We start from the raw sequence: 458,362 nt of genomic DNA, 5'->3' as shown, positions 1-458,362 counted from the left end.
GTCGTTCTCCTGTTGAGCGGGTTAAATGACAGCGCAGTCCCTTCCCGCAAGGGAGCGCGCAACAAGCGCGTCAGCGACCAGATCGGTCACATCGACGAGCGTTTTCGAGGTTGAAACATCGGCGATCAGCGGCAGTTCGGTGCAGGCCAAAAGCAGGGTCTCGGCCTGCATCGCCTCGACAATCCGGGCAAAGCGCGGCCGCAGATCCGGATCGGCCGAGCCAAGCCGCTTCACGTCATGGATCAGATCCTGCAATACGGCGCGGTCGGCGGGCGTTTCGATCTCGACCAGCCCGGCAAGGTCTCGATAGGCCGACCATGCGCCCATTTCGGTCACAGGTGCCGCGCCCAAAAGGCCAATGCGACGAAGTCCAGAACTGGCAATCCAATCGGCGACCACGCCGGGGAAGCTGACGAATTCCGCGGGCAACCCAAGGCTGGCAATACGGGGGGCAAACCAGTTCAACGTGTTACACGCGATTGCCCATGCGTCCGACTGCCCCGCGATGCGGGTGGCTGTGCTTTGCATCGCGTCCCAAACCGGGCCTTCATTGGCCGCAAGGTCCATCGACAGTCCAAGCTGTGGTTCGGACAACACAACCACGCGCGGCGCATCCAGATCGCCCCGGAAAGCAGGCCCCAGAGCGGCAGCGTTGCGACGCAGAATCTTGGCCCAAAGGTCAATTCCTGCTTCGGGGCCCGAGCCCGCGACAATCCCAATTGTGGCGCGACACGGTGCGACGCGGGCAGTTCTGTCCATGAATCACATCCCCGAGGGTTGGGGTCTGATGCCCCTTGATGCACAGACTGGGGTCAGGCCATGCCGCTTGACAATTTCGCAAATCGTTGCATTTTGGTGCATTGCGGTGCAGAAACAGGGCCAATTAGCATCATGTCCGACCTGTCTACAAATCTGCGCCTGCTGTGCAGCTATCGACCGTCCATCTCGACGGTGGCCCGGGATATCGGGTTGAACCGCAGTCAGCTTAATCGCTATCTGGCGGGAAGTTCCTCTCCACGCACCGCGCTTTTGCGGCGGATTTGCGATTACTTCGGTGTAGAGGAATATGAGATCCGGCTGCCACCGCCCGATTTTGCGGCCATCGTGAAGTTGCGCGGCCTGTCGTCGGACAACTTTTCACGCGTTTTGCGGATGCATTTCGACCGCATTCTTGCGCGCAATGACCCCCGCATCTTTCAGCTTTCGGGAAGCTTCTTCGAATATTACTGGTCGATGTCTACGCCGGGGATGGTCATTCGTTCGCTGGTGAGTTTTGCACCCGAGGGAGAGCATCTATTCTACAGCCGTCTTGAGCGTATCGGCGACCCCAAGACCGTCGTCACCCGACATTTCCGCTATCAGGGCCTTGCCCTTATGACGGGCGACAGGGTGTTCATGAACGATTATGAAACCGGCGCCGGGATCGAGGTGACGCAGACCGTGCTCTACCCCGACTACAGCTTTCGCTGGCGGGTGCTGCACGGGGTGAAGGTCGGCGTCTCGGCCAATCGCGATCACGTGCCATGCGCCGTGCGCACGTATCTGGAGCGCACGCCGCCCCGCGCGAGCCTGATTGCCAACCTGCGCCGGGTCGGGCTCTTGGCCCCGGATGATCCTGATCTTCCTGGACATATTCTGCCGATGATCGACAACCGTACTTCGGGGCCCTTCGGGTTTCAGGCGCATAACCCCTCGGTCCCGTAGGTTGATCCGTCGCCTTTCCACTATCGGTGCCAAAGAGCGTGGACAAAGAAGTGCCGAAGGTTCATTTGGCCCAGGCCCGATCACTGATCAGTGCGGGAGGCCTGCAGGGGCGCAGCTCTCACGTCGAGCGGCTGGTATGAGGGAAGCCGAGAGAAACAAATCTCGGGTTCGAGCGGCAGCAACGGGCCGAGTGCGTTGATGCTGTGCCACGAGCCGATGTGTCGATGGTCGACCTCAAAGTGTCAGCGGGCCATGCTGCACCACCGCATAGATGCTTTGAGCCCGAAGCGGGTAGTAGGAATGAGCCTAACAATCCTAACGGGTCAGTCGTTTGTGTCTGGCGGCCCGCGTCGATGGGCAAGATTCATTCTCACAATCAAGAAGGCAACCAACAAGAAATGCTCAGTCAGTTACGAGTACCCTTTATCGTCAAAGTCACAGCGGCATTGCTGATCGCTGGGCTGTTTCCGTTGTGGTTTGTTTCGACCAGTGATCTGGAACGCAGTTCGCGACAGGCTCACCTTTCAGCCGAGGCGCTTCTAACCTCTGCGTTGAATCTGAAGCGAAAGTCCGTTGAGAGCTATTTCGACGCGACAGTGCGCGCCATGCAAACCGTCGCCGCTTCCCCCGCTACGTTGGACGCCCTGCGTCGGTTGGACAACGCCGTAGAGCAGTTGCATGCAGCCCCAACCGTAAACCTTGACAACGCAGCGATGCAGGGCCGTTTCGACGCGCAACGGGATGCGACCGAGGACGCCTCCGCGACGGCGGCACAAGTTTGGATCAACGACCTTGATGAACGGGCGCGCTTGTTGCAGCAGCTTTTCATTTTCGGCAATCCCGCAACGATTGGGAGCAAACAAGCGTTGGCCAATCCCGGCGATGGAAGCCTTTACAGCACACTGCACGCTCAATTCCATCCGGCGCTGAATGCGACTTTGGACAGGTATGGGTTTTACGACTTTTTCTTGATCGAGCCTGTAAACGGGCGCATTATCTATTCCACTTTCAAGGAAACGGACTTCGGCACGTCACTCCGCAGCGGTCCCTATCGTGATACGGAATTCGCGAAATCTGTCGTCGAGATAATCGAAGGCAATACCGTCCGCGATTACACTTTCGTCGATTTTGCCCCCTATGCCCCGTCAAACGGTGCAGCAGCGGCATTCTTGTTGCTGCCAATCCGCGATGAAGGCGCTCTCGCAGGGGTGTTCGCGGCCCAATTGCCTTCGGATTTTGCCGATGATGTGCTGGGGCTGACAACGGGGCGCTATGGCAGTGAAGATGCCTATATCTTTTCCGGTGACATGGGATTGCGGTCAATCCCGCTGCTAAGTCGAGAAGCCGAAGTTGGTATGCTTTTCGATACCCCATTGGTTCGCAGCATCAATGAAACTGGTGGGACAGACACAAGATTTTTCGAAGGCATCAGCCATCATGGCGATCCCGTCTTTGCAGCCAGCGCCCCTCTATCACTGTCCGGGCTAGACTGGCGCGTTGTGACCGAGATTTCAAAGGACGAGGTGCTCGCCGACGCAATCAAAGGCAGACAGGAAGCGCAGCGTAACATGCTGATTTTGGCAGCTGCCATCTTTTTCGCTGGCCTCTTGCTGGCGCGTTTGCTGATCCGGCCAATACGCATATTGGGCAGCGAAGTGCAGGGGCAAGCGAAACAGGTGGTCGAGGCGCTATCCCATGCCGCAGAACAGGCGCGCTCGGCTGCGGTCGCGATGGCGAGCACCGCCGAAGAAACATCCCGGCAGTCCAAAGCCGCCAAGGACAGCGCCTGTGAAACGGCTGCCTCGGTCGATGCCGTAGCACAGGCGTCCGAAGAGCTGTCATCCTCTGTTGCCGAGATTGTTCAGGGTATCGGCCGCACGGCCCAACTGGTTGACTCCGCGTCCGGGCAAGCAGACGCGGCTTCCCGAATCCTTGCAGAGTTGGAGCGTGTTGCCGGGCGCATTACGGGTATCGTGGGTCTGATCAAAGAGGTCACGAATAGAACAAATCTGCTTGCGCTGAATGCCGCTGTCGAGGCCGCACATGCTGGCGACGCTGGACGCGGGTTCGCCGTGGTCGCCGCAGAAATAAGGAGGCTGGCAGTGAACACCGCCGAGTCCACTGCGCAGATCGGCGAGGAAATCCAGAACGTCGTCGCCGCCGTGGCCAGCAATTCAACCGCGATACATTCGATCTCTGCTTCGATAAGCGAAGTTAACGCCCAAGCGGGAACGATCTCGGCTGCGGCACAGCAGCAAGGTACCGTCACCACCAGCATTGCATCGCGCATGTCCAGCACGGCCACGCGGATGAATGAGGTTGATAGCGGTATTTCAGAGGTTCAGAAAGCATCCCAGCTGGCATCAACTGCGGCGAACGAGGTCATGTCGCTGATGCAACATGTTGACGATGCGGCATTGCGGATGACAGATACGATGTCAGAATTTGTCAGGCGCATCCGTAGCATCTGATGCGTCAAAGCTGGCGAGTTAATGGGGCACAACTGGATCCGAAAAATCGGGAGCAACGAGGCGGGCATGCGCTGAATCAGGGGATGCCCCATCGGCGCGCAGATGTCCGAAGCGGATACAGATGTTGCAGATGCTGTCTAACCTCGACCTCGCGATCTTCGACCGGTTTACCCACCAACGCAGCCTTCTTTCGGTGGACGGCGAAAGCTATCAGCCGACCTCGCCTCTCAAACAATATGCTTCACCAAGTCAGAGTGGCCCCTTTGGTGAGCCCAGCTCAACAGGCTGACCGGCGGCCTAGGGCCGGCCTTACTCAGCCAGATCATCCAGACTTACGCCAAGCGCATTGGCCAAGGCCCGCAGGGTCGTGACCGAGCCCTGCTTACGACCGGTTTCGATCTCGGCCACAGTCACGCGGTTCACGCTCGCTTTTGCGGCCAGGGCGGCTTGTGTCATCCCGCGCAGGTCTCGGTAGACGCGCAAAGCGTTTTCGCCGTTCAACAGGCGGTTCGCGTAGTCCGCCGGGATCAGTCCATCCTCGCCCGCCGCAAGCGCGGCCTTGGCGCGGTCATAGGTCTGCAGATCGGCCAGATCGTCAGCCGCGGCTCGCAGGCGGTCGTATTCTTCGCGTCGGGCGGGGAGCGGTCTTTCGATCTCCTCATGTGAGCGTCCGCTCTGTGCCTTGGCAAAGCTCTTGCAGTTTGGCGTGATTGTTCAAGACTGGTGTTCGTCCGCGCGTTAATTGCCGTTCAAACCATGAACGGGAGTTACTCATGCGCTTCACTCTGAACGGACTAGGTCAGGATATTCCGGCCGATTGGGCGGATGAGCCGCTGTTGGTCCTGTTGCGGGAACACATCGGACTGACAGGTGCGAAATTCGGCTGCGGAGTTGGCATTTGCGGGGCCTGCACGATCATCGTGGAAGGTGCCGCCACGCGCGCCTGCATGATCCGCTCCGGCGATATCGAGGGTCTGAACGTCCGCACGATCGAGGGGCTGGCCGACGCGGACAGCTTGCACCCTGTCCAGCAGGCCTGGTTGGACCTCGGAGTGCCGCAATGCGGCTATTGTCAGGCTGGTCAGATCATGGCGGCTGTGGCGCTGCTGGAGGAAACGCCTGACCCATCGGAGGATGACATTGATGCGGCGATGGACGGCAACCTGTGCAGATGCGGCACCTATCCGCGTATCCGTGCGGCGATTGCCCGCGCGGCGGAGCGTGTGTGATGCGGCGGCGTGCGTTTCTGGCGGCCTCGGCCGTGGGGCTTGTGGCCGCTATCGGTGCGACGGCGTGTTCGCGCATCCCAGTTATCCCCAAACGCCCTGATCCGGACGTCTCGACTGCCATCGGATGGATCGCGCATCGGGACGGGCATTTCACCCTGACCCTGCCGCGCGCCGAGATGGGACAGAACATCGCCACCGCACTGAAGCAGGTCGCCTGCACCGAGCTTGGGGCGGAGTGGGACCGGGTCGACGTGGTCCTGCATGCGACCGACATGCCGCGCGTCAAGGCGACGGTGGGCAGTGAATCGGTGATGCTGTTTGCCGAACCGTTGGCGCAGGCCTGTGCCGCCCTGCGCGATGCCCTGGCTGCCGGACAGGTTGCAGGACTGGTCCGTGTCAGGGCGCGTCGTGTCTCCGAGTTGCGCGCATTGCGCAGCGGTGGCCTGATCGGCGCCAGCCCCGAACTGGTCCAAGCGCGCGGGATCGTCACGGGCGAACCGCTTTATGCGGCCGATATCCGACTGCCGGGAATGCTTTATGGTCGGGTGCTGCGCGCCCCAGCGTCCGTCGAGTTGCACTCTGGCCCCCGGCGCTGGGATATCGACGCGGCGCGCGCGGTGCCTGGCTTTGTCGCGGTTGTCGAGGATTGTGGCCCGCCGATTGGCAAGGCTCAGGGGCTTGGCATTGTCGCCGCCCGACCCGGCGCGCTTGATGCAATTGCTGAAGCGTTGCAGGTGGAGTGGGATGTGGCGGGCCAACACCCCCACGCGGATATCGCGCGCGCCATTGACGTCGATGCCCGTCTTGGAGCGGGCGCACTCCCGCACAAGGTTCTGAACGGCGCGCCCGAGGCTGGCCCGTGGGATGTCGATCTGCGTCTTGATATCCCCATGGCAGCCCATGGCCCGATCGAGCCGCGCGGAGCCGTAGCATCATGGGAAGACGGGGCATTGCGGGTCTGGGCCGGTACGCAGGATGCCTTCTACATCCGAGATTTTCTGGCCGATGCCTTCGGGCTATCTGCCGGGGTAGTCACTGTCCAATCCTGCCGGATTGGCGGGGCCTTCGGCGGCAAGACGATTTGCACGGTTGAGGCAGAGGCGGCGGCACTCACACTTGCCGTGAGCAGCCCCATCAAGGTGCAGTGGACGCGCGCTCAGGAATATGCGCTTGGGTTCCACCGCCCGCCGTCTTCTCACCGGGTCAGGGCGCGCGTCGGGCAAGGCCGGATCACCGACTGGGACCATGCGCAGATGAGTTCGCATATCATGTTCACCGCCGCCGTCGTGCCATCCTGGATGCAGCGCGGCACCGACGTCTTTGCCGGCGATGGTGGCGTGGCGCGAGGTATGGCCGCGCCCTATGTGCTGGGCCGTGCCCGCGCAGCTTATGACATGGTGCGCCTGCCTGTGCATACCGGCCCATGGCGCGGGCTGGGTGCCGGGCCGAACGCGCTGGCTATTGAGAGTGCCATGGACGAGGCGGCACTGGCCGCAGGCGTCGATCCCTTGGCGTTCCGCCTTGCGCATGTTGCTGATCCGTTTTTGGCGGCATGTCTTGAGCGGGTGGGTGAAATCTCTAGTTGGGGCAAAACGCCTGCGTTCTCCGAGGGTCTGCGGGTGGGACGCGGTATCGCCTGCGGCACCTACAAGGAGACCAGCCATGCGGCGGCCATTGCCGATGTGGCCGTCGATGCCCGTGGTCGGGTGCGGGTCACGCGAATGTGGTGCGTGCATGATTGCGGGCTGGTCATCAACCCTGATCAGGTCCGTGCGCAATGCGAAGGCAATCTAGTCTGGAGCCTTGCCATGGTGCTAACCGACGATCTGCCCACGGAAGACGGGCGCGTCACGGCCCAGACCTTTGCGGATGCCCCAATCCCGCGCATGACCGATACACCCACACTCACCGTTGATCTGATCCAAAGCGATCGTCCGCCACAAGGCGCAGGCGAAACCGTCATGGTGGCAGGCCCCGGCGCCATCGCCAATGCGATCCGCGCAGCCACCGGCCGACGCTTGGTCCGCTTTCCGGCGCGGGCCGGGGACCTCGCGTTATGATGGCGTTCGGCTACAAAAGTGCCCTGACCTTTCGTGTTTTGCCCTGCCTCCGAAAGAGGGTGCCGGACCTTCGTTCTTTTGAACATCCCCCTGTTTTGGATTATCCTCTGGCTGGAAAGGGTTAACGTGCATGGCTCAACGCATTGAAGGACAGGATTTCACTTCGGCCGCCATGATGCGCCTGGTCGCAATGGGGCTTGCACGGCAGGGCATTTCCATTCCCGTGCCGACGTCCCCGACCGCGCATGTTTCGCTTGCGGACAAGCGTGCGGTCCTCGGCGCTGTCTTGGCCTGCCATGGCCCGTTGGCCATCCTGTCCATTGCAGACGCCGCATGCGCCATGGCCCCCGAGCCGGTCGTCCAAGCCTTGACCAATGCAAGGGACATACCTGATCTCATGGAGCGCTGGCACAGGCTGGAGCGCTTCAGCCATGGGCGACACAGGGTCGAGATAGAGCAGCTTTCTCTGCACCGCTTTCGACTGACCCACCGCGCGCGTGACCATGGCCCGCCGCCATCCATGGCAGAAAGCTTGTTGGTGCTTGGGCTTCTTACAATCCTGACCGAGATGACCGGATCGACGGATGTGACGATGAAAACTGACGCGGGCGCGGTCTGGCGCAGCGAGGGTAAATGGCATGACCCGCGCACGTTACAAGGTGTCGGCAGTGTCGTCCTGACTGCGGCATCGGCAAGCAGAACGGTCGAAGTGCATGACAATAACCCGGAGACCGATCTGGTATCACGGTTGCGAGGCCGTCTTGTTGCAGACCCGGTGCGCCGCTGGACAGTGGCCAGTCTTGCGGCCGAAGCTGGCGCCGCGCCCCGCACCCTTCAGCGCCGCCTGACCGAAGGATCGGCTTCCTTTTCCCGCCTTGTGACCGATGCGCGGATCGAGGTCGCTGCAACCCACCTGTGCAAATCCAATGGCCCAGCACTTGCAGAGATCGCCTTCATCGCAGGCTTTGCCGATCAGGCCCATTTTGCTCGCACATTCAGCCGAACCGTAGGCACAACCCCGAGCAGCTATCGCGCAGACTTTGGCCAGTAGCAGATCTGAAGCCCGCCATCTGCCTGAACGTATTACAAAGTTTCACCTGCAGAATGAGCCTTACACATTGCGGACACTCAGGTCTCATTTGCTGATCGGCCGCTAAGGGCCGGTCTTGCTCTCAAGGCAAAGGCCGCGTCCCAACTATGCAAACCCCGCTTTCTGCGCACTGCGGCCATTCGTGACCTTCGCAGCGAAAGTCTGCTCCGGGTCGTTAGCCGACATATCAAGCACGCTCTGCGGTCTTTTCGGTCACCGCCGTCAAAGAGCCCAGATAATGCACCATGAGCTTTCTTGTCAGCGGAGCAATCAGTCTGATGTCAAAGCGAAACACCCACGCCAAAAGGCGCGCCCAGAGGCTTTTCCACGACTGTCTCAAAAGGCTGGAAACAACCAGCTGCGCTGATTTGCGGGTGATCATGGCGCCAATGTTGAATTTCGCGAGGAATTGATCCAGGGTCCTTAGCCACTGTGACCCGCTGGTTTCAATAAATCCGCCTCTTTTTCATGAGGTTATCATGTTTCAAAGGGGGCCGCGCCACATGGAAAAACGGGTCAATCCGACGCGAAAATCAACAATTTGCATATCGACTGAGCGCGTTGGCAGATCCTCAGCCGCCGGGGCTCTGTCGCAAAACCCGGATGGGGGACACCGTCAGGATCTGATCAATCAGAGGGGACGTATCCTCTCCAAAGCGACCTGCGCTGTTCAGTCCCGCCCCGATCAGTTGGACGACATCCGGCGAACCGGCAAATGCCGAATGACTCCATGAACTGGAGTCGTTGATGTCTGACAGGTCGATCACGGTCAGCCCGAATTCCTCAAGATCCCTGAGCGGGGCAGCCCCCACACGGGGCACACCACCGGCAAGGCGGGCAGAAACACGCAAAGCGGCGTCCCGCTCTGAGATTAGCAAAAAGATCGAGCGTCGGATTTCGGGGGATAACCGGTTGAGCTGTGCTCGGAACAGATCAATGTCGATATCGGGCGCGGCCAGAACGATGGTATTCAGATTTTTTCTACGGCCCAGCTCACCGCTTCGATCACGCTCCACAAGACCTTCCATAGTCAAGAGACTGCCCATGGAATGCGCGAAAACATCAACGCTATGCGCCTTGGTCTGTCCCAGAATCTCGGCTATTTCAGGCACCATATCCCGGGCGATCAGAGCGCTGTTGAGATCGTGAACATACCGGATCGTGCGTGCCGCAGATGCCCAGCTCAGCAAGACAGGCACGCCTTCAAAGTTGGTATCCTCGACAAACTGACCCAACCGCAACAGGGAATCTGTTGGCGTATTGTTGAACCCGTGGACAAAAAGCAGGATCGTCCGCTTGTCGGCGGCGCGGCTTGCAAGCTCGCGGTTGATCGCGTCAACAAAGGCAACATCACCGGCATAGGTCACCGGATCAACGGCCATGAACTCTGTTCGCGGGTCAGGCGGCAGGCGTCTTGGTCGCTTCAACTGGCCGATGGCATGGGTCGGAGGCACCAACACATCCACAGATGCAAGACCAAGGGTGCGCGCACGGTTGGCCGACAAGAACGCTCCGGGTTCCTCGGACGGCGCGCGGCTGCTTGTGATAAAAATTCGGTGCCGCGTGCTCTCTGCCTCAACCGCCGGGCGGAGTGCCGGATTGTCGATGCCAATGATTTCAGGAGGACGGCTGCAGGCCGTTAGGATCAGTGTCATCAAGACACCGATAATCAAGGTGCAGCGACGGAACACAAGGACAGGCGCAGGAACTCTGGATTCGTGTGCAAGACCCATGTCGCCCCCGCTAGGTTGGAAGTTTCCCAAGCACATTCGGTCAGGCTCCCGAAGTTGTCCAGACGAGGATTGACCCAACCGGGTTGATCCTTAGGGCGGCATCGGGCCGTCGAGCCTGTTTGCGCGGCGCGGATCAACGGTCCGGATGGTCCTGACCTTCGCATCACCATCAATTCGGGCATTTGGGCTGGATTGTCAGGTGGCCATGGTGCCATGTAATGCGGTAGACTGTCACTCCGAGGTACAGGGATGCGCGACAAGGAAAATCGCCCCGATGGCGTGATTGAACTGCTGCCGAGACTGTTCGGGCCGCTCTCTCCCGCGGGCATTCTGGTTGGAGCCGTGCTCTTTGCCATGTCGCTCACGCCGTCGATGGTGCCGCGCGGCCCCGAGATACAGGGAGCACTTGGGGGTCTTGTCTTTGCGATTGGTTATGCGGCGGCATACGTTGTCAGGTCAGGCGTTTACTGGCTGGGTGTGCAACCGGCTTTCCGGCCATCGCGCGTGCAAATCTACGCGATCTATGCGCTCGCGCTGATGATCTGCGGCTTTGGCCTCTGGATGGGCGCAGAATGGCAGAACTCTATCCGCGTAGTCTGGGGCCTGCCCGAACTCGACGGCTTTGCCACGACCTTTGTTGTCGCAATTGCCCTGGCCGTTGCCGCGCTACTAATTTTCGCCGGGCGACTTTTTGAGCTGCTCGCGGCCAAATGGTATCGCCGCACCGCGCGGTATCTGCCGCCGCGGGTCGCGCGGGGGGTCGGGCTGCTCTTGGCGCTGGGGATCTTCTGGGCTGTGATCGACGGGATTGCCTTTCGCTTTGCCCTCAGGACGATCGACACCACGTCGCGGATCGCCGATCTGGTGATCCCGCCTGATCTTGCACCGCCGACGGACGCGGACACGCCGGGGAGTGCGGCCTCGCTGATCGCATGGGAGGATCTGGGGCGTTGGGGGCGCGGCTATGTGATCTCGGGCCCCGACCGCGCCGACATCGCGGCGTTCTGGGAGAAACCGGCCCGCCAACCGATCCGGGTCTATGTCGGGCTCACCGCCTCGGGGACGGTTGAAGAGCGCGCGAAGCTCGCCTTTGACGAATTGGTGCGGGTGGGCGGATTCGAAAGGAAATACCTTGTCATCGCCACGCCCACCGGGTCCGGCTGGCTCGACCCCGGTGCGATGAATACGCTGGAGTATATCACGCGGGGCGACGTGGCCACGGTCGCGATCCAGTATTCCTACCTGTCCAGCCCGATGTCGGTGATCATCGACCCTGAGAACGGGCTCGCGGAATCCCGCGCACTCTTTGATCTGATCTATGGGCACTGGACCGCGCAGCCACCGACAAACCGCCCCCGCCTCTATCTGCACGGTCTGAGCCTTGGGGCTTTCCTGTCACAGGAAACCGTTCCCCTGCTGAATATGTTCGGGGATCCCTTTCACGGCGCTCTGTGGACCGGCTCGCCGTTCCTCAGCGACATGTGGCGGATGGTGCAGGACCGGCGCCATCCCGACAGCCCGGCATGGCGTCCAAAATTCGGAAACGGGTCTTTGATCCGCACCGCCAATCAGGATGGCGGGCTGGAGCGGTTTGAGGCCCCATGGGGACCGATCCGCCTTGTGTTCTTGCAATATGGCAGCGATCCCATCGTCTTTTTCGACTATTCTCTGGCTTGGCGGCGTCCCGACTGGCTCAGAGCGAACCGCGCGCCTGATCTGGGGCCGGACATGCGCTGGGTGCCTCTTGTCACGATGTTGCAGGTCGGTTTTGACATGGCGGTTGCGGTTGGAACGCTGGGCTATGGCCATGATTACGCCGCACGCCACTATATTCCCGCCTGGGCCGAAACGCTGGAGCCTGCAGGCTGGACCCCCGAAATCGAAGCGCGGCTCATCGACCATCTGAGGGATCTCACCCCGCGCTAAAGCAATTTCAGAAAAGTTGATAGACTTTTTGGGTTTGAAATTTCGCCAATTCAAAGGGTTAAAGCGTGTTGGCGTTTCAGCGAAATGCCGAAAGGCTTTAGGCGGGAAAGCGGAGCCTGACCCGCAGACCCGGCCCCGCATCTTCGAGGGTCAGCGCCGCGTCATGCACTTGGGCGATGCCCGCCACAAGGCTCAGCCCCAGACCGTTTCCGGGGGTCCCGCGGCTGCGATCCAGCCGGTAGAGACGGCGCAGCACCAGATCCCGCTCTGCCTCGGGAATGCCGGGGCCGTTATCCGTGACCGACAGGTCGATATGGGTCTCTGCCTCTGATAGGGCAACGGTAATCGTGGTGCCTTGCGGGGTGTGATGCATGGCATTCTCGATGAGATTGGCCAGAACCTGCCCCAAAAGGGTGCGGTCCCCCATCACCGGGCGCAAGGGCGCATCCGGCAGGGCGCAGATCAGCATTTGCCCATTCTCGGCCGTTGCAGGATCGTAAACATCACAGAGCGTCTGGCACAGTTCTGACAGGTCCACCGGCGCAAACCGCCCTCGTGGCGAGCCGCTTTCGATCTGCGACAGTTGCAAGAGCGCGTGAAAGATCGCCACGATCCTGTCGAGTTCCGCCTGAGCCCGGCCCAGCATCTCCCGCGCCTCCTTGGTCAGATCCGGGCTCTGGCTCAGATCGTCCAGATGCACGGCGGCGCGCTGGATCGGGGTCTTGAGGTCATGGGCAATATCCGAGGACACCTGCCGCAGGCTCTCGACCGAATCCTCTTGCGCGCGGGCCATCTGATCGACCTTGGCGGCAATGCGCGCCAGATCGTCTGACCAGCCAGTGACATCCCCCACCCGCGCCTCTCGGTTTCCCGATGTCAGGTGATCCAGCGTTCCGCTGATAACCGCCACATGCCGTGCGCCGCGCCGCGCCAGCACCCACCCGCCCGACAGCGCCACAAGAACCGTCGGCAGCAGCGAGATACCCAGGATGTTGAGAAACGCATCCCGCAGCGCGTCGATATGCGCAAGGCTGCGCGCCACGGTCAACTGGCCACCCTGCAGCGATGTGGTCAGCGCCAGAAATCGCCCCTCAATCTCGGGATTGCCCGGAAGATAGGATATGATCCGATATCCATCCGCATCGCGCGCCACCAGCGCATTGCCATAATGCCGCCCGTTCGGGGCGAAATAGCTCAGCACGACCCGCTCAGGATCGGTGCTGCGTGCCTCGGCCTCGACCAGTGCGGCGAGGGCGGCGGCAGACGGGGCCGCGCGAAACCCCGCCATATCCTGCGTAAGATCGGCGCGGAGCGTCTGCTCGAAAGAGGACCGCGTGTAGAGGTAACTCGCCCAAAGCCCCAGCAGCGATACCAGCGCGAACAAGAGCACAAGCCCTGCCGCCAGCCGGATCGGCATAGAGCGCAGCAAAAAGGCGCGCCTCAAGGTCATGCGTCGATCCGGTAGCCGGCACCGCGCACCGTCTTGATAAGTTCGGTTGTAAAGGGTTTGTCAACCTTGGCTCGCAAGCGGCTGATATGGGTTTCAACCACATTGGTCATCGGATCGAACGAGATATCCCAGATCGCCTCGAGCAGCATCGTGCGTGTCTGCACGCGCCCCTTGCGGCGCATGAGATGTTCGAGAATGGCAAACTCACGTGGCAAAAGGTCAATCTCCTGCCCCTCTCGCGTCACCTTGCGGGCGATCAGATCCATTTCCAGAGGGCCTGCGCGCAACACGGTCTCTTGCTCCAGCGCATGCGGACGCCGCGCCAGCGCCGCAACCCGTGCCGATAACTCGCCAAAGGCAAAGGGTTTGACCAGATAATCATCCGCCCCCGCGTTCAAACCGCTGACACGTTCGTCGACGCTGCCAAGCGAGGTCAGGAAAAGAACCGGCGTGTGGTTGCCCGCGCCGCGCAGGGTCTTGACCAGTGTCAGCCCGTCGATTTCAGGCAGCATTCGGTCGATGATCAGAACGTCATAGGGTCCGCTCGTCGCCTGAATCAACGCATCCCGCCCGTTGCTGACCAGATCGACGCTCTGCCCTTCCTCGCGCAGACCCCGCGCGATATAGGCCCCCGTCGTTGCATCGTCTTCGACCACAAGCAGCTTCATGTCATCCTCGTGATTTCCTTGGCCTGTGAACCGGCTATCCCCGTTGGAACCGATTTGCACCCGTTTTTGGAAGCGCCTGCCCTTCCTAAACTATTTGTATAGTTGGGCACATCCGGCTGTGAGACCCGCGCATCATATGGGCACCATCGCACGCAACACAACGGAGCTTTCAATGATGTCCTCCACACCTCTTTCCCGTCGCCTTGCAGGGTCCGCAGCCCTTGTCGCCGTCTTGGGCGCAACAGGCCTTTCTCTCGGCATCGCCAGCCCGGCACTGGCTGTCCCTGCGGGGGGATATGGCGATCTTGTCGCCGCCGTCTCGCCCGCCGTGGTCTATATCGAAGTCACCGCCAAGTCACAGCCGACCAACATGTCCGGCCAATTGCCCGAAGACCTGCCCGAAGAGCTGCGCCGTCAATTCGAGCGGATGATGCCCGAGGGTGAGATGCCAGCCCGTCAAGGTCTTGGATCGGGCTTCATCATTTCCGAAGACGGCAAGATCGTCACCAACAACCACGTGGTCGAAGGTGCCGAGACCGTGACCGTCAAATTGGCCGATGGCCGCGCATTCGACGCCACCGTTATCGGCAGCGACCCGCTGACTGATGTGGCCGTTCTTCAGCTTGACACAGAGGAACCCCTGCCCTTCGTGCGTTTCGGCAAGTCGGACACGATGCGGGCCGGGGATGAGGTGGTTGCAGTTGGCAATCCCTATGGTTTGGGCGGCACGGTGACCTCCGGCATCGTCTCGGCCCTGTCGCGCAACATCAATTCTGGCCCCTATGATGACTATATCCAGACCGATGCCGCCATCAACCGGGGCAATTCCGGTGGGCCTCTCTTTAACAACGCAGGCGAGGTGATCGGCATGAACACCGCCATCTTCTCTCCCGATGGTGGGTCGGTCGGCATTGGCTTTGCGGTGCCGTCGGACCTCGTGCAGCACATCGTGGCGGACCTGTCGGATGACGGCATGATCACCCGTGGCTGGCTGGGCGTGCAGATCAAGCCGATGCCCGAGGATATCGCGCAGGTGCTGGGTTATGACACCCCCAGAGGCGCTGTGATCGAGAATGTGACGCCCGACAGCCCCGCTGCCAAGGCGGGCCTCATGCAAGGCGACATCATCCTCAGCTTCAACGAGACCGCGATTGCCGAGTTGCGCGATCTGACCCGCGCCGTGGCGGCGACCGATCCCGAGGCCGTCGTGCCGGTCACCGTGCTGCACAAAGGCACGGAAAAGACCCTCGACGTGACGATTGGCACATTGGCTAATCCGAACGCCTGAGGAAAATCCGTGTCGGCGCATCCATGCGGCGCCGACACGGACAACTCACCCGACATATTGCGCAAACCCGCCCCTCCCGACCCGTGCCAGCTCATTTTGGAAAGAGGAATGTCGCCCCAAAGCGTATCCCCCAATCATCGGGACCTGCGGCTGGGCTGTCGGCCCAATAGCGAACGCCGCCGAACAGGCTGACAGGCTTGCCCCCGATCCGCACCAGTTTTGAGGCCACTGCATTAACTGGAACCGCCCAGTCCTCGGTCTCCCAGTCATAGGCAGTCTCAGTCTGCAAGGTGAAGGTCCAAGCATTCTCGGTGGTGTAAGACACGAAGGGCTGCACAAAGCTCCTGTTGATATCCGCGCGCGCGCCATCACCGGCAAAGGACCAAATATGGTTGGCCAGCCCCCCCACTGTCCAGGGCCCGCGTTGAACCAGCACGACGCCAGTCGGCCCTGCCCCCCATTTCTCGGAACCGAGCAGATCATCGGTCGCAGTCGGAAAGAGCACGACAGACCCCAGTCCCCAAATGACACCGCCCGCCGTGGGGGCCTTGGGCGAGAAGAAGAAACTCTGGAGAATGTCGCCAAGGCCGCTCTGCGATCCTGATCCAGGCACGACATCATCCTGATGGATGATCGGGACAATCGTCCGCGAAATCAGGTTCCAATTCTCGCCGATAGAAAAGGGAATAACCGGCTGGACGTTAAGAACCAGTCGCGATCCATCGCCATTTGGTCCGATGCCGTCGTCCTGATTGAACTGGAACGGCACGCTGATGAGCGAGGCGACCGGATTTGCCAGTTGCTGGGCAAGCTCTTCGGCGTCTTGGGCCAAGGCCTGCCCGCCCCATGGGCCAGCAAGCAAGAGGCTGAGGCCCACAGCGACAAGATGTCGGCGCATGGATCGTCTCCTTTTTGAGGTTGATCTGCTCCGGGGTGTCCTAAGGCGGATGCTGCGCCTCCGGCGTTCTGCCGTCGTCCCGGAATGCAAGGTCAAGCGAACAAGGGGGTGGCAAGCGATGATCCTGCGCTGACCACCAGAGGTTTACTCGGAAATGACAGCCCCGACCGTAGCCGCGTAGGGGTCTGTATCCGCCGCATCAGATTTTGCCTTGGTGCCGGGCATGATTTCGAACCTTGGATCGAAATCTACCATCAACGCCGCAAGCTGTCCGAGGATTGCCAGATCGCCCTCGGCCGTTGCCGTGCCATCGGCAAGCTGTTCTTCCAGTGGCTTGATCCCCGCCATCGTCACCTCCAGATCGGCACGGTTGATCGTCAGCGTCAGGTCCGCCGCCGGGTCCTGGAACCCCTGAATGTTTGTCAGCGTTGCGTTCCGCAACTCGACGATGAACTGCTCACCATTGTCCGGCGTCACAAGATTGATGCTGAATTCCAACCCCTCCGCCCTTTGGCTGTCCATCCGGATGCCAAGGAAGTTGAGGAAAAGCTCGGTCGACATGGCCCGAATGATATCCGGCCCGGTCGAGCTTGCGGTTGCGCCCTGAGGAATACCTGTCCGAAGCTCGTAGGCCGCCGCGAGGAAACTGTTGCGCAGCCCCGGATTCTCTTGCTGATAGCCAAGCTGTTCAAAGACGTCGGCCAGCAGGTCCTTGGCCTCGACATTGCCCGGCTCCGCCTGAACCAGCTTGTTCATGATCTCCGAGGCAAGCAGGTAGTCGCCCGCGTCAAACAAGGCGCGCGAGCGCGCGATGATCCGCTCGGACCCGCCCATCATCTCGACATAAAGCGGGGCCGAGTCGGCGGGCGATAGCGGGATTAACGTTGCAGGGTTGCAATCCCAGAACCCAAGAAAGCGCTGTGCCACACCACGGGCGTTATGTTCAGGAGAGCCGTGATAGCCCCGACAATGCCATTTCGCCTGAAGCCCCTTCGGCACCTCATAGACATTGTGGATCTGGTTGATGGTGACGCCCTGATTGGCGTAGTGAAGAACCTGGTTATTGGCGTTGGCATAGAGATCGCGCTGGTCGCGGAGCACCTCTTGAATGCGCGCGTTGCCCCAACGTGGCCAGTGATGCGAGGCGAACATGACTTCGGCCTCTTGCCCAAAGCGGAACAGCGCATCGGCGATATATTTCGACCAGTTGAGCGGATCGCGCACCGGAGCACCGCGCAGCGTGTAGATGTTGTGCAGCGTCGCGGTCACGTTCTCGGCCATCCACAGCGCCTTCATCTCGGGGATATAGGTGTTCATCTCCCGAGGGGCTTCGGTGTTGGGCGTATTCTGAAAGATCATCCGCAACCCGTCGATCTCGACCTCTTCGATGGGCTCGGTGATCGAGCGCGTGGGCGCGATCAACCCGGATGCCCCGGCAGGCACAACATGGCCAAGGCCCTGCGTTACAAACCCGTGCGGGGCCACCGGCAAAAGCAGGCCGTATTGGTAGAACAGCCGCCGGTTCATCGCATTCCCGGCATAGACGTTTTCCGAGATGGTAAAGTCCATGAAGCCGCCCGGGGCGATGATTTCGACCCGGCCCGAGGTTACCTCTTCATCGCTGACAATGCCACGCACCCCACCAAAGTGATCCCCGTGCGTATGCGAATAAATCACCGCCTTGAGCGGGAGACCGTCGCCAACCTCGCGCTGGAACAACTCCCAGGACGCCCGCGCTGTCTCGGCCGCTGTCATGATGTCAAAGATGATCCAGCCCGTCTTGCCGCGCACGAAGGTAATATTGGCAAGATCGGGGCCACGGACCTGATAGATGCCCGGAATGACCTCGTAGAGCCCATAGTTGTTGTTGAGCCGCGCAATCCGGAGAAGTGAGGGATGGATGCTGTCAAAGGTCTCTTGCGTCTCGTTGAATAGAAACCTCTCGTGATCCCAGGCGACGTTGCCCGCATCCGCCATGATCTTGAGGTCAGGCAGGGGGGCAAGGAAGCCGCGCGCCTGCTCTTCGAAATCCCGCGTATCCGAGAGCGGCAGATTTGCCACTGACGCCTCGAGCGCCCGGATGGTGTGAACGCTGGGCGCCTTGCCTTTGGGGTGGAAATGACCCGCAAGCGGTGGCGGCGCTTCCTGAGCCAAGGCTGGCCCCTCGTTGAATAGCGCACCGCTCAGCGCAAAAGCTGCGCCCGTAACGGGGATGGCTCCGATGAATTGGCGCCTTGTGGTCATTGTGCTCTCCTTATTGCGTTATCCTCAAATGTCAGAACCGTGCGGTCAGACCGATCAGCGGCCCTCCGAGATCAATCTCGACGTCGCGTCCCTTGATTTCTCTGTCGATCGTCATGTGGCGCCAACCGCCCTGCACCGACCAACGGTCGTTGATCTGGTAGCCCAGCATCCCAACGGCCTGCCAAGTGCGGTCGTCCCCGCCCCCCGAGCCGCCAAAGTCGGCCATGGCGGTGAGATACCAACGCGAGTTGAGGGCGACACGAATGCGCCCGCCCAGAACCGGGTCAATCCAAGTGTCACCCAAGTTGAACCTCTGCCCCGGCAGCGTGCCCGGTGCGAGCCTCACATCCAGATCGGCGCTCACAGCACGGAACCCGCCCATCAGATCGACCGACACCTGTGCGCCCTCCTTCAGCCGATAGGCCGCATAGCCGCTTGCCACCCGCAGTTCAGTTTCCACCGTCGCACGCGAAAAGAGAGCGCCGAACGGGGCATTCTGGCGCTCAGAGAGATCGGTATAAACAAGATCGGCGATCAGGCTCCAAGGCCCGCGCCGCGCCTCAAACACCCCCATAAAGGCGAAATCAGTTGCCGAGAGAACGTCGCCAACACCCGCATCGGCGTCAATCGTGCCAAAACCAGTCTCGATAGATGTAGAGGCCCCGGGCGTCCAAACATACGGAGAGAGGGTGAATTCCCACGATGCTTCTTGCGCTGCCCCCACCGTAGCCAATGGCGAAACCGTCAACGCGGCAATGATGCACGTTTTCCAAGACATCCTCCACGCTCCCCAGTTGCGGTCAAAACGTGTCGCCTGCTCGTTTCCGATATGAAAGCTTTCCCCCTCGGCTGCAGACCCGTCTCGCCGCCCGAAAGCCCAATTGATATCTGTCAACGAAATTCAGACGTCATTCGTATTTAATGAATCATACCGACTTTATGGGGAGGGTTTGCGACGAATGAAGCAATCAGATGAAAAAGCCACCAGTCTGCTCTCCAGTTTGCCCACTGAGGGCTGGCTCCACGAGCAGCCATTGGCATTCCAGACCCGCATGGCGATGGCCGGTCGTTGGATGACGGTTCCGCGCGGCGGAATGATCTATACGATTGGTGATGCCCCGGACGCGCTCTTTGGTTTGGGCCAAGGCCTCCTTGATGTTTCGATTGCAATCGGGGGCGACGAGGAAGTGACCATCTATCGGGCAAAGCCCGGCTTCTGGATCGGCGACTCGGCGCTTTTGGCGGAAAAGAACCGGGGCGTGACCGTTTCGGCGGCTACGGATTGCCGCGTTTTCCGCATCCCGATCAACGCCGTGCGCCGCAACCTTGCCAACAATCCCGAAGATTGGCCATGCTTTTTCAGGCTCAGCCACAACAACACGATGCTTGCCCTGAGGGTCCACGCCGAGACGCTTTCTCTACCCCCGCGGGCCCGGTTCGCCCGGATGCTGCTGCGTCTGGCAAGTGACGATGGAACCGTCCGGGTGACACAAGAAGACCTCGGAAGAATGGCGGGCATGAGCCGTGCCGCCTTTCGCCGCGCTTTTGCAACGCTGATCGAGGTCGGCGCGGTGCGCACGGACTATGGCGGTCTGCGGATCGTTGACCACGCCGCCCTAGAACGCGCCGCCCAACCAGACTGAAATGCGTCAATACACCAGGCTCTCTCCGGGGTGCGAAGTTTGGCGGCATGCACGTGTCGGGGGCCAAGCGGCTGAAGGCTCTTGAGGCCGAGAACACCAAGCTCAAAAAGCTGCTGGCCGAACAGATGATGGATGTATCAACGCTGAAGGGATGCCGGCTGCGGCGAGCCTGCGGTTTGGTTGGCATCAATCCGCGTGCCTATCGGCAACTGCCAACCCGATCAGAAGATGCTGACCTGCGGGGCTATCCCTGCATGATGGTCGCTCACAATGGGACCGAACGGACTTCCAACGCTATCCTGAAATAGCAGGAGAGCCGCAAGCTCGAGGGACCGCCAAAACCTGAACAAAGCTACCTCATGAACGAGGTCTCTCAGGGCAGCAGGCCACATCCAAAGAATTTACGGGCTGATTGCTTAATACCGCGTGATGGTAAGCTAATTGTTCAGACACGCGATGTACAAAAGCTGATTGAGCAAAGCGGCTGGGCCTCGGACTAGTATCGGACAGCCAAAAGCCGGTAAGCGCGTCTTCTATGTGGGGCTTTAAGGGGGGTAGTATTCAAAAAAACTGATTTTACCCAATAAAACTATGGGTAATGGCGGAGCCGATGGGATTCGAACCCACGAGACCCTTCCGGGCCTACTCCCTTAGCAGGGGAGCGCCTTCGACCACTCGGCCACAGCTCCGTTGACGCGTATAGCCGCCCCTGTAGGAGAGTTACAAGGCCAAATTTCGACTGTCTGTCCGATCCTTTGCGCCTGCCCTGGAAAAGATAAAACCGCCCCTCGTGAGGGGCGGTCAGCTCTGTGGGTCTCTGGTTCCAGCGTGCCTTGGGCCCTCTTTACAGAGCGCGTGACACCCTCAATTCGCCATCAATGCCGGGACAATCGTGACAATCGACGGAAAGAACCACAAAATGCCAAGCGCCCCAACCTGTATCAGCACAAAGGGGATAACCCCGCGATAGATATGGCCCGTTGTGACCTCCTTTGGTGCAACGCCGCGCAGATAAAACAGCGCAAATCCAAAAGGCGGGGTCAGGAACGAAGTCTGCAAATTGACCGCGATCATGATCGTCACCCATTTTGGATCAAACGTTCCGCCATAGATCACCGGCCCCACGATGGGGATGACGATATAGATGATCTCAAGGAAATCGAGCACGAAGCCCAGCACGAAGAGCACCAGCATCACGATCAGGAAAACCTTGAGCTCATTGTCAAAGCTCTTGAGGAATTCCTGAATGTAATGTTCACCGCCAAAGCTGATGACCACAAGGTTCAAGAGTTGCGAACCGATCAAGATGGTAAAGACCATGCTTGTGACCTTGGCCGTCTCGCGCACCACCGGCGTCAGCACACCACCGGTGTAAAGCACCCAGCAGGCGAACAAGAGCCCGAACACCGCATAGAGATAGGCGGCATAGGCAAAGAAGAACGCCACCCAAGATTCAAAACTCACTCCGCCCTGATTGATCCGGAGGTCAAAGTTGATGCCGATCAGGATCGACAGAACCACCGCCAAGGTGGCAAGGATGATGATCTTGGGCGACCGGTCCTGATCGCGCAGCTTGCGATAGGCCGCAAGCATGATGGCCCCGCCTGCCCCCAGCGCTGCCGCCGGGGTCGGGTTGGTGATCCCACCGAGGATCGAGCCCAGAACCGCCACGATCAACACCAAAGGCGGAAAGACAACGCGGATCAAATCGTTCTTGGCCATCCGCACCGCACCGTGGGCACAGCCGTAGCAGGCCATGGCCAATGGGATGAGCAACAACAGCACGGTTACCCCCGCAGAGGTCGACGGGCGGATGAGCGCGATATCCACCAAAAGCCCAAGCAAGATACCAAGCGCCCCGATCAAGAGCGGAGCCGGATTGGCCGAAGGAGCGACGCCCCGTGCCACCGCCAGCGTCAGGGCCAGCATCACCATCAACGTGGCCACCCCTGTGCCGATGGGGGCGGCATCCACCTCTTTCTGTGCACGCAGCGCGGCAATTTCTTCTGGAGTCAGTCGCACGCTTGCCGCCACCCCACCGGCGGCATCAATCGTCTGCTGCTCGGCCACCGCCGCATCCCATTTGGATTGCCCGTGCAATTCGATCATCGCCGCCTGACACTCGGGGCTTACATTGGTACGCAGCGACGCGGAACTGCCCTGATCGCTGAAACTGTCCACAATCAGGCTCTGACTGCCGACCACCCCCAATGTCGAGAACAGCATCACCCCGGCAATCAAGGCCACCGGAACACCCAGAAACCACGTGAACCCCTCACCGCGGGTAATCACCTCGCCGCGTGGGCCACTGGCGATCTGCACCGCCGGGGCCTTGGACGGGTTCACCAGCGCGTAGCCAAAAGCGTATAGCCCATAGAGCAAAGCCAACATGACACCCGGCAAGAGCGCCGCCTGAAAGAGCGTGCCAACCGAGACCACTGCCGGTTCGCCCAGATAGGTCAGCGCATCGGTGCAGCCCACGGCTTGCGCCCGGTTTTCCTGCGCCACGGAATAGAGATCCCCGGCCAGCGTGCCCAAAAGCACGATCACGATAGAGGGGGGGATAATCTGCCCCAGCGTCCCCGAGGCCGCGATAACCCCCGTCGCCAGTTGTGGGCTATAGCCCGCGCGCAGCATCGTGGGCAGGCTCAAAAGGCCCATGGTTACCACAGTTGCGCCCACAATCCCGGTCGACGCCGCAAGGAAGGTCCCCACCACCACGACCGATACCGCCAGACCGCCCGGCAGCGGGCCAAACACCCGCGACATCGTGGTCAAAAGATCGTTGGCGATCTTGGAGCGTTCCAGCGTGATGCCCATCATCACGAACATCAGCACTGCCAGCAGCGTCTCGATAGAGGCCCCCGCCAGAACCCGTTCGTTGATCCGGTTCACAAGGAACGATACGTTGCGATCCAGCGCCACTTCCCAGCCCTGCGGAAACACCGGCTGCGCGGCACGCGGCAAATCCGGGTATCGGAACACCGAAATCGCATCGGGCCTCACACCGCTGGCCACGATGGCATTATAGGCTTCACTCGATGTGTCGATGGCCTGATGGATGAGCAGCCCTGCGCTGTCTAAACCGGCAATAATGCCAAACGCCACGACGCCCGCACCCCCAATGGCAAAGGCCACGGGAAAGCCGGATAGAATGCCCCCAAAGAGGCATAGAAATACGATGATCAGCCCGATCTCGACCCCGTCAAGTCCGAATAGCATTGGTCCCTGCCCCTTTAATGTGTGCCTTCAAAGGCTTCTTCGCCCTGACCCAGCGTGTCGCGGTCGAGGTATTTGCCCAGACTGTCGGGGCCTTCCTTGAACTCCAGATAAGAGCGCCAGAAAAACGCCATCGCATGCAGGAACACCATCCCCGCAAAAAGCACCAGCAACACCTTGAAGAGGAAATAGCCGTTGAAACCGTTGGGGCTGAACCCGATGGTTTCAACATTCCAGCGCAGCGCGCGGGATTTCATCAAGAGCCGGTCCAGCGTCTCGCTGGCCGAAGGGTTGGGCACGATCAAATGCCGCCACATGAAGAACCAGCCATACATCCACGTCAACACCGCCATCGGCATCATGAAAATCAGACTGCCCACCATATCAATGATCTTTTTGGTGGCGTGACTGACCGGCGCATAGATCAGGTCAACCCGCACATGCCCGCCTTGGACAAAGGTATATGTGGCGCAGAGCGTCACGATCAGCGCGTTGTAAAGTTTAAGTTCTTCGGAATACCAACTGATGTCGAGTTGCAGCGGAATACCGATGCCAAACACCATATCCGGGCGCGCAAAGATGCGCTGGATAAACACGATTAGGATTTGCTGGATCACCATGATCAGCCCGGCCCAAGCGGCAAAGCGGCCAACCGTATTGGCCATCCCCTCTAGCCCGCGCACACAGCCCCATAGAAAAGCGTTCTTCCACAAGCCCACGGCGGTAATCACAAGAAACACCGTGAATGCCACAAAGAAGAACTCGACCGAGCCACCGTAATAGACGACCCGCATGATCGCCTCTTTATCGGACCAATCCAGCCAGCTAGCGGGATGGCTGATGGCATAGGCCAAATTGTAAAAGGCCATGCCGATATTCTGGAAAATCCAGAGAACTGCGTCCAGCATCCTGTCCCCCTGACACGCGGTGCTGCGGGCCCGCGTGGCCCGTTATCCGATTGTGACAGGCCCCGGCAACCGGGACCTGCCAATCAAACCAACCTGCCGGGACTTAGCCCAGAACGCGGTCGCGCTGCGCGGTATAGGCCCCGTCAGACTTGTTGATCCAAGCCGACGAAGACCTCATGGATGCCATGTAGCTGTCATAGACGCGCTTGTAGATCTCATCGCCCATGTTTTCCTGATGCACGGCGTCAGACGCTTGGCCAAAGGCATCCCAGACGCTATCGGGGAACTCCAGCGTCTTGACGCCATTGGATTGCAGGCGTTGCAAGGCCGACGAATTGTTGGACAGGAACTGTGCCAGATTCCACTGATGCGCTTCGGCACAGCCGATCTCGATGATCTTCTGTTGGGCCGGGGTCAGGCTCTCGAACACTTCGCGGTTCATACCGATCGACAGGCCCGCACCCGGCTCGTGGAACCCAGCGGTGTAATAGAACTTGGTGATCTCTTGGAACCCGGCCTTTTCATCGGCCCAGGGACCGATCCACTCGGTGCCGTCGATGGCACCCGAGGCCAGCGCCTGATAGACTTCGGCACCCGGAATGTTCTGCACGCTCGCCCCCAGTTTGCCCAGCGCAAGACCGCCCAGGCCGGGCATCCGGAACTTGAGACCGTTGAAATCCTCTGGCCCGTTGATCTCTTTCGAGAACCAGCCACCTGCCTGCGCGCCGGTGTTGCCCGCAAGAAAGGATTTGAGACCAAAGATCTGACCCAGCTCGTCGTGAAGCGCGGCACCGCCGTCATGGTAGTACCAGTTCACCAATTCCTGCGCGGTCATGCCAAAGGGCACCGAGGTGAAGAAGCCATAAGCCGGGTGCTGGCCAACGAAATAGTAATCGGCCCCGTGATACATGTCAGCCTGACCCGCGGTCACAGCGTCGAACACTTCGAACGCGCCCACCAGTTCACCGGCACCTTTCACGTCGATCACGATGCTGCCATCGGCCATGCCGTTGATATTGTCGGCGGCCCGCTGCGCGGCGTCAAACACGCCCGCAAGGCCCCTGCCCCATGTCGTGACCATGGTCAGATTGCGCGCACCTTGCGCATAAAGCGGCGCGGCCAGCGTCGAAGCCGCAACAGCAGCGCCGCCACCCAAAGCGGTATTTTTCAGAAAAGAACGACGATCCATTTGGTTTCCTCCCCATTTTTATGACAGTGCCGCCACCTCTTTGGCAGCACCCGGACCCTGTGTAGTGGGCAGACCTTAGCGACGGGTTTTGCATCTGCAAATACCGACTACTGCGTAGAAACCGTGGCGAGTCTCAAACTTTCCGTGATGATTTCCGGGGTCACACACTGACTTTGCATGCAATTGTGCACGCTGCCCGCTCTTTGTGCTTGAAACCGGATCGGCGCGGGTGTTGAGATTCGCACATGACACCCAAGCTGTTCACCACCCTACCGGGCTATACCGGGGCCCTGTTCCGTGCGGACCTCTTCGCAGGGATCAGCGTGGCTATGGTGGCGCTGCCGCTCAGCATCGCCATTGCCATCGCGTCGGGCGCTGACCCGGCATCAGGGCTGACAACGGCGATTATCGCGGGCTTCCTTATTTCGGCCTTGGGGGGCAGCCGGGTTCAGATCGGCGGACCCACCGGTGCGTTTATCGTGGTGGTTTACGGCGTTATCGCCGAACACGGGCAGGACGGGCTGATCATCGCCACGCTGATGGCTGGCGTGATCCTTGTGGTCGCGGGTCGGTTGCGTGCCGGCAGCCTTGTGCGTCACATCCCTGAGGCGGTGATCAACGGCTTTACCATCGGTATTGCCATCATCATTGCCACCAGCCAGATCAAGGATTTTCTGGGCCTCACCACGACAAGCCTTCCGGCCGAATTTCTTGAAAAGATCGAAACGCTCTGGCAGGCGCGCGACACGTTCAACCCACAAGCGCTGGTGATCGGATTGGCAACCATGGTGCTGATCGTGGGGCTGCGTCGCGCAGCGCCTCGGTATCCGGGGCTGATCGTGGCGGTCGGGCTGACCTCGGCCGCAGTGGCGCTTTGGCATCTGCCAGTGGATACGCTTCTCTCTCGCTTTGGTCCGCTGCCCAATACGCCCAACCTGCCCGTGGTGCCGGATCTCAGCCTTTCGCGGATGATCGACCTTCTGCCATCCGCCCTTATCATCGCCTTTTTGGCGGGCGTGGAATCGCTTCTTTCCGCAGCCGTGGCCGACCGGATGATCGGCGACAAATCGCAACCCAATGCCGAGGTCGTGGCCAATGGCGTGGCCAATATCGGCTCGGCGCTCTTTGGTGGGCTGCCTGCCACGGGCGCGATTGCCCGAACCGCCACCAATGTGCGCGCCGGTGGGCGCACGCCCGTTGCGGGCATGATCCATGCGCTGGTGATCTTGCTTGTGATGCTGCTTGCAGCGCCCTTGGCAGGGTATTTCGCCATGCCCGCCCTTGCCGGGCTCTTGATATTGATCGCATGGAATATGTCAGAGCCGCATAAATGGCGCGGTTACATGGCCGACCGTCCCTCGGACCGCGTGCTGCTTGTGCTGACGCTTGTGCTGACCGTTCTGGCGGACCTGACAGTTGCCATCGGGGTGGGCGTGGCCTTGGGGCTTGCGCTGCGCCTGCGCCGCGGCGATGTGCCCCCCGCCGATTGGCGCCCGCCCGAGCACTGATACACGAGAGGCTGGAAATGCCGCGCATTTGGCCCTATCGCTGATCCATGCAACGCCTCTTCGCCCGCATCCGGCTTAATTATGGCCAAAAGCTTTTTCTGATCGCCACCCTGCCGCTGATCCTGACGGCGCTGGCGATTTCTGTCGTCGTCACGCTTCAATCGCGTCAACTGGCAGAACGCGAGATCGAAACGCTTGAGGCGCAACTGATCGAGGCCAAGCGTGCGGAGCTCAAGAATTACCTCTCCATCGCCAGAACTGCCTTTGTGAACATCTACGGGCGCGCGGCCCCGAATGACGAAGCCGCGATGGAACAGGTCAGCCAGATCCTCGCGGGCATGCTCTATGGTCAGGACGGATACTTTTTTGTGTTCAACTATGACGGCACCAACCTTGTCAGTCCCCGCCGCACCGAACTTATCGGCCGCAACTGGACGGGGCTGGAGGATGAAGGCGGCCAGCCCATCACCGATGAGTTGATCCGGCTGGCGCGCACCGGCGGTGGCTATCACAGCTATGAATGGCCAAAACCCTCGACCGGCGAGCGTGCGCAGATGGTGACCTATGTCATCGGGCTCCAGGACTGGCGATGGGCGGTGGGCACGGGCGTTTTCATCGACGATGTGGTGGCCACTGTCACGGCCTCTCGCCAGATGGTCGAAGCGCGGGTAGAGCGCACCTTCTTCTATATCGGTGCCGCGATGCTGGCAGCGCTGTTACTGGTCTTTGTCTCCGGTCTTTTTATCAACATCCGCGAACGTCGCCTTGCCGATGCCAAGCTCAAGAAGCTGACACAGCGGGTGTTTGATGCCCAAGAAGAAGAGCGCCGCCGCGTTGCGCGCGAACTCCACGACGGTATCAGCCAAATTCTTGTTGGCGTGCGCTATGCGCTCGATACCGCCAAGCGGCGGCTGGCGGCGGGCGACGCCCGCGCCGCCGACACGCTGGAACGGGGTATCACCCATCTCTCTGGGGCCATTCAAGAGGTTCGCCGCATCAGCCGCGACCTACGCCCCGGTGTGCTGGATGATCTGGGCCTTGGCCCCGCCCTCAAAACCCTTGCCGAAGAGTTTGGCAAACGCACCGGCATCACGACCGAATTCAGCACCGTGGTTTTCCGCAACCGGCTGGATGACGAAGCCAAGATTGCGCTCTACCGTGTCGCTCAAGAGGCGTTCACGAATATCGAGCGTCATTCCGGCGCCACCCGCGTGACCGTTGATGTGCGCGGCCATACACATGGCGCCACGCTGCGCATTGCGGATAATGGCTGCGGCCTCGACCGCGCCAAACCCTCGGGCACGCCCGGCGGCGGGCTTGGCCTGCGCAACATGCAGGAACGTGTCGAACAGTTGGACGGCACGCTGACCGTGATCTCGGGGAAAACCGGAACGACCATCGAAGCCAATGTGCCCCTCACACACCTTCTGCCGCCACAAGAGCGGCCAAACCCCAAGGAAAAGGCCCGCGTATGAGCCCAAGACCGATCCGGATCGTAATCGTGGACGACCACCCAATGGTCGCCGAAGGCATCCAATCCATTCTCGAAAGCTATGAGGATGTCGAAATCCTGGCCACGCTGGGCAACGGTCAGGCCATCATCGACCGGGTCGAGAGCCTTGCGCCCGATGTGATCCTGCTTGACCTCAACATGCCGGGGTTAGGGGGGCTGACCACGACAGAAATCATCCTCGAGAAACGCCCCGAGACCCGCATCCTGATCCTGAGCATGCATGACAGCCCCGAGTATATTTCCTCAGCGCTCAGCCATGGCGCGGCGGGCTATGTGCTCAAGGATGTGCCCACGGATGAGATCAAACGCGCCATAGACGCTGTGATGACCGGGCAACGCTATCTGTGCACCGGGGCCAAAGGCTCGCTTGAGCCCTATGAAAACCCCGAGCGCGAACAGCTGACCAACCGCGAGCAGACGATCCTGCTGCAACTGGCCCAAGGCAAATCCAACAAAGATGTGGCGCAAGCGCTCGATATTTCCGTGCGCACGGTCGAGACGCATCGCAAGAACATCAAGCGCAAGCTTGGTATCGCCTCAACGGCGGGGCTGACCCGTTATGCGCTCGAACATGGCGTTTTGCAGGGCACCGGGGTGCGCATTTGATCCCTGCGGCCAGTTTGGGGGCCAGCCCCCAAACCCCCGAGGTATTTTAGGCCAGATGAAAGCCGCGCGCATGGCCCCAGCATCACGGGGCGATTCCCGAAAAATGCGGCCCTGACATGCACTCAAAACGGGAAACACACGTCCGCGCCTCTTTTTGCGCAACAAATGCAAAGATTTCATCCCGTTTTGCGACATTTTATCCACCAAATCGGCTTGACGCCCCCTGCCCCCGCACCTAATGTCCCGGCCACGCAGAACGGAGTCGCCCGCATGGACACACTCGTATTCATCGTAGGTAAGTGGCGCATGGGCCGGTAACGGACACCCTTCGGGTCCCCCATGCGCCCCCGGAAAACCGGGGGCTTTTTTATGCGACTTGAATTGACGTCATATACGGAGCACGAGCACATGACACGTCAGATGACCGGAGCGAAAATGGTGGTCCAAGCCCTCAAGGATCAGGGCGTGGATGTCGTATTCGGGTATCCCGGCGGTGCCGTACTACCCATTTACGACGAAATCTTTCAGCAAAATGACATCCGCCACATTCTGGTGCGTCACGAGCAGGCCGCAGTGCATGCCGCCGAAGGCTATGCGCGCTCGACCGGCAAACCGGGCGTGGTTCTTGTCACCTCTGGTCCGGGGGCAACCAACGCGGTGACAGGCCTGACTGATGCGTTGATGGATTCCATCCCGCTGGTGGTGCTGACCGGACAGGTGCCAACCTTCATGATCGGCAATGATGCCTTTCAAGAGGCCGATACCGTCGGCATTACCCGCCCCTGCACCAAGCACAACTGGTTGGTAAGCGACACCGCCCGCTTGGCGGATACGCTGCATCAGGCGTTTCATGTTGCGACCACCGGCCGCCCTGGCCCGGTTCTGGTTGATATCCCGAAGGACGTCCAATTCGCCTCGGCCACCTATACGGCACCGCATCAGGCGCGCGTGTCGCATTACCAGCCCCGCGTAAAAGGCGACATCGAAGGCATCACCGATCTGGTCGCGGCCTTGGAAAAGGCCAAGCGCCCCGTGTTCTATACCGGTGGCGGTGTCATCAACTCTGGCCCAGAGGCCACGCGCCTTTTGCGCGAATTGGTCGAAGCGACCGGCATTCCCACCACATCCACCCTGATGGGTCTGGGGGCCTATCCTGCCAATGGCAAGAACTGGATCGGCATGCTGGGCATGCATGGGCTTTATGAGGCCAACATGACCATGCATGGCTGCGACCTCATGATCAACATTGGCGCGCGCTTTGACGACCGGATCACCGGCAGGCTCGATGCCTTTAGCCCGGATAGCATCAAGGCGCATATCGACATCGACCCCTCGTCGATCAACAAGGTGATCCGCGCCGATATTCCGATTGTCGGCGACATCGCCAATGTTCTGTCCGATGTGCTCGAGGTTTGGAAGGCGCGCGGTGCCAAGGTCAACCGTGAGGCAATCGCCAAATGGTGGGAGCGCATCAATGAGTGGAAAAAGGTGGACTGCCTCAAGTTCACCCAAAAGGGCAAGACCATCAAACCGCAATACGCGCTTGCCCGGCTCGAAGCGCTGACCAAAGATCACGACCGCTATATCTGCACCGAGGTGGGCCAGCATCAGATGTGGGCGGCGCAGTATCTCGGCTTTAACGATCCGAACCGCTGGATGACCTCTGGCGGGCTTGGCACCATGGGATACGGCTTTCCGGCCTCTATCGGCGTCCAGATCGCCCATCCCGAGGCGCTCGTGATCAATGTCGCGGGCGAGGCGTCTTGGCTGATGAACATGCAGGAAATGGGTACGGCGATGCAGTACCACCTGCCCGTCAAACAGTTCATCCTCAACAACGAGCGTTTGGGCATGGTCCGTCAATGGCAGGAATTGCTGCACGGAGAGCGCTACTCCTCAAGCTGGTCGGAATCCTTGCCCGATTTCGTAAAACTGGCCGAGGCCTTTGGGGCCAAGGGCATCCTGTGCAACGACCCTGCCGATCTTGATGACGCGATCATGGAAATGCTCAATTATGACGGGCCGGTGATTTTTGATTGCCTCGTGGAAAAGCATGAAAACTGCTTCCCGATGATCCCGTCCGGCGAGCCGCATAACAAGATGATTTTGGGTGAGGCCTCGACCAAGGATGCCATCAAAGAGGGCGGTGCCGTTCTGGTGTGATGGTGGGTTCACCCACCCTGCGCCCATCCCCTAGGGTGGGCGCCCCCCCAACAGCCGCCAAAGCCCGACAAGAAGGAACTGCATAATGTCCCCCCTGCAAATCAAAAAAGGCTCGTCCAAACACTCCGCCTATAACCTGCGCCCAACCTTTTCGGATGTGCAGGAAACCCATACGCTGGCGGTTCTGGTCGATAACGAACCCGGCGTTCTGGCCCGTGTCATCGGTCTTTTTTCCGGCCGAGGCTATAACATCGACAGCCTGACAGTGGCCGAGGTGGACCATACCGGCCACACCAGCCGGATCACCATCGTGACCACCGGCACGCCGCAGGTGATCGAACAGATCAAGGCGCAGCTTGGCCGTATCGTGCCCGTGCACAAGGTCAATGACCTTACCGTGGAAGGCCTCAGCGTCGAGCGCGAATTGGCGCTGCTCAAGGTCGAGGGCAGCGGCGACAAGCGCGTCGAGGCGCTGCGTCTGGCCGATATCTTCCGCGCCAATGCGGTGGACAGCACGCTCACCAGCTTTGTGTTTGAAATCACCGGCGCGCCTGAAAAAATCGACGCCTTCGCCGAGTTGATGCGTCCTCTGGGTCTGGTAGAAATGGCCCGCACCGGCGTGGCCGCCCTGCCGCGCGGTCTCTGACAGGGGCCACAATCGCAGGCTTGTCGCGGGATAGACGCGCCGCGTCGCAGATAGGCGCGTTCGGGGTTGGGGCTCTGGCAGAGTATGCACCAGCCCCAACCCCGGAGACGCCCAATGCCCGCGCTGACTGATCTCACGAATGTCCGCACGCCCGTAGAGCAGGCCAACGGCCTGCCCAACGCCCATTACATCGACCCCGCCGTGTTTGAGGAAGAAAAGCATGCGCTTCTCTTCAGCCAATGGGCCGGGCTTGCCGTGGGGGCCGATGTGCCGGAACCGGGTGACGCCAAGCCGCTGGAATTTCTTGGCATGCCGCTCCTGCTTTTGCGCGACAAGGACGGTGAGGTCCGCGTTTTCCAGAACATCTGCCGCCATCGCGGCATGATCCTTGTCGAGGAACCGCGCAAGATCGAGGGGGCCATCCGCTGCCCCTATCATTCGTGGTGCTATTCCACCAAGGGCGCATTGGTCTCTACCCCGCATGTCGGCGGACCGGGGCATAACACCCACGCCAGCATCAAGCGCGACGAGTTGGGCCTGACCGAGATTCGCAGCCATATCTGGCGCGATGTGGTCTGGATCAATGTCTCGGGCGATGCCCCTGCGTTCGACGTGGCCATGGCCGATCTCATCGCCCGCTGGGGCGAATTCGATCTGCCGGTCTATCATGGCGGTGCTGACAGCCGCTTTACGCTTGAGGTGCAAACGAACTGGAAGCTCGCCGTCGAAAATTACTGTGAGAGCTATCACCTGCCTTGGGTTCACCCCGGTCTCAACAGCTATTCCCGGCTTGAAGATCATTACCACATCGAGAAACCGGGCGCGTATTCGGGTCAGGGCACCATGGTCTACCGCCAATTGACCAATGAAACCGGCCAGACCTTCCCTGATTTCGCCGAAGTGGGCGCGAAATGGAACGAACAGGCTGAATATGTCGCGGCCTACCCCAACGTCCTTTTGGGCGTGCACCGCGACCACGCCTTTGTCATCATACTAGAGCCGAAGGGCCCCGAGCGCACCGTCGAACATATCCACCTCTATTACTCGGTTCCCAATGCCGATGGTGGGCTACGCCTGCGTAATACCCAGCTTTGGAAAACCGTGTTCGAAGAGGATATCTTTGTCGTCGAAGGCATGCAGCGCGGCCGCCACGCCCCCTATTTCGACGGCGGGCGTTTCTCTCCGGTGATGGATAGCCCCACGCATTGCTTTCACGATTGGGTCGCAGGCCGCGTCGAGGCACATCGCGCCATGGGCCGCGCGGCGGAATGACTGATCTCGACAGTGCGATGATCCGCGCCCATGCAACAGGCGACCGGGCAGCGCTGATCTCGCTCTATACGCAGGCGGCGGACCGGGCCAATACGCTTGATGCCGCCTGCTTTTTTCTCACCCATGCCTATATCTTCGCACTCGAAGCCGGGGCGCTCGAGGCCGCGCGTCTTCACGCCCGCCTTGTCGCCCATGGTCGCGAGGCATAGCGCGCCCACCCCGTTTCTTTATGGCTCAAATACTCCAGGGGGTCCGGGGGGCAGCGCCCCCCGCCTCGCAAATCAGCGTATAGAGATGCCATGTCGCATGGCCCAAGAGCGGCAGCGCAAAGAAAAGCCCCAGAAACGCAGGCAACATCGCCAGAAATGTCAGCCCCGCCACTAGGGCTGCCCAGACCAGCATCGGCAGCGGATTTTCGATCACCACCCGCAGGCTTGTCAGCATCGCGGTGACAAAATCAACCTCCCGGTCCAGCAACAGGGGCAGCGACACCACCGTCAGGCTATATAGCAACAGGGCAAAGACCGCGCCCACGCCTGTGCCCACCGCCAACATGCTCAGCCCCTCCGGCGTGAAATAGACCTCCAGCGAGCTTGAGACATTGGTCATGGTCGATAGCCCCAGGAACAGGGCGAAAATCATATGCGCCAGAAAGAACCAGAACAGGAACACCATGATGATGATGGCGCAGATCGAAGGCAATTGCCGCCGTCTCTGATGGGCGATGACGCCGAAAATCTCTGACGCCACCAGCGCCCGCCCCATGCTCAGGCGATGGCTGACTTCGTAGAGCCCCACCGCCGCGAAAGGCCCCACTAGGGGAAAGCCCACAGCAGCAAAGATCAGCCAGTAACTTTTGCCCGTGACCCATGTAATCCACGCAAGAATCAGCCCGATTCCCACATAAACCCCTGCAAAGATCACCGCAAAGCCCGGCGCGCGGCGCATGTCCGACCAGCCCCGGCGCAGCGCCTCTGCCAGCATGTCAAAACGGACATCGCCCATCTCCGGCACGCCCAGCGGCTTGACCTCGTTCTGCGGCATGGTGCCCTTCCTCCCTTTTCGGGGGAGCCTAGAGCAATTTCACGGCCATAGGATAGGGCTTTTCTGTGCAGAGCCCGGTTGTGAATTGCAAAGCAGGTTACCGCGCCGCATCCGGGTTCAGCCGCAGCACCGCAAGATTGAGCATGCCCGCCACGCTGACCCATGTCAGATAGGGCACAAAGAGCAGCCCCGCGATCCAGTCCACCGACCAGAGCGCCACCAATGTGAGCGCCACCGAAGCCCAAAGTGCGCAGAGCACAATCAGCCCTAACCGCATCCGTTGCAGCCCGAAAAAGACCGGCGTCCACAGCCCGTTCAGCGCGATTTGCAACGACCAGAGCGCCATAGCAATGCCGTTGTCGGGGCTTACCGCCACCCGCGCCCCTGCCGCCGCCATGCAGATATAGAGTGTGGTCCAAGCCACTGGAAACAGCCAGTTGGGCGGCGTCCACCACGGCTTTTTCAGCCGGTCATACCAATCGCCCGGCGGAAACAGCCCGCCTGTCGAGCCTGCTGCGAAACAAGCCGCCAGAAAAATCCCGAAAATGAGCCATATCATGCGGTCTCTCTAACCCGCCCGACATCTCGGCTCAAGCCCGCTTCGCGCGCGACGTCCTGCGCTTTAAGACGCGCCAGCGCCTCATAGAGCGTATCGCTCCAATCGGCGGCGCGCGGTGCGTCCTGTGCCGCAGCACGCACCAGATATTCCGTCTCGGGCAGCGCCTTGGCATAGATCACGGGCGAGCCGGGCAGGATCACACTGCCCGCCGCCCGCAGCAGCGCCAGCATCAACCAGCCCAGTTTTTGCGTGCTATTGGTGCGCGCGCGGCGCGTGATACTGTCGTGGCCTGCGCCGCGCACCTGCGCGCCGATGCCCGCGTAGATATAGCGCGCAGCATAAATTCCGGGCCGCGCAGAAAGTGGCAGCACAGCAATCCCCGCCTCAGAGCGGGCATAAAGCGTGTCCGCCTCCATCAGCAGGCGGCGCACCATCCGTCGCACCTCGGCATCCGGGGCCGGTGCACGCAAGAAGGTCTCCGGCGTCATGCCAGCCTCAGACAGCCACTCGAGCGGCAGGTATAGCCGCCCTTCGCGCGCATCCTCGCCCACGTCTCGGGCGATATTGGTCAATTGCATCGCCACGCCCAGATCACAGGCCCGCGCCAGAGCATCGCGCTCGCGCATCCGCATGAGCACGCACATCATCGCCCCCACCGCAGAGGCGACCCGCGCCGAATAGGCCCGCAGCTCGGACAGGGTCTCGTAACGGCGCCCTTCGGCATCCCAAGCCAACCCTTCGAGCAGCGCTTCGGGCAAAGCGCGTGGCATGTCAAACCCGTCTATGATCGCGGCAAAGGCACGATCAGCCGGCGCATTGCGGGGCCTGCCCGCATAGACCAAATCCAACCGTTCATGCAGCGACAGCACCGCCGCCGCCTTTTCGCGATTCTCATCCACCGCGTCATCCGCCAGACGGCAGAACGCGTAAAGCGCCAAGGCCGGATCACGCACCCGCCGCGGCAAGAGCTTGGAGGCGGCGTGAAAAGACCGCGATCCATGGCGGATCGCCTCGGTACAATGCGCCAGATCCTGCGGCGCAATCATGGCATCACCCCGACCGGCACCGCATCCGGCACCAGTTGCGCCAGAACTTCGGCGCTCGAAATCACCCCCGGCAATCCAGCCCCGGGATGCGTGCCCGCGCCCACCAGATAGAGGCCCCGCACCTCTTCGCTGACATTATGAGGCCTAAACCACGCGCTTTGCAGGATGCGTGGCTCGATAGAGAAGCCAGCGCCATGCGGGCTAAGATATCGGTCGCGGAATGTCTCGGGCGTGAACACCTCAGAGGCAGACAGATGCGCCCCAAGCCCCGGAAGCAACTGATCCTCCAGCACCTTTTGCACCTTTTGGCGATAGGGCTCGGCTTCGGCCGCCCAATCCACCGGATTTGAATGGCCCAGATGCGGCACCGGGCTGAGCGCATAAAACGTATCGCCACCTTCGGGCGCCACACCCGGATCGGTCACAGAGGGGCGGTGCACATAAAGGCTCATGTCATCGGCCAGAACGCCGCGCCGAAAGATGTCGCGCACCAGCCCCTTGTATCGGGGACCGTTGAGAATGGTGTGATGGCCTGCATCGCGCCACATCTCCCGCGTGCCTGTCGTGCCGAAATACCAGACGAACAGGCTCATCGACCAGCGCGACCGCTTCAGTCGCGCCGTGGTCCAGCGCCGCTTTTTGTGATTGCGCAAAAGATGGTCATAGGTATGGCCCGCATCGGCGTTGGAGATCACGATATCGGCGCTGATCCCCTCGCCGCCGCTCAGCCGCACCCCCGTGGCCCGGCCCTCTTTGATAACGATTTCATCAACCTCGGCCCCCTGCCGGATGACCCCGCCCTGTCCCTCGATCACGCCTACCATGGCGCGGGCGATCGCATCGACGCCACCGATGGCATAATGCACGCCAAAAGCCGCTTCGAGATGGCTCACAAGCGCATACATCGACGTTACGTTGAACGGATCACCGCCGATGAACAGCGGATGAAACGACAGCGCCATACGCAGGCGTTCGTCTTTCATCCGCCCCGCCGCATGGGCATAGACTGACCGATCCGCCCGCAACCAGGCGAACTTTGGCAGGACCTTGATCAGATCGCCCAAGCGATGCATGGACCTGCGCCCCAGGTCCTCGAACCCGAACCAATACCGCGCCTCGCTATCCTTGACGAAGCGGTCATAGCCCGCCAGATCACCCGGCGAGAGGCGAGAGACCTCGGCGCGCATGGCATCGCGGTCCTGCCGCGCGGTAAAGGTGCTGCCATCCGGCCAGCGAATTTCATAGAACGGATCAAGGGCGCGCAGATCGACATCTGTGTCAAAATCCCGCCCACAGGCGGCCCAGAGTTCGCGAAAGAGTTGCGGCACGGTCACGATGGTCGGCCCAAGATCGAACCGGTGCCCGTCCTTGGTGATACTAGAGCCGCGCCCCCCGGGGCTATCCAGACGATCCAGAACCGTGACCCGGTATCCCTTGGCCCCAAGCCGCATGGCCGAGGCCAGACCGCCCAATCCCGCCCCAATGACCAGCGCATGCGGGGCATCGGCGCGTGTGGCCTGTTCAATCAGGCGCGGATCGACTCTTGTCAACATAGGTTCAGACTACAGGTGTCTAGTTTAATTGACAATCCTTTCTCGCACCTCTTTTCTTGGGGTCAAAACCATGTCAAACTTGCCTTACAGTCCCTCAAGGAGCGGTGCCATTCAAACCGTCAGCCTCAGCTTCTTTCGCTTTTCCCGCGGCATTGACCGGCTCTGGGCGCTGACGATGATGGGCGCTGCGCGCTTCATGCTGCCGGGCGTGCCGGGTATCGGCTTTTGGAAATTGCTGGGATCAGGCACGGGCGAGGGGTTCACCCCCATTCCCAACACCGGTGTCTATGCGATTCTTGCGGTCTGGCCCGATGCCGCCACAGCCCGTGCGCAGACCAAGGGCGCAGGCGTCTTTCGCCGCTATCTCGCGCGCGCCAGCGAAAGCTGGACGCTCTTTCTCTCCCCCACTTCGGTGCGCGGGCAATGGGCCGGTGATACGCCGTTCGAGATCACCACGCCCGTAGAGAAAGGCCCCCTCGCGGCCCTGACCCGCGCCTCTGTGCGCCCGCGCAAGGCCTTGAAATTCTGGCGGCGCGTGCCCGATATCAGCGCCGTGATCGGTGCCGACCCCAACGTCGCCTTCAAGATCGGCGTAGGAGAGGTGCCTCTCCTGCATCAGGTGACATTCTCGATCTGGCCCGACAGCCAAAGCATGGCAGACTTCGCCCGCCGCGATGGCCCACATGCCCGCGCCATCGCCGCCGTGCGCGACGGCGATTGGTTTCGCGAAGAGCTTTACGCCCGGTTTCGCGTGATTGGCGAACGGGGTACATGGGGCGGGACGAGCCCACTCGAGCATATCAAGGAAGAACAATGACCGCAGCCTTTCCGTTTTCCGCCATCGTCGGTCAGGACGACATGAAACGCGCCATGATCCTGACGGCAATCGAGCCGGGGCTTGGCGGCGTGCTGGTCTTTGGTGACCGGGGCACCGGCAAATCCACGGCTGTGCGCGCTCTGGCCGCGCTCTTGCCGCCCATCCGCATGATTGACGGCAGCCCGATCAACGCCGAACGCCCCGAGGATACGCCCGACTGGTCCACCGCCCCCTTGGGCGAGATGGTCGAGCGTCCAACCCCGGTGGTCGATTTGCCCTTGGGCGTGACCGAGGATCGGGTGACCGGCGCGCTCGATATCGAGCGGGCGCTGACCTTGGGTGAAAAGGCCTTTCAACCCGGTCTTTTGGCCCGCGCCAATCGCGGCTATCTCTATATAGACGAGGTGAACCTGCTTGAGGATCACATCGTCGACCTGCTGCTCGACGTGGCCCAATCCGGCGAAAACGTGGTGGAGCGTGAGGGTCTCTCGATCCGCCATGCGGCGCGTTTTGTGCTTGTGGGCTCTGGCAATCCCGAAGAGGGCGAGTTGCGCCCACAGCTTCTGGATCGTTTCGGTCTCTCGGTCGAGGTGCGCTCGCCCCAGAACATCGAGGAGCGCATCGAGGTCATTCGCCGCCGCGACGCCTATGAACGCGACACCGAGGCCTTCATGGTGACATGGCAGGCCGAGGATGCCTTGATCCGCGACCGGATTCTGGCGGCGCGCAGCGCACTGCGAACCGTTCAATCCCCCGACGAGGTCTTGCGCGACTGCGCGACGCTCTGCATCGCCATCGGCGCGGATGGGCTGCGCGGCGAGCTGACCCTTCTGCGCGCCGCGCGCGCGCTTGCGGCCTATGAGGGCGATGCCGCTGTGACCCGCGCACATCTTACCCAGGTCGCGCCGCTCGCGCTCAGCCACCGGCTACGCCGCGATCCATTGGACGAGGCGGGCAGCGCCACTCGCATTGCCCGCGCCATGGTCGAGGTCTGGGGATGACGCCCAGCCCCGCATGGGCGCGCGCCCTGCGGGCGCTCACCCTTTTGGCGATTGATCCTGAGGGGCTGCGCGGGCTGACGCTGCGCGCCCGTGCCGGTCCGGTACGGCAGGCGTTCGATACGGCGCTCGGGCGTTTGCCCGGCCCCGCCCGGCGCATCCACCCCGATCTTAGCGATACGCAGCTTTTTGGCGGCGCGGATATTGCCGCCACGCTCGCCGCCGGGCACCTGATCCACAGCGCTGGACTGGCCGATAACCCGGCGCGCCTGATCCTGACCATGGCCGAACGCACACCGCCCGCCCTTGCCGCCCGGCTGGCACAACTTCTGGATCAAAGCCCGGACCATACGCTCTTTCTGTTTGACGAGGGGATCGACGCCGAGGAAACCGCCCCGCAAACCCTCTGCGAACGGCTGGCGCTGCATGTGACACTCGACGACATCCGCCATGACGCGGCCCCTGCCCTCATGCCCGCCGCCGCCGATCTGGCAGAGGCCCGCGCGCGGCTTGGCGGCGTTACCCACACGCCCGAGGATATCGCCACGCTCACCGCGCTGGCCGCCAGTTTCGGCATCGACAGCCTGCGCGCGCCATGGCTTGCCCTGCGCGCCGCCCGCGCGCTGGCCGCATCAGAGGCCCATCCACAGGTCACGCAGGATGATCTGCGCGAGGCGGCAGAGCTCGTCTATCCCGCGCGCGCCACGCAACTGCCGCAAGATCCCGAACCAGAACAACCCGACTCACCGCCCGAACCCGAAGATCAAAGCCAAAGCGAAACACCCGACATCCCAGATGACTTGCTCATCGCTGCGGTGGCAGCCCTTTTGCCCCCCGCGCTGCTGGATCAACTGGCCCAACGCGGTGCCACGCGGCGTGCGGCAGGCTCGGGTGCCGGTGCCCGGCGCAAGGCGCATCAACGCGGTCGGCCCCTACCTGCACGGCAAGGTGCACCGGATGGGCGCGGGCGCATTGATCTCATTGCGACGCTGCGCGCCGCAGCCCCGTGGCAGCCGCTGCGCCGCCGCGCCCGCCCCGATGCACCGGGCGTGATCATCCATGCCGCTGACATCCACCTCAAACGCTATGAGGATCGCGCCGACCGATTGGTGATCTTCGCGGTCGATGCCTCTGGCTCTTCGGCGCTGGCACGGCTGGCCGAGGCCAAGGGCGCGGTTGAGCTCTTGCTGGCCGAGGCCTATTCCCGGCGCGACCAAGTGGCGCTGATCGCGTTTCGCGGCATGGGGGCCGATCTTATCCTGCCGCCCACCCGCGCGCTGGTGCAGGCCAAGCGGCGTCTGGGCAGCTTGCCCGGGGGTGGCGGCACGCCGCTTGCGGCGGCTCTTGGCGCGGCGCTCACCCTTGCCCGCCAGTCCGAGGCGCATGGGCTAAGCCCAACGCTTGCCCTGCTGACGGATGCCCGCGCCAACATTACGCTCGACGGGCGCGGTGACCGCGCCGAGGCGGCCAAAGACACCAGCACGATGGCGCGGCTCTGGCGCGCGCAGGGCCTGCCCGCCATCGTGATTGACATTTCCGCCCGTCCGGGGCCAGAGCCCGCCCATCTCGCGGCGGAAATGAACGCCCGCCACCTGCCCTTGCCGCGCGCCGATGCCCGGCGAATTTCGACGGCTGTCACCTCAGCCCTCGGGGTCTAGGCGATGGACTGGCAGCGCGATCTGGCGACTTGGCCGCTCAATGCCCAGTCGCGCCGCATTCACCATCCCCCCCACCAATGGCATCTGCAGGAAATGGGCAACGGTCCTCTTGCCCTTTTGCTGCACGGGGCGGGGGCCTCGACCCATAGTTGGCGCGATCTGATGCCGCTTTTGGCCCAGAGCCACCGCGTGATTGCGCTGGATCTTCCCGGTCAGGGGTTCTCGCGCGCGGGAAACCGGCGGCGTCTGGGCCTGCCCGGCATGGCCGGGGATATCGCGGCGCTTTGCCAGTCGGAGGGGTGGCACCCCGATCTGATCCTCGGTCATTCCGCAGGCGGGGCCATCGCGCTGGAACTCGCCACGCGGCTGAGGACGCCCACAGACCAGCCGCCCGACATTGCCTGCGTCAACGCGGCCCTTGGCCCGTTCGAGGGCGTGGCGGGCTGGCTCTTTCCGGTTCTCGCCAAGGTTCTGGCACTCAATCCGCTGACGCCCACGCTCTTTACCCTTGGAACCGACAAACTCACCCGCGCCCGCCGTCTGATCGAGAGCACCGGATCGCGCCTCACGCCCGAAGGTCTCGCTCTCTATGCGCGGCTGATCGGGGACCGTGCGCATGTCGATGGCACCTTGCAAATGATGGCGCAATGGGATGTCGCCCCGCTCTTGACCCGGCTGGGCGCGATCCCCAATCGCTGCCTCTTGATCACGGGCACCGGCGATCTGGCCGTCCCGCCAGACACCTCTGCGCGCGCCGCCGCGCAGATGCCACGGGCGCGCACGCTGTCTTTGGATGGCCTTGGCCATGTGGCCCAAGAAGAGGATGCAGCGCGCATTCTGGCCGCAATCCTTGATCCGGGCAACTGGCCCGACTGATGCGCTTCGGGTTTACGGTGAAACACCGAAACGGCGTTGCTGTTTGATTTGGCGCGATGTTCTACAGGGAAAGCCTGTCAACTTTCTCTGAAACTGCGTTAAGCGCTCAGGCGATGCCATGCGCCGAGGCCGCGCGTGGCAATGGGCTTTCGTGAAACCGCGCACAGCCCCGACCCCGCCCCTTGGCCGCATAGAGCGCCAGATCGGCATCGGCCATCATCCGCACGGGTTCGGGGCTGTCATAGGCACAGCTAAGCGTGATGCCGATACTGCCGGAAATCCGACAGTCCTGCGCGCGATAGGGAACCGGCTCTTCCAGCCGGGCAATCATCCGATCTGCCAAATCGCCCACGGGTGCCCGCTCTGTCATGCCAAGCAGCAGGATCACAAATTCATCGCCCCCTACACGGGCAATCAAATCATCGCTGCGCACCTCGTCGCGCAGGCGCCGCGCCACCTCTTGCAGCACATGATCGCCCGCCGCATGGCCCAAGGTGTCATTCACCTGTTTGAAAAAATCGAGATCGAGATGCAGCAGCGCGAAATCCTGCTCACTCTGCATCAACCGATCCAACACATGGTCAAGGGCGCGGCGGTTCCGCAGTCCCGTCAACATATCCGTAAACGCCTGCTCTTCTGCGGCAATGCGTGCGCCCTGCAAGCGCAGGTTCAGCTTGCGCGAGGCGTCCATCGCGGCGGATTTTGCCTCGATCAAATAGAGCATCTCGGTCGTCAGATCCGTCGCCGCAAAGTCAGCGCCGGTCAGGTCAAAGTCGCGCACCGCCTCGACCACGGAAATCCCGAACGCGAGATTCACCACCGCCCCGCCCCCCGGCACCGCCAAAAGCACGCCCTTGAGCGCGGTATGGGGGGCCGCGCGCAGCCGCAGCCGAAGCCGCGCCCCGGCGCAGGCCAGAAGGTCCGCCATATTCCCCGCCTGATGCGGGCGGCGCAGTTCGATCAGATCCAGAAACCGCATGCCCTGCAGCGCGCGCGCACCAAAAAGCTTGGCAAAGGTTGGCCCCGCCTGCACCAGATGGCCCTCGGCGTCCAGAACCGCATGCATCGGGCAAAGCCCCGCAAGCAGCGGCAAAAGCCCCCTATCCTGAACAGTCATGCCGCGCTTTCCCCAAGCCCCAGAGCAAAGGCCCGCCCATGCGCGAACCCCTCATCCAACAAACGCACCTCAATGATCTCATAGTCCGCGCCATCCCCCTGATGCTCGACCAGCGCAAGCGCGCCATAGTCATCCGCCATGGCGCGCAAAAGCCCGACCACCACCGGGCCAAGCCGCAGATCATGCCCCTTGGGCAGCCCCACATGCAGAGCATAAACCCCCGCCCCTCGGTCTTGTAATTCCAGCGCAGGCAGCCCCAGATCGGCGACTGCAAGGCGCGCGCGCTCTGGCAGATCATCAAGAGAATGCAAAAACTCCACATAATCCACCCCCCCAAAGCGCAACAGACGGCGCAGCGCCTCGGTCGCGGGGTGCGACACCAGATAGGTGCCGATATCCTCAAGCAGTTCGTCACGCCCGCGCGCCAATCGAGCGCCAACCGCGGTCAACACCTCTTCGGTGATGCGCGCCTCATAGACCATCATCGCTTCAAACTCGGTAAAGCCCAGGTCCAACCGTTGAATCGTGCCGATCCAGACATCGCGCCCATAGGTATCCCTGACAAATCGCTCAATCGCGCGGTTGACCAGCCCGTGCATGGCATCCTCCTCTCAGATGCCTGCATCCTGACAGCCAAGGGTTAAGGCCCCCTGAACATCTAAAATCCTCAGTATATTGCAGCCCCTATCGCGCCCTTGTCATCGCAGAGCGCTGCGGCTACATCTGGAGCATCCGTTGGGGTGCCCCTTGGGGCTGAGAGGTCTTGCACCAACCCATCGAACCTGATCCGGCTCGCACCGGCGGAGGGAACGGAAACCGCGCAGCGGCGCGCCATCCCCCTGCCCGCGAGCCCTGTTTGAAGAGGCCGCGCATGACCGCCCCGCCCAGTCTGACCCTTGATGGCCACGCCCGGATTGGCGCTGTACCGGTGTTTGGCCCACTGCGGCTGACCTTGTCCGCCGGGCGCATCACCTGCCTGCTCGGCCCTTCGGGCGTGGGCAAAACCACGGTGCTGCGCCTGATCGCCGGGGTGGATGAGGTGACAGAGTTTACCGGCACGATCACGGCCTCTGATGGCGGGCCACTGTCAGGGCGCATGGCGCTGATGGCCCAAGGCGACATGCTGATGCCGTGGCTCGATGTGCTGGGCAATGTAACGCTTGGGGCGCGGCTGCGCGGGACGCCGCGCGACGTGGCGCGCGCGCGAGAGATGCTGGCGCGGGTCGGTCTGGCCGACCATGCAGACAAGCGGCCTCATGCGCTCTCGGGGGGGCAGAAACAGCGCGTGGCACTGGCCCGCACGTTGATGGAGGACCGCTCCATCGTTCTGCTGGACGAGCCGTTTTCGGCGCTCGATGCCCGCACCCGCGCGCAGATGCAGGATCTTTCGGCCACCCATCTGGCAGGACGCACAGTCCTGATGGTCACACATGACCCGGCTGAGGCCGCGCGCATGGGCCATGCCATCCACATCCTGACCGAAACCGGGCTAGAGGATGTGACCCCGCCCGCAGCCCCGGTGCCACGCGCCGTGGATGACCCCGAAACTCTCGCGGCGCAGGGCCGTCTTTTGGCCCGCCTGCGCGCCCCCGCCTGACAGGAGAAAAAGATGCGCCCCACCGAACACCTCAAATCCCTTGTGGCCACCGATTGGCAGGCCGCCACCCGGCATCCCTTCACCGATCAGCTTGCGGCGGGCACGTTGCCCAAGGCCCGCATGCTCGCCTATCTGCAACAGGATTACCTCTTTATCGAAGATTTCGTGCGGCTTCTGGCCTCTGCCATCGCCCATGCGCCCAGCCTGCCCGATGCGATCCCGGCGGCACAGTTTCTCGGGCTGATCTCGGGGCCGGAGAATACCTATTTCCTGCGCGCAATCGCGGCGCTTGGCGGAACAACAGAGCCACCTGCAACGCCCCATCCGATCACAGCCGAATTTCAGGCACTGATGCGCGCGGCGGCAAAATCAGGCAGCTATGCGCAGATGATTGCGGTCCTCAGCGTGGCCGAATGGACCTATCTGGATTGGGCCAGCCCGCATGCGAACCGCGCCGCAGACTTGCCTTTCTGGTTCGGGGAATGGATCACCCTGCACAGCGGGCCGGGGTTCGAGGGGGTTGTGACCTATCTGCGCGGTCAGCTTGATCAGGTCTGGCCCAGCCTCACCCCCGAGGATCAAGCCGCCGCGCAATCCGCCTTTGTTACGGCAACACGTCTCGAACGCGCCTTCTTTGACGCGGCCCTTGCCGGATACCCCGCCGCATGAGCCGCCTTGTCACCATCGCAAGTTCGACAGCCCTTGCACTCGTGCTCTGGCAGGCGCTGGTGACGCTCGCGGCGCTGCCGCCCTTCATTCTGCCCGGGCCGGCCCGCGTGGCGGAAACCCTCTGGGCCAGCCGCGCGCTGATTGCCCATCATGCCACAATAACGGCGGCAGAGGTGTTGATCGGTCTGGCCCTGGGCGCAATCTTGGGCGGTCTTTCGGCGATTGGTCTGGCCTCTTCGCCCATGGCGCGCCGGCTTATACGCCCGATCATGGTATTCTCCCAAGCGATCCCGGTCTTTGCCCTCGCGCCCATCCTCACGCTCTGGTTGGGCTATGGCCTCTGGTCCAAGGTCGCTATGGCGCTCCTCATCATCTATTTCCCGGTCACATCGGCCTTTTTTGACGCGCTGATGCGCACGCCGCCGCAGTGGCTCGACCTCGCGCGCGTCATGGGGGCGAACCGCGCGCGGCTCATGTGGCATATCCGCGTGCCCGCAGCCCTGCCGGGCTTTGCCTCGGGTCTGCGCCTCGCGGCGGTCTATGCCCCCATCGGGGCGATCATCGGCGAATGGGTGGGGGCCTCCAAGGGGCTGGGCTATCTCATGCTGCTGGCCAATGGCCGCGCCAAGATCGACCTCATGTTCGCGGCCCTCATCGTGCTGGCGATCCTGACGCTTCTGCTGCACGCCGGGGTGGACCGTGGGTGTCGAAAGTGGCTGGATGGCAAGGCGGTGGGGTGAGGAACGGGGGTTTGCGTTGGGTGATGCGGTGTCAGTTTGGGGGTCGCTTTGCGCTCATTGCTTGCGGTTGGGAATAAGCTACGATGTGAGCCGAACTTGTGGATCTGGGATGCCGCTTGATGTCACGAACTCTGGGTCCGATACTCAACCCTATGGCACCAGAGGCCATGACCATAACGCTAAGTCGCAGAGCTTTTCTACGTGAGTTGCTCAATGCCGCTTTGCTGTCGCTACCGCTACCGATGGTTAGCTTGGCTGGCGTCTATTTCTATTTTCACAACAGCGATGTGAACCTGATTGGCCTCGGTGTCAGCGTGGTTACCATTTCTGCACTGACGGGCATTCCCTTGATTTTCTACGCGTCGCTTAGGCTAAACGCTGCGACCCTAGCAAGGGAGCGGGTATACTCAGGTGTACCAGGTCAACTGATACACAAGCCACTCGAAGGGCCGCTCCTGCTACGGCGCTCTATGGTGGCGGGCTCGGTCAAATCTCGCGCTCTTGCGATGTTCTCCGGGTGCATTGGTTTTGGCCTAGAGTTCCTGCTCATGTCGTACCTGACGGGCGGCGGCGGGTTCTTTGTTCTTTATGCTCTGACTGGCGCGATGCTCGCCGTTCAAGCGATAATAGCTGCAAAACTTATTCGGTGAACGGGAACTCCGTTCCGCCCATCGCGCGCCCAGAAAGCAATCCCAAACCCCATCTTCTTCTTGGTCCAAATACTCCTTCCCGCCTCTGGCCCCGCACTCACCCGCCAGACGTATGCGCCATGAAAAAGATCGCCTCCTGCCCCAAATCCATCCGGATTGCCATCCTAGGCTTGGGCCATGAGCACCTTGCCCCCGACCCGCCTTACGCCTGCGCCGCGCCTCTCGGCCTTTGTCGATGCCGAGAATATTCCCGTGACGCACGCTCGGACCATCCTCGATCTGGCCCGCCGCTACGGTGACCCCGACCTGCTGCGCGCCTATGGCAATGTTGGTCTTCTGTCGGACTGGGACAAGCTGCCCGGCTTTCAGTTCATCCACTCCGGCTGCGGCAAGAATGCAACCGACATGCTGATCTGCGTGGACGCGATGGAGCGCGCGCTCTCGGATCAATGCGCAGCGGTGCTCTTGGTCAGTTCGGATCAGGATTTCACCCATCTTGCCACCCGTTTGCGCGGCTATGGGCTGACCGTGATTGGGGCCGGAGAAGCCAAGACATCCGAGCGGTTCCGCGCGGCCTGTTCCGTGTTTGAAGAGTTGGAAGGGTGTCGCGAGTCGGAGAATCCGATCATCTTTGATGAGACAGACGCGCGCATTTACAGGATTATAAAACGTGACAGCAAGCAAGGCAAAGGCGTCGCTGTAACCCATCTCTCAAATCAAATGAGAACCGAGCATCAATTCTGCATTTCGAAGCATCCGGACAAGACGTGGAAAAAATATCTCAGTAACCGCAAGGCTATTTACGATGTGACCCTCCATGATGGACTTAACATGGTCCGCTACAGGCCCGAAGCGTTCAGGCTCGCAACCGCCTGAACCAAGTCGGCAGTCATCAAGAAGGTTCACCACCTTTTATTCTGACCTGACCTTTACCATAACAACTCCTGCGCGGAACAAGGCATGCCACGCGCCGCCGCGTCAATCGCTGGGCCGTCCGTCGCACCGAAGGTGCGCCGCTTGACATCGGCACGCCTTTTGCGTGACGGCCTAGCGACCGCACGGCCTTTCACTTGAGATTAACGCGCCCTCAGAAATCCGTCGGCGCCCCACCCTCAGCCTTACGCCGCGCCACGAAATCTGCCAGCTCCTCGCGCACCGCGTCCTCCATCGGGGGGGCCTCGAAACCGGCGATGATGTCCTGAAACACCTGATGCGCGCGCGCCGGGGTCCAGACTGCACCTGCCGCCTCCCATGCCTCGTAATTGCGCCAATCACTCAGGAAGGGTTGATAAAAGGCCGTCGTGTAGCGGTCCTGCGTGTGCTGGATGCCAAAGAAATGCCCCTTGTCTCCCACCTCTCGGATCGCCTCGATTGCGATATCGTCAGGTCCGGTGGCGGTCAGCATCGGGTCCATATAGCGCTGAATTTGCTGTAGAATTTCGCAGTCCATGATGAATTTCTCAGGGCTTGCAATCAGCCCACCCTCGAGCCAACCGGCGGCATGATAGACCATATGCGCCCCCGCCTGCACCGCCGACCAGAGACTGTTCGACGTCTCCCACATCGCCTGACCATCGGGCACGTTCGCGGCGCAGACGCCAGAGGCACGCATCGGCAGCTTGTAGAACCGTGCCAATTGCCCGGTCATCTGTGTCGCGCGCATGTATTCGGGCGTGCCAAAGGCGGGTGCCCCGGATTTCATGTCGACATTGCTGGTGAAGGTGCCAATCGCACAGGGCGCGCCGGGGCGGATAATCTGCGCGAGAACCACCGCGCAAAGCGCCTCTGCGATCGACTGCGCCACCGCCCCCGCCATCGTCACCGGCGCCATGGCCCCGGCCAAGGTGAATGGCGTCACCACCAGCCCCTGACCGCGCCGCGCCAGACGCATCCAGCCATCCAGCATCGGATAGTCATGCTTCAAAGGAGAGGTCGAGTTGATGTTGGTATACATCCGCGGGCTGGCCTCGAATTCCTCGTGGGTCAGCCCCCCCGCGATGCGCACCATTTCCATTACATCATCGACCCGCTCTGCGCCCAAGCTATAGGCGTGCATCGCCTTGTCGGTCAGCGTCAGCTTGTCATAGAGCACATCAAGATGCCGGACGCTGGCATGAATATCCTGCGGTTCCACCGGGTAGCCGCCTGCAAAGTGGATACAGTTGAAATACTGTGTCAGTTTCAACAGGTTCTGGCACATCTCTCGCGTGCCCGCGACCTTGCGCCCGATCTTCATATCCCAATAACTCGGCGGCGAGGATACATTGCCGAAATTCAGATGATTGCCGCCCATGGTAATCGTGCGGTCGGGATTGCGCGGCGTGATGGTCCAGCTTTCCGGGGCCCTGCCAATGATCTCCATGACGAAATCACGGCCCATGCGGACATTCTCGCCATTGATCTTGCAGCCGCCAGAGGCGCGCAGGATCGCCACCGCTTCGGGGTTGAGAAACTCGATCCCGATCTCTTCGAGGATCCGCATCGCGCCATCGTGGATGGCCAGAACACCCGCATCCGTCAATGGCTCTGTCGGGCGGTCCCGGTTAATGGGCGGGTTCCACGGCATCTGTTCGATCACGGCACTGCCGCGCCGGGCAACCCCGCCTGCGCGCCCGCCACTGCGTGTCCTGCGTTTGAGATCTTCGGCCATCTGATGCCCCTCCGGTGCTCGTTTGAGCTAACGAAACACCGCTCAGGGCAGCCTCACATGCCGCTTAGCGACGTATCCTGTCGTTTTTGCTTTTCACGGATCACGATTGCAGCGCCATGCGCCGCCGTCCCGTCTGCCAGAGGTAAATCGCCAGGCTCACCACCACAATCGTACCGCCCAAAAGCATCATCGGTGTGGGCCCCTCACCCGTGCCCAGCCAGACCCAGAGCGGACCCATCACCGTTTCAAGCAAGAGCAACAGGCTCACATTCGAGGCATGGGTATAGCGCGACGCGAGCGAGAGCGAAAAGAACGACACCGGCAGGATCACAAGCCCACAAATCGCAATGGCCCAGACTTCGCCCTGCATCATCGCGGCAGGTCCGGTCACGATCACGCCCGTGGCCCCCGCCAGAACCGCCCCCAACCCGATCACCAAGAGGATCGGAACCTGCGGCTGCGCCCGCAGGATCACAAAGTTAAGCGCCAGCACCATCGCCACTCCCAATCCCGCAAGCGCCCCCCAAAGGGCGGCGCGGTCCAGCGTGACATCGCCGTGACCTCCGCCAAAGACCGCAAGCGCAATACCTCCCATCACAACGGCAATGGTGATCCATGTGGCCAAGCGCGTCGGCTCTCCGATGATGGCCCGCGCAAAAATCGCGGCAAAGACCGGCACCGTCGCCACGGCAAAGAGCACGACAGCAACCGGCGCATTGGCGATGCCAAGACTGAAAAGCGTTGCATTGGCATATTGGCACACCACGATACCAATCGCGTAACCACTGGCCAGAATGCTCAGGTCGCGCAGCCGGTGCTTGGAGGTCAGAGCCCAGAGGATCAGAAATACCAGCCCCATGAGCAACCCGCGCCAGCCGACCATCTGATAGCCGCCCATGCCCGACCACCGCATGAAAAGCGCATCCGGCGTCAGCATCAGCGCGCCGAACGTCGCCAGCGCCAGCCCAAACAGCGGGTGTTGCCTCATGCGGTCAGCCAAGCCGGGATATGCCCGATGTCGGGCAGGACGATATCAGCCAGCGGTTCAAGATCGCTGCAAGTGGCGGTGCCGGTCAGAACGCCCACGCATTGCATCCCGGCCGCACGCCCTGCCACAAGGTCATGTGTGCTGTCCCCCACCATGACCACACGAGCAGGCTCTAGCGCCATGGCGCGCGCAAAGGCCAAAAGCGGCCCCGGCGCGGGCTTGGCCCCATAGCCGGAATCAAACCCGGCGATAAAATCGAAATGCCCTAGCACACCGGCCGCACCCAAGTGCGCGCGCGCGCCGTACTCCGTGTCATTGGTCATCACGCCCAGCCTTAACCCCCTCGCCGCAAGCCCTTCGAGATAGGGCGCGAGCGGCACAGCCGGGGCCAGAGGGGCCGAGCCTGAGGACATCATCAGATGTTCTTCTATTTCTTCTATGGCGCGGCCCGGCAAGGCCCGCCCAAGACATTCGGCCGCCTCACGGTTGGTGCCCGCGATGATCGGGCTTGTGGGATGAAAGCGCCGCGCCACCAAATCATAATGCGCCTCATCCGCCATTCGCGCCATGACATCGGCATTGCCCGCCGAGAGATCAGAAATCACCCCATGGGCCCAGACGCTCCAGGTGGCGTGGAAATCAAACAGCGTGCCGTCCTTGTCAAAGAGAATTCCGTCAGCCCTGCTCATGTCCAGCTCATCTGCGCCCCGCCCGGCAGCGCCGCGCGCGCCATCATCGGCGTTTCGTATTTCAACCCCTGCGCATCGCAAAAGCCTACGATCCGTGCGTCATCCATCATCAGGAAATCCAGCACGGCCCCCAGAAATTCGGGTTCCGTGGCACGCGCCCGCACATCCTGTTCCGAGGCCCCCGTCGCCCCCAAAAAGACCGGCAAAAGATCATCTTGCGTCGCAAGCCAGCCCAGCGCCTGCAAGGCAATCGTTTCGGCGGTTTCCTGCTGCATCGTGATCCCGGTTAATTTCTGGAAAGGTTTTCTTAACCTCTGCCATGGATAGTGAACCAATCGTAAAGGGCAAGAGCAAAGGCGTCGCGTCCATGTCAGGAAAAATTCTGATCGTCGACGATCTTGCAACCAACAGGATCGTGTTGAAGGTCAAATTATGCAGCGCACATTACGAGGTCGTGCAGGCGGCGTCGGCCAAAGAAGGTTTGCGCCTTGCTGCCGTCGAGCGGCCCGATCTCATTCTGGCCAATGCGCAGCTGCCTGATGCCACTGCGGCAGACTTCGTCAAATCCTTGCGCCGCTCGGATGAAACAAGGTCCACGCCGATCATGATTCTCCAGATGACGCACTGTTCAGCAGAACGTCGCCTAGCCCTCAGCGCCGGGGCGGATGACGTCCTGAGCAAGCCCGTGCCCGAAACGCTGCTTTTGGCCCGCCTGCGCAATCTGCTGCGTCAGCATCATGGTGAACAGGAACTCAGCCTGCAAATCGGCAGCACGCAGGCTTTGGGCTTTGCCGAGGCCCCTCCAGGCTTTGACGCGCCCGGTCGCATCGGCATCATCGCGCGTACCCGCGCCGGGGCCTTTGGCCTGCAAACTCTGCTCGCGCGCTATTCACCCCATGTCACGTCCGTCATCGACGCAGACCGCGCCCTTTCGTTCTCAGATGCCCCACAGCAGGCCGATGTCTACCTGCTGCAAATCACCGGCGCCGAGGCCGAAGAGGGCTTGCGCCTTCTGGCTGACCTCAAGGCCGCCCCGCGCAGCCGTGCCCGCCCGATCATCGCGCTTGTAGAGGCCGATGCCGCAGCCCTTGGCGTGACCCTGCTCGACATGGGCGCGGATGACGTGATCACAGGCCCTCCCGACGCACGAGAGCTGATTTTGCGCCTCTCCGCACAGCTGCGCCGCAAACGGCGCGGCGAACGATTGCGCAGAGCATTGCGCGACGGGCTGAATGCCGCCATGCTCGATCCGCTGACCGGAGCGCATAACCGACGCTTTGCCCTACCGTTCCTGCAACAGCTGATCGAAACCAGTCAGCTTTCGGGCGAAAGCTTTGCCGTCATGTTGGCCGATCTCGATTTTTTCAAACAGGTCAACGATCGCCACGGGCACGCAGCCGGTGACCGGGTGCTTTGCGAGGTCACGCACCATCTGCGCGCGCATTTGCGTGAAGGCGACATGCTTGCCCGGATCGGTGGCGAAGAGTTTTTGATCGTGACCCCGGCCACCAGCCGCAGGCGCGCCCAACGCACCGCCGACCGGCTCTGCGCCATGATCGCGCAGACTCCAATTCCGCTGGCCAGTGGCCTTGCCCCACTGCATGTGACCATCTCAATCGGTGTGACCATGGCAACACCTGCGCCCTCCCGTCCGGCAGCAAGCGTCGGGCAATTGTTGGAAGAGGCGGATCGCGCGCTCTATGCGGCCAAGGCGCAGGGGCGCAACATGGTCACATTCTGCGCCCGCTCTGCCGCGTAGTCACCGCTCTTTCCCCAGCCGAAACGCGCGCGGCGACTGCCCCCACGCCTCGACAAAGGCGCGGCTAAAGGCGCTGCGGCTGGCAAATCCCACCATCTGCGCTACCCGCTTGACCGGCACGCGCTGATCCACCAAGAGCTGCGCCGCGCGCGCCAAGCGCAGCGCGCGTAGAAAACCCATCGGCCCCTGCCCATAGGCCGCCTGAAACCGCTCGGCAAAGCGCGACCGGCTCATTCCCGCGGCCTCAGCCAGACTTTCCAGAGCATGCGGCGCACCGGGATCGTCGAGCATGGCACAAAGCGCGCGCCAAAGCCCCGGATCAGCCAAGGCGCCCAGCCACATGACCCCCGGATCACCCGCCTCAAGCCGCCCTCGCAACATCTCGATCACACATTGCAAGAGCAACACGCGCACCATGGCCCGCCCGCCGGTGCGGTGCTGCATGACCTCACCCAACAGCGTCTCCATCGCCCGCGCGGCACCCGGTGTCGTGGTCAAATCCAGACTGAGCGGCGCGCGCATCAAGTCAATCAACCCATGCGTGCCCCGCAATCCCAGATGCAGTCGTGCGCAAAGCACCACCATCGTGCCCTCACCCTCACCCCGCGCCACATGCTCTTCAAGATCAAGCCCGGCAGGCCTGCATTCAGGCACCATTGTTGCGCCGGCACCGGTGTGGCTCAGCGAGTGGCGCGCACAAGACGGCACCAGCACCAGACGCCCCGGGGCCAGCAGGATCGGCGCATGGCCTTGCAGGCTTAGATACCCCTCGCCACTCAGCACGTAATGCAAGGTCGCCCCCGGCACCCGCCCCAACCCAAGGCTACACACCCCCTCCAGCGCGCAAAGCGCAAAAGGCTCGGGCTGTATATCGAGCTCGCTCAGGATACGGTCATGGGTCTCTGTGATCTGCATGGTCGATAGACTGGCACGGCTGCGGTCGTATTGGCACAGAAATAATTGCTCACGCCCGAATTCGGGACGCAAAGGCACATAGCCCCTGTCAGACATTCTTTATTCAACACCCACTCAGGAGAGACAGACCATGTGCAACAATCATGACCACGACCACGAGCCGAAACTCACCCGACGTCAGGCGCTGACCGGCACCGTGGCCATTGCCGCCGCTGCAACCGGCCTTGCCGCCACCGGCGCACAGGCGCAGGAAAACCCCTATGCAGAACCTGCAGAGCCCGCCCTTCCGCCCAGCGATATGAAAATTGACCTCTCCCGAGTCGCCCTTGTCGTCACCGATCCGCAGAACGATTTTCTCAGCCCCAATGGCGTAACCTGGGGTGTGGTCGGTGCCAGCGTCGAGCGCAACAACACCGTCGCCAATATCGAAAGCCTGTTCAAAGCGGCCAAGGCTGCGGGCATCACGGTCGCCGTGTCGCCGCATTACTACTATCCCGTCGATCACGGCTGGAAATTTGAGGGCGCATTGGAAAAGCTGATGCACAACATCGGCATGTTCGATCGCAAGGATCCCCTGTCACTGGAAGGCTTCGAAGGCTCCGGTGCCGATTTCCTCGATCTTTACAAACCCTATATCCATGACGGCAAGACCATCGTCAGCTCACCGCACAAGCTCTACGGGCCAGAGCATAATGACCTTGCCCTGCAACTGCGCAAACAGGGCATTGATCAAGTGATCCTCGCGGGCATGTCCGCCAATCTGTGCACCGAAGCCCATATGCGCGAACTGCTGGAACAGGGATTCGAGGTGGCCGTGATCAAGGACGCCACCGCCGCCGCGATGCTGCCCGAAGGCGACGGTTATCTCGCGGCGCTTATCAATTTCCGCTACATGGCCAACGCCGTCTGGACCACCGAAGAGGTCGTGGCGATGCTGGGCTGACGCCCGCCGCCACAGCGCCCGCCTGCCGAGGAGGACAGGCGGGCAGGCCCGCGCGGATCACGGACCGCGCGGGCATTTTCATTTGCCGCGAACCGTCGTAACCATGGCAGAAAGAGGCACCAAACAGGATAGCGGCACATGACACAAACCATGATCGGAGTGATCGGCGGCTCCGGGCTTTACGAGATCGACGGGTTGCAAGGGGCCGAATGGCGCGCAGTGGAAACCCCGTGGGGCGCGGCCTCTGATGCGATCCTGACCGGGACGCTTGATGGCGTGCCGATGGCCTTTCTGCCCCGCCATGGGCGTGGCCATGTGCATAGCCCCACCTCTGTTCCGTACCGCGCCAATATTGACGCGCTCAAACGGCTGGGTGTCACGGATGTCATCTCGGTCTCGGCCTGCGGCTCGTTCCGCGAAGATCTGGCACCGGGCGACTTTCTTGTCATAGATCAGTATATCGACCGCACCTTCGCGCGCGAGAAATCCTTTTTCGGCCCCGGCTGCGTGGCGCATGTCAGCGTCGCGCATCCCACCTGCCCCCGCCTCTCGGACGCCTGTGAAACCGCAGCACAGGACGCGGGCATCACCGTGCATCGGGGCGGCACCTATCTGGCGATGGAAGGCCCACAATTCTCGACACTGGCCGAGTCAAACCTCTATCGCACTGTCTGGGGCTGCGATGTCATCGGCATGACCGGCATGCCCGAGGCCAAACTCGCCCGCGAGGCGGAACTGTGCTACGCCTCTGTCGCCATGATCACCGATTATGACAGCTGGCATCCGGATCATGGCGCGGTCGATATCACCGCCATCATCGCCACCCTTACCGGCAATGCCGACAAGGGGCGCGACATGGTCCGCCGCCTACCCGCTCTCCTCGGCCCAGACCGTGCGCCTTGCCCGCATGGCTGCGACCGCGCACTCGACTTTGCCCTGATCACCGCCCCCGAGAAACGCGACCCCGCCGTTCTGGCGCGGCTTGATGCGGTTGCGGGTCGGGTGCTGGGCTGATCGCCAGCGTTCAATCTTTAAAACGCAGGGTGTCAGCCTCACTAGATGCCCGCGCGCGCCATGCCCGATAACGCGGGCATGGCCTATCTCATCGAGAAACTTACCAATCTTCACCATTGCCCATTGGGCCTCACCCTCAGCGCCCTCGCGGATCAAGGCCATCGCGCTTTGCCGGATCACGCACTCAGCCCTTGCATCTACGCACCACCCGCGCCACAACATGCGCCGCACATAGCCGGAGCCACCCCATGCCGCCCCTCAAGACCGTTCAGGATTACATCCGCACCATCGTCGATTTTCCGCATGACGGTATCCTCTTTCGCGATGTGACCACGCTCTTTGCTGATCCGCGCGGCTTTCGCATGGCCATCGACCAGATGCTGCACCCCTACGCAGGCCAGCCCATCGACAAGGTGGCAGGGCTCGAGGCGCGCGGCTTCATCCTCGGCGGTGCCATCGCGCATCAGCTCTCGGTCGGTTTTGTGCCGATCCGCAAAAAGGGCAAGCTGCCCGGCGCCGTCATCTCCGAGGAGTATCAGCTCGAATATGGCGAGGCGGTGGTTGAACTCCATGATGACGCCATCCAACCCGGCGAGCGCGTGCTTTTGGTCGATGACCTATTGGCCACCGGCGGAACGGCGGCGGCAGGCATTCGCCTCATCGAGCGTCTGGGCGGAATTATCACCGGGTGCGCCTTTGTCGTTGATCTGCCCGACTTGGGCGGCCACAAGCGGCTGACAGATATGGGCATGGACGTGCACACCCTCTGCGCCTTCGACGGGCTCTAACCCCAACCCGCCACGGGCCAAAGCGATCAGCCTACTTCAACGCCTCCCAAAACAGCGCGAGATGCCGTTGCACGATCTCACCGTAGCGCCCGCTCTCACGCAGCTTGGCCAGCCCCGCATTGAGCCGGTAAAGATGCGTCGTGCCGCGCCAATGGGTTTTGGAGATCACCGCATAGAGCGCCTCACGCGATAGCGGCTGATCGACCGGCACCACCTGCCCGCGCAGCCCCATGGCAACGATCTTGGCCGCACCTTCAAAGACATCAAGACTTACTGCATCCACCGCGCCCGCCATCAACAGGGCAAAGCATTCCTCGGGGCTACCGGGCTGGGTCAGGCTGATCTTGCCGTCCGCCAACCAGCGCCGGTCGGCCCGGTCCAGATCATGGGTAAAGCGCCCCATCGGACGGCAGAGCCGCTTGCCAAGAATATCAGCATCCTCGCCATAGCGAAAATCGCTATCGGCGCGCCGGAACAACATGACCGGCAGGTCCATCAAGGCCTCGGAAAAGTGAAACTCTTTGCAGAGCGTCACCTCTGGCGTCAGGCCGCAGTCGGGCTTGATCCAAGGAAAGCCCACATCATAACGTTTCTGCCCCAGCAGCGGCTCCAGATGCTGGCTTAGATCCGGTTCCCACACGATTTCATAAGGAACCGGCGAGGGGCTCAGTTCCAGCGCAGCATTGACCAGTTCCGTGATCATGCCGCCGCCGGGCCAATCCTGATCGGCAAAGGGCATATCCCCCCCGGCGGTGAGCAAAGTCAGCTCCGCCCCGCTTTGCCGCAGCGGCGTGGCATCTGGTACGGGATTCTCTGCCGGGCATGGAAGATAGAGGTCGCTCCCCGCAATCAGCGTTTGCCCCTGCCCCGCAAGCACGGACTGATTGGCGTAGTAAATCAGTGTCCATTGCTCGGCGTCGTCGTAATGCGTCTCGGCCACCTTAGCCAGCGTATCGCCGGGCTGCACCCGGTAGGTCACATCGCAGAGCGCGCGCGCAGCCTGCGGCAGCATCAGACCAATCCCCAGAATTGCGGCTGCGATCCCGCCCCGCATCACCTCAGAACCCCGCCCAGACGCGGCTCATATGCGCCTCGATGATGCTTTGATAGCGTCCGTTCGCGCGAATATCGGCCAGACCCCGCTCGAACGCCGCCAGAAATGCTGGCCCATCGGGATGCGACCGATGCACCACCATATGCATGCCCTCGATCGAAATCGGCTTACCTTCGGCCACGCCAACACGCTCGCCCAGACCCATGTCCTTGATCTTACCCCGTCCCAGAAACTCGTTAAGCACAACGCCGTCGACCTCGCCCTCGACCAAGAGCCGCAGGCAGTCGCCGGGCGATTGGGGCGTCTTCAACGTGATCACCCCGTTCTTGAGCCAGTTCCGCCCGCGTTGATCCAACATGAAGGTGGGATAGCCCGCAGGCCGACACAGGGTCTTGCCCTGCATATCCGCGTCCGATTGAAAGGCCATTGGGCGCGACTTGTCGACAAAGAGCAGCATCAGCACTTCAAACATCGACCCAGAGTAGAGCAGATTGGCACAGCCATAACTCTCGGGGTCATTGGCGCATTCCGGTTTGAGCCATGGAAACCCGATATCCAACAGCGCATTGGACAAGAGCGGCTCTTGATGCGCCGCCCAGTCATCAACCCAATGGATGGCAAAACCCTGCGTCGGATTGGCCGACTGCATCGCCGCCTGCACCACCTCGGTCAGCATCCCACCATTCGGCGCGTCCCTGTCGGTGAAGGGCCAGAAATCGCCCCCTGTCAGGATATTGATCTTGCGCCGGGTGGCGGCATTGCCGGGGGTTACAACCAGCGGCGCAGCGGCGGCAAGCGGCAAAGCTGGCGCGGTCGTACCGCCCTCCAGACCCGTTGGCCTGCCGTCAATACAGCGCAGCCGCAACTGCATACCCGCCCGCAGGTTGTTGGGGTCTTCGCCGATCTGATCTATGTTGGCAGAGTGGATCGCGGTCCATTTGCCCGCATCCTGATAAAAACTGGCTGCAATCAGCGTCAGGCTATCGCCGCGTTGCACCACATAGCTGCCGCCACAGCCCTGCGCCTGAGAATGCCCGGCCAAAACCCCGGCCAGAAGCAACACCACCCCACCAATAGCGTTCCTCATTAAACATTCCCCCAGATACGGAGGCACTAAGGCCAATCCGGCAGATTCGGTCAAGACGTTTCCGTCCCGCCGCCGCGCTTTGCAAGCTCAATGCGCGCCGCTCTGCCCAATCCGGGCCGCCAGCCGCAGCGCGTGGCTTGGGTCTTGGCTGACCATGGGCAGGACCGGATCATAACTGGCCCGGATCAGCGCCCCAATCTCGGGCCGCAACACCACAGCGCCCCCCGGCAGGGCCGCCAGAGCCGAGCGATCCTGAAACGCGGCATCCGACCATAGCAGCACGCTCTGCACGATCTGGCTCAGCGCCAATGTCTCGGCGGGAACCGCACTCAGATGCGCGTCCATCCTCAGAAAGACGAAACAGGCCCGGATCGCGCCCCGCTCGTCAAAGCGAAAAATGCGGTATTGATTGGCCTCGGTCGCCTCCAGCTTGGCCACCAGCGGGCCAAGATCGGGGATGAGCCGGTCCAGCCCCGGCACCTCAGGCAATTCCCGCCAGTCGCGAAAGAAAAAGAGCATGAGGTTCGCCCCCAGTTCCGGGTCGGTCTCGGCCATTTGATGCCCGGCCAAGGCCACCACCGCCTCGACCGCGCCCTTGACCACGCTCAGCGTCGCGTCATCCGTGCCAAACACCACCGGCACAATGGGCCGCCCCCAGCGAGCAAAGAGAAATTGCCCATCCGCACGCGTAAACAGCGCCGCGATCTCGTCAGGTGTCAGGGTGTCGGTCATGGGCAGGTCTCCGATTTTTGCGCCCATGTAACAAGCCAAGTTGCGTCTCGCAAATCCAGCATTCTTCTTGGTGAAAATACTCACCTTCAACGCCCGCCCCCGACGCGTCACTTGCCGAAAAGATCACTCTGCCCCTTGGGCCCCGGTGCCGCCAGCCCCAGATGCGCCCAGCCGCCTTGCGCCAGCATCCGCCCGCGCGGGGTGCGTTGGATCAGGCCCTGTTGCAAGAGAAACGGCTCGATCACCTCTTCCAGCGCATCGCGGCTCTCGGACAATGCCGCCGACAGGGTCTCGATCCCCACCGGCCCGCCCTGATAGGCCTCGGCAATCAGGCGCAGATAGCGCCGGTCGGCGCCATCCAACCCCAGATGATCCACTCCCAGCCGGGTCAGCGAACTATCGGCCAGCGCGCGGCTGATCTTGCCGCCCCCTTCCACCACGGCAAAATCCACCACGCGGCGCAGCAAACGCCCAGCAATACGCGGGGTGCCGCGCGCGCGGCGGGCAATTTCGCGCGCGCCATCAGGATCGGTGGGAATGTTCAAGAGCTTGGCGTTGCGCGTTACGATCTCGTGCAGCTCGTCAATCTCGTAGAATTGCAACCGCGTCGGGATGCCGAACCGATCCCGCAAGGGCGTTGTCAGCAGGCCCAGCCGCGTCGTCGCCCCCACCAAGGTGAAGGGCTGCAATTCGATCCGCACGGTGCGCGCCGCTGGCCCCTCGCCGATCACCAGATCCAATTCGAAATCCTCCATCGCGGGATAGAGCACCTCTTCCACCGCTGGGTTAAGCCGGTGGATTTCGTCGATAAAGAGCACATCGTTGCGCTCCAGATTGGTCAGGATCGCCGCCAGATCCCCGGCCTTGGCCAGCACCGGGCCAGAGGTCATGCGAAAGCCCACCCCCAATTCGCGCGCCATGATCTGCGCCAGCGTCGTCTTGCCCAGGCCGGGGGGGCCGTGAAACAGCGTGTGATCCATCGCATCGCCGCGCTGCCGCGCCGATTGGATGAACACCGCCAGATTGGCCCGCGCCTCGCGCTGCCCGATGAATTCCGACAGGGCTTGGGGCCGCAGGCTGCGGTCCTGATCCTCTGGCAAAGCTGCGCCGCGCAGGGTCGGGTCTGGCTCAGTCATGCTTTACCCTTTCGGTGCCAGCCGCCGCAACGCGGCGCGGATCAACTCCGCTGTGGTGGCCTCGGGCGTCTCACCCGCCACCTGCGCCACGGCACCCGCCGCCTCGCCGGGGGTATAGCCCAGATTGGTCAGCGCCGACAGCGCCTCGGCCTGTGCGCCGGGGCTGGGGGGCACCGGGGGTGTGGGCACAGATGCAGTCTCGATCACCTCGTCTGTGTCCGGTGCGGCGGGCATAGGGGCCGGGGCCGCGCCCATCGCCATCACCAGTGGGGCCTTGTCCTTCAATTCGTTGACCACGCGCTGCGCGGTCTTGGCCCCGATGCCCTTGGCCGCCGTTACGGAATTCCAATCCCCAATCGCAATCGCCCGGCCAACGCCATCCGGTCCAAGCGCCCCCAGAATAGCAAGCGAGGCCTTGGCCCCCACCCCCTGCACGCTCATCAACAGGCGGTGCCATTCCTTTTCCACCAGCGTGGGAAAGCCGAAAAGCTGCAAAAGGTCTTCGCGCACCAGCAAATCCGTATAGAGCGCGGCCATGCCGCCGACTGCAGGCAGCGCCGACAGCGTCCGCTCGGAACAATAGACCAGATAGCCGACCCCGCGCACGTCGATCAGCACATGATCGGTTCCGCGATAATCAATCCGTCCGGCGACACGCCCGATCATGCGCTGGCCCTCGCCACCGCCCGCGCCAGCATGTCTGAGGACCGCGCGTGATGCGCATGACAGATCGCAATCGCCAGCGCATCCGCCGCGTCCGGCCCGGCCAGCACAACGCCCGGCAATTGCACCTTGACCATATGCGCCACCTGTTCCTTGGCGGCATGGCCCACGCCCACCACCGTTTTCTTGACCGTGTTGGGCGAATATTCCCCCACCGTCAGCCCGTATTGCGCGGGCACGAGCAAGGCAATGCCCCGCGCCTGTCCCAGTTTCAGCGTCCCCGCCCCATCCTTGTTGACAAAGGTCTGCTCGACCGCCGCCGCCTGCGGATCAAACCGGTGCAGAATATCAGTGAGCTGCTCATAGAGCGACAAGAGCCGCGCCGCGAGATCAGGGCCGCTTGAATGACAGATGCCATTGGCCACATGGCTTAGCCTGCTGCCCGACACCTCAATCACGCCCCAACCGAGGTTGCGCAACCCCGGATCAATGCCCAATACCCGCATCTCACTGCCCTGCCCGTTATGGTTTTTTTCAGCAATAGCACGAAACGAGAACAAGCACCAAGCAGAATGCGCGTTCATAAACTGCCCGTTTTGCCATCGCTGCGTTGCAGAAATGTCGCGTTTTGGGATGGCACGCATGTGCAGCGAAATAATAAACCCTTTAAAAACAATGTGGTTATGCCTTGTTATACCCATGCATAAAACGCATAAGAACTATGCAATAAACTCGCCTTGCGAGAACGATAGGTGGGGATTACCTGCGGCTCAGAAACAGACATGCTCTGTCCCCTCATTCACTAGGAATAAAATCATGGCCGCTCTTGATAGCACCCGCTCACACGCTTCTCACGCCGGTTTCGGCGCAATCTTTGCCCGCGCCTTCTCGGTTCTTGCTGCATGGAACGAACGTCGCGCCACCCGCGCCGCCCTGTCGCGCCTTTCGGATCGCGAACTTGACGACATCGGCCTGAGCCGTGGCGACATCGATCTGGTGGCACGCCAGATCTGATCACTGCCTCAGATCACATGAAAAAGCCCGCGCCGGTATCAACCGCGCGGGTTTTTTTCTGTCCAGTTCGCCTGCGTTCAGCGCAGGATCGGCCGAATATAGGTCGAAAGCAGTTCACTGACCGGATCAGTCTGCATCACAACGGCGCCTGCCTGTTCCACAATGCTGCCTTGCGCCAATTGCGCCAGCCGATCACCATAGAGCGGCGCGCCCAAATGCGCGATGATCACCGCCTTGAAAAAGGTAAAACCAAGCGCGAGATAGAAAAGACCGCGAAGGGGAAGGCCGCTCTTGCGGCGCTTGGGGCGGAAAATGATCAGACCGTCTTTGCCGACTTTGCTGACATAGCCCTGCGCCAGTCGCGTGCGCTTGCGGCCAATCGCCTTAAGGCGCGAGTCGAACCCCTGAAATGCGTCACTCATATCGAGACATCCCATTATCACGACCCCCACCGCGATGAGGAAAAGCTAGGTCCAAATTGTGGCAAAACCAAGGCAACCATGCCGGTCAGCCCCAATCCTGACGCATTTTTATAGACTTTTAGATATGGTCAACGTGGTCCAGTCACCAATCTCTTCGCGATGCTCAAGACTGTTTCCAAGCGCGCAATAAACGTCGCGCACTTCATCCGCTTGCTCGTTCAAAATACCCGAGAGAATCACCTTACCCCCCGGCGTCAGCGCCGCCGTGATCCCCGGTGCCAGCAGGATTAACGGCCCTTTCAGGATATTGGCAAAAACCAGATCATAAGGTGCCGCAGCACTCAGGCGCGGATGCTCCAGCCCTTCGGCTTCGATACACTCCACCCGCCCCTCCAGCGCATTGGCCGTGACATTGGCGTTCGCCACTTCAACCGCCACCGCGTCGATATCGCTGGCCAGCATCACACCGGGCCAGATCCGTGCCGCCGCCATCGCGAGCACCGCCGTGCCGCATCCCAGATCGAGCACCGACCGCCCAACAAAGCCGGTATGCGCCAAACGATCCAGCGCCTTGAGACAGCCCTGCGTCGTGCCATGATGCCCGGTGCCAAAGGCCATCGCCGCCTCGATCAAAAGCGGCTCGCAATCCTGGGGCACCTTATCGGCATCATGGCTGCCATAGACAAAGAACCGCCCCGCCACGACGGGCGTTAAATCCCGGCGCACCTTGGCCACCCAATCCACCTCGGGCAGTTCGGAGATAACAAAGGGCTTGGCCCCGTGCATCTTGGCCAAAAGCGCCAGCGCCACCTCATCGGGGGCCGTCTCGAAATAGGCACCGATTTCCCAAAGGCCCGATCCATCCTCCATCTCGAACGAGCCAACTCCGGTTGGCTCCGGCTCCAGATGTTCCAACGCTTCGGCCAGCGCCTCGGCATTGGCGCGTCCGGGCAGGGTAGTGAGGGCGGTATAGGTCGGCATGCAGTTTCCTTTTCAGAGGATCGGGATCATTCGGCGGGGGCGGGCAGAAACCGGGCAAAGATCGTCTCATTGCCCGGCTCCGGATGGCGCGGGATCAACAGCGCAAGGCCAAAGGAAATTCCCGCCATACCCGCCGCCCCAAAAAACACCGCCGCAGGCGACACCAACCACAGATAGCCCAGTGCCGCAGGCAGAAAAACCGCCGCAATATGGTTGATGGTAAAGGCCACGGCCGCGGTGGGCGCAATATCACCGGGATCGGCAATCTTCTGAAAGTAGGTCTTGAGCGCCAGAGCCAGCGAAAACAGGATATGGTCGATCACATAGAGCGTCGCCGCCAGCACCACGCCCCAACCAAAGAAATAGATGCCACCATAGGCCAGAAACACAATCGCCAGCCCAGCATATTCAAACATCAGCGTGCGCCGCTCGCCAAAGTGAAACACGGCCTTGCCCATCAGCGGTGCAAAAATCATGTTGACCACAAGATTGATGAGAAAGAGTGCCGTCACCTCATGCACCTCAAAGCCGAATTTCTCGACCATCATGAAGCCCGCAAAGACGATGAAAATCTGCCGCCGCGCGCCCGCCATGAATTGCAACGCATAGTAAAGCCAATAGCGCCGCCGCAGCACCATCTTTTTGAGTTGCGGATTGGGGGCTTCGAACCGGGGATAGGCCATCAGACAGAACACCGCGATCACCGCCGTAAAGCCGCCCGAGACCATGTAAACGAAATTATAGCTCAGATCAAAGGCCTGCCACGTCAGCACAATAAGAACATAGGCCACCAGCGTCGCCGCCGATCCCCCCGCCATCAACCAGCCCAGCATCTGCGGCGCACGCAGCTTGTCCAGCCATTGCAATTGCAGCGATTGGTTCACCGTCTCGAAATAGTGAAACCCGATAGAGCTGAGCATGGTGATCGCAAGAATTCCACCCAGACTTGGGAAATGGGCGGTAATCGCGGTCGCCACCCCCAAAAGAAGCAACGACACCAGCGCGAGCACCTGCTCATGCATGAACATGATCAGCGCAATCACGCCAATCGCCAGAAATCCGGGGATTTCGCGCACCGTATGCAGCCAGCCGATATCAGAGCCGTTGAACCCGGCCACTTCGATCACGAAATTATTGAGCAGCGCCGACCACGTGGCAAAGGCCACCGGCATCGCGGCAGCCATCAGAAAGAGCAGCGTGACAGGCCTGCGCCAGAACGGCAGCTCTTGCGCTCTGCCCAAGGGAAACTGTGGTCTCATGGTTTTCCTTTACGCCCAAGACGCTGGCTTGGCGAGAGGCTGCGCCATGGTCCGCTTCAATAAAAACTCTGCGGATCAATATCGACCGTCAGGCGCATTTGCGCAGGCAACCGCACCTGCGCAATCCACTCGGACACCGCCGCCTGTATCGCCGCCCCCTTGGGGGCCTTGACCAACAGACGCACCCTGTGCCGCCCCCGGATACGGGCAATGGGTGCTGGTGCCGGGCCAAAGACCTGCGCCCCAACCGCCCGAATGGGCCCGTCACGCCGCGCCAGCGCCTCGCCCAAATCGAACACCGCCTGCATATCGGGGGAACTGAGGATAATCCCCGCCATGCGACCGTAGGGCGGCACCCCCGCCTGCCTGCGCCCCTCGGCCTCGGCGCGCCAAAATCCCTCTTCATCGCCGGCCAGAATGGCGCGAATGACCGGATGCTCGGGCTGAAACGTCTGCAAAAGCGCGCGCCCGGCCCGCTCTGCCCGGCCCGCACGCCCCGCCACCTGCCGCATCAACTGAAACGTCCGCTCGGCGGCGCGCAGGTCAGAGCCTTGCAGGCCCAAATCGGAATCAATCACCCCCACCAGCGTCAGCAGCGGAAAATTATGCCCTTTTGCAACCAGTTGCGTGCCGATGATGATGTCGGCCGCCCCTTGGGCAATCTCGACAATCTGCTCTTTCAAGGCCCGCGCAGAACCAAACAAATCCGACGACAGCACCGCAATCCGCGCCTGTGGGAATAGCGCTGCCGCCTCTTCTGCCAGCCGTTCCACCCCCGGCCCTACCGCCGCCAGCTTGCCCGCGACACCACAGGCGGGGCAGGCCTCGGGCATGGCGGCACTCTCGCCACATTGGTGGCAGATCAGCCGCTTTTGGAACCGATGCTCGACCATCCGCGCATCGCAGTGATCGCATCCGATCTGATGCCCGCAGGCTCGGCAGACCGTCGTCGGCGCATAGCCGCGCCGGTTGAGGAACAAAAGCGCTTGCTCTCCCGCCGCCACCCGCGCATTGACCGCCGCCTGCAATGTGGGCGAAATCCAGCGGTTTGACGGCAGCGTTTCCACCCGCATGTCGATCGCCGCCAATTCCGGCATCACCGCAACGCCGAACCGGGCATCCAGATCAAGCCGCTCATATTTCCCGGCCTCTGCATTGGCCCAGCTTTCAAGGCTTGGCGTGGCCGAGGCCAGAACCACCCGCGCCCCACACAGGCTTGCCCGCAAGACCGCCATATCGCGCGCATGATAAAGCGCGCCATCCTCTTGCTTGTAGGAGGTGTCGTGTTCCTCATCGACCACGATCAGCGCGAGGTTCTGAAACGGCAAGAACAGCGCCGAACGCGCGCCCACCACCATCTGTGCGCCCCCCTGCCCGACCATTTTCCACACCCGCCGCCGCTCGGTCATGGTGACGCCGGAATGCCATTCTGCCGGGCGCGTGCCAAACCGCACCTCGACCCGCGTCAGAAACTCTGCCGTCAACGCGATCTCGGGCAAGAGCACCAGCGCTTGCCCCCCTTGGCGCAGCGCCTCGGCCACCGCCTCGAGATAGACCTCCGTCTTGCCCGATCCGGTCACACCGCGCAAAAGCGTCGTGCCATAGCTGCCTGCCTGCAACCCCATGCGCAACCGCGCCGCCGCCGCCGCCTGATCCTCGGTCAGCGCCTTGGCGGGCAGGTCAGGATCAAGCGGGACAAAGGGCGTATCGCGCGGCGTGTCTTCTTCGAGCACAGCCCCTTGCGCCACCAACGCCTTGACGACCGAGGATGTCACCCCCGCCAGATCACTCACCTCTTTTAGCGTGAACCCAAGCCCGCCATGATCGCGCAGCACCTCCAGCACCCGCGCGCGGGCATCGGTCAGGCGCGCAGGCTCTGTGTCGCCCAGACGGTAAATCTTTTGCATCGAGGGCGGATCGCTCAGCCCCGGTGCGCGTGTGGCCAGCCGCAGCATCGCAGGCAGCGGCGTCAGCGTATACTCGCCCGCCCGGCGCAGAAACTCCTGCATCTCGACGCGCATCGGGGCCACATCGAGCACACGGCCAATGCCGCGCGCCTTCTTGAGGTCAAAGCCGCCACGCCCCGGCCCCCAGACCACGCCCAATACCCGGCGCGGGCCCAGCGGCACCTCGACAAAGGCCCCGGCCATCACGCCCCCCTCAGGGGCCAGATAGTCTAGCGGCCCCTCCAAGGGCTGCGCGGTCAGCACGGCCACCAATGTGCCCTCGTCGTAAAAGTCGGGCGAGGCTTGGGTCAACGGGCGGCTCCTGTCGCATGAGGGGTTTCGGCTTGCGCCCCCATGAGGTAAACGCTTCGCCAAGCAAACCCAACCCGCCACAGAGGGCCCTCCCATGAAATTCTTTGTCGATACCGCCGAAACCGATCAAATCGCCGAACTCAATGACCTTGGCATGGTGGACGGCGTCACCACCAACCCGTCGCTCATCCTGAAATCCGGGCGCGACATTCTCGAAGTCACCAAAGAGATTGCCGAAATGGTCGATGGCCCGGTCAGCGCCGAAGTTGTGGCGCTCAAAGCCGACGAGATGATTGCCGAGGGGCGCAAACTTGCGGCCATCGCAGGCAATATCGCCGTCAAGGTGCCGCTCACATGGGATGGCCTCAAGGCGTGCAAGGTGCTCTCGGGCGAGGGGCATATGGTCAATGTGACGCTGTGCTTTTCCGCCAATCAGGCGCTCTTGGCGGCCAAGGCGGGGGCCACGTTCATTTCCCCCTTCATCGGGCGGCTGGATGACATCAACCTCGACGGGATGGAATTGATCGCCGATATCCGCACGATCTATGACAACTACGGGTTCGAGACCCAGATCCTCGCGGCCTCGATCCGCACCGTCAATCACGCCTTTCAGGCCGCTCATATCGGCGCAGATGTGATGACAGCGCCCCCGTCCGTGATCAAGAAAATGGCAGAGCATCCGCTGACCGATCAGGGGCTCAAGACCTTTATGGCCGATTGGGAAAAGACCGGTCAGAAAATCCTCTGATCTCGCTTTCGCGGACAGAGGACAGGCGGATCAAGGGGGGCTCTCGAGCGCCCCTTTTTCTTGCGGGGATCAGCCGCATGGACGCCTCTCGCCGCCCCTCCTATACATCGGGGATCGTGGCCCACTAGGGCACGCCCCTGCCACCCGACAGACACATGAGGACAGTCATGAAACAGCTTGCCTTGGCCCTTCTGGCGACATTGTCGCTTTGCGGCGCGGCCCAAGCCCATAGCGTCAAGAAAGACGCGATCGAAATCATCCATCCCCATATCAACGAGCCCTTCGCCGGGGCCAGATCAGCGGCGGCCTATATGGCCATCAGCAATGAGGGCGAGACCGCGATTCGCCTGATTGGCATCGACACCGCCGCCGCCAAAGTAACCTCCCTGCACACCACCGAACATGGCAGCGACGGGGTGGCGCGGATGCAGCCGATTGCCGGGATCAACATCCCCGCAGGCGAAACCGTGGTGCTGGAGCCGGGTGGCATGCATGTGATGCTCATGGGCCTGACCGCCCCACTCAAAGAAGGCGATATGGTGCCCGCGACCTTCCTTTTCGAGCAGATGGGTCCGGTTGAGGTCGAATTCATGGTCGATCCGACCGATGGCGTGGATCACTCCAAGATGGGTCACTGACCCCCAAACAGGGCACCTGCATGTTGCATCCGATCAAATTCACATCGCCCCGGCCCCAAGCCCGGGCCTCTGCTCTGCGTCGGAGAGGTCCCGGGTCAAGCCCGGGACGGTTTTTGATCGGGCGCGACACACGCTAGACAGAAAAAGAGGGGGCACTAGGCCCCCTCGAGTCTCGCGGATCGGGTGTCATTCACTGCCCGACTATGGTTGTTGCCTGCTTCCGATCCGCGTCCGGGGCGAGCGCACCCGCCCCGTGTCTCTGATATCTGTCGCTACGTCTCAGCTACACCCGCTTGTCGCACCGCAGGTGTTGCACTTCATGCAGGTCCCGTTGCGCACCAGCGTGTAGTTGCCGCAATCGCCGCAGGCCTCGCCTTCGTAGCCCTGAAGCCGCGCCTTGGTGCGGGCATCCATGCTGACCGAGCCAGAGGCGACCGCCGTTGTCGTGGTCATCGCCGCCGACACGGTGGCTGTTGCCGTCTCGGGCACCAGCGTGGCCAGCATGGTCATTGGGTCCATGCCATCACCCGACGCGCGGGCGAGGGTCTGACCGCCCTGAAACACCACCAACTCTTGCGGCAGACGCTTGCGCAGATAGCCCGTTGAACTGATCTGCTTGAGCACTTCCAGCGAACGGCTGGCCGCGGCCTCGCTCATCTCCGAGACATTGCGCACGCCTTCTTCCTCGCCGCGCCCCAGATCGTCAAACGACGCGCCCGAGGGTTTGACATGCGCCAGATCGGTGCGATCCAGATAGCTTACCGCCAATTCGCGGAAGATATAGTCAAGGATCGAGGTGGCGTTCTTGATGCTGTCATTGCCCTGCACCATGCCTGCCGGCTCGAACTTGGTGAAGGTGAAGGCATCGACGAATTCCTCCAGCGGCACACCGTATTGCAGACCAACCGACACGGCGATGGCAAAGTTGTTCATCATCGCCCGGAACCCTGCACCTTCTTTGTGCATGTCGATAAAGATTTCACCCAGCTTGCCATCTTCATATTCGCCGGTGCGCAAGTAAACCTTGTGACCGCCGACAATGGCCTTTTGCGTATAGCCCTTCCGGCGCTCCGGCAGCTTCTCGCGGTGCGATTTCTGGATTTCCTTGATGATCACCTTTTCGACGATCTTCTCGGCCAGCACCTGCGCCTTTTGCTGCGGCGTGCCGGATTCGAGGATTTCGGCGGCCTCGTCATCATCCTCAACCAAACTTGCCGCAAGCGGCTGGCTCAGCTTCGATCCATCGCGATAAAGCGCATTCGCCTTGACGCCCAGCGACCACGACAATTCATAGGCTTTCTGACAATCCTCGATCGTGGCGTCATTGGCCATGTTGATGGTCTTGGAAATCGCCCCCGAGATAAACGACTGCGCCGCCGCCATCATGGTGATATGGCTCTCGACGCCAAGATAGCGCTTGCCCTTCTTGCCGCAGGGGTTGGCGCAGTCAAAGACGTGGTAATGATCCGCCTTGAGATAGGGCGCGCCCTCCAATGTCATCGTGCCGCACACATGGTCGTTGGCCAATTCGACATCGCGCTTGGAATAACCCAGATGCGCCAGAATATCGAACGTCGGATCGTTCAGCTTTTCCGTCGGGATGCCCAGAACATTGGTGCAGAACTCCGCGCCCAGCGTCCACTGGTTGAACACGAACCGGATGTCAAAGGCAGAGCCGAGCGCGGCATCCACCTTGGCCAATTCATTGGGGCCAAAGCCGTGGCCAATCAACGACGTGTGGTTGATCCCCGGCGCATTGCCGATAGTGCCATGGCCCACCGCATAGCTTACGATTTCCTCGATCTGCGCCGGACCATAGCCCAGCTTTTCCAAGGCGGCAGGCACCGACTGGTTGATGATCTTGAAATAACCACCGCCCGCCAGTTTCTTGAACTTGACCAGCGCGAAATCAGGCTCGATCCCGGTGGTATCGCAATCCATCACAAGACCGATGGTGCCCGTGGGCGCGATGACCGAAGTCTGCGCATTGCGGTAGCCGTGCTTTTCGCCCAGCTTCAGCGCCTCGTCCCAAGATGCCATCGCCAGATCAACGAGCCGCGCATCCGGGCAATTCTTGTGGTCGAGCGGCACGGGTTTCACCGCAAGCCCTTCATACCCTTCGGTCGCGCCATAGGCGGCGTTGCGGTGGTTGCGGATCACGCGCAGCATATGCTTGCTGTTGCGCTTGTAGCCCGCAAAGGCCCCCAACTCTCCGGCCATCTCGGCACTTGTGGCATAGGCCACGCCGGTCATGATCGCGGTCAGCGCCCCACACAGCGCGCGGCCCTCGTCGCTGTCATAGCCAAAGCCCATGTTCATGAGCAAACCGCCGATATTGGCATAGCCCAGACCCAGCGTGCGGAACTCATAGCTGAGTTGTGCGATTTCCTTGGACGGGAACTGCGCCATCGTCACCGAGATTTCCAGCGTCACGGTCCACAGGCGCGTGGCGTGCATATAGGCATCGGCATCAAACTTGCCGTCCCCAAAGAACTTCAACAGGTTCATCGACGCCAGGTTACAGGCGGTATCGTCAAGGAACATGTATTCCGAACAGGGGTTGGAGCCCCGGATTTCGCCATCCTCCGGGCAGGTGTGCCAGGCGTTGACGGTGTCGTGATACTGAATACCCGGATCAGCACAGGCCCAGGCCGCGTGGCCCACATCTTCCCATAGATCGCGCGCCTTGATCGTCTTGGCAACGGACCCATCGGTGCGGTTGATCAGCGCCCAATCGGCATCATCCTTGACCGCCTTCAGAAACGCATCGGTGACGCGGATCGAATTGTTGGAATTCTGGCCCGACACGCTGGCATAGGCCTCTGAATCCCAATCTGTGTCATAGGTCGGGAATTCGATGCTCTCATAGCCTTGCCGTGCGTAATCCAGCACCCGCTTGACATAGGTCTCGGGGATTTGCACCTGCTTGGCACCACGAATGGCCGCTTTCAGCTGCTCGTTCTTTTTGGGATCAACCGCATCCTCAGAGCTGCCATCCCAAGCGCGGATCGCAGCGAAAATCTGGTTGAGCTTCTGCTCGTGCATCTTGGACCCGGCCACGATGCTGGCAACCTTCTGCTCTTCCTTGACCTTCCAGTTGATGAATTCCTGAATATCGGGATGGTCGGCGTCACAGATCACCATCTTGGCCGCACGCCGCGTGGTGCCGCCCGATTTGATCGCCCCCGCCGCGCGGTCACCGATTTTCAAGAACCCCATAAGGCCAGACGACTTGCCACCACCCGACAGCTTTTCGCCCTCGGCGCGCAGGCTACTGAAATTTGTGCCAGTGCCAGAGCCGTATTTGAACAGCCGCGCTTCACGCACCCAAAGGTCCATGATACCGCCATCGCCCACCAGATCGTCTTTGACCGACTGGATAAAGCAGGCATGCGGCTGCGGATGCTCATAGGCCGAGGTGGATTTGGTCAGCTCGCCGGTTTGGAAATCAACGTAGTAATGCCCTTGGCTCGGACCGTCGATACCATAGGCCCAATGCAGGCCGGTGTTGAACCACTGCGGGCTGTTGGGCGCAGCCATCTGGCGCGCCAGCATATAGCGCATCTCGTCGAAATAGGCGCGGGCATCGGCCTCTTTGGTGAAATAACCACCCTTCCAGCCCCAATAGCACCAGGCACCCGCAAGCCGGTCAAATACCTGCTTGGCGCTGGTTTCGCCGCCAAAACCGTCATTGTCCGCTGCCGGAACGGACCGCCACAGGAACTCGGGCACACCCTCTTCCTTGACCTTTTCGATGCGGTTCGGAATGCCTGCCTTGCGGAAATATTTTTGCGCGATCACGTCGCTTGCAACTTGGCTCCAGCCGCGGGGCACCTCGATGTCATCCAGCCGGAACACCGTTGTGCCATCCGGATTGCGGATTTCGGAACTCGTGGTCACGAACTCAAGCGCTGCATAGGCGTCTTGTCCGGCGGTGGTGAATTTTCTTTCGATCTTCATGTCTTCTGCCCCATCGCAATCGTTTTTCAGGCCTTTGGCCCCGTGTGATTTTCAGGCGTCTCGCCTGATGTGAGTCGGTCGTTTCAACCTTGAACGGTGGCGGTTTGGCGCCCTGAAACGCCCTCTGGCCATGCCGTGCGGAGTGGTCGCTATCTCGTCGTCCTGAGTGTTGGTGTCATGTCCCTGCCGGGGCGAGCCACTATATGTTGTGGCCTTGCTGCCCGTCCACACAAACTGACGTATATTGCCATAGGCGGTCAACGAAAACTTTTTGGATTTTGGCAGAAAAATCGTTTGACTATGTCTCAGGTCACGCCCCCCCGGACGCGGACATGATTCATCCACAGGCGGCCCCGCAAAGAAGCCGTTATTTCCGGCACATTTGCCGGGCATAGCTGCAAAAGAGGTTGAAGTTTGGCGAGCCGGGCGTTTGTCGAAAATTGCGGCGCGCGCACCCAAAGGCACAGACCCCAGAGGGTCTTTGTTGTGCACTTGTGGGTAAAATGGTCGGGGCGATAGGATTCGAACCTACGACCCCCTGTTCCCAAAACAGGTGCGCTACCAAACTGCGCTACGCCCCGGACCGTGCGCCTGCATACTGAGGATTACTGGGCTTGAAAAGCCAAAAACAGGCCTCGCTCTGCTTTATTGGCTTTCAGAGCAGGGCCAAGCGGCCTTGCTCTGATCAATCGCGGCGTGCCGCATGGTCCAGCCTTCGGAAATACCGATTTTTCGCGCCAGACCACCGTTGATTTCCAACACTGCCAGAATATCCTGGCCCCCAAAAATCGGCGACTCGTCCAAGGGCTGTGCTTCGTGATGCACTTTTTTCACGGTGCCAGTCTCGTCCATGAAAATCATGTCGAGCGGAATCAAGGTGTTCTTCATCCAAAATCCGACCGCTTGCGGTTCGGGATAGACAAAGAGCATGCCCGCGCTCATCGCCATACTCTCGCGATTCATCAGGCCTTGGGCACGCTCCGCCTTGTCATCGGCAACCTCCACACTGAAGCGGGCGCTGCCGGCATCACTGCGCAACATCACCACATCCTCACGGCAGGTTTCAGCCGCCGCTGTGCTCGCCACACCGGCAAGCACAACCGCCGCTATCATTCGGACAATTTTACCGCCGTTTCCCATCCACATACCTCGGTTGCCATCCGCCCCCTTTTACCATCAATCACGCGGATTGCCAGCGCCTCACCGGGCTGAACATCCGCAAGACCAGAGCGGCGCAGAACCTCGATATGCACGAAAACATCTTCGTCGCGACCAAAGGTATTGGCAAAGCCAAATCCTTTGCCTTTGTCGAACCATTTCACGCGCGCGGGCTGCAACGGAGCATTGCGAATGATCTCGGGATCAATCTCATCGAGATCAGCAAGCCCCGTGTGTTCAAGATCATCGGGCGGTGAAATCGTATGCACCGCCACTGCTTGCCGACCGCGCTCGGTCTGCTGAACATCCAATTCCACCCCGGCGCGATCCGCAACCGAACTTTGCCCAAAGTTCCTAAGAACATTGGGATGAAGCAAAATATCCGGGCCGCCTTCATCGGCAATTACAAACCCAAACCCTTTAACAGGGTCAAACCACTTAACACGCCCCTTTATTCTGCGAATATCATCATCCTGTGTCGTCACTTTTTCCTACCTAACAGCCTTCATCCCCAAGACTGCATTACACTTGCGTTATATTCACCCCCGCTTGCAAGTGGTTAATAATCAATAACTTCAATGCATTGCATTTCACGCAACGTGAAATTCATGGGTTCAGTCGTTGAATTTTCCAGCTTTCCCCTATGTCCGAGCGCCGCCAGACAAACCGATCATGCAGGCGAAACGCCCCATCCGCCCAGAATTCGATTTCGACCGGCGTGATCTTGAAACCGCCCCAAAACGGCGGTCGCGGCGGATTCGGTCCTTTCTGCGCGGTGATCTTCGCGACTTTCGCCATCAAGGTCGTCCGGCTGTCGAGCGGCTGCGATTGTTCCGACGCCCAAGCACCAAGCCGGCTCTTGAGCGAGCGCGACGCATAATACGCATCCGCACCCTCACCCTCCTCACGACTCACCATACCACGAATGCGGACCTGACGGCGCAAGGATTTCCAATGCAGCACCATCGCCGCCTTGGGGTTGGCCGCGAGCTCCTGCCCCTTGGCGCTGTTGTAATTGGTGTAAAACACAAATCCGTCGTCGGAGATTTCCTTGAGCAACACCATCCGCACATTCGGCAACCCGTCGGCATCCACCGTTGACAGCGCCACAGCATTGGGGTCGTTCGGTTCTGATTTCTCTGCCTCGGCCAACCAGCCTCTGGCAATCTCAAAGGGGTCGTCGCCTGCAAAGTGTCCGTCGCGTTCCATGAGATCTCTTATTCCTGTCTGCGAATTCTCGCGCATATGTTTCCATATGTGTCAAACTAGTGTTCCCAACGGCATTTGACACCGCGCCAGCAAAAATGACCAGCCCTTGATGCAATCCCCCCAATCGCCTAAAGGTCAGAAAAATCTGATGGTCGGGGGCTGGGAATGTCGAACAATCTGATGGCGGGAAAACGCGGGCTCATCATGGGGCTCGCCAATGACAAATCAATCGCCTGGGGCATTGCCCGCGCCTGCGCCAATGCGGGGGCGGAACTGGCGTTCAGCTATCAGGGCGATGCTCTGAAAAAGCGGGTTGATCCGCTGGCGGCTGAGCTGGGTTCGACCATCGTATTGCCCTGCGATGTCGGCAATATGACCTCTGTCGATCAGCTCTTTGTCGATCTGGGCACCCATTGGGACAGCCTCGACTTTGTTGTTCACGCCATCGGCTTTTCCGACAAGAACGAATTGCGCGGGCGCTATGTTGATACCAGCCGCGACAATTTCCTGATGACGATGGATATCTCGGTCTATTCCTTCACCGCCGTGATGCAACGCGCGGAAAAGATGATGGGCGAGGGCGGATCGGCGCTCACCCTCACCTATTACGGGGCCGAACAGGTCATGCCGCATTACAACGTGATGGGTGTCGCCAAAGCGGCGCTTGAGGCCTCTGTCAAATATATGGCCGAGGATCTGGGCAAAGACGGCATTCGCGTCAACGCCATCAGCGCGGGGCCGATCAAGACGCTGGCCGCCTCGGGCATCGGCGATTTCCGCTATATCCTGAAATGGAACGAATTGAATTCACCGCTGCGCCGCAACGTGACCATCGACGACGTCGGCCGCTCCGCGCTTTACCTGCTCAGCGATCTGGGCTCTGGCGTGACCGGCGAGACGCTGCATGTCGATGCGGGCTATCACATTGTTGGCATGAAGGCCGTAGACGCCCCCGACATCGACGCCACCTGAGAGGCTCGTACATGACCGCGCTCGATCTTTTGGCCTTCAACGCGGTTCTGGCCGCCGCCATCCTCAGCCCCGGTCCGGCCCTGCTCTTTGCCCTGCGCACCGCATTGGCCGATGGCCGTGCTGCCGGAATTGCTGCGGGCATGGGCCTTGGCCTTGTCGCGGCCCTCTGGACATTGGCGGCGCTTCTGGGGCTCGATGCCCTCTTTACCCTCTTTCCATGGGCCTACGTGACGCTCAAGATCGTAGGGGCAGCCTATCTGATCTACATCGCCTGGACCACATGGCGCGCAGCCCGCCAGCCCGTGACCGAAGGTCCACGCAAACCGCGCGGGCGGGCCTTTCTTGACGGGGTGCTGATCAATCTCGGCAATCCCAAATCGGTGCTGTTCGCGGCCTCTGTGCTTGTGGTGATCTTTCCCAAGGGCCTTACAGCCTCGGAAATTGCCCTCATCACTGTTAATCACATGCTGGTCGAATGGCTATTTTACGCAGGCTTTGCCACGCTTCTCAGCGGCGCTGCGGCGCGTCGCGCCTATCTGGGCGCGAAACCGATCATCGACCGCGCGGCGGCCCTATTGCTGGGCGCGCTCGGGCTGAAACTTCTCTTGAGCAGGTAACACCATGATGGACCGCCTCCCCCATGAAAAAGGCTTTCACGTAAGCTGGGACCAGTTGCACCGCGATGCCCGCGCGCTTGCATGGCGGCTCCAGAGCGAGGCCCCCGAAGGTGGGTGGCGCGCAGTGGTGGCCATCACGCGGGGCGGAATGGCCCCCGCGATGATCGTCGCACGCGAGTTGGACATTCGCACCGTCGATACGATCAGCGTCAAATCCTACAACCATCAGGCCCAGACCGCCCCTGTCGTGATCAAATCGCCCGATATGTCGATCATCGGCGATGGCGCGGCCGTGCTCATCGTCGATGACCTTGTGGATACCGGGCGCACCCTTGAGGTGGTGCGCCAGCATATGCCGCGCGCCCATGTTGCCACCGTCTACGCCAAGCCGATGGGCCGCGCGCAGGTCAACACCTTCGTGACCGAGGTCAGCCAGGATACGTGGATTTTCTTTCCGTGGGATATGGCCCTGCAATATGTCGAACCCTACCGGGGGGCCTGACATGATCAATCCGCCCCGCACCGCCTGCACCTTTTCGCCCCCTGTCATGGAGGCGCGGCGCTGGCTGGACGGGGTGACATTCCCGCCCCATCGCCCGCTCATCAATGTAAGCCAAGCCGCCCCCGTGGCCCCACCCCCCGAGGCACTGCGCCGCGCGGTGGCCGAAGCGGCACTGAATGAGCCGCAAGCGCATCTTTATGGCCCCGTGCTGGGCCTGCCTGACCTGCGTGCCGAAGTGGCGGCGCAGTGGTCCGCCACCTATGGCGGCAGCATCGCACCCGCCGAGGTCGCCATCACCTCTGGATGCAATCAGGCCTTTTGCGCGGCGATCACTACCCTCTGTGCCGAAGGGGATGAGGTTATCCTTCCAACCCCTTGGTATTTCAATCATAAAATGTGGCTCGATATGGCGGGCGTGCGCGCTGTCCCGCTGGCCGCGGGCGCGGAACTTTTGCCCGATCCGGATCACGCGGCGGCGCTCATCACGCCCCGCACCCGCGCCATCGTGCTCGTCACCCCCAACAATCCGGGCGGCGTGGAATATCCCGCCGACCTCACACATGCGTTCTACACCTTGGCCAAAGAGCGCGGTCTTGCCCTTATCGTCGATGAAACCTACCGCGATTTCGATGCCCGCCCCGGCGCGGGGCACGACCTCTTTCACGATACCGACTGGGCCGATACGCTCATCCAACTCTATTCCTTTTCCAAGGCGTACCGCCTGACCGGCCACCGCGTGGGCGCAATGGTCGCCTCTCCGACCCGTCTGGCCGAAGTCGAGAAATTCCTCGACACCGTCACGATCTGCCCCAACCAACTGGGTCAGATCGCGGCGCTTTGGGGCATGCGCAATTTGGGGCAATGGCTGGCAGGCGAGCGCGCCGAAATCCTCGACCGGCGTGCAGCGATCCATGACAACATGCCGAAAGTCACAGGCCAAGGCTGGCGGCTTTTGGGATGCGGTGCGTATTTCGCCTATATGGCGCATCCTTTCGCGATGGACTCGCATCACTTGGCGCAGGCGCTCGTGCCCGAGGCGGGCGTTCTCTTGCTGCCCGGCACCATGTTCCGCCCGTCTGATGACCCGGAGGGCGCGCGTGAGTTGCGCGTGGCCTTCGCCAATCTTGATCGTGCCGGGATCGACACGCTCTTTGACCGGCTGGCTGCCCTCCGCTGGCCTCTTGTCCAGACCGGCCACAGCGCGTAGACAGTCGCCCAAGCAGGGCACAAGCCACAAACGGACAGGGGGCCACCATGGCAGGCAACAGCATATCCAAAGGCGCGATGTGGGTTCTGATGGGCCTTCTGATTGTGGGCCTTGCCGGATTTGGCGCAACCAACCTTTCTGGCAATGTCCGCAGCATCGGCCATGTTGGCACCGCCGAAATTGACGTGACCACCTACGCCCGCGCCCTGCAAAACGAAATCCGCGCGCTAGAGGCGGAGCGAGGCAGCGCCATGAGCTTTGCCGAGGCGCGCGCCGCCGGGGTTGATACCGACGTGCTGGGCCGTCTGGTGGCCCGTGCAGCCCTGGAGCATGAGGCAGACCGCCTTGGCCTGTCCATCGGCGATGAGAACCTGCGCGAGCAGATCCTCGACATTCCCTCCTTTCAGGGGCTCGATGGCAGCTTTGATCGCGAGGCGTATCGTTTTGCCCTCGATCAGGCCGGCCTGAATGAAAGCCAGTTCGAAGAGAACATCCGCGCCGAAACCGCGAGCACGCTGGTGCAGGCCGCAGCCCTCGCCGGTCTGCAAACGCCAAGCACCTATATGGACACGATGATGACCTATCTGGCCGAGCGGCGCAGCTTGGCCTTTGCCGTGCTTGACCGTGCCGCGCTGCAATCTGGCCTGCCCGTCCCGTCCGAGGACGACCTCAAGACCTATCATCAAGGCCATCTGCCCGATTTCACGACACCCGAAACCAAAACCATCACCTTTGCATGGGTCACGCCCGCGATGATCCTTGATAGTGTCGAGGTCGACGAAGCCGCCCTGCGCGAGGCCTATGCAGAGCGCGAGACCGAATTCAACATGCCCGAGCGGCGGTTGGTCGAACGTCTGGTCTTTGCCGATTCCGCGGCCGCGACCCGCGCGCGCACCCGGATAGACGACGGGATCGCGCTTGAAATGCTGGTCTCTGAGCGCGGGCTGGATATGGCCGATATCGACATGGGCGATGTCAGCCGCGAGGATCTGGGCGCTGCCGCGGATCCCGTCTTCTCCGCTCAGGCGGGCGAGGTGGTTGGACCGATCGACACAAATCTTGGCCCGGCCCTCTTTCGCGTCAACGCCGTTCTCGCGGCGCAGATCACAACCTTTGAAGAGGCGGAACCACGCCTGCGCGAAGAACTGGCCGCCGACCGCGCGCGCCGCGTCATCGAGGCCAAAATCGACACGGTCGATGATCTCCTTGCTGGAGGCGCCACGCTCGAAGATGTGGCCAAGGAAACCGATCTCGAACTTGGCAGCATCGACTGGCACCCCGGCCTGACCGAAGGCATGGCAGGCTATGACAGCTTTCGCGCCGCAGCACAGGCCGTGGCAACGGGCGACTATCCCGAGGTTGAACAACTGGCGGATGGCGGCATCTTTGCCCTCCGTCTCGACGGGATCGTAGAGCCCCGCATCCAACCGCTTGAGGATGTGCGCGACGCCGTCCTGCGTGGCTGGCGCGCTGAGGCGACGGTGACAGCCCTGCGCGCGCAGCTCGAACCACAGCTCGCAGAACTGCGCGCCGGTGCCAGCTTTGCCGATCTGGGGCTGACGGCAACGGAAGTGACCGACATGACCCGCCGCGATTACCGCCCCGAGGCCCCCGCAGAATTCATCGACACGGTGTTTGACATGGTCCAAGGCGAGGTGCGCGTGATCGAGGGCAATGGTCGCCTCTTTGTTCTGCGCCTTGACAGCATCGCGCCGCCCCTGCCCGCAGAAGAGGACGAGGATCTCGCCCGCCTGCGCGCCGCCCTGCAAGATCAGGCCGCCGCCGATCTGGGACAGGATCTGTTTCAAGTGCTGGCCAATGACATCCGCAGCCGTGCGGGCGTCGAACTTGATCAGGCGGCCCTCAATGCCGTGCACGCCAATTTCAACTGAGGACCGCCAAAATTGGAACTGACCCCGTCCTTTGAGGAATTCGCGCGCGCCTATGAAGCGGGCGAAAATCAGGTGGTGCATGCGCGGCTTGCGGCCGATCTCGACACGCCCGTCTCGCTGATGCTCAAGCTGACAGGTGCCGCGCGCGATGCCTTCTTGCTCGAATCGGTGACGGGCGGCGAATTGCGCGGGCGCTATTCCATCATCGGCATGAAACCCGATGTCATCTGGCACTGCCACGGCACCACCAGCCGCATCAACCGTCAGGCGCGGTTTGATCATGACGCGTTCGAGGATCAGCACGGCGATCCCTTGGCCAATCTGCGCGGCCTCATCGCCGAAAGCCGCATCGCCCTGCCCGAGGGCATGCCCGCTGCCAGTGCCGGTCTCTTTGGCTATCTGGGCTATGATATGATCCGGCTGGTTGAACACCTGCCCAATGTGAACCCCGATCCGCTTGGCCTGCCGGATGCGGTGATGCTGCGCCCTTCGGTGATTGCCGTTCTGGATGGCGTCAAGGGCGAGGTCATGGTTGTGGCCCCCGCATGGGTCAGCAGCGGCCAATCGGCGCGCGCCGCCTATGCGCAGGCCGCCGAGCGGGTGATGGATGCAGTCCGCGATCTGGAACGCGCCCTGCCCCAATCCAGCCGCCGCTTGGGTGAGGCCCATGAGGATGCCGCCCCGGTCTCGAATTTCACCCGCGACGGCTATAAGCAAGCCGTTGAAAAGGCCAAGGATTACATCCGCGCAGGCGATATCTTTCAGGTGGTGCCCAGCCAGCGCTGGACCCAGACCTTTCGCCAACCGCCCTTTTCCCTTTACCGCAGCTTGCGGCGCACCAATCCGTCGCCTTTCATGTTCTATTTCAACTTTGGCGGCTTTCAGGTGATCGGGGCCAGCCCCGAAATCCTCGTGCGTGTGTTTGGCCAAGAGGTGACGATCCGCCCCATCGCAGGCACACGCCCCCGTGGCGCTACCCCCGAAGAGGATCGCGCCCTTGAGGCGGATCTTTTGGCCGACAAAAAGGAACTGGCCGAGCATCTCATGCTGCTGGATCTGGGGCGCAACGACGCCGGTCGCGTCTGCAAGATCGGCACCGTGCATCCGACCGAAAAATTCATCATCGAGCGCTATAGTCACGTGATGCACATCGTCTCGAATGTGGTGGGCGAGTTGGCCGAGGATCAGGATGCGCTCAGCGCCCTTCTCGCCGGTCTGCCCGCAGGCACCGTGTCGGGCGCGCCCAAGGTCCGCGCGATGGAGATCATCGACGAGTTGGAGCCCGAGAAACGCGGCGTCTATGGCGGCGGTGTCGGCTATTTCAGCTCGGGCGGCGATATGGATGTCTGCATCGCCCTGCGTACCGCCGTGGTCAAGGATCAGAACCTTTATATTCAGGCAGGCGGCGGCGTTGTCTATGACAGCGACCCAGAGGCGGAGTATATGGAAACCGTCCATAAATCGAACGCCATCCGTCGCGCTGCTGCCGATGCCGCGCGTTTTGGTGGCGACAGCAACGGCTAATCCCGTTTGACACAGGTCAAGGCGCACGGGTGCAGGCGGGCGTAGGTCTTTCCAATCATATTCCACTTTAGGAATGTAATGGAGGGAAGCCTAATGAACCGCATCACACGATTCGCCGCTCCGGCCCTCGTGGCCTTGGCCTTGGCACTCGCGCCGCTCGCAAGCGCGGCTGGCGGTGCCCTGACCCTACAAGAGCCCGTGGCTGTCGACACACTCAGCAAGAACAAACAGACCGCCCCCGGCCTCTATATGATTGCCGCCGACGCTGCCCGCGTGCTGGCCGATCATCCCAACGTCGCCCTCATCGATGTGCGCACCCCGTCCGAGGTGACCCTGATTGGCTATGCCACGGCCGCTGCTGCGAATATCCCGTCAAAACTGATGGACCCTGCCCTGACCTTCGACGCCAAGAAAGGCGCTTACAAGATGGTGGACAACCCCGCCTTTGTTGACGAGGTCAAGGCATGGCTTGCCAGTGATGCCGCTGCAGGTGTGGATACGCTCTTGGTGATGTGCCGCTCTGGCTCGCGCAGCGCCGAGGCTATAGGCAAACTCGTCGACGGCGGCATTGCCGTGACGCTCTACAATGTCGTGGACGGGTTCGAGGGCGACACCAACGAGGCTGGCGCGCGCGCCGTCAACGGCTGGCGCAACGCCGGTCTGCCCTGGACCTACAAGATCCGCCAAGGCCTGCGCCCCGGCTATAACTGAGACTTGCGGCGGGCCTTGCCCTCGGGCAAGACAGGGGCATGGCCCGCCTCATCCTCTTCAACAAACCCTATGATGTGCTGTCGCAATTCACCGATCGCGGCAGCGAGGGCAGCCCCCGTGCCACGCTCTCGGATTTCATCGACATCCCCCGCGTCTATCCCGCCGGTCGGCTGGATCGCGACAGCGAAGGGCTCTTGTTGCTGACCGATGATGGCCAACTTCAAGCGCGCATCGCAAATCCTCGTTTTAAAACAGAAAAAACATATTACGCGCAGGTCGAAGGCCTGCCGGATGACACAGCCCTCGCAGCCCTGCGTGCCGGTGTCACGCTGAGCGACGGCCCGACGCGGCCAGCACGGGTCGAGCGGACAGAGCCTCCGACCCTCTGGCCGCGCACCCCGCCCGTCCGCTTTCGCAAATCCGTGCCCGATTGCTGGCTGAAACTTACGATCTCCGAAGGGCGCAACCGGCAGGTGCGCCGCATGACCGCCCATATCGGTCACCCCACCCTGCGCCTCATCCGGTGGCGCATCGGGGACTGGACACTCGACGGCCTCGGCCCCGGAGAGTGGCGGGGCTAAGGCCGCGCGCTCAGATGAACTCTGCCTTCGCTTCCGGGGCGGCCCGCGCAACCGCCAGAGCCTCGCCCAGATCGACATCCTTGGACAAAAGCGCGCGCCCGATGATCGTGCCGTCGATATTGGGAATATAGCGCAGCCGCGCCACGTCATCGACCGTCCGCACCGTGCCCCGCGCAATCACCGCATGCCGCGTCTTGGCTGCCAGCCCGGAAATCACCCCGAGACTGCCATCACTATCCTCGATATCGGCATCAATATCTGTAATCAAAATCCCCGCCAGCGGCACACCGTCAAAGGCTGCGATCAACTCACCCGGACCAAAGGCAGAGGCCGTGCGCCAACCATCGGTCATCAACTGCCCCTGATAGATATCCACCGCCACGACGATCTGATCCGGGTGATACTTGGCCAGCGCCTTGACCGCTTCGGGGTTCTGAACCGCCATTGTGCCCAGCACGATCCGCCCCGCCCCCTTGTCGATCCAGCGCTCCACCGCTTCGCGTCCCCGAAACCCGCCGCCAAGCTGCACCGGAATACCCACGGCCCGGATGATCTGCTCGATAAGCGCATCATTGTCACCCGCGCCGCGCAGCCCGTTCATATCGGTGAGGTGCATCCAATCGGCCCCGGCGGCCACAAAACGGCGCGCGGTTTCGATCGGGTCCACATGCCAGAAGACCGGCTCATCCAGCCGCCCGCGCGTCAGAGTGACACATTTTCCGTCCAGTATTTCCAAGGTCGGATAGAGGATCATCGCCAGCACCTTTCGCTATGGTTGTGGTCCCAACCTGCGGTCACAGCGTACCCCCGGCTGTCCCCGGTGCGGCATGATGCGGGCCTTTCGCGGCCCAATGGGCCAGATCGGCGCAGCGCTCAGTATTTTCCGATGTCGACGTTCTTCAGTTCAGACAACACCTTGCCCGCGGCATCGACCGCCCGAATATCCACCGTATACCGATTGCCGCGACCGCCAGAGCATGGCGGCAGATATCCCGGGCTTGCGTAATCCCCGGTCGAGCGCGCAGGCTTGATGACCCGCACGCCACCGGGCAGCTTTGCCGTCATTCCGGGCACCGCAGGCAGATCGGCCGTGGCTCCTTTGACAGGATAGCCGATCGTGCCATGGCCCCCATTCTGCGACAGCGGGCCGTAAGACTTGTCGTTGTAATAGGCAATCAGCCAGACCGTGCCCGCAGGAATACCAGATACCGTCATCGGGGGCGTGCTGCCTTTGCCACCGGACAAATGGCAATGCTGACCGGCGGGCACCTTGCGACCATCCCAGCCACCGCCCAATTGCACGGTCATATCCGCAAAGGCCGCCGATCCCATCAATGAAAGACCAAGTGCCAAAATCAATCTTTTGGACATCATAAAAACTCCATTTCGCATGACTATGGCCCAAGCGTAGCCGCGAACGGCAGCCCCGGTCAACGACCGGACAGGGCAGGCGCCGGGATCACTCCGCCCGAAGCACCGCCGACACAGGCGCCAAGGCCACGCTTGCGGCCCGGTCTGCCAAGCCCCAGAGGAGCAGGGCGCTGATCGTATCCGCCCGCAACCGGCCCAGCATGATCACGCCATCCTCCTGCTGATCCGCCCGCATCGCCGCCTGATCCAGAAACCGCCGGATGGCGGCGACATTCTGTCCCTGCCCGTCAAAATCCCGAAACAGGCTGGCCGAGGGCACGCCTTCGCGTGCGATCAGCTTTTGCGCCGTGTTCAGCCCGTTGGGATGCATCACCAGCCCATGCCCGCTCTCTTTCAGAATTGGGGCCAATTGCGCCGTGGCTTCGCGGCTCGATTGCAGGCCCGCGCCTGCCCCTTCCAAAACCGCCACCGCCTGCGGCACCTGCGTAAACCAGGCCTGCATCGCCACTTCGGCATCCTCGGGCCGCGCCCCTTCGGGCAAATCGGCCATGGCCAAAACCTCGAATCCGGCGGCGCGGTAGCGTTCTGCCGCATCCGCCGCCCCGGACCAGGTGACATCCACCGCGAAATTCAGCGGATAGGGAAAACTCTGAAGCGCCTCGATCCCAATCGGGCTCTGCCCGTCATCCATCAGAATGATCGCCATCAGCGGCTTGCCCTCGGGATTGTCGAACGCCACCCGATTGCGCACCAAGGCACCCTCCGCCGCCTCGGGCTCTGCGATGGCCTCGGCAACCTCGGGCGCAGGATCGCCAAGGCTGGGCAAGCGATTGGTTGTCACCCCTTCGGCCCGGTTGCCGATCGTGCCCAGCGCAGGCAGGGTCTTGGCCACAGTCTCTGCGTCCGCTTCTGGCACAGGGGCCACTTCTGCCTGTGCCTCGGCTTCCGGCGACAGATCCGCCACGCCCTCGCCATCCGTGGCGTCAGGGATCAACACCGGCGCAGGCTCCTCGGATGGAAAAATAGACTCGCTCTGCCCCGCCTCTGGCGCGCTCAGCCCAGCACTCTCCTCGCTTGGAGGGGGTGCGGGCGGCTGCGCGGGATCGGTCGAAACCGCCACCGCGCCCTCGCTGTTCGGCACCACAGGCGCTGGCACTAGCGGGCTTGGCAGAACCGGCTCGTCGCTTTCGACCGCCACACCGCCACTATCGGCCGCCACTTCGGGAGCCTCAGCCAAGGCGGCCGCCTCCCCCGTTTCCGGCACCGCTGCCGGCGCAGTCTCAACTGCACCGATGCCAGCGCTGTCATCGGGCGCAGGCGGTGCGGCCTGCGACACTCCCGCCGTCTCGGGCGCGGCCTGCGTCTCGGGCAAGGCCGCCTCTGCATCCTCGCGCCGCAGATCGAACCCCGATCCCGCAGGCACCTCCAAACTCACCGCTTCGGGCGGCACCGTACCCGGTGCCCCGCTCAGCACAGACAGTGTGCCCAACGCCAGCCCCGACACCAGCGTTCCCGTCATCATGCCTGCCAATACTCCGCGTGCCACTGCCTTTGCCCCCACATCTGCCTGTTTTGCCTGTTATCCGGCCTAGCGCCCCTTGACGGTGCCGCGCAAGACTGAACAAGTATACCGCGACCGGCCCCTTGGCCTCCAGCCCCCTTTGCATGAGGACAGGCGCGAATGCTGCTCTTGATCGATAACTACGACAGTTTCACCTATAATCTCGTCCATTACGTAGGCGAATTGGGTGCAGAAACCCGCGTTGTGCGGAATGATGCGCTCAATGTGCAAGAAGCGATGGCGATGCGCCCCGATGGCATCCTGCTTTCGCCCGGCCCCTGCGATCCGGATCAGGCGGGCATTTGCCTGCCGCTCACCCTTGCAGCCGCCGAGGCGGGTATTCCGCTTTTGGGCGTCTGCCTTGGGCATCAGACCATCGGTCAGGCCTTTGGCGGCAAGGTTATCCGCCATTCCGAAATCGTACATGGCAAGATGGGCCAGATCCTTCATGAGGGCAAAGGCGTCTTTGCTGGCCTGCCCTCTCCCTTTGAGGCGACGCGCTATCACTCGCTTGTGGTCGAACGCTCCAGCCTGCCCGACTGCCTTGAAATCACCGCAGAACTGGCAGATGGCACCATCATGGGCCTGCAACACCGCGACTTGCCCATTCAGGGCGTGCAATTTCACCCCGAATCCATCGCATCGCAACACGGTCACGCGCTGCTCAAGAATTTCATCGACATGATGCAGGTTCCGGCATGAGCGAGCAGCTCAAACCGCTGATCGCTGCCGCTGTCGACCGCCCCCTCAGTCGCACAGAGGCCGAAACCGCCTTTGAGATCCTGTTCGAAGGCGAAGCGACACCTGCCCAGATCGGGGGCTTTCTCATGGCTTTGCGCACGCGCGGCGAGACGGTCAATGAATACGCCGCCGCCGCCGCCGTGATGCGCGCCAAATGCAACGCCGTGCGCGCGCCAGAGGGGGCGATGGACATCGTCGGCACCGGTGGTGATGGCAAGGGCACGCTCAATATCTCGACCGCGACGGCCTTTGTCGTGGCGGGGGCGGGCGTGCCCGTGGCCAAACATGGCAACCGCAACCTCTCCTCCAAATCCGGGGCGGCGGATGCGCTCACGGAAATGGGGATCAAGGTGATGGTCGGCGTGCCGGTGGTCGAACGCGCGCTGACGGAAGTGGGCATAGCGTTTATGATGGCCCCCATGCATCACCCGGCCATGGCCCATGTCGGGCCGGTACGCACCGAATTGGGCACCCGGACCATTTTCAACATCCTTGGCCCCCTTACCAACCCCGCAGGCGTCAAGCGCCAACTCACCGGCGCGTTTTCCCGCGATCTTATCCGCCCCATGGCCGAAACCTTGGGCCAATTGGGTTCAACCCGCGCCTGGCTTGTGCATGGCTCGGACGGCACCGATGAGATGACAATCACCGGCGTGTCATGGGTCGCGGCCCTCGAAGACGACGGCAGCATCCACGAGACCGAATTGCATCCCGAGGATTTTGGCTTGCCCGTACATCCATTCGAGGCCATTTTGGGGGGCACCCCTGCGGAGAACGCCGCCGCCCTGCGCGCGCTTCTTGATGGTGCGCCGGGCGCCTACCGCGATGCTGTGCTGCTCAACGCCGCCGCCGCCCTGACGGTTGCCGGACATGCCAGCGACCTGCGCGCCGGCGTGGCCCAGGCCGCAGAAAGCATCGACAGCGGCGCAGCCCGCGCAAAAATCGCTGCCCTTGCGAAACTGACATCGGAGACTGCATGACAACGCCGACCATTCTGGACAAGATCAAAGCCTATAAACTCGAAGAAATTGCCGCAGCCAAGGCCGCGCACCCCTTGGCCGAGATCGAGACGCTGGCCCATGAGGCTCCGCACGTCCGCCCCTTCGCGGATGCGCTGCTTAAGGCCACCAAGACCGGCTATGGCCTCATTGCCGAAATCAAAAAGGCCAGCCCCTCCAAGGGCTTGATCCGTGCCGATTTCGACCCCGCCGCGCTGGCGCAGGCCTATGCGACCGGCGGGGCCACCTGTCTTTCGGTGCTGACAGATACGCCCAGCTTTCAGGGCGCGCCGGACTACCTTGAACAGGCGCGCAATGCCTGCGACCTGCCGGTGCTGCGCAAGGATTTCATGTATGATCCCTATCAGGTGGCCGAAGCGCGCGCTTGGGGGGCCGATTGCATCCTTATCATCATGGCCAGTGTCTCGGATGCGCAAGCGCTCGAATTGGAAGAGGCCGCAACCCATTGGGGCATGGACGCGCTGATCGAGGTCCACAACCGCGCCGAACTCGACCGCGCTAACCATCTCAAATCCCGGATGATCGGCATCAACAACCGTGATCTCAACACCTTTGAGACCACGCTCGACACCACGCGGCAACTGTCCAAATTCGTGCCGCCCGAACGCATGATCGTCTGCGAAAGCGGCCTCGCAACGCCCGAGGATCTGGCCGACATGGCCCGTTACGGCGCGCGCACATTCCTGATCGGCGAAACCCTGATGCGCGCCGAGGATGTGGCACAGGCCACGCGCAACTTGCTGGCCAATCCGCTGACACCGGGCGGATTCTGATGTCCGGGCTCAGCCATTTCGACGGCCAAGGTCATGCCCATATGGTCGATGTTTCGGACAAGGATGTGACTGCGCGCGTGGCCGTGGCCGAAAGCCACATCAAGATGGCCCGCGAAACCTTTGATATCATTGCCGAAGGCCGCGCCAAGAAAGGCGATGTTCTGGCCGTCGCCCGCCTTGCCGGGATCATGGCCGCCAAGCGAACGCCCGACCTTATCCCGCTCTGCCACCCGCTTGCCATCACCAAGGTCACGGTGGACCTCACCCTTGATCCCGATCTTCCCGGCGTGCGCATCGCCGCAACGGTCAAGACCACAGGCCAGACCGGCGTCGAGATGGAGGCGCTGACCGCCGCCTCCGTCACCGCCCTCACGGTCTATGACATGACCAAGGCGGTGGATAAGGCGATGGAAATCGGCGGCCTTCGCGTGATCCTAAAAGATGGTGGAAAATCAGGACGGTATGAGGCGATATGATCACTGTTGACGCGGCCCTTGCGCATCTCTTCAGCCTTGTTCAACCGCTCGACATCGAGGAGGTGCCGCTCGCGCAGGCCGCAGGGCGCATCCTTGCCCGCGATGTGGCCGCGCGGCGCGATCAGCCGCCCTTCGCCGCCTCTGCCATGGACGGCTATGCGGTCTGCAGCGCTGATGCGGCCCCCGGCACCACCCTCACCGTGATCGGCGAGGCGGCCGCGGGCCATGCCTATCCCGGCGCGCTGAGCACCGGCCAAGCGGTGCGCATCTTTACCGGCGCGCCCATTCCAACAGGGGCCACCCGCGTGATCATCCAAGAGGATGTGACCCGCGACGCCGACCAGATCACCCTTGGCCAAAATCTTGACCGCAAGGATCATATTCGCCCCTTGGGCTGCGATTTCCGTGAAGGTCAGACCATCACCGCCCCCCGACGTCTGCGCCCCGCTGACATTGCACTTCTCGCCTCGATGAACATCGCCGCCGTGCCGGTGCGCCGCAAACCACAGGTTGCGCTGATGTCCACCGGCGATGAATTGGTCATGCCCGGAGAGGCCCCCGGCCCCGATCAGATCATCGCGTCCAACACCTTTGGCCTTAAGGCAATGCTCGACGCGATGGGGGCAGAGGCGCGCATCCTGCCCATCGCCCGCGATACCGTGGCCTCGCTCACCGCATGTTTTGCCCTGACGCGAGGCGCTGATCTGATCATCACCATCGGCGGTGCCTCGGTCGGCGATCATGATCTCGTGGGGCGCGTGGCGGGCGATCTGGGCATGGACCGCGCCTTTTACAAGGTCGCTATGCGCCCCGGCAAGCCCTTGATGGCCGGGCGTCTGAACGGCGCAGCCATGGTCGGCCTGCCCGGAAATCCGGTGTCGGCCATGGTCTGCGGTCATGTGTTCATCGCGCCCATGATCAATGCCATGCTGGGTTTGGGCACCGCCCCCACCCCGCGCCTGCGCGCGCCCTTGGCGATTGCCCTGCCCGCCAACGGCCCGCGCGAGCATTACATGCGCGCGGCCCTAACACCTGAGGGTATTCATCCCGAGGATAAACAGGACAGCTCACTCTTGACCATCCTCGCCAATGCCCAGGCGCTGATGGTGCGCCCGGTCAGCGATCCTGCGCGGGCAGCCGGGGAAATGATGGATTATCTCCCACTCTGACCGCGCGTGCCAAAGCTGATCACCTCCACCTCGGTCACGACCATATCAAGCGGCTGATCCGTGGGTTCAAGCGGCAGTTCCGCCGCCTCCTGCGCACCATAGGCAAAGCCGATGGCCAATGTCCCGCGCCGGGCACGCAGCATCTCGAGCGTGCGGTCATAAAACCCGCCGCCATAGCCCAGCCGCCCGCCCCGGCGGTCAAAGGCCACCAAAGGCACAATCAAGATTTCTGGCTCGAAAAAATCGTCCACCTCGGGCACCATCGCGCCAAACGGCCCCTCGCGCAGCGCGCATCCCGGCCCCCAGCGCGAAAAATCGAGCGGCAGACCAGCGCCGCGAATGACAGGCACGCCAACCGGCCCATGCGCTGCCGCCTCTTCCATCGCGGTCAGCGGATCAATCTCGGACCGGATTGGCATATAGCCTGCCAGCGGCACGCCCCGATACCCCGCCAATACCCCCGACAAAAGCGCCGCCGTCCCCGGCATCCGGGCGCGATGCGCCTCGGCGCGCCGCTCAAACGCGGTCTTGCGCGCTGCGGCCTTCACCTCTGTCAAATCGGTCATATCAGAAACACCGTCGCCAGCCCCAGAAACGCGAAAAAGCCCACCACATCCGTCACCGTGGTGACAAAGGTGCCCGAACCCAGCGCCGGATCAACGCCCATCCGGTCCATGATCACCGGTATGGCCGCCCCTGCCAACCCGGCAACGACAAGATTGATCACCATCGCAGCACCGATCACATAGCCCAGTTCCGGCCCGCCAAACCAGACCACCCCAACCGCGCCCATCACCAGCGCGAAAATCAACCCGTTGATCAGCCCAACCAGCGTTTCGCGCCGCAGCACCCGCCAGACATTCGCCCCGGTCAAGTCTTTGGTCGCCAAGGCGCGCACTGCCACCGTCAGGCTTTGTGTGCCCGCATTGCCCCCCATCGAGGCGACAATCGGCATCAAGACGGCCAGCGCCACCAGTTGCGCAATCGCCAATTCGAACTGTGCAATCACCAACGAGGCCAGAATCGCCGTGCCCAGATTGACGGCAAGCCACGGCACCCGCTGTTTGGAGGTCTCGATCACGGAATCGTTGATCCCGCCCTCGCCCACACCGGCCAGACGCATGATGTCTTCTTCGTGCTCTTCATCCAGCACCGCCATCGCGTCGTCGATGGTGATCACGCCCACCAACCGGCCATCCTCATCCACGACGGGGGCCGAAATCAGGTGATACTGGTTAAACATATAGGCCACATCGCCGTCATAGCGCGTGACCGGAATAGTGTGGAATGTCTCCTCCACAATGTCTTTCAGCGGCACATCCCGACGCGAGGCCATGATCCGCCCCAGCGTGACATTGCCCACCGGGTGCAGCCGCGGATCGACCAGCACGATGTGATAGAACTGCTCGGGCAATTCCTTGGCATGGCGCATGAAATCAATCGCGTCGCCGACGGTCCAATGCTCGGGGGCCATCACCACTTCGCGCTGCATCAGACGGCCAGCAGAATATTCCGGATAGGTCAGCGATTGTTCGACCGCCGCACGGTCGCTGTCTTCCAGAACGCTCAGGATCGCTTCTTGCTGCTGATCCTCCAGATCCTCGACCAGATCGACCACATCATCGGAATCGAGCTCGCGCACCGCGTCGGCCAGAACCTGCGGCGTGAGAAGGTTGATCACCTCTTCGCGGATCGATTCGTCGAGTTCCGACAGAATATCGCCGTCGAACTCCTGCCCGTAAAGCGCGATCAAGCGCCGTCGGTCATAGGCGTTGCTCTGTTCCAGAAGGTCGGCGATGTCGGCCGCATGAAGCGGCTCCATCTCGGCCCAGAGCATTTCACGGTCCTGCGTCTCGACCGCGTACATGATCCGCGCAATCAAGGACCGCGTGAGCGGCGTATCATCCTCGTCCTGTTCCGCCTCGGGGGCCAGATCGTCTTCGTGTTCTGCCATATTGCCCCCCTGCGTTTCTGTTGCGCGCAGGATTAAAGAACCGTCTTGCGGAAAACAATCACAATGGGCCGATTTACCCCGGCCTTGTGCCCCCTTATCCTGCCCCCTGCGCAATCCTTAGCCCACGGGGGGCAAATGTCGTCACTCACCCTGATCACCGGCCAAGTTCTCGCCTTCGATCGTTCACCGTTCGACGGCGATCCCGCCGGGGCCTCGACCCTGCATGAGGCGCTCTTGATCGAAAATGGCCGGATCGCTGCCGTCGGCACCGCGCAGGAGCTACGCGCGCAGGCCCCACAGGCGCGCGTGACCGACATGGGCAAGCACCTCATCAGCGCCGGGTTTGTCGATGCGCATGTGCATTACCCCCAGACCGCGATTATCGCCAGTTGGGGCAAACGCCTGATCGACTGGCTCAACACCTATACCTTTCCCGAAGAAATGCGCTTTGCCGATCCCGCCTATGCAGCCGACATCGCGGGCCGCTATCTTGACCTCATGCTCGCCCATGGCACCACCACCTGCGCGAGCTACGCCACCATCCATCCCGCCAGCGTGACCGCGTTTTTCGAGGCGGCGCAGGCGCGTGGCCTGCGCGCCGTGGCGGGCAAGACCTGTATGGATCGCAATGCACCCGAGGGGCTGCGCGACACCGCGCAATCCGCCTATGACGACAGCAAAGCACTGCTGGAACGCTGGCACGGCGTGGACCGGCTCTCTTACGCCATCACGCCCCGGTTCTCGCCCACTTCAACGCCGGATCAGCTTGCGGCCTTGGGTGCGCTCTGGTCGGAATACCCCGAATGCCTGATGCAAACCCACCTGTCCGAGCAGGTGGACGAGGTCGCCTGGGTCAAATCCCTCTACCCAGAGGCGCGCGATTATCTCGACACCTACGAATCGCACGGCCTTTTGGGGGCGCGCGGGCTTTATGGCCACGCCATCCACCTTGAGACGCGCGAGCGCGACCGCCTGCGCGAGATGGGCGCAGCCCTCATCCATTGCCCCACCTCCAACAGCTTTATCGGATCGGGCCTATTCAACCTCGCCGCGCGTGTGGCCGAAGGTCAGCGTGTGGGCCTTGCCACCGACACTGGCGGGGGCTCGTCCTTTTCCATGCTGCGCACCATGGCCGCCGCCTATGAAATCGGGCAATTGACCGGTACAGCGCTGCACCCGGCACAGCTTCTCTGGCTCGCCACCGCAGGTTCGGCAGAGGCGCTGCATATGGGCGCGCATATCGGCACTATCGCACCGGGGATGGAGGCCGATCTGGTTGCCCTCGATCTCGCCTCAACCCCCGCCATTGCGCAACGCAGCGCGCGGGCTACCGACATCTGGGAGGCGCTCTTTCCCACGATCATGATGGGCGACGACCGCGCCATTGCCGGCGTTTGGGTGGCGGGCAAGGCGGTGCGTATCTGACCTTTTGTCAACGCTTGCACAAAGCGCCCCGCGCGCAATCAAGCCCGAAGGGTGCCGCGCGATCGCCGGGCCGTCCCGCGGCCCAGCGACTGCCCGCCTCACACCACTTTCGACAATATCTCCAGCGCCGCCTCATGCTGCGCGCGCCCGGCGGCGGCAATCGCCCGCCCACCCTGATGTGCAGGGCCGCCCTGCCAGTCGGTGACAATACCGCCCGCCGCCTCGATCACGGCAATCGGTGCCTGAATATCATAGGCCGCCAAACCAGCCTCGATCACCAGATCGACATGCCCCGCCGCAACAAGAGAATATGCATAACAATCAAGCCCATAGCGCGTTAACTTCGCGCAGGCCGCGACCTCGGCAAAGCCTGCGGCCTCTGCCGGGCTGCCCAACTCTGGAAATGTGGTAAAGACGATCGCATCCGACAAGGCCCGCGCGCCCAGCACCCGCAGATCCCGCGCGCCCATCGGCCCGGTCATCCGTGCCGTGCCCCAGCCGCCTTCAAACCGCTCGCCAATATAGGGCTGGTCGATAATCCCATAGATCGGGCCAGTCTCGTCAGAAACCGCGATCAGCACGCCCCATGTCGGGGCCCCAGACATAAATGCCCGCGTGCCGTCGATTGGGTCCAGCACCCATGTCAGGCCGCTGGTGCCCGAAACCGCGCCATATTCCTCGCCAAGGATTCCATCCTGCGGACGCAACCGCCGCAGAACCTCGCGCATGGCACGTTCGGTGGCACGGTCGCCCTCTGTCACCGGATCAAACCGCCCCTCAGGCAGTTTGTTATCCGCCGTCAGCCCGGCACTGCGAAAAAACGGCAAAACAGCCTCACGCGCGGCATCTGCCACCGCGTGGGCTGTCTTGACGATATCTGTCTTGTCCATTCCGGCCCGCCTTTCCTACCGCTTGCGCAGAGGGATAGACCCAAGGCCGGCTCGGCTCAAGCCACCTCGCTCAAAACCCGGGCAAGGTCGAACAAACGCCGACGCTGGTTTTCGGGAATGGCGTAATACGAACGCACCAGATCCAGCGCCTCTTTGTCGCCCATCAGGTCGGCCCGTGCTGGATCGCTCTTTTCGCGCTCCACACCGCCCTCTTGATCCAGGCCTTCAAAGAAAAAGCTGATCTCGACATCCAGCGATTCGGCAATGTCCCAGAGCCGCGACGCGCTTACGCGGTTCGCACCTGTCTCATATTTTTGAATCTGTTGAAATTTGATTCCGACGCTCTCTGCCAGCTGCTGCTGGGTCATTCCCACCAGCCAGCGGCGGTGCCGAATACGTTTGCCGACGTGCACATCAACGGGGTGCGGCATATAGTGTTCCTTCTTACCTACTCTGAGAATTACCGTAATTCGATCACCCGAAACTAATGCCCCGAGCAAGACGCCACGCATCCCAGCAGCGCGTGCCAGACCCTACCAAGATGGTGTTAAAATTCAAGAAATATCGCTATCCATTTGCGTGACCTATCCCAATGAAACACAATCTAAGCGGGCACCTATCCTTTTGGATAGGGTGTTTTCCACTTTTTGTGCTTGGTTTGCACAGGTTTGACAGGGCGAATCGAATTCGTCTAACCACGATCACAGTTTTACCTCGCCTCGTCAGAATCACAAGGGTTCAACATGCGCGCCTACCACCTGCCCGCGAAGGGCGCAGAGCCCCTCTTGACCGATCTGCCCCGGCCAACCCCGGGTCCGGGCGAAATCAGAGTACGGATCGCGGCCTGCGGGCTCAACTTTGCGGATCTGCTGATGATCAAGGGGGCCTATCAGGACACGCCAGAGCCACCCTTTACCCTTGGAATGGAGGTGGCAGGCACGGTTGACGCCCTTGGCCCCGGCACCGATGGCCCCGCCCCTGGCACCCGTATCGCGGTCTTTGGCGGTCAGGGCGGGCTTGCAGACTATGGCTGTTTTCCCGCCGCCCGCGCGGTGCCCCTGCCCGATGCCATGAGCTTTGCCGATGCAGCAGCCTTTCAAGTGGCCTATGGCACCAGCCACGTTGCGCTGGATCACAAGGCGCGGCTGCAACCGGGGGAAACCCTGTTGGTTCTGGGGGCCGCCGGGGGTGTGGGCCTCACGGCTGTTGAAATCGGCAAGCAGATGGGCGCGCGTGTGATCGCCTGTGCTCGCGGCGCCGACAAACTCGCCGTGGCCCAAGAGGCCGGGGCCGATCACCTGATCGACGCGGCAACCCAAGATATCCGCGATGTCTGCCGCGCGCTTGGCGGCGTCGATGTGGTTTATGATCCGGTGGGGGGCGATCAATTTACCGCCGCACTGCGCGCCTGCAACCCCGAAGCGCGCATCCTGACGATCGGCTTTGCCTCTGGCGATGTGCCACAAATCCCCGCCAATCACCTTCTGGTCAAGAATATCACTGTGATGGGCCTCTATTGGGGCGGCTATCTCAAATTCCGCCCCGAGGTGGTAACCCAGAGCATGGCCACCCTCTTTGACTGGTATGCAGCCGGGCGCTTGCGCCCGCATGTCTCGCATCTTTTGCCGCTTGAACAGGCCGCAGAGGCGCTTGATCTGCTGCGCTTGCGCAAATCGACCGGCAAGGTCGTGGTCACGCTGACATAAGCACCGGCGATGTCAGCGCGCCAAATCCCTGCCGCAACATCCGCATCAATTCGGCGCGCACCGCATCGCGGCCCGCATTGCCGTACAGGTTGATCTTTTGAATCCCCAGATCCGGCAGCGCCCCGCCGGGATGGATCGCCTCGAGATGTGGCGGGATGCTGCTCTCGAGCAGCGCCCCAACCGCCAGATCGGCGCTCACCAATGCCTCGACCGCGCGATCATCCTCGGAATCAACCGCCAACTCCCAATCCACCCCCGCCGCATCCAGCTTGCGCAGCACGATGGGCCGGAAAATGCACTGGCGGCAAAACGCCAACCGCAGCGGGCGTCGCTTCCACGACACGCCGCCTTGCGCACCGGTCCAGCGCAGATTCATCTGCGTCAAGGTCTCGCCCCCCTCGCCCACGCCTTCCTCGGTGGTCAGGATCACATCCACCTCGCCCCGCGCAAGCGCCTCGCGCAGCCGCAGCGTGCTGGATGAGCGCAGGTTGACCTTGACCCGTGGAAAGGCCGCGTTGAACTGCTTGAGCACACGTGGAACCACCGGATAAACGATGTCATGCGGCACACCGAGCGCCAATTCCCCCTCGAATGTCTCTTCGGTCAGCCGCCCCATCACCTCGTCATTCAGATCGAGCATACGCCGCGCATAGCCCACCAATTGCTCACCCGGCGCGGTCAATGACACCCGACGATTGGCGCGCTCTAGAAGCGTAAGATCCAGCATTTCCTCTAACCGCTTGATCTGCATCGAGACCGCTGATTGCGTCAGATTCAACGCCGTCGCCGCGCGCGTCACACCACCATGGTCGGCCACCGCCACCAACGAGCGCAACGTAGTGATGTCGAGGTTTCGCATATATCACATTCCTTGATGATGAGTCGGCCAAACATTCATTTTCAAAATTGAACGAATCCGGGCAAAAGATCAACATCCGAAATGAAAACCCCAAGCCACATCACCAAAGGGAAAGGAAAGACCATGACCGTCCATGCCCAAACCTCCGTCCTCCGGTCCGCCCTGCGCGCTCCGCGCCTTGCCGAGATGCTGGCTGTCTGGACACAGCGCCGCGCCCTCTATCGGCTCGACGATGCCGCGCTCGAAGACCTTGGTCTAACCCGCGAAGCCGCGCTGCGCGAGGCAAGCCGCCCCTTCTGGGATTTGCCCCGTCGGCTGCATTGCTGACCCGCTCAAGGACAGTGTCAGGGCCTGCCCTGACACGGCCGCCCCACGGATATCTGAGGTGCCGCGCCGCGATACCGCCTCTCGCGTCAAGCGCGCGTCAAAAATCCCCGCATAAAACCTGTCTAAAACAAGCATGAACGCTTGAAATGTAGGACAGGCCTACCGATATTACTGGCAATGTCCCACAACGGGATCGCCATTCACATATCGGAGGGTTACATGGCAGAGTTAAACACGATCCGGACGGCGACGGGCACACGCACCGCCCAGATTGACGCGGGCCTACGCGCGCACATGAACAAGGTCTACGGCACGATGTCCGTGGGCATGCTCATCACGGCGCTTGCGGCATGGGCCATCGCGGGGCTTGCCGTGACAACCGATCCTTCCGCCGCCGCCGCACAACTTCCCAATGGCAAGATGCTGACGGGTCTTGGCGCAGCGCTTTACCTTTCGCCGCTCAAGTGGGTGGTGATGCTGGCCCCGCTGGCGTTCATCTTCCTTGGTTGGGGCGCGCTCGTGCGTCGGGCTTCGGCTGCCGCCGTGCAGCTTGGCTTCTTCGCCTTTGCCGCACTCATCGGTATTTCGATGAGCTCGATCTTCCTGATGTTCACCAGCTTCTCGATCGTCCAGACCTTTATCGTGACCGCCATCGCCTTTGCGGGTCTCTCGCTCTTTGGCTACACCACGAAAAAGGACATCTCGGGTTGGGGGTCGTTCCTCATCATGGGCGTGATCGGTCTTGTTGTCGCCATGGTGATCAACATTTTCCTGCAAAGCCCGGCCATGATGTTCGCCATCTCGGCCATCGGCCTCTTGATCTTCGCCGGTCTTACCGCGTTCCACACGCAAGAGATCAAGAACACCTATGTCGCCCACGCGGCACATGGGGATCAGGAATGGTTGGACAAATCCGCCTACGACGGCGCGCTGAGCCTCTACATCAGCTTCCTGAACATGTTCCAGTTCCTGCTGATGTTCATGGGGCAACAGGAATAGCAGCGGCCTGAACCGCAAACGCTAAAATGGAACCCGCCGGATCACTCTCCGGCGGGTTTTTTCATGTTCAGAAGCAATCCCTGACCCAGATCAAGGCCCGCTCAATGGAGGTGCGGTACCATCAACGAACGCACCAAAAGGGAAAGTCTCCGCCATGTTACGCCTCGGCCTCATCCTGCATCTTTTCATCGGCTCCACGCTCTCCGGCTCTGCGGTGATCGCCGCCCTCGTCATGGGACAGGACACGCTGAAACCGATCCTGATCGCCGCCCTTCTGGGATTTATCGCTGCCTTCCCGGTGTCCTACATCGTGGCCAAAAAGCTTTACGAACTGCGCTGAACCAAGGTGCCGCTCACCCCAACCAGGTGCGCACCGCCGCCTCAAACTCGCGCGGCTTTTCGGCATGAAGCCAATGGCCCGCACCGGGAATTTTGGCAAACTGTGCCGCAGGGAACAGCGCCTTGATCCGGTCGCGGTGCTCGCGGGCCACATAGGCCGAGTCTGCCCCAGTGAGAAACATCACCTTCCCCTCATAAGGCCCTGAAATATCCGGAAAGCTCAGGATTTTCGGCATCTCGCGCGCCAGCGTTTCTAGGTTCAACAACCACCGCTTTTCCGCCACATCCAACGCCTGAAGGAAAAACGGCACCAGCGCCGGATTGTCCACCGTGGCCTGCAATTGCGCGGCCGCGTCTGACCTTCGCTCAACCGTTGCCAGATCGACCGCCTGCATCGCCTTGATATACTGCACCTGACTGTGGCCATAGGACACCGGCGCAATATCCGCAACGATCAGCCGATTGACCAAGGCCGGTTGCGTCAGCGCCAGCACCATCGCCGCCTTGCCGCCCATTGAATGGCCCAGCACATCATATGGGCCGTCCAACCCCTCGATCACCTCGGCCAGATCGCCAGCCATATCCTCATAGGAATGCGTTTCAAACCAAGGGCTTGCGCCGTGATTGCGCATATCCACCGCGATCACATGGCGCGTGTCCGACAGCCGCTTGGCAATGACCCCCCAATTGCGCGCAGACCCGTAAAGCCCATGCACAATCACCAATCCCGGCCGCTCAGTCGGCGCGCCATGTTCGATCCGGTTCAACATATCCCCTCATACCGCCGGAATCACAGCGTTTCCAGCCCTATTGCCGCGTAGCCCAGCAACCGGTAAACTACCTCAAGAGGGATTTCCAAGTGATTGATACAGAAGAATTTAATACCAAGACCACACGGCTACAACAGGCCCTAACAGACCGGATGCGCCTGCGCGGTCCCACGCTTGAACGGCAATTGCGCCGTGCCGGGCGGCGCTTGCCCCGCCGTCAGCGCCGCGCCGGGGCCATTGTTCTGGGCGCACAGGATTGGATGGCCCATGCCAAACTCGCCCGCGTGCTCGACATCGGCCAAGTTGATCGCGCCTTTTCGGATCTGCACGCCTATCTGGATACGCTCGACCCGCAAGAGGCGCGCAAGACCGCCGTTCTGCGCCTCGTCGGGGGGATCGTGCTCAACCTGATGCTTCTCGCAGGTTTGATCTATGCGCTGATCCGCTGGCAGTCCCCGCTTTAAAAGCGCCCACCAATATCCTGAAATAAAATGGAAACCCCGCGCAAGCCTTGGCTCACGCGGGGCATGTTCCTGCGCAGAAATCAGAGGTTCGGATAGAGCGGGAACCGCTTGCACAGCGCCTCGACCTCGGCTTTCACCTTGGCCTCGACCGCGCCATTGCCATCGGCCCCATTGGCCGCCAGCCCATCAACCACCTCAATAATCCAATCCGCGATCTGACGGAATTCCGCCTCGCCAAAACCGCGCGTCGTCCCCGCAGGAGAGCCTAAACGAATGCCGCTGGTTACGGTCGGTTTCTCGGGATCGAACGGCACACCATTCTTGTTGCAGGTGATATGTGCGCGGCCCAACGCCTTTTCGGTGTCATTGCCTTTCACGCCTTTGGGGCGCAGATCGACCAGCAACACATGCGTATCAGTACCATGCGTCACCGTGTCCAACCCGCCCTTGATCAGCTGATCCGACAGCGCCTGCGCATTGCGGATCACCTGCTGGATATAGCTCTTGAACTCCGGGCGCAGCGCCTCGCCAAAGGCCACAGCCTTGGCCGCAATCACATGCATCAGCGGACCACCCTGAATACCGGGGAAAATCGCCGAGTTGAATTTCTTGGCCAGCGTCTCGTCATTGGTCAGGATCATGCCACCGCGCGGGCCGCGCAATGTCTTATGCGTCGTGGTGGTGGCCACATGCGCATGGGGGAACGGGCTCGGATGCTCTTTGGCGGCCACCAGACCGGCAAAATGCGCCATATCAACAAGCAGATAGGCCCCAACGCTATCGGCAATCTCGCGCATCCGGGCAAAATTGATCTGGCGCGGAATGGCCGATCCGCCCGCGATGATCAGCTTGGGCTGATGCTCGGTCGCCAGCGCTTGCACCTGATCGTAGTCAATCAGATTGTCCTCGCGCCGCACGCCGTATTGAATGGCGTTGAACCATTTGCCCGATTGGTTCGGCGCTGCCCCATGGGTCAGGTGACCGCCCGCATCAAGGCTCATGCCAAGGATCGTGTCGCCCGGCTGCAACAGCGCCGTGAACACGCCCTGATTGGCCTGCGAGCCGGAATTGGGCTGAACGTTGGCAAAGCTACAGCCAAACAATGCGCAAGCCCGCTCGATCGCCAGATTTTCCGCGATATCAACATATTGGCAGCCGCCATAATAGCGCTTGCCGGGATAGCCTTCGGCATATTTGTTGGTCATCACGCTGCCCTGCGCTTCCATCACGGCGGCAGAGACGATGTTTTCAGACGCGATCAGCTCGATCTCGTCGCGCTGCCGCCCCAGTTCAGAGCGGATCGCGCCAAAGAGGTCGGGATCGCGTGAGGCCAGAGATTCGGTGAAAAAGCCTTGATCTGCAACAGGCTGGTGTCCGTCATGGGGCATAGGGGCAACTCCGGAAAGGGGTGAATTGGTCATTTTCCTAAAGGAAACTCGTCCGGTTTGAAAGAATGTAAAGCGACGATTTCACCTGTATCACCGGCATGGCTGGTCTTGGCGGGGGAATTATGGTTCGATCCGCCGCATGCCATCGCCTTTTGGAAACAGGACACCCCATGCCCCGCAAGATCGCCTTCGTCGCCAGCGATGCGCCCATCGCCCAGACCGCGCGCGCCACCCTTGCCAGCCGCTTTGGCCATGCGCCCGAGGATGAGGCCGATGTGATCGTGGCGCTTGGCGGTGATGGCTTCATGCTGCACACGCTCCATCGCACGCAGGCGCTCGATATTCCCGTTTACGGCATGAATCGCGGCACCGTTGGCTTTTTGATGAACGAATACAGCGAAACAGACCTGATCGAGCGCCTCGTCGCCGCTGCGGAAGAGGTGATCAACCCGCTGGCCATGCGCGCCGAATCCCTCGACGGCACCCTGCACGAGGCATTGGCGATCAACGAAGTCTCGCTCCTGCGCGCCGGCCCGCAAGCGGCCAAGTTGCGCATCACCATCGACGGGCGCCTGCGCCTCGAGGAACTCGTGTGCGACGGCGCGCTTGTCGCCACTCCGGCAGGCTCGACCGCGTATAACTACAGCGCCCATGGCCCGATCCTGCCTATTGGCTCGGATGTGCTGGCGCTGACGGCGGTGGCGGCATTCCGCCCCCGTCGCTGGCGCGGCGCGCTCTTGCCCAAGACCGCCGTGGTGCGGTTCGATGTGGTCGATCCCGAGAAACGCCCGGTCATGGCCGACGCCGACAGTCGCTGGGTTGAAAACGTGCTCTGGGTCGAGATCCGCTCGGAAAACCGCATCAAGCATCGCATCCTGTTCGATCCGGGCCATGGCCTGGAAGAGCGGTTGCTGCGTGAGCAGTTTACCTAATCGAACTTTATTGTGGAACTATCCCCTGAAATAAACCATTTTATTTACAAAATGCATCAATACACCCCAAGCCACTGAAACGATAGATTGGCCTGATGATCCCGCCCATAGGCCACCGCTGCCAGGCTCTTGATATCGCCCGCACGCGGCACATCCCGCAGCATCGCCCCCGAGGCGCGAAAGGCGGTAAAGGGCACGCGCAGCTCTTGCCACGCCGCTCCGCTTGGGATCGGGGCCTGATAATATTGCCAGGGTAGCATCGTGCCGCGCGTGCGCAGATGGATGAAATAGCCCTCGCCATTGCCCTTGACGCGCACCACAACGCCCTGCGCACCTTCGGGCAGAGGCGTCATCAAATCGCCGCGTATTTGAATGAAACCGCCCCGATTGGCCGTGCTCACTGTGCCGCTCAGGTGCAGATACCGTGCCCCCTCTGGACCCGCGATCCGAGCCTGCCCCTCGGACACGCCCCCCATCACCTGATCGCTGACATAGCGCCAGTTCTCAGCCGGGGGTGGGATATACTCCAGCATGCCGCCCTCCTGCGCCACAGCGGGCGCTGCCAACAGTCCGATCAGCAGGGCCAGAATATGCCTCATTCCGCCCGCTCCGCCGTGCGCGCCAATGCCGCCGGATCACAGAGCACGATGCCCATGCCCTGTCGTTCGATCAAACCGGCCTGTTCCCAATCGCGAATCTGCCGGTTCACACTCTCGCGGCTCAGCCCGACCAGATCACCCAGATCCGATTGCGAAAACCGCTCTGCCAACCGCAACTTGCCCCCCGGCAAGGTCTCGCCCCATTTTTCCGACAGATGCAGCAATAGCCGCGCCAGACGCGCCTGACCATCCGCCAACACATGCGCAGTATACATCCCCGAGGTCTGGCGCAGACGCTGGCACAGCATGCCGATCACGTCGAGCGCCGCGTCGGGTTCCTCGCGCAGGCGTTGCAACACCAGCGCCCCCTCCAGAATACGGCCCCGCACTGCGGTGGCCGCCACCGCGTCAGCACTGCGCGCGCCGCCATCCAGCGCCGCCAACTCGCCCAGCATGTCTCCCGGCCCCAGATGCGTCAGAATAGACCGCCGCCCATCAACCGAACTGCGGCTGATTTCGCCCCGCCCCTTGAGGATCAGCATCATCGTGCTGTCATGGGCACCCGCTGCATAGATCATCTGACCCTTGGGATAGTCAACCGCACGGCCATGCCGCTCCAGAATGCCGACCAGCCCCGGTGCGTCGCATTGTGGCGTGGCCCGAATTGACATCTGCCAGACTCCTTTTTTAACCATTCCTGTGAGATGCCTCACAGAACCTTCGCGCACAAGCTGCCATACAGTAAGGGTATCTCGCGTGTAGGGGTGTCCCAAGCCCTTTTCTTATCGCAAACCCTTACCCTTTTGTGCGGGATACACCGGTCAAGTGCCACCCGGACTTCATGACGGGAACTTATCGACCGGTCTCGCTGTCTGGCCTGACGTTTGTGAGTGCGTCGCGCCAGACAGCATTTCTTCCAGATGTCCCTTCTGGGGGATGAGGGTTCCGGCTTCCTCCGGAACCCTCTTTTTTTGATTATTTCGCCAAACCAAGGCTTTGTAGGGCGCTCTTGATCTCGTCCAGAATGGCGGGATCGTCGATGGTTGCAGGCATTTTATACGACTGACTGTCCGCGATCTTGACCATGATCGCCCGCAGGATCTTGCCCGAACGTGTCTTGGGAAGCCGGTCCACCACCACTGCCAGCTTGAACGCGGCGACCGGGCCAATCTGGTCACGCACCAGCTTGACACATTCTTTCACGATCTCCTCATGCGCGCGGTCAACGCCCTTGGTCAGACACAGAAAGCCGACTGGCGTTTGCCCCTTCAACTCATCTGCCGCGCCGATCACCGCGCATTCGGCCACATCGGGATGGCTGGCCAGCACCTCTTCCATCGCGCCAGTGCTCAGACGGTGGCCCGCCACGTTGATCACATCATCCGTGCGCGCCATGATCCACAGATAGCCGTCCTCGTCCTTCATCCCGGCATCGCCGGTCTCGTAATAACCGGGAAAGGTGTTGAGGTAGGATTTGCGAAAGCGCTCTTCAGCATTCCACAGCGTTGGCAGGGTGCCCGGCGGCAGCGGCAGTTTGACCGCAATCGCGCCCAAGGTGCCCGGCGCCACCTCATGCCCGCCCTCGTCGAGAATCCGCACGTCATAGCCCGGCATCGCCACCGTCGGCGACCCGATCTTGACCGGTAGCGCCTCACAGCCGGCCGGATTGCCCGCAATCGCCCAGCCGGTTTCGGTCTGCCACCAATGGTCATAGACCGGCACCTGCATCACCCGCTGCGCCCATTCGATCGTATCCGGATCGGCCCGCTCTCCTGCCAGGTAAAGCGCGCGCAGATGCGACATGTCGTAATTCTTGATCAGCTCGCCTTTGGGATCATCCCGCTTGATCGCCCGCAGCGCCGTGGGCGCGGTAAAGAAACTACGCACTTTGTGTTCGGACATCACCCGCCAGAACGTGCCCGCATCGGGCGTGCCCACCGGCTTGCCCTCGAACACAATCGTCGTGTTGCCATGGATCAGAGGCCCATAGCAGATATAGCTGTGCCCCACGACCCAGCCCACATCGGACGCGGCCCAGAACGCCTCGCCGGGGTTCACGTTATAAATGTTCTTCATCGACCAGTTGAGCGCCACCAAATGCCCTGCCGTGGCACGGATCACGCCCTTGGGTGCGCCGGTGGTGCCCGATGTATAAAGGATATAGGCCGGATGATCGCCCGACACCGGCACACAGTCCGCAGGCTCCACCCCATATTGAAACGCATGCCAATCGTAATCGCGCCCCTCGATCAGCTTGGCCACCTCTTCTTCGCGCTGAAAGATCACGCAAAACTCGGGCTTGTGACTGGATTGCTCAATCGCACCATCCAAAAGCGGCTTGTAATGCACCACCCGCCCCGGCTCGATCCCGCAAGAGGCGGCGATAATCGCCTTGGGCTGGCAATCGTCGATCCGCACCGCCAATTCATGCGCGGCAAACCCGCCAAACACCACCGAATGCACCGCGCCCAGCCGCGCGCAGGCCAGCATCGCCTCCAATGCCTCGGGCACCATCGGCATGTAGATGATGACGCGGTCGCCTTTTTCCACGCCTCGGGCGCGCAACGCCCCTGCCAGCCGCGCCACGCGGCTACGCAGTTGCGAATAATTGATCTTTTGCTTGATGCCTGTCACGGGGCTATCATGGATGATCGCGGTCTGCGCGCCCCGCCCCGCCGCCACATGCCGGTCAACCGCATTCCAGCAGGTGTTGACCTCTGCATCCTTGTACCATTCATAGAGCGGCGCGTTGGCCTCGAACAGCGCCTTGCTGGGCTTCTTCACCCAATCAATCGCCTCTGCCGCCTCCATCCAAAAGCCTTCGGGATCTGCAAGCGACCGCTCGTAAACCTCAGTGTATCCCATGGTATCCTCCTCCGATCCGTTGAATATGTGTTACGGATCACCCTGCCTTGGGGCAAGCATCATGCAGGGGCACGGGACAGATGGCCGCAGAAATTTTGCAGAAATGATCAAAGCCGCCCTGCAAATTTTTGCAAAGCGGCTTTTTTTGTTCATCTCACCGGAAATTGCCAGCGACTTTGCAAACCTGCAAAGAATTCGCCTGCAAACCCTGATTCTACCCGTAATGCGCCACCGGCGTTCCTGCGATCGCCGCCATGTTGAGCAGCCCCCGCGCGGTGATCGACGGCGTGACGATATGCGCCCGGTTGCCCATCCCCATCAGGATCGGCCCCACTTCCAGACCGCCCGCTTTCATCTTGAGGATATTACGCACCCCCGACGCCGCATCGGCATAGGCAAAGACCAGCACATTCGCCGCGCCCTGCATCCGGTTGCCCGGCAACAGCCGCTCGCGCAAATCGGGGTCAAGGGCGGCATCAATCGTCATCTCACCCTCATAGGTGAAATCGCGCGGTGCCTGATCCAAGAGCGCAATCGCCTGCCGCAACCTTTCCGCACCTTCATCCGGCTGGTTGCCGAATTGCGACTGCGAACAAAACGCCACCTTGGGCGCAATGCCGAACCGCCGAACATGCCGCGCCGCGCCAATCGCGGTCTCAGCCAATTGCGCCGCATTCGGCGTCACGCGCACATGGGTGTCCGCAATAAAGAGCGGCCCGTCTTCGAGGATCATCATGCTCAATGCGCCATGCGGACGGCGGCTGACGTCTTCCAGAACATTGGTCACATATTTCATATGCCAGCGGAACTCGCCAAAGGTGCCGCAGATCAGGCTATCGGCCTCATTGCGATAGACCATCACCGCGCCAATCGCGGTGGTATTGGTGCGCATAATTGCCCGCGCCAGATCAGGCGTGACCCCTTTGCGCGCCATGACCCCGTGATAGGTCTCCCAATAGTCGCGATAGCGCGGGTCATCCTGCGGGTTCACGATATTGAAATCCCGCTCTGGCCGGATCGACAGCCCGGCCCGCTCGCACCGCCGCGCGATCACCTCGGGACGTCCGATCAGAATCGGCTGCTCTGTCGTTTCCTCCAGAATGGCCTGCGCCGCGCGCAAAACCCGCTCATCCTCGCCCTCGGCAAAGACGATGCGCCGCGAAGCGGTGGAGGCCGCCTGAAACACCGGCCGCATCAGCAGCGCCGATTTGAACTTGCTGGCATCCAGACCCGCCTTATAGGCCTCCAGATCCGCCATCGGCCGCGTCGCCACGCCGCTCTCCATCGCCGCCCGCGCCACGGCAGTTGACACAACCCCGGACAGGCGCGGATCAAACGGCTTGGGGATCAGGTAATCCGCGCCGAATGTCATCTGCTCGCCATGATAGGCCGCCGCCGCCTCTGCACTGGTCGAGGCGCGTGCCAATTCTGCAATGCCCTGAACACACGCCACCTGCATTGCGTCGTTGATCTCGGTTGCGCCCACGTCCAGCGCGCCCCGGAAAATGAACGGGAAACACAGCACGTTATTGACCTGATTTGGGAAATCCGAGCGCCCGGTCGCAATAATCGCATCCGGCACCGCCTCACGCGCCAAATCTGGCATGATTTCGGGGTTGGGGTTGGCCAGAGCAAAGACAATAGGCCGCTTGCCCATCTTCTTTACCATCTCCGGCGTCATGATATTTGCGCCCGATAGCCCAAGGAACAGGTCCGCGCCCGCGATCACATCGTCAAGGCTGCGCAAATCCGTCGCCTGCGCAAAGGCCGCCTTTTCCGGGTTCATGTCTGCCTCACGGCCCATATGCACCAGCCCGTGAATATCGCACAGCCAGATATTCTCGCGCTTCACGCCCAGCTTGACCAGCATGTTGAGACAGGCAATGCCCGCCGCCCCACCACCGGTCGAGACCACTTTGATTTCCTCAAAAGTCTTGCCCGCAACGTGCAGCGCATTGGTGGCCGCCGCGCCCACCACGATTGCCGTGCCGTGCTGATCGTCATGGAATACCGGAATATTCATCCGCTCACGGCAAATTCGTTCAACGATGAAACAATCCGGTGCCTTGATATCTTCAAGGTTGATCGCCCCAAAGGTCGGCTCCAACGCACAGACAATCGCCGCCAGCTTTTCCGGGTCGCTTTCGTTCACTTCGATGTCGAAACAGTCGATATTGGCGAACTTCTTGAAAAGGACCGCCTTGCCCTCCATCACGGGCTTAGAGGCCAGCGCGCCAATATTGCCAAGCCCCAGAACCGCCGAGCCATTGGTAACGACCGCCACCAGATTGCCCCGCGTGGTGTATTTCGAGGCATTGGCCGGATCGGCCTTGATCTCCAAACAGGCCTCCGCCACGCCGGGGCTATAGGCGCGCGACAGATCGCGTCCATTGGCCATCGGCTTGGTCGCGCGGATCTCCAGCTTCCCGGGCCGGGGCTGCGCGTGATAATCGAGCGCCGCCTGACGGGTGGCTTCCTTTTGGCTGTCGGTCATGGTCCTCATCTCCCTGCGGGCAATATAGTTTAATATTAAACTACCGCTACGGCATGCTCATACCATGCCCCCGCGATTTTTCAAGCCCGAGCTTGCACCGCCGCGCCGCGCCGCGCAATGCCGATTGCATGCCTGCATCGCAGCGTTGCCCTTGGCGGCGTTTTCTGGAATGACGGATTACACCGCAGCGCAAGAGGCCCGTCATGTTTCCGAATCTCACCATCGTCGATCACCCGCTCGTTCAGCACAAACTGACCCTGATGCGGCAAAAGGAAACCTCCACAGCCGTCTTCCGCCAGCTCTTGCGCGAAATCAGCCAGTTGCTCGCCTATGAGGTCACGCGCGAATTGCCGATGACCACCCGCGCCATCGACACGCCGCTTATGGAAATGGACGCGCCAGTCTTGGCCGGGCGCAAATTGGCGCTCATCTCGATTCTGCGCGCGGGCAACGGCCTGCTCGACGGCATGTTGGAACTGATCCCCTCGGCGCGCGTGGGTTTTGTCGGGCTCTACCGGGACGAGGCAACGCTGCAACCCGTGAAATACTACTTCAAGGTGCCCGAACAACTTGGCGAGCGCCTCTCGATTGTGGTCGATCCGATGCTGGCCACCGGCAATTCCTCTGCGGCGGCTGTCTCTATGCTCAAGGATGCAGGGGCCCGTGACATCCGTTTTCTCTGTCTGCTCGCCGCCCCCGAAGGCGTCGCGCGCATGCAAGAGGCGCATCCTGATGTGCCCGTCGTCACAGCCGCGCTCGACAAGCGCTTGAATGACAAGGGTTATATCCTTCCGGGACTAGGGGATGCGGGTGACCGCATGTTCGGCACTAAATAAGCCAATCACTGTTTACTAAACGGCAAAAATAAGGCAACCTGCACCCAATTGATGTTGGGGGCGTAATGAGATTTTCATCACTTGCCATTCTGGCCTCGACAGTGCTTCTGCTTGGCACGGTCGACCTTTCCGCGCAGTCTCTTCGCGGCTCTTCGGAGCCGGCGGAGTTTCCACCCTCCAGCTTTCAGGGTCGGCAATATGTCGACAGTGCCGGCTGTGTGTTCGTGCGCGCGGGCGTTGCGGGAAATGTAACCTGGGTGCCACGCATGACACGTGGCCGCGACCATCTCTGTGGCTTCCAGCCCAGCCTTGCGCCCAGCGTTCAGGCCGCCGCCCCTGCCCCGGCGCAATCCGTGGCACAGGCCGCCCCACGCACGCAGCCAGCCGCCCCAGCGCCGCGCGCTGCCACCGCACCAGCCCCAGCGCCGCGCACGGCCACGGCACCTGCCCCCGCACCACGCGTCGCCACGGCACCGGCCCCCGCACCGCGCGTCGCCACGGCACCCGCCCCCGCACCGCGCGTCGTCCGGCAACCGGCCCCCGTCGCTGCGGTCCAACCTCAACGCCGCACCGCCTCTGCCCAAGCGCCGCTCAGTGCACTTCGACCCGAGGCTGATCCCCGCCCCTTGGCGCTTCGCCCCGTGACAGCCCGCGCCGCGGCACCGGCGACCGCACCCAAAACCACACCAATTGCCAAAACCTCTGGCAAGGCCGTGCGCCTGACACAGCCTGACCCGGCACAAAGCGCTTGCGCGAACCTAACTGCGGTCTCGGCGGCCTATACTGTGCAGCATAATGGCTCGCCGGTGCGCTGCGGCCCGCAAAGATCACCGCATGTGAGCTATGCCAGCGGCAGCAACACGGGCCGCACGCTTGCCCCACGCCCCGGCACCCCGGCCACCCCTGAAACCGTGCCCGCCTATACCCGCGTCGCCCCGGCGCGTGTCTATGCCAGCCAAAAGACCAGCCTCGCCGGTATCTCGGTTCCCCCCGGCATGCAGCCGGTGTGGGAGGATGACCGCCTCAACCCCTACCGCGCGCACCAAACCTTTGAAGGGCGCGAACAGATGTTGGTGATGTGGACAAACACCGTGCCGCAGCGCCTTATCGACCGGCGCACGGGTGCCGATGTGATTCACCAATTCCCCGGCCTGCAACCGCCCTACACCAGCTTCGAGGCGCAGCGCGCCGCCGGTGTCACCGTCGCAACCCAAGGGCGCCACGTGCCCGCCCCGATGACGACCCGGCAACTGGCGCAACTGCGCACCGAGTCTGCGCAAACAGCCCCGCGCACCACAGTCTCAACCCGCTCAGCGCCTGCGACGACCGCCCAGACTGCGCCCAGCCATCGCTACGCTCAGGCCGGTTTCTTTGCCGATGCGGCGCAGGCTCAGGCCGCCGCACAGCGCATCGCGGCCGCAGGGCTTCCGGCGCGGCGTGGCACTGTGACACGCGACGGACGCGCCCTGACCCTCGTTCTAGCTGGTCCTTTTGCCACACAATCGCAGCTCGACGCCGGGGCTGATCGCCTGCGTGCGATGGGCTTTGCCAATGTGAGCTTGCGCAAATAAAATCCGGGCGGCGGCCTATCCCCGCCGCCCGATCAACCGCGCCATATCCAGCATACGGCAGGAAAATCCCCATTCGTTGTCATACCAGCCAAAGACGCGCAGCAATCCGCCCACCGATACAGAGGTTTGCGGCCCCGCTACGATCAGGCTCTCGGGACGCGCGCGCAGATCCGACGACACCAGCGGTGCCTCGGTCCAGCCCAGCCATACATGACGTTCCGCCGCCTCTTGCAAAAGCGTGTTGACCCCCGCGACCGTCACATCGGCCTGCAATTGCACCACCAGATCAATACAGGACACGCTCGCGACCGGCACCCGGATCGCCCGCGCCTCGATCCGCCCCTTTAGCCCCGGCAGAACCAGCCCGGTCTGATGCTGGGCGCTTGTCGTCGTGGGCACCATCGACAGGGCGGCGGCACGGCTGCGCTCGGGCGCATCGCGCGGCTTGTCCACTGTAGGCTGGCTGCCGGTATAACAATGCACCGTCGTCATTTGCCCGCTGACAATGCCATAGGCCTCATCCAAGAGCCGCGCCAAAGGTGCCAGCGCATTCGTGGTGCACGAAGCGTTGGAGATGATCCGATGCGACCCAAGATCGCCCTCATTGGCCCCGATCACCAGCGTCGCATCCGCCTCTGCCGATGGGCCCGAAACCAGCACGGCCCGCGCCCCGGCTACCAGCCCCCGCTCGGCCACGGCGCGCGTGCCGCCCATGCCGGTACACTCCAGCACCAGATCAACCCCGCTCAAATCGAGCGTGCTCAGATCACGTGCCGCATGAAACGGGATTTCCTGCCCATCCACGATCAGCACACCGGGACGGGTGGATACGACACCGGGCCAGGGGCCAAAGACGCTGTCATATTGAAACAGATAGGCGCAGGTCTCTAGCGGCTCGATATCGTTGATGCACACCAGTTCAAACGCAGCCCCCTCGCGCATCAATATCCGCAGGATAGTGCGACCGATCCGGCCAAACCCGTTGATGGCAATGCGAATGGGGTCCTCTGACATGGCATCCTCCGAGCAGACAGGTCAATACGTCTGACATTGCTGCGCGCCGTCTGGAAACACCAGCCCCGAAACACAATTTGATCAAATTCAGTGCATCGGCCCGCCGGTCAGACAGAAACCCTAGGGCCGGGCGGCGTCACCCCATCCTGCAGGGTCGTAGACATCTCCAGCCGCGCCATTGCCAGAACCAAACCCCGCGCCTCGGCCAGCGGCAGCACGTGATACCGTGGCCCTGCACGCTCTTGCGCGTAATCCAGCAGGTTGCACGACGCCGGGCAAAGCGCCATCAACCCGTTTTCGGCAAAGATCACCTGTTCGTTCTCGAAATGCAGCACGACCACCTCTGCGCCCTGCGTGGGCGGCACCCGCGTGACCCCCGGCACCGCCTCGAGCGCCACACCGGGCAAGAGCGCAAAGGGATCCCCCCAGAGCGTTTCAGCAAGATCGCTTTCAAGCATCAGCACCTGATGTGGCATAACCCGCACCGGCGCGCGGTTTCCCAGCACCCCGCGCCCCACATCCAGCGGCCAAAACCGCGAAGGGCAAGCGCCTTCACCCGTCCAGACCGGAATCCGCGTAACGCCACAGAGCGGTTGCACGCCCGCATCAAAGGTCACAACCCGGTCACCCGCACAGAGCGCCTGAACCGGACGCCAGCCATGGCCCGTGGCCACCCGCGTCCCGCTCAAAAGCCCGCTTTGCACGCCCGCAGGCTCTTCGACCTGCGTCCGCGCCGCCCCGCGTTCACTGATGCCAAACCAACCCAGCATACCCGCGTCGATCCCTTTCCCGATACAACCCATCCTGTTTCGTCAACAGGCCAACACTCCGATAAGCTGACTAAGCCATGGTTAACATGACCCGTTTTTGCTCGGATTCAGGCGGGAATAAGGCACCGTTGCGGCCAAGTGGACAACGCCGCCAAAGCCGTGCTATTGGCACAAACACCCCATGCAATCTTAACAAACGATCAAGGACGGTCAGAACTGATACCCGAATCGCGCGATGTCTTCGGCGGCACAATCCGCTACGATCTGCGCTGTGCGGCTGTCGTAATAGTCCTTATACGGCCCCCGCTCCGACGTATTGAACGGTGCCACCGTCACCGCGAATCCCAGATGCGCCCAGAGCGGGGCGGCATCGGTCTCCAAATGCTCTAGCCGGATGAAAAGACGGCAATATTCACGCCCATCCGCCGCCGTCACATAATGCCGCGCCGGGGTCGCGCGCAGCGCAGCCTGTGTCTCTGACGCGGCCAGAAACGCAGGAAAAGGCAGGTCCTTGGCCAGATGCACCGCCGAATGATCAAACTCTTGGCCCCGCAGCCAGTGATAATAGCTTACCATCCGGTCCCAAGGGTTGCGCACCAACGTAAAGACAAAGGCCGCGCTCAGCGTCTCTTGGCTTACCAGCCCGTCGATATCGGCCAAGGTCGAATGTTTCCAAAGCCGCCCGCGCGCCTCAACCCCCTTCAACCGCGCCCGCCTGCGCCGCGCCTTGGGCGTGTCACCGATCAGGATGTCCTCGGCCTGCGCCCGCCCCTCCAGCGCCAACGCCATCGCGGTGCCGCCAGTCTTGGGGATGTGCACAAAGATAAACTTGCGTCCGGGCGAAATAATCATGCCGCTACCCTAGCCGCTGCGCCGCGACGTGAAAGCCCTTTTCGCGCGCGCCTCAACGCATTGCGTCAACCAACACCTGCGCCTCATGCGCCCGCAACCCAGAGCGCGCGCTTGGTCCATAGCCTGCCCCACCCTCGGCAAATATCACCGGAAAAAGACGCCGCAGTTCGGCTTCGGTCGCGGCATCGAAACTGCCATGCGTCACCGGGCCGGGATGATAGCTCTCACTCCAGAGCCCGTTACCCCGCACGATCTCGTGCTGGTCAAACAGCAGATGCACATACACCACCGGCGCACCATCAACCCGCCGCGTGATAGAGCACTCATTGATCAGCGCCGCCGCCTTGACCAAAACCTGATGCGTGCCAAACAGCAATTCCGCATGTGGCGACGCCAACAGGATGCGGTGATTGGGCGACAGCTCCAACGCGTCATGCCGCCCCAGCGCATTGGCCGCAAGCGCCACCGGCGCATCCGCCCCCTCTGCCCGTCGCAGGCTTCGCCCGATCCAGCGCACAGCTTGGGGGCCGTGATCCAACGTCAGCACCAGATCCCCCGGCTTCAATGTCTCGATCGCGACTGCGCCCTCGGGCGTGTCAATCTGCGTGCCTTCGGTAAAACAGGGGGCCACCGTATTGATCGTGATGAACCCGACATCGGTATTGCCGAACGTGTCTGCCACTGTATAGGACAGCATGTTCGACGCGCCCACCTCCTCTCCCGACGACACAAGAACAAAGCCCGTCGCCGTGATCTGAAGCGTCTCCCCGGTGCTGAGGATCACCGTATCGCCGGCAACCACCGGCTGACCATTGACCTCGGTGATCGTCAGCGTGCCGCCCGCCGCATTCGAATCATTCGCCAAAAGATCCGTTTCAACTTGCGAAAACCGCGTCACGTCGATGATATCGTCGCCCGCAATAAGCGATGTCTGGATCGAGTTCCCGGCAATCAACAGGTTGCTGTCCAGCGCCCCATCGCCACCATCGGCAATACCGATCTTGATCGTGTTCACCTCGCCCGGCACCACCGGTGCCTTGAGGGTCAGCGTTACCGTGAACCCGTCCATCTCGGTGTTGTAGGTATCTGCGGACGAGGAATTGTCCATGTAGAGGTTAGAGTTACTTATATTGTTGATGTTGTTGATGGTGATGTCGCCTGTGCCCACCGTCAACTCGGCCTGCACCCCGTTGACCCAGACCCCGACCGAGTCGTTGAATCCGGTGTTGACCCATTCAAGATATTCCTCGGACGAGAACACGATCTGCATGGTCAGCGTGCTGCCTTCGGGGATGAACTCTGCCTCGAAAATCGCCGCGTCAAAGGTCTCCTGCCCCGAGATCGTCGATAGATCGGCATCCCCCGCCAAGCCATGATCGGTCGAGCTGTCCAGCAAAAGGTTCGGATCCCCCAGCAAATTAAGCAGGCTGACCTCGTTGGTCACCGACGTGGCCATGCCCGTGGATAGGATCACGCCCGTATCCGACGGTGTCAGTTCCGGCGAAACCGCGTCGCCATTGCTGTAAATCCCCGAGGCGCTGGCGGCCCCTGTATAGCTGGCCGAGACAATCGTGATGCCGTGACCGAACACGGCTTCGGCCATGTCCATTGCACTGGCAGAGGTATCAATCGGCAGTTCTGCGGCTGTGGCCATCTCATATCTCCGTCGGACTCAACGGAAAGCCTGCCGCGTAAACCCCAAGGACCGTTTAATGCCAGAGCACCCTCATGCCCCGATTACCTTGGATTTTAACGAACCCAGCCTCCCGCGAGAGGCTTGCAAGCGCCGTGCCAACCGCCATATTTGGCGCAGAAACAAGAGGGGGAACCCGATGGGCTATCTGCGCACAGGCATTTTGATGGCGGCGATGACCGCGCTCTTTCTGGGCATCGGCGCGCTTTTGGGCGGCATGGGCGGCGCGCTCTTTGCGCTGATCGTGGCCCTCGCCATGAACGCCTTTAGCTGGTGGAATTCAGACCGGATGGTGCTGCGCATGCACAATGCCCGCCCCGCCTCTGGCCCCGAAGGCGCGGCGCTCACCCAGATGGTGCATGACATGGCCGATGCCGCCGGCATGCCGCGCCCGGCGGTCTATATCCTCGACAACGATCAGCCCAACGCCTTTGCCACCGGGCGCAACCCGGCCAATGCCGCTGTCGCCGCCACCACCGGCCTCTTGCGCCATCTCAGCCGCGAGGAAATCGCCGCCGTCATGGCGCATGAGCTGGCCCATATCCGCAACCACGACACTACGATCATGACCGTGACGGCCACCTTTGCCGGGGCCATCTCGATGTTGGCCAATTTCGCGATGTTCTTCGGCGGCAACCGCAACAACGGCATGGGCCTCATTGGCACGCTGGCGCTGATGATCCTCGCCCCCCTTGCGGCAGGCCTAGTGCAGATGGCGATCAGCCGTAGCCGCGAATACGAGGCCGACCGCATCGGGGCCGAAATCTGCGGCAACCCACTCTGGCTCGCATCGGCGCTCGAGAAAATCTCAGGCCTCGCCGCCCGCATCGACAATGACGCCGCCGAGCGCAACCCGGCCACAGCGCATATGTTCATCATCAACCCGCTGCACGCCCATGCCCATGACAAACTCTTCTCCACCCACCCCAACCCCGCCAACCGCATCCGCGCCCTTCGCGAGATGGCAGGAGAACGCGCCCAAAGGGGGCCTTGGTCATAGCTGCGCACAAGTATGAGTTCGATAACTCATACGAATTAAAATCAATTCATTTACGTGATATCATTCAAAGAAGCCAATGTGAAACGAGGTCGGCCTTGACCAACCTGAACTACACTAAATTTTACCGTGACAGGCTTGTGCAGCCACTCTCTGTTCAAGACTGAGGTGTCCTCGATGTCTTCACTAAGGCGACCTTTTAGCACGAACCCATCGTCAAGCACTTTAAATTCAAAGTTACGTCCTACCGGCAAGAACCCTTGAAACTCTCCGCTGTAGGTTTCTATTCGTTCGTCAATGTTCTCTTTTCGAAGGCGAGATTCTGAGAGCCTCAACTCTTCTAAATCTCCGTATCGAAAAAAATCGTTCCTAAATTCTAGTCCACACCATGCATTTTGCTTAGACAATACCGACAGAAAGTCGGCAACTTTTCGTACAGCTCTCGGATGAATTTCCTCCACAATATCGGAAATATCATCGTCGGACCCCGTAGCGGAAACTCGAAGCAGTTGTTTGAATATGGTTATAGCATCAGATGAGCCTATTGGTTCATCGAATAAATTCGGAGCGTGTTCCGGCACTTCCATCTCAAATCCGAATGACCCTAAAGCCGTGCCAGTAATCATTAAAGGGAACTGAGCCTTGTCGGGAATTGGGCCAGAGTAGCGTAATCTCGAATTAATACCCGCAAGAATAGCAGAAAAAGCATCGTGAAAAGTAGCCGCTGCTTTCCCTGCAAAGTCGGCAGAAATTGCGCGACTTCCGATCACTGGATCTCCGCGAAATGTAAGGGCAAGCCGCTCCGCATCTGAACGAGAGTCGGATAGAAGCGACAAGTTTTCATTAAGGTCATCGAGTCTTTGTTTAATGCTGTATCTGTCAATCACATTCTCTTCAGGAATTCCGTCAAGAATTGACTGAACTTGCTTTATTTCAGCTTTTAGATTTTCGGCACGCGTGTTCATGGTCCAAAACCTGTTGCTGTCAAATGGTCAAGAGCTGCTAGGGCCACAGGATCGCCTGAAGGGTCTAATGGAATTTGAGCAAAGCCCTTCCATAGGCCATCACGCCGATGCGACCAAAGACTGTACCAATAGCAAACGTTAGGGACCGTAACCTGTTGTAAGCTAAAGACATGCGCATCGACCTTATATTTTGCCTTGGTAGCATTCTTGTCCATAAGTGGAGCCAAGGCGGGTAGCAACCCAGCTTGGGAAGTTCCAGATGGTAACACAATATAGGTTACCACATCGACATCATTTGGAGGTCGGTTTTCGTTGCTTTCGACGTCCTCCAAGAAACTGCCATTAACCCATTGAAAACCGTCAACGATACCGGTTGCATATAAATCTGAACGGTACTCGATGAGACCCTTGAGTATTACTGCCCTCTCAGGGGAAATCGCAAATCTGTTAACAAGCTCATACAGCGAAATCATGTAGGGTGAACGATCAGGCCCCGCTGGATGAGACCCCGGTCGCACAGGGGGTAAAACTCCAGCCATTGTCCAGTTTGGTAAACTCAATGCACTATCCTATAACTTTGCCCACTCGGGAAAAGGTGCAAGGCATCAATCTTTGCAACCAATGAGACCTAATCACAGTTCGATTCAATCTTGCAAGGGCATTACCGCGCACTTCCTTTTCACACACTGCCGCACTCAACGCTTGCGAGCGACGAGCTTGCCATTGCATACACCGAGTGTCCCAACACTTTCGCCTCATTACTAAGATTGCGCAACGGTGCCGAACGTCCTATCCCGCTTCGTAACTAACAGCCGGTCCAAATCCCACCTTCACCCCTCCCCCTTCAACACCTCCGGCCACCGTGCATCCCCACGGGCGATGAACCCCGGCACGTCCGCTTGCCATTTCGCGGCAATGTCATCGTTGTAATTGAGGTAGAGCTTGCCCTCTACAATCGCCCAATTCTCTGGCTGGGTGGAAAAGAGCTGGCCCTTCTCCGCCACCGCCCAGGCGCAGAACCCGCCATATTGCGGCGCATAGCGGGCGGGGTCGGCGGCAAAGGCATCGCGGTTCTCGGCACTGGCGAAATGCCATGTCGCCCCGTTCCAGTCGAAACTATGCGCAGGCAATCCCGCCACCGGGCGGCCTTCGGTGAAATACCCCACCGGATCGGTGCCGCCCAGCGCCACGCCCTCTGTGGCAAATACCGGCACCGCGGCCAGTTCCTCTAACCCGGCCCGTCCCCAGGCAAAATAGCCCAGCGCACCGGCCCCAACCAGAACCGCCCCCGCCAAAATCCTGCGCCGTGTGATCATCCTACCCATCCCGTGCTAAGCCATCCTGCGCCATAGCTAAGCACGCCGCCCTGAAATCCAAATCACGAAATCGCCAGCGCCCCCTTGCCATTGCCATTCCCGCCGCAAATCCCCTAAAAGACTGGCAAACCAACCGCCCGGAGGCCCGATGCCAGACGCCCTGCCCTTCCTCTCCGCGTTCCACCCGGTCGAAGAGGGCTGGATCGACTATAACGGCCATATGAATATGGGCTATTACACTGTGCTCTTTGACCGCTGCGCCGATGAGGCTTTCGAAGAGATGGGCTTTGGCCCCGACTACCGCGCCACCCGCAACCTCACCACCTTCAGCGCTGAATTCCACATCCGCTACCTGCGCGAGGTGAAATTGGGCGATCAGCTGCGCAGCAGCTTTTATCTGCTCGACCACGACGGCAAACGCTTTCACTTCTTTCAGCAACTCTATCACAGCGATGGCTGGATTGCCGCCACCGGCGAGGGGCTGACGCTGCATGTAGACCTGAACGGCCCGCGCGTCGTGCCCATGCCCGAGGATGTCGCCGCCCGCGTGGCCGCCATGGCAAAGGCGCATGCCGCCCTGCCCCGCCCCGATGGCATCGGCCGTCGTATCGGCCTCAAACCCAAAGGCTGACACAGGCAATGTCCGCCGTCCTGCTCATCGAACAGGCTCTCAACGGGCTGCAATTCGGGGTGATGTTGTTCCTCATGGCCGCCGGGCTTACGCTCATTTTCGGCGTGATGGGGCTGATCAATCTCGCCCATGGCTCGCTCTATATGATCGGGGCCTTTGCCGCCGCTTGGGTGGCGGGGCTGACCGGCTCGTTCCTCTTGGCCCTCGCCGCCAGCCTCGCCGCCGCCGCGGTGGCAGGCGTGCTCATTGAACTTCTGGTCATCCGCCGCCTCTACGACCGCGACCACCTCGATCAGGTCTTGGCCACCTTTGCGCTGATCCTCATCCTGTCCGAGGGCACCCGCTGGGTCTTTGGCTCTTTTCCGCTCTATCTCGATACGCCCGACTGGCTGTCGGGCACGCTGCGCCTGCCGTTTGGCATCGACTATTCACGCTACCGCCTTGCGATAATCGGCGCAGGGCTGGTGATCGCCGCCGCGCTCTTTGCCATGATCTCGAAAACCCGCCTCGGCATCCGCATCCGCGCAGGTGAAAATGACCGCGAGATGATCGCGGCCTTGGGCGTCAATATCTCGGCGCTCTATACGCTGGTCTTTGCCCTCGGTGCTGCGCTTGCGGGCCTTGCCGGCGCACTCATCGGCGCCATTCAATCGGTGCAGGTGGGTATGGGCGAGCCGGTGCTGATCCTTGCTTTCGTGGTCATCGTGATCGGCGGCATCGGCTCGATCAAGGGGGCCTTTATCGGCGCGCTTTTGGTCGGCCTCACCGATACCTTGGGCCGCGCCCTCTTGCCTTCAGCTTTCGCCACCTTCCTAGAGCCAGCAGCGGCCAATTCGGTCGGCGCGTCGCTGGCCTCTATGGCGATCTACATCCTCATGGCGGGCGTGCTGATCTTTCGGCCCCGTGGCCTCTTCGGGGCCGCGACATGAGCCGTGAAACCCTGCTCAACGCCGCCCTCATGGCCATACTTCTGCTCTTCCCCCTCTACGCTTGGGCCACGGACGAGCCGTTTCTCATCACCCTCACCACCCGCGCCGTGATCCTCGCCATCGCCGGTGTCGGCCTCAACATCGCGCTCGGCTTTGGTGGCCTGGTAAGCTTTGGCCACGCGCTCTTTTTCGGGCTTGGCGGCTATGCCATGGGCATTTTGGCCTATCACGCCCAGACCTACACCAGCGTCACCGACTGGCCCCTGACGATTCCCGGCACCAAATCCATGCCGGTGATCTGGATCATCGCCACACTCACCTCGGCCCTCGCCGCCCTCGCCGTAGGCGCGCTTTCGTTGCGCACCACGGGCGTCTATTTCATCATGATCACCCTCGCTTTTTCGCAGATGTTCTACTATTTCGCGATCTCCTGGCCCGCCTATGGCGGTGAAGACGGCCTCTCGATCTATGTCCGAAACGGCTTTCCGGGCCTCAACACCATGGACCCGATCCAGTTCTTTGCGCTCTGCTATGGCCTGCTGGCGTTGATCCTTTTCTTCACCGCCCGCCTTGCCCGCTCTCCTTTCGGCCTCATGCTGGGGGCCGCGCGGCAGAACGAGGCGCGCGTTGCCGCCATCGGCCAACGCCCCTACCGCCTCTATCTCATCGCCTTCACGCTCTCGGGCGCAATCACCGGGCTTGCAGGCGCTCTTTTTGCCGATCTCAATCGCTTCGTCAGCCCGGTGATGTTCTCGTGGCAAACCTCGGGCGAGATCATGGTGTTTGTGATCTTGGGCGGGGTGGGCCGCGTCTTTGGCCCGGTCGCCGGGGCCGCGCTCTTTATCCTGCTCGAACACAGCTTGGGCGGGCTCAGCGACTATTGGCACATCTACTTGGGCGCGATCCTGCTTGGCACCGTGCTTTTCGCACGCGGCGGGCTTTTCGGGCTACTTGCCGGACGGGGGCAGCCGCATGACTGATCCCATTCTCGCCATATCTGGCCTCAGCAAAAGCTTTGGCGCGCTTACCGCCAGCCGCGACATCACACTCGATCTCAAACCGGGCGAAATACACGCCCTGATCGGCCCCAACGGCGCGGGCAAATCCACCTTGATTGCCCAAATCGCAGGCGCGCTGCGCCCCGACGCAGGCCGAATTCTCTTTGCCGGGCAGGATGTGACAGCCCTCGATACAGCAGCGCGCGCGCGGCTTGGCATGGCCCGCACGTTTCAGATTTCGGCCCTGCCGATGGAGTATACCGTGCTGCAAAACGCCATTCTGGGCGCGCTTGGCCAGCGTGGCGATGTCGTGCGCTTCCTGCGCCCCGTGTTGCGCGATGCCGATCTGCGCACCCGCGCCGAAGCGGCCCTGGATACCGTGGGCTTGTCAGACGCCCGCAACACCCGCTGCGCCGAGCTGTCGCACGGCCAACGCCGCCAGTTGGAGGTGGCCATTGCCCTTACGCTCCGCCCCCGCGCGTTTCTCATGGATGAACCCATGGCCGGTCTTGGTGCCGATGGTACCCGCGCGCTGACCACGCTTCTGGATGGCCTGCGCGCCGAGGCCCCGATCCTGCTGGTCGAGCATGATATGGACGCGGTCTTTGCTCTCGCAGACCGGATCAGCGTGCTGGTCTATGGCCAGATCATCGCCACCGGCACCGTCGACGAGATCCGGCGCGACCCAGAGGTGCGCAGCGCCTATTTGGGTGACGACATGGATGAGGCTACGGCATGACACTCCTCTCCCTCAGCCAGATCACCGCCTCTTACGGCGCAAGTCAGGCGCTCTTTGATGTAAACCTCTCAATCAGCGAAGGCGAGGTGGTGGCCCTTATGGGCCGCAACGGCATGGGCAAATCCACCACGGTCAAGGTGATCTGTCGCCTCCTGCGCCAGAGTGGCGGCACCGCCACCTTTGCCGGGCGAGACCTCAGCGGCATGCCCGCGCACCGCGCCGCCCGCGCGGGCATCGGCCTTGTCCCCGAGGGGCGGCGCTGCTTCGCCAGCCTTACGGTGCGCGAGAACCTGATCGCCGCCGCCCGCCCCGGCCCTTGGGACATGGCCGCCGTCACCCGGCTCTTTCCGCGTTTGGCCGAACGGCAGGATCAGATCGCCGCGTCCCTCTCGGGCGGCGAACAACAGATGCTGGCAATCGGACGCGCGCTTATGACCAACCCCCGTCTTTTGATCCTCGACGAAGCGACCGAAGGATTGGCCCCCGTTGTGCGTCAGGAAATCTGGGCAGCGCTCGCCCGCCTCAAATCCGAAACCGGCATGGCGCTTTTGGTGATCGACAAATCCATCCGCGAACTGGCCCGCGTCGCCGATAGCGCCGTGATCCTTGAAAAAGGTCGCTCCGTCTGGACCGGAACCTTTCGCGCGCTCACCCCAGAGATCACCGATACCTATCTTGGTGTCTAGAATATCGCCGGACCTTACAAAACTCGCCCCGATTTGTAAGCTCTGTAAGGTTTCCCCTCAAGAATTTCTCGACGGCTGCGTCACGACTGGTCTAGTCTGCCAGCAGGCGGGGGTTGGGGACCTTTGCCGCATTGGGGACAGAATAGATGTTTTCTCTGATTTTTAAGCGGTTGGCGCTTGGGCTGGTTACCATTTGGCTGGTCTCTGTCCTCATTTTCCTTGGGGTCGAGGCCCTGCCCGGGGATGCCTGCACCGCCGTTCTCGAACGCGATGCCCATGGCGAGGCCTTGGAAAAATGTCGTGAAGTCATGGGCTTAAACGCGCCTGCGCTCAGCCGTTATCTCTCGTGGGCGGCCTCTGCGGTACAGGGCGAATTTGGGGTTTCCGCCAATGGACAAGAACGCATTAGCGACCTGGTAGGCTACCGCCTTCGCAATTCCCTGATGCTCGCCGCTGGAGCGCTAAGTGTTGGAATTCCCTTGTCAATTTTTCTTGGTGCTGTGGCTGGACTGCGGCGCGACACATGGCTCGACATCCTCTTTTCAACTGGTGCGATCCTCGCGATGACGATCCCTGAATTCGTCGCCGCCACGATTTTGATCCTTGTCTTCGCGATCTGGCTTGGCTGGGTTCCGGCTATCGTCCTCACGCCGGCCGATGCCCAACCTCTTGAATTCTTTCCGGAATTCATCCTGGCAGCGGTGGTTTTGACCATGCTTATGGTGGCCCATATCATGCGCATGGTGCGCTCTTCGGTAATCGACGTGATGGCCAGCGACTATGTGCAAATGGCCACACTCAAGGGCGTTCCCTACTGGCAAATCGTTTTTCGCCATGCGCTACCCAACGCCCTCTTGCCCGCGATCAACATCATCGCGCTCACTGTGGCATGGCTTTTGGGCGGGGTGGTTGTGGTCGAAGTTGTCTTTAATTATCCGGGGCTTGGTCGATTGCTGATTGATGCGATTTCGGGTCGTGACCTGCCCGTGGTGCAGGCCATCACCCTTATTGTCGCCGCGACCTATGTGGCGATCAACCTTATCGCCGACATCCTCAGCCTCGCGCTCAACCCGCGCCTGCGCAGCCACCATATGAGGCAAGGGTGATCCGGCTTTTGGAAATCCTGCGCGCCATGACGCACCGCCCATCCGGCGCCATCGGGCTTGGCATTGTTGTCTTTCATCTCTGTCTGGCAATCATCAGCCCTTGGATTGTTCCCTTTGATTACAAAGAGATGAACGCACTCCAAACGCTCGCCGGTCCCTCATCTGAACATTGGTTCGGCACCGATCATCTGGGCCGCGACGTATTCAGCCGAGTGCTCTTGGGCGGGCGCGAAGCACTGCTGATCACCGGCATCGCCACCCCCATCGCCCTTCTCTGGGGCGGTCTCTTGGGCGTCTACCTCGGCCTGCGCGGTGGATGGGAGGACGAAATCACCCTGCGCCTCGTCGATGCCTTTCTCGCCCTACCCGGCATCCTGCCTCTCTTGGTGCTCATCACCGTCTTTGGCAGCGGCGGCGAGGTCTTGTTGCCGACATTGGCATTTTTCTTTGGGATTCCAGTGATCCGCGTCGCCCGCGCCGCAGCCCATGAGGTGGTCGCCCGCGATTTCATCGCCGCCGCGCGCGCACGCGGACATCGCCCGATTGACATCGTGCGCCGCGAACTCTTGCCCAATGTGACCGATGTCCTGTTGGTTGAAGGCGCAATGCGCTGGTCTTGGATGCTCTTGGGCTTTTCAGCACTGTCGTTTCTGGGCTTTGGCGTGGCCCCGCCCCGTCCCGATTGGGGGCTGATGGTCTCGGATGCGCGTGTTTATATGTCATTGGCACCATGGGGGGTGATCGCCCCGGTTGTGGCCCTGTCCAGCCTGATCATCGGGATCAATCTTACGGCGGACGCGCTTGCCAAGACGCTTGGCCTTGATCAAAGCCGGGCAGCAGTGGTGTGACATGAGCCAGCCCCCCCTCCTCGATATCCGGCGGCTTTGCATTGGCTTTCGTGGGCGTTCAGGTCAGGTCTTGCCTGTGCTCCACGAGGTCGACCTGACCGTGTGTCGCGGAGAAACCCTTGGGATCGTTGGCGAAAGCGGCTCTGGCAAGAGTACGCTGGCACTGGCCGCGATGGGCTATCTCAAGCACGGTCTGCAAAAGCTCTCGGGCGAGGTGATCTATGACGGGGCGGACATGTTCGCGCGTTCGGATCGGGAGCTCGCGAAAATCCGGGGGGGGCAATTGGGCCTCATTCCACAAAACTCGGGGCAATCGCTGACCCCGACATTGCGCATCGGTCGGCAAATTTTCGAGGCTCTGCGCCTGCATTGCAACCTGCCTAGGGCAGAACATCCCAAACGGGCCCGCGATCTTTTGGCCCAAGTACGCCTGCCCGATCCTGACGCCATCCTGCGGCGCTATCCGCATGAGCTTTCTGGCGGGCAACAACAGCGTGTAGCGATCGCCATGGCCCTCGCTGGCGAGCCAGACGCGCTTTTGCTGGACGAGCCGACCACCGGCCTTGATGTCACCACACAGGCGCATATCCTTGACCTGTTGCGCGATCTGGCGCGCACGCGCAACATGGCAATGGTCTATGTCAGCCATGATCTAGGCGTCATCGCGCGGGTCTGCGACCGGGTGCAAGTGCTCTATGCCGGTGAAGCCGTGCTGACAGGACCAACCCGAGACCTGCTGCGCCGTCCCGCACATCCCTATGCACGCAGCCTTCTGGCCTCTATCCCCCGCCTCGGAGACCGCACCCTGCCACGCGCATTGGAGGGACGGCCGCCGGGGCCTGCAACCGCCCGCGTGGGCTGTGCTTTTGCCCCGCGCTGTGCCTTGGCAACCGAAACCTGTCAGACAGTGCGCCCCCCCTTGGTAGAGGGTGAAGCGGGGCAAATGACCCGGTGCCATTACCCCGATCAGGTTGCGGCGATGCCCCCGGCGCAGGCAGGGCAGGCACTGACATGTTGCACGGGGGACAGTCCCCTTGCCCTATCGCTCGACAGCGTCGCAATCCGCTATGGCCGTCCCGGTGTTTTCGCGCGGCTCACAGGGCAGCCATTACCGCCCGCGACCGTGGATGGGATCACGCTGAACCTTCGGCGCGGCGAGACTTTGGGATTGGTGGGTGAATCCGGCAGCGGCAAATCCACCATCCTCAAATCCATCGCCGGTCTCTTGCCGCCTGCCAAGGGTCAGATCAGTCTTGGGGATGGCACGGCACTGCCCTCGATGGTCGAACACCGCCGCCCCGATCACTTGCGGCGCCTTCAGATGATTTTCCAGAACCCCGACGACAGCCTCAATCCGCGCCAGACGGTGCAGGACATTCTGGCACAGCCCCTCAGGCTTTATTTCGGGCTCAAGGATCGCGCCCTGCGCGACCGCGCCGCCGAATTGCTCGAAACGGTACGGCTTGGGGCACATTACCTTGACCGCCGACCGGGGCAGCTGTCGGGGGGCGAAAAACAGCGCGTGGCCGTAGCACGCGCCTTTGCCGCCGAACCAGACGTCGTGCTCTGCGACGAGATCACCTCGGCGCTCGATGTCTCGGTGCAGGCGGCGGTTCTGGAATTGCTGAACGATCTCAAAGGCCTGCATGGCACGGCTTTTGTCTTTGTCAGCCATGACCTGACCGTGGTACGGGCCCTGTCTGACCGGGTTGCAGTGCTCTATCAGGGGCGGTTATGTGAAATCGGTCCGGTTGCAGCGGTCTATACCGCGCCTTCACACCCCTATACCGAGGCGTTGCTGGGTGCAGTGCTGGAACCGGACCCGGATCTTGCACCCCGGCTTCTGGCACAGGATACGGTGGAACTGTCGCCCCCCGCGCGCGGGTGTCCGTTCCAACGCCGCTGCCCGGTCAAGCGCGGTGAGATTTGCGAAACCGAAACGCCGCCCGCGCGCGACGCTGGCAATGAGCATCTCATCCACTGCCATATTCCGGTTGCCGAATTACGTGATTTTCAATCCCTGACCCCGAAATCTTGAACGGATTTCGACAGGTTTTCTTTTTCAAAGCACGGCTCTCCCCAACGAAAAAGCCCGGTCAAAGGACCGGGCTTTTCCAAATTTCATCCGCAAATCTTACTGATCGCGGCTCTCCGGGGTTTCGACGAAATTATCAAACTCGTCGCCACCGACCACATCATTGTCGATCACAGGTGCGGCCAGAGCCGCAGCCGCAGCCGCCTCTTCCTGACGCGCCTCGATCACGATGCTGTCGCGCGCTGTCGCAATGCGGCGCATCTCTTGGGTCGCACCACCCGTGCCCGCCGGGATCAGGCGGCCCACGATGACGTTTTCCTTGAGACCGACCAGCTTGTCACGTTTGCCCTGAACAGAGGCTTCGGTGAGAACGCGGGTGGTTTCCTGGAAGGATGCCGCCGAGATGAACGACCGGGTTTGCAGCGATGCCTTGGTGATACCGAGAAGGATCGGTTCACCCATAGCCGGACGTCCGCCCTTGGCCTCAGCCTTGGCATTGGCCTCGTCAAACTCGACCTTGTCCACATGCTCGCCCTTGAGCAGCGTCGTGTCGCCCGAGTCCTGGATCTCCCATTTCTGGAGCATCTGACGCACGATGACCTCGATGTGCTTGTCGTTGATCTTCACGCCCTGCAGACGGTAAACCTCCTGCACCTCGTCGATCATGTAATTGGCAAGCGCTTCGACGCCCATGATGGCAAGAATATCATGCGGCGCGGGATTGCCGTCCATGATGTAATCGCCCTTCTGGACATAGTCACCTTCCTGCACCGGGATGTGCTTGCCCTTGGGCACCATGTATTCCACGGGCTCAAGGCTTTCGTCGGTGGGTTCGATCGTAACGCGACGCTTGTTCTTGTAGTCGCGGCCATAGCGAACATACCCGTCGATTTCCGCGATGATGGCGTGATCCTTTGGGCGACGTGCCTCAAAGAGTTCAGCCACACGCGGCAGACCACCGGTGATGTCCTTGGTCTTGCCACCTTCACGCGGAATACGCGCAATCACATCACCCGCTTGCACCTGCTGGCCTTCTTCAACCGACAGAATGGCATCCACGGACATCGGATAGGTCACAGGGTTGCCTGCGTCATTGCGCATGGGCTCACCATCTTCACCCACGATGAACACTTCGGGTTTCAGCTCGTTGCCGCGTGGTGCTGCCCGCCAATCGGTCACGATCTTTTGGGTCATGCCGGTGGCTTCGTCGGTCACGTCCCGCACAGAAACACCCGAGGTCAGGTCCACGAATTTCGCGGTGCCCGATTTCTCGGCGAGGATCGGCAGGGTGTAGGGATCCCATTCGAACAGTTTCTGACCGCGCGTAACCTTGGCCCCTTCCTTGACAAAGAGCTTGGTGCCGTAGCCGACCTTGTGGCTGGCCAGTTCGACGCCCTTATCGCCAATGATCCGGAGTTTCATGTTCCGGCCCATAACGAGGGTCTCGCCATTGGCGTTTTCCAGCGTCTGGGGTTGATCATAGGTGATCGTGCCCTCTTGGCTTGCCTCAAGGAAGGACTGTTGCCCCCCCTGCGCCACGCCGCCGATGTGGAAGGTCCGCATCGTGAGCTGTGTGCCAGGCTCGCCAATCGACTGCGCGGCGATGATGCCAACAGCCTCGCCGATGTTGACCATGGTGCCGCGCGCAAGGTCACGACCATAGCACATGGCACAGACGCCATCCTCGGCCTCACAGGTCAGCGGCGAACGCAGGCGCACAGTCTGGACAGCCGCTTCTTCCAGCGAATCCGCCATACGCTCGTCAATCAACTGGCCACGCGCGATCAAGACCGCATCGCTGATCGGATCAAAGATATCCTCAGCCGCAACCCGGCCAAGGCAACGCTCTGCCAAGGAGGCCACGACTTCGCCGTCGTTTACCGCCGCTTCAACCGTAACCGCGCGCTCGGTGCCGCAATCATGCTCGCGCACGATACAGTCCTGCGCGACGTCCACCAGACGCCGGGTCAGATAGCCCGAGTTTGCGGTTTTCAGAGCCGTATCCGACAGACCCTTACGGGCACCGTGGGTTGAGTTGAAGTATTCAAGAACGGTCAGACCTTCCTTGAAGTTCGAGATGATCGGCGTCTCGATGATGTCCCCGTTCGGCTTGGCCATCAGACCGCGCATACCGCCCAACTGCTTCATCTGAGTGACCGAGCCCCGCGCGCCCGAGTGCGCCATCATGTAGACGCTGTTGGGTTCGCGGACAGCACCGTTCTCGTCCCGCAGTTCCGCCGAAATGGTGGACATCATGGCCTCGGTGACCTGATCGTTACACTTCGACCAGGCATCGACGACCTTGTTGTACTTCTCACCTTGGGTGATCAGGCCGTCCATATACTGCTGTTCAAAGCCTTTGACCTGACTGCGGGTCTCTTCGACGATGCTCCACTTGTTGTCAGGAACGACCATGTCATCCTTGCCAAAGGAAATCCCCGCCTTGAACGCCTCGCGGAAGCCGAGAGTCATGATCTGATCGCAGAAAATGACGCTCTCTTTTTGGCCGCAATAGCGATAGACGGTGTCGATGACCTGCTGCACTTCTTTCTTGCGCAACAGACGGTTGACAAGGCTAAAGGGGGCCTTGGCATTCTGCGGCAGAAGTGCCCCAAGACGGGCCCGGCCCGGCGTGGTGACAACCCGAACCATGACCTCGTTGCCGTGCTCGTCGATCTGCGGCACGCGCACCGTTACCTTGGAATGCAGATGCACCTCGCCTGCGTCAAGCGCATGCTGCACCTCACCCAAGGACGAGAAGACCATGCCTTCACCTTTCATCCCGTCGCGCTGCAGCGTGACGTAATAAAGGCCAAGGATCATATCCTGCGACGGAACGATGATCGGCGCGCCGTTGGCGGGCGAGAGCACGTTGTTCGTGGACATCATGAGCACCCGCGCCTCAAGCTGCGCCTCAAGGCTCAGCGGCACGTGCACGGCCATCTGGTCGCCGTCAAAGTCGGCGTTGAAGGCCGAACAGACCAGCGGGTGAAGCTGGATTGCCTTGCCTTCGATGAGCACCGGCTCAAACGCCTGAATGCCCAAACGGTGCAGGGTCGGTGCGCGGTTGAGCATGACAGGATGCTCGCGAATGACCTCATCCAGAATGTCCCAAACCTCGGGACGCTCTTTTTCGACCAGTTTCTTGGCCTGCTTGACAGTGCTGGACAGGCCCTTTGCCTCAAGCCGCGAGTAGATGAACGGCTTGAAAAGCTCGAGTGCCATCTTCTTGGGCAGGCCGCACTGATGCAGTTTCAGTTCCGGACCAGTCACGATCACCGAACGACCCGAGAAGTCGACCCGCTTACCCAGAAGGTTCTGACGGAAGCGGCCCTGCTTGCCCTTGAGCATGTCCGAGAGCGATTTCAGCGGGCGCTTGTTGGCCCCGGTGATGACGCGGCCGCGACGGCCGTTGTCAAACAGCGCATCGACCGATTCCTGAAGCATCCGCTTTTCGTTGCGCACGATGATATCGGGCGCGCGCAGCTCGATCAGCCGCTTGAGGCGGTTGTTCCGGTTGATCACCCGGCGATAAAGATCGTTGAGGTCCGACGTGGCAAAACGGCCCCCGTCCAGCGGCACCAGCGGGCGCAGTTCTGGCGGAATGACCGGGATCACCGTCATCACCATCCATTCCGGACGGTTGCCGGATTCGATGAAGGACTCAACCACCTTGAGGCGCTTGATGATTTTCTTGGGCTTCAATTCGCCTGTGGCTTCCTTGAGGTCGGCGCGCAGTTGCTCGGCCTCGGCCTCGAGGTCGATATTCTGGAGCATCTCGCGGATCGCCTCGGCGCCGATATTGGCGGTAAAGGCGTCCATGCCATATGCGTCTTGCGCATCCATGAACTCTTCTTCGGTCAGCATCTGGCCATAGGTCAGATCGGTCAGACCGGGCTCGATCACCACGTAGTTTTCGAAATAAAGCACCCGCTCCAGATCACGCAGCGTCATATCCAGCATAAGACCGATGCGCGACGGCAGCGATTTCAGGAACCAGATATGGGCGCAGGGGGCGGCCAGCTCGATATGGCCCATACGCTCGCGACGGACCTTTTGCAGCGTGACTTCAACGCCGCATTTCTCGCAGACAACGCCGCGATATTTCATGCGCTTGTATTTGCCGCAAAGGCATTCGTAATCCTTGATCGGGCCAAAGATCCGCGCGCAGAAAAGACCGTCACGCTCGGGCTTGAACGTGCGGTAGTTGATGGTCTCGGGCTTTTTGATCTCGCCGTAAGACCAGCTCAGGATACGCTCCGGGCTGGCAAGGCTGACCTTGATTTCGTCGAACACCTTGGCAGGGGCCACCGGGTTGAACGGGTTGTTTGTCAGTTCCTGGTTCATTTTCAAATCCTTGAATTCGGGCGAGAGGAGGATGTGTGGCGCAGCAAACGGTGCGTTTTACCCACCCTACGTCGTGCCGTAGGATGGGTGACAACGCACCATGCGATCCGCTTACTCATCCTCCTCCGCATCCAGGAGTTCCATGTTGAGGCCAAGGCCCCGGACCTCTTTGACGAGAACGTTGAACGATTCCGGGATACCGGCCTCGAAATTGTCCTCGCCTTTGACGATGCTCTCATAGACCTTGGTCCGGCCTGCCACGTCATCCGACTTGACCGTCAGCATCTCTTGCAGGGTATAGGCGGCGCCATAGGCCTCAAGTGCCCAGACCTCCATTTCCCCGAACCGCTGGCCGCCGAACTGGGCTTTACCGCCCAGAGGCTGCTGCGTGACAAGGCTGTAGGGCCCGGTCGAGCGTGCGTGGATCTTGTCATCGACAAGGTGATGCAGCTTGAGCAGATACTTGATGCCCACGGTCACAGGGCGCGAAAACTGCTCGCCCGTGCGCCCGTCGAACAGCACCGACTGACCGCTTGTGTCAAAGCCTGCACGCCGCAGGGCGTCGTTGACATCCGCCTCTTTCGCCCCGTCAAAGACCGGGGTGGCAATCGGCACACCACTGGTCACAGTGCCTGCAGACTCGATCAGCGTGGTCTCATCCATGCTCTCGATCCCTTCGGCATAGACATCATCGCCATAAGCAATACGCATCGCCTCGCGCACAGGGGTCAGATCGCCGGAGCGGCGATAGTCCTGCAACGCCTCGTCGATCTTGAGACCGAGCGAGCGCGCGGCCCAGCCCATGTGGGTTTCCAGAATCTGACCCACGTTCATCCGGCTCGGCACGCCGAGCGGATTGAGACAGATATCAACCGGTGTCCCATCCGCAAGGAACGGCATGTCCTCGATCGGGATCACCTTGGAGACCACACCCTTGTTGCCGTGACGACCGGCCATCTTGTCACCCGGCTGCAGCTTGCGCTTCACCGCGATAAAGACTTTGACCATCTTCATGACACCCGGCGGCAGATCATCGCCGCGACGGACTTTTTCGACCTTGTCTTCGAACCGTGCATCCAGCGTGCGCTTTTGCGCCTCATACTGATCATGCAGCGCCTCGACGATTTTGGCGTCGGCCTCGTCCTTCAGGGCAAGCTGCCACCACTGGCCCTTGGTCAGCGTCGAGAGCAACTCTTCGGTGATGTCCGAATTCGCCTTGACGCCCTTGGGGCCTTTCACGGCAACCTTGCCCATGATCAGAGTGCGCAGACGGGCATAGATGTTGCGATCCAGGATCGCCAGCTCGTCGTCGCGGTCGCGCGCCAGACGCTCGACCTCTTCGCGCTCGATCTGAAGCGCGCGCTCGTCCTTTTCCACACCGTGGCGGTTGAACACCCGCACTTCGACGACTGTGCCGTAATCACCCGGCTTGACGCGCAAGGACGTGTCGCGCACGTCGCTGGCCTTTTCGCCAAAGATGGCGCGGAGGAGTTTTTCCTCCGGCGTCATCGGGCTTTCGCCCTTGGGGGTGATCTTGCCCACAAGGATATCGCCCGGCTCAACGTCAGCACCGATATAGACGATGCCCGCTTCGTCGAGGTTGCGCAGAGCTTCCTCGCCGACGTTCGGGATATCGCGCGTGATCTCTTCCGGCCCGAGTTTGGTATCGCGGGCGGCGACCTCGAATTCCTCGATATGGATCGAGGTAAAGACGTCGTCGCGCACGATCCGCTCCGAAATCAGGATCGAGTCTTCGTAGTTATAGCCGTTCCACGGCATGAAGGCCGTGATCACGTTCTTGCCAAGCGCCAGTTCGCCCATATCGGTGCAAGGACCATCAGCGATGACCTCGCCCTTCTGGACAGTATCGCCCACCTTGACCAGCGGCTGCTGGTTGATGCAGCTGTTCTGGTTCGAGCGCTGGAACTTGCGCATGCGGTAGATGTCCACGCCCGGATCGCCGATTTCAAGATCAGCGGTGGCACGGATCACGATCCGCTGTGCATCGACCTGGTCGATTACCCCGGCCCGTTTCGCCATGATGGCAGCGCCGGAATCGCGGGCAACGACGCCCTCGATACCGGTGCCGACCAGCGGCGCCTCGGCGCGCAGTGTCGGAACCGCCTGACGCTGCATGTTAGAGCCCATCAATGCGCGGTTGGCGTCGTCATTCTCAAGGAAGGGAATGAGCGAAGCCGCGACCGAGACAAGCTGCTTGGGGCTCACGTCGATCAGGTCCACACTCTCGCGCGGGGCGAGCATGTATTCGCCCGACTGACGGGTCGAGACCAGATCGTTAACGAACCGCCCGCCCTCGTCGAGATTGGCGTTGGCCTGCGCCACAGTGTGGCGCATCTCTTCTGTGGCGGACATGTACTGCACTTCGTCCGTCACCTGACCGTCGATCACCTTGCGATACGGCGTTTCGATAAAGCCATATTTATTGACCCGCGCAAAGGTGGCGAGGCTGTTGATCAGACCGATGTTCGGCCCTTCCGGCGTCTCAATCGGGCACATCCGGCCATAGTGGGTCGGGTGCACGTCGCGCACCTCAAAGCCCGCGCGTTCGCGTGTCAAACCGCCCGGCCCGAGCGCCGAAAGACGGCGCTTGTGGGTGACTTCCGACAGCGGGTTGGTCTGGTCCATGAACTGCGACAGCTGCGAAGAGCCGAAGAATTCACGTACCGCCGCCGCTGCCGGCTTGGCGTTGATCAGATCCTGAGGCATCACCGTGTCAATCTCGACCGATGACATACGCTCTTTGATCGCACGTTCCATCCGCAGAAGGCCAACGCGATACTGGTTCTCCATCAATTCGCCGACCGACCGGACCCGGCGGTTGCCGAGGTGGTCGATATCGTCAATATCGCCCTTGCCGTCACGCAGTTCCACCAACGCCTTGACGCAGGCGACGATATCATCGCGATCCAATGTGCGCTGAGTATCCGGCTTATCGAGATTCAGACGCATGTTCATCTTGACCCGGCCAACGGCGGACAGGTCATAGCGTTCCGCATCAAAGAACAACGTATCAAAGAGCGCCGCCGAGGCCTCTTCGGTGGGCGGCTCGCCGGGGCGCATGACGCGGTAGATGTCCATGAGCGCGCTCTCGCGGTTCATGTTCTTGTCCGCTGCCATGGTGTTGCGGATGTAAGCGCCGACGTTGATGCCGTCGATATCGAGAACCGGAATGTCCGTGATCCCGGCGTCAAGCAGGTCTTGCAACGTGCCACCCGAAATCTCGCCATCCTTGCCATACTCAAGCGTCAGCTCATCGCCCGCTTCGACATAGATTGCGCCGGTCTCTTCGTCGATGATGTCGCGCGCCACGAACTTGCCAACGATATGCTCGAACGGCACCAAAAGCTCGGTGACATTGCCCTCGTCGATCAGCTGCTTGACCGCGCGCGGCGTGATCTTTTTGCTCGCTTCAAAGATCACTTCGCCGGTATTGGCATCAATCAGGTCATAGGTCGGGCGGGTGCCGCGCACGCGCTCGGGGAAGAACTTGGTGACCCAGCCCTTTTTCTTTTTCAGCTTGTAATCAACGGTGTCGTAATAGGCATTCATGATGCCTTCTTGATCGAGACCAAGCGAATACAGCAGCGTTGTCACCGGCAATTTGCGGCGACGGTCGATACGGGCGAACACGATGTCCTTGGCGTCAAACTCAAAGTCCAACCACGACCCGCGATAGGGAATGATCCGGCAGGTAAACAGCAGCTTGCCCGAAGAATGGGTCTTGCCCTTGTCATGGTCAAAGAACACGCCGGGGCTGCGGTGCATCTGGGATACGATCACGCGCTCGGTGCCGTTGACCACAAAGGTGCCATTGGGCGTCATCAGGGGCATATCGCCCATGAACACGTCTTGTTCCTTGATATCTTTGACCGATTTGGCGCCGGTATCTTCGTCGATATCGAACACGATGAGACGCAGCTTGACCTTGAGGGGCGCCGCATAGGTCATGTCGCGCTGCATGCACTCATCGACGTCATACTTGGGCTTTTCCAGCTCATAGCTGACGAATTCCAGCACGCTGGTTTCGTTGAAATCCTTGATCGGAAAGACCGACTGGAAGACGCCCTTGATGCCCTCGCCGTCCTGCGGCTGGGGCTGGTCGCCGGATTTCAGGAACAGGTCATACGAGGATTTCTGAACCTCGATCAGATTCGGCATCTCCAGCACTTCGCGGATTTTGCCGTAATATCTGCGCAAGCGTTTCTGGCCAAGGAAGCTTTGAGCCATGGTCGATGTCACCTTTCATTTCTCACCGGTCGCGCGTGCTGTTGGGGCTCAGCACCGCGTCCATCCGAGACGGCTGGGTTTGATCCATTCATGGCCATCGTCCCAATGACAGCCTCCCGATCATATAAACCTCGCCTTAGAAAAGCCCCGTCTTGTGCAGGGCCTCTCTGAGACAGGTTTGGCCGGAACCGGGAAACCCCGGTTCCAGCCTTAAAATCCTGTGCGGGTTGCCCCGACACGGATTACTTGATTTCGACCTCTGCGCCAGCTGCTTCCAGCTTGGCTTTGATATCGTCGGCCTCGTCTTTCGAGACTTGCTCTTTGACAGCTTTGCCGCCTGCGTCGACCAGGTCTTTGGCTTCTTTCAGGCCCAGACCGGTGATTGCGCGCACTTCCTTGATCACGTTGATCTTGGAGGCACCAGCCGACTTCAGGATGACGTCGAACTCGGTCTGCTCTTCAGCATCCGACCCGCCAGCATCGCCCGCCGGGCCAGCCATCATGATCGCGCCGCCAGCAGCGGGCTCGATACCATATTCATCCTTGAGGATGGTTTTCAGTTCTTGTGCTTCGAGAAGCGTCAGACCAACGATCTCTTCTGCCAGTTTCTTCAGATCAGCCATTTTTGACTCTTTCCGTTTTCTAGATGTGTTCCAACGTCGGGAAGACAACCCCTACGCGGTGATTACAGTTTGCCTTACGCGGCCTCAGCCTTTTCGATGATCGTCGAAAGGATGCCCGCGATATTCGAAGCAGGCGCGCCAATCGCACCGGCGATGTTCGAAGCAGGTGCGCCGATACAGCCCACGATCGAAGCAATAAGCTCTTCACGCGAGGGCATTTTCGACACGGCTTCGACGCCGGCCCGGTTCAGAGCCGTGCCACCCATGGCCCCACCAAGGATTTCGAACTTTTTGTTCGCCTTGGCAAAGTCCTCGCACACCTTGGCGGCTGCCACGGGGTCCTCGGAGAAGGTAAGCACGGTCATGCCCGTGAGGTAGTTCGCAATGCTTGCGCACGGCTTGCCCTCAAGGGCGATCTTGGCGAGCTTGTTCTTGGCTACACGAACTGATGCCTCTGCCGCACGGGCGCGGGCACGCAGATCCTGCATTTCGGCAACTGTAAGACCCGCGTAGTGGGCGACCACTACAACGCCAGAGCTTTCAAAGATCTGGCCGAGTTCCTCGACCACTTTCTCTTTCTGGGCTCTATCCACAGTTTCACTCCAAATTTGGGGGTCTCCCCCCGGCTCAGTTTTTGCCGCTCCCGAAGGGTCGGCGTTCGGGTCCAAAACACGGGTCCCGAGGCCAAGATCACCCGAGGACGCAAGCCCCGGCTGGAAATCTCATCTCGTTCCCCATCTCAGGAAGGATTTATTCAGGCGGATGCCTGAACCCTCCGTCTCGGACAGGACAAGGCCAAACTCGGCCCTGCCGTTTATCCCCGGATCAGTGATCCGGGAACAAATTCTTACTCGACAACAGCGCTGTTGACGTCGACCGTCACGCCTGCGCCCATGGTGGACGAGAGCGAGATTTTCTTGACGTAAGTGCCCTTGGCACCGGTCGGCTTGGCGCGCTGCACAGCAGACACAAAGGCGCGCACGTTCTCGGCCAGTTTGGCCGCATCGAACGACGCCTTGCCAATACCGGCATGCACAACACCGGCTTTTTCAGCCTTGAACTGTACCTGACCGCCCTTGGCATCCTTGACCGCCTGCGCGACATCCATCGTCACCGTCCCGATTTTGGGGTTCGGCATCAGGTTGCGCGGGCCCAGAACCTTGCCCAGACGACCCACGATGGGCATCATGTCGGGGGTGGCGATGCAGCGATCAAAATCAATCTTGCCGCTCTGGATGGTCTCCATCAGATCCTCTGCGCCGACGATATCGGCACCGGCCGCCTGAGCCTCATCAGCCTTGGTGCCGCGTGCAAAGACTGCAACGCGCACGGTCTTGCCGGTGCCATTGGGCAGACCGACAACGCCGCGCACCATTTGGTCGGCGTGGCGGGGATCAACCCCAAGGTTCATCGAGATTTCGACGGTTTCGTCGAATTTAGCGGTCGCATTACCTTTGATCAGGGCAATCGCGTCTTCGACGCTCATGTTGTCCTTGCCGTCAAAGGCTTCACGCAGGGCGCGGGTCCGTTTTCCAAGCTTTGCCATCTTACTTTACCTCGATGCCCATGGACCGCGCGCTGCCCAGAATGATCTGCATAGCGGCGTCGATGTCGTTCGCGTTCAGGTCTTTCCACTTGGCTTCCGCGATTTCGCGCACCTGCGCGATGGTCACGGTGCCAGCAGACGCACGACCCGGGGTCTTGGACCCGGATTGCAGCTTGGCCGCTTTCTTGAGGAAATAGGACGCAGGCGGCGTCTTGATCGCCAACTCAAAGGACTTGTCCTGATAGTAGGAAATCACGACAGGGCACGGTGCGCCCGGCTCAAGATCCGCAGTCTTGGCGTTGAACGCCTTGCAGAATTCCATGATATTGATGCCGCGCTGACCCAATGCAGGGCCTACGGGCGGGCTGGGGTTGGCTTGCCCGGCTTTCACCTGCAGCTTGAGCGTCCCGATAAGTTTCTTGGCCATATGGCCTCTCCTTTTGGTCCAACACCATCGGGGCGCGCCCCTCTGGCTCTCGTGTTGTGTGGTGCGGCTTGGTGGCCGCGGCCACCTTACCTCCCACGGCTCTGATCCGGGCCACCGCTAGGTGGCACCGGACAACCCAAATCACATCTGTTTCGTGACCTGAGTGAATTCCAGTTCGACCGGCGTTTCCCGGCCAAAGATCGACACCGAGACCTTGAGGCGCTGGTTGTCTTCGTCCACTTCCTCGACCATGCCGTCGAAATCCTCGAACGGGCCGTCGTTAACCTTAACCTTCTCGCCGATCTCGAAGTGGATCAGGGTGCGCGGGCTTTCTTCACCCTCTTGCACTCGGTTCAGGATCGCGTTCACCTCGGCGTCCCGCATCGGCATCGGGCGGCCCTGCGGCCCCAGAAACCCGGTAACACGGTTAATCGAGCTGATCAGGTGATAGCCACGATCCGACATCTCCATATGCACCAGCACGTAACCGGGCATGAAGCGACGCTCGGCGGTCACTTTTTTTCCACGACGGATCTCGATCACCTCTTCGGTGGGAACCAGAACTTCGTCGATTTCATCCTCAAGGCCGTTCTCGGTGACGGACTGTCTGATTTGCTCGGCGATCTTCTTCTCGAAATTCGAGAGAACACTGACCGAGTACCACCGCTTTGCCATCGTCGCCCTATGCCTTTGTTCTTACCGATACAGTGATCGGATTTCCGTATTCTTTCAGACCCTTGAGCCTGCACCACCTAAAACAAAAATCGGCGCGCAACACGAATCGCCGCGCGCCATGTTTCAGAGTGTGGGGTCAACTACCCCTGATTGCCTGCGAATTCAAGAGCCTGAACAAGATTTTCGCCGTCTCAGCCGAACAGGCTCAGCACCCCTTGCAAACCACTACGGATGCCCAAGTCGACCAAGGCAAAGAAGATCGCCGTAATCGTGGCCATGATAAACACCATGACCGTGGTCAGCATCACCTCACGGCGGTTAGGCCAAACGACCTTGGCCACTTCCGAGCGGACCTGCTGAATGAATTGAACCGGGTTCGTGCGTGCCATCTGCGCTGTCTTCTCTGAATTTGATGCTCAGCGCGACATACGCGGGCTGGCCCGCGAATTCAAGGGCAGAAGGCAGCGGCCCCCTGCCCTGCTGTCTCAGCGTGTCTTGGGCGCGATCCGCTCGAACGGATCCGGACGATCGGCAAAAACATCAGGCTCTGGTTCGCGGCGCAGACGCAGTTCGGGCAAAGCGCGTCGCTGTTCCAGCAAACGCGCCATCCGCCGCGTCACCCGCGACCGAAGATGAGTCATGCGTTCGGGGCCAAAGAGAGCATATCCGAGAAAGACCATCCAGAACCCAATGAACATGGCGATCAACACCGGCATGGGCTGCCACAGGACCAAAGCGAAAGCGGCCAGCCATCCAGCGTGATGCGGCTTCAGTTTTAAGGCACGAGGGCGCAAGTTCATAACGCGCGAAAGAACGGCGGCGCGCCGTTTGGGCGTCTGCGCCCGAACCGGCTCCAGATGTTCAACAGGCACATGCGGCGCGAGGTCAGGAAGAACGTGCCGACGTGTCTTGCGCCGCTCTTCTGTCAGAATTTCGCGAATTGTGGACATCGCATTTTCCACTGCCTGTTCGGTCGAGACAGCATCAGCGGGTGAACGACCCGGCAATTCGGAATTGTGATGTGAAAAATACGTCTTTTGGTTCGGAACCCGCGGCAAATGCGTTTCCATGGCAGCTATCCCCTATTTCTTCCACGCCCCCACGCGGATCGGCCTCAGTCCCCCCGGACGTCGAAACCGATTAATGGTCGTGATGGGGCGCAATTGCGGCAAAAACATGGCAAACCGCCGGCGAAAATGCGGCATGTCCAAATAAAACCGTATTTGAGGCTGATTTTAAGCACTTTTGACGCGCCCTGATCCGCCTCAGGTCACGACAAACGGTCAACGCGTGTTGAAAATTGGCAGGGGCAGCAGGGTTCGAACCCGCGACCTACGGTTTTGGAGACCGTCGCTCTACCAGCTGAGCTATACCCCTAAGGCCGAGCGCCGGATTACGCCAGCTTGGACCGGGAATCAAGCGCCCTGAGGCGGATTTCGTCATGAAATCCACAATTTCCTGTTCAGGCGGCCGGACGTGCCCCGAAGCGGGGGCTTTGTACGACGCCAGTATCAAAAAGCTGCGCAATCTCTGTGTCGCTGAGGCCAGCCACATCGCCCAAAACTTCTTCGGTATGCGCGCCAAGTTGCGGCGCGGGCTGGGGTGCTGCTCTTTCATGGGCCGAAAATGCCGCAGGATGTCCGGGCACCGGAAACCGGCCCAAACCCGGCTGCATCAAGAGTTTGAACATAGGATTATCTTCGCTCAGATCCGGATCTTCGGCCAAAGCCTCGCGCACGGTTCGAAAAACCGACCAGGTCAGGCCTGCCGCATCAAACGCCTCGGCAAAACTGCTCAATTCGCGCGTCGCGAACCATGGGCGCAGGATCGCCGTGATCTCGCGGCGCAGGTGCCAGCGATTGCCCTCATCATTCAGATCGCGACCGCTGCGCGCGGCCAAGGCTGCCATCGCGGCCTCGGTGCCCGTGGCCTTGACCAGCCCACGCCATTGGCGATGGGTCAGACCGATCACCATCACCCGCCGCCCGCAAGCACAGACGAAATCCTGGCCATACGCCCCGTATAGCGCATTGCCCGACTTGCCGCGCTCCTTGTCATTGAGGGCGGCATCACCAATCAGCCCCAGATGCCCGATGGTGGCCGCTGCCACATCCTTGAGCGACAGTTCAACCTCTTGCCCCCTGCCCCGGCGCAAACGCTCGCGCTCTGCCGCCAAAAGCGAGGACACCACCAAGTGTCCCGCCGCTATATCCCAAGCGGGCAAGGCATGGGCCACAGGTTCGGGCCAGCCCACAGGCCCCGTCATCTCGGGTATCCCAAGGGCGGGGTTGACGGTGTAGTCCACAGCCGGGCGACCGTGACGATCCCCCATGAGCGTGACCATCACCAAATCCGCGCGGTATTGGCTGAGGGTTTCATAATCCATCCAGCCGCGCACTCGCAGGTTGGTCAGGAAAAGGCCGGCATCCTCGCCCGGCGCAGTGATGATCCGCGTCACGAGGTCCTGCCCCTCGGGGCGGGTCATATCCACGGCGATGGATTTCTTGCCCTTGTTCAGCCCCGCCCAAAAGAGGCTTTGCCCAGACGGGGCCAGCGGCCAACGGCCCGCATCAAGCCCGCCTCCCATGCGGTCAAACCGGATGACCTCGGCCCCCATCTGTGCCAGCGTCATTCCCGCCAGCGGCACCGCAACAAAGGCCGATCCTTCGACCACGCGCATTCCTTTGAGTATCCCGCCCATGCCGTGCCCTCCCGCGTGCCGGTCCCTGCACCGCGGCCAAAGGGCCGCATGCCGATATCATTTCAGACTGACAGGGATTGAAATAAAGTCAATATTTCAATGGCTTATGTGAATACAACGGCATGCCGCGCGGCCTTTGCTCCTGCAGCAAATCGGGCTGCGCTTGATTTTGATCGAGAATTCAAGGACCGGGGCGCGATCCGGCCTGCTGGTGCTGCACCTGAAAACCGTTTTCCACAGGTTGGAAGAGGCGCGGCAGAATGACCCACCACGCCGCTTTCCCTCAATCCATCAGGAAGCCGCCCGATTGCCGCGCCCAGAGACGGGCATAAAGCCCGTCTTGCGCCAGCAGTTGCGCATGCGTGCCCTGCTCGACGATTCGGCCCTCGTCCATGACGATAAGCCGGTCCATTGCGGCAATCGTCGAGAGGCGATGCGCGATCGCGATCACGGTCTTGCCCTGCATCAGCCGGTAAAGCTGTGTCTGAATGGCGGCCTCCACCTCGGAATCAAGCGCCGATGTCGCCTCGTCCAACACCAACAGCGGCGCATCCTTAAGCGCCGCGCGCGCAATCGCAATCCGCTGACGTTGCCCACCCGAGAGCTTGACGCCGCGCTCGCCCACATGCGCCTCTAGGCCCCTGCGTCCGCGCGCATCCTCCAGCCCGGCTATAAACTCCGTCGCCTCGGCCAGATCGGTGGCGGCGCGAATTTCAGCGTCGGTCGCATCGGGGCGGCCATAGGCGATATTCTCGCGCACGGACCGGTGCAAAAGCGCGGTATCCTGCGTCACCACGCCGATGGCCGCGCGCAGGCTGTCTTGTGTCACCTGCGAAACATCCTGACCGTCGATCAGGATGCGCCCGCCGCTCAGGTCGTGAAACCGCAGCAAGAGGTTGATGAGCGTCGATTTTCCAGCGCCAGAGCGCCCGACCAGCCCCACCTTTTCCCCCGGTGCCAGCGTCAGATCAAGACCGTCGATCACCGGCACCTTGCGTGTGCTGCTGCTGTCGTAGACAAAGCGCACCGCTTCGCAGCGCACGGCCCCCTTATGCACCATCAACGGCGTCGCCGTCGGGCTATCTTGCACCGTGCGCGGCATGGCAAGCGTGGCCAACCCGTCGCGCGCGGTGCCGACATTTTCGAACAGCGCGGCGAATTCCCACATGATCCAATGCGACATGTTTCCAAGCCGCAAGGCAAGCGGAATGGCAACCGCGAGTGCGCCAAGATCAATCCGCCCCTGCACCCAAAGCCAAAGGCCAAGCCCCGTGACCGCCCCGGTCAGCAGGGCATTGAGCAGGTTGACCGACATATCCTGCACCGCCACAAGACGCATTTGCCGATGCACGGTCTGAAGGAACCCATCCAAACCGGCGCGGGCATACGCCTCTTCGCGTGCGGCATGGCTGAACAGCTTGACCGTGGCGATATTGGTGTAGCTGTCAACAATCCGTCCCGTCATATCAGCCCGGGCATGCGCCTGTTCCTGTGCAACCCGCCCCAGACGTGGCACGATGACGCCCAAAAGAGCACCATAGGCCAGTGCCCAGATGGCAAAGGGTGCGGCAAGGCGGATATCTTGCGTGCCCGCCAGAACGAGCGTTCCGATGAAATAGGCCAAAATATAGACCGCCACATCCATCAGTTTCATCACGGTTTCCCGCACGGCCAAGGATGTCTGCATCAGCCGGGTGGCGATGCGGCCGGCAAACTCTTCTTGGAAATAGCCCATCGACTGCCCCAAGAGCCAGCGATGCCCCTGCCAGCGGATGCGCTGCGGGAAATTGCCCATCAGGGTCTGATACATGATCAGCGCGCCCATGACGCTGAGCAGCGGCAGCACGATCAAAAGCAGCACGCCCATGCCGCCAAGGCGCGCGGCCTCTTCGCCCAGAAACCGCTCTGGTCCAAGCTCCGACATGCGATTGACTAGCGTGCCGAGATAGCCGAGCAGAACAATTTCAACAGCCGCAAACACAGCCGAAATCACCGACATTGCGATGAGCCATGGCGCCACAGGGCGCGCGTAATGCCATAGAAACGGCCAAAACCGCGCCGGCGGCTGGCTGGGTTGCAACGCGGGATAGGCGTCGATACGCGCCTCGAAATACTGAAAAATACGCTTCATATCCGACTCCGAAATGCAAAGGGGGCGCGCAGTGACCCGCACGCCCCCTGTCAGTCAGAGCGGATCAGACGTTACTCGATGATCTTCGACACGACGCCGGCGCCGACGGTGCGGCCGCCTTCGCGGATGGCGAAGCGCAGGCCGTCTTCCATGGCGATGGGCGCGATCAGCTCAACCGTGAACTTCAGGTTGTCGCCCGGCATCACCATTTCGGTGCCCTCGGGCAGCATCACCGTGCCGGTCACGTCCGTGGTGCGGAAGTAGAACTGCGGGCGGTAGTTGGCAAAGAACGGCGTATGACGGCCACCCTCTTCCTTGGTCAGGATATAGGCCTCGGCCTCGAACTTGGTGTGCGGCTTGACCGAACCGGGCTTGCACAGCACTTGGCCGCGCTCGACACCTTCACGGTCCACACCGCGCAAGAGTGCGCCGATGTTGTCGCCCGCTTCCCCACGATCCAAGAGCTTGCGGAACATCTCGACGCCCGTGCAGGTGGTGGTCTTGGTGTCGCGGATGCCCACGATCTCGATGCTGTCGCCAACGTTGATCACGCCACGCTCGATCCGACCGGTCACAACCGTGCCACGGCCCGAGATCGAGAACACGTCTTCGATCGGCATCAGGAACGGCTGATCCACGGCGCGTGCGGGCGTCGGGATATAGCTGTCAACCGCTTCCATCAGCGCGCGGATCGAGTTCTCACCGATCTCCGGCTGGGTGCCGTTCATCGCATGCAGCGCCGAGCCGCGCACGATCGGAATATCGTCGCCGGGATAGTCGTAGGAGGTCAGCAGCTCGCGGATCTCCATCTCGACCAGCTCGAGCAGCTCTTCGTCATCCACCTGATCGACCTTGTTCATGTAGACGACCATGAAGGGGATGCCCACCTGACGACCGAGCAGGATGTGCTCGCGCGTCTGCGGCATCGGGCCGTCAGCCGCGTTCACAACCAGGATCGCGCCATCCATCTGGGCGGCACCGGTGATCATGTTCTTCACATAGTCGGCGTGGCCGGGGCAGTCGACATGCGCATAGTGACGCGCCTCGGTCTCATACTCCACATGCGCGGTCGAGATCGTGATCCCGCGCGCCTTCTCTTCAGGCGCCCCGTCAATCTGGTCATAGGCCCGGAACTCGCCGAAATACTTGGTGATCGCCGCCGTCAACGTCGTCTTGCCGTGGTCAACGTGACCAATCGTGCCGATGTTCACATGCGGCTTGTTACGTGCAAACTTTTCCTTTGCCATATCTCAGGACGCCTTGTCAGTTGGGGGGCCAGGGTGGCCCGAGGGTTACATCGCGCGCCGTTTATTGGGTTGCGCCGGGAAAATCAAGCCGTTCCTCTCAAATGATGAACCGAACAAGCAAGGTGTCATTTGGGTCCAAAGAGTCTCACCCTAGCATTCCCGGCCAATGCCGATGCAAACAACTTTACCTCTTCCTCGGGAGCCTTGGCCTTGGCACTGGTCCCGACAAGACCAACCATCAATATATTGGTGGCCGCCGAGGCCTGACCGCGGAGGTCCAGGCCACGCCCTAACTGCTCACCTGTAGTAGCATCCGTTACGGTTGCACGGGCAAGCACGGTGCTGATTTCGGGGGCTCCTCCCGGCGGGATGAAGGACATCCGCCCCTCGGGCTTTATGTATGCGCCCTTCAGGGCAATGTTGATATGCACCGGACGATCGCCCATTGGATCAGCCGGTCTGACAATGGCATTCATGTACGCTTGAACAGTTTCCATAATTCTTTGATCAGTGAAGGATAATTCGGTCGGGACGCGCTCATATTCAGGCGCAAGCACGACAGTCAATTTCTCTATTCTGAAATCCTTTGTCTGCTCCAAGGTAAGCGCCTTGTTCGGATGAATCGTGCTAGAACTCTGGTTCGACCCAAGCGCGTTCGTTTGAATCTTACTCTGCTGCGGTACGCCGGTTCCAATGGTTGAACCGGCAGTATCCGCAGTGGTCTGGCATCCAACCAAAAAACTTGCAGCGGACAAGCTGACAAACACTCTTCTATCAATCATAATGCCAGTTCTCCATGTAACAATTATACCGTGACCCGCGCGGGTTAACACAAATCCCAAGAACACCTGAATACCACTGGATTGCAATAATCTCGTCTTTTGCTTTTGCCAAACAAAAGCTCCCTGCGCGCAATGTTCGCACTATTCTGCGGGCAGTGCGACGGTCGGTTCCTCGATCACTTCGGCAGCGGCGTTGGCCAGATCGGCGGCGCTCGGGGTTTCCGTCTGGGTCGGTACGGGCGCATCCTCGGACCCAGTGGCTGGGACGGTGGGCGCCTCGGCCTTTGGGGTCTCAGCCTGAGGTGCTGCTTCCTCCCGCGCCTCGGGGCGCTCCTTGTCATTCGCGGGCACGCCATCGTCTTCGAACCAGCCAAACTCGTTATTCTGTTGCACCAACCAGTTCTGGATCTGCTTGGCGGCATTGCGGCTGAGGTTCTCGAGTTGCTTTTCCTTGCTTTGGGTCAGGCCCGAGCCAAGGAACGTATTGCCGGAAAAGCTCTCGACCACTGTCACCAGATGTGGCTTGGCGTTGAGCTTGCCGCCCTTGGCATCATCCCAAGCGGTGACATTGAGGATCAGCGCCGATTTCGGCGACGCAACCAACGGCACGCCCGGAATGGCCAGCACATAGCCTTCGACACTTACCCCCAGATGATAGAGTTTGGTGCCCTCATAGCGCCCGAACCGATCCGTCATCGCCTCGGTCATCGCGGCGATCCATTCCTCCTTGGACGCCTCGCGCGATGCGGGGCCCTTGGTTAGGTTCGGGGCCACCACAACATTATGCCCCAGATGGAAATTGCCCAAATAGGCCGGGGCCTCGTCAAGATCGTTGGGATTGGTGCAGGCGGCCATCAGGGCAAGCCCGAAGAGCGCGAAGAGACGGATCATCAAGCAATTCCCCAGAGGTGACAGTTCGGGCAGGGATAGCCCAGTCATCGCCGACACGCAATCATTTGCCCCCGCCCCTCCTGCGCCCTATCTATGCCCCAGTTGCCCAGAGGTGCCCGATGTCCCCCATGCCCCGCCAGACGCCCCATACTTTGCCCGCGCATGTGCCCTTGGTGACAGAGCCGATGGGCGTGCTGGCCAGCCTGAAGGCCGCGCGGCGCAACATCCTGTCGATCATCCCCGAGATTGCCACGCGGCAACCCATGGTCTCGGGACGTACCGGCAAACGCTGGCACATGGTGATGGACCCCGGCGCGATCCGCCGGATGCTGTTGGAAGAGCTGGACAATTACCCGAAATCCATTGTCACCAAGAACCTTCTGCGCCCCGCCATTGGCGAGTCGCTCTTTATTGCCGAGGGCGCGCATTGGCGCTGGCAACGGCGCACGGCCGCGCCGGTCTTTTCTCATCGCAACGTGATGAACCTCGCGCCGATCATGACAGCCGCTGCCGAACAAAGTGCAGCACGTGTGGCGGCAGCAGGCCCGCGTGCGGTGGATATGGCCGCCGAGATGGTGCGCACCACCTTTGATGTCATCGCCGACGTGACCTTTTCCGGCGACGGCATGTTCAATGTGGACGCCGTGCATCGCGGTATTGATGCCTATATTTCAGAGGCGGGCAAAATCTCGCTTTTTGATATCTTGGGCTTTCCCGATTGGGTGCCGCGCCCGGGGCGCGTGATGTCGGGTGGCTCGGTGGCTGAGATGAAGCGCGTGGCAGACGAGGCCGTCGAGGCGCGGCGCGCGCGCGGGTCAGAGGGCGTGCCAGACCTTCTTGATCTTTTGCTAGACGGCGAAGACCCCGAGACGAAGCGCCGGATGAGCACGCCCGAGTTGCGCGACAACCTGCTGACTTTCATTGTCGCGGGGCATGAGACAACAGCGCTGACGCTGGGCTGGTCGCTCTACCTCTGCGCCTTTGATCAGGCTGTGCAGGACCGCGCCCGCGCCGAGGCGCAAGCCGTGCTGGGGGGCCGTGCCGCGACGGGCGCGGATGTGGCCCGCCTGCCCTATATTCGCCAGATCATCGACGAGGCACTGCGCCTCTATCCGCCTGCGGGCATCATCTCGCGCACTGCGCAAGTTGCCGATACGCTGTGCGGGCGTGACATTCGACCCGGTGATACGGTGATCATCCCGATCTATGCGCTGCACCGAAACCACCAGCTCTGGCCAGAGCCAGACGCGTTCAACCCCGACCGTTTTGCCGATCGCAAGACCATCGAGCGCTATGCCTATCTGCCCTTTGGCGATGGGCCGCGTATTTGCATTGGTGCCAGTTTTGCCCTGCAAGAGGCGGTGATCATTCTCGCAACGCTGCTCTCGCGGTTCAGGTTCACCCCGGTGCCGGGGCGTGACCCCGACCCGGTGATGATCCTGACGTTGCGGCCCCAGGGGGGCGTCTGGCTTATGGCAGAGCCGGTGTGATCCGGGTTGGGATCACGCTGGCATACGTTCTTCGACGATCCCCGCCCACCAGCTACAACCCGCCGGAATAGCCTCGTCATTGAAATTGTAATCGGGGCTGTGGACCATGGCGGTATCGCCGTTACCGACCAGAATATAGGCGCCGGGGCGCTCTTCGAGCATGAAGGCGAAATCTTCGCCGCCCATGACCAAAGGTGCCTCTTCACACCCGCCGCTGACCTTGGCCGCAACGCTCGCTGCAAACTCTGTCTGTTCCTCGTGGTTGATCATCACCGGATAACCCCGGTGATAGCTTACTTCGGCCTTGCCGCCGAAACCCGCCGTCACATGCTCGCAAAGCGCGCGAATGCGCTGCTCGGCCAGATTGCGCATCTCAGGGCTCATGGTGCGGACAGTGCCACGCAGATGCACCCCCTGCGGGATTACGTTGAAAGCGGTCGAAGAGGTCTGAAACGACGTGACCGACACCACTATCTGATCCACAGGATCAGCGTTGCGGCTGGCGATGGTTTGGAACATCGTGACCAGATGCGCGGCCATGACAGTGGTATCCACGGTTTCATGCGGCTTTGCCGCATGTCCACCCTTGCCAGTCAGCGCGATGTCGAACTGGTCTGTCGCCGCAAAAAACGCACCGGGGCGAATGGCAAAGCTGCCCACCGGGCGGCCCGGCCAGTTGTGCATACCGTAAACTTCCTGAATGCCGAAGCGGTCCATCATGCCATCCTCGCACATCTCGCGCCCGCCTGCCCCGCCTTCCTCGGCGGGCTGAAAGATGACCACGGCCGTGCCATCGAAATTGCGGGTCTCTGCCAGATATTGCGCGGCCCCAAGCAGCATCGCGGTATGCCCGTCATGGCCGCAGGCATGCATCGCACCGGGGGTCTTGCTGGCATAGTCCACGCCAGTGGCCTCGTGAATGGGCAGCGCGTCCATATCGGCGCGCAGGCCGATCACCCGGCCCGATGCAGTGCTGCGGCCCTTGATCACCCCCACCACGCCGGTGCGACCAATGCCTGTCACCACCTCGTCACAGCCAAACGCCTTGAGCTTTTCGGCAACCAGTGCGCTGGTGCGATGCGTCTCATAGAGGATCTCGGGATGGGCATGGATATCGCGGCGCCATTCTGTTATGTCGGTGTGCAATTCGGCAAAGCGGTTCTTGACGGGCATCGGTCAGCCTCCTGTTCGCAAATTCGGGATTTTCCCCAAGGTGGCGCAATCCCGATGCGACCACAAGGGGCACTGCCAGACAGACGTATTTCCCATATACAACAGCGCGTGACTGAGCTATGCGTCGCGGCTTGACGCGCAAGCCGCACCCCTTTTTCGGAACCGACCTCCCCCATGATCCTGCCTGCCCTCTCCAATGCTCTTGCCGCGCGCGGCTATGAAACCCTGACGCCTGTGCAAGAGGCGGTAACGGACCCCGCGCTGTCTGGCTCTGATCTTCTGGTCTCGGCCCAGACCGGATCTGGTAAAACCGTGGGGTTTGGCCTTGCGATCGCGCCCACCCTGCTGGGGGGTGAGGACCGCTTGCCGCCTGCCGCCGCACCGCTGGCCCTGATCGTGGCCCCAACGCGAGAGCTGGCGCTTCAGGTCATGCGCGAGCTGAGCTGGCTTTATGCCGAAGCCGGTGCGCGTTTGGTCACTTGCGTTGGCGGGATGGATGCCCGTGACGAGCGGCGCGCGCTGGAGCGCGGGGCGCATATTGTTGTCGGCACGCCCGGACGTCTGTGTGACCACATCAATCGCGGCGCGCTCGACATGACAAGCCTGCGCGCCATCGTGCTTGACGAGGCCGATGAGATGCTCGATCTCGGTTTTCGCGAAGACCTCGAATTCATGCTGGCCGCAGCGCCCGAAGATCGCCGCACGCTGATGTTTTCGGCCACCGTGCCGCCGATGATCGCCAAGCTGGCTGAGAAATTCCAGCGCGATGCGCAGCGTGTGACCACGCTCACCGGCGCGAAACAGCATGCTGATATCGCCTATCAGGCGCTGACTGTGTCACCGCAAGATGCCGAGGGCGCCGTGATCAACCTGCTGCGTTATCACGATGCCCAGAATGCGATTGTGTTCGCCAATACCCGCGCCATGGTAGCCCGCCTGACGGCACGCCTGTCCAATCGCGGCTTTGCCGTGGTCTCGCTCTCAGGTGAGTTGAGCCAGTCCGAGCGCACCCATGCCCTGCAGGCGATGCGCGACGGGCGGGCCCGGGTCTGTGTTGCCACCGATGTCGCCGCGCGGGGCATCGACCTGCCCAACCTTGATCTGGTCGTGCATGCCGAACTGCCCACCAATTCCGAAGGCCTCTTGCACCGCTCGGGCCGAACGGGTCGCGCCGGACGCAAGGGCATCTCTGCCCTTATCGTTCCGCTCAAATCGGCAAACAAGGCAGAGCGCCTGCTCAAATTCGCCAAGATCACCGCAGAATGGACCACGCCCCCCACGCCCGAGGATATCGAGGCCAAGGATCGCGAGCGCCTGTTGTCCGACCCGGTCTGGTCCGAAACGCCGTCCGAGACCGAAGGTGCCTTTGCCGCTGAATTGCTGGCGCTGCACAGCCCCGAGGTGATCGCCGCCGCCTACCTGCGTCTTTACAAATCGCGCTGGTCCGCACCCGAGGAACTGAGCGCGCCCGGCGCGCCAGCTCCGGCGCGCGAGCGGTCGGCCTTTGGCCCAAGCCGCTGGTTTGCGCTGTCGGTTGGCAATGACGACCGGGCCGAGGCGCGGTGGTTGCTCCCGCTTTTGTGCCGTGCTGGCAATCTCGACAAATCCGCGATTGGGGCCATCCGCGTGCAGGCTGCCGAAACCTTTGTCGAACTGGCAGAGGCCGCCGTTCCCGGATTTCTTTCGTCGCTCGGTGAGGGCGGGCAACTGGATGAGGGCATCACCGCCCGCGCCCTGGATAGTGCCCCGGCGTTTGCCCCTGCCCCGCGCGCCCCGCGCGAAGATCGTCCCGAACGTGCGCCCCGCGCCCCGCGAGAGGACCGCCCTGCGCGCGCGCCCCGCGAGTATGGCGGCTCGCGCGACCATTCTGCCCCACGCACCGCCCCCAAGCCGCGCCCGAAACCGGCAGGTGCGCCGCCCGCGGCAATGACCCGCGCGGTCGAGGATGGCACGGTAACCCCGTATCGCAAACCGCGTGCAGAGGCGGGCGATGCGCCGCGCCCGGCCAAAAAGCCTTGGTCCGGTGACAAGCCCGCTGGCAAACCTGCCAACAAGCCCTTTGGCAAGCCCGCCGGGGATCGCAAACCCGGTAAATCCTTTGGCAAGCCCGAAGGTCGGCCCTATGACAAGTCGGATAGCAAACCCGGCGCAAAGCCCTATGGCAAGCCGGGGGCGAAACCGTCGGACAAACCCTTTGACAAGCCGCGCGCGCGCCCTACGCCCCGTGACGCGGAACCAGCCGCGCCCAGACCCAATCTTGCGGCCGATACGTCCAAACGGTTTGTTCCACCCGGAGCGGCGAAAAAGCCCGGCAAACCCGGCACAGGCAAGACCTTTGCTGGCAAACCCGGCGCGGGAAAGCCTGCCGCTGGAAAGCCCAAAGGCAAAGGTGCTGCACCCAAAGCCCGCGCGGGATTTGGCGGCAGCACCCCACCGAAGCGCGGCAAGCCGTGATGTGCTGACATAGCTCTGAAAAGCAACAGGCCGGGATTTTCCCGGCCTGTGTGTTTTAGAACGCTACGAACCCTAAACCAAATCTTCGGGCAAGAGGGCCTCGGGGATGTTCTGGTAACAGACGGGCCGCAGGAAGCGGCGGATCGAGAGGGTGCCCACAGAGGTGGCACCGAAATTGGTCGAGGCCGGATACGGCCCGCCGTGGACCATCGCATCGCAGACTTCAACGCCGGTTGGAAAGCCATTGGTCAGCACCCGGCCCGCCTTGCGTTCCAACACGGGCAACAGGCAGCGCGCAAGAGGCGTGTCGCCTGCGTCCATGTGCAGGGTGGCGGTCAACTGGCCCTTGAGGCTCTGCGCGACGGCTGCCATTTCCTCGGCATTCTCGGCCACAACGATCAGGCCAAGGGGCCCAAAGACCTCTTCGCCAAGCGCATGATTGCCCAGCCAGTCGCGCGCAGCGACCCGGTAGAGAAAGGGCTTGGCCTGACGTTGATCACAAATCGCGGTCAACAGGTCTTGCACCCCCGTCTGCGCCGCCATCTGCGCCGCACCCGCCACGTAGGCCGCAGCAATTCCATCGGTCAGCATCACTTGCGCACCGCTCTCACTCAGCGCCGCGCGCGTTGCTTCTGCAAAGGCCTCTGCCTCTGGTCCTTTGAGGACAACCGCAATGCCCGGATTGGTGCAAAACTGCCCCGCGCCCATCGTCAGCGATCCGGCCCAGCCGGTTGCGATGGCCGCCCCGCGCGCAGCCATTGCCTCGGGCAACAGAAACATCGGATTGACGCTGCCCAATTCGCCGAAAAAGGGGATCGGCTCGGGGCGCGCCGCGCAGAGATCAAAGAGCGCACGACCCCCTGCCAGAGAGCCGGTAAAGCCAACCGCCCGGATCAAGGGATGCTGCACCAACGCCTGTCCAACCGCACGATTGCCACCCTGCACAAGGCTAAACACGCCGCTTGGCATCGCAGATTTCACAATCGCCGCATGGATGGCCTCGGCCACCACTTCGGAGGTGCCGGGATGCGCGCCGTGGCCCTTGACCACCACCGGACAGCCCGCCGCGAGGGCAGCCGCCGTATCCCCGCCTGCCGTGGAAAAGGCGAGCGGGAAATTCGATGCGCCAAAGACCGCCACCGGACCGATGGGCCGTTGCATCATCCGCAAATCGGGGCGTGGCAGGGGTTTGCGGTCTGGCAGCGGAGCATCATGGCGACGGTCGAGGTAATCGCCCTTTAGGATATGCTCGGCAAAGAGCCGCAATTGCCCGGTGGTGCGCCCACGCTCGCCCTCAAGCCGCGCAGCAGGCAGGCCGGTCTCGGCGCAGCCGATCTCGGTGATCTGTGCGCCGCGCGCCTCGATTTCATCGGCGATAGCATGCAGAAACGCCGCGCGCGTGGCCCGGCTGGTGGTGCCAAAGGTCCAGAACGCCTCTTCCGCGGCCCGCGCCGCCCTATCGACAAGGTCCGGCGTGCCGACCGAAAACGCATGGCCTGCGCCCTCTGCCGGATCAGACAGCACTGTCTCTTCGGTGCCAGTCCACGTGCCTGCAATCAGATGCTTGCCATGGGGGGTAAAGGTCATGGGAAATCCTTTCGGTCCGAGGGAAGATACGACCGCGATCAAAGGCCTGATGCGGGGTTTTCATGGCTTACCGATTTTTTTCCCGACATGCCAGTATTTTTCTTTTAGGAAAATTATTGCAAAAAAGAACCAAAGGCCTCATGCTGAGAAAAGAATCAACAGAGAGGGGACCACCAATGAAAAAAGTGACGCTTTTTGCTGCCTTGCTGGGCATGACCAGCATCGCAGGCACCGCTCAGGCGGACAAACTCGATGACATTATTTCCTCGGGCACATTGCGTTGCGCTGTCGTGCTCGATTTCCCGCCAATGGGGATGCGCGATGCCAACAACGTGCCGATCGGCTTTGACGTCGATTATTGCAACGATCTGGCCGCCGCTCTTGGCGTAGAGGCAGAAATCGTCGAAACCCCCTTCCCCGAGCGTATTCCGGCGCTGATGTCTGGCCGCGTCGATGTGGGCGTCGCCTCGACCTCGGACACGCTGGAGCGGGCCAAGACGGTCGGTTTCTCGATCCCCTATTTCGCCTTTGAAATGGCCGTAACCGCCAATTCCGGCACCGGCATCACCTCTTACGAGGGGATGAAGGGCCACACCGTCGGCGCGGTTGCAGGCACCTACGAGGCCATCGCGCTTGAGGCACAGGTCAAGGAATGGGGCGAGGGCGAATTCCGCCCCTACCAGACGCAGGCCGATGTGTTCCTGGCGCTGAGCCAAGGCCAGCTTGACGCGACCGTGTCGACATCCACCGTAGCACAGGCCAACGTGCAGTCGGGCAATTACAAGGACATCACCGTTGTAGGTTTTGCCCCTTTCGACACCGACTATGTGGCGCTATTTGCCAAGCGGGACGAATACGGCTTTCTCAACTATCTCGATCTTTTCGTGAACCAGCAGGTGCGCACCGGTCGATATGACGAGCTTTACGAGAAGTGGGTTGGCGGCGAAGTACCGAAACTGATGGTGCCGAACGCCTATCGCTGATAGCTTGCGCTAGGATTGGCGGCGCGGACACCCCGCGCCGCCATTTGCTATTTCCCCTAGGGGCGGGGTGTCCTGATGTTCAACTATACCTTCCAATGGAAACAGGCCCTGAACCGCCTGCCGCAGATGCTTGACGGGGCGCTGGTCACGATGGAAATCGCGATCCTCTCGATGGCCTTGGGCATAGCACTTGCCATCCTGCTTACCGTCTTCCGGTTATCGGGGTCACGCCCGCTGATGGCCTTTGCAACCACTTGGGTGGAAATTGCGCGCAATACGCCTGCCCTCTTTCAAATCTATATGGCGCATTTTGGCGTGGCCAGCTTTGGCATCCATTTCAGCCCCTTCGTGTCGATCCTGATCGGCATCACCTTCAACAATGCGGGCTATCTGACCGAGAATTTTCGCGGCGCACTCAAGGCGATCCCAGATACGCAGGGGCGCGCGGGGCGGTCTCTGGGCCTGACGCAGTTGCAATCCTTTCGCTACATCATCCTGCCGCAGATGCTGCGCATTTCCTTCCTGCCGATGACCAATCAGATGGTCTGGGCGATCCTGATGACCTCATTGGGCGTCACCGTGGGCATGAACAGTGATCTTTACGGGGTCACGCAGGATCTTAACGCACTGACGTTCCGCACATTCGAGCTGTTCGCGCTGGCCGCCGTGATCTTTTACCTGATCACCAAAACCATCACCATCGGCGGCCGCCTGATCGCGGCGCGTCTGTTCCGGTACTGAGGGGAGACGCGCATGTTCGACACCGCCCTCACCGCCAATGATCTGGTCTTTCTCGCCAAGGGCGCAGGGATCACGATCCTTGTCACGGCAATTTCCGTGGTCATCGGCACCCTCTTGGGCATCCTCTTTGGGGTGATCCGAATGCAGCTTGGCCCGGTTCTGGCCGCACCGCTGACCTTCTTTCTCGACATTTTCCGCTCTGTGCCGCTTCTCATTCAACTGGTCTTGGGCAACGCCTTTGTCGGCATGGTGCTGCAACTTCAGATTTCCGGCTTTACCGTGGCCTGCATCGTGCTGTCGCTCTACACCTCGGCCTATTGCGCCGAAATCGTGCGTGGCGGGATTGATGCGGTGCCGGAAATCACCCGTCGCGCGGCGCGGTCCCTTGGCCTGACATGGGGGCAGGACATGCGCTATATCGTGCTGCCGCTGGCCACGCGCGTCGCCCTGCCCTCGTGGATCGGTCTGGCGCTTGGGGTGATGAAGGACTCGGCGCTGGTCTATGTGGTGCAGGTCACCGAACTGTTGAAATCCACCCAAATCCTCATCACGCGCCTGCAAGAACCACTGTTCCTGCTGTTGATCTGCGGCGCGTTCTATTTTGTCATCAGCTTCCCGCTTGCCCGTTTCGGCGGCTATCTCGAAAAAAGGTGGTCCAATGATTGAGATCCAGAATGTCCGTAAATCCTTTGGCGATCTGGAGGTTCTCAAGGGGATCGACCTGACGGTGCAGCGTGGCGAGGTGGTGACCGTAATCGGCGGCTCTGGGTCAGGTAAATCTACCCTGCTGACCTGCATCAACGGGCTAGAGCCGATTGATAGTGGCCGCATCACCATCGACGGCACCGAGGTGCATGCCAAATCCACCAATCTCAACAAGCTGCGCCGCAAGGTGGGCATCGTGTTTCAGCAATGGAACGCCTTTCCGCATCTGACGGTGCTGGAAAATGTCACCCTTGCCCCGCGCAAGGTGCTGGACATGGCCAAGGCAGAGGCCGAAGCGATCGCCGAAAAGCAGCTGCGACATGTCGGTCTGGGCGACAAGCTGACAACCTATCCTTCGCGTCTCTCGGGCGGGCAACAACAGCGCATGGCCATTGCCCGTGCACTGGCCATGTCACCCGATTACATGCTCTTTGACGAGGTGACATCCGCGCTTGATCCGCAGCTCGTGGGCGAGGTTCTGGAAACCCTCAAGATGCTGGCCGAAGAAGGCATGACCATGATCTGCGTGACGCATGAGATGGGCTTTGCCCGCGATGTGTCGAACCGCGTGGCGTTCTTTCATCAGGGCATCATGGCCGAAATCGGCGCGCCGGATCAGCTCTTTGGCGATCCGCAACACCCCGAGACGCAGAAGTTTCTGGCCAATGTTCGGTAAGAGGGAAAGGCCGGGTTGGGGCGGTTGACGCCTCCCAACCCCGCACCCTTTAAAATCGCGCGGCGTCAAACGCCTGCAGTTCTATCGCCGGATCACGGTGTGCGGCAAGCGCCGCCACCAATTCAGCCGTGCCCGCCGATTGCGTCAGCCCCAGATGCCCGTGACCAAAGGCATAGATCACCCGGTCGGCGCGCGGCGCGCGTGAAATGATCGGCAAGCTATCGGGCAACGAGGGGCGAAAGCCCATCCATTGCGTGCCGCCCTGTGGATCAAACCCTGGCAGGAAATCGCGGGCCTTGCGCAGCAGCGTTTCCGCGCGTTTGTAGTTGGGCGCAAGGCGCAGGCCGCCCAGTTCCACAGCCCCACCCACGCGCAGCCCCTCGCCAATCTTGCTCACGACAAAGCCGTGGTCGGCAAAGGTCAGATGGGTGCGCAGATCGAAACTGGCGGTGGGAAATGTGGTGTTGTAACCGCGCTCGGTTTCGAGCGGGATCGCGTCCCCCAGCGTGCGCGCCAGATGGTGCGACCAAGCACCAGCAGCCAGAACCACCTGATCGGCGCATGTCGTGCCGGTGGCGGTCTCAATCTCGACGCCGTCGCCCGCCTGTCGCAGCGCGCGAATATCTGCGGTCTCGATCACGCCACCAACGGCCACAAACTGTTGCGCCAGATATTCGGTCCACCGCGCCGGATCGACGGTGTTCATCCAGTCGGGGGTATAGCCCGCATGTGTAAACCGTGGGCTGAGACCGGGTTGAATCTCGGCCAAGGCATTGGGGCTTTCCAAGAGGTCAAAGCGCACGCCATGCTGACGACGTAGGGTCCATGCGGGCAGGCTCGCGCGATAGGCCGCCTCGCCCTCGTAGACCTGCAACTGCCCTTCGCGGCGCATCAACGGCTCGCCGTCGACATTGGCGATCAAACGCTCCAAGGCCGCACGCGAATGGTGCATCAGGCTGGCCTGTGCCGCCACAGCCGCCGCATAGCGATCCTGCCAACTCGCCCGCCAGAACCGCAGCATCCACGGCAAAAGCGGCAGCGCATAGGCCGGTGGGATCGACAAAGGCCCCAGCGCATCGAGCAGCCATTTCGGTGCCTTGCGCAGGATGCCCGGCGTCGCCAGCGGCTCGATATCGGTATAGGCGAACGCGCCTGCATTGCCACGCGAGGTTTCTGCCGCCACGCCCTTGCGGTCCAGAATGCGGACGCGGTGACCCTCCCGTTGCAGCGCAAGCGCGCTGGTCACGCCGATGATGCCGGCACCGATGACGATGATGTCTGAGCGGGCCATGCGGCACCTTTGTTATAAGGGTTAGAGACGGATACCGTTGCGAAACGGATCGTTGGGATCAAATAGCAATGTGCTTTCGGCCATCACATAGGCGCGCCCAGTGATCGAGGGGATCACGCCGCCGCTTGGGCCGGGGGTATAGGACAGCCGATAGGTGCTGCCGATCACGCTTTCCTGCACGATCTCTTGCCCTGCGTCCAGCCGCCCCTCAGCCGCCAGACAGGCGAGCCGTGCCGAACATCCCGTGCCACAGGGCGAGCGGTCATAGGCGTTGTCAGGGCAAAGGACAAAGTTGCGGCTATGCGCCGCCGCATCATCAGAGGGGCCGTAAAAGATCACGTGATCCACGTCTATTCCCTGCGCCTGCACCGCGTCGCGCACAGCGATGGTGGCATCAGTCAGCGCGCGGATATTGCTGGAATGGACTTGAACGGGGCTGGGATCGACAAGGAAAAAGAGATTGCCGCCATAAGCGACATCGCCAGTGACAGCGCCAAGTCCCTCAATCTCGACCGTGACGCCGGTATGGGTGCGGCGGCTTTCGATATTGGTGACGGTGACGGTGTTGGCGTCGATAAGATCGACGGTGACGATGCCTACGGGCGTCTCGATCCGGTGAATGCCCGGTTTGATCCGGCCCATATGTGCCAGAGTGACCACAAGGCCGATGGTGCCATGGCCACACATGCCAAGCACCGCCTCGGCGTCAAAATAGATCACGCCGGTCACGCAAGTCGGGTCTGTTGGCGGCACCATCAGGGCACAGACCATCGCCACCTGACCACGCGGCTCAAGGCTGACCGATTGGTAAAAATCGCGATGCTCCGAGGCCAACAGCCGAGCGCGCTCGGACAGGGCACCAGACCCAAGGTCCGGCCCCCCGTCAAGGATCACGCGCGTCGGCTCGCCCCCGGTGTGGCTGTCGATCACATGCATTCAGCGATCACCCCGCCCTGTTTGACCCAATTGGCGAACCATGCGTTGAATTGATGGAACTGCGCCTCGCAGAACCGCGCCTGAGAGGGCGAGAGCGCATCAGTCTCGTTGATGTTGAGGCGGTATTCCTCTTCGCCCTTCAGCACCATGAGGTGCTTGAAATAGAGCACCAGATCGACGCCTTCGTCGAACTTGGCAATCACGGAAAACGCATCGGCCAGTTCGCGCGCGCGCATGTCCGCCTCGGGGCAACCCGTCGCTGCGCGGCGTGACAGTGCCACCTGCAAAAGCGCCTCTTTGGGGAACATCGTGCCGATGCCGGTAATGGCCCCGACCGCCCCGCATTTGACAAAGCCGTGGTACACTTCGGTATCGACCCCTACCATCAGGATCACGTCATCATCCTGCGAGGTGATGTGTTCAGCGGCGTAGCTGAGATCATTCTTGCCGCCAAACTCTTTGAAGCCGATCAGGTTCTTATGCTCGGCGCGCAGGGCAAAGAAGAGATCGGCCTTGGTCGAATAGCCGTAATAGGGGCTGTTGTAGATGATCGCGGGCACATCTGGGGCCGCCTCTAGTATGGCCTTGAAATGGTTGCGCTGTGCGGCGACAGACAGGCCCCGCGACAGAACGCGCGGGATCACCATAAGGCCCGCAGCCCCCACCTTTTGCGCATGCGCGGCATGGGCCACGGCAGATTTCGTGTTGATGGCGCCAGTGCCCACAACCACGGGCACGCCGGCCTTGGTCAGGCGTTCGACGCCCTCCATCCGCTCGGCGTCCGTCAAAAGCGGCCAGTCACCGCAGGACCCGCAATAGACCACGCCCGACATGCCTGCCGCGATCATTTCCTGCCCCTTGCGCACCAGCGCGTCAAAATCGGGTTTGCGGTCCGGGGTGCAGGGGGTCAGCAGGGCGGGGATGGTGCCGTGAAAGACGTCTTTGTTCATCGGAAAACTCCTTTGGATGCGTGGCGTTGTGCCTGTGGAGGCGGATCAGTGGCCAGCAAGGGCTGGAGCCGCGGCAATCCACGGCGGTGAGGTTGTGGGGGCCATGCCAGATTGCGCGGTCTGCGCACATTGCGCGAGCGAGCCAAACCGCACGGCACGATTGCTGAGACCCGGCGCGTAATGCGCATATTTGCCAGAGTTGGTCATCAGAACCTTTGCCGAAGGCGGAAAAACCGGCTCGGAAATCGAGCACCAGCAGATATCGGGCACGATGGTCACACCGGCGGCCTCAAGCCGTGCTTTGACGCCGCTCGCGGTGATGGTGCTCAGCGTGCCGCGACCAAGGGTGATGATCGTGGCTACGGCGGGATTGACCTGCCGCCCCTCCATCAATGCCGCAAAGGCGCTGCATTCGGCGGCGGAAAAATGCGGACTGCCAAGCGCCACCAGATCGACCTTTTCCGCACCTTGATTGAACCCTGACCAAAGCCGGGCAAAATCAGCCGCCGTGATGCGGGCGTGATCGGCATCGGGCGTGGGCGGCATGTCCGCCTCGGGCGTGATCCCTTCAATATGCATCATCGGCGAGGCAGAGGTGGTGCCATAGGCCGCGCAAAGCGCTTTGAGATCATCCTCGGAGGGATTCAGCCCCTCCAGCCCGCGCAAGAGCGGGATGCGGTCGGGGGCGACCTGACCAACGATCCAGCCCAGCATCGGCCAAAAGGCATCGTCGATCCCTTCAGGCACGTCGATGTCGATGATCCGACGGGCTGCGCGGTTCTGGTCGAGATAGACGCCAGAGCGTGCGGCACGCCCCGTCAGCGCAATGCAGAGGTCCATGAAATCGGCATGCTTCACGGTGCGCGCGCCCAGAACCGTGTTGGCGTAGATCACCGCATTGCTTTCGGCCCAGGCAATATCCTCGCCCGCGACCGGCTTGTCCTCAAGCAGATAGGGTGCACAGGTGAAACTGGGACGCGCGCCCATTTCGACATAGGCATCGGCCAATTGGCTGGCGGGCAGGCCGAAATCCTCGGCCACGCCCTGCGCGCGCCAATTGGCGTGATCGACTGAAATGGCGTTCATCGTGGTGGGCACCCGCACCCGCGCGCCCTTGTCCGCCATGGCGCGGGCAAAGGTCAGAAAGGCGGGGCTGGCATAGATGCAGCCGTCGATGTGCACGCGGGTCACATCAGTCAGGCTGGGCGCGCCTTGGGCGGCGGCGAGGGTGGTGATGATCTCCATCGCCAGTTGCGCCGCCTCGCCATGCTCCCCGGCAAGAAAGGCGCGGTCGCTATCCGACAGGGTCAGCCCCTCGGAGGCCACAGAGGTCAGCGGCATCTCCAGATCACCTGCGCGCAGATGGGTGGCGGTGATCTTGGCATGGGATTGCTGGGACAGACGGTCGTAGTCGGAGGCCGAGAGGCGCAGAACGGCAATCGGTCGATCAAAAAGCCGCGTGGCGACAAGCGCGCCCAAAGTCAGAATATCCTCGCCCTCGCGAAAGATCAGCGCCTTGGGCGCCGTGCCAGCAAAGGCCAGCCCCAAAAGTACGCCACTACCCGTGCAAGAGCCACGACTGGTCGGCATCATTACAACGTGACCGGCCAGCGATTGCCCCCGCTGCGGGTGATGCGCATCAATGATCCGCCCGCTCTGGGGATCAACACCGCCCCAGACGCTCAGCCCCTCATCGCAGAGCAGGATTGGCCCCTGAACCTCGGCGGCAACAATCAGGTCTGGCATGAAATCACCCTTTGTTGAAGTTTGTTTCCTGAGAAATTCGGTCCGGAAGACGGAAAAGTCCGATATTCCGTCTCCCCCTGCAATATCAGGATTGCTACTGTTGTGCCCAACACAAATATATGCTTAAACAATCATGACTGGTAAGAAAAGAAAAATTATGGCCGAAACAGAAAAAACCTCCGTCGAGAGTGCCGCGGATGATTGGGACGTAGAGCGCCATCAACTGCGCGCGGATTTGGGCGCACGCATGAAAGCTGTGCGGCAGGCCTGCGGCTACACGCTCGAAGTGGCGGCGCAGCGCACAGGTCTGGCGCTTTCGACCATCCACAAAATCGAGAACGGGCGCGTTTCACCCAGCTATGAGAACCTCATCAAGATCGCCCGCGCCTATGATATTGGCATGGAGCGGCTCTTTTCCGCCGATCATGACGCGACACAGACCACGCGCATGACCGTGACGCGCGCAGGCCAAGGGCGCAAGGTACGCGCCAAGAATTTCGAATACGAGGTGCTGTGCAACGCGCTGGCCGAAAAAAAGATCATCCCGCTGGTGACACTGGTCGAGAAACGCGCCCCCCTCACGCGCGACGAGTTGGAATCGCATGACGGCGAAGAGACGCTCTACGTTCTTTCGGGTCGCGTTGAATTGACGGTCGAGCATTACGAGCCGGTGATCATGGAGCCCGGCGATTGCGCCTATTTCGACAGCACCATCAAACACGGGCTGCGCGCGATTGATGATACCGAAACCAAGGTGTTCTGGGCCTGCACCTATACCGACGTGGACAAATAGCCCCCAATCCTGAAGGAGACCGCCCGCATGGCCGAGCCGACCGTGATTTCCGTTGATAGCCTTTTGGCGCGCGTGACGTCGATTTTCGAGTCCTGCGGCGTGCGCCCTCAGAGCGCAGCATCCGTGGCGCGGGTCATCGTTGCGGGTGAGCGGGATCATTGCAAGTCGCATGGCATCTACCGGATCGAAGGCTGCTTGCGGGTGATCGCAGCGGGCAAGGTGGTGCCGGATGCTGTGCCGGTGCTGCAGGATACAGGCCGCGCGGTGATCGAGGTGGACGCGGGCGGCGGGTTTTCCAATCCGGCCTTTGACGCGGCTGTCGATGCCTTGGCCGCGCGAGCGCGCGAGACCGGGCTGGCGGCTCTGGTGATCCGTGATTGCCTGCATTTCTCGGCGCTCTGGCACGATGTCGAGGCTTTGGCCGCGCGGGGCCTTGCGTCGCTCTCGATGTGCCCCAGCTATTCCTCGGTCGCGCCCACGGGCGGCAAAGAGCCGCTCTTGGGTACCAACCCGATTGCCTTTGGCTGGCCGCGTCCCGGCCCGCATCCTTATGTGTTCGATTTTGCCACAAGCGTCGCCGCGCGGGGCGAGATCGAATTGCACCGCCGCGCAGGCACGCCCATCCCCGAAGGCTGGGCGATGGACAAGGACGGCCACCCCACCACCGATCCCGAGGCGGCACTGGCGGGTGCGATGCTGCCCTTTGGCGGGCACAAGGGATCGGCGATTTCGACAATGGTCGAATTGCTGGCCGGTGCCATGCTGGGTGAATTCATGAGCAAGGAAGCGCTAGAGTTTTCCGGCGGCACCAGCCTCTTGCCGCGTCATGGCGCATTGGTCGTAGCGCTCGATCCGGCGACCTTTGCCGCACGCAGTGGGCGCGATCCGATTGCCGAAGGCGAGCGCCTGTTGAGCGCCATCAGTGGCCAGGGCGCGCGCCTGCCCTCTGAACGGCGCTTTGCGGCGCGGGCAAACGCCCTGAGCGGCGGCATTGCCCTGAGCGATGCAGAACTGGCGCAACTGGCGCGGTTCGAATCCGAAGGGCTGGCTGCGGTCACAGTCTGAGTGCAGGGGCGCTATGCGCACGCCCCTGCCCCTTAGCTGATCCGTGGCCATGTATCCGAAAGCCGATAGCCGCCCGGCCACGGATCGCTGGGGTCCAGCATATGCTGTGCCGTGCCGGTGATCCACGCCCGCCCACTAATCTCGGGGCGAATGGCCTCTTGCCCGCCAACCTGCACCCGACCCAGAATCCGCCCGTGAAATTCTGACCCGATGATCGACACGCCGGTAAAGCGGTCGTCTTCGCCCATCTCACCGCGCGCCGCGAGGATCGCCATGCGCGCCGAGACCGCCGTGCCGGTCGGCGACCGGTCCAGCTTGCCGGGCTGAATGGCGACCACCGATTGCGCGCGCAGGGTGCTCCCCTCGCGCGTGATCGGCCCGGCAAATAGGCAGAACGAATGATGCGCCCAATCTGGCTTTTCGGGATGCTCGAACCGGAACTGGGCATTGGCCGCATTGGTAATGCGGATGCCAAGCTCTGCAATCCGGCGCGCGTTATCCTCGACCAGATCGACGCCAAGCGCCACGGGATCGACCACCACGAAACTATCCCCGCCAAAGGCCGTATCCACAGTAATCTGCCCGACACCCGGCACATCAAGCGGCACGCCCAGACGGCTGGCAAAGGAGGGCAAGTTCTCGACAAAGATGCGCTCGGCCTTGCCGTTGGCGCAGTCTGCACGCACCCGCACAAGCCCACCCGGCGCCTCAAGCACCATATGCGTCACCGGCTCTTGCATCGGGATGATGCCGCTGTCTAGCAGCACGGTCGACACGCAGATCGAGTTTGATCCCGACATCGGTGGTGTATCCTCGGGCTCCATGATGATCCAGGCGGCCTGTGCCTCTGGATGCTTGGGCGGCACCAGCAGATTGACATGCCGGAACACGCCGCCACGCGGCTCGTTCAGCATGAAATTGCGCAGGGTCTGATCCTCGGCGATCCATTTGCGCTGATCCCAGATCGTATCGCCGGGGGGCGGGGTTACGCCGCCCACGATGACATCGCCCACCTCGCCCTCGGCATGACAGGAAACGACATGGATGATCTTGGTGCTGCGCATGGTCCGGCTCAATCTTTCTGGCTACCTAGGCTTTGATCCGCCGGGGCAGCATGCCTGTGTCAAAGCGTCGGGTCACCGCCGCTCTGCGTCGGTTATGCCCGGGGTGCCTGCATGGGTCAATGGAGGCGCGCGGGCAGTCTACCCGCCCCTGATCCACGTCAAGGCAGTTGCGATTTGCCCGCCTATGCTAGAGGAACAGGAGGCGGCGCAAAATCCGCCGCCCCCGGCATATGTGCCCTGAGCAAAGGAACCCCGTTTGGCCCCGGCTGACCAGAAACCTGCCCGACACAACGCGCCTGCGACCGCGCAGAAAGACCCTGCATCTCCTTCGCCGTTGCCAGTGCCGCGCCGGGACGCTCCTGTTCGGAAATCCGGGCGGCGGTGGATATGGGTGGCAGCGGCGCTTGTCGGCATGGCCATTGCTGGGCTCATCACCGCTCAGGCGTGGATGGCCCGCCCGCCAACCGTCTTGGTCGAGACGGCAGCGCTGGCCCCTGTCACCCGCGTCTTGGCTGTGAATGGCCGGATCGCGGCTGTCAATTCGGTTGAGGTGACGTCAACGGTCACCGGCACGCTTGTGGCGTTGCCTGTGATCGAGGGCGACCGTGTCGAGGCAGGTCAGATCTTGGCCCAAGTTGATGCCGAGGCGCAGAGCGCCAGCGTGCGACAGGCACAAGCCGCCCTAGACGCCGCGCGCGACGCACTCCGCGAAGCGCAGGCTGAATTTGATCGCGCCACGTCGCTCACCACCACAATCGCCCGCTCTGTGCGCGACACCTATGGCTACAGGCTCGAGGCCGCGACCCAAGAGGTCGCCCGTCTTGGTGCGGCGCTCGATCAGGCGCGCGTTCTGTTGGCCAATCACACAATCCGCGCGCCTGTCGCAGGCAGTGTTGTAATGCTCGATGTCGAGCAGGGCCAACTTGTCAGCCCCGCCACGCCCATCCTGACGCTTGCCGACCTCAGCGCGCTTTTGGTCGAGGCCGATGTGGACGAGGCCTATGCCACCCAAATCGCCGTAGCGCAGCCCGCCCTTCTGCAATTGGCGGGCGAAACGCAGACCCGCGCGGGACAGGTCAGCTATGTCTCAAAGCGGGTCGATATCGCAACCGGCGGGCTGGCGGTCGAGTTGTCCTTTGACACGCCCGTCCTTGCGCCGGTGGGCCTGACCGTGGCGACCAATATCATCGTGGATCAGCGCGACGCAGCCCTGACCGTGCCCCGCACCGCATTGGTTTCTGACGCAGGCGCACCGGGCGTTTTCGTCATTCGCGACGGCACGGCGAGGTTTCAGCCGATTTCAGTGGTCGAGTGGCCCGCCGCTCGGCTGATCGTGACGGCGGGGCTGGCCCAAGGCGATACTTTCATCACCGAGGCCACCGGCATCGCGGATGGTCAGGCCGTCACAGCGGGGCCGCCCTGATGCTCTATGCGCTCAAGATCGCCGCACGCTATCTGACCGCCAGCAAGGCGCAGACCGCGCTTTTGGTGCTTGGGGTGGCGGTGGGTGTCTTTATCTTCATTTTCATGTCCGCCCTTATCGGGGGGCTGGCGCAATTCATCCTGTCGCGCACCGTGGGTGATATCGCCCATGTCACAATCGAGGCGGAACCGGATGATCCCACGCTTTTGTTCACGCCCGAAGGCCATGTGCTTATGGTCGCAGAACGGGGCCGCACGCGCACCGCCTCTTTGGCCGAGGCCGCAACGTGGCTGCCGCTGATTGAGGCGGTGCCGGGGGTCAAGGCGGTCTCGCCACAGATCACCGGGGCGGGGTTTCTGACGCGCGGGGCACAAGTGGAGCAGGTCAGCGTGACCGGGATTGAGCCAGGGCGCGAATCCGCGATCCTCGATCTGGACGGGTATATGGTTGAGGGGCGCGCAAGGCTGGGCGCAGGTCTGATCGTGGTGGGGCGAGAGCTTGCCGATGATCTCGACCTGTCGCTCAATCAGCCGCTGCGCCTGCAAAGCTCTGAGGGGGTGACGGCCCTGCTGACCCTCTCGGGTATCTTTGAGACGGGCAACGGGGCCTTGGACGGGGCGCGCGCCTTTGTCAGCCTGTCGACTGCACGCACGCTCTTTGCCATGCCACAGGGCGTGAGCCAGATCGAAATCAAGCTTTTGGACCTCAACGCCGCAGATGCCACGGCGCTGCGCATTCGCACCCTGACCGGGCTCGATGCCGTGCCCTGGACCGATGGGGCCGAACAGTTGATGGAGGCGCTGAGCGCACAGGCGCAGACCGGCTATTTCCTCAAGACATTCGCGCTTATCACCATTGTGATCGGCGTGGCCTCGGCGCTGCTGCTCTCGACCTACCGTCGCCGCCCGGAAATCGGGATCATGCGCGCGATGGGCGCGGGGCGCGGATTTGTCGTGGTGGTTTTCGTGACCCAAGGCGCGCTCATTGGGCTGATGGGCGGGATGATGGGCGCGGGGCTTGGGTATCTGGCGCTCCTGCCCTTCCCGCCGCGCGACGCGTTCAAGGCGGGCACTCTGCCGATGGACATCACCCAAGGCTCGTATGGGCTGGCCATTACCCTCACAGTGATCGGGGCTGTCCTCGCCTCGATCCTGCCTGCGCGCGCGGCGGCGCGGGTCGATCCTGTCACGGCGATTGGCCAATGAGCGCGCTTCTGGAGGTGCGCGATCTGGTCAAGACCTTCGGTACCGGAGAGGCCGCAACGCGGGTCTTGCGCGGGCTTTCGCTGCGGCTTGAGACAGGTGAAATGGCGGCTTTGCTGGGGCCATCCGGATCGGGCAAGAGCACGCTTTTGACCATTCTTGGCACTTTGATGAAACCCACCTCGGGCCGCCACGTCATGCTGGGCGAAGACCTGATCGCCGCCGATGACCGGGCCCTGACAGAGTTTCGCAATGCCCATATCGGATTTGTCTTTCAGTTCCACAATCTCTTACCGGATTTTACCGCGCTGGAGAATGTGATCTTTCCCACCGCCGTGCGCGAGGGCCGGGAAACCGCCGCTGCGCGGGCGCGGGGCCGTGATCTTTTGGCGCGGATGGGTCTGGCGGAACGGATCAATTTTCCCGCCACCAGCCTGTCGGGCGGGCAAAAACAGCGCGTCGCCGTGGCGCGGGCGCTGATGAACAGCCCCGAACTCGTGCTGGCGGACGAACCGACTGGCAATCTCGACCGTGTGTCAGCCATGCAGGTGATGGAGTTGATCACCCAGATCAACCAAGAGGAAGGCACCACCTTTCTGATTTCGACCCATGACGACAAGATCGCATCGCTCTGTCGTCGGAAGATCGTGGTCGGGGATGGGCAGGTGACGGGCTGACCGCCAAAGGACCAGCCCACTCACCATAGAATCACGCCGCTTTGCCATCCTTGAGGCCATGTTGCGCACGCAGGCCCAGCATCTGCCGCGCCTCGCGCCAGGTGGCCACAGGGCGGGCGTGGCGCTCGCAGAACTCGACCACCCGCCGCACCAAAGCGGCATTCGAGGGCGCGAGGGTATCCCGATCCAGCCGCACGTTATCCTCAAGCCCGGTGCGCGCATGCCCGCCTGCCGCAACGGCCCAGTCATTCAACGTGACCTGATGCCGCCCGATCCCCGCCGCGCACCAGGGCGCATCCGGGCCAAACAGGCGTTTGACCGTGTGGATGTAATAGTCGAAAACATCGCGGTCGACCGGCATCGCATTCTTGACGCCCATCACGAACTGCACATAGGGCGTGCCAAGAAGTTGGCCTTGATCGGACATGTCCTTGGCCTTGAGGATATGGCTTAGGTCAAACGCCTCGATCTCGGGCTTGACCTCATACTGGCGCATTTCCTCCGCCAGCCAGTTGACCAGATCGGGCGGGTTCTCATAGACCCGTGTGGGAAAGTTGTTGGACCCGACCGAGAGCGAGGCCATGTCAGGGCGCAAGGACAGCATCGCGCCGCGCGTCTGACCCGCACCAGAGCGCCCGCCGGTGGAAAATTGAATGATCATACCGGGGCAATGGGTCTCGATCCCCTCTTTGAGGCGCGCGAATTTCTCAGGGTCGGACGAGGGCGAGCCATCGTCATTGCGCACATGGGCATGCACGATTGTGGCCCCGGCCTCAAACGCCTCATGGGTCGATTCGACCTGTTCGGTCACAGTGATCGGCACCGCCGGATTGTCGGATTTCTGCGGCAAGCTTCCCGTGATTGCCACGCAGATGATGCAGGGATTGGTCATGTCGGAAACTCCTCTCAGGCCGCTTGCGCGGCCACGCGCGGCATCCGCGCAAGGGCATCAAGAAAAAACGGGCGAAACCCCTGCGGATGCTCGCTCATCGGGAAATGGCCCAGCTCATCCATCACCGAAACCGTCGCGCCGGGAATGGCCGCCGCCGTGCGTTTCGCATCCTCGGGCGTGCAGGTCAGATCATAGGCCCCGACCAGCAGATGCACCGGAGTTTTGCCAGTGTCGATCTGCGCCAATCGCCCGATCAAACTGTCATCGCGCGTGTAAAAGCTCAGATCCCCCCGAAACACGCCCGGCCCCGACTGCATGAACATCCAGAGCGTGTTCCAGCGTTCGGCATTTGGAGCATAGGGCGAGATATTGGCCGACACGAGCGCCGCGCCCATCTCGCCGCCATGGGCATCGGGACGGTGGAACCAGTCGATATCATACCATGCGGGCTGAAAATCCGATGCCTCGATGGCGATAAATCCGCTGAAATACTCCGGGTGCTGCGCCGCCAGTTGCAGCGCGATCCGCCCCCCCATGGAACAGCCCGCCAGAATGGGGCGCTCCAGCCCCAATCCGGCCACTACCGCCAACACCGTCTCGATATAGTCTTCGGTCGTAAGCAGGTATTCTTCGGTCTCGAACCCCTCTGGCGGCAGGGATTTACCATGCCACGGCATGTCAAAGGCGATCAGGCGATGGTCCGCTGTCACCTTGGCATCGTTCATCAGATGACGCCATTGCCGCGTATCGGCCCCGGCGGTGTGCAGGCACAGAACAGGCCGCCCCTGCCCCGCCTCTTCGAAATAAATGCGGCGCGGCGCGCCCGCGATCTCGACCGTGATGTAACGTCCAGTGATGGGCTCGATGCTCATGCGGCAGCCTCCTTTTTGCACCGCGCAAGCGCCATGACTTCTTTGAAAAACCGCAGGTTCTTGACCAGGCTCAGAATGTCGCCGTCGATCCGCCCACGCCCGATTTTGGCCAGCCCAAAGATATCGTGAAATCCGGGCGCGGGGCGCGCCTGCCAGAACTGCTCCAGTGCGTCAGCATCAGTGCGCAACGCAAAGCGCCACGGCGTTTTGCGGCTTGGCCCGGCTACAACCGACACGATCCGGCCCTTGTCAAAGGTCAGATAAATTTCGTCGCCCTCAATCTCGATCAGCACCGTCTCGGAAAAGAGCCGCCCAAGGCGCAAGAGATGGGGCTGGTCCTCTAGCCGTGTCGCAATCTCGCGAAATCTGTCGATCACCTCTGCCTCCCTCATAATGCTAGGTCTGTGCTAGAGGTGGCATTTAAGGGGGCGATTGATCTATGCCGGACCGGGTATCACGCGATACCGCCTGCGGCATTGGTTTGACACCCGCCTTGATCGACAACGAGGACCACAGGGTGCGCCCCGGCCTGCCCCACGCCATATGAAACCCCGTTTGGAGGAGAACCCATGGGAATCGTAAATCTGGAGAACATCACCGATGTGGTGATCGCAAGCCTCGGCAAGCACGGTGAGATCACTGAGCGTCAGCGCGACATCATGACCGCGCTCATTCGCCACCTGCACGCCTTTTGCAAGGATGTGAACCTGCAACACGGCGAATTCCTTGAGGGCTGCGAATATCTCAAGCGCGCAGGCCAGACCTGCGACGAGAACCGGCAGGAATTCATCCTTTTGGGCGATATTCTCGGCGTCGAAGTGCTGGTGGACATGCTGTCCAACCCGATTGACGGCCCCGAGAGCGAGTCGACCGTGCTGGGGCCGTTTTACCGCGAGAATCCGCCCGTGCTGCCCAAGGGGGCATCGACCATCCAGAAACATTACGACACCGAGGAAACCGCCTATTTCGAGGGCTATATCCGCGACGCAGCAGGCAACGGCATTGCCGGTGTCACGCTTGATGTCTGGGAAGATGCGCCCAATGGCATCTACGAAAACCTCGATCCCGATCAACCGGAATACAACCTGCGCGGACGGTTCGAGACCGATGAGAATGGTCACTACGCCTTTGTCGCTGTGCGCCCCGTGCCCTATCCGATCCCCGATACGGAAACGGCGGGCGAATTGCTGCGCTACATGGGCCATCATCCCTACCGCCCCGGACATATGCATTTCATCATCTCGAAAGACGGATATCGTCAGTTGATCAGCCAAATCTATGACGGTGACAGCAAATGGCTGGATGATGACAGCGTGTTCGCAGTCAAGGACAGCCTGATCGGCAAGTTCAAACCGGCCCCCAAAGAGCTTGGCACAGACCTGCATTTCGAATTCGACTTTGTGCTCAAGGCAGACGCTGCGGCGCAGGCCGTGGCCGCCGAATAACCCACCCTCCCTGCCTGGAACTTCAAGGCCCCCGTCACGCGGGGGCTTTTTTTATGCCCGCAACAGGCTAGGCTAGTTTTTGGGGCTGGAGGGTGCCATGAATTTCAAGCAACTAACCTATTTCATAGCGGTGGCAGAAGAGTTGCACTTTGGCCGCGCCGCGGAACGGCTCGACATGGCGCAGCCGCCGCTTAGTCGCCAGATCAAACAGATCGAAGAAGAGTTGGGCGCGATCCTGTTCAACCGGGGTCGCAGTGCCATCAGCCTGACACAGGCCGGTGAGCGCTTGCTCGAACGTGGGCGATCGATACTTGCACAGCTCGAGGATACCAAACTTGAAGTGCGCCGATTAGGTCAAGGGGCAGAGGGGCGGCTGCGTGTCGGGTTTGTTGGATCGGCCACCTTTGGCATCCTGCCAACCATCATCAAATCCTTTCGCGCCAATTACCTCGAGGTCAATCTGAGCCTTAACCCGATGAACAACGCGCAGCTGCATCGCGCGCTTGTCTCGCGCGAGCTTGACGTGGCCTTTGCCCGGCCAGCGCTGCGCGATCCGGAATTCGTTACCAAGGAATTGATGGAGGAAAAGCTGATCTTGGCCCTGCCCGATACGGTCGACACCGGCGGTCGCACCGTGGCCAAGCTGGAGCGGCTTGAGACGCATAATCTTGTGCTCTACCCCGAACACCCCCGGCCCAGCTATGCCGACTTTGTGCTCAAGGCGATTGAGGGCGCGGGATTCACCGCCCCTCTGCGCCTGTGGTGCATGGATTTGCAAACAGCCCTCAGCCTTGTGGCGATTGGCGAGGGCGTGTGCATCGTGCCGGAATCGGTCTCGACCGCGCCGCGCAAGGGCATGAAGTTTCTGCGCATTGAGCCAGAGATTGCCCGCACCAGCCTATCAGTCAATCACCGCCTCGACGAACAGGGCGTGCATGTGCACAACTTTGTCAAAATCGCTCAGCGCGTGGCCCGCAAGCAGTTTTAAGGCGTGTTGCGCTCGACCGAAACCGCACATGCCCCGGGCTTGGCCCGGGACCTCGCCGAGGGGGCGTGGGGGCCCCGGCTCGGGGGCCGGGGCGATGTGACCCCGGTCAGGCGCCACAATCTCTACGCGGGGGCAGAACGCCCGCCGCCTCGGTTGTTAACACGGCACCGTGCGATAGGTGCCGTCGCCGTTGGAATAGGCGCATTGATTGCGCGCGGTGTTGCGCGCCACCAACGTGCCCGCCGCCGCCCCAGCAAGCGCCGAGACGACAGTCCAGCCGGAATCGGCATCAAAGGCCGAGGCGAGCAAGGCACCACCAGCGGCACCCGCGGCACCGCCGACCAGTTCGCGGTCACTGACGCCCTCCATGCAGCCTGCCAAGGCAAAGCTGGTGACGCTGGCAAGAATGAGACTGCGGTTCATGTTCTTTCCCTTTCCGTTCTTGGTTCAAACACATTGTCCAAGATAACGCAGGGGGATGGGTTTTGTTCCATCGGACGAACCCGTATCGGCAGCAGATTGCCGATCAGAGCATGGGTGGCGGCGGCCTGCGCCGCGCCCCGGACAAGGCATTACCTGCGATCGCCCCCAAAAGGATCGTTCCACCGATCAAAGTGTTGGTTGTCGCCGTCTCGCCCAGTATCAGCCAGACCCAGACCGGCCCCAGCACCACCTCGGCCAGCGACAAAAGCGTGAGTTCGGCGGCAGGCACTGTGCGCGAGCCAATCGTGTAAAGGATCAGCCCCAGCCCCACCTGAAACACCCCCATACCCAGTGAAAGCGCCGTATCCGCACTGGATATCCGCAGCGATAACCCCAGCCAGAAACAAATCGCCGCCATGAGCGCCATGCCGAAAAGCCCCGAGAGAAAGATCGCCGGCATCATCTCGGTTGCCTTGCCCCATCGCAGGGTGATGGTGAAGGTCGCAAACCCTACTGCCGATCCGATGGCGGCCAGATTTCCCACAAGCGCCGCTCCCCCGAACTTGTCCCAAACCATGACCGCAATGCCACAGGCCGCCACCACGATAGCCACCCAAGTTTGCGGGCGCACATATTCGCGCAGGACCACCCGCCCGAGGATCGCAGCCAAAAGCGGCGAGCAGGCAAAGAGCATCATCGCATTGGCGACAGAGGTGGTCTGAATGGCAAAGATTGCGCCGGTATAGGCCGCCACCAGCGACAGCCCACCAATCACCCCCGGCCAGCCCATCTGTAGTGCAAGACGCAGTGCATCTTGCCCGGTGCGCAATCGGATCACCACATAGAGCAGCAGGGTCATCGACGCGGAGCGGTAAAACAGAATCTGCCAGACCTGTGCTTCGTCGATCAAGCGAATGCCCAAGCCAACGGTAGACCAGACCAGCCCTGCAAGAAAAACAAGGACATAGCCACGCATATCGCGTTCAGGTTGGATCGTGACAGTGGTCATCGGCTGGTTTCTTCCTCGGGAATTTGCGGCGGCAGAGGGCTGCCGGGGGCAAAGATCGCCTCGGCCGTGACCGGCGTGGCATCACTATGACGCGAGGCTCGTAGTTCGCGCCATCCAAGGTACAGACCAGAGGCGGTGATGATCACCATGCCTGCCAACGTATTCAGCGCGGGCACTTCATCCCAGAGCACATAGGCCAGCAGGGCGGCAAAGGGCAGATAGGTATAGTCAAACGGTGCGACGAGGCTGGCATTCGCCACCTGATAGGCGCGCGAGACAAGCGTGTAGGCCGCCATCCCGATGGCCCCCAACAGCGCAAGACGCGGCAGATCGTCCAACGCCTGCGGCGGCATCTCCCAGCGCAGATGATAGGTCGCCGGGGTGATCTCGATCACCTGATTGACCAGCCAGCCCATGGGCAGGATCAAGAGCCCCGCAAAGGTCAGGGTATAAAGCCCCACTGTAAGCGTGCTTTCCCGGTCACCGATCTGGCGGGCGATGATCTGAGAAATTGCATAGGTCACGGCGCACAGAAGCGGCAGGATCGCAACAAGGGAAAAGTTCTCGCCCGTTGGATTCATCGCGATGAGCACACCCACAAACCCCGCCACCAAGGCGACCCCGCGATGCCAGCCGATGGTTTCGCGCAGGAACACCGCCGCGAATAGCGCGGTGATAAGCGGCGCAGAGAAAAAGATCGTGCTGACCTCGGCCAGGCCCATGAACGGGAAAGCCGCATAGAACATCGAAAATCCCGAGGCAAAAAGGAACGCACGGATCAGATGCAATGGCCAAAGAGGCGTCAGCAGGCGATGCGGCTTGCCCAACCATAGAATGAGCGGTGTCATCACGAGAAGTGTCACGATGGAGCGCACGAAAATCAGCAGCCATACCGGATAGATCGTCAGCAGCGTTTTCATCATGGCGTCCTGCCCGACAAAGAGCAGCATGGCGATCTCGACGCAGAGTATCCCTTGCAGCGCGCGCGACGGCGCGGGGGCGGGCTGAGCCGAAAGCGTGGCCATGGGGTTCCAATTCTAGGCTGTTGGCACGAGGCCACTTTTCTGCAGGCTGAGAGGATCGGAACCGACTGTCGCGTCAATTTGCGACGTGAATGCGTAAAAACAGAGCAACCCGTTGCCAGAGCCGACACGGCGGATGAGGCGACACCACAGCGGTTTCAGCGGGATGTCTTGCAGGAAAGACCGCCTGCAGATAAACGCGAAACAATCTTGCGCAAAGCAAATATCTTATGGAATAAACGGCCTGTAAACTTATAGACAAATGCCGTGCGCCTATTGTAAAAAAATTCTCGCACCATCCCTTCTTCCCCGAAAAAGGACAGGCCAGATGCCGGACCGGCTCATGATCGGCACCAGAATCCGCGAGCGGCGGGTTCTGAACGGCATGCGGCAATCCGATCTGGCGCAGAGGGCCGGGATTTCGCCGTCTTATCTCAACCTGATCGAACACAATCACCGCCGGATCGGGGGCAAGACTCTGCTCAAGCTGGCAGAGGCGCTCAAGGTTGAACCGTCACAACTGACCCAAGGCGCTGAGGCCACGCTGATTTCCGGGCTGCGCGAAGCGGCGGGCAAGCCCCGTAACGATGGGCCAGAACTGGACCGAACCGAGGAATTCGCCGGGCGCTATCCCGGTTGGGCCAGCCTCTTGAGCGATCTGCATCGGCGCACGCAGACGCTGGAACGCACCATCGAGACCCTGACCGACCGGCTGGCGCATGATCCTTTTCTTGCGGATTCCCTGCACGAGGTGATTTCGGCCGTGACGGCCATTCGCGCCACGTCCTCGATCCTCGTGGAAACCGAGGCGATTGAGCCGGAATGGCAGGCGCGATTTCACCGCAACATCAACGAAGACAGCGCCCGCCTGACCGAAGGCGCGCAAGCGCTGGTGCGGTATCTCGAGGCGGCCCCCAATACCGAGGCGGAATTGACCTCGCCGCAGGACGAGATGCACGCCTATCTTGCAGCGCGCGGCTATCACCTGCCCGAACTGGAACGCGAAATGGCGGGGCCGCGGGATGTGGCGCGTTTGATCGACGCCGCCGCATCCGAGGGCATGTCGAGCCCGGCCCAAAACCTGACACGCGAGGCGCTCTTGCGGTATATGGAGGATGCCGCAGCGCTTCCGCTTCGGGCGTTTCTGGCACGGGTCGCCACGCTCGGGCTGCGCCCCGACCGGTTGGCCGAGGCAACGGGCGCAGATATGGCGCGGGTGTTCCGGCGTCTGGCCAGCCTGCCGGAAACCGACGTCGGCGAAGTCGGGCTGGTGATTTGCGATGCCTCTGGCACGCTCACCTTCCGCAAGCCGATTGCCGGGTTTGCCACACCGCGTATGGCCGGTGCCTGCGCGCTCTGGCCGCTGTATCAGGTGCTGAGCCAACCACAGGTGCCTCTGCGCCTGCGCCTGCGACAGGCCGGACGCGGAGCCGAAGTGATCGAGGCCTTTGCCGTAGCCGCGCAGACCGGGCCCGCCGGTTTCGACCGCCCGCCCCTGATGCAGGCGTTGATGCTGATGCTGCCAGACCCCGGCGAGACAGGCGGCGCGGTGCGCCCGATTGGGGTGAGTTGCCGCATATGTCCACTGGCCGATTGCGCCGCAAGACGCGAGCCGTCGATTGTCGCCGAAGGGATGTGACAGAATGGGCGCAGAGAAAATCAGACGCACGGCAGTGACCGCGCGCGCAACGGAGGGGAGGCCGGTTGCATGACGAAGAGGGTTCTGGTGATCGAGGACGAGCCGAACATCATCGAAGCTGTCAGCTTTATCCTCTCGCGGGATGGCTGGGAGGTAAAGACCCACGCCAATGGCCATGATGCGATGGACGCCGTGCGCGCCCGCGCGCCCGACCTCATCATTCTTGACGTGATGCTGCCCGGCAAAAGTGGCTTTGACATCCTTCAGGAAATCCGCGCCGATGCCGTCTATGGTGATACGCCGGTTCTGATGCTGACGGCGCGCGGCCAGACCAAGGATCGCGAGATGGCAGAGCGCGCCGGGGCCAGCCAATACATGACCAAGCCGTTCTCAAATGCCGATGTGCTGGCAGCGGTGCGGGCGCTGGTCGTGCCATGAGCGCCGAGCGCGGCCCGATGTTTCTGGCGCGGCGCACCTATCGGTTGCGGCGGCTGTCAGACGCGGCGCGGATGCTGCCGATTGCCGGGGCGGTGCTGTTCTCGGTGCCGCTCTTGTGGGAAACCGAAGGGGTGCGCACCACGCGGGCCATGTTTTATATCTTTGGCCTTTGGATCGTGCTTGCCGTGATCGCAGGCGTGATTTCGGCGCGGCTGCGCCCAACGGACACCGAGGAAGACCCGAAGGGTTCACAGGAGCGCTAGATGACGACCTTAAACGTCCTCATCCTTGTTTGCATCCTCTACGTGGTCTTTCTCTTCGCCGTGGCCTTTGCGGCGGATCGCGCGGCGCTGCGTGGACGCGGAAGCTGGCTGCGGTCGCCCTATGTCTACACGTTGTCCCTGTCGATTTACTGCACGGCATGGACATTCTATGGCGCCGTCGGGTTTGCCGCACGCTCGGGGCTGGAGTTTGTGACAATCTATCTCGGGCCGACATTGATCATGATCGGCTGGTGGTGGACCCTGCGCAAGATGGTCCGCGTGGGCCGCAGCCAGCGGATCACGTCGATCGCGGATCTGATATCTTCGCGCTACGGCAAGTCCAATCTGCTTGCAGTGATTGTAACGGTCCTCGCGGTGATCGGCACGACGCCCTATATCGCGCTGCAGTTACAATCCGTCACCCTCTCCTTCGCGGCGTTTGCCGAAACCGATCTCACCGCCACAACCCTGCCTGACATGCACTCCACAGCCCTTTGGGTGGCGGGTGGGCTGGCGCTGTTCACCATTCTCTTTGGCACGCGCAATCTGGATGCGAACGAGCGACATCATGGCGTTGTCATGGCCATCGCGCTTGAGGCGGTGGTCAAGCTCTGCGCGCTGTTGGCGGTAGGAATATTCGTAGTCTGGGGCCTGTCGGGCGGAGTGGCTGCAACGCTCGACCGGATTGATGCCTCGGCCATTGCCCACTTTGAAGTCTCGGGCAGTCGCTGGATTGGTCTGACGATGTTGTCGGCAGTGGCCTTCCTGTGCCTCCCTCGTATGTTTCAGGTGATGGTGGTCGAGAACGAGGACGAAGACCATTTACGCACCGCAGCATGGGCGTTTCCCACCTATCTCATGTTGATGAGTCTCTTTGTCGTGCCCATCGCTGCGGTGGGGCTGGAATTGATGCCTGAAGGAGCGAACCCCGATCTTTTCGTGCTGACACTGCCCTTGATGGACGGACGCGACGGGCTGGCGATCCTGTCGTTTCTGGGCGGCTTTTCCAGCGCCACCTCGATGGTGATCGTCGCGGCGATTGCGCTCTCGACCATGGTGTCAAACCATGTGGTGATGCCACTTTGGCTTTATTTTTCGGGCGGGGCGGCAATGGTATCCGGGGACGTGCGCCACGTGGCACTTTTGGCCCGTCGGCTGAGCATCGCCGGTGTCGTTCTACTTGGATATGTCTATTTCCGGCTCTCTGGGGGCGGAACCGCCCTAGCAGCGATTGGATTGATCGCTTTTGCGGGCGTGGCGCAATTCATGCCCGCGCTAATGGGGGGGCTTTTTTGGCGAGGGGCCACGCGCACGGGGGCCTTGGCGGGCCTTATCGTGGGGGCGGTGGTTTGGATCTACTGCCTTTTTCTGCCCAGCTTTGGCCCCTCAATGGTGCTGCCCCAGGTGGTATTTGACGAGGGTCTCTTTGGGCTGCACTGGCTGCGGCCCCGCGCGCTCTTTGGCTCTGAGGGGATGGACCCGGTGGTGCATGCGGTGCTGTGGTCACTGCTGCTCAACACCGCCGCCTTTGTCCTTGGCTCGCTGCTCAGCTTTCCTCAACCTGTGGAACGGTTGCAGGGGGCGCAATTCGTCAATGTGTTCGATCATTCAGGTACGCCCGGCGGCTGGACCGGCGGCATGGCGCAAAGCGAAGATCTGTTGATCATGGCACAGCGCATCATGGGGGCGACCGAAGCGCAGGCGCTATTTGCAGAAGCAGCGCAGCGGCAAGGCTTGGCAGGCTATCTGCCCGAACCCAGCCCCACATTTCTGCAAGAGCTGGAGCGCGAATTGTCGGGCTCTGTCGGGGCTGCCACGGCCCATGCGATGATCAGTCAGATCGTCGGCGGGGCCGCGGTCTCGGTGGAAGATCTGATGGCTGTCGCGGATGAAACCGCACAGATCATGGAATATTCCAGCCAGCTTGAGGCAAAATCACAGGAACTGGTCCGCACCGCGCGGCAGTTGCGACAGGCCAATGAGAAACTGACGCAGCTTTCGGTGCAAAAGGACGGATTCCTAAGCCAGATCAGTCATGAGCTGCGCACGCCGATGACCTCGATCCGCGCATTCTCGGAAATTCTGCGCGATACCGGCGATCTTACCCCCGAGGAACAAAGCAAATATGCCTCGGTGATCCATGACGAGGCCGTGCGCCTGACGCGGCTCTTGGATGATCTTTTGGATCTGAGCGTGCTGGAAAACGGCCAAGTCGTGCTGCATGTGCAGACCGGTTCGCTGGCTGATCTGCTGGACCGGGCGGAACGCGCCGCCGGGGTGCAGGGTGGCACGCTTCGTGTCGTGCGCGACCGCATGGCCGAGGCGGTGGCCCTAACCACAGATCTGGACCGGCTGGTGCAAGTATTCATCAATCTCATCGCCAATGCGCGCAAATATTGCGACGGGCAACCGCCGATTTTGACGATTCGTACGGCGGTCGTCGATGGGGAACTGGTGATCGACTTTACCGACAACGGATCAGGCATCGCCCCCGCACAACAGGCCGTGATTTTTGAGAAATTCTCGCGTATCGGCCAGCACAAAGCGGGCGGCGCGGGCCTTGGCCTTGCGATCTGCCGCGAGATTATGGCGCGGTTGGGGGGCGCGGTCAGCTATTTGCCCGGGCAAAAGGGCGCCGCATTCCGCGTGACCCTGCCACTGAGCGCCCGCATGGCAGCGCAATAGGCCAAAGTTTCTGCTCCGCTTAAATGAAATCGTAACCAAGCCTGCCTAGGGTCCACCCGAGAGCTTCAGAAAGGGGCGATGGCGCAGGGTATGGGATCGCAGGATCACAGTTCGGTCATTCAACGGATGGCGCAGGCCGCAAGAGACGGATCCGACAGCCGCCAGATGACACCGGTCAAGGCGCTGCGCCTGTCCTTGGCGCGTGCGGCAGATACGCTCTTTGGCCTTGGCCTGACTGTGGCCACGGTCGAACAGATGCGCGTACCGCTTGCCCACGTGGGGCGCAGCTTGGGTGACGCGGGGCTCTTGGTGCTGCTCGAGGGGGATGGGGGCGCACGCGGCGCGCTCTGTCTTGATTCGCAATTCCTCGCCGGGCTGATCGAGGTGCAGACCACCGGGTCCGTGCGCCCCGGATTGGCACGGCCGCGCGCCGCCACACGCACAGACGCGGCGATGGTCGCGCCCTTGATTGATGCAGTTTTGACAGAATTTGAAAGTCAGCTGGCGCAAGAGCACGACGCGCCGCCACCGCGCCGTTTTGGTTTTGGCGATATGGTCGAGGATCTGCGCGGCCTCTCACTCTTGTTGGTGGCCCCGGATTTCGAATTGCTACGCCTCACCGTCGATCTGGGACCGGGGGCAAAAACGGGGCGTCTTGATCTGCTCTTGCCCGTGATCGCGTCACCGGCGCGTGCCTCTTCGGGCAAGATCGCAAACACCAAAATCGAGGCCCCTGCAAATCTCGAACAGGTTGTGAACAACGCACCGGTCATGCTTGACGCTGTCATGGCCCGGTTGCGCCTGCCCTTACGTGACATTCTGGCGCTCAAACCCGGTGATCTTCTGCCCTTCCAGCGTGAGACGCTGAACGACACACAACTTGTCGGCACGCGCGGCCATATCGTTGCCACGGCAGAGCTTGGACAGATGAACGGATTGCGAGCATTGCGCCTGATTTCGGGCGCAGCCGCACCCCTGCCACCTTCTATCGAAACCGAACCGGAGCCTGTACCGACAGAGCCGCGCAGAGGCACCGATCTAATCCCCATCGAGAGCCAAGACCGGCCTCGGGAGACCATATGATCCGGCACCATGACGCCGATCTGCCCCCCTCTTGACCTGTATCAATGACCGAAACATGGCCGTCTGATAGGATACTCAAAATCATGGAGGCTTCGGATGCTAGACACAGAACGATATCGGTTGGCCTTGATGGCGCGGCTCGGTGAGTTGGACAAACGCCTGCATGCCATTGAAGCAGAACTCGACTCGGCGAAATCCAAAGATTGGGACGATGCCGCGATCGAGCGCGAAGGTGACGAGGTGCTTGAGCATTTGGGTCATCAAGGCCAGGACGAAATCAGCCGAATCCGTGCGGCGCTTGATCGCATTCGCAAAGGTAGTTTCGGCACCTGCACCCGCTGTGAGGAAATGATCGCCGTCGAGCGTTTGGATGTTCTTCCAGAAGCACCGCTTTGTCGGGTCTGTGCCGCACAGGTTTCTTGATCCAGTCACGCAGCTGTTACGAGGTCTCTATACTATCGCCAACGACAGCAAAAACACGCTATAGTTGTAATTTCACTAGGGAGGATGATCATGACCAACACGCGCACCGAGCTTGACCGCCTTGAGCATCAGATTGGGCAGGCAAATCCCGACATCCGCCACAAACTGGAACCGCAATTGCGCCGGATGATCGCGCGCTTGCATGACGAAGGCATAGGCGTTCCGGACCAAACCAAGAGCCTGCACGAGATGCTGTTATGCGAGGCCATTGAGGCGCAGTTCGACAACATGCCGGTCTGAATCCGCCGCTTTTTCCCTCCTACGCTTGCGCATGGGGAAATTCCCCGTAGAACTTGTGCGTAGACGCGTTCAGGGGTGAAGCAGTGTGACAGGGCAAATACGCCAAGACTTGCGTAACGGGGTGGCGGTGCTGCTGCTGGATCGCCCCGTGGCCAATGCCCTGTCGGCTGAATTGCGCGCAGAACTGGCGGGCGCATTGGATCACGCGGCAACCGCCGCTGAGGTGCGCGCCGTGGTTCTTGCGGGGTCTGGAAGCGGGTTTTCTTCGGGTGTCGATCTTACCGAATACGACGGGTCGCTGGCAGAGCCGTGGATTGACGCGCTTTGCACGCGGATCGAGGACTTTCCCAAGCCGGTGATCGCCGCGTTGCACGGGCCAACCTTTGGTGCGGGCTTGGCGCTCGCCTTGGCAGCGCACGCGCGTATCGCACAGGCCGAGGCGCGATTGGCGTCGCCTGAAATCACGCTTGGCATGGTGCCCGGAGGCGGCGTGACGCAGCGATTGCCGCGCCTTTTGGGGGCGCAGGTGGCGCTTGAGGTGATGTTGGCGGGGCAGACCCTGCGCGCCACCGATCCGCGGCTGCGCCGCCTTTTTTCCCAAGTCACCGCCGATGATCCCCTGCCCGCCGCGGTCGACCTTGCCGGCAAGCTGGCCGACCAAGGCCACTGGCGTCGCAGCCAAGAGGCCACGCGCGGCCTGTCCGACCCGGCGGGCTATCAGCGTGCCATCGCCACAGTGGCTGAGCGGCTCAAGGGCCAGAACGGTGCCGCGTCGGATATCTTGCGCGCGGTCGAGGCGGCGCAGCTTTTGCCCTTTGCGCAGGGGTTAGCCTTTGAAGCGACGCTTTTTGAGGATCGTTTACGCAGCCCCGAAGCCCGCGCGCAGCGGCACATCTACGCCGCCGAACGCCGGGCCTCAGGCATGCCCGAGCGCGCGCAGGCAGCCACCCGCGACATAAGCCGGATCGCCCTCGCCGGGGCGCGGTTGGGGGATGTGGCGCTGCTATTGCTAGAGGGCGGCAAAGTGGTGCGCAGCGATGCGCCCGACCTGCCCGCCAGCGTGTCACGCGCGCTCGACGGATTGGTCACGCACGGCAAGATGGAGGCCGCCACCCGGGCTGCACATCTCGCGCGGTTGGCAAGCGGGATGGCACCCGTTGATCTGGCGCTCTGCACGCGCGGCTCAGAGGTTGCTGACGGGACGCTTAGCGTGCCTCTCGATGACGGGCGGGGGCTGGCGGGCGCGCCGCTGGGGCTACGGCTTTACCGACCGGCGCAAACCTTGCGGCTTGCGGAACTGGCCGTGTCCGACACCGCCGATCCTGCGATTGTGGCCAGTCTCGCGCAGTTTTGCACCGGGCTGGGCGTGACACTCGTGCGCGCGGCGCAACCTGCGGCGGGACCGGGGCTGGGTCACATCCTGATGGGCGCGGTTTACCTCGCGGGGCTGGAAATGGTCCGCCTTGGCCTGACGCCCCAGCGGGTAGATCAGGCGGCACAGCGCCTTGGATTTCGCGCCGGACCCTTCCTCATGATGGATTTTGACGGGCTGCCGGTGGTCGCGAACCGGCTGCGTGCGGTGGCGGAATGGCTTGGGTGCCCTGCCCCCGGCGCGGATGACCCTCTGGCCGAGCGGCTGGCCAAAGGGGCCGTGGGCCGGGTGGTTGGGCGCGGGTTCTATGACCACCCGAGCGAGGGCCCACGCCCGCCCAAAAACCTAGCCGGACCGGGGCGCGATCCGGCTGAGGTATTGGGCACGGTGGCCCCAGGACACGCCTTGCAAGCCGCATTGGTTGGGGCCGCGGTGCAGCTTTTGGCGCGCGGTGCGGTGCAACGCGCCTCGGATCTCGATGTTCTGATGGTGCGCGGCTATGGCTATGACCGCGCGCGCGGTGGGCCGTTGTTTGCCGCCGATCAGCGCGGAATGCTGGCGATGTTGCGGGATTTCAAGGCTCTGGCCAGGATGGACACCCCGCTCTGGCAGGTGCCGCCGATGGTGGTCGAGATGGTCAAGAACGGTGAGGGAATGTTTGGCCGACGTCACGACTGAGGCGATCACCCCAGAAGGATGCCCACCACGACCATCATCAGGCCGATCACGGACAAGAACAATGCACCGGTATTGAGCGGCACGATCCGTTGCACCACAGCCCGCAAGTCATCATCCGAAAGACCAGCCTTGCGCGCGCGCCAAACCTTGACGATGCACCACATCAACGTGGCCAGACCAGCCAGCGACAGGGCGGCCCCAGACCAGATCATATACTCCATCGCCACCTCCTTCACATGATATCGCCCCGGCGCTAGAGCAATTTTTCCGCCATTGCAAGCCGCGCCGCAGATGACCCTTGCACCGCATCCGGCACAGCGTTAGTCAGAAACCCCAACCGACCGGAGATCAGGCCATGGATGATATGAATTCTGACAGCAACTACCGCGTTACTGCCGATGAGTTGCGCCAGTTCATCGAGCGGTTCGAGCGGCTAGAGGCCGAGAAAAAAGACATCGCCGACCAGCAAAAGGAAGTGATGGCCGAGGCCAAAGGGCGCGGCTATGACACCAAGGTCATGCGCAAGGTGATCGCCCTGCGCAAACGCGACAAGGACGACATCGCCGAAGAAGAAGCCGTGCTCGAGATGTATAAAGAAGCGCTTGGGATGATGTGACCCCGTACTATCCGCTGATTCAGTCAGAAGGCGTGCCCCAGTGGCGCGCCTTTCGTCTTTTTGGCAGGTCCGTGACGCTCTGATAGGTTCCGGCAACCCTTCGGTTCGGGTATCACCCAAGACCCGCAGCATCATCGACTTGATGCCCCACCACAGGCAATTTGCACCTCAATGCAATACTGACATGTGGTGAACGCCGTGACCAAGATCGACCAGATCGAAACGATGATCCTCGATATTCCGACCATCCGGGGGCATGTCCTGTCGATGGCTACGATGCGGGTGCAGACCGCCGTTCTGGTGCGGATGCGGTTCTCGGATGGCTCCGAGGGGATCGGCGAAGGCACTACCATCGGCGGGCTGACCTATGGCCCCGAAAGCCCAGAGAGCATCCAATCCGCGATTGATACCTATATCACCCCCGCGCTTTTGGGCCGGTCGGCGGATGATGTAAACGGTGCCCTCCAATTGGTCGACCATCTGGTCAAGGGCAACCGCATCGCCAAGGCGGCGGTGGAAATCGCGCTTTGGGATGGGCTTGGCAAGCGTTTGGGCGTCTCTGTGGCGCAGCTTTTCGGGGGCGCGGTGCATGGTCGTTTGCCTGTGGCCTGGACGCTGGCCTCTGGCAATTCCGAAACCGATATCGCCGAGGCACAAGAGATGATCGCCGCGCGCCGCCACAACATCTTCAAGCTCAAGATCGGCAAGCGCGCCGTCGCCGAGGATGTGGCGCATGTGGCGCGGATCAAGGCCGCCGTGGGCGACGCCGCCAGCATCCGCGTCGATGTGAATCAGGCGTGGTCGTTGCAGGATGCCCGCTGGGGCCTCAGGGGCCTTCAGGATGTGGGCTGCGAATTGGTCGAACAGCCAGTGCGCGCGCGGTATCTCAATGCGCTGCGCGAATTGACCCGCGCTCACGAGATTGCGGTGATGGCCGATGAGGCGCTGAACGGGCCCGAGGATGCCGTCAGCATCGTGGCACGGGGTGCTGCGGATGTCTTTGCCGTCAAAGTGGCGCAATCGGGCGGGATCAAACGCGCGTCCGAGGTGGTGGCGATTGGGCAGGCGGCGGGACTGGGCCTTTATGCCGGGACCATGCTGGAAACCGGGCTTGGCACAGCCGCTGCGCTGCAACTCTTTGCCGGGATTGAGGACTTGCGGTGGGGATCCGAGCTTTTTGGCCCCCTGCTTCTGACCGAGGATATTCTGGCCACCCCTATCGTCTATCGGGATTTCACCGTCGAGGTGCCGCAGGGCGCAGGCCTGGGCGTGTCGCTCGACCCCGACAAGATCGACTTTTTCCGCCGCGACCGCGCGCGGAGCCTAAAAACCGTGGCCGGTGAATAACTGGCCCAAGACCCAAGACATTTCCGGAGGAGGAAAGACCATGTTTACCCAATCCAATCTCGACGAACTGGAAGGCCGTCTTGACGGCATCGTGCAAGAGGATGCCGAGGCGGGGATTTTCCGCGCGCGGCGCGACATGTTCACCGATGAGGAACTGTTCGAGCTTGAGATCAAGCATATCTTTGAGGGCAACTGGATTTATATGGCGCATGAGAGCCAGATCCCCAATCCCGGCGATTATTTCACCCTGCACATGGGCCGCACGCCGGTCGTGATCACGCGCGACAAGGACGGCAATCTGAATGCGTTGGTCAATGCCTGCTCGCATCGCGGCGCGCAGCTTTGTCGGTTCAAGCGGCGCAACCAAAAGACCTTTACCTGCCCGTTCCATGGCTGGACCTTTTCCAACACTGGCAAGCTCTTGAAGGTCAAAGACCCGAATGGCGCGGGCTACCCCGAGCAATTCAACAAAGACGGCAGCCATGATCTGACCAAAGTGGCCCGGTTCGAGAATTATCGTGGCTTCCTCTTTGGCTCGCTCAATGCCGATGTGGCCCCGCTGGAAGAGTATCTCGGTGAGGCGCGCAAGATGATCGACATGGTTGTCGATCAATCCGACGAGGGGCTCGAGGTGCTGCGCGGCTCGTCCACCTATACGTTTGACGGCAACTGGAAATTGCAGGCCGAGAATGGCGCTGATGGCTATCACGTCTCGGCGGTGCATTGGAATTACGTGGCCACCACCTCGCACCGCACGGCGGATGGCAAGGAAGACAAGATCAAAGCAACCGACGCCAGCAAATGGGCCAAGCAGAAGGGCGGCTTTCATTCCTATGTGAATGGGCACCTCCTCTTGTGGACCACATGGGCTGACTCGACCAATCGCCCCAACTATCCGCGCCTTGCCGAATGGACCGAGAAATATGGGGCCACCAAGGCCGAATGGATGGTGGGCGTGCTGCGCAATCTCTGCCTCTATCCCAACGTGTTCCTGATGGATCAGTTCAGCAGCCAGATCCGGGTGTTCCGCCCGATCAGCGTGGATAAGACCGAAGTCACGATCTATTGCATCGCCCCCAAAGGCGAGAGCCAAGACTCGCGCTCGCGCCGCATTCGCCAGTATGAGGATTTCTTCAACGCCTCTGGCATGGCCACGCCCGACGACACCGAGGAATTCCGCGCCACGCAACGTGGTTATGCCGGTGCCGCCCATGCCAAGTGGAATGACATTTGCCGAGGCGCGACCCAGTGGATTCACGGCCCGGACGAGGATGCCAAGGCGCTTGGTGTGAACCCGATCCTGTCGGGGGCCCGCACCGAGGATGAGGGATTGTTCGTGATCCAGCACAAGCAATGGTCCGAGCGCATGGCGCAGGCCATCGCCAAGGAACGCGAAACCGCCCCCGGCAGCGCCGTCGCGGCAGAGTGAGGAGAGATGACCATGACCACCGCAACGCTAGACCGCCAGAGCACCGAGGCCACCATGACCTATGAGGAAATCCAAGCCTTTCTCTATGCCGAGGCGCGCGCGCTTGATGATCGCGACTGGGACAATTGGCTGACGTTCTACCATGCCGATTGCCCGTTCTGGATGCCCGCCTGGGATGATGAGGATCTCCTGACCGAAGACCCGCAAAACGAGATGTCGCTGATCTATTATCCTGACCGCTCGGGCATCGAGGATCGCGTGTTCCGCATTCAGACAGATCGGTCTTCGGCCACCTCGCTGCCCGAGCCGCGCACCAATCACAACCTTGCCAATATCGAGGTGCTGAGCCGCGAGGCAGGCACGATCACGCTGCGCTTTAACTGGCACACGCTGACCTATCGCTATGGCAAGACCGATCAACACTGGGGCACGTCCTATTACACGATTGATGTGACAGGGAAAAACCCGCTGATCACCGATAAGAAGGTCGTGCTCAAGAACGACCAGATCCACCATGTGATCGACGTTTACCACATCTGAGGCCAAGACCGGCGCGTGCCCGATGGGGACGCGCCACAAGAGGGGAGGAGCCCGCCATGACCAGCTATAATATCGCCCTGAATTTCGAGGATGGCGTGACCCGTGTCATTCAATGCGAGGATGACGAGAAAGTCACCGAAGCCGCGTTTCGGCAAAAGATCAACATTCCGATGGATTGCCGTGACGGGGTGTGTGGCACCTGCAAATGCTTTGCCGAAAAGGGCAAATATGAGCTGGAATTCTACCTCGACGAGGCGATGACCGAGGATGAGGCGGCTGAAGGCTATGTGCTGACCTGTCAGATGATGCCGCAGAGCGATTGCGTGATCCGGGTGCCTGCCTCCTCTGCCATGTGCAAGACCGCGCCCGAGGCGATATCGGCAGAGGTGTTGGGCGTTGACCGCCTGTCCGAGACGTCCTTTGGCCTGCGCGTCAAACTGGCCAAGCCGATGGGCTTTCTGCCCGGTCAATATGTCAATATCTCCGTGCCCGGCACCGAGGCGCACCGCTCGTATTCCTTTTCCTCTGCCCCCGGCGCGCACGAGGCCACATTCCTCATTCGCAACATTCCGGGCGGGCTGATGAGCCGCTATTTGGGCGAACGCGCCACGGCTGGCGATGCCGTCACGCTGACCGGGCCGATGGGGGCGTTTTACCTGCGGCCCATTGAGCGCCCACAACTGTGGTTGGCGGGTGGCACCGGCTTGGCACCCTTCCTGTCGATGCTGGAACAGGTGGCAACGCACGGCGCGGATCAGCCGATCACGCTCTACTACGCCGTAACCCGCGCCGCCGATCTGGTTGAACTCGACCGTGTCATGGCCTTGGCCGAGGCTATTGGCAACGTGACCGTGATCACGGTGCTGGCCGATCAAAACGAAGAGCACGCGCGCAAGGGATTTGTCACCGATCACGTGACGGCTGAGGATCTGAATGGCGGCGATTGCGATGTCTATCTCTGCGGTCCGCCCCCGATGGTGGACGCGGTGCGCGCGCATTTCGCACAACTGGGTGTCACACCCGCCGCGTTCCATTTCGAAAAATTCAACCCGACTGAGACAGAGGCCGCCGCCGCATGACACCGCGTTTTGCAGATAAGGTGATGGTCGTCACCGGCGCGGCCCAAGGGATCGGTCGCCGGGTGGCCGAACGCGCCGCTGCCGAGGGGGCAAAGGTGCTGGTCGTGGACCGCTCAGAGCATCGCGACGCGGTGGTTACAGCGATCCGTGACGCAGGCGGCGAAGCCCAAGCGCTCAACGTCGATCTGGAAACATGGGAAGGCTGCGACGCGGCCATGGCGGCGGCGATTGATATCTGGGGTCGGATCGACATTCTGATCAACAACGTGGGCGGCACCATCTGGGCCAAACCCTATGAGCATTATGCGCCCCATGAGATTGACGCCGAGGTGCGCCGCTCGCTCTTTCCGACGCTCTATTGCTGCCGGGCAGCGATCGAGCGGATGTTGCCGCAGGGATCTGGCGTGATCGTCAATGTCTCGTCGATTGCCACACGTGGCCTCAACCGCGTGCCCTATGCGGCGGCCAAGGGTGGGGTGAATGCGATCACCGCCAGCCTTGCCTGGGAAGTGGGGGAACGCGGCATTCGCGTGGTCGCCACCGCGCCGGGGGGCACAGAGGCCCCGCCACGGGTGGTGCCGCGCAACCCCAATGCCGCCGAAGAACAGCGCGAAGACTGGTATCAGACCATCGTCGATCAGACGATCCAATCGAGCCTGATGAAACGCTACGGAACACTCGACGAACAGGCAGGCCCGATCCTGTTTCTGGCGTCGGATGAGGCCTCTTACATCACCGGCGTCACAGTGCCGGTGGGCGGGGGCGATCTTGGATAGGCCCTGAGGAGGGGTCTCAACACCAACTGGAGGAACTACCCTATGAAACGCGCATTTCTGGCGGCCCTCGGGCTTGCCACTGGCTTTGCTATGCCCGCAACAGCCCAGGACATCAAAGTTGGCCTGCTCTTGCCCTTTTCCGGCGTTTACGCCGCCCTTGGCAATGATATCGAGGTCGGATTCACCACAGCGCTTGAGCAATTCGGGTCTGAAACTGCGGCGACTTTCGAAATCGTCCGCGAAGATACCGAAGTGAAGCCGCCAGTGGCCTTGGCCAAGGCCAAAAAGCTGATCCTTCAGGACAAGGTCGATGTGATTTCGGGCATCGTCAGCTCTGGCGTCTTGGGGGCTGTGCGCGACATGGTGCATGGCGCGGGCGTGCCGCTGATCGTTGCCAACGCAGGCAATGACGAGGCCACAGGCGAGGCCTGCTCGCCCTATATCACGCGCATGTCGTTTTCCAACGGGCAGGTCAACCGCCCGATGGGTCAGTGGATGTATGATCAGGGCATCCGCAAGGTCTATACGCTGGCCCCCGACTATGCCGCCGGTCGCCAGATGATCGACGGGTTTGTCCAGACCTTTACCGCTGCGGGCGGCGAGATCGTCGGACAGGATTTCACCCCCTTCCAGAAGACGCAGGATTTTGGCCCCTATATGGCACAGGCCAAGTCAAGCGGTGCCGAAGCGGTGTTCGTGTTCTATGCGGGCGGCGAGGCGATTTCCTTTGTCAAGCAATACGATAGCTTTGGTCTCAAGGCCGAGTTGCCGCTCTATGGTTCAGGCTTCCTGACCTCGTCGCTCTATGTCAATGCCCAAGGTCCGGCGGCAGAGGGTGTGATTACCGCCCTGCATTACGTGCCCACCATCGACAGCCCCGCCAACGCGCAATTCGTCGAGGCCTTCACGGCCAAGACAGGCCGCGTGCCGTCGGAATTCGCCGTGCATGGCTATGACGCGGGCCGCGCCTTGATCGAGGCGGTCAAGGCAGGTGCCACGGATCGCGAGAGCCTTGCCAACGCCCTGCGCCAAGTGCGGTTCGACGGGCCGCGCGGCGCATTGTCGATTGATCCCGCGACCAACAACATCGTGCAGCCGATCTATGTCTACGAGACTATCGCAGGCACCGATGGGCTGACCCAAAAGGTGCTAGCAGAGCTGCCCGCCGAGGCCGATCCGGTCAACGGCTGCGAGATGGCGGCCCCCGTCAGCAACTAAGACAGGCGGCCCGGCCATATCCTTGGCCGGGCCCTTTCGGGAGGAGGTTCCACAATGTCACTCGATCTTGGTTTCTGGACACTACAGGCGCTCAATGCGTTGCAACTGTCCATGCTGCTGTTTCTCTTGTCTATCGGCCTGACCGTGATCTTTGGCCTGATGCATTTCGTCAACTTGGCGCATGGCGCGCTCTATGCGCTTGGGGCCTATTTCGCGGCCTCAGTGGCAGCGGTTGGCGGCTATTGGGCCGGGTTCTTTCTGGCCCCGGTGGCGGTCGCGGGGGTGGGCGTGCTGCTTTATTCCGGCCTCATCCAGCGGATGCGCAAATCGGGTCCGATGGCACAGGTTCTGGTGACCTTCGGGCTGATCTTTGCCCTGCTCGATATCACCCGGATCGTCTGGGGCGATCTGGCGCTCGGGCTGGAAGTGCCAGAGCTTCTTGCCGGGCGCGTGGCGCTCTTGGGTGTCGAATATCCCGCCTACCGGCTGTTTATCATCGCTTTGGGGTTGGCAATCTTTGGCGCATTGGCCTTTGTCCTCAGCCGCACACAGATTGGCGCAATGATCCGCGCGGGCGTTGACAATGACGCGATGGCGGCCTGCCTTGGGATCAATGTCGAGCGGCTGTTCTTTATCGTCTTTTGTGTGGGCTGCGCGCTTGCAGGGCTGGCGGGCGCGGTGGCGGCACCGCTCTTGAGCGTCACACCCGACATGGGTCTGCAAATCCTTATCCCCACGCTGATCGTGATCGTGATCGGGGGCTTGGGTTCGCTCAAAGGGGCCATCGCGGGCTCTCTCATCTTTGGGTTCGTGCAAACCTTTGGCGCGGTGCTGGCACCGCAACTGGCCTCGGTTCTGATTTACGCGCTCTTGGCGGCGGTGCTGGTGATCCGGCCTGTGGGCCTCTTTCCGGCGAAAGGATAAGGCGATGTTTCGACACACACCTCTGCGATACGGCGCGCTCGTGCTCTTGGCATCGGCGGCCCTCTTCCAGGCCTTTACGGCGGAATATTTCGGGCTGGAAATCCTGACCGAGATTCTCATCCTCGCCATGCTGGTGATCGCGCTCGATATGGTCGCAGGCTTTGGCGGCATGGTCTCGCTCTGCCACGGCGCATTGCTTGGCGTCGGGGCCTATGGCTATGCGATCCTGTCCACCAAGGTTGGGCTGACGCCAGTGGCCGCTATGGGTGGCGCGGTTGCAATAACCGGGGCCATCGCTTGGGTCATCGGTGCCATCTGCGCCCGCAGCCATGGCATCTATTTCATCATGGCGACGCTGGCCTTTGGGCAGATGGGCTATTCCTATGTGTTCGAAGCGCCGCTTTTTGGCGGCGATGACGGGCTGGGTGGGATTGAACGGCTCGATCTTGCGCTGATCGGGCTAGACCTGAATGACGGGCGCAGCTTTGCTCTCTTCTGCCTTGCCATGCTGGCCGCGATCTATGGCGCGGCCGTGCTGATCCTGCGTTCTGGACTAGGTCGGTCCCTGTCGGGTGTCATGCACAACGAACAGCGGATGCGCGCGCTTGGCCTCACGGTCTGGCGGGTCAAGGCGGATGTCTTTGGCCTTTCTGGTCTTATTTCCGGCTTGGCGGGCGTGATGGCAGCACAGCATGTGATGTTTGTCTCGCCCGGCCTTCTGTCTTGGACAGTCTCGGGCGAGGCGTTGGTGGTTGTGATCCTTGGCGGGCTTGGAACGCTGGTCGGCCCCTTGCTGGGCGCTGCGGTCTTTGTGCTGCTCAAGCATGAGGTGGGCGCGCTCACAAGCTATTGGCATCTGGTGGTCGGGGTCATCCTGATTGCCGTGGTGATGAGCCGCGCCAATGGCATCTTTGGCTGGATCGAGGCGCGGTTTGGCGCGCGGATAGAACGGCGTGCGGCGGATGCGGTGCGCGATATCGACCCAAGGGAGGTCAAGACCGATGCTTGAGACACGCAATCTCGACAAGAGCTTTGGCGCGGTGCATGTCACGCGCGGGGTCTCGCTCAAATTGGAGCGAGGCGAGCGGCGGGTGATCCTTGGCCCCAACGGCGCGGGCAAGACGACACTCTTCAACCTGCTGGTGGGCGAACTTAGCCCCGATAGCGGATCGGTGCATCTGGCGGGCGAGAATGTAACCGCCCTGCCCGTGGCCCGGCGCGCGCGGCAAGGACTGTCGCGCAGCTATCAGAAGAACACACTCTTTGACGGGCTGACCGTCGAGGAAAATCTGGGGTTGGCGGCGGCGATCCACACCGGCAACGCCACGCGGCTTTATACCGACAGCCTCGCACGTCCCGAAGTGCGCGACATCGTGGCCGAGGTGGCCGAACAGGTCAATCTCATGCCCTATCTGCATGCGCGTGTGTCTGAGGTTAGCTACGGCGTGCGGCGGCAGCTGGAGGTGGGCGTGGCGCTGGCCACCCGCCCTCTCGTTCTCTTGATGGACGAACCAACAAGCGGCGTGGGCCCCGAGATGGCCAAGGGGTTTCACGACCTGCTGAACAACCTGCCGCGTGATCTGACACTTCTGATCATCGAGCATGACATGGACCTCGCCTTTGACGTGGCCGATACGATCACCGTGCTGAACTATGGTGAGGTGGTGTTTGACGGGCTGCCCGAGGCCGCGCGCGGCTCCAAGCTGCTCAAGGAAATCTATCTGGGGAGTTGGGAAGATGCTTGAACTGAATGCCGTCAATTCCGGCTATGGCGAAACCCAAGTGCTTTATGGCATGGGTTTGCGCGCCGAGGCAGGCCGGGTTCTGGCCATTCTGGGGCGCAATGGCGCGGGCAAATCCACCACGCTGAAGACAGTGATGGGGCTACTGCCGCTGCGCGACGGGCAGATCACCTTTGAAGGCCGCGCCATGCCCAAGCGGCCCTATGATATCGCCAAGGCGGGTATCGCCTATGTGCCGGAAACGCGGGATATCTTCCCCTCTTTGACGGTGCGTGAGAACCTTGAAATCGCGTCCAAGCGGTTTGACGGGGCATGGACAATGGACCGGGTGCTGGACCTCTTCCCGCGCCTTGGCGAACGCCTTGAAAATGGCGGCACGCAGCTGTCGGGGGGCGAACAGCAAATGCTGGCGATTGCACGCGCGCTTCTGATGAATCCACGCCTCTTGATCTTGGACGAACCCACCGAGGGGCTGGCCCCGATCATCGTAAAGCTGATCCATGACAAGCTGATGGAGCTCAAGCGCGAGGGGCTGTCGATGGTTCTGGTCGAGCAGAATTTCGGCTTTGCCACTTCGCTTGCGGATGATGTGGTGGTGGTCAGCAAGGGCCAAGTGGTCTGGACCGGCACCGCCGACGATATCCGCGCCGATACCGAGGCGCAGCATCGCTGGCTGGGTGTCTGAGGGGGCATGCGCCCGCCCGATCAACGGGCGGGCAAGATGCCCAAAAGCGGCTTAGCCGCGCCCGCGATAGGGCGGCACGCCCTGATCAGGAATCCACACGCCCTCTGGCATCGGGCCCGTCTGCCAGAACACATCAATCGGGATACCGCCGCGCGGATACCAATAACCACCAATGCGCAGCCACTCTGGCTCCAGAAAGCCCACCAGCCGCCGCGCAATGGAAATCGTGCAATCCTCGTGGAAGGCTCCATGATTGCGGAAACTGGTCAGGTAAAGCTTGAGCGATTTGCTCTCGACCAGCCATTTGCCGGGCACATAATCAATCACCAGATGCGCGAAATCCGGCTGGCCCGTCATGGGGCAGAGCGAGGTAAACTCAGGCGCGGTGAACCGCACGTTATACTGCACATCCGCCTGCGGATTGGCCACACGCTCCAACAGCGCCTCTTCGGGGGTCTGCGGTATCTGCGCCGCGCCGCCCAACTGCTTGAGGTCTTTGTAAATATTCTCGCTCATCGCTTTCTCCTTCACACCCCGCGCTTGTTGCCCCAGAGCATCACATGCAACTGCGGCAAAACCTTTGCGTCAAACCATCCGTCACCCGTCACCCGCTCTACCAACCAGCGCATGCGCGCGTCGATGCCCGCCTGATCAACCGTCGCGGCATCATCCTCGGGCGGGGGCGGCGTGTGATTGCCCGGCTGCAAATAGAGGGGCAATTGCGGATAGCGCCCCGCCACCGCCCGCGCCCACTCATAATCCGCCTCGTCAAATACGACGATCTTGAGGACGCTCGCAGCACCCTTGGCCGCTGCAACGCAATCGTCAAAGAGCGCCCAGTCCACCTCCATGCCCGACGACGGCGGCTTGGGGCTGAGCACCAGCATATCAAGCGCCGCGAACCAGTCGCGCGCGACAGAGCCTTGGGTTTCCATCGCAAAGCGATAGCCGCGCGCATGGCCCAGATCAATCAACGCCCCCAACGGCTGAATCGCCGGATTGCCGCCCGAGAGCGTCACCATGATGGGCCGACCGCCCGAGAGGCGCGCGACCTCGGCCAACACCACTTCGGGGCTCATCGGCACCCAAGTCTCGCGATAGGCCGACTCGACCGCGTGCAGGCTGTCACACCAGACGCAGCGGTAATCGCAGCCCCCGGTGCGCACAAACACTGTCGGCTGACCGATCAGCGCGCCCTCACCCTGAATGGTCGGGCCAAAGATTTCCGAGACCCGGATCGCCTCGGTCACGGGCGATACTCCGCCCATGTTTTCGGCGTCTCGCTGACCTTGACCGCCGTCACCTCGTGCCAGCGGGCACGGCACCAGTCAAAGAGATGTTTGGCCATCCGTTCAGCGGTCACGCAATCATCCCCCAGCACATCATTCAGATGCCGGTGATCGAGCGTGTCATCAATATACCGCTTCAGATCCCCCAGATCGAGGTAATCGCGCACAAAGCCATGCGCGTTTAACTCGGCGGCGGTCAGTTCGACCACCACAATGTAGTTATGCCCGTGCAGCCGCGCGCATTGATGCGTCTCAGGCAGGCCAAACAGTTGATGTGACGCTGAAAAGTGGAATTCCTTGGTGATCCGATACATCACGCCCCCCGCCCGGCCACAGCCGCCAACCAGAAATCCCGGTCCTCATACTCGGTCGGATCAACGACCCCCGCCAGATGAAACGCCTCGCGCCGCTCGACACAGGTGCCACAGCGCCCGCAATGTTTGGCCCCGCCCTTATAGCACGACCATGTTTCGGCAAAGGGCGTGCCGTGCTTGGCCCCATCGGTGACGATATCGCCCTTGGACCCCTGCAAATAGGGCGTATAAAGCTTCACCTCGGCATAGCCCTCCAGCGCCGCATCCTGCATCGCCTGAAAGGCGTTGATGAAGCCGGGGCGGCAATCGGGGTAGATGAAATGATCGCCGCCATGCACCGCCGTGGCCACGGCATCGGCCTTTTCCGCCGCCGCCATACCAAAGGCGATGGCCAGCATGATCGCATTGCGATTGGGCACGATGGTGATTTTCATGGTCTCTTCGGCATAATGCCCATCCGGCACCGCCACATCATCGGTCAGCGCGGAACCCGACAGCGCGGCCCCGATCTGGCGAATATCCACCACCTTATGCGGCACACCCAGACGGCGCGCGCAAGCAGCCGCGTATTCCACCTCTTTCACATGGCGTTGCCCGTAATCAAAGCTAAGAAGCCCCGCCAATTCATGCTCAGCGGCCACCTTATGGGCGAGCGATACGGAATCGAGCCCGCCCGAGCAGATAACAATCGTCCTCATCTTTCATCCTTGTTTTTTAAAGCGGGTAGGCTGCGACCGCTCGACCCCGCGCATCTAGCGCCTTTGGCGGGTGAAAACAAGGCTGCGCTAGGTGGTCAGACGCGCCCGCAATTCGGTCTTGAGCACTTTGCCGTAATTGTTCTTGGGCAACTCGGCGACCGCGATATAGCGTTTGGGCCGCTTGAACCGGGCGATCTGGCGCAGGCAATGCGCATCAAGCGCTGCCTCATCGAGCGTCCCGTCACAGACCACAAAGGCCACCACTACCTCGCCCCATTCGGGATCTGCCATGCCCACCACCGCCGCCTCGATCACGTCAGGATGGGTCAAGAGCACCTCTTCCACCTCGCGCGGATAGATGTTGGACCCGCCCGAGATGATCATATCCTTGGAGCGGTCCTGCAAGGTCACATAGCCGTCACCGTCCATCCGCCCCAGATCACCCGTCCAGAGCCAGCCGCCGCGCAGCGCCTTTTCGCTGGCCTCGACGTTCTGCCAATAGCCCGGCATCACCGCATCGCCGCGCACGAGGATTTCGCCCACCTCACCGGGCGGCACCTCGGCCCCTGTCTCATCCGCAATCCGCACCTCGACCACCGATTGCGCGCGGCCCACCGAGGCCAGCCGTTCGCGCCAACGCGGATGGCTGCGATCCGCCACATCGGCGCGGCTCAGCGCGGTGATCGCCATCGGGCATTCCCCCTGCCCGTAGATTTGCAGGAAAATAGGCCCGAACACCTCGACCGCCTCCAGAATATCCGCCAGATACATCGGCCCCCCGGCATAGACCACGCTGCGCAGCCCCTCCCCGGTCTCGCCGCGCAAACGCGCCTGCGCGCTCAGCCGTTTCACCATCGTGGGGGCGGCAAACATATGCACCCGACCATGATGCCGTGCGAGATCGAAAATCTCGACCTCGTCAAACCCGCCCGACGCCGGACAGACATGCCGCGCCCCGCGCAGCACATGCACCATGGCATAGAGCCCGGCGCCATGGCTCATCGGCGCGGCGTAGAGCGTGGCATCGTCGCCCGTCACCTCATCAACATCCGCCAGATAGCTGAGCGACATCGCGACCAGCATCCGATGCGTGATCCGCACCCCCTTGGGCCGCCCAGTGGTGCCGGAGGTGTAAAACAACCACGCCAGATCGCCGGGCGCGCGCGCGGCAACCTCGGCCACCGCCGCGCCCCGCGTGACCGCCTGTGCCACGACCCCCTGCTCGGCCAAGGCCTCCCGCCGCACCGCATCCGCCAAAACCACCTGCGCGCCTGCATCTGCGATGATCCACGCCGCCTCTGCCCCGTGCAGCTTGGCATTGATCGGCACGGCAGCGGCCCCGGCATACCAGATACCGTAAAGCGCCAAGAGATACTCGGGCGCATTGCCCATGAAAATCGCCACCCGGTCGCCAGCCGCCACGCCTTGCGCCATCAACCCGCCCGCCACCTCGCGCGCGGCGCGGTCAAACCCGGCATAATCCGCCACCAGATCAACGCCGGTGAAGAGCGCCGCCCGCCTGGGCCAAGCCTGCGCTGCCCGCTCCAGCCAAATCCCGATATTCATCGCCCAATCCTCCGCGTCGCTACCAAAGCACCGACGCGGCCCCGGCACAATTCCGTAGAAACACGCAAACCTCTTGGCGCACCGCGTCCCGCGCGCCATAACGGGCCATGGACATCAAGGAACTCGCCTTCGATCATGCCCCTGTGGGCCTTGCTCTGCTGGAACACCGCATCATCCGGCAGTGCAATCAGAAATTTGCCGCGATCTTTGGCGATACCCCTGCCGATTATACCAACATCCCGCTGGCCCGCTATTACCCGTCCATCGAAGATTATCGCCGCATCGGGGCGGATGCGCTCGCCATCATGCGCAAAACCGGGCGTTATGCGGATGAACGGGTGATGAAGCGCCGCAATGGCACGCTTTTTTGGTGCCGGGTGCGCGGCCAGTCGCTGACGCCCGAGGCCCCGTTTCAGCGCGGCATCTGGTCGTTCTCCGATCTCTCGGACGAACGCCCCCTTGTCGAGCTGACCCAACGCGAACGCGAGGTGGCGATTCTCACCTGTCGGGGGATGACGTCCAAGGAAATCGGCCTTGATCTGGGTCTCAGCTATCGCACCGTCGAGGTTTATCGCGCGCGCCTGCTAGAGAAATTTCAGGCCCGCAAACTGGCGGAACTGGTGGCAAAACTTTCTGGGATGCCGCTCTGATGGCGTGCAGCTCTCGTAAAATTGCCCCCCTGCCCCCAGATTATAGGGTAATGGCCGCTTTTCTCAGCCTCCGCCTTGCCCTATAAGCGGCCAAAACAAAATGCCATGAGCCCGGAACGGGACATCATCGCGCTGTGGTCGAGGAAGATATGTCGAACAAATCCCATGAATCGGACGTGGCCTTTATCAAGGCATTGGCGGAACTGCTGAATGACAACGATCTGACTGAATTGTCGGTCAAGCGGGAATATGGCGAGGACGACACGCTTCAGGTTCGCGTCAGCCGCCGGGGTGAAACAGTTACCACCCATTACGCGCCCCCGCCTGCGCCTGCTTATGCCCCACCCCCGGCTGCCGCCCCGGCCGCGGCCGCCCCCGCCGCTGAAGACCCGGCAAGCCACCCCGGCGCAGTCACCTCGCCTATGGTTGGGACAGTCTATATGCAGGCTGAACCGGGTGCCCCCGCCTTTGTCAGCGTAGGCACGCAGGTGTCCGAGGGCGACACGCTCTTGATTATCGAGGCGATGAAGACGATGAACCATATTCCCGCCACGCGCGGCGGCACCGTCAAACGCATCCTGATCGAAGACGGCGCAGCGGTCGAATATGGCGCGCCTCTGATGATCATCGAATAAGGCCGCGTGCAATGTTCGAGAAAATCCTGATCGCCAACCGGGGCGAAATTGCCCTTCGCGTGATCCGCGCCGCCCGTGAGATGGGGATCAAGACCGTCGCCGTGCATTCCACCGCCGACGCCGACGCCATGCATGTGCGCATGGCAGATGAATCCGTCTGCATCGGCCCGCCCTCCTCTTCCGAAAGTTATTTGTCGATTCCGTCGATTATTGCCGCCTGTGAGGTGACGGGGGCGCAAGCGATCCATCCGGGCTATGGCTTTTTGTCAGAGAACGCCAATTTCGTGCAGATCGTCGAGGATCACGGCCTGACCTTTATCGGCCCGTCTGCCGAACATATCCGCATCATGGGCGACAAGATCACCGCCAAGGATACGATGAAGGCGCTTGGCGTGCCCTGCGTGCCCGGCTCTGAGGGCGGTGTTGCCAATCTCAAGCAAGCGCAGGCGCTCTGCGCCGAGATCGGTTTTCCGGTCATCGTCAAGGCCACAGCCGGTGGCGGCGGGCGTGGCATGAAGGTGGCGCAAAGCGCCGCCGAGTTGGAAAAGGCCTTTCTCACAGCGCGTTCCGAGGCCAAGGCAGCCTTTGGCAATGACGAGGTCTATATCGAGAAATACCTGACCACGCCGCGCCATATCGAAATTCAGGTGTTCGGCGATGGCAAGGGCGGCGCAGTGCATCTGGGAGAGCGCGACTGCTCGTTGCAGCGTCGGCACCAAAAGGTGCTGGAAGAAGCCCCCGGCCCCTGTATCACCGCCGAGGAGCGCGCCCGTATCGGCAAGATCTGTGCCGATGCCTGCGCGAATATCCAGTATCGCGGTGCAGGCACCATCGAGTTTCTCTATGAAAAGGGTGAGTTCTTCTTCATCGAAATGAATACGCGGTTGCAGGTCGAACATCCCGTGACCGAGGCGATTTTTGGCGTGGACCTTGTGCAGGAACAAATTCGCGTGGCCGAAGGCATGCCGATGTCCTTTACTCAGGATGATCTGATCATCAACGGCCACGCCATAGAGGTGCGTATCAACGCTGAGAAGCTACCTGATTTCGCACCGCGTCCGGGCCGGATCACACAATTTCACGCGCCCGGCGGTTTGGGCGTGCGGATGGATTCGGCGCTCTACGATGGCTACAAGATACCGCCCTATTACGACAGCTTGATTGCCAAGCTGATCGTGCATGGCAAGGACCGGCACAGCGCCTTGCGCCGTCTGGCCCGGGCGCTTGGCGAGTTGATCGTGGATGGCGTCGACACTACCATTCCGCTCTTTCACGCGCTACTGCAAGAGGATGATATCCAGTCCGGAAATTACAATATCCATTGGCTGGAACATTGGCTGGAAACAAATCTGAGGGATTGAGGGCGAGGCGTGACACGCGCCGCCGCGCAACGCCCGCCCGCCCCCTAGCTCTTCCCTGAAATCACCCGTGCTGCCGCCTCAAGTCCGCCCGCGCCATGCGGAATATCAAGCGCAGTCAATCCTGCCTCGATTGAACCCAACGCACCCAAAACCATATGGGCGTTCACGTGTCCCATATGGCCTATGCGAAAAAATCCGTGCCACGCCGGATCACCCGGTTCTGCCATTCCAAGGCCAATCCCAAGCGTTACGCCTGCATAGTCTTGGACCCAAGACCGCAGGCGTGACCCATGCGGTGCCCCGATCCGAAGCGCTGTCACGGCGCGGCTGCGCAGAGCGGGATCACTGATGTTAAGCTCAAGCGGCCCGCTCTGCCCCCATGTCTCACAGGCGGCCCAGATGGCACGGGCCAGCGTTTCATGGCGGGCCCAAACCGCCTCGATGCCGCCCTCAGCCGCGATCAAGTCAAGCGCCGCGCGCAGGCCGTAAAGATGATGCGTCGGGGCTGTGCCGCCGAAGTATTGATAGAACATCTGCGGATCGGCGCGATGGGTCCAATCCCAATAGCGACTGACCAGCGGCAACCGCTTTCGCGCCTCCGCCGCCTTGTCCGAGAAGAACACAAACGCCAGACCGGGCGGCACCATCAGCCCCTTTTGGCTGCCTGCTACCATCACGTCGACGCCCCATGCGTCCATCTCGAACCGGTCACAGGCGAGAGAAGCAATACAATCAGCCATGAGGAGCGCAGGATGCCCCGCCGCATCCAGGGCCGCCCGCACTCCGGCGATGTCATTGAGCACCGAGGTCGAGGTATCGACATGGGTCGCCAGAACCGCCTTGATTTCGTGACGCGCATCGGTGCGCAGCACCTCTTCCAGACGGTTAAGATCAATGGGTGAGCGCTTGCCGAAATCGAGCATGTCGACGATGATCCCCTGCCCCTGCGCCACTTCGGCCCAGCCATGACCAAACCGCCCCGTGGCCGGCACCAGCACGCGATCGCCGGGGTGCAGCGTATTGGCCAATGCCGCCTCCCACGCCCCATGCCCGTTTGCGATATAGATCGTCGCATGTTGGCGCGTCCGCGCCACGGCACGCAGATCCGGAATAAGCCCCGCTGTCATCTCAATCAGATCGCCCTCATAGATATTCGGGGCAGCACGATGCATGGCCCGCAACACCTCTTCGGGCATGACCGAGGGACCGGGAATGGCCAGATAGGCGCGACCGTGGGCGAGGCTCATTTGGGGGGATCTCCTGCTTCTTCGCGCCGCACCTTACGCCCTTGGCACGCGGCGTCAATCGCGGCAACGCTTGCTTGGCCCTGTGCGGCGGCGGCGTTTTCACGCCCCACCTCAGCAAGAAAATCCAAAATTTCTTGTATGTGGGAAACTATGGATTTCCTGCGCGTCTAGCGCTTGCGCCGATACGCCTTGGCCAGTTGCACGGGGTCCGTCCCGCAGAGATAGCGGATCAGCGTCCAGAGATTGCGCGCCCCCCGCCGCACCCATCCCTCGCGCCGATACCGCGCCGAAGAGGTCGTCACAGCCAAGGGCATCACCGAGATGCGCCCTCTCAGAGCGCGCGCCATGGCCACATCCTCCATCAGCGGTATATCCGCGTATCCGCCTGCCACGTCATAGGTCGCGCGCGGGATCAACAGCGCCTGATCTCCGTAGGGCAGGCCCAACACACGGCTGCGCAGATTGGCCCAGCCAGAAACCAGCTGAGGCATAAGCCCGGTTGCATCGAACGACAGCCGAAAGGCAGCGGGCCCGCCTTGTTCAAATTGCGCGCTGACGGTATTTGCCCATCCGGCAGGCAAGACCGTATCGGCATGCAAGAACAGCAACCATCCCCCACCCGCCAGGTGCGCCCCGCGGCGCAATTGGCCGCCGCGGGATGCGGCCCCCTTCACGACAACCGCCCCGGTGGCCTCGGCAATTTGCAACGTGGCATCGTCCGATCCGCCATCACTGATAATCAACTCTCGGATCAAGCCCGCCTCAAGTCCTTCCATCAGCGCGGCAAGGCACGCAGGTAGAACCGAAGCAGCGTTGAGTGTCGGAATCACCACCGAGAGTGCTGCGCGCATGATGACCCCTGTTGTGTCTGTTCTCGTGACCTATATTACAGGCGTACAACACGGGGGAAGAGGCATGACGCGCCGTATTCTGGAGATCACCGGCAAAGACGCCCTGCAATTTTTGCAGGGCCTTGTCACCAACGACCTGCAAAAATTGGATCATGGGCTCGTCTATGCTGCGATCCTGACACCGCAGGGCAAATATCTGGCGGATTTTTTGCTGTCGCGTCACGACGATGCGATCCGGCTTGATGTTGACGCAAGCCTTGCCCCGATGCTTTTGCAGCGGCTGACGATGTATAAGCTGCGCGCCGACGTGACGATTAAAGAAACCGATCTCAAGGTGCGGCGGGGCACAGGCCCGGCTCCGCTTGGCGCACTCGTAGACCCGCGTCATGCCGATTTGGGGTGGCGTCTTTATGGCGAAACCGGCGGCGACGATGGCAGCGATTTCGACAGAATTCGCGTGGCGCATTGTATTCCCGAAACCGGCATCGAGCTGACCCCCGACACCTTTATTCTCGAGGCCGGGTTTGAACGCCTCAATGGTGTGGATTTCCGCAAGGGCTGTTACGTCGGTCAAGAGGTCACGGCCCGGATGAAACACAAGACAGAATTGCGCAAGGGTCTGACACTTGTGGCGGTGCATGGCGCGGCCCCTATTGGGAGCGAAATCTTCACCCCTGAAGGCAAGGCTGCAGGCACGCTTTATACGCAGTCGGGCGGTCGCGGCATCGCCTATCTACGCCTCGACCGGGCGGCAGCAGGAATGACCTCAGGCGAGGCGCGCGTTGATCCCTTGTCGATCCCTACGCAATAGGGCTGTGGATCACCGCCAATACCCTGTTTCACATCACAAAATAAGATATAATGGTGGGTGATAAGGGATTTGAACCCCTGACATCTTCGATGTGAACGAAGCGCTCTACCACTGAGCTAATCACCCGCCGTGGGGGCTTTTAGCGTCACTCTTCGCCCTGTGCAACACCCTCTTTCATATCTTCGTCACTGTCGTCGTCGTCAGCTTCGGTGTCGGGTCCGGCACCGGGTTTCGCTTGTCGGATTTTGGCGATGATGATGCGGGCATTGGCCATGTCACGCACCCGGTTGATTTTGATCTTGCCCAGGGGCGGCAGGTTGATTTCGCGCCCCTCCGCCAGAACTTCGCCCAAGACTTCTAGCACCGCCTCGACCACGGGCTTGGCATTCTTTTTCTTGATGTCACCCTTGGCCAGAACCTTGTCGATCAGTTCCTGCTTTTTCAACTCCGGCCCGCTGTCTGCCGGGATAGCCTCGGCGACGGCCAAGGTAATGACATTTCCGGTGTCGGTCTCGGCGCTCACAGTCTCGGCCACAACCGCGATCTCCGCCTCGGGCGCAACCTCCTGAGGTGGGGCGACCTTTCGGGTAGTCCGGGGTTTGGGCGCACCAGTCTTGGTGGTGGTTCGGGTCGTCGTCTTGCGCGGGCTCTTGGTTTTGGCCTTGGTCGTCATGATGCGCCTCTATTGTTTCGCTGCTGGAAACACGCTAGCGCGCGGCGCGGCGTAACGCCAGTAAGAGTTGCACCGCGTCGCAGACAGACTGCTTAGCTGTCCATCTTGAGTGCGGAAATGAACGCCTCTTGCGGGATGTCCACCTTGCCGAATTGGCGCATCTTCTTTTTGCCGGCCTTCTGCTTTTCCAACAGCTTCTTTTTCCGCGTGGCGTCGCCACCATAGCATTTGGCGGTCACATCCTTGCGCAACGCCGAGAGCGTCTCGCGGGCGATCACCTTGCCGCCGATGGCCGCCTGTATGGGGATCTTGAACATGTGGCGCGGGATAAGATCCTTGAGCTTTTCGCACATCGCCCGCCCGCGCATTTCAGCGCGGTCACGGTGGACCATCATCGAGAGGGCATCCACAGGTTCGTCATTCACGAGAACCTGCATCTTGACCAGACTATCCTCACGATACCCTTCAAGGTGATAGTCAAAGGATGCATAGCCCTTGGTCACGGATTTCAGCCGGTCGTAAAAATCGAACACCACCTCGTTGAGCGGCAAGTCATAGACAACCATGGCACGCGCCCCGGCATAGGTCAGATCCATCTGGATGCCGCGCCGATCCTGACAAAGTTTGAGCACATCGCCAAGGTATTCATCCGGCACCAGAATCGTCGCCTTGATGCGCGGCTCTTCGATATGACCCACATAGGTCAGATCGGGCATATCGGCAGGGTTATGCAGATCGCGCCGCGATCCGTCCTTCATGTAGAGGTGATAGATCACGGACGGGGCCGTGGTGATCAACTCGATATTGTATTCCCGCTCGATCCGGTCGCGGATCACTTCGAGGTGCAAGAGCCCGAGAAAGCCACAGCGAAACCCAAAGCCAAGCGCCGCCGATGTTTCCATCTCGTAGCTGAAGGAGGCGTCATTCAGCGCCAGCTTCTCGATTGCGTCGCGCAGATCCTCGAACTCGTTGGAATCTACAGGGAAAAGCCCGCAGAACACCACCGGCACAGAGGGCTTGAACCCCGGCAAGGCCTTGTCGCACGGGCGTTTTTCATGGGTGATGGTATCGCCCACCTTGGTATCGCGCACCTGCTTGATCGACGCGGTGATAAAGCCGATTTCGCCGGGTCCAAGGCTCTCGACCTTTTCCATCTGCGGGCGGAAGACGCCGATCCGCTCGACATTATAGGTGGCCTCGGTCTGTATCATATGGATACGGTCGCCGCGTTTCATGCGTCCGTCCATGATCCGCACCAGAACGACCACGCCCAGATAGGCATCATACCAGCTATCCACCAGCATCGCCTTCAACGGTGCATTCTCATCGCCTTTCGGCGCGGGCAGATGTTTGACGATAGCCTCGAGCGTTTCAGCGATGCCGACACCAGTTTTTGCCGACACGCGAATGGCGCCGCTTGCGTCAATGCCAATCACATCCTCGATCTGCTCGGCCACCCGGTCGCACTCGGACGCGGGCAAGTCGATCTTGTTGAGAATGGGGACAATCTCGTGACCTGCGTCAATCGCCTGATAGACATTGGCCAGCGTCTGCGCCTCGACGCCTTGTGTGCTGTCCACCACCAAAAGACTGCCCTCGACCGCGCGCATGCTGCGGCTGACCTCGTAGGCGAAATCCACATGTCCGGGCGTGTCGATCAGATTGAGCACATAAAGCTCGCCATTCTGCGCCTTGTAGTCGATGCGCACCGTATTGGCCTTGATCGTGATCCCCCGCTCGCGCTCGATGTCCATGGCATCCAGCATCTGCGCCTTCATATCACGGTCCTGCACCGTGCCGGTCGATTGGATCAACCGGTCAGCAAGGGTGGATTTGCCGTGGTCGATATGAGCCACGATCGAAAAATTGCGGATGTGAGCAAGGTCTGTCATAGCTTTGGCATATGTATGGGAATAGGCGTTTGGTCAAGGTGGGATGATGTGCCCAAACACGCGCAAATGCAGCCCCGCAACAGCGACGGTGCAGTCTAGGCTTTTTTCCCGTCCGTTCGGGGTCTAAGGGATCACAGCCCTCTCTTGAACCGGAGTTTCCCGTTATGCCTTGCGCCCTTTGTGCAGCCGATACCCCGCTTCGTCCTTATGCTGTGTCGGGCGGGCCTGAGGCGGCCAGTGTCGATCTCTGCGCTCTTTGCGCCGATCAGATCGACGGCACGCTTGAGCCCGAGCATTGGCGCTGTCTTGCCTCGTCGATGTGGTCCGAAGATACCCCGGTTCAAGTTCTCGCGGCGCGCATCTTGGCCCGCCTCTCTGATCACGATTGGGCGCGGGATTTGGTCGATCAACTTTGGCTTGATGAGGACACCCGCGCATGGGTGGACAACCTGCCCCAAGATAGCGGCCACCGCGACAGTAACGGCGTGCCATTGGCGCAGGGCGATACCGTTGTTCTGATCAAGGATTTGCTGGTCAAAGGGGCCAATTTCACTGCCAAACGCGGCACGGCGGTGCGCGGCATTTCCCTTGTTCTTGACAACCCGGCCCATATCGAAGGCCGGGTCGAGGGGCAGCGTATCGTGATCCTGACCGAGTTCGTGAAGAAGCGCTGAGCGCTACCCCCGAAACACCGGCGCGCGCGCCGCCAGATTGGCCGAAATCTGCTCCATCTGATCCGGCTTGCCAATCAGGGCCGCCTGCTCGCGGCTCTCAGCCATCAGAATTGCGGCCTCATCGGCCCCGCTCTCGGCCACACCGATCAGGCGCTTTGCGGCGCGAATAGCCGAGGGGCTGCGGCCCGCAATCTCAGTTGCCAGATCATGCGCCGCCGCCAGCGGATCGTCCGCCAGTTCCGTGACCAGCCCCCTGGCCAAAGCCTGCGTCGCCGAAATCGGCCGCGCCGTATAGGTCATGCGCCGGATCACATCAGAGCCGGTCAAGTGCGGAAGGAGCGCCATGCCGCCCATATCGGGGATCAGTCCCCATTTCATCTCCATGATCGCAAGCTCTGTATCGGGTGCCGCAATCCGGATATCCGCCCCAAGCGCAAGCTGAAAGCCCGCGCCATAAACAACCCCATGCAACGCCGCGATAACCGGCACTGGCACCTGCCGCCAGACCATCGCCACCGCTTGAAAGAGATTGCCCGTGCCATGGCTGCGCGGTAGGATCAGCCCCTCTGGATCCCCCGCCGCCAATTGCGCAAAGCTCATCACATCAAGACCGGCACAAAATGCCTTGCCCTCGCCAGACAACACCACGGCACGAATATCTGCCTCAATCAGCGCCTGCCCTGCGGCCACGATGGCCTCGGTCATGGCAGGATCAAGCGCATTGCGTTTATCCGCGCGGGTCAGCGTCACATGTGCGATGTGATCCCTGATCTCGGTTGTGACTCGGGCCATGGCCATTCCTCCCTTTTGCTCCATGAAACACCACTCGCCTTGCTCAGACCAGCACTACGTCGCGGCACACCCTTGCAAGGCGGCGCGGCATCCCTTTAACTGCACGCCATGACATATCCGCGCTATACCCCCTTGATCGAGAGCCTGCCCGCATCTGTCCCCTTTGTCGGGCCAGAGGAACAGGAACGCCAACGCGGCGCGCCTTTTGCCGCGCGCCTCGGGGCCAATGAAAATCTCTTTGGCCCCTCACCCCATGCGCTCACCGCGATCCGGGCCGAGGCCGAGAATGTTTGGAAATATGGCGACCCCACCAGCCATGATCTGCGCGCAGCGCTTGCCGATCACATGGGCGTAGCGCTTGAGAATGTGCTGGTGGGTGAGGGTATAGACGGTCTTTTGGGCAATCTCGTGCGCCTGCTGATTGGCCCCGGCGATGCGGTCGTCACCTCTGACGGGGCTTATCCCACCTTCAACTACCATGTGACTGGGTTTGGCGAGGCGCTGCACAAAGTGCCCTACCGCGATGATCACGAAGATTTACCCGCGTTGATCGCCCGCGCGCATGAGGTCGGAGCGAAATTGATCTATTTCGCCAATCCCGACAATCCGATGGGCACTTGGGTGCCGGGTGCGGATGTGACCGCAGCGCTCGACACCCTGCCCGACGGCTGCATTCTGTGCCTGGACGAGGCCTATGTTGAATTCGCACCCGAAGGCACGGCAGCCGATATTGCCCCCGACGATCCCCGCGTCATCCGCATGCGGACATTCTCCAAGGCCTATGGCATGGCCGGGGCCCGCATCGGCTATGCGGTAGGGGCGGCTGCGCTCATCAAAAGCTTTGATAAGATCCGCAATCATTTCGGCATGAACCGTATGGCACAGGTCGGGGCACTGGCCGCTCTCCACGACACCGGCTGGCTTGCGCATGTGCAGGCCGAGGTGCGGCGCTCTCGGGACAGTATTGCGCAGGTCGCCAAAGAAAACGGGCTAAGCGCGCTGCCCTCTGCCACCAATTTCGTCACGGTCGATTGTGGCCGCGACGGGGCCTATGCCCGCCGTGTTCTGGCCGGGCTGGTGGCACGAGGTGTGTTTGTGCGCATGCCCTTTGTCGCGCCGCAGGATCGCTGCATCCGCATCAGTTGCGGTCGGGCAGAGGAGATGGAGGTTTTGGCCAAAACCCTGCCAGAGGCGCTGCGCGACGCAGATCAAACCGGCTGATCTAAGGCGCGGCCCTCAGTCATTGTCGCTCGATTGCGCCCCGGCACGTTGCCGAGACACATCCGATGCGGGAACGGTTGTCAAAAGCGCCAAACCATCCAGTGTTGTCCACACATCCCGGTCAATGCGCCCGTCGAACTGGCCCGGCGCAGCCGCTGCGCTGGATTTTGCCAAACTGATCGTCACCTCTGCCCCAGAGCGGTCGCCCGCCCCGCGCATCGCGGACAAATCCGGCACCGGCTCTGACCCAGTCAGACAGATCGCTTGTGACCCAAGGTCCAATTCCACCGGCGCACCCAATCGCTCGGCCACCCGTGCCAAGAAGGGCACAAGCAGCAATGGCTCGACCACATCCTGAAGCGTTACCGGCAGCGCAAATGGCCCCTCTGGCAATCCGGCGTGGTCCATCAGTACGATGCCCTTCAGCAAGGGACAGGTGGCATCGCGCCGTTCCAGAACCCGCAACAGCATCGCTGTCCCCGGCAAGCCAGCCCGCGCAAGCCAGCCGCAGGCCCAGCCCGCCTCTTCCGCCTCACCCCAGCTTAGCCCCGCACCGCGCGCCGCCTTGGTCGCGAGTGCCGTAATTTCGGACAGGGAGAGTTGCATCACCTCCCTTGCCCAGTCTGGCGGCTCTGAGCCCGCGCGCGTCGGGTCTTGGGCGCACTCGGTCATAGGCTCGCCCCCATTGCCATATCCTGCGGATAGGGCGCACCCTGAAAGAGACTGATCCGCACCCAGCGATCCGAGCGGGGATCGAACCGCGTCGCGCCAAAGAACGCCAGCTTGCAGCGCAAAAGATCAATCGGCAGTACATCGGCGGCAATCAGATTGTCGCGCACCTCGGCCAAGGGGCGTGTCGCCGCCATCTGCACGCGGCGCAGCATAAGCCTATGCTCTGGCGCGGCCAGCAAGACCTTTGCAATCGGCGCGTCCTCGGGCCACTCCAAGAGTGCCCGCGCCAAGGCCGCCGCCTGCCGCGAGATATCCAGTGGCAATTCGCGCTCTGCGCCCGGCTCTGCCGCCCGTTCCCCCAAACGCGGCTCGAGCTTTTCCTCGGAGACATACCAGAACCGCGCGCAGCCTTCGGGCGTGTCATGATCCAGCGCCATTGCCCAGCCATACCGCTCAGACAAAATCGCCCGCGCCCGCGCCACCGTCATCGCACCGTCGATGCCAAAGGCGCTGTCTTCGTCGGCGGCCATGCAGTCGGCCAGACCATCCACCAGATCACCATGCGGTTCTATCATCGCGGCGGCCAGCGCCTCTTGCGCCTCAAGCGGTAGCAGCCCCTCGGCCCAGCGCCAGAGCGCATCCCACGGATGATCGCCGTGGGGGTCCCAACCCGCGCACAGATGCGCGCAGACCGCAGCCAATCCGTCGCGCAACTCCAGCAGCCGCGCCTGTTGCACCGGGTGTCCGCTCTGCCAACCTTGCGCATTCACCTGCGCGGCCTTCAGCGCCACCTCGAATCCCGCCAAAGTCTCGGGTGTGGCCGTCGCTTTGGCGCGCACCCGCGCCAACGCTTCTTCCCGCGCCATCATCCAGTTGTTGAGCAAGACCGGATGCCGCACCAAAAAGGGGGCCATCCCAAGCCCGGTAGAATTACCTACGCCCAGCATGCGCCGCAGCTCCGGGGCCAATGGCACCGCAAGCGCGCCGCCCCGCACCCGGGCCAGATGCTCGACCAGATCAACCGTGTAGGCCCGCGTCAGCCAGACCGACAGCATTTCGGCCTGAAACGGTGCGCGCATTTCGGGGCGCCCGGCAATCCGTGCGCGATCCGCAGCGCCGAACTTGCCCGAGCCATAGACCGCAGTTGTGCGCATCAAATAGCCGGTCTCGGTCAGCTCTGCTGCGTCAGGCTGCTGCCCCGCCGCCAACCGTGCGACCACATGGTCAAAGAGGCGAACAGACTTGTTTGCACGGCTCAGGCTCAACTCACGCGGACTGACGCGCCCCGCCTCTTGCACAGGCACATTCAACGCCAGCCGCTCCAAATCCTCGGCATCAGGCGTTCCATCAAAGAGTGTGAAGGTCGCGTCCCACGCCGTCGCGATTACCCGATCCGAGCGCATCTCGTCCGGCAAGTCATGCCCAAAGGCCACAAGACTATAGGTCCTCTCAGGACCAATGGCGCGGTAGACCGCCCGCCCCTGCCCACGCGCGTCAAATTCCCAGACCGGGCGGTCAAACTGCCAGCCCTCTTGCTGCACGCGCCGCAACATCTGGCGCAGAAAGGACAGCCGCGTCGGATGCGCAGCCCCCATCCGTGCCAGACGCATCACAACATCCGGGCTTCGCCGATACTGCGCCGCCTCAGGCATCGGATTGAGCGCGCCGCAGGTCACAGCGCGGCCTCGTTCGGCCCGAAACTCTCGCGAAAGAACCGCAGCCAATTGCCACCCATGATGGCCTCGACTTCTGCAGTGCTCATTCCCACGGCACGCAATCCGTCAGAGATCGCGCCGAAATGCCGGTTATCCTGAAACCACTCTGGCATCGGCGGAAATCCGGGAGCGTCAGCGCTACCCTCGCCGTAATCGACCGCCTTGGTCCAACGCCCCGACCGCATCCAGTCCACCACCGAGTCGGGCTGATCCTGACAGAGGTCACTCCCGATTCCGAGCCGCTCGACCCCCATACGCTCGGCCGTGCGCGCCACCATCTCGCAAAAGGATGACACGGTGCAGCCCCCGCCACCCTGCAAGTGATGTGGATAGAGCGAGAAGCCCAGCATGCCACCCGATTCCGCCAAGGCACCAAGGACGCGGTCAGATTTGTTGCGCCGCGCAGCATGCCACGTCGCCGGATTGGCGTGGGTGATCGCAATCGGGCGGGTTGAGTGGGCAATCGCCTCAAGTGTAGAACGCTCGCTCGAATGGCTCATATCGACCACCAGCCCGACGCGGTTCATCTCTGCCACCACCTCGCGCCCCATCCGGGTCAACCCCGTGTCCTCTGACTCATAGCAGCCCGTCGCCAGCAGGGACTGATTGTTATAGGTCAATTGCATGAACCGAAGTCCCAGCCGGTGCAGAACCTCGACCAGCCCGATATCATCCTCGATACAGCTTGGGTTCTGGGCACCAAAGAAAATCGCCGTGCGCCCGGTCTCTTTTGCACGGGTTACGTCCTCGGCCCCAAACCCCTGAAAGATCAGATCCGGAAACCGTTCGAACTGCCGGTTCCACGCCTCGATGTTCAGGACTGTTTCGCGAAAACTCTCATGATAGGTGATGGTGACATGCACCGCATCCACGCCACCCGCGCGCATCTGGCGGAATATCTTTTCCGACCAATTGGCATATTGCAGCCCGTCGATCACCACGCTCATTCCGGCAGCCCCCGTGCCACATAGGCGGTCTTGACGGTCGTGTAGAACTCGGCGGCATATTGCCCCTGTTCGCGCGATCCAAAACTGGACGCGCCGCGCCCGCCAAAGGGCACGTGGTAATCCGTGCCCGCCGTGGGCAAGTTCACCATCACCGTGCCCGCCCGCATATTGGCGCGAAAGTGGTTGGCGCGCGCCAAGCTGCGGGTCATGATTCCAGCGGTCAGACCGAATTCACTGTCATTGGCGATGCTCAGCGCCTCGTCATAACTGGCGGCTTTGATCACACAGGTGATTGGCGCGAACATTTCTTCGCGGTTAATCGCCATATCGTTGCGCGTGCCCGCAAAGACCGCCGGTGCCATGTAATATCCATCGGTCGCGCGTTCCAACCGTTCTCCGCCACACAAAAGCTCTGCCCCCTCTGCCTTACCCTTTTCGATATAGGCCAGATTTTGCGCGAGTTGGTCGGCGCTGACAACTGGTCCGATCTGTGTGCCTGCGTCCAACGCATGCCCAACCTGAAGCGCCCGCGCCGCATCCGCCAGCCGCGCCACGAATTCATCATGCACCGCCGCATGCACGATCAATCTTGAGGCGGCCGTGCATTTCTGCCCCGTGCCGCCAAAGGCCGCCCCCGCCGCATGGGCAACCGCCATATCGAGATCGGCATCGTCGAGGATCAGCATCGGGTTCTTTGATCCCATCTCCATCTGCAGCTTGGTCATGTTGGGCACCGCAGCCGCGGCAATGCCCCGCCCGACGTTGACCGAACCGGTAAAGCTGATGGCATCAATGCCGGGATGCGATACCAGCGCTTCGCCCACCGCGCGCCCCGGCCCCATCACAAGGTTGAAAAGACCGCGTGGCATATCCTGTCGCGCAATGATCTCGGCCAGCGCCACCGCGCTTGCCGGCGTCAGATTGGCCGGTTTCCACACCACCGCATTGCCAAAGGCCAAAGCGGGCGCGATTTTCCACGCAGGCGTCGCCACCGGGAAATTCCACGGGCTGACAATCGCCACGACGCCCACAGGTTCGCGGCGCACATCAATATCAATCTCGGGGCGCACACTCTGGGCGAAATCCCCCATCTGGCGCAGCACTTCGGCGGCGTAGTAGCAAAAGAACTGCCCGGCACGATAGACCTCGCCCGCACCCTCGGTACGCGGCTTGCCCTCTTCTCGGGCGACCATGCCACCAATCTCAGGGCTGCGCGCCATCAACTCGGTGCCAATGGCCATCAGCACATCATGCCGCTTTTGTATGCCAGCCGCCCACCAGGCAGGCTGCGCCGCCCGCGCCGCTGCAATCGCCTCGTCCAGATCGGCGCGGTCGGCCTGTGCATAGGTGCCGATCAAATCCGATACGTCCGACGGGTTGCGGTTCTCGATCCGCGTGTCTGACCCGCGCCAATCGCCTGCAATGAAATTTCCGGTCTGTGGCACCGTCATACGCTCGTCCCTTTCCGTCGATCCGTCACTTTGCGGGGCTTCGCCCGCCTCGGCAGACGATCCGCGATTGACCGAATTAAGGCAAACAAATATAACTGCATCCAACTTCAGTTTCCCTGAAACATCCAACAGGCCAGCCATGATCCGGACCGAAGCCCTGCGCGCCTTTGTCACCGTCACCGAACATGGCAATATCCGCGATGCTGCGGAAATCCTTTGCCGAACACAGTCGGCGGTCTCGATGACCCTCAAGCAGCTTGAGGCGGAATTGGGGGGGCCGCTGTTTGAAAGCGACCGCAAAAGCAAGCTGACAGACCTCGGAACCTTCGTGCTCGATGTTGTGGGGCCCTTGTTGCGCGACCATGACCGTGCGCTAGAGCTGATCACCGGCTATGCGCGGGGGTACTCGGGCCGTCTGCGGATTGCGGCGGTGCCCTCGGTGGCGGCGCTGATCCTGCCTGCCATTCTCAAGAGCTTTGTAGAGGCCCGCCCCGAGGCCGAAATTGATCTTTACGACACCGACAGCGCCAGCGTCCGCGAAATGCTCTTGCGCGGGGACACCGATCTTGGTCTGGCCAGCCCCGCAGCAGAGCCCGACGGGCTGCGCGCGATTCCTCTTTTCACCGATGCCTTGGTCTTTGTGTGCAACGCGGCACATCCGCTTGCAGCCGAGACGCGCCCGCTTGCGTGGCATCAACTGAGCGGCGAGCGCTTGATTTTGAACGAAACCCTCAGCGCACTATCGACGCCCGAGTTCAAAACCCTCGCGGCGCGTGCGCGCCTCTCGGTGCGCAACCTGACATCGCTTTTGGCGATGGTGCAGGCCGACGCGGGCGACACGATCCTGCCCGGGCTGGCCACCCGCGCCTTGCCCGACGGCGTTGTAACGCGACCGCTGGCCGATGCCGCCTGTCTGCGGCGCGTTAGCCTGCTGGTGCGCGACGGACGCACACCCAGCCCGGTAGCGGCTGCCTTCATCGACATGCTCTGCGACGCGCTGCCCGATATGGCGCAGCGCTTTGGCCTGCGCGAACCCTGGAGCTAGGGGCGTCGGCGTTACTCCGCCTGCGCCGCCTCGATCAAGGCGCGCAGGTGCGGCCCCAAGCCCTCGACGATGCGCGCCACACCTTCGGCATTGGGATGAATGCCATCCGCCTGAAACCATTGCTGCAAAGCCGCAGGATCGCCGCCGCCCAGCCCCGCGAAGAAATCCGGCGCATAGAACGCGCCATAAGCCTCTGACAGTTCTGGATAAATCGCATCAAAGGAAGATTTATACTCGGCCCCGTAATTGCCCGGAGCCGAGAGGCCAACCAGCAAAACCTCGACCTCATTCGCCTGCGCTATTTTCAGGATACTCTCGAGATTGCGGCGACTGACCGCCGGATCAATGCCGCGCAAAAGATCATTGCCACCCAAGGTAACAATCATCGCATCCACCTCGGGCGTTAGGCTCCACTCCACCCGCGCCGCCCCGCCCGCCGTGGTATCGCCGGACACGCCCGCATTGATCAATTCCGCCTCAACCCCTTGATCCTCCAACCATTTCCGCATCTGCGGGACCAACCCATCCTGCTCTGGCAGGCCGTAACCTTGGGTCAAACTGTCGCCAAGGGCCAGAACCGTGACCGGCTCTGCCGCCATCACGGGGCTGACAAGGCAGAGAAACGCCGCTACCACCTTGCCCAAGGGCCGCGCGGCCCCATATGTCAGAAAACCTTTGTAAATCAGGCGCAAACGCATGAGTTCTCCTATCCTGTCCCTCACCGACGTCACGCTGTCACTGGAGGGGAATGCCGGTCTCGTGCGCATACTTCACGGGATTTCACTCGATGTCCACAAGGGCGAGACCTTGGGCCTGATCGGACCCTCCGGCTCTGGCAAATCTTCGCTGTTGATGCTCATGGGCGGATTGGAGCGCGCCACCTCTGGGCGCATCACGGCCTTGGGCCAAGACCTTTCGGCGATGAACGAAGATCAACTGGCGCGCTTGCGACGTGAGAATTTTGGCGTGGTGTTCCAGTCTTTTCACCTTATTCCAACGATGACAGCGCTCGAAAATGTAGCAACTCCCCTCGAACTTTCGGGCGTTGCAGATGCCCATGGCCGCGCGCAAGAGGAACTGTCAACCGTCGGGCTTGCGGCGCGCGCAGGCCATTACCCCTCGCAGCTATCGGGTGGCGAGCAACAGCGCGTGGCCCTTGCCCGCGCCGCAGCACCCCGCCCGGCCATCATCCTCGCGGATGAGCCGACCGGCAATCTCGACAGCACGACAGGGGCGAGCATCATCGACCTGCTCTTTGGCCTGCGTGACCGGCATGGGGCGACACTTGTGCTTGTCACCCATGACCCAGAGCTTGCGGCACGCTGCGACCGCGTGATCAGCCTGCGCGATGGCCGCGTCGAGGCCGCCGCATGAGCCTGCGCATCGCGGCCCGCCTTGCCCGGCGCGAATTGCGCGGCGGCCTGCGTGGCTTTCGCATCTTTCTGGCTTGCGTGATCTTGGGCGTGGCGGCAATCGCCGCAGTCGGCACCCTGCGCGAGAGCATCCGCGCAGGCATGAGCGAACAGGGCGCAGCCATTCTCGGAGGTGACGCGGAACTGGAACTGACCTACCGTTTCGCCAGCGAAGACGAATACGCGTGGATGGCCCGCAACGCCGATGCCGTCTCGGAAATCGCGGATTTTCGCTCTATGGCGATTGCCCCTGACGGACGCCGCGAACTGACACAGTTGAAGGCCGTGGATCACGCGTATCCATTGGTGGGCACTGTGGTTCTATCCCCCGACATGCCACTGGATGTGGCATTTGGTGGCGCGGGCGGTGTGCCCGGCGCAGTGATGCAGCCGATTTTGGCGGCCCGGTTGGGCATTACGGTGGGCGACACCTTTCGCTTGGGCGAACGCGAGTTTCGACTGATGGCTGAACTTGTGAAAGAGCCGGATCAAACACGCGCAGGATTTGGCCTTGGCCCCCGGACTATTGTCAGCCGCGCCAATTTGGACGGCTCTGGCCTGCTCAGCGCAGGCTCGTTGTTCACCACCAAATATCGCCTCGATCTTCCAGAGGGCACTGATCTGGCTGCATTTGAAGCGCGCGCGCTGCAAGAGCTTGATGGCTCCGGCTTTCGCTGGTCGGATGCCCGAAACGCCAGCCCGCGTGTCGCAGAATTCGTGACCCGCCTTGGGGCGTTCCTGGTTCTTGTCGGGCTCTCCGGGCTTGCGGTCGGGGGGGTTGGCATCTCGGCAGCGCTGCGCGCCTATCTTGCAGGCAAAGTGCAGGTCATCGCCACATTGCGCACCCTTGGGGCCGATCAACGGACGATTTTCCTGACCTATTTCATTCAGGTCGGCGTGCTGGCGCTGCTTGGCATTATTGGCGGCCTGATCCTCGGCGTGGGGCTGCCGGTACTCCTCGGGCCTGTGATCGCGGCGCGGCTACCCGTGCCTGCCATCTTCGCCCCCTATGCCGCCCCCATGGCAGAGGCCGCGCTCTACAGCGTGCTCAGCGTGCTGATCTTTACACTCTGGCCCCTTGCGCGCGCGCGAAACATCCGCGCGGCCGCCCTCTACCGTGAAGCGGCGGGGGCAACACGTCGCTGGCCCGGTTGGCCTTGGATCGCCACAACCCTTGGGCTGATCGCGCTGCTTCTTTTGGCTGCAATACTCTTTTCCGGCAACACCCCGCTCACCCTATGGACAGCGGGCGGTATCGGTGCTGCGCTTTTGGTTCTCACCTTGGCGGCCATGCTTGTCCAACGGCTGGCCCGCAGCCTGCGCCCGCGCCTGCGCGGTCGACCTGCCCTTGGCTGGGCGCTTGGTGCAATTGGCGGGCCGGGTACGACGGCAGGGCCGGTGATGCTCTCGCTTGGCCTTGGTCTGGCTGTTCTGGCAGCCGTGGGGCAAATCGACGGTAACCTGCGCCGCGCCATCGCCGCCGACCTGCCAGAGCGCGCGCCCTCCTTTTTCTTTGTCGACCTGCAAAAGGATCAGATGGACTGGTTCCTGGACCGGCTAGAGACCGACCAAGCCGTCAGCCGCATCGACAATGCGCCGATGCTGCGAGGCATCATCAGCCGTATCAATGGCCGCCCCGCAACAGAGGTGGCACCGGGGCATTGGGTGGTCGAGGGCGACCGCGCCGTGAGCTACGCCGATGCCCTGCCCGCCCGCACCACAATCACCGCCGGCACGTGGTGGGGTGAAGGCTATAGCGGTGCCCCGCAACTCAGTTTTGCCGCTGAAGAGGCGATGGAAATGGGCATCGGCATTGGTGATGAAATCACCGTCAACATTCTGGGGCGCGACATCACAGCCCCCATCACCTCGCTGCGAGAGGTGGATTTTTCCAGCGTCGGGATGGGCTTTGTCCTTTTGATGAACCCGGCGGCGGTGGCCGGCGCGCCGCATACCTTCATCGCTACAGTCTATGCCGATGACCAAGAAACCGAGGAAAACATCTTGCGCGACGTGACCGACCGGTTCCCCAATGTGACCGCGATCAACGTTCGCGATGCACTAAGCCAAGTGACCGACCTCTTGGCGGGTCTGGCCTCGGCCACCTCATGGGGGGCGTCAATCACACTGCTTACCGGTTTTCTGGTGCTCATTGGCGCGGCAGCGGCCGATCAGCGCGCGCGCACCTATGAGGCAGCCATCCTCAAGACCCTCGGGGCCACACGCGGCCGGATCCTCACCAGCCTCGTTTTGCGAGCCCTTATCCTTGGGGGTGCCGCCGGGGGGGTGGCCTTGGGCGCTGGCATCGGTGGTGGTTGGGCTGTCAGCCATTTCGTGATGGACACCTCATTTACCGTAATCTGGCCCTCTGCCATTGGGATCATCTTTGGCGGCATGTTGGTCACACTATTGGCGGGGCTTGTCTTTGCCTTGGGCCCGCTGCGCGCGCGTCCGGCACGGACCCTGCGCGCGCGCGAGTAAGCCCGCGCCGAGCAGGTTTCTTTTTGGCTGAAATACTCTGGGGGTCCGGGGGTGAAACCCCCGGTCTTTAAGGCCAATGCCGCGTTGATTTCAGTCCCCAAGGCTGGCACTCCACCAGAGCCCCGACAGGAGATGACATGACCGATTCGCTGCCTATCCCGCTTTCTGCTCCGCTCACGCCAGCGCAACAGACCATGCTGGTCAATCTCGTGCGCCGCGCCGCGCGGGCCGAAATCATGCCACGGTTTCGCACGGTGACACGGGCCGACGCCAGCACCAAATCCGGGCCGCATGATCTGGTGACCGAGGCCGATCATCAGGCCGAGGCGATGCTGGCGCGGGGGCTGCAACGGATGTTTCCCCATGCGCTGATCGTGGGCGAAGAGGCGGTGGCAGCCAAGCCGACCCTGCGCGAGGATGTGTCCGAGGCGGAACTGGCCTTTATCATCGACCCGGTGGACGGCACCTGGAACTTCGTGCACGGCCTGCCGCTTTTTGGTGTGATCATCGCCGTCACCCGCTTTGGCCGCCCGGTGCTGGGCCTGCTGTATGACCCTGTCTCGGATGACTGGGTTATCGCCGATGAGGCTGCGCCTGCGAGAATGGCGACGGTTCAGGGTGCAGAGCGTCTTGTGCGCGTGTCAGGCGGCGGGGCTTTGGCAGAATTGCAAGGTTATATGCACTTCTCTCTTATGCCGAAGGACCGGCAAGAAAAGCTGGCCCCCCTGTTACCCGCGCTCGGACGGTGTAACGCCCTGCGCTGTTCTTGCCATGAATACCGTCTTTTGGCGCAAGGGGCCGTCGATTTCGTCATGTCAGAGGTTCTCAACCCCTGGGATCATGCGGCGGGCGTGCTCATCTGTCAGAAGGCCGGCGGCGTGGCGCGGATGCTGGATGGGCGCGATTACAATACTTCAATCACTCAGGGAACTCTCCTGAGTGCTGCAAATGAGGCAACTTGGCTCAGTTTAAAGGATCATTTCGCCTGTCTTTTGGAAAGCTGAAGCCAGAAAATCTTTTCATTTGCCTTTGATACGCCATTTCTGCATGACTTAATGGTGGCTTCGGCCAGTTTTAATCTCATCGGATTTCAGGCATGACATCGAACCGGCACACGGCGGATAAAGTCGACGTTGTCACCCTGTCCGACGCGGACCGGGCGGCGACCCTCGACCGTCTTTATGATGTCGCGCTCGATCCCGTGCGCTACGAGGCGCTTCTCGACCATTGGGAAAGCGCGATTGGGCCTCTTCGTGCGCAAGTCGATTTGGATGCGCCGCGTCTGTTGGACGAACCCCAGATTTCAGAACATTTTCGCCGCGCCACCGCATTTCTTGATCGCCTTGCCCCTGAAGACGCGGATCATGATGGGCTCGACGCCATGCTGGCCCCGTTTGACCGTGTGCCTGCCCTCTTGCTGGATCGCTGCCGTCACATCCGAGCCGCAAATCCCGCCGCGCATCAGGCCATGGCCCTGCCTGAAAACGCGCGCCTGTTCGATCTGCCGATCCATGAGGCTGATATGGACGCGCTCGCGGGTGCCCTCGACATTCTTTTCGACAGCCGGGAAAAAGATACCGCCGTGCTTCGGGTGCGTTCGGTGCAGGCGGGTCATCTGATCGTATTCCGGTTGCAGCGCTGTGTTGCCCCCGATGGCGCGGTTCTGGTTCTCGCCGCCTCGAATGAAATAAGCATGCCCCCCGGGTTTTGTGAGATTTTGATCGAAGCCTTCGATCTGACCCAGACCGAGGCGGATATCCTGTGCCATTTGGTGGATTGTCGCGGCGTCAATGAGATTGCCGCCGAGCGCGGACGCTCGGTGGATACGATCCGGGCGCAAATCAAGTCGCTGCTCGCCAAGACTGAGACCCACTCACAATTAGAACTGGTGCGTCTCGCGCTCTCGATGATCGACATGACCGCCATGACCGTTCGCGCGGCACCGGGCCCACGCGTGGTCAGCCGAGGTTATGCAGCGCTTTCAGAGCGGGATTTCAAATCACTGGTCATGCCCGACGGTCGGCGCGTGGATTATCTCATCCTTGGGGCACCAAGGGGGCGGCCCGTGCTTTACCTCCCCTTAGATTTTGGGTTGGTCCGGTGGCCTGCTTCGGCCGAAGCCTGCGCCACGTTACGTGGTCTCAAAATCATTGTGCCGCTGCGCCCGGGATATGGCCTGTCGGATATGGTGGCACAGGGGGCGGATTATGATGCGGCGCTCTACGATGACACCATGCGCGTCCTGCGCGCCGAGAAGGTGACGCGCTGTCCCATCCTTTGCCTGAGTGGCGATGCCTATTACGCGGTGAAGCTGGCCCGATTGAATCCTTTGGCCTTCAGTGGGATCGTGGCCTGTTCTGGCATGTTGCCCCTTACCCGCCGCGAACAGTTCGAGCGTATGCACAAATGGCATCGCTTCATCATGGCAGGTGCAAAGTATACACCGCATCTCTTGCCTTTCATGGTCAAGGCGGGGTTTCTTCTCGCGCGCAAGATCGGCAAGCGCAACTTTCTGCACGCGGTTTATGGCAATTCGATCGCCGATGTCGCGACGATCGAAGACCCGGAAGCGTTCGAGGCGCTTGCCACCGGGTCCGAAGTCGCCCTTTCCGACAACCATTCAGCGCATGCGGCGTTCTCGCGACAGCTTGTGTCTGGCCAACTCGATGATTGGAGCGCAGACGTCGAGGCTTTGCGTGGCGAGCTGCCGCTCGTGTTCATGAATGGCGCGCAAGACCCGCAGGTGCCGCTGGCCACATTCGAGGAATTTCGCCGGGATTACCCTTGGATCGAATTCCATCTGCTTGAGGATGCGGGGCAACTGGCGTTTTTCCGGCATTGGCGCCCGGTTCTGGATCGGCTCACATTACTGCTCGCCGATTAATTGCTTGCCGATTAATCGCGGCCTTTACCCCATTTGGGGTATGACAGACTCAAGACACTCACATTAGCGTGAAGTTAAGTGATAAGGGCGGCTCGTGTGAGTGATGGCGCATCCGTTTCTGTCGCTTGTCCGCTTTCCTTTCTTACGGGCGGATAATTTAAAAAGAGTAATTTTAGCAGGACAAAAGGCGGCCTTTACAGGCCGTCTTTTTCTTCTTGCTGCCAAAGGCGGTTATTCTGCGGCCTCGGCGTAGTCCTCCAGCGGTGGACAGGTGCAGATCAGATGTCGGTCACCATAAACATTGTCCACCCGGTTGACCGGCGGCCAATATTTATCCACCCGAAAGGCCCCCGGCGGGAAACAGCCCTGTTCGCGGCTATAGGGACGGTCCCAATCCTTGACGAGATCCTCCATCGTGTGCGGGGCGTTCTTGAGCGGGTTGTTTTCCGCGTCAATCCGGCCCTCCTCGATGTCGCGGATCTCTTCGCGGATGGCCAGCATCGCGTCGCAGAACCGATCCAACTCGGCCTTGGTTTCGGATTCAGTCGGTTCCACCATCAAGGTGCCCGCCACCGGCCAGCTCATCGTCGGCGCATGGAAACCACAGTCGATCAGCCGCTTGGCGATGTCATCCACGGTCACGCCCGCGCTCTCGGCAAAGGGGCGCACATCCAGGATGCACTCATGCGCCACCCGACCACCCCGGCCCTTGTAGAGCACCGGAAACGCCCCTTCGAGCCGCTTTGCGATGTAATTGGCGTTGAGGATCGCCACCCGCGTCGCCTGCGTCAGCCCGGCACCCCCCATCATCAGGCAATAGGCCCATGAAATCGGCAATAGCGAGGGCGAACCAAAAGGTGCAGCACTGACCGGCCCCTGAGATCCGCCCGTTTCGGGATGCCCCGGCAGATGCGGCACAAGGTGCGCCTTGACCCCAATTGGCCCCATGCCGGGCCCGCCACCGCCATGCGGGATGCAGAACGTCTTGTGCAGGTTAAGGTGGCTCACATCGCCCCCCAAATCACCGGGGCGCGAGAGACCGACCATGGCATTCATATTGGCCCCGTCGATATAGACTTGGCCGCCATGGGCGTGAGTGATCTCACAGACCTCGCGCACCGTTTCCTCGAACACACCATGGGTGGACGGATAGGTAATCATGCAGCCAGCAAGGTTATCCGCATGCTTTTCCGCCTTGGCGCGGAAATCCTCGACATCAATATCGCCATTCTCGGCGGATTTGACGACGACCACATCCCAGCCCACCATCTGCGCGCTCGCCGGATTGGTGCCATGCGCGCTGACCGGGATCAGACAGACGCGGCGATGCCCCTGCCCCTGCGCCCGGTGATAGGCGGCAATGGTCAAAAGCCCCGCATATTCCCCCTGCGCGCCGGAATTGGGCTGCATGGAAATCGCGGCATAGCCGGTGATGTCACAGAGCTTGGCGCTCAGATCGTCGATCATCTCTCTGTAGCCCAGCGCCTGATCAGCGGGCACAAAGGGATGCAAAAGCGAAAACTCGCGCCAACTGACCGGCATCATCTCGGCTGCGGAATTCAGCTTCATCGTGCAGGACCCCAGCGGGATCATCGCCCGGTCAAGCGCCAGATCACGATCCGCCAGCCGCCGCATATAGCGCATCATCTCGGTCTCGGCGCGGTTCATGTGGAAAATCGGATGGGTCAGATAGTCGCTCTCGCGCTGCAACACATCGGGGATGCGGTATTCGGGTGTGAAATCGGCATCCTCCATGATGATGCCAAAGGCGCGCCAGACCGATTCAATCGTCGCGGTGCGGCTGCGCTCATCGAGCGTGATCCCGATACGTGTCTCGCCCACGCGGCGCAGGTTGATCCCTTCGCGGACCGCCGATTGCAGCACGCCGCGCTGCAAAAGACCAACATCGACCGTGATCGTGTCAAAGAAATCGCCCGGTTCCACATGGAACCCCGCCGCCTCCAGACCCTTGGCCAGACGCACCGTCTTGCGGTGGATGCGCTGTGCGATGGCGCGCAGCCCCTTGGGGCCGTGAAACACCGCATACATCGACGCCATGACCGCCAAAAGCGCCTGCGCGGTGCAGACATTCGACGTGGCCTTTTCGCGGCGGATATGCTGCTCGCGGGTTTGCAGGCTCAGGCGATAGGCGCGGTTGCCGTGGCTGTCGATCGACACACCCACGATCCGCCCCGGCATGGCGCGTTTATAGGCATCCTTGGTCGCCATATAGGCGGCGTGCGGCCCGCCATAGCCCACCGGCACGCCAAAGCGCTGCGTCGAGCCAACAGCGATATCCGCGCCCATGGCACCCGGCTCTTTGAGCAGCGTCAGTGCCAAAGGATCGGCAATCACGATCCCGAGCGCGCCGCGCTCGTGCAGGGCTGCAATCTCGGGGGTGAAATCGCGCAGCGTCCCATAGGTGCCGGGATACTGGAAAATCGCGGCAAAGACCTTGTCCGCCTCCAGATCATCCGGACTGCCCACGATCACCTCGATATCCAAGGGCGCGGCGCGGGTCTGGATCACGGCGATATTCTGCGGATGACAATTCTCATCGACGAAAAACGCCTTGGCCTTGGCCTTGGATTTGGCCACGCGCTGCGCCATGGTCATCGCCTCTGCCGCCGCCGTCGCCTCGTCCAGAAGCGAGGCATTGGCAATCTCAAGCCCGGTCAGATCGCTGACCATGGTCTGAAAGTTCAACAGCGCCTCAAGCCGCCCTTGGCTGATTTCCGGCTGATAGGGGGTATAGGCGGTATACCACGCAGGGTTTTCAAAAATGTTCCGCTGGATCGCGGGCGGCGTCACCGTGCCGTGATAGCCCTGCCCAATGAGCGAGGTCAGGACCTTGTTCTTGGACGCGGTCTGCCACATGTGGAACTGTAGTTCCTGCTCGGACTTCGGCTTGCCGAAATCGAGCGGCTTTTCCTGACGGATGGATTTCGGCACCGTCTCGTCAATCAGGGCCTCAAGAGACCCGACGCCCAGCACCTTGAACATCTCGGTCATTTCCTCGGGTGAGGGGCCGATATGGCGGCGATTTGCGAAATCATAGGGCAGATAATCGGTCGCATTGAACGACATGGGTTTGTCCTCATCAGATCGCGCAGGTGGCATCACGCTGACCCGCGGCTTCTTTTTGGCAAAAATACTCCCGCCGGAGGAGTATCGTTATCGTGTCAGGCGTCTTCACTGCGTGTCACGGGATTTAATCTTCCTTAAATCACAATGCGTTACTGTGTCAAGACATCCCGGGATGGCTCGGGCAGTGTTGCGCTAGAATGTAGATAATTTGGAGGATATTCTTATGGCAAAATCGAATGAATTTACGGTTGCAAAGCTCAAATCTTTGCCCGTGGGCAAGTATTGCGACGGGCTAGGATTGTGGCTTCACAAGCGCGCGGATGGTGGGGCGCAATGGATCTTTCGCTTCCACTTATGGGGGCGGCAAAGGGAAATGGGCCTTGGCTCGCTGAAAACTGTCAGCCTTGCTGATGCTCGCCGAAAAGCTGACCTGGCTCGCAAACAAGTCCACGAGGGGATCGATCCCGTCAAAGAGCGTCGCCTGCAGCGTCAGCAAGGCAATGCGCGCGATGGTCGCCTGGAAGCCTTGGCCATGGCAACCTTCGAGGCTCAAAAGCCGAGCCTCAAGGGTGCAAACGCAAACGGCGCGTGGCTGGGTCCGCTTCGTGTGCATGTTTTGCCCAAACTGGGTCAGATGCCGATCATCAAAATTGATCAAGATGACATTGCCCGGGCCCTCGCACCAATTTGGCATGAAAAAACTGTCACGGGAAAGAAAGCGATCTCGCGGCTTCGGATCGTGTTCAAATATGCCAGAGCCAAAGGTTTTCTCGTAAACCGCGAAATAATTGAAGAAGCCGTCATCATCCTGGGAGAAAACAAGAAACCTGCAAAACCCAGTCTTGCCCTGCCGTGGTCAGACGTGCCCGCATTCTATCAGACACTCTCGGACGAGGATCCGGCGCAACTTGCGCTGCGCATGCTGATCCTTACGGGCGTACGTGCAGACTCGGTCATCAATATGCAGCTCAGTCAGATCAACGGATCAGTTTGGAATATTCCTGCGCTACATTGGAGTAGCCCCCTGAAAGTGGTCCACCAACTGGGATAGATTGTCCCGTGAATTGGAGGATCAGCGATGGCTGGAAAACGAGAGAAGCCCGAAGAGATCGTATCGAAGCTTCGGCAGGTTGAAGTTCTGCAAGGACAAGGCGCGACGATCGCCGAGGCGGTGCGCCAGATCGGCGTGACACAGCAGACGTTCTACAGGTGGCGTAAGCTCTATGGCGGGATGGGGAGGTCTCAGCTCGCACGCCTGAAGGAGCTTGAGAAAGAGAACCAGCGATTGCGGCGGGCTGTGTCCGACCTCACCCTGGACAAGCTGATCCTGACCGAGGCAGCAAAGGGAAACTTCTGAGCCCTTCGCGTCGCCGGAAATGCATCGACCATGTGCGGCGGGAACTTGGCGTATCAGAGCGCCGGGCCTGTCGCACACTGGGGCAGCACCGATCCACGCAGCGTAAGATGCCGCAAGGCCGTGCTGACGAGCAGCGTCTGACCGACGACATCATTGAATTGGCTGATCAGTACGGGCGCTATGGATATCGCATGGTCACTGGCCTGCTCAACAATGCAGGTTGGTGTGTGAACCATAAGCGGGTCGAACGCATCTGGCGGCGTGAAGGGCTGAAGGTCCCTCAAAAGCAGAAGAGAAAGGGGCGGCTCTGGCTGAACGACGGGTCGTGCGTGCGTCTGCGGCCCGAGCGCCCCAACCATGTCTGGTCCTATGACTTCGTCCAGGATCGCACCGCAGATGGCCGTGTCTACCGGACACTGAACATTATCGACGAATACACCAGGGAGGCGCTCATGATCCGCGTCGATCGCAAGCTCAACTCAACGGACGTGCTGGATGCACTGACCGATCTGTTCATCCTCCGCGGCCCGCCTGAATACATCAGATCCGACAATGGCCCGGAATTTATCGCTCAGAAGGTGCGGGACTGGATCGCCGCCGTCGGAGCGAAGACGGCCTATATCGAGCCGGGATCACCCTGGGAGAACGGATACTGCGAAAGCTTCAACGCCCGGTTCCGTGACGAGCTGTTGAACGGCGAAATCTTTTACAGCTTGAAGGAAGCCCAAATCCTGATCGAGCAATGGCGGGTTCACTACAACACGGTCAGGCCGCACAGCGCATTGGGCTATCGCCCACCCGCGCCCGAAAGCATCGTTCCGCTGGATCAAAGGCCCACAATGCACTAACAATCAAATCGGACCACCCGATGGGGGCAGACCAGGTCCAAGACCGACTATACCGGCCAATGCCGCAACATCAGCTTTCCTATTGGTCAAACTCACCGCTGCCCAGTTCCCGCGCTTGTTGAGTTTCACAAAGCCAACGCTCGCGGCTGCGGGGCGATTTAGCGACCATATGGAAAGAGTACAGGCTGGATATGCCTCAGACCTTTTAAGCGCGTACTATGTGCGGGATGCGACAACGTTCAACGATACTGCTGATGAGGCGCTGTTCTAGGCGATGCTAAGTTGCATCTTTGGCGAGGTTCGCGCAGAAATAGGTTATGGATCAGCACCATAGTAATTTCGAGTTCCTCGACCGTTTAGATCGTGACCTTGCCAACCTTGGCAGGCTCGCTGAGAGCTATTTTCAAGACGACCCCAGCACCAGCTTGATTAAGTTGCGGCAATTCGCTGAGAGATTGACCCGTCGACATTCTGCTCTCGTCGGCAGCACTGTGCATGATGCTGAAACCCAAGCCGATGTATTGCGCCGCCTTCAATACGAACGGTCAGCCCCGGATCGGGTTCTTGATATTCTCCACCACATTCGGAAACTAGGCAACGCTGCAGTCCATGACGGCGCAGGCAATCACCGGGAGGCGTTGGCGTGCTTGAAAATGGCTGTCCAACTCGGGGTCTGGCACGTCCGCACTAGCACAGCCGAGAAAGACTTTGCTACAACGCCGTTCCTGCCGCCTTCCTCGCCGCAGAACCCGAATGTAGAACTACAGCAAGAACTCGAACGCCTTCGTGTCGAGCGCAACGAGGCATTGAGCGCAGCCCAAAGGGCAGAGGAGGCGCATCGAGAAGCACGCTTGGCAGCGGAAACCGCTGAGATGCGGCATCAAAGGGAGCAAGAAGAAAGGAAAACTTGGGAAGCCCTTGCGCAAGATGCAGATCGTCAACTGCGCGATTTCGTCGAACAAGCGCAGCGACAAGCGCCTGCCGCCAAGATGTCCTTCGTGACAGCCGCCAACGAAGCGGCTGGTGTAATCGACCTGGATGAACAGGCCACCCGCGCCCTGATTGACCAGCAACTGCGAGATCGGGGCTGGGAAGCCCACAGTGTTGATTTGCGCTGCGGCAAAGGCACGCGGCCTGTGAAAGGTCGCCATATTGCGATAGCGGAATGGCCTACGCAGTCCGGCCCAGCCGACTATGCGCTTTTCGTGGGCGAAACTTGCGTCGGGATCGTTGAGGCCAAGCGTTACCGAAAGAACATTTCTGCGGCAGTGGATCAGGCAGAGCGCTATTCGAAGGGTTTTTCTTGGTCTGGTAATTCAGAGACTTGGGGTGACGGCTTTATTGTTCCGTTTGTCTTTGCCACGAATGGACGCCCCTATCTGAAACAGGTTGAAACTGAGAGCGGCATCTGGTTCCGAGATGTGCGGCTGCCCAATAATCTGCGGCGCGCCTTGGTAGGGTGGTTCCGGCCCGAAGAACTCATCTCCATGCTCGAAGTGGAGAAGGAAAAGTCGCAAGCCGCTTTGCAGGCCCGATCTTTTGATTTCGGGTTCGATCTGCGCCCCTATCAGGAAGCGGCGATCCGGGAGGTCGAGAAGACACTCGCCACTGAAAAGCGTGAAATGCTTGTGGCGATGGCTACAGGAACTGGCAAAACCAAGTTGGCCATCGCGATGCTGTATCGCCTGCTGGCCACCAAACGTTTCCGGCGCATTTGCTTCGTCGTTGACCGTTCAGCCCTGGGGACGCAGACCACCGACGAATTCATGAGCACGGCCATCGAAGGGCCAAAGACATTCGGCCAGTTGTTCGGCATTAAAGGGCTTGAGGACATCAAGCCTGACCCTGAGACCCGCGTTCACATCTGCACGATCCAAGGGCTTGTGAAACGGGTGCTATACAACGCCGAACCCGCTGACGTTCCGCCCATTGGTCAATATGACCTTATGGTGATTGACGAGTGTCACCGTGGCTATCTTCTAGACCGGGAAATGTCGGATGCGGAGCTCAGTTTCAGGGGGCAAGAGGATTACGTCTCGAAATACCGCCGCGTTCTGGAACACTTCGACGCGGTTAAGATCGGCTTAACAGCCACGCCCGCACTGCACACAGCCCAGATTTTCGGAGAACCCATCTACACCTACACTTACCGCGAAGCCGTGGTTGATGGCTGGCTGATTGACCACGAACCCCCGATCCGCTTCCAGACCGCGCTTGCCAAGGCCGGTATTACGTTTGAGGCGGGTGAAGACGTTGAGCTTCTGGATAGCCAGACGGGCGAGGTGCAGAACGCAACCGCCCCGGATGAGCTCAGCTTTCAGATCGAAGCCTTCAATCGCAAGGTCATCACCCAACCCTTCAATCAGGTCATCGCGGAAGAACTGGCCAAGCACATCGACCCGAGCCTCGAAGGAAAGACCCTCGTCTTTGCTGCGACAGATGCGCATGCCGATATCGTCGTCAATGAACTTAAAAAGGCCTTCGCTGCGCAGTATGGGTCGATCGAAGATGCCGCCATTCGCAAGATCACTGGCAGCGTAGACAAAGTCGGCACCCTGATCCGATCCTTCCGCAACGATGCCTTCCCGCAAATCGCCGTGACGGTGGACCTGCTGACGACCGGCATCGACGTGCCGAAGATCACGAACCTCGTGTTCATCCGCCGCGTGAACAGCCGGATTCTCTATGAACAGATGCTTGGCCGGGCCACCCGCCGCTGTGATGACATTGGCAAGGAAGTCTTCCGTATTTTCGACGCGGTGGACCTCTACGCAACCCTTCAAGACCTCACGCAGATGAAGCCCGTTGCCAGCAATCCGAAGCTGACCTTCGAACAGCTTTTTGATGAACTGGCCACCGTGACCGAGGAAGACCAGCGCGAACTTGTCCGTGATCAGGTTTTGGCCAAGCTGCACCGCAAGCTGCGCAAATTGCCCAGCAAGGTCGCCCAGAAGGTCGAAGACCTGACCGGCGAAACGGTCGAACAACTCCGCGACCGGCTGCGCCAAGGCTCGCCCAGCGATGCCGCCGCCCATGCCAAGAAATACGCGGGCCTTGGCAAAATTCTCGACTGGAACCCGGACGGCTCGGGGCCGAACCTGATCCCGATCTCGCATCATCCTGACAGCATGCACGCCGTCACCACTGGCTATGGCGAGTATGACAAGCCCGAGGACTTCCTCGACACCTTCCAGTCCTTTGTGAAAAACAACCAGAACCAGATCGCCGCGCTCACGGTCGTCGTTCAGCGCCCGCGCGACCTTACGCGGGCCGAACTGCGGTCTTTGCGGTTGGAACTCGACAAGATGGGCTTCTCGGAAACCAGCCTGCGCCGTGCGTGGAACGACGCCTCGAACGAGGATATCGCGGCCTCAATCATCGGCTTTGTCCGTCAAGCCGCGCTTGGCGATCCGCTGATCCCCTTTGAAACCCGCGTCCAGCAGGCCACCAAGGCCATTCTCGCCAAGACCAAATGGACCGATCCGCAAAAGCAATGGCTGCGCCGAATCGCAGAACAAATCACCAAGGAAATCGTGCTCGACCGCGACAGCATCGACCATGGCAACTTCGCGGCCCATGGTGGCTTCAACCGGCTGAACAAGGTGTTTAATGGTGAGCTGGAAACCATCCTGCACGACTTCAACGAAGAACTCTGGAAAGTGAGCGCATGAACCCGAATACCGCCGACATCGTTGCCAAACTCTGGCGCGAGGCCAAGACGCTGCAAGGCGCTGGCATCTCGATCATGCACTATGTCAACGAACTCACCTATCTGCTGTTCCTCAAGATGCTGGAGGAAACCGGCCAGACCACGTTGATCCCGCCCGCATACAGCTGGACCGAGCTTTCCAAGGCTGAAGGCGGCGACCAGCTGCGCTATTACAAGAAGCTGCTGCTTGATCTGGGCGACCCGGAAATCGTGCATAACCCCATGGTGTTGGCCATCTTCACCGATGCAATCACCCACTTGCGCGAACCCAAAGACCTGAAAACGCTGACGACGAACATCGACAAGATCGACTGGTTCACCGCCCGCGAAGACGGGCTTGGCGACATGTACGAAGGCCTGATGCAAAAGGTCATGTCGGACACCAAGTCCAAGGCGGGCCAGTACTTCACGCCCCGCGCCCTGATCGACAGCATCATCCGCCTGATCCAGCCGCAACCGGGCGAAGTGATCCAAGACCCCGCCACCGGCACCGGCGGCTTCCTGATTGCCGCCGACCGCTACATCAAGGACGCGACCGACGACCTTTTCAAACTGTCCGAGGATCAAGGCCGCTTCCAGCGCCGCCAAGCGTTCCGGGGGCACGAATGGGTGCCCGACACCCGCCGCCTATGCGTCATGAACATGCTGCTGCATGGCATCGAAAGCCTCGTCGGCTGCGAAGACAGCTGCGCGCCGCAGGGCGAGGCCCTTGGCCGTGCCGATGTGATCCTAACCAACCCGCCCTTCAACAAGATGCCGGGCGGCGTCAACCGGCCAGACTTCACCCTGACAGCGGGCGAACGTGTGGGCCCCATGCCCTTTCTTGAACATGCCATCCGCATGCTGAAACCGGGCGGGCGCTGCGCCATCGTCATGCCCGACAACATCCTGTTCGGCGATGGGCTGGGCACAGAACTGCGCCGCTTTCTCATGGTGAACTGCAACCTGCACACCATCCTGCGCCTGCCCACGGGCATCTTCTATGCCCAAGGCGTGAAAACCAACGTCATGTTCTTCACCCGCGTGACCGACAAGGTCTATCCCGCCAACCACAAGGTGCAGGGAACGCAAGCCGTCTGGTTCTACGACCTGCGCACCAACATGCCGTCCTTCGGCAAGACCAACGCCCTGACGGCCCAGCATTTTGAGGAGTTTGAGCGGCTGTTCGGTAGCGACCCCAAGGGTGGGGCGGAGCGCGAGGAGGGCGGCGAGAGTGGCGCAGAGACGGGCCGCTGGCGCAAGCTGACGCGGGATCAGATCACTGCGCGAGGCGACAACCTCGATTGGACATGGCTGCGCGATGAAAGCGGCGATCCCGAAGACGAGATGACCGAACCGGATGAGATCGCCGCCGCGATCATGGGCCATCTGCGGGCCGCACTGGAAGAGATCGAAGGGCTTGTCGAGGAACTAGATGCAGCGCCGATGGTGGAGGCTGCGGAATGACGGGGGTGCCACAAGGGTGGGCACAAAGCCGGTTGGCGGACTGGCTAGACATATCGACCGGGAAACTTGACGCTAATGCAGCGACCGAAAACGGCCAATATCCGTTCTTCACTTGTGCCGAGCAGGTTTCGCGTATCGACACATTTGCTTTTGACTGCGAGGCAGTCCTCCTCGCAGGCAATGGCAACTTCAATCTTCACAAATACACGGGGAAATTTAACGCCTACCAAAGAACTTATGTTCTTCAGCCTCACGAAATTGACCTTGGGTTCACTTTTGTTGCGCTAAAGTCGCTACTGCCAGAGATCACAAAAGACAATCGGGGCAGCACGATCAAGTATTTGCGTCTGGGGGACATCGCTGACACAGCTGCACCCCTCCCGCCACTCCCCGAGCAGCGGCGGATTGTGCGCAAGCTCGACACCCTCAGCGCCCGCAGCACCACCGCCCGCACCCACCTCACCGCCATTGAAAAGCTGGTGGAGCGATATCGGACGGCGGTTCTTGAGGCAGCGTTTCGGACGGCATGGGATGCAGGGTTCGATACCACCATAGCGGGGTGTTTGGAGCATGCCGAAACCGGCCTTGTCAGAAGCAAGGCCGAACAGACCGCAGGCGAAGGCTACCCCTACATTCGGATGAACCATTATGACTTGGCTGGCAGGTGGAATGACCGTGACCTCACGTATGTCGCGGCCACCTCGTCCGAATTTGAGCGTTATCAGTTGAGGGCGAACGACCTGCTTTTCAACACACGGAATAGTGCGGAACTGGTTGGCAAAGTGGCGATCTGGCCAGAGGGTAAGGACGGCTACCTGTTCAACAACAACCTACTGCGCATGCGCTTTTCGGCGGATGTCCTGCCCGGATTTGCCTTTTGGCAGATGTCCTCACCGCCCTTCCGGCGCTACATTGAGGGCTTCATCAGCGCCACCACAAGCGTTGCCGCGATTTATCAGCGTTCACTGATGGCTGCGCCGTTCTGGGTGCCCGACACCGACGAACAACGCGAAATCGTCCGCCGCATCGAAACCGCCTTCGCCAAGATCGACCGGCTCAAAGCCGAGGCCGCAAAGGCTCTGAAACTGCTGGGCCACCTCGACCAGCGCATTCTGGCCAAAGCCTTCGCAGGCGACCTGGTCCCCCAAGACCCCACCGACGAACCCGCCGAAACCCTCCTCGCCCGCATCCGCGAAGCGCGGGCCGCTACGCAGACATCACGGCGCAGACGGCGTTGACGGGTTTGGGCATGTCAGAAAGAAATTATAGCGAAAAGAAATCCAACGCGATTAAGGATGACCGACAGTGAAACCATTTACGCGATCAATCATTGATCTTTTCGACAGCAAAAGACGGTATCTTATCCCACTTTATCAGCGCAAGTATGCGTGGCGACAGGCCAATCTTGAACTGTTGTGGGATGATATCATCAGGGCAGTTGGCAAATTGCACGTTGATCGATCATCGCTGACCCCTCATTTCATGGGGGCGATGGTTATTAATCAGGTGAAAACCTATGGAATGCAAGTGCAGGCCTATGAAGTCATCGACGGCCAGCAGCGCCTGACCACCTTTCAATTGCTTCTGGCCGCGCTGCGGGATGTGGCAAAAGAACATAAATCGAAATACGAGAGAGAATCGACGAAATTTCTTTTAAATGAAGGCGTTATGGAGCGGCATGCCGTCGAGCGGTACAAGTTATGGCCGACCCTGACTGATCGTCGGGCTTTCATCGCGATAATTGACCCTGAGGCGGACGTCACGGATATCCCTGATCTTGTTGACGAGGCGGTGGACCCTGTCACGCTTGCTCACAGCGCCTATGGCTTTTTCAAATCAAAGATTGCAGATCATGTGCTAGCCGACGACCCTGAAACCATAGAATTCAAGTTCGACATTCTTTACGAGGCTCTAAAAGACGGCCTTGCAATTGTTTCGATAGAACTTGAGGCAGGGGATGATCCGCAAACGATCTTCGAGACCCTGAATAGCCGAGGTATCGAACTGACCCCCGCTGATCTGATGCGCAATTTCATCTTTCAGCGCGCCACTGGATTGGGGCAGCAAGACGCGAGCCTCAACGTTGATAAGCTCTACAAGCAACATTGGTTGCCGCTGGATAGACCCTTTTGGCAGCAGACCGCCTCGCGCGGGCGGCAGAAGACCTCGCGCATCAACTGGATGCTTACGGATCACCTTGCGATGCAGCTTGGACAACTCGTGGCAGTTGATCAACTTTTTTCCAGTTATCGGCGCTGGGTGTTGGATCAAATGCCACCTTCAACCTCAGAAGCTGAGCTGACGTCGATTTCTGCGACTGCCGCTGTGGAACAAAGACTGTTCGAGCAGTCAAAGGAGGATGCGCTTGGCAGGTTTGGACGATTTGCAGATGCTTTTGATGTCTCAACAGCCATGCCTTTGGTAATTTACATCGCGCGTTCTGGAAGCGCTGTAGAGCTGGAAGAGAGCCTAGAGATCCTGGAGAGTTATATTCTTCGCCGAGATATCTGCGGATTGACAACGAAGAATTACAATAAAGGGTTCGTAGGTATTATTGATCGCCTCCGGCGCATGCAAACTTCAATTGTTGAGACGCTGAAAGAGTATCTTTCAAATCGCAAGTCCGACATTGATAGATGGCCTGATGATGAAGAATTCAGGCGCGCTTGGTTGACGCGAGATCAGTATCGCAACGCTAGGCAGCCAAGACTCCGTTATATTCTGGAGGCCATCGAACAACAGAAACGCACGAAGCTTAATGAAGAAATAGAGATCAAGTCCGATTTGACGATTGAACACATCATGCCACAGAGTTGGCGTGCGAACTGGCCAGTTGAAGCAGATAGCGAAGCGGATGTGCAAGAAAAAGAGCTCACACGCGAAACATACATCAACAAGTTGGGAAATCTCACTCTTCTGACGCATCCGCTGAATGTGACGGTCTCGAATGGCCCGTTTTCTGTGAAGCTCCCAGCGCTAAGGGCGCAATCATCGCTTGCCCTGAACCGGGAACTTTCAGGAGACAAAGTCTGGAACGAGGCGGCCATCAAGCAACGCGGCCATGATTTGTTTTGTATCGCAGCGATGCGCTGGGAGCGGCCTCTGCCAATGGCAGAGGACGACGCTGTCGAAGCGGGTAGCCGGGCATTTTCAGCCTTGCCAGAGGGAACACAGTGCGTGTTCGAGTACGGTGGCAAGCGGTTTACTGGCAATTTACGAAATGGTGCTTTGGAGATAATTGGCCTGAAGGGGCGACACTTCTCGTTTTCATCTGCATCGAAAGCAGTGACTCAGACGAGCCGGAACGGCTGGAGAGACTGGACGATCCGTCTGCCAGGATCAGGCCAAGAGTTGCTCGCTGATGATTGGCGTCGCGAATGATCGTGATTATGACCGCCTTCGCCAAGATCGACCGTCTCGCCGCCGAGGCCGCAAAGGCTCTGAAACTGCTGGGCCACCTCGAGAGCCGTATTCAGGCCAAAGCCTTCGCAGGCGACCTTGCACCCCATGACCCCACTGATGAGCCCGCCGAAACACTCCTCGCTCACATCCGCGAAACGCGCACCGCTGCCCCCAAGGGGAAGCGCGAGCGGCAGTTACAAAATTAGAAAGGCACCCCATGGCAACCAGTTTCGCCGATGCGCTATCACCTCTCGCCAAGACAATGGCTAGGGTTGCACGCAACATCGAAATCCTAAGGCTCTCGGCCCAGTTGGACGGTGAAGACTTTCCGGCCTCTGCAAATATTGCCCGAGCAGCAGTGTTGAAATGGGCATCTCCCGCGCGCTCACCGAGCGCGTTTCCTGGAACGGCCTGCCCCGTCGCGCGGGATCCGGGCAAGCCCGACCATCGCGCCCGTGCGCCCCTCGTTAATCGCTGGCTCACCAGCGATTAACGGATTCTTGCCAAGTTTGGGCGATGTTTCATTGCCGGGCACCAAATCTTGATCTACAAATGTGTACAACCAAAAGCGGGAGAAAACCATGACAGCAGCGAACGACCTGCAAGCCTTTCTTGGCGGCGACAAGTTTGCAACCGTTATGGCAGATCCGCCATGGCGCTTTCAGAACCGCACAGGCAAGATCGCACCAGAGCACAAGCGCCTTGCCCGCTACCCCACGATGGAGATGGAAGAAATTTGCGCTCTGCCAGTGGCCCAGCACCTCGAAGATCGGGCACACTGCTACCTTTGGGTGCCCAACGCCCTCTTGCCCGAAGGTCTCCAAGTACTGAAAGCTTGGGGCTTTGAATATAAATCCAACATTGTTTGGGAGAAGGTGCGCAAGGACGGTGGCCCAGATGGGCGCGGCGTTGGCTTCTACTTCCGCAATGTGACGGAGATCCTCTTGTTCGGCGTGCGTGGCAAAGATGTGCGCACCCTTGGGCCTGGACGCAGCCAAGTAAACTACATCGAAGCCGCCGAGCCGGACAGCGATGTGATGAAAACCCGAAAGCGCGAACATAGCCGCAAACCCGACGAACAGTACCAGATTATCGAGTCTTGTTCCTGGGGGCCGTTTCTGGAACTCTTCGGGCGCGGCAAGCGTTCTGGCTGGACTGTTTGGGGCAACCAAGCAGAAGACGACTACAAACCGTCTTGGAAAACTTACGCTTACAATTCGGCAAGCGTCCCAGCGGCTGAATAGTTATTCCGCCACAACGCTTGCGGGCAATCCAATCAACAGCAGCGGGCATGGGTTACCCACACCGCGATAGATACGGTCTTCCAACTTTCGCCAATGCGTCGTTGCCTGACCGAACTTGTCACTGACAAATTGCCGTGAGAAGGCTTCGGCAAATGGTACTTGGCGGTCCACCAATTTCTTAACCGCGTCCGCCTGGCGCCGCGTGCGCTCTTTCATATTAAAACGCTCGACCATCGCGGACTCATCAATGAACCCGTGCTTTTCAATACAACGCTGGACGATGCCCAACATATTGTCTTGAAGGCTTGCGCCACGCGTAATGAGTACGCCCACCGAAATGGCCGATTGCGCGTGTAGCCGCTGGAAGTTTTCCAAGTCTCTATCGAAGAATGGATCCTTGTTGTTCCATTCAATCTCTAGCGCAATTGTGCCTCCATCGGCCCGGCGCACGTGATCAATCTCGTGCGACATGGCCACGGTCTCAATGCCATCCACAATCAACTTGAAATCAAAGTGGTGCTTCGGCCAGGCCGCCTCATAGAGTCGCCGCCGCAGGCGTTGCGTCGATTGTGCTTCCCCGCCGCCCGAGCCTATCAACTCTTCCGCCGGGATCCGCACCTCCAACAACGCGTCTTCTAATTCTTCCGCGATATCGGGAAAGTCTACCGTCAAGATGGCCCCCGCGTGGTTGCGGATGGCCACATCAAATCCAGCAGTTATCAAGCCTTCAAAAATCGACAACTTAAGTTTCCCAGCCCATTTCGGACATCAGACTGCGATACAGTTTCGATATTCCTGAACTCCCAGGAACAAACTCATCCTTGTTCAAATCGGCTGCATCAATATTTATGTTCTGGAACACCCTATCACAGGCTTCTCGTGTCAGGATTTGACCTGGGACGTCACAGTTGTTCAAATATACTGGTCTCAGAAAACGCACGAGCGCCGCATAGCCAGTTGTTCTGTTCAGAATTACACCTGGCGGTGCGTCATCCCATGCAACAGGCCACTTCGCCTTTACTGCGCCAAAATAGTTCGTAAGGCACAGGAACACACCACTATCATCGTCTTCATCAAAGAACGGCTGAAATATGAATCTTCTCCATTCATCGCTCTTTCGACGAGAACCAAAAATACCGCGATAACGCTTATTGCGTTCTACCTCAGGATCCGCCGTAATGTAGTCCACAATAGGTTTAACGACTGTTGCCTGTGCCAGCGTCTGAATTCGCCCCTTTCCAGGATCCGCTTTGCCAAGCCGCTTGACCTTATCGTGGAAAGGCCCCTCCCGGTCGCGATTCATCGCTAAAACGACTTCATGTGCAAACTTAACTGGCCCCCTCTCCTCATAGTAAGAGGCTAAATCCACAACTAGGCTTTGATTGACCTTGGTTTGTGCCTGGTTAACCCGCGCGAAGATCTCCGCCTTGTCGGCATCTGACGCGCCAACAAAGACCGAAACATTGACGTCAAACTCGCGCCCATCTTCCAGCCCTTCAAGCCCAGCAACACGATGCTGGCCGTCAATAATGAAGGCAATTTTCTCGACTGGCACGAAGTCTTCATCACCTGGATTTCCGAAAGGCATCAGTTGCAACGAAAAAACCCTCGCTCTTGGGTCGAGCTCAATCTCCTCTTCTTGCTCTCCTCGAACGACAGCGTCTGCTGCCGAGTTGTATGGCAACAACTGCACACAGTCAGCAGAAACGGCAATAATTATCGACGTTGGAAAAGTCGCATAGTCCAAGTTTACATATTTCTCAATTTCTTTGATACGCTTCTCCGACCGCTCGCGCTGGATGCCGGCAATTGTCTCTTGCGTCCCTTCAAGAAATGCACGAATCTCAGTATAAGAAATCTTTACTAGGGTCCGTGCGTCCAGTCGACCAACGTAAAAGTCTCCAATCGGCTGCGAGACTTTCGATACGGGAAATGTAATAGGCAATTTTAATTCGTTAAGCACGGTCTACTGCCCTCGCTTTTATGTCGCGCACGCGTTTCTCTTGTGCTTCACCAGCTTCCTGCGCATTCGGTATGACTGGCTCTAAGAGCAGGGTGAAAAACCAAAGGGCGTGCAGGCCAAAGAAGATCCACCAAAGCCACCTAAGAACATCTTGTGACAGACCATTGGGTATGAACCCAGGATTTAGACCAATAAGGAAAGCGGTAATGACCATTGGCCCAAACAGAAAAATATAGAGAAGCACCGCAAGAATGGGATGTGTTGGCTTGTGCCTAAGCAGCGCAATGAATGTTACGCCACCGACAGATAAAATGGTTAGACCGATTTGTCCGCCCGAGAAATAACTGTAGAAGGCATCCCATAAGCGTGGACTGGCTTTCTGGCCCCATAGTGCAAGCGCCACGAGGAAGATAGCCCCTAGCGCGCCAACCATCGAGGCCGACACCTCACCAAGTGCTCTTCCCCAGTTTTTTCTTAGCAAATCAAACATCAGCACCTACCGTTGCGGAAGTGACGCTAGGCTCTGCGACGGCTGTACGGCTGTCAAGCCGACATCGGTAACTTTGCAACTTACTTGTCACCGTTTCCTCACTTCCTGCCCATCTCCTGGCCAGGGATATCGCCCACCAGCGCCGGAAAGCACCGTCCCGATGGACCAGAGGACCACGATGCACTAACATTTAAACCGGGCCACCCGATGGGGGCACGCCAAGTGCGGCGCATACCTCGGAAGCGGGGCGTATGAGAACAATTCGGACGCTTGTCAAATAAAGCCCTTGGATCAAGGCTCAGGGATAAAGCCCGATTTGAAGCTGGAAGAACACTACCAATTACTGAGCGGCGGTATTGCCACGCGTTTTCTTGATGAACAGTCCGTAGGCTAAGATCAATACAGCCGGAACAAAAGATACGAGTGTATATGCTCCTAGGTAGCCTTCCGGGAGTTCAAAAAGGTTTGCCAATTGGCTAGCGCTCACAGCGATGACAAAAAAAGCGCAACTTATGTCCGCCCATAAATTTGACTTCTGTTTTCGTTTCTTCACAGCAACAAAGATGCTTGCAGCTAGGTAGGCGGCCATAGCGCCTAGGGGGGTAAGAATTACGAAAACCACATCCATAATAGGGAAATTCATGTAAACAAGCCAAATCGTGAACGGAATAGTAAAAAAGCCAATGAGACCCGACAAAAGACGTGGCCAAATCGCATCTTCGGCTGAGTCACAATCTAGCCCCAGCAGGTCTCCTGAAAGCTGCGCCAACGAAACAATTGCTGAGTCCACAGTGGTAAAGATAATTGAGGTTAACCCAATTAGAATTAGAGCAGCAAGCACGCCGTCAAGCATCGATGTTCCCGAAGCTTGTTGACCGAAAAACGCTACAAGATCTTGCCCTCCTTGATTTGAGGAAAATACGACACCAATAATTAAAATTAGGAAGATTACGGTGGCTTGTAAGAATCCAACCACCAAAAAGCTCGAGTTATTTTCCTCACTTGAACGATTACGAGACGCGGAAGTGTTGATTATATTATAAAACTGTGTTGCCACCGCTGTAGCGAACACCGCAAGCGTCGCGAGTAACCATGGCAAAGTTGTTGCTGGCGTAGATTCGAGCAAAGTTGCGATACTAGTTTGGCTTTGTTGCAACCCAGGCTGTGAAAAACCAGCAAACAAAAGAAACAAAATCAATAATAAGACGGTGAATGCTTGCACGTAGTCTGTCTTTAGTGCTGCCGGGAACCCCCCGATCACAGAGTAGCCAATCGCCATACAACCTAAAATTGTTGCTGACGCGTAGACCAGTGCTCCATCGGGACCGAAACCGAAAATAGCAGATAGATACTTCGATGAAAGCCAAATCTCAAAAGCAATTAGGCACATGAAAACAAGGAGCCTTACGAGGTTAAAAACAAAACTAATTTTTGTGAAATGTGAGGTGTTCGATAGGAAGTTGGCGTAGTTCCGTGGAGCCACTCCCGAGTTGTCTTTGTAGAGCGATATCACTCCTTCGAGTTTTGCCAGCAAAGCGAAGCCTACCAACACGCCCAACGGACCCGCAAGCGCGCCTAGTCCCAAAGTAGATCCAGTTGTCGTTAAATAAGCAAATCCCGTTCCAAGAGTAATATTGCCGAATACGGTTGTGATCCGCATTTGAGACTTGGAAGCAACGTTAAAGAAACCAGCAGGACTTTTGGTCCTTGGATAGGAAAAAAGTGCAATCGCAAAGTACACACTTAAGATCGCCAAAAAGAGAGTTGTTAGAAACGAAGCCATGTTAGTTCGCGCAGAAGTTTTGCCGACACGACGGCTTGTTCAAGCCTAGCACACAGATCAAAACGTAATCTTCGAGTCCAAAGCCCGCAGCACCAGCTACTAAGGCTATTCGTCCGTTTACAAAAACTAGCAGTATCATGTTCACCTTTAACTTTTGTTTTGCTGAATCCGCGGTTCATCGATCAAACTGACCGTAAGCGCGCGGAGTACTGATTTGTGTGCCCAGAATCTCAAAATGGACCCGCCGGCTACAATTATAGCAAATAGTGTCAACAGCAGCAAAAGAGCATAGTTAAGAAGCGCGTACGGCCAAGCAGAACGCACTTGAATTAAGACAAGCGTTAGAAGCGATATAAATAGGCAAAAGAAGTCCAAAGACACAAAGTAACCGGCATTTCTCCCATTTATCATCACGGATATCGGTCCTGTGAGGTTCAGTGTCCATCCATTAAAAAAGATCAGCGCCGAAATTCCGAAAATAATGAAAAGTAAATGATCGGCGTTTACAGGGATAAATAGTTTGAGCGATAGGATGCCAATCAATAGTAACCTTGTCGCTTTATCCAGTTTTTTTGCAAGCGCAGAAGGATGACCTAAAACGTCGAGACCACGTTCGTGTGTGTTTTCAATCATCAGGTAAGAAGTCAGTACATAAGCCAACGCAGCTCCCAAAACCGCATCCGCCAAGCCATTGTTCAATACTTGATACTGTTCTGAAAGCAGATCCTCAAAAAAAGCCAAGGACTTCAGATCAAAACCCTTCCAGGCTTTGATGAGAGAAGCGATCAACAAAACCAAATACGCAAAAGGGAAAAATTGGCCGGGAAAATATTTATACGTATTGATTTTCTTGTTCCCCTAATTCTTTGACCTCCGGAGCATGTTACGTCATGGTTTAAATCAGTCAACGGGCTTATTGTGCTTCCGTGTCGCACATTAAGGTTGTGCGAACAGTTTCCCCAGCGTCCGTTAAAAAATCAGCCGAAATGACAATGCATAACTGATCCTGAGCAGCCTGATCTGACTGGTCCGCTGTGATTGATAATGCGTCGTGAGCTTTTGGTCCATCTGCATGATGGTTACGGGTGCCGGTGGTAGACGTCCCAGTTCACTCTCGGGCCGTTGTGTGTTGTAGTGCTTTCTCCGGCCATCACGAGATGTGTCTGACTGACTCAAAGTGCAGAACAAGAATTCAGATTGAGAGCACGACGTTGATCAGATGATGGATATCGAACATCCTATAATAGACAACGCCCAGATCTATATGCATTTTTTCTCTTGACAATACTCCCGCCGGAGGCCCGAAACTCTTTGGGGGCGTCCGCGCCTCCGGCGGGCGGATTCAGGCGATATGGGCCTGATAGGCGGCCTCATCCATGTAATCATCCATCTGGCTGGGATCGGCGGGCTTGATCTTGAAGAACCAGGCATCGCCCATCGGATCTTCGTTGACCTTGCCGGGATTGTCGATCAGCGCATCGTTGACCTCGACGATCTCGCCGTCAATCGGGGCAAGAATATCCGAAGCCGCCTTGACGCTCTCGATCACCACCACCTCGTCATCCTTGCTAACCTCGGTGCCCACTTCGGGTAGGTCGACAAAGACCACATCGCCAAGTTGCTCGCTGGCGTGTTCGGTAATGCCCACGACCACGACGTCATCCTCGACGCGCAGCCATTCATGTTCTTCGGTGAATTTCATCGCTTTCCGGCTCCTGTTGCTCAGCGTTTGAAAGTTGCGGGGGTAAAGGGCAGCTTGGCCACCCGGACAGGCATGCGCTTGCCGCGCACCTCACCGTATAGCTCTGTGCCCTCGGCGGCCAAGCCCTGCGGGACATAGCCCATCGACATTGGCGACTCTATGGTCGGACCAAAGGCACCGGAGGTGACATGGCCAATGGCCTCGCCACCTTCGGCGGCGGCGAAAAGCGGTGTGCCCTCGCGCATCGGCGCGCGGCCTTCGGGGCGCAGGCCCACACGGGCGCGCGAGGCACCTTCGTGCAGTTCTTTTAAAATACGGTCCTCTCCGGGAAATCCGCCCGCGCGTGCGCCGCCTGAACGACGAACTTTCTGGATGGCCCAACTCAGGCTGGCCTCGACAGGGGTTGTGCCGGTGTCGATGTCATGGCCGTAAAGGCACAGACCCGCCTCAAGCCGCAGGCTGTCGCGCGCACCCAATCCAATCGGTGCCACATCTTCGTGGGCCAGCAGGCACCGTGCCAATGACACGGCCTGATCTTCGATCACGGAAATCTCATAGCCATCTTCGCCCGTGTATCCCGAGCGTGAAATCCACAACTCGCCAAACTCCGACGCGAAAATGCCTACGTCCATAAAGCGCATCGCAGCGACATCTGGAACTATGGCGGCCAGCACCGCCTCTGCTGCCGGCCCTTGCAGAGCCAAAAGCGCGCGGTCGGTGATTTCCTCGACCTCGACCCCCATCAGCCCGGCGCGCATATGCGCTATATCCGCAGCCTTGCAGGCCGCGTTGACCACGACGAACATGTGATCGCCCCGGTTGGCCAGCATCAGATCATCGAGAATACCGCCCGCGTCATTTGTGAACATGCCATAGCGTTGCCGCATCACACCCAGACCCAAGAGGTCTACGGGCACCAGCGCCTCCATCGCCTCGGCCACGGCGGCATACCCGCCCGGCGCGCGCAGGATCACCTGCCCCATATGGCTTACGTCGAACAGGCCCGCTTTGGCGCGGCACTGCAGGTGTTCCTTCATCACGCCCATGGGATATTGCACCGGCATGTCATAGCCTGCGAAGGGCACCATCTTGGCCCCCAACTCGCGGTGCAACGCATTCAATGGCGTTATTTGCAGATCAGACATCCGCATCCTTCCCTTTTTCATGGGTCCGGATCAACTGTCGATCAGTCCGGCACCGCCTATGCGCAAGCCCATTACAAGCTGCGCCACGATGCCCCCTCTGTCCTTTTGCCTGAGATCGCTATCCCGTCGGCGGCCCGGTCAAAGCCAGGCTCTCTCCAGAGTTTCGAGGATCGGACAGGTCCTTGCGCCTGAGAGTTTCCGGGGCGGTTGCTCCTTCGGCACTGGCTTGCGCCAGTTCTCCCTATCCGATCTTATGTGCACGCTAGTATACAGCGGCCCTCATTTCAAGCCTGTTTGAGACAGGGAACCGTTGAAAAAATCGCGAAGAGCGCGTCGTTGTTGCAGACGAGGGCATCAAGGGTCACCTCATCCAAATGCGCGTAAAAGGCCTCGACCGCATCGACAAGCGCCACCCGCAAGCGGCAGGCCTTGGTCAAAGGACAGGTGTTGTCCACATCGGCAAAGCATTCTGCGACGGGCGTGTGCTGCTCCAACTGGCGAAACACGTCACCGACAGTGATTTGAGACATGGGACGCCCCAGACGTACCCCGCCGGTGCGCCCACGTTGGGTATAGAGAAAGCCCAGCTGCGACAGACGATTTATCACCTGCGCCAGATGGCTTTCAGAAATGTTGCAGCGCTCGGCAATCTCGGCCTTGGTGACGAGACGGTCGCTGTTGGCAGCACAAAACATCAAGAGCCGGATGGCAATATTGGTGCGTTTGGTAATCCGCATAACAGTCATTCCCCTCATTGAGTGGATCAAGTCTTGCGGTGAAACAGCCGCGCGGCCATGATCCAGATCAAGACAGGGGCAAAACAGTGATTGGGAATTCATATTTCTTTGGCTACGGCAGCCTTGTGAACCGCGCCAGCCACAGTTTTGAGGCGGCCATACCTGCGCAGTTGACCGGCTGGCGGCGGATCTGGAGACACACCACTCTGCGACCGGTGGCCTATCTGACGGTGGTGCCAGACCCCGAGGCAGAGATCGACGGGCTGATTGCCCCGGTGCCCGATGCCGATTGGCCTGCACTTGACGCGCGTGAGGCGGCCTATATCCGCGCACCCGCCGCGCATCAGGTCCGCCACCCCCTGCCCCATGCCCCCGACATCGCCGTCTATACCATTCCCGACGGGCTGCATGCGGCCCCGAGCCACGCGCATCCGATCCTGCTCAGTTATCTCGATGTGGTGGTGCAGGGCTATTTCCGCGAATTCGGCGCGGCGGGCGTGCAGCGTTTCTTTGATACGACGCAGGGCTGGGATGCCCCCCTGCTTGATGATCGCAGCGCGCCCAGATATCCCCGCCACCAACCCCTCACGGCAGTCGAGCGAGCGCTCACTGACCAGCATCTTGAACGGCTTGGCGTGTCGATCCTCGCCAGAGACAGGTAACCAAGGCGCGCGCGTGAAAATCCACATCCTCTCAACCACAGCCCTCTCGCTCCTGCGTCTCAGCCGCAAGCTTTGGTTGCGCGTGACGCTGTTTGCCCTTCTGGCGATCCTGGCCTCTGGCGCAGCGATATTGCTCGAGGACCAGATCCCGAACAGTCTCAAAGCGCGCTTTACGCCAGATGCCGTCATGCCGATCCTGACGATCCTTGCTTCGGGGATGCTTGCGGTCAGTACATTCTCGCTCAATGTCATGGTCACGGCGCATAACGCCGCTGCCGGTCAAACCACGCCGCGTGTGCATGCGATCCTGCTGGCGGATACGACCACGCATACGGTTCTGGCGACTTTCATAGGCGCCTTTGTCTATGCGCTAAGTGCGATCATCCTCTTTCAAGCGGGGTTTTATCCCGAAGGGGCCAGCGTGCTCGTGTTGGTCTTTACCGTGGCGGTTGTTGTGTTGGTGGTGGTGGCGCTTTTGCGCTGGATTCACCATCTCAGCGATTTGGGCAGCATGGATGCCACTTTGTTTGCGGTCGAACAGGCGGCACGCGACAGCCTCATTCGCGACCGCAGCCTACCTTCCCTTGGGGCGCAGCGCCTGTCCGAAGATACAGTTTTACCGGATGAGGCCTGCCCGTTGACGGCACCCCAAACAGGGTATCTGCAACTTATCGACATGCACGCCATCAGCGAGAAGCTGGGTACGGATCAAACCCGTGTCTATCTCTATGTCCGGCCCGGTGCCTATCTGGTTCGGGGCCAGACCATCGGCCATGCGAGCGGGCTGGCCGAGGATGAGCGGCGCGCCATTTGCCAGAACCTGACAATCGCCGCCACTCGCAGCTTTGAGCAGGATGCAAGCTATGGGTTGTTGGTACTCTCGGAAACGGCCTCGCGCGCGCTGTCGCCGGGGATCAACGATCCGGGCACCGCAATTGCCGTTCTTTGCCGACAGGAAAAGCTCTTGCTCGACTGGGCCTATGCCACGCATGCCGAGGATAGCCCGCGCTTTCCCCGTCTCTTCCTGCCAGAGACATCGCGCGTGGCGATGATCGACACGGCCTTTGCCAGCGTCGCCCGTGACGGCGCAGGACAGATCGAAGTGGCGTTGCGCCTGCAACAGGTTTTGGCGCGGCTCGCGTCTGTACCGGATGCCACTCTTGCCCAAGCGGCGCGGGAGATGTCGCAACATGCCCGCGAATATGCTGAAACGGCCCTGACCGTTGAGCGCGACAAGACCCGATTGCGCGCGGCGGTGCTTAGCCCCTCGCCTTGATCACCTGCAAGAGCGGCAGCACCTGCGCCATTTCCGGCCCATGCGCCTGACCGGTCAGCGCCTTGCGCAGCGGCATGAAAAGACCCTTGCCCTTGCGGCCTGTTGCCTCTTTGACGGCACTCGTCCACGTGCCCCAGGTCCCGGCATCATGCGGCCCCTCGGGCAAAAGCGTCATGGCTTGTGCCACAAACTCTCGGTCCTCGTCCTCGATCACCGGGTCCGCGCCGTCCCGGAACAGCGCCCACCAGCCGTCAAGATCCTTGAGAGTGGTGATATTCTCGCGCGTAACGTCCCAGAATTGCGGGGCCAATGACGCAGGCACGCCAATGTCTGCGATCTTGCTTGCGACCGCCGAAAACGGCAGCGCCGCCAGATGCCGCGCAGTCAGCGGAAAGAGGTCAGTCTCATCGAACTTGGTCGGTGCCGAGCCGAACCGCTCGATATCAAAGCCCTCGATCAACTGCGCCATCTCTGTGCGCAGCTCCACCGGATCAGCCGACCCCAGCCGCGCCATCAGGCTCAGAAGCGCCATGGGCTCAATCCCCTGCGCGCGCAGGTCGCGCAGCGACAGCGCGCCCAGACGTTTCGACAGCGCCTCACCCTGCGGCCCTGTCAAAAGCGAGTGATGGGCGAATTGCGGCGGGGTGGCCCCCAAGGCCTCGATGATCTGAATTTGGGTGGCGGTATTGGTTACGTGATCCGAGCCGCGCACGATATGCGTGACGCCCATCTCGACATCATCCACAACAGAGGCCAACGTATAAAGAACCTGACCATCGCCACGAATAAGCACCGGATCACTGACCGAGGCCGCATCAATCGAGATATCGCCCAAAATGCCGTCGTGCCATTCAATCCGTTCTTGGATCAGTTTGAACCGCCAGACACCATTGCCCCGCTCGGCGCGCAGCTTGTCTTTATCCGCCTCACTCAGCGCCAGTGCAGCACGGTCATAGACCGGCGGGCGGCCCATGTTGAGCTGCTTCTTGCGCTTGAGATCGAGTTCAGTCGGCGTCTCGAACGCCTCATAAAAGCGCTCCATGCTGCGCAGCTTGTCCGCCGCTTCGGCGTAGCGATCCAGCCGCAGCGATTGCCGCTCGATCCGGTCCCAATGCAGGCCCAGCCATTCCAGATCCTGCTTGAGCGCGTCGACATATGCCTCTTTCGAGCGCTCGGCATCGGTATCGTCAATCCGCAGGATAAACGTGCCCCCCGCGCGCCGGGCAATGAGATAGTTCATCAGCGCGGTGCGCAGATTGCCGACATGGATATAGCCGGTGGGCGACGGGGCAAAGCGGGTGGTGATCATGGGCGTCTCCTGACTCTGCCGCGGGCTTTGTCACAGGTGCGCGCGTTTGTCCAGATTGCGGCCCCTCGCCATGGGCGGGTGAGGCGCGCGGCTTTGCGATTTTCAAAGGGGTGCATAGGCGCGGGGGCTATCCGCTGTTGCCCGCGCCGGGAATAAAGCCTTTCGTTGCGGGCCAAACCACTCTCAATTTTCCGTGAGCACGATGCGCACTATATAGAAGCGCGCTACCCTGACGCGAGCATCAACAAACCAGGAGGAAACCATGTCCAGACCCACGCTGACCCGTCGCGCAATCCTCGGCTCTGCCGCCGCTCTGCCCCTTGCGGCGATGAACACGCCTGCCCGCGCGGCAGCCCCAATGCTTGGGGCATCCACCACGCGGTATAACCGGGTGACACTGGGCGACTTCGAGGTGACGACCTTGCTTGCTGCGACCACGGCGCGACCGGACCCACAGACGATCTTTGGCCTCAATGTCAGCGCCGAAGAATTCGCAGCCGTTTCAGCGGCCAACAATATTCCAACGGATCAGGCGCAGTTTTTCTTTACGCCCACGGTCATCAACACCGGCGCGGAACTTGTGCTTTTTGATACCGGCCTCAACCCGGATGCCATCACCAGTGCGCTTGCCGCCGCGGGATACACGCCCGATCAGGTTGATGTCGTCGTTCTTACCCATATGCACGGCGACCATATCGGCGGTCTGATGGGCGAGAGCGGGGCGACGTTTCCCAATGCCCGCTACGTGACCGCGAGCGCCGAATACGACCATTGGGCCGCTGCCGGAAACGAAGGATTTGACAGCAAGATGCGTCCCTTGGCGGAAAAGACCGAAATGATCGGTGACGGGGCAAGCGTTGCCTCTGGCATTACCGCCATGTCTGCCGCGGGGCACACGCCCGGCCATACCGCCTACATGATCGAGAGCGGCGGCAAATCGCTGGTTATCGCCGCCGATTTCGCGAACCACTATGTCTGGTCGCTCGGGTATCCCGACTGGGAGGTGACATTCGACATGGACAAAGCGCAGGCCGCCGCAACCCGACGCAAGGTTTTGGGCATGTTGGCTGCCGATAAGGTGCCGTTCATCGGCTATCATATGCCCTTCCCTGCCGTGGGCTATGTCGAGACGCGCGGCGACGGGTTCCAGTATGTGCCGGCCAGCTATCAGTTGATGCTCTGATCCGCCGCGCGGGGGCGGATTTACATTTCCGCCCCCGCGCCCCATATGCCGGGAATGACCGCGCCCGACCCCGATCTTGCAAGCTTTGAGGACATGGCCCGCGCTGCGTTTGCCGCGCTTCCCCCGGCCTTTTCCCCTGCGGCGCAGAGCGTGGTTTTGATCGTCGAAGACTGGCCATCCGCAACACTGCTTCACGAGATGGGGATCGACGATCCGCTTGATCTGACTGGTCTCTACGAGGGCATCCCCCTCACCGAGAAATCGCATTTCGATCAGCCTCTTGGCCCTGATACGATCTGGATTTTCCGCGAGCCTATCCTTGAGGAATGGCGCGACAGGGGCGATATTGATCTGGCCGATCTGGTCACGCATGTGGTGGTGCATGAGCTTGCCCATCACTTCGGCTGGTCGGATGAGGATATCGCGCGCATTGACCGCTGGTGGGAGTGACCGGGGTCAAAGCGAGCACTGCGCAGAAAGCAGCCTCCGCACAGCCTATCCTGCAGCGCCCTGCCCTAGCGCCCCTGCTCAAAGCGGTGCCGACCCCAAGAAAGCCATGCCGTGCCGTCTGGTTTTGAGTGACGCAAAACCAACTAAAATCACCGCCAAAATTGGCGTGACAACTTGCCTGTTCTGGAAATTCTCTTGATCAACACTCCACCCTCTGGGGGTGAAATGGTGCGGTCGAGAGGACTCGAACCTCCACGGGAGTTACCCCACAGCGACCTCAACGCTGCGCGTCTACCAATTCCGCCACGACCGCACGTGATCAGGTAGGTTCGGGCCGTATATGCAAACTCATCCGGCTTGTGAAGGGGCAAAACACATCGCCCCTTCGGTTTTTCAAACGCAGGTCTTGATATCTATTCAAGCTTGAACGTCGGCAGGGTTGCCACCGGCTGCACGGCCTCGGCGGCGCCTGTCTGCGCGCTCTGAGTATGGAACGCCGCCTTGCGCAAAAGTGCGGTGCGCCCGGTGTTTCCGGGGGCAAAAACGGGCTCTACCCCGCGCTCTACGGCCTCAACGGCGGTTTGGTACCACGCAAGCGCAAGATCAGGGCGGCGGGTCGTACCAAAGCCTTCGTTCAGGTGATGGCCCATCAACTCGCCATAGGGCTCTTCGCCCAAGGCAGTCAGCAACAGGCCAGATCCCAGCGCCACGTTCATGTTGTCGATTCGATAACCAACCGAGAGGCATATTTTGGCGGTTCCCGCCAATTGCGCCGGGGATTGCCCGGATTGCAGAACAAAACTGCGGACTTGCTGAACGACCTCATCGCGCGAATTGAGCGAGAGCGCCGCCACATGATCCCGCATCGCAGGCTCAAAGGCGCGGCACTGTTCTTCAAGTTGCGCCGCCGTGACGCCCTTTAGAGAGGCCGCCATCGTCTCGCCTTCGGCAATCGCATAGGTGCGCGCAAGGCAAAACTGTTCGTTGAGCGCGATGCGCCCATCGTTGAGCGATGCCTCGGTGACAAAACCACCGTTGGAATTGGTGATAAGGCTAACCTGATTGCAATGCGACGCAAGAGACGGCCCCTCTCCGCCAGAGGCCATCAGATTGGGCAGCGCGGCAAATCCCACGGCTGCCGGAGCCGTCTCGGCAGTTGGAGCGGAAACCTGCGCGGATTGCGGAATGGCCGCCATCACTGGCGACGGCGCCGTTGGGGCCTGCACGGGTGCTGCCGCATATGTTGGCACACCTACCGCCTCGTCTCGATAGGCCAGCAGCAGGCCGCGCGTGCCCTGACCACGTTGTGCGATCAACTGCGCTGTGGCCGCCCCGCTGCTTTGTGCCCGGTAGTACGAGCTAATAAGAAACTGCCGCTCATAATCCGCAAGATAGCCGGTTGGCGGATATCCCATATGCGCCTGAAACTGCGCGGCGGCGTCCCGCGTGTTGCGGCCACGCACACCGTCGGGGGTGCCGGCGGGAAAGCCGAAGTAATTGAGTGCCGACTGTTCTTCTCGCACTTGCTGACGTTGCACCGAGTTCACTGGTGCGGGTGCCTGATACACCCGTCGTGTTGTCGTTGTCGTCTGTTGCTTGCGTTCCCGCGCCTTTGCGCTTTCATTGACGATGATACCGCTGACTGCGCCACCAACAAGGCCACCAACAAGCCCATCCTTGAAATCCGCCTGTGCCACGCCGACCGGCAACGCGACCGAAGCCGCCAAAGCCATCATCAGAATTCGTTTTGAAAACATCGTTCATCTCCCCTAAGCAGGTGCAAAACTTAATAAGACAACCTACCACAAGTTTCCCTCATACGTGAACAGAGTCAAACCTTGCGCCTCAAAACCCCCTTCGCCATCGACCAATCCGGCGTGGAATGGCATATCTCGACCGATCTTGTCCCCTATCCCGAGGCGGTAGCGGCAATGGAGGAGCGCGTAGCGCGAATCGCCGAAGGCAGCGCCGCCGAGGCAATCTGGCTGTTGGAGCACCCGCCGCTTTACACCGCTGGCACCTCGGCCAAACCGGCGGATTTGACCGATCCTGACCGTTTCCCGGTATATGAGGCGAAACGCGGTGGGCAGTACACCTATCATGGTCCCGGTCAGCGTGTCGTCTACATCATGCTGGATGTGGGCAAGCGCGGGCGCGATGTGCGGTGCTTTGTGCGCCAGCTGGAAAAGTGGGTGATTGCAACACTCGCCGAATTCAACGTCACCGGCGAAATCCGCGCAGGTCGCGTTGGTGTTTGGGTAACGCGCCCCGATAAACCACTGACCGCAACGGGCCAACAAGCCGAGGATAAGGTCGCCGCCATTGGCATACGCCTGCGCAAATGGATCAGCTTTCACGGCATCTCGATCAATGTAGAGCCGGATTTGGAGCACTTCTCGGGCATCGTGCCCTGCGGCATTTCAGAGCATGGGGTGACCAGCCTCGTGGATCTTGGCCTACCTGTCAGCATGGATGACCTTGATGTCGCCCTGCGCCGATGCTTTTCAAAGGCATTTGACTGAGGCAAACCGCCGCCTGCACCAAAGTTGGAGGTTGCAAGCCGGGGCAGTCGGGCTATGGTTACATCCGGAATGCAACCAACCCTAATGAGGTAGCTCATGAAGACCCTTCTCGCCGCGTCTGCCACTCTTGTGGCTCTTTCCTTTCCCGCTTTTGCCGCAGGCGACGCCGCCAAAGGCGAAAAAGAATTCAACAAATGCAAAGCCTGCCACATGATCGCCTCGGAGAGCGAGACCATCGTGAAGGGTGGCAAGACCGGCCCGAACCTTTATGGCGTGATCGGCCGTACAGCAGGCAGCGTAGAAGGTTTCAGCTATTCCGATGGTCTGGCCGCAAAAGGCGCTGAAGGTTTGGTATGGGACGAAGCGGAATTGGCCGCATACGTGGCTGACCCCAATGAATATCTTGGCAGCCGCTCGAAGATGACCTTCAAGCTGGCCAAAGGTGCCGAGGACGTGGCGGCCTATCTCGCGACCTTCTCGCAGTAAGCGATCCAAAAGCCCAAAGGCACAAAGCCTCGTGCAAAACAGCGCGGGGCTTTTTCATGCGCAGTTCAGGCAAATCGCGCGCGCGTCCGGTTGGCAAGTGCCACCAGCGACAACATCACCGGCACCTCGACCAACACGCCCACCACCGTCGCCAATGCCGCGCCCGAGTTTAGGCCAAAGAGCGAAATCGCCACGGCGACCGCGAGTTCAAAGAAATTCGACGTGCCGATCAGCGCACAGGGGGCTGCGATCCGGTGTGGCACCTTGAGCAGCCATGCCGCCGCATAGGCCAGCGCAAAGATGCCATAGCTTTGCAGGATGATGGGCACCGCAATCAACCCGATCACCATGGGCCGCTCGACAATGACCCGGCCTTGAAGGCCAAAAAGGATCATCACCGTCGCGATCAGCCCAAGGATCGACCAAGGTTTCACCCGCGCCTGAAACGCCGCAATCCGCACCTCTGACCCCAGCCTGCGCCGCGTGAGCAACCCCGCCACCAGCGGCAGCGCCACAAAGAGCAGCACCGATAAAACCAGTGTTTCCCACGGCACGACGATATCCGTGACGCCCAACAGAAACGCCACGAGCGGCGCAAAGGCAAAGACCATCACCACATCGTTGACCGAGACCTGCAACAGCGTATAGCTCTCGTCGCCCTTGGTCAGCTGCGACCAGACAAACACCATCGCCGTGCAGGGGGCCGCCCCCAAAAGGATCAGCCCGGCGATATATTGCTGCGCATCGGCGGGGGCGATCAGATCGGCAAAGACACCTTCAAAGAACAGCACCGCCAAAGCCGCCATGCTAAAGGGCTTTATCAGCCAGTTCACCACCAGTGTGATTGCCAGCCCCTTGGGTTGGCGCGCCACTTGCCCAAGGCTTGACGGGTCGACACCGATCATCATCGGATAGACCATGGCCCAGATCAGCGCCGCAACGATCAGATTGACCCGCGCCACCTCTGCCGCCGCAATCGCCGCGATAAGGCCCGGCGCGATCAGGCCTAGGATCACGCCCGCCGCCATTGCCAATCCAACCCAGACAGTCAGATAGCGCTCAAACCCGCTCATGCCTCTGCCCTTTCCTGTGGGGTCAACTTTCCGGCGGCCAGCGCCGACAGCGCGACCATCGCTGTGGCAATGCCCAGCATCAAGGGTAACCCCCCCAATTGATAGGTCAGCCCCGAGAGCAGCGTGCCCAAGAGCCGCCCACCGGCATTGGCCATGTAATAGAACCCTACATCCATTGTCACCCGTTCGGCACGGGTAAAGGCAAGGATGAGATAGGAATGCAGTGCCGAATTCACTGCAAAAATAGCGCCAAAGACCAGCAAGCCCGCCACAAGTGCACCTGTGAGCCAAGCCTGCGGCCCCCCCGCCAGCAGCGCCAGTGCGGTCAAAACCGCAGGCACCAAACAAAGCGCAATGGCCCAGCCCCGCGCCGCCGCGATCAAGGCCGCCTCGGGCCGCGATTTGGCGCGCAGAATTTTGGGGGCCGAGGCCTGCACCGCGCCATAAAGGATGATCCAGCCTGCCATGAACGTGCCGATAAGGAAAAAGGCTGCGCGATTGCCAGCCTCGGACCCATCCGACAAGACGCCATAGAAATAGATCGGGATGCCCACCACAAACCACACATCACGCGCGCCAAAAAGAAACACGCGCGCCGCGCTCAGCCAGTTCACATTGGCGGATTTCGAGAAGACTTCCGAGAATTTCGCGCCCTTGCGCCCGCGTGGCAGGCCCGGCGGCATGGCCCAGGCCACGGCCACAAGGATTGCTGCCAACACGCCCGCCATGGCCCAGACCGCGCCCACGAACCCAATCCCCGCCAAAAGCGCAGCCCCCAAGAGAAAGCCAAGGCCCTTGACCGCATTCTTGGACCCTGTGAGCACCGCGACCCAGTGAAAAAGCCCACCCTCCTCGGAAGGGGCCAGCAACTTGACGGCGGATTTCGACGACATCTTGGCCAGATCCTTGGCCACGCCAGAGACCCCTTGAACGCCCATCACGAAAGCCACCGAGAGCGCGATGCTCCATGCCGGATCAAGTTGCGCCAGCGCAATCAACGCCACCACTTGTAGGCTTAGCCCGGCATAAAGCGTGGCCGTCAGCCCAAACCGAGCGGCAATCCAGCCCGCCGACAGGTTCGTCACCATGCCTGCGACTTCGTAAAGAACAAAGAGATAAGCCAGTTGCACCGGGCTGAAGCCCAGCGTGTGAAAATGCAAAAGCACCAGCATCCGAAGCGCGCCGTCGCTGAGCATGAAGGCCCAGTAGGCGGCTGTGACGGCGATATAAGCGCTTAATCCCTCAGGTCTTGCGGTCACAGGCTGTCCCCGACCATGCAGGCCACATCGACCAACCGATGCGCATAGCCCATCTCGTTGTCATACCAGACATAGACCTTCACCTGCGTGCCATTGACCACCATCGTAGAGGGGGCATCAACGATACCAGAGCGGGTGTCATTGGTGTAATCCGCGCTGACAAGCGGGCGGGTTTCATAACCCAGAATACCCGCAAGCGGGCCCTCAGAGGCCGCCTGAAACAACGCGTTGACCTCCTCCACCGTGGTCTCGCGCTCCATTTCAAACACACAATCGGTGATCGACGCATTCAGCAGCGGCACGCGCACGGCATGGCCGTTCAAACGCCCCTTGAGTTCAGGATAGATCAGGGTGATCGCCGTGGCGCTGCCCGTGGTCGTCGGGATCAGAGAGTTGAGCGCAGAGCGCGCGCGGCGCAGGTCCTTTGCGGGGCGATCCACGATGGTCTGCGTATTGGTCACGTCATGGATCGTGGTGATCGATCCATGCTTGATGCCGATGGCCTCGTGCAGCACCTTGACCACCGGGGCAAGGCAATTGGTGGTGCAGCTTGCCGCCGTCACGATGCGGTGCCGCGCAGGCTCATAAACCGCGTGGTTGACGCCGTAAACGATATTGGCGGCATCGCCATCCTTGACCGGGGCCGAGACCACGACTTTTTTGATACCTGCGTCAAAATAGGGGGCAAGTTTGGCCTCGGTTTTGTAGACGCCGGTGCAGTCGATCACCACGTCAACGCCCGTCAAGGGCAGGTTACTGAGGTCTCGCGCGCCGATAAAAGGCAGGCGCAGGCCGTCGATGATCACCGCGCCCTCGTCATGGTCAAAACTGGCGTCCCAACGCCCATGCACCGTGTCGAATTCCAGCAGGTGGGCGTGCATGGCGGCATCGCCCACCGCGTCATTGATCCAGGCGATCTTGGCCCCCCGCGCGATCAGCGGCTTGAGGATCAGCTTACCGATCCGCCCCAGACCGTTGATGGCATAAACGGTCATGTGCCCTGCCCCACATCCTGCCGCGCGATGTCATCGACCGCGGCTTGCAGGCTGACGCGATCCAAGGTCGAAATCGGCAACGCCGCAAAGGCCGTGATCCGGTTGCGGAGCGCGCCGTAAGCCTGTTGAAACGCAAGGCTTTTCTGTGCCTCCGTGCCTTCGACCTTGACCGGATCGGGCATGCCCCAATGGGCGCTGACCGGCTGGCCTTCCCAGGCCGGGCATTCCTCATTTGCGGCCGTGTCACAGACGGTAAAGACAAAGTCGAGCGCGGGGGCATCGGGGCCGGTGAACTCTGACACATTCTTGGCGCGCAGCGGCGTCACGTCATGGCCCTTGGCGCGCAAGACCTTCAGAGCGAAGGGATTAAGCTCGGAATAGGGGCGCGTGCCGGCGGAAAAGACAGTAAAGCGGTCGCCCGCCAGATCGCGCAGGATGGTTTCGGCAAAGATCGAGCGGGCGGAATTGCCAACGCAGATGAAAAGCACGGAGTATGTGCGGTGGGCCATATCGGGGCCTCCTTTGAGGGTGGGAAAGGGCGCGCAGATGTCAGGGCGCCCGCGACAACAATCGTTGAACAGGTAATCGAAGGTGCGTCGCACCTCTGTCATGTCGATGGAATATCTGAGCGAGGTGCCCGCACGTTCTTGGCGCACCAACCCCGCCTGCATCAGCGCCGCAAGATAGGCAGAGAGGGTCGAGGGTTTGAGGTGCAGAATCTCGGCCAATTCACCCGCCGGGATACGGTCTGGGTAGCGGCGCATGAGCAGCCGAAAGATCGCCAGCCGCTGCGGGTGACCAAGGGTTGCGAGGCGGGTGGGGGCCAATGTTTCCATTTTTCTGGAATATAAGAAATATAGAGAATATCAAGTGAAGGTTTTGTGACGAGGGTCGGGACTGGCACCCCCCGTAGGGTGCGCATTCATTGCGCACCGTGGGGCAGGCGGCTGGGGTGCATTGGTGCGCAATGAATGCGCACCCTACGGCGGGTTATTTGGAAATCGAATAGATGAAATGATGTTGACGCGACCAGTTGATGCTGGTTTCTATTTTTACGAGAGTGAGTGCAACGGTCGCGTAGATTGGGTGTAGCGAATGACGTCCGGACAGACCGAAGGCAAAAGAGGGCGACTGTCAGCGTCGATGCCAGAACCTTCGGCTCCGCGCTCGGACAGGCCGTCTGGCTGATGACAATTAACAAACGCTATCGCGACCGCCCGATCCGCGAGATCGAGGCGCTGGTCGCCACCCCGATCCTTCTGCGACAGTTCAAGATCTATTCGAAAGGCAAATCGCCGGTTGCGTTCCTGAGCTGGGCCAGCGTGTCGGACGCGGTAAAGGCCAAGGCCGAAGCGGGCGCGCCGCTGGCGCTGGAGGACTGGCGGTCGGGCGCGAGCCTCGTGGTGGTCGACATGGTGTCGCCCTTTGCGGAGGCGGAGGGGGTGCGGGAGAGGTTCTTGGCGGGGGCAAAGCACGCAGAGGGAAAAGAGTGAAACGGCGCAGCCGCAGAAGATGGCTCTATTTCAGGATCGCGGCGGTGTTGCTCGGGGTTTTGCTGGTTGCCGACATCATCCTGGCATCCGTGGCCAATCAGCGCATTCGTGATGCGGATTACTTCTTTGAGGAGCATTTGCAACAGGCTGACCTTGGGCCGGAACCCTCAAAGTTGATTGATTGCGTTTATGGTACGGAATTGGTGATTTATAGGTACGCTACGTGCTTTTGGCGCGTGACAACACGTGGGTACGACAAGTGGTTGTACGAATTTCATTATGCACGTCCTTATCCAGTGCTTCTTGGTGGGCGGGATATCGACAGCTATCGATTCAAAATGATTGCAGCAGGAGCACCTTTGCGGCGGGTGGCCCATGATGGAACAGTAGAGAAGGTGCTAAAGTAATAACAAACACGACAACGTTGGCTGAGCTTTCTCGTCAGGTTCATTCACCCATCGCAAATAGCCACCCGTAGGGTGCGCATTCATTGCGCACCGTGGCGCGCATTGGTGCCGGTTATAGGTGCGCAATGAATGCGCACCCTACGCGGTGTGACAGGCCCCGGGTCGGGCCCGGGGCCTGTCACAGGATTACCTTACGAACTTCTTGTGCTTTACCCGCTTCGGCTCGAGCGCATCCGGGCCCAACCGCCGCTTCTTGTCTTCCTCATAAGCCGAGAAATCGCCCTCGAACCATTCGACATGCGCATCCCCCTCAAAGGCCAGAATATGCGTGCAGATGCGGTCGAGGAAGAAACGGTCGTGCGAGATGACCACGGCGCAGCCTGCGAAATCCATCAGCGCATCTTCCAGCGCGCGCAGGGTTTCGACGTCGAGATCGTTGGTCGGTTCGTCAAGGAGCAGCACATTGCCGCCTTCTTTCAGGAGCCGCGCCATATGCACGCGGTTGCGCTCGCCCCCCGAAAGCAACGACACTTTCTTTTGCTGATCGCCGCCCTTGAAGTTGAACGCCCCGCAATAGGCACGGCTGTTGATCTGGGCGTCGCCCAACACAATCACCTCGGCCCCGCCCGAGATGGCCTCCCAAACGTTATCCTCGGGCTTAAGATCATCGCGCGACTGGTCGACATAAGAGAGCTGCACCGTATCGCCCAGCTCAATCTTGCCCTCGTCGGGCTGTTCCTGCCCGGTCAGCATCTTGAAGAGTGTGGATTTGCCCGCACCGTTGGGGCCGATGACGCCCACAATGCCGCCGGGCGGCAGTGAAAAGCTGAGATCCTCGATCAGGAGCTTGTCGCCCATGTGCTTTTTCAGGCCCTCAACCTCGATCACCTTGTTGCCAAGGCGCTGACCATTGGGGATGACGATCTGGGCACGGCTGATGCGCTCGCGCTCGGATTGACCGGCCAGCTCGTTATAGGCGTTGATCCGGGCTTTTTGCTTGGCTTGCCGCGCCTTGGCACCTTGGCGCATCCATTCGAGTTCGCGCTCCAGCGTCTTTTGCTTGGATTTGTCCTCGCGCGCCTCTTGCAACAGGCGCTTGGCCTTTTGCTCGAGCCAAGCGGAATAATTGCCCTCATAGGGGATGCCCCGGCCCCGGTCCAACTCGAGAATCCAGCTGGTGATGTCATCAAGGAAATAGCGATCGTGGGTAACGATCAGGATCGTGCCCTTGTAGGCGATAAGGTGCTGTTGCAGCCAGGCGATGGTTTCTGCGTCAAGGTGGTTGGTCGGTTCGTCAAGCAGCAGCATGTCAGGCGCTTCGAGCAAGAGCTTGCAAAGCGCCACGCGGCGGCGTTCACCGCCCGAGAGGGACGCAACGGATGCATCATCGGGCGGGCAGCGCAGCGCCTCCATCGAGATATCGACCTGACTGTCGAGATCCCAGAGGTTCTGGCTATCGATCTCGTCCTGCAACTGCGCCATCTCGTCGGCGGTCTCGTCGCTATAGTTCATCGCCAATTCGTTGAAACGGTCGAGCTTGGCCTTCTTCTCGGCCACGCCCAGCATCACATTGCCGCGCACATCAAGACTGTCGTCGAGATGCGGTTCCTGCGGCAGATAGCCCACGCGCGCGCCCTCGGCGGCCCAAGCCTCGCCGGTGAAATCCTTGTCCATCCCGGCCATGATGCGCATCAGGGTGGATTTACCCGAGCCGTTCACGCCCACAACGCCGATTTTCACCCCCGGCAGAAAGTTGAGGTGGATGTTCTCAAAGCATTTCTTGCCGCCGGGATAGGCCTTGGAGACGCCCTGCATGTGATAGACATATTGATACGCTGCCATGATGTGCCGCTCCGTTCCGCTTGGGTGAGTTCCAATTCAGCCCGCGTGATACCCGTATGGGCGTGCGGGGGCAATGGTCTGTGCATCTGCGGATCAGAGGGCGCCCCGGATTTCGCTTTACACCGCCCGCGCCGCTGGCAATGAAAGGGCGATGACACATGCCCTGCCCCATTCCCGCCCCGGTCAGGTGATCGGCCTTTTGGGTGGATCGTTCGATCCGCCGCATGCGGGGCATCTGCATATCAGCCGCGAGGCGCTGCGGCGGTTCGGGCTTGACCGGCTGTGGTGGCTGGTCAGCCCCGGCAACCCGCTCAAGGCGCATGGCCCTGCGCCGCTCGCGCAGCGCATGGCGGCGGCGCAGGCGCTGGTGGAACATCCGCGTATTGACGTGACTGATATTGAGGCGTGGACCGGCACGCGCCATACCGCCGCCACGCTGCGCGCACTGCGCAGGATTTGCCCCGGCGTGCGGTTTGTCTGGCTGATGGGGGCGGATAACCTGGCGCAATTCCATCTTTGGCAAGACTGGCGCGAGATTCTGGATACGGTGCCGGTGGGGGTGCTGGCGCGGCCCGGTCAGCGCATTTCGGCGCGGCTGTCATCCGCCGCACGCATCTATGCCCACGCCCGCCTGCCCGATTATGACAGTCAGGCATTGGGGCGGCGCGACGCGCCGGCGTGGTGCTTTGTCAATGTGCCGATGATGGATATTTCCTCGACCCGGCTCAGAGAGGCGGGCAGTTGGACAGGGGCGCAAAAGTGAGTGCGCGGCGGGCAAATCGTGATTGCGTGCAACACTGGCCTAAGGTTAACTCTGCGTCATGAGCACAGGCATTTCACGGCGGTATTTTCTGGGCACGGCGCTGGCGGCGCTCGGCAGTTCGGCTATGGCTGGCCCGCCTGCGGTATCGCTCAGGCCGGTGGCGCGGCCCGACGGGGGGGCACGGCGCGCCGTGCAGCGCGCCCCAACCGCTGAGGCGCTGATTTCTCAGGCCAATCTATCGGGGCGGGTGGGCTATGCGGTGGCCGATGCGCGCACGGGGCAATTGCTTGAGTCGGGCGATGCCACAACCGGCCTGCCGCCCGCGAGTGTCACCAAGGCGGTGACCGCGCTTTATGCGCTTGACGCCTTGGGGCCGGAGCATCGCTTTGGCACGCGGCTGATCGCGACCGGGCCGATTTCGGGCGGTGTGCTGAATGGCGATCTGATCCTTGCAGGCGGCGGAGATCCGACGCTCGATACCGATGGGCTGGCCAGCCTTGCGGCCAATCTGGCCAAGACCGGGCTGCGCGAGGTGCGCGGGAGGCTCCTTGTCTGGGGTGGGGCGGTGCCATTTACCCGCGCCATCGACGAAACACAGCCAGAGCATGCGGGCTACAACCCGGCTCTTTCGGGCCTCAACCTCAATTACAACCGGGTGCATTTCGAGTGGAGGCGCGCGAATGGCAAATATGCCATCACCATGGATGCACGATCAGACCGCTATCGCCCCGATGTGACCATGGCGCGGATGCGAATCGCGGATCGCAACGTGCCGGTCTATAGCTACAAGGACGCGGGCAGCTATGACGATTGGACCGTGGCGCTGGGCGCGCTCGGCACGGGCGGCGCGCGCTGGTTGCCGGTGCGCAAACCCGAGCTTTACGCGGGCGAGGTTTTTGCCACCTTTGCGCGGTCCCAAGGGATCAAGACCGGCGCGCCGCAGGTCATCGACCGGCTGCCCGGCGGCACCGCGATTGTGACCCATGCCAGCGCGCCACTTGCCACCATCCTGCGCGACATGCTGAAATTTTCGACCAATCTCACGGCGGAAATGGTGGGGCTGGCCGCCTCGGCCAAGCGGCGCGGGGCGGTGGTGGCGCTGGATCAATCGGCGCAGGATATGAATGCTTGGGCGGCGCAGGCGCTGGGCATGACCGGCGCGGCGCTGAGGGATCATTCGGGCCTCAGCGACCGCTCGCGCCTGTCGGCAGCGGCGATGACGCAGGCCTTGGCGCGGGCACATCGTGCGGGGCTTTTGCGGCCGCTTTTGCGCACGGTCGAATTGCGCGATGCGCAGGGGCGCCCCAATCGCAACCATCCGCTAAAAGTGGCGGCCAAGACCGGAACGCTGCATTTCGTGAGCGCGCTGGCGGGCTATGTGACGACGCCGCAAGGGGCCGATCTGGCCTTTGCGATTTTCACCGCAAGCGACAGTCTGCGCGCGCGCATCGACCCCTCGCAGGATGACAGCCCGCCCGGTGCGCGAAGCTGGAACACGCGCTCAAAGCAGTTGCAACAGTCCTTGATCGAGCGATGGGGCGCGGTTTACGGGGGCTGAGGCCGCTATTTCCGTGCGGTTGGATCGCGACGTTTGTCAGCGTGAAGCGCGCGGCCCCGTTGCACCCCGTCCCGCGCACCCAAAGTGTCGAGCCAGCGCGCGAAATGCGGTTTATCCTCTAGCGTTTGTTGCTGCCCCTCCCACAGTGAACACCACCCCCAGAGCGCCATATCGGCGATGGAATAGAAATCGCCCGCGACAAATTTAGATTGCGCCAATTGCCGGTCGAGCACGCCGTAGAGGCGGCCCACCTCAGAGCGGTAGCGATCCTTGGCATAGGGGATGTCTTGGGGTGCGTATTTGAGGAAATGATGCGCTTGGCCAGCCATGGGGCCAACACCGCCCATCTGCCACATGAGCCACTGATCGACCGCGATATGATCGCGCGCGGTATTGCCATAGAACTGCCCGGTCTTGCGCGCCAGATATTGCAGGATCGCCCCGGATTCAAAGATGTGGATCGGCGCGCCGTCCGGCCCCTCGGGGTCGGTGATGGCGGGGATGCGGTTGTTGGGCGAGATTTTCAGATAGTCGGGGGCATGTTGATCGCCTGCGCCAATGTCGATCAGGTGGCAGCGATAGGGCAGGCCCATTTCTTCGAGGGCGATGGATATTTTCCAGCCATTCGGTGTGGGCCAATAATAGAGATCAATCGGGGCAGGCATGGGGCAGGCTCCTGAGCATGGGTCGCGCTCAGAATGACGGTTTACGGCCCATTGGCAAGGGCAGGCGTAGCTCTGGCAGGGTCAAGAGGCGCGACCAACGCGGCTCGGGTACGCAAGGCAGCGCCGCCCGGAATGCGCAGAGCGGCAGATCAGGGCCCCGGCGCAGAAGGCTGCTGTAGAGCGTAAAGACACCGGGGCGCGTGTAGGGCGACCAGTGACAGATGCGCGCGGCGGGCGGTGCGATGGCAAAGCCCAGACGCGCCAGCACCGCAAGCGTGCCGGGATGATCCATTTGAAGGTTGAGCACATTGGGTCCAGCGGGCAGCGCCAGCCCAAGGCTGCGGTCGCCGCGCCGGGGGGCCGGGATCAGGCATTCGAGGAGGAAATCGTAAAAATCATTCTCACGGCTGGTGATATTGATCAGCTCGACGCCGCGTCCCGCCGGGGTATCGAGCGCTGCGGCGGCGCGCTGACCGAATTCGGCACCGGCCAAAAGGATCAGCCGGCGCAGGGCGCCCTTGGGCAGATGTGCCAGCGCCGAAAGAACCACGCGCGCGCCCAGCGAATGCGCGACCGCGTGGATCGGGCGATCCGGGCGGACAGCCCGAATCATGGTGATCAGTTGCGCCAATTGCGCCCCCGCCTTGGCCGCCTCGGCATAGGCGCGCCAGATGTTGCCGCGCGCAGGCCAGCCAAACCCGATGCCCAGCCCCTCGTCTACTGCGCCGGTGCCAAAGCCAAGCCCGGCGGGCCAACTGCGCACCTTGAAACACCTGCGTTCCGGCGCCAGAGAGAAAATGTGATCATGCGGACATTCGGTGGCATGGTGGGGCGCGTATTTGAACCCGTGGACCATCAGGATCACGGGCCCCCTGCCCCGCAGCAGGCCGGGAAGCGCCAGCGCCGGATCACCGGCCCCGTCATGCAGCACCGGGCCGGTTGGCCCCGTATTCACATGGATCAGCGGCATGTCCCTCACCCCACCAGATGTTGTGGTTGAGAGCTACGCGGTGCAGACGTCGCTTTGGTGACGCTTGCGTGAAACCTGCGTGACAGAGTTGACGATCCGCGCGCGCGGGAGTAAGTCGCAACCGTGGCGATTTGTTACCGGATTGCGGGCCACGTTAAACAAACCGCTAAAAGGTCAGGATGAAAGGCCCCTTTCGCTTGACCGCGTCGGGGCTTTTTTCGTGGGCAGGCGGCCCGGAGGTTGGATATGAGCGAGACTTGGCAAAAACGGACCAAACTGGTGCATGGCGGCACGCGGCGCAGCCAGTATAACGAGGTGAGCGAGGCGATTTTCCTCACCCAAGGGTTTGTCTATGACAGCGCCGAGGCGGCAGAGGCGCGGTTCATCAAGGCGGGCGCGGATGAGTTCATCTATGCCCGCTATGGCAACCCCACCGTCGCGATGTTCGAGGACCGGATTGCCGCCCTTGAGGGGGCCGAGGATGCCTTTGCCACAGCAAGCGGCATGGCGGCAGTCTCGGGGGCGCTGACATCCCTGCTGCGGGCGGGGGATCACGTGGTCTCGGCGCGGGCGCTCTTTGGCTCTTGTCTTTATGTGCTCGAAGAAATCCTGACCCGGTTCGGGGTCGAGGTGACATTCGTCGATGGCACCGATCTGGAGCAGTGGCGTGCGGCGATCCGGCCCGGCACCAAGGCCGTCTTCTTTGAGACGATTTCAAACCCGACGCTCGACGTGGTCGATATTCGCAGCGTGGCAGAGTTGGCGCATGCAGCGGGGGCGCTCGTGCTGGTGGATAATGTGTTTGCCACACCGGTATTTTCGCGCGCGATTGAACAGGGCGCGGATGTGGTGATCTATTCGGCGACCAAACATATCGACGGCCAAGGCCGCACGCTGGGCGGGGTTATCCTTGGCACGCGCGATTTCATCCGTGGCACCGTTGAACCCTATATGAAACATACCGGCGGCTCGATGTCGCCCTTTACCGCTTGGGTCATGCTCAAGGGGCTTGAGACCATTGATCTGCGGGTGCGGGCGCAGACTGCGAGTGCGCAGGCGATTGCCGAGGCGTTGCACGGCGATGCGCGGCTGGCGCGGGTGATTTATCCGGGGCTGAGCAGCCATCCGCAGCACGATCTGGTGCGCGCGCAGATGGGCGAAGGTGGCACGGTTCTGGCGCTCGATCTCAAGGGCGGTCAAGAGGCGGCGTTCCGCTTTCTCAATGCGCTGGAAATTGTGGTGATCTCGAACAATCTGGGGGATGCGAAATCCATCGTAACCCATCCCGCCACCACCACCCATCAACGCCTGCCCGCCGCGCAGAAGGCGGCGCTTGGCATCACGCCGGGGCTGGTGCGGCTAAGCGTGGGGCTGGAGGATTGCGGCGACCTGATCCGCGACATTCAGAACGCGCTGGAGGCAGCATTCTGAGGCTGAGAGGTTTTTCAGTAATTTCCGGGGTTTGAATGATCCGCTTTGCCGCATTTGACGTAAATCCCTACGATAATGGCAATTCCTGCGGAAACCCTGTATGTAAGGGTTTGGCAGAGCGGATAGGGAAGTTTTGCGATGAATGTGCATCCGTCTGAGATGAAGCCTGCACCGGACCGGGACGAGGCCAAAGAAGCGCTGGCGCTGCTGCGGTCTTGGGCGCGCGCCGCGTCGCCAGAAGAAGTGGCCGATCTTGATCCGGCGATTGCCCGGCTTTTACCCTCGGGCGAGGTGGCGAATTATCCGCTGCTGGCGCGGGAATATCCCGAGAGCTTTGCGACGAGTGCCGCCTATCTGGCAAGCCTGCCCGACCTGCAGAATGGTCCGGCCTCGCTTATTCGGGGCACGCGGCAACAGTTGCAGCATGTGGGCATTTCCAATTTCCGTCTGCCGATCCGCTATCATACCCGTGAGAATGGCGATCTGACGCTTGAGACCTCGGTCACGGGCACGGTCAGTCTTGATGCGGGCAAGAAGGGCATCAACATGTCCCGGATCATGCGCAGCTTTTACAAGCACGCGGAAAAGACATTCAGCGCCGATGTGATGGAGGCCGCACTTTCGGATTACATCACCGACCTCGACTCGGTCGATGCGCGGTTGCAGATGCGTCTGTCTTATCCGGCGCGGGTGCGGTCGCTGCGGTCGGGGCTGGAAGGCTACCAATATTATGACATTGCGATGGAGTTGGTGAAGAACGCCGGCGTCACGCGCAAGTTCATGCATCTCGATTACGTCTATTCGTCAACCTGCCCCTGTTCGCTGGAATTGAGCGAACATGCACGGTCCGCGCGCGGACAACTGGCCACACCGCATTCGCAGCGCTCTGTTGCGCGGATTTCGGTGGAACTGGTCGAGGACGATTGCCTGTGGTTCGAGGACCTGATCGAGTTGGCGCGGCGCGCGGTGCCCACCGAGACGCAAGTCATGGTCAAGCGCGAGGATGAACAGGCCTTTGCTGAGTTGAACGCCGCCAACCCGATCTTTGTCGAGGATGCCGCGCGGCTCTTTTGCGAGCAGCTGCTGGCCGACCCGCGCATTGGTGATTTTCGCGTCGTGGCCAGCCATCAAGAAAGCCTGCACAGCCATGACGCGGTCAGCGTTTTGACTGAAGGAGAGACCTTTGCGGCGCAGAGCCTTGATCCCCGGTTGTTCCAGACCCTGATTCATGGGCGCTAAGCCCGGAAAATCGGCAAAATGGCCAAATATTAAGCAGGAATCCGCGTAACGCTGCGAAAGTCGTTTGACCTATGGTCAAATTGCTGCAACGCAGCGTGGCGCGCGTTATATTCTTGTGATCCGCTTGCGTTAAACGTAAGCGCGCACCTGCTGAAAAGGACGAACTCATGCTTTCACCCGAAATTCCGCTGAAACTGTCCGCCGCCGGAATCCGGTTGACCGGATTTATGGTCGAAAACCAGTTGCGCGTGGCGCAGGTTTATTGCGAGGCGTTTCTGAAAACAGGGATCTGGTCGCGCAGCCTGACGGCAAAGGCGGCTGTGCCAGCGACGCCAGTCAAGACGAAGGCGGCGCCTAAGCCGAAGGTGGCGGATGCCAACGCCAAACCGCGCCGTGCCGCGCGCGCCGCTGTGGCCCCGGTCGCCCCGGCCACACCGGCCAAAGCTGCTGCCCCGGTGACACCCCCCGTGCAGCAGGTCGCAGCACCTGCGGCCCCTGCCGTTGCTGCAAAACCCGCCCCGCTGACCGAGGTGAAGCCTGCCGTGCAACCAGTGCCAATGGCCGCGCCCAAGCCCGCACCCGTGGCTGAGGCGGCCCTCGCACCAAAGCCGGTAGCACCCGCGACAAGCGCGGCACCAACCGCGGCACAGACCACTTCGCAACCCACTGCGCGTGTGATCCCGGTTGACGCAGGCGCGCCCAAGCGTCAGCCCTCACCGCCCCCGGCGATGCCGCAAGGCACACCCAAGGCCAAGGCGAAGTAAGATACAAGGCCGGGATGCAGAACCTGCAACCCGGCCATTCCATTTCCGCGCTGGTCACGTCAATCTGACTGACCTATCTAGGGTGCAGGGAGGAAACCAAACCACGTAAAGTGAGGTTTCCAATGGCTAATATTACAACGAATGTGTCTGCTTCTCCTCTGCGCGAGGGGTGGAAACGCTTTGTCGCGGCACTGGTGCGTGGGCTGGAAAAACAGGCCTCTGTCACCGCGCGACGCAATCGGATCGAAGCGCTAGAGGCGAAATCCGACGCGGAATTGGCCCGAATGGGGCTGCGCCGCGAAGACATCGTCTATCACGTCTTCAAGGACCTGTTCTACGCTTAAGACGACAGGGGGGCGGGCATGATAGCCCGCCCTGTCAGGTGCCTTTGGTGTCTGTTTCTTCGGTCGAATGATCGCGAAACAGGGCCCCTTGCGCCATAAAGAACACAAAGATCGCAGCCGTCAGACCGAAAGTCTTGAAATAGACCCAGATTTCTTCTGTCTGGGTGCGCCAGATCGCCTCGTTCAGCAGAGCGAGACCGAAGAAGAACAGCATCAAGCGCCGGGTGAGAATCATCCACCCCGCATCGGTCAGGGGCATCACCCCATCCATGACATATTGCAGATACGAGCGCCCACGCATCAGGCCGTATCCCAGCACACCGCCAAACAGCAGATAGATCATCGTCGGCTTCATCTTGAAGAAACGGGGATCGTTGAACCAGACGCTGAGCCCGCCAAAGACCACGATAAGAACTGCCGTGACCACCTGCATCCGGCTGAGATGACCGGTAAGCCGCCACAAAAGGCCCATCGAGATCAGAAATACCGGGATGAATCCGGCAGTGACGACGATAAAACCCTCATATTCGGTGCCGCCGATGGTAAAGACCCGATCCTTGAGCCAGAGATAGGCGGCGAAAAAGCCCAGCACGGGGCCGAATTCCAGAATCGGCTTGGCCCATTTGGGTGGCTGCGTGTCATCCATAGTCTCAGGTTTCCTTATCGCTTAGGCTGCTTGTGGCGCATTCAGCCGCCAATCTCAACTATGACCGCCCCGGCCGCGATCAAGGACATGAGCGCAATTCGTCGCGGCCCCACCGTTTCCTTGAGCACAAGCCAGCCAATGAGGGCGGCAAAAACTGTGGATGTCTCGCGCAGCACCGCCGCCTCGCCTACCTTGTCAAGGCGGGTGGCCAGCATGATCGAGCCGAAGGAGAAGAACGCGACCACCCCGCCCGTGACCCCGCGCAGCATCAAGGGGCCGACGGCGGGCCGCTCTGGCATGTTGCGCCAGCGCAGATAGGCGAAAGGCGGGATCGTCAGCCCATCGAGAAAGAAAAACCACGCGAGAAACGTAAAGGGATCTGCGGTGGCGCGGATGCCGTAGGCGTCATAGGTGGTGTAAAGCGCCACAAAGAGCCCCGTTGCCACCGCCAGACCCAGCGCCAGCGGCATGGTATCGCGGTTGAGCGTGAGCGTGCGCAGATTATAGACCGCAAGCCCGTAGATACCGCACAGAAGCACGCCCACCCCCAGCCATTGCACCGGCGTGAACACTTCTCCGAAAATCGCATAGGCTCCGATCACGGTGAACAGCGGCCCGGTGCCACGCACCACGGGGTAGACCACGGTATAGGCACCGCGCGTATAGGCCATGGCCTGCAACACCTTATAGCCGATATGGATCACCACAGCGCCGGCAAAGATGGGCCACATATGCGCCTCGGGCCAGGGCACGACGAAGAGGGCAAAGGGTGCGGCCATGGTGGCATAGCTCGCATCTATCACCCCGCGGCTGAGCCAAGGATCGTGCCGCCCCTTTTGCAACGCCCCAAAGATTGCATGCAAGAGCGCCGCCAAGAGGGCAAGGGCCATGGCAAGTTGATGCCCCGCCTCGGTGCCCTCGAGCGAAATCAGCCAAGCGCTCATTCAGAGGCAATGGCCTTGGGGGGCCAGCCCCCCAAACCCCCCGAGGTATTTGACGCCAGATGAAAGGCGCAACCGATCATTTCCCCTCAAGCCCGGTAAGGGCGGCGGCGAAATCTTGCGGATCGAAGGGGGCCAGATCGTCGATCTGTTCGCCCACGCCGATGGCATGGATCGGCAGGCCAAATTTATCCGCCAGCGCCACCAGCACACCGCCACGCGCGGTGCCATCGAGCTTGGTCATCACAAGGCCCGAGACATCGGCGAGTTTCTGGAAGGTTGCAACCTGGCTCAGGGCGTTTTGCCCCGTGGTGGCATCGAGAACCAGAAGGGTGTTATGCGGCGCTGAGGGATCTTTCTTGCGGATGACGCGCACGATCTTGGCCAGCTCTTCCATCAGGTCCGCGCGGTTCTGCAAGCGCCCGGCAGTGTCGATCATCAAGAGGTCCGCTCCCTCGGCCTCGGCGCGGGTCATGGCGTCAAAGGCAAGGCTGGCAGGGTCCGAGCCTTCGGGCGCGGTCATCACTGGCACACCGGCGCGCTGCCCCCAGACCTGCAACTGTTCGACAGCGGCGGCGCGAAACGTATCCCCGGCGGCGATCACCACGGATTTGCCTGCCCCCTTGAACTGGGCCGCGAGCTTGCCGATGGTTGTGGTCTTGCCCGAGCCGTTGACGCCCACAACCAGCACCACCTGCGGACGTTTGGCATAGATCGGCATAGGCCGCGCCACGGGTTCCATGATGCGGGCGATTTCCTGCGCCAAAAGTTCCTTGATCTCTTGGGTCGAAAGGCGTTTGCCCATGCGCCCCTCGGCCATATTGGCGGTCACGCGCAGCGCCGTGTCTACGCCCATATCTGCCGCGATCAGCAATTCCTCAAGGCTTTCAAGCATCGCGTCGTCGAGCACGCGGCGCGGGGCGCTGTCAGGCGCGGTGCGGCCAAGTAAACGGCCAAGGATGCCGGAACGCGGGGCAGCGGCGGGCAAATCCTGCGGCAGTTCGGGAGGGGGGGGCGGAGCGGTTCCTTCGGTCGGGGGCGCAGGCACCTCTTGCGGCGCGGGGGCCACAGGGGCCTCTTGCGGCGTAGGGGCTGGCACCTCTGACGGGGGCGGCGGGACCGAAGGCGGGGTCTCTGGTGGTGTTTGGGGTGGTGTTTGGGGTGTTCTGTCGGGCGTGCTCTCTTGGGCGCTCTCGTCGGCGCGCCCTTCGTCGACAATCGCCTCCAGACCCTCTTCGAGCTTGGAAGAGGATTTGAACAGCCGTTCCTTGAGTTTCGAGAAAAACGCCATGCGCCCTCCGATCCGCGTGTCAATCCTGACCTAATGCGGATCGGAGGGAGATGGAAGCCTGTGCATGGCTCAGATCTCGTCGGCGAAATGCTTCATCGTCAGACGGATGGGATTGGGCGCGGCCTGACCGAGACCGCAGATGCTGGCATCGGACATGGCGGTGCACAGCTCTGTCAGGAGCGGCTGATCCCAAGTGTCGGCCTGCATCAGCTTGACCGCCTTTTCACAGCCCACCCGGCAGGGGGTGCATTGCCCACAGCTTTCGTCCTCGAAGAAGCGCAGCATGTTGAGTGCCGCGTCACGCGCCCGGTCGTGATCCGAGAGCACCACCACAGCCGCCGACCCGATAAAGGTGCCATGCGGTTGCAGAGTGTCGAAATCGAGCGGAACGTCATGCATCGACGCCGGCAGAAGGCCGGAGGACGGACCGCCGGGCTGATAGGCCTTGAACGTATGCCCATCAAGCATGCCCCCCGCCGCCGCAATAATGTCGGTGATGGTGGAGCCTGCGGGCAGGAGGTGGACACCGGGGTTTTTCACGCGCCCCGATACGGAGTAAGAGCGAAGCCCCTTGCGGCCATTCAGCTCGACCGTATTCAGGATTTCCGGCCCCTCGCGCAGGATGCGCGTGACCCAAAGCAGCGTTTCGACGTTATTGACCAGCGTGGGGCGGTTGAAAATCCCCACCTGCGCCACGAATGGCGGGCGGTGGCGCGGCAGCCCACGCTTGCCCTCGATTGATTCGATCATCGCGCTTTCTTCGCCGCAGATATAGGCACCGGCGCCGCGACGCAGCTCGACATAGCCGGGCTTGATGAGATCTGCGGCTTCCAGTGCCGCAATCTCGGTGGCGAGGATATCGAGCACAGCGGGATATTCATCGCGCATGTAGATAAAGCAGCGCTCTGCCTCGACCGCCCAAGCGGCGATCAGCATGCCCTCAAGGAAGAGGTGCGGCGTGCGCTCGAGGTAATAGCGGTCCTTGAAGGTGCCCGGCTCGCCTTCGTCGCCATTGACAGCCAGATAGCGCGGGCCGGGTTCGGCGCGCACAAAGCCCCATTTGCGCCCCGAGGGGAAGCCCGCACCGCCAAGGCCGCGCAGACCCGCATCCAGCAGGGTTTGCTGCACGCGCTCGAATTCGGCATCGGCATTTCGTGTCGCGCGCAGATCGGCCAGCGTGGCATAGCCGCCAGCGGTGCGATAGGCATCGAGCGCCTCATAGGCGGGCACGTGGGCGTGCGTGTCGCCTGCGGCGACGGCAGCCAAGACGCTTTCGGGTGTGGCGTGGTCGATGTGATGATGGCCCAGTTCCACCACCGGGGCCGTATCACAACGCCCCATGCAGGGCGCGCGCAGGATGCGGACCTGCATGGGATCGGTGCCCTGCTCCAACGCGGATTTCAGCGCCTGCGCGCCTGCCAGCTCGCAGCTCAGCGAATCGCAGACGCGGATGGTGAGCGCGGGCGGCGGGGTCTCGCCTTCGCGGACCACGTCGAAATGCGCGTAAAAGCTGGCCACCTCATAGACTTCGGCCTGCGACAGGCGCAGCTCTTCGGCGAGCGCGCGCAGATGGGCCGCCGAGAGATGGCCGAATTTATCCTGAATACGGTGCAGATATTCGATCAAAAGGTCGCGGCGGCGCGGCCCCTCGCCCAAGAGCGCCTGAACCTCGGCCCAAGCGCCATCTTCAAGTTGGCGTCCCTTGGTGGTGCGACGGCCCTTGCCATCCCCGGATTTCCAGACGCCTTTGCGATCATCCAATGCCATTGCGATCATCCTCTTTCCCTGTTGCGACCGAACCTAGCGGGCCGGGATGGGGGTAGAGCCCTCAAAAACGACATTTGCACCACCATTCGCGTTGATTGGCCCCTGAATTGCGATGGGGTGCGGCAAGGAAACCCTGTGCGCGGCCCCTGCCCCGGTTTACACTGCGGGAAAACTTGGACCGCTCATGCCGCTTTTTTCGATTGCCGCAAGCCTGCCCCTGATCCTGACCGCGCTCGCCGCTCTGTGGGGCGGGGTGTGGGGCGTTTTGGCTTTGGGGACGATCACAGTGCTGGTGTTCACGCTGGACCGGGTGATTGCCGCGGACGGCAATACTCACCCGGAGGCCGAGTTTCCCGCCGCCGATGCGGTGTTGGTGGGGCTGGGGCTGGGGCATTTCGTGGTGCTGGCACTGGCGATCTGGGCGGTGGCGGGGGGCCATGATCTGAGTGGCACAGAGCGTGCCCTTGTGGCTTTGAGTGCAGGGCTGAGTATGGGCCAGATTTCGCATCCGGTGGCGCATGAGTTGATCCATCGCCCTGCCCGCGCCAAGCGGTGGCTGGGGCGGCTGATCTATACGTCGCTGCTGTTTGGTCACCATGTCAGCGCGCATTTGCGGGTGCATCACGTGCATGTCGCAAGCCCGGAAGACCCCAGCAGCGCGCGGCCCGGTGAAGGGTTTTACCGCTACGCCCTGCGCGCCTGGCCGGGGGCCTTTCAGGCGGGATTAAAGGCCGAATCGCGGCGTCACGCGGATCGACCGCTCTGGCAGCATCCCTATCTGATCTATCTGGGCGGGGCCGGGGCGCTTGTGAGTGCAACCGCGCTCAGCCTTGGGGCGGCCGGGGTGGCGGCGCTGTTCTTTATCGCGGGCTATGCGCAGGTGCAGATCCTGCTTTCGGATTATGTGCAGCACTATGGCCTGCGCCGGGCACAGCGCCAGGATGGGCGGCTTGAACCGGTTGGCCCGCAGCATTCCTGGAACGCGCCGCACGTGATGTCTGCCGCAATGACGCTGAACGCGCCGCGCCATTCCGATCACCACGTCACGCCGCAACGCCCCTATCCGGCGCTGCAACTTGACAGCGCCACCATGCCGGTTCTGCCGCAGTCCTTGCCGGTGATGGCCGTGCTGGCGCTTGTCCCACCGCTTTGGCGGCGCATCATGGACCCGCGCGCCGCACGTTGGCGCAAAACCTCTGGCGGGGCAGCACCCGATCTGGCAGGTTAAGCGCATGCGTGTCTTGCTTCTCTTCAGTCTTTTCTTTGCTGTCGCGGCCCCGGCTGTGGCGCAGATGACGGCAGCAGAATTCGATGCCTATACCCGCGGCCAGACCTTTTACTATGGTGCCGGTGGCGCGCCCTATGGCGGCGAGGAATATCTGCCCGACCGGCGCGTGCGCTGGTCCTTTCTGGATGGCGAGTGTCAGGACGGGCATTGGTATGAAGAACGCGGATTGATCTGCTTTGTCTATGACAACCGCCCCGAGCCGCAATGCTGGAGCTTTGAGCGCACCGATAAGGGGCTGATCGCCCGGTTCGCGGGGGACGAAAGCCTGTCAGAGCTTTACGAGGTCAGGCGGTCTGAGGCACCGCTGATGTGTCTGGGGCCAAAGATCGGGGTGTGAGCCTTGGCTTCTTTATGGTTCAAATACTCAAATCCCCGCCCTCTGCCTGCGCAACCCTAGAAAATCTTCCCCCTAGAAAGCCGGACCCCCATCGCCTAAGTTCTACCAAGACGTATGGAAACCGGCTGCGGGGGCGCCATGAGTGACACGGGACTTCAGAAGCTGGCGTTCCTGCTATTGGTGGCGCTGATCCTCTTTGTCGCCGCGACAGGGGGCGTGTGATGGCGCAGCGGTTTGGCGGCAAATACAGCCCCGATGGCGCGGACAAGGGCGCGCCCGTGCCAGACCATGGCGCGTTTCGTGGCGCGCGGCGGACGCGAGCGGGCGGGCGCGTGAACCTTTTGTTCTTTGCGCCCCTGCCATTGGCGGCGCGGGCCTTTGGCGCGGGCCCTGTTGAACTGGCGCTCAACCTTGCAGCGCTCGGCACGCTTCTCTTGGCGGCATGGCTCACCCGTGAGGGAATTCTGGCGCAAGAGGCCTATGAGGCGCGCAAGATCGCGCGGCGTCCGGCCATTCCACGCAAGATTTTTGCCTCGGGGCTGACAGGTCTTGGCCTTGGCCTTGCCGGTTATGCCAGTGGCGGCGGCGTCATGGAGCCGCTGATCTATGCCACGCTGGGGGCTGTGCTGCACAGTTTTGCCTTTGGCCTTGATCCGCTCAAGGACAAGGGGATGGAGGGCGTCGACAGTTTTCAGACCGATCGCGTCGCCCGCGTCGTTGATCAGGCCGAAGATTATCTGCGCGGCATGACCGAGGCGCTGAAACGCGCGGGCGACCGGCAGGCAGAAACCCGGTTGGAGCGGTTTCAGATCACGGTGCGCGATATGCTGCGCACGGTCGAGGATGACCCGCGCGATCTGACGGCAGCGCGCAAATATCTGGGCGTTTATCTGATGGGCGCGCGCGATGCGACGGTCAAGTTTGCCGATCTGCACGCCCGTGCCCCCAACCCCGCCGCACGCGACAAATATCTCGCGCTCTTGGGCGATCTTGAGCAGAATTTCACCGCCAAAACCCGCGCGCTGATGCAGGATAGCAGCACCGATCTTGATATCGAGATCGACGTGTTGCGTGACCGGCTGGAGCGCGAGGGCGTTCACCTTGAAACCAAAGATTTAGCGTAAGAGGACGAAACCCATGTCAGAGACCACCCGTCAAAAGGCCGAAGCCGTACTGAAGGATGTCGAGGCCGTGAGCCGCGCGGTTCTGCCCGTACCCTCAGAGGCCAATGCCATCGTGCCGCTGGATCAAGCCGACGCGCCGCAAAGCGCCGAGATCACCCGCCGCATGGCCGAAATCGACATGGGCGATACGCAATCCATCGTCTCGTTCGGCTCTGCCGCGCAGGCGGAATTGCAGGAAATCTCGCAATCGATGCTGCAAGGTGTGCGCAACAAGGATGTGGGGCCTGCGGGCGATAGCCTGCGCGGGATCGTGACGACAATTCGCGGCTTTGCGGTGTCGGAACTCGATGTGCGGCGCGAACGGTCGTGGTGGGAAAAACTGCTGGGCCGCGCTGCGCCCTTTGCCAAGTTCACGGCCCGGTTCGAGCAGGTGCAAGGGCAGATCGACAAGATCACCGATGACCTTTTGGCGCATGAGCACACGCTCTTGAAAGACATCAAGTCGCTCGACATGCTCTATGAAAAGACACTCGCGTTTTATGATGAGCTGGCGCTTTACATCGCGGCGGGCGAGGCCAAGCTCAAGGATATCGACACCAACGACATCCCCGCCGCAGAGGCCGCCGTTCAGGCCGCGCCCGAGAATGATCAGGTGATGAAGGCGCAGGAACTCCGCGATCTGCGGGCCGCGCGCGACGATCTGGAGCGGCGGGTGCATGACCTCAAGCTGACGCGCCAGGTGACGATGCAATCTTTGCCGTCAATCCGGCTGGTGCAGGAGAATGACAAAAGCCTTGTGACCAAGATCAACTCGACCCTCGTCAACACGGTTCCGCTGTGGGAAACGCAACTGGCGCAGGCGGTGACGATCCAGCGTTCCGCAGAGGCGGCGGCCGCCGTGCGCGATGCCAATGACCTTACAAATGAATTGCTGACCGCCAATGCCAAGAACCTGCGCGAGAGCAACAAGATGATCCGGCAGGAAATGGAGCGTGGCGTGTTTGATATCGAGGCCGTCAAACAAGCCAATGCCGATCTGATTGGGACCATTCAAGAGAGCCTGCAAATCGCCGACGAAGGCAAGGCCAAGCGGGCTAAGGCCGAAGAAGAGTTGAAAAAGATGGAGGCCGATTTGCGGGATACGCTGGCCTCGGCCAAGGCGCGGCGCGATGGGGTGGGCGACACGGCAGGCACCGCCGTGCCCAAAGGCTAAAACGGCCATGCAGGGTTTGCGGGCGAGCGGGGGGATAGTGGGGCTGGCGCTGATGGTGCTGGCGGGATGTGACGCGCCTGCACCGCCCGCAACCTCGGCGCGCCCATCAGTGCGACCCATCGTTGCCCCGCCCGAGGTGGCGCCCGGACCCTCGGCCAATAGTCTTGCGCTGGCCAGCTATTACCAAAGGGTCGAGTCCGATTTGCTCAGTCGTGGGCTTTTGCGGCGCGACGGCGGTGGACCGGACACGCCCTTTACTGACACGGATGTGATGCGCAATTTCGAGCGGATCGCGTTTTATGACGAGTATCAGCAGGGTGCGGGCTATCGCCCGTCCTCGGGGCGTGCGGGGGGCCTGCGCAAATGGGTGGGCCCGGTGCGGATGAATGTGGAATTCGGTGCCTCTGTGCCAGAGGCGCAGCAGGCCGACGATCGCCGTCTGGTCGCCGATTATGCCGCGCGGCTGGCCCGTGTCACCCGCCACCCGATCAGCGCAGGCGGGGGGGCTGCGAATTTTCATGTGCTGTTCATGGGCGAAGATGATCGCGACGCCATGCTTGCCCGTATCCGTCAGCTTGCGCCCGAGGCCGGGCCAAACACCATTGGCATTTTTCGCGACATGCCGCGCACCATTCATTGTCTCGTGGTGGCCTTTTCAGGGCAAGGCGAGGATCATGTCTATCGCCGCGCGATCGCCCTTATCCGGGCTGAACACCCGCCCTTGATGCGCCAATCCTGCGTGCATGAGGAATTGGCGCAAGGGCTTGGCCTTGCGGATGATTTCCCCGGCGCGCGCCCGTCGATTTTCAACGATGACGACGAATTTGCCCTGCTGACCAGTCAGGATGAAGAACTGCTCTGGCTGCTGTATCACCCAGACCTCAAACCCGGCATGACCCCCGACGAGGCCCGCCCCATCCTGCGCCGCTTGCTCGATGCGCGGGCGGGCGGGCCGGTCTGATCCCCCGATTATCCGATTACAGGAGTATCCCGATGCCCATCTTCGATTTCCTCTCCGGCCAGTTCATCGACGTCATTCACTGGACCGATGATACCCGCGACACGATGGTCTGGCGGTTCGAGCGCGAGGGCCATGAGATCAAATATGGCGCCAAGCTGACGGTGCGCGAGGGGCAGGCGGCGGTGTTTGTCCATGAGGGGCAATTGGCCGATGTCTTTACCCCCGGTCTCTATATGCTCGAGACCAACAACATGCCCGTGATGACCAGCCTGCAACATTGGGATCACGGCTTTAAATCGCCCTTCAAATCCGAGATTTATTTTATCTCGACGACGCGGTTCAACAATCTGAAATGGGGCACCAAGAATCCGATCATGCTGCGTGATCCGGAATTTGGGCCGACCCGCATCCGCGCCTTTGGCACTTATACGGTGCGGGTGGCGGATGCCGCGAAATTCCTGAGCGAGATTGTCGGCACCGATGGCGAATTCACCATGGACGAAATCAGTTTCCAGATCCGCAATATCATCGTGCAGGCCTTTTCGCGCATCATCGCCGGAAGCGGTATCCCGGTGCTCGACATGGCTGCCAATACCGCCGATCTGGGCAAGCTGGTTGCAGGTGAGATTTCTGCCGTGGTGGCCGAATATGGCCTCAGCATCCCCGAGTTTTACATCGAGAATATCTCGCTTCCGCCCGAGGTTGAGGCGGCGCTGGACAAGCGCACCTCGATGGGGATTGCCGGTGATCTGGGCCGCTTTACCCAGTATTCAGCAGCCGAAGCGATGACCGCCGCCGCCAAGAACCCAAGCGGTGGGGCGGGCATTGGCGCGGGGTTGGGCATGGGGATGGGCATGGCCATGGCACAGCAGATGGCGGATCAGGGGCCTTGGGGCGCGCGCCCTGCCCCCGCCTCCGCGCCCCAAAGCCCACCGCCGCCACCCGTGGAACATGTCTGGCATATTGCCGAAAACGGCCAGACCCATGGCCCCTATTCCAAGGCCTCGATGGGGCGGATGGTGACGGATGGCAAACTGACACGCGACAGCCATGTCTGGACCGCTGGGCAGGATGGCTGGAAACGGGCCGAGGATGTGACGGAACTGGCCACGCTTTTTACCGTGATGCCGCCACCGCCGCCGGGTGCGTGATCCATGCGCCGGAGCCTGACAATCACGCTGCACTGGCTGAACCTGATGCTTTTGCTGTTCGTGCTGGGCGATGGCGGGGCGACAGTGTGGTTATCGCTGGCCTATGCGGCCTCGGCGCTTGGCATGTGTGCGCTGGCGCTGGTGTTTGGCCTGATGAGCGGGCCGGGGCCAAAGCTGACGGGGGCGGTGCGCGCCCTGCACCCGTGGTTGCATCGCGCGCTCTACCTGCTTTTGGCTTGGGGGGCGGTGGCGCTGGCGGCAGAGGCGATGGGCCATGCGTTGCCCGGCCCCGAGGCGCGCAAGCTGCTCTTGGCGCTTTTGGCGGCCACGGCGCTGCATGCCACCTTTAATCTCTGGCGGCACACGGCGCTGGGGGACGGGGCCTTGCGCCGCATCACCCCGCGCGCCGTGCATCATATTCTGTGAGCCAAATGCAAAATACCCCGCCCCCCGCGCCTGTCACGACCGAAACCCAGCACCGTTTTCCCTGTGTCAGTTGCGGTGCCGATTACCGCTATGATCCGGGGCAAAACCATCTGATCTGCGACCATTGCGGCGATATTCATGCCATCGTGGCGGGGGGGCCATGGAAAGGCGGGATCAAGGAGTTGGACTTTGAGCGCGCCCTGCGCGATCAACTGCCCGCGCAAGAGATGGAGGAGGTCCGCAGCACCACCTGCACAAGCTGCGGTGCGCAGGTGGAACTGGGCGCCGATACCCATGCCGCCGAATGCCCGTTCTGCGCCTCGCCGGTTGTGACCGATACAGGTGCGCACCGCCATATCAAGCCACGCGCCCTTTTGCCCTTTGCACTGGACGAGGCCACGGCACGCCGCGCCATGACCGATTGGCTGGGGCGGCTGTGGTTCGCGCCCAATGGCCTGCAGGATTACGCCCGCAAGGGGCGGCGGATGGAGGGCATCTATGTGCCCTACTGGACCTTTGACGCCGATACCAAATCCACCTACAGGGGCGCGCGTGGCACGGTTTATTACGAGAGTCAGACGATCGTCCGGGATGGCAAGCGCCAGACGGTGCAGGTGCCGAAAATCCGCTGGGCCCCCGCCTCGGGGCGGGTAGCGCGGTTTTTTGACGATGTGCTGGTGCTGGCCTCTACCTCTTTGCCCAAGCGGTTTACCGAGGCGCTGGAGCCTTGGGATCTGGCGGCGCTGGTGCCCTACAGCCCTGAATACCTTGCCGGGTTTCGGGCCGAGGGCTATCGCGTCGAATTGGAACACGGGTTTGTCGAGGCGCGCGTGCGGATGGATGCGATCATCGCCCGCGATGTGCGGTTTGACATCGGCGGCGACCGCCAGCAGATCCACGAAATCGACACCGAAGTCAGCGACGTCACGTTCAAGCATATCCTGCTGCCGGTCTGGCTTGCGGCGTATAAATATCGGGGCGAGACCTATCGCTTCGTGGTTAATGGCCGGACCGGACGGGTGCAGGGCGAACGCCCGTGGTCGGCCTGGAAGATCGCGGTTGCCGTGGTCTTTGGGGCGCTCATCGCAGGGGCAGTGGGCTATCTCATCGCTCTGGAGCAGGGTGTTTTGTGAGGCACAACTGGCGGAAAACCGCCGGGCAGGGCATGGATAAGCCGCAAAACTCGCCCTATGATGCCCGGTCAAGGCCATGGGCCTGATGGATCTAGGCCGGGCAAGGACATCGCGGAATGACGGACAATTTTGAAACTTTACAGGGGCTGTTGCAGGCCCGCCATTCCTGTCGCGCATTTCGGCCCGATCCGGTGTCCGACGAAACCATCCTCCAGATCGTCACCGCCGCAGGCCGCGCGCCGTCATGGTGCAATGCGCAGCCCTGGCGCGTGACCGTCACGCGAGGGGCTGAGACCGAGCGCTTTCGTGACGCCCTGCTCGCGGCGGTGCAGAATGATCACCCCGGCCCAGACCTGCCCTGGCCCGAAAGCTATCCCGGCGCACATGGCGCGCGGCGGCGCGAGTGCGGCCTACAGCTCTATGAGGCGGCAGGGATTGCCCGCAACGACCGCGCCGGGCGGGCCGAGCAATCCATGCAGAATTATCACCTGTTTGGTGCACCGCATGTGGCGATTGTGCAGTCCGAGGCGGCCCTTGGCCCCTATGGTGCCATGGACACGGGCGGGTTTGTCACAGCCTTCATGCTGACGGCGACGGCCTTGGGGGTGGGCACGATTGCGCAAGCCTCTGTCGCGGCCTATGCGCCGATGATCCGCGCGCATTTCGACCTGCCCGAAAGCCGGTTGATCCTCTGCGCGATCTCGTTTGGCTTGCCCGATATGGACCACCCCACCAATACCTTTCGCACCAGCCGGGCGGGATTGGACGAGGTTCTCGATCTGCGCGGCTGAGTGCGGCTAGTCCCGGAGGTTTCCCAATGCGCGCCCTTTTGCAACGTGTTTCCGAGGCCTCTGTCGCGGTCGAGGGCGAGGTCATCGGTCAATGCGGGCGGGGCCTTTTGATCCTTGTCTGTGCCATGCAGGGCGATACCGAGGACAACGCAGAGCGGTTGGCGGCCAAGATTGCCAAACTGCGCATCTTTCCCGATGAGGCAGGCAAGATGAACCGCTGTTTGACCGACATCGACGGCAGCGTTCTGGTGATCAGCCAGTTCACACTGGCTGCCGATACCTCGCGCGGCAATCGGCCCGGGTTTTCAACCGCCGCAGATCCCGAGACCGGGCAACAGCTCTATCTGCATTTCGCCAAGCAGTTTGCACAGCATCATATTCCCACTGAACTGGGAAAGTTCGGGGCGGATATGAAAGTATCCTTGGTCAATGACGGGCCGGTGACGATCTGGATGGAGGGCTGAGGGCCCTCCCCTTAGCGCAATTTCAGCGTCGCCAAGCCAATCATCGCCAGAATAAGCGCGATGATCCAGAATCGGATGACGATCTGCGGTTCGGCCCAGCCCTTTTTCTCGTAGTGGTGATGGATCGGGGCCATTAGAAACACCCGCTTGCCGGTGCGTTTGAAATAGAGCACCTGAATGATGACCGAAAGCGCCTCGACCACGAAGAGGCCGCCGACGATGCCCAGCACCAGCTCGTGTTTGGTGACGACGGCAATCGCCCCCAGCGCGCCGCCCAAGGCCAACGAGCCGGTATCGCCCATGAACACAGCGGCAGGCGGGGCGTTATACCATAGAAATCCCAGACCGCCGCCGACCAGACCGGCAACAAAGATCAGGATTTCACCCGTGCCCGGCACGTAATGCAGCCCGAGATAATCGGTGAAATCGACCCGCCCCACCGTATAGGCGATGACGCCTAGGGCCGACGAGGCAATCATCACCGGCATGATCGCCAGACCGTCAAGACCATCGGTGAGGTTGACCGCATTGGCAGCGCCAACGATCACGAACATCGCAAAGGGGATAAAGAGAAAGCCGAGGTTGATCAGCACATCCTTGAACACCGGCAGCGCCAGTTGATATTGCAATTCGGACGGATGATTGAGCCCCGCCCAATAAGCAGCGATGAGCGCGATGAGAAACCCAAGCCCCAGCCGCACCCGGCTAGAGACGCCCTTGACGTTTTGCTTGCTGACCTTGGCGTAGTCGTCGGCAAATCCGATGAGAGCAAAGGACAGCGTCACGAAGAGAACAAGCCAGACATAAGGATTGTCGAGCCGCGCCCAAAGCAGGGTCGAGGTGACAAGTGCGCCCACAATCAGCAGGCCCCCCATGGTGGGCGTGCCCGCCTTGGAAAAATGCCCTTCGGGGCCATCGCTGCGAATGGGCTGGCCTTTGCCTTGGCGCTTGCGCAGGACCATGATCAGGGGCGCGCCGAACAGAAAGCCAAAGATCAGCGCCGTCATAAAGGCACCGCCTGCGCGAAAGGTGATGTAGCGGAAGAGATTGAAGAAATCCCCGCCATCCGACCAGATGGTGAGCCAATAGAGCATTAGACTTGTCCTTCTTCTGTCACCCGGCCCACGCGCCGCAGCGCCTCGACCACAAGGCTCACCCGGCTGCCCTTGGAACCCTTTACCAATACCACATCGCCTGCGTCGATCAGCCGGTGCGCCTGCGCTGCCAGCTCTTCGGCGCTGGCCACCCAACGACCGCGCCGCGCCTCTGGCAGAATATCCCACAGGGCGCGCATACGGGGACCAACGCAGTGGATTTCGTTTATCCGCGCCATATAGGGCAGATCAGCCAATCCTGCGTGCATTGCGGCCTCATCCGGCCCAAGTTCCAGCATGTCGCCCAGAATGGCGATCCTGCGCCCGCGCGACACGCGGCCCACACCATCCCGCGGGTGCGCCGCCGCCAGCACTTCGAGCGCGGCGGCCATAGAGGTCGGATTGGCGTTGAACGCATCGTCGATCAGGTCAATGCTCATCCCGTCGCTGGCCAGATCAAGCACCAGCTCTTCGCGGGTGCCGCGCCCGGCGGGGGGGGCCCAACTGGCCAGATCAGCCATGGCCACGGCCCGGTCACAGCCCAGCACCTGCGCCACCGCCAAAACGGCCAGCGCGTTCATTGCAAAATGCCGCCCCGGCACGCCCACCTTGTAAACCAGCGGCGAGCGCCATGCGCGGGCGTGGCCCACGGTCACGTGGTCATGCAGTTCGACGTTGAGCAGGCGGTGATGCGCACCGCGCGCGGTGCCAAAGCTGAGGATGCGCGCCGCATGCTGCGCAGCCTTGGCGCGCAAAATGGGCGTGGTCGCGATGTCGGCGTTGATCACCGCCACGCCCCCCGGCTCTAACCCTTCAAAAATGCTGGCCTTTTCTTTGGCGATGCCGTCGATATTCTCGAACGCTTCAAGATGTGCAGCGGCGACGGTGGTGATCACCGCCACATGCGGCCGCGCCATACACGCCAGAGGGGCAATCTCACCGGGGTGGTTCATGCCGATTTCGATCACGGCAAACTCTGTATCCACCGGCATCCGCGCCAGCGTAAGCGGCACGCCCCAGTGATTGTTGTAACTGGCCTCGGCGGCATGGGTGCGGCCTTGATGGCCCAACACATCGCGCAGCATTTCCTTGGTCGAGGTTTTGCCAACCGATCCCGTCACGGCCACAACGCGGGCCTCCGAGCGGGCACGCGCCGCACGGCCCAGATCCTCAAGCCCCTTTTGCACATCCTCAACAATCAACAGCGGGGCCTCGGCGGGCAGGCCTTCGGGGATGCGCGACACCAGCGCCGCCGCAGCCCCCTTGGCCAGCGCCTGCGCCACAAATTCATGCCCGTCGCGGGCCGCGTTGAGCGCCACGAAGAGATCGCCGGGTTTGAGGGTGCGGGTATCAATGGATACGCCGGTCGCCTGCCAGTCGGCTGTGCTACGCCCCTGCGTCGCGGCTACCGCTTCTTTTGCTGACCAAAGGCTCATGCCCGCCCCCCATCAAGCAGCGTGACCGCAATGCTCGCCTGTTCCACATCATTAAAGGGCAGCACATCGTCGCCAACGATCTGCCCGGTCTCATGGCCTTTGCCGCAGATGAGCAGCGCATCGCCCGGTCCAAGCGCATCGACGCCGCGCAGGATCGCCTCGGCGCGGTCGCCCACGTCGGTGGCCTTGGGGCAGCCCTGCATCACGGCGGCACGAATGCTGGCCGGGTTCTCAGAGCGGGGATTGTCATCGGTCACGATCACGCGGTCGGCATGGGCCGCCGCCGCCTGCCCCATCAAGGGCCGCTTGGCGCGGTCGCGGTCGCCGCCCGCGCCCACGATGGCGATAAGCCGTCCCATCACATGCGGGCGCAGTGCCTTGATCGCGGTCGCCACGGCATCGGGGGTATGGGCGTAGTCAACAAACACCGCCGCCCCATTGTCGCGCGTTGCCGCCAGCTGCATGCGCCCACGCACGGTGCGCATATCCGGCAAAACCTCGAACACCTGTTCGGCATCGGCGCCGGCACCGATCACAAGCCCTGCCGCCAATAGCACATTTTCGGCCTGAAACCCGCCGATAAGATCGAGGCGCAGTTGATTGACCTCATCCTCCCATTCAAAGCGCAGCACCTGGCCTGTTGCGTCAAAGCGTTGCGCGATGAGGCGCAGATCGGCCCCCGGCGCACGCCCGACGGTGATCAGGTCCTGCCCACGCTCGGTGGCGATGGCCGCCATTTCGGCCCCGCGCGGATCGTCGATATTGATCACCGCCACGCCATCCTCGGGCAGCACGCGGGCGAACAGCCCCGCCTTGGCGGCAAAATACTCGTCAAAGCTGGCGTGGTAATCCAAGTGATCCTGCGTGAAATTGGTAAATCCCGCCGCCATCAGATGCACGCCGTCGAGACGCCGTTGCGCAAGGCCGTGCGAGGAGGCCTCCATCGCGCCATGGGTCACACCCGCAACCTCACATTTGGCCAGCATCCGGTGCAGGGTGATCGGCTCTGGCGTCGTATGGCCCAAGGGCGCGCTATAGGCCCCTTCGACCCCCGTTGTGCCCAGATTGACGGCGGCAAGGCCCATCCGCTCCCAGATTTGTCGGGTAAAGGTGGCCACCGATGTCTTGCCGTTGGTGCCAGTCACGGCGATCATGGTTTCCGGCTGCGCGCCGAACCAAAGAGCGGCCGCAAAGGCCAGCGTCTGACGCGGATCTTCTGCCACGACGAGGGCGGCATCGCTGAGGCTCAGGAAATCCTGCGCCAGCCGCGCGCCGGTGGCATCCGTCAGGATCGCCCCTGCCCCTTGGCGCAGCGCGTATTGGATAAACTCGGCCCCATGCACCGTTGTGCCCGGCAAGGCAGCAAAGAGAAAGCCCGGCTTTACCTCGCGGCTATCCACCGCCAACCCTGTGATATTGGCTTGACGCCCGGCTTGGGCTGTCAGTCCCAAAGCCGCCAATGTTTTGATCTGCCCCACCGCACTGCCCCGTTCCGGCTTAATTCGATGTCAGGCTTATAACAGCAAGCGGGCTAGGTTCAATCTCGGGTCGCACCCCAAGCAAAGGTGCCACGCGACGGATGATTTCCGCAGCCACCGGCACGGCTGTCCAGCCCGCCGTGCGGCGTGCCTCACTGCCAGAGGTCTCGACCGGTTCATCCAGCGTGACCACCAGAACATATTTCGGATCATGGGCCGGAAAGATGCTGGCAAAGGTCGAGATGACCTTGTCCTTGTGATACCCGCCGCCGCGTTCCTTGGGTTTATCGGCGGTGCCCGTCTTGCCGCCCACGGCATAGCCCGGCACTTCGCCAAGGCTTGCCGTGCCTTCGGACACGACTTGCCGCAGCATTCTGCGCATGGCGGCTGAGGTGGCCTCGGTGATGATCCGCTCGCCCGGCGCGCGGGTGGGATCGCGCAAGAGCGTGGGCGTTACCAGCCGTCCACCATTGGCAATCGTGGCATACCCCGCCGCCAGATGCATCGGGCTGATCGAAAGGCCATGGCCATAGGAAATCGTCATGGTCGACAGGTCCGACCAGTTCTTGGGCAAAAGGGGCGTGCTGCCAGAGGCTTCGGCAATTTCAAGATGCACGGGCGCGATGAAGCCCAATTGGTCTAGAAATTCGCGCTGGCGTTTGGCCCCGATTTCCAACGCAATGCGCGCAGTGCCGACGTTTGAGGATTTGACGATCACCTTGGTCGCGCTGAGTTCCGGGCCGTAATTCTTGAAATCGCGAATGCGGAATTTACCCCATTGCATCGGGCTTTTGGTGTTGATCATGGTCTCGGGGTTGATCAGGCCCAGATCAAGCGCCTGCGCCACCGGAAACACCTTTAAGGTGCTGCCCAACTCGTAAACGCCCTGCACCGCACGGTTAAAGAGCGGGCTATCGCTTGGGCTGCCAGAGGTTGGCAATGCGGGGCGGTCGTTGGGATCAAAATCGGGGAGCGAGGCCACGGCCACCACTTCACCGCTATGGGCATCCATCAGGATACCTGCCGCCCCCTTGGCATTCATGATCTTCATGCCGCCGAAAAGCACCCGCTCCATCGCCGCTTGAACGCTGAGATCCAGCGACAGGCGCAGGGGTTCATGTGCCTGCGCCGGATCGCGCAACCGCGCATCCTGATGCCGTTCGATGCCCGCCACGCCGACCAGTTCGGCGGCATGCACCCCCTCGCGGCCAAAGCTGGTGCCGCCCAGCACATGCGCGGCCAGCCGTCCGTTGGGGTAAAGCCGCATTTCGCGCGGGCCAAAGAGCAAGCCCGGCTCGCCGATGTCATGCACCGCCTGTTTCTGTTCGGGGCTGAGTTTTTTCTTGATCCACAGGAACTTGCGCGGGCCAGTGAAATCTTTGATCAGGCGCGCGCGGTCGAGATCGGGAAAGATTTCGACCAGCTTGTCGGCGGCCTGTTCCGGGTCGATCATCTGCTGGGGTTGCGCATAGAGACTGTGGGTGTCGAAATTCGTGGCAAGTATGCGCCCCTCGCGATCCACGATATCGGCGCGCTGCGCAAAGATCTGCGCGCCCGCGACGCTGGTCGTCGGCTCGGACGGTTCGGTGCCCGCCAGCACGCCCATGCGCCCACCGACAACCCCGAAGGCCAAGATAAACACGCCCGCCAGCACCAGAAGCCGCCCCTCGGCGCGGCGACGGGCGCGGTCGCGCATTTCCTCGTGACGCAGGCGAAGGTTCTCACGTTCGATGGCATCGGGGTTTTCGCCCCGGTTGCGGGCCTCGAGGATACGCGCGAGCGGGCGCAGCGGCGTGCGGATCATGGAAACTGCTCCGTGTTCGAAACATCAACAGGGTTGGTGATCGGCAATTCGGCGGGCTTGGGGAACGAGACCTGATCCACGCGGCCAAATTGATAAGGTTGCAGGGGCAAGAGACCCAGCTTGTCGTAGTTCAATTCCACCAGATCCATCAGCCGGTCAGGGCGGTTGAGATAGGCCCATTCGGCATTGAGCACGCGCAGACGCGCACGCGCCTCGCCAATCGCATTTTGCAGCGCCTGCGCATTGGCCTGCGCCTCTTGAGTGCGATAATTTTCGCGATAGGCCCAAAAGGCCAGACCGATGACGGAAAGCGCGGTCAAAACATAAAGAATGCTGCGCATCATTTCGCTCCCTTCAACATGGGGACACCCAAAGCGGCGCGCTCGCTCTGCCCTGCAGGGGCATCGGTGCGCGTGGCAACACGCAGCCGGGCAGACCGGGCGCGTGGATTTACGGCCAATTCCTCGTCATCGGGGCCGATGGCCTTGCGCGATTTGAGGGTGAATTGCGGTTCTTCGCGTGTGATTTCAGGGGCGTGGCGGCTGCCGGTGCCACCCCCGCCCGAGCGCGCCGTCAGAAAGCGTTTGACGATCCGATCCTCGATCGAATGAAAGGTCACGACCGCCAGTTGACCGCCCTCTTTGAGCGCGCGTTCCGCCGCCTCCAGCCCTGCGATAAGCGCGCCGTATTCGTCATTCACCGCGATGCGGATCGCCTGAAAGCTGCGGGTGGCGGCATGCGCCTGCCCCGGCTTGGAGCGCGGCAAGCACCGCTCGATAAGGCCCGCCAGATGCAGGGTGGTTTCAATCGGGGCCTCTGTACGCGCCTTGACGATGGCGCGGGCGATCCGCCTGCTCGCGCGTTCCTCGCCATAAAGATAGAGGATATCGGCCAGATCGGATTCTTCGGCGGTATTCACCAGATCGGCGGCACTTGGCCCCTCTTGGCTCATGCGCATGTCCAGGGGGCCGTCCTTCATAAAGGAAAACCCACGCTCGGCCAGATCAAGCTGCATCGAGGACACGCCCAGATCGAGAACGACGCCGTCAAGATCCGTGGCATAGTCATCCATCTGTGCGAAATTGCCCAGCACAAGGCGCAGCCGGTCGCCATACTCTGCCCCCCAGCCCTGCGCCATGTCATGCGCCAGCGGGTCGCGATCTACGCCGATGACCTGATCGGCACCGGCATCAAGCAGGGCGCGGGCATAGCCCCCTGCCCCCAGCGTGCCATCAAGCCAAACCCCCTGAACCGGCGCCACGGCGGCAATCAGCGGGCGCAAGAGAACGGGGATATGCGGGGCGTTGGATTTTGGGGCGGCGGCAGCGGCCATGGATCAAACCCCGTCCGGATTGTCGAGCAGGATCAACGGATCAAAGTCATCGGGGAATTCATCCAACCATTCCTCGGTCTTGGACAGTTCCTCGGCCTCATAGGTCTCGGGCTTCCAGATCTGAAAGGTATCCCCGGCGGCGATAAAAAACGCCTCGTCCTCAAGCTCGATCTTCTTGCGCAGCTTGGCAGGCAGCACCAGACGCCCGGTCTCATCCACCGCGGTGGGAAAGCTCTGGCCGTGAAACAGGCGCTGCAAATGTTTGCGCGCATTCGAGCCGCGCGGCAGGGCGGCGATCTTGGCATCCACCTCTTGCATCGCCTCGATGGTATAGCATTCGAGATAGCGGCGGCGGTGGTCGCCATAAACGATGATGAGTTCCGGGTTAAGCCCGTCGGTCCAGCTCGGATCTGAGGCCTCGATCACACGGCGAAACAGGGCCGGGATTGATACCCTGCCCTTTCCATCCACCTTGTGGAGGCTCTCGCCTCTAAAAATCCGGCCCACTGTCCCGTTGGTCCCTATATCTGCCCCAGATTGAAAACGTACCCCTGAGACACGAAACGGCGGGTTGATCTGCTGCCACTGATCAACCCGCCGCCCTCGTCCCGCTTGAGCGGGGTGTCCGACTGCGCGCGCCACCTGGGGGGATGTCTGCTCGCTCGCGCGCCGGATCTCTTTGTTCGATGAAAGCGGGTGCCTGTATGAAACCTGACTTGGGAGTTTTTCGGGGTCTTGGCGCCCCTCTGTGATCCCGTCCTCATCGTGTATTCTTGATACACTGGGAAATTGTCCCATAGCAACGATTTTTTACGGGATAAGCACAGGATATTGTTGTGGCAGGCCCGTGAAAACAACATTCTGTAGCAAAATTCGCAAAAAATTTACCTTATCTTGTGTGGTACTCAATCTTGATCACAAAATATACGGAAACTTGGGGCGATTAAAATATCCCGTGATTTCCCTGACTATCCCGACACTTTGGATGGAATCCATCGTCCTTTCCCACAGAAACCCCGCATATCAGCTGTGAATCACCCATAACTCTTGCCCAAATATCGAAAGTGATTCGCGAAATCACGTGGAAAAGACCTGATTCCTCAAATCTGTCCCATACATTCCCATCAAACTGCAAACGCGGACAGCCAGAACGACAGAACCCCGCCACTTGGGCGAGGTTCTGCTTGGGTTTCGTCAGGCAAGAGGGGCGCGCGCGCCGGTCAGTTCACAAGGCGGCGCAGCATCGGCAAGCGCGAGAGCACCAGCCCATCGAGTGCCAACACGGTGATGAGCGTTAGCCCCGCCATCGGAAACGCCAGCGAGACCGCTATCCCCACCAGCACCGCACCTTGCCACATCGGCATGTCGCGGGGCAGCGGCGGTGCGGCCAGACGCCCGCCCGCCCCGGCAGGGCGACGCTTCCACCACATCACCACGGAGCTGACGCAGAGAAACAGCACCGCGAGGCAGAAGACGGTATTGGCCAGCACGCTCCAAAGGCCCATCGTGCCCATGTGCAGCGCGATCCCCACCGCCATCGCCTTGCCCGCCAGCGAGTAATCCTCATACCGCACATCGGCGAGGATATTGCCGGTGTATTGATCGACATGCACTGTGCGGTCGGTGGTCGGGTCGGTGTCATCGGTATTCATGGAGTCGCGGTTGATGGTCCAGACGCCTGCCTCGCCCTTGGGCAGGTTGAGCTGATAGCGGGCGTCAAAGCCGATGTCGCGTGCGAGCGCGTCGAGCGTGTCAATCGTCACCGGCGTCCCGGCCTCTGTATCGACGCCTGCGTGACCGGCATGGCTACCAGAGGCGGGCATCGGCGTGAGTTCAAGCGCCCAAGGCACCTCTTTGCGGTCGTGGTTCATGCTGGCGTGGATATCATCCGAGAGGGGCACGTTATCCCATTTTTCGGCTGGAAACTGGCTCCAGGCCTGCACCAACTTTTCGCCCCAGATCCCCGCCCACGCAAGACCAGAGACAAGAAAGAACGCGAGCACGATGGAAATCCAAAAGCCCAGCACGCCATGCAGTGACCGCCAGAGCGCGCGGCCCCGGCCAAAGGTCGGGACAAGGGCCGTTCGCCAGCCTGCCCCGCGCGGCCACCACATGTAGAGACCGGTGGCAATCAGCACCATGCCGAGAGAGGCCGCAATTTCCAGCATCCGATCGCCGGTCACGCCCAGCATCAGGTTGCTGTGGATACCATCGGCGAAATCATACCAACCCGAGCGGCGGGGGAAAATCTCGAGCACCGCCGCCGTATAGGGATCAACAACGACCATGTTGGCCTCATCGCCAAGATCGACGCGGAAGATCGCGGCAAGATCATCCCGGCGAGGGGCCACATATTGCTTGAGCGTGCCACCGGGAATGGCGGCCAGCGCGCTCTCAGCCTGTTGCGAGACGGCGAGTGCCATCTCTTGCGGCACCACCGGCGTGCGTTCGCCGTCGCGCCCGTCGATCCACGAAATCCACAGCATCAGCATGCCGGTGACGGCAAGGATACAGAAGAAGGGGATGACAAACAGGCCCGCGTAGAAATGCCAGCGCCAGGCGGCAAAGTAGAATTTATTGACCCCGGTGCGCGTCTGCGCAGGGGCATAGGTTGGATCAATCGACGTCATGAACGACTCCATTGGGACAGCCCCCATGGTGGGGGTGAATTTCAAAAGCTGTTGGATTTGAAATTCAAACGCGCGGCGGCGCGCGTCCCTGTTGCAACCGATATGCAATGGATTGCGCAAGTATCTCAGATGCGCCCGGAACAAGGGGGGAGATGCGCGGCACCTGCCACGTCCGGACAGTCTCCGGCAGCGCCAGAACGAGCACGCTATCAACCAGACGACAAGCCTCACAGCCAGGGGCAGCCCGATGGTCGGAATGTCCGGGGGCGGTGTCGTGGGCGGTGTGATCCTCGCACAGATCCTGCGCCGTCCCTCCAGCCGCGATGAAGGCAAGATACGAGGGATCGAGCGTGCGGGTGTCGACAGGGCGATGTGCAAAACTTACCCCGGCCAATGCCAAGCTAACGGCAAAGACCACGATCAGTTTTGAGAGCAGGGTTAGTGGGGCACGCATCACCCGCAGGACATTGCCACAGGTCAGAGAGCCGCACCAGCCACGAATGCCTTGGGATGCAGATCCGGAAGGCCCCCCAACTCAAGACGCATCTGTGCGGCGGGCAGGCTGACATCGGGCGAGAGGCTCAGAAAGACCTCGCCCAGCGTGTCAAAACCCGTGGCCCTGCAAAAAGGCACGGCATTGAGCGGGCACAGGCAGTGCATCTGCTGCACCCCTGTCTGCTCTGCCATCGCAAGAAGATGCCCCATGAGCGCGCGGCCTAGTCCCTGCCTATGCCATTCTGGCGCAATGGCCAGATGCCGCAGATGCGCCTGACCCGGCGGACAGGTCCGGCCAAAGGGGCTGATATCGCTCCAGCCCGCAATGCCCAGCACCTCATCCCCTGCCTCGGCCAGAACATAGCGGCCACCAAAAAGCAGCGATGGCACCGGGCGTGTCAGATGAGGAAGGGCGGCGCGGACCAGCGTCTCGGGATAGGTGCCCGACATGTGGCGGGCATAGGCCGCGCGCATCAGATCGGAAATCGCTGCATGGTCGGCAGGAAAGACGGGGCGGATCAGAATCTCGGACATCGGCAAACCCTTTTGGGTAAAATTGCCGGCCACCGGAGCGCCCAAAAGGAAAAAGCCGCGCTCGGGTTGGCGCGGCTTTGGCTGTCTGGTCTGGAAGGGGGATCTTACTTGATCTTGCCTTCCTTGTACTCGACATGCTTGCGCACCACGGGATCGTACTTTCGTACGGTCATCTTTTCGGTCATGGTGCGTGCGTTTTTCTTGGTCACGTAGAAATGGCCCGTGCCCGCGGTCGAGTTCAGACGGATCTTGATGGTCGTCGGCTTTGCCATTTTTTGTCTCCTGCGCCGGGCAGTCAAACCGCCCGTGAATCTCTTATGAAGCCTGCCTTTTAGCGACGCCCGCAGCCGAGTCAACCGCGATTGTCATGAAAGTCGGCGATTTCGTTGCGCCGTGCCTCAGTTCGAGGACAGGCGCGTTGGCTGGCGGTAGAAATAATGCACGCCAATCGAGGCCGTGCGCGGAAACTGCCGGGCCCAGCGGGGGTTGACGTTGCGGGTGTGGTAATGCGTGGCCCCACTGGTCAGGCTGCGCGGTGCGCCATCGACCATGGCGCGGGCCACCTTGCCCACTTGGCGAAACGCGTCGCCCTCGGCGATCACGTCGGCATGGCCATCACAGGTATAGGTGAATTGGCACTGATATTTGCGGCCCGTGCCCTGATGGATCACGCCACAAACGGAATCGGGATAATTGGGATCATCGACGCGGTTCAGGATCACTTCGGCCACTGCGAATTGTCCCTTGACGCTTTCGCCGCGCGCCTCGAAGTAAAGCGCCTCTGCCAGACAGCGCCACTCGGGGCCACCTTGGGCCGGGGCTTGCTGATCGAGCCAGGTGCTTGAATAGCTAATCTCGGTCTCGGGGCTGCTGAGGTAGCGCGCCATCCGGTCGCCTGAGATCGCGCGCAACGCGCGCATTTCTTGTTCCATCAATCGGGTCACAGGGGCGTCGGCCATGACCGGGCCTGCCAGCACTGCGATTGCCGCAGCGAGTGCAATCCGTCTCATTCTCGTCTCCAGGCGGGTGGACGTATGGTCCACGGCATGTGCGCCCCTTAGCCAAAATCGGCACAGGCGTCCACCTGAGGGACCGGCGGGTTCCCGCCGATGGCATTTTCTATCGCAAATTATGGCTCGACTTTGTCTTATCTTGCGCAAACAGGCACGGAAACTACCGCATCTTGTCGCGCACCGTCAGCTGTGCGGCAGCGAGTCGCGCCACCGGAACACGGAACGGCGAGCAGGAGACATAGGTAAATCCGGCATCGCGGCAAAAGGCGATTGATTCGGGATTGCCGCCATGTTCACCACAAATTGACAGGCTGATGTCGGGATTTGCCGCGCGCCCACGCTCGGCCCCTATTTTCAGCAACTCGCCCACACCATCGACATCGAGCATGTGGAACGGGTCTTCGGGGTAGACGCCCTGCTTGACATATTCCGACATGAAGCGGCCCGCGTCATCCCGCGAGAGGCCATAGGTCATCTGTGTCAGGTCATTGGTGCCAAAGCTGAGAAAGGACACCAGCGGCGCGAACTCGCCCGCGCGCAGGCAAGCGCGGGGTGTCTCGACCATCACGCCCAGACGATACGTGAAATCGCGCCCGGTCTCGTTGCGCACGGCAGCGGCCACGGCATCGACGCGTGTCTTGACCAACTCGACCTCGCGCTTGGCACTGACCAGCGGGATCATGATCTCGGGCACAACGGGCGCGCCTTCGCGGCTGGCCTCAAGCGTGGCCTCGAAAATGGCGCGCGCCTGCATGTCATAGATTTCGGGCACCGTGATGCCAAGCCGCACACCGCGCATACCCAGCATGGGGTTATATTCGCTCAGCGCCTCGACCCGACGGGTGACATCCGAGAGCGGAAGATCCAGCGCCTCGGCCAGTTGCAGATGCCCCGCGCGGTCGGTGGGCAGGAATTCGTGCAGCGGTGGATCAAAGAGGCGGATACAAACCGGCAGCCCCTGCATGATCCGAAAGAGATCGGCCAGATCGGCACGCTGCATCGGCAAGAGCCGTTCCAGCACGGCGGCACGGTCGGTGCTGCCATCGGCAAAGATCATCTCGCGCATCACCGTCAGACGCTCGGTATCAAAGAACATATGTTCGGTGCGGCACAGCCCAATGCCGCGCGCGTCGAACTTGCGCGCCACCTCTGCATCCGCGGGGGTATCGGCATTGGCGCGCACAGCAATGTCGCGCACGTCATCCGCCCAGCTCATCAGGGTCTGAAAGGCGTCGTCGCGTGCCACTTCAAGAAGCGGCGTCTCGCCCGCAAGCACCAGACCGCCGGTGCCATCCACGGTGATCACATCACCGGCCTTGACCACGCGGCCATCGGGCATGGTCAGTTGCTTGCGCCGGGTCTGAAAATGAATTTCCGAGGCCCCGACCACGCAGGGCAGGCCAATGCCGCGCCCGATCACCGCCGCGTGGCTGGTCATGCCGCCCCGCTCGGTCAGAACCGCCACGGCGGCATGCATGCCGCGAATATCCTCGGGGCTGGTTTCGCGGCGCACAAGGATACAGGCCTCGCCGCGCGAATGGCCAGCCTGCGCCTCGGCGGCGGAAAAAACCACGCGGCCCGTGGCAGCACCGGGGCTGGCGGCGATACCTCGCGCCAGCACATCACGCGGGGCGTTGGGATCAACCTGTCGGTGCAGCAATTCATTAAGCGCGCGCGGCTCGACCCGCATCAAGGCCTCGTCCCGGCTGATGATGTCATCCTCGGCAAGCCCTACGGCAATGGCCACCGCCGCGCGGCCGTTGCGCGGCACGCGCAGCCCGTCCAAAATCCAGACCTTGCCATTCTCGATGGTGAATTCGGCCTGCATTTCCTCGCGCAGGCGGGCGCGCATCAGCTCGGCATAGGCGCGGATTTCGGCAAAGGCATCGGGGGCCAGATCCTCGAGCGAGGGGCCGCGCGGATCCCGGGTGAGATAGATCGCATCCGCACCGCTGCTGAGCGCATCGCGCCCCTGGCTTTGGCTGAGGTAGCGGCCAATGATCTGCCGCGCGCCGGTCTGGCCATTGACCAGTTGCATCACGCCAGAGCCGCATTCCCCCTGCCCCAACCCCAGCGCCAATTCCTGCACCACAAGGCCAAGGCCCGCATCGGCGGGCGCGCCTTTGGCCTGTCGCAAGAGCCGCGCCGTCGTCCCCTCCCAGGCGCGCGCCATAGAGCGCAGCACCTCGGTCAATTGCTTGCCGGGATCTTGGGGGAATTCTTCTTCGGCTTCGGATTCATAGGCCTTGAGCGCTTGGCTCAGCCCCAGCACCGGATCGGGCGAGACATCCTCGAACACATCCGGATCAAGCCGGGCCACATGGATGGCATAGGCCTGCACAAACCGCAGATAGATATGCGAGGCCGCCTCTTTGCCGATGCGCTCCGCAAGTTCGACAAAGCGTGTATCATTGATGCCGATGTTGAGCACAGCCCCCGGCCCGCCCCAATCAGGGTCTTCGGACGAGGGGCGCACACACAGGAGCGGGGCCGCGCCGAACGGGGCCAGAAACCGCGCCATATCCGGCAATTCCCCCGCCGCGATGCGATGCACCGCCTCAAACGACAGGGCCACGGTGCGCGGCACCGGCAGATCAAGCCGCACAAGGCGTTGCAGACATTTCGCACGCCCCCCATGGGTATGGGTATGCATCGGGGCTGTGGGGGTGATGAGGGTGATATGGCTGTCGTCTTGCTGCACTGCGGCACCTTTCCTTTGACCGCACCATACGCGCGTTGCAGCACAAGGCAAGGGAAAGGATCACGGGTTTGGGATCGGTCCGGCTTGGTTAGAAAACCCCGCCCGGGGCTTGAACCGGGGCCGCGCCAATCAGACACAGAGGCCCCGGGTCAAGCCCGGGGTGGGTGAAATCAGCCCTCGATCCGACCAAGGTCTGCCGCTTGCAGGCAGATATTGCGGATGCTGCTTAGCAGGTTGAGGCGGTTGCGGCGGATGACCTGGCTTTCGGCATTGACCTGCACGGCGGTAAAGAAAGCGTCGATGGGCGCGCGCAGCGCCGCCATGGCCCCCATCGCGCGCGCGAAATCCTCGGCTTTGAGGGCGTTGGCAATGGCGGGCTCTGCGGTGGCGAGGGCAGCAAAGAGCGCCTTTTCCTCGTCGGTTTCCGCGAATTTCACATCCGCGCCATAGGAATATTCCACCCCATCCTTTTCCTCGGCTTGGGTGAGGATGTTGTTGGCGCGTTTGAAGCCCTGCAGCAGGTTCTCACCATCGTCGGTTTTGAGGAAGTCACTGAGGGCGCGGGCGCGTTGGACCAAAAGCGTGAGATCGTCATTGCCCGGCATGGCAAGGCACGCGTCAATCACGTCATGGCGGATGCCTTCCTCACGCAGATGGACCTTGAGACGGTCGTGCAGGAAGGAGAGGAGGTCGTTAACGCGATTTCCTTTTCCAAATCCAAGCAACGTTTGTTTGCAGTATCGATTGTAGGGGTCCATCGAAGCTTCAGCGATCAGCTTGCCGAAATCTCGTAACCTCCAATAGTTAGAACGCAAGCGATTGGGTTGCCCCAAATCAAGGTGTCCAAGATAAGCGCATTCAATTGGCGAAAATTCACCCGCTTCGATCAAATCGCTATCGGTGTTATCAATGCCAACAGAGAGCCTGACTCTGAGTTTGTTAGCAATAATGATCCGAATTATTCCAAGCGCTGCACGCCTAAGCGCAAAGGGATCCTTCGAGCCGGTGGGTTCATCCGGAACTGCCCAGAACCCCGTCAGCGTGTCGATCTTGTCCGCCAGCGCCACTGCCACCGATACCGGCGCGCTTGGCACGGCGTCGCCCGGCCCCAGCGGCGAATAATGCTCTTGGCAGGCGGCCGCCACCTCGGGGGCCAGCCCCGCCTCCGCCGCGTAATAGCGCCCCATCAGCCCCTGTAATTCGGGGAATTCGCCCACCATGGCCGATTGCAGATCGGCCTTGGCCACGCGTGCCGCCTGTTCCGCCAGATCGGCATCGGCGCCCACATGCGGCGCAATCTCGCGCGCCAGCGCGGCGATACGGGCGATGCGGTCGGCCTGTGATCCCAGCTTGTTGTGGAAAGTGACATGCGCGAGCCCTGCGCCCATCCCCTCCAACCCCTCGGCTTGCAAGGTGCGCAGGTCGTTTTCCCAAAAGAATTTGGCATCCGACAGACGCGCCGCCAGCACCTTTTGATTGCCCGCCAGAATGGTCACGCCCTGATCGGCGGTCTCGACATTGGCGACGGTGACAAAGCGCTCGATCCGGCCTGTCTTGGGGTTTTTCACCGAAAAGAACTTTTGATGTTCGCGCATGCTGGTTTGCAGCACCTCGGGCGGCAGGCCCAAAAAGGCGTCGTCAATCCGCCCCATCAGCACCACGGGCCATTCCACCAGCCCCGCCACCTCGGCCAAAAGGCTAGGGTCCTCGACCAGTTCCAGCCCCGATGCAAAGGCCTGATTGCTGGCCTCTTGCCAGATATGCGCGGCCCGCTCTTCGGCCTCGAGGATGACATGCGCGCGGCGCAGCTTGGTGCGGTAATCGTCAAAAGAGGACACGGCAAAGCGCCCTGCCGCCATGAAGCGATGGCCCTCGGTCGTGTTGCCCGCGCGGATGCCGTCGACGTCAAGATCAACGACCGTCACCTCGCCCGCCTCATCGGTCAGGATACAGAGGATGGAATGCAGCGGGCGCACCCAACGCAACGATCCAGCCCCCCAACGCATCGACTTGGGCCAAGGGAAATTGCGGATGATCTTATCGAGTTCCTCGGCCACAATTTCGGCCGCCGCGCGTCCGGGCTTGGTGATCGTGGCGAAATAGACCTGGCCTTTTTTCTCGTCGCGGATTTCCAGATCGTCGCGCGTCAGCCCCGCGCCGCGCAAGAAGCCCTCAATCGCCTGTTCGGGCGCATCGACGCGCGGGCCTTTACGTTCTTCGCGGGTGGTCGGGCTTTGGCCGCTGAGCCCCTGCACCGTCAGCGCCAGCCGCCGGGGCGTGGAAAATGCCGCCGCCCCCGCATAGGTCAGCCCTGCCTCAACCAGCGCCTCGGTCAGGCGCGCGCGCAGGTCATCCGCCGCCTTGGACTGCATGCGCGCCGGGATTTCCTCGGAGAAGAGTTCGATCAAGAGGTCAGGCATGGCTTAGTATCCTTGGGGCGGTTCGGGGCAATCATCGGGCGCTGGCTGTCCGTCAAACACCACCTCGCCGCAGCGGTTGATCTGGTGCCAGGCATAGCCGCGCCCGTCCTCGGTGATGGCCACCACGCGGTCGACGCCGTAAATCACATCGCGCTGACCCAGAAACGCCAACGCGCGCCCCTCTTCCAGCGCAAGGCCGATGGCCTGCGCATCGTAGCAGTCGAACCAGTCGGGCGCGGTCAGCGGCTCTGCCCGCTCATATAGCTCATAGGTCTCGGTCAGCATGGCATGGCTCATGGCGGTGGTGAAACAGGCGCGATAGCGGATCGGGCTGCTGTTGGCGTCAATGGCGGTGAAGTTGTCGTAGAGCACCGGTTCAGGCGCGCCCGTGACCAGCGAGGTCAAGAGCACATCATTCGTGCCATCCGCCGCCACCTCTTCGTAGAAGTGATAGACTTGCAGATAATACATGGCCGCACCGGCCACCAATGCCGAAATCAAGATCGCCCCCGCCAATATCTTGCCCATTATGCCACCTGCCCCCCTGCCTCTGTCTGCACGAAGGCATCGGCGCATTGTTTCGCCAGCGCCCGCACCCGGCCGATATAGGCCTGCCGTTCTGTCACTGAGATTACCCCGCGCGCGTCAAGCAGGTTGAAAAGATGCGACGCCTTGATGCATTGATCATAGGCGGGATGCGCCATGATGATGCGTTTGCCGGTCTTTGGGTCCACGGCCTCTTGCGCGAGGGTGGCCTGACATTCGGCCTCGGCCTCTTCAAAGTGGCGCAAGAGCACCTCCGTGTTGGCCACATCGAAATTCCAGCGGCTGTATTCTTCCTCGGTCTGGCGAAAGACATCGCCATAGTTCAAGGGAATTGGCGCGGCGGGATCGTTGAAGGGCATGTCCATCACATGATCAATGCCCAGCACATACATCGCCAAACGTTCCAGACCATAGGTCAACTCGCCCGAAACCGGCGCGCAGTCATGCCCGCCGACCTGTTGGAAATAGGTGAATTGCGACACTTCCATGCCGTCGCACCACACCTCCCATCCCAGACCCCAAGCGCCCAAGGTGGGGCTTTCCCAGTCATCCTCGACAAAGCGGATATCATGCAGGCCCATGTCGATGCCGATGGCACGCAGGCTGCCAAGATAGAGGTCTTGCATATCGGGCGGGCTGGGTTTGATCAGCACCTGATACTGGTAATAATGCTGGAGGCGGTTGGGGTTTTCGCCATAGCGGCCATCGGTGGGGCGGCGCGAGGGCTGCACATAGGCCGCAGCCCAGGGTTTTGATCCCAAAGAACGCAGCGTGGTGGCGGGGTGAAAGGTGCCGGCCCCCACCTCCATGTCATAGGGCTGCATCATGGCACAACCTTGTGCGGCCCAATAGCTCTGCAATCTCAGGATGATTTCCTGAAAGCTGCGCGGTTTGCCGGTCGTGTCGCTCATGCCTGACCCCAATGCTGCCCCTGATTTGCCGCCCCTACCTAGGCCGGGTGCGGGGCAGGGTCAATCGGGCGTTTGGCCCCCAACGCCCCCGCACAAACCCCGAAGTTTTCGAGTGCATCGCCCGGCAATTTTGATAAAACGCCAAAAAGGTCGCAACGACCGTTATCAAGACAGAATTTAGGGAAACTTATGGCGCGTATCTTACTGGGGTTCATTTTTGCGGTTTTCATGGCGCTGCCTGCGGCGCGTGCGCAAGAGGAGCCGGTTGTCTGGGTCCAGGTCGAAGCGCAGCCCAGCCTGAACGCGGCACAGGACGCCGCGCGCCGCTATGCCGCGACTTTGGCGGATGTGAACGGATTTGCCTTGGGGCGCGGCTGGTATGCCATCGCCCTTGGACCCTACCGGCGCGAAGAGGCGGAGCGTGTGCTTCAGGTCTACCGCGCCGAGGGGGTGATCGCGCGTGACAGCTACATCGCTGAAAGCAGCGATTATCAACAACAATTCTGGCCCATCGGGGCCAATCTGCTGGAGGGTCCCGCCGCCCCGGCCATTGCGGCCCCCGATAGCCCCCCCGTTGTGGCGGCAGACCCGGCCCCCGCGCCCATCCCCGAGCCCGCCGACGAGACCCTGCGCGAGGCGCGCGAAAGCGAGAGCCTGCTTGACCGCGACGCGCGCGCCGCCTTGCAAGAGGCGATGACATGGGCCGGGGTCTATGACGGGGCTATCGACGCGGCCTTTGGCCAAGGCACCCGTGCCGCCATGGCGCGGTGGCAGGCGCAAAACGGCTTTGAGGCAACCGGCGTGTTGACCACCCGGCAGCGGGCAGAGTTGTTTCGTCAATTCAACGCGGTGTTTGACGGGCTTGGCCTAGAGGTGGTGCGCGATAATGCCACCGGCATCGCCATGGAATTGCCCACCGCCGTGCTGGGCTTTGACCGCTACGAGCCGCCTTTCGCGCATTTCAACGCCACCGGCGATATCGACGCGCGGCTTCTATTGATCAGCCAATCGGGCGACCGTGCCACGCTGGCGGGGCTGTATGACATCATGCAAACGCTGGAAATCGTACCCGAGAGTGGGCCGCGCAGCCTTGATGGTGATCGTTTCACGCTGATCGGCGAAGGGGCGTTGCAGATCTCGCATACTCAGGTCTGGTTGCGCGACGGTGCGATCAAGGGCTTTACGCTGATCTGGCCCGCCGGTGACGAGGCAAGGCGCAGCCGACTTTTGGGGCGGATGCAGGACAGTTTCGAATGGCTGCCCGGCACGCTTGATCCCGCCGAGGGCAGCGGGGCACAGGATATTGACCTGATTTCAGGGTTGGAAATCCGCAAGCCCAAGCAGGCGCGGTCGGGTTTTTACGTGGATGCCAGCGGCGCCGTGCTGACCACCGCCGAGGCCGTGGCGAACTGTGGGCGGATCACGATTGACGAAGCCTATGAGGCCGATGTGGTGCTGAGCGATGCGGATCTTGGCGTGGCGATCCTGCGCCCGCGTCAGCCGCTTGCACCGGTGCGGGTTGCAGCCTTTCAAGAGGTGACGCCCCGCTTGCTGAGCGATGTGGCGGTTTCTGGCTATTCTTATGGCGGTCTTTTGGGTGCCCCCACAGTTACCTTTGGCCAATTGGCCGAGTTGCAGGGGCTGAATGGCGAGGCGCATCTCAAACGGCTGGCCCTGAGCGCGCTTGAGGGGGATGCGGGCGGTCCGGTGCTTGATACCGGCGGTGCGGTGTTGGGCATGTTGCTGGCACGGGCGCAAGATGGCCGCACCCTGCCCGACGAGGTCAGCTTTGCCGCCACCAATGGCGCGCTGCAAGCGGTGCTGACGCAGGGGGGCATCACCCCGCGCGTGACCTCGGATCAAGACCGCATCCCGGCCGAGGCGCTGACGGACCGCGCTGGTGAGATGACCGTTTTGGTCAGTTGCTGGGACTAGACGAAACCTGAGGCGGGGCCGCATCGCCCCGCCCTATTCCCCCTTGATCTGCACGGAAAAGCTGCGCTGCGCGCCCGCCGGAGGCGCGGGAAAAGGTGCTGCGCGCTCGACCACAGTCAGCGCGGCCCGGTCAAGCCGGGTCGACCCGGACGATCGCGCGACGCGGACCGATGCCAGACGCCCCCCCTCAGAAATCGAGAACTGCACCAGCGCCACACCCCGCGTATCAGCGCGGGGGCGTGGCACACGCGCGAGATGGCGCATGACCTGACCGGGATAGTTGCTCGTGGCGGCGGTGCCGGGCGTCTTGCTTTGGTGATCTTTGGGGCGTCCTTCGGTGGCGGCGGTGGCGGTCTCATGGCCGGTCATGCTGCCGCGTGTGGCGGTTTGGTCGGCATTGCTGCCGGACGTCGCCCGCGCCGCGGTCTTGCGGTCTGGCTTTGGCGCGGCACGGGGCGTGGCCGTGGCGGTGAGTTGGGTGGGCCGCGCCTTGGGCCGCTTGGATATCTCAAGGCCAGTTTCAGCCTTAGGACGGGCGACACTGGGCTGTGACGCGGGCGCGGGGGCTGGATCCTTCGTGGCTGGGGTGGCCGGTGTGGCGGCTGTCACCGCCGGTGCTGATGGAACCACCGGCATTTGGAGGGCCTCACTGGCCTTGGCCACCGCATGAACCTTTTGAGGACGAACCGCCTGAGCCTCGGTGCCATCGGGCTTGGTCGGGCGCAGAACCTCTGCCGCCGTCACACTCGGGGTGACGGGGGTGTCGGACACTGGCTGTGCCGCGCCGGCAACCAGATCCGCAAAGCTTGACCCCAACAAGACCTCAGACGCCCCGGCCCCCCCCTCGATCTCTGGCCCTGCCGGGCGGTGCGAAACCCAGAACCCCGCCCCATGCAGGCCAAGCGCCGTGACCGCACAAACCGACAGCACAAAGCGCGACCCCCGGATCATGGCAGCCCCCGTTCGGTGATCATCACCACCCGCCCTGCCCCCGCCCGGCGCAGCGCCTCGCCCAATCGCAGAAGATCCGTGGCGGGCAGCGCGGCATCGGGCACAAGGCGCAGCGTGGCGCGGGCCGTTTCGGGCAAGGTTGCGACATGGCTGGCGGCATCCGACACCGGCGCGCCGCGATAGGTCAGCCGCCCATCGGCGTGAACCACCAGCGCATCAGGTGGCGCGGTGCCCTCCAAATCGGCGGTGCGCACCAGCCGCAGATCTTGCGCAAGCGGCGGGGCAAGCGTGGCGGCGGCCATGAAGAAAATCAGCATCAGGAAAATGATGTTGATCAGGGCAATCGTGGGTTCGCGGCGGGTGCGGTCGGTTTTCATGACGGCACCAAAACCTGTACCGAGAGGCCGGGGATGGCGCGCAGGGCCACCAGCAGGTCGGTCAGCCGCTGTGCCGTGACATCAGCGCTGGCGCTGACCAAAACCTGCGTCTCGTCTGACATCAGAGGGCGCAGCGCCTCGGCCAGAGCGGCAAGTGGCACGGCGCGCGCATTCACGCTCAGATCCGTGGTCCGCAGCTGCAGAAAGATCGGTCGCGCCTCGGAGGGCGCTTGCCCCTGCCCCGCCGTGGCCAGATCCACCTCTGAGAATTGTGAAAAGGTCGAGGATAGCATGAAGAAAAGTAGCAGCAGAAAAATCACGTCGATAAGCGAGGTGAGCGACAGTTTGCGGCGCTGGAACCCGGACTTACGCACATGCGGGCACCGCCCGGCCCTCTGGTATCGCTTGTCGCGCCTCCTGCCCATCTGGGCCCAGAACCATGCTGAGCGCATGATCGGCGAGCGCACGTTCCTCGGCCATGCGCGATTCGAACCACGACAGCACGACCGAGGCGGGCATCGCCACGGCAAGCCCCGCCGCTGTGGTCAAAAGCGCCACCCAAATCCCCCCTGCGAGGAGCGACGGATCAACCTGCGCCCCTGCCGATTGCAGCGCCTGAAACGCCTCGATCATGCCCAGAACCGTGCCGAAAAGCCCCAGCAGCGGGGCCACCTGTGCCACGGTATCGAGAAAGCGAAAGCCGCGTTCGAGCCGGGCAAAGCGGGCTTCGGCCTCGGCCATCAACCGCCGTGTGGCGACGGTATCGCGCGGGTCTACGGCAAAAGCGCGGGCAATGACCGGGGCCAGATAGCTGCGCGACGTGGCAAGCCTGCGATGTGCGGCGGCGGTCTCGCCGTGATCCCAATCGGTCACTGCGGCACGCAGCGCGTGATGCCGCCCCACCCCCGAGGCGCGAAATTGCCAGAGTTTGTAAAGAATGACCGCAAGCGTGCCGACAGAAAGCACGGCGATCATCGCGATCACCGGCCCGCCCATGGCAATCAGCCCGTTCAGCCTGTCGATCATGGCTGCTATCCCGCTCATCCTGTCACCTCGATGTCGGTCTCGCTCGCAAGGTGCAGCGCGCCGAGGCAGACCTCCGGGGCAAGCCCCGCGCCTTCGCAGGTGCCAATCCCGTTGATCAGCACCCCCCCGATGGCGTCGCAGCCCTGCCCCGCCAGATCGAACTGGCGCACGCGCGGGCGCCCCTCGGGCAGCGCGCCGAAATCAAAAAGCGTGAGCGTTGCCACCTGCCCCGTCGCATCAAAGAGCACTGCTTCGGCCTTGAGGCTGTCGAGCGCGGCACCCAGATCGTTTTGCAGCACGAAACTCAGGCGACAGCCGCCTGTCTCGGTGGTGTGCAAGCTGTTGAGCGTGAGGGTAAGCGCCGAGGCGGCAGCGGTCTCATCCGCTTGGGCCATAGTCGCCGCGCCCAAGAACGCCAGGGCACAACAAAACGCAGGGCGGTGGAATGCCAGCATGAAAAGCTCCTTTCCCCGATCATCAGACGGGGCTGGAAACCGCATGGCTGGCGCGGGGCTGGCACGGGGTGAGAGATGGCCCGCGCCGGTAGAGCGCAGGAATTGACCCGGTTTTGACTGAGTTGACTGAAAGAGTCAAGTTTGTCGTGACGCCGGTCTTTGCGTCACGGTTTGGCGGGCGTCACCGCTTGCGGCCCTGCCCCGGTTGAGACGGAAGCTGCGGGCTGAGTAGTGTTTGCCTCTTCCTGCCGCCCAGCCCCGACACCTGCCGATTGGAGCGATTGCAAAGCCCGGTGCCGGGCCTGACAGGTATCGCACTCCTGTGGCGACGAGACGACGGGTGCCTCTTGCGCGCCAAGGCTAAAGGCCGCGCAGATCAGAACCACAAGCAGCGCGCCTGCCCTCATGCGGGCACCGGGGAGGACGCAAGGTAGCGCTCAAGCGGCGCGTAGGACTGCGGCGCGCCTGCGTTTTCCAGCGCGAGATAGTCGAGCGCGGCCACCTCATGTTCGGTCAAGAACCGCAGACGGGTTTGATCCGCCTCTGGCCCCATCGCCTCGAGCGCCTCGAACGCTGCGAGATAGGCAGGATAGGTGCGGTTCATCTCGTCCAGAAGCCCCGCCCAAGTGCCTGGCGCGCGGCGCGCCTGTTCATGGCCGCTCAGCGTTAGGCTCTCGACCGACCGGGGGGTTAGATCATAATGCGCGATGAGTGGGGCGACGCCTTGGGCGGCGTGGCGTTCAACCTCGGCCAAAAGCCTCAGGCGCTTGTGCTGCGCAGGCTCGGGAAAGCGGCGGGCGAGCGCGTCAAAATAGGCTTCGCCCTCAATCTCCTCTTCGTAATAGAGCAAGAGCTTGGCAAGATAGGCGTGATCCGGTTCGGTCATATCGGCTGTTCTCCTGTCGTCTAGGCGGCCCCACCGGGCGCGCCCACGTCGATTCGGTCGTGTTTTAGCGGCAGGTCGGGATCGACCGGCGCGTCCAGTTCCTGTGCGTAGCGATGCCCGGCATGGACCGCCGCCGCGATAATCGCCGGCGCCTCGCAATCGCCGATGCGTGTAAGGGTAAAGGGCAGCGGACCGGCCATGGCACATAGGTCGTGATACAGCCCATCCTCGGGTCGCCGCGCGCTGACCATCACGAGATGAGAGGCGGCAACGGTCAACTCCGCCCCGCCATAGGCGCAGGGCAAAACCACCGCACGCCCGTCAAACCCCGCAATCTCGCGCGCCGGTTCAAACCTGACGCCAAGGCCCTGCAAATGGCGGCGCACCCGCCAGCGTTCTGCGGTATTGCCTGCCCAGCGCGACAGGCTGTCATCGGGCGTGGCAAGTGTCACCTCAAGCCCCGCCATGCGCAGACGCTCGGCCAGAACACCCCCCATGTAATAGCCGTCGCCATCATAGACCACGGTCGGCCCATCCGGCAGTCGGCCCGCCATGATATCATCGGGGGTCAGGATATGCGCCTCTGCCGCGCCTTCGGCCACGGACTGAAAGACCTCGCCGTCGAACACATCCTTGCGCCACTGCGCGCCGGTGGCGATGGCCACGTGATCCGCGCCCACATCCAGCACATCCTGCGCCGTCAGGCGGCTTTCGCGGAAAATCTCGACATTGGGCATGTCGCGCAAGGCTTGCTCGCGGTAGTCGCGCACGCGGATATATTCACGCAGCCCCGGCAAGCCAGCCTCGCGCAGAACGCGCCCGCCCAGATCACGCGTGGCCTCGGCCAATGTCACGCGATAGCCACGTGCGCCCAAGGCGCGCGCCGCCTCAAGCCCCGCTGGTCCGGCGCCGACGATCAGCACATGGGCGACACTGCCCTGCGGTGCGATACGTTCAGGATGCCAGCCGCGCCGCCATTCCTCGCCCATGGTCGGGTTTTGCGTGCAGCGTATGGGCACGCCCAGACTGTCGCCAGAATAGCAGATATTGCAGCCGATACATTCGCGGATCGCTGACAACCGCCCCTCCTCGATCTTGCGCGGCAAAAAGGGATCGGCAATCGAGGGACGGGCCGCGCCGATGAAATCCACGATGCCGCGCCTGACCTGGGCCGCCATCGTATCGGGCGAGGTGAAGCGGCCCACGGTCACGACGGGCTTGGTCGTGACCGATTTCACCCATGTCATATAGGGTTCCAGCGCGCCCTCCTTGACGAAGCGCGAGACGCCCATTTCCAGCGAATAATCCGCGATGTTGATATCCCAGAGATCAGGTAATTCGGCCAGCATCGCGAACATGTCGCGCCGCTCGCCCCAGACCGGATGCCCGTCGCTGCCCCCCTCTTCATCCGCCGAGAACCGCACCGCCACGGCACAGCGGTCGCCAACCGCATCCTTGGTGTCCGCGATCAACTCGCGCACCAGACGCACCCGGTTTTCAAGGCTGCCGCCATATTCATCGCCCCGCGTGTTGATGCGCGGGTTGAGGAAGTTTGAGATCAGATAGCCATGCGTGGCATAGACATAGACGATGTCAAACCCTGCATCGCGGGCGCGCAGCGCGGCGCGTTTATGCCAGTGGCGAAACTGCCGGATATCGGATTTGTCCATGGCGCGGGTCTGATAGGGGTGTCCCGCAAGATTGGGCACCGACCCCAGATCCATCGGCGGCAGCCGTGTCATCATGTTGGGCGTGCGCGCCCCGCCATACCAGAGCTCTGCCCCAGCCAGCGATCCATGGGCATGCACCGCCTCGGTCATCAGGGTATGGGCGCGCACATCGCTCATGTCCCAGAGCGAGGCGGACGGATGCGGCAGGTCATCCGATGTGGGGTGAATGGAGTTATACTCGGTGCAGACCACGCCCCAGCCGCCCTCGGCCTTGACGCCCCGCATGGCCGCAAGCGTGCGCGGGCGCATCCAGCCCATGCCGGTGCAATGCGGCACCTGATAGAACCGGTTGGGGGCTGTCACAGGACCGATGCGTACCGGCTCGAACAGGATGTCATGGCTTGGGTCCCGGCTCATTCGCAACGCTCTGTTCTGGTTGATTGATCGGCTGTCTCATCCTGCGGCATGTCGAAATGCCGGGGAAAGGCCATGGCCAGATAGGCCTGCACCTTGGCGCGGGCCGCATCGCGATCAAAAGTGTCGGGATACATGAGGATATTGAGCCAGAGCCCATCGTAGAGCCCCTCCAGCGTGTGCGCGATGGTATCGGCTGACGGGCCGGAATACCCGCCCTCGCGCGCGATATCGCGGCAGAGGCGTTTCGACAGGTCAAAGCGTTCGTTATCAAGGGCATCCACCAGCGCGCGATAGACCGTACGCCGCCCCCCTTCGCCAAAATAGGCATACCAGACCGCCAGCTTTCTTTGCGTGCAAATCTTTGGATCGAAATGCGAGTCGACAATCGCCATCAGCTTGTCGCGCGCGCTCAGCCCCGCATCGCCGTAGGCACGACGCCAATGGTCATGGTGTTCGCGCGCCAGAAACTTAAGGGTTTCTTCCAGCAGGTTCTGCTTGCTCTGGAAATGAAAATTCACAAGGCCAAGCGACAGGCCGGCAATTTCCGTGACGGTAGACATGGTGGTGCCCGCGATGCCGTATTGCGCGATGGAATCTATGGTGGCCTCGATCAATTGCCTGCGCCGGACCTGCTTGGGCTCGGTGCGGCGGGGCTTGCCGGTGTCGCGGGTGGGGGATGGTGCGATCTGCTGCATTCTGTTTCCGGGTCGCCGCCGTGGCGTGACGCGCCCCTCTCCTTTGATTAGTCGGTATCGAGAATGACAATGGCCTCTGGTGACCACGAGAGCCAGAGCGCCTGACCCTCGGGCAGATCATCGGCCCCCATCCGTCGATCGGTGTTCGGAGCAGAGACCGCGACCGGCTCTGCCTTGCCGGGAATGCTCAGGTAATACTGGCTGCGCTCCCCCATATAGGCCGCCGTGCGCAAGCGCCCCTCAACCGCCAGCCCCGCCTCGGGCCGCGTTGGCGAGAGGCTGAATTTCTCGGGCCTGAGGCCGATATGCAGAGGCGCGCCGTCAGGTTTGGTAAGCTGCGCCGTGGCCATGGGGATGGTGCCCAGCCCCTCGGCCTCGATCGCGGCCATGGCAGAGCCATTGCGCCGCACCGTGCCGTGAAAGAAATTCATATTGCCGATAAAACTTGCGACGGCGCGCGTTCTTGGTGCCTCGTAGAGGCCCGCAGGCGTGTCGACCTGCAACACCTTGCCCCCGGACATGACCGCGATCCGATCCGACAGGGTCAGCGCCTCTTCCTGATCATGGGTGACAAACACAAAGGTGATGCCGACCTGTCGTTGCAGCGCGCGCAACTCAAGCTGCATCTGCTCGCGCAATTGTTTGTCGAGCGCCCCCAAAGGTTCGTCGAGCAACAGCACCTTGGGTCGCAGGATCAAGGCGCGCGCCAAGGCGATGCGTTGGCGCTGACCGCCCGACAACTCATTGGCCTTGCGGCTGCCATAGCCCGGCAGCTTGATCAGATCGAGCATTTCCTCGACCATTTCGGCACGGCGGGCAGCGGTCAGCTTTTGTTTGCGCAGACCGTAAGCGATATTGTCACGCACGTTGAGATGCGGGAAAATCGCATAGCTCTGAAACACCATATTGACCGGGCGATGATGCGGCGGCACGTCCGACATCGGTTGATCGTCAATGAAAATCTCGCCATTCGAGGTGGATTCGAACCCCGCCAGCATCCGCAAAAGCGTGGTCTTGCCACAGCCCGAGGCCCCAAGCAGGGAAAAGAACTCGCCCTGCGCGATGTCCATCGACACCTCTTCGATGGCGGTAAAGGCCCCAAAGCGCTTGCTGACATTGCGGATAGAAATGAAACGGTCCGAGGGGGTCATCGTTGGGCGGCCTTCACTCTTGATCCTCCAGCCCCTTGCGCCCGATCCATTGGGCGACAAAGACAAGGGCGAAAGACACGAACAGGATCAGCGCGGCCATTGCCAGCACCGAAGGAAATTCCTTGGGAAAGCGCAGTTGCCCCCAGATATACATCGGCAACGTCGGATCGGTGCCGGTCAGAAAAAACGCCATGATGAATTCGTCAAACGAGATCGTGAAGGTGAGCAGCAGGCTTGCCACGATACCCGGCAGGACCATCGGGAAGGTCACGCGCCAAAAGGTCCACCAGCCGTTTTCCCCCAGATCAGCCGAGGCCTCTTCCATCGACGGATCAAACCCCTCGAAGCGCGGCAAGAGCGTGGCAACGGCAAAGGGCAGGCAGATAATGAGATGCCCCAGACCCACCGTATAAAGCGAGAGCGGCACGCCCATCCGGCTGAGCAGCACCAGAAGCGCCACGCCGAAAATGATCCCCGGAATGACCAGCGGCATCATGATGAAGGTCACAAGCGCGCCCTTGCCCCGCATCCGCGTGCGGGTGATCGCGCGGGCCGCCATCACCCCCAGCACGGTCGAGATGACCGAAACCACCAGCCCCACTTTGACGCTGTTCCAAAGCGCATTCCACACCGGCTCGCGCGTCCAAAGCTCGCCGTACCATTGCAGGGTAAAGCCCTGAAGCGGGAAGCGGACATAGATCGAGTCGTTAAAGCTGAAGAGCGGGATGAACAGCACCGGCACATAGAGCACGATCAAAAACAGCACCGCGTAGAGTTGCAGCGCGCGGTTCGGGCGCTTGATATAGCTGCTCATGTGATGCGCCCCTGCACTTTGCGTGTGACAAGCAGAAACACCAGCGCCAGCGCCGCAATCCAGAACATCAGGACAATCGACAGGGTGGCCCCCATCGGCCAGTTGTTGACCGCGCCGAATTGCAACTGGATAAGATTGCCGATCATCGCCCCATCCGGCCCACCCAAAAGCGCGGGCGTGATGTAATCGCCAGTGGTCGGGATAAAGATCAGGAACGAGGCCGCGATCACCCCCGGCATCGACAAAGGCAGCGTCACGCGGAAAAATCGCGCCATCGGCCCGTCGCCCAGATCAGTCGCGGCTTCCAAAAGAGAGCGGTCGATCTTTTCCAGCGACACATAGAGCGGCAGAATCGCAAAGGCCGCCCAGGCATGGGCCAGCGTGATGATGACCGCCGTGGGGCTATAAAGCAGGAAACTGAGCGGTGCCTCGATGAGCCCCACCGACATCAGCCCCGAGTTTATGACACCTTCGTAGCCAAGGATCACCTTCCACGCGAAAACCCGCAGCAGATAGCTTGTCCAGAATGGCAGGGTCATCAGGATGATCCACAGCATCTTATTTCTGTGGACATGAAAGGCCACGAAATAGGCCATGGGATAGCAAAGGAGCACCGTAGCCACCGTGGCCAGGCCCGACATCCAGAACGACCGTAACATCAACGTGCCGTAAATCGGCTCATTCCAGCTTCGGATATAGTTGTTGAGCGTGAGCGTGGTGTCAAAGCCAAAGCCTTGCCGCGTCCAGAGGCTGATCACCAACAGAATGACAAAAGGCACCACGATGCCAAAGGTCATGATCGCGAGCGTGGGGCCCATCATCAGATAGCCACGCGCGCTTTCGCTGCGTTGGAACAGGCGCAGAATGCGCGACCCAGAGGCGCGAGGAGGCCTGTCCGCTGTCCGGCTTTTGGGCAAAGAGGTTTCGGCCATTCCTGCGCGCACTCCTCAGGGGCTGGATCAAGAGGCCCGCCCGCCGGGGCGGACGGGCGGTGCGGGCAGGGTCAGAACCCGGCCTTGATCTGCTCGAAGAGCTCGTTCATCTGGGTTTCCCATTCCTGCGTCTGCGGCTGCTGGAAATGCCCCGCATTCAGGATTTCGACCGGGTTTTTGCTCAGGCCCAGCCCGGCCAGCGTCTCTTCCTCGAACTGGTCGAACGCCTTGCTGTTGGAATGGCCGTACCCCCAGTCGTTGATCATGAAATGGCCGGTTTCGACGCTGAGCAGGGAATCGATCACGTCATAGGCGCGGTCAAGATTGGGCGCGTCCTTGTGGATCATCACGCCGCAGACCCATGTCAGCGCACCCTCTTTGGGCCGCGCGAATTTGACAGGGATGCCCTCGGCCTGCAGCAGCACCGCCGAACTGTTCCACGTCATCGAGGCCACCATTTCGCCAGCGGAAAGCGCCTGTTCGAGCGTGGTCGTATCATCGGTATAAAGGCGCATCAGCGGGCGCTGTTCGCGCATCACGGCGGCGATTTTGTCAAAGGCTTCGGGTGTGTCGATATTGGCGAAATCAATGCCAGCCTTGATCGCCCCGCACCACCACGCATCCCCGCCCGAGGCCAGCGACCCCAACCGCCCGGCATAGCGTGGGTCCCACAGGATGTCCCAGCTTTCCTCGCCCTCCAACTCCACCAGATCGGTGCGATAGGTGATCGAGGTCTGACCCCAATCAAAGGGCGCCATCCAGACCTTGCCCGCCTCGGCACCATTGCCGGGCAGATCGACCAATTCAGGGATCACATCGCCCCAATTGGCGACACGCGCGGTGTCAATCGGCTGGAATAGCCCCGTCTGCACCCAGCGCGGCATCGACTGGTTGCAAGGGTGCGATACATCCACCACGAACCCGCCCCGCATCTTGGTCAGCGCCTCTTCCGAGCCGCCGAAAATGGCGAAATTCGGCAGGGTGCCGTTTTGCTCCTGATAGGGGCCAAACAGTTCGGGGATGTCATAGCCCCCCCATGTGAAATAGGTGGCCTGCTCACCCTCAGAGGCCATGGCCCGGCGTGCGGGCAACGGCACCGTTGTCATCGCCACCCCTGCCGCCAAAAGGCCCTTGGTGAATTTCCGCCGACTTAACTTGCCTTCGCGCACAGCACCCAATTGGTCCAGAATATCCATGTGGTCCCAGTCTCCCCTGTTGGCGCGGACCCACCTATGGGATGGGTCCCGTCACACAATCGTTATGGTTCATGCGCCATAGCTCAGGACTGTTGACATTTTCCGTCGCTCGGGCATGTCATTGAATGGTCATTCAATCATTTCAGCCATTGGGGAATCGAGTCAAGCGTTTTGCTCGACCTGCCCCGACCGGGAGTGTCGGGCAGACCCGGAGTGATCAAGGATCAAGCGGCGCGGCCGCCTATTTCGAGGGAGACAAGGAATGCGCGACAACACCGGAATCATCCGCCTACATGCCAATGGGCCAGACGGGTTGACGCCCGTCACCGTTGATCCGGCAGAGTTTGACACCCCGCCAGAGGCGCAGAACCTGCATATCTATTTTGCCGATCCGGCACTTGGTCTTAACGTGGGCGTCTGGCAATCGGCCCCGATGCAAGAGGCGTTCGGTCCCTTCCCCGGGGATGAGTTCATCGTCATGCTCGAGGGCGCGTTTGGCCTGCGCGATGGCGCTGGCACGGGCGTGGGCGCTGGGGCCAAAGCGGGGCAATGCGCGGCAATTCGCAACGGCATCCCGGTCAGTTGGCACCAAGACGGGTCTGTCAGAAAATTCTTCATGACCTACAACGATCCCCGCGCCGCAGCGCCGCAGGACCTGACGGCAGAGGGCGGCTTAACCACGCTCTCGCCCGAGATGACGCTGACCGATGCCGAATTGATGGAAGACACCAGCACGCCCCAGCGCGACCGCATCCTCTTTAGCAATGACCTTGGCAATTTCGATGTCGGCCTTTGGGATACGCAGGTGCTGAACACTGAATTAGAGCCGTTCCCCTATCACGAAATGGCGCAGGTTCTGGAGGGCGAGGTATATCTGACCGAGGCGGATGGCACACGGCATCATTTCACCGCCGGAGATGTGTTCTTTATCCCTGCAGGCACGCCCTGCATCTGGCATGTGCCCAGCTACCTGCGCAAATTCTACGCAGCCCTTGATCCCGAGAACCGCCCCGACGGCTGACACGATCCATTACGCAGGCGGCGCAGGCAGCAGCTCCGGCACCAGCCGCGACAGACAGAGCTTGCTCGCCGCCAAAGCGTGCGTGCGATCATGGCTCTCGGGCGCCAGATGCAGACGCTGCCAATAGCCATCGGTCAGCGATTCCATCCATTCGGCCATTTGATCCGCATCGCTGCGACAGCTTTCGGGCAAGAGCGCCGCCCAGATACCCGAGAGCGCCCTATGCCGCCGTGCATCGAACTCGGCCGCGACCTCGGCATAGTGCCCGGTGAAACGCAATTCGCCCCAAAAGGCGAACCACAGCGGCAGCACATCGGGGCCACAGGCCTCGGCGCTGAAATCCGCATCAAGCAGCGCCATCAATCGGTCGAGCGGGGCATCGCCGGTCTGTTCCAAGGCGCGCATCCAGAGGTTTTCATAGCCTTCATAGAGATCGCGCAGGGTTTCCGTGAGCAGCCCGCTTTTGGAGGTGAAATAGAACACCGCCACGCCCTGCGATAACCCCGCCTCATCCGCCACCGTCGCCAGCGTGGTCTTGGCCAGACCATGCGTCAGGATCGACCGCCGCGCCGCATCCAGAAGCTGCCTGCGGCGGCGTTCGGCATTCTCCTTGCGCTCTTTTCGCGGCTTTCTGGGCGTCGCGTCGGTCACATTTGCCCCTTAGTGCGGTGGTTTTTCCATCCATGCCACAGGCCGCGCGGCACGTCAGCCCAAATTTATTTATTTGAGCGCTCAAAAAAACTTTACGGGAAAATCCGCTTTGGCTAGGATGATCACAGGAGCAATGCCATGCGACCCCAATCCTCTTTTGATGCCATCATCATCGGCGCGGGCCATAATGGCCTGACCGCTGCCGCTTATCTCGCGCGCGCCGGACGTCAGGTGCTGGTGGTGGAAAAGAACGACTGGATCGGCGGCGCAGCGGTCAGCCGGTCGCTGCACGACGGGTGGACCTATTCCAACTGCTCGTATGTCTGCTCGCTCTTGCGGCGCGAGATTGTGCGCGATCTCGACCTGCCGAAATACGGCCTTCAGGTGATCCCCTATGAGGGCGGGGCGAGTTTCACGCCAGATGGCGATTATTTCGCCTATTACTCGGATCACCACGCCTTGCAGCGCGAAATGGCCCGCCATTCGCCCCGCGATGCCGATGCCTATCCGCGCTATGCACAGATGATCATGCGGCAATGCCGGTTCATCCGCCCGTTCCTGTTGCGCGATGCCCCTGATCCCGCCTCGCTTCATCCCCGTGATCTGGGCGAGATGGCCTATATGGTGAAACGGGCGCATGGGCTGGGGCGGCGCGAACTGGCTGAAACCCTGCGCTTTTGGACGATGTCGATCGGCGATCTTCTGGACGAGCATTTCGAGAGCGATCTGATCAAGGCGCATCTGGCAGGCTCGGGCATCATCGGCACGGGGCTCGGGGTCTATTCTCCGGGCACCGCCTATGTGCTCTTGCATCATTACATGGGCGATATTGACGGCGGTATCGGGGCCTGGGGCTTTGCCCGGGGGGGCATGGGGGCGATTTCCAACGCCCTTGGCGCGGCCTTTGAGGCGGCAGGCGGCACCATTCATATTGGCGCAGGCGTGGCGCAAATCCTTGTCAAAGAGGGCCGCGTGACCGGCGTGGCGCTGGAGGATGGGCGCGAATTTCACGCGCCGGTCGTGGCGTCGAACATGGATGTGAAACGCACGTTTCTGCGCCATGTCGATCGCGCCGCCCTGCCCGAGGACTTCACCCGCGCGGTAGAGCGATTCAAGATCCGGGGGTCTTCTGCCAAGCTCAATATCGCGCTGGACCGCCTGCCCGCCTTTCCCGCCGCCCCCGCAAATGCCAGCTTCCTGCGCGGTGATCTGCATGTGTCCCAAAGCCTTTGGGAGTTGGAGCGCGCCTATGATGACTGGAAGGCCGGGCGCTGGTCCGCGCGCCCCTATATCGACATGCTGATCCCCAGCCAGATCGACCCAACCATGGCCCCGCCCGGCAGCCATATGATGACGGTCTTTGTGCAATACGCGCCCTATGACCTGGTAGCAGATGGCCAGCGCAGCGGCCAGAACTGGACAGATACCGCACGGCACGCGCTGGCCGAGACGGTGCTGGATCAGATCACCATCGCCTGCCCGGATATCCGCGACCGCATTCAGCATATGGAGATCCGCTCGCCGCTCGAATTAGAGACCGAGGTGGGGCTGACCGAGGGCAATATCTTTCAGGGTGAGTTGACCTTTGATCAGCTTTTCTTCAACCGGCCCGTGCCCGGCTATTCCGGCTATGGCTCGCCTATCGGGGGGCTTTATCTTTGTGGCTCGTCCGCGCATCCGGGCGGCGGGGTGATGGCGGCGCCGGGGGCCAATGCCGCCCGCGCGATCCTGCGCCGCGAATGGCCCCGCGCCCCGCGCAAGGGCTATGCCGCATGAGCGCCATCCGCACCTTTGACAGCATCGTGATCGGCGGCGGGCTGAATGGTCTGGTGGCCGCGGGCGTGCTGGCGCGGGCGGGGCAATCTGTGTGCCTGCTAGAACGTGCAGCGCATCTGGGCGGCATGGCCGCCCCCGGTGCCAGCGGCGCGCCGCGCATGGCGCATCTGCTTTATAATCTCAGCCCCGTGGTGCGCCGCGATCTGGGCTTGGGTGCCCGCGATTGGCCGTTCGAAACTGCGGCCTTGCCCACGGTGGCGCTGTCCGAGGATGGCCGCCATGTGGTCACGCAGGGCGCAAGCGCGCGCTTTGCCGATGGCAGCCCCCATCCCGATGCGGCGGCTTTTGCGGCGCTGCACGAACGCCTGACCGGCTATGCCGCGCTCTTGCGACATCTGGCCGAAGCAGCCCCGCCGGGGGGCGATGCGCCGATCCTCTCCTCGGCACGGCTGAAAGAAGTGCTGCGACTGGGCCGGGTCGGCCTTGGCCTGCGGCGCATGGGCAAGCCCGAGATGCGGCGGTTCCTGCAAATCCTGCTGTCGAATGCCTATGATCTTATCCTTGATGACATCCCCGACGGCCCGCTTGCGGGCCTTATGGCGGCGGATGCGGTGCGCGGGGCTGCGGCGGGGCCACGCGCGCCCGGCACGGTCTTTGGCCTGCTCTACCGCATGGGGCATGGCGGCGGTGCCAGCCTGCCCATTGGCGGCATGACGGCAGTGATCGACGCCTTTGCCGGGGCGGCCGGGCGGGCTGGGGCGGTGATCAAGACGGGCTGCGGCGTGGCGCGTATCCTGACCGATCAGGACCACGTGACCGGCGTGATCACCGACCGGGGCGAGACACTCAATGCCACCCGCGTGCTGAGCAGCGGCGGCGCGCGCATGACCGCAGAGATGGCCGGGCTCGCGCATTTCGACATCGAAGCCACGCGCCGTCTGCGCCACATCCGCGCGCGCGGCACGGTGGCCAAGATCAACCTGACCCTTGACGCCCTGCCCACCATCCCCGGCCTGCCTGATGATCTGCTCTCGGCCCGCCTCGTGATTGCGCCCTCCGCATCTTACGTCGAAGAGGCGTTCAACCCGTCGAAATACCGCGAAACCTCGCCCCATCCGGTGATCGAGGCGCTGTTGCCCGGTCAGACAGACCCTGCACAACGGGGCGCGCAAGGCCATGCTCTCTCGCTCATTGTAAACTATGCGCCGGTCGATTTGGCGGGGGGCTGGGATGACCCCGCGCGCGATGCCTTGCTCCAGACCACGCTCAACACGCTGACCCGCTACGCCCCCGGCCTGTCCGACCTTGTGACCGGGGCAGAGGTGATCCCGCCCGATCAGATCGAGGCCGAGACCGGCGCGCCGGGCGGGCATTGGCACCATGCAGAGATGAGCCTTGATCAGCTTCTTGCCCTGCGCCCCGCCATCGGCATCGGGCGCTATGGGATGGGTCCATCCGGGCTGTTTCTCTGCGGGGCCTCCGCCCATCCCGGTGGCGATCTGATGGGGCTGGCGGGGCGCAACGCGGCGCACGCAGCCTTGGGGGGCACGCCATGAGCATCGCCACCGATCCCAAGCTGGGCCTGATCGACGGGCCGGTGCATCCCCGCCTCGCGCCGCTCAACCGGGCGCAGGGCTGGTATGGCTGGGCCGGATACGCCGCGCCAAGCCTGCTCGATACGGTGGAGTTCGAATATTTCGCCCTGCGCAATCAAGCCGCGCTCTTTGACGTCTCACCCTTGCATAAGTACCGCATCACCGGGCCGGACGCGGCGCGCGTTCTCAACCGCCTTGTCACCCGCGATGTGACCAAGATCCCCCTGCATCGTGTCGGTTATGCGATCTGGTGCGATGAAGAGGGGATGGTGATCGACGATGGCACGCTCTTTCACCTTGGGGCGGAGGATTGGCGGCTCTGCTGTCAGGAACCGATGCTGAGATGGCTCCTGGATGCGGCCTGGGGCTTTGACGTGGATATTCTTGACGAAAGCCGCAAGATTGCCGGGCTGGCCCTGCAAGGGCCGACCGCCTATGCAGTGCTGCGCGCGGCGGGGCTGGATCTGGGGCATCTGCGCCCCTTTGATCTGGCCGGGGTGGAACCGGGGCTGATGATCTCGCGCACCGGGTTCACCGGCGACTTGGGATATGAGCTTTGGACGGCGTGGGGCGATGCCCTGCCCCTCTGGGACCGGCTATGGCAGGCGGGTGAAGACCTTGGCCTGCGCGCCATCGGCTATGAGGCGGTGAATATCGCGCGGATCGAGGCAGGGTTCATGGTCGCGGGCGTCGATTTTCAGCCCGCCCATGCCACGGAACGTCTGCACCGGGGGCACACGCCGATAGAATTGGGCCTTGGCCCGATGGTCGATCTCACCAAGGGACATTTCAATGGCCGCCGCGCGCTTTTGGCTGCCAAACCCCGCAGCCTCTTGATGCGGCTCGATGTCGAGGGGTTCAAACCGGCGCAGGGCGCGCTGGTCTATCACGCCAAGCGGCGCGAGGTGGGGCATGTCACCTCGGGTGTCTGGTCCCCCACGGCCAAGCGCAATATCGCCCTTGCGCATGTGCGGATGCCCATGGCGGCGCAGCACCCGAGCAATCTCTGGGCCGAGATTTACACGCTGGAAGAAGGGCAATGGGATCGCCGCATGGCACGGCTGACGCCGGTCAAATCTGCCTTCTTCCGCCCGCCCCGCGCCCGCGCCACCCCGCCCGGCAACACCTGAATTCCGACGGAGATGACATGAACACACATGCAAACACCCCTGCCCCCGATGATCTGACCCTCTGGGATCGCACGCATAACCTGCACCCCTGGACCGGCATCCGCGACTGGCGCAAGTCTGATCTCTTGCGGGTCAACACCGCGCAGGGCATCCACATCTGGGACAGCACGGGCAAGCGCCATATCGACGGGCCGGGGGGCATGTGGTGCGTGCAGATCGGCTATGGCCGCGCCGAGATGGCCGAGGCGATTGCGGCGCAGGCCATGGCGATGCCCTATGCTTCGCCTTGGTCCTTTACCACCGAGCCCGCCGCCCTTCTGGCGCGCAAACTGGCAGAGCTGACCCCCGGCGACCTCAACACCGTGCATTTCACTACCGGCGGCTCGACCGCTGTCGATACCGCCATCCGGGTCGTGCAATTTCTCAACAACCGGCTGGGTCGGCCCGACAAGAAAATCGTGCTTTCGCGCGAAAAGGCCTATCACGGCTCGACCTATCTGGCGGCAACCGTGACCGGCAAGGAACGCTTCAAGACAAGGTTCGACAAGGCCGATGATCTGGTGCGGTTCTTGCCCGATGTGAACCCCTACCGCCGCCCCGAAGGCATGAGCGTGGCGGATTGGGGTGATCTCAAAATCGCCGAGTTCGAGCAGATGATCGCCGAGGTTGGCCCCGAGCGCATCGCCGCCTTTATCGCCGAACCGATCCTGTGTTCCGGTGGCGTTGTCGTACCGCCCCCCGGCTATCACCAACGCACCCACGAGATATGCCGCAAGCACGACATCCTCTATATCTCGGACGAGGTTGTGACCGGCTTTGGCAGGCTTGGCCATTGGTTCGCCTCTCAGGATGTGTTCGGGTTCACCCCCGATATCATCACCTGCGCCAAGGGTCTTACCTCGGGCTATGTGCCGCTGGGGGCCTGCATCCTGTCCGATGCGCTGATGGAGCGCTTGGCCGGGGTCGAGGGCGATGATGTGTTCTACAACGGCTATACCTATTGCGGGCACCCCGTGGCCTGCGCCGCCGCCCTCAAGAATATCGAGATCATCGAGCGCGAGGATCTTCTGGCCCATGTCCGCCGCATCACCCCGCAGTTTCAGGCGCGGTTGCGCGCCATCGGCGAGAGGTTTGACATCGTGGGCGACGCGCGCGGCATGGGCCTTTTGGGCTGTCTCGAATGTCGGCCCGACCTTAGCGACGAAAGCTATGCCAAACACCTGCAATTCGGGGCCAAACTCGATGCCGCCTGCGAGGCGCGCGGCCTTTTGTTGCGGCCTTATGGCAATATGGCGGTGTTCTCGCCGCCGCTGATCATCACCACAGAGGAGATAGATGAAATGTTCGATATCATGGAGGCGGGGCTGACCCAACTCAGCGCCGAATACGATGGTTGAGATCGCGCGCCTCAAGGCGGATACCGATCCGGGCACGGTGGCCAAGCGTCTGCTGCAAGACGGCGGCGTGGTGGTTGAAAACGTGGCAGGCTCAAACTTGCTTGACCGGGTCACCAGTGATCTGCGCGGCCCGTTCGATCAGCAAGGGCACAAGTTTGCCAATGATTTCAACGGCTACAAGACCCGGCGTTTGGGCAGTATCCTCAAGATTTCCGAGGCGGCGGCGGATATTCTGGCGCATCCGCTGGTGATGGAGGTGGCTGACCGGGTGCTGAAACGTCACTGTGTCAACTATCGCATCGGGTCTTCGACCGCGATCGAAATCCTGCCGGGCGAAAAAGCGCAGGTGCTGCACCGCGACGATGATTTCTATCCGATCCGCATTCCCGGTGTGGAATTCCAGATTTCCGCGATGTGGGCGCTGGATGATTTCACCGCCGAGAATGGCGCAACGCGGGTTGTCCCCGGCTCGCAGGATCTGCGCCCGATCAACAGCATCACCGACGACCAGATCACCCAAGCCGTGATGCCGCGCGGCTCGGTGCTGTTCTACCTTGGGGCCACGGTGCATGCAGGTGGGGCCAACCGCGCCGCTGCGCCGCGCAAAGGGCTGATCACCACCTATTCGCTGGGCTGGCTCCGGCAAGAGGAAAACATGTATCTCTCAGTGCCGAAATCCAAGGCCGATGCCTATCCCGATGACGTGCGCCGCTTGCTGGGCTATCAGGGCCACGGCCGCAATCTGGGCGTCTATCCCGGCGATCCAGATGGCTATTGGTTCGACGCCTGAGCGCCCATGTCAGCCCGGTTTGCGGCCCCGGATATGGTGCGGGCAATGCTCGCCCGATTGCACGACCGGCACCATCGCGGTCCATGTCTCGATCTGATGCGCGATAAACTCTGCGCCGTGCCGCGCCTCCCATTCGGCGCGGCGTGGGCCTGACAGCTCCCGTAATTCGGCCGCTGCCACCTCGGCATACCATGGGCTGCGATCCACCAGTGCGACATCGGCAAACCCCGCCGCTGCCAGCGCCGCGCGGTAGCGCGCCGGTGACGCCATGGCAAAATCGAGCGCCTCAAGCGCGATGTAATGCGCCATCTCGGGCGAGGGCGCGCCGTCATGCGCGCGCAACCAGTCCGAGGCGGCAAAGACGCCGCCCGGTTTGAGCACGCGAAACACCTCGGCTGCCAGCGCCTCCTTGTCGGGGATATGGATGATCGAATCCTTGGAAAACACCACATCAAAGCTTTGATCTGGATAGGGAAACGGCCCCGGCGTGACTTTGTCGATGGTAATCTGTCCGGCCAGCCCCGCAGCTGTGGCACGGGCGCGCGCGGCGGCGCAAACCGGGTCTTCCACGTCGATGCCGGTGACATGCGCCGCGCCGTGAACGCGCACCATGAGCACCGCAATCGCCCCCGACCCACAGCCAATGTCCAGCACCTTGGCCCCTGTCAGATCGACCCCATCCAGCACCCGTGCCACCTCGTCCTGGCCACCGGGCGACAGAAACCCCTCACCCCAAAGGTCTTCGAGAAAACCGATATGGCTCTGATCGTAGAGAATATCCTCAGACATGAGCAGCCTCCGACTGAATACCCGTTCAATGGAGTATTCCGCGAAGTGGCCCCTCAGACAAGCCCCCGCTCAGAGCTGCCCCGCCGCCTGCAACTTTTCCCATGCAAAGCGCAAATAGCTGCTGCGAAAGCTGTGACCGCCCGGATGCAGGCAAAAATCGAGCACGTCGCCCGTGGCGTTGCGGCGGTTCTGACAGGCGAGATCCTCGAATTCAGTCTCGCCAGTCGGGGTGAACCCGCCCAGCGCCTGATACATGTCCAACGATTCGGCCACATCGCCCTGCCGCGTTTCCAGAATGGGCCGTCCGGCCAGCGGCACCGTCGGGTCAGTCGTGCCGTGAATATGCACAAGGCTCGCCGCAGGCGTGGCGCAGGTCTCGGGCGGTTTCATCCAAAAGGTTCCGGCAATCGCCGCAAAGCCCGCGAAACGCTCAGGCATGGTGCAGGCGAGGTTCCAGACCATCATGCCGCCCGCAGAAAACCCTGCCGCCATCAAGCGCTTGGTATCAATCGGAAACCGGCGCGCGGCATCCTCGATCACCGCCTCGACATAGCGAAATTCCACCGATCCGTCGCTGTCCATATGGCGCGGCGCATAGGGAATCACCCAATCGTCATCGGCGGATTTGAGCGCGATGAGTGCGAGCCCCATGTCAGACACCACCTGACGCAGGTTCTGGTTCTGCATCACCGCCGCCGCCGAACCACGATAGCCATGGGCAAAAACCACCGCCCCCACCGGGCTGCCTATCTGTCCTTCGGGCATGGCGATGCGGTAATGCCGATCGCCCAACTGACAATCCGTATCGGGGCCACAGGCCCAAGCAGGCCCCGTAAGTGCCGACAATGCCAACAAAATTGCAAGAACCCGCATCGCACTCTCCTTGAACCCGCATGCCTTATCCTGTCGTCAAACCTGACAGATCGAGATCACGCGCGCGTGGCATTCCCCATCAGATAACGCGGATGTGATCCGGCTGTTCTGCGTGGGTCACCCCTGAGCAGATCCATCCCGCCAGCGGTTCACAATCGGATAGCGCCGGTCAAGCCAGAACGCCCGCTTGCTCAGCCGTGTGCCGGGGGCCGCCTGAAACCGCTTGTATTCGCTGATGTAGAGCAGATGTTCCACCCGCTTGGCATCGGCCAGATCATAACCCGCCGCAACGCAATCCGAAATCGAGCCATCCTGATCCACGAGGATTTCCAGAATCCCATCCAGCACCGGGTAATCCGGCAGCGAATCGCTGTCCTTTTGATCGGCGCGCAATTCGGCACTGGGGGGCTTGGAAATAACCTGCTCGGGGATCACCGCCCCCTTTGGCCCCAGCATCCAGCCGCGATATTGGGCGTTGCGCCAGCGGCAAATCTCGAACACCCGCGTTTTGTAGAGATCCTTGATCGGGTTATAGCCCCCCGCCATATCGCCATAGATCGTGGCATAGCCCACCGCCACCTCGGATTTATTGCCGGTGGTCAGCAGCATCTCGCCAAACTTGTTCGACAGCGCCATCAGCAACAGACCACGCAGGCGTGACTGAAGATTCTCTTCGGTCAGGTCCGGTGCCCTGCCGTCAAACAGCGGCGCCAGCGTCGCCGTGATCGCCGCGCGCCCCGCGTCGATGGGCACGAAATCATAGCGACACCCCAAGTTTTCAGCGACCGCCTTGGCATCCTCTAGCGATTCTGCCGAGGTATATTCCGATGGCAACATCACGCAGCGCACATTCTCAGCTCCCACCGCATCAACGGCAATGGTTGCCACAATGGCGCTATCCACCCCGCCCGAAAGCCCCAGCAAGACCTTGGAAAACCCCGATTTGCGCAGGTAATCGCGCAAACTGAGCACCATAGCGGTATAATCCTGCTCCATATCATCGGGCAGATGCGCCAGATCCCCCGGCAGCGCGCGCCAGCCCTCCGGCCCCCGCTCCAGATCAACATGCGCCACCGCCTCTTGAAACATCGGCAATTGCACCGCGAGCGCCCCACCGGGATTGAGCACGAAAGAGCCGCCATCGAACATCTGATCGTCCTGCCCGCCCACCATATTGAGGTAGATAAGCGGCAATCCGGTCTCGATCACCCGCGCCACCATCATATTCTGGCGCAGGTCCATCTTGTCTCGGTAATGCGGCGATCCGTTCGGCACGAGCAGGATTTCAGCGCCGGTTTCGGCCAAAGTCTCGGCCACATCCTCGTGCCAGGCATCTTCGCAAATCGGGCTGCCGATCCGCACCCCTGCTACCGTATAGGGCCCCGCCACCGGCCCGCTGTCATAAAGACGCACCTCGTCGAATACCGTCTCATTGGGCAGATGATGCTTGAGCACGCGGGCGCGCACAGACCCGCCCTGCAGGATATAATAGGCATTGTGCAGGCTCACACCATCCAAGGCCGGGCCGCCAATCGCCAGCGCCGGCCCGTCGGCGCAGTCACGCGCCAGCGCCTCAATCGCAGCAATCGCCGCCTGATGAAAGGCGGGTTTTTGCACAAGGTCTTGCGTGTTGTAGCCGGTAATGAACATCTCGGGCAGCGCCACCAGATCGGCCCCCGCCGCGCGCCCCTTGTCCCATGCGTCGCGCGCCAGACGCGCATTGCCCGCCAGATCCCCCACCGTGGGGTTCAACTGCGCCAAAGTCAGGCGAAACCGGTCAGCCATGCGCGTGCCCTCTGCATATCCACGCCTCCGATGTAGCAGATCGCCGCCGGAGGAAAAGCCGATTTGCCCAAAAGCCGTTGTCAGCCCCTGCCCCGTCCTCTAGATTTGCCTCAGCCGCCGCATCATCGGGCGGGATCGGGCATCGGGGCAAATATGACGTTTTCGCGCACAAGACCCATCCTTCTGAGCATCGCACTTGGTGCGGCCAGTATGGCCGCCGCTCAGGATGCGGAGGTGCAGACCAAGCAATATGACGATGGCGGCATCTATGAGGGCACGTTCAAGGACGGGCTGCAACATGGCACCGGCAGCTATACCCTGCCCAATGGCTATGAATATACCGGCGAGTGGGTCGAGGGCGAGATCAGGGGCAAGGGTGTAGCACGCTTTCCCAATGGCTCGGTCTATGAGGGCGAATTCGCGCGCGGCAAACCCAATGGCATCGGCAAGATCGTGTTCACCGATGGCGGCACCTATGAGGGCGCATGGGAGGATGGCAAGATCACCGGCCAAGGTGTGGCCATCTACGCCAACGGCGTGCGCTACGAGGGTGGGTTTCTGAATGCCATGCACCACGGGCGCGGCCGGATGCAAAGCCCCGGTGGCTATATCTATGACGGCGATTGGGTGAATGGCGTCAAGGAAGGCATGGCCAAGATCACCTATCCTGATGGCGCGGTCTATGAGGGGGCTGTTGCACGCGGAGCGCGCGAGGGGGAGGGCACGCTCACCATGCCCGATGGGCTGATCTATCAGGGCACGTGGCGCGCCGGAGAGATTGACGGCAAGGGCAAACTCACGCAGCCCAATGGCGATGTCTATGAGGGCGATCTTGTCGCAGGACGGCGCGAAGGCACGGGCCGTGTGACCTATCAAAATGGCGATCTTTATGAGGGGGCCTTTAAGGAGGACCGCCGCCATGGTCAGGGCACATTCACCGGCACCGATGGCTATCTGTATCAGGGCGAATGGGTCGCGGGCAAAATCTCGGGTCAGGGGCGCGTGACCTATCCCGATGGTTCGGTCTATGAAGGGCAGTTCCGCGATGATCTGGCCAATGGCGAGGGGCGCATCATCTATCCGGACGGCGCAACCTATGAAGGGTCATGGGTTGGCGGCGTGATCGAGGGCACTGGGCGTGCCACCTATCCCAATGGCCTTGTCTATGAAGGCGAATTCAAGAACGCCCGCAACCATGGCACGGGGGTTATGACCTACCCCGACGGCTATCGCTATGAGGGGGAATGGCAGGACGGCCAGCGTCACGGCACCGGCACCGCCACCTATCCCGATGGCACGATCTATGTGGGCGGGTTCGTCGAAGGCCAGCGCCACGGGCAAGGCAAGATCACCATGCCCGATGGTTTTGTCTACGAGGGCGAATGGCAGAACGGCGAAATCTCTGGCCGGGGTGTGGCCACCTACACCAATGGCGATGTCTATGAGGGCATGTTCCGTGCGGGCAAGCGGCAGGGCGAAGGCACCATGCGCTATGCCAGCGGCCAAGAGGCCAGCGGCACATGGGAAGATGGCGCGCTCTCCGGGGCGACAACCCAGACCGAGTGATCAGATCGCCCGATCCGCATCAAGATCGGCCAACACGCGCGCGGCCCCATCAAGCACCGCTTGACGGCGGCCCGCCTCCATCTTGTCCCATGTGCGATAGACCGGCCCCATACGGGGATTGCGCCCGAACCGGTCGCGATTCCGGATCAGGAAATCCCAGTAAAGCAGGTTAAAGGGGCAGGCATTCTCGCCCGTCTTTTCCTTGACAGAATAGGCGCAGGACCGGCAGTAATCCGACATTTTGTCGATGTAATTGCCCGAACTCACATAGGGTTTGCTTGCGATAATGCCGCCATCGGCAAACTGGCTCATCCCGATCACATTCGGGGCCTCGACCCATTCAAAGGCATCGGCATAGACCGCCAGATACCACTCATGCACCTGGCCCGGGTCAATCCCGGCCAAAAGCGCGAAATTGCCCGTCACCATCAGGCGCTGAATGTGATGGGCATAAGCCTCTTTTGCCGTGGTCTCAACGGCATGGGCGACACAGTTCATGCGCGTCTTGGCCCCCCAGAACATCGCCGGCAACTTGCGCTTATGTCCCAGCGCGTTGCGCGTCACATAGTCCGGCCCCTCGCGGAAATAGAGGCCGCGCATATATTCGCGCCAGCCGATCACCTGCCGGATATAGCCCTCGGCGGCATTGATGGGCACCCGGCCTTCTTTCCATTCCTCAACAACACGGGCGCAGATATCCACAGGATCAAGCAATCCGATGTTCATATACATCGAAATAACCGAATGATGCAGGAACGCATCCCCTTCCAGCATCGCATCCTGCGTGTCGCCGAACCCCGGCAGCAGATGCCGCGCGAAATGGTCGAACGCCTGCGCCGCCGCATCCCGCGTCACGCCAAACCAGAACGGACGCAGCGCTCCGAAATGGGTGCCAAACCGTGCCTCGACCAGATCAAGCACCTCTTGCGTGATCGCATCCGGTTCAAACCGCAACGGCCCCTCGCGCAGCAAATCCGCCTGCGCCCGCTTGCGGTTGTCATGGTCGAAATTCCACTTGCCCCCCGCCGGTTGGTCGCCCTCCATCATCAGCCCGGTCTTGCGGCGCATCTCGCGGTAAAAATACTCCATCCGCAGCTCTTTGCGCCCCTCGGCCCATCGGTCGAACTCTTCCAATGAACAGACGAACCGATCATCCGGCAGTTGCCGCACTGTCAACGGGGCGTCCGACAGGGCCTCGATCAACCGCCATTCCCCCGGTTGTGTGGCGATCACCTCAGACGCCCCAAATTCCTCGGCCCGCCGCATCAATTCGCCCACAATCGAGGGCGTGGCCGCAGGATCGTCCAGCCGCGTATAGGCCACCTGCCAGCCCTCGGCCGTCAACGCCTCCGCGAAATGCCGCATCGCCGACAGGATGAGCGCGATTTTCTTGGGATGGTGCGGCACATAGCTGCCCTCATCCCTCACCTCGGCCATGACCACAACGTCGCGCGCCTTGTCGCCCGCGCGCAGCGCCGAAAGATCCGGGCTGAGTTGATCCCCCAGCACCAGCAGCAGCCGCGTTACCATGGCACGGTTGCCCCCTGCCAATCAAAAAAGCCGCCGCTCTCCTCGGGCCGCAAGCGTTCGATGACGCCAAGCAGGTTCTCTGCCGCCTGCGCTGCGGGCACCGCCGGATGCCGCCCCAGATATTTGCGGGTAAACTCCGTCTCAACCGTGCCCGGATGCAAGGCCACGCAAATCGCCCCTCGGTGACTGCGCCCCAATTCAATCGCGCCGGTGTGGATCATCTGATTCAGCGCCGCCTTGGCGGTGCGATAGCTATACCAACCGCCGAAATTATTGTCGCCAATCGACCCCACCCGCGCCGAGAGTGCGGCAAAGACCGCCCGCCCCTCGCGCGGCAAAAGGCGCAGGCTGTGCTTGAGCACCAAGGACGGCCCCACGCAATTGAGCGCGAATTGATCCAGCATCGCCTGCGCGCTCACCTGCCGCAGCGCCTTTTCCGGCGCGGCCCCGGCAATTTCCAACGCGCCGGTCGTCACCAATATCAGGTCAAACGGCCCGTCCAGCGCGCCAAGGGCTGCCGCAACCGACGCCTCATCGGTCACGTCCAAACCGTCGCCGCTGCGCGACAGGCCCGTGACCGTCACACCACGCGCTTCCAAGCCCGCGCTCACAGCCTGCCCGATGCCGCCCGAAGCGCCGATGATCAATGCTTTTTCCATGGCGCAGACCTAGCCGAAGCCAGCACAGCTTCAACCCCCAAAGCCAAGCGCAATTTCGGGGTTTTCATCGCCGCGCCGCATGCCTATAGTTTCGCCCATGTTGATGCAGGATCATATCACGCCCTTGCCCCACGCCCTTCGGCGTGCCGCTCGGGCTGTCCTGCTAGGCCTAAGCCGCCTCTGAGCGTGCCGTCTTGGCGCGACCGCTCAGAGGATGTGCCGTTTCGCGCCGCAGGCTTAGGATTTTTTGAAAGAGACCAACATGACCAACACCTCTAAAGATCGCGTCGTCATCTTTGACACAACCTTGCGCGACGGCGAACAAAGCCCCGGCGCCACCATGACCCATGCCGAAAAGCTCGAGATTGCCGGGCTGCTCGATGACATGGGCGTCGATATCATCGAGGCGGGCTTTCCCATCGCCTCTGAGGGCGATTTCAACGCCGTCAGCGAGATTGCCAAGAACTCGAAAAATGCCGTGATCTGCGGCCTCGCGCGGGCCAATTTCAAGGATATCGACCGCTGCTGGGAGGCGGTGAAACACGCCGCCCGCCCGCGTATCCATACCTTTATCGGCACCTCGCCGCTGCACCGCGCCATTCCCAATCTCGACATGGACCAAATGGCCGAGCGTATCCACGAAACGGTGACACATGCCCGCAACCTCTGCGACAATGTGCAATGGTCGCCGATGGATGCCACCCGCACCGAATGGGATTATCTCTGCCGCACGGTCGAGATTGCGATCAAGGCGGGGGCGACCACGATCAATATCCCCGATACCGTGGGCTATACCGCACCCGAGGAATCGGCCTCGCTCATCCGTCGGCTGATCGCCACCGTTCCGGGGGCCGATGAGGTGGTGTTTGCCACCCATTGCCACAACGATTTGGGCATGGCGACGGCCAATGCACTGGCCGCCGTCGCTGGCGGCGCGCGGCAGATCGAATGCACGATCAACGGCCTTGGCGAACGCGCCGGCAACACCGCATTGGAAGAGGTGGTGATGGCCCTCAAGGTGCGCGGCGACATCATGCCCTATGAAACGGGCGTCGATACCCGCAAGCTGATGAACATCTCGCGCCGGGTTGCCGCCGTGTCGGGCTTTCCGGTGCAGTTCAACAAGGCGATTGTTGGCAAGAACGCCTTTGCGCATGAAAGCGGCATCCATCAGGACGGCATGCTCAAAAACGCCGAGACATTCGAGATCATGCGCCCCGAGGATGTCGGTCTTACCGAGACCAATATCGTCATGGGCAAGCATTCAGGCCGCGCGGCGCTGCGCTCCAAGCTCAAGGATTTGGGCTATGAATTGGCCGACAACCAGCTCAACGATGTGTTCGTCCGCTTCAAGGAATTGGCAGATCGCAAGAAAGAAATCTACGATGACGATCTTGTGGCGCTCGTCAACGCAGGCGTGGACCCCGACAATAACCGCCTTCAGATCAAACACTTGCGCGTGATCTGCGGCACCGATGGCCCGCAACAGGCGACGCTGACGATGGACATCGACGGGCGCGAGGTCTCGACCGAGGCCACCGGCGACGGCCCCGTCGATGCCACGTTCAACGCGGTCAAAGCGCTCTTTCCGCATGAGGCGCGGTTGCAACTCTATCAGGTCCACGCGGTGACCGAGGGGACAGACGCACAGGCCACCGTGTCCGTGCGGATGGAAGAGGCCGGGCGCATCGTAATGGGCCAATCGGCGGATACCGATACGGTTGTGGCTTCGGCCAAGGCCTATGTCCACGCCCTCAACCGCCTGCTCGTGCGCCGCGAGAAAACCGGCAGCGACGCGCGCGAGGTCAGCTACAAAGACGTGTCATAGGCCAGGTCTGAGCGAGAAAAAGATAAGCCCAGATGACAGGATCATCCGGGCTTTTTTGTCGGTGCTCTGGTGTCATGCGTTCCTTGGCCGAGCCGCGCGGGACGCGCAAGCGCGCCCTACTTCGCCCAATCCCAAGGCCGCACGAATTGGCCCAGCACATGCCCCACGGCCTCGCCCTCGGCACTGGCAGACCCCGATACCTTGGCCACAAGCCCCAGTTTCTTGTCATCCACCACAGATGTCACCCGCGCATCAACTCCGGCATCGGCCAAGGCCGCATTGTAAATCCGCGTGATCGCCAGCTTGCGCAGGTCGGGCTTGAACACCTTGCCCACGGCGGTTTTCGGCAATTCCGCCAAGACCTCGACATGCTTTGGCACCGCCGCGCGCTCATGCACATGCCGCTTGCAATGCTCGAGCAGTTCCTCGCCCGTGACCGTGGCCCCGGCCACCAGTTCGACATAGGCGCAGGGGATTTCGCCCGCATGGGCATCCGGCTGACCAATGGCCCCGGCCATGGCGACCGCCTTATGCACCATCAGCGCTTCTTCGATTTCGGCGGGGTCGATGTTATGCCCGCCCCGGATGATCAGATCCTTGGCGCGCCCTGTGATCCAGAGATAACCCTCCGCATCAATCCGGCCCAGATCGCCGGTGCGCAGGTAGTCGCCATGATAATAAAGATCGCGGTTCTTGTCGCCCTCGGTATAGGTATGGCCGGCGTAAACGCCCGGATTGGAAATGCAGATTTCGCCCACCTCATCGACGGCGCAATCCATCGGCCCATCCGGCGTGCCCTTGATGATCCGCACATCCGTATAGGGAAACGGCACCCCCACCGATCCCACCTTCTTTTCGCCTTCGGGCGGATTGGCCGACACAAGGCAGGTCGCCTCGGTCAGGCCATAGCCCTCGATCACGGCGATGCCGGTGGCCGATTCGAACCGGTTGAACAGTTCCAGCGGCATCGGGGCCGATCCAGAAAAGGCGTTCTTGACGGTCGACAGGTCCGCATCAACCTTGCGCTGCATCAGCGCCGAAACGGCCGTGGGCACGGTGATGATGAAACTGATCTTCCAGCGCTCGCACAGCTTCCAGAAATTATCAAACACGCCCTCGCCGCGATAGCCTGCGGGCGTCGGAAACACCACATGCGCGCCCGATTTGATCATCGCCATCAGAATCACATGACACGCAAACACATGAAACAGCGGCAGCGGGCACATCACATTGTCCTGCTCGGTAAAGAGCAGCGTATGACCGATCCAGCCATTGTAGATCATGCCGGAATATTTGTGCTGCGCCACCTTGGGCATGCCAGTGGTGCCGCCGGTGTGGAAATAGGCCGCCACCCGGTCGCCTGTGCTATCGGCAAAGCTCAGCGTTTTGGGCTGACGCGCGATCGCCTTGTTGAAATCCAGACAATCGGCGTGGTGCTGCACCGGGTTCTTGGGCCGCACGAGGGGCACGATCCAGCTTTTCGGCGGTGTGAGATAGCGGTTGAGGTCAATCTCGATCACCGTATGCACGCTCGGCGCGTGGCGCACCGCTTCGGCGGTCTTTTGCGCGATGTCGGTCTTGGGGAACGCCTTGAGCGTGACCACCACCTTGGCCCCTGTCTCGCGCAGGATGGCGCTGATCTGCTCTGGCTCGAGCAGCGGGTTGATCGGGTTGACGATGCCCGCGATCATCCCGCCAATCGTTGCAACCGCGGTTTCCAGACAGTTGGGCAATACCAGCGCCACCACATCGCCCTCACCCAGCTTGAGGCTGCGAAACAGATTGGCGGCTTGGCAGCACTGATCATGAAACTGCTGCCATGTCAGGGTTTGCGCCTTGTCCGTTGCACCGGAAAACAGCTGATAGCTGATTGCGGGCCTGTCCGGAAAGCTACGCGCGACATTGCTCAACATTTGATAGATCGTTTGGGGCCGCTCGCGCGCCGCCCAAGGCATTTCGTTCTGGATGTCGAGCGCATCCTGTCGCGTCATGAACGCCATCGGTCCGTCCTCCCTGATTTATCCCGCGTTCCCGGCGCGGGTTTCTCCCGTTCACGGCAGAATGTGCGGGAATTCAGGTTCGTGCAAGATTTACGCTGCGTTTTGACGCATTTGTACCGCGTGGCTCTAACTTGCCCCCGACACACAGGCGACCATCGCGCCAGCCATATCGCGCAGCATCTGCGGATAATGCCCCGGCCCTGCCGCAAGCTGGCTGCCGAGCGGATCAATCACGCCATGCGACACCCCCTCGCCAAACACCGTTTCGACCAGCTTGGGATCGAACTGCGGCTCGGAAAAGACACACGTGACACCGCGCGCCTCAGCCATTTCCCGCAAGGCGGCAATTCGGGCCGGTCCCGGCGCCACCGCATCGCTTAGCGAAATCGCCCCCGCTGCGGAAATGTCAAAGGCAGTCTCGAAATACTGATAGGCATCGTGAAACACCAAAAACGGCACATCCCGCACCGGGGCCAACTGCGCTTTGATCTCTTCGGACAGGGCCTGTAATTCCGCCTGCGCTGCCTCTGCATTCGCGGCATAGATCGTGGCATTCTCCGGGTCATGCTCGGACAATTCCTGCGCGATCAATCCCAACCAAGCCTGCGCATTCGCCGGATCAAGCCAAGCATGCGGATCGGCCCCGTCGTGGGCGTGATCGTGCCCATGTTCGTGGTCATGATCATGGTCGTGACCATGCGCCTCCGCATGATCCTCGTGGCCCTTGTCCTCGTAGTCGTGATCTTCGTGGTCGTGATCTTCATGCCCATGATCTTCATGCCCATGATCTTCATGCGCCTCAAACGCAACCCCCTCCCGGAACGGCAAGACGCGGCTGCCCGCAGCCCCCAGCAACTCCACGGCATGTGCCTCGGAGGCCAGCGCATCAATCGCGCCTTCCAGCCACGGCGTCAGCCCCTCTCCCATCCAGAAGACCAGATCGGCCTCTTCCAGTGCCGCCGCCTCGGAGGGGCGCATTGCATAGCCATGCGGCGAGGCACCCGAGCGCACGATCACATCAGGCTCGCCCACCCCCTGCATCACCCGCGCCACCAACGATTGCACCGGCGCAATATCCGTGGCCACTCGGGGCGCGTCGGCCATCGCGGCTGAGGCAAGCGTCATCCCAAGGCTGAGTGGAGCAAGAAAACGGATCGGCATGGCAGTCTCCATATGTGATATCATAACATTTAGCGCCACTTGATAAATGTAACCCTATAACATATCAACCCCCAAATGATCCCACGGGCAACACCGACGGAGGGCAAGATGGATACGATCGGATTCGAGGCGCATGATCACAAGGGCTGCATGCGCGCCGCCCTCGCCGCTGTCGAGGCGCATTGTGCCCGCCACAAGCTGCAATTCACCCCCGTCCGCCGTCGCGTGCTGGAAATCCTGCTTAGCGAACACCGCGCCATGGGGGCCTATGAAATCCTCGACACGCTGCGTAGCGAGGGGTTGGGCTCCCAGCCCCCGGTGGCCTATCGCGCGCTGGATTTCCTTGTGACACATGGCTTTGTTCATAAGATCGAGCGCCTGAACGCCTTTATCGCCTGCACCCATCCGGGGCAGGATCACACGCCCGCCTTCCTCATCTGCCGCCAATGCGATGCGGTGGCCGAGGCCCATGCCGAACCCTCAAAGGGGATGCTGGGCCGGGCCGCCGCCGACTCGGGCTTTACCATCGAACAGGCGGTGGTCGAGGCGATGGGCCTGTGTCCGCAATGTCGCGAGAGCGCCCAGCCATGCGCCTGATCGAAACCAAGGGGCTGACCGTTCAGTTTGGCCGCTCGACGGTTCTGTCGAATGTCAGCCTTGCGCTCGACCGGGGCGAGATCGTGACCATCGTCGGCCCGAATGGATCGGGCAAATCCACGCTGCTGCGCACCTTGATCGGGGCGCAGAAACCGGCACGCGGCGAGATTATCCGCCGCCCCGGCCTGCGCCTTGGCTATGTGCCGCAAAAGCTGCATATCGACCCAACCCTGCCGCTGACCGTCACCCGCTTTCTCAGCCTGCCACGCCACCACCCGGCCGAGGCCACGCGCGCCGCTCTCGAACAGGCGGGGTTGCCAGACCTGCGCAATCGACAAATGACAGACCTCTCGGGCGGGCAGTTTCAGCGTGTTCTGCTGGCGCGTGCGCTTCTGGAAAAGCCAGATTTGCTGATCCTCGACGAGGCCACGCAGGGGCTTGATCAACCCGGTTCTGCCGCGTTTTACCGCCGCATCGAAGAGGTGCGGCGCGAATTGAACTGCGGCGTTCTGATGGTCAGCCACGAACTCCATGTGGTGATGAGCGCCTCTGACCGGGTGATCTGCCTCAATGGGCATATCTGCTGCGAAGGCCACCCCGAGGTGGTCGCCCAAGCCGAGGAATATCGCGCGATTTTTGGCACCGGCACCCAAGGCGCGCTGGCGCTCTACCGGCATGAACACAACCACGCCCATGATCATGACCATGACCACGGTCCTGCACATGATCACCCCCACAGCCACGAGGCCGCCGAATAATGCTGGATGATTTCATGGTGCGCGCGGCCCTTGCTGGCTTAGGTGTGGCACTGGCCGCCGCCCCCTTGGGCAGCTTTGTGGTCTGGCGGCGGATGGCCTATTTCGGCGATGCCACAGCCCATGCCGCAATCCTTGGCGTGGCGATGGCGCTGGCCTTTTCGATGTCAGTCTTTGTTGGCGCGCTGGCCATGTCGCTGATCATGGCGACCACGGTCTCCACCCTTTCGGGGCGCGGCTTTGCGATGGATACGATGCTGGGCGTTCTGGCCCATTCGGCGCTGGCCTTTGGCCTTGTGGCGGTGTCCTTTCTGTCGGGCGTCCGGATTGACCTTATGGCGTATCTTTTCGGCGATATTCTGGCGGTCAGCAGGGCCGATTTGCTGGTGATCTGGGGCGGCGCAGCCCTGGTGCTCAGCCTGCTTGCATGGCGCTGGCAGGCGCTTTTGACGGCAACGCTCAGCCCGGATCTTGCGTGGTCCGCCGGTATCGACCCGCGCCGCGAACAGCTTGTGCTCACGCTGGCACTGGCCGTCGTGGTTGCCGTGGCGATCAAGGTGGTGGGCGTGCTGCTCATCGCCGCGATGCTGATCGTGCCCGCCGCCGCCGCCCGTCCCTTGGCCGCAACGCCCGAACGCATGGCGGCTATCGCCACGCTGATTGCGGGGGGCTCTGCCTTGGGCGGTTTGCGGCTTTCGTTTCAGTTCGATACGCCGACAGGGCCGACGATCGTCTGTGTCGCGGCGCTGATCTTTGCCACGACCGCCCTGATCGGCAGCGGCCTGCGGCATCACGGCGCGGCATCCGACTAAAACAGTCGGAAATCACCCTTGACTCTTTTTGTCGGAAATACGAGAGATATCCTATCAAATCACTCGGATACCTCGAAAGGACCCCCGATGCACCCGATCAAAGCCGCCCTGAGCATGACCGCTCTGCTTGCCCTGACCGCCCCTGCGCTGGCGCAAGAGGTCAACCTCTATTCCAGCCGCCATTACGATTCGGATGATGCGCTTTACGAGGCCTTCACCAAGGAAACCGGCATCAAGATCAACAGGATCGAAGGCAAAGAAGCCGAGCTGATCGAGCGCATGAAGGCCGAAGGCGCCAACAGCCCGGCGGATGTGTTCATGACCGTGGACGTGGGCAATGTCTCGCGCGCGGTGGATGAGGGCCTGTTGCAACCCTTTTCCTCGGATCTGATCGAGAGCAATGTCGCGGCCAATCTGCGCCATCCCGACAATCTCTGGACCGGCCTCTCGCAGCGCTCGCGCATCATCTTCTACGCCAAGGACCGGGTCGAGACCCCGCCCCAAACCTACGAGGAATTGGCCGACCCCAAATACCAGGGCCAGATCTGCATTCGCTCCTCGTCGAACGTATATAACCAGTCGCTGCTGGCCTCGATCATCGAAGTGCATGGCGAAGAGGCGGCCAAAGAGTGGGCGGCAGGCATCGTCGCCAATATGGCCCGCGCGCCAGAGGGCGGGGATACCGATCAGCTGCGCGGCATCGTGTCGGGCGAATGTGATATCGCTGTCTCCAACACCTATTACTTTGCCCGTGGCCTTGCCGGGGACGTGGACGGTTTGACCAGCGGCATCGACGGCATCGGTTGGGTCTGGCCCAATCAGGAAGACCGGGGCGCGCATATGAACCTTGTGGCGGCGGGCATTGCCGTCAACGCCCCCAACCCGGAAGAGGCACTTGCCCTGCTCGAATTCCTCGCCAGCGAAACCGCACAAGAGCAATTCGCCAATGGCAACAACGAATACCCGGTGCTGGCCGGTGTGGATATCGGCGAGCATGTGGCCAAGCTGGGCGAGTTCAAACCCGACAGCACAACGCCCACCGCCTCGTTTGGCGCGAATGCCGCCAAGGCACAGGCCATCTTCAACGAAGTTGGCTGGAACTGATCCGTCACCCCCTCTGCGGCCCTGCACGATTGCGCGGCTTGCATGATTGACCTAAGGTCGGGCTCCTCAACAGGGGCCCGGCTTTTTCATGACATCCGTTCGGCTAAGATTGCTGATCCTGGCACTTTTGCCCTTGGCGGTGTTGATGCCGCTTTTGTTGCTGGTGGCGATCAACCGCTGGTCCGCGAATTATGACAACCTGCTGATCACCAATGTGGCCAGTGATCTGCGCATCGCAGACCAATATCTGCAACGCCTGCTGACCAGCACCGGCTCTGAGGTGACAAGCCTGGCCCGCTCCTTGCGCTTTGACGAGGTGGCGCGCACCTCTCCCGCCGACCTGCCCGCGTTTCTGGAAGAGAACCGCCGCGCGCTTGGCCTCGATTTTCTCTATTTTATGCCACAGCACGAGGCGCGCAAACGCTCGGCCGACTGGCCGGTGATTGACACCGCCCTACGCGGCCAACCCGCCACCGAGATCGACATTTTCACGCCCGGCGATCTGCTCTCGCTGCCCCAGACCGGCGTAACCCTTGCCAATCGCGCGCGCGTCCCGCTTGTTGCGACTGTTGCCGCGCAGCCCACCAGCCGCCAGACCGAGGATCGCGGCATGGTCGTGCACAGCGCCACGCCAGTCACGGCAATCGGGGCGCAAGGTGTGCTGGTCGGTGGGCTTCTGCTCAACCGCAATCTTGATTTCATCGACACAATCAATGCGCTGGTGTACCGCGACACCGGCACCACCGGCGATCGCCAAGGCACCGCCACGCTCTTTCTCGAGGATGTGCGCGTATCGACCAATGTGCGGCTCTTTGCGGGCGAACGCGCGCTTGGCACGCGGGTTTCGGCGGCGGTGCGCGCCACCGTGCTCGACAAGGGCCAGACCTGGCTTGATAGCGCGTTCGTGGTCAATGACTGGTATATCTCGGCCTATCGCCCCCTGACCGACAGCTTTGGCAAACGGGTGGGCATGCTTTACGTGGGTTTTCTTCAGGCCCCGTTTGATGCCGCCAAACGGCGCGCCTACCTACTGGTTCTTGCCGCGTTTCTGGTTGTTCTGGCCGTCAGCGCGCCGCTCTTTCTCAGGCTTGCGCGCAATATCTTTGCCCCGCTCGAACGCATGACCCGCACCATGGAAGAGGTCGAAGCCGGCGATATGACCGCACGCATCGGCCCCATCGCCGCACGCGACGAGATTGGCACCGTGGCGGCCCATCTCGACACTCTGCTCGATCAGGTGCAGGAACGCGACCGCGCCCTGCGCGCATGGAACGAAGACCTGAACGCCCGCGTCGAGGCCCGCACCGCCGAATTGCGCGAGGCGAATGCCAAGCTTGAGACAACTTATCAGCAACTGGTGATGTCCGAAAAACTGGCCTCCATCGGCGAGATCACCGCCGGTGTTGCCCATGAGATCAACAACCCGGCGGCAGTGATCCAAGGCAATCTTGACGTGATCCGCCAGACTCTGGGGGCGCACACCGAACCGGTGATCACCGAACTTAACCTCATTGACCGTCAGATCGGGCGGATCACCGCCATCGTGGGCAAATTGCTGCAATTCGCCCGCCCCGGCGAATTCGGCACCTTTGAGGAAAATGTCGATCTGGCCAGTGTCCTGCGCGATTGTCTTGTTCTGGTGGATCACGTTGTAACCAGATCCGGGCATACGGTGACGCTGAACGCCCATCCCGACACGCCACCGGTGCGCATCAATCCGGGTGAGTTGCAGCAGGTGATCATCAACCTTGTCACCAACGCAGCGCAGGCCATGAAAACGCCCGGTCACCTGACCCTCACCACCCGTCCCGAGGATCGCGGCAGCTGCCCCGGTGCCGCGCTCTTGGTTGCAGACACCGGCCCCGGTATTCCCAAAGACAAGCTGCCGCTGGTGTTCGATCCGTTCTTCACCACCAAACAGGGCGAAGGCACCGGGCTTGGTCTCTCGGTCAGTCAGACCCTGATCCAACAGGCAGGCGGGCGGATCACCGTGCGCAATCGTGTTGAAGGCGGCGCGGAATTCACCGTCTGGATGCCCGGCTAAGCGCGATCAGCCCGGCCCGGTCAGCCAGGCATGATGCAGCGCTGCCACGGCGCAGGACGCCAGCCGTGCCATATCGTCATCCGCCCGCGAATTGAGAATGATCGGCACCCGCGCGCCCAGCACCACACCTGCCGCCTCGGCATGGGCGAGATAGGTCAATTGCTTGGCCAGCATATTGCCCGCATCAAGATTGGGCACCACCAGAATATCCGCCCGTCCCGCCACCGGCGATGACAGCCCCTTGGTCCGTGCCGCGGCCATATCAACCGCGTTATCCATCGCCAGTGGCCCATCCACCAGCCCGCCGGTGATCTGCCCCCGCTCGGCCATCTTGGACAAGAGCGCCGCATCAATCGACGAGGGCAGATCGGGATTGACCGTCTCGACCGCCGACAGAACGCCGACCTTGGGCATCTCGATCCCAAGGCTCAGCGCCAGATCAATCGCGTTCTGCACGATGTCCATCTTGGCGCGCAGATCAGGCGTGATGTTGATCGCCGCATCCGTCACCAACAAAAGATGCGCCAGCCCCGGCACGTCCATCACAAAGATATGCGTCAGCCGCCGCGCGGTGCGCAGCCCCGCCGCCTTGTCCAGCACCGCCCGCAAGAGTTGGTCGGTATGCAGATGCCCCTTCATCACCGCCCCTGCCCGCCCCGCCTGCACCAGCGCCACAGCGCGCCGGGCGGCGGCCTCGGGGTCTGGCTCTGCGATGATCTCGATCCCTGTCAGATCCGCCTCCAGCGCTTGCGCTGCAGCCGCAATGCGGATGGGATTGCCAATCAGGATCGGTGCGATCAGCGTATGCGCCCGCGCCCGCAGCGCGCCGCCCAAGGAATTGACCTCTTCGGGACAGACCACCGCCGTTACCAGCGGCTCGAGCGGCTCCGCCCGCTTGAGCAGCTTTTCGAAATGCCGGTGCCGCTGCACGATAAGGCCGGGCAGATCGTGGCTTGAATAGTTGAGCTTGCGGCGCGGGGCCTCGACCACCGCCACGCCCGATACGATCAGCGCATCATCGCGCAGGCGCCGCACCTCAGTGGCCAGCGTCACGGTCATGTCGCGGTCATTGCGATCCGTCACGGTGACCCGGCTTTCAACCTCGTCCCCGGCATGGGCGTGGTTGTGAAACACAAGGCTTTGCGCGCGGTAAAGCGTTCCCGCCCCCGGCAAAAGATTGCCCAAGACCGCTGATATCAACGCCCCCAGAAACATCCCCGGCACATAGGCCTCGGGCTGACCATCACCATCGCCATCCAGATCATAGAGATGCATCGGGTTGTGATTGCCCGACATATTGGCAAAGACCAGCAAATCATCCTGCGTGCACAGCCGCCGCAGGCTCTGGCTCTGCCCCACCTGCAACTCGTCAAAGACGCGGTTCTCGATCTTCATCCGGCAAACCTCCTGCCCTGCAGCCTGCGCGCGCCCTAACCCAGCCTCACCCCACCCAAACGCGGGCCTGTGTCAGGCGTATGACGCAGCCCGCCAAATCAAAGCGCGCGGGCGCTCTGGCGCAGTTCGAATTTCTGGATCTTGCCGGTGGATGTCTTGGGCAATTCCTGAAACACCACCGCCTTGGGCGTCTTGAACCCCGCCAGCCGCTCACGCGCAAAGGCGATCAACTCGGCCTCGCTCACCTCGGCCCCGTCCTTCAACTCGACAAAGGCGCAAGGCACCTCGCCCCATTTCTCATCCGGCTTGGCGACCACGGCACAAAGCATCACGGCAGGATGGCGCATCAATACCCCCTCGACCTCGACCGAGGAAATATTCTCGCCACCCGAAATGATGATATCCTTGGCCCGATCCGCGATTTTTAGATAGCCGTCGGGATGCTGAAACGCGATATCGCCGGAATGGAAATAGCCCCCGCGAAACGCCTCTGCGGTCGCCGCCGGATTCTTGAGATAGCCTTTCATCACCGAATTGCCCCGGATCATGATCTCGCCCAAGGTTGCGCCATCCATCGGGATTTGCGCCATGGTTTCGGGGTCCATCGCCGTGATCTCTTCCATCATCGGCATCAAAACCCCGGTGCGCGCCTTGATCGTATAGCGCTCGTCCTCAGGCAGGGCATCCCAGCCGTCTTGCCACAGACATTCGGTGACATGACCATAGGTCTCGGTCAGGCCATAGACCTGCGTCACGGTAAAGCCCAACGGCTCGATCGCCGCCAATGTTGCGGCGGGCGGCGGGGCCCCTGCGGTGAACACATCGACCACATGGTCGAACGCGCGCCGCTCGCCCTCTTTGGCATGGACGATCATATTCAGCACGATGGGCGCGCCGCCGAAATGTGTGACCCCCTCATCGGCAATCGCGTCATAAATCGCCCGCGCCGTAATATCGCGACAGCAAACCACCCTGCCCCCCAGCATCGGCATCAGCCAGACATGGTTCCAGTTGTTGCAATGAAACAGCGGCACAATGGTCAGATAGGTCGGATAGCGCGGCAATTGCCAACTCACGACCGTGCCCATGGTCATCAGATACGCCCCGCGATGGTGATAGACCACGCCCTTGGGCCGCCCGGTGGTGCCAGAGGTGTAATTGAGCGCCAAACTCTCCCATTCGTCCTCGGGCATGATCCATGCAAAATCGGGATCGCCAGAGGCCAGCAGCTCCTCATACTCCATGTAGTGCCCATGGGCATGCACGCCCGCCGCATCATCCGCCACCTCGACCACGCCGGGCGGTGGGCCTTCCATCAACTCGATTGCCTGCGCCAGCACCGGCAGGAATTGCGGATCGCACAGCACCACCCGCGCCCCGCCATGATCGAGAATATAGGCGATGGTATCGGCCTCTAGCCTTGTGTTGATGGCATTGAGCACCGCGCCACAGGCGGGCACCCCAAAATGCGCCTCGCAATGGGCAGGTATATTGGGCAGGAGGGTGGCCACCACATCGCCGGGCTCGATCCCCAGCTTGACCAAGGCCGAGGCCAGCCGCGATACGCGCGCGTGATACTCTGCATAGGTGCGCCGCGTGCCGCGATAAACCAGCGCTTCACGATCGGGAAATATCTGCGCCGCGCGCCTCAGATGCGACAGCGGCGTCAGCGCCACAAAATTCGCGGCGCATTTCTCCAGCCCGGTCTCCTCCTTCATCCAGCCCATCGCGCACCTCCTCTTGTCCCTGCGGATCCGTCCAAGGAATAGAGCAATGCCAGAGCGATGCAATTGCCAAACACGCGTCCCAGAGCCTGTGAGAGCGTGCTTTCACGCTGAAAAAGTAACTTTACAGGTTCAAATCGCAGCACTAAGGGGACGAAGCGACGTGTGCAAAATTTCAGCACGGTGCGGCGTGATTCTGAAAGGTATTTGTATGATTGTTTCCGGCACGCGCCGCCCAAATGTCTTGACCAGTCGATGTTCAGATTACGCTTCGCGCTTGCGCAGGCCCTCAGCATGACCATCGAGGTCCGAACCGACGCAGGCAGCTACCGGTTCGCGTGCCGCAGCTATACCGAATACAAACGCGCCGTCACTCTCCTGCAAAAGGAAGAGGGCACGATCCGCTGGCTGCGCGACACGCTGCGCCCCGGCGATACCTTTTGCGACATCGGGGCCAATGTCGGCCTCTACTCGGTCTTTTCCGGCAACCTTGTAGGCGAGACCGGGCATATCCTGTCCTTCGAGCCGCATGCCGCCAATGCGCTCAGCCTGATGCAAAACATGGCGTTGAACGGTCTGAGCAGCCGCGCCAAGGTGATTTCGGCCGCTTTGGGCGACCGCAACGGCTTTTTCGACTTCAATATCATCGAGGCCACGGCAGGCTCGGCCATGAGCCAGCTTGACCGCACCCTTGATGGGCACGAGCGCCCCTTTGTGCCGGTCCTGCGCGAATTCAAGGCCGCCTTTACCCTTGATCATCTGGTTGCCGAAGGCATCGTGCCCACACCCGATGTGATCAAGGTCGATGTCGACGGCAACGAGCTTCTGGTCATGGCGGGGATGCGCAACGTGCTTGGCTCTGCCAAACGCCCCCGCTCGGTTCAGGTCGAGGTCAGCCCCCACTACGCAGAGGATCTCGATGCCTTCATGGACGGGCTTGGCTACCGGGCGCAAAAGCGGCACCGCACCGACATCGGTTTACGCAAACTTGCACGCGGCGCCGATCCGGTGTTGATTGCGCATAACGCAATCTACGCTCCGGCTGCGGCCTAAGACCCGCACCGCCCGAACAAGGAGACACCCATGATGTTCAATCTCGACGGCGCTGACGTCCGCCACGATCCCTTTCCCATCGCCTTTGCCAAGCCGGTGTTTGACGCCGACCTCTACCAAGAGATGCTGGACAACTGGCCCGACACCGAGCGGTTTCAGTTCATGCCCAAGCTGGGCAACAAATATTCCCTCTCCGAGGTGAACAACGCCAAACAGTATCACGACTTCATCAAGTCGACCCCGGTCTGGAAACGCTTTCACGACGAGGTCAAAAGCGAACGCTTCGTGCGCGGCATCGTCGATTTTCTGGCCAGCCACAACATCGACCTCGACCTTGGCCGCAAGATGGTACTCACCAACACGCCCGGCGCGCGCCTTGGCCTGCGCCTGACCGAGGCGCTCTGCGGCGCGGCCTTGGTCGAGCGGCGCAAGACTCCGCTGCGCTCGCGCTTTGAATTCTCGATGATGCCGGGCGATGGCGGCTCGATCCTGCCGCACACCGACGCGCCCGCCAAACTGATCACCGTGGTCGTCTCGATGGTCGCGCCGGGCGAATGGAAGCCGGAATATGGCGGCGGCACTTCGGTCGTCTGGCCCAAGGACAAAACGCGCAGCTTCAACTTCCGCAACACGTTCTTGCCGTTCGAAGAGGTGGACACGCTCGATTGCTACGAGTTCAACTCGAACCAATGCATGATCTTCGTCAAGACCTTCAATTCCTGGCACGCCGTTGAGCCGATCAAGGCCCCCCGCCCCGACATGTTCCGCCGGTCCCTCACGATCAATATCGAGGTTCCGAAGAACTGAGCGTAAGAGGCCTGCGTCGCGGCCATGCGCCGCGACGGGATGGCCTCTGCCTAAGGCGCAGAAATCCCACAAAGCTCGTTCTGCGTTTCAACTCGAGACAGAGCAATGCCCGAAGAAAGTTACATTGCTGCGCTGCTCGCAGCAGAGCTTTTCTATTGAGTGGATTATCAATTTCCTTGCAAGCCTCACCACTCACCTACAGTCTGAATACGTGCAGGATGATAGTTGAAAGGCTTCTTGGCCATGTCGTTTGTAAAATCTACATCTTTGCCAATCCCTTATGAGACTGGCTTTCCCGAACCAGACCTGTTTGGTCTGAAACATAAGGGAAAAACTCTCTCCAGAGCGTTGGAAGTTGCGGAGGGGCCGGTGGTCATCGCGTTTGACGGTCCTTGGGGCTGCGGAAAGTCTTTCTTTCTTAGGGCTTGGTCAAAGGATCATGACCTAAAGGCAGATGTCATCTATTTTGATGCTTTTGAGCATGACTATCTTGATGATCCTTTGATTTCACTAGTGCAGGCGATCGTGCCAAAGGTGCAAACTTCAGCGTCCGAAAAGCTCATCAATGGCGCGAAGCGTGTAATTCCCCTTGTCGGAAAAATTGCTCTTGGATGGGCAACCCTTGGAGCGGTAAAGGAACTCGGAGATCTCGGGGATATAGTGGCGGCGGAGATGGCCGGGGAAGCCACAGAAGCGCTTGACACCCTATGGAAAATCGAAACCGGGCGACACGACGCTATGCGCATATTCAAGGAAAGCCTTGAGGCATTGGTAAAGGAAAGCTCGAATTCCATGCTCGTCATAATTATTGACGAACTAGATAGATGCCGCCCTGACTACGCACTCCAAATGCTTGAAACGATCAAGCACTTTTTTGCAGTAGACGGAGTTCACTTCGTTTTGGGAACGAACCTGAACCAACTGAGCAATAGTGTTCGGTCGCGGTATGGAGAGCGCGTTAATGCTGAAAAATACCTTCAGAGGTTCATTCATGCTACCCTTGGCGCACGTCAGAGATCTACCCGTTCCAGTTATGAAAAAAGAGCGGAAATTCAGTATTTTACAAAACTTGATTCCAACTATGATTTTGAATCTGTCAGTGAAATACTGGCAGTCATACCGGGCAATACTTCCATGACATTCCGAGACACGGAACGCCTTTACACGATGTGCAAAATCATTCATCCGTCTGAAAATGCAATAGAGCGTGAGATCCTACTAACTCTATGCATTGTCAAATCGTGTGAACCAAGCTGGATCACTGAACTCGTTGACGGTACTTTGGACTACCAAAAGCTTGTCAAATTTTTCGGATTAAAATCTGTTGAGAACATAGGTGATACGTATTACCCCAATGCATTGAGAGTGTTGGCCACTGCAATCGGGTTTCACGATATCAACAGCCTGCCAGAGCTTACTCGGCCCATGATGAAAACTCGACTTAAAGATGGAAAAGAAAGATATCTATCTGAGCTAGCTTCGCGCGAGCTAGATTCGATACGAGTGAGATAAATGGATTACAGAACAAGAAAGACATGCCTGAACTTCATTTAGTGCGAAAATGATAGCGTTTTGCCGGGCCCGCTTAAAGCCCCAGCTTCGCCATCACGATGTCATTGACCGCCTTGGGATTGGCCTTGCCTCCCGTGGCTTTCATCACCTGCCCCACGAACCAGCCCGCGAGTTTGGGGTTGGCCTGCGCCTTTTCCACCTGTGCGGGGTTGGCGGCGATGATCTCGGCCACGGCCTGCTCAATCGCGCCAGTGTCCGTCACCTGCTTCATGCCGCGCGCCTCGACGATCTCTTCAGGATCGCCGCCCTCGGTATAGACGATTTCAAAGAGGTCCTTGGCGATCTTGCCGGAAATGGCGTCAGACTTGATCAGCCGGACGATCCCGGCCAATTGCGCCGGGCTAACGGGGCTATCCTCGATCGAATGATCCTCTTTCTTGAGCCGTCCAAAGAGCTCGTTGATCACCCAATTCGCCGCCAGCTTGCCATCGCCCGCGCCCTCTGCCACCGCCTCGAAATAGGCGGCATTGGCCAGATCAGCGGTCAGCACATTGGCATCATATTCCGATAGCCCGAATTCCAGCACGAACCGCGCCTTCTTGGCGTCCGGCAGTTCCGGCAGGTTGGCCGCAATCTCATCCACCCAAGCCTGCTCGATCTCCAGCGGCAAGAGGTCAGGATCGGGGAAATAGCGGTAATCATGCGCCTCTTCCTTGGAGCGCATGGAGCGGGTCTCGTTCTTGTCCGGATCATAGAGCCGGGTTTCCTGCACCACCGTGCCGCCCGCCTCGACAATCGCGATCTGGCGGCGCGCCTCATATTCGATGGCCGCTTGGATAAAGCGCATGGAGTTCATATTCTTGATCTCGCAGCGCGTGCCCAGATGGCTGAAATCCTGCGTCTCCATGTATTTCTCATACTGGCCGGGGCGGCAGATCGATACGTTCACATCCGCCCGCAGATTGCCATTCTGCATATTGCCATCGCAGGTGCCCAAATAGCGCAGGATCTGGCGCAGCTTGGTCACATAGGCGGCGGCCTCCTCGGGGCCGCGAATATCGGGGCGGCTCACGATCTCCATCAGGCAGACGCCGGTGCGGTTCAGGTCCACAAAGGACATCGCCGGGTCCATATCGTGAATCGACTTGCCCGCGTCTTGTTCCATATGGATGCGCTCGATCCGCACCAGACGCGCCACGCCGGGGGCCATATCAACCAAAATTTCGCCCTCGCCCACCAGTGGATGATAGAGCTGGCTGATCTGATAGCCCTGCGGCAGATCGGGGTAGAAATAGTTCTTGCGGTCAAAGGCCGACCAAAGGTTGATCTTGGCCTTAAGGCCCAGCCCCGTGCGCACCGCCTGTTCGACACAGAATTCATTGATCACCGGCAACATGCCCGGCATCGCCGCATCGACAAAGGCGACATTGGAATTGGGCTCCGCCCCGAATTGCGTAGACGCCCCGGAAAACAGCTTGGATTTCGAGGCGACCTGCGCATGCACCTCCATCCCGATCACCAGTTCCCAATCATGCTTGGCCCCCGCAATGACGCGGGGTTTCGGCGTTTCATAGGCGAGATCAAGCATGGCACTGCCTCCGGCTGACATATCAGAGGCGTTCTAGGACAGGCGCACGAAGGGGGCAACAGGGAAAGAGGGGCATAGACCTCCACCAAGAATCGTGAAAACACTAAAGGGCCGACCGCCATTTCCAAGACAAGGACATGATATTATGGATAATTTTACCGCAAATGCGCAGACAACTGGGTTTTTGGAAATCGGTGGCTCCGTCAGTGGCAGCGTCGCGGACGGTTGGGACTGGATCGCGGTAAACCTTGAGGCAGACACTGCCTATCGGTTCGAAATCGACATGGGATTGCCTTTTGTCCAAATCCTGTCACCCGATGAGATACCGCTTATGAACAACACCGGTGACCCAGAGCTGCGGTCCGACCAAGACAACGTTTTTGTTTTCTCACCGCAGCAATCCGGGCGGCATTTCATCTCCATCGGCGCAACATTCGGCACCATGGGCGGCGACTTGGACAACTACGTCATCCGGGCCAACGTGTTTCAAGACGACGTCCCCGGCGATGTGACCACGCACGCGACGCTGGCCCCCAACACCTCGGTCCAGGCGCAGATGGATTTCGGCAACGACTATGACTGGTTCGCAGTGGAATTGACCGCGGGTGAGGCCGCGAGCTTTGAACTGGACGGCATCGCGCTCTTTGATCTGTCGGTGCGGGATGCCAATGGAGAAAGCCTCGCAAGCTCGGACGCGCGAGCGTCAAACAAGTATGTGACCTACATTCCAGACGAGTCCGGCACATTCTATGTCAGCGCGCGATATGCAGTGGGATACGACAGATATGCCAACTTTTTTCCCATCCCCTATTCCGTCACATGGGTAGACGCGATTCTCCCTTTGACCGAAGTCGGCACTCTTGGGAATGACACGCTCTTGGGAAATCGTGACGATGATTTTCTCAACGGTCTTGCCGGTGATGATCGTCTCGCGGGGGACGAAGGAAACGATACGCTTTTGGGCGGCGATGGCAACGACAGGCTCTTTGGTCAGGAGGGCGGTGATGAGATATTCGGCGAAAGCGGGGATGACCGCCTGAACGGCAGTCTCGGCCACGACACCCTCAACGGCGGTGAAGGTCACGACTCCCTCAGCGCCGGATTGGGGGATGACTCCCTCACCGGCGATGCTGGAAATGACAATATTGGTGGCGGGCTGGGCAATGACACGATTGACGCAGGCGATGGCGACGACACCGTTGGCGGTGGCTCAGGAAACGACCTGATCACGGGCGGTCTCGGGGATGATTTTTTGTCCGGTGGCTGGGACCGTGATACCTTGGACGGTGGCGACGGCCATGACACGCTCACGGGTGCCAGCGGCGCGGATTACCTCTCGGGGGGCGCGGGCGATGACATAGTTGCCGGTGCGTCCGGCAATGACCGCATCACGGGCGACGCGGGCAATGATCGCCTGTCCGGCAGCGCGGGCGATGACCGGATTGATGGGGGCGACGGGGCCGACCAGATTGGCGGTGGCACAGGCCGAGATACGATCATCGGCGGCGCAGGTGACGACCAAGTCGGCGGCGGCAAGGGCGACGACAGCATCCAAGGCGGGAGCGGCAATGACGACCTCTCGGGTGGCAGCGGTGCGGACACGATTGAGGGCGGCGATGGCAATGACACGGTCAACGGCGCACGTGGCGACGACGTACTCAGCGGCGGCGCGGGTGCAGATCACTTCGAATTCACCGTCGCTAAAGAGGGAGAAACCGATAGTGTTCTCGATTTCGAAGATGGCGTCGACCTTATCGTCATTCGGTTCATGGCCATGGATACACCAGAGCCACCCACTGCCCCCTCATCAGCAGCGCCCTTCGAAACGCTGGGCATCGTCGACACTGCCAGCGGCGTAGAAATTTCCTTCAACGGACAGACTGTGATCGTCCAAGGCATCACCGCCGCGCAACTGACAGTGGACGATTTCACGTTCCTCTAAAGGTCTCCCCCTCCCCCCAAATTCATGCATGCGAAACTCCGAATATAAAGCACTTCACAGAATCGTGAACATAGTGTTTGAATAAGGCGCATTTGGAAAACTGGGGAGTTTTACCATGGAAGGTCTTGTAATTCCGGGAACACCGGAGGCTGACGATCTTGTCGGCACCGCCGATAACGATACGATCACTGCGAATGCTGGGGATGACACGCTAACAGGTGGCGCGGGGAACGATCTGCTGGATGGGGGCGCGGGGTTCGATACGGCCGTGTTCGCGGGCAATGCCGCCGATTACAGCACCGGCGTGAATGAAAGTGCACAGCGCACGATCACCCATACCGCAACCGGCGACACCGACATTCTAGTCAATATCCAGCGCCTGCAATTCGACAACATCAGCACCGATGTGCTGCTCAACCCAGACAACACCAGCCCCGGCCTGATCCGGGGTCTGGGCGGCGATGCCGGGTTCGGCGAGGATTTTCTGGCCCGCAACGATGACGGCTCAACCGTACAGATCGACATCACCCCGATCTTCGAGAACGGGCTGAATTTCTTTGGCACCGTTTACCAAGGTCTCTGGATCAACAACAACGGCTCGGTGACCTTCACCGGACCGCGCGGCACCTTCACGCCCGACGTGATCACAGGCGTCAGCAACAACCCCAACATCACGCCGTTCTTTGCGGATGTCGACACCCGCGGCGGCGAAGTTGCCCCAACCCCGGGCGGAAACTCGCAAGGCAGCAACCTTGTGCATTGGGATTTCAACACGCTGGGCGACCAACTTATCGTCACATGGGACGATGTCGGCTACTTTAGCTCGCGCACCGACCTGCTCAACGCCTTCCAACTTATCCTCACGGATCGTGGCAATGGCGATTTCGACATTCAGTTCCGCTATGAAGAGGTGAACTGGACAACCGGCAACGCCAGCGGCGGCACCAACGGCCTTGGCGGCACGGTTGCGCGCGCGGGCTATACATCGGGCACCGGCGTCGAAGGCACGTTCTTTGAGCTGCCGCAATCCGGCAATCAGGATGAAATCCTCAGCCTGGATGTGATCCCCGGCAATACCGGACTGATCGGCATCTGGAACTTTGCCGTGCGCAACGGCGGCGTGGTCGACTCTATCGTCCCGCTTCTGCCGCCGGTCGGCGCAGGCGGCTGGGTTGCGGGTGACCCACATTTGGCGACACTCGACGGCGTCGGCTATGATTTCCAGGCGGCGGGCGAATTCGTGCTGCTGCGTGGCACCGACAGCGATTTCGAGCTTCAGGCGCGCATGGTGCCAGTGGGCGATAACGTCAGCGTCAATCAGGCCATCGCCACCAATCTCGGCGGCACGGCAGTGATGATCGACGCCAATGACGCGACCCCGCTGCATATCGGCGGCGTGGCCACCGAGATTGAGGATTTCGGCTCTGTCGCGGTTGGCAATGACCGTATTTTCCGTGAAGGCGATACCTATATCATCGTCTATGCGGGCGCAGATAACGTGGTCGGCAATGGCGACAGCCAGGTGCGCGTGATCGTGCGCGATGGGCGGGTCGATATCGACGTGCGCCTCAACGAAGAGCTGCTGGGGCGTCTCGAAGGTCTGCTGGGCGATGGCGACGGCGACGCCAGCAATGATGTCGCGCGCGCCGATGGCACCGTGCTGGCCCGTCCCTTTGCCTTTGCCGATCTCTACGGTCAATACCGCGAGGATTGGCGCGTCGCCTCTGAGGCGGACAGCCTCTTTACCTATGACGCGGGCGAAAGCCTTGATGGGTTTTACTTGCCCGAATTCCCCGGCGAGATTGTCAGCCTCGACACGCTCGACCCGGCGGTGCGGGATGCCGCGATTGCTGCGGCGCTCGATGCGGGCCTGATCCAAGGCACGCCCAATTTCGAAAACGCCGTGCTCGACTTTGCCCTGACAGGCGATAGCTCGTTCTTCGACTCTGCCGCCGAGGTGCCTGCCTCAGTGACCGAAACCGTCACCACCGCTGATCCGGTCTCGCTCAACCTCGAAGGCACCGAAGGCAATGACACCCTGCTCGGGGCCACGCTTGACGACACGCTCAGCGGTCTGGGCGGCGATGACCGGCTCGAGGGGCGCGGCGGGAATGACCAGCTCAGCGGCGGCGAGGGCAATGACACCCTCGACGGCGGTGCTGGCGATGACCGGATTTCGTCCTCTGATGGCAATGATCTGGCCATTGGCGGGGCGGGCAACGACAATATCGGCGGCGGTCTGGGGGATGACACCCTGGACGGTGGCGATGGTGACGACATTCTGGGCGGCGGCTTTGGCGCGGATTCCGTGACCGGCGGGGCTGGCAATGACGTGGTCGCAGGCGGCGCGGGCGATGACACGCTCTCGGGCGGCGATGGCAACGACAGCATGTCGGGCAGCTTTGGCAATGACCTCATCGACGGTGGCGAGGGCGCGGATGACATCGGCGGTGGCACCGGACAGGACACCATTGATGCCGGTGCGGGCAATGACAGCGTGGGCGGCGGTGAAGGCGACGACAGCATCCTTGGCGGCGACGGCAATGACTTCCTTGCCGGCGGCGGGCGCAACGACACCATCGACGGCGGCGCGGGCAATGACACGATCAATGCAGGTGCTGGCAATGACGTGATCACCGGCGGAACCGGGGCCGATCAATTCGTCTTCAGCGCCTTCTTCGATGGCGAGGCGGATGTGATCACCGATTTCGAGGACGGTTTGGACAGTTTCTTCATCCGCCGCTTCGATCCTGATACTGGCGTTGAAAACATCAACAACGGCGGCAATGGTCTGGCGGGGTTCGTCACGGCGATGAATATCGTCGACGTGACGGGCGGCGCTCAAATGACGGTGAATGGCAACACGATCCTCGTGGAAGGCATCACCGCCGCGCAGCTCACCGTGGACGATTTCACGTTCCTCTAGTTCGGACTGGCAGATCAAAGACAGGGGCGCTCTCGGGCGCCCCTATGTCTTGGTGGCAAATCTGCGCCTTCCGATCGCCCAAACCTGCCATCCTGCGTTAGCGCAATCACCGGCAAAGCCAGGCCCACCCCCGCAAGGTTACCGCTAACATCCTGTATTCCAACTGGAAAACGACTTTTACCGCTTTCCGGCGTCCTCTGCCCCGTCTATACGGACGCCAATTCAGCTATCAGGAGTCGCCCATGACCATCACCGTAGGAATCAACGGTTTCGGCCGTATCGGTCGCGCCACGCTTGCCCATATCTCGGAAAGCCTGCGCAACGATATCAAGGTGGTCAAGGTGAACGCAACCGGGCCGATTGAGACCGCAGCGCATCTGATGCGCTATGACAGCGTGCATGGCCGCTTTGCCCATCCCATCACCGTCGAGGGCCAGACGATGGACCTCGGGCGCGGCCCGATCCAGATGTTCTCGACCTATGACATGAACGAGTTGGATTGGGACGGGGTTGATGTGGTGCTCGAATGCACCGGCAATTTCAATGATGGCACCAAGGCCCGCACCCATCTTGAACGCGGCGCGCGCAAAGTGCTGATTTCGGCCCCCGCCAAGAACGTGGACCGCACCGTGGTCTACGGCGTCAACCATGACGCGCTCTTGGCCTCTGAGCGGATGATTTCAAACGGCTCTTGCACCACCAATTGCCTCGCGCCGCTGGCCAAGGTGCTGAATGATACGATCGGGATCGAGAGCGGCATCATGACCACGATCCACGCCTATACCGGTGACCAGCCGACGCTGGACCGTCGCCACAATGACCTCTACCGCGCCCGCGCCGCCGCGATGTCGATGATCCCCACCTCGACCGGGGCTGCCAAAGCGCTTGGTGAGGTGCTGCCGGAACTCGCGGGCAAACTCGACGGCTCTGCCATCCGCGTGCCCACGCCCAATGTCTCGGCGGTGGACCTGACCTTTGTCGCCAAGCGCGACGTGACCAAGGCCGATGTCAACGCCGTAGTGGCCGAGGCCGCCGCTGGCGCGATGAAGGGCGTTCTGGGCTATGATCCCGAACCCAAGGTCAGCATCGACTTCAACCACACCGAGGAAAGCTCGATCTTCGCCCCTGATCAGACCAAAGTGATCGGCAACCGTCTGGTGCGGGTGCTGGCATGGTATGACAACGAATGGGGCTTTTCCTGCCGCATGGCCGATGTCGCCGTCGCCATGGGCCGGTTGCAGTAAACAAGCCCTCACATTTTCTGCAGCGCCGGGCCGCGATACGCGCAGCCCGGCGCTTTGCCATTGGAACGCGCCGATCTGCCTCTGGGCTCGCAGGCCCGAAACTTCGGGTTGCGCGGCCCTCTGTTACCGCATACGCTTCTCCTACGCAGGGGAGTCCCAACTGAGGGACTGAGAGGCGGCTGGCAATCATCTTTGCAGATATTGCAGTGTCGCGACCCTTTGAACCTGACCCAGTTGATACTGGCGTAGGAAGCTAGGGCTCTCGATCATGCCACGTTCCGGCAGATCCCATGGCCTGAACCGGGGCGTATATGCCGCCCTCCTGCCTCCCTGCCACGCTCATCTGGTCTCTTTGTAGAAACTGACTCGAGGAGCACCAAAATGAACGTCCCCACCCAGAACATCACCCCGAGCGTGACCACGGGCCCCCTGCCCGCCTCTAGAAAAATCTATGTGAACGGCCAGCACTATCCCGAAATCGCAGTGCCCATGCGCGAAATCTCGACCCATCCCACCGCAGGCGAGGCACCGCTGGCCGTCTATGATAGCTCTGGTCCCTATACCGATCCAGACCGCACCACCGATATTCGCCAAGGCTTGCCGCCGCTTCGCCGCTCGTGGATCATGGCGCGCGGGACTGTGGAGGATTACGAGGGCCGCCACGTCAAGCCCGAGGATAACGGCTTTGTCACCGGCGATAGACTGGTGCCGGAGTTTCCGGTTCAGCGCCGGCCACTGCGCGCCAAGCCGGGGGCGGCCCCCACCCAACTGGCCTATGCCCGCGCAGGCCTTATCACGCCCGAGATGGAATTCGTGGCAATCCGCGAAAACCAGCTGCGGGAATTGACACCCTGTCACCGCGACGGCAACGACTGGGGCGCGAATATTCCCGACTACGTGACCCCCGAATTCGTACGGCAAGAGATTGCAGCAGGCCGCGCCATCATCCCCGCAAATATCAACCACCCGGAACTGGAGCCGATGATCATCGGCCGCAATTTTCTGGTCAAGATCAATGCCAACATGGGCACCTCCGCCGTCACCTCTTCGATGGAGGAAGAGGTCGAGAAACTGGTCTGGGCGATCCGCTGGGGGGCGGATACGGTGATGGATCTCTCGACGGGCCGCAACATCCACAACACGCGCGAATGGATCCTCCGCAACAGCCCCGTGCCCATCGGCACCGTGCCGATCTATCAGGCGCTGGAAAAGGTGAATGGCATTGCCGAAGACCTGACATGGGAGGTGTTCCGTGACACGCTGATCGAACAGGCCGAACAGGGCGTGGACTATTTCACCATCCATGCGGGCGTGCGCCTGCACATGGTGCCAATGACGGTAAACCGAGTGACAGGCATCGTCAGCCGAGGCGGTTCGATCATGGCCAAGTGGTGCCTGCATCACCACCGCGAGTCCTTTCTTTATGAGCATTTCGAAGACATCTGCGACATCTGCCGCCAATATGACGTGAGCTTTTCATTGGGCGATGGGCTGCGCCCCGGTTCTATCGCCGATGCCAATGACGCCGCTCAATTCGCCGAGTTGGAGACGCTGGGGGAACTCACGAAAATCGCGTGGCGCAAAGATTGCCAGGTGATGATCGAGGGGCCGGGCCATGTCGCCATGCACAAGATCAAAGAGAATATGGAGAAGCAGCTTGAATGCTGCCACGAGGCCCCGTTCTACACCCTTGGGCCACTCACCACCGATATCGCGCCGGGCTATGACCATATCACCAGCGGCATCGGGGCGGCGATGATCGGTTGGTTCGGCTGTGCGATGCTGTGCTATGTCACCCCCAAGGAACATCTGGGCCTGCCCGACCGCGACGATGTGAAAACCGGCGTCATCACCTACAAAATCGCGGCCCATGCGGCCGACCTTGCCAAGGGCCTGCCGGGGGCGCAGCGGCGTGACGACGCGCTCAGCCGCGCGCGCTTTGAATTCCGCTGGGAGGATCAATTCAACCTCTCGCTCGACCCGGAAACCGCCCGCGACTTCCACGATCAGACCTTGCCCAAAGAGGCGCATAAGGTGGCGCATTTCTGCTCGATGTGCGGGCCGAAATTCTGCTCAATGAAGATCAGCCACGACATCCGCGCCGAGGCCCAGAAAGAGGGTATGGCGGCGATGGCCGAAAAGTTCCGCGAAGCCGGCGATATCTACCTGCCCCTTGACGAGTGATCAGACCTGATCGCACGCCCCCGGTGCACGGTGCCGGGGGCCGTTTTGCGCCTCCGGCCCCGTGGCCAGCCCCCTCCCGGCCCTTGATCCGGCTTGCATGGCGGCAGCCTCTGTTGCATACCCTGCGGGACGCAGACGGCAAAGGCGCGCGGCATGACCAACACAATCGCGATTGGCCTTGGGGGGATCGTCCTAGTGGCGCTCGGTGCAGATGTCATATTGAACGATAGCCAATCCACCCTGTTCCTCGGGCGCAAGCTGATTGATCTGATCGAATATGTCGCCTTTTGGCGATAACGCAACTGACACTCCTCCGCATTGACTCGTTTCGAAATTCGTTTATGTTCGCCGTCAATTGTTAGCGCTAACATAACTCTCGGAGGATGCCATGCCCCTGAAACTTGCCATAAACGGATTTGGTCGTATCGGACGCAACGTGCTGCGCGCTTTGCTCGACACGGATCGCCAAGACATCGAGATCGTGGCCATCAACGATCTGGCCCCGGTCGAAACAAACGCCCACCTGCTCGAATTCGACAGCGTGCATGGCCGCTTTCGGGGTCAGATCACCACCACCGCCGACACGATTGACGCAGGCCGCGGGCCGATGCGCGTGACCGGCCTGCGCGACCCAGAAGCGCTGCCTTGGGGTGATGTCGATATCGTGCTGGAATGCACCGGCATCTTTACAGACCGCGACGCCGCCGCCCGCCACCTCAAGAACGGCGCGCGGCGTGTTCTGGTCTCGGCCCCCTCAGCCGGGGCCGATCGCACCGTGGTCTACGGCGTCAATCATGCGGACCTGACCGGCAAGGATGTGATCGTTTCCAACGCGTCTTGCACCACCAATTGCCTCGCCCCCTTGGCCAAGGTGCTGCATGAAAGCATCGGCATCACCCGTGGTTTCATGACCACAATCCATAGCTACACCGGCGATCAGCCAACGCTCGACACCATGCACAAGGACCTCTACCGCGCCCGCGCGGCGGGGCTCAACATCATCCCCACCACCACCGGCGCTGCCCGTGCCGTGGGCCTCGTGTTGCCCGCCCTCGCCGGGCGGCTCGACGGCACCGCCATCCGCGTGCCCACCCCCAATGTCAGCGTCGTGGACCTGACATTCGAGGCCGCGCGCGACACCAGCGTGGACGAGATCAACGCCGCCGTCAGCGGTGCCGCCAACGGCGCGCTTTTGGGCGTGCTCGATGTTACCAGCCGCCCGCTTGTCTCCTCGGACTTTAACCACGATCCCCACAGCTCGATCTTTGCCACCGATCAGACACGGGTGATGGAAGGACGGCTTTGCCGCGTGCTCAGCTGGTATGACAACGAATGGGGTTTTTCCAACCGCATGCTCGATGTCGCCGCCGAAATGGGCCGCCACCTCGAAACCGGGCGCGGCCCCGTCCCGCACCACACACGGGTGATGGAACCGACCTGAGCAGCCTTAGGAAAACTTGGCCAGCAGCGCTTCGCGGACCGGGGGGGTGACAAACTTGGTCACATCCCCGCCCAGCCGGGCGATTTCCTTGACCAGTTTGCTGGCAATCGCCTGATGATTGGCATCCGCCATAAGAAATACGGTCTCGACCGAATTATCCAGCGCCCGGTTCATCCCGACCATCTGGAATTCATATTCGAAATCCGCCACCGCGCGCAGACCGCGCACAATCACCTGCGCGCCCACATCATGGGCGCAATTGATCAGCAGGTTCTCGAACGGATGCGCCACGATTTCGGTGCCGGTCTGCGCGCTGAGCTTGGCACATTCCGCCTCGATCATCTCGACCCGCTCTTCCAGCGAAAACAGCGGCCCCTTGTCCCGGTTGATCGCAACCCCCAGAACCAGCCGATCCACCAGCACGGCTGCCCGGCGGATAATATCAATATGGCCCAAGGTAATAGGGTCGAACGTGCCGGGATAAAGACCAATGCGCATGCGGCCCTCCTTTGCTGCAATCGCCGCTCACGCAACAATACTATGCAAGGCGATGCAAGCGCTTAGTAGCCCATGATCATCCCTTCAAGGGCTGTCTTCTCCATCGCCAGCTCTTCCAGCCGCGCCTTAACCACGTCGCCGATGGTCACGATCCCCACCAGCTTGCCCGCCTCCACCACCGGCATGTGACGGAACCGGCCATCGGTCATACGCGCCAACACCGCATCGGATGTATCCTGCCGCGAACAGCAAACCGGATTACGGGTCATCATTTCAGAGACGGTTTCGGTCATGCAGACCACGCCGCGCACGGCCAGACTGCGCACGATATCGCGCTCTGAGATGATCCCCTCCACCGTCTCGCCATCCCGTGACACCACAAGCCCGCCGATCCGGCGCTCTGCAAGGGTCTGCGCCGCCTCCGAAACCTTTGTCTGAGGCGAGATCGTGATCACCGCGCTATCGCCCTTGGATTTCAGGATTTGCTGCACCAGCATGACACGACCCTCCGCAAGAATATGTCCATAAAATCAGCGTGATCTATAATAAAATTTCTGTCAAGTGCGCGCCTCCAGGCTCTGCACCTCTTGCCGAAGCCTCTCGACCAGCGCGGTAGCAAACCGGTTCTGCCGTTCCAGCCGCCGGTCATCCGCATGGCGCACCAGATAAAAGCTGCGGGTAAGCGAAAATTGGTCGGGCAGCACCTTTTGCAGCCCCCGCGCCCAAGGCAGTGAAAAATCATGCAATACCCCGATGCCACCGCCCTGCCGCACCCAATTGAGCTGCACCGACACCGAATTCGACGCAAGGCTGACGCGCTCGATCCCCGCCTCGCTGAGATAGTCCAATTCCTTGTCAAAGATCATATCGGGAATATAGCCCACCATCCGATGCGCGCGCAGGTCCGCCAGCGTTGCAATCGGGGGATGCGAACGCAGATAGCGCACCGTCGCCGCCAGATGCAGGCGGTAATCGGTGATCTTCTGCACCGTCAGTCGCCCCGCCGTGGGCGGGCTGACCGCGATCACCATATCCGCCTCACGCCGCGTCAGGTTGAACACACGCGGCAGCGCCACGATCTGAATTTCCAGATCGGGATTTTCCGCGCCAATCGCGGCGCAGACCTGTGGCAACAGGAAATTGGCGCAGCCATCCGGCGCGCCGATGCGGATTTGCCCGCTCAGCCCCCCGGCTTGTCCGGCCATTTCCTCGGTGGCTTCCTGCATGGCGGTTTCCGCGCGCAGCGCCGGCCCCATCAGGCGTTGCCCTGCCTCGCTCAAAACATACCCCGTGGGCGATTTGGCAAAAAGCGGCGCGCCCAACTCCTCCTCCAGCCGCGCGATACGCCGCCCCACCGTCGCCGGATCAATCCGCAGGATACGCCCCGCCCCCGACAGGCTCTCAGACCGGGCAACAGCCAGGAATATGCGGATATCGTCCCAATGCGGCGTCATTCCCGGCCCCCTTTGCAGAAATGCAAATCACTTTTGGAATATTGCCTCTTTCCGCAGAGGTTTTGCAAGACTACCCTGCCGCCAACGGATTAGGAGGATTCCCAATGCAAGAGCTTACCCATTACATCAACGGTCAACATGTCAAAGGCACCTCCGGGCGCTTTGCAGATGTGTTCAACCCCGCCACCGGCGAAGTGCAGGCCAAATGCCCGCTCGCCAGCGTCGAAGAAATGGATGCCGCTGTCGCCGCCGCACTGGCCGCACAGCCCGCTTGGGCCGCCACCAACCCCCAACGCCGGGCGCGGGTGATGATGGAATTCGTCCGCCTGCTGAACCGCGACATGGACAAGCTGGCCGAGGCGCTCAGCCGCGAACATGGCAAGACCTTCCCCGATGCCAAGGGCGACATTCAGCGCGGCCTCGAAGTGGTGGAATACTGCATCGGTGCGCCGCAAATGCTCAAAGGCGAGTTTACTGATGGCGCGGGCCCCGGCATCGACATCTATTCCATGCGCCAACCGCTTGGCGTGACGGCGGGCATCACGCCGTTCAACTTTCCTGCCATGATCCCGATGTGGATGTTCGCCCCGGCGCTCGCCTGCGGCAACGCCTTCATCCTCAAACCGTCCGAGCGTGACCCCTCCGTGCCGCTCATGCTGGCCGAACTGATGGAAGAGGCCGGATTGCCCAAAGGCATCCTTCAGGTCGTCAACGGCGACAAGGTGGCCGTGGATGCGATCATCGACCACGAGGTCATTCAGTCCATCGGCTTTGTCGGCTCGACACCCATCGCACAATATATCTACGGTCGTGGCTGTTCCAACGGCAAGCGCGTGCAGTGCTTTGGCGGGGCCAAGAACCACATGATCATCATGCCCGATGCCGATATGGATCAGGCCGCGGATGCGCTGGTGGGCGCGGGCTATGGCGCGGCGGGCGAACGCTGCATGGCCATTTCCGTGGCGGTTCCGGTGGGCGATGAAACCGCCGACCGCCTGATTGAAAAACTGGTGCCGCGCATCGAAAAGCTGAAAGTTGGGCCCTACACCGCAGGCAATGACGTGGATTACGGCCCCGTTGTTACCGCAGAGGCCAAGCAACGCATCCTTGGGCTGGTCGAAAGCGGTATCGCGCAGGGGGCCGAACTGGTGGTCGACGGGCGTGATTTCAAACTGCAGGGCTATGAGGATGGTTTCTTTGTCGGTCCGCATCTCTTTGACCGCGTGACCCCGGATATGGACATCTACACGCAGGAAATCTTTGGCCCCGTGCTCGCAACCGTGCGCGCAGGCTCTTACGAAGAGGCCCTGAAACTGGCGATGGATCACGAATACGGCAACGGCACCGCGATCTTTACCCGCGATGGCGACGCCGCACGCGATTTCGCGGCGCGTGTCAATATCGGCATGGTCGGCATCAACGTGCCGATCCCGGTGCCGCTCGCCTATCATACCTTTGGCGGCTGGAAGAAATCCGGCTTTGGCGATCTCAACCAACATGGCCCGGATTCATTCAAATTCTACACCCGCACCAAGACCGTGACCGCCCGTTGGCCGTCCGGGATCAAGGAAGGCGGGGAATTCAATTTCAAACCGATGGATTAATCTTCACCCATCACTCACGACCAAAGGCTCCGGTGTTTCACCGGGGCCTTTTCGTATCACCCCACCGGCCCGATCTGCATCGACTTTTCGATCATCGCCACGACCGACCCATGCACATCCGAATCCGCCCAATAGGCATTATGCGACAACGGATTCCACGCGGTCAGCACATTGCCCGCACTGATCCAGCGATCCCGCAACTCTTCACGATCCGCCAACGCTGCATACCCGTCGCCCGCCTCTGCCAGCGGCATCCCCAGAATGTCATTGCGACTGTTCAGATTGACCCACCACGGATTGAACCTCTTGCCCACCGGAATGGCGGTGCCGGGGCGCTCAATCGCCTTCACATCGTCGGGCTTGCAGCTAAAGGTAAAGACCGGGATATTGCAGCCAAAGGTGATCATCCCCGCCATCGTCTCGAACCGCTGAAACGGCGTGGGCGCGGTGGTGTATTTCCTTTGTAGATCCCAGATATGGTTCGAGATGATCTGCCCGCCCAGCGAATGCGCCAGCACGATCAGCGGCGCGCGGCCGCCTGTCACGCCCTCCAGATGCGCAATGGCGTTGGACACGCGGGCATGGACCTGCGGATAGACATAGGCATGATCGCCCTTTTCCCAACGGTAAGCGGCGGCATCGGCCAGACGGTGCATCACGAAATCCCGTGCCCCCATCCAATTGGCCTGCCCTTTCAGCGCGCGGTCCATATAGCTCTGTTGCCGCTCTTGCAGGATGTCCGACCAGAAAATCTCGCGCCAGCCAACCAGCGTATCAAACCGCGCCGCGCCCATCCGCTTGCGCAAGGCCGTGTAAAGATCCCGCGAAAAGCTGACGGCATTCGCGGCCTGTGGCCGGTCGCCTTGGCTGCCCATGCCGTGAATGACCGCCACGGCAACCCGGTGTTCTTCTGGCATCGCACTGCCCCCTCAAAATATCTGTGCTGAAATCAACAGGTCTTATTCCAACAAGAGACCACAAACACGCCCCTCTCGCAATCTTGACGCGAGCGGGGCGTTGCCACCACACGGCCTCTTCGCGATGACAATCTCGTGAGGTGACGCAGGTTTCTGCCCGTCCTGCCCTTCGCTTCGCCCGTCCCTTTCCCTAAATAGGGCGCAGCAGCCACGACAAAGAGGATGAATTCCCGTGAAACCCGGCCTTTTGACCCGCCGCCATGCCATGGCCACCGGCCTTGCCGCCCTTGCAACCCCCGGTATCCTGCGCGCAGAACCTGCGGCAGACGTGACCAACCGGCGCAATGCGTCCGCCTTTATCACCCGCGACTGGCGCGATCATTTCGACAGCTTGGGCAAGGGCGCTATTCTGGCCGATATCGACAGCCGCGCGCTGCATTACTGGGGCCCGGACGGCGAGACCTATGCGCTCTACCCCTCCTCCGTGCCGATGACCGAGGATCTCACCCGCCGCGGCTATACCCAGATCGTGCGCAAGCGCGTCGGCCCCGACTGGACCCCCACCCAATCCATGCGCGAGCGCGATCCCACCCTGCCCGCCTACATGCCCCCCGGCCCCGGCAACCCGCTGGGCACCCATGCGCTCTACCTCAGCTGGCCCGCCTATCTCGTGCACGGCACCCACGACACCCGCAAGATCGGGCGGCAATCCTCCTCAGGCTGCATCGGCCTCTACAACGAGCATATCGAGGAACTCTTCGCCAAGGTCGAGGTCGGCACACAGGTCCTGCTGCTCTGAGCACCCACCGGGGCCCCAACCGTCACGCAAACCCATCCCAACAGGCCGCCGGAGAAACTTCGGCGGCCATTTCTGTGCGCTGAAGGGGGGGGCCATGAGGGGGGCAGCGTGGACAGTCAAGTGTTGCAAGAGCGTTAATGCGAGTGGCTTGCGCATAGTCATCACTGCCGCCCGATCATCCGCACCTCAACTGCGCGTGGTTTGCGGTGGTCCATAAACACAAAGGGTTCCATCTGATGCAGAAGGGCCGTAGCCTCAGGGGCCGAAGCAGGGCGGAAGTTCTCAACCGTCACCGCGCCCCCGATCGCCGGATGTAGTCTGGGGGCAAAGATTTGGCCGGGCGCAAGCGGGCCATGCACTTTGACAAGCCGGTCGAACAAGCCTTTTCCATCGCCTGCGTATTTGTCGTAGTACTGACCAGCAGTCAGGTGAATGGACATAAAGTTCATAAGCGCCGCCTGTTCGGTGTCTTCTGGTCCATTGTCATAAAACGACGGGGCAGACAGGGTGTTGGGCAAAACACGAATGTTCACAATTCCAAACCTTCGATGCCAACACGTCAGATCGCCGAAGCCAAGGATCGCAAAGGCCGTGCAATCCCCAGCGGAAAAATCAGGATCGCCACGCAAGGTCTGCTGCAACAAACCATCATAGCTCTGTGGCTCTACCGTTTGCCACTTGCCTTTGCCCCAGGTGCCAAGGCCCAAGGTGTGAAGCATGTCGATCATGCTGCCCGGCACTCTGCCCTGTAGGGCCGCCAAACTGTCCGCCGGATACGGCGTCACCTTGTCCAGCTTACCCAATTTCGAAAGCGCATAGGTTCGGATTTCGGCGAGCTTGGTCATCGGGAAATTTCCTATTCGCAATGGCTTACACTTAATCAAACATTGTCCGGCAATAGTCAATTTGAGGGTTTTCCACGCATGCTCTGGATCTGAAGGGGCGACCTGAAGCAGGATGCTTGTAGGCCCACACCTTCGTTTACAGCGATGCCGGATAACCCGGGACGAGGCTGGAAGACCAAGAGGCCACAGGGACGCGCGAGTGCAAAGTTTGCTCTAGAGCGGCAAAACAGCGCCAATAGGGCGAAAACGAGCACGTTGACTAGAGCAGAGGCGCAGACGTGGCGCACGCTACCAAACCCCAAAACCCAACGGTCCAAGCACCTCTTGGATAGGTGCAAAAAACGCTAGTGAAGGCCCTTTTCCGCCTCCGCCTCCGGAACCCTTTTCGAAATCGCGCGACAGCTTTCGCTGCCAGTGCGTAGCAGGCCCGTACCTGCCCTCGACTGCCCGGCTTGCGCCCGTTTCACCCAAGGCTGCGCGTTGCGCAACGACAGTCTCCATCGCCTTCGCTTTGGGCTTGGCGGATTTGTTATCGCGGGCCGTCCCGATACCCCCCCGATAACAGAAAGCGCCGGATGCCGGGGTCGCTGCTCAGACCGGCGGCGCGGGATGCGGCGTCGCGGGCGGCTTCCTCCTGACCGTATAGCCACAGGATGCGGGCGCGCGCCGCCCACCACGGCTGATAGGTCTCTGCACCCGTGATCGCATCAAGCTGCGACAGTGCCGCGTCAGGCACGCCATTCTCCGCAAGCGCCACCGCCCGTGCCACCAGCACGCCGGTGGTGGGCGCGAACCGCGCCAGCACGTTGTAAAGCTGCATGAGCGGGCCGTGCAGGCGCTCGCCGGTCATGCGGCTTTGCGCATGAAGCGACTGGATCGCGGCCTCGGTCTGGAACCGCCCCGGCTGACCCAAACGGGCGGCGGTGCGCAGGGCGGCTTCGGCCTCGGCCATCATGTCGCGGGACCATAGGGCAACGTCTTGGTCGCGCAGCGCAATAAAGGCACCATCGGGCCCACGCCGCGCTGCCCGCCGCGCCTCGCAGTGAAGCATCATGGCAAGCAGGCCAAGCGCCTCTGGCTGGTCGGGCACAAGCTGCACCGTCAGCCGCGCGAGCCAGATCGCCTCATCGGCAAGGCCCGCCAACCGCGGATCGGCACCGGCCACATCGTCCCAGGCCGTCCCATAGGCCGCATAAATCGCGGACAGCACCGCCGACAGCCGGGCAGGAATATCTTCCGCCTCGGGGATTGCAAAGGCGATACCGGCATCGCGGATGCGGCGCTTGGCCCGTACCAGCCGCTGACCCATCGAGGTGGGTGCCACCAGAAAGCTCGCGGCGATCCGTGCCGCATCAAGGCCCAAGACCGTCTGCAGCATCAGCGGCGCTTGCGCATCCACCGCAATCGCCGGATGGGTGCAGGCGAACATCAGCTTCAGCCGGTCATCGCCAAAACCGTCCGAAGTAGGATCCTTGCGTTCATCATCCAGCATTTGCACCATCGCCGCGCCACGGTCAGCGGTCTGACGCCGTGCTGCGGCATGGCCCGCACTGCGCCGCGCAACGGTCAATAGCCAGCCAACCGGATTAGATGGCACGCCGTCCTTCGGCCACTGCGCAATCGCCGCAGCGAAGGCGTCAGCCAGCGCATCCTCGGCGGCGGCGACATCGCGGGTACGCGCGGCAAGGATCGCAAGCAGCTTGCCGTAGGAGTCGCGCGCCGCAAGCGTCGCCCGCGCAGCGGCATCGCGGCACGCGTCCTCCATCAGGCACCGGGCGGCGGCAGCACCGGGCGGATCTCGACCGACCCGCCCGTCACGCATGGCGCCTTTGCGGCCCATTCAAGGGCGGCGTCCAGATCAGGCACGTCAAGGATAACATAGCCCCCCAGCATCTCCTTGGTGTCGGCGAACGGGCCATCGACAACGTGCCGCGTGCCGTTCTCGACCCGCAGCGTCGTTGCAGCCTCGGGCGGGCGCAACACATTGCCGCTGACCATTGCCCCGGATTGTGCGAGCGCGCCAATATAGGCCTGCCAGCTCCCCCAATAGGCCCCGGCCTGCGCGGGATCGGTAGGTTTGCGCCGTTCTTCCGGGCTCTCGTAGAACTGCATCATATAGTGCATTGGAATTTCCTTTTTTCTCAGCATGCCAGCGGGGTCATGCCCTGTCTATGGGTTCGCGTCTTCACCACCGAAGCGCAGCAAGGCAAAGCCCGGAAAGGGAGCAAAGCTCCAGTCCACGTCGTCCTACACGCAATGCGCAACGGCTCCCTCTGGGTGCAGGGGCTTCTTGCCGCGCAGGCAGCCCGGCCTGCGCTGCGGGTCCATTAGCCGTTGGAGGGCGGCGGCAGCACCGGGCGGATCTCGACCGATCCGGCTGTCACGCATGGCGCTTTTGCAGCCCATTCAAGGGCGGCGTCCAAATCAGGCACGTCAAGGATCACATAGCCCCCCAGCGTCTCTTTGGTGTCGGCAAACGGGCCATCAAAGATGTGCCGCGTGCCATTCTCGACCCGCAGCGTTGTCGCAGTGTCCGGCGGAAGCAGCCCGTTGCCGCCCACCATCGCCCCGGATTGGGCGAGCGCGCCGATAAAGCTGTTCCAGACACCAAAATAGGCCGCGTGCTGAGTGGGGTCTTTGTGTTTGCCCCATTCCTCGGCGGTCTCGCGGAACTGTAACATGAATTGCATCGAAAGTGCCTTTCTTCTCAGGATGGCCGTTGGTCCACGGCCTGTTGACATGTGAGCCTGTGCGTACCCGCTCATCGTCATGTGCGACGGGACCGGCTCATTTCGACAGGTCCGAGATTGCGGCACGAATTGCGGCGAAGACCGTCTTGGCTCGTTCAACTTTGAGGAAGGCCGTCGTGTTGGCGATCACCCCGAAAGGAAGGCCGGGCCGCAGCACGGCGCGCCTAAGTCCAATCGCGACGCCGGCCATGGCCCTCGTGAGCGCCACAAGATCAACCTCAGCAACCGCAAACAAATCATCTCGCCGCGCCGAACGTGACAGCCACCGGGGCCGGCTATGGCGGCCATTTTCGCGCCGTGCAGGGGTTTCGGTATGTCGAGTGAGGGGGGGTTTAGGGGGGGGTTGAAAAAGGCCAAGATATCGGCCCGCGCGCGCGGTCTCAGCCTAAAACTCCAAGCCCTTGACGTGACTTCCCATTCTTCCACTACCACGAACTCCGCTTGACACTTCTTGCTCTGCAGCGCAGCCTTGAACGGTTTTGGCAACTCAAAAGGTATGCTTATGGCCAAAGAATCCCGCTCGTTCGCCGTTATCGGCTTGGGGGCCTTCGGTAGCGCGGTCGCCACGGAACTGACCCGGTTTGGCAATCAGGTCATTGGGGTAGATCTCGATGAACGGCGCATTACGCAACTGGCCTCGACACTTTCATCAGCCGTGATTCTGGACACAACTGATGAGATGGCGCTCAAGGAGGCGGGCATCGACCAGTATGACATGGCTCTCATTGCCATTGGTCGCGACATTCAGGCAAGCATTCTGACCACGATGAACCTCAAGATGCTTGGAATTGGCACGATCTGGGTCAAGGCCTCGAACAAGACACATCACCGCATTTTGTCCAAACTTGGTGCAGACCGGGTGATCCTGCCCGAGCAAGAAATGGGTCGACACATCGCCCAAATGCTGAACAACCCCGTCGTTCAGGATTATGTCAGCCTCGGCAACGGGTTCAGCGTGGTGAACATCGTGATTCCCGCGAGGCTCAGTGGACGCAAGATGTCCTCACTCGACATCGGCAAGACCTATGATCTGCGCCTACTTGGCTTGATGAGGGGCACAGAGTTTCGACCCTGCGACGCGCCGGACCTTGTGCTCGAAGAAGACGACAAGCTGATCCTGCTGGGCAAGAGACCCGAATTGCGCCGTTTTGGCGATGCGCTCTGAGCGCCGGGCACATACCATGAAACCGCTCCTACATCGCGCTACGACCGCGCTCTCTCATATGCCGCCGCCACTGATCCTGTCGGTACTCTATGCCGTGTTGATTGTGCTGGGCGCTGGAGCTCTGAAGCTTCCCTTTGCGCATTCCGTGCCGATCACTTGGTCCGACGCAATCTTTACCTCGACCTCTGCCGTCACAGTGACGGGCCTTGTCGTGATAGATACCGGCGCGCATTTGACACTCTTCGGTCAGATGGTGGTTGCCTTTCTCATCCAGATGGGCGGTCTTGGACTGATGACCTTTGCGGTGCTCATTCTGGGCGCTCTTGGCTTGCCGGTGGGTATCACTGGCAAGCTCTATCTGCGCGAGGACCTGAATCAGAGTTCAGTCCATCAACTCTCCAATCTTGTCCTCACCATTCTCAAGGTCGTCGTGGTCTGCGAAGTCGCTGGCGCAATGCTTTTGGCTCTCACCTTTGTGCCGCATTACGGGTTCTGGCCGGGGATATGGGAGTCAATTTTTCATTCGATCTCGGCCTTTAACAATGCCGGGTTCTCGACGTTTCCCAACGGCTTGGTTCCCTATGCCACCGATCCGGTCGTCAACACAGTTATTCCTGCCCTCTTCATCGTAGGCGGCATTGGCTATGTGGTGTTGCACGATGTTTTCACCCAGAAAAGCTGGCAGGCATGGTCTCTGCACACCAAGATCATGCTGGTCGGCACGGCCTTTCTGATCCCGTGGTCGGTGGGCATGTTCGCACTGCTGGAATGGAATAATCCCGGCACTCTGGGCCAGTTCGACAGTATCACCGCCCGTTTGGCAGTCAGCTGGTTTCAAGGAGTCACAACACGCACCGCAGGGTTCAACACCACCGATATAGGTGCGCTGCATGACAGCACCTCGATGATGTTTATCTCCTTGATGCTAATCGGCGGCGGCCCAACCTCGACGGCGGGCGGAATCAAGGTAACAACATTCGTGGTTATGATCATCGCCACCGTGGCGTTTTTTCGCCGCCAGCAGCAACTACACGCCTTTGGCCGTAGTATCGCGCTGGATCAGGTGCTCAAGGTCATGGCGCTGACAGCCATCAGCCTGATCCTCGTGTTCGTCGGGGTCTTTTTGCTGACCGCCACGCATGATGGGCATTTTCTGGATATCAGCTTTGAGGTGGCCAGCGCCTTTGGCACCGTTGGCCTCTCGCGCGGCTATACAGGCGAGTTGTCAGAGTTTGGCCGCGCGGTGATCATCGCGATCATGTTTCTTGGCCGTGTCGGGCCGCTGACACTCGGATTCTTCCTCGCCACGCGCGTGGCCCCCCGCGTGCGCTACCCAGAGGGGAAGGTTTATCTGGGGTGAGAGATCTATCTGCCGGATGCTATCCAAGCTGCCCGAGCGTGCAACGAGTGGGGTAAGGTGAAGAAGGCTTTTAACGACCCCTTAAAATGTTCGGTTCGAAGCGCCGTCTTAAAATTCGCGTTGCTGTAAACTACACTGTAATTCACTGCAAACTTCGCTGTCACGCTACACACACGCTACAACAACTGTAGGTTTACGCCATTGTTTACAGTGATGCCGGATGACCCAGGACGAGGCTGGAAGAAGGCGGATCACCTAATAGAATAAGGGATTTGCAGCACTGAGAGGCCCACCGGGACGCGCGAGTGCGAAGTTTGCAGTAAATCGGCAAACAGCACCAACAGGGCGAAAACGAGCGCGTTGGCCCAAGCATGGGCGCAGACGTGGCGAACCCTACCAAACCCCATTAAAACACGGTTTAAGCGTCTCTTGGATGGGCGTTAAACAAGCCATTGAAGGGTCCTTTCTGCATCCGGAACTGGGACCCAGACCGCCCAGTTCAGCTTTGCCCTCCCAGATCGCGGCTACGGCTTTTGAAATCAAAGGCTTAAAGACTCCAAGCATAAACGCATCAGAAAAAGAAGTGGGACCGTTTTTGAGATCGAGCGACAGTTGTAGGTCCCCGTGCGAAGCTTGCCTGACCCGCCTTCGAATGGCCGGATATAGCCCTTTGTGGCTTATGCCACAGGTCAAACAAATGGCCGCTGATCTACAAAGAACCAGAATTCTCCTACCTCGGTTTTTCATTTTCTTGCAATTGTGCGTTAACTTGACAAAAAGTGATAGTGGCCAGTCTTTTCGGTAAGCGACTTTTCTGGCTACTTGAGCCTAGGGAGCATGTCGTAGTGAGCGCGTTCAGAAGATCACGGCGACTTGCATTCATCACCATTGAAATTGTCGCGGGTATAGGTGCGTGCTTTGCGTTCTATGAGATATTCTTTGCGAGAAAAACGGTGGATTATGCTTCGCTCAGCTTTGACCTGTGCGCGCCTCTGTCTGATAAACACACTGACTTTTCTGAGTTTCTGGCTCGCAATGCGGAAAAATTTGTTGTTCTCGACTTGGATTTCACCCAAAGGCCTCTGCAATGCGAGATTCCCGGCACAAGTGGATGGATCGCTTACTTAAGCCCCGACCAAGCCTCCGTGACGCTCGAAGTTCAGAGCGACGAATACGGTTACCAAAGGGTTCCGAATTTTGAGCTCCAAGGATTCACCACTGTATTGACATTCCAAGCAAATCAGCTGGGAGGCCATGTGCTTAACAATGTGTATGGAGAATGGGCGGAAGACCCAGGCTACATCGGCATCTCAGGAGCATTTTTTGTAAAACCTTCTCTTGGCGAAGGCGACTTGTATTTCAACCTCATTCCCGCACCCTTTGACGTGCAAACGGATTTGATCAGTCGTTGCACAAGGGTCGCAAATACACAATCTGGCTGGAACCTAGTTAAGCAATACATCTCTGAATGTATTCTATAAACCGTTGAGCGAACGTTTGCTTAACGTACCTCAACGACCACTTTGTTCCGCACATCCGCCGGTGGGGCTGTCGGGCCATGTGTCTCGTAAGGGATCATATGTTAAGGAAACATTGTTTGCTGTGATGAAATACTACACCGGTTTTTGCCGCCTACTTTAAACAGCGTGTGGCGCGGGACATACTAACCCAAGCTGAAATTCCAAGCACGCAAGGGAACTATCGTCAGCAATCGCATTGCCAAGAAACCGAACAGTGCGCGGCCGGAACCACAGTCTTTGGGAAAGGCGCGATCGGCCCATCCACTGTCGTCGCCCTTTCGTCGTGAGAAGCAGAGTATCGCACGGCGAACATTCGCTGGATGGAATTACCGGACAGGCTCACGAGAGCGCGGTCGGGCCAAGTTGTATGCGCGAGTGTGATATGACCCGAAATGGATCTAGCGTCGAAAACGCGGGGTCCAACTTTCTTCAAGTTTTTCGTCTTCATCGTCTTCGTCCAGCCCTTCAGCTTCCGCCGTCAGCCGCGCCGAATATAGAACGGTCAGCGTCTTGCCGTAAGTGCCCAAACCAATTACGTCCTCTGATACAACGTGCGACTTGGGGCAATCAAACCAGTCGATTAGGTCCGCTTGCCCGCTGTCTTCACGGGCGCTCGCAACGTTGTTCCAATCAGCTCCGAATCTATGGGTCAACGAGCCTTTGGGAAGCGGCGAACCGGCTCGAAGCCACCGAACCTTTGCCTCTTTCATTACTTCGGAGAAAAGGCAGAAATCAATGACACCGCCCTCGCTCAAGACGACGGCTACGGCGCTGCGGCTCACTCTCGCGTAGCGCACCGCCGATGCCGTCAAGGAAGTAACACATTCCTTCGCAATAGCCTTTACGAGGCCCAGACCATCGTCCTGACGCGCGATGATGGGCTTGATTAAAGAACTGGGCATCAACAGGGCGGAGGCAAAGAAATCTGCCTCTTGTTCATAAGGATCACGCGAACCAAAGCCCGCATGGGAGGTGTGCGCACCATTGGCGAGTACCTGCTCCATGTGCCCAGGAATGAAATAGTGCCCGAGCTCATGTGCGATGCTGAATCTCTGGAACCCGATGCTGTTGATGTGCGTAGCGTACATGATGCCAAAGTTCGTGTCCCAATTCGCTAGCATCCCGGAAAACCCTTTGCTGGTCGCGGGCGCTGCTTCGACCTTGATATCCTTCAAGGCCGCAATCTCTTTGGGATCGATTGGCAACTTTGTAATGCCAAGCTCACGTAGAACCTTATCCGCCGCACCTTCTGACAGAGGCAGGCGAGGGACCATCAGGCTCATTTCTTGCTGCTCTCCAGCTTGCCGTCCTTGAGCATCTTTATGAAGCCCTCTACTGTGTTGACCTCGGATTCCGTCAAGTTCCCCAAGTGTCGGTGCAAACGTTGCGCGCTTTCAACTCGGTCCATCGTGTCAACGCGGCCCAGCAAATAGTCTGTCGTCACATCGAGGGATTTTGCGAGATTGCGGAGATTGTCGAAGGACGGCTTTCGCGCGCCTTTCTCGAAGTGTGAGATAGAACTTGGTGGCAAACCCGCTTTCTCGGCAAGTTGTTGCTGCTCGAGTCCTCGTTCGGTCCGAGCGGCACGAAGCCTGCGCCCAAATAGGTTGTCGGTCGTCTCATCGTTTGACATTTCGGTATCGTCTCTTTCACTTGACGCTTTCGCCATTTCATGCTTGAATGGCGTTATCGACAAGTATGCATGACGGGCGCGGCTTGCGCAAGCTTTCTCGTAGACCCCGCAAACAGGAATAGGAGACCAGAACGTGAGCCTTGATGACCCGATCCTTCGAAAGATCGCCCTTTTCACGCCGCAGGATATCCTGCTCGCTGATGTGGCGGTTCGCATCCAGTTAAGCCCGACGGAATACGTCACCGCAACCAAGCACTATGAGGTCATGGGGGAGTGGATCGACCGCCCTGGTAGCCCGCTGCAGGGCATGGTGGACGGGTTCTACGCTCAAGGCGGCTTTTCAACCGGCTCAACTATTGCCGGTCACGATGACCGTTGTGACTACGATCTCGACGCGATGGCCGTGATCAAATGGGACCATGGCGTTGACCCGGAACACGCTCTGGCGACCTTGCACCACGCCATCGCTGGAGAGGAAGGCTCGCGCTATTTCGACAAGTCGGAACGCAAGACGCGCTGCACGCAGGTGCAGTACACCGGCATGCATTTGGATGTGACCCCTTCGGTCCTCTTAGAATCGATGGAGCCCAAGACCAGCTTCATTTTTCATTCGAAGCCCTCTGACCCAGCAGTTCCACGCCAGCGTCTTTTCGCCAACCCTTTCGGGCTTGCGGAGTGGTTCAACGCGCGGACGCGAGCAGACATCGTCTTCGGGTCCTACTTCGAGCGAGAGTCCTTGAAATACGCGCGGGCGACTGCGCTGGCAAAGGCGGACACCACGCCTGTTCCGGACCAACTTCCAGCCTACAAAAAGTCGCGACAGGTGATCTGTCTGCAACTGATCAAGCGCTGGCGGAACCTCGTCTATGATCGCCGCCACCCGAAGTTGCGCCTGCCGCCGTCCGTGCTGCTGACGTACTACGTAGGCCTCCACACTGGTGGGGAACGTTCGCTGCTTGATGAACTAACTCATCAGGTGAATTGCATAATCACAACCATCGAGTCCGCAACGGCTCTCGCGCGGCTCGTCTACGCGTGTAATCCGACCTGCGAGCACGACGTGCTGACCGACCGCTGGCCTGGCAGCCTCTATGATCAGCAAGTCTTTCTGGACGAGCTTAGAGAGTTCGCTCGGAAGCTTGACGTGCTCAAACGCGGCGTTTCGCTGGAGGAGATGCGAAAAATTCTGGAGGAGCTGTTTGGCGAAAAGCCAGCCCGCGATGCTATCGCAGCTCTTCGCCAGCAACATGTCCGCGACAACGACGCAGGAACTGGTCTCTACATTCCAGGTCGCGGGGCTGTTCCGGCCCTGGGCAGTTTGGCTGCCCCTTCTAGCGCCAAGGCAATTCCGTTCAGTACTCCGTTCGGGGATTGATTGATGCCACTCTCGGTTCGCGATCAGGATGCCCGGATGCGGGCCGAGTTTCCGGGGTTCAAGCTTACGCTTGACCTCGGCTTCATGGGGGTTTGGGAAGGGTCGCTGACTCCTATTTGCCAGACCTACACCATTCGCATCACCTATTTTGCGCGCATCTTCTTCAAAAACTACACGCTCTCCAACCCCGCTGTCTCAATCGTGGTTCTTGACCCGCCCATCGGCCCTGATCCACGTGGCACAGGCGAGCCGCCACAGCATGTTTACCGTTGGGAGCACCCGCCAGCCTTCCCCCGCTTGTGCGTGTATGATCCGCAGACCGACGAGTGGACACGCGATAAATCCATCGCAGATGTTCTCATGCCCATGATCATCAAGTGGTTCGTTTTTCACGAGGACTGGGTAGTGGACGGCGTATGGCGCGGGCGTGGGCGGCACCCAGAACTTTCAAAGAACGAGGATACATGCAAACCAGCGAAACAACGCTTAAACCCGGAGGACCGCGCTCGGCGGGATCGATCCCTCAACGCCGCGTTCCACAGGCTTGGCCGAAAGACCGGCGTTTTCGGATCTTATCACTGGACGGCGGGGGGATACGTGGGGTTTTTCCCGCTTCAGTTCTCGCCGAGCTAGAGAGACGGTTCTGTGCCGGTCACCGAGTATCGGAATACTTCGATCTGATTGCGGGGACTTCGACTGGCGGGATCATTGCGCTGGGGCTTGGCGGGGGTTGTTCAGCTGACGAGATGAAGACCCTCTACGTAGAGCGCGGCCATGAGATTTTCCCGCCACGAAAACGATCTCGGCTCTACAGCGCCGCGTCGTTCCTCAGGCAGACTGTGCTGTACCGCTACGACCGTGATGCTATCGCTCGACTTTTATCCGAGACTCTGGGTGAAAAACTCTTCGGAGAGTCCGTCAGTAGATTGTGCGTTCCAGCGTTCGATGGAACCCACAGCGAGGTTTTTGTTTACAAGACGCCGCACCACGCGGACTACAAGTTTGATCGGTTTGAGAAGATGATCAACATCGGTTTGGCCACATCCGCCGCGCCGACCTTTTTTCAACCTTTCAAGAGCGGAGGTTATCAGCTGGTTGACGGCGGTGTCTGGGCCAACAATCCGATCATGCTTGCCGTGATCGAAGCGCTTACCTGCTTCGATGTGACCCCCACGCAGATCGATGTCTTGAGTATCGGGTGCGGTGACGACCCCTACTTCGTCTCATCCTCCCAGATAAAGTTCGGGGGCATGTGGTTTTGGAAGGACGCCATCTTCGCAGCAATGCGTCTTCAGTCTCTTGCCGCGACCAATCAAGCCCGGCTACTGCTTGGTCCTCCTTCCGTTGTGCGGCTCTCGCCGCCGATCTATTCACCCTCCATCGAGCTTGATGACTGGCGCCGTGCTGTTGATCAGTTGCCGGGTGATGCCTTAAGCGCCACCGAGGCAAACGCCGTCCGGATCAAAAAAATGTTCTTTGAAGGCGTGGCAGACACGTTTGTGCCCGTTCCCGCCACGGCGACATGATGCAAATACTTGTCAGGCACCTGATGTGAGGTGGTGGTAGTTATCCATTCTAAGCCGTGAGCACTTGACGACAATAATCGACTAAAGGCACTCAGATGACAAAATGGCGCTCATCGCACGTTGTCGCGTCTGGACGACGAAATTGCCAACCATGGAGTTTCTCAGTGGCGTAGAGAGCCAAAACTTAGTCCAGAGGTTGGCTTTCGAGAAGGATTAAGCTTCGTCTTTGATTATGCGAACGTCAGCTTTCCGCCCATTCTTCTCGAGTAACGGTACTATTCACTCAAAGCCAAACCCTCACCACGCATGCGCTGAGCAGACAATGTCGCCAAATATCTGGACACAGTTCATGTTTTGTCGGCGCCTTCCAAGCGGGTCTTAAGTGTTTCCCTCAGATGTGGCAGTAATTCTTCCATCTCGTCACCGTCGTAGAAGTTCTCCATCCGCGCGATGAGCTCGTTATAGATCCATACCGCCTGTTCAAAATGCGTCTTGGTGGGGAGCTTGAGGCCAAGTTCCTTATACACCTTTTTCACCGCTTCGCCACAGATCATCAGGGTCATCTCGTCAAGCTGGGTGTGTTTCGACTTGGGCGGATCAGCGGCGACAGGGTCGTCCTCGCCATAGAGGATATAATCGGCGCGCAGGCCAAAGCGCTCTTGTAATCGCTCTAGAAAATTGCGCGACGGCTCGCTCCGACCGGCCTCGATATCGCCGATATATCCTCGACTTACGCCTATCGCAGCACTCAGTTCGCGCTGCGATAGTTTCTGTGTCACTCGCCACTCTCTGAGGCTTTGTCCGAAATCTTTCTTTGCCATCACCAAATTCCTATTGACCTGGACGTAAATTTACGTCCAATGCTATGAAAAGACGTAAATACACGTCATTGCCGTGAGCAATTAGGGAACGAGCATATGCCAGAAAAAGTAAGGACAATCCAGCCGGGTCCCGTCTTCTATGACGTGTTCCTTGGCTATCTGCGGGTGATCGGCACCAACCTCAAGGATTGGTGCGCGCCGCATGGGGTGACGCCAACCAATGCCAAGAGCGCCGCAACCGGCGGCTGGAACGGGGTCAAGGCACGTCGGTTGCGGCAAAAGATGATTGACGAGGTGGGCGAAGAGACCTTTGCCCGGCTCTATGCGGATCGCATGCGGCGGGAGGACGCGGCATGAGAGCGATCCGCCCGCATGTGCATCAGGTGCTCACAGCCACTAAGGACGCTCTGGCGCGGCTACGCGCCACAGTGCACTGCGGGCCCGAGGCCCGAGTTACTACGGTTCTTCCCTCGGTGCGACCTTTGTCGTCAGAGGATTGGTGCCGCCCTTTGGTTAATCCTTTGGGCACCACAGCCATGGGCATCAAGGCTTTTCGCATGGCGCGTGGTCTTAGCACCGATCAGCTGGCCGATTTGCTTGGCCTAAGGCGCGGCGTGATCGAGCAGATTGAAGAGGCCACGATGCCAGCGCCCCTGAACTTTCTGGCCCATCTGCGCGATGTTCTGGGGGCGGATCTGAACAAGATCATCGGCGTCTCGGTGCCGCTGGGGCGGCTCAAGGCCAATATGCCCGGTTTCGTGGGGCAGGTGACGTTCGGCTTTATGGACAAGGTAGGTGGCGAAGAGGCCGTTCGAAGGATCGTCAAACCCGTGCGCGGCAAGCTGCGGCGGCAGTCTGTCCAGAACTGGCACGAAAAGCGACGCGTTCCCTTTTATGCGATCCGTCAAATCCTCTCTTATGCGGCGGAGAACGGTATCGCGTTGACCCATGAGGATTTTAAGGCACAGCGCCTTTGGCCCGACGGATCGACCAGCTGGCCGGAACCCGTGTTCCCGCCAAGCCCATCCGCTAAACAGGAACAAGACACAGGGTCATCCGAACTTTCCTGGCCGCATAAGCCGGCACACATTCAGGGTCCGGCGCACCGTTCGGATGAATGCCCAGGCGTTGGGTCAGATGCCACAACCTGTTGGTTAGGTAACCCAGAGCCACCCGGTCCCGCTCGGAGTATGAGCGGGGCCAGTCTGGGCTTCCGATATATGACGGGTGATCTTGGATGAGCCCGCGACCTATGTCCGGAACCGGCATTGTTCTTGCCTTCGCCTTTGCCCTGATCTTCTGGGCCGCGATTGCAACGGGACGGTCCGTCGCGGTTTTGCGCCAAGGTGCCGCCCCTGAAACACCTCCTTCAACACAGGATTTAATGTGATGCGGATTTCCGATCTCATTCCCGATGCGGGCCAGTTGCAGGCTGAGATCGCGACCATCCCGCAGGCGCAGCGAGTGGCGTTGGCCCTGCAATTGGTACGCGATATCGACGAGCCGTGTTGTGCGCTGCCGCTGATGCGCCTGAGCCGCTTGGCCGAGGACCATCATCTGTCGATCCGCAAGGAAGCATTCGTTCGGGAGCGTGCCCGATGATCCGCCGCCTTGCCCATGAGTTTTGTCTCCGCGTGCGTGCTGGCCTGTGCGCTGCGCGGTTCCTGCGCCCCGGCTGTGCCCAGTCTGCTTGCTCCGGCCGGGGCGTTTTTTCGGTCATAAGCGATGTGCTGGGAGTGTTGGCGCTGTTCGCCATGCTCTTCGTTCTCGCCAGTTTTGGCGCATGAGGTCCCGAAATGATTGAACATCTTTCGACCGTCACAGAACTTTCTGTCGATGCGATCATCATCGAGGACCGGCTGCGCGACGTGAACACCGCAACGCTAGACGGGCTCAAGCAGTCAATCGAGCAGAGCGGCCTGTTGCAGAACATAACAGTGCGGCGCAAGCGCGACGGCGACTACCTCCTCGACGGAATGCACCGCCTGACCGCGATGCGAGAGATTGGTCGACAGTCCATCCCAGTGCGGCTCGTCCGCTGCAACGACGCCGAGGCTCGGCTGATCGAGATCGACGCCAATCTTGCAGGCGCGCCACTGATCCCGGTTGATCTGGCAATGTTTCTGGCAGAGCGCAAGCGCGCCTATGAGGCGTTGCATCCTGAGGCCAAGGCGGCGACCGGAGCAGACCTCGTATCAAAGCGGTGGGATACGGCGGAATTGAGTTCCGTCGTATCGTTTGTGGCGAGCGTCCAGGAGCAGCTCGACCTATCAGAAAGACATATCCGCAACTACGTCCGTGCCGGGTCGCTGCTGGAACGTCCAGAAATTGAAAGCCTGCGTAAAGCCCCAAAACAGGTTGGCGTTTACGACCTGATAGATATCGGCAAAATCGGAGAGCATGACGAACGCGAATTCGTGGTCAAAGCGCTCGTATCCGGTCAGGCAAAGAAAGTGTCCGCCGCCCGCAAAGCCTATCGCGCCGCGCGGGGCGAGGCTCCTGCCCCGGTCAGCGATAGAGACCAGAAGCTGTCCCGCCTTTTGGACGCATGGGATCGCGCGGGCAAGCGCGAACGCCGGGCCTTCCTTGAAGAGCGCGGCGCAGAGGTTGCGGCGCTCCTTGGCGAGCTTGACCAAGGGGACGCGGAATGACTGGCCCGTCCCCTTCGCAGGAATGGTGGAGCGCTGCCGATCTGGCGGAGGCCGGACTGCCCGACCTGCCCGGCACCAAGCGCAAAATCAACCAGTTGGCACAGAAGGAAGGCTGGACGCGGCACGCTGGTAAGGTGCGGCGGCGCAAAGGGGCCGGTGGCGGCATTGAATATCACTGGAGCCTCTTGCCTATCCGCGCCCGCATGCGGCTGAGCGCCGATTTGGTCAACGCCCCTGCGGCCCGGCCCGGCAAGGACGAGGCGTGGGAACGCTTTGCAGCGGCGGGCGACAAGGCCCGAACTGAGGCTGAGGCGCGGCTGGAGGCCATTGGTGAGGTCGAGTTGTTGGAAGGGGCCGGGCTGACGCGCTCTGCGGGCGTCCGCGAGGTCGCGCGCAAGCAGGGACGGTCCGAGAAGTCTCTCTGGAATTACTTCGGGCAGGTCGAGGGAGTGGCCCTCGCCGACCGGCTGGCTTACCTGATCGACGGGCGCGCAGTGCGGCGTGCTCCCGCCCAACGGGGCGATATCGACCCGGCCTTTCTGGCACTGGTGCGCAGCGATTGGCTGCGCCTGTCGCAACCCTCACTCACCAGTTGCTATGTCCGCGCCGTGCGCGTCTGGACCTCCGAGCGGCGCAACAGCGCCGTGCCGCCCCTTCACCAGGTGCGGCGCTGGATCAAGGCCAACGTCTCGGCCCCGACAGAAACCTACCTGCGCAAGGGCGAGCAGGCTCTCCGCCGCCTCTATCCCGCGCAGGTCCGCAGTAAGGCCTTCATGGTCCCGCTCGAATGCGTCCAGGGCGACTATCACAAGTTCGACGTGTTTGTGCGCTGGCCCGGTATCGACACGCCCGTGCGGCCGCAAATGATGGTTTGGTCAGACGTCTATTCCGGCAAGCTCTTGGCATGGCGCCTGTCGGACACGGCCAACAGCCACACCGTGCAGCTTGTGACCGGCGATCTGATCCGGACCTATGGCATCCCGCAATCGGTTCTGATCGACAATGGTCGGGAATTTGCCGCCAAGGCGATGACAGGCGGCACGCCGACCCGGTTTCGCTTCAAGGTCACGGACGAGGATATTCCCGGGCTGCTGCCGCTCTTGGGCGTGCATGTCCACTGGGCCACGCCCTACTCGGGGCAATCCAAACCTATCGAGCGCGCCTTTCGCGATCTCTGCGACCGGGTGGCCAAACACCCCGCCTTTGACGGGGCCTATACGGGTAACAAGCCGGACGCAAAACCGGAGGACTACGGCACCCGCGCCATCCCGCTCGACGAGTTCCGCCTCGTTCTCGAGGACGAACTGGCGCATCACAACGCCCGCCCCGGGCGGCGCAGTGAAGTGGCCATGGGGCGGTCGTTCAACGAGGTGTTCAACGAGGGCTATGCGCGCGCCACGATCAAGCGCGCGACGGACGAGCAGCTGCGCCTCTGGCTCTTGCGCGCCGAGGGCGTTCGCGCCAAGCGCAGCAACGGCGCGCTGAAACTCTACGACACCGAATACTGGTCCGAGTGGATGTACCGCATTGCGGGCGAAAAGGTGGTTGCACGGTTCGACGCAGATGATCTGAGAGCAGGGCTGGAAGTCTACGATCTGGCGGGCCGGTATCTCGGTCATGCGGCGTGCCTTGAAGACGCCAAATTCATCGACGTCGACGCGGCGCGGGATCATGCCCGCAAACGCGGGGCGTGGGCGAAGGCGCAGAAGGCCGAGGCCAAAGCGGCGCGCGAGTTGACGGCAGCCGAAGTGGCCGCCCGGGTGCGCGCAGCCTCGGGGCTGGCGGCAGACGAACCCCTACCCGAAGCGCAGGTGCATCAGCTGGTTACACCGCACAAGGCCGCCCCCAAACGGCGGCGCGCTCAAAGCGTCGAGGAAATAGAGCGCGAAGCGGCTCTTGAGGCCCGCGTGACGCGCCTCGCCGAGCATCGCGCCCGCCCTGTTGAGGTCGATGAAGACGACCCCAAAGCCCTGTTTCTACGTGCCCGCGCCCTCGAGACCGCGCAGGCGGAGGGCGAGACGCTCACGCAGGCACAGGCCGATTGGCTGGCCGACTACCAACAGAGTTCCGACTACCGCGCCCAGCTGCGCATGGAGCGTCGCTTCGGTGCCCAAGAGTAACAAGAAAAGGAGAGCAGCATGACCCCTTCCATTGCGCCCCTGCGAAACGTCGCAGCCCTAATCGGCCTCGTTGAGCGCGTCCAATCCCGCGCCTTTGGCCTGCCCGGCATGGCCACGTTCTATGGCCCCTCCGGCTGGGGCAAGACGACCGCCGTGACGGTCGCGGCCAATGAATATCAGGCCCATGTTGTCCAGGTTAAAGACTGCTGGACGCCGACCTATCTGGCGCAAGCAATCCTGCGCGAGATCGGCCTGCCACCGCAACGCGGCGTGGCCGCCATGGTTGATGCCATCGGCGCACAGCTTGCACGCAACGACCGCCCGCTCATCATCGACGACGCGCAATACCTCCTGCGCAAGCGGATGATCGAGCTGGCCCGCGACATTTACGAGAGCTGTCAGGCCCCGGTCATTCTGGTCGGCGAGGAAAAGCTGCCGCAGGATCTGACCCGCTGGGAGAACATCCACAATCGCCAGCTTGCATGGGAACCCGCCCTTGCCTGCAACCTGCCGGACGCAGAAAAGCTCGCGCCGATCTACGCAGCGGGCATCGACGTCGGCGCTGATCTGCTCGGAGCCATCGTTGACGCCTCGGGCGGCTCGATCCGTCGGGTGGCGATCAACCTGGCACGTGCCAAGGAACTGGCCATGGGCCGGGGGCGGCGTCTGGCCGACCTCGAGCTTTGGGGCAACCGGGCCTTCGAGACCGGCCAACCTCCTGCGGTGCGCCGGGTCGACGATTTCCGCCCCGTCGCCCCACGCGCCCCGGAAAAGATCGTGCCGCTACCGGCTGAGAAGAAAGCGGGCCGGGCATGAGTGACCTCTTTGATCGCCTTTGGACGCAGGTCCGCGAGCTTGAGGAGTTTGACTGGGAGGCCGTGTCCCGGCTCGGCTGCAGCCGTGAGACCGCCGTGCGCTACCTGCGCCACTGGCGGGACGCGGGCAAGATCCGCGTGAGCCGCGTCACCCGCAATGGCAAACGCTGGTACGCGCCGTCCGACCGCCCCCTGCCCGGCCCGCAGCCGGTCTCTGGCGAGGCAACACCCGAGGGCAATATGTGGCGCGCCATGCGCACGCTGCGCCATAGTTTCAGCCCGGTCGACATCGCAGCCCATGCCAACGCAGGCGGCGTCACCGTCACCGTCGAAAAGGCGCGCGCCTATTGCCGCCAGCTCTTGGCCTCTGAGCATCTGCGCGTGGTCGAAATGGCCATCCCCGGCCGCCGCGAAGCGCTCTATCGCCTTGTCGAAGACACAGGTCCGCGCGCGCCCAAGCCGGTGCGTCTGGCGGGCATCCTCGATCCCAACACGGGCGGTTTCAGCCCGGCGAAAGGCGGTGCGGCATGAGTGCGCGCGATACCGCCCGGGAATTCTGGGGCGACGCCATACCGGATTGGGTGGCCGCCTTGGCGCGGGCCTGCGACGAGACCAGCCAGAACAAGGTCGCGGTCAAGATGGAACGCAGCGCGACGCTCGTGTCGAACATCCTGCGCAACCGCTACCCCGCCGACACCAGCATCGTCGAGGACCTCGTGCGCGGGCATTTCATGCGCGAGGTAGTCGCCTGCCCCGCCTTGGGCGAGATCGGCAAACAGGTCTGCCGCCGCTGGCGCGGGAAGGCCGCGCAGTTCGAGAACGTGAACTCGCTCAGCGTCTCGATGTACCGCGCCTGCAATCGCTGCCCCATCCACAAGGGGGCCGATGATGACGCGGCATGACGACAGCCTCGATGCGCCTGTGACGGAGCTTGCGGCGCAGACGGTGCCCGCCTCAGAGATCGCGCGCCGCCTCGGGGTCACGACGCAGCGCGTCCACTCCGTGCTGCACTACCTGCGCCGTCACGGGGCCGCTTTTCCACCGGTTCGACTAGGCAAACCCTGCGGGCCTCAGGGCGCACAGCTGACCCGGCTCAACGCCGAGACCCGTGCCGCGCTCTCGCCGCATGCCATCGCACGCGGGATGGAAACCAAGGCGCTCGCCGTCCGCATCCTCGACGTCGTGATCCGCGACAATCTGATCGACGCCATTCTCGACGACAAGGAGACCAACCCATGAACGCCCCCGAAATCACCCGCTGGAGCCCCGACGAAATGCTGCGCCTCGCGGCCTCAGGCGTGGCCAAAGTGGACCTCCTTGGCCCACGCGGCAGCACGCTTTGCTCGATGGACGAAATCACCGCCATGGCCGCCGTCTGTGCCCTCCATGGCGTGGGTCCGCGCCTGCTTTCAACACCCCCTTCAACAGGAGAGTAAAATGTCTGAATTCACCCCCCTTTCCATCCCGGACGGACGCCGCGAGATCGACGGCAACATCTATATGGGCGACGGCCGGGGCGGCTGGCAGCCGCTCGAGACCATCAAGCCGCAGCACATGCTCGAGGATGAAACCGTTCGCAAGATTGTCAGCTACGGTCTGCCGCTGTCCGATCAAGTCAAGCGTTTCAAGGCACATACCTTCGACGACATCGGTGCATTCGAGGCGATCCTTGCACAGGAATATGATGCCAAAATCGGCGGCAAGAAGGGCAACAAGACGCTGATGAGCGTCGATCAGCTCTATAAGGTCGAGGTGCGCGTGTCGGACCGAATTGACTTCGGCCCCGAGCTGCAGACGGCAAAGCAGCTCTTTGACGAATGCCTGAACGAGTGGTCAGCCGAGGCGCGCGCCGAGCTGCGCGGCCTCGTGGCCGACGCCTTCAACACCGACAAACAGGGGCAGATCAACCGCGCGCTGATTTTCATGCTCCTGCGCCGCGACAGCACCGATCCGCGCTGGAAACGCGGGCAGGACGCGATCCGGGATGCAATGCGCACGGTCGGCTCCAAGACCTATGTGCGGTGCTGGCACCGGGCGGCGCATGACGCGCCATGGGAGCCGATCACCATCGATCTGGCGAAGGTCTGAGCCGATGAACCGCGCCCTGCAACAGCTGATCTTCGCGGCCTGCCGCCAGTTGGGCCTCGACGAGGACGCGCGCCGGGATTTGCAGGTCAGCGTCACCGGCAAGACCTCCTTGCGCGACATGAACGACGGCGAGTTGAAGCTCGTCGTCAACCGGCTGAAGCAGGCGGGGTTCGAGGACAAACCCCGCAACCCACGCCACAAGCCCGCGCCACGTGCCGACCTGCGCATGATCCATGTGCTTTGGCGCAAGCTCGGGCAAACGGGCGCACTCCGCGACCCCTCCCGCGCCGGGCTTAACAAGTTCATCCGGGCGCGGTTCGGCAGCGTCTGGGGATCGGTCCCGGCCGATGTCGACATGCTGCGCGCGTGGGAGCAGATCGACGCCGTCATTCAGGCCCTCAAAACGTGGGGCCATCGGCAGAGCATCGACTTCGACTGGGAGGATCACCGCCGGTGAAGAAGCCCGATGGAGAATGATCCTCTCTGGGTCGACGAGATGCGCGCCGATCTGGGCGACGCCCTAGTCGAGCGTTTCTTGCTCCGCGCTGGCGGCATGCGCCTCTATGTGCCCGGCACGCTAAGGACCAAAAGCCAACTGACAGCGCTCGGGGGGCAGGATATTGCCAGATGGATTTCCGACCGATACGCTGGTGACTACGTGGACGTGCCCTCAATCCGGGCGCAGACCCGAGATGGCCTCAGACACGCGCTGCGCGAGGCCCCGGATACGCCGGTCAATGAACTGGCCAACCGTTTCGGCGTGACCGCCCGCCGCGTTTTGCAGGTCAAGGCGGCGCTGGCAGAGGAAGAAGAACCACCCCTCCTCAAGGTCATGCGAAGGGCTTCATCTGAATAAGCCGTGCGACCCCCTTTATCCTGATGGGAAAGGGGGCACCCATGCAAACAGTCCGAACCATTGCCGAAGAGATTGTCGCCCGCGAAGGCGGCTTTGTGAATGACCCGGCCGATCCCGGCGGGGCCACCAACTTTGGCGTCACGATCCACACCATGCGCAGCTTGGGCCTCGATCTTGACCGCGACGGCGATGTGGACGTGGCCGACGTGCGCCTCATGACCCGCGCCCGCGCCGTCGACATCTTCATGGAGCATTACTTTGTGCGGCCGCGCATCGCGGAACTGCCCGAGGCGCTGCAGGCGAGCGTGTTCGACATGCAGGTCAACGCAGGCTCCAATGCCGTTAAAATCCTGCAGCGCCTCGTCACAGACATGGGGTTTCCCGCGACGGTCGACGGTGTGGTCGGCCCGGCCACCTTACGCGCGGTGCAGGCTGCCCATGACGCGGCCCCGGCCCATATCGCCGACGCCTATGCCATCGCCCGGCGCAATTACTACCTCCGCCTCGCCGATGCGCGGCCCGCAAGCCGCAAGTTCGCGCGCTCCCGCGCAGGCGGCAAAGGCGGCTGGATCAGGCGCGCCGAGGAATTCATGTCAGCGCGCTACCGCATGACGGACGCAGATTTCAAAGAGAGGGTGGCATCATGGGGCTGATCAAGTTTCTGGGGGCGCTCTTTGGCGGAGGCCGCAATGTCATTGCCGAGACGGCCGAGGTCTTTCGGCCCAATGCCGAAAAGGCGGATATGCGCGAGGCCGCGTTTCAGCAAGCGGCCCTTGCCCAAATGGCGGCGGAGTTCACCGGCGCGCCCGGTCTTTGGGGGCAGTTCGTCGACGGCCTCAACCGCCTGCCGCGCCCGGCCATGGCCTTCGGCTGCCTTTTCCTTTTCTGGTCGGCCATGTCCGACCCGATCTGGTTTGCCGAGCGGATGACAGGCCTCGCCCTCGTGCCCGAACCGCTCTGGGCGCTGATGGGGGCCATTGTCGCCTTCTACTTTGGCGCGCGCGAGCTGCACAAGTTCCGGGGAACCGCGATGCAAAAGGAGGCAGCACGGATCATCGCACAGGCCCCGCAAGTGGCGCGCAGCATTACTGAGTTGCGGGCACTCCGCCATGACAGCCCGGGTGCTGCCGATACAGGTCCAGATGCCGAGGTCGCCTTGGCCGCCGTGGACGTGACAGACAACCCCGCGCTCGACGACTGGAAGCGCGCAGCATGATGGATTGGGACCTCTTCTGGAAAGGGCTGGGCGTCATCTTCCCGATGCTGGTGGCGCTTTACACATTCATCGCCACACGCCGCAAAGACCTCGACCAGACCCTCGTGGAAGGACACGAGAGGATGGACCGGCACGAGGCCCGGATATCCCGGCTCGAGCAGGCGGTGCAGAACATGCCCGGCAAGGATGACATGCACGCGCTCCAGCTCGAATTGGTCAGACAAACCGGGTCGATGGAGAAGATGGCCGCCGTCATGGAAGGCAACGCGATGATCACCGCGCGGCTCGAAGCCATTGTGTCACGGCACGAACAACACCTGCTAAACGGAGGCAAGACGTGAGCGATTATCAGGCAACCTTGCGCAAACACCGCCGCCTTGCGATCCTGCGGCATCTCGAACAGGTCTCGGGCTACACCGCCAATGCCTCGATCCTGCGCGACGTCCTCAATGGCGTGGGCGTCGGCTCCACCTTTGACCAGGTGACCACCGAACTGGCATGGCTGCAGGAAGTGGGCATGGTCACCGTCGCCGACCATGGCGACTTCGTCATTGCCGAGGCCACCCGGCGCGGCATTGAGGTCGCGCGCGGCGAGGCCGTGCATCCGGAGATCCAGCGTCCAAGCGCGCGGAGGCTCTGACATGCCCCCACCCCGCAAGGTTGACTTGCTGCCCAAGGAACTGCGGCAGTGGCTGCAGGAAGAGCTGCGCAATTGCGGCTTTTCGCAATACGAGCGCATTGCGGAGGCGTTGAATTTCCGGTGCGAAGAGGAAGGGCTGGAGCTGCGGATCGGCAAATCGGCGATCCATTCCTACGGGCAGGAGTTCCGGGAATACGCGCTGATGCAGGAACGCGCCCAGGACGAAATCCGCACCTTCCTGCAAGAGGCCAGCCTCAAAGATGAGGCGGACGTGACCTCTGCCCTTTTCCAGCAGCTCACCACGATCCAGTGGCGTCTTCAGATGATGATGTCGGATGCAACGAAGATGCCGGACCCGCGCGGCATGAAGGATCTCACCACGGCGCTCAACAACCTGATCCGCTCAAGCAGCTTGCGCGACGGCATCATCAAAGCCGAACGCGCCCGCATCGCCGCCGAAGAACGCGCCAATGCCGTCGAGGCGCTGGACAGCGCCCGCGATGAACTGGGGTTATCGAGCGACGTCATCGGCAAGCTGCGCCGGGAGTTTCTGGGAGTGCGCGCGTGACCGCCCCCGTCCTCACCCGCGACCCGGACGTCCTGCCCGAAGAATTGCCGCGCGGCTCGGAGATCCCCGAGAGCCTCGACCCGCTGGCCGACGGCATTCTGATGGAACATCAACGCTCCTGGCTGGCTGACGAGAGCGACCTCAAGGTTTGCGAGAAGGGCCGTCGCACCGGCATTACCTTTGCCGAGATGCTGGGCTGCGCGCTTATTGCGGCCGCCGCGCGCGGTGCGGGCGGGCAGAATTGCTTTTATATCGGCGATACCAAGGACAAGGGCCGCGAGGCCATTGGCTATGTCGCGCATTTCGCGCGGGTGATTGCAGGGGCGGCGCATCCAATCGAGGAGTTTCTCTTTGAGGATCAACAGCCCGACGGCACCACCAAGTTCATCTCGGCCTACCGGGTGCGCTTTGCCTCCGGTTTCCGCGTCGAGGCGCTAAGCTCCAACCCCGCCAATATCCGGGGCCTTCAGGGCACCGTGGTGATCGACGAGGCCGCGTTCCACAAGGATGTGCGCGAGGTGATCGACGCCGTGAACGCCATGCTGATCTGGGGCGGCAAGGTCCGGATCATCTCGACCCATAACGGCTATCTCAACGCCTTCAACGAGCTGATCCGCGAGGCGCGCGCAGGCAAGAACGGTTTCGCGGTGCATCGCTACACCTTCGGCGACGCGGTCGCCAACGGGCTCTATAAACGCGTCTGCATGATGCAGGGCAAGGACTGGAGTGCTGCGGCCGAGACCGCGTGGGAGGCCACTGTGCGCCGCGCTTACGGCGCGCGCGAGGCCGCGATGCGCCAGGAGCTTGACGCCGAACCCGCCGAAATGGAAGGCGCAGCCCTCACCCGCGTGCAGATCGAGGCCTGCATGGCCAAGGGCATCCCGTTCCACCGTTGGACCCAGCCCGACAGTTTCAAGAACGCCGACGAACCCGTCCGCAAGGCCACCGCTGAAGCCTGGTGTAAAACCCACCTTGAACCGGTGCTTAAAACCCTCGATCCAACGCGCCCGCATTTCATGGGCGAGGACTTTGCGCGCTCAGGGGATGCCACCGACATCATCATTCTCGAGCAGAGCGTCGATCTCACGCGCCGCACCAAGCTCATTGTCGAGCTGCGCAACATCCCCTTCGATCAGCAGCGTGACGTGCTCTTCTGGCTGCTCGACCGGCTGCCCAATTTCTACAAGGGCGCGATGGACCGCACCGGCAACGGGGCCTATCTCGCCGAGGTCGCGGCCCAACGCTACGGCGAGCGGATCGTCGAAGTCTCCTTCACGCGCCAATGGTACGAGCTCGAGATGCCCCCCTATATCGAGGCTTTCTCGGATCGCACCATCGTTCTGCCCGCGCATGAGGACGTGCTGCGCGACCACCAAGCGCTGCAATACACAAACGGCATCATCCGCGTGCCCGAGAATTTCCGCTTCAAAGGATCGGACGGGCTCGACCGGCACGGCGACAGCGCCATCGCAGGCGCGCTCGCCTGGTATGCGAGCAATCAGGACGTGGTGCCGATGGAGTTTCAATCGACCGGGCCGCGCACCGCTTTGACGGCCCAAGACTTCACCAGCCCCTTGGGCGGGCAACGCATAGGTTTTGCCCGGGGCCGGGGCGGCTTGGATTTCGGAGGGTTCTGAGATGGCGAGAAAGACCAGCACCATGCGGCTGCGGTCGGTGCGGATGCGCAACCCGATGGAGCTCGCGGGCATTCAGGGCGGGCGCGACATCACCCGGCCATGGATCGGCCCGCTGCTTGAGCCGACGGACCCGATCCTGCGCACCCGGGGCGGCGGCAGTTTCGACATCTACAAGCCGATCCTGACAGATCCGCAGGTAAAATCGGTGATGACGCAGCGTATCTCGGCCGTGACCAGCCGGGAATGGGAGGTGGTACCGGGCGAGGATACGGCAGCAGGCAAACGCGCGGCCGACTGGCTGCGGGAGGAACTTGCGGCCCTGAAGTTCGACCGCCTGACCGAGAAAATGCTCTGGGGCCTTTTCTATGGCTATTCCGTCGCCGAACAGATGTACCGGCGCGACGGGCGGCTCTGGGGCTGGGAGGAAATCCGCGTCCGCGACCGGGTCCGGTTTCGCTTTGACGAGAATTGCGGCCTGCGCCTTTTGACCCTCTCCAACATGCTGACAGGCGAGGAAATGCCCCCCGAGAAGTTCTGGGTTTTCTCAACGGGGGCTGATCACGACGACGAGCCTTACGGCTTGGGTCTCGCGCATTGGCTTTATTGGCCGGTCTGGTTCAAGCGCAACGGGCTGAAGCTCTGGCTTATTGCTCTCGACAAATTCGGCATGCCGACCGCGCGCGGCAAATACCCCGCGCAGGCCACGAAGGAGGAGCAAAAGACGCTGCTCGAGGCCGTGATGGCGATCCGTTCGGAGGCCGGGATCATCATTCCCGACGGGATGGAGATCGACCTGCTCGCAGCCCCGTCCGGAGCAAGCTCGCTGGATTATCAAAAGCTCCATGACACCATGGATGCCGCTATCTCGAAGATCGTGTTGTCCCAGACCATGACCACCGACAATGGGTCCAGCCGCTCGCAGGCCGAGGTGCATGACGACGTGGGCGACGCCGTCAAGAAATCCGACGCCGATCTTGTCTGCCAATCCTTCAACGAGGGGCCTGTCGCACGATTGTGTGAATTCAACTTTCCCGGTGTTGCGCCGCCACGGGTCTGGCGCAAAATGGAAGACCCGGAGGATACAACCGCCGCCGTCGACCGCGATGAAAAGCTGCATCGCATAGGCTGGAAGATGACCGAGGATCGCGTCAAGGAGACCTACGGCGACGGCTATGAGCGCACAGCACCCCCCGACCCTACCCCACCAGGTGAGAACCCGCCCGAGGCCGGTTTCGCCGAGCATCGCCATGAGAGCGCGCTCGACAGGCTTGCGGCCGAGATCATCGCAGAGGGTCATGCCGAGACGGCCGTCGAGCCGCTATTTGCAGATATCGCAGCCCTTCTGGGCAGCATCGCACCGGGCACCACGCTTGAGGCGCTGCGCACCCGCCTCGACGCCTTGGCAGCCGCACCGAGCGACGGACAAGCGATGACTGATCTGCTGACCGAGGCCAGTTTTGCCGCGCGTCTGGCGGGCGAGCTCGGGGCCGTGGTGGATGACAGCGAGGCGGCGGACGGGTCGAACACCCTGCCCGGCTCCGTGGCCCCATGATCGACCTGCAGCGCCTGCGCCCCGAGGATGCGCTGTACTTCTTTCGCTCCAAAGGCCTCGCCCCGCCCGATGCGCGGTTCGATTTCCGCGACGTCTGGCGCAATGAGCACGCCAGCAATTTCGTGGTCGCCAAGGCGATGCGAACTGACGTGCTCGAGACGATCCGTGGGGCGCTCGACCGTGCACTGGCCAATGGCGGCACGCTGGGCAGCTTCATGGATGACCTCGAGCCAGAGTTGAAACGTCTTGGCTGGTGGGGCAGCGCCACGGAGCGCGATCCTCTGACCGGCGAGTTGAAGAACGTCCAGCTTGGCTCGCCCCGCCGCCTGCGGGTGATCTTCGACGCCAATATGCGCGCAGCCCACGCTGCGGGCAAATGGGCACGCATTCAGCGCACCAAGAATGCCTTCCCCTTCCTGCGCTACGTCCAGATCCAGCGCGACACCAAGCGCGAGGACCACGCGCGCTATCACGACCTGATCCTGCCCGTCGATCACCCGGCATGGCTTCGCATCTTTCCACCCAACGGCTGGCGGTGCGGATGCACGGTCCAGCAACTCTCCCAAGGCATGATCGACCGGGGCGGCCTGAAGGTGACGGAGGATTTCGAGCTGGAGGAGCGCGGGGTCTTGAACCGTCGCACCGGCGAGATTGAACCCACAGCGCTTGGGGTCGATCCGGCATGGGATAGCAACGCAGGCCATGCATGGCTTGACCTCGGCGCGCGTCATGCAGGGATATCGACCGGGCTTTCCGCCCCGGCGGCGGCGACCGAACTGGGCTTTGCCATGCGCGCCCGGCTCATGGGCCTTGGCGACGGGCGCGAGCATCTTGGCGCGTTCAATCTGCGGACCGGCGAGGAAATCGACTGGAGCGTGGGGGGTGCTGACCGGGTGCGCCTCGGGCCGGAGGTCACGCAACGCCTGCGCGACGGGCAAGAGATTGGCCTTGTGCACAATCATCCCAGTTCTGCGCCTCTCAGCCCGCAAGACCTCGCCACGATGTTCGAGCGGCGCGTCACCTCCATTCTGGCGGTGGGCCATGACGGGTCGCTCTACATGGCCGTGCGTCTGTCGTCCGCGCGGGCCAACGCCGTGGGGTTTCAGGAAGTCGCGGGGGAAATGCTCGACGAGATCGCCCCGGATCTGGACCGCGCCGACCGCGACCATGCAATCCGCCTGATTGTTCTCGAGGTGTTGCGCGCGCAAGGGCTGATCCTATATTCGGACAGCTCCGGTGCGCGCGCCCTCGAAGTTCGCCAAAGAGTGCGTGGCACGGTTGCAGAAGTTGTCCGCGCAATCACCGAGATGTTGGAGGAGTAAGACTTGGTTTATCTCTTGACCGAACCCAAAGGCTTCTCGCGCGAGGACTACGAAGACGCGCTGCGCGACGCCGAGGCTCTGCCCGACGACGATCCGGACAAGGCCGAGATTGTGGCTGCGCGCAAAAAACAGCTCAAGATCATGTTCGGCCCCTCCCCTCGACGCACCCCCGAAGAGCGCCGCGCACTCCTCCGGTCCTTCATCGACGAACCGGGCTCCTGAGGCAATCTGGGGCTGTTTGACCGCGCGGGCACACCTGCAACCGACCCCGCCAGACGCAATGGCCTCTCAGCGCCTCATTAAATACCCATTTAATACCCCCCTCGGGGATTTCGCGACCCAACCCCCGCCAGAGCCAGAGGCGCACTCAGCGGGCCGTTCTGGGGCCGTTTGCATTCCGGGCTTGCCGCCTGCCCTCAGAGGGCGCTAGTCTGACCCAAGGTGGCATGCGCAGCGCGCGCCCCTTCCCCTGAAGCCCTTCATCTGATCTGGCCCGTCGCCCCGGCTTAATGTCGGGTCATGACAAAACCGCTGCACATCTTCCGCGCTGGCCGCCACACCGCCCAATCCGGGCAGAGCTTCGAGTTTTCCGAAGCCGAGGTCGAGGGCATTGCCACCGCCTATGATCCCGCCCTCCATGAGGCCCCCATCGTCGTGGGCCATCCTCGCACCGATGCCCCGGCTTACGGCTGGGTCAAACGCTTGCGCGCCGAAGGGGCCGAGCTTTTTGCCGAGCCTGACCAGGTGGAGCCGGCCTTCGCTGAGATGGTGCGCGCGGGCCGCTTCAAGCGGATCAGCGCCTCGTTCTATCCTCCCCAGTCAGCGGCAAACCCGACCCCCGGCACCTATTACCTGAAGCACGTGGGGTTTCTGGGCGCACAGCCCCCCGCCGTGAAGGGCCTCAAGGCGGCCGAGTTCGCCGAGGACGCCGAGACTGTGACCCTCGAGATCGCCTTCTCGGAAGAGGACGCGCCCGCCGCCAGTTTCGCGGACACCCTGAAGGGCGCGATTGCCGCAGTCCTGTCCTGGGCACGCACCCCCGCAGGCCAAGAGGCACTCCGCGGCGCCGCAGGCGCACCCGAGACCGACCAAACCCCATTCGCCGAACCCCAAAAAGGAGAAACCGATATGTCCGGTAAGGACACGCAAACCCCCGAAGACCGCCAAGCCGCGCTCGATGCGCGCGCGGCCGCGCTTGAGGCTAAGGAAACCGCCTTCGCCGAGGCCCTGAGCAAGACGCGCCGCGACGAGGATGCCGCCCTGGTCGAAGCCCTGGTCAAGGACGGGCGCATCGCGCCGGGTCTCAAGGACGAGATGGCCGCGTTCATGGAAAGCCTAGACGCGCAAGACGAGGTGGCCTTTGCCGAAGGCAAAAGCGCCAGCCCGCGCGCGTGGTTCCGCGACCTGCTCTCCAAACAGACCAAGCCGCTGATCGATTTCAGCGAGCGGGCGGGCGGGGCCACCCCGCCGCTGGTCAAAGGGTCAGACGACATCACCGCCGCCGCCAAGCGTCTGATCAAGGACGCGGAGGCCGAGGGCCGCACGCTGAGCTTTGCCGAGGCCGCGCGCCAGATCGAGGAAACCATGGAGAGCGACAATGGCTAACCCCGGAATGTTCATCAAATCCTACACCGCCGAGGCGGCGGTGCCCGGTCGCCGGATCGTCAAGTTCGGTGCCGCAGGCGGTATCCTTGTGGCCGCCTCCGCGACCAATCTCGCGATTGGCATCTCGGACCAGCTCGACGCAAAGCCGGGCGACCTTCAGGACGTGATCATGTCCGGCTCGGCCGAGCTCGAGCTTGCAGGCACGGTTGCCGCCGGTGTGCCCATCGCGTCGGACGCCTCGGGCCTTGGCGTGGCCGCCGCTGCCGGGGCTGGAAACATCGCCATCGGCTACGCGCTGCAGGCGGGCGTGGCTGGCGACATCATCGACGTGGCGATTGCCCGTCACTCTGTCACCTGATCTTTAGGAGCGCTGATCCATGAGCACCCCCACCCCCTTTGTCGTCGATCCGGTTTTGACCGCCATCGCCGTCAACTACCGCAACCCCGATATCTCCTTCATCGCCGATCAGGTCATGCCGCGCGTGCCGGTCATGGGCATGGATTTCAAATGGACGTATTATCCGCCCGAGCAGATGTTCACCGTGCCCAATACGGAAGTGGGTCGCAAAGGTCTGGTCCAACAGGTCGAGTTCACCGGCGAAGAAAAGACCTCCTCGGTCAAGGACTACGGTCTCGACGACGTGGTGCCGCAGCGTGACATCGAGGCCGCCCGCAGCTTGCGCGCCGCAGGCAACTCCGCCTTCGATCCCGAGGCGCGCGCCGTCGAGGGCCTCACCCATCTGATCCAGCTCGACCGCGAAAAGCGCGTGGCCGCCATGGTGCAGGATGCGGCCAATTATGACGCCGACAAGAAGGTGGTGCTTTCTGGGGCGGGCCAGTTCAGCGATCCCACCTCTGACCCCATCGGTGTGATCTCTGCCGCCCTTGATGCCACGTTCATCATGCGCCCCAACGTGGCCGCCATGGGGCGCAAGGCCTGGACGGCGCTCTCGACCCATCCCGATATCCTGAAGGCCATCAACCGGACCTCGGGCGACAAGGGCCGTGCCAGCCGCGAGGCGGTGGCCGAGCTCTTCGAGCTGTCGGAAATCCTCGTGGGCGACAGCTATATCAACGCCGCCCGCAAAGGGCAGACGGCGGCCTTCGAAAAGGTCTGGGGCGGTAATATCGCCCTCCTTCACCGCAACACACAGGCCGGTCCCGATGGCACCGCCCCCGCATGGGGCTGGACCGCGCAATTCGACGGCCGCGTCTCGGGGCGTTTCTTCGACCCCAAGGTCGGCCTCAAAGGGGCAACCACCCTGCGTGTGGGCGAGCAGCTGAGCGAAGTCATCGCAGCTCCGGCCACCGGCTATCTGATCGAGGACGCAGCATGAGCTATCTCATCAAACGCACCGTGATCGGGGCCTCGCGTCTCGAGGAAGGATCGACCCACCCCGCGCAAGAGATCGGAAGCGCGGCGCAGATCGCGCGCCTTCTGGCCTTGGGCGCAATCGAAGAGACCGACGGCGGGGCTGACACCGCGCCGCCGCCTGTCCTCGACGATGCGCTGCGCGCGGCCTTGACCAATGCCATCAACGCCCTGCCGGACGACGCCTTCGACAAGAGCGGCAAGCCACGCGTCAAGGCGCTGCAGGACGCAGCCCCGGGCCTCGGGGACCAGATTACCGCTGGTGTGCGCGACGCGGTCTGGGCCGAGATGCAGGCCGCCGCTGGCGCGGGTTCCTGAGAATACCCGCCTGAGGCGTGACAGCCGGGAGAGACCGGCACCCCTACACCCAAGCCGGAGGCAGACATGCCCTATCTCACTTTACAGGATATGATCGACCGCTATGGCGAAGGCTTCCTCGCCGAGGTCACGGCGCGGGACGCAGCGCCCGGCGTCGTGGATATGGGCGTTCTGCAAGTGGCCATCGACGATGCGGTGTCTGTCACTGAAAGCTATGTCGCGGGGCTCTATAACGCCGACACCCCGCCGCGCGCGCTCACGATGCACGCCGCCTCGATTGCCTGGCATCGCCTTCTGGGCGCGCGGGCCGCCGCCTATGACGGGGCCAAGGAAGGCTATGACGCGGCCCTCAACTTCTTGCGCGAAGTGCGCCGGGGCGAGGCCTCGCTGGGCGATGAGACGCCCGCCGATACCGGCCCCGGCAATCCCCAGCTCCCGCAGATCAGCGCGCCGCAGGCCACCTTCAGCCGCGACAGCCTCAAGGGGTTCTGAGATGGTCACCCTCACCGTCAGCCTCGACAGTCTCGACTTTGACAGCGCCGTCGCCAATGGCCTGCGCCAGTTGTCTGACCTCACCCCTTTGATGCGCCGCATCGGCACCGTTCTGGAAACCTCCGTCTCCGAGCGGTTCGAGAAGAGTGAAGGTCCCGGTGGCATCGTTTGGCCCATTTCGCACCGCGCGCGCGAATCCGGCGGCAAGACGCTGGTCGACAGCACACGCCTGCGCGACAGCATCGTCACAGAGGCCGATAGCTTTTCCGCGCGCATCGGCACCAACGTGCCCTATGCCGCCACGCATCAATTCGGCGCGTTCATCGAGCCGACCGGCACAGACGCCGCCGCAAAGCTGGCCTTCACCCTGCCCAATGGCCAATTCATCATGGTTGACCAGGTCGAGATCCCGGCCCGGCCATTCCTTGGCTTTGACGACAAGGACGAGACGAACATCGTCGACACAGTCGAGACCTTTCTGCGCGAGGTCTTCGCATGACCATCAACGATATCATGACCCGGATCGAGGCGCAGGTGCCCGAGCTTGCAGGCCGGATCGACGGCGGTCGCGCCTTTGTCGATCTGATCCGCTCCAAGAAGCTGCCCGCACAATCGGTCGCGGCCTATGTCTTTCCCTCCGGCATTCAGGGCAGCCGCCCCGACGCCGCCTCGGGCGTCTTCAGCCAGATGCTGACCCACCGCACGAGCGTGGTGATCTTCGCGCAGAGCTTTGATCGCACCGGGGCCGCCTCCCTCGACAAGATCGACCAGTTCCTGATGCGCGTGGTGCGCGCCTTGGCGGGCTGGGCACCGGGCGACGAGGTCGGCGTCTTCCGGTTCGAGCGCGGGCATCTCGTGTCCAGCGGGGCCGGTGTGCTCGCCTATCAGCTCGATTTTTCCATCGACGATCAACTGAGGATCTTCTCATGACCAATCTCCCCACCTCCGGCGGGTCTTACACCCGCGACGACAAGGGCGCGCTGAAACGCGCCGAGGCCGCGCTCAAGCCCACACCCGCCCCGAAACCCGAGAAAAAGGACGCTGACAAATGAGCCTGCTCTGGAGACGCAAGGTCTTGCTCGCAAAGCTCGAGACCACCTATGGCACCGATGCTGCCCCCACCGGCGGCGACGCAATCCTCGCCAACGATGTGCGCCTGTCGCCCATGCAGGGTCAGGACCTCGACCGCAATCTCGACACGCCGCATGGCGGCCCCACTGGCACGATCCCGGTCGACCTGCACCGCACTATTTCCTTCAAGGTCGAACTGGCAGGCTCCGGCACCGCCGGGACCGCGCCCCGTTGGGGATGCCTCTTACGCGCCTGCGGCTGCGCCGAAACCGTGACGGCGGCCACCTCCGTGGTCTACAACCGCGTCTATTCGAGCCTCGAGAGCGTCACGCTCCACCTAAATATCGGCGGCACGCTCTATGCCATGGTCGGCGTGCGCGGCACCGCCGCCTTTGACGTCTCGGCCTCGGGTATTCCCTATATCGAGTTCGAGTTCACGGCCCTCTACGTGGCCCCGGCCGACGTGGTCCAGCCGACCCCGGACTTTTCCGGCATTCCCGATCCGTTGGCCGCCTCCACTACCAACACGCCGGTCTTCACAATTGGCGGCACCGCGCTGGTGATGCGCAATTTCAAGCTGACGCTCGCCAACCGCATCGAGCCGCAGTTTCTGATCGGCGAGGAGGAAGTGATCCTCGACGGGCACGAGAACACCATCGAGGCGCGGGTGCGCGCCGTGGCGCTGGCCACGTTCGACCCCTTCGTCATGGCCGCGACCCAAGCCAAGGTGCCGGTCGAGATCGAGCACGGCAAGACCGTCGGAAACATCGTCAACATCGCGGCCCCCAATGCGCAGATGCAGCGCCCTGAAGGTCTCGAGGACGGACAGGGTCGCAAGGAATGGCCGCTGCGGCTTGTGCCGCTGCCCACCACCTCCACCGCTGCCGACCAATGGGTGATGACCCTCACCTGAGCCGGTTCAACGCCCCCTTCAACACCCCTTTGAAAGAGAGATCACGCCCATGTTCAAGATCGACCAAACCCCCACCTTCACCCACCGCGTCGAGATCAAGGTGCCCTCCGACGGCGGCCACGAGGTGCAGGATATGCAGGTCACGTTCCGCGTGCTGCCCGACGCGGAGGTCGAAGGCTTCGACATGCGCACAGCGCGCGGCGAGCGGGAGTTTCTGGGGGCCGTGGTTCAAGACTTTGACGACGTCGAGGACGAACAGGGCAAGAAGCTGCCTTTTAGCCACGCCCTGCGCGACCGGTTGATTGGTCTCGCTTACGTCCGCGTGGCGATGATCAACGCCTATTACGCGGCCCTCATGGGGAAGCGGGTAAAAAACTGAAATGGGCCGGGCGGGCATGGGCGCGCGGCGACCTGATCGACGATGACGAGGGGCGCGACCATGACGACGAGGCGGCCTTCTGGGGGATCGACCCGGGCCAGCTCAGTCGTGATCCGTCCGGCCCCGGCTCTGGTGTTTGGCCGCATAATGTCCCTGCCGTGCGCGCCTTCCTCGCAGTCTGCAACCAATGGCGCACCGTCTCGGCCGGGCTCGCAGGGTTCCGCGTGGTGGGCCTCGATTACACGGCGGCGCGGGCGGGGCTGCGCATGAGCGGCGTTCGGATCACGCCCGAGCTTTGGGCCGAGGTGCAGGTGATCGAAGGCGCGGCCGTGGCCGCGATGCGGGAGAGCTGAGATGACATTGCGTGTCCACGGCGAAATCCTGATGGACGCCGATCAGGCGAAGGCGGAGCTGCAGGCCACCGGCACTGCCGCCAAAGGGACTGCCCGGGATATACGCGCCTTGGGCAATGAGGCCAGCGGCATCGGCCAAGGCTTCAACATTCTGGCGCGCACGACGAAGTCCGCGCAAGAGAGTATGAATGTGTTTGTCCAAGAACAGGATCGGCTGCGCACGCAGTTTGACCCTTTGTTCGCGGCGAGCAAACGCTATGAAACGGCGCTCGAACAACTCAATGCAGCTCAAAGGGTCGGCGCGCTCACGTCGCGGCAGTATGACGCCGCTCTAGATAGCCTGAATGCCGATTTTGCGCGCTATACGGGGGCGACCCGGCAATTGGCGGGAGCCAACCGGCTCGCCGCTGGGTCGATGGGCAATCTCGTCTCGCAGGGCAATGACGTGCTTGTCATGTTGGCCGCCGGGCAGAACCCGTTTCAGCTCGCCATCCAGCAAGGCACCCAGATCACGCAAGTGATTGGCCCCCTCGGGGCGGCAGGCGCATTCCGGGCGCTTGGCGGCGCTGTCCTGTCGATGCTGAGCCCGATCAATCTGATCACCATCGGCGCGCTGGCGGCAACGGCGGCCTTGGTCAACTGGTTCTCCTCTGCCACTGGCGAGGGCGAGAGCTTTGCCGATACGATCGAGGCACTCGAGACCCGCATCGACAGCCTGCGCGACAAGATCGCCGAGGCCTCGGCCACCCGGCTCGAATTGGCCGAGCGCTTTGGCGAAGGCTTCGTCGAGCGCGCGCAAGATATTCTCGACCGGATCGTTGAAGCCGAAAAGCGCGCGGCCGCCCGCGAGACGGGAGAGAATATCGGCGGGTTCCTGAGTGAGACCGGCGTGGATTTTGGGCGCATCAATCGCAACCGCACGCTCCTTCCGCAGTCGATCGACGGCGGGCTTGAAGTGGCCGAAGGGCAGGCGCTCTCTACCCTCGCTTCCGAATTTGACCTGAGCGGCCTCTTCGGGCGGATACGTGCCGGGGGCCGCGCGCTTGTCCAGGACGTGCTCGACGATTTTGCAACCCTTGAAGAAGCGGCCCAAGGCACGGTCGAAGAACAAGCTGCCGCCGTTGATGCGCTGATTGAAAGCTACACGCGCGCAGCACAGGCCTCGGGCGGTCTTTCCGAGACGGAGGAAGCCCGGCTTCTGACGCTGGATCAGATGCGCGCCCGGTTAGCCGAGGTCGCCGAGCTTCAAAAGCAAGACCCGGCGCAAAGCCGAGAAGACGAAACCTTGGTCAGGCGGTTGAGGCTCCTCACCGAAGCGGCCCTTGCACGCTCCAAGGCGGACGATGCCGCGCGCGCTGAGTTAGCGACGATGCAGGAGCAGAACGCCCTCGCCCAAGCCATTGCCCAATTCGGAGCGGACAGTGCAACGGCGACACGTCTGCGCGCGCAATTTGCGCTCGACGCCAAGCTCGAAGAGATCGAGGCAAAAGACGCAAGCGATGAGAACAAAAACGCCCTGCGCGAGGCGGCACAAGCCGCATTCGAGATCGCCACGAGCGACATTTCCGGCGGCATCCGCGCGGCCGCCGACGAGGCCTCGCGCCTTGCGGCCGAAGTGCGCGGCGCGGTCGACGCGGTAGCTGACCTGCAGGCCCAAGGCGAAGTTGGGCTGGAGAACGCCCGCATCCGGGCAGAGTTCCGCGATGATCCAGTGGGCCGCGCCGGGGCCTTGGCAGGCGCGCGATTCGACCGGGAAACCGCCGTCATAAGAGGCGAGGCCAGCGGGGATCTGGCAACGGTCGACGCCCTCAACGCGCGCCGGGACGCCGTGATCGAACTGGCACGGGAAACCGCGCGTCTCAATGAACTCGCCCGGCCCGTGCGCTCCACCGGCGGCGCACGGGCCGGATCGACCAACGAGACCCTGCGCGAACAACAGGCGCTCGACCGGCTGATCGAGAGCAAGCGGCGCGAGATCGAGGCCCTGCGCGAGAGCGATCCGGTGCAGCGTGAATTGATCCGCCTGCGCGAACGCCTGACCGCCGCGACGCCAAAGCAGCGCGAAGAGATCGAGAAGCTGGTCGAGGCACATGAAGCCGAGCGCGTCGCCATGGAGCGCAAAGAGGAATTCGGCCGCGCCGTGGATGACGTACTGCTCGAGGCCGAAAGCCTACGGGACGTCTGGGAGGGGATCGGTGACATGATCATCCGCGCGGCCAAGGAAGCTCTGATCCTCGGGTCAGGCCCCTTGGGCGGGCTTTTTGGCGGCAGCGGTCTTCTAAGCGGAATTTTCGGCGGTGGTGGTGGACTTGGTGACCTCTTCGATCTCTTTTCCGGCGGCTCGCTGCTCTCCTTTGCCCATGGCGGCCTGCCCGCCGCCGCCCTGCCCGGTTTCGCCACCGGCGGCGATCCTCTTGTCACCCGCCCCGGCATCCTTCTGGGCGCAGGTACAGGCCGGGGTGACAAGATCCCCGCCTTTGTCAGCGCGGGGGAATTCATCATGACGGCCGAGGCCACGGCGCGCAACCGCGCGGTGCTCGAGGCCATGAACGCAGGTGCCATCATCCCGGGCTTTGCCGGGGGCGGCCTGCCCCTGCCCGCGCAGGCTGGGGGCACCGCCGGGGCGGCGGGAAGCTCGGGCGCGCAGGGCAATGGCGTCACGCGACTGCGCATCGAGCCGTCGGAGCTTTTCCGCGTTGTGGCCGAAGAGCGCGCGCGCGACGTGGCCATCGAGGTGGTTGACGATTTCTCGGCGCAACAACTGCCGGGCCGGGTCGAGGCGATCCGGCGCGATCCATTGGGGAGAGGATGATGGCGGTTCAGGATTGGCCCCTTCCGGTCTCGGGCTTTTTCGACCTTCTGGGCATCGAGGAGGCCACGTTTTTCCTCAGCGGCGAGAGCACTAATTCGGTCACCGCCGGGGGCGAGGTGATCGTGCACCGCCGTGGCACGCGGCTCTGGCAAGGCGAGGTTGTGTTGGGTAAATCAGAGCCTGAGGCGATTGCCGCGCAGGATACGTTGATCGAAAGTTTGCTCGAGCCGGGCGCGTCCTTCATGGTCTACGACCGCCGCCAGTTTGCGCCGCAAGACCCCGCCTATCCGGCGGGCGTCAACTGGGCCGCACAACCCGTTACGATCAAGAGCCTGATCCCCGGCAATCGGGAACTGAGCCTTCAGGGCCTGCCGCCAAACTTTACCCTGCGGCGGGGGCAAAAGATCGGGTTTCAATATCTGGCAAACCCCGTGCGCTTTGCCGTCCACCGGATCATGAACGCTACGGTCACGGCGGATAGTACCGGAGCCACGGCCCCGTTCGAGGTCACGCCCTTTCTGCGGCCCGGCGTGGTCGTGGGGGCCTCTGTCATCCTTGACCGGCCTCAGCTGCGGGCCAAGCTGCTCTCCTTCAAACCGGGACCGGGTCGCTCGAGCCTCACCCAAGGCGGCAGCTTCACCTGGCAACAGACACTGGGGGGCGGCGTATGAGCTTCGACCTTGCCCAGACGGATCAGTTCGACGAGCGCAACGGCACCGATGCCCATATCCTCGTTCTGATCGAGCCGCGCGACCGGGTCACGGGTGAGATCGTGCCCATGGGCCTCTGGACCGGGGACGATCACCAGACCTTTGCCGTCGACGGCGAAACCCATCTTTTCCTCGGCGCGGGTAATGTGATCGAGGTGCCGCCGATCCGCGCAGGCATCGGCCTCGAGGTGCGCCGCCACCGCGTGATCCTGCCGCCCATGACCGATGCCGCAAAGCTGGCGCTGCAGGTTTATCAGGCGGCGCAAGCCCGGGTGCGCGTCTGGTCGCAGCCCCTCGATATCTACACTGGCGCGCCGCTCGGGACCCCACATCGCGTGATCAAGGGGCGGCTCGAGACGGCACCCGAGACACTGGCCAAGCTCGGCGATCAATCGCGCACAGAGCTGGTGATTTCCTCGGCCACGCGCCCGCTCACCTTCCGCCAGCCGCTCTTCAAATCCGATGCCGCACAGCGGCTGCGCGACCCCTCCGACCGCTTCCGCGAACATGCCGCCAGCATCGCCGACCGCCCGATCCCATGGGGTCAAGAAACGGTTGTGACCGAGCAGCCGCCCCCCTTCATACGCGAAAACGACCCGAACGACCGCAAATGATGACACGCGAACATACCCTGCGGCAATTCTTGGACGCGCGGCGCGCAGAGCCGTTCCGCCCGAGCCTGTCCGACTGCGCCATGTTCGCAGCCGACTGGATTGTAGAGCTAACCGGCTCCGATCCGGCGGCGCCATGGCGCGGCCGCTACAACTCATTGGACGAGGGTCGAGCGCTCTTGGCGCGCGACGGCTTTGCCTCCCCCGCCGAGGTTCTTGCCTCGATCCTCGTCAAGAACGCGGGCTGGATGCAGGCGCAGACCGGCGACGTCGCCGTCCTGATCGAGGCAGATGAGGAGGCCATGGGCATCGTCGGCGGTGGGCATATCCATGTGCTGCGCCCCATGCGGGGCTTGGGCGCGGTGCCGCTTGATCGCGCCATCAGGATTTACCGGCCATGAGACTGCTCGCATGGGTCACGGCATTCCTACTGGCCTCCGCCGCCCCGGCCTCGGCCGGGCCAGTGGCTGCCGCCGTAGCGGCCGTCTTTGCCGGGATTACAGTCAAAGCTGTTGCCCTCTTTGCCCTGCGCCTCTTTGCCGGTATCGGCCTATCGATCCTGCAACAGCGCCGCGCCCGGCGCGGGCGCAACACGGCCTTCGGGTTGCAAGTGACCGCCACCACGCGCGGCGAGCTGGAGAGCGAGACGACCATTGTCGGCCTCTACGCCACCAAGGGACATCTAATCTACCACAACAGCCATGGCCCCAATAACAAGTATTACCAGACCGTGATCGAGCTGGGCGGCCTGCCCGGTGCTGCCTTCAGCCGCGTGATGGTGGACAGCGTCTATTCCGAGCTGGGTGAGGAGGCGCATCCCGACTACGGCTTCCCGCTCATCGCCAAGCGCGACCTCGGCCGAGATTATGCCTGGATCAAAGTCTATGACGGCACTCAAACCGCCGCCGATCCGATGCTGGTTGCGAACTATGCCGAGGACCCCGAGACGCCCTGGACCGAGGCCCATATTGGGCGGGGCATTCCTTACGCCATTCTCACGATGGAGGTGAGTTCAAAGGTCTGGCCCAATGGCGCGCCAGAGCAACGCTACGAAGAAAACGGCGTGCCCTATTACGACCTGCGCCGCGACAGCACCGCCGGGGGCACTGGGCCGCATCGATGGAACGATCCCACCACTTGGGAGCCCTCGCGCAACCCGGTGGTCCAGATCTACAACATCCTGCGCGGCATTGACCTTTATGACGGCTCGATCTGGGGCGGCGAGGCCGAGGCCGAAGACCTGCCCGGCTGGAACTGGGTGCCTGCCATGAATGCCTGCGACGTCGACCTTGGCGAGCGCCGGAAATACGAAGCGGGCTATGAGATCAAATTCGCCGAGGACACGCCCGGCGAGATAATCGACGAGCTGCTCGCCGCCTGCAATGGCCAGATCGCCGAGTTCGGGGGCTTTTTCTATATTCAGGTCGACGCCCCCGATATCCCCGTGGCCAGCATCACCGACGACGATCTTCTGGTGACCGATGCCGCGACTAAGGACCCCTTCCCCGAACTGCTCGAGATCTTCAACCGCGTCACGGCAAAATACGTCTCGCCCGGCGCGCTCTGGAATGGCGTGCCCCTCAATCAGATCCGCAATGCCGGCTGGGAGGCCGAAGACGGCATCGCACGGAACTTCGAGCTCGATCTTCCAGCCGTTTATAACCCGGGGCAGGCCGGGCAATTGGCGCAAGCCATGCTCAACGATCATCGCCGCTGGCGGCGTCACGCCTGGCCGCTGCCACCGGATTATTCCGGGTTGCGCCCGCTCAATACCGTCTCGGTGACGAGCGCGTGGAATGACTATGCGAACAAGCTCTTTGAAGTCACCGAGATCGTGCTCGACCTGCACCGTTTGACGGTCGTGGCCTCCCTGCGCGAGCGCGACCCGGAGGATTTCGAAATCGACGGGGCGTATGAGATCCCTGACCGCAGCTCGATCCTGCCCCGCCCCGTGCCCACCGACGCGGGCCTGCCCTTCTTTGACGCCGCCGCGCACATTGTTACCAATGCCGAAGGCACCCGCGCCCATGCCGCCGTCGACGTTTTTTGGGACGCCTCAGGTATTGCCGAGACCATCAAGGGCATCGCTATCGAGTGCCAAAAGCGCGATACCCAAGAAGAGGTCTGGAGTGGCACCGTGCTCGACGTCGAGCGGGGCCTTGCGACCATTCAGCCCGTGCCAGCCCTCACCGACCTGCGGGTCCGGGCCAAGGCCCTCTACGACAATCGCCGGGGGCTTTGGAGCGCGTGGATTTGGGTCACAACCGACGACGTGCGTTTGAGCGGCGCTGATCTTGATCCGGCGCTCACCACCGTGACCGTTCCAACAGGGCTGGCTCTAGCAACGGTGCTGGTCGCCGACGCCCTCTCGGGGGTGTCTGCAGTCTGGGGTGCTGTTGCGAATGCGGTCAGTTACGAGGTGGGGGTCACCACGGGCGGCGTCGAGACGATCTTTCCGGCTGGCGGGACCGCGTGGTCGCGCGACGGCGTGCCGGGCACGGTGTTCTCAATCCGCGTGCGCGCGGTGTCGGCGATTGGCACCAAGTCGGCCTGGTCCGCCCCGGTCGGCATCACGGCTGCCGTGGATACGATCCCGCCTGCCGTCCCAAGCGGCCTCGCCGCAGTGGGGCTGTTCGAGGCCATCTGGCTCAAATGGACGGCCAATACGGAGAGCGATGTCAGCCGCTATGAAATCGTCGAGCGGGTCTCCACAACCGGCCCCGGTGTCAGCACGGTGCCGACCTACATCACCACCACACCGCAGTTCATTTCTCAGGATTTGACGAGCGGCGAGACCCTGAACTATTGGGTGCGCGCCGTCGACACCTCGGGCAATAAATCGGGCTGGTCCGCCCGTGTGACGGCCACCGCGCGCGCGACCGGCGACGTGATCACGCAAGAGACCCTGCAAGGGCTGATCGACGCGACCTCCTTTGCGGCGGGACTGGAGCCGATCACGGTTGTGGCCTCCCTGCCCGCGGTCAAATCAACCGAGCTGGTCGCCTTTGGCGGCAAAATCTATCGCTGGAATGGCACAGCTTATGTCGCCTCGGTCGCGAGCACCGACGTGGTGGGGCAATTCACGGCCGCCTCCATCGCGGCAGGCGCCATTGGTGCGGATCAATTGGCGGCGAAATCGGTGCGCGCCGGGGCTATGGCTATCGGATCATTCGACAACCTCAACTTCGACGCCGATTTCGAAGACCCAAGTGCATGGAGCACACCGGGACTGGGCACGCTTAGCTGGCAGGCGTCGAACTCCTCCACCAGCTGGGGCTCTAGCAACCTGGCCAGGCTCGGCGGGCTGGGCACCAATTTCACCGTGTCCACAAGCCGGTTCATTTTCGATCTGGATCTCGCGGGTGAAAGCATTTTCTTCAGCTACTTCGCCCGGATCATCTCCGGCACCGGCACTGTTTATGCCGATCTTCAACTATCCAAGAACCCAACATTCACTGGCACTGCAAATGTAGATTACACTTTTCGAAACATCGGGGCTGTTACGACGACCTCCATCACAAAGCTTGAGGGCGTCATAACGGTTCCGCCGGGATACCGGTACGCACGTTTCCGGCTGATCAAGGGCAATAACGAAACGACCGATTGTTTTATTGGCGGTCTCTATGCACGGCGAATGAACGCCGGAAAGCTGACCGTAGACGGGTCATTGCAAGCCCGGCACATCGACGTCAACGATCTGGTGGTGGCGGGTCTGGCGACGGTCAACACGGCCTATATCAACAGTGCGAACATCATTGACCTGAACGCGGAGAAACTGGTCGCAGGGTCGATCACAACGCCGAAGATCAACGGCCGCGCCATCACCGATCCCTCGACCTTCTTTGAGAACTACGGCGGCGGCACCAAGACACCGGCCACCGCGCCCAGCTGGAACAACGCCACGTCTTTCTCGGTCAGCGTGCCGGACAGCGGCTCGATCCTGATGATCGATTGTCACGTCAACTGGCTCCTCAACGGCGGTTCGACAGTCGCGCCCTGGGGGCTGCGGTTGCTGCTCAACGGCACGCCATTTGACTCGATGGGCGGTTCTCTCTTTCAGGAGATCGTGCCGTTTCGACGAGCAATGGCGGTAGGTACCGGAACGCAGACCGTCGTCCTTCAGTGCCAGCGCGGGTCCAGTGCCTCCTTCCAGATCCAGAACATCCACTCCGTCGCCACCATTCTCAAGAGGTGAACATGCGATATTCCGGCCTGACCTATGACCCTGCAACCGGCATGATCACCGGACGGATGGAGGCGGACGTCGCCACCGTCATGGCCAATGTCGGACCCGAGCGCGGGTTTCTGGCGGGTACGCTGGCCGATCCAGCGACCCATTACGTGGCGACCGATCCGATCCGCACAGCCTCAAGGCCCGAAGTGCCAGTGCCGGGTGCCGTTCAGCCGGTGGGCTGGACCTATACCCTGTCGGATCTGCCTGCGGGCTCTCTGGTCACGGTCCGCAACGAGGCGGGGGATGAGCTCATGATCACCGACCTGTCGGAGCCTCTGACACTGCTCGACGCGGGCCTCTATCACCTCGCGGTCGCGCCGCCCTTCCCATGGGTGGGCTTTGGAATTGAAGTGGAGCTGCGCGATGCCTGAGTTCCGGCAAAATACCCCACGCGCCCGCGTGCTCCGTGAAGAGGCCGTGCGCGCCGAGGCCGCGCGCCGGCTGGCAGTTGTCGCGGGCGCGTATACCCCCGAGGAGCGTGAGACTTGGCCCATTCAGATCGCCGAGGCTGAGGCGTATTTGGCCGACCCCACGGCCAGCGTGCCGATGTTGACTGCCCTGGGCGTCCCGCGTGGCTTGGAGGTCAGCCAGATGGCCATGCGCGTCCTGACCCTGCGCGACGAGATGAAGGTAGCCGTGGGTGCAATCCTCGCCGCACAGGCCGCGCTCTTGGCCATGGACCCGGTCCCGCCGGATTATGCCGCAGACCGCTGGTGGCCCTTATAGGCCTGCCTCCATGGGGGCCTCGGGACGCAGGGAGGGCGCGTCCCGAGGCACGGGGATGCAAAACGCAGGGCCCCGCCGACCAACACAACAAATCATCGCCCCAAGCTCGGAGGAGAGCCGCGGCACCAATGGGCGATTCTGAGGTCAGGGTCGAGGTCTGCGAGGCCGCATAAGGCCTCACTCCCGTTCACATCCCGGCGAGATAGGCGTGTCTCCGGCGGCCCGCTCAGAGATTGGCAGCGTCAAAGGGGTCGAACAGCGCAAGGGGCCGTGGGACCCTCGGAAATCCTTCATCTGGAATGGCCGATTGCCCCGCGCGAAACTGGCAAACCACACCGGCCGCTGGCCCCACTGTGGCGCTTGAGAGAGGCCCTAGGGCACGGGGACACGTCGCAAAACATTCCCCCGCCGACCACACAGACCTCATGGCCGCTCCCTGCCCCAAGGGGGCGGTGATCTTATGAGGTGATTCTAAGTGGAAGATCTAGAAGCCCGTTGCTGCGCATGTGGCCGTTTGTTATTCAAGTTTTCGAGAGGCGCGCGGATATCCGGCATCTCGATCAAGTGCCCAAGATGCCGGGCCATGAACACACCGAGGCCAAGAGCCCTTCCCCCAAAGCGCGATGCGCTAAGAGAAGGAGCCAAACTTGGCCAGATCGTCCACCCTCCCGAAACCTGAGCTGCCGCCCGGTGCGCCGGGCCTGCCCAAGGGCACCCGCTACCGGCGGCAATATGGCGTCATTGTCCTCCTCGAGGACGAGGCCGCCCAAGTAGATGCCTTTGGCCGGTTGCGTCGCCAAGGCTTCAAATGCCGCGTGGTGGTGACATGAAACTCGCCATTCACCACGCCAGCCCCATCCCCGATACCTACCGCGCCGCCCGGGTCTCCAGCCTCTTCAACGTCGAGGGCGACGCGGATTTCCGCATCGAGGTCGAGGCCGATCTCTTGGCCCGCCCGTGGCAGATCGGCCTCATCGTCGGCCCCTCGGGCAGCGGCAAATCCTCGCTCGCCCGCGCGGCCTTTGGCGCACAGCTTGATCCGCGCCCCTGGCCCGAGGGCGCTCTGATCGACGCGATTGATCCCGAGGGGGAATTTGATGCCGTGGCGGCCGCCCTTTCCGCCGTGGGCCTTGGAACGGTACCAAGCTGGCTGCGACCCTTCCGCCACCTCTCCACCGGCGAGCAGTTCCGCGCCGAGCTCGCGCGCATTCTGGCCGAGCGGCCGAGCTTTGCCATTCTCGACGAGTTCACCTCGACCATCGACCGGCGCGTGGCCCAGATCGGGGCGGCCGCTTTTGCCAAGGCGTGGCGGCGCGGCACCGGCCAGTTCGTCGCCGTCACCTGTCACGAGGACGTCGTGTCCTGGTTGCAGCCCGATTGGGTGATCGACACCCGCCGCGCCGAGTTTCGCTGGAGGCGTCTTCGACGGGCACCGCGCATTGCCATGGACATTCACCAGACAGACGGCTCCTTCTGGCCCGCCTTTGAGCCGCATCACTACCTGAAGCTGCCCCGCATGATCGCGGCCAATTACTACGTGGGCTTCGTCGACGGCGCACCCGTGGCGCATCTTGCCGTCTCGACCCGGCCGGGGCTGGTCGAGGGGCGCGCCTGCCGCCTCGTCGTCATGCCCGAATGGCAGGGCGCGGGGCTGGGCCTGCGGTTTCTCAACGAGGTCTGCGCCCTCTGGCGGCGCGGCGTGAACCGCTACGACAAACCGATGCCGACGCTCTTTCACACCTCGCACCCCGGCCTCGCCGCAGCGCTGCGCCGCGATCCCCTCTGGGCGCAGGTCTCGGCCATCCTTTATGCCGAGTCCAAAGAGCGCAGCATGAAGACCCTCGCCGCCGCCCGCGCGCGCAAAGGGCTCAAACCCGCCGGGACCGGCTACGGCGGGCATTTTCGCGCCGTGCAGGGGTTTCGGTATGTGGAGTAAAGCGGGCGTTTAGCGGGGTGTTGAAGGGGTGTTAAACTCGCTCCTCACATTTCCTTAGCTAAACATAGGTTTCAGCGCGCTGCTATAGGTCAACCAGGAGGCAGATTGCGAAGAGCATTTGGCACGAAGAGCGGAAAGCGGAAGTTCGCTGCGCTTCGCATGAATGACCGACAGTTGGATTAGCTGTCATTCCAATGACGCCGGGTCCGAACGAATGGAGCGTGGCCAGCACACCTCGCCGACTTGCCCGAAACCACACAAACCCACGTTGTCGCGCATAGGACGCAGACATCCAGAGGAAAATCGCTTGATCTTGTAGCCTCGTCAGAGGAACCTGCCGTATGAACCCGGACCAGTTGGCGAATGTCGGGTGAAAGGACGAGACTTGATTTGTAGATTTGAAGAGATTGATGAAAATGAAAAGCGTCGCTTGTGCGACTTCATGCTTGCTCAACGCGTTTCCTTGTTCCTTGGCTCCGGCGTAAGTCTTGACTCCATAGGACCGGACGGAGAAATGTTCTCGGCAGGTAGATTGCGCGAGGAGCTGGTCGCTCTGAACAAGCTCCCATCAAACGCGACACTGCAAAAAGCTTACTCTGCCTTGAGTGATGAGCAAGTTGAGAAGCACATTACTCAGCATTACACATGTACAGAACCCGGTCCAACAATAGTACGTTTGGCGAAGCAGCCATGGCGAAGGATATACTCCCTAAACGTGGACAACTGCTTCGAGAGCGCGTTTGCGTCAGTTGTGGAGGCGCATGAGTTCTCATCTAGCTCAACCGAAACGATCAATTTCGACGACGGCTTCACGGAACTTCTTTCGGACAAACGCGCGTCAATCATCCATCTTCATGGATGTGTGGACCGCGCAGAGACGGGTTACGTCTTTAGCCAGAATGAATACGCCAAATCAATAACGCGCCCGAATTCCTGGATGTTGACGCTAAGTCAGTTGATTCGCACGGAGACATTTATTGTTGCCGGCACTTCTTTTGATGAAATCGATGTAGAGTATTATCTCGAGCAAAGAAGTCAAAAGACGATTCGTGGTGATATTCCGCCAAGTGTCTTGATTGAGCCTTATCCCACCAAGCTTACCGAAATGCTATGTGAGAACCACCAGTTCTGCCTTTTTGAGGGAACAGTTCTGGATTTCTTTTCGCGAATTGAGAGCATAGATGATCGTCTCCGTATGCCCTGGCTTGACAACGAAAGCGACGGGTTGTCGGGGTTAGATTTGTCAGAATCAGAACGGTTGAGATTTTCTGCTAATTTCCATCGACCACCTGATGACCCGCAGAAAATACCGAATCCTGGGCGGTTCCTTCTCGGCGCAGAGTTGGATTGGTCGATGCTTGCCGCCAACTCAGATATTTCCAGAGAAGCTTTTTCAGAAGTTAGGCGGGATGTGGTGATTGCTGCGGACGATCCACAACTCAAGCTAATACTGCTTGTGGATGAACCGGGAAGTGGAAAGACGGCATTCCTGAAACGTCTCGCTTTTGACCTTTCCAGAGGGTCAGATGAGGTTTTCTGGTATGATGGCTTAGGCCTCGAGCTGGAGCCAAGAGAGATTGCAAGCATTCTTAATGGAATCAGTGGCCGAATTTTTGTCTTTGTTGACAATTTTGCAGACTGCCTGAATTCGATTTCTCTAATACTTGGGAAGATTGAGAAGCCAGATATTCTTTTTGTATGTTGTGAGCGGAACTACCGTTTAAAGTACATTCAGAATGCTTTCACTGGCTTCGATTATCCTACGATTTCGGACAGGCTGAAACTGACGAGAGGCGAAGCTAGGGCGCTCAGGGCGGCCAACGAGGAGCATGGTTTATCCACAATACCAGAAACCTCGGAGAACTTTTACCTTGGGCAAGTTGTTGGCGGAACGATGGCCGAAGCAAACTGCAGGATTCAGAACAACTTCAAGACGCTAGATCGTATTGTACAAGACCTAAGGAGCGAGTGCGATCAGGATGAGGGGTTTGCTTACTTGCTCGTAGCTCTAGCGAGGTTCTGCTATGCGAATGGTGTGCGGCGCAGTGTTCTATCGACAGTTTCAGTTCCAGATGCCGTGGAGCACTTGCTGTCAGATCAGTCTTCTTTACCGCTTTCTTACTCCGATCTTGGAAATTCGTTTGTTGTCCCTAAACAGGCTATAGTCGGGGACCGCTTTCTGGATCTCACACGGCGCAATTGGCATCGCCAGCTATTTGAGGCCTTCCTAGAACTGGCCAAGAGCGTCGCGCCTAGAGTGAATGCCAAGACGATCAAGCACAAGACCCCCGAGGCACAGCTACTCGGAAGGTTGATGGATTATGATAACAACGTAAGGGACTACATTGATGAATACGCAGAGGAGTATTACGCAGGTTTAAAACCTATGTGTGATTGGAACGCCCGGTATTGGGAGCAACTTGCCCTCTTGAAGCTCGATCGCTTCTATAGCTCGCCGGAGGATAGCCTTCTACTCGAGGAGAGTATACAGCATGCGCGTTCGGCCATTTCGGCAGAAGTACATCCTTTCTCTCTGTCTACACTGGCTAAGGTTTTGTTCCAAGCAATGGAGAAATCACAGAAAAATCGTGATCAATACTTTTCTGAGGCGTGGCAGAATGTTGTTGATGCCAACGTGCGTGAATCTCGGTGGTCAAACCGAGGGGCAACGCTTTTCACAATCGCCTTTGGAGGTGTGCTTAAGTTTCTTGAAATGGGTGGGCAACTCTCGGGCGAGCAAAGCGAGTATCTTCGCGACATGATCGCGGAGACGCGAACTCTGAAAATCGCTGATAAGAGATTGATTGGGGTGCGCTCTAAGTTAGAGGAAGCGCTTGGATGAACCAAGATGAGGTGGCGAGAGCTCGGATCACCAGCGATGATCGCGGCACCGAGGCCATTAACAATCAATCGGCAACAACCTTCTTGGAAAGCAAGATTGAGCCTCTAAAGGTGAACCGGGATAGCCACTATGCTGCGTGCGAGTCGCTCCAAAGAACGCATACTTGGCTTGGCGTTGTCGTTGTGGCGCTCTCTACCATCTCGCTGGGTTTTACTTTTGGTGGTGGAGAGTTGCTGGGCGACTTGGAGAACTACTTTTTAGGCGGGACTTCCGTTGCAGTTGGAATTCTGGCGGGTATACAAACGTTTTCAAATTTCTCAGGGCGAGCATCGGAACATCAGGGCGCAGCAGTTGCATACGGTGCGTTACTTCGAGAACTAGAATTCAGAGTGTCTGGGGCGATCAGCGAGGGAGACAACCTCAATCAACTACCGAAATTAATGGATCGGTGGTTGAAAATATCGGAGATGGCGCCTTTGACGAAGTCGTCACTTCGAAGGAAGAATGGCGATCCGTGACTGTGTTTCCTTTCTCTGGGACTACCCCATCCACGCTGACCGGATCACGCTCCCGGCCTCGGCACCCGGCGCGCGTCGGCACCGACGCAATCCCCTCCACATACCTGCTCTGCCTGAGCCCCATGTTGATGAGCCCGTGCAGAGCGGCGCGGGTGTAGACGAAGGTGTAGAGGGCCGCTTTGCGTTCGCCGTCGCTCTTTGGCTTGCAGGAGCGGACCGGGCGGCCGCGCTCGAAGCGGCTGAGAGCACCTCGTCACACCCGTTTAGCCCGAAGCAGCCGTTCGCTTCGCCTAAGCACAATGTCGGCTTCGGGCCGGACGTGACAGTCGCCATTTTCAAAAATCGGTTGCTGTAAACTTCACTGTAATTCACTGCAAACTTCGCTGTCACGCTACAGTCACGCTACAACAACCGTCAGGCAACACTGGCCTTTGCAATAGTTCTGAAATAGTTGTTAATTAAACAGCCGTTCATTTCAGCGCAGAGGAGCCGCCGATGGATTTCGCCCTTACCGAGGAACAGACCGCCATTTTCGACATGGCGCACGCCTTTGGACAGGACCGCATCGCGCCCCATGCCCGCGACTGGGAGCGGGCGGGCACCATCCCCAAGGAGCTTTGGCCGGAAATCGCCGCCCTTGGCTTTGGCGGCCTCTATGTGAGCGAGGAGGCGGGCGGCTCTGGCCTTACGCGCCTTGAGGCAACGCTGGTGTTCGAAGCGCTCTCGATGGCCTGCCCTTCGGTTGCGGCGTTCCTGTCGATCCACAATATGTGCGCCAAGATGATCGACAAATTCGGCTCTGACGCGATGAAGGCGCGCGTTCTGCCCCGCGCCCTGACCATGGAAACCGTGCTGTCCTATTGTCTGACCGAGCCCGGTTCCGGCTCTGACGCCGCCGCCCTCAAGACCCGCGCCGAGCGCACCAATGCGGGCTACACCCTCAACGGCACCAAGGCCTTCATCTCGGGCGGCGGTTATTCCGACGCCTATATCGTCATGGTCCGCACCGGCGGCGATGGCCCCAAGGGCATCTCGACCGTCTATGTCGAGGCGGGCACAGAGGGCCTCAGCTATGGCGGGCTCGAGGATAAAATGGGCTGGCGCAGCCAACCCACCCGGCAGGTACAGTTTGACAATTGCAACATTTCTGCCGAGAATTTGGTGGGTGAAGACGGGAAAGGTTTCACTTATGCGATGAACGGCCTTGACGGTGGCCGTCTCAACATTGCCGCCTGTTCCTTGGGCGCAGCCCAGCAGGGCCTCACCCAAACCCTCGCCTATATGGCCGAGCGCCGCGCCTTCGGCAAACCGATCGACCAGTTTCAAGCGCTGCAATTCCGCCTTGCCGATATGGAAATCGAGCTTCAGGCTGCCCGCACCTTTCTGCGCCAGGCGGCGTGGAAGCTTGACAATGACGCCCCCGATGCCACGAAATTCTGCGCCATGGCCAAGAAATTCGTCACCGAAACCGGCAGCCGCGTGGTCAACCAATGCCTGCAACTGCATGGCGGCTACGGCTATCTCGCCGATTACGGGATCGAAAAACTGGTCCGTGACCTGCGCGTGCATGAAATCCTTGAAGGCACCAACGAGATCATGCGCCTGATCGTGGCGCGGCAGATGCTGGCGGGCCAATGACCGCCGACATCCACATCCGCAAAGAGGGGCGCGCCGGGCGCATCACCCTCACCCGCCCCAAGGCGCTGAATGCGCTGAGTTACGAGATGGCCATGGCCATCGAGGCGGCGCTGGAGGACTGGCGCACTGACGATGACGTGGCCCTGATCCTGATCGACGCCGAAGGGGACAAGGCGTTTTGCGCCGGCGGCGACATTCAGCAGCTTTATGACACCGGGCGCGCGGGCGATTACGATTATGGCCGTCGCTTCTGGGCCGATGAATACCGCCTGAATGCCAAGATCGCAGGCTATCCCAAACCCTACATCGCGTTCATGCAGGGGTTTGTCATGGGCGGCGGCGTGGGCATTTCCTGTCACGGGTCGCACCGCATCACCTGCGAAAGCACGCAAATCGCCATGCCCGAATGCGGCATCGGCCTTGTGCCCGATGTCGGCGGCTCGCTGATCCTGGCCCGCGCGCCGGGGCGCTTGGGCGAATACCTTGGCACCACCGGCACACGCATGCGGCCGGATGACGCGATTTACGCAGGCTTCGCTGATACTTACGTGCCACAGCTCATGTGGCCCACCCTCATCGCAAAACTGATCGAGACCGGCGACCCAAGCCTCATCACCGACCATGCGCAAACGCCGCCCCCCGGCCCCCTGCGCGCCCTCACCCCGCAGATCACCCAGCATTTCAGCGGCGAGACGCTGCGCGACATCCTCAACGCGCTACGCGCCGAGGACAGCGATTTTGCCCGCGACACGGTAAAATCCCTCAGCCGCAATTCCCCCCTCTCGATGGCCTGCACCATCGAGATGATCCACCGTCTGCGCGGCCCCGCGGCCGATATCGGGCGCGCCCTTGGCCTTGAATACCGTTTCACCTATCGTGCCATGGAACAGGGCGATTTCCTAGAAGGCATCCGCGCCGCGATCATCGACAAGGACAGAAAACCACATTGGAAACATGGGCTTGACAGCTTGCCGGGCAGTGCCGTGGCGCAGATGCTGCAACCCTTGGGCAAAGACGCCCTGACGCTGGAGGAGGCAAAGACATGAAAATCGGGTTTATCGGGCTGGGCAATATGGGCGCGCCGATGGCGGCCAATCTCGCCAAGGCCGGGCATGACGTCACCGGCTATGACATGGCAGCGGTACAGATCGACGGCGTCACCATGGCCGCCAGCGCCACCGAGGCCGCGCGCGGTGCGGACGTGGTCATCACCATGCTGCCCAATGGCTCCATCCTGCGCAAGGTCGCGTCCGAGGTGATCCCGGCCATGACCCCCGGTGCCGTGCTGCTTGACTGCTCGACCGTCGATGTCGCCAGCGCCCGCGATGTGGCGGCAGAGGCGCAGGCGGCGGGTCTCTCAGCCCTCGATGCGCCCGTGTCGGGTGGCGTCGGCGGAGCCACCGCCGGCACGCTCACCTTCATGGTGGGCGGCGACGAAACAGGCTTTAACATCGCCCGCGAACTCTTTGACATCATGGGGCAAAAAGCGGTGCATTGTGGCCCCTCCGGCAATGGGCAGGCCGCCAAAATCTGCAACAACATGATCCTTGGCGTGACCATGATCGCCACCTGCGAGGCTTTTGCCTTGGCCGATAAACTGGGCCTCGACCGGCAGGCGATGTTTGATGTGGTCTCAACCTCCTCGGGCTACTCATGGTCGATGAATGCCTATTGCCCGGCCCCCGGCGTTGGCCCCAAATCGCCCGCCGACAATGAGTACAAGCCGGGCTTTGCCGCCGATCTCATGCTCAAGGATCTGCGCCTCTCGCAACAGGCGGCAGAGGCGGCTGATGCCGACACCCCCATGGGCCGCGCCGCCTGCGATCTTTACGCGCAATTCGTGGAAGCCGAAGATGGCAAGGGCCGCGATTTCTCGGCCATGCTGCCCCGGTTCGAGAAACGCGGGCGCGGCTGATGCCGTGGGTGGCGCGCGCACCCGGCCTGCCCGTGCTCGAGCCAGAGGCGCGCGCCATTCTCGACCGCCTGACGCCGATGACCGCGCCAGCGGGCACCGTGCTTTTTCACCCCGGCGATACGGTCAAGGGCTTTGTCATCATGCTCTCGGGCCGGGTCGAGGTCTATCTGACCGGCGCGTCGGGCCGAGAGCTGCTGCTCTACGCCGTCGAGCCGGGCCAAAGCTGCGTGCAATCCACCCTTGGCCTGATGGGCGGTGACGCCTATTCCGGCGAGGCGATCACCCGCGCCCCCTCCGAACTCGTACTCGTCCCCCGCGATACGTTCTTGCACCTGATGGACCTCTCCGACAGCTTTCGGCATTTCGTCTTCGCCGCCTTCGCGCAACGCCTGCAATCCATGATGCACCTGCTCGACCGCGTGGCCTTTCAGCGGATCGAAACCCGGCTTGCGCAATGCCTGCTCGACCGCGCCGAGAATGGCATCCTGCGCGCCACCCATGCTGAAATCGCCGTGATGATCGGCTCCGCTCGCGAAGTGGTCTCGCGCCGCCTTGATGCGCTGGCGCGGCGTGGCATCGTGACGATAGAGCGCGGGATGGTCCATATTCTCGACGCCGAAACCCTGTCCGAGATCGCCCAAAGCACCGAATGACCGCCCATGAGGCCAATCGCGCAACCCTCATAAGGCCAGCGCAATCTTGCCCCTTCCCCTTGCCCTCTGCTGCGATATGTTGCACGACGAGATCTGAGAAACGACCCGATTAAAGGACCGGCGGAATGGCTGACGGAATGATGGACATCAACGCGAAACCGACCGAGGAAATCTCGGTCCGCGAGACATTCGGTATCGACACCGATATGATCGTCAAAGGCTTCGCCACCCGGACTGAGCGCGTGCCGGAATTCGACTCGACCTATAAATTCGATCCCGACACCACGCTCGCGATCCTCGCCGGGTTTTCCCACAATCGCCGCGTGATGATCCAAGGCTATCACGGCACCGGCAAATCCACCCATATCGAACAGGTCTCCGCGCGTCTCAACTGGCCCTGCGTGCGCGTCAACCTTGACAGCCACATCAGCCGGATCGACCTGATCGGCAAGGATGCGATCAAACTGCGCGACGGCGTGCAGGTCACGGAATTCCACGAAGGCATCCTGCCTTGGGCGCTGCGCAACCCCACCGCCATTGTGTTCGACGAATACGATGCCGGTCGCGCCGATGTGATGTTCGTGATCCAGCGCGTGCTCGAGGCGGATGGCAAACTCACGCTTCTGGACCAGAACGAGGTGATTTCGCCCAACCCCTATTTCCGCCTCTTCGCCACCGCCAACACCGTGGGTCTCGGCGACACCACCGGGCTTTATCACGGCACCCAACAGATCAACCAGGGCCAGATGGACCGTTGGTCGCTCGTGGCCACGCTGAACTATCTCAGCCATGACGCTGAAACCGCTATCGTGATCGCCAAGAACCCCCTCTACAACACAGCCGAGGGGCGCAAGACCATCAGCCGCATGGTCACAGTCGCAGACCTCTCGCGCACGGCCTTCATGAATGGCGAGCTTTCAACCGTCATGAGCCCCCGCACCGTGATCGCATGGGCGCAAAACGCCACCATCTTTCGCAACGTGGGCTACGCCTTCCGCCTCACCTTCCTCAACAAATGCGATGAATTGGAGCGTCAGACCGTCGCCGAATTCTACCAGCGCTGCTTTGACGAGGAACTGCCCGAGAGTGCCGCGAATGTAAAAGTGCGCTAAGCGCCACTGGGACAGCCCGATGAACAAACCCACCGACAACCCCGCCGATCCGTTCAAAAAGGCGCTCGCCAACGCCACCAAGGTGATGGCCGACGATTCTGAACTGACCGTCAGCTATTCGGTGGACCCCAGCGGTATCTCCGGCGATGCCATGCGCCTGCCGCAGGTCTCCCGCCGCATGAGCCGCGAAGAGGTGCTCTTGGCGCGCGGCACCGCCGATGCGCTGGCGCTGCGCCACAAATTCCACGACGCGGGCACCCATGCCCGCTACGCCCCCCCCGGCGACATGGCGCGCGACCTCTACGAGGCGATGGAAACCGCGCGTTGCGAGGCGGTGGGCGCCCGCGACATGCCCGGCACCGCCACCAATATCGACGCCAAGATCGCGCAGGATGCAAACCGTCTGGGGTTCGAGCGGATCACCTCCACCGCCGATGCCCCCCTGCCCGCCGCCGCCGGATACCTCATCCGCCACCTCGCCACGGGCCGCGACATGCCCGCAGGCGCGCAAAACGTCATGAACCTCTGGCGCGGCTTTATCGAGGAACAGGCTGGCGGCACGCTCGGCGCGCTTCAGGATATTCTCGCCGATCAGACCGCCTTCGCCAAATTCGCCCGCCGCATGATCGAAGATCTCGGCTACGGCGACCAGTTGGGCGATGACCCCGACAGCATGGATGACGACCAGCAAGACGAGGCCGAAGAAAGCGGCGAAGACCAAGAAGAGCCCGACAGCACCGGTCAGGACGACAGCGACGAAACCGAGGCCGAAGCCGATCCCGAACGCTCTCAGGACGAACAGCAGGACGCGGCGCAGGCACAGGTCAGCATGGAGGAGCTGGCCGACGACGAGATGCAGGATGAAACCGAGCTGCCCGAGGGCGAAGCCCCGCTCGAGCCGCCCGCACCTGCGCCCATTTCCGACGCCGATCCACATTACGCCGTCTACAACACCGCCTTTGACGAAGAAATCCGCGCCGAAGACCTCGCCGACCCGGTCGAGTTGGAACGCCTGCGCGCCTATCTCGATCAACAGTTGGAACCGCTCAAAGGTGCTGTCAGCCGCCTTGCCAACAAGCTGCAACGCCGCCTTCAGGCGCAGCAAAGCCGGTCTTGGGAGTTCGACCGCGAAGAGGGCATCTTGGACGCAGGCCGCTTGGCCCGAGTGGTGGCCAACCCGACCACCCCGCTCAGCTTCAAGGTGGAAAAGGATACCGAGTTCCGCGACACGATGGTGACGCTGCTTCTGGACAATTCCGGCTCGATGCGCGGCCGCCCCATTTCCATCGCCGCCATCTGTGCCGATGTTCTGGCGCGCACGCTCGAACGCTGCTCGGTCAAGGTCGAGATCCTTGGATTCACCACCCGCGCGTGGAAAGGCGGCCAAAGCCGCGAAAAATGGCTGGCCGAGGGGCGCCCGCAACTGCCCGGTCGCCTCAATGATCTGCGCCACATCATCTACAAATCCGCCGACGCCCCCATGCGCCGCACCCGCGACAATCTCGGGCTGATGATGAAAGAGGGGCTCTTGAAGGAAAACATCGACGGCGAGGCGCTCGAATGGGCGCATCGCCGCATGATCCAGCGCAAAGAGGCGCGCAAGATCCTGATGGTGATCTCCGATGGCGCGCCGGTCGATGACAGCACCCTGTCGGTCAACCCCGCCAATTACTTGGAAAAACACCTGCGCGATGTGATCGCCATGGTCGAGCGCCGCAAACAGGTCGAGCTTTTGGCCATCGGTATCGGCCATGACGTCACCCGCTATTATCAGCGCGCCGTGACCATCACCGACGCCGACCAACTGGCAGGGGCCATGACCGAACAATTGGCCGCGCTCTTTGACAGCGATCCGCGCGCCCGCGCCCGCGTCATGGGCATCCGCCGCGCGGGCTGATGCCCCGGTGTCCTCTGGCCGGTTTCATCTGGCTCTCAATACCTCGGGGGAGGCCCGGATGAAATCCGGGACGGGGGCAGCGCCCCCAAACCCCGACCGCCCCGCAGGAGACCGCATGTTCCAGTCCTTCACCCAATCCGCCCGCCCCGATCAGGGCCCGCCTCGTCTGGCCAATTTGCGCCGCGCCATGGCCGAGGCCGGACTTGCGGGGTGGCTCGTGCCCCGCGCTGACGCGCATCAGGGCGAATATGTCGCCGCCTGCGATGATCGTCTGGCATGGCTCACCGGCTTTACCGGCTCTGCCGGGTTCTGCGCGGTGCTGCCGGATGTGGCGGGCGTGTTTACCGATGGGCGCTACCGCGTGCAGGTCCGCGCACAGGTCGCCATCCCGCATTTCACCCCCGTTGATTGGCCCGACACCCGCCTTGGCCCATGGCTGCGCGAACATCTGCCAGAGGGCGGCACCGTGGGCTTTGATCCCTGGCTCTACACCCCCGAACAGATCGACGCCCTGACCGAGGCGCTCTCGGGCACCGCCATCCACCTCAAGCCCCACACCAATCTGATCGACAGCATCTGGCCTGACCGACCCGCCCCGCCGCAGGGGGCCATCACCCCATGGCCCGACACCCTCGCCGAAACCAGCCACGCCGAAAAACGCGCCGCCTTGGCGGAAACCCTGCGCGCCGCAGGCCAGACAGCGGCGGTCCTCACCCTCACCGACTCGATTGCGTGGCTCTTCAACATCCGGGGCCGTGATATTCCCCGCAACCCGGTCGCACAGGGCTTTGCCATCCTGCGCGATGACGGGCGCGCCACCCTCTTCACCGACCCCGCCAAACTCGATGCCGCCGCCCGCGCGCATCTTGGGTCCGAGATCACCCTCAGCCCCCCCGAGGCCTTCGAGACCGCCCTTGCCGCCCTCCCCGGCCCGGTGCGCCTTGACCGCGCCCATGTGCCGCTGCGCGTGGTGCAAGTGCTTGACGCGACAGGCGTGCCCCATGTCTGGGGGGCCGATCCCTGCATCCTGCCCAAAGCGCGCAAGACCCCCGCCGAGATCGCCGCCACCCGCAGCGCGCATCTGCGCGACGGGGCGGCAATGTGCGAGTTTCTGGCGTGGTTTGACGCGCAATCCCCCGGCACGCTCACCGAAATCGACGTGGTGCGCCAGCTTGAGCAGGCCCGCGCCGCCACCGGGCAACTCCTCGACATCAGCTTTGACACCATCGCAGGCTCCGGCCCCAACGGCGCGCTGCCGCATTACCGCGTGACCGAGGCCAGCAACCGCCGCCTGCTTGATGGCGACTTGCTCGTGCTCGACAGTGGCGGGCAATATCTCGACGGAACCACCGACATCACCCGGACCCTGCCCATCGGCACCCCCGGTGCCGCCGAGCGCGCGGCCTTTACCCGCGTGTTGCAGGGCATGATCGCCATCTCGCGGCTGCGCTTCCCACGCGGCCTCGCAGGCCGAGACCTTGATGCCATCGCCCGCACCCCCCTCTGGCTCGCAGATCAGGATTACGCCCATGGCACCGGCCACGGGGTTGGCGTGTATCTTTGCGTCCACGAAGGCCCGCAACGCCTCTCGCGCCTCTCCGAGGTGCCGCTTGAGCCCGGCATGATTCTCTCCAATGAGCCCGGCTATTACCGCGAGGGCGCTTTTGGCATCCGAATCGAGAATCTCATCGTCGTGACGGCGCTCAACCCGCTGCCCGACGGCGACGGCGCAACGCAGCTTGGGTTCGAAACCCTGACCTATACACCCCTCGATACCCGCCTCATCGACCGCGATATGCTCTCCATACCGGAACGAGACTGGCTGAATACCTATCACAGGGCCTGCCGCGACAAGATTGGCCCTCTGCTTTCGCCCCAAGCGCGGCTATGGTTGGAGAAAGTAACGCAGACAAGCTGACATATTCCTGTTAGGTTCCTGCGTCACACCAAAAAATCAAGATCAAAGAACAAGGGGATGGACAATGGCACGTATCACGATTCGCAAGGCCGAAGGCACCTGGACGGTCCGCGCTGGTGGCGCCGTTCTGGGCGAGAGCCGCAATGCACTGGAACTGACCGAAGGGGACTATCCTTTCGTGATCTATTTCCCGCGTGCGGATATCGCCATGGCCTTTCTCGATGAAACCGAACAATTCAGCCATTGCCCCTACAAAGGCGACGCGCGCTATTACTCGATCATCACCAAAAGCCAAACCCTCGAGAATGCCGCCTGGAGCTATGAATCGCCCAAACCCGAAGTGGCAGAGATCAAGGATCACATCGCCTTCTACGCAACCGACTCTGTGACCGTCGAACGGGTCTGACCGGCTTTAGCTGTGCTCTTCCTCTGACACCGCCGCCAAGGCGCGGTTATAGGCCTTGAGCGCATCCACATGAAACAGCGCGCCCGACAATTCGGGCGGCTGATCCCCCCCCGACAGCGTGACAACCGGCACAAAGGGCACATTTGCCCGCTCGAAAAGCGGCATCGCCTGTTCCAGCGTGGCGGTCACGTCCAGATACACGCCCTGCTCGATCAACGACCAGCATTGCGCCTCATCCGCTGCGCGCGCATCATCGGGCGCACGCATCACCTTGGACACCCGGAACATCCCCAGCAGATAATCCTGCGGTCCCGCCGCAAGCCGGATGCCCCGCCGCATCAACTGTGCCAGAAAGAACGACCGCCGCACCAGCCGTGATCCCAGCGCCGTCGAGGTCGAGACCGCCACCATCACCGCCAGCCCCGTCTGCCAGTCGCCGGTCAACTCGAACACGATCAGCGTGGTCGATATGGGCGCGCCCAGCACCGCCGCCGCCACCGCGCCCATGCCCGCCAATGCATAGAGCGTGTGCGCGCCCGAAACCTCGGGCAACAGTGCGGTCGCCACATGGCCAAAGGCCAGCCCCGTCAGCGCGCCCACCATCAGCGAAGGTGAAAACACGCCTCCGCCCATGCGCCCGCCAATGGTGATCGCCACCGCCACCACCTTGAGCACGGCAAACACCGCCGCCTCATGCCACAAAAGCTTGCCCGTCAGCGCCGCCGAGGTGGTCTCATATCCCACGCCGATGATATGCGGAAACCAGATCGCCATAAGGCCCAGCAGCGCCCCCGCCCCAACAGGCCGCAGCCAGCGCGGCAGGCCCATCCGCGCCTGCACATGCCCCGCCACATCCTCAGCCAAAAAGATCGCCCGCATCAGCGCCGCCGCCACCACCCCGCAAATCAGCCCAAGGATCAGAAAGGCCGGCAATTCGGCGTAGAATTCCAGCACGCTCGCCTGCGGCAGGCTGAATTCGGTCACACCGCCAAATTCCAGCCGATTGATCACCGTGCCCGCGACCGAGGCAATGGCAATGGGGGCAAAGGCATGCACCGCGAAATGCCTCAGCACCACCTCCAGCGCAAAAAGCGCCCCGGCAATGGGCGCGTTGAACGAGGCCGACACCGCCGCCGCCACCGCACAACCCAAAAGATCGCGTCCCGTCACCCCATCAGCATGAATGCGCTCGCTCACCCAAGAGGAAATCACCCCCGCCAGATGCACCACCGGCCCTTCGCGCCCCGAAGACCCGCCCGTGCCCAGCGTAATCAGTGACGCCGCCGCCGAGGCCAGACCTTCGCGCCGCTCGACCCGCCCCTCATAAAGAGCGGCCCCCTCGATCACATCCGCCACCGAACGCACCCGCCCATCCGGCGTGAACCGGTGCAGGATCAGCCCCACAACCAGCCCGCCCGCGATGGGCAACATCAGGATCCAATACCACGGCAAATGCTCTGCAAAACTATGCAGACGCGCCACATCCTCAGTGCCATAAACCAGCTGCTGCAAGGCGGTGATGCCCTTGCGAAAGAGCAGCGCCGCGAACCCCGCGGCAATCCCGATGCCAAGAGCGATCAGCCAGAATTGAAACTGGCTCGGCCCCCGCTTGCGCAGCACCCCCCAGCCTTCGCGCAGGGAGTCACCCATGCTCCGGCGCAACTGGCCCCAAAAGGATGGCTCTTCGGCCTGCATCGTTCCCCTTCACGCCTCGCGCGCGCTTTTCCGTCAGCGCGGCATGCATTAGGCTACGCCCATCGCCTCCCTCAGAAAGCACATCCATGGACATTGCCCGCGCCATCGCAGACCTCCAATCCTCTCTAGGCCAACGGATCACCCTGTCCAAGTCCGATCTCGCCCTGCATGGCCAAAGCGAATCGCATTTTCCACCCAGCCCCCCCGATGCCGTGGCCTATCCCGAGACGACGGCAGAGGTGGCCGAGATCGTCACCCTTTGCGCCCGCCACCGCGTGCCGGTGGTGGCTTGGGGCACCGGCACCTCTCTGGAAGGGCAGGCGCAGGCCTTTCGCGGCGGCATCGTGGTGGATTTCAGCCGGATGAACGCCGTGCTCGACGTGGCCACAGCGGATATGACCGCGCGGGTGCAGCCGGGCCTGACACGCCAAGCGCTCAATGACGCCCTGCGCGCGACCGGCCTCTTCTTTCCCGTCGATCCCGGTGCCAATGCCTCTTTGGGCGGCATGGCCTCGACCCGCGCCAGCGGCACCACCGCCGTGCGCTACGGCACCATGCGCGACAATGTTCTGGCGCTCGAGGTCGTGACCGCCAAGGGCGAGGTGATCCGCACCGGCACCGGCGCGCGCAAATCCTCCTCAGGCTATGACCTCACCGGGCTGTTCGTCGGGGCCGAGGGCACGCTCGGTCTCATCACCGAACTCACCCTGCGCCTCTCAGGCCAGCCCGAGGCGATATCGGCCGCGGTCTGCGCCTTTGACAGCGTCGCCGATGCCGTCGCCACCGTGATCGACACCATCCAATGCGGCATCCCCATCGCCCGGATCGAACTGATGGACACCGAAAGCGTGCGCGCGGTCAACGCCCATGCCAAGATGACCCTGCCCGAGAAACCCCACCTCCTGCTCGAATTCCACGGCACGCCCGCCAGCACCGCCGAACAGGCCGAGAGCTTTGGCGCCTTGGCGCGCGAGCACAATGGCTCGGATTTCGACTGGGCCACCCAGACCGAGGCCCGCACCGCCCTCTGGGCCATGCGCCACAATGCCTATTACGCGATCCTTGGCCAGCGCCCCGGCGCGCGCGCCATCGTCACCGACATCTGCGTGCCGATCTCGAAACTGGCCGAAGCGATCGAGGAGACCCGCGCCGATCTCGACCAGGCGGGTGTGATGGGCCCCATTCTGGGCCATGTCGGCGACGGCAATTTCCACGCGGTCCTGCTCATTGACCCCGACAACCCCGACGAACTCACCGCCGCCAAAGCCGCCTCCGACCGCATGGTCACGCGCGCCCTGGCCCTTGGCGGCACCGCCACCGGAGAACACGGCATCGGCGTGGGAAAACTAGACTATATGCAGCGCGAACACGGGGGCGGCTGGGCGCTGATGGGCGCACTCAAACACGCCCTCGACCCGCTCAACATCCTCAACCCCGGCAAACTGGTCCCACCGAGGAATTGAGGCACCCCGCCCCCACTTTCATCTGGCCAAAAAATACCTCGGGGGGGACGCCCGGCACGGGCGGCGGGGGCAGCGCCCCCAAACCTCACCCCTCCATCAGCGCCTCGGCGGCGGCGCGGGCCTCGGGCGTGATCCGCTCGCCCGACAGCATCCGCGCGATCTCGTCCACGCGGTCGCCCCCGCGCATCGCCCGCACAGTCGAGAGCGTCTCCTCCCCCTCGACCCGCTTTTCCACCCGCCAGTGATGCGCGCCGCGCGCGGCCACCTGCGGCGAGTGCGTGACGACCAGCACCTGACCACCCGCCGCCAATTGCGCCAGCCTGCGGCCCACGGCATCCGCCGTGGCCCCGCCCACACCCCGGTCGATCTCGTCAAAGATCATCGTGACACCGCTATCCGTGCCCGTCAGGCAGACCTTGAGCGCCAGCAGAAACCGGCTCAGCTCCCCGCCCGAGGCGATCTTGGCCAGCGGACCAGAGGGCGCACCGGGGTTGGTGGCCACCCGGAACACCACCTCGTCCTGCCCGGATGCTCCTGGCTCCGCCCGGCCAATCTCGGTGGTGAACACCGCCCGCTCCATCTTGAGCGGGGCCAGTTCCGCCATCACCGCCCGGTCAAGCCGCGCGGCGGCCTCGGCCCGCGCTAGGCTCAGCGCTTCGGCCTCTGCGCCATAGACGCGCTCGGCCTCGGCCACCGCCGCGACCAGCGCGCGCATATCCGCATCGCCCCGGTCGAGCGCCGCCAATTGCCCACGCAGCCCCTCGGCAAAGCCTGCCAGATCATCCGCCAGAACCCCATGTTTGCGCGCCAGCCCCCGGATCGCAAACAGCCGCTCTTCCACCGCCTCCAACTCCACCGGGTTGAAATCCAGCGCCTCAAGGCAGCGCAGCACGCCGCGCCCGGCCTCGTCCAGCTCCACCAGCGCCCGGCCGATGGCGGCAATCGCCTCGTCCAGCTGCCCCTCGGCCCGCTCTGCCGCCCCCTCAAGCCAGCGCAGAGCGTCGCCCGCCGCCCCTTCGGCCCCGTTAAGGCCCAGCGCCTCGGCGGCCTTGGCAATGTCTTCGCGAATGCGCTCCGCGCCCTGCATCATGCGACGGCGCGCGTCCAACTCCACCTCTTCGCCCGGCTGTGGGTCAAGCGCATCCAGTTCCGCCACCGCATGGCGCAGGAATTCTTCCTCGGCCCGCAACGCCGCCTGCGCCGCCTCTGCCGCCGCGCGCGCCTTGCGCCGCGCGCCCAGATCGCGCCACGCCGCCCGCACGCCCTCGCGCCGCGCGCCCAGATCACCATAAGCATCCAGCAAATCGCGATGCGCCTTGGGGTCGAGCAGGCCGCGATCATCCTGTTGTCCGTGCAACTCTACCAACACATCCGACAGCTGCCGCAGCACCTCGCCCGAGACCCGCCGATCATTGACCCAGGCCGTCTTGCGCCCATCCGCGCTGTTGACCCGGCGCAGGATCAGCACGTCTTCGTCGGGCAATCCCGCCTCGCGCAGCACCGCGCGCGCCGGATGATCGGGGCGCAGTTCAAATTCGGCCACAACCTCGCCCTGATCCGCCCCCCGGCGCACCAATTCCGCCCGCCCGCGCCAGCCCAGCACAAAGCCCAGACTGTCCAAAAGGATTGATTTGCCCGCCCCCGTCTCGCCGGTCAGCACGTTAAGGCCCGGCTGAAACACAAGGTCCAGCCGGTCAATGATCAGCATGTCGCGAATCTCAAGCGCGCGCAGCATCAGGCCATCCCGTCAGGCAGGGGCATCCCCGCCCCCTCTAGATCCAGCGACCCTGAACGGTCTGCCGATAGATCTGCTGCAACCAGCCATCTCCGGCCGCCTCCAGCGTATAGCCCCGCCCGGTCAAGAGCTTGTAGCTGTCCTCATACCAATCGGTGCCCTGGAAATTGTGGCCCAGAATGGCCCCCGCCGTGCGGGCCTCGTTCACCAGCCCCAGCGACAGATAGGATTCCACCAGCCGGTGCAGCGCCTCGGCGGTATGCGTCGTGGTCTGGAAATCCTCGACCACAACCCGGAACCGGTTGGCAGCAGCGGCGAAATTATCGCGCTTGAGGTAATAGCGCCCGATCTCCATTTCCTTCGAGGCCAGATGGTCAAAGGCCAGATCGAATTTCAGGATCGCGGAATTGGCATATTCGCTGTCGGGGTAGCGCTCGATCACTTCGCGCAGCGATTGCAACGCCTGAAAGGTCAGCCCCTGATCGCGTCCGACCTCGTCGATCTGATCATAATAGCTCAGCGCCAGAAGATACTGCGCATAGGCCGCGTCCTCATCGGTCGGGTAAAAGTCGATAAAGCGTTGGGCCGCGGCGCGGCTTTCCTCATAGGCCTTGTCCTGATGATGGGCAAAGGCCTGCATGATCACCGCCCGCTTCGCAAGATCCGAATAAGGATAAAGCCGCTCGACCTCGGCAAAGCTTTTGGCTGCCAAATCGGGATCGCGCTGCGCCAGATCGTACTCACCCCGCTCGAAAATTTGCTGCGCGGTGTAATTCTCATAATTGACGTTGCCGCGCTCGACGCTTTCTCTCTCACCACAGCCCGCTATGACCATGGCCACAGCAAGGGCACCCAATAGCCTGGCTCGGGACGTGCCGATTTTCATGCGCGATCTCACTCTCAGTTGCGATGCGCGGGTCGTAACGCCCGCGTCGCCCCGGTCCTAGCACATTAATTTGCGGTGCAAAACGCCTTTGGCATGTTTTGACCGCCCATCGCACACCGCACGCGCGGGTTCAAAGGGCGGCCAAGGCCCCCTAGCCCAGCGCCACCGCGCGCAGGTCTTCATCGACATGCGGCAGATATTGCGCGAAATTATCCGCAAACATGCGCACCAGCTTGGCCGCTTGCGCGTCATAGGCCGCCGGATCATGCCATGTGCGGCGCGGATCAAGCAGCACATCCGCCACGCCGGGAACGGCCACAGGCACGTCAAAGCCGAAATTCGCATCCTTGCGGAACTCGACCCCGTTGAGCGACCCATCAAGGGCTGCGGTCAAAAGCGCACGGGTCGCCTTGATCGGCATCCGCGATCCGGTGCCATAGGCCCCGCCCGTCCAACCCGAATTGACCAGCCAGCACGACGCGCCTTGGCTCTCGATCTTGGCGCGCAGCAGATTGCCGTAAACCTCTGGGCGACGCGGCATGAAGGGCGCGCCGAAACAGGTGGAAAACACCGGCTGCGGCTCGGTCAGGCCCCGCTCGGTCCCGGCCATCTTGGCGGTGAACCCGGACAGGAAGTGATACATCGCCTGCGCCGGCGTCAGACGCGCAATCGGGGGCAGCACGCCGAACGCATCACAGGTCAGCATCACCACATTGCGCGGATGCCCCGCCAGCCCGGTGGCCGACGCATTGGGGATATAGTTCAGCGGATAGGCGCAGCGCATATTCTCTGTAAGGCTCGAATCCTCATAGTCCAGTTCGCGCGTCTCTGCGTCATAGACCATGTTCTCGATCACCGTGCCGAACATCGAGCAGGTGGCATAGATTTCCGGCTCGGCTTCCGCACTCAGATGGATCGTCTTGGCATAGCAGCCACCCTCGAAATTGAACGTGCCTGTGTCCGACCAGCCATGCTCGTCATCGCCCAGCAGGGTCCGGTTGGGATCTGCCGACAGCGTGGTCTTGCCGGTGCCCGACAGACCAAAGAACACCGCCGCATCCTCGGGATCATCCTTGGCATGGTTGGCCGAGCAATGCATCGGCATCACGCCTTTTTCGGGCAGAAGGTAATTCATCAGGCCAAAGATGGATTTCTTGTTCTCCCCGGCATATTCGGTATTGCCGATGAGGATCAGCTTGGCGTCGATATTGACCGCGATCACCGTCTCCGACCGGCATCCGTGCCGCGCGGCGTCCGCCTTGAAACCGGGGCAGTTGATGACCGTGTAATCGGCCACGAAATGATCCAGCGCCTCACGCTCGGGACGGCGCAGCATGTGGCGGATGAAAAGGTTGTGCCATGCCAGCTCATTGACCAGCCGCACATTGATGCTGTGCTCAGAGTCCGCACCCGCCACCAGATCCTGCACAAACACTTCGCGCCCCGCCAGATAGGCCAGCATGTCCTTGTGCAACTGATCAAAATGCTCTGGCGACATCGCCAGATTGTTATCCCACCAGATCGTGTTTTCCGTGGTCGGTGTGCGCACCGTGAACTTATCCTTGGGCGACCGGCCGGTGAATTCACCCGTGCTGACCAAGAGCGTGCCGCCCTGCCCCAATTCCCCTTCGCCGCGCTGCACCGAAGCCGCAACCAAGGCGGGCTCCATCAGGTTGTAATGAACCTTGCCCAGCCCCAAAATTCCCTGATCTTCCAACCGAAAGCGCGGATTGACCCGTCCTGCCGTCATGTCTTTCTCCCTTTTGGGCGTGGGCGCCCTACCCTGTCCGACACCGCTGCGGCGGCGCATTCCTGTCAGCTAGTCCAGCCTCATACGGATTCGCAACCCGCAAACAAGCCCGTTTTTCCAAGTTAGCGCAATCACTTGGCAGGAATCCGCAATGCTGCAGGTGCAAACGCCCTGCACAGAGCATCAATTCGGATTACTCGAACATATACAGCAAAACAATTCGTTTTCAAAAATTCACCTTTCATGTCAGCCTGTACCTGCCCTTCAAAACCACCCGCCAGACCCAAGGACAGCCCATGCAACACCCCAGCCCCGCCCCCGTGGACAGAGCCAGCTTTGTCAGCGCCATGCGTCAGGTCGCAGCCTCTGTCACGGTGGTGACAACCGATGGGCCGATGGGCCGGTTCGGGGCCACGGTCAGCGCCTTTGCCTCGGTTTCCGCCGATCCACCCTCGGTCCTTGTCTGCCTGCATGGCCAAAGCCGCATCGCACAGGCAGTGGCCGCCAATGGCCGCTTTTGCGTCAATATCCTGCCCGAAGGCAGCACTGACATCGCCGACCGCTTCGCCGGACGGCACGACGGCTGGATCACCGACCGCTTTTCCGGCATCGACTGCTACGGCACGCCGGGCACCGCCCCCCTGATCGAAGGGGCCACAGGCTTTGCCTGCGATATGGCGCAGAGCGTGCCATCGGGCAGCCATCTCATCGTGATAGGCTATGTCACCAGCGTGTTTGACGCAGGCACCGCGCCACTGGCATGGCGCGACGGTGGCTATCACCGGGTCGTGCCCAAGGATGCCGCCCGCTGTGCCGCAGAATAAGAGGCAAAGAATGACCACTGAGTACCAAATGCTGATCGACGGCGCATGGGTCGATGCCTCGGACGGTGGACGGTTCGAGAGCTTCAACCCCGCCACCGGTGAAATCTGGGCCACCGCCCCCGAGGCGACCGAGGCCGACGTGATCCGCGCCGTCGAGGCCGCGCATCGCGCCTGCTATGAGGGCCCATGGTCGCGCATGACCCCCACCCAACGCGGCCAATGCCTGCGCCGCTTGGGCGATCTTCTGGCCGAACAGAGCGAATCCTTGGGCGAGATCGAGACCCGCGATTCCGGCAAGATGTTCAAGGAAACCCGCTGGCAGGCCAAATATATCGCCGAATTCCTGCAGTTCTACGCCGGGGCCGCCGATAAGATCACCGGCGAAACCCTCCCCATCGACAAGCCGGATATGTTCGTCTTCACCCACCGCGAACCTTTGGGCGTGGTGGCCGCCATCGTACCGTGGAACTCCCAGCTGTTCCTCACGGCAGTCAAACTCGGCCCGGCCTTGGCCGCAGGCAACACGCTCGTGCTCAAAACCTCGGAACACGCCCCCGCCGTGATTCTCGAATTCGGGCGGCTCATTGCGCAGGCGGGCATCCCCGATGGCGTCGTCAATATCGTCACCGGCCACGGCGATCCCTGCGGTCGCGTGCTCACCTCGCATCCGCTTGTGGCAAGGATCAGCTTTACCGGCGGCCCGAACGCGGCGCGCCATGTGCTCACGAACTCCACCCAGAATTTCGCACAAGTCAGCCTTGAGTTGGGCGGCAAATCCCCCTTTGTCGTCCTTGACGATGCCGATATCGAAAGTGCCGTGAACGGCGCTGTCGCGGGCATTTTTGGCGCTTCGGGTCAAAGCTGCGTCGCAGGCTCGCGTCTGATTGTGCACGCCGATATCGCCGACGATTTCCTCACTCGCCTCAGCGCCATCGCCAGCCGCATCCGCATCGGCGATCCGATGGACGAGGCCACGCAAATGGGCCCCCTCTGCACCCGCGCGCAACTGGATCATATCGAGCGCGAGGTGGCCCATGCCCAGACCCAAGGCGCGCGCCTGATCTGCGGCGGCAAACGGTCTGCGGCGGGCGAGATGTTCTTTGAACCCACCATCCTCGATTGCCCCTCCCCCGACCTGCGCATCGTCGATACCGAGCTTTTCGGCCCAGTCCTCTCGGTCCTGCGCTTCAAAACCGAGGCCGAGGCGCTGACCCTCGCCAACGGCTCCGAGCATGGCCTTGCCGCAGGCATCTTTACCCGCGACAGCGCCCGCGCCCTGCGAATGTCGCGCGCCGTGCGCGCCGGTATCGTCTGGGTCAACACCTACCGCGCCATCAGCCCCATCGCCGAATTCGGCGGCACCAAATCCAGCGGCTATGGCCGCGAAAGCGGCTTTCAGGCGCTTTACGATTACACACGGCCCAAAACCGTCTGGATGAATATGTCCGACGATCCCATGGCCAATCCCTTTCAAATGCGCTGATCACAGGAGACCGGCATGAAATTCCACCTCGCAATCAATCTCGAACGGCTCGATCCCAGCGCCGACATGAAGGCCCTGCGCGACCACACGCTCGAAATGGTCCAAATGGCCGAGGCAGGCGGCTTTGAAATCGCTTGGGCCGCCGAACATCACGCGCTGGAAATGACCATCGCGCCGAACCCGTTTCAGATCCTGACATGGTGGGGCGAACATACCAGCCGCATCCGCTTGGGCGTGGGCGTGGTCAACGCCGCCTATTGGCACCCCATCCGGCTGGCTGGCGAGGCCGCGATGCTGGATCTTCTCAGCGACGGGCGGCTCGAATTCGGCATCGGCTCGGGTGCCTATCAGCGCGAATTCGACCGCATGATGCCGGGGCTCGCGCAGCCCGACAGCTGGCGCTACATGCAGGAATCGCTGCCCGTGGTGCAAAACCTCTGGGCGGGCGATTACGCCCATGACGGCGAATACTGGCAATTCCCCACCGCCACCTCCTGCCCCAAGCCGGTGCAATCCGAGGTTCCGATCTGGGTCGCCGCCCGCGCCCCCATCACCTTTGACTATGCCGTGGAACATGGCTGCGACATCATGAGCTGGCCGCTCACCATGCCGTTTTCCGAGGCCGAGAACTATCGCGCCCGGCTCGACGCCGCGATTGCCAAAAACGGCGGGCGCTATGACGGACGCTGGGCGCTCATGCGCCACACGGCGGTCTATGAAACCGAAGACGACCGGCAGGCCGCCTTGGCCGCGCTGCGCCGCGTGCTGGGCCAATTCGGCAACCTGATGATGAAACGCGGCGAAGTGGTCAATGGCTTCCCTGATCCCGTCCCCCTCGCGGAACTCGAGGGCAACGCCCGCACCGATCCCGCCATGCTCGAGGAAAATCTGGCCTTCGGCAGCCCCGAGACCGTGGCCGATAAAGTCCGCCAATACGAGGCGCTCGGCGTCGATGCCTTCATCTACTACGCATCCATGGGCCTTGATATGGAACGCCAAAAACGCTCGCTGCAACTCTTCATCGACAAGGTGATGCCGCAATTCGCCGAGCAAAGCATCGCCGCGGCAGAGTGATCCGCCAAGGCTGGTCTGTCAGGCATAAAGGGGAAAGTGGCGCGGTTGACGGGGCTCGAACCCGCGACCCCCGGCGTGACAGGCCGGTACTCTAACCAACTGAGCTACAACCGCGCGTGGGAGGCTGCATAAGCGCCCCCCGCGCGCCCGTCAATCCCAAAATCAGCCCCTTGCACGCCCCCCACCCACACGGCATCCTCTGACGGGGTGTAAGGGGCAGGGTATGAGTGACGCGGATAAGGCCTATGAGGCGGCACAGGCGAAGATTGAGGAGGCGCGGAAGGCGGGCAAGACTCAGATTTGGTTCGATGTGCCAGAGTGCTTTGCGCTCCGGCACATCCCGACTGAGATTGCCGATTTTACGGTCCTGACCCACGTTGGTTTCGACAACACCTGCATCACCGACCTCTCCCCGCTCAGCCCTCTCACAGGGCTGCAATACCTCTCCCTCAACCAAACCGGCGTCACCGACATCAGCCCGCTCAGCCCCCTCATCAGGCTGCAAAATCTCTATCTTACCAAAACCGGCGTCACTGACCTCGCCCCGCTCAGCCCCCTCACCGGGCTGCAATTCCTCTCCCTCTCCGAAACTGGCGTCACCAACCTCGCCCCGATCAGCAGGCTCATCGAACTAAAACGGCTAGACCTCGGCAAAACAGGTATCAAAGATGTTCATCCACTAAAGTCGCTGACTAACCTACAAATGCTTTGGCTCAACGAAACCACCGTCGAAGACATCAACCCACTAGAAACTTTAACTAGCCTGCAAATCCTGTCGTTGAACTCAACCAAAGTCAGTGATTTGCGTCCGCTCGGTGACCAAAAGAACACGCGAAAAAATCGCCTCATGGGCGTCGCTTATCGGAACACTCCAGCCACTGCATGCGATGCAGATCTCGCCCTACTATCGGAAATAGAGAACCCAGAAGTGCGCGCCTTTAAGACCCGCGCCTATCTGCGCAGCCTGCCGCCTTGGCCCGAGCCTTACACCCCCCGCGCCACCCCCGACGGCAGCCCGCCACAGCCGATCGGCGGAGGGGCGGACAATGTTTTACTACCAAAGGTGCGCACCTCAGAAGTTCAAATCCGCAACCTGCTGCGCCATGCGCTTGTAACGCGCGTTACGGCTGCACAACTTTCCGAACAGATCACTGATGCTCTGCGCCACGTGCCCGCCACCAACGGCAACGAGCTTGCGCCACCTCTGCAAATGATGGCCGAAATTGCCGAGGTATTGAGCGCCTTAGCTCAGGACGACGCTATCGACGCTGGTCGCGAGCGTGATCTGCGCCTGCGCATCCATCATCTCGAAGCGATTATCAAACGTCTGACTCAAGCTCTCAAGGATGAGCAACAGGCCCGCGCCGCCGCAGAAGCTTTGGCCATGAAAGACGGGTTTTGGCAGTCTTATCGTAAAAGCCTTGGTATTGCGGCTGGCGCAGGCACCATCGGCGTTATGGGTGTAGGTGTCCCGACCGCAGCGGTCTATTTTCTGGGGCTTGACCACCCGCTTGTTCAGGCATTTCTGACTGTGATGGGCAGGCTCCCCAAAGGATAACCCCCCAAACGCAAAAACCCCCGCCGGGGCGGGGGCCTTTGAGGGCTGCGGTGGCGCGGTTGACGGGGCTCGAACCCGCGACCCCCGGCGTGACAGGCCGGTACTCTAACCAACTGAGCTACAACCGCCCGCAGCACGATCAGGGGCGAACCCCCGACGTGTGGCGCTTCTATGACGGGGCTGCGCGCCCGTCAAGCGCTGGCTGGCGGAAATTTCAACTTTCCTATGCCCATCCCCCCGCGCCCAAATCGTGATCTCCGCAGCATCCCGAATAGTTTGATTTCCCCGCGCCGCCTTGGCACACTCTGCCCCAATAGCCCGGGGAGATGTCGATGCGGCCCATCCTATTGTCGATCCTGTGCCTGCTGCTTGCCGCGCCGGCAGGCGCCGCCCCCACCGGCACGTTCCGCCATGCGCATAACGTGGGCTTCGGCGCCCATTCGAGCCTTGATCCCGCCTCGCAGGGCCGCGTGCTCCAGATCATCGAGAAAATCCAGAGCCGCCTTGTGCGCCCCGGTCCCGGCGGCAAGCCTGCACCCGATCTCGCCACCTCTTGGACCCCCAATTCAGATGGCACCGTCTGGAGCTTTCAGATTCGCGACGGTGTGCGCTTTCACGATGGCAGCGCGCTGGATGCGGGCGATGTGGTCTATTCGATCAAGCGGGTGATTGACCCCGATTTCGGCAGCCCCGCCCGCGCCGCCGTCAAGATGATCACCCACATTGCCACCACCGGGCCGCTCAGCGTGGAACTGCGCCTTGACGCGCCCTTTGCCGATCTGCCGCTGCAATTGATGGACCCCCGCCTGCGGATCATCCCAGAAGGCTCGGGCGATACCATTCACCATTCCGGAATTGGCACCGGACCATTCAAGGTCGAGAAATTCGACCCAGACGGCATCACCACGCTGGTCGCCAATGAGGACTATTGGGAAGGCCCCCCCGCCCTCGCCCGAATCGAGGTGATCGGTGTGCCCGATGCCCAAGCCCGGCTTCAGGCGTTCCTCGGCGGACAGCTCGACATGGAGCGCGGCATCGCCCCCATGATGCGCCGCGCGCTTGATAAATCGCTGCGCTACCAACTCCTAGAGATCCCCACCGGCAACTGGATGGGTCTGGCCTTTCGCACCGATGTGCCACCCTTTGATGACCCCCGCGTGCGCGAGGCGCTGCACCTGACCGTCGACCGCGACGAGATGCTGCAACTGGCGCTGGATGGCGGCGGGGTGATTTCCTGCGACACGCCCGTGGCCCCCAATGACCAATACCGCGCCGAGATGGAGTGCCCCGCCAACCCCGAGCGTGCGCGCCAATTGCTCACCGAGGCAGGCTATCCCGATGGGGTCGATGTCGATGTGCATGTCTCTGCCCTTGATCCCAGCTGGCCGGTGATCGGTGTCGCGTTTCAGGAACAGGCCGCGCGCGCGGGCATCCGCGTCAACCTGATCAACGCCGCCGCCGATGGCTATTGGTCAAATGTCTGGATGAAAAAGGACGCGTTCAGCACCTCTTGGGGCGAACGCCCCGCCGATCAGGCGCTGAATGAGGCGTTTCACTCCACCGCCAAATGGAACGAGACTTTCTATAAGAATTCCAAATTCGACCAACTGCTCGAAACCGCCCGCGCCGAGCTTGATTTCAAACGCCGCCGCGCGCTCTATATCGAGGCGCAGGAATATCTGGCGATGAATTCCGGCACGATCATCCCCTTTCACGTCACGCAACTCGTGGTGCTCTCCAACCGCGTGACCCATTTCGATCCGGTGCCCAACGATGCGCTGCGCTGGCATCTGGTGACGGTGGTGGATTGAGGGGGATTTTCTCGGTCATCCGCAGCACTCAACCCGCGCGGAATCAAGGCGCGTAGCGCCGCCGCGCAGCGCCCGTCCGCCCCCCTCAATACGTCCCCGCCACATATTTCGCGATGGCCCCGCCCCGCGAATTCACGTCCAGTTTCTGGTAAATCGCCTTGAGGTAATATTTGACCGTATTCTCCGACAGGCCCAGCCGCGCTGAAATCTGGAAATTGGTCAACCCATCCACCAACAGCCCCAATATCTCATGCTCGCGCCGGGTCAGGCTATCGCCTTGCTCGCCCATCAACCGTTTGAGAATCTCGGCGGGCAGGATGCTGTGGCCTTCAACCAGATGGCCCAACACCCGCGGCAGACTGCTCAGAACCTGCCCCATCATACAAACCGAATGCGCCCCCGCCTTCACCGCCGTGCGGATAAAGGCAAACTCGGCCTCCTCGGCAACCACCACCACCATCACGCGCGGATGATCCCGCCGCAACATGTCCAACACCCGGCCCAGATCCGCATCCGCCAACCGAACCCCCAGCACCAGCACCACCCGCCCCGGCCGCTCACCCAGCGCCTTGCGCAGGCTGGCCAGATCGGTGGCAAAGGGGCCAAGCCGCACCGCCGCGATCTGCGCCACCAATGATCCCAGGCCCTGACAGACAATTGCCTGCCGGTCCGCCACGATCACCTCGGGCAGCTCCAATGCAGCGTCCTGAACGGTCGCGTCAATCATATCTCGCACAGTCTCCTCCTCCGGCCCCGCTATACAAGACCAAGGAACGTCCTGAAATCAAACGATTTTTCAGAATGCAACGGCATACCGCCGCGCCCCCATCGGGTAGGGCACCCCTACCCGCCGGGGCAATCAGCCCCCCGCATGGCCGCGTTTTTCCATGCGCGCGGGCATTACGGCATGCTCCACCGCCCCGCATAAAGGGCCAAGCCAAGAGGAGGACAATCATGAACGGCCATTCGCATCTTTTCATTCCCGGACCCACCAATGTACCCGAGGAGGTGCGCCGCGCGATGAATATCCCGATGGAGGATATGCGCGCGCCGGATTTCGGCGATTTTATCCTGCCGCTGCTCTCGGACCTGAAAAAGGTGTTCCGCCTGACCCATGGCCGCGTGTTTGTCTACCCGACCTCCGGCACCGGCGCTTGGGAGGCCGCGATTTCCAACACGCTCAACACCGGCGACCGCGTGCTCATGTCACGGTTTGGCCAGTTCTCAATGCTTTGGGTTGATATGGCCGAGCGTTTGGGCCTCGACGTGGACCTCTGCGAGGTGGATTGGGGCAAGGGCGTGCCGGTCGAGGATTACGCCGCCAAACTGACCGCCGATAAAGAGCACAAGATCAAGGCGGTCTTTGCCACCCATAACGAGACAGCCACCGGCGTCACCTCCAACATCGCCGCCATTCGCGCCGCGATGGATGCGGCCAACCACCCCGCACTTCTCTTTGTCGATGGCGTCAGCTCGATCGGCTCGATTGAATTCGAGATGGAGGATTGGGGCGTCGACCTCGCCGTCGCAGGCTCGCAAAAAGGCTTCATGCTGCCCGCCGGTCTTGGTCTCTTGGGCGTCAGCGACAAGGCGCTCGCCGCCCATGAGCACGCAAAAATGCCCCGCTGCTACTTCAGCTTTGCCGATATGATCAAGCTGAACGACACCGGCTATTTCCCCTACACCCCCGCCACCCAACTCCTGCGCGGATTGCGCTGCTCGCTCGATATGCTGCTGGCGGCAGGAATGGAAAGCGTCTGGGACCGTCACCACCGCCTCGCTTCGGGCGTACGTGCCGCGATTGCCGAATGGCAGGGTTGCCGCCTTGTGGCGCATGGTCCGGAATGGCATTCCGATACCGTGTCGGCCATCTATGCCCCCGAGGGCGTCGATGCCCGCGACGTGATCGCCACCGCCTATCACAAGTATCAGACCTCGCTTGGCTCTGGCCTTGCCAAACTGGCCGGTCGCGCCTTTCGCATCGGTCACTTGGGTTCGCTCAACCCGGTGATGCTCTGCGGTGCCATATCGGCGGCTGAAATGGCGCTGCGCGATGCCGGGGCTGTGATCGAACCGGGCTGTGGCATCGCCGCCGCTCAGGAACATTTCCGCGCCTCCACCCCCACAATGCAGGTGCGCGTCGCACCCGCCCGCGCCGCCTGATCGGACATCTTTATGAGCTACACGCTTCACCCGCTGAAAAAGCAACGCCTGCAACGCTCGGAACTCGCCGTTCCCGGCTCCAGCCCCTCGATGATCGACAAGGCGGCGGACTCGGATGTCGACTACATCTTCTTTGACCTAGAGGATGCCGTCGCCCCCCCGGACAAGGTGCAGGCCCGCGCCAATATCATTCAGGCCCTCAACGACATCGACTGGAAAGCCAAGGGCAAGACCATTTCGATCCGCATCAACGGCCTTGATACCCATTACATGTATCGCGACGTGGTCGAGATTGTGGAACAGGCGGGCCAACATCTCGACACCATCCTCGTCCCCAAGGTGGGCGTGCCCGCCGATCTCTACACCGTCGAAACCATGGTCAGCCAGATCGAGACGGCGATGGGCTTTACCCATCAGATCGGCCTTGAGGCGCTGATTGAAACCGCCCTCGGCATGGCCAATGTCGAGGCGATCGCCTCGGCCCCCGGACGGCTCGAGGCGCTGCATTTTGGCGTGGCCGATTATGCCGCCTCCAACCGCGCCCGCACCGTGGTCATCGGCGGCCTCAACCCCGATTATCCCGGTGACCAGTGGCATTTCGCCCTCAGCCGCATGACCGTCGCCTGCCGCGCGTATGGCCTGCGCGCTATCGACGGCCCGTTTGGCGATTTCTCCGACCCTGACGGCTATACGCTCAGCGCAAAACGCGCCGCCACCCTGGGCATCGAGGGGAAATGGGCCATCCACCCCAGCCAGATCGCGCTCGCCAATGATGTCTTCTCGCCCCCCGAGGCCGAAGTCACCCGCGCCCGCCGCATCATCGAAGAACTGCGCAAGGCCGAGGCCCAAGGCAAAGGGGCCGCGAGCCTTGATGGCAAGATGATCGACGCCGCATCCGAGCGTATGGCCAACAACGTCATCAGCGTCGCCGACGCCATCGCCGCCAAAGGCTGAGGGCCAACCAAAAAGGCCAACCACGATAGGGAGGACTACCAAATGGATATCCACGAATTCCAAGCCAAGGAACTCTTGAAACGCTTTGGCGTGCAGGTGCCGCGCGGCGGCATCGCCTATAGCCCCGAACAGGCGGTCTACCGCGCCTCGGAACTGTCCGGCGACCGTTGGGTGGTCAAGGCCCAGATCCACTCCGGCGCGCGCGGCAAGGCAGGCGGCGTGCGCATCTGCAAAAACGAGACCGAGATTTCCGAGGCCGCACAATGGATGCTCGGGCGCATGCTCGTCACCCATCAGACCGGCCCCCAAGGGAAACTCGTCAGCCGCCTCTATATCGAAGAGGCCACCAGCATCGCCCAGGAAATCTATCTGGCCTTCGTGATGGACCGTAAAGAAGAGCGCGTTGTCGTCGTGGCCTCAGGCCAAGGCGGCATGGAGATCGAAGAGATTTCCGCGCAAGAACCTGAATCCATCATCCGCTCCGTGGTCGATCCAGCCGTGGGCATGCAGGCGTTTCAGGCCCGCGAGATTGCCTTTTCCCTGGGCCTTGATGCCGCCCTCATCCCGCAGGCGGTCAAGACCATCATCGGCTGTTACCGCATGATGGAGGAAACCGACGCCAATATGGTGGAAATCAACCCGCTCGTCGTCACCACCTCGGGCGAGATCATGGCGCTCGACGCCAAGGTCAGCTTTGATGACAACGCCCTTTTCCGCCGCCCCGAAATCTCGGAACTCCGCGACAAAAGCCAAGAGGACTCGCGCGAAACCTTCGCCTCTGACCGCGGCCTCAACTACATCGGTCTGACCGGCGAAATCGGCTGTATCGTCAACGGCGCGGGTCTCGCCATGGCGACGCTCGACATGATCAAGATGGCGGGCGGCGAACCGGCCAACTTTCTCGACGTGGGCGGCGGGGCCAGCCCCGATAGGGTGCTGATGTCCTTCAACGCCGTACTCAACGACCGCAACGTCGAGGCGATCTTGGTCAATATCTTCGCAGGCATCAACCGCTGCGACTGGATCGCCGAGGGCGTGATCCGCGCAGTGCGCGAATTGAACCTCACCCTGCCCCTCGTCGTGCGCCTCTCGGGCACCAATGTCGAAGAGGGCCGCCGCCTCATCGCCGACAGCGGCCTGCCGATCCTGACCGCCGAAACACTGGCCGAGGCCGCCGATCTGGTGGTCCGCGCCTGGTCCGACACCAAAAACACCGTCAAGGGAGCCGCATGATGGCCATTATCATCGACAAGAACAGTCGCGTGCTCGTGACCGGCCTCACCGGCCGCATCGGCAGCTTTCATACGCAGGACATGATCAACCACGGCACCAACGTCGTGGGCGGCGTGACACCGGGCAAGGGCGGCACCAAACATAACGGCCTGCCCGTTTTCAACACCGTCAAAGGTGCTGTGGCAGAAACCGGTGCCGATCTCGTGATCTGCTTCGTCCCGCCCCCCTTTGCCGCCGACAGCATCATGGAAGCGGCGGATGCAGGCATCACCACCTGCGTCTGCATCGCCGATGGCATCCCCGCCAGCGACATGATCAAGGTCAAGCGCTACATGCGCCGCTACAAGGCAGAAAAGCGCATGCGCCTCATCGGCCCCAACTGCGCGGGCATCATCACCCCCGGTCAGGCCTTTGCCGGCCTCATGCCGCCGCATATCTACAAACCGGGCCGGGTGGGCATCATCGGGCGGTCGGGCACCTTGGGATACGAGGCCGCCAGCCAGATGAAAGAGCGTGGCATCGGTGTGTCCACCTCCGTCGGCATCGGCGGCGATCCGATCAACGGCTCCTCCTTCCGCGACATTCTGGAGTTGTTCGAGAATGACGAGGGCACCGATGCCGTGGTCATGGTCGGCGAAATCGGCGGCCCGCAAGAGGCCGAAGCCGCCGCTTACATCCGCGACCATATGAGCAAGCCGGTGGCGGCCTATATCGCCGGTCTCTCGGCCCCCAAAGGTCGGCGCATGGGCCATGCCGGGGCGATCGTGTCGGCCTTCGGCGAATCGGCGCAAGAAAAGGTCGAGATCCTCTCCGAGGCGGGTGTCACAATCGTCCCGACCCCCTCCTCCTTTGGCGAGGTGGTCGCGCGGATGGTCGCCTGATCCGCCCGACCTTGGGGCCGCTTCTCCCTGTGGCGGCCCCGACCCTTCCCGGACCTTACAAAATCAGGTGTAGAACATTACAAACCTTACAGGCTTGCACCCGCCAAACCCCGCCCCTAGGCTGCCGACAATTCCAGCTACAGGTGCCCGATGCGCGCAGCCCTCCTGACCCGCTACAATACCCCCACCGACATCACCGAAGTGCCCGATCCCGACTGTCCCCGTGACGGCGCGATCATCGCTGTGCGCGCCTGCGGTGTGTGCCGCTCTGATCATCACGCGTGGAAAGGCGCCGATCCCGATGTCATCCTGCCGCATGTCATGGGGCATGAATTCGCGGGCGAAGTCCTTGAAATCGGGCCAGAATGTCGGGCCTTCGCCGTGGGTGACCGGGTCACGGCCCCGTTCATTCTGGGGTGCGGCACCTGCCCCGATTGCCGGGGCGGAGAGCCCACAATCTGCAATCACCAACAGGTGATCGGCTTTACCGGCTGGGGGGCCTTTGCGGAACGTCTCGCCATTCCGCGCGCCGATTTCAACCTCGTGCGCCTGCCCGATACGATGGGCTATGCCGCCGCCGCTGGCATGGGATGCCGCGTCACCACGGCCTTTCGCGCCGTCGTGGATCGCGCAAAAACTCAACCCGGTGAATGGCTTAGCGTCCACGGCTGCGGTGGCGTCGGTCTCTCGGCCATCATGATCGGCGCAGCCATCGGGGCCCGTGTTCTGGCCATCGACGTCAACCCCGAGGCGCTGCGCATCGCCAAATCCCTCGGCGCGACAGCCACACTTGATGCCAGCCAATCCCCAGATGTCGGTGCCGCCGTGCGCGACGTGACCGACGGCGGCGCGCATGTCTCCCTCGACGCGCTCGGGATCACGGACACCTTTCACAACTCTTTGAAAAGCCTTCGCAAAATGGGGCGTCACGTTCAAATCGGCATGCCCCTTGGCCGCCACGCCACACCCGAATTGCCCCTGTTAGAGCTGGTCTATTCCCGCCAGATCACGTTGCACGGCACCCGTGGCATGGGGGCTGACCGCTTCGCCCCCCTCTTCGCCATGATCTCCGCCGGGCATCTCGACCCTGAACGCCTGATCACCCAACGCATCGGATTATCGGGACTTAACAATGCCTTGATCGCAATGGACGGCTTTCAGGGCTATGGCGTCACCGTGGTCGACCAGTTAAGCGCCTGATTCGCCTTAGTTTCGCCACAATCGCGCCCTAACCGCGCCGTGAAACTTACCGATCCTGTAAGGATAATCAAAGGCCAAGCCGTTCAAGGTTTGCCACCCCATAATGGAGCAGTCCCATGCCACAGGCCACCCCCCCGACATCCGGGGCCAAATCCGCGCCCCCGCAACCCTCTGCGCGACCGCAGCCCAAACCAAATGCCGCGCCGGTCTATCAGGACTACGCAAGCATATAAAAGAAAAAGGCCGCATCCCAACAGGATACGGCCCTTTCTTTATCTATCGCCTTAAGATCAGCCGACCAGTTCGAGACCCGAAAAGAAATAGGCGATCTCGACCGCTGCAGTCTCTGCCGCATCCGAACCGTGGACAGAATTTTCACCGACCGACTCGGCGAATTCCGCACGGATCGTGCCCGCTGCAGCATCCGCAGGATTGGTTGCGCCCATCACTTCGCGGTTCTTGGCCACAGCGCCCTCGCCTTCCAGAACCTGCACCACAACCGGGCCAGACGCCATGAATTCGCACAGTTCACCGTAGAAGGGGCGCTCTTTGTGCACGGCATAGAAAACACCCGCTTGTTCCGGTGTCAGTTGAATGCGCTTCTGCGCGACGATGCGCAGACCTGCATCCTCGAACTTGGCATTGATCTTGCCGGTCAGGTTGCGCTTGGTCGCGTCGGGTTTGATAATGCTCAGCGTGCGTTCAACAGCCATTTCAGCCTCTTTTCCGTAGGTTCCACCGGCCCGGCCCCTTGCCCGACCGCGTTTGATCGCGGGTCCGATAACATGCACACCGCGCCTTGAAAAGCCGCGATTGACGGCGGCGCGCACATACGGCATGCGGGGGCCATGTTGCACATAGATGATATCACCTATTCGGTCGCGGGCCGAACCCTGATCGAGAGCGCCTCTGCCTCTATCCCCGATGGCCACAAGGTTGGCATCGTGGGCCGCAATGGCACGGGCAAAACCACCCTATTCCGCCTGATCCGGGGCGAATTGGCACTGGAAGGTGGCAGCATCAGCCTGCCGTCGCGCGCGCGCATCGGCGGCGTGGCCCAAGAGGTGCCCGGAAACGAGGTGTCACTGGTCAACACCGTTCTGAGCTATGACACGGAACGTGCTGAACTCATGGAAGAATCCGAGCGCTCGACCGATGGCGCGCGGATCGCCGAAATCCAGACGCGGCTCGCAGATATCGACGCTTGGTCCGCCGAGGCGCGCGCCTCTAGCATCCTCAAAGGACTGGGGTTTACCGACGAAGAACAGCTTATGCCCTGCTCCGCCTTTTCTGGTGGCTGGCGGATGCGCGTGGCCTTGGCAGGTGTGCTTTTCTCGCAACCCGACCTCTTGCTGCTGGACGAACCCACCAACTATCTCGACCTTGAAGGCGCGCTGTGGCTTGAAACCTACCTCGCGCGCTATCCCCATACGGTGCTCATCATCAGCCATGATCGCGGGCTTTTGAACCGCGCTGTGGGCTCGATCCTGCATCTTGAGGATAAAAAACTCACGCTTTATCAAGGCGGTTACGAGACTTTCGCCGAAACCCGTGCCGCCCGTCTCGCCGCTGCCGCCTCTGAGGCGAAAAAGCAAGACGCCCGCCGCGCGCATCTCCAGAGCTTTGTCGACCGCTTCCGCGCCAAGGCGAGCAAGGCCGTGCAGGCACAATCCCGCCTCAAGATGATTGCCAAACTCAAGCCGATCACAACACCGCAAGAGGCAGCACTCAAACGCTTTACCTTTCCCACGCCCGAAGAGCTGTCACCGCCCATCCTGCGGATCGAGAGCGGATCGGTTGGGTATGATGGCGTGCCGGTGCTGCGGCGGCTGAACCTGCGGATCGACCAAGATGACCGGATCGCGCTCTTGGGGCGCAATGGTGAAGGGAAATCTACTCTTTCCAAGCTCTTGGCAGGCAAACTTGACCCAATTGAAGGCCAGATTCACAAAGCCTCAAAGCTGCGCGTCGGCTATTTTGCGCAGCATCAGGTCGAGGAATTGCACCTTGATGAAACCCCAATTGACCACATCCGCCGCCTGCGCCCGGAAGAGGCACCCGCGAAACTGCGGGCGCGTTTGGGCGGATTTGGAATCGGGGCCGAACAGGCCGAAACGCTGGTCGGCAAGCTTTCGGGCGGGCAAAAGGCGCGGCTATCGCTGATGCTGGCCACGCTCGATGCGCCGCATATGCTGATTCTCGATGAACCGACCAACCACCTTGATATCGAAAGCCGTGAGGCCCTTGTTGAGGCGCTGACCGCCTATTCCGGCGCGATCATTCTGGTCAGCCATGATATGCACCTGCTGGGGCTGGTGGCGGATCGCCTGTGGCTGGTACGGGACGGTGCTGTGGCCCCCTATGAGGGTGATCTGGAAAGCTATCGCGCCATGCTGCTCAGCGGCTCGGACACCGAAAAGCCAAGTGAAAAACCCAAGGAAATCAAGGTCAAAAAGCCCTCGCGCGATGCGATCCTCAAGCTGCGACAAGATGTGAAACGCTGCGAAGAGCGCATCGCCAAGCTGCAGGACATGGAGAGCAAGGTCGCCGCGAAATTGGCCGATCCCGCGATCTACGATGACATCCACGGGCTGACCCAATGGCAAAAGAAATACGCCGAGATCGAGGATGGCCTGTCTTTGGCTGAGACCCTCTGGATGGAGGCATTGGAGCGGCTGGAAACGGCAGAGCGCTGATCGCCCTTACGAGCATCTACCTTTGCGGGCACTCAGGTTTTCGGATCAGGGGACTTTACCCTTGGCATTTCAGCCTGAAAATGGTGCAAGACCCTTATGGATACTGCGTTTCTCATCACGGCCTTTGTCACGCTCTTCGTGATCATTGATCCTATCGGGATGACACCGCTCTTTGTGGCGCTGACCCAAGGGATGAGCACGGCGCGACGGCGCGCGATTGCCATTCGGGCCTGCGTCACCTCTGCGCTGTTGCTCATCCTGTTTGCTGCGCTTGGCGAGGCGGTGTTGGGCTTTATCGGCATTTCGATGCCTGCGTTTCGCATTGCAGGTGGTTTGCTGCTGTTTCTCACGGCGCTCGACATGCTTTTTGAGCGGCGCGGACAGCGGCGCAAAGGACAGGCCGACGCGGCCGAAGAAGACGACAGCGACGATCCGTCGATTTTTCCCATCGCGATCCCGCTCATTGCCGGGCCGGGGTCGATTGCAACGGTGATCCTATTGGCTGGGCAAAAGCCGGGGGCAGAGGGGCTACTCTGGGTCATCGGTGTTATGCTGTCGGTCATCGCCTTGGTTTTCGTGATGTTTCTGACCTCTGGTCTGTTAGAGCGCGCCCTTGGCAAGGTAGGGATCAACGTGGTGACACGGCTCTTGGGCATGCTGCTGGCGGCGCTTGCCGTACAATTCGTGCTTGATGGCTTGCGCGGCTTTGGTTTGGCTGGCTGAGCGCCTATATAGCGGCCATGCAGGATTTTGATTTCGCCCGACTGACCTATCTCATGATCCTTGGATCAGTGCTTTTGGTTTGGTTTGTGGCTCAGAACCGCGCGTCCTTGGGCAAATTGGCGCAGCAGGCGTTGATCTGGGGTCTTATCTTTGTTGGTGCCTTGGCGGCGGTGGGCCTCTGGGAGGATATTCGCCAGACGGTGCGCCCAATGCAAAGCGTCGTCGCGGGCGACCGGATCGAAGTGCCGCGCGCGCCGGACGGGCATTACTACCTAACCGTCGAGATCGAGGGCGTGCCTGTGCGGTTTGTCGTCGATACTGGGGCCAGTCAGATCGTGCTGAGCCAAAGTGACGCTGAACGGATCGGGCTTGATACCAAGAGTTTGGCCTATCTGGGCCGTGCCTATACCGCCAATGGCGAGGTGCGCACAGCGACGGTGCGTCTTGAAAGCCTCGCGGTCGGGCCGGTGCGGCATGAAAATCTGCGGGCCGTGGTCAATCAGGGCGAAATGGGCCAGTCTCTGTTGGGGATGGAGTATCTGCAACGCTTTTCCAGCATCGAGATTACTGGCGGACGTCTTGTGCTGACCCGCTGAACAAAGTGTAACGCCCCGACTAAGAGCCGGGGCGCTGATCTTTAGGCCAACATGACCATCGGATTTTCAAGGTTCTCGACGATTTTCGTCAAAAGCTCCGCACCAAGTGCGCCGTCGATCACCCGGTGATCCACCGAGAGCGTCACCGACATGACCGTGGCCACGGTCAATTCGCCATCCTTGCCCACCACCGGCTTTTTCAGCCCTGCGCCAACGGCAAGGATCGCACCATGCGGCGGGTTGATGACGGCATCGAAATTCTCGATTCCGAACATGCCAAGGTTGGAAATCGCAAAGGTGCCGCCCTGATATTCCTGTGGTGCCAACTTGCGGTCACGGGCGCGTTTGGCGAGGTCTTTCATCTCTGCCGATAGCGCCGAAAGAGATTTCATCTCGGCGTCCTTTAGAACCGGCGTAAAGAGCCCACCTTCAATGGCCACCGCCACCGCCACGTCAGAGGGTTTCAGGCGCAGCACCTTGTCACCGGCCCAGACGGCATTGGCATCCGGCACCGCCTGAAGGGCAAGCGCACAGGCTTTGATGATAAAGTCATTGACCGACAGCTTGACGCCCCGTGGCTCTAACTGTTTGTTCAGCTCCGCGCGGAATTTCATCAGTGCATCAAGGCGGATTTCACGCCGCAGGTAGAAATGCGGCACGGTTTGCTTGGCCTCGGTCAGGCGCGCAGCAATGGTCTTGCGCATGCCGTCGAGCTTGACCTCTTCATAGGCGCGGCCCTGATACATGGCAACCACGGCATCCGACGACGGACCAGAAGGGGCTGCAGCGGGTGCCGGGGTTGCAGCCTTGCTTGCCGGAGCCTCGGCAGCGCTTGCAACGGGGGCAGCGCCAGCCTTGGCCCCTTCCACATCCGCCTTGACAATCCGGCCATGCGGGCCCGAACCGGTGATGCCTGCCAGATCAATCCCCTTGTCTGCCGCGATGCGACGCGCAAGCGGCGAGGCGAAAATGCGATCCCCATCGCCCGTTTTCGGCGCGGCGGGGGCAGGTTTGGCCGCAACTTCGGCTTGCGGCGTGGCCTCGGCCTGTTTGGCTGCCGGAGCCTCGGCCTTGGCCGGGGCGCTGGATATATCCGCAGCGCTTTCGCCCTCATCCAGCATCACCGCGATGGGGGTGTTGACCTTGACCCCTTCGGTGCCTTCGGCCACCAGGATCTTGCCAACAACGCCCTCTTCCACTGCCTCGAATTCCATCGTGGCCTTGTCAGTCTCAATCTCGGCCAAGAGATCGCCCGCAGAAACGGTATCCCCCTCTTTGACCAGCCATTTGGCCAGCGTGCCCTCTTCCATCGTGGGCGAGAGGGCGGGCATCAGAATTTCGGTTGCCATCTTAGGGTCTCCCTCAGCGATAGGTCACTTGGCGAACGGCGTCGATCACCTCTTGGGTAGAGGTCAGCGCCAGCTTTTCCAGATTGGCGGCATAGGGCATCGGCACATCCTTACCCGTGCAGTTGATGACCGGCGCATCGAGATAGTCGAACGCCTTTTGCATCAGCACGGCCGAGATATGGTTGCCGATTGAGGCCACCGGCCAGCCTTCTTCCACCGTCACGCAACGATTGGTTTTCATCACAGAGGCGATGACCGTATCCGTATCCATCGGGCGCAGCGTGCGCAGGTCGATCACCTCGGCGCTGATCCCATCCTCGGCCAGTTTCTCGGCGGCCTCTAGCGCATAGGTCATGCCGATACCAAAGCTGACGATGGTCACATCCGTGCCTTCTCGCCATATCTTGGCCTTGCCGAAGGGGATGGTGAAATCATCGAGCTTGGGAACTTCAAACGAGCGGCCATAGAGGATTTCATTTTCAAGAAACACCACCGGGTTGGGATCGCGAATGGCGGTTTTCAACAGGCCCTTGGCATCCGCCGCCGAATAAGGCTGCACCACGCGCAGACCGGGCACTTGGGCGTACCACGCCGCGTAATCCTGGCTGTGCTGCGCGCCGACACGCGCGGCGGCCCCGTTGGGACCACGGAACACGATCGGGCTGCCCATCTGACCACCAGACATATAAAGCGTCTTGGCCGCAGAGTTGATGATCTGGTCAATCGCCTGCATGGCAAAGTTCCACGTCATGAATTCGACGATGGGCCGCAAGCCCCCCCAAGACGCGCCAACACCTATCCCGGCAAAGCCATGCTCGGTGATCGGCGTGTCAATCACGCGCTTGGCACCGAATTCCTCGAGCAGGTTCTGGGTGATCTTATAGGCCCCCTGATACTCGGCAACCTCTTCCCCCATGACAAACACCGTGTCGTCACGGCGCATTTCCTCGGCCATGGCAGTGTTCAGCGCTTCGCGCACTGTCATGGTCTGCATTTCGGTGCCTTCAGGCCAATCGGGGCTGGTATTCGCTTTCGGTGCCTCAGGAGCCTTGGCAGTAGCAGGGGCAGCTTTCGGGGCGGGGGCGGCCTCGGGTGCCTTGGCGGCGGGGGCACTTGCCACGTCTTCGGCGCTCTCGCCATCCTCCAGCATCACGGCGATGGGGGTATTGACCTTGACGCCTTCGCTGCCCTCGGCGATCAGGATTTTGCCCATCACGCCCTCATCGACCGCCTCGAATTCCATCGTGGCCTTGTCAGTTTCAATCTCGGCGAGGATATCACCAGCTTTGACGGTATCGCCTTCTTTAACCAGCCATTTGGCCAGTGTGCCTTCTTCCATGGTCGGAGAGAGGGCGGGCATCAGGATTTCGGTTGCCATTGTCGTCTCTCCTCTTCACGCGTTCTGCGGTGCCGCGTCGGCAATAATATCTGTCCAAAGCTCATCAAGCGCGGGCTCGGGGCTTTCCTTGGCGAATTCGGCACTGGCGTTCACCACATCCTTGATCTCTTTGTCGATCGCCTTGAGGTCCTCTTCGGTGGCATGACCGCCCGACACCAGCAGATCGCGCACATGCTCGATGGCGTCTTTTTCCTCGCGCATTTTCTGCACCTCTTCGCGGGTGCGATATTTGGCCGGGTCAGACATGGAATGGCCACGATAGCGGTAGGTCTTGATTTCTAGAATGTAGGGGCCCGCGCCCGAGCGGCAGTGCGCAACGGCCTTGTCGCCCGCCTCTTTCACAGCCAGCACGTCCATCCCGTCGACCGCTTCGCCGGGAATGCCAAAGGCCTGCCCGCGCGTGTAGATGTCAGGGCTAGAGGTTGATCGTTTCTGCGATGTGCCCATGGCGTATTGGTTGTTTTCGATCACGAAGATCACTGGCAATTGCCAAAGGGCGGCCATGTTGAAGGTCTCATAGACCTGTCCCTGATTGGCGGCACCATCTCCGAAATACGTGAAAGTCACACGATCATTTCCAAGGTATTTGTCGGCAAAGGCCAGACCGGCCCCGAGCGGCACGTTGGCACCCACGATGCCATGGCCACCATAGAACCGCTTTTCGGTCGAAAACATATGCATCGAGCCGCCCTTGCCGCGACTATAGCCCCCCTCGCGCCCGGTGAGTTCGGCCATCACACCGTTGGGGTCCATCCCGCAGGCCAGCATGTGCCCGTGATCGCGGTATGTGGTGATGCGGCGGTCGCCCTCTTCTGCGGCGGCCTCAAGTCCGACGACAACCGCCTCTTGTCCGATGTAGAGATGGCAGAAACCACCGATCAGACCCATGCCATAAAGCTGGCCCGCCTTTTCCTCGAATCGTCGAATGAGCAGCATATCGCGATAATACTGCTTGAGATCTTCGGCTGAGACGTTGGATTTCTTAGTGCTTTTCCGGGCAACCATGGGATGGCGACTCCTTGCTGGCGAATATAGTTTAGCATTAAACTATTTCATACACCAATCGCGTCGCGGTTGCGAGAGGGAATTTTACCTAGAGTAAGTCGTGCAGCACACCCCTGCCCAAATGCCGCAGCACGGACACCCTCATCCAGCAAAACAACAAAAGCCTCAGGCCTCAACTCCGCCCGGCATTCGGCGCGCAAGCGCGCAAAACTGCTCTAAACTCACAGTCTCGGCGCGATCCGTGGGTTTAATCCCCGCAGAGAGCAACCGATCCTCGATATCGGGGGCCGCCCCCTTGAGCGCTGCGCGCAGCATTTTGCGGCGCTGGTTGAAGGCGCGGGCGACCACGCGCTCCAATATCTTGGGGTCCGCGGGATAGCGTGGCTCGGGCAACGCGGTCAGATGCACCACGGCGCTCGACACCTTGGGTGGTGGGGTAAAGGCCCCCGGCGGCAGGTGCATCATTATGCGCGGCACAGCGCGCCATTGCGCCAAAAGGGCCAGACGCCCATAGGCCTTGCCCCCCGGCTGCGCCACGATGCGCTCTGCGACTTCGCGCTGAAACATCAAGGTAAGCGATTGCCAAAAGGGCGGCCATTCGGGCGGCGTCAGCCAGCGGATCAACAACTCCGTGCCCACATTATAGGGCAGGTTCGACACCACGCGAATAGGCGGCGTCAGATGTGCCAGAGGATCAAGATCAAGCGCGTCAGCATTTAGAACCGTCAGGCGGCCCGGCGCGGCATCGGCAATCTCTTGCAAGGCGGGCAGGCACCTCGAGTCCTTTTCGATCGCCAGTACATGTCGCGCCCCCTCCATCAAAAGCCCGCGAGTCAATCCGCCGGGTCCGGGGCCAATCTCCAGCACGTCGCAATCGCCAAGGTCCCCCGCCTGCCGCGCAATTTTCGAGGTGAGGTTCAGATCGAGCAGGAAATTCTGACCCAAGGATTTGCGGGCGGAAAGACCATGTGCCGCGATAACCTTGGCCAGTGGAGGAAGATCTTCAAGCGCTCTCATGCGCGGCGCGCCTCGCCCATGGTCTGCGCGAGCTTAAGGGCCTCAATCAACGAGGTGGGATTGGCCCGCCCCTGCCCCGCGATGTCCAGGGCTGTGCCGTGATCCGGCGAGGTGCGGATAAACGGCAGGCCAAGCGTAACATTCACGCCCCGGTCGAAATCCAGCGTTTTGATCGGAATGAGCGCCTGATCGTGATACATACAGACTGCGGCATCATACGTCGCGCGGGCGGAGGCGTGAAACATCGTATCCGCTGAGAGCGGCCCGCGCAGATCAAACCCTTGGGCGCGAAGGCGGCTGATCACTGGGGCAATAACCTCGATTTCCTCGCGCCCCATTTTGCCACCCTCACCAGCATGCGGATTGAGACCTGCAATGGCCAATCGCGGGGCACTCAGGCCGAAATCGCGGATCAACGCGGCATGGGTGATGCGGATCGTCTCTTCCAGCAGATCGGGCGTCAACGCCTGCGGCACGTCCTTGAGCGGTATGTGGATGGTCGTGGGCACGACGCGCAACTGATCCGAGGCCAGCATCATAACCACACGCCCGACACCCGCCAGATGCGCAAGAAACTCGGTATGACCCGGAAAGGCAAAACCTGCCCCGTCCTGTAGCGCCTGTTTGTGTATTGGCGCGGTGCAGAGCGCCGACGCCGCGCCGGATTGCACCAGATCGACACCGCGCGCGATCACGTCGATCACGCCACGCGCATGAGCAGGGTTGGGCGTGCCAAGCGTCAGCGGCCCATCAAACGCATGCGCCAAAACCGGCAACGCAGTGGCACAGGCGGCGGATGCCTCGGCGGGATCTGTAATTTGTGCGATAGGTGTTCCGGGTGGCAGATGCGCCGGATCACCAATCAAGAAGAACGGCAGGGCACCCCGCAGACGGTCCCATGCGGCGGCGGCAATTTCCGGACCGATGCCAGCCGGCTCGCCACAGCTGAGCGCGATGGGCGCGCTCACTTCTCGACGATCCGCGCCTCGGCGCGTAACTGTTCGAGATACCCATTGGCAAAGGACTCGATCCGCTGGTTGCGGATGAAATTCGACAGATCCTCAACCGAAGGTGCCTCTCCGTCAAGTTTCGGCGAGCGACCACAGAGCATCAGGAACACCAGTGTTTGCCCATTGGCGCGCGTCACGCTGGTCGAAGTTTCGCCGGGATCAAGCGAGGCGAGCGCGATGGCGATATCCTGCGGAATTTCCTCTGGGGCCTTCGATCCGCGCTCCAACACTTCAGGCGGCTGTCCATGCGCCACGCCGTAAAGGTCATCGCAGGTATCAACCGCTGCGCGCACCTGTGCCGCACGCTGCAACGCCGCCTCACTCCGCCCGCCGGGGATATAGTAGGCGGCATATTCGATGGCGGCATATTCCGGAGAGGGCACTGTCATTTCCTCGATATCGCGCATGTAAAAGAGCGCCAGAGCACCTTCTAGAGGCAACGGATCGGACACCTCGCCCGGGGCAAGCCCCAGCACGATTGGCCGCAACCCTGCGGGCAATTCAGACAACGCAACCCAATCCATGCGTCCCCCACGCGAGGACGAGGGTGCCGCGGAGTGACGGCGCGCGGCCTCTGCGAATGCGCCCTCGCTGGTGGATTCTGCAATAGACGCGGCCAAGGCCTGCTTGGCCTCTGCATCCTCAAGACTGGTTACCGGCAGGATGATTTCTGACAAAAGAACGCGCACTGCAGCGCCACCGGTCAGGGCGCGCGTTGCACGTTCCAGATCATCTTCGCTTACCGACACGCGCGCAGCAAACCGCGCGCGCGTCAGCTCGCGCCATGTGATCCCGGCGCGAACAAACTCTCGGAAGGATTCTTGCGACACGCCCGAATCTCCCAATGCCGCGATAAGCTGATCAGCGGTCATATTTGCCCGACCGGCAAATTCCTCCATCCCGTCCCGCACCAAATCCTCTTCGAGCACAAGACCCGAGGCTCTGGCGGCGTCAATCTTGATACGTTCCTCGATCAGCTGCTCCCGGGCCAGTCGCTGCGGGTCGCCGGGCGCGCGAAACAGCGTCAGAAGGCGCGCGCGTTGTTGCAGCTCGTAGCCGGTGATCGCCTGATCGTTCACATAGATTTGCGGCGAGAACAGGTTTTGCGCCTGCGCCATACCCCCGCTCAGGGGCCACACCAGCAAGCCCGTCACGGCAAGGGTCAGGGCGGCAATCAGGCGGCGAAAGATCGGTGTCATTCTGGTCAGTTCCTGCAGGTCCGGGTAAAGCTTCGGTCACGGGTCGCGGACGAGAACCCCGTAAACCCTACCGTAAAGCCGAAGTTGGTTTCCGGTTCAAGGATAGTCGAAGAGGTAAACCGGCGCGAGACCGAAAGCGTGATGTCCACGCATTCGTTGGAATATGTCAGCCCCGCCCCTGCACGCACGCTGCGCTCCGCCGCCGCGTCAAACCGCCACTCGGCATGGCCAGTCCAATGCTGAGCAAAGCGATAGCTGCCATCAATCGCCCATTCGGATACTTTCGCCGGTCGATTTTCAGCCGGATCAGCCGAGAGCCAGACATACGTGGCCGCAATATTGGTATCATCGTTGCGCCAACTGGCGCGGGCCTCTGCCTTGGTCGTGTCGAACATGGAATCAAACAAGCCTCGCGCCGTCACGGTCAAACCAGTGGCATTGCGGAACTGTCCCGCGATCAGCAAGTCCGAGGCACGGGCGCGCAACCCCGAGGATTTGGCAAAACTTGGGGTCAGACCATCCCTCTCCAGCAAACGCTCTTCGCGCCAGACCTGCCCGAGAGCAAGGCTTCCTTGCCAGCCCGCCGGATCAAACCGGGTATAGCTTACCCCATAGGCGGCACTATACCCACGTTCGCGCCGGTCAGGGGCATTGAACCGCGAGGGATTGAAAAGGTTGCCTTCGTCAAACTCGATCAGCGTCGCCTCGTCGAGGGGAATATCGGGGTTCGATCCACCGCTCCACGACAATTGCGCCACAGGCTCGATCACATGGGTGACGGCATGGCGCGTGGATTTGAGCAGCGGCCACCGAAGTTCAAGCGCGAGTGTGGGGGTCAGTTCGGTGGCCTGCGAGGCGGCCGTAATCCCCGCCTGCGAAATCTCGAAATGATCCAGGATGAGGCCGGTTTGGAAACTGGCAAGCACGCCTGCTGGCAGCGTCCAACCGCGATACCAGTCCAGCCGGGTGGTCAGCCGTGTTACATCGCGCCCGTCCGCAAAGCGGTCAAGCGTGGCCAGCGTGGAATCCGAGCTGCGGTAATGGCTGTGCAGTGCCGCGCCAAAGCGCAATTCGCCCCCGATCCGTGTGGGAAAGAACCGGCGCTCATATTCGGCATTGCCCGCCAACGTGGGCAGGGTTGCGTTGCTCTCGCCCACCCGTCGCGATTGAAAATGCGTGATCGCGCCACGGATATACTCATCCCGGCGCGCACGCTCGACCGACACCTCATTGATCAGGCGGTCCTTGTCGGAAAATCCATGGTCCAACAGAAACGTATCGTCGCTGGACAGCTCGACATTGAACCGCAGGATGAAATCGCGCGGCAGTTCGAACCGACCCGTACCAAACAGATATCCACGGGTTGGGTCGGGGCTGAAATCATCCTCGGCCACGGCACCGTTGAATTCAATTTCACCCTGTCGAAACGCCTGACGATAGCGGAATTCCAGCCGCTTGGAATTGGTCGCAAGGAACGGCGCCAGCGTCAGGTCGCGGCTATCGCCAATGGGGATGAAATAGGGAACGCGGATGCCCGTGCCCAAAAGCGAAGAGTTGACCAGCGACGGGGTCAGAAACCCACGCGCGCGATCAAGCGTCGGGTCCGGCAAGCGAAGACGCGGCAGATAGAGCACGGTGGTGTTCAGGATGCGGAACTGCGCGTTGTCAAAATAGAGCTGACGTTCTTGCTCATCATGGATCACCCGCTGCGCCCGGATCTGCCACAACGGCGGGCGGCCGTTGTCGCAAACCCGGCAAGAGGTCACGGCAGTCTTGTAAAGCTGGTTAAAGCGCGCATCGGTGCGGCGCATCTCCACGGCCGCCAATTGCAACTGATCCTGCATGACGATCCGCGCCCCACGCAGGATGCCATTGGTCAGGTCGCGGTCCAGCTCGGCGCTGTCGGCCACGACCAACGCGCCTTCGACATCCGTGAGCGTCAACGGTCCGGTAATCGCCAACTGGCCGGTGCCATGGTCATAGGTGATTTCGCGCGCAGTCAGACGGCGCCCCTGATAGAGCGCCTCGACATTGCCCGTTGCAATCAGGCGGTTGTCCGCCGTGAGGCGCACGTCATCTGCGACCAACACCGCCGGATCAGAGGGGGCATCCTGCGCGGCCAGCGGGCTTGCCAGCGAAAGCAGCAGAACAAGAAAGAGGCGTATTTGGCGGATCATCCATCCTCCAGATGCAGAAGGATGCCGAGACCGATAAACAGCGAGGCAACGGGCGGAGCCCAAGCCGCCAGCAAGATCGGCAATTGGCCATTCTCACCCAAGATATGCGCGAAATTGCGCACGTAATGCAGGCCGAACCCCAAAAGAACTGCCGTCAATACCGAAAGCCCGACATTGGCACCGCGCGTGTGCCCCATGGTCAGTGCCGCCGAAATCAACACAAGCGCCACCAGAAAGACTGGCTGCGCCAATTCGCTCTGGAACCATATGGCGTAACGTCGCGCAGAAAACCCAGCCTCTTCCAATTGATCAATGAACTTGGGCAACTCCCAAATCGGGATGTACTCCGGGCTGCCGAAACTGTCGAGAATTCGATCCTGGGTCAGATCAGAGGGCACGCTCAACTGCGCCTCTTGGCGGGCCATGGCCTCGGGATTGATGTTCTCGGCCAAATCCCAAATCTTGGCATCTTCGAGCAGCCATGCCCCGGTCTCAAGCCGTGCGGTGCTGGCGCTTATGCGGCGCAGAGGTTGGCCATCGGGGGCAAAGTCATAAAAGCTGGGGCCGTAAAGTGTGCTGAGATCGGAACTGGAACGGGCAGCATAGATCACCGTCTGGCCCGCCGTTCCCCCCTGCCGCAGCCACAGACCCTCTGACGCAATGGCAAGGTCAGAATATGTCTGACCCGAGTAGGTATTGACCAGATCGTGATGCCGTTTCGCAGTCGCCGCCACCAGCGGATTGCCTACCGCCAGCCCCAACAGGCCAATAGCCAGAGCCACCGCTGCCGGAGCAAGCAGACCGCGCAATGCAGACCGGCCAGAGGCGCGCAGCACCACCATCTCGGACGAGCGCGCCAACCGTAAGAAAAGCGCCACCGAGGCAAGAATCATCACCAATGGAATGATCTCGTAATAGGCTTCGGGCAGTTTCAACAGCACGATCCCCAAAACCTGACCAAAGGCCAATTCAGGGAAATCGCCCAACTCGTCCATCAGGTCGATCAGCCCCATGATCACGAGCATGGTGATCGTCACCCCCATGAAGCTCACAAAGAAACGTCGCCCGAAATAGCGCTCTAGGATCATGTCGGCACCTCCGCCGCAGGCCCCTTGCGCCGCAGCCGGTGCCACAGGCCCGGATAGCTGGCAAGCGCTAGGAGCAGCCCCGACAACGCCAGCCCGATCAGCGCCGGGAGATAAAGCAGCGGCCACAGCACAGCGCTGGCCAGAACCGGTGCCAGCACAAGGCTCTCGACGATCTTGAGACCCACCAAAAGACCAAAGGCCAGCAACACCTGACGCCAGACACCAAACCGGCTATGTGCCCCCACCAAGAGGGTGCAGAACCCAACCAAAGCCGCGATCACGCAGAGCAAAGCCGCCGTGATGCGGCCATGCATCTGGGCCATCACAGCCCCCATACTAACGCCCGTGCGCGCCGCGACCGCCTCGGGGTCGCGCAGCATCTCGAGCGTGCCCGCAAAGGCCACCTCGTCTAAATTGACCACATCGCGCCGAACAAGGCTGCTGATGTCATAGGAAAAATCGTCAAAATAGGTGGTAAAGAGCCGGTTTTGCTCGGCGCGAATATTCTGGGCCAATCCCGAGACCATGACCAGCCGTGTGCCGCCCCCCTCTTGCACCAGATAGGCGCGGGACGAGGTATAGGTCACAGGCGCTTCGGGATCACGCCGGTCAGACAGAAACACGTCGCGCAATTCGCCAGACAATGTGATCTCGCGAATATAGAAGGTCACGCCGGGGGCGGGATGCAGGAATTCGCCCTCGCTGAGCAATTTGGCCGTGATATTGCGCGAGACCTCATCTAGCCGCAGGCGCAGCTGGCTTAGGCTGCTGGGGATCAGGAAATGCGCCAAGAGCGACATCATCACCGCAACGATCACACCGAAGACAAACACCGGGCGGGCCAAGCGCAGAGGCGAATATCCAGTGGCCTGCATCACCGTCAGCTCGCTTTCGCTTGACAGGCGGTTGACCACGTAAACAGCGGCAGCAAAGGCCGCAATCGGCAGCACGACGCCGATCACCCCCGGCAGGGTCAATGCCGTGAATTCCACAAACACCCAAGCGGGCTGGCCATCCCCGATCAGCCGGTCGAACATGCGCACCGCCTTGTTGATCCAAAAGATCGAAACCAAAACGAGCGCAAAGAAACCGAACAAAACCATGAATTGCGACAGCATGTATCTGTCGAATCTGGTCACTCTTATCCCCCGTGGCAGCAGTATTGCCGGGCAACCTAGCGGAATTGATTGCGGGGGAAAACTGCTAACTGGTCATTGGCGACAAGCCGCGCTAGGTCTTGGCAAAGCCGAACCAAGGAGAGCCCTCGATGACCACCCCCCTGCACGTTGTCTTTGCCGAGACTGATCTAGAGGCGCTCGCCACAGCGCCCGGTCGGATCGCTGTGATCATTCCCCCCGAAGGCAAGCTTGACGCCGGTGCGCGAAAGATCAATCGCATGACGCGCGGCACGCTTGCGCGGCTGGTCGAGGCGGCCGCCCTGAACGACAAAAAACCTGGCGACGTGATCAGCATCAACTGGCCCTCCGGGATGGTGGCCGAGGCGATTGATGTGGTCATCCTTCCCCGCAGCGCCAGCCCCGCCGAGAGCCGCCGCGCAGGTGTGAACCTAAGCCGCCTCAAGGGGGACAAGCCGCTTTTGATCCTTGGATCGGCGTTGCGCCGTCCGGTCGATGTGCTGCTTGGCGTGCTGCTGCGGGCCTATGATTTCACCCCGCACAAATCGCAGCCCAAGAAAGACACCGCCCCGAAGGACCCCGGTGCCGTTACGCTGATGACCGGCAGGCCGGATGAAGTCAAAGCCGAAGCCGCGCCCACATTGGCCTTGGCCGAGGGGGTATTCTTTACCCGCGATCTGGTCAACGAGCCTGCCAATCACCTGACCACCACCGAATTCGCAAATCGCATCGCCGCGATGAAGGATCTGGGCCTCAAGATCACCATTCTTGAGGAAAAGGACATGGAGAAACTCGGTATGGGTGCGCTCTTGTCTGTGGGTCACGGGAGCGCCAGCCCGTCGAAACTGGCAGTAATGGAATGGCTGGGCGGGCCAAAGGGCGAGGCACCACTGGCCCTCATCGGCAAGGGCGTGGTGTTCGACACAGGTGGCATCAGCCTTAAACCCGCCGCTGGCATGGAAGAAATGACTATGGACATGGGCGGTGCCGGTGTTGTCGCAGGGGTCATGCGCACGCTGGCCCTTCGGCGCGCCAAGGCAAATGTCGTGGGCCTTGTGGGCATCGTAGAAAACATGCCCTCGGACCGCGCCACCCGTCCCGGCGACGTGGTGACGTCGATGAAGGGCGACACCATCGAGGTGATCAATACCGACGCCGAGGGGCGGCTCGTGCTGGCAGATGTGCTCTGGTATGCGCAAGAAACTTATAAGCCGCGCGGGATGATTGATCTGGCCACCCTCACAGGGGCCTGCATTGTGGCCTTGGGTCACGAGAATGCCGCTGTTCTCAGCAATGACGAAGGGCTCTGCAACGCCTTCCTGCGTGCCGCAAAGACAGAAGGCGAAGGCGCATGGCGTCTGCCGCTTGGGCCGGGCTATGCCGATATGATCAAGGGCCAGATCGCCGATATCAAGAACTCTGCCGGGCGGCCTGCGGGCACGATCACGGCAGCGGAATTCCTGCACCGCTTTGTGCAGGAGGGCATGCCGTGGGTACATCTTGATATCGCGGGGGTGGCCAGCGTCAAGGCGGACACGACCTACGCCCCAAAGGGCGCGACAGGCTGGGGCGTTCTGGCGCTCAACCGTCTGGTTGCGGATATGCTTGAGGAGAGTTGATGGGGGCCGTCTACTTCTATCACCTGACGCGTCAGCCACTTGAGGCGACATTGCCGATGTTGCTTGAGAAATCCTTGGGGGCTGGCTGGCGCGTGGTGGTGCGAGGAAGAGAGGCGGCGCGGCTTGTCTGGCTCGATGAACGGCTCTGGTTAGGGCCTGAGGATGGGTTTTTGCCGCATGGCGTGGCCGGTGGGGCGCATGATGCCGATCAGCCGGTTTTGCTGACGACAGACCACGCCCGACCCAATGGCGCAGCCTGCGTTATGGCGATCGACGGGGCAGACGTGAGCGGAGAGGAGGTGCAGTCACTGCAACGGGTCTGCATTCTCTTTGACGGGAATGACGACGCGGCCGTTCAAGTTGCGCGTGGACAATGGAAGGCGCTGACCGGCGCAGGCTGCGCCGCGCAATACTGGTCCGAGGCCGGCGGGCGATGGGAAAAGAAGGCCGAGGCCTAAACGGGCTAAGGTGTTGGGCTTAAGCGAAAACTCTGAGCAAGACGTCACGCGCGCCTCAGCGGATGACAATCTCGTCACTGCGCAACAGGCCCAAAACTTCACGCGCCTGCTGATCCAACAAATCAAGATCAAGATAGCCGTCCGAGAGCCGCCGGGTCAGGTTTTCCATCCGCGCCACCCGCACATTCAACGCGTCAAGCTGGGCCTGCAACTCGACGCTTTGTGCATCAATTTCGGCGCGACGGAATAGGCCGTAATCCCCTTGCACAGCCGCAAATGTAAAATACGCCCCTAGAAAAAAGGCGATCAGGAAAAAAATCAACAGGCCCCAAGGGCGGCTGCGGGGTGTCATACTCTGCTCTGCCTCTTCGATCCGCCTCGTGTCGGGCGTTGCAGGCATCATGCCACAGGCCCTGCGCTTTGTGAATCCCCTTTCGCCGCTGCGCGACCCCCACTAGCATACCCGCCAAAGGAGAGCGCGATGCAGGACAGCCCGCCTAAGGACATGCTTGGTACCCATGAGGTGACGAACCAACCCGCATCACGCGGTGATCTTGATCTTTGGGCAGACGATCCTGGCTTGCAGACCCATGCGACGGCAGCAGGCGCCGATCCCGAAACTCTGGCCGCCTACGGCGCACGGATCGGCACTGAAACCCTGCGTTCGGCAGGGCGCGCGGCCAACCGACACCCACCCGAACTGGTGCTTTTTGATGCGGGCGGGCGCAGGCTGGACGAGGTGCGGTTTCACCCCACGTATCATGATCTGATGCGCGTTGGTATCGGCGCGGGCTATGCGGCCATTCCGTGGGAGGGGGCCAAGGGCGGCCACGTGACCCATGCCGCGATGGTCTATCTGACCTCTCAGGTGGAACCCGGCGTGTGCTGTCCGATGACCATGACCTATGCCGCCGTGCCTGCCCTGCGCAGCGACAAGGCGCTTTTTGCAGATTGGGTGCCGAAGCTGACGGCACGCGCCTATGATCCGGGCGCAAAGCCGCTGGCGCGCAAACCGGGTGCCACACTGGGCATGGCAATGACCGAAAAGCAGGGCGGATCGGACATTCGTGCCAATGCCACCACCGCCACGCCCGAGGGCGCATTTTATCGTCTTTTCGGCCATAAATGGTTCTGCTCCGCGCCAATGTCAGACGGGTTTCTAACGCTGGCGCAAGCGCCAGAGGGGCTGACCTGCTTTCTGGTGCCGCGCTGGCTGGAGGGCGCGCGCAATGAGATCCAGATCCAAAGACTAAAGGATAAACTTGGCAATCGTGCCAATGCGTCTGCGGAAATTGAATATCACGGGGCCATCGCCTATCGGCTGGGCGACGAGGGCGCGGGGATATGTACCATTCTGGAAATGGTGCATCACACGCGGCTGGATACCGCCATGGCCCCGGCAGGGCTGATGCGCGCGGCACTGGATCACGCGCGGCATTGGGCGCACCATCGGTCCGTCTTTCAAAGGCAACTCATCGACCAGCCGCTGATGCGCGCCGTTCTGGCCGATCTCGCGCTTGATTGGGAGGGCACGCTGGCGCTTGGGCTTCATGTGGCGCGGGCATTTGACGGGCGCAGCCCGGCAGAGCGCGCCTTTGCGCGTCTTGGCGTGGCACTTGCGAAATTCCTCGGCAACAAGCTCTGCCCCGGTGTGGTCTATGAGGCCATGGAGGCCATGGGTGGCATGGGCTATATCGAAGATACGCCCCTGCCCCTTTTGTACCGCGAAGCCCCGCTCAATTCGATCTGGGAAGGGTCGGCCAATGTCATCTGCCTTGATATCCTGCGCACCCTGCGCAAAGAGCCGCTTGCAGGCGAGGTTCTGACTGCGGAGTTGGCCAGCGTCGCCGGGCAGGACCGCCGGTTTGACGCCGCGCTGAAAGCGCATATGCAAACCTTTCCCAAGCTGCCCGAAGAGGCACAGGCCCGTTGGTATGCCGAGAGCCTCGCCACGCTTCTGACCGCTTCAGTCCTGATGCGGCATGCCCCTGATGCGGTGGCGCAGGGCTATATCGCGACACGTCTCAGCGATCCGCGCGGACGTGTGGCCGGGGCGATTGGCACGCTCGACACAGGCCCCATTCTGGCGCGGCTGGGGCAAGCGCATCATTAAATTCTTTTTTCTGAATATGTTTGATCCAAATCAAGGTCGGGCGCAATGCGGGCACCCTAGGGTGTGCGTGTGAAACACAGATTCAGAATTCATCTTTGCTAGAAAAGAGGACATCATGCGCAAAATCATCACCGCGGCGACGCTTGGTCTGGCCGCCCTCACAAGCCCTGTCATGGCCGAGGACGCAAAGCAGATGGTCACGATCCTGACCAGTGCAGAACCCCAAACGCAGCTGATGGGCATGGTTCTGACGATGCAGACGATGCAGGCCGGGGCAAGCTCTTATGTGCTGCTCTGCGGCCCTGCTGGCGATCTGGCCCTCAAGGATGCCCCCGCCAGTGCCACCGCGCCGCAAGCGCCGATGGGGATGAGCCCACAGGGCCTGATGCAAAAGATCATGGAGACCGGGGCAACGATTGAGGTCTGCGCCATATACCTGCCCAACAAGGGCGTGGATGAGACCGCTTTGCTAGACGGGATCACCGCCGCGAAACCACCTGCCGTGGCTGCGCGCC

432 protein-coding genes, 7 tRNA genes, 1 pseudogene and 4 riboswitches (1 of these 444 running past the window's edge) are annotated in these 458,362 nt (G+C 61.5%); of the genes and pseudogenes, 242 read left to right on the top strand and 198 right to left on the bottom strand.

Annotation, left to right across the window (positions count from 1 at the left end):
* Positions 1-21: 21 nt before the first annotated feature.
* Positions 22-759 (bottom strand): aspartate/glutamate racemase family protein, encoded by a 738-nt coding sequence (locus tag RAK1035_RS13570; protein WP_008282153.1) that lies wholly within the window; start codon positions 757-759, stop codon positions 22-24.
* Positions 760-891: 132 nt separating this feature from the next.
* On the opposite strand from RAK1035_RS13570, the gene RAK1035_RS13565 reads away from it, so the two are divergent.
* The 3 genes from RAK1035_RS13565 (at position 892) to RAK1035_RS20255 (ending at position 4,464) form a co-directional block, all read left to right on the top strand.
* Positions 892-1,704, top strand: a complete 813-nt coding sequence (locus RAK1035_RS13565; protein WP_037298396.1) for a helix-turn-helix domain-containing protein — start codon at positions 892-894, stop codon at positions 1,702-1,704.
* A 353-nt stretch (positions 1,705-2,057) separates the two neighbouring features.
* The gene (locus tag RAK1035_RS13560; RefSeq protein ID WP_008282151.1) at positions 2,058-4,175 is read left to right on the top strand and encodes a methyl-accepting chemotaxis protein; all 2,118 of its coding nucleotides are present in this window, start codon (positions 2,058-2,060) and stop codon (positions 4,173-4,175) included.
* Positions 4,176-4,296: 121 nt separating this feature from the next.
* Entirely contained in the window at positions 4,297-4,464 is a 168-nt protein-coding gene (locus RAK1035_RS20255; protein WP_157132420.1) for a hypothetical protein, read from the top strand.
* Positions 4,465-4,484: 20 nt separating this feature from the next.
* On the opposite strand, the gene RAK1035_RS20525 is transcribed toward RAK1035_RS20255, so the two are convergent.
* Positions 4,485-4,631 (bottom strand): helix-turn-helix transcriptional regulator, encoded by a 147-nt coding sequence (locus RAK1035_RS20525; protein ID WP_008282150.1) that lies wholly within the window; start codon positions 4,629-4,631, stop codon positions 4,485-4,487.
* 317 nt (positions 4,632-4,948) lie between these two features.
* On the opposite strand from RAK1035_RS20525, the gene RAK1035_RS13550 reads away from it, so the two are divergent.
* The 3 genes from RAK1035_RS13550 to RAK1035_RS13540 all read left to right on the top strand — a co-directional run bounded on the left by RAK1035_RS13550 (position 4,949) and on the right by RAK1035_RS13540 (position 8,515).
* Complete coding sequence (locus tag RAK1035_RS13550; RefSeq protein ID WP_008282149.1) at positions 4,949-5,404, top strand: (2Fe-2S)-binding protein; 456 nt, start codon at positions 4,949-4,951, stop codon at positions 5,402-5,404.
* Complete coding sequence (locus RAK1035_RS13545) at positions 5,404-7,464, top strand: xanthine dehydrogenase family protein molybdopterin-binding subunit (protein ID WP_008282148.1); 2,061 nt, start codon at positions 5,404-5,406, stop codon at positions 7,462-7,464. Before RAK1035_RS13550 ends, RAK1035_RS13545 begins: the two co-directional genes overlap by 1 nt.
* A 130-nt stretch (positions 7,465-7,594) precedes the next feature.
* A complete protein-coding gene (locus RAK1035_RS13540; protein ID WP_008282147.1) occupies positions 7,595-8,515 on the top strand; it encodes a helix-turn-helix transcriptional regulator in 921 nt (306 codons plus the stop codon).
* A gap of 226 nt (positions 8,516-8,741) precedes the next feature.
* On the opposite strand, the gene RAK1035_RS13535 is transcribed toward RAK1035_RS13540, so the two are convergent.
* Together RAK1035_RS13535 and RAK1035_RS13530 are read right to left on the bottom strand one after the other, a co-directional pair.
* A complete protein-coding gene (locus tag RAK1035_RS13535; RefSeq protein WP_008282146.1) occupies positions 8,742-8,936 on the bottom strand; it encodes a hypothetical protein in 195 nt (64 codons plus the stop codon).
* A 190-nt stretch (positions 8,937-9,126) separates the two neighbouring features.
* Positions 9,127-10,209 (bottom strand): alpha/beta hydrolase, encoded by a 1,083-nt coding sequence (locus tag RAK1035_RS13530; RefSeq protein WP_112303162.1) that lies wholly within the window; start codon positions 10,207-10,209, stop codon positions 9,127-9,129.
* Between the two features lie 327 nt (positions 10,210-10,536).
* On the opposite strand from RAK1035_RS13530, the gene RAK1035_RS13525 reads away from it, so the two are divergent.
* A complete protein-coding gene (locus RAK1035_RS13525; protein WP_008282144.1) occupies positions 10,537-12,213 on the top strand; it encodes an alpha/beta hydrolase in 1,677 nt (558 codons plus the stop codon).
* Between the two features lie 97 nt (positions 12,214-12,310).
* On the opposite strand, the gene RAK1035_RS13520 is transcribed toward RAK1035_RS13525, so the two are convergent.
* The gene (locus RAK1035_RS13520; protein ID WP_008282143.1) at positions 12,311-13,663 is read right to left on the bottom strand and encodes a sensor histidine kinase; all 1,353 of its coding nucleotides are present in this window, start codon (positions 13,661-13,663) and stop codon (positions 12,311-12,313) included.
* A complete protein-coding gene (locus tag RAK1035_RS13515; RefSeq protein ID WP_008282142.1) occupies positions 13,660-14,331 on the bottom strand; it encodes a winged helix-turn-helix domain-containing protein in 672 nt (223 codons plus the stop codon). The genes RAK1035_RS13520 and RAK1035_RS13515 overlap by 4 nt, the downstream gene beginning before the upstream one ends.
* A gap of 175 nt (positions 14,332-14,506) precedes the next feature.
* On the opposite strand from RAK1035_RS13515, the gene RAK1035_RS13510 reads away from it, so the two are divergent.
* Positions 14,507-15,619, top strand: a complete 1,113-nt coding sequence (locus RAK1035_RS13510; protein WP_037298385.1) for a trypsin-like peptidase domain-containing protein — start codon at positions 14,507-14,509, stop codon at positions 15,617-15,619.
* Positions 15,620-15,710: 91 nt separating this feature from the next.
* On the opposite strand, the gene RAK1035_RS20520 is transcribed toward RAK1035_RS13510, so the two are convergent.
* The 3 genes from RAK1035_RS20520 to RAK1035_RS13495 all read right to left on the bottom strand — a co-directional run bounded on the left by RAK1035_RS20520 (position 15,711) and on the right by RAK1035_RS13495 (position 19,539).
* Positions 15,711-16,517 carry a hypothetical protein gene (locus RAK1035_RS20520; protein WP_008282140.1) on the bottom strand — a complete coding sequence of 269 codons (807 nt, stop codon included), beginning with the start codon at positions 16,515-16,517 and terminating at the stop codon, positions 15,711-15,713.
* A 144-nt stretch (positions 16,518-16,661) separates the two neighbouring features.
* Complete coding sequence (locus tag RAK1035_RS13500) at positions 16,662-18,761, bottom strand: alkyl/aryl-sulfatase (protein ID WP_008282139.1); 2,100 nt, start codon at positions 18,759-18,761, stop codon at positions 16,662-16,664.
* A gap of 31 nt (positions 18,762-18,792) precedes the next feature.
* Positions 18,793-19,539, bottom strand: a complete 747-nt coding sequence (locus RAK1035_RS13495; RefSeq protein ID WP_008282138.1) for a hypothetical protein — start codon at positions 19,537-19,539, stop codon at positions 18,793-18,795.
* A gap of 181 nt (positions 19,540-19,720) precedes the next feature.
* On the opposite strand from RAK1035_RS13495, the gene RAK1035_RS13490 reads away from it, so the two are divergent.
* A complete protein-coding gene (locus RAK1035_RS13490) occupies positions 19,721-20,404 on the top strand; it encodes a Crp/Fnr family transcriptional regulator (protein ID WP_008282137.1) in 684 nt (227 codons plus the stop codon).
* Positions 20,405-20,436: 32 nt separating this feature from the next.
* A pseudogene (locus RAK1035_RS20725) lies at positions 20,437-20,646 on the top strand (IS3 family transposase); the annotation flags it as partial.
* A 357-nt stretch (positions 20,647-21,003) separates the two neighbouring features.
* Here the strand turns inward: RAK1035_RS20725 and RAK1035_RS13480 are convergent.
* The 4 genes from RAK1035_RS13480 to RAK1035_RS13465 form a co-directional block, all read right to left on the bottom strand.
* Positions 21,004-21,093: transfer RNA gene (locus tag RAK1035_RS13480), tRNA-Ser, on the bottom strand.
* 175 nt (positions 21,094-21,268) lie between these two features.
* A complete protein-coding gene (locus tag RAK1035_RS13475; RefSeq protein ID WP_008282135.1) occupies positions 21,269-23,626 on the bottom strand; it encodes a TRAP transporter large permease in 2,358 nt (785 codons plus the stop codon).
* A 14-nt stretch (positions 23,627-23,640) separates the two neighbouring features.
* On the bottom strand, positions 23,641-24,531 hold the full coding sequence (locus RAK1035_RS13470) for a TRAP transporter small permease subunit (protein WP_008282134.1): 891 nt from the start codon (positions 24,529-24,531) through the stop codon (positions 23,641-23,643).
* Positions 24,532-24,634: 103 nt separating this feature from the next.
* On the bottom strand, positions 24,635-25,720 hold the full coding sequence (locus tag RAK1035_RS13465) for a TRAP transporter substrate-binding protein (protein ID WP_008282133.1): 1,086 nt from the start codon (positions 25,718-25,720) through the stop codon (positions 24,635-24,637).
* Between the two features lie 245 nt (positions 25,721-25,965).
* Between RAK1035_RS13465 and RAK1035_RS13460 the strand changes: the two genes are divergently transcribed.
* The 7 genes from RAK1035_RS13460 (at position 25,966) to RAK1035_RS13430 (ending at position 33,637) form a co-directional block, all read left to right on the top strand.
* Positions 25,966-27,228 (top strand): SulP family inorganic anion transporter, encoded by a 1,263-nt coding sequence (locus tag RAK1035_RS13460; RefSeq protein WP_008282132.1) that lies wholly within the window; start codon positions 25,966-25,968, stop codon positions 27,226-27,228.
* A 47-nt stretch (positions 27,229-27,275) separates the two neighbouring features.
* Entirely contained in the window at positions 27,276-28,703 is a 1,428-nt protein-coding gene (locus RAK1035_RS13455) for a cache domain-containing protein (protein WP_008282131.1), read from the top strand.
* On the top strand, positions 28,700-29,347 hold the full coding sequence (locus RAK1035_RS13450; RefSeq protein WP_037298301.1) for a response regulator transcription factor: 648 nt from the start codon (positions 28,700-28,702) through the stop codon (positions 29,345-29,347). Before RAK1035_RS13455 ends, RAK1035_RS13450 begins: the two co-directional genes overlap by 4 nt.
* Positions 29,348-29,755: 408 nt before the next feature.
* Positions 29,756-31,510, top strand: coding sequence for an acetolactate synthase 3 large subunit (locus RAK1035_RS13445; RefSeq protein WP_008282129.1), 1,755 nt, complete (start codon positions 29,756-29,758; stop codon positions 31,508-31,510).
* Between the two features lie 85 nt (positions 31,511-31,595).
* Complete coding sequence (ilvN, locus tag RAK1035_RS13440; protein ID WP_008282128.1) at positions 31,596-32,156, top strand: acetolactate synthase small subunit; 561 nt, start codon at positions 31,596-31,598, stop codon at positions 32,154-32,156.
* Positions 32,157-32,270: 114 nt separating this feature from the next.
* Positions 32,271-33,428: an aromatic ring-hydroxylating oxygenase subunit alpha gene (locus RAK1035_RS13435; protein ID WP_008282127.1), complete on the top strand. Its 1,158-nt coding sequence runs from the start codon at positions 32,271-32,273 to the stop codon at positions 33,426-33,428.
* Positions 33,425-33,637 (top strand): hypothetical protein, encoded by a 213-nt coding sequence (locus tag RAK1035_RS13430; RefSeq protein WP_008282126.1) that lies wholly within the window; start codon positions 33,425-33,427, stop codon positions 33,635-33,637. Before RAK1035_RS13435 ends, RAK1035_RS13430 begins: the two co-directional genes overlap by 4 nt.
* A gap of 25 nt (positions 33,638-33,662) precedes the next feature.
* Here RAK1035_RS13430 and RAK1035_RS13425 read toward each other — a convergent pair whose 3' ends face one another.
* The 4 genes from RAK1035_RS13425 to RAK1035_RS13410 form a co-directional block, all read right to left on the bottom strand.
* Positions 33,663-34,472 (bottom strand): DUF2189 domain-containing protein, encoded by an 810-nt coding sequence (locus tag RAK1035_RS13425; protein ID WP_008282125.1) that lies wholly within the window; start codon positions 34,470-34,472, stop codon positions 33,663-33,665.
* 97 nt (positions 34,473-34,569) lie between these two features.
* A complete protein-coding gene (gene tspO, locus RAK1035_RS13420) occupies positions 34,570-35,031 on the bottom strand; it encodes a tryptophan-rich sensory protein TspO (protein ID WP_008282124.1) in 462 nt (153 codons plus the stop codon).
* Positions 35,028-36,077, bottom strand: coding sequence for a 15-cis-phytoene synthase (crtB, locus tag RAK1035_RS13415; RefSeq protein ID WP_008282123.1), 1,050 nt, complete (start codon positions 36,075-36,077; stop codon positions 35,028-35,030). Before crtB ends, tspO begins: the two co-directional genes overlap by 4 nt.
* Positions 36,074-37,630 carry a phytoene desaturase gene (locus RAK1035_RS13410; protein WP_008282122.1) on the bottom strand — a complete coding sequence of 519 codons (1,557 nt, stop codon included), beginning with the start codon at positions 37,628-37,630 and terminating at the stop codon, positions 36,074-36,076. Before RAK1035_RS13410 ends, crtB begins: the two co-directional genes overlap by 4 nt.
* A gap of 70 nt (positions 37,631-37,700) precedes the next feature.
* Here RAK1035_RS13410 and crtA point away from each other — a divergent pair, with 70 nt between their 5' ends.
* Genes crtA through bchO form a run of 4 tightly spaced genes read left to right on the top strand, consistent with a single transcriptional unit; the run spans position 37,701 to position 41,979 of the window.
* Positions 37,701-38,447 carry a spheroidene monooxygenase gene (gene crtA / locus RAK1035_RS13405; protein WP_008282121.1) on the top strand — a complete coding sequence of 249 codons (747 nt, stop codon included), beginning with the start codon at positions 37,701-37,703 and terminating at the stop codon, positions 38,445-38,447.
* The gene (gene bchI, locus RAK1035_RS13400; RefSeq protein ID WP_008282120.1) at positions 38,444-39,448 is read left to right on the top strand and encodes a magnesium chelatase ATPase subunit I; all 1,005 of its coding nucleotides are present in this window, start codon (positions 38,444-38,446) and stop codon (positions 39,446-39,448) included. The genes crtA and bchI overlap by 4 nt, the downstream gene beginning before the upstream one ends.
* Entirely contained in the window at positions 39,445-41,103 is a 1,659-nt protein-coding gene (locus RAK1035_RS13395; protein WP_008282119.1) for a magnesium chelatase subunit D, read from the top strand. Before bchI ends, RAK1035_RS13395 begins: the two co-directional genes overlap by 4 nt.
* A 3-nt stretch (positions 41,104-41,106) precedes the next feature.
* Entirely contained in the window at positions 41,107-41,979 is an 873-nt protein-coding gene (gene bchO / locus RAK1035_RS13390) for an alpha/beta fold hydrolase BchO (protein ID WP_008282118.1), read from the top strand.
* Positions 41,980-42,085: 106 nt separating this feature from the next.
* Here the strand turns inward: bchO and RAK1035_RS13385 are convergent, their stop codons facing one another.
* Both RAK1035_RS13385 and RAK1035_RS13380 read right to left on the bottom strand, forming a co-directional pair.
* Positions 42,086-43,096: a GGDEF domain-containing protein gene (locus RAK1035_RS13385; RefSeq protein ID WP_008282117.1), complete on the bottom strand. Its 1,011-nt coding sequence runs from the start codon at positions 43,094-43,096 to the stop codon at positions 42,086-42,088.
* A complete protein-coding gene (locus RAK1035_RS13380) occupies positions 43,093-43,695 on the bottom strand; it encodes a heme NO-binding domain-containing protein (protein WP_008282116.1) in 603 nt (200 codons plus the stop codon). The genes RAK1035_RS13385 and RAK1035_RS13380 overlap by 4 nt, the downstream gene beginning before the upstream one ends.
* Before the next feature lie 127 nt (positions 43,696-43,822).
* Positions 43,823-43,922, top strand: a riboswitch (TPP riboswitch).
* A 45-nt stretch (positions 43,923-43,967) separates the two neighbouring features.
* Between RAK1035_RS13380 and RAK1035_RS13375 the strand changes: the two genes are divergently transcribed.
* The 5 genes from RAK1035_RS13375 to RAK1035_RS13355 all read left to right on the top strand — a co-directional run bounded on the left by RAK1035_RS13375 (position 43,968) and on the right by RAK1035_RS13355 (position 47,628).
* Positions 43,968-44,693, top strand: coding sequence for an ABC transporter ATP-binding protein (locus RAK1035_RS13375; protein ID WP_008282115.1), 726 nt, complete (start codon positions 43,968-43,970; stop codon positions 44,691-44,693).
* 12 nt (positions 44,694-44,705) lie between these two features.
* Positions 44,706-45,362, top strand: a complete 657-nt coding sequence (locus RAK1035_RS13370) for a TenA family protein (protein WP_008282113.1) — start codon at positions 44,706-44,708, stop codon at positions 45,360-45,362.
* Positions 45,359-46,102 (top strand): ABC transporter permease, encoded by a 744-nt coding sequence (locus RAK1035_RS13365; protein WP_008282112.1) that lies wholly within the window; start codon positions 45,359-45,361, stop codon positions 46,100-46,102. Before RAK1035_RS13370 ends, RAK1035_RS13365 begins: the two co-directional genes overlap by 4 nt.
* 167 nt (positions 46,103-46,269) lie before the next feature.
* The gene (locus RAK1035_RS13360; RefSeq protein ID WP_037298297.1) at positions 46,270-46,752 is read left to right on the top strand and encodes a hypothetical protein; all 483 of its coding nucleotides are present in this window, start codon (positions 46,270-46,272) and stop codon (positions 46,750-46,752) included.
* A 177-nt stretch (positions 46,753-46,929) separates the two neighbouring features.
* On the top strand, positions 46,930-47,628 hold the full coding sequence (locus tag RAK1035_RS13355; protein WP_008282110.1) for an NYN domain-containing protein: 699 nt from the start codon (positions 46,930-46,932) through the stop codon (positions 47,626-47,628).
* 211 nt (positions 47,629-47,839) lie between these two features.
* Here RAK1035_RS13355 and RAK1035_RS13350 read toward each other — a convergent pair whose 3' ends face one another.
* From RAK1035_RS13350 to RAK1035_RS13335, 4 genes are all read right to left on the bottom strand, one after another.
* Positions 47,840-49,402 (bottom strand): trimethylamine methyltransferase family protein, encoded by a 1,563-nt coding sequence (locus RAK1035_RS13350; RefSeq protein WP_008282109.1) that lies wholly within the window; start codon positions 49,400-49,402, stop codon positions 47,840-47,842.
* Between the two features lie 100 nt (positions 49,403-49,502).
* Entirely contained in the window at positions 49,503-50,390 is an 888-nt protein-coding gene (locus RAK1035_RS13345; RefSeq protein WP_008282108.1) for a DMT family transporter, read from the bottom strand.
* On the bottom strand, positions 50,387-51,079 hold the full coding sequence (locus RAK1035_RS13340) for an HAD family hydrolase (protein WP_008282107.1): 693 nt from the start codon (positions 51,077-51,079) through the stop codon (positions 50,387-50,389). The genes RAK1035_RS13345 and RAK1035_RS13340 overlap by 4 nt, the downstream gene beginning before the upstream one ends.
* Positions 51,076-51,354, bottom strand: a complete 279-nt coding sequence (locus RAK1035_RS13335; RefSeq protein ID WP_008282106.1) for a DUF3572 domain-containing protein — start codon at positions 51,352-51,354, stop codon at positions 51,076-51,078. Before RAK1035_RS13335 ends, RAK1035_RS13340 begins: the two co-directional genes overlap by 4 nt.
* A gap of 92 nt (positions 51,355-51,446) precedes the next feature.
* Between RAK1035_RS13335 and RAK1035_RS13330 the strand changes: the two genes are divergently transcribed.
* Positions 51,447-52,838: a diguanylate cyclase gene (locus RAK1035_RS13330; RefSeq protein ID WP_037298295.1), complete on the top strand. Its 1,392-nt coding sequence runs from the start codon at positions 51,447-51,449 to the stop codon at positions 52,836-52,838.
* Here RAK1035_RS13330 and RAK1035_RS13325 read toward each other — a convergent pair whose 3' ends face one another.
* Positions 52,839-53,849, bottom strand: coding sequence for a helix-turn-helix transcriptional regulator (locus RAK1035_RS13325; RefSeq protein WP_232279227.1), 1,011 nt, complete (start codon positions 53,847-53,849; stop codon positions 52,839-52,841). It abuts the gene before it with no gap.
* A 34-nt stretch (positions 53,850-53,883) separates the two neighbouring features.
* Between RAK1035_RS13325 and RAK1035_RS13320 the strand changes: the two genes are divergently transcribed.
* From RAK1035_RS13320 to RAK1035_RS13310, 3 genes are all read left to right on the top strand, one after another.
* Positions 53,884-54,696 carry a cysteine hydrolase gene (locus RAK1035_RS13320; protein WP_008282103.1) on the top strand — a complete coding sequence of 271 codons (813 nt, stop codon included), beginning with the start codon at positions 53,884-53,886 and terminating at the stop codon, positions 54,694-54,696.
* Positions 54,697-54,834: 138 nt separating this feature from the next.
* Positions 54,835-55,710, top strand: coding sequence for an S-methyl-5'-thioadenosine phosphorylase (locus RAK1035_RS13315; RefSeq protein ID WP_008282102.1), 876 nt, complete (start codon positions 54,835-54,837; stop codon positions 55,708-55,710).
* Positions 55,711-55,958: 248 nt separating this feature from the next.
* Positions 55,959-56,498, top strand: coding sequence for an adenine phosphoribosyltransferase (locus RAK1035_RS13310; RefSeq protein WP_008282101.1), 540 nt, complete (start codon positions 55,959-55,961; stop codon positions 56,496-56,498).
* 31 nt (positions 56,499-56,529) lie between these two features.
* Here the strand turns inward: RAK1035_RS13310 and RAK1035_RS13305 are convergent, their stop codons facing one another.
* The 6 genes from RAK1035_RS13305 to ruvC form a co-directional block, all read right to left on the bottom strand.
* A complete protein-coding gene (locus tag RAK1035_RS13305; protein WP_008282100.1) occupies positions 56,530-57,552 on the bottom strand; it encodes a transporter substrate-binding domain-containing protein in 1,023 nt (340 codons plus the stop codon).
* A gap of 4 nt (positions 57,553-57,556) precedes the next feature.
* On the bottom strand, positions 57,557-58,639 hold the full coding sequence (locus RAK1035_RS13300) for a transporter substrate-binding domain-containing protein (RefSeq protein WP_037298294.1): 1,083 nt from the start codon (positions 58,637-58,639) through the stop codon (positions 57,557-57,559).
* 87 nt (positions 58,640-58,726) lie between these two features.
* Entirely contained in the window at positions 58,727-59,398 is a 672-nt protein-coding gene (locus tag RAK1035_RS13295; RefSeq protein ID WP_008282098.1) for a hypothetical protein, read from the bottom strand.
* Between the two features lie 80 nt (positions 59,399-59,478).
* Positions 59,479-60,507: a Holliday junction branch migration DNA helicase RuvB gene (ruvB, locus tag RAK1035_RS13290; RefSeq protein WP_008282097.1), complete on the bottom strand. Its 1,029-nt coding sequence runs from the start codon at positions 60,505-60,507 to the stop codon at positions 59,479-59,481.
* 3 nt (positions 60,508-60,510) lie between these two features.
* Positions 60,511-61,173 carry a Holliday junction branch migration protein RuvA gene (ruvA, locus tag RAK1035_RS13285; RefSeq protein ID WP_008282095.1) on the bottom strand — a complete coding sequence of 221 codons (663 nt, stop codon included), beginning with the start codon at positions 61,171-61,173 and terminating at the stop codon, positions 60,511-60,513.
* On the bottom strand, positions 61,170-61,676 hold the full coding sequence (gene ruvC / locus RAK1035_RS13280; protein WP_037298364.1) for a crossover junction endodeoxyribonuclease RuvC: 507 nt from the start codon (positions 61,674-61,676) through the stop codon (positions 61,170-61,172). Before ruvC ends, ruvA begins: the two co-directional genes overlap by 4 nt.
* 310 nt (positions 61,677-61,986) lie before the next feature.
* Between ruvC and RAK1035_RS13275 the strand changes: the two genes are divergently transcribed.
* Positions 61,987-62,184: a DUF1127 domain-containing protein gene (locus RAK1035_RS13275; protein WP_008282093.1), complete on the top strand. Its 198-nt coding sequence runs from the start codon at positions 61,987-61,989 to the stop codon at positions 62,182-62,184.
* Positions 62,185-62,261: 77 nt separating this feature from the next.
* On the opposite strand, the gene RAK1035_RS13270 is transcribed toward RAK1035_RS13275, so the two are convergent.
* The 4 genes from RAK1035_RS13270 to RAK1035_RS13255 form a co-directional block, all read right to left on the bottom strand.
* Positions 62,262-62,606: a hypothetical protein gene (locus RAK1035_RS13270; RefSeq protein ID WP_037298290.1), complete on the bottom strand. Its 345-nt coding sequence runs from the start codon at positions 62,604-62,606 to the stop codon at positions 62,262-62,264.
* Between the two features lie 108 nt (positions 62,607-62,714).
* Positions 62,715-63,587 carry a 50S ribosomal protein L11 methyltransferase gene (locus RAK1035_RS13265; RefSeq protein ID WP_008282091.1) on the bottom strand — a complete coding sequence of 291 codons (873 nt, stop codon included), beginning with the start codon at positions 63,585-63,587 and terminating at the stop codon, positions 62,715-62,717.
* Positions 63,588-63,613: 26 nt separating this feature from the next.
* Complete coding sequence (locus RAK1035_RS13260) at positions 63,614-64,846, bottom strand: MFS transporter (RefSeq protein WP_037298287.1); 1,233 nt, start codon at positions 64,844-64,846, stop codon at positions 63,614-63,616.
* A gap of 56 nt (positions 64,847-64,902) precedes the next feature.
* Positions 64,903-67,104: a primosomal protein N' gene (locus tag RAK1035_RS13255; protein ID WP_112303090.1), complete on the bottom strand. Its 2,202-nt coding sequence runs from the start codon at positions 67,102-67,104 to the stop codon at positions 64,903-64,905.
* A 94-nt stretch (positions 67,105-67,198) separates the two neighbouring features.
* On the opposite strand from RAK1035_RS13255, the gene fsa reads away from it, so the two are divergent.
* Together fsa and RAK1035_RS13245 are read left to right on the top strand one after the other, a co-directional pair.
* The gene (gene fsa, locus RAK1035_RS13250) at positions 67,199-67,852 is read left to right on the top strand and encodes a fructose-6-phosphate aldolase (protein ID WP_008282087.1); all 654 of its coding nucleotides are present in this window, start codon (positions 67,199-67,201) and stop codon (positions 67,850-67,852) included.
* A 167-nt stretch (positions 67,853-68,019) separates the two neighbouring features.
* Positions 68,020-68,490 carry a copper chaperone PCu(A)C gene (locus RAK1035_RS13245; protein ID WP_008282086.1) on the top strand — a complete coding sequence of 157 codons (471 nt, stop codon included), beginning with the start codon at positions 68,020-68,022 and terminating at the stop codon, positions 68,488-68,490.
* A gap of 279 nt (positions 68,491-68,769) precedes the next feature.
* On the opposite strand, the gene RAK1035_RS13240 is transcribed toward RAK1035_RS13245, so the two are convergent.
* The 5 genes from RAK1035_RS13240 to pdxH form a co-directional block, all read right to left on the bottom strand.
* On the bottom strand, positions 68,770-72,450 hold the full coding sequence (locus RAK1035_RS13240) for a vitamin B12-dependent ribonucleotide reductase (protein ID WP_008282085.1): 3,681 nt from the start codon (positions 72,448-72,450) through the stop codon (positions 68,770-68,772).
* Between the two features lie 504 nt (positions 72,451-72,954).
* Positions 72,955-73,031 (bottom strand) — tRNA-Pro (locus tag RAK1035_RS13235).
* A 64-nt stretch (positions 73,032-73,095) separates the two neighbouring features.
* Positions 73,096-73,563 carry a DUF192 domain-containing protein gene (locus RAK1035_RS13230; protein ID WP_008282084.1) on the bottom strand — a complete coding sequence of 156 codons (468 nt, stop codon included), beginning with the start codon at positions 73,561-73,563 and terminating at the stop codon, positions 73,096-73,098.
* Positions 73,560-74,093, bottom strand: coding sequence for a cold-shock protein (locus RAK1035_RS13225; protein WP_008282083.1), 534 nt, complete (start codon positions 74,091-74,093; stop codon positions 73,560-73,562). The genes RAK1035_RS13230 and RAK1035_RS13225 overlap by 4 nt, the downstream gene beginning before the upstream one ends.
* Positions 74,094-74,214: 121 nt before the next feature.
* Positions 74,215-74,817, bottom strand: a complete 603-nt coding sequence (pdxH, locus tag RAK1035_RS13220) for a pyridoxamine 5'-phosphate oxidase (RefSeq protein WP_008282082.1) — start codon at positions 74,815-74,817, stop codon at positions 74,215-74,217.
* A 165-nt stretch (positions 74,818-74,982) separates the two neighbouring features.
* Here pdxH and fabI point away from each other — a divergent pair, with 165 nt between their 5' ends.
* The 8 genes from fabI to RAK1035_RS13180 all read left to right on the top strand — a co-directional run bounded on the left by fabI (position 74,983) and on the right by RAK1035_RS13180 (position 82,823).
* Positions 74,983-75,789 carry an enoyl-ACP reductase FabI gene (gene fabI, locus RAK1035_RS13215; RefSeq protein ID WP_008282081.1) on the top strand — a complete coding sequence of 269 codons (807 nt, stop codon included), beginning with the start codon at positions 74,983-74,985 and terminating at the stop codon, positions 75,787-75,789.
* An 11-nt stretch (positions 75,790-75,800) separates the two neighbouring features.
* A complete protein-coding gene (locus RAK1035_RS13210) occupies positions 75,801-76,406 on the top strand; it encodes a LysE family translocator (RefSeq protein ID WP_008282080.1) in 606 nt (201 codons plus the stop codon).
* A 4-nt stretch (positions 76,407-76,410) separates the two neighbouring features.
* Positions 76,411-76,908 carry a xanthine phosphoribosyltransferase gene (gpt, locus tag RAK1035_RS13205; protein WP_008282079.1) on the top strand — a complete coding sequence of 166 codons (498 nt, stop codon included), beginning with the start codon at positions 76,411-76,413 and terminating at the stop codon, positions 76,906-76,908.
* Position 76,909: 1 nt separating this feature from the next.
* A complete protein-coding gene (locus RAK1035_RS13200) occupies positions 76,910-78,115 on the top strand; it encodes an aminotransferase (RefSeq protein WP_037298283.1) in 1,206 nt (401 codons plus the stop codon).
* Positions 78,116-78,162: 47 nt separating this feature from the next.
* Positions 78,163-80,007 carry a peptidyl-prolyl cis-trans isomerase gene (locus RAK1035_RS13195; protein WP_008282077.1) on the top strand — a complete coding sequence of 615 codons (1,845 nt, stop codon included), beginning with the start codon at positions 78,163-78,165 and terminating at the stop codon, positions 80,005-80,007.
* Between the two features lie 12 nt (positions 80,008-80,019).
* Positions 80,020-81,531, top strand: coding sequence for an anthranilate synthase component I (trpE, locus tag RAK1035_RS13190; protein ID WP_008282076.1), 1,512 nt, complete (start codon positions 80,020-80,022; stop codon positions 81,529-81,531).
* 93 nt (positions 81,532-81,624) lie between these two features.
* Positions 81,625-82,242 (top strand): sulfurtransferase, encoded by a 618-nt coding sequence (locus tag RAK1035_RS13185; RefSeq protein ID WP_008282075.1) that lies wholly within the window; start codon positions 81,625-81,627, stop codon positions 82,240-82,242.
* A gap of 38 nt (positions 82,243-82,280) precedes the next feature.
* The gene (locus RAK1035_RS13180; protein WP_008282074.1) at positions 82,281-82,823 is read left to right on the top strand and encodes a pseudouridine synthase; all 543 of its coding nucleotides are present in this window, start codon (positions 82,281-82,283) and stop codon (positions 82,821-82,823) included.
* Between the two features lie 10 nt (positions 82,824-82,833).
* Here RAK1035_RS13180 and RAK1035_RS13175 read toward each other — a convergent pair whose 3' ends face one another.
* From RAK1035_RS13175 to RAK1035_RS13165, 3 genes are all read right to left on the bottom strand, one after another.
* Positions 82,834-83,577 carry a HisA/HisF-related TIM barrel protein gene (locus RAK1035_RS13175; protein WP_008282073.1) on the bottom strand — a complete coding sequence of 248 codons (744 nt, stop codon included), beginning with the start codon at positions 83,575-83,577 and terminating at the stop codon, positions 82,834-82,836.
* A 119-nt stretch (positions 83,578-83,696) separates the two neighbouring features.
* Positions 83,697-84,197, bottom strand: a complete 501-nt coding sequence (locus RAK1035_RS13170) for a hypothetical protein (protein ID WP_254683678.1) — start codon at positions 84,195-84,197, stop codon at positions 83,697-83,699.
* 85 nt (positions 84,198-84,282) lie between these two features.
* Positions 84,283-85,716 carry a divergent polysaccharide deacetylase family protein gene (locus tag RAK1035_RS13165; protein WP_008282071.1) on the bottom strand — a complete coding sequence of 478 codons (1,434 nt, stop codon included), beginning with the start codon at positions 85,714-85,716 and terminating at the stop codon, positions 84,283-84,285.
* Positions 85,717-85,884: 168 nt separating this feature from the next.
* Between RAK1035_RS13165 and RAK1035_RS13160 the strand changes: the two genes are divergently transcribed.
* Genes RAK1035_RS13160 through RAK1035_RS13140 form a run of 5 tightly spaced genes read left to right on the top strand, consistent with a single transcriptional unit; the run spans position 85,885 to position 89,933 of the window.
* Positions 85,885-86,457, top strand: coding sequence for an anthranilate synthase component II (locus tag RAK1035_RS13160; protein ID WP_375554811.1), 573 nt, complete (start codon positions 85,885-85,887; stop codon positions 86,455-86,457).
* On the top strand, positions 86,454-87,476 hold the full coding sequence (gene trpD, locus RAK1035_RS13155) for an anthranilate phosphoribosyltransferase (RefSeq protein ID WP_008282068.1): 1,023 nt from the start codon (positions 86,454-86,456) through the stop codon (positions 87,474-87,476). Before RAK1035_RS13160 ends, trpD begins: the two co-directional genes overlap by 4 nt.
* On the top strand, positions 87,473-88,288 hold the full coding sequence (gene trpC / locus RAK1035_RS13150) for an indole-3-glycerol phosphate synthase TrpC (RefSeq protein ID WP_008282067.1): 816 nt from the start codon (positions 87,473-87,475) through the stop codon (positions 88,286-88,288). Before trpD ends, trpC begins: the two co-directional genes overlap by 4 nt.
* Positions 88,288-88,764 carry a cyclic pyranopterin monophosphate synthase MoaC gene (moaC, locus tag RAK1035_RS13145; RefSeq protein ID WP_008282066.1) on the top strand — a complete coding sequence of 159 codons (477 nt, stop codon included), beginning with the start codon at positions 88,288-88,290 and terminating at the stop codon, positions 88,762-88,764. The genes trpC and moaC overlap by 1 nt, the downstream gene beginning before the upstream one ends.
* Positions 88,761-89,933 carry a molybdopterin molybdotransferase MoeA gene (locus tag RAK1035_RS13140; RefSeq protein ID WP_008282065.1) on the top strand — a complete coding sequence of 391 codons (1,173 nt, stop codon included), beginning with the start codon at positions 88,761-88,763 and terminating at the stop codon, positions 89,931-89,933. Before moaC ends, RAK1035_RS13140 begins: the two co-directional genes overlap by 4 nt.
* On the opposite strand, the gene RAK1035_RS13135 is transcribed toward RAK1035_RS13140, so the two are convergent.
* Both RAK1035_RS13135 and mgtE read right to left on the bottom strand, forming a co-directional pair.
* On the bottom strand, positions 89,918-90,499 hold the full coding sequence (locus RAK1035_RS13135) for a 5-formyltetrahydrofolate cyclo-ligase (RefSeq protein ID WP_008282064.1): 582 nt from the start codon (positions 90,497-90,499) through the stop codon (positions 89,918-89,920). The genes RAK1035_RS13140 and RAK1035_RS13135 overlap by 16 nt on opposite strands.
* On the bottom strand, positions 90,496-91,887 hold the full coding sequence (gene mgtE, locus RAK1035_RS13130) for a magnesium transporter (protein ID WP_008282063.1): 1,392 nt from the start codon (positions 91,885-91,887) through the stop codon (positions 90,496-90,498). The genes RAK1035_RS13135 and mgtE overlap by 4 nt, the downstream gene beginning before the upstream one ends.
* 135 nt (positions 91,888-92,022) lie before the next feature.
* On the opposite strand from mgtE, the gene guaD reads away from it, so the two are divergent.
* Positions 92,023-93,312 carry a guanine deaminase gene (guaD, locus tag RAK1035_RS13125; RefSeq protein WP_008282062.1) on the top strand — a complete coding sequence of 430 codons (1,290 nt, stop codon included), beginning with the start codon at positions 92,023-92,025 and terminating at the stop codon, positions 93,310-93,312.
* Positions 93,313-93,410: 98 nt separating this feature from the next.
* Here guaD and RAK1035_RS13120 read toward each other — a convergent pair whose 3' ends face one another.
* Both RAK1035_RS13120 and RAK1035_RS13115 read right to left on the bottom strand, forming a co-directional pair.
* Complete coding sequence (locus RAK1035_RS13120; protein ID WP_008282061.1) at positions 93,411-94,202, bottom strand: inositol monophosphatase family protein; 792 nt, start codon at positions 94,200-94,202, stop codon at positions 93,411-93,413.
* Between the two features lie 56 nt (positions 94,203-94,258).
* On the bottom strand, positions 94,259-94,633 hold the full coding sequence (locus RAK1035_RS13115) for a helix-turn-helix domain-containing protein (protein ID WP_008282060.1): 375 nt from the start codon (positions 94,631-94,633) through the stop codon (positions 94,259-94,261).
* A 312-nt stretch (positions 94,634-94,945) separates the two neighbouring features.
* On the opposite strand from RAK1035_RS13115, the gene RAK1035_RS13110 reads away from it, so the two are divergent.
* A complete protein-coding gene (locus RAK1035_RS13110; RefSeq protein ID WP_008282058.1) occupies positions 94,946-95,908 on the top strand; it encodes an NADPH:quinone oxidoreductase family protein in 963 nt (320 codons plus the stop codon).
* Here RAK1035_RS13110 and RAK1035_RS13105 read toward each other — a convergent pair.
* Positions 95,895-96,767 (bottom strand): LysR family transcriptional regulator, encoded by an 873-nt coding sequence (locus RAK1035_RS13105; protein WP_008282057.1) that lies wholly within the window; start codon positions 96,765-96,767, stop codon positions 95,895-95,897. The genes RAK1035_RS13110 and RAK1035_RS13105 overlap by 14 nt on opposite strands.
* Before the next feature lie 123 nt (positions 96,768-96,890).
* Here RAK1035_RS13105 and RAK1035_RS13100 point away from each other — a divergent pair, with 123 nt between their 5' ends.
* The 3 genes from RAK1035_RS13100 to RAK1035_RS13090 all read left to right on the top strand — a co-directional run bounded on the left by RAK1035_RS13100 (position 96,891) and on the right by RAK1035_RS13090 (position 98,433).
* Positions 96,891-97,094 (top strand): DUF1127 domain-containing protein, encoded by a 204-nt coding sequence (locus tag RAK1035_RS13100; RefSeq protein ID WP_037298278.1) that lies wholly within the window; start codon positions 96,891-96,893, stop codon positions 97,092-97,094.
* A gap of 219 nt (positions 97,095-97,313) precedes the next feature.
* Positions 97,314-98,093 carry a Bax inhibitor-1/YccA family protein gene (locus tag RAK1035_RS13095; protein ID WP_008282055.1) on the top strand — a complete coding sequence of 260 codons (780 nt, stop codon included), beginning with the start codon at positions 97,314-97,316 and terminating at the stop codon, positions 98,091-98,093.
* A 154-nt stretch (positions 98,094-98,247) separates the two neighbouring features.
* Positions 98,248-98,433, top strand: coding sequence for a hypothetical protein (locus RAK1035_RS13090; RefSeq protein WP_008282054.1), 186 nt, complete (start codon positions 98,248-98,250; stop codon positions 98,431-98,433).
* Positions 98,434-98,446: 13 nt separating this feature from the next.
* Here RAK1035_RS13090 and RAK1035_RS13085 read toward each other — a convergent pair whose 3' ends face one another.
* Positions 98,447-99,202 (bottom strand): alpha/beta fold hydrolase, encoded by a 756-nt coding sequence (locus RAK1035_RS13085; RefSeq protein ID WP_008282053.1) that lies wholly within the window; start codon positions 99,200-99,202, stop codon positions 98,447-98,449.
* 89 nt (positions 99,203-99,291) lie between these two features.
* On the opposite strand from RAK1035_RS13085, the gene RAK1035_RS13080 reads away from it, so the two are divergent.
* Entirely contained in the window at positions 99,292-99,666 is a 375-nt protein-coding gene (locus RAK1035_RS13080; protein ID WP_008282052.1) for a hypothetical protein, read from the top strand.
* 80 nt (positions 99,667-99,746) lie between these two features.
* Here RAK1035_RS13080 and glyA read toward each other — a convergent pair whose 3' ends face one another.
* Positions 99,747-101,054: a serine hydroxymethyltransferase gene (gene glyA / locus RAK1035_RS13075; protein WP_008282051.1), complete on the bottom strand. Its 1,308-nt coding sequence runs from the start codon at positions 101,052-101,054 to the stop codon at positions 99,747-99,749.
* Positions 101,055-101,224: 170 nt separating this feature from the next.
* Between glyA and RAK1035_RS13070 the strand changes: the two genes are divergently transcribed.
* Positions 101,225-101,986 carry an NAD kinase gene (locus tag RAK1035_RS13070; RefSeq protein WP_008282050.1) on the top strand — a complete coding sequence of 254 codons (762 nt, stop codon included), beginning with the start codon at positions 101,225-101,227 and terminating at the stop codon, positions 101,984-101,986.
* Positions 101,987-102,042: 56 nt separating this feature from the next.
* Here the strand turns inward: RAK1035_RS13070 and RAK1035_RS13065 are convergent, their stop codons facing one another.
* The 4 genes from RAK1035_RS13065 to RAK1035_RS13050 all read right to left on the bottom strand — a co-directional run bounded on the left by RAK1035_RS13065 (position 102,043) and on the right by RAK1035_RS13050 (position 107,944).
* The gene (locus RAK1035_RS13065; RefSeq protein ID WP_008282049.1) at positions 102,043-102,585 is read right to left on the bottom strand and encodes a CIA30 family protein; all 543 of its coding nucleotides are present in this window, start codon (positions 102,583-102,585) and stop codon (positions 102,043-102,045) included.
* Entirely contained in the window at positions 102,582-103,256 is a 675-nt protein-coding gene (locus RAK1035_RS13060; RefSeq protein ID WP_008282048.1) for a Crp/Fnr family transcriptional regulator, read from the bottom strand. Before RAK1035_RS13060 ends, RAK1035_RS13065 begins: the two co-directional genes overlap by 4 nt.
* A gap of 304 nt (positions 103,257-103,560) precedes the next feature.
* Positions 103,561-105,450: a propionate-CoA ligase PrpE gene (gene prpE / locus RAK1035_RS13055; protein WP_008282047.1), complete on the bottom strand. Its 1,890-nt coding sequence runs from the start codon at positions 105,448-105,450 to the stop codon at positions 103,561-103,563.
* A 214-nt stretch (positions 105,451-105,664) separates the two neighbouring features.
* Positions 105,665-107,944, bottom strand: coding sequence for an NADP-dependent malic enzyme (locus RAK1035_RS13050; protein WP_008282046.1), 2,280 nt, complete (start codon positions 107,942-107,944; stop codon positions 105,665-105,667).
* A gap of 203 nt (positions 107,945-108,147) precedes the next feature.
* Between RAK1035_RS13050 and upp the strand changes: the two genes are divergently transcribed.
* Positions 108,148-108,780 carry a uracil phosphoribosyltransferase gene (gene upp / locus RAK1035_RS13045; RefSeq protein WP_008282044.1) on the top strand — a complete coding sequence of 211 codons (633 nt, stop codon included), beginning with the start codon at positions 108,148-108,150 and terminating at the stop codon, positions 108,778-108,780.
* A 65-nt stretch (positions 108,781-108,845) separates the two neighbouring features.
* The gene (locus tag RAK1035_RS13040; RefSeq protein WP_008282043.1) at positions 108,846-110,351 is read left to right on the top strand and encodes an SPOR domain-containing protein; all 1,506 of its coding nucleotides are present in this window, start codon (positions 108,846-108,848) and stop codon (positions 110,349-110,351) included.
* A 15-nt stretch (positions 110,352-110,366) separates the two neighbouring features.
* On the opposite strand, the gene RAK1035_RS13035 is transcribed toward RAK1035_RS13040, so the two are convergent.
* The 4 genes from RAK1035_RS13035 to RAK1035_RS13020 form a co-directional block, all read right to left on the bottom strand.
* Positions 110,367-111,365, bottom strand: coding sequence for a type I glyceraldehyde-3-phosphate dehydrogenase (locus RAK1035_RS13035; protein WP_008282042.1), 999 nt, complete (start codon positions 111,363-111,365; stop codon positions 110,367-110,369).
* A gap of 107 nt (positions 111,366-111,472) precedes the next feature.
* Positions 111,473-112,135 carry a Hint domain-containing protein gene (locus RAK1035_RS13030; protein ID WP_112303089.1) on the bottom strand — a complete coding sequence of 221 codons (663 nt, stop codon included), beginning with the start codon at positions 112,133-112,135 and terminating at the stop codon, positions 111,473-111,475.
* Positions 112,136-112,345: 210 nt separating this feature from the next.
* Positions 112,346-112,987 carry a sulfotransferase family 2 domain-containing protein gene (locus RAK1035_RS13025; RefSeq protein WP_008282040.1) on the bottom strand — a complete coding sequence of 214 codons (642 nt, stop codon included), beginning with the start codon at positions 112,985-112,987 and terminating at the stop codon, positions 112,346-112,348.
* A 52-nt stretch (positions 112,988-113,039) separates the two neighbouring features.
* Positions 113,040-114,641, bottom strand: a complete 1,602-nt coding sequence (locus RAK1035_RS13020) for a choice-of-anchor L domain-containing protein (protein ID WP_008282039.1) — start codon at positions 114,639-114,641, stop codon at positions 113,040-113,042.
* 178 nt (positions 114,642-114,819) lie between these two features.
* On the opposite strand from RAK1035_RS13020, the gene htpX reads away from it, so the two are divergent.
* Positions 114,820-115,680, top strand: a complete 861-nt coding sequence (gene htpX, locus RAK1035_RS13015) for a zinc metalloprotease HtpX (protein ID WP_008282038.1) — start codon at positions 114,820-114,822, stop codon at positions 115,678-115,680.
* A gap of 50 nt (positions 115,681-115,730) precedes the next feature.
* Here the strand turns inward: htpX and RAK1035_RS13010 are convergent, their stop codons facing one another.
* The 3 genes from RAK1035_RS13010 to RAK1035_RS13000 all read right to left on the bottom strand — a co-directional run bounded on the left by RAK1035_RS13010 (position 115,731) and on the right by RAK1035_RS13000 (position 117,958).
* A complete protein-coding gene (locus RAK1035_RS13010; protein WP_008282037.1) occupies positions 115,731-116,642 on the bottom strand; it encodes a hypothetical protein in 912 nt (303 codons plus the stop codon).
* On the bottom strand, positions 116,639-117,202 hold the full coding sequence (locus tag RAK1035_RS13005) for a DUF6932 family protein (protein ID WP_008282036.1): 564 nt from the start codon (positions 117,200-117,202) through the stop codon (positions 116,639-116,641). Before RAK1035_RS13005 ends, RAK1035_RS13010 begins: the two co-directional genes overlap by 4 nt.
* 270 nt (positions 117,203-117,472) lie before the next feature.
* Complete coding sequence (locus RAK1035_RS13000; protein ID WP_008282035.1) at positions 117,473-117,958, bottom strand: YHS domain-containing (seleno)protein; 486 nt, start codon at positions 117,956-117,958, stop codon at positions 117,473-117,475.
* A gap of 148 nt (positions 117,959-118,106) precedes the next feature.
* Between RAK1035_RS13000 and RAK1035_RS12995 the strand changes: the two genes are divergently transcribed.
* The 8 genes from RAK1035_RS12995 to RAK1035_RS12960 all read left to right on the top strand — a co-directional run bounded on the left by RAK1035_RS12995 (position 118,107) and on the right by RAK1035_RS12960 (position 125,933).
* Complete coding sequence (locus RAK1035_RS12995; protein ID WP_008282034.1) at positions 118,107-118,589, top strand: thioesterase family protein; 483 nt, start codon at positions 118,107-118,109, stop codon at positions 118,587-118,589.
* A gap of 8 nt (positions 118,590-118,597) precedes the next feature.
* Positions 118,598-119,518 carry a branched-chain amino acid ABC transporter permease gene (locus tag RAK1035_RS12990; protein ID WP_008282033.1) on the top strand — a complete coding sequence of 307 codons (921 nt, stop codon included), beginning with the start codon at positions 118,598-118,600 and terminating at the stop codon, positions 119,516-119,518.
* Positions 119,515-120,498 (top strand): branched-chain amino acid ABC transporter permease, encoded by a 984-nt coding sequence (locus tag RAK1035_RS12985; RefSeq protein WP_008282032.1) that lies wholly within the window; start codon positions 119,515-119,517, stop codon positions 120,496-120,498. Before RAK1035_RS12990 ends, RAK1035_RS12985 begins: the two co-directional genes overlap by 4 nt.
* Entirely contained in the window at positions 120,491-121,255 is a 765-nt protein-coding gene (locus RAK1035_RS12980; RefSeq protein ID WP_008282031.1) for an ABC transporter ATP-binding protein, read from the top strand. Before RAK1035_RS12985 ends, RAK1035_RS12980 begins: the two co-directional genes overlap by 8 nt.
* On the top strand, positions 121,252-121,941 hold the full coding sequence (locus RAK1035_RS12975; RefSeq protein ID WP_008282030.1) for an ABC transporter ATP-binding protein: 690 nt from the start codon (positions 121,252-121,254) through the stop codon (positions 121,939-121,941). The genes RAK1035_RS12980 and RAK1035_RS12975 overlap by 4 nt, the downstream gene beginning before the upstream one ends.
* 146 nt (positions 121,942-122,087) lie before the next feature.
* Positions 122,088-123,047, top strand: coding sequence for an ABC transporter permease (locus tag RAK1035_RS12970; RefSeq protein ID WP_008282029.1), 960 nt, complete (start codon positions 122,088-122,090; stop codon positions 123,045-123,047).
* Complete coding sequence (locus RAK1035_RS12965) at positions 123,044-123,895, top strand: ABC transporter permease (RefSeq protein WP_008282028.1); 852 nt, start codon at positions 123,044-123,046, stop codon at positions 123,893-123,895. Before RAK1035_RS12970 ends, RAK1035_RS12965 begins: the two co-directional genes overlap by 4 nt.
* A 1-nt stretch (position 123,896) precedes the next feature.
* Positions 123,897-125,933, top strand: coding sequence for a dipeptide ABC transporter ATP-binding protein (locus tag RAK1035_RS12960; protein ID WP_008282027.1), 2,037 nt, complete (start codon positions 123,897-123,899; stop codon positions 125,931-125,933).
* Positions 125,934-126,029: 96 nt separating this feature from the next.
* Here the strand turns inward: RAK1035_RS12960 and rpoC are convergent, their stop codons facing one another.
* The 15 genes from rpoC to RAK1035_RS12885 all read right to left on the bottom strand — a co-directional run bounded on the left by rpoC (position 126,030) and on the right by RAK1035_RS12885 (position 145,548).
* Positions 126,030-130,277 carry a DNA-directed RNA polymerase subunit beta' gene (gene rpoC / locus RAK1035_RS12955; RefSeq protein WP_008282026.1) on the bottom strand — a complete coding sequence of 1,416 codons (4,248 nt, stop codon included), beginning with the start codon at positions 130,275-130,277 and terminating at the stop codon, positions 126,030-126,032.
* Positions 130,278-130,388: 111 nt separating this feature from the next.
* Entirely contained in the window at positions 130,389-134,525 is a 4,137-nt protein-coding gene (gene rpoB, locus RAK1035_RS12950) for a DNA-directed RNA polymerase subunit beta (protein ID WP_008282025.1), read from the bottom strand.
* 242 nt (positions 134,526-134,767) lie between these two features.
* Positions 134,768-135,148, bottom strand: coding sequence for a 50S ribosomal protein L7/L12 (gene rplL, locus RAK1035_RS12945; RefSeq protein WP_008282024.1), 381 nt, complete (start codon positions 135,146-135,148; stop codon positions 134,768-134,770).
* Between the two features lie 74 nt (positions 135,149-135,222).
* The gene (gene rplJ, locus RAK1035_RS12940) at positions 135,223-135,741 is read right to left on the bottom strand and encodes a 50S ribosomal protein L10 (protein ID WP_037298274.1); all 519 of its coding nucleotides are present in this window, start codon (positions 135,739-135,741) and stop codon (positions 135,223-135,225) included.
* 254 nt (positions 135,742-135,995) lie between these two features.
* The gene (rplA, locus tag RAK1035_RS12935; RefSeq protein ID WP_008282022.1) at positions 135,996-136,694 is read right to left on the bottom strand and encodes a 50S ribosomal protein L1; all 699 of its coding nucleotides are present in this window, start codon (positions 136,692-136,694) and stop codon (positions 135,996-135,998) included.
* Between the two features lies 1 nt (position 136,695).
* Positions 136,696-137,121: a 50S ribosomal protein L11 gene (gene rplK / locus RAK1035_RS12930; protein WP_008282021.1), complete on the bottom strand. Its 426-nt coding sequence runs from the start codon at positions 137,119-137,121 to the stop codon at positions 136,696-136,698.
* 141 nt (positions 137,122-137,262) lie between these two features.
* A complete protein-coding gene (gene nusG, locus RAK1035_RS12925) occupies positions 137,263-137,796 on the bottom strand; it encodes a transcription termination/antitermination protein NusG (protein ID WP_008282019.1) in 534 nt (177 codons plus the stop codon).
* Between the two features lie 191 nt (positions 137,797-137,987).
* Positions 137,988-138,185, bottom strand: coding sequence for a preprotein translocase subunit SecE (secE, locus tag RAK1035_RS12920; protein WP_008282018.1), 198 nt, complete (start codon positions 138,183-138,185; stop codon positions 137,988-137,990).
* A 96-nt stretch (positions 138,186-138,281) separates the two neighbouring features.
* A complete protein-coding gene (locus RAK1035_RS12915; RefSeq protein WP_232279225.1) occupies positions 138,282-138,746 on the bottom strand; it encodes a hypothetical protein in 465 nt (154 codons plus the stop codon).
* 351 nt (positions 138,747-139,097) lie between these two features.
* A tRNA-Trp gene (locus tag RAK1035_RS12910) sits at positions 139,098-139,173 on the bottom strand.
* A gap of 85 nt (positions 139,174-139,258) precedes the next feature.
* Positions 139,259-140,497 carry a CoA transferase gene (locus tag RAK1035_RS12905; RefSeq protein WP_008282016.1) on the bottom strand — a complete coding sequence of 413 codons (1,239 nt, stop codon included), beginning with the start codon at positions 140,495-140,497 and terminating at the stop codon, positions 139,259-139,261.
* Between the two features lie 283 nt (positions 140,498-140,780).
* Positions 140,781-142,628: an ABC transporter ATP-binding protein gene (locus tag RAK1035_RS12900; protein ID WP_008282015.1), complete on the bottom strand. Its 1,848-nt coding sequence runs from the start codon at positions 142,626-142,628 to the stop codon at positions 140,781-140,783.
* 71 nt (positions 142,629-142,699) lie between these two features.
* Complete coding sequence (tuf, locus tag RAK1035_RS12895; RefSeq protein WP_008281866.1) at positions 142,700-143,875, bottom strand: elongation factor Tu; 1,176 nt, start codon at positions 143,873-143,875, stop codon at positions 142,700-142,702.
* A gap of 125 nt (positions 143,876-144,000) precedes the next feature.
* Entirely contained in the window at positions 144,001-144,657 is a 657-nt protein-coding gene (locus tag RAK1035_RS12890; protein WP_008282014.1) for a hypothetical protein, read from the bottom strand.
* A gap of 141 nt (positions 144,658-144,798) precedes the next feature.
* Entirely contained in the window at positions 144,799-145,548 is a 750-nt protein-coding gene (locus RAK1035_RS12885; protein ID WP_008282013.1) for a hypothetical protein, read from the bottom strand.
* 128 nt (positions 145,549-145,676) lie between these two features.
* Here RAK1035_RS12885 and RAK1035_RS12880 point away from each other — a divergent pair, with 128 nt between their 5' ends.
* Positions 145,677-147,038, top strand: coding sequence for a cytochrome P450 (locus RAK1035_RS12880; RefSeq protein WP_008282012.1), 1,362 nt, complete (start codon positions 145,677-145,679; stop codon positions 147,036-147,038).
* Between the two features lie 12 nt (positions 147,039-147,050).
* On the opposite strand, the gene RAK1035_RS12875 is transcribed toward RAK1035_RS12880, so the two are convergent.
* Positions 147,051-148,211, bottom strand: a complete 1,161-nt coding sequence (locus tag RAK1035_RS12875) for a M20 aminoacylase family protein (protein ID WP_008282011.1) — start codon at positions 148,209-148,211, stop codon at positions 147,051-147,053.
* 174 nt (positions 148,212-148,385) lie between these two features.
* On the opposite strand from RAK1035_RS12875, the gene RAK1035_RS12870 reads away from it, so the two are divergent.
* A complete protein-coding gene (locus RAK1035_RS12870; protein WP_008282010.1) occupies positions 148,386-150,665 on the top strand; it encodes a DEAD/DEAH box helicase in 2,280 nt (759 codons plus the stop codon).
* A gap of 72 nt (positions 150,666-150,737) precedes the next feature.
* Here the strand turns inward: RAK1035_RS12870 and RAK1035_RS12865 are convergent, their stop codons facing one another.
* A complete protein-coding gene (locus RAK1035_RS12865) occupies positions 150,738-152,252 on the bottom strand; it encodes an aldehyde dehydrogenase (NADP(+)) (RefSeq protein ID WP_008282009.1) in 1,515 nt (504 codons plus the stop codon).
* A 176-nt stretch (positions 152,253-152,428) separates the two neighbouring features.
* Between RAK1035_RS12865 and RAK1035_RS12860 the strand changes: the two genes are divergently transcribed.
* From RAK1035_RS12860 to RAK1035_RS12845, 4 genes are all read left to right on the top strand, one after another.
* Positions 152,429-153,235 carry an ABC transporter substrate-binding protein gene (locus RAK1035_RS12860; RefSeq protein WP_008282008.1) on the top strand — a complete coding sequence of 269 codons (807 nt, stop codon included), beginning with the start codon at positions 152,429-152,431 and terminating at the stop codon, positions 153,233-153,235.
* Between the two features lie 75 nt (positions 153,236-153,310).
* Complete coding sequence (locus RAK1035_RS12855) at positions 153,311-153,976, top strand: amino acid ABC transporter permease (protein ID WP_008282007.1); 666 nt, start codon at positions 153,311-153,313, stop codon at positions 153,974-153,976.
* A gap of 12 nt (positions 153,977-153,988) precedes the next feature.
* Positions 153,989-154,642, top strand: coding sequence for an amino acid ABC transporter permease (locus RAK1035_RS12850; RefSeq protein ID WP_008282006.1), 654 nt, complete (start codon positions 153,989-153,991; stop codon positions 154,640-154,642).
* A complete protein-coding gene (locus tag RAK1035_RS12845; RefSeq protein ID WP_008282005.1) occupies positions 154,635-155,357 on the top strand; it encodes an amino acid ABC transporter ATP-binding protein in 723 nt (240 codons plus the stop codon). Before RAK1035_RS12850 ends, RAK1035_RS12845 begins: the two co-directional genes overlap by 8 nt.
* A gap of 49 nt (positions 155,358-155,406) precedes the next feature.
* On the opposite strand, the gene RAK1035_RS12840 is transcribed toward RAK1035_RS12845, so the two are convergent.
* The 4 genes from RAK1035_RS12840 to lhpI are packed head-to-tail and all read right to left on the bottom strand — an operon-like array spanning position 155,407 to position 160,280.
* Positions 155,407-156,648, bottom strand: coding sequence for an NAD(P)/FAD-dependent oxidoreductase (locus tag RAK1035_RS12840; protein ID WP_008282004.1), 1,242 nt, complete (start codon positions 156,646-156,648; stop codon positions 155,407-155,409).
* A gap of 21 nt (positions 156,649-156,669) precedes the next feature.
* Complete coding sequence (locus RAK1035_RS12835; protein WP_008282003.1) at positions 156,670-157,584, bottom strand: 4-hydroxyproline epimerase; 915 nt, start codon at positions 157,582-157,584, stop codon at positions 156,670-156,672.
* The gene (locus RAK1035_RS12830) at positions 157,575-158,534 is read right to left on the bottom strand and encodes a dihydrodipicolinate synthase family protein (RefSeq protein WP_008282002.1); all 960 of its coding nucleotides are present in this window, start codon (positions 158,532-158,534) and stop codon (positions 157,575-157,577) included. The genes RAK1035_RS12835 and RAK1035_RS12830 overlap by 10 nt, the downstream gene beginning before the upstream one ends.
* A gap of 45 nt (positions 158,535-158,579) precedes the next feature.
* The gene (gene lhpI / locus RAK1035_RS12825) at positions 158,580-160,280 is read right to left on the bottom strand and encodes a cis-3-hydroxy-L-proline dehydratase (RefSeq protein WP_008282001.1); all 1,701 of its coding nucleotides are present in this window, start codon (positions 160,278-160,280) and stop codon (positions 158,580-158,582) included.
* A 157-nt stretch (positions 160,281-160,437) separates the two neighbouring features.
* Between lhpI and RAK1035_RS12820 the strand changes: the two genes are divergently transcribed.
* Together RAK1035_RS12820 and RAK1035_RS12815 are read left to right on the top strand one after the other, a co-directional pair.
* Positions 160,438-161,073 (top strand): helix-turn-helix domain-containing protein, encoded by a 636-nt coding sequence (locus tag RAK1035_RS12820; protein ID WP_008282000.1) that lies wholly within the window; start codon positions 160,438-160,440, stop codon positions 161,071-161,073.
* 27 nt (positions 161,074-161,100) lie between these two features.
* Positions 161,101-162,138 (top strand): Ldh family oxidoreductase, encoded by a 1,038-nt coding sequence (locus RAK1035_RS12815; RefSeq protein WP_008281999.1) that lies wholly within the window; start codon positions 161,101-161,103, stop codon positions 162,136-162,138.
* Between the two features lie 32 nt (positions 162,139-162,170).
* Here the strand turns inward: RAK1035_RS12815 and RAK1035_RS12810 are convergent, their stop codons facing one another.
* Positions 162,171-163,202, bottom strand: a complete 1,032-nt coding sequence (locus RAK1035_RS12810; protein WP_008281998.1) for a trans-3-hydroxy-L-proline dehydratase — start codon at positions 163,200-163,202, stop codon at positions 162,171-162,173.
* Between the two features lie 391 nt (positions 163,203-163,593).
* On the opposite strand from RAK1035_RS12810, the gene RAK1035_RS12800 reads away from it, so the two are divergent.
* From RAK1035_RS12800 to RAK1035_RS12790, 3 genes are read left to right on the top strand one after another with little or no spacing between them, the layout of a single operon-like run.
* Positions 163,594-164,625 (top strand): efflux RND transporter periplasmic adaptor subunit, encoded by a 1,032-nt coding sequence (locus tag RAK1035_RS12800; RefSeq protein WP_008281996.1) that lies wholly within the window; start codon positions 163,594-163,596, stop codon positions 164,623-164,625.
* Complete coding sequence (locus tag RAK1035_RS12795; RefSeq protein ID WP_008281995.1) at positions 164,625-165,830, top strand: ABC transporter permease; 1,206 nt, start codon at positions 164,625-164,627, stop codon at positions 165,828-165,830. Before RAK1035_RS12800 ends, RAK1035_RS12795 begins: the two co-directional genes overlap by 1 nt.
* Positions 165,827-166,504, top strand: a complete 678-nt coding sequence (locus RAK1035_RS12790) for an ABC transporter ATP-binding protein (protein WP_008281994.1) — start codon at positions 165,827-165,829, stop codon at positions 166,502-166,504. Before RAK1035_RS12795 ends, RAK1035_RS12790 begins: the two co-directional genes overlap by 4 nt.
* A 31-nt stretch (positions 166,505-166,535) precedes the next feature.
* Here the strand turns inward: RAK1035_RS12790 and RAK1035_RS12785 are convergent, their stop codons facing one another.
* The 3 genes from RAK1035_RS12785 to RAK1035_RS12775 are packed head-to-tail and all read right to left on the bottom strand — an operon-like array spanning position 166,536 to position 168,645.
* Complete coding sequence (locus RAK1035_RS12785) at positions 166,536-167,396, bottom strand: 3-keto-5-aminohexanoate cleavage protein (RefSeq protein WP_008281993.1); 861 nt, start codon at positions 167,394-167,396, stop codon at positions 166,536-166,538.
* A 14-nt stretch (positions 167,397-167,410) separates the two neighbouring features.
* A complete protein-coding gene (locus tag RAK1035_RS12780; protein WP_008281992.1) occupies positions 167,411-168,268 on the bottom strand; it encodes an alpha/beta fold hydrolase in 858 nt (285 codons plus the stop codon).
* Positions 168,265-168,645, bottom strand: a complete 381-nt coding sequence (locus RAK1035_RS12775; protein ID WP_232279224.1) for a hypothetical protein — start codon at positions 168,643-168,645, stop codon at positions 168,265-168,267. Before RAK1035_RS12775 ends, RAK1035_RS12780 begins: the two co-directional genes overlap by 4 nt.
* Before the next feature lie 192 nt (positions 168,646-168,837).
* Between RAK1035_RS12775 and RAK1035_RS12770 the strand changes: the two genes are divergently transcribed.
* Positions 168,838-169,713 carry a dioxygenase family protein gene (locus tag RAK1035_RS12770; protein ID WP_008281990.1) on the top strand — a complete coding sequence of 292 codons (876 nt, stop codon included), beginning with the start codon at positions 168,838-168,840 and terminating at the stop codon, positions 169,711-169,713.
* Between the two features lie 97 nt (positions 169,714-169,810).
* A complete protein-coding gene (locus tag RAK1035_RS12765) occupies positions 169,811-170,701 on the top strand; it encodes a LysR family transcriptional regulator (RefSeq protein WP_008281989.1) in 891 nt (296 codons plus the stop codon).
* Between the two features lie 156 nt (positions 170,702-170,857).
* Here RAK1035_RS12765 and RAK1035_RS12760 read toward each other — a convergent pair whose 3' ends face one another.
* From RAK1035_RS12760 to RAK1035_RS12750, 3 genes are all read right to left on the bottom strand, one after another.
* Positions 170,858-171,124, bottom strand: coding sequence for a glycine zipper 2TM domain-containing protein (locus tag RAK1035_RS12760; RefSeq protein WP_008281988.1), 267 nt, complete (start codon positions 171,122-171,124; stop codon positions 170,858-170,860).
* A gap of 103 nt (positions 171,125-171,227) precedes the next feature.
* Positions 171,228-172,133: a DMT family transporter gene (locus tag RAK1035_RS12755; protein ID WP_008281987.1), complete on the bottom strand. Its 906-nt coding sequence runs from the start codon at positions 172,131-172,133 to the stop codon at positions 171,228-171,230.
* Complete coding sequence (locus RAK1035_RS12750; protein ID WP_008281986.1) at positions 172,130-173,158, bottom strand: DMT family transporter; 1,029 nt, start codon at positions 173,156-173,158, stop codon at positions 172,130-172,132. Before RAK1035_RS12750 ends, RAK1035_RS12755 begins: the two co-directional genes overlap by 4 nt.
* A gap of 325 nt (positions 173,159-173,483) precedes the next feature.
* Here RAK1035_RS12750 and RAK1035_RS12745 point away from each other — a divergent pair, with 325 nt between their 5' ends.
* The 8 genes from RAK1035_RS12745 (at position 173,484) to RAK1035_RS12710 (ending at position 182,036) form a co-directional block, all read left to right on the top strand.
* On the top strand, positions 173,484-174,794 hold the full coding sequence (locus RAK1035_RS12745; protein WP_008281985.1) for a helix-turn-helix domain-containing protein: 1,311 nt from the start codon (positions 173,484-173,486) through the stop codon (positions 174,792-174,794).
* A gap of 69 nt (positions 174,795-174,863) precedes the next feature.
* A complete protein-coding gene (locus RAK1035_RS12740; protein WP_008281984.1) occupies positions 174,864-175,232 on the top strand; it encodes a response regulator transcription factor in 369 nt (122 codons plus the stop codon).
* Complete coding sequence (locus RAK1035_RS12735; RefSeq protein WP_008281983.1) at positions 175,229-175,495, top strand: hypothetical protein; 267 nt, start codon at positions 175,229-175,231, stop codon at positions 175,493-175,495. The genes RAK1035_RS12740 and RAK1035_RS12735 overlap by 4 nt, the downstream gene beginning before the upstream one ends.
* Positions 175,496-178,180 (top strand): sensor histidine kinase, encoded by a 2,685-nt coding sequence (locus RAK1035_RS12730; protein WP_008281982.1) that lies wholly within the window; start codon positions 175,496-175,498, stop codon positions 178,178-178,180.
* Between the two features lie 78 nt (positions 178,181-178,258).
* Complete coding sequence (locus RAK1035_RS12725; RefSeq protein ID WP_008281981.1) at positions 178,259-179,263, top strand: FliM/FliN family flagellar motor switch protein; 1,005 nt, start codon at positions 178,259-178,261, stop codon at positions 179,261-179,263.
* A gap of 96 nt (positions 179,264-179,359) precedes the next feature.
* Positions 179,360-179,686: a TraR/DksA family transcriptional regulator gene (locus RAK1035_RS12720; protein WP_008281980.1), complete on the top strand. Its 327-nt coding sequence runs from the start codon at positions 179,360-179,362 to the stop codon at positions 179,684-179,686.
* A 90-nt stretch (positions 179,687-179,776) separates the two neighbouring features.
* Complete coding sequence (locus RAK1035_RS12715) at positions 179,777-179,986, top strand: hypothetical protein (RefSeq protein WP_112303158.1); 210 nt, start codon at positions 179,777-179,779, stop codon at positions 179,984-179,986.
* 85 nt (positions 179,987-180,071) lie between these two features.
* Positions 180,072-182,036, top strand: a complete 1,965-nt coding sequence (locus RAK1035_RS12710; protein ID WP_083803336.1) for an enoyl-CoA hydratase-related protein — start codon at positions 180,072-180,074, stop codon at positions 182,034-182,036.
* Positions 182,037-182,041: 5 nt separating this feature from the next.
* Here the strand turns inward: RAK1035_RS12710 and RAK1035_RS12705 are convergent, their stop codons facing one another.
* Entirely contained in the window at positions 182,042-182,257 is a 216-nt protein-coding gene (locus tag RAK1035_RS12705) for a hypothetical protein (RefSeq protein WP_008281977.1), read from the bottom strand.
* Between the two features lie 134 nt (positions 182,258-182,391).
* Here RAK1035_RS12705 and RAK1035_RS12700 point away from each other — a divergent pair, with 134 nt between their 5' ends.
* The 11 genes from RAK1035_RS12700 (at position 182,392) to RAK1035_RS12650 (ending at position 192,392) form a co-directional block, all read left to right on the top strand.
* On the top strand, positions 182,392-182,652 hold the full coding sequence (locus tag RAK1035_RS12700) for a DUF2312 domain-containing protein (protein WP_008281976.1): 261 nt from the start codon (positions 182,392-182,394) through the stop codon (positions 182,650-182,652).
* A gap of 198 nt (positions 182,653-182,850) precedes the next feature.
* Positions 182,851-183,999: a muconate cycloisomerase family protein gene (locus RAK1035_RS12695; protein ID WP_302635980.1), complete on the top strand. Its 1,149-nt coding sequence runs from the start codon at positions 182,851-182,853 to the stop codon at positions 183,997-183,999.
* A gap of 40 nt (positions 184,000-184,039) precedes the next feature.
* The gene (gene benA, locus RAK1035_RS12690) at positions 184,040-185,428 is read left to right on the top strand and encodes a benzoate 1,2-dioxygenase large subunit (protein WP_008281974.1); all 1,389 of its coding nucleotides are present in this window, start codon (positions 184,040-184,042) and stop codon (positions 185,426-185,428) included.
* A gap of 12 nt (positions 185,429-185,440) precedes the next feature.
* A complete protein-coding gene (benB, locus tag RAK1035_RS12685) occupies positions 185,441-185,968 on the top strand; it encodes a benzoate 1,2-dioxygenase small subunit (RefSeq protein WP_037298264.1) in 528 nt (175 codons plus the stop codon).
* A 56-nt stretch (positions 185,969-186,024) separates the two neighbouring features.
* Complete coding sequence (benC, locus tag RAK1035_RS12680; RefSeq protein ID WP_008281972.1) at positions 186,025-187,047, top strand: benzoate 1,2-dioxygenase electron transfer component BenC; 1,023 nt, start codon at positions 186,025-186,027, stop codon at positions 187,045-187,047.
* Complete coding sequence (gene benD, locus RAK1035_RS12675) at positions 187,044-187,823, top strand: benzoate diol dehydrogenase BenD (protein ID WP_008281971.1); 780 nt, start codon at positions 187,044-187,046, stop codon at positions 187,821-187,823. Before benC ends, benD begins: the two co-directional genes overlap by 4 nt.
* A 42-nt stretch (positions 187,824-187,865) precedes the next feature.
* Entirely contained in the window at positions 187,866-189,041 is a 1,176-nt protein-coding gene (locus RAK1035_RS12670; protein WP_008281970.1) for an ABC transporter substrate-binding protein, read from the top strand.
* 54 nt (positions 189,042-189,095) lie between these two features.
* Positions 189,096-189,965: a branched-chain amino acid ABC transporter permease gene (locus tag RAK1035_RS12665; protein ID WP_008281969.1), complete on the top strand. Its 870-nt coding sequence runs from the start codon at positions 189,096-189,098 to the stop codon at positions 189,963-189,965.
* A 4-nt stretch (positions 189,966-189,969) separates the two neighbouring features.
* Positions 189,970-190,974: a branched-chain amino acid ABC transporter permease gene (locus RAK1035_RS12660; protein ID WP_008281968.1), complete on the top strand. Its 1,005-nt coding sequence runs from the start codon at positions 189,970-189,972 to the stop codon at positions 190,972-190,974.
* On the top strand, positions 190,967-191,710 hold the full coding sequence (locus tag RAK1035_RS12655; RefSeq protein WP_008281967.1) for an ABC transporter ATP-binding protein: 744 nt from the start codon (positions 190,967-190,969) through the stop codon (positions 191,708-191,710). Before RAK1035_RS12660 ends, RAK1035_RS12655 begins: the two co-directional genes overlap by 8 nt.
* On the top strand, positions 191,703-192,392 hold the full coding sequence (locus RAK1035_RS12650; RefSeq protein WP_008281966.1) for an ABC transporter ATP-binding protein: 690 nt from the start codon (positions 191,703-191,705) through the stop codon (positions 192,390-192,392). The genes RAK1035_RS12655 and RAK1035_RS12650 overlap by 8 nt, the downstream gene beginning before the upstream one ends.
* Positions 192,393-192,443: 51 nt before the next feature.
* Here the strand turns inward: RAK1035_RS12650 and queF are convergent, their stop codons facing one another.
* The 5 genes from queF to RAK1035_RS12625 all read right to left on the bottom strand — a co-directional run bounded on the left by queF (position 192,444) and on the right by RAK1035_RS12625 (position 196,259).
* On the bottom strand, positions 192,444-192,908 hold the full coding sequence (queF, locus tag RAK1035_RS12645) for a preQ(1) synthase (RefSeq protein ID WP_008281965.1): 465 nt from the start codon (positions 192,906-192,908) through the stop codon (positions 192,444-192,446).
* 11 nt (positions 192,909-192,919) lie between these two features.
* Positions 192,920-193,660, bottom strand: a complete 741-nt coding sequence (queE, locus tag RAK1035_RS12640; protein ID WP_037298261.1) for a 7-carboxy-7-deazaguanine synthase QueE — start codon at positions 193,658-193,660, stop codon at positions 192,920-192,922.
* Positions 193,639-193,995 (bottom strand): 6-carboxytetrahydropterin synthase QueD, encoded by a 357-nt coding sequence (gene queD / locus RAK1035_RS12635; RefSeq protein ID WP_008281963.1) that lies wholly within the window; start codon positions 193,993-193,995, stop codon positions 193,639-193,641. The genes queE and queD overlap by 22 nt, the downstream gene beginning before the upstream one ends.
* Positions 193,995-194,693: a 7-cyano-7-deazaguanine synthase QueC gene (queC, locus tag RAK1035_RS12630; protein WP_008281962.1), complete on the bottom strand. Its 699-nt coding sequence runs from the start codon at positions 194,691-194,693 to the stop codon at positions 193,995-193,997. The genes queD and queC overlap by 1 nt, the downstream gene beginning before the upstream one ends.
* A gap of 87 nt (positions 194,694-194,780) precedes the next feature.
* On the bottom strand, positions 194,781-196,259 hold the full coding sequence (locus RAK1035_RS12625) for an AMP-binding protein (protein ID WP_008281961.1): 1,479 nt from the start codon (positions 196,257-196,259) through the stop codon (positions 194,781-194,783).
* A gap of 107 nt (positions 196,260-196,366) precedes the next feature.
* Between RAK1035_RS12625 and RAK1035_RS12620 the strand changes: the two genes are divergently transcribed.
* From RAK1035_RS12620 to accC, 3 genes are all read left to right on the top strand, one after another.
* Entirely contained in the window at positions 196,367-196,909 is a 543-nt protein-coding gene (locus RAK1035_RS12620; RefSeq protein WP_008281960.1) for a LuxR C-terminal-related transcriptional regulator, read from the top strand.
* A gap of 149 nt (positions 196,910-197,058) precedes the next feature.
* A complete protein-coding gene (gene accB, locus RAK1035_RS12615) occupies positions 197,059-197,544 on the top strand; it encodes an acetyl-CoA carboxylase biotin carboxyl carrier protein (protein WP_037298356.1) in 486 nt (161 codons plus the stop codon).
* 11 nt (positions 197,545-197,555) lie between these two features.
* Complete coding sequence (gene accC / locus RAK1035_RS12610) at positions 197,556-198,905, top strand: acetyl-CoA carboxylase biotin carboxylase subunit (protein ID WP_008281957.1); 1,350 nt, start codon at positions 197,556-197,558, stop codon at positions 198,903-198,905.
* A gap of 44 nt (positions 198,906-198,949) precedes the next feature.
* Here accC and RAK1035_RS12605 read toward each other — a convergent pair whose 3' ends face one another.
* Together RAK1035_RS12605 and RAK1035_RS12600 are read right to left on the bottom strand one after the other, a co-directional pair.
* On the bottom strand, positions 198,950-200,152 hold the full coding sequence (locus RAK1035_RS12605) for a pyridoxal-phosphate-dependent aminotransferase family protein (protein WP_008281956.1): 1,203 nt from the start codon (positions 200,150-200,152) through the stop codon (positions 198,950-198,952).
* Positions 200,153-200,319: 167 nt separating this feature from the next.
* Positions 200,320-201,003: a TIGR04283 family arsenosugar biosynthesis glycosyltransferase gene (locus tag RAK1035_RS12600; RefSeq protein WP_008281955.1), complete on the bottom strand. Its 684-nt coding sequence runs from the start codon at positions 201,001-201,003 to the stop codon at positions 200,320-200,322.
* Positions 201,004-201,067: 64 nt separating this feature from the next.
* On the opposite strand from RAK1035_RS12600, the gene ygfZ reads away from it, so the two are divergent.
* Positions 201,068-201,814, top strand: a complete 747-nt coding sequence (ygfZ, locus tag RAK1035_RS12595) for a CAF17-like 4Fe-4S cluster assembly/insertion protein YgfZ (protein ID WP_008281954.1) — start codon at positions 201,068-201,070, stop codon at positions 201,812-201,814.
* A gap of 51 nt (positions 201,815-201,865) precedes the next feature.
* On the opposite strand, the gene RAK1035_RS12590 is transcribed toward ygfZ, so the two are convergent.
* From RAK1035_RS12590 to lepA, 3 genes are all read right to left on the bottom strand, one after another.
* Positions 201,866-201,940, bottom strand: a tRNA-Val gene (locus tag RAK1035_RS12590).
* A gap of 19 nt (positions 201,941-201,959) precedes the next feature.
* Positions 201,960-202,487, bottom strand: coding sequence for an HU family DNA-binding protein (locus RAK1035_RS12585; RefSeq protein WP_008281953.1), 528 nt, complete (start codon positions 202,485-202,487; stop codon positions 201,960-201,962).
* Between the two features lie 92 nt (positions 202,488-202,579).
* Positions 202,580-204,379 (bottom strand): translation elongation factor 4, encoded by a 1,800-nt coding sequence (gene lepA / locus RAK1035_RS12580; protein WP_008281952.1) that lies wholly within the window; start codon positions 204,377-204,379, stop codon positions 202,580-202,582.
* Positions 204,380-204,543: 164 nt separating this feature from the next.
* Between lepA and RAK1035_RS12575 the strand changes: the two genes are divergently transcribed.
* A complete protein-coding gene (locus tag RAK1035_RS12575; RefSeq protein WP_008281951.1) occupies positions 204,544-205,053 on the top strand; it encodes a PhnA domain-containing protein in 510 nt (169 codons plus the stop codon).
* Between the two features lie 3 nt (positions 205,054-205,056).
* On the opposite strand, the gene RAK1035_RS12570 is transcribed toward RAK1035_RS12575, so the two are convergent.
* A complete protein-coding gene (locus tag RAK1035_RS12570) occupies positions 205,057-205,845 on the bottom strand; it encodes a crotonase/enoyl-CoA hydratase family protein (RefSeq protein WP_037298354.1) in 789 nt (262 codons plus the stop codon).
* Between the two features lie 108 nt (positions 205,846-205,953).
* Between RAK1035_RS12570 and RAK1035_RS12565 the strand changes: the two genes are divergently transcribed.
* Positions 205,954-207,066, top strand: a complete 1,113-nt coding sequence (locus RAK1035_RS12565; protein WP_008281949.1) for a pyridoxal phosphate-dependent aminotransferase — start codon at positions 205,954-205,956, stop codon at positions 207,064-207,066.
* 15 nt (positions 207,067-207,081) lie between these two features.
* Here the strand turns inward: RAK1035_RS12565 and RAK1035_RS12560 are convergent, their stop codons facing one another.
* Genes RAK1035_RS12560 through RAK1035_RS12545 form a run of 4 tightly spaced genes read right to left on the bottom strand, consistent with a single transcriptional unit; the run spans position 207,082 to position 211,851 of the window.
* Positions 207,082-207,738: a DUF3726 domain-containing protein gene (locus RAK1035_RS12560; protein WP_008281948.1), complete on the bottom strand. Its 657-nt coding sequence runs from the start codon at positions 207,736-207,738 to the stop codon at positions 207,082-207,084.
* A complete protein-coding gene (locus RAK1035_RS12555) occupies positions 207,735-209,390 on the bottom strand; it encodes a hypothetical protein (protein WP_037298349.1) in 1,656 nt (551 codons plus the stop codon). Before RAK1035_RS12555 ends, RAK1035_RS12560 begins: the two co-directional genes overlap by 4 nt.
* Before the next feature lie 20 nt (positions 209,391-209,410).
* On the bottom strand, positions 209,411-210,400 hold the full coding sequence (locus RAK1035_RS12550; RefSeq protein WP_008281946.1) for a membrane dipeptidase: 990 nt from the start codon (positions 210,398-210,400) through the stop codon (positions 209,411-209,413).
* Positions 210,397-211,851 carry an aldehyde dehydrogenase family protein gene (locus RAK1035_RS12545; RefSeq protein ID WP_037298259.1) on the bottom strand — a complete coding sequence of 485 codons (1,455 nt, stop codon included), beginning with the start codon at positions 211,849-211,851 and terminating at the stop codon, positions 210,397-210,399. Before RAK1035_RS12545 ends, RAK1035_RS12550 begins: the two co-directional genes overlap by 4 nt.
* A gap of 139 nt (positions 211,852-211,990) precedes the next feature.
* Between RAK1035_RS12545 and RAK1035_RS20250 the strand changes: the two genes are divergently transcribed.
* Complete coding sequence (locus RAK1035_RS20250) at positions 211,991-212,896, top strand: LysR family transcriptional regulator (RefSeq protein WP_008281943.1); 906 nt, start codon at positions 211,991-211,993, stop codon at positions 212,894-212,896.
* A gap of 11 nt (positions 212,897-212,907) precedes the next feature.
* On the opposite strand, the gene RAK1035_RS12530 is transcribed toward RAK1035_RS20250, so the two are convergent.
* Positions 212,908-213,594, bottom strand: coding sequence for an arylesterase (locus RAK1035_RS12530; RefSeq protein ID WP_008281942.1), 687 nt, complete (start codon positions 213,592-213,594; stop codon positions 212,908-212,910).
* Between RAK1035_RS12530 and RAK1035_RS12525 the strand changes: the two genes are divergently transcribed.
* The 4 genes from RAK1035_RS12525 to RAK1035_RS12510 all read left to right on the top strand — a co-directional run bounded on the left by RAK1035_RS12525 (position 213,593) and on the right by RAK1035_RS12510 (position 219,673).
* Positions 213,593-214,270, top strand: a complete 678-nt coding sequence (locus tag RAK1035_RS12525) for an ABC transporter ATP-binding protein (RefSeq protein WP_008281941.1) — start codon at positions 213,593-213,595, stop codon at positions 214,268-214,270. The genes RAK1035_RS12530 and RAK1035_RS12525 overlap by 2 nt on opposite strands.
* A complete protein-coding gene (locus tag RAK1035_RS12520; RefSeq protein WP_008281940.1) occupies positions 214,267-216,789 on the top strand; it encodes an ABC transporter permease in 2,523 nt (840 codons plus the stop codon). Before RAK1035_RS12525 ends, RAK1035_RS12520 begins: the two co-directional genes overlap by 4 nt.
* A 137-nt stretch (positions 216,790-216,926) precedes the next feature.
* Positions 216,927-217,793 carry an inositol monophosphatase family protein gene (locus RAK1035_RS12515; RefSeq protein ID WP_008281939.1) on the top strand — a complete coding sequence of 289 codons (867 nt, stop codon included), beginning with the start codon at positions 216,927-216,929 and terminating at the stop codon, positions 217,791-217,793.
* 92 nt (positions 217,794-217,885) lie between these two features.
* Complete coding sequence (locus tag RAK1035_RS12510; RefSeq protein WP_008281938.1) at positions 217,886-219,673, top strand: LuxR C-terminal-related transcriptional regulator; 1,788 nt, start codon at positions 217,886-217,888, stop codon at positions 219,671-219,673.
* 231 nt (positions 219,674-219,904) lie between these two features.
* Here RAK1035_RS12510 and gcvP read toward each other — a convergent pair whose 3' ends face one another.
* Positions 219,905-222,760 (bottom strand): aminomethyl-transferring glycine dehydrogenase, encoded by a 2,856-nt coding sequence (gcvP, locus tag RAK1035_RS12505; protein WP_037298345.1) that lies wholly within the window; start codon positions 222,758-222,760, stop codon positions 219,905-219,907.
* Between the two features lie 223 nt (positions 222,761-222,983).
* Here gcvP and RAK1035_RS12500 point away from each other — a divergent pair, with 223 nt between their 5' ends.
* From RAK1035_RS12500 to RAK1035_RS12460, 8 genes are all read left to right on the top strand, one after another.
* Complete coding sequence (locus RAK1035_RS12500) at positions 222,984-223,811, top strand: tyrosine-type recombinase/integrase (protein ID WP_008281936.1); 828 nt, start codon at positions 222,984-222,986, stop codon at positions 223,809-223,811.
* A gap of 27 nt (positions 223,812-223,838) precedes the next feature.
* A protein-coding gene (locus RAK1035_RS12495; RefSeq protein WP_085976969.1) for an IS3 family transposase occupies positions 223,839-224,965 on the top strand; the annotation gives its coding sequence in 2 pieces (ribosomal slippage) (positions 223,839-224,103 and positions 224,103-224,965; 1,128 coding nt in all).
* A 317-nt stretch (positions 224,966-225,282) separates the two neighbouring features.
* Positions 225,283-228,636, top strand: a complete 3,354-nt coding sequence (gene hsdR / locus RAK1035_RS12490) for a type I restriction-modification system endonuclease (RefSeq protein WP_037298257.1) — start codon at positions 225,283-225,285, stop codon at positions 228,634-228,636.
* Complete coding sequence (locus RAK1035_RS12485; protein ID WP_008281932.1) at positions 228,633-230,120, top strand: class I SAM-dependent DNA methyltransferase; 1,488 nt, start codon at positions 228,633-228,635, stop codon at positions 230,118-230,120. Before hsdR ends, RAK1035_RS12485 begins: the two co-directional genes overlap by 4 nt.
* A complete protein-coding gene (locus RAK1035_RS12480) occupies positions 230,117-231,358 on the top strand; it encodes a restriction endonuclease subunit S (RefSeq protein ID WP_008281931.1) in 1,242 nt (413 codons plus the stop codon). Before RAK1035_RS12485 ends, RAK1035_RS12480 begins: the two co-directional genes overlap by 4 nt.
* Positions 231,359-231,425: 67 nt before the next feature.
* Positions 231,426-233,501, top strand: coding sequence for a DUF262 domain-containing protein (locus tag RAK1035_RS12475; protein WP_037298256.1), 2,076 nt, complete (start codon positions 231,426-231,428; stop codon positions 233,499-233,501).
* An 8-nt stretch (positions 233,502-233,509) separates the two neighbouring features.
* Entirely contained in the window at positions 233,510-233,728 is a 219-nt protein-coding gene (locus tag RAK1035_RS12470) for a hypothetical protein (RefSeq protein ID WP_198133600.1), read from the top strand.
* Positions 233,729-234,103: 375 nt separating this feature from the next.
* Positions 234,104-234,766, top strand: a complete 663-nt coding sequence (locus RAK1035_RS12460) for an MT-A70 family methyltransferase (RefSeq protein ID WP_037298249.1) — start codon at positions 234,104-234,106, stop codon at positions 234,764-234,766.
* Here the strand turns inward: RAK1035_RS12460 and RAK1035_RS12455 are convergent, their stop codons facing one another.
* From RAK1035_RS12455 to RAK1035_RS12420, 8 genes are all read right to left on the bottom strand, one after another.
* The gene (locus RAK1035_RS12455; RefSeq protein ID WP_008281927.1) at positions 234,767-235,507 is read right to left on the bottom strand and encodes a BglII/BstYI family type II restriction endonuclease; all 741 of its coding nucleotides are present in this window, start codon (positions 235,505-235,507) and stop codon (positions 234,767-234,769) included.
* Between the two features lies 1 nt (position 235,508).
* Entirely contained in the window at positions 235,509-236,729 is a 1,221-nt protein-coding gene (locus tag RAK1035_RS12450; protein WP_008281926.1) for a DGQHR domain-containing protein, read from the bottom strand.
* Positions 236,722-237,219 (bottom strand): hypothetical protein, encoded by a 498-nt coding sequence (locus RAK1035_RS12445; RefSeq protein ID WP_157132418.1) that lies wholly within the window; start codon positions 237,217-237,219, stop codon positions 236,722-236,724. Before RAK1035_RS12445 ends, RAK1035_RS12450 begins: the two co-directional genes overlap by 8 nt.
* A 340-nt stretch (positions 237,220-237,559) precedes the next feature.
* A complete protein-coding gene (locus RAK1035_RS12440; RefSeq protein ID WP_157132417.1) occupies positions 237,560-239,002 on the bottom strand; it encodes a hypothetical protein in 1,443 nt (480 codons plus the stop codon).
* Between the two features lie 147 nt (positions 239,003-239,149).
* Positions 239,150-239,743 (bottom strand): hypothetical protein, encoded by a 594-nt coding sequence (locus RAK1035_RS12435; RefSeq protein ID WP_157132416.1) that lies wholly within the window; start codon positions 239,741-239,743, stop codon positions 239,150-239,152.
* Between the two features lie 601 nt (positions 239,744-240,344).
* Entirely contained in the window at positions 240,345-240,704 is a 360-nt protein-coding gene (gene gcvH, locus RAK1035_RS12430) for a glycine cleavage system protein GcvH (RefSeq protein ID WP_008281921.1), read from the bottom strand.
* 20 nt (positions 240,705-240,724) lie between these two features.
* On the bottom strand, positions 240,725-241,849 hold the full coding sequence (gene gcvT, locus RAK1035_RS12425; protein WP_037298247.1) for a glycine cleavage system aminomethyltransferase GcvT: 1,125 nt from the start codon (positions 241,847-241,849) through the stop codon (positions 240,725-240,727).
* Positions 241,850-242,015: 166 nt separating this feature from the next.
* Positions 242,016-242,102, bottom strand: a riboswitch (glycine riboswitch).
* Between the two features lie 31 nt (positions 242,103-242,133).
* On the bottom strand, positions 242,134-242,586 hold the full coding sequence (locus RAK1035_RS12420; RefSeq protein WP_008281919.1) for an RrF2 family transcriptional regulator: 453 nt from the start codon (positions 242,584-242,586) through the stop codon (positions 242,134-242,136).
* Between the two features lie 89 nt (positions 242,587-242,675).
* Here RAK1035_RS12420 and RAK1035_RS12415 point away from each other — a divergent pair, with 89 nt between their 5' ends.
* Both RAK1035_RS12415 and RAK1035_RS12410 read left to right on the top strand, forming a co-directional pair.
* Positions 242,676-243,248 carry a gamma-glutamylcyclotransferase family protein gene (locus RAK1035_RS12415; protein WP_037298340.1) on the top strand — a complete coding sequence of 191 codons (573 nt, stop codon included), beginning with the start codon at positions 242,676-242,678 and terminating at the stop codon, positions 243,246-243,248.
* A gap of 13 nt (positions 243,249-243,261) precedes the next feature.
* On the top strand, positions 243,262-244,524 hold the full coding sequence (locus RAK1035_RS12410) for a DUF2254 domain-containing protein (protein WP_008281917.1): 1,263 nt from the start codon (positions 243,262-243,264) through the stop codon (positions 244,522-244,524).
* On the opposite strand, the gene gltX is transcribed toward RAK1035_RS12410, so the two are convergent.
* Positions 244,508-245,833: a glutamate--tRNA ligase gene (gene gltX, locus RAK1035_RS12405; RefSeq protein ID WP_008281916.1), complete on the bottom strand. Its 1,326-nt coding sequence runs from the start codon at positions 245,831-245,833 to the stop codon at positions 244,508-244,510. The genes RAK1035_RS12410 and gltX overlap by 17 nt on opposite strands.
* Positions 245,834-246,095: 262 nt before the next feature.
* Between gltX and RAK1035_RS12400 the strand changes: the two genes are divergently transcribed.
* Entirely contained in the window at positions 246,096-247,016 is a 921-nt protein-coding gene (locus tag RAK1035_RS12400; RefSeq protein WP_112303085.1) for an MBL fold metallo-hydrolase, read from the top strand.
* 54 nt (positions 247,017-247,070) lie between these two features.
* On the top strand, positions 247,071-247,466 hold the full coding sequence (locus RAK1035_RS12395) for a metallopeptidase family protein (RefSeq protein WP_008281914.1): 396 nt from the start codon (positions 247,071-247,073) through the stop codon (positions 247,464-247,466).
* A 226-nt stretch (positions 247,467-247,692) separates the two neighbouring features.
* Here the strand turns inward: RAK1035_RS12395 and RAK1035_RS12390 are convergent.
* Both RAK1035_RS12390 and RAK1035_RS12385 read right to left on the bottom strand, forming a co-directional pair.
* Positions 247,693-247,779 (bottom strand) — tRNA-Leu (locus RAK1035_RS12390).
* Between the two features lie 100 nt (positions 247,780-247,879).
* On the bottom strand, positions 247,880-249,223 hold the full coding sequence (locus RAK1035_RS12385) for a peptidoglycan-binding domain-containing protein (protein WP_008281913.1): 1,344 nt from the start codon (positions 249,221-249,223) through the stop codon (positions 247,880-247,882).
* A 120-nt stretch (positions 249,224-249,343) separates the two neighbouring features.
* On the opposite strand from RAK1035_RS12385, the gene lipB reads away from it, so the two are divergent.
* Complete coding sequence (gene lipB / locus RAK1035_RS12380) at positions 249,344-249,988, top strand: lipoyl(octanoyl) transferase LipB (protein WP_037298338.1); 645 nt, start codon at positions 249,344-249,346, stop codon at positions 249,986-249,988.
* Between the two features lie 96 nt (positions 249,989-250,084).
* Positions 250,085-250,474 carry a c-type cytochrome gene (locus RAK1035_RS12375; RefSeq protein ID WP_008281911.1) on the top strand — a complete coding sequence of 130 codons (390 nt, stop codon included), beginning with the start codon at positions 250,085-250,087 and terminating at the stop codon, positions 250,472-250,474.
* A gap of 65 nt (positions 250,475-250,539) precedes the next feature.
* On the opposite strand, the gene arsB is transcribed toward RAK1035_RS12375, so the two are convergent.
* The 4 genes from arsB to RAK1035_RS12355 are packed head-to-tail and all read right to left on the bottom strand — an operon-like array spanning position 250,540 to position 254,637.
* Complete coding sequence (gene arsB, locus RAK1035_RS12370; RefSeq protein ID WP_008281910.1) at positions 250,540-251,547, bottom strand: ACR3 family arsenite efflux transporter; 1,008 nt, start codon at positions 251,545-251,547, stop codon at positions 250,540-250,542.
* A complete protein-coding gene (gene arsJ / locus RAK1035_RS12365; RefSeq protein WP_037298243.1) occupies positions 251,544-252,806 on the bottom strand; it encodes an organoarsenical effux MFS transporter ArsJ in 1,263 nt (420 codons plus the stop codon). The genes arsB and arsJ overlap by 4 nt, the downstream gene beginning before the upstream one ends.
* Entirely contained in the window at positions 252,803-253,801 is a 999-nt protein-coding gene (locus RAK1035_RS12360) for an ArsJ-associated glyceraldehyde-3-phosphate dehydrogenase (RefSeq protein WP_008281908.1), read from the bottom strand. The genes arsJ and RAK1035_RS12360 overlap by 4 nt, the downstream gene beginning before the upstream one ends.
* A complete protein-coding gene (locus RAK1035_RS12355; RefSeq protein ID WP_008281907.1) occupies positions 253,798-254,637 on the bottom strand; it encodes an arsenate reductase/protein-tyrosine-phosphatase family protein in 840 nt (279 codons plus the stop codon). Before RAK1035_RS12355 ends, RAK1035_RS12360 begins: the two co-directional genes overlap by 4 nt.
* Before the next feature lie 351 nt (positions 254,638-254,988).
* Between RAK1035_RS12355 and RAK1035_RS12350 the strand changes: the two genes are divergently transcribed.
* Positions 254,989-255,294 (top strand): toxin-activating lysine-acyltransferase, encoded by a 306-nt coding sequence (locus RAK1035_RS12350; RefSeq protein WP_008283236.1) that lies wholly within the window; start codon positions 254,989-254,991, stop codon positions 255,292-255,294.
* Entirely contained in the window at positions 255,291-255,701 is a 411-nt protein-coding gene (locus RAK1035_RS12345; protein ID WP_008283237.1) for a hypothetical protein, read from the top strand. Before RAK1035_RS12350 ends, RAK1035_RS12345 begins: the two co-directional genes overlap by 4 nt.
* A 186-nt stretch (positions 255,702-255,887) precedes the next feature.
* On the opposite strand, the gene ettA is transcribed toward RAK1035_RS12345, so the two are convergent.
* The gene (gene ettA / locus RAK1035_RS12340; RefSeq protein WP_008280334.1) at positions 255,888-257,543 is read right to left on the bottom strand and encodes an energy-dependent translational throttle protein EttA; all 1,656 of its coding nucleotides are present in this window, start codon (positions 257,541-257,543) and stop codon (positions 255,888-255,890) included.
* 151 nt (positions 257,544-257,694) lie between these two features.
* Here ettA and RAK1035_RS12335 point away from each other — a divergent pair, with 151 nt between their 5' ends.
* Both RAK1035_RS12335 and dacB read left to right on the top strand, forming a co-directional pair.
* Complete coding sequence (locus tag RAK1035_RS12335) at positions 257,695-258,306, top strand: nicotinate-nucleotide adenylyltransferase (protein WP_037297255.1); 612 nt, start codon at positions 257,695-257,697, stop codon at positions 258,304-258,306.
* Between the two features lie 58 nt (positions 258,307-258,364).
* The gene (dacB, locus tag RAK1035_RS12330) at positions 258,365-259,864 is read left to right on the top strand and encodes a D-alanyl-D-alanine carboxypeptidase/D-alanyl-D-alanine endopeptidase (RefSeq protein ID WP_008280332.1); all 1,500 of its coding nucleotides are present in this window, start codon (positions 258,365-258,367) and stop codon (positions 259,862-259,864) included.
* 5 nt (positions 259,865-259,869) lie between these two features.
* Here dacB and RAK1035_RS12325 read toward each other — a convergent pair whose 3' ends face one another.
* Entirely contained in the window at positions 259,870-260,529 is a 660-nt protein-coding gene (locus RAK1035_RS12325) for a glutathione S-transferase N-terminal domain-containing protein (protein ID WP_008280331.1), read from the bottom strand.
* Between the two features lie 28 nt (positions 260,530-260,557).
* A complete protein-coding gene (locus tag RAK1035_RS12320) occupies positions 260,558-261,499 on the bottom strand; it encodes an alpha/beta hydrolase (RefSeq protein WP_008280330.1) in 942 nt (313 codons plus the stop codon).
* 113 nt (positions 261,500-261,612) lie between these two features.
* A riboswitch (SAM riboswitch) is annotated at positions 261,613-261,689 on the top strand.
* 56 nt (positions 261,690-261,745) lie between these two features.
* Between RAK1035_RS12320 and metZ the strand changes: the two genes are divergently transcribed.
* The 4 genes from metZ (at position 261,746) to RAK1035_RS12300 (ending at position 265,277) form a co-directional block, all read left to right on the top strand.
* Positions 261,746-262,930 (top strand): O-succinylhomoserine sulfhydrylase, encoded by a 1,185-nt coding sequence (metZ, locus tag RAK1035_RS12315; protein WP_008280329.1) that lies wholly within the window; start codon positions 261,746-261,748, stop codon positions 262,928-262,930.
* A 138-nt stretch (positions 262,931-263,068) separates the two neighbouring features.
* Complete coding sequence (folE2, locus tag RAK1035_RS12310; RefSeq protein WP_008280328.1) at positions 263,069-264,169, top strand: GTP cyclohydrolase FolE2; 1,101 nt, start codon at positions 263,069-263,071, stop codon at positions 264,167-264,169.
* Positions 264,170-264,336: 167 nt separating this feature from the next.
* Positions 264,337-264,933, top strand: a complete 597-nt coding sequence (locus RAK1035_RS12305; protein ID WP_008280327.1) for a hypothetical protein — start codon at positions 264,337-264,339, stop codon at positions 264,931-264,933.
* A 122-nt stretch (positions 264,934-265,055) separates the two neighbouring features.
* Positions 265,056-265,277 carry a hypothetical protein gene (locus RAK1035_RS12300; RefSeq protein WP_008280326.1) on the top strand — a complete coding sequence of 74 codons (222 nt, stop codon included), beginning with the start codon at positions 265,056-265,058 and terminating at the stop codon, positions 265,275-265,277.
* Between the two features lie 34 nt (positions 265,278-265,311).
* On the opposite strand, the gene RAK1035_RS12295 is transcribed toward RAK1035_RS12300, so the two are convergent.
* The 4 genes from RAK1035_RS12295 to RAK1035_RS12280 all read right to left on the bottom strand — a co-directional run bounded on the left by RAK1035_RS12295 (position 265,312) and on the right by RAK1035_RS12280 (position 269,922).
* Positions 265,312-265,923 carry an inner membrane-spanning protein YciB gene (locus RAK1035_RS12295; protein ID WP_008280325.1) on the bottom strand — a complete coding sequence of 204 codons (612 nt, stop codon included), beginning with the start codon at positions 265,921-265,923 and terminating at the stop codon, positions 265,312-265,314.
* A gap of 41 nt (positions 265,924-265,964) precedes the next feature.
* Positions 265,965-266,867, bottom strand: a complete 903-nt coding sequence (locus tag RAK1035_RS12290) for an EamA family transporter (protein WP_008280324.1) — start codon at positions 266,865-266,867, stop codon at positions 265,965-265,967.
* Positions 266,868-266,943: 76 nt separating this feature from the next.
* On the bottom strand, positions 266,944-268,155 hold the full coding sequence (gene ftsY / locus RAK1035_RS12285) for a signal recognition particle-docking protein FtsY (RefSeq protein ID WP_008280323.1): 1,212 nt from the start codon (positions 268,153-268,155) through the stop codon (positions 266,944-266,946).
* Positions 268,156-268,224: 69 nt separating this feature from the next.
* Positions 268,225-269,922 (bottom strand): NAD(P)H-dependent oxidoreductase subunit E, encoded by a 1,698-nt coding sequence (locus RAK1035_RS12280; protein WP_198133570.1) that lies wholly within the window; start codon positions 269,920-269,922, stop codon positions 268,225-268,227.
* 184 nt (positions 269,923-270,106) lie between these two features.
* Here RAK1035_RS12280 and RAK1035_RS12275 point away from each other — a divergent pair, with 184 nt between their 5' ends.
* The 10 genes from RAK1035_RS12275 (at position 270,107) to dtd (ending at position 278,810) form a co-directional block, all read left to right on the top strand.
* The gene (locus tag RAK1035_RS12275) at positions 270,107-271,150 is read left to right on the top strand and encodes an alkane 1-monooxygenase (protein WP_037297393.1); all 1,044 of its coding nucleotides are present in this window, start codon (positions 270,107-270,109) and stop codon (positions 271,148-271,150) included.
* A gap of 4 nt (positions 271,151-271,154) precedes the next feature.
* On the top strand, positions 271,155-271,547 hold the full coding sequence (locus RAK1035_RS12270; protein ID WP_008280319.1) for a hypothetical protein: 393 nt from the start codon (positions 271,155-271,157) through the stop codon (positions 271,545-271,547).
* Positions 271,548-271,768: 221 nt separating this feature from the next.
* Positions 271,769-272,671, top strand: a complete 903-nt coding sequence (locus tag RAK1035_RS12265; protein ID WP_008280317.1) for a 5-bromo-4-chloroindolyl phosphate hydrolysis family protein — start codon at positions 271,769-271,771, stop codon at positions 272,669-272,671.
* A 13-nt stretch (positions 272,672-272,684) separates the two neighbouring features.
* On the top strand, positions 272,685-273,884 hold the full coding sequence (locus tag RAK1035_RS12260) for a toxic anion resistance protein (RefSeq protein WP_008280316.1): 1,200 nt from the start codon (positions 272,685-272,687) through the stop codon (positions 273,882-273,884).
* A gap of 7 nt (positions 273,885-273,891) precedes the next feature.
* Entirely contained in the window at positions 273,892-274,845 is a 954-nt protein-coding gene (locus RAK1035_RS12255; RefSeq protein ID WP_441346846.1) for a DUF2927 domain-containing protein, read from the top strand.
* Positions 274,846-274,877: 32 nt separating this feature from the next.
* Positions 274,878-275,996 (top strand): SPFH domain-containing protein, encoded by a 1,119-nt coding sequence (locus tag RAK1035_RS12250; RefSeq protein WP_008280314.1) that lies wholly within the window; start codon positions 274,878-274,880, stop codon positions 275,994-275,996.
* A gap of 3 nt (positions 275,997-275,999) precedes the next feature.
* Positions 276,000-276,422 (top strand): hypothetical protein, encoded by a 423-nt coding sequence (locus RAK1035_RS12245; protein WP_008280313.1) that lies wholly within the window; start codon positions 276,000-276,002, stop codon positions 276,420-276,422.
* Positions 276,423-276,427: 5 nt separating this feature from the next.
* Positions 276,428-277,555, top strand: coding sequence for a hypothetical protein (locus tag RAK1035_RS12240; RefSeq protein WP_008280312.1), 1,128 nt, complete (start codon positions 276,428-276,430; stop codon positions 277,553-277,555).
* A 116-nt stretch (positions 277,556-277,671) separates the two neighbouring features.
* Entirely contained in the window at positions 277,672-278,346 is a 675-nt protein-coding gene (locus RAK1035_RS12235; protein ID WP_008280311.1) for a nitroreductase, read from the top strand.
* Positions 278,347-278,372: 26 nt separating this feature from the next.
* Positions 278,373-278,810 (top strand): D-aminoacyl-tRNA deacylase, encoded by a 438-nt coding sequence (gene dtd / locus RAK1035_RS12230; protein ID WP_008280310.1) that lies wholly within the window; start codon positions 278,373-278,375, stop codon positions 278,808-278,810.
* Positions 278,811-278,821: 11 nt separating this feature from the next.
* Here dtd and mraY read toward each other — a convergent pair whose 3' ends face one another.
* From mraY to RAK1035_RS12150, 16 genes are all read right to left on the bottom strand, one after another.
* On the bottom strand, positions 278,822-279,904 hold the full coding sequence (gene mraY / locus RAK1035_RS12225) for a phospho-N-acetylmuramoyl-pentapeptide-transferase (RefSeq protein WP_008280309.1): 1,083 nt from the start codon (positions 279,902-279,904) through the stop codon (positions 278,822-278,824).
* Positions 279,904-281,340: a UDP-N-acetylmuramoyl-tripeptide--D-alanyl-D-alanine ligase gene (locus tag RAK1035_RS12220; RefSeq protein ID WP_008280308.1), complete on the bottom strand. Its 1,437-nt coding sequence runs from the start codon at positions 281,338-281,340 to the stop codon at positions 279,904-279,906. Before RAK1035_RS12220 ends, mraY begins: the two co-directional genes overlap by 1 nt.
* Entirely contained in the window at positions 281,337-282,818 is a 1,482-nt protein-coding gene (locus RAK1035_RS12215; protein ID WP_008280307.1) for a UDP-N-acetylmuramoyl-L-alanyl-D-glutamate--2,6-diaminopimelate ligase, read from the bottom strand. The genes RAK1035_RS12220 and RAK1035_RS12215 overlap by 4 nt, the downstream gene beginning before the upstream one ends.
* 19 nt (positions 282,819-282,837) lie before the next feature.
* Positions 282,838-284,622, bottom strand: coding sequence for a peptidoglycan D,D-transpeptidase FtsI family protein (locus RAK1035_RS12210; protein WP_008280306.1), 1,785 nt, complete (start codon positions 284,620-284,622; stop codon positions 282,838-282,840).
* Positions 284,619-284,963, bottom strand: coding sequence for a cell division protein FtsL (gene ftsL / locus RAK1035_RS12205; RefSeq protein ID WP_198133575.1), 345 nt, complete (start codon positions 284,961-284,963; stop codon positions 284,619-284,621). The genes RAK1035_RS12210 and ftsL overlap by 4 nt, the downstream gene beginning before the upstream one ends.
* Positions 284,963-285,955, bottom strand: a complete 993-nt coding sequence (rsmH, locus tag RAK1035_RS12200) for a 16S rRNA (cytosine(1402)-N(4))-methyltransferase RsmH (RefSeq protein WP_008280304.1) — start codon at positions 285,953-285,955, stop codon at positions 284,963-284,965. The genes ftsL and rsmH overlap by 1 nt, the downstream gene beginning before the upstream one ends.
* A gap of 3 nt (positions 285,956-285,958) precedes the next feature.
* Positions 285,959-286,462: a division/cell wall cluster transcriptional repressor MraZ gene (gene mraZ / locus RAK1035_RS12195; RefSeq protein ID WP_081508255.1), complete on the bottom strand. Its 504-nt coding sequence runs from the start codon at positions 286,460-286,462 to the stop codon at positions 285,959-285,961.
* A 713-nt stretch (positions 286,463-287,175) separates the two neighbouring features.
* Positions 287,176-288,585, bottom strand: a complete 1,410-nt coding sequence (locus tag RAK1035_RS12190) for a PepSY-associated TM helix domain-containing protein (protein WP_037297392.1) — start codon at positions 288,583-288,585, stop codon at positions 287,176-287,178.
* A 64-nt stretch (positions 288,586-288,649) separates the two neighbouring features.
* Positions 288,650-289,039, bottom strand: a complete 390-nt coding sequence (locus RAK1035_RS20245; RefSeq protein ID WP_008280301.1) for a hypothetical protein — start codon at positions 289,037-289,039, stop codon at positions 288,650-288,652.
* 23 nt (positions 289,040-289,062) lie between these two features.
* Positions 289,063-289,614 (bottom strand): GNAT family N-acetyltransferase, encoded by a 552-nt coding sequence (locus RAK1035_RS12180; RefSeq protein WP_037297248.1) that lies wholly within the window; start codon positions 289,612-289,614, stop codon positions 289,063-289,065.
* 104 nt (positions 289,615-289,718) lie between these two features.
* The gene (gene rpmG / locus RAK1035_RS12175; protein WP_007799108.1) at positions 289,719-289,886 is read right to left on the bottom strand and encodes a 50S ribosomal protein L33; all 168 of its coding nucleotides are present in this window, start codon (positions 289,884-289,886) and stop codon (positions 289,719-289,721) included.
* A gap of 126 nt (positions 289,887-290,012) precedes the next feature.
* The gene (locus tag RAK1035_RS12170) at positions 290,013-290,624 is read right to left on the bottom strand and encodes a cell wall hydrolase (RefSeq protein ID WP_037297247.1); all 612 of its coding nucleotides are present in this window, start codon (positions 290,622-290,624) and stop codon (positions 290,013-290,015) included.
* A gap of 163 nt (positions 290,625-290,787) precedes the next feature.
* Positions 290,788-293,280, bottom strand: a complete 2,493-nt coding sequence (locus tag RAK1035_RS12165; RefSeq protein ID WP_375554739.1) for a putative PEP-binding protein — start codon at positions 293,278-293,280, stop codon at positions 290,788-290,790.
* A 218-nt stretch (positions 293,281-293,498) separates the two neighbouring features.
* Positions 293,499-295,748 (bottom strand): glycine--tRNA ligase subunit beta, encoded by a 2,250-nt coding sequence (gene glyS / locus RAK1035_RS12160; protein WP_008280297.1) that lies wholly within the window; start codon positions 295,746-295,748, stop codon positions 293,499-293,501.
* A gap of 3 nt (positions 295,749-295,751) precedes the next feature.
* Positions 295,752-296,276 carry a DUF6446 family protein gene (locus RAK1035_RS12155; protein ID WP_008280296.1) on the bottom strand — a complete coding sequence of 175 codons (525 nt, stop codon included), beginning with the start codon at positions 296,274-296,276 and terminating at the stop codon, positions 295,752-295,754.
* Positions 296,276-297,205 carry a glycine--tRNA ligase subunit alpha gene (locus RAK1035_RS12150; protein WP_008280295.1) on the bottom strand — a complete coding sequence of 310 codons (930 nt, stop codon included), beginning with the start codon at positions 297,203-297,205 and terminating at the stop codon, positions 296,276-296,278. Before RAK1035_RS12150 ends, RAK1035_RS12155 begins: the two co-directional genes overlap by 1 nt.
* 189 nt (positions 297,206-297,394) lie before the next feature.
* Between RAK1035_RS12150 and RAK1035_RS12145 the strand changes: the two genes are divergently transcribed.
* Positions 297,395-299,140, top strand: a complete 1,746-nt coding sequence (locus RAK1035_RS12145) for a serine protease (protein WP_008280294.1) — start codon at positions 297,395-297,397, stop codon at positions 299,138-299,140.
* 33 nt (positions 299,141-299,173) lie between these two features.
* Here the strand turns inward: RAK1035_RS12145 and RAK1035_RS12140 are convergent, their stop codons facing one another.
* The 13 genes from RAK1035_RS12140 to RAK1035_RS12085 all read right to left on the bottom strand — a co-directional run bounded on the left by RAK1035_RS12140 (position 299,174) and on the right by RAK1035_RS12085 (position 309,710).
* A complete protein-coding gene (locus tag RAK1035_RS12140) occupies positions 299,174-300,091 on the bottom strand; it encodes an energy transducer TonB (RefSeq protein WP_008280293.1) in 918 nt (305 codons plus the stop codon).
* Positions 300,088-300,468 carry an ExbD/TolR family protein gene (locus RAK1035_RS12135; RefSeq protein WP_008280292.1) on the bottom strand — a complete coding sequence of 127 codons (381 nt, stop codon included), beginning with the start codon at positions 300,466-300,468 and terminating at the stop codon, positions 300,088-300,090. Before RAK1035_RS12135 ends, RAK1035_RS12140 begins: the two co-directional genes overlap by 4 nt.
* A complete protein-coding gene (locus tag RAK1035_RS12130) occupies positions 300,465-300,842 on the bottom strand; it encodes an ExbD/TolR family protein (RefSeq protein ID WP_008280291.1) in 378 nt (125 codons plus the stop codon). The genes RAK1035_RS12135 and RAK1035_RS12130 overlap by 4 nt, the downstream gene beginning before the upstream one ends.
* On the bottom strand, positions 300,835-301,512 hold the full coding sequence (locus RAK1035_RS12125; RefSeq protein ID WP_112303084.1) for a MotA/TolQ/ExbB proton channel family protein: 678 nt from the start codon (positions 301,510-301,512) through the stop codon (positions 300,835-300,837). The genes RAK1035_RS12130 and RAK1035_RS12125 overlap by 8 nt, the downstream gene beginning before the upstream one ends.
* Positions 301,509-301,949 (bottom strand): hypothetical protein, encoded by a 441-nt coding sequence (locus RAK1035_RS12120; RefSeq protein WP_008280289.1) that lies wholly within the window; start codon positions 301,947-301,949, stop codon positions 301,509-301,511. The genes RAK1035_RS12125 and RAK1035_RS12120 overlap by 4 nt, the downstream gene beginning before the upstream one ends.
* Before the next feature lie 164 nt (positions 301,950-302,113).
* The gene (locus RAK1035_RS20240; RefSeq protein ID WP_157132399.1) at positions 302,114-302,356 is read right to left on the bottom strand and encodes a hypothetical protein; all 243 of its coding nucleotides are present in this window, start codon (positions 302,354-302,356) and stop codon (positions 302,114-302,116) included.
* Positions 302,353-302,835 carry a hypothetical protein gene (locus RAK1035_RS12115; RefSeq protein WP_008280288.1) on the bottom strand — a complete coding sequence of 161 codons (483 nt, stop codon included), beginning with the start codon at positions 302,833-302,835 and terminating at the stop codon, positions 302,353-302,355. Before RAK1035_RS12115 ends, RAK1035_RS20240 begins: the two co-directional genes overlap by 4 nt.
* A gap of 20 nt (positions 302,836-302,855) precedes the next feature.
* Positions 302,856-304,922 (bottom strand): oxidoreductase, encoded by a 2,067-nt coding sequence (locus RAK1035_RS12110; RefSeq protein ID WP_008280287.1) that lies wholly within the window; start codon positions 304,920-304,922, stop codon positions 302,856-302,858.
* The gene (locus tag RAK1035_RS12105) at positions 304,919-305,617 is read right to left on the bottom strand and encodes a TetR family transcriptional regulator C-terminal domain-containing protein (RefSeq protein WP_008280286.1); all 699 of its coding nucleotides are present in this window, start codon (positions 305,615-305,617) and stop codon (positions 304,919-304,921) included. Before RAK1035_RS12105 ends, RAK1035_RS12110 begins: the two co-directional genes overlap by 4 nt.
* Positions 305,618-305,664: 47 nt before the next feature.
* Positions 305,665-306,768: an ABC transporter ATP-binding protein gene (locus RAK1035_RS12100; RefSeq protein ID WP_008280285.1), complete on the bottom strand. Its 1,104-nt coding sequence runs from the start codon at positions 306,766-306,768 to the stop codon at positions 305,665-305,667.
* 13 nt (positions 306,769-306,781) lie between these two features.
* The gene (locus RAK1035_RS12095) at positions 306,782-307,582 is read right to left on the bottom strand and encodes an ABC transporter permease (RefSeq protein WP_008280284.1); all 801 of its coding nucleotides are present in this window, start codon (positions 307,580-307,582) and stop codon (positions 306,782-306,784) included.
* Positions 307,579-308,514 carry an ABC transporter permease gene (locus tag RAK1035_RS12090; RefSeq protein WP_008280283.1) on the bottom strand — a complete coding sequence of 312 codons (936 nt, stop codon included), beginning with the start codon at positions 308,512-308,514 and terminating at the stop codon, positions 307,579-307,581. The genes RAK1035_RS12095 and RAK1035_RS12090 overlap by 4 nt, the downstream gene beginning before the upstream one ends.
* Before the next feature lie 71 nt (positions 308,515-308,585).
* Complete coding sequence (locus RAK1035_RS12085) at positions 308,586-309,710, bottom strand: ABC transporter substrate-binding protein (protein ID WP_008280282.1); 1,125 nt, start codon at positions 309,708-309,710, stop codon at positions 308,586-308,588.
* A 262-nt stretch (positions 309,711-309,972) separates the two neighbouring features.
* Between RAK1035_RS12085 and RAK1035_RS12080 the strand changes: the two genes are divergently transcribed.
* The gene (locus tag RAK1035_RS12080) at positions 309,973-310,731 is read left to right on the top strand and encodes a cupin domain-containing protein (RefSeq protein ID WP_008280281.1); all 759 of its coding nucleotides are present in this window, start codon (positions 309,973-309,975) and stop codon (positions 310,729-310,731) included.
* A 9-nt stretch (positions 310,732-310,740) separates the two neighbouring features.
* Here RAK1035_RS12080 and RAK1035_RS12075 read toward each other — a convergent pair whose 3' ends face one another.
* Positions 310,741-311,382: a TetR family transcriptional regulator C-terminal domain-containing protein gene (locus RAK1035_RS12075; RefSeq protein ID WP_008280280.1), complete on the bottom strand. Its 642-nt coding sequence runs from the start codon at positions 311,380-311,382 to the stop codon at positions 310,741-310,743.
* A gap of 138 nt (positions 311,383-311,520) precedes the next feature.
* Between RAK1035_RS12075 and RAK1035_RS12070 the strand changes: the two genes are divergently transcribed.
* From RAK1035_RS12070 to RAK1035_RS12050, 5 genes are read left to right on the top strand one after another with little or no spacing between them, the layout of a single operon-like run.
* Positions 311,521-313,158, top strand: coding sequence for a phytoene desaturase family protein (locus RAK1035_RS12070; RefSeq protein ID WP_008280279.1), 1,638 nt, complete (start codon positions 311,521-311,523; stop codon positions 313,156-313,158).
* Positions 313,155-314,714, top strand: coding sequence for a phytoene desaturase family protein (locus RAK1035_RS12065; RefSeq protein ID WP_232279171.1), 1,560 nt, complete (start codon positions 313,155-313,157; stop codon positions 314,712-314,714). The genes RAK1035_RS12070 and RAK1035_RS12065 overlap by 4 nt, the downstream gene beginning before the upstream one ends.
* Complete coding sequence (locus RAK1035_RS12060; protein ID WP_008280277.1) at positions 314,711-315,883, top strand: aminomethyltransferase family protein; 1,173 nt, start codon at positions 314,711-314,713, stop codon at positions 315,881-315,883. The genes RAK1035_RS12065 and RAK1035_RS12060 overlap by 4 nt, the downstream gene beginning before the upstream one ends.
* Positions 315,884-315,900: 17 nt before the next feature.
* Positions 315,901-317,280 (top strand): aminotransferase, encoded by a 1,380-nt coding sequence (locus RAK1035_RS12055; protein ID WP_037297243.1) that lies wholly within the window; start codon positions 315,901-315,903, stop codon positions 317,278-317,280.
* A complete protein-coding gene (locus RAK1035_RS12050) occupies positions 317,273-318,070 on the top strand; it encodes a phytanoyl-CoA dioxygenase family protein (protein ID WP_008280275.1) in 798 nt (265 codons plus the stop codon). Before RAK1035_RS12055 ends, RAK1035_RS12050 begins: the two co-directional genes overlap by 8 nt.
* Before the next feature lie 9 nt (positions 318,071-318,079).
* Here RAK1035_RS12050 and RAK1035_RS12045 read toward each other — a convergent pair whose 3' ends face one another.
* The 3 genes from RAK1035_RS12045 to RAK1035_RS12035 all read right to left on the bottom strand — a co-directional run bounded on the left by RAK1035_RS12045 (position 318,080) and on the right by RAK1035_RS12035 (position 321,517).
* Positions 318,080-318,859, bottom strand: coding sequence for a methyltransferase domain-containing protein (locus RAK1035_RS12045; RefSeq protein WP_008280274.1), 780 nt, complete (start codon positions 318,857-318,859; stop codon positions 318,080-318,082).
* Between the two features lie 69 nt (positions 318,860-318,928).
* Positions 318,929-319,732, bottom strand: a complete 804-nt coding sequence (locus tag RAK1035_RS12040) for an alpha/beta hydrolase family esterase (RefSeq protein ID WP_008280273.1) — start codon at positions 319,730-319,732, stop codon at positions 318,929-318,931.
* Positions 319,733-319,849: 117 nt separating this feature from the next.
* The gene (locus tag RAK1035_RS12035) at positions 319,850-321,517 is read right to left on the bottom strand and encodes an NAD+ synthase (protein WP_008280272.1); all 1,668 of its coding nucleotides are present in this window, start codon (positions 321,515-321,517) and stop codon (positions 319,850-319,852) included.
* Between the two features lie 153 nt (positions 321,518-321,670).
* Here RAK1035_RS12035 and RAK1035_RS12030 point away from each other — a divergent pair, with 153 nt between their 5' ends.
* The gene (locus tag RAK1035_RS12030; protein ID WP_008280271.1) at positions 321,671-323,083 is read left to right on the top strand and encodes an MORN repeat-containing protein; all 1,413 of its coding nucleotides are present in this window, start codon (positions 321,671-321,673) and stop codon (positions 323,081-323,083) included.
* On the opposite strand, the gene RAK1035_RS12025 is transcribed toward RAK1035_RS12030, so the two are convergent.
* Both RAK1035_RS12025 and RAK1035_RS12020 read right to left on the bottom strand, forming a co-directional pair.
* Positions 323,084-324,613 carry a cryptochrome/photolyase family protein gene (locus RAK1035_RS12025; protein ID WP_008280270.1) on the bottom strand — a complete coding sequence of 510 codons (1,530 nt, stop codon included), beginning with the start codon at positions 324,611-324,613 and terminating at the stop codon, positions 323,084-323,086.
* Positions 324,607-325,272 (bottom strand): SDR family oxidoreductase, encoded by a 666-nt coding sequence (locus RAK1035_RS12020; protein WP_008280269.1) that lies wholly within the window; start codon positions 325,270-325,272, stop codon positions 324,607-324,609. Before RAK1035_RS12020 ends, RAK1035_RS12025 begins: the two co-directional genes overlap by 7 nt.
* A gap of 262 nt (positions 325,273-325,534) precedes the next feature.
* Here RAK1035_RS12020 and RAK1035_RS12015 point away from each other — a divergent pair, with 262 nt between their 5' ends.
* Positions 325,535-327,100 (top strand): 2-isopropylmalate synthase, encoded by a 1,566-nt coding sequence (locus RAK1035_RS12015; protein ID WP_008280268.1) that lies wholly within the window; start codon positions 325,535-325,537, stop codon positions 327,098-327,100.
* 116 nt (positions 327,101-327,216) lie between these two features.
* Here the strand turns inward: RAK1035_RS12015 and RAK1035_RS12010 are convergent, their stop codons facing one another.
* The gene (locus RAK1035_RS12010; protein WP_008280267.1) at positions 327,217-329,100 is read right to left on the bottom strand and encodes an acyl-CoA synthetase; all 1,884 of its coding nucleotides are present in this window, start codon (positions 329,098-329,100) and stop codon (positions 327,217-327,219) included.
* A 126-nt stretch (positions 329,101-329,226) separates the two neighbouring features.
* Complete coding sequence (locus tag RAK1035_RS12005) at positions 329,227-330,261, bottom strand: zinc ABC transporter substrate-binding protein (protein WP_037297381.1); 1,035 nt, start codon at positions 330,259-330,261, stop codon at positions 329,227-329,229.
* Positions 330,262-330,369: 108 nt separating this feature from the next.
* On the opposite strand from RAK1035_RS12005, the gene RAK1035_RS12000 reads away from it, so the two are divergent.
* The 5 genes from RAK1035_RS12000 to RAK1035_RS11980 all read left to right on the top strand — a co-directional run bounded on the left by RAK1035_RS12000 (position 330,370) and on the right by RAK1035_RS11980 (position 335,573).
* Positions 330,370-330,858, top strand: a complete 489-nt coding sequence (locus RAK1035_RS12000; protein WP_037297240.1) for a Fur family transcriptional regulator — start codon at positions 330,370-330,372, stop codon at positions 330,856-330,858.
* Complete coding sequence (locus tag RAK1035_RS11995) at positions 330,849-331,616, top strand: metal ABC transporter ATP-binding protein (RefSeq protein ID WP_008280264.1); 768 nt, start codon at positions 330,849-330,851, stop codon at positions 331,614-331,616. The genes RAK1035_RS12000 and RAK1035_RS11995 overlap by 10 nt, the downstream gene beginning before the upstream one ends.
* Positions 331,616-332,425: a metal ABC transporter permease gene (locus RAK1035_RS11990; protein WP_008280263.1), complete on the top strand. Its 810-nt coding sequence runs from the start codon at positions 331,616-331,618 to the stop codon at positions 332,423-332,425. Before RAK1035_RS11995 ends, RAK1035_RS11990 begins: the two co-directional genes overlap by 1 nt.
* 87 nt (positions 332,426-332,512) lie before the next feature.
* Positions 332,513-333,529, top strand: coding sequence for a Fe(3+) ABC transporter substrate-binding protein (locus RAK1035_RS11985; protein ID WP_008280262.1), 1,017 nt, complete (start codon positions 332,513-332,515; stop codon positions 333,527-333,529).
* 88 nt (positions 333,530-333,617) lie between these two features.
* Positions 333,618-335,573 (top strand): sensor histidine kinase, encoded by a 1,956-nt coding sequence (locus RAK1035_RS11980; RefSeq protein ID WP_037297236.1) that lies wholly within the window; start codon positions 333,618-333,620, stop codon positions 335,571-335,573.
* Between the two features lie 6 nt (positions 335,574-335,579).
* Here RAK1035_RS11980 and RAK1035_RS11975 read toward each other — a convergent pair whose 3' ends face one another.
* Both RAK1035_RS11975 and RAK1035_RS11970 read right to left on the bottom strand, forming a co-directional pair.
* On the bottom strand, positions 335,580-336,968 hold the full coding sequence (locus tag RAK1035_RS11975) for a bifunctional enoyl-CoA hydratase/phosphate acetyltransferase (RefSeq protein ID WP_008280260.1): 1,389 nt from the start codon (positions 336,966-336,968) through the stop codon (positions 335,580-335,582).
* Between the two features lie 98 nt (positions 336,969-337,066).
* The gene (locus RAK1035_RS11970) at positions 337,067-338,695 is read right to left on the bottom strand and encodes an AMP-binding protein (protein ID WP_008280259.1); all 1,629 of its coding nucleotides are present in this window, start codon (positions 338,693-338,695) and stop codon (positions 337,067-337,069) included.
* 252 nt (positions 338,696-338,947) lie between these two features.
* On the opposite strand from RAK1035_RS11970, the gene RAK1035_RS11965 reads away from it, so the two are divergent.
* The 3 genes from RAK1035_RS11965 to RAK1035_RS11955 all read left to right on the top strand — a co-directional run bounded on the left by RAK1035_RS11965 (position 338,948) and on the right by RAK1035_RS11955 (position 342,064).
* On the top strand, positions 338,948-339,745 hold the full coding sequence (locus RAK1035_RS11965; protein WP_008280258.1) for an FkbM family methyltransferase: 798 nt from the start codon (positions 338,948-338,950) through the stop codon (positions 339,743-339,745).
* 30 nt (positions 339,746-339,775) lie between these two features.
* Positions 339,776-340,552, top strand: coding sequence for a 2OG-Fe(II) oxygenase (locus tag RAK1035_RS11960; protein ID WP_008280257.1), 777 nt, complete (start codon positions 339,776-339,778; stop codon positions 340,550-340,552).
* 225 nt (positions 340,553-340,777) lie between these two features.
* Complete coding sequence (locus RAK1035_RS11955; protein ID WP_008280256.1) at positions 340,778-342,064, top strand: KAP family P-loop NTPase fold protein; 1,287 nt, start codon at positions 340,778-340,780, stop codon at positions 342,062-342,064.
* Positions 342,065-342,137: 73 nt separating this feature from the next.
* Here the strand turns inward: RAK1035_RS11955 and gatB are convergent, their stop codons facing one another.
* A complete protein-coding gene (gatB, locus tag RAK1035_RS11950; RefSeq protein WP_037297227.1) occupies positions 342,138-343,652 on the bottom strand; it encodes an Asp-tRNA(Asn)/Glu-tRNA(Gln) amidotransferase subunit GatB in 1,515 nt (504 codons plus the stop codon).
* 145 nt (positions 343,653-343,797) lie between these two features.
* Here gatB and RAK1035_RS11945 point away from each other — a divergent pair, with 145 nt between their 5' ends.
* The 6 genes from RAK1035_RS11945 to gap (RAK1035_RS11925) all read left to right on the top strand — a co-directional run bounded on the left by RAK1035_RS11945 (position 343,798) and on the right by gap (RAK1035_RS11925) (position 353,389).
* Complete coding sequence (locus RAK1035_RS11945) at positions 343,798-345,594, top strand: pre-peptidase C-terminal domain-containing protein (RefSeq protein ID WP_008280253.1); 1,797 nt, start codon at positions 343,798-343,800, stop codon at positions 345,592-345,594.
* A gap of 115 nt (positions 345,595-345,709) precedes the next feature.
* Positions 345,710-348,520, top strand: a complete 2,811-nt coding sequence (locus RAK1035_RS20510; protein ID WP_008280252.1) for a nidogen-like domain-containing protein — start codon at positions 345,710-345,712, stop codon at positions 348,518-348,520.
* Positions 348,521-348,762: 242 nt separating this feature from the next.
* Entirely contained in the window at positions 348,763-349,764 is a 1,002-nt protein-coding gene (gene gap, locus RAK1035_RS11935) for a type I glyceraldehyde-3-phosphate dehydrogenase (protein ID WP_008280251.1), read from the top strand.
* A gap of 137 nt (positions 349,765-349,901) precedes the next feature.
* Positions 349,902-350,033, top strand: a riboswitch (TPP riboswitch).
* Positions 350,034-350,145: 112 nt separating this feature from the next.
* Complete coding sequence (gene thiC / locus RAK1035_RS11930; protein ID WP_008280250.1) at positions 350,146-351,948, top strand: phosphomethylpyrimidine synthase ThiC; 1,803 nt, start codon at positions 350,146-350,148, stop codon at positions 351,946-351,948.
* Between the two features lie 153 nt (positions 351,949-352,101).
* Complete coding sequence (locus RAK1035_RS20395) at positions 352,102-352,245, top strand: hypothetical protein (protein WP_008280249.1); 144 nt, start codon at positions 352,102-352,104, stop codon at positions 352,243-352,245.
* A 91-nt stretch (positions 352,246-352,336) separates the two neighbouring features.
* Positions 352,337-353,389 (top strand): type I glyceraldehyde-3-phosphate dehydrogenase, encoded by a 1,053-nt coding sequence (gap, locus tag RAK1035_RS11925; protein ID WP_008280248.1) that lies wholly within the window; start codon positions 352,337-352,339, stop codon positions 353,387-353,389.
* Between the two features lie 6 nt (positions 353,390-353,395).
* Here gap (RAK1035_RS11925) and coaD read toward each other — a convergent pair whose 3' ends face one another.
* From coaD to RAK1035_RS11910, 3 genes are all read right to left on the bottom strand, one after another.
* Positions 353,396-353,887: a pantetheine-phosphate adenylyltransferase gene (coaD, locus tag RAK1035_RS11920; RefSeq protein ID WP_008280247.1), complete on the bottom strand. Its 492-nt coding sequence runs from the start codon at positions 353,885-353,887 to the stop codon at positions 353,396-353,398.
* A 62-nt stretch (positions 353,888-353,949) separates the two neighbouring features.
* Complete coding sequence (locus tag RAK1035_RS11915) at positions 353,950-354,384, bottom strand: CBS domain-containing protein (RefSeq protein ID WP_008280246.1); 435 nt, start codon at positions 354,382-354,384, stop codon at positions 353,950-353,952.
* Positions 354,385-354,444: 60 nt separating this feature from the next.
* Positions 354,445-355,341 carry a LysR family transcriptional regulator gene (locus RAK1035_RS11910; protein WP_008280245.1) on the bottom strand — a complete coding sequence of 299 codons (897 nt, stop codon included), beginning with the start codon at positions 355,339-355,341 and terminating at the stop codon, positions 354,445-354,447.
* Between the two features lie 104 nt (positions 355,342-355,445).
* Here RAK1035_RS11910 and RAK1035_RS11905 point away from each other — a divergent pair, with 104 nt between their 5' ends.
* The gene (locus tag RAK1035_RS11905) at positions 355,446-356,945 is read left to right on the top strand and encodes a CoA-acylating methylmalonate-semialdehyde dehydrogenase (protein ID WP_008280244.1); all 1,500 of its coding nucleotides are present in this window, start codon (positions 355,446-355,448) and stop codon (positions 356,943-356,945) included.
* 56 nt (positions 356,946-357,001) lie between these two features.
* On the opposite strand, the gene RAK1035_RS11900 is transcribed toward RAK1035_RS11905, so the two are convergent.
* Positions 357,002-357,862, bottom strand: coding sequence for a hypothetical protein (locus RAK1035_RS11900; RefSeq protein WP_008280243.1), 861 nt, complete (start codon positions 357,860-357,862; stop codon positions 357,002-357,004).
* A gap of 265 nt (positions 357,863-358,127) precedes the next feature.
* Between RAK1035_RS11900 and RAK1035_RS11895 the strand changes: the two genes are divergently transcribed.
* Positions 358,128-358,661 carry a L,D-transpeptidase gene (locus tag RAK1035_RS11895; RefSeq protein ID WP_037297378.1) on the top strand — a complete coding sequence of 178 codons (534 nt, stop codon included), beginning with the start codon at positions 358,128-358,130 and terminating at the stop codon, positions 358,659-358,661.
* Positions 358,662-358,822: 161 nt separating this feature from the next.
* Here the strand turns inward: RAK1035_RS11895 and RAK1035_RS11890 are convergent, their stop codons facing one another.
* The 5 genes from RAK1035_RS11890 to RAK1035_RS11870 all read right to left on the bottom strand — a co-directional run bounded on the left by RAK1035_RS11890 (position 358,823) and on the right by RAK1035_RS11870 (position 362,446).
* Complete coding sequence (locus tag RAK1035_RS11890) at positions 358,823-359,506, bottom strand: GAD-like domain-containing protein (RefSeq protein ID WP_008280241.1); 684 nt, start codon at positions 359,504-359,506, stop codon at positions 358,823-358,825.
* Positions 359,507-360,035: 529 nt separating this feature from the next.
* Entirely contained in the window at positions 360,036-361,346 is a 1,311-nt protein-coding gene (locus tag RAK1035_RS11885) for an RNA polymerase sigma factor (RefSeq protein WP_198133569.1), read from the bottom strand.
* Positions 361,271-361,630 carry a YciI family protein gene (locus RAK1035_RS11880; protein ID WP_008280239.1) on the bottom strand — a complete coding sequence of 120 codons (360 nt, stop codon included), beginning with the start codon at positions 361,628-361,630 and terminating at the stop codon, positions 361,271-361,273. Before RAK1035_RS11880 ends, RAK1035_RS11885 begins: the two co-directional genes overlap by 76 nt.
* A 203-nt stretch (positions 361,631-361,833) precedes the next feature.
* Positions 361,834-362,196 (bottom strand): YciI family protein, encoded by a 363-nt coding sequence (locus RAK1035_RS11875; protein ID WP_008280237.1) that lies wholly within the window; start codon positions 362,194-362,196, stop codon positions 361,834-361,836.
* 97 nt (positions 362,197-362,293) lie between these two features.
* The gene (locus RAK1035_RS11870) at positions 362,294-362,446 is read right to left on the bottom strand and encodes a hypothetical protein (protein ID WP_008280236.1); all 153 of its coding nucleotides are present in this window, start codon (positions 362,444-362,446) and stop codon (positions 362,294-362,296) included.
* 312 nt (positions 362,447-362,758) lie between these two features.
* Here RAK1035_RS11870 and RAK1035_RS11865 point away from each other — a divergent pair, with 312 nt between their 5' ends.
* The 3 genes from RAK1035_RS11865 (at position 362,759) to RAK1035_RS11855 (ending at position 366,262) form a co-directional block, all read left to right on the top strand.
* Positions 362,759-363,421, top strand: a complete 663-nt coding sequence (locus tag RAK1035_RS11865; RefSeq protein ID WP_037297219.1) for a potassium channel family protein — start codon at positions 362,759-362,761, stop codon at positions 363,419-363,421.
* Between the two features lie 16 nt (positions 363,422-363,437).
* The gene (locus RAK1035_RS11860; RefSeq protein WP_037297376.1) at positions 363,438-364,781 is read left to right on the top strand and encodes a TrkH family potassium uptake protein; all 1,344 of its coding nucleotides are present in this window, start codon (positions 363,438-363,440) and stop codon (positions 364,779-364,781) included.
* Positions 364,782-365,626: 845 nt separating this feature from the next.
* A complete protein-coding gene (locus RAK1035_RS11855) occupies positions 365,627-366,262 on the top strand; it encodes a hypothetical protein (protein WP_157132398.1) in 636 nt (211 codons plus the stop codon).
* 437 nt (positions 366,263-366,699) lie between these two features.
* Here RAK1035_RS11855 and RAK1035_RS11850 read toward each other — a convergent pair whose 3' ends face one another.
* Together RAK1035_RS11850 and RAK1035_RS11845 are read right to left on the bottom strand one after the other, a co-directional pair.
* The gene (locus RAK1035_RS11850; protein WP_008280232.1) at positions 366,700-367,584 is read right to left on the bottom strand and encodes an ImmA/IrrE family metallo-endopeptidase; all 885 of its coding nucleotides are present in this window, start codon (positions 367,582-367,584) and stop codon (positions 366,700-366,702) included.
* Positions 367,581-367,934, bottom strand: coding sequence for a helix-turn-helix domain-containing protein (locus RAK1035_RS11845; protein ID WP_037297216.1), 354 nt, complete (start codon positions 367,932-367,934; stop codon positions 367,581-367,583). The genes RAK1035_RS11850 and RAK1035_RS11845 overlap by 4 nt, the downstream gene beginning before the upstream one ends.
* 133 nt (positions 367,935-368,067) lie before the next feature.
* Between RAK1035_RS11845 and RAK1035_RS11840 the strand changes: the two genes are divergently transcribed.
* The 3 genes from RAK1035_RS11840 to RAK1035_RS11835 are packed head-to-tail and all read left to right on the top strand — an operon-like array spanning position 368,068 to position 370,835.
* On the top strand, positions 368,068-369,309 hold the full coding sequence (locus RAK1035_RS11840) for a nucleotidyltransferase domain-containing protein (RefSeq protein ID WP_008280230.1): 1,242 nt from the start codon (positions 368,068-368,070) through the stop codon (positions 369,307-369,309).
* Between the two features lie 36 nt (positions 369,310-369,345).
* Positions 369,346-369,942, top strand: coding sequence for a hypothetical protein (locus RAK1035_RS20505; protein ID WP_050775734.1), 597 nt, complete (start codon positions 369,346-369,348; stop codon positions 369,940-369,942).
* On the top strand, positions 369,828-370,835 hold the full coding sequence (locus tag RAK1035_RS11835) for a CBASS cGAMP-activated phospholipase (RefSeq protein WP_232279174.1): 1,008 nt from the start codon (positions 369,828-369,830) through the stop codon (positions 370,833-370,835). The genes RAK1035_RS20505 and RAK1035_RS11835 overlap by 115 nt, the downstream gene beginning before the upstream one ends.
* 347 nt (positions 370,836-371,182) lie before the next feature.
* Here the strand turns inward: RAK1035_RS11835 and RAK1035_RS11830 are convergent, their stop codons facing one another.
* Positions 371,183-371,656: a helix-turn-helix domain-containing protein gene (locus tag RAK1035_RS11830; protein WP_008280227.1), complete on the bottom strand. Its 474-nt coding sequence runs from the start codon at positions 371,654-371,656 to the stop codon at positions 371,183-371,185.
* A 96-nt stretch (positions 371,657-371,752) separates the two neighbouring features.
* On the opposite strand from RAK1035_RS11830, the gene RAK1035_RS11825 reads away from it, so the two are divergent.
* The 54 genes from RAK1035_RS11825 (at position 371,753) to RAK1035_RS11560 (ending at position 417,552) form a co-directional block, all read left to right on the top strand.
* Positions 371,753-372,013: a hypothetical protein gene (locus RAK1035_RS11825; protein ID WP_008280226.1), complete on the top strand. Its 261-nt coding sequence runs from the start codon at positions 371,753-371,755 to the stop codon at positions 372,011-372,013.
* Positions 372,010-372,897, top strand: a complete 888-nt coding sequence (locus RAK1035_RS11820) for a helix-turn-helix domain-containing protein (protein WP_157132397.1) — start codon at positions 372,010-372,012, stop codon at positions 372,895-372,897. The genes RAK1035_RS11825 and RAK1035_RS11820 overlap by 4 nt, the downstream gene beginning before the upstream one ends.
* Positions 372,898-373,045: 148 nt before the next feature.
* Complete coding sequence (locus RAK1035_RS11815; protein ID WP_008280224.1) at positions 373,046-373,258, top strand: hypothetical protein; 213 nt, start codon at positions 373,046-373,048, stop codon at positions 373,256-373,258.
* Positions 373,255-373,443 (top strand): hypothetical protein, encoded by a 189-nt coding sequence (locus tag RAK1035_RS11810; RefSeq protein WP_008280223.1) that lies wholly within the window; start codon positions 373,255-373,257, stop codon positions 373,441-373,443. The genes RAK1035_RS11815 and RAK1035_RS11810 overlap by 4 nt, the downstream gene beginning before the upstream one ends.
* Before the next feature lie 9 nt (positions 373,444-373,452).
* Positions 373,453-374,307: a ParB/RepB/Spo0J family partition protein gene (locus tag RAK1035_RS11805; protein ID WP_008280222.1), complete on the top strand. Its 855-nt coding sequence runs from the start codon at positions 373,453-373,455 to the stop codon at positions 374,305-374,307.
* Complete coding sequence (locus tag RAK1035_RS11800; protein ID WP_008280221.1) at positions 374,304-376,427, top strand: transposase domain-containing protein; 2,124 nt, start codon at positions 374,304-374,306, stop codon at positions 376,425-376,427. Before RAK1035_RS11805 ends, RAK1035_RS11800 begins: the two co-directional genes overlap by 4 nt.
* A gap of 18 nt (positions 376,428-376,445) precedes the next feature.
* On the top strand, positions 376,446-377,243 hold the full coding sequence (locus RAK1035_RS11795; protein ID WP_008280220.1) for an AAA family ATPase: 798 nt from the start codon (positions 376,446-376,448) through the stop codon (positions 377,241-377,243).
* A complete protein-coding gene (locus tag RAK1035_RS11790) occupies positions 377,240-377,773 on the top strand; it encodes a hypothetical protein (RefSeq protein WP_008280218.1) in 534 nt (177 codons plus the stop codon). The genes RAK1035_RS11795 and RAK1035_RS11790 overlap by 4 nt, the downstream gene beginning before the upstream one ends.
* On the top strand, positions 377,770-378,144 hold the full coding sequence (locus RAK1035_RS11785; RefSeq protein ID WP_008280217.1) for a hypothetical protein: 375 nt from the start codon (positions 377,770-377,772) through the stop codon (positions 378,142-378,144). Before RAK1035_RS11790 ends, RAK1035_RS11785 begins: the two co-directional genes overlap by 4 nt.
* On the top strand, positions 378,128-378,481 hold the full coding sequence (locus RAK1035_RS11780) for a hypothetical protein (protein ID WP_008280216.1): 354 nt from the start codon (positions 378,128-378,130) through the stop codon (positions 378,479-378,481). The genes RAK1035_RS11785 and RAK1035_RS11780 overlap by 17 nt, the downstream gene beginning before the upstream one ends.
* Positions 378,478-378,678 carry a hypothetical protein gene (locus RAK1035_RS11775; protein ID WP_008280215.1) on the top strand — a complete coding sequence of 67 codons (201 nt, stop codon included), beginning with the start codon at positions 378,478-378,480 and terminating at the stop codon, positions 378,676-378,678. The genes RAK1035_RS11780 and RAK1035_RS11775 overlap by 4 nt, the downstream gene beginning before the upstream one ends.
* A gap of 1 nt (position 378,679) precedes the next feature.
* Positions 378,680-379,330, top strand: a complete 651-nt coding sequence (locus tag RAK1035_RS11770; protein WP_112303083.1) for a DUF3164 family protein — start codon at positions 378,680-378,682, stop codon at positions 379,328-379,330.
* A 4-nt stretch (positions 379,331-379,334) separates the two neighbouring features.
* Complete coding sequence (locus RAK1035_RS11765; RefSeq protein WP_008280212.1) at positions 379,335-379,787, top strand: gp16 family protein; 453 nt, start codon at positions 379,335-379,337, stop codon at positions 379,785-379,787.
* 9 nt (positions 379,788-379,796) lie between these two features.
* A complete protein-coding gene (locus RAK1035_RS11760; RefSeq protein WP_008280211.1) occupies positions 379,797-380,186 on the top strand; it encodes a hypothetical protein in 390 nt (129 codons plus the stop codon).
* 41 nt (positions 380,187-380,227) lie between these two features.
* Positions 380,228-380,839 (top strand): holin-associated N-acetylmuramidase, encoded by a 612-nt coding sequence (locus tag RAK1035_RS11755; RefSeq protein ID WP_008280210.1) that lies wholly within the window; start codon positions 380,228-380,230, stop codon positions 380,837-380,839.
* Positions 380,830-381,402 carry a holin family protein gene (locus tag RAK1035_RS11750; protein WP_008280209.1) on the top strand — a complete coding sequence of 191 codons (573 nt, stop codon included), beginning with the start codon at positions 380,830-380,832 and terminating at the stop codon, positions 381,400-381,402. Before RAK1035_RS11755 ends, RAK1035_RS11750 begins: the two co-directional genes overlap by 10 nt.
* On the top strand, positions 381,399-381,743 hold the full coding sequence (locus tag RAK1035_RS11745; protein WP_008280208.1) for a DUF2730 family protein: 345 nt from the start codon (positions 381,399-381,401) through the stop codon (positions 381,741-381,743). The genes RAK1035_RS11750 and RAK1035_RS11745 overlap by 4 nt, the downstream gene beginning before the upstream one ends.
* Entirely contained in the window at positions 381,740-382,042 is a 303-nt protein-coding gene (locus tag RAK1035_RS11740; RefSeq protein ID WP_008280207.1) for a VpaChn25_0724 family phage protein, read from the top strand. Before RAK1035_RS11745 ends, RAK1035_RS11740 begins: the two co-directional genes overlap by 4 nt.
* Before the next feature lies 1 nt (position 382,043).
* The gene (locus RAK1035_RS11735) at positions 382,044-382,610 is read left to right on the top strand and encodes a phage protein Gp27 family protein (RefSeq protein ID WP_008280206.1); all 567 of its coding nucleotides are present in this window, start codon (positions 382,044-382,046) and stop codon (positions 382,608-382,610) included.
* The gene (locus tag RAK1035_RS11730; protein ID WP_008280205.1) at positions 382,607-384,247 is read left to right on the top strand and encodes a hypothetical protein; all 1,641 of its coding nucleotides are present in this window, start codon (positions 382,607-382,609) and stop codon (positions 384,245-384,247) included. Before RAK1035_RS11735 ends, RAK1035_RS11730 begins: the two co-directional genes overlap by 4 nt.
* 1 nt (position 384,248) lies before the next feature.
* Positions 384,249-385,799, top strand: a complete 1,551-nt coding sequence (locus RAK1035_RS11725; RefSeq protein ID WP_008280204.1) for a DUF935 domain-containing protein — start codon at positions 384,249-384,251, stop codon at positions 385,797-385,799.
* Positions 385,796-387,121 (top strand): phage head morphogenesis protein, encoded by a 1,326-nt coding sequence (locus tag RAK1035_RS11720; protein WP_008280203.1) that lies wholly within the window; start codon positions 385,796-385,798, stop codon positions 387,119-387,121. The genes RAK1035_RS11725 and RAK1035_RS11720 overlap by 4 nt, the downstream gene beginning before the upstream one ends.
* 3 nt (positions 387,122-387,124) lie before the next feature.
* Positions 387,125-387,343 (top strand): hypothetical protein, encoded by a 219-nt coding sequence (locus tag RAK1035_RS11715; protein WP_008280202.1) that lies wholly within the window; start codon positions 387,125-387,127, stop codon positions 387,341-387,343.
* A 297-nt stretch (positions 387,344-387,640) separates the two neighbouring features.
* Complete coding sequence (locus RAK1035_RS11710; protein ID WP_008280201.1) at positions 387,641-388,726, top strand: hypothetical protein; 1,086 nt, start codon at positions 387,641-387,643, stop codon at positions 388,724-388,726.
* Positions 388,719-389,084 (top strand): capsid cement protein, encoded by a 366-nt coding sequence (locus tag RAK1035_RS11705; RefSeq protein ID WP_008280200.1) that lies wholly within the window; start codon positions 388,719-388,721, stop codon positions 389,082-389,084. The genes RAK1035_RS11710 and RAK1035_RS11705 overlap by 8 nt, the downstream gene beginning before the upstream one ends.
* Positions 389,085-389,103: 19 nt before the next feature.
* On the top strand, positions 389,104-390,063 hold the full coding sequence (locus tag RAK1035_RS11700) for a hypothetical protein (protein ID WP_008280199.1): 960 nt from the start codon (positions 389,104-389,106) through the stop codon (positions 390,061-390,063).
* A complete protein-coding gene (locus tag RAK1035_RS11695; protein ID WP_008280198.1) occupies positions 390,060-390,416 on the top strand; it encodes a hypothetical protein in 357 nt (118 codons plus the stop codon). Before RAK1035_RS11700 ends, RAK1035_RS11695 begins: the two co-directional genes overlap by 4 nt.
* A 66-nt stretch (positions 390,417-390,482) precedes the next feature.
* Positions 390,483-390,908, top strand: coding sequence for a gp436 family protein (locus RAK1035_RS11690; protein ID WP_083803306.1), 426 nt, complete (start codon positions 390,483-390,485; stop codon positions 390,906-390,908).
* Position 390,909: 1 nt separating this feature from the next.
* Positions 390,910-391,407 (top strand): phage virion morphogenesis protein, encoded by a 498-nt coding sequence (locus RAK1035_RS11685; RefSeq protein ID WP_008280196.1) that lies wholly within the window; start codon positions 390,910-390,912, stop codon positions 391,405-391,407.
* Positions 391,404-391,838 (top strand): phage tail terminator protein, encoded by a 435-nt coding sequence (locus RAK1035_RS11680; RefSeq protein WP_008280195.1) that lies wholly within the window; start codon positions 391,404-391,406, stop codon positions 391,836-391,838. The genes RAK1035_RS11685 and RAK1035_RS11680 overlap by 4 nt, the downstream gene beginning before the upstream one ends.
* The gene (locus RAK1035_RS20650) at positions 391,835-391,960 is read left to right on the top strand and encodes a hypothetical protein (RefSeq protein WP_008280194.1); all 126 of its coding nucleotides are present in this window, start codon (positions 391,835-391,837) and stop codon (positions 391,958-391,960) included. The genes RAK1035_RS11680 and RAK1035_RS20650 overlap by 4 nt, the downstream gene beginning before the upstream one ends.
* A 23-nt stretch (positions 391,961-391,983) precedes the next feature.
* The gene (locus tag RAK1035_RS11675) at positions 391,984-392,892 is read left to right on the top strand and encodes a phage tail tube protein (protein WP_232279170.1); all 909 of its coding nucleotides are present in this window, start codon (positions 391,984-391,986) and stop codon (positions 392,890-392,892) included.
* Between the two features lie 49 nt (positions 392,893-392,941).
* Complete coding sequence (locus RAK1035_RS11670; RefSeq protein ID WP_008280192.1) at positions 392,942-393,271, top strand: hypothetical protein; 330 nt, start codon at positions 392,942-392,944, stop codon at positions 393,269-393,271.
* A gap of 158 nt (positions 393,272-393,429) precedes the next feature.
* On the top strand, positions 393,430-393,624 hold the full coding sequence (locus tag RAK1035_RS11665) for a DUF1799 domain-containing protein (protein ID WP_008280191.1): 195 nt from the start codon (positions 393,430-393,432) through the stop codon (positions 393,622-393,624).
* Position 393,625: 1 nt separating this feature from the next.
* Positions 393,626-396,436: a phage tail length tape measure family protein gene (locus tag RAK1035_RS11660; protein ID WP_232279169.1), complete on the top strand. Its 2,811-nt coding sequence runs from the start codon at positions 393,626-393,628 to the stop codon at positions 396,434-396,436.
* A complete protein-coding gene (locus tag RAK1035_RS11655; RefSeq protein ID WP_008280189.1) occupies positions 396,433-397,107 on the top strand; it encodes a hypothetical protein in 675 nt (224 codons plus the stop codon). Before RAK1035_RS11660 ends, RAK1035_RS11655 begins: the two co-directional genes overlap by 4 nt.
* A complete protein-coding gene (locus RAK1035_RS11650; RefSeq protein ID WP_008280188.1) occupies positions 397,104-397,760 on the top strand; it encodes a hypothetical protein in 657 nt (218 codons plus the stop codon). Before RAK1035_RS11655 ends, RAK1035_RS11650 begins: the two co-directional genes overlap by 4 nt.
* Entirely contained in the window at positions 397,757-398,158 is a 402-nt protein-coding gene (locus RAK1035_RS11645; RefSeq protein WP_008280187.1) for a DUF6950 family protein, read from the top strand. The genes RAK1035_RS11650 and RAK1035_RS11645 overlap by 4 nt, the downstream gene beginning before the upstream one ends.
* Positions 398,155-401,952 (top strand): phage tail protein, encoded by a 3,798-nt coding sequence (locus tag RAK1035_RS11640; RefSeq protein ID WP_008280186.1) that lies wholly within the window; start codon positions 398,155-398,157, stop codon positions 401,950-401,952. The genes RAK1035_RS11645 and RAK1035_RS11640 overlap by 4 nt, the downstream gene beginning before the upstream one ends.
* A gap of 2 nt (positions 401,953-401,954) precedes the next feature.
* Complete coding sequence (locus RAK1035_RS11635) at positions 401,955-402,362, top strand: hypothetical protein (protein ID WP_037297206.1); 408 nt, start codon at positions 401,955-401,957, stop codon at positions 402,360-402,362.
* On the top strand, positions 402,355-402,717 hold the full coding sequence (locus RAK1035_RS11630) for a hypothetical protein (protein WP_008280184.1): 363 nt from the start codon (positions 402,355-402,357) through the stop codon (positions 402,715-402,717). The genes RAK1035_RS11635 and RAK1035_RS11630 overlap by 8 nt, the downstream gene beginning before the upstream one ends.
* A gap of 475 nt (positions 402,718-403,192) precedes the next feature.
* Complete coding sequence (locus RAK1035_RS20700; RefSeq protein ID WP_083803304.1) at positions 403,193-403,396, top strand: Com family DNA-binding transcriptional regulator; 204 nt, start codon at positions 403,193-403,195, stop codon at positions 403,394-403,396.
* Complete coding sequence (locus tag RAK1035_RS11620; RefSeq protein ID WP_008280183.1) at positions 403,365-403,547, top strand: hypothetical protein; 183 nt, start codon at positions 403,365-403,367, stop codon at positions 403,545-403,547. The genes RAK1035_RS20700 and RAK1035_RS11620 overlap by 32 nt, the downstream gene beginning before the upstream one ends.
* Positions 403,544-404,653 carry an ABC transporter ATP-binding protein gene (locus RAK1035_RS11615; RefSeq protein WP_008280182.1) on the top strand — a complete coding sequence of 370 codons (1,110 nt, stop codon included), beginning with the start codon at positions 403,544-403,546 and terminating at the stop codon, positions 404,651-404,653. Before RAK1035_RS11620 ends, RAK1035_RS11615 begins: the two co-directional genes overlap by 4 nt.
* Positions 404,654-405,038: 385 nt before the next feature.
* The gene (locus RAK1035_RS11610) at positions 405,039-407,495 is read left to right on the top strand and encodes a P-loop NTPase (RefSeq protein ID WP_037297203.1); all 2,457 of its coding nucleotides are present in this window, start codon (positions 405,039-405,041) and stop codon (positions 407,493-407,495) included.
* The gene (locus RAK1035_RS11605; protein WP_008280180.1) at positions 407,492-408,013 is read left to right on the top strand and encodes an SLATT domain-containing protein; all 522 of its coding nucleotides are present in this window, start codon (positions 407,492-407,494) and stop codon (positions 408,011-408,013) included. The genes RAK1035_RS11610 and RAK1035_RS11605 overlap by 4 nt, the downstream gene beginning before the upstream one ends.
* A gap of 495 nt (positions 408,014-408,508) precedes the next feature.
* Positions 408,509-409,651 (top strand): acyl-CoA dehydrogenase family protein, encoded by a 1,143-nt coding sequence (locus RAK1035_RS11595; protein WP_008280178.1) that lies wholly within the window; start codon positions 408,509-408,511, stop codon positions 409,649-409,651.
* Positions 409,648-410,697 (top strand): enoyl-CoA hydratase/isomerase family protein, encoded by a 1,050-nt coding sequence (locus RAK1035_RS11590; protein ID WP_008280177.1) that lies wholly within the window; start codon positions 409,648-409,650, stop codon positions 410,695-410,697. Before RAK1035_RS11595 ends, RAK1035_RS11590 begins: the two co-directional genes overlap by 4 nt.
* Positions 410,694-411,566, top strand: a complete 873-nt coding sequence (gene mmsB / locus RAK1035_RS11585; RefSeq protein ID WP_008280176.1) for a 3-hydroxyisobutyrate dehydrogenase — start codon at positions 410,694-410,696, stop codon at positions 411,564-411,566. The genes RAK1035_RS11590 and mmsB overlap by 4 nt, the downstream gene beginning before the upstream one ends.
* Complete coding sequence (locus tag RAK1035_RS11580) at positions 411,566-412,219, top strand: Crp/Fnr family transcriptional regulator (RefSeq protein WP_008280175.1); 654 nt, start codon at positions 411,566-411,568, stop codon at positions 412,217-412,219. Before mmsB ends, RAK1035_RS11580 begins: the two co-directional genes overlap by 1 nt.
* 125 nt (positions 412,220-412,344) lie before the next feature.
* Positions 412,345-413,331 carry a cobaltochelatase subunit CobS gene (gene cobS, locus RAK1035_RS11575; protein WP_008280174.1) on the top strand — a complete coding sequence of 329 codons (987 nt, stop codon included), beginning with the start codon at positions 412,345-412,347 and terminating at the stop codon, positions 413,329-413,331.
* Positions 413,332-413,350: 19 nt separating this feature from the next.
* Positions 413,351-415,228 carry a cobaltochelatase subunit CobT gene (cobT, locus tag RAK1035_RS11570; RefSeq protein ID WP_008280173.1) on the top strand — a complete coding sequence of 626 codons (1,878 nt, stop codon included), beginning with the start codon at positions 413,351-413,353 and terminating at the stop codon, positions 415,226-415,228.
* A 115-nt stretch (positions 415,229-415,343) separates the two neighbouring features.
* The gene (locus RAK1035_RS11565; protein ID WP_037297201.1) at positions 415,344-417,146 is read left to right on the top strand and encodes an aminopeptidase P family protein; all 1,803 of its coding nucleotides are present in this window, start codon (positions 415,344-415,346) and stop codon (positions 417,144-417,146) included.
* Between the two features lie 64 nt (positions 417,147-417,210).
* Positions 417,211-417,552, top strand: a complete 342-nt coding sequence (locus tag RAK1035_RS11560) for a DUF427 domain-containing protein (RefSeq protein WP_008280170.1) — start codon at positions 417,211-417,213, stop codon at positions 417,550-417,552.
* Positions 417,553-417,558: 6 nt separating this feature from the next.
* On the opposite strand, the gene RAK1035_RS11555 is transcribed toward RAK1035_RS11560, so the two are convergent.
* The gene (locus RAK1035_RS11555) at positions 417,559-419,202 is read right to left on the bottom strand and encodes a chloride channel protein (RefSeq protein WP_232279166.1); all 1,644 of its coding nucleotides are present in this window, start codon (positions 419,200-419,202) and stop codon (positions 417,559-417,561) included.
* Positions 419,203-419,333: 131 nt separating this feature from the next.
* Between RAK1035_RS11555 and RAK1035_RS11550 the strand changes: the two genes are divergently transcribed.
* Positions 419,334-420,710 carry an FAD-binding oxidoreductase gene (locus RAK1035_RS11550; RefSeq protein ID WP_008280168.1) on the top strand — a complete coding sequence of 459 codons (1,377 nt, stop codon included), beginning with the start codon at positions 419,334-419,336 and terminating at the stop codon, positions 420,708-420,710.
* An 85-nt stretch (positions 420,711-420,795) separates the two neighbouring features.
* Here the strand turns inward: RAK1035_RS11550 and recN are convergent, their stop codons facing one another.
* From recN to RAK1035_RS11535, 3 genes are all read right to left on the bottom strand, one after another.
* Positions 420,796-422,445 (bottom strand): DNA repair protein RecN, encoded by a 1,650-nt coding sequence (gene recN / locus RAK1035_RS11545; protein ID WP_008280167.1) that lies wholly within the window; start codon positions 422,443-422,445, stop codon positions 420,796-420,798.
* A 37-nt stretch (positions 422,446-422,482) separates the two neighbouring features.
* Positions 422,483-423,331 (bottom strand): outer membrane protein assembly factor BamD, encoded by an 849-nt coding sequence (locus RAK1035_RS11540; protein ID WP_037297199.1) that lies wholly within the window; start codon positions 423,329-423,331, stop codon positions 422,483-422,485.
* A 151-nt stretch (positions 423,332-423,482) separates the two neighbouring features.
* The gene (locus RAK1035_RS11535; protein ID WP_037297196.1) at positions 423,483-425,081 is read right to left on the bottom strand and encodes a phosphoenolpyruvate carboxykinase; all 1,599 of its coding nucleotides are present in this window, start codon (positions 425,079-425,081) and stop codon (positions 423,483-423,485) included.
* Positions 425,082-425,377: 296 nt separating this feature from the next.
* Between RAK1035_RS11535 and RAK1035_RS11530 the strand changes: the two genes are divergently transcribed.
* The 3 genes from RAK1035_RS11530 to RAK1035_RS11520 are packed head-to-tail and all read left to right on the top strand — an operon-like array spanning position 425,378 to position 428,462.
* Positions 425,378-425,905 (top strand): flavin reductase family protein, encoded by a 528-nt coding sequence (locus tag RAK1035_RS11530; protein WP_037297193.1) that lies wholly within the window; start codon positions 425,378-425,380, stop codon positions 425,903-425,905.
* A gap of 10 nt (positions 425,906-425,915) precedes the next feature.
* Complete coding sequence (locus RAK1035_RS11525; RefSeq protein ID WP_037297189.1) at positions 425,916-427,388, top strand: aldehyde dehydrogenase; 1,473 nt, start codon at positions 425,916-425,918, stop codon at positions 427,386-427,388.
* 15 nt (positions 427,389-427,403) lie between these two features.
* Positions 427,404-428,462 (top strand): LLM class flavin-dependent oxidoreductase, encoded by a 1,059-nt coding sequence (locus tag RAK1035_RS11520; RefSeq protein WP_008280162.1) that lies wholly within the window; start codon positions 427,404-427,406, stop codon positions 428,460-428,462.
* Positions 428,463-428,499: 37 nt separating this feature from the next.
* Here the strand turns inward: RAK1035_RS11520 and RAK1035_RS11515 are convergent.
* A tRNA-Asp gene (locus RAK1035_RS11515) sits at positions 428,500-428,576 on the bottom strand.
* 109 nt (positions 428,577-428,685) lie between these two features.
* Here RAK1035_RS11515 and RAK1035_RS11510 point away from each other — a divergent pair.
* Complete coding sequence (locus tag RAK1035_RS11510; RefSeq protein WP_008280161.1) at positions 428,686-430,020, top strand: leucine-rich repeat domain-containing protein; 1,335 nt, start codon at positions 428,686-428,688, stop codon at positions 430,018-430,020.
* 51 nt (positions 430,021-430,071) lie between these two features.
* Here RAK1035_RS11510 and RAK1035_RS11505 read toward each other — a convergent pair.
* Positions 430,072-430,148, bottom strand: a tRNA-Asp gene (locus RAK1035_RS11505).
* A 204-nt stretch (positions 430,149-430,352) separates the two neighbouring features.
* On the opposite strand from RAK1035_RS11505, the gene RAK1035_RS11500 reads away from it, so the two are divergent.
* A complete protein-coding gene (locus RAK1035_RS11500; RefSeq protein WP_254683677.1) occupies positions 430,353-431,831 on the top strand; it encodes an ABC transporter substrate-binding protein in 1,479 nt (492 codons plus the stop codon).
* Positions 431,832-431,916: 85 nt separating this feature from the next.
* Here RAK1035_RS11500 and RAK1035_RS11495 read toward each other — a convergent pair whose 3' ends face one another.
* Positions 431,917-432,558 carry a helix-turn-helix transcriptional regulator gene (locus tag RAK1035_RS11495; RefSeq protein ID WP_008280159.1) on the bottom strand — a complete coding sequence of 214 codons (642 nt, stop codon included), beginning with the start codon at positions 432,556-432,558 and terminating at the stop codon, positions 431,917-431,919.
* 227 nt (positions 432,559-432,785) lie between these two features.
* Here RAK1035_RS11495 and RAK1035_RS11490 point away from each other — a divergent pair, with 227 nt between their 5' ends.
* From RAK1035_RS11490 to RAK1035_RS11470, 5 genes are all read left to right on the top strand, one after another.
* Positions 432,786-433,994: a pyridoxal-phosphate-dependent aminotransferase family protein gene (locus RAK1035_RS11490; protein WP_008280158.1), complete on the top strand. Its 1,209-nt coding sequence runs from the start codon at positions 432,786-432,788 to the stop codon at positions 433,992-433,994.
* A gap of 12 nt (positions 433,995-434,006) precedes the next feature.
* Positions 434,007-434,948: an HpcH/HpaI aldolase/citrate lyase family protein gene (locus tag RAK1035_RS11485; protein WP_008280157.1), complete on the top strand. Its 942-nt coding sequence runs from the start codon at positions 434,007-434,009 to the stop codon at positions 434,946-434,948.
* Positions 434,949-434,990: 42 nt separating this feature from the next.
* Complete coding sequence (locus tag RAK1035_RS11480) at positions 434,991-436,181, top strand: malate--CoA ligase subunit beta (RefSeq protein ID WP_008280156.1); 1,191 nt, start codon at positions 434,991-434,993, stop codon at positions 436,179-436,181.
* Positions 436,181-437,062, top strand: a complete 882-nt coding sequence (sucD, locus tag RAK1035_RS11475; RefSeq protein ID WP_198133574.1) for a succinate--CoA ligase subunit alpha — start codon at positions 436,181-436,183, stop codon at positions 437,060-437,062. The genes RAK1035_RS11480 and sucD overlap by 1 nt, the downstream gene beginning before the upstream one ends.
* 150 nt (positions 437,063-437,212) lie before the next feature.
* Entirely contained in the window at positions 437,213-438,262 is a 1,050-nt protein-coding gene (locus RAK1035_RS11470; RefSeq protein ID WP_008280154.1) for a zinc-dependent alcohol dehydrogenase family protein, read from the top strand.
* A gap of 290 nt (positions 438,263-438,552) precedes the next feature.
* Here the strand turns inward: RAK1035_RS11470 and ndk are convergent, their stop codons facing one another.
* The gene (gene ndk / locus RAK1035_RS11465; RefSeq protein WP_008280153.1) at positions 438,553-438,975 is read right to left on the bottom strand and encodes a nucleoside-diphosphate kinase; all 423 of its coding nucleotides are present in this window, start codon (positions 438,973-438,975) and stop codon (positions 438,553-438,555) included.
* Positions 438,976-439,110: 135 nt separating this feature from the next.
* Here ndk and RAK1035_RS11460 point away from each other — a divergent pair, with 135 nt between their 5' ends.
* The 3 genes from RAK1035_RS11460 (at position 439,111) to RAK1035_RS11450 (ending at position 442,277) form a co-directional block, all read left to right on the top strand.
* Positions 439,111-440,958: an ABC-F family ATP-binding cassette domain-containing protein gene (locus tag RAK1035_RS11460; protein ID WP_008280152.1), complete on the top strand. Its 1,848-nt coding sequence runs from the start codon at positions 439,111-439,113 to the stop codon at positions 440,956-440,958.
* Between the two features lie 96 nt (positions 440,959-441,054).
* Positions 441,055-441,681: a MarC family protein gene (locus RAK1035_RS11455; RefSeq protein ID WP_008280151.1), complete on the top strand. Its 627-nt coding sequence runs from the start codon at positions 441,055-441,057 to the stop codon at positions 441,679-441,681.
* A 17-nt stretch (positions 441,682-441,698) separates the two neighbouring features.
* Positions 441,699-442,277: a TIGR02281 family clan AA aspartic protease gene (locus tag RAK1035_RS11450; protein WP_008280150.1), complete on the top strand. Its 579-nt coding sequence runs from the start codon at positions 441,699-441,701 to the stop codon at positions 442,275-442,277.
* 41 nt (positions 442,278-442,318) lie between these two features.
* Here RAK1035_RS11450 and RAK1035_RS11445 read toward each other — a convergent pair whose 3' ends face one another.
* The 9 genes from RAK1035_RS11445 to lptF all read right to left on the bottom strand — a co-directional run bounded on the left by RAK1035_RS11445 (position 442,319) and on the right by lptF (position 453,639).
* Positions 442,319-443,626 (bottom strand): pyruvate dehydrogenase complex dihydrolipoamide acetyltransferase, encoded by a 1,308-nt coding sequence (locus RAK1035_RS11445; RefSeq protein ID WP_008280149.1) that lies wholly within the window; start codon positions 443,624-443,626, stop codon positions 442,319-442,321.
* A 13-nt stretch (positions 443,627-443,639) separates the two neighbouring features.
* Complete coding sequence (locus RAK1035_RS11440) at positions 443,640-445,004, bottom strand: pyruvate dehydrogenase complex E1 component subunit beta (protein WP_008280148.1); 1,365 nt, start codon at positions 445,002-445,004, stop codon at positions 443,640-443,642.
* 15 nt (positions 445,005-445,019) lie between these two features.
* A complete protein-coding gene (gene pdhA / locus RAK1035_RS11435) occupies positions 445,020-446,030 on the bottom strand; it encodes a pyruvate dehydrogenase (acetyl-transferring) E1 component subunit alpha (protein ID WP_008280147.1) in 1,011 nt (336 codons plus the stop codon).
* Between the two features lie 165 nt (positions 446,031-446,195).
* The gene (gene rsmA, locus RAK1035_RS11430) at positions 446,196-447,047 is read right to left on the bottom strand and encodes a 16S rRNA (adenine(1518)-N(6)/adenine(1519)-N(6))-dimethyltransferase RsmA (RefSeq protein WP_008280146.1); all 852 of its coding nucleotides are present in this window, start codon (positions 447,045-447,047) and stop codon (positions 446,196-446,198) included.
* A complete protein-coding gene (gene pdxA / locus RAK1035_RS11425; protein WP_008280145.1) occupies positions 447,044-448,015 on the bottom strand; it encodes a 4-hydroxythreonine-4-phosphate dehydrogenase PdxA in 972 nt (323 codons plus the stop codon). The genes rsmA and pdxA overlap by 4 nt, the downstream gene beginning before the upstream one ends.
* Positions 448,012-449,256, bottom strand: a complete 1,245-nt coding sequence (locus tag RAK1035_RS11420; RefSeq protein WP_008280144.1) for a peptidylprolyl isomerase — start codon at positions 449,254-449,256, stop codon at positions 448,012-448,014. Before RAK1035_RS11420 ends, pdxA begins: the two co-directional genes overlap by 4 nt.
* Positions 449,257-449,261: 5 nt before the next feature.
* Positions 449,262-451,433, bottom strand: a complete 2,172-nt coding sequence (locus RAK1035_RS11415; protein WP_008280143.1) for an LPS-assembly protein LptD — start codon at positions 451,431-451,433, stop codon at positions 449,262-449,264.
* Positions 451,430-452,521 (bottom strand): LPS export ABC transporter permease LptG, encoded by a 1,092-nt coding sequence (lptG, locus tag RAK1035_RS11410; RefSeq protein ID WP_037297185.1) that lies wholly within the window; start codon positions 452,519-452,521, stop codon positions 451,430-451,432. Before lptG ends, RAK1035_RS11415 begins: the two co-directional genes overlap by 4 nt.
* A complete protein-coding gene (gene lptF / locus RAK1035_RS11405) occupies positions 452,518-453,639 on the bottom strand; it encodes an LPS export ABC transporter permease LptF (protein ID WP_008280141.1) in 1,122 nt (373 codons plus the stop codon). Before lptF ends, lptG begins: the two co-directional genes overlap by 4 nt.
* Positions 453,640-453,788: 149 nt before the next feature.
* Here lptF and RAK1035_RS11400 point away from each other — a divergent pair, with 149 nt between their 5' ends.
* Both RAK1035_RS11400 and RAK1035_RS11395 read left to right on the top strand, forming a co-directional pair.
* Positions 453,789-455,276 (top strand): leucyl aminopeptidase, encoded by a 1,488-nt coding sequence (locus tag RAK1035_RS11400; protein WP_008280140.1) that lies wholly within the window; start codon positions 453,789-453,791, stop codon positions 455,274-455,276.
* On the top strand, positions 455,276-455,734 hold the full coding sequence (locus tag RAK1035_RS11395; RefSeq protein ID WP_008280139.1) for a DNA polymerase III subunit chi: 459 nt from the start codon (positions 455,276-455,278) through the stop codon (positions 455,732-455,734). The genes RAK1035_RS11400 and RAK1035_RS11395 overlap by 1 nt, the downstream gene beginning before the upstream one ends.
* A 55-nt stretch (positions 455,735-455,789) precedes the next feature.
* Here RAK1035_RS11395 and RAK1035_RS11390 read toward each other — a convergent pair whose 3' ends face one another.
* Complete coding sequence (locus RAK1035_RS11390; protein WP_037297359.1) at positions 455,790-456,086, bottom strand: FtsB family cell division protein; 297 nt, start codon at positions 456,084-456,086, stop codon at positions 455,790-455,792.
* A gap of 129 nt (positions 456,087-456,215) precedes the next feature.
* Here RAK1035_RS11390 and RAK1035_RS11385 point away from each other — a divergent pair, with 129 nt between their 5' ends.
* Positions 456,216-457,847 (top strand): acyl-CoA dehydrogenase family protein, encoded by a 1,632-nt coding sequence (locus RAK1035_RS11385; protein ID WP_008280137.1) that lies wholly within the window; start codon positions 456,216-456,218, stop codon positions 457,845-457,847.
* A gap of 115 nt (positions 457,848-457,962) precedes the next feature.
* Positions 457,963-458,362, top strand: partial view of a hypothetical protein gene (locus RAK1035_RS11380; RefSeq protein WP_008280136.1) — the 5' portion only. 35 nt of this gene lie beyond the right edge of the window; only the first 400 of its 435 coding nucleotides appear in the window; it begins with the start codon at positions 457,963-457,965; the stop codon falls past the right edge of the window.

Origin of the sequence: Roseovarius sp. AK1035, from assembly GCF_003288315.1 — a bacterium.
GTDB lineage: Bacteria > Pseudomonadota > Alphaproteobacteria > Rhodobacterales > Rhodobacteraceae > Roseovarius > Roseovarius mucosus_A.
This window is presented reverse-complemented; position numbering and strand designations above follow the sequence as displayed.

Coding starts and splice junctions, on each gene's coding strand:
- RAK1035_RS13570 (WP_008282153.1), bottom strand. CDS start 759: ATGGACAGAACTGCCCGCGTCGCACCGTGTCGCGCCACAATTGGGATT.
- RAK1035_RS13565 (WP_037298396.1), top strand. CDS start 892: ATGTCCGACCTGTCTACAAATCTGCGCCTGCTGTGCAGCTATCGACCG.
- RAK1035_RS13560 (WP_008282151.1), top strand. CDS start 2,058: ATGGGCAAGATTCATTCTCACAATCAAGAAGGCAACCAACAAGAAATG.
- RAK1035_RS20255 (WP_157132420.1), top strand. CDS start 4,297: ATGTTGCAGATGCTGTCTAACCTCGACCTCGCGATCTTCGACCGGTTT.
- RAK1035_RS20525 (WP_008282150.1), bottom strand. CDS start 4,631: ATGACACAAGCCGCCCTGGCCGCAAAAGCGAGCGTGAACCGCGTGACT.
- RAK1035_RS13550 (WP_008282149.1), top strand. CDS start 4,949: ATGCGCTTCACTCTGAACGGACTAGGTCAGGATATTCCGGCCGATTGG.
- RAK1035_RS13545 (WP_008282148.1), top strand. CDS start 5,404: ATGCGGCGGCGTGCGTTTCTGGCGGCCTCGGCCGTGGGGCTTGTGGCC.
- RAK1035_RS13540 (WP_008282147.1), top strand. CDS start 7,595: ATGGCTCAACGCATTGAAGGACAGGATTTCACTTCGGCCGCCATGATG.
- RAK1035_RS13535 (WP_008282146.1), bottom strand. CDS start 8,936: ATGATCACCCGCAAATCAGCGCAGCTGGTTGTTTCCAGCCTTTTGAGA.
- RAK1035_RS13530 (WP_112303162.1), bottom strand. CDS start 10,209: ATGACACTGATCCTAACGGCCTGCAGCCGTCCTCCTGAAATCATTGGC.
- RAK1035_RS13525 (WP_008282144.1), top strand. CDS start 10,537: ATGCGCGACAAGGAAAATCGCCCCGATGGCGTGATTGAACTGCTGCCG.
- RAK1035_RS13520 (WP_008282143.1), bottom strand. CDS start 13,663: ATGACCTTGAGGCGCGCCTTTTTGCTGCGCTCTATGCCGATCCGGCTG.
- RAK1035_RS13515 (WP_008282142.1), bottom strand. CDS start 14,331: ATGAAGCTGCTTGTGGTCGAAGACGATGCAACGACGGGGGCCTATATC.
- RAK1035_RS13510 (WP_037298385.1), top strand. CDS start 14,507: ATGTCCTCCACACCTCTTTCCCGTCGCCTTGCAGGGTCCGCAGCCCTT.
- RAK1035_RS20520 (WP_008282140.1), bottom strand. CDS start 16,517: ATGCGCCGACATCTTGTCGCTGTGGGCCTCAGCCTCTTGCTTGCTGGC.
- RAK1035_RS13500 (WP_008282139.1), bottom strand. CDS start 18,761: ATGACCACAAGGCGCCAATTCATCGGAGCCATCCCCGTTACGGGCGCA.
- RAK1035_RS13495 (WP_008282138.1), bottom strand. CDS start 19,539: ATGTCTTGGAAAACGTGCATCATTGCCGCGTTGACGGTTTCGCCATTG.
- RAK1035_RS13490 (WP_008282137.1), top strand. CDS start 19,721: ATGAAGCAATCAGATGAAAAAGCCACCAGTCTGCTCTCCAGTTTGCCC.
- RAK1035_RS13475 (WP_008282135.1), bottom strand. CDS start 23,626: ATGCTATTCGGACTTGACGGGGTCGAGATCGGGCTGATCATCGTATTT.
- RAK1035_RS13470 (WP_008282134.1), bottom strand. CDS start 24,531: ATGCTGGACGCAGTTCTCTGGATTTTCCAGAATATCGGCATGGCCTTT.
- RAK1035_RS13465 (WP_008282133.1), bottom strand. CDS start 25,720: ATGGATCGTCGTTCTTTTCTGAAAAATACCGCTTTGGGTGGCGGCGCT.
- RAK1035_RS13460 (WP_008282132.1), top strand. CDS start 25,966: ATGACACCCAAGCTGTTCACCACCCTACCGGGCTATACCGGGGCCCTG.
- RAK1035_RS13455 (WP_008282131.1), top strand. CDS start 27,276: ATGCAACGCCTCTTCGCCCGCATCCGGCTTAATTATGGCCAAAAGCTT.
- RAK1035_RS13450 (WP_037298301.1), top strand. CDS start 28,700: ATGAGCCCAAGACCGATCCGGATCGTAATCGTGGACGACCACCCAATG.
- RAK1035_RS13445 (WP_008282129.1), top strand. CDS start 29,756: ATGACACGTCAGATGACCGGAGCGAAAATGGTGGTCCAAGCCCTCAAG.
- ilvN (WP_008282128.1), top strand. CDS start 31,596: ATGTCCCCCCTGCAAATCAAAAAAGGCTCGTCCAAACACTCCGCCTAT.
- RAK1035_RS13435 (WP_008282127.1), top strand. CDS start 32,271: ATGCCCGCGCTGACTGATCTCACGAATGTCCGCACGCCCGTAGAGCAG.
- RAK1035_RS13430 (WP_008282126.1), top strand. CDS start 33,425: ATGACTGATCTCGACAGTGCGATGATCCGCGCCCATGCAACAGGCGAC.
- RAK1035_RS13425 (WP_008282125.1), bottom strand. CDS start 34,472: ATGCCGCAGAACGAGGTCAAGCCGCTGGGCGTGCCGGAGATGGGCGAT.
- tspO (WP_008282124.1), bottom strand. CDS start 35,031: ATGATATGGCTCATTTTCGGGATTTTTCTGGCGGCTTGTTTCGCAGCA.
- crtB (WP_008282123.1), bottom strand. CDS start 36,077: ATGATTGCGCCGCAGGATCTGGCGCATTGTACCGAGGCGATCCGCCAT.
- RAK1035_RS13410 (WP_008282122.1), bottom strand. CDS start 37,630: ATGTTGACAAGAGTCGATCCGCGCCTGATTGAACAGGCCACACGCGCC.
- crtA (WP_008282121.1), top strand. CDS start 37,701: ATGTCAAACTTGCCTTACAGTCCCTCAAGGAGCGGTGCCATTCAAACC.
- bchI (WP_008282120.1), top strand. CDS start 38,444: ATGACCGCAGCCTTTCCGTTTTCCGCCATCGTCGGTCAGGACGACATG.
- RAK1035_RS13395 (WP_008282119.1), top strand. CDS start 39,445: ATGACGCCCAGCCCCGCATGGGCGCGCGCCCTGCGGGCGCTCACCCTT.
- bchO (WP_008282118.1), top strand. CDS start 41,107: ATGGACTGGCAGCGCGATCTGGCGACTTGGCCGCTCAATGCCCAGTCG.
- RAK1035_RS13385 (WP_008282117.1), bottom strand. CDS start 43,096: ATGACTGTTCAGGATAGGGGGCTTTTGCCGCTGCTTGCGGGGCTTTGC.
- RAK1035_RS13380 (WP_008282116.1), bottom strand. CDS start 43,695: ATGCACGGGCTGGTCAACCGCGCGATTGAGCGATTTGTCAGGGATACC.
- RAK1035_RS13375 (WP_008282115.1), top strand. CDS start 43,968: ATGACCGCCCCGCCCAGTCTGACCCTTGATGGCCACGCCCGGATTGGC.
- RAK1035_RS13370 (WP_008282113.1), top strand. CDS start 44,706: ATGCGCCCCACCGAACACCTCAAATCCCTTGTGGCCACCGATTGGCAG.
- RAK1035_RS13365 (WP_008282112.1), top strand. CDS start 45,359: ATGAGCCGCCTTGTCACCATCGCAAGTTCGACAGCCCTTGCACTCGTG.
- RAK1035_RS13360 (WP_037298297.1), top strand. CDS start 46,270: ATGACCATAACGCTAAGTCGCAGAGCTTTTCTACGTGAGTTGCTCAAT.
- RAK1035_RS13355 (WP_008282110.1), top strand. CDS start 46,930: ATGAGCACCTTGCCCCCGACCCGCCTTACGCCTGCGCCGCGCCTCTCG.
- RAK1035_RS13350 (WP_008282109.1), bottom strand. CDS start 49,402: ATGGCCGAAGATCTCAAACGCAGGACACGCAGTGGCGGGCGCGCAGGC.
- RAK1035_RS13345 (WP_008282108.1), bottom strand. CDS start 50,390: ATGAGGCAACACCCGCTGTTTGGGCTGGCGCTGGCGACGTTCGGCGCG.
- RAK1035_RS13340 (WP_008282107.1), bottom strand. CDS start 51,079: ATGAGCAGGGCTGACGGAATTCTCTTTGACAAGGACGGCACGCTGTTT.
- RAK1035_RS13335 (WP_008282106.1), bottom strand. CDS start 51,354: ATGCAGCAGGAAACCGCCGAAACGATTGCCTTGCAGGCGCTGGGCTGG.
- RAK1035_RS13330 (WP_037298295.1), top strand. CDS start 51,447: ATGTCAGGAAAAATTCTGATCGTCGACGATCTTGCAACCAACAGGATC.
- RAK1035_RS13325 (WP_232279227.1), bottom strand. CDS start 53,849: ATGTCTGACAGGGGCTATGTGCCTTTGCGTCCCGAATTCGGGCGTGAG.
- RAK1035_RS13320 (WP_008282103.1), top strand. CDS start 53,884: ATGTGCAACAATCATGACCACGACCACGAGCCGAAACTCACCCGACGT.
- RAK1035_RS13315 (WP_008282102.1), top strand. CDS start 54,835: ATGACACAAACCATGATCGGAGTGATCGGCGGCTCCGGGCTTTACGAG.
- RAK1035_RS13310 (WP_008282101.1), top strand. CDS start 55,959: ATGCCGCCCCTCAAGACCGTTCAGGATTACATCCGCACCATCGTCGAT.
- RAK1035_RS13305 (WP_008282100.1), bottom strand. CDS start 57,552: ATGCGGGGCGGGATCGCAGCCGCAATTCTGGGGATTGGTCTGATGCTG.
- RAK1035_RS13300 (WP_037298294.1), bottom strand. CDS start 58,639: ATGAGGAACGCTATTGGTGGGGTGGTGTTGCTTCTGGCCGGGGTTTTG.
- RAK1035_RS13295 (WP_008282098.1), bottom strand. CDS start 59,398: ATGGGCGCAAAAATCGGAGACCTGCCCATGACCGACACCCTGACACCT.
- ruvB (WP_008282097.1), bottom strand. CDS start 60,507: ATGACTGAGCCAGACCCGACCCTGCGCGGCGCAGCTTTGCCAGAGGAT.
- ruvA (WP_008282095.1), bottom strand. CDS start 61,173: ATGATCGGGCGTGTCGCCGGACGGATTGATTATCGCGGAACCGATCAT.
- ruvC (WP_037298364.1), bottom strand. CDS start 61,676: ATGCGGGTATTGGGCATTGATCCGGGGTTGCGCAACCTCGGTTGGGGC.
- RAK1035_RS13275 (WP_008282093.1), top strand. CDS start 61,987: ATGGCCGCTCTTGATAGCACCCGCTCACACGCTTCTCACGCCGGTTTC.
- RAK1035_RS13270 (WP_037298290.1), bottom strand. CDS start 62,606: ATGAGTGACGCATTTCAGGGGTTCGACTCGCGCCTTAAGGCGATTGGC.
- RAK1035_RS13265 (WP_008282091.1), bottom strand. CDS start 63,587: ATGCCGACCTATACCGCCCTCACTACCCTGCCCGGACGCGCCAATGCC.
- RAK1035_RS13260 (WP_037298287.1), bottom strand. CDS start 64,846: ATGAGACCACAGTTTCCCTTGGGCAGAGCGCAAGAGCTGCCGTTCTGG.
- fsa (WP_008282087.1), top strand. CDS start 67,199: ATGAAATTCTTTGTCGATACCGCCGAAACCGATCAAATCGCCGAACTC.
- RAK1035_RS13245 (WP_008282086.1), top strand. CDS start 68,020: ATGAAACAGCTTGCCTTGGCCCTTCTGGCGACATTGTCGCTTTGCGGC.
- RAK1035_RS13240 (WP_008282085.1), bottom strand. CDS start 72,450: ATGAAGATCGAAAGAAAATTCACCACCGCCGGACAAGACGCCTATGCA.
- RAK1035_RS13230 (WP_008282084.1), bottom strand. CDS start 73,563: ATGATAGCGGCGGTTGTGCTTGCCGGTGTGGCGAGCACAGCGGCGGCT.
- pdxH (WP_008282082.1), bottom strand. CDS start 74,817: ATGGAACGCGACGGACACTTTGCAGGCGACGACCCCTTTGAGATTGCC.
- fabI (WP_008282081.1), top strand. CDS start 74,983: ATGTCGAACAATCTGATGGCGGGAAAACGCGGGCTCATCATGGGGCTC.
- RAK1035_RS13210 (WP_008282080.1), top strand. CDS start 75,801: ATGACCGCGCTCGATCTTTTGGCCTTCAACGCGGTTCTGGCCGCCGCC.
- gpt (WP_008282079.1), top strand. CDS start 76,411: ATGATGGACCGCCTCCCCCATGAAAAAGGCTTTCACGTAAGCTGGGAC.
- RAK1035_RS13200 (WP_037298283.1), top strand. CDS start 76,910: ATGATCAATCCGCCCCGCACCGCCTGCACCTTTTCGCCCCCTGTCATG.
- RAK1035_RS13195 (WP_008282077.1), top strand. CDS start 78,163: ATGGCAGGCAACAGCATATCCAAAGGCGCGATGTGGGTTCTGATGGGC.
- RAK1035_RS13185 (WP_008282075.1), top strand. CDS start 81,625: ATGAACCGCATCACACGATTCGCCGCTCCGGCCCTCGTGGCCTTGGCC.
- RAK1035_RS13180 (WP_008282074.1), top strand. CDS start 82,281: ATGGCCCGCCTCATCCTCTTCAACAAACCCTATGATGTGCTGTCGCAA.
- RAK1035_RS13175 (WP_008282073.1), bottom strand. CDS start 83,577: ATGATCCTCTATCCGACCTTGGAAATACTGGACGGAAAATGTGTCACT.
- RAK1035_RS13170 (WP_254683678.1), bottom strand. CDS start 84,197: ATGATGTCCAAAAGATTGATTTTGGCACTTGGTCTTTCATTGATGGGA.
- RAK1035_RS13165 (WP_008282071.1), bottom strand. CDS start 85,716: ATGATGACGGGAACGCTGGTGTCGGGGCTGGCGTTGGGCACACTGTCT.
- trpD (WP_008282068.1), top strand. CDS start 86,454: ATGAGCGAGCAGCTCAAACCGCTGATCGCTGCCGCTGTCGACCGCCCC.
- trpC (WP_008282067.1), top strand. CDS start 87,473: ATGACAACGCCGACCATTCTGGACAAGATCAAAGCCTATAAACTCGAA.
- moaC (WP_008282066.1), top strand. CDS start 88,288: ATGTCCGGGCTCAGCCATTTCGACGGCCAAGGTCATGCCCATATGGTC.
- RAK1035_RS13140 (WP_008282065.1), top strand. CDS start 88,761: ATGATCACTGTTGACGCGGCCCTTGCGCATCTCTTCAGCCTTGTTCAA.
- RAK1035_RS13135 (WP_008282064.1), bottom strand. CDS start 90,499: ATGACCGATTTGACAGAGGTGAAGGCCGCAGCGCGCAAGACCGCGTTT.
- mgtE (WP_008282063.1), bottom strand. CDS start 91,887: ATGGCAGAACACGAAGACGATCTGGCCCCCGAGGCGGAACAGGACGAG.
- guaD (WP_008282062.1), top strand. CDS start 92,023: ATGTCGTCACTCACCCTGATCACCGGCCAAGTTCTCGCCTTCGATCGT.
- RAK1035_RS13120 (WP_008282061.1), bottom strand. CDS start 94,202: ATGGACAAGACAGATATCGTCAAGACAGCCCACGCGGTGGCAGATGCC.
- RAK1035_RS13115 (WP_008282060.1), bottom strand. CDS start 94,633: ATGCCGCACCCCGTTGATGTGCACGTCGGCAAACGTATTCGGCACCGC.
- RAK1035_RS13110 (WP_008282058.1), top strand. CDS start 94,946: ATGCGCGCCTACCACCTGCCCGCGAAGGGCGCAGAGCCCCTCTTGACC.
- RAK1035_RS13105 (WP_008282057.1), bottom strand. CDS start 96,767: ATGCGAAACCTCGACATCACTACGTTGCGCTCGTTGGTGGCGGTGGCC.
- RAK1035_RS13100 (WP_037298278.1), top strand. CDS start 96,891: ATGACCGTCCATGCCCAAACCTCCGTCCTCCGGTCCGCCCTGCGCGCT.
- RAK1035_RS13095 (WP_008282055.1), top strand. CDS start 97,314: ATGGCAGAGTTAAACACGATCCGGACGGCGACGGGCACACGCACCGCC.
- RAK1035_RS13090 (WP_008282054.1), top strand. CDS start 98,248: ATGTTACGCCTCGGCCTCATCCTGCATCTTTTCATCGGCTCCACGCTC.
- RAK1035_RS13085 (WP_008282053.1), bottom strand. CDS start 99,202: ATGTTGAACCGGATCGAACATGGCGCGCCGACTGAGCGGCCGGGATTG.
- glyA (WP_008282051.1), bottom strand. CDS start 101,054: ATGCCCCATGACGGACACCAGCCTGTTGCAGATCAAGGCTTTTTCACC.
- RAK1035_RS13070 (WP_008282050.1), top strand. CDS start 101,225: ATGCCCCGCAAGATCGCCTTCGTCGCCAGCGATGCGCCCATCGCCCAG.
- RAK1035_RS13065 (WP_008282049.1), bottom strand. CDS start 102,585: ATGAGGCATATTCTGGCCCTGCTGATCGGACTGTTGGCAGCGCCCGCT.
- RAK1035_RS13060 (WP_008282048.1), bottom strand. CDS start 103,256: ATGTCAATTCGGGCCACGCCACAATGCGACGCACCGGGGCTGGTCGGC.
- prpE (WP_008282047.1), bottom strand. CDS start 105,450: ATGGGATACACTGAGGTTTACGAGCGGTCGCTTGCAGATCCCGAAGGC.
- RAK1035_RS13050 (WP_008282046.1), bottom strand. CDS start 107,944: ATGACCGACAGCCAAAAGGAAGCCACCCGTCAGGCGGCGCTCGATTAT.
- upp (WP_008282044.1), top strand. CDS start 108,148: ATGTTTCCGAATCTCACCATCGTCGATCACCCGCTCGTTCAGCACAAA.
- RAK1035_RS13040 (WP_008282043.1), top strand. CDS start 108,846: ATGAGATTTTCATCACTTGCCATTCTGGCCTCGACAGTGCTTCTGCTT.
- RAK1035_RS13035 (WP_008282042.1), bottom strand. CDS start 111,365: ATGTCAGAGGACCCCATTCGCATTGCCATCAACGGGTTTGGCCGGATC.
- RAK1035_RS13030 (WP_112303089.1), bottom strand. CDS start 112,135: ATGCTGGGTTGGTTTGGCATCAGTGAACGCGGGGCGGCGCGGACGCAG.
- RAK1035_RS13025 (WP_008282040.1), bottom strand. CDS start 112,987: ATGATTATTTCGCCCGGACGCAAGTTTATCTTTGTGCACATCCCCAAG.
- RAK1035_RS13020 (WP_008282039.1), bottom strand. CDS start 114,641: ATGGCCACAGCCGCAGAACTGCCGATTGATACCTCTGCCAGTGCAATG.
- htpX (WP_008282038.1), top strand. CDS start 114,820: ATGGGCTATCTGCGCACAGGCATTTTGATGGCGGCGATGACCGCGCTC.
- RAK1035_RS13010 (WP_008282037.1), bottom strand. CDS start 116,642: ATGAACACGCGTGCCGAAAATCTAAAAGCTGAAATAAAGCAAGTTCAG.
- RAK1035_RS13000 (WP_008282035.1), bottom strand. CDS start 117,958: ATGATCACACGGCGCAGGATTTTGGCGGGGGCGGTTCTGGTTGGGGCC.
- RAK1035_RS12995 (WP_008282034.1), top strand. CDS start 118,107: ATGCCAGACGCCCTGCCCTTCCTCTCCGCGTTCCACCCGGTCGAAGAG.
- RAK1035_RS12990 (WP_008282033.1), top strand. CDS start 118,598: ATGTCCGCCGTCCTGCTCATCGAACAGGCTCTCAACGGGCTGCAATTC.
- RAK1035_RS12985 (WP_008282032.1), top strand. CDS start 119,515: ATGAGCCGTGAAACCCTGCTCAACGCCGCCCTCATGGCCATACTTCTG.
- RAK1035_RS12980 (WP_008282031.1), top strand. CDS start 120,491: ATGACTGATCCCATTCTCGCCATATCTGGCCTCAGCAAAAGCTTTGGC.
- RAK1035_RS12975 (WP_008282030.1), top strand. CDS start 121,252: ATGACACTCCTCTCCCTCAGCCAGATCACCGCCTCTTACGGCGCAAGT.
- RAK1035_RS12970 (WP_008282029.1), top strand. CDS start 122,088: ATGTTTTCTCTGATTTTTAAGCGGTTGGCGCTTGGGCTGGTTACCATT.
- RAK1035_RS12960 (WP_008282027.1), top strand. CDS start 123,897: ATGAGCCAGCCCCCCCTCCTCGATATCCGGCGGCTTTGCATTGGCTTT.
- rpoC (WP_008282026.1), bottom strand. CDS start 130,277: ATGAACCAGGAACTGACAAACAACCCGTTCAACCCGGTGGCCCCTGCC.
- rpoB (WP_008282025.1), bottom strand. CDS start 134,525: ATGGCTCAAAGCTTCCTTGGCCAGAAACGCTTGCGCAGATATTACGGC.
- rplL (WP_008282024.1), bottom strand. CDS start 135,148: ATGGCTGATCTGAAGAAACTGGCAGAAGAGATCGTTGGTCTGACGCTT.
- rplA (WP_008282022.1), bottom strand. CDS start 136,694: ATGGCAAAGCTTGGAAAACGGACCCGCGCCCTGCGTGAAGCCTTTGAC.
- rplK (WP_008282021.1), bottom strand. CDS start 137,121: ATGGCCAAGAAACTTATCGGGACGCTCAAGCTGCAGGTGAAAGCCGGG.
- nusG (WP_008282019.1), bottom strand. CDS start 137,796: ATGGCAAAGCGGTGGTACTCGGTCAGTGTTCTCTCGAATTTCGAGAAG.
- secE (WP_008282018.1), bottom strand. CDS start 138,185: ATGGCACGCACGAACCCGGTTCAATTCATTCAGCAGGTCCGCTCGGAA.
- RAK1035_RS12915 (WP_232279225.1), bottom strand. CDS start 138,746: ATGTCCACAATTCGCGAAATTCTGACAGAAGAGCGGCGCAAGACACGT.
- RAK1035_RS12905 (WP_008282016.1), bottom strand. CDS start 140,497: ATGGGCGGGATACTCAAAGGAATGCGCGTGGTCGAAGGATCGGCCTTT.
- RAK1035_RS12900 (WP_008282015.1), bottom strand. CDS start 142,628: ATGAAGCGTATTTTTCAGTATTTCGAGGCGCGTATCGACGCCTATCCC.
- tuf (WP_008281866.1), bottom strand. CDS start 143,875: ATGGCAAAGGAAAAGTTTGCACGTAACAAGCCGCATGTGAACATCGGC.
- RAK1035_RS12890 (WP_008282014.1), bottom strand. CDS start 144,657: ATGATTGATAGAAGAGTGTTTGTCAGCTTGTCCGCTGCAAGTTTTTTG.
- RAK1035_RS12885 (WP_008282013.1), bottom strand. CDS start 145,548: ATGATCCGTCTCTTCGCGCTCTTCGGGCTTGCCCTGATGGCCGCCTGC.
- RAK1035_RS12880 (WP_008282012.1), top strand. CDS start 145,677: ATGCCCCGCCAGACGCCCCATACTTTGCCCGCGCATGTGCCCTTGGTG.
- RAK1035_RS12875 (WP_008282011.1), bottom strand. CDS start 148,211: ATGCCCGTCAAGAACCGCTTTGCCGAATTGCACACCGACATAACAGAA.
- RAK1035_RS12870 (WP_008282010.1), top strand. CDS start 148,386: ATGATCCTGCCTGCCCTCTCCAATGCTCTTGCCGCGCGCGGCTATGAA.
- RAK1035_RS12865 (WP_008282009.1), bottom strand. CDS start 152,252: ATGACCTTTACCCCCCATGGCAAGCATCTGATTGCAGGCACGTGGACT.
- RAK1035_RS12860 (WP_008282008.1), top strand. CDS start 152,429: ATGAAAAAAGTGACGCTTTTTGCTGCCTTGCTGGGCATGACCAGCATC.
- RAK1035_RS12855 (WP_008282007.1), top strand. CDS start 153,311: ATGTTCAACTATACCTTCCAATGGAAACAGGCCCTGAACCGCCTGCCG.
- RAK1035_RS12850 (WP_008282006.1), top strand. CDS start 153,989: ATGTTCGACACCGCCCTCACCGCCAATGATCTGGTCTTTCTCGCCAAG.
- RAK1035_RS12845 (WP_008282005.1), top strand. CDS start 154,635: ATGATTGAGATCCAGAATGTCCGTAAATCCTTTGGCGATCTGGAGGTT.
- RAK1035_RS12840 (WP_008282004.1), bottom strand. CDS start 156,648: ATGGCCCGCTCAGACATCATCGTCATCGGTGCCGGCATCATCGGCGTG.
- RAK1035_RS12835 (WP_008282003.1), bottom strand. CDS start 157,584: ATGCATGTGATCGACAGCCACACCGGGGGCGAGCCGACGCGCGTGATC.
- RAK1035_RS12830 (WP_008282002.1), bottom strand. CDS start 158,534: ATGAACAAAGACGTCTTTCACGGCACCATCCCCGCCCTGCTGACCCCC.
- lhpI (WP_008282001.1), bottom strand. CDS start 160,280: ATGCCAGACCTGATTGTTGCCGCCGAGGTTCAGGGGCCAATCCTGCTC.
- RAK1035_RS12820 (WP_008282000.1), top strand. CDS start 160,438: ATGGCCGAAACAGAAAAAACCTCCGTCGAGAGTGCCGCGGATGATTGG.
- RAK1035_RS12815 (WP_008281999.1), top strand. CDS start 161,101: ATGGCCGAGCCGACCGTGATTTCCGTTGATAGCCTTTTGGCGCGCGTG.
- RAK1035_RS12810 (WP_008281998.1), bottom strand. CDS start 163,202: ATGCGCAGCACCAAGATCATCCATGTCGTTTCCTGTCATGCCGAGGGC.
- RAK1035_RS12795 (WP_008281995.1), top strand. CDS start 164,625: ATGCTCTATGCGCTCAAGATCGCCGCACGCTATCTGACCGCCAGCAAG.
- RAK1035_RS12790 (WP_008281994.1), top strand. CDS start 165,827: ATGAGCGCGCTTCTGGAGGTGCGCGATCTGGTCAAGACCTTCGGTACC.
- RAK1035_RS12785 (WP_008281993.1), bottom strand. CDS start 167,396: ATGACCAATCCCTGCATCATCTGCGTGGCAATCACGGGAAGCTTGCCG.
- RAK1035_RS12780 (WP_008281992.1), bottom strand. CDS start 168,268: ATGAGCATCGAGCCCATCACTGGACGTTACATCACGGTCGAGATCGCG.
- RAK1035_RS12770 (WP_008281990.1), top strand. CDS start 168,838: ATGGGAATCGTAAATCTGGAGAACATCACCGATGTGGTGATCGCAAGC.
- RAK1035_RS12765 (WP_008281989.1), top strand. CDS start 169,811: ATGAATTTCAAGCAACTAACCTATTTCATAGCGGTGGCAGAAGAGTTG.
- RAK1035_RS12760 (WP_008281988.1), bottom strand. CDS start 171,124: ATGAACCGCAGTCTCATTCTTGCCAGCGTCACCAGCTTTGCCTTGGCA.
- RAK1035_RS12755 (WP_008281987.1), bottom strand. CDS start 172,133: ATGACCACTGTCACGATCCAACCTGAACGCGATATGCGTGGCTATGTC.
- RAK1035_RS12750 (WP_008281986.1), bottom strand. CDS start 173,158: ATGGCCACGCTTTCGGCTCAGCCCGCCCCCGCGCCGTCGCGCGCGCTG.
- RAK1035_RS12745 (WP_008281985.1), top strand. CDS start 173,484: ATGCCGGACCGGCTCATGATCGGCACCAGAATCCGCGAGCGGCGGGTT.
- RAK1035_RS12740 (WP_008281984.1), top strand. CDS start 174,864: ATGACGAAGAGGGTTCTGGTGATCGAGGACGAGCCGAACATCATCGAA.
- RAK1035_RS12735 (WP_008281983.1), top strand. CDS start 175,229: ATGAGCGCCGAGCGCGGCCCGATGTTTCTGGCGCGGCGCACCTATCGG.
- RAK1035_RS12730 (WP_008281982.1), top strand. CDS start 175,496: ATGACGACCTTAAACGTCCTCATCCTTGTTTGCATCCTCTACGTGGTC.
- RAK1035_RS12725 (WP_008281981.1), top strand. CDS start 178,259: ATGGCGCAGGGTATGGGATCGCAGGATCACAGTTCGGTCATTCAACGG.
- RAK1035_RS12720 (WP_008281980.1), top strand. CDS start 179,360: ATGCTAGACACAGAACGATATCGGTTGGCCTTGATGGCGCGGCTCGGT.
- RAK1035_RS12715 (WP_112303158.1), top strand. CDS start 179,777: ATGACCAACACGCGCACCGAGCTTGACCGCCTTGAGCATCAGATTGGG.
- RAK1035_RS12705 (WP_008281977.1), bottom strand. CDS start 182,257: ATGGAGTATATGATCTGGTCTGGGGCCGCCCTGTCGCTGGCTGGTCTG.
- RAK1035_RS12700 (WP_008281976.1), top strand. CDS start 182,392: ATGGATGATATGAATTCTGACAGCAACTACCGCGTTACTGCCGATGAG.
- benA (WP_008281974.1), top strand. CDS start 184,040: ATGTTTACCCAATCCAATCTCGACGAACTGGAAGGCCGTCTTGACGGC.
- benB (WP_037298264.1), top strand. CDS start 185,441: ATGACCACCGCAACGCTAGACCGCCAGAGCACCGAGGCCACCATGACC.
- benC (WP_008281972.1), top strand. CDS start 186,025: ATGACCAGCTATAATATCGCCCTGAATTTCGAGGATGGCGTGACCCGT.
- benD (WP_008281971.1), top strand. CDS start 187,044: ATGACACCGCGTTTTGCAGATAAGGTGATGGTCGTCACCGGCGCGGCC.
- RAK1035_RS12670 (WP_008281970.1), top strand. CDS start 187,866: ATGAAACGCGCATTTCTGGCGGCCCTCGGGCTTGCCACTGGCTTTGCT.
- RAK1035_RS12665 (WP_008281969.1), top strand. CDS start 189,096: ATGTCACTCGATCTTGGTTTCTGGACACTACAGGCGCTCAATGCGTTG.
- RAK1035_RS12660 (WP_008281968.1), top strand. CDS start 189,970: ATGTTTCGACACACACCTCTGCGATACGGCGCGCTCGTGCTCTTGGCA.
- RAK1035_RS12655 (WP_008281967.1), top strand. CDS start 190,967: ATGCTTGAGACACGCAATCTCGACAAGAGCTTTGGCGCGGTGCATGTC.
- RAK1035_RS12650 (WP_008281966.1), top strand. CDS start 191,703: ATGCTTGAACTGAATGCCGTCAATTCCGGCTATGGCGAAACCCAAGTG.
- queF (WP_008281965.1), bottom strand. CDS start 192,908: ATGAGCGAGAATATTTACAAAGACCTCAAGCAGTTGGGCGGCGCGGCG.
- queE (WP_037298261.1), bottom strand. CDS start 193,660: ATGGGCGGAGTATCGCCCGTGACCGAGGCGATCCGGGTCTCGGAAATC.
- queD (WP_008281963.1), bottom strand. CDS start 193,995: ATGTATCGGATCACCAAGGAATTCCACTTTTCAGCGTCACATCAACTG.
- queC (WP_008281962.1), bottom strand. CDS start 194,693: ATGAGGACGATTGTTATCTGCTCGGGCGGGCTCGATTCCGTATCGCTC.
- RAK1035_RS12625 (WP_008281961.1), bottom strand. CDS start 196,259: ATGAATATCGGGATTTGGCTGGAGCGGGCAGCGCAGGCTTGGCCCAGG.
- RAK1035_RS12620 (WP_008281960.1), top strand. CDS start 196,367: ATGGACATCAAGGAACTCGCCTTCGATCATGCCCCTGTGGGCCTTGCT.
- accB (WP_037298356.1), top strand. CDS start 197,059: ATGTCGAACAAATCCCATGAATCGGACGTGGCCTTTATCAAGGCATTG.
- accC (WP_008281957.1), top strand. CDS start 197,556: ATGTTCGAGAAAATCCTGATCGCCAACCGGGGCGAAATTGCCCTTCGC.
- RAK1035_RS12605 (WP_008281956.1), bottom strand. CDS start 200,152: ATGAGCCTCGCCCACGGTCGCGCCTATCTGGCCATTCCCGGTCCCTCG.
- RAK1035_RS12600 (WP_008281955.1), bottom strand. CDS start 201,003: ATGCGCGCAGCACTCTCGGTGGTGATTCCGACACTCAACGCTGCTTCG.
- ygfZ (WP_008281954.1), top strand. CDS start 201,068: ATGACGCGCCGTATTCTGGAGATCACCGGCAAAGACGCCCTGCAATTT.
- RAK1035_RS12585 (WP_008281953.1), bottom strand. CDS start 202,487: ATGACGACCAAGGCCAAAACCAAGAGCCCGCGCAAGACGACGACCCGA.
- lepA (WP_008281952.1), bottom strand. CDS start 204,379: ATGACAGACCTTGCTCACATCCGCAATTTTTCGATCGTGGCTCATATC.
- RAK1035_RS12575 (WP_008281951.1), top strand. CDS start 204,544: ATGCCTTGCGCCCTTTGTGCAGCCGATACCCCGCTTCGTCCTTATGCT.
- RAK1035_RS12570 (WP_037298354.1), bottom strand. CDS start 205,845: ATGGCCCGAGTCACAACCGAGATCAGGGATCACATCGCACATGTGACG.
- RAK1035_RS12565 (WP_008281949.1), top strand. CDS start 205,954: ATGACATATCCGCGCTATACCCCCTTGATCGAGAGCCTGCCCGCATCT.
- RAK1035_RS12560 (WP_008281948.1), bottom strand. CDS start 207,738: ATGACCGAGTGCGCCCAAGACCCGACGCGCGCGGGCTCAGAGCCGCCA.
- RAK1035_RS12555 (WP_037298349.1), bottom strand. CDS start 209,390: ATGCCTGAGGCGGCGCAGTATCGGCGAAGCCCGGATGTTGTGATGCGT.
- RAK1035_RS12550 (WP_008281946.1), bottom strand. CDS start 210,400: ATGAGCGTGGTGATCGACGGGCTGCAATATGCCAATTGGTCGGAAAAG.
- RAK1035_RS12545 (WP_037298259.1), bottom strand. CDS start 211,851: ATGACGGTGCCACAGACCGGAAATTTCATTGCAGGCGATTGGCGCGGG.
- RAK1035_RS20250 (WP_008281943.1), top strand. CDS start 211,991: ATGATCCGGACCGAAGCCCTGCGCGCCTTTGTCACCGTCACCGAACAT.
- RAK1035_RS12525 (WP_008281941.1), top strand. CDS start 213,593: ATGAGTTCTCCTATCCTGTCCCTCACCGACGTCACGCTGTCACTGGAG.
- RAK1035_RS12530 (WP_008281942.1), bottom strand. CDS start 213,594: ATGCGTTTGCGCCTGATTTACAAAGGTTTTCTGACATATGGGGCCGCG.
- RAK1035_RS12520 (WP_008281940.1), top strand. CDS start 214,267: ATGAGCCTGCGCATCGCGGCCCGCCTTGCCCGGCGCGAATTGCGCGGC.
- RAK1035_RS12515 (WP_008281939.1), top strand. CDS start 216,927: ATGACCGATTCGCTGCCTATCCCGCTTTCTGCTCCGCTCACGCCAGCG.
- RAK1035_RS12510 (WP_008281938.1), top strand. CDS start 217,886: ATGACATCGAACCGGCACACGGCGGATAAAGTCGACGTTGTCACCCTG.
- gcvP (WP_037298345.1), bottom strand. CDS start 222,760: ATGTCGTTCAATGCGACCGATTATCTGCCCTATGATTTCGCAAATCGC.
- RAK1035_RS12500 (WP_008281936.1), top strand. CDS start 222,984: ATGGCAAAATCGAATGAATTTACGGTTGCAAAGCTCAAATCTTTGCCC.
- hsdR (WP_037298257.1), top strand. CDS start 225,283: ATGGATCAGCACCATAGTAATTTCGAGTTCCTCGACCGTTTAGATCGT.
- RAK1035_RS12485 (WP_008281932.1), top strand. CDS start 228,633: ATGAACCCGAATACCGCCGACATCGTTGCCAAACTCTGGCGCGAGGCC.
- RAK1035_RS12480 (WP_008281931.1), top strand. CDS start 230,117: ATGACGGGGGTGCCACAAGGGTGGGCACAAAGCCGGTTGGCGGACTGG.
- RAK1035_RS12470 (WP_198133600.1), top strand. CDS start 233,510: ATGACCGCCTTCGCCAAGATCGACCGTCTCGCCGCCGAGGCCGCAAAG.
- RAK1035_RS12460 (WP_037298249.1), top strand. CDS start 234,104: ATGACAGCAGCGAACGACCTGCAAGCCTTTCTTGGCGGCGACAAGTTT.
- RAK1035_RS12445 (WP_157132418.1), bottom strand. CDS start 237,219: ATGTTTGATTTGCTAAGAAAAAACTGGGGAAGAGCACTTGGTGAGGTG.
- RAK1035_RS12440 (WP_157132417.1), bottom strand. CDS start 239,002: ATGGCTTCGTTTCTAACAACTCTCTTTTTGGCGATCTTAAGTGTGTAC.
- gcvH (WP_008281921.1), bottom strand. CDS start 240,704: ATGAAATTCACCGAAGAACATGAATGGCTGCGCGTCGAGGATGACGTC.
- gcvT (WP_037298247.1), bottom strand. CDS start 241,849: ATGTCTGATCTGCAAATAACGCCATTGAATGCGTTGCACCGCGAGTTG.
- RAK1035_RS12420 (WP_008281919.1), bottom strand. CDS start 242,586: ATGCGGATTACCAAACGCACCAATATTGCCATCCGGCTCTTGATGTTT.
- gltX (WP_008281916.1), bottom strand. CDS start 245,833: ATGATCACCACCCGCTTTGCCCCGTCGCCCACCGGCTATATCCATGTC.
- RAK1035_RS12400 (WP_112303085.1), top strand. CDS start 246,096: ATGTCCAGACCCACGCTGACCCGTCGCGCAATCCTCGGCTCTGCCGCC.
- RAK1035_RS12395 (WP_008281914.1), top strand. CDS start 247,071: ATGACCGCGCCCGACCCCGATCTTGCAAGCTTTGAGGACATGGCCCGC.
- RAK1035_RS12385 (WP_008281913.1), bottom strand. CDS start 249,223: ATGTTTTCAAAACGAATTCTGATGATGGCTTTGGCGGCTTCGGTCGCG.
- RAK1035_RS12375 (WP_008281911.1), top strand. CDS start 250,085: ATGAAGACCCTTCTCGCCGCGTCTGCCACTCTTGTGGCTCTTTCCTTT.
- arsB (WP_008281910.1), bottom strand. CDS start 251,547: ATGAGCGGGTTTGAGCGCTATCTGACTGTCTGGGTTGGATTGGCAATG.
- RAK1035_RS12360 (WP_008281908.1), bottom strand. CDS start 253,801: ATGACCGTTTATGCCATCAACGGTCTGGGGCGGATCGGTAAGCTGATC.
- RAK1035_RS12355 (WP_008281907.1), bottom strand. CDS start 254,637: ATGGAAACATTGGCCCCCACCCGCCTCGCAACCCTTGGTCACCCGCAG.
- RAK1035_RS12350 (WP_008283236.1), top strand. CDS start 254,989: ATGACAATTAACAAACGCTATCGCGACCGCCCGATCCGCGAGATCGAG.
- ettA (WP_008280334.1), bottom strand. CDS start 257,543: ATGGCAGCGTATCAATATGTCTATCACATGCAGGGCGTCTCCAAGGCC.
- RAK1035_RS12335 (WP_037297255.1), top strand. CDS start 257,695: ATGACACATGCCCTGCCCCATTCCCGCCCCGGTCAGGTGATCGGCCTT.
- dacB (WP_008280332.1), top strand. CDS start 258,365: ATGAGCACAGGCATTTCACGGCGGTATTTTCTGGGCACGGCGCTGGCG.
- RAK1035_RS12325 (WP_008280331.1), bottom strand. CDS start 260,529: ATGCCTGCCCCGATTGATCTCTATTATTGGCCCACACCGAATGGCTGG.
- RAK1035_RS12320 (WP_008280330.1), bottom strand. CDS start 261,499: ATGCCGCTGATCCATGTGAATACGGGGCCAACCGGCCCGGTGCTGCAT.
- metZ (WP_008280329.1), top strand. CDS start 261,746: ATGAGCGAGACTTGGCAAAAACGGACCAAACTGGTGCATGGCGGCACG.
- folE2 (WP_008280328.1), top strand. CDS start 263,069: ATGAATGTGCATCCGTCTGAGATGAAGCCTGCACCGGACCGGGACGAG.
- RAK1035_RS12305 (WP_008280327.1), top strand. CDS start 264,337: ATGCTTTCACCCGAAATTCCGCTGAAACTGTCCGCCGCCGGAATCCGG.
- RAK1035_RS12300 (WP_008280326.1), top strand. CDS start 265,056: ATGGCTAATATTACAACGAATGTGTCTGCTTCTCCTCTGCGCGAGGGG.
- RAK1035_RS12295 (WP_008280325.1), bottom strand. CDS start 265,923: ATGGATGACACGCAGCCACCCAAATGGGCCAAGCCGATTCTGGAATTC.
- RAK1035_RS12290 (WP_008280324.1), bottom strand. CDS start 266,867: ATGAGCGCTTGGCTGATTTCGCTCGAGGGCACCGAGGCGGGGCATCAA.
- ftsY (WP_008280323.1), bottom strand. CDS start 268,155: ATGGCGTTTTTCTCGAAACTCAAGGAACGGCTGTTCAAATCCTCTTCC.
- RAK1035_RS12280 (WP_198133570.1), bottom strand. CDS start 269,922: ATGGCATTGGATGATCGCAAAGGCGTCTGGAAATCCGGGGATGGCAAG.
- RAK1035_RS12275 (WP_037297393.1), top strand. CDS start 270,107: ATGCCGCTTTTTTCGATTGCCGCAAGCCTGCCCCTGATCCTGACCGCG.
- RAK1035_RS12270 (WP_008280319.1), top strand. CDS start 271,155: ATGCGTGTCTTGCTTCTCTTCAGTCTTTTCTTTGCTGTCGCGGCCCCG.
- RAK1035_RS12265 (WP_008280317.1), top strand. CDS start 271,769: ATGGCGCAGCGGTTTGGCGGCAAATACAGCCCCGATGGCGCGGACAAG.
- RAK1035_RS12260 (WP_008280316.1), top strand. CDS start 272,685: ATGTCAGAGACCACCCGTCAAAAGGCCGAAGCCGTACTGAAGGATGTC.
- RAK1035_RS12255 (WP_441346846.1), top strand. CDS start 273,892: ATGCAGGGTTTGCGGGCGAGCGGGGGGATAGTGGGGCTGGCGCTGATG.
- RAK1035_RS12250 (WP_008280314.1), top strand. CDS start 274,878: ATGCCCATCTTCGATTTCCTCTCCGGCCAGTTCATCGACGTCATTCAC.
- RAK1035_RS12245 (WP_008280313.1), top strand. CDS start 276,000: ATGCGCCGGAGCCTGACAATCACGCTGCACTGGCTGAACCTGATGCTT.
- RAK1035_RS12240 (WP_008280312.1), top strand. CDS start 276,428: ATGCAAAATACCCCGCCCCCCGCGCCTGTCACGACCGAAACCCAGCAC.
- RAK1035_RS12235 (WP_008280311.1), top strand. CDS start 277,672: ATGACGGACAATTTTGAAACTTTACAGGGGCTGTTGCAGGCCCGCCAT.
- dtd (WP_008280310.1), top strand. CDS start 278,373: ATGCGCGCCCTTTTGCAACGTGTTTCCGAGGCCTCTGTCGCGGTCGAG.
- mraY (WP_008280309.1), bottom strand. CDS start 279,904: ATGCTCTATTGGCTCACCATCTGGTCGGATGGCGGGGATTTCTTCAAT.
- RAK1035_RS12220 (WP_008280308.1), bottom strand. CDS start 281,340: ATGAGCCTTTGGTCAGCAAAAGAAGCGGTAGCCGCGACGCAGGGGCGT.
- RAK1035_RS12210 (WP_008280306.1), bottom strand. CDS start 284,622: ATGATCCGCACGCCGCTGCGCCCGCTCGCGCGTATCCTCGAGGCCCGC.
- ftsL (WP_198133575.1), bottom strand. CDS start 284,963: ATGCGCAGCATTCTTTATGTTTTGACCGCGCTTTCCGTCATCGGTCTG.
- rsmH (WP_008280304.1), bottom strand. CDS start 285,955: ATGGCCGCTGCCGCCGCCCCAAAATCCAACGCCCCGCATATCCCCGTT.
- RAK1035_RS12190 (WP_037297392.1), bottom strand. CDS start 288,585: ATGACGTCGATTGATCCAACCTATGCCCCTGCGCAGACGCGCACCGGG.
- RAK1035_RS20245 (WP_008280301.1), bottom strand. CDS start 289,039: ATGCGTGCCCCACTAACCCTGCTCTCAAAACTGATCGTGGTCTTTGCC.
- RAK1035_RS12180 (WP_037297248.1), bottom strand. CDS start 289,614: ATGTCCGAGATTCTGATCCGCCCCGTCTTTCCTGCCGACCATGCAGCG.
- rpmG (WP_007799108.1), bottom strand. CDS start 289,886: ATGGCAAAGCCGACGACCATCAAGATCCGTCTGAACTCGACCGCGGGC.
- RAK1035_RS12170 (WP_037297247.1), bottom strand. CDS start 290,624: ATGAGACGGATTGCACTCGCTGCGGCAATCGCAGTGCTGGCAGGCCCG.
- RAK1035_RS12165 (WP_375554739.1), bottom strand. CDS start 293,280: ATGCATACCCATACCCATGGGGGGCGTGCGAAATGTCTGCAACGCCTT.
- glyS (WP_008280297.1), bottom strand. CDS start 295,748: ATGCCTGACCTCTTGATCGAACTCTTCTCCGAGGAAATCCCGGCGCGC.
- RAK1035_RS12155 (WP_008280296.1), bottom strand. CDS start 296,276: ATGGGCAAGATATTGGCGGGGGCGATCTTGATTTCGGCATTGGTGGCC.
- RAK1035_RS12150 (WP_008280295.1), bottom strand. CDS start 297,205: ATGAGCGACACGACCGGCAAACCGCGCAGCTTTCAGGAAATCATCCTG.
- RAK1035_RS12145 (WP_008280294.1), top strand. CDS start 297,395: ATGGCGCGTATCTTACTGGGGTTCATTTTTGCGGTTTTCATGGCGCTG.
- RAK1035_RS12140 (WP_008280293.1), bottom strand. CDS start 300,091: ATGATCCGGGGGTCGCGCTTTGTGCTGTCGGTTTGTGCGGTCACGGCG.
- RAK1035_RS12135 (WP_008280292.1), bottom strand. CDS start 300,468: ATGAAAACCGACCGCACCCGCCGCGAACCCACGATTGCCCTGATCAAC.
- RAK1035_RS12125 (WP_112303084.1), bottom strand. CDS start 301,512: ATGAGCGGGATAGCAGCCATGATCGACAGGCTGAACGGGCTGATTGCC.
- RAK1035_RS12120 (WP_008280289.1), bottom strand. CDS start 301,949: ATGCTGGCATTCCACCGCCCTGCGTTTTGTTGTGCCCTGGCGTTCTTG.
- RAK1035_RS20240 (WP_157132399.1), bottom strand. CDS start 302,356: ATGAGGGCAGGCGCGCTGCTTGTGGTTCTGATCTGCGCGGCCTTTAGC.
- RAK1035_RS12115 (WP_008280288.1), bottom strand. CDS start 302,835: ATGACCGAACCGGATCACGCCTATCTTGCCAAGCTCTTGCTCTATTAC.
- RAK1035_RS12110 (WP_008280287.1), bottom strand. CDS start 304,922: ATGAGCCGGGACCCAAGCCATGACATCCTGTTCGAGCCGGTACGCATC.
- RAK1035_RS12105 (WP_008280286.1), bottom strand. CDS start 305,617: ATGCAGCAGATCGCACCATCCCCCACCCGCGACACCGGCAAGCCCCGC.
- RAK1035_RS12100 (WP_008280285.1), bottom strand. CDS start 306,768: ATGACCCCCTCGGACCGTTTCATTTCTATCCGCAATGTCAGCAAGCGC.
- RAK1035_RS12095 (WP_008280284.1), bottom strand. CDS start 307,582: ATGAGCAGCTATATCAAGCGCCCGAACCGCGCGCTGCAACTCTACGCG.
- RAK1035_RS12090 (WP_008280283.1), bottom strand. CDS start 308,514: ATGGCCGAAACCTCTTTGCCCAAAAGCCGGACAGCGGACAGGCCTCCT.
- RAK1035_RS12085 (WP_008280282.1), bottom strand. CDS start 309,710: ATGGATATTCTGGACCAATTGGGTGCTGTGCGCGAAGGCAAGTTAAGT.
- RAK1035_RS12080 (WP_008280281.1), top strand. CDS start 309,973: ATGCGCGACAACACCGGAATCATCCGCCTACATGCCAATGGGCCAGAC.
- RAK1035_RS12070 (WP_008280279.1), top strand. CDS start 311,521: ATGCGACCCCAATCCTCTTTTGATGCCATCATCATCGGCGCGGGCCAT.
- RAK1035_RS12065 (WP_232279171.1), top strand. CDS start 313,155: ATGAGCGCCATCCGCACCTTTGACAGCATCGTGATCGGCGGCGGGCTG.
- RAK1035_RS12060 (WP_008280277.1), top strand. CDS start 314,711: ATGAGCATCGCCACCGATCCCAAGCTGGGCCTGATCGACGGGCCGGTG.
- RAK1035_RS12055 (WP_037297243.1), top strand. CDS start 315,901: ATGAACACACATGCAAACACCCCTGCCCCCGATGATCTGACCCTCTGG.
- RAK1035_RS12050 (WP_008280275.1), top strand. CDS start 317,273: ATGGTTGAGATCGCGCGCCTCAAGGCGGATACCGATCCGGGCACGGTG.
- RAK1035_RS12045 (WP_008280274.1), bottom strand. CDS start 318,859: ATGTCTGAGGATATTCTCTACGATCAGAGCCATATCGGTTTTCTCGAA.
- RAK1035_RS12040 (WP_008280273.1), bottom strand. CDS start 319,732: ATGCGGGTTCTTGCAATTTTGTTGGCATTGTCGGCACTTACGGGGCCT.
- RAK1035_RS12035 (WP_008280272.1), bottom strand. CDS start 321,517: ATGGCTGACCGGTTTCGCCTGACTTTGGCGCAGTTGAACCCCACGGTG.
- RAK1035_RS12030 (WP_008280271.1), top strand. CDS start 321,671: ATGACGTTTTCGCGCACAAGACCCATCCTTCTGAGCATCGCACTTGGT.
- RAK1035_RS12025 (WP_008280270.1), bottom strand. CDS start 324,613: ATGGTAACGCGGCTGCTGCTGGTGCTGGGGGATCAACTCAGCCCGGAT.
- RAK1035_RS12020 (WP_008280269.1), bottom strand. CDS start 325,272: ATGGAAAAAGCATTGATCATCGGCGCTTCGGGCGGCATCGGGCAGGCT.
- RAK1035_RS12015 (WP_008280268.1), top strand. CDS start 325,535: ATGACCAACACCTCTAAAGATCGCGTCGTCATCTTTGACACAACCTTG.
- RAK1035_RS12010 (WP_008280267.1), bottom strand. CDS start 329,100: ATGGCGTTCATGACGCGACAGGATGCGCTCGACATCCAGAACGAAATG.
- RAK1035_RS12005 (WP_037297381.1), bottom strand. CDS start 330,261: ATGCCGATCCGTTTTCTTGCTCCACTCAGCCTTGGGATGACGCTTGCC.
- RAK1035_RS12000 (WP_037297240.1), top strand. CDS start 330,370: ATGGATACGATCGGATTCGAGGCGCATGATCACAAGGGCTGCATGCGC.
- RAK1035_RS11995 (WP_008280264.1), top strand. CDS start 330,849: ATGCGCCTGATCGAAACCAAGGGGCTGACCGTTCAGTTTGGCCGCTCG.
- RAK1035_RS11990 (WP_008280263.1), top strand. CDS start 331,616: ATGCTGGATGATTTCATGGTGCGCGCGGCCCTTGCTGGCTTAGGTGTG.
- RAK1035_RS11985 (WP_008280262.1), top strand. CDS start 332,513: ATGCACCCGATCAAAGCCGCCCTGAGCATGACCGCTCTGCTTGCCCTG.
- RAK1035_RS11980 (WP_037297236.1), top strand. CDS start 333,618: ATGACATCCGTTCGGCTAAGATTGCTGATCCTGGCACTTTTGCCCTTG.
- RAK1035_RS11975 (WP_008280260.1), bottom strand. CDS start 336,968: ATGAAGATCGAGAACCGCGTCTTTGACGAGTTGCAGGTGGGGCAGAGC.
- RAK1035_RS11970 (WP_008280259.1), bottom strand. CDS start 338,695: ATGGGCTGGATGAAGGAGGAGACCGGGCTGGAGAAATGCGCCGCGAAT.
- RAK1035_RS11965 (WP_008280258.1), top strand. CDS start 338,948: ATGTTCAGATTACGCTTCGCGCTTGCGCAGGCCCTCAGCATGACCATC.
- RAK1035_RS11960 (WP_008280257.1), top strand. CDS start 339,776: ATGATGTTCAATCTCGACGGCGCTGACGTCCGCCACGATCCCTTTCCC.
- gatB (WP_037297227.1), bottom strand. CDS start 343,652: ATGCTTGATCTCGCCTATGAAACGCCGAAACCCCGCGTCATTGCGGGG.
- RAK1035_RS11945 (WP_008280253.1), top strand. CDS start 343,798: ATGGATAATTTTACCGCAAATGCGCAGACAACTGGGTTTTTGGAAATC.
- RAK1035_RS20510 (WP_008280252.1), top strand. CDS start 345,710: ATGGAAGGTCTTGTAATTCCGGGAACACCGGAGGCTGACGATCTTGTC.
- gap (WP_008280251.1), top strand. CDS start 348,763: ATGACCATCACCGTAGGAATCAACGGTTTCGGCCGTATCGGTCGCGCC.
- thiC (WP_008280250.1), top strand. CDS start 350,146: ATGAACGTCCCCACCCAGAACATCACCCCGAGCGTGACCACGGGCCCC.
- RAK1035_RS20395 (WP_008280249.1), top strand. CDS start 352,102: ATGACCAACACAATCGCGATTGGCCTTGGGGGGATCGTCCTAGTGGCG.
- gap (WP_008280248.1), top strand. CDS start 352,337: ATGCCCCTGAAACTTGCCATAAACGGATTTGGTCGTATCGGACGCAAC.
- coaD (WP_008280247.1), bottom strand. CDS start 353,887: ATGCGCATTGGTCTTTATCCCGGCACGTTCGACCCTATTACCTTGGGC.
- RAK1035_RS11915 (WP_008280246.1), bottom strand. CDS start 354,384: ATGCTGGTGCAGCAAATCCTGAAATCCAAGGGCGATAGCGCGGTGATC.
- RAK1035_RS11910 (WP_008280245.1), bottom strand. CDS start 355,341: ATGACGCCGCATTGGGACGATATCCGCATATTCCTGGCTGTTGCCCGG.
- RAK1035_RS11905 (WP_008280244.1), top strand. CDS start 355,446: ATGCAAGAGCTTACCCATTACATCAACGGTCAACATGTCAAAGGCACC.
- RAK1035_RS11900 (WP_008280243.1), bottom strand. CDS start 357,862: ATGCCAGAAGAACACCGGGTTGCCGTGGCGGTCATTCACGGCATGGGC.
- RAK1035_RS11895 (WP_037297378.1), top strand. CDS start 358,128: ATGGCCACCGGCCTTGCCGCCCTTGCAACCCCCGGTATCCTGCGCGCA.
- RAK1035_RS11890 (WP_008280241.1), bottom strand. CDS start 359,506: ATGACCAAGCTCGCCGAAATCCGAACCTATGCGCTTTCGAAATTGGGT.
- RAK1035_RS11885 (WP_198133569.1), bottom strand. CDS start 361,346: ATGGGCCGCAAAGGCGCCATGCGTGACGGGCGGGTCGGTCGAGATCCG.
- RAK1035_RS11880 (WP_008280239.1), bottom strand. CDS start 361,630: ATGCACTATATGATGCAGTTCTACGAGAGCCCGGAAGAACGGCGCAAA.
- RAK1035_RS11875 (WP_008280237.1), bottom strand. CDS start 362,196: ATGCAATTCATGTTACAGTTCCGCGAGACCGCCGAGGAATGGGGCAAA.
- RAK1035_RS11870 (WP_008280236.1), bottom strand. CDS start 362,446: ATGGCCGGCGTCGCGATTGGACTTAGGCGCGCCGTGCTGCGGCCCGGC.
- RAK1035_RS11865 (WP_037297219.1), top strand. CDS start 362,759: ATGGCCAAAGAATCCCGCTCGTTCGCCGTTATCGGCTTGGGGGCCTTC.
- RAK1035_RS11860 (WP_037297376.1), top strand. CDS start 363,438: ATGAAACCGCTCCTACATCGCGCTACGACCGCGCTCTCTCATATGCCG.
- RAK1035_RS11850 (WP_008280232.1), bottom strand. CDS start 367,584: ATGAGCCTGATGGTCCCTCGCCTGCCTCTGTCAGAAGGTGCGGCGGAT.
- RAK1035_RS11845 (WP_037297216.1), bottom strand. CDS start 367,934: ATGTCAAACGATGAGACGACCGACAACCTATTTGGGCGCAGGCTTCGT.
- RAK1035_RS20505 (WP_050775734.1), top strand. CDS start 369,346: ATGCGGGCCGAGTTTCCGGGGTTCAAGCTTACGCTTGACCTCGGCTTC.
- RAK1035_RS11830 (WP_008280227.1), bottom strand. CDS start 371,656: ATGGCAAAGAAAGATTTCGGACAAAGCCTCAGAGAGTGGCGAGTGACA.
- RAK1035_RS11825 (WP_008280226.1), top strand. CDS start 371,753: ATGCCAGAAAAAGTAAGGACAATCCAGCCGGGTCCCGTCTTCTATGAC.
- RAK1035_RS11820 (WP_157132397.1), top strand. CDS start 372,010: ATGAGAGCGATCCGCCCGCATGTGCATCAGGTGCTCACAGCCACTAAG.
- RAK1035_RS11815 (WP_008280224.1), top strand. CDS start 373,046: ATGCGGATTTCCGATCTCATTCCCGATGCGGGCCAGTTGCAGGCTGAG.
- RAK1035_RS11810 (WP_008280223.1), top strand. CDS start 373,255: ATGATCCGCCGCCTTGCCCATGAGTTTTGTCTCCGCGTGCGTGCTGGC.
- RAK1035_RS11805 (WP_008280222.1), top strand. CDS start 373,453: ATGATTGAACATCTTTCGACCGTCACAGAACTTTCTGTCGATGCGATC.
- RAK1035_RS11800 (WP_008280221.1), top strand. CDS start 374,304: ATGACTGGCCCGTCCCCTTCGCAGGAATGGTGGAGCGCTGCCGATCTG.
- RAK1035_RS11795 (WP_008280220.1), top strand. CDS start 376,446: ATGACCCCTTCCATTGCGCCCCTGCGAAACGTCGCAGCCCTAATCGGC.
- RAK1035_RS11790 (WP_008280218.1), top strand. CDS start 377,240: ATGAGTGACCTCTTTGATCGCCTTTGGACGCAGGTCCGCGAGCTTGAG.
- RAK1035_RS11785 (WP_008280217.1), top strand. CDS start 377,770: ATGAGTGCGCGCGATACCGCCCGGGAATTCTGGGGCGACGCCATACCG.
- RAK1035_RS11780 (WP_008280216.1), top strand. CDS start 378,128: ATGATGACGCGGCATGACGACAGCCTCGATGCGCCTGTGACGGAGCTT.
- RAK1035_RS11775 (WP_008280215.1), top strand. CDS start 378,478: ATGAACGCCCCCGAAATCACCCGCTGGAGCCCCGACGAAATGCTGCGC.
- RAK1035_RS11770 (WP_112303083.1), top strand. CDS start 378,680: ATGTCTGAATTCACCCCCCTTTCCATCCCGGACGGACGCCGCGAGATC.
- RAK1035_RS11765 (WP_008280212.1), top strand. CDS start 379,335: ATGAACCGCGCCCTGCAACAGCTGATCTTCGCGGCCTGCCGCCAGTTG.
- RAK1035_RS11760 (WP_008280211.1), top strand. CDS start 379,797: ATGGAGAATGATCCTCTCTGGGTCGACGAGATGCGCGCCGATCTGGGC.
- RAK1035_RS11755 (WP_008280210.1), top strand. CDS start 380,228: ATGCAAACAGTCCGAACCATTGCCGAAGAGATTGTCGCCCGCGAAGGC.
- RAK1035_RS11750 (WP_008280209.1), top strand. CDS start 380,830: ATGGGGCTGATCAAGTTTCTGGGGGCGCTCTTTGGCGGAGGCCGCAAT.
- RAK1035_RS11745 (WP_008280208.1), top strand. CDS start 381,399: ATGATGGATTGGGACCTCTTCTGGAAAGGGCTGGGCGTCATCTTCCCG.
- RAK1035_RS11735 (WP_008280206.1), top strand. CDS start 382,044: ATGCCCCCACCCCGCAAGGTTGACTTGCTGCCCAAGGAACTGCGGCAG.
- RAK1035_RS11725 (WP_008280204.1), top strand. CDS start 384,249: ATGGCGAGAAAGACCAGCACCATGCGGCTGCGGTCGGTGCGGATGCGC.
- RAK1035_RS11720 (WP_008280203.1), top strand. CDS start 385,796: ATGATCGACCTGCAGCGCCTGCGCCCCGAGGATGCGCTGTACTTCTTT.
- RAK1035_RS11710 (WP_008280201.1), top strand. CDS start 387,641: ATGACAAAACCGCTGCACATCTTCCGCGCTGGCCGCCACACCGCCCAA.
- RAK1035_RS11705 (WP_008280200.1), top strand. CDS start 388,719: ATGGCTAACCCCGGAATGTTCATCAAATCCTACACCGCCGAGGCGGCG.
- RAK1035_RS11700 (WP_008280199.1), top strand. CDS start 389,104: ATGAGCACCCCCACCCCCTTTGTCGTCGATCCGGTTTTGACCGCCATC.
- RAK1035_RS11695 (WP_008280198.1), top strand. CDS start 390,060: ATGAGCTATCTCATCAAACGCACCGTGATCGGGGCCTCGCGTCTCGAG.
- RAK1035_RS11690 (WP_083803306.1), top strand. CDS start 390,483: ATGCCCTATCTCACTTTACAGGATATGATCGACCGCTATGGCGAAGGC.
- RAK1035_RS11685 (WP_008280196.1), top strand. CDS start 390,910: ATGGTCACCCTCACCGTCAGCCTCGACAGTCTCGACTTTGACAGCGCC.
- RAK1035_RS11680 (WP_008280195.1), top strand. CDS start 391,404: ATGACCATCAACGATATCATGACCCGGATCGAGGCGCAGGTGCCCGAG.
- RAK1035_RS20650 (WP_008280194.1), top strand. CDS start 391,835: ATGACCAATCTCCCCACCTCCGGCGGGTCTTACACCCGCGACGACAAG.
- RAK1035_RS11670 (WP_008280192.1), top strand. CDS start 392,942: ATGTTCAAGATCGACCAAACCCCCACCTTCACCCACCGCGTCGAGATC.
- RAK1035_RS11660 (WP_232279169.1), top strand. CDS start 393,626: ATGACATTGCGTGTCCACGGCGAAATCCTGATGGACGCCGATCAGGCG.
- RAK1035_RS11655 (WP_008280189.1), top strand. CDS start 396,433: ATGATGGCGGTTCAGGATTGGCCCCTTCCGGTCTCGGGCTTTTTCGAC.
- RAK1035_RS11650 (WP_008280188.1), top strand. CDS start 397,104: ATGAGCTTCGACCTTGCCCAGACGGATCAGTTCGACGAGCGCAACGGC.
- RAK1035_RS11645 (WP_008280187.1), top strand. CDS start 397,757: ATGATGACACGCGAACATACCCTGCGGCAATTCTTGGACGCGCGGCGC.
- RAK1035_RS11640 (WP_008280186.1), top strand. CDS start 398,155: ATGAGACTGCTCGCATGGGTCACGGCATTCCTACTGGCCTCCGCCGCC.
- RAK1035_RS11635 (WP_037297206.1), top strand. CDS start 401,955: ATGCGATATTCCGGCCTGACCTATGACCCTGCAACCGGCATGATCACC.
- RAK1035_RS11630 (WP_008280184.1), top strand. CDS start 402,355: ATGCCTGAGTTCCGGCAAAATACCCCACGCGCCCGCGTGCTCCGTGAA.
- RAK1035_RS11615 (WP_008280182.1), top strand. CDS start 403,544: ATGAAACTCGCCATTCACCACGCCAGCCCCATCCCCGATACCTACCGC.
- RAK1035_RS11605 (WP_008280180.1), top strand. CDS start 407,492: ATGAACCAAGATGAGGTGGCGAGAGCTCGGATCACCAGCGATGATCGC.
- RAK1035_RS11595 (WP_008280178.1), top strand. CDS start 408,509: ATGGATTTCGCCCTTACCGAGGAACAGACCGCCATTTTCGACATGGCG.
- RAK1035_RS11590 (WP_008280177.1), top strand. CDS start 409,648: ATGACCGCCGACATCCACATCCGCAAAGAGGGGCGCGCCGGGCGCATC.
- mmsB (WP_008280176.1), top strand. CDS start 410,694: ATGAAAATCGGGTTTATCGGGCTGGGCAATATGGGCGCGCCGATGGCG.
- RAK1035_RS11580 (WP_008280175.1), top strand. CDS start 411,566: ATGCCGTGGGTGGCGCGCGCACCCGGCCTGCCCGTGCTCGAGCCAGAG.
- cobS (WP_008280174.1), top strand. CDS start 412,345: ATGGCTGACGGAATGATGGACATCAACGCGAAACCGACCGAGGAAATC.
- cobT (WP_008280173.1), top strand. CDS start 413,351: ATGAACAAACCCACCGACAACCCCGCCGATCCGTTCAAAAAGGCGCTC.
- RAK1035_RS11565 (WP_037297201.1), top strand. CDS start 415,344: ATGTTCCAGTCCTTCACCCAATCCGCCCGCCCCGATCAGGGCCCGCCT.
- RAK1035_RS11560 (WP_008280170.1), top strand. CDS start 417,211: ATGGCACGTATCACGATTCGCAAGGCCGAAGGCACCTGGACGGTCCGC.
- RAK1035_RS11555 (WP_232279166.1), bottom strand. CDS start 419,202: ATGGGTGACTCCCTGCGCGAAGGCTGGGGGGTGCTGCGCAAGCGGGGG.
- RAK1035_RS11550 (WP_008280168.1), top strand. CDS start 419,334: ATGGACATTGCCCGCGCCATCGCAGACCTCCAATCCTCTCTAGGCCAA.
- recN (WP_008280167.1), bottom strand. CDS start 422,445: ATGCTGCGCGCGCTTGAGATTCGCGACATGCTGATCATTGACCGGCTG.
- RAK1035_RS11540 (WP_037297199.1), bottom strand. CDS start 423,331: ATGAAAATCGGCACGTCCCGAGCCAGGCTATTGGGTGCCCTTGCTGTG.
- RAK1035_RS11535 (WP_037297196.1), bottom strand. CDS start 425,081: ATGACGGCAGGACGGGTCAATCCGCGCTTTCGGTTGGAAGATCAGGGA.
- RAK1035_RS11530 (WP_037297193.1), top strand. CDS start 425,378: ATGCAACACCCCAGCCCCGCCCCCGTGGACAGAGCCAGCTTTGTCAGC.
- RAK1035_RS11525 (WP_037297189.1), top strand. CDS start 425,916: ATGACCACTGAGTACCAAATGCTGATCGACGGCGCATGGGTCGATGCC.
- RAK1035_RS11520 (WP_008280162.1), top strand. CDS start 427,404: ATGAAATTCCACCTCGCAATCAATCTCGAACGGCTCGATCCCAGCGCC.
- RAK1035_RS11510 (WP_008280161.1), top strand. CDS start 428,686: ATGAGTGACGCGGATAAGGCCTATGAGGCGGCACAGGCGAAGATTGAG.
- RAK1035_RS11500 (WP_254683677.1), top strand. CDS start 430,353: ATGCGGCCCATCCTATTGTCGATCCTGTGCCTGCTGCTTGCCGCGCCG.
- RAK1035_RS11495 (WP_008280159.1), bottom strand. CDS start 432,558: ATGATTGACGCGACCGTTCAGGACGCTGCATTGGAGCTGCCCGAGGTG.
- RAK1035_RS11490 (WP_008280158.1), top strand. CDS start 432,786: ATGAACGGCCATTCGCATCTTTTCATTCCCGGACCCACCAATGTACCC.
- RAK1035_RS11485 (WP_008280157.1), top strand. CDS start 434,007: ATGAGCTACACGCTTCACCCGCTGAAAAAGCAACGCCTGCAACGCTCG.
- RAK1035_RS11480 (WP_008280156.1), top strand. CDS start 434,991: ATGGATATCCACGAATTCCAAGCCAAGGAACTCTTGAAACGCTTTGGC.
- sucD (WP_198133574.1), top strand. CDS start 436,181: ATGGCCATTATCATCGACAAGAACAGTCGCGTGCTCGTGACCGGCCTC.
- RAK1035_RS11470 (WP_008280154.1), top strand. CDS start 437,213: ATGCGCGCAGCCCTCCTGACCCGCTACAATACCCCCACCGACATCACC.
- ndk (WP_008280153.1), bottom strand. CDS start 438,975: ATGGCTGTTGAACGCACGCTGAGCATTATCAAACCCGACGCGACCAAG.
- RAK1035_RS11460 (WP_008280152.1), top strand. CDS start 439,111: ATGTTGCACATAGATGATATCACCTATTCGGTCGCGGGCCGAACCCTG.
- RAK1035_RS11455 (WP_008280151.1), top strand. CDS start 441,055: ATGGATACTGCGTTTCTCATCACGGCCTTTGTCACGCTCTTCGTGATC.
- RAK1035_RS11450 (WP_008280150.1), top strand. CDS start 441,699: ATGCAGGATTTTGATTTCGCCCGACTGACCTATCTCATGATCCTTGGA.
- RAK1035_RS11445 (WP_008280149.1), bottom strand. CDS start 443,626: ATGGCAACCGAAATTCTGATGCCCGCCCTCTCGCCCACGATGGAAGAG.
- RAK1035_RS11440 (WP_008280148.1), bottom strand. CDS start 445,004: ATGGCAACCGAAATCCTGATGCCCGCCCTCTCTCCGACCATGGAAGAA.
- pdhA (WP_008280147.1), bottom strand. CDS start 446,030: ATGGTTGCCCGGAAAAGCACTAAGAAATCCAACGTCTCAGCCGAAGAT.
- rsmA (WP_008280146.1), bottom strand. CDS start 447,047: ATGAGAGCGCTTGAAGATCTTCCTCCACTGGCCAAGGTTATCGCGGCA.
- RAK1035_RS11420 (WP_008280144.1), bottom strand. CDS start 449,256: ATGACACCGATCTTTCGCCGCCTGATTGCCGCCCTGACCCTTGCCGTG.
- RAK1035_RS11415 (WP_008280143.1), bottom strand. CDS start 451,433: ATGATCCGCCAAATACGCCTCTTTCTTGTTCTGCTGCTTTCGCTGGCA.
- lptG (WP_037297185.1), bottom strand. CDS start 452,521: ATGATCCTAGAGCGCTATTTCGGGCGACGTTTCTTTGTGAGCTTCATG.
- lptF (WP_008280141.1), bottom strand. CDS start 453,639: ATGCTGTCGCAATTCATGGTTTTGTTCGGTTTCTTTGCGCTCGTTTTG.
- RAK1035_RS11400 (WP_008280140.1), top strand. CDS start 453,789: ATGACCACCCCCCTGCACGTTGTCTTTGCCGAGACTGATCTAGAGGCG.
- RAK1035_RS11395 (WP_008280139.1), top strand. CDS start 455,276: ATGGGGGCCGTCTACTTCTATCACCTGACGCGTCAGCCACTTGAGGCG.
- RAK1035_RS11390 (WP_037297359.1), bottom strand. CDS start 456,086: ATGACACCCCGCAGCCGCCCTTGGGGCCTGTTGATTTTTTTCCTGATC.
- RAK1035_RS11385 (WP_008280137.1), top strand. CDS start 456,216: ATGCAGGACAGCCCGCCTAAGGACATGCTTGGTACCCATGAGGTGACG.